461 protein-coding genes, 2 tRNA genes, 2 other RNA genes, 3 pseudogenes, 3 riboswitches and 8 other annotated features (2 of these 479 cut by a window edge) are annotated in these 461,373 nt (G+C 47.2%); of the genes and pseudogenes, 94 read left to right on the forward strand and 374 right to left on the reverse strand.

The features are described 5' to 3' along the window. The 4 genes from lpdA to pdhA all read right to left on the reverse strand — a co-directional run. Window positions 1-101, reverse strand: the 5' portion of a protein-coding gene (lpdA, locus tag KNQ12_RS03790) for a dihydrolipoyl dehydrogenase (RefSeq protein WP_064299598.1). It extends 1,312 nt beyond the left edge of the window; only the first 101 of its 1,413 coding nucleotides appear in the window; it begins with the start codon at window positions 99-101; its stop codon lies beyond the left edge, outside the window. Window positions 102-104: 3 nt separating this feature from the next. Then, the gene (locus KNQ12_RS03795) at window positions 105-1,397 is read right to left on the reverse strand and encodes a dihydrolipoamide acetyltransferase family protein (RefSeq protein ID WP_023468850.1); all 1,293 of its coding nucleotides are present in this window, start codon (window positions 1,395-1,397) and stop codon (window positions 105-107) included. A 101-nt stretch (window positions 1,398-1,498) separates the two neighbouring features. Next, on the reverse strand, window positions 1,499-2,476 hold the full coding sequence (locus tag KNQ12_RS03800) for an alpha-ketoacid dehydrogenase subunit beta (RefSeq protein WP_023468851.1): 978 nt from the start codon (window positions 2,474-2,476) through the stop codon (window positions 1,499-1,501). Between the two features lie 3 nt (window positions 2,477-2,479). Then, on the reverse strand, window positions 2,480-3,562 hold the full coding sequence (gene pdhA / locus KNQ12_RS03805) for a pyruvate dehydrogenase (acetyl-transferring) E1 component subunit alpha (RefSeq protein WP_023468852.1): 1,083 nt from the start codon (window positions 3,560-3,562) through the stop codon (window positions 2,480-2,482). A gap of 377 nt (window positions 3,563-3,939) precedes the next feature. On the opposite strand from pdhA, the gene def reads away from it, so the two are divergent. Continuing rightward, entirely contained in the window at window positions 3,940-4,479 is a 540-nt protein-coding gene (def, locus tag KNQ12_RS03810; RefSeq protein ID WP_214746417.1) for a peptide deformylase, read from the forward strand. Between the two features lie 45 nt (window positions 4,480-4,524). Here the strand turns inward: def and rnjA are convergent, their stop codons facing one another. Both rnjA and KNQ12_RS03820 read right to left on the reverse strand, forming a co-directional pair. Further along, window positions 4,525-6,192: a ribonuclease J1 gene (rnjA, locus tag KNQ12_RS03815; RefSeq protein WP_214746419.1), complete on the reverse strand. Its 1,668-nt coding sequence runs from the start codon at window positions 6,190-6,192 to the stop codon at window positions 4,525-4,527. After that, window positions 6,189-6,404, reverse strand: a complete 216-nt coding sequence (locus tag KNQ12_RS03820; RefSeq protein WP_023468855.1) for a DNA-dependent RNA polymerase subunit epsilon — start codon at window positions 6,402-6,404, stop codon at window positions 6,189-6,191. The genes rnjA and KNQ12_RS03820 overlap by 4 nt, the downstream gene beginning before the upstream one ends. 173 nt (window positions 6,405-6,577) lie before the next feature. Between KNQ12_RS03820 and KNQ12_RS03825 the strand changes: the two genes are divergently transcribed. After that, window positions 6,578-7,354, forward strand: coding sequence for a Cof-type HAD-IIB family hydrolase (locus tag KNQ12_RS03825; protein ID WP_023468856.1), 777 nt, complete (start codon window positions 6,578-6,580; stop codon window positions 7,352-7,354). A 38-nt stretch (window positions 7,355-7,392) separates the two neighbouring features. Here the strand turns inward: KNQ12_RS03825 and KNQ12_RS03830 are convergent, their stop codons facing one another. The 5 genes from KNQ12_RS03830 to KNQ12_RS03850 form a co-directional block, all read right to left on the reverse strand. After that, window positions 7,393-8,061, reverse strand: coding sequence for a potassium channel family protein (locus KNQ12_RS03830; RefSeq protein ID WP_023468857.1), 669 nt, complete (start codon window positions 8,059-8,061; stop codon window positions 7,393-7,395). Window positions 8,062-8,165: 104 nt separating this feature from the next. After that, a complete protein-coding gene (locus KNQ12_RS03835; protein ID WP_023468858.1) occupies window positions 8,166-9,188 on the reverse strand; it encodes a cytochrome d ubiquinol oxidase subunit II in 1,023 nt (340 codons plus the stop codon). Between the two features lie 12 nt (window positions 9,189-9,200). Beyond that, window positions 9,201-10,598 (reverse strand): cytochrome ubiquinol oxidase subunit I, encoded by a 1,398-nt coding sequence (locus KNQ12_RS03840; RefSeq protein ID WP_214746422.1) that lies wholly within the window; start codon window positions 10,596-10,598, stop codon window positions 9,201-9,203. A gap of 235 nt (window positions 10,599-10,833) precedes the next feature. Further along, the gene (locus KNQ12_RS03845) at window positions 10,834-11,946 is read right to left on the reverse strand and encodes an N-acetyldiaminopimelate deacetylase (protein WP_023468860.1); all 1,113 of its coding nucleotides are present in this window, start codon (window positions 11,944-11,946) and stop codon (window positions 10,834-10,836) included. Further along, entirely contained in the window at window positions 11,930-12,820 is an 891-nt protein-coding gene (locus tag KNQ12_RS03850; protein ID WP_029342184.1) for a transcriptional regulator CcpC, read from the reverse strand. The genes KNQ12_RS03845 and KNQ12_RS03850 overlap by 17 nt, the downstream gene beginning before the upstream one ends. Before the next feature lie 65 nt (window positions 12,821-12,885). Between KNQ12_RS03850 and KNQ12_RS03855 the strand changes: the two genes are divergently transcribed. Further along, window positions 12,886-13,281, forward strand: a complete 396-nt coding sequence (locus KNQ12_RS03855) for a disulfide bond formation protein B (RefSeq protein ID WP_214746425.1) — start codon at window positions 12,886-12,888, stop codon at window positions 13,279-13,281. Between the two features lie 49 nt (window positions 13,282-13,330). Here KNQ12_RS03855 and KNQ12_RS03860 read toward each other — a convergent pair whose 3' ends face one another. The 8 genes from KNQ12_RS03860 to KNQ12_RS03895 form a co-directional block, all read right to left on the reverse strand. Beyond that, the gene (locus tag KNQ12_RS03860) at window positions 13,331-13,468 is read right to left on the reverse strand and encodes a hypothetical protein (RefSeq protein WP_214746428.1); all 138 of its coding nucleotides are present in this window, start codon (window positions 13,466-13,468) and stop codon (window positions 13,331-13,333) included. A 12-nt stretch (window positions 13,469-13,480) separates the two neighbouring features. Then, window positions 13,481-14,602, reverse strand: a complete 1,122-nt coding sequence (locus KNQ12_RS03865; protein WP_214746431.1) for an FAD-dependent oxidoreductase — start codon at window positions 14,600-14,602, stop codon at window positions 13,481-13,483. A gap of 115 nt (window positions 14,603-14,717) precedes the next feature. Then, entirely contained in the window at window positions 14,718-15,536 is an 819-nt protein-coding gene (gene nadE, locus KNQ12_RS03870; RefSeq protein WP_035396689.1) for an ammonia-dependent NAD(+) synthetase, read from the reverse strand. Window positions 15,537-15,569: 33 nt separating this feature from the next. After that, window positions 15,570-16,016, reverse strand: a complete 447-nt coding sequence (locus KNQ12_RS03875; protein WP_023468865.1) for a BsuPI-related putative proteinase inhibitor — start codon at window positions 16,014-16,016, stop codon at window positions 15,570-15,572. A gap of 79 nt (window positions 16,017-16,095) precedes the next feature. Next, on the reverse strand, window positions 16,096-16,308 hold the full coding sequence (locus KNQ12_RS03880) for a hypothetical protein (protein WP_023468866.1): 213 nt from the start codon (window positions 16,306-16,308) through the stop codon (window positions 16,096-16,098). 360 nt (window positions 16,309-16,668) lie between these two features. Beyond that, window positions 16,669-17,760 (reverse strand): conserved virulence factor C family protein, encoded by a 1,092-nt coding sequence (locus tag KNQ12_RS03885; RefSeq protein ID WP_214746434.1) that lies wholly within the window; start codon window positions 17,758-17,760, stop codon window positions 16,669-16,671. A gap of 86 nt (window positions 17,761-17,846) precedes the next feature. After that, complete coding sequence (locus KNQ12_RS03890; protein ID WP_035396687.1) at window positions 17,847-18,560, reverse strand: alpha/beta fold hydrolase; 714 nt, start codon at window positions 18,558-18,560, stop codon at window positions 17,847-17,849. 8 nt (window positions 18,561-18,568) lie between these two features. After that, the gene (locus KNQ12_RS03895) at window positions 18,569-19,126 is read right to left on the reverse strand and encodes a GNAT family N-acetyltransferase (RefSeq protein WP_023468869.1); all 558 of its coding nucleotides are present in this window, start codon (window positions 19,124-19,126) and stop codon (window positions 18,569-18,571) included. A 111-nt stretch (window positions 19,127-19,237) separates the two neighbouring features. On the opposite strand from KNQ12_RS03895, the gene KNQ12_RS03900 reads away from it, so the two are divergent. The 4 genes from KNQ12_RS03900 (at window position 19,238) to KNQ12_RS03915 (ending at window position 23,144) form a co-directional block, all read left to right on the forward strand. After that, entirely contained in the window at window positions 19,238-19,990 is a 753-nt protein-coding gene (locus KNQ12_RS03900; protein WP_235147585.1) for a hypothetical protein, read from the forward strand. A gap of 247 nt (window positions 19,991-20,237) precedes the next feature. Then, window positions 20,238-20,531, forward strand: coding sequence for a hypothetical protein (locus KNQ12_RS03905; protein WP_023468871.1), 294 nt, complete (start codon window positions 20,238-20,240; stop codon window positions 20,529-20,531). Between the two features lie 346 nt (window positions 20,532-20,877). Then, window positions 20,878-22,203, forward strand: a complete 1,326-nt coding sequence (brnQ, locus tag KNQ12_RS03910) for a branched-chain amino acid transport system II carrier protein (protein WP_214746437.1) — start codon at window positions 20,878-20,880, stop codon at window positions 22,201-22,203. 65 nt (window positions 22,204-22,268) lie between these two features. After that, window positions 22,269-23,144 (forward strand): DegV family protein, encoded by an 876-nt coding sequence (locus KNQ12_RS03915; RefSeq protein WP_023468873.1) that lies wholly within the window; start codon window positions 22,269-22,271, stop codon window positions 23,142-23,144. A gap of 55 nt (window positions 23,145-23,199) precedes the next feature. Here KNQ12_RS03915 and KNQ12_RS03920 read toward each other — a convergent pair whose 3' ends face one another. Genes KNQ12_RS03920 through KNQ12_RS03930 form a run of 3 tightly spaced genes read right to left on the reverse strand, consistent with a single transcriptional unit; the run spans window position 23,200 to window position 24,859 of the window. Then, window positions 23,200-23,697, reverse strand: a complete 498-nt coding sequence (locus KNQ12_RS03920; protein ID WP_055968682.1) for a hypothetical protein — start codon at window positions 23,695-23,697, stop codon at window positions 23,200-23,202. After that, window positions 23,697-24,317, reverse strand: a complete 621-nt coding sequence (locus KNQ12_RS03925; protein WP_023468875.1) for a phosphatase PAP2 family protein — start codon at window positions 24,315-24,317, stop codon at window positions 23,697-23,699. Before KNQ12_RS03925 ends, KNQ12_RS03920 begins: the two co-directional genes overlap by 1 nt. Beyond that, a complete protein-coding gene (locus KNQ12_RS03930) occupies window positions 24,317-24,859 on the reverse strand; it encodes a phosphatidylglycerophosphatase A family protein (protein ID WP_034786059.1) in 543 nt (180 codons plus the stop codon). Before KNQ12_RS03930 ends, KNQ12_RS03925 begins: the two co-directional genes overlap by 1 nt. A gap of 145 nt (window positions 24,860-25,004) precedes the next feature. Here KNQ12_RS03930 and KNQ12_RS03935 point away from each other — a divergent pair, with 145 nt between their 5' ends. After that, window positions 25,005-25,517, forward strand: coding sequence for a YjcG family protein (locus KNQ12_RS03935; RefSeq protein WP_023468877.1), 513 nt, complete (start codon window positions 25,005-25,007; stop codon window positions 25,515-25,517). Between the two features lie 4 nt (window positions 25,518-25,521). Here the strand turns inward: KNQ12_RS03935 and KNQ12_RS03940 are convergent, their stop codons facing one another. Continuing rightward, entirely contained in the window at window positions 25,522-25,740 is a 219-nt protein-coding gene (locus KNQ12_RS03940; RefSeq protein WP_023468878.1) for a hypothetical protein, read from the reverse strand. Between the two features lie 112 nt (window positions 25,741-25,852). Further along, the gene (gene fabI / locus KNQ12_RS03945; RefSeq protein ID WP_023468879.1) at window positions 25,853-26,626 is read right to left on the reverse strand and encodes an enoyl-ACP reductase FabI; all 774 of its coding nucleotides are present in this window, start codon (window positions 26,624-26,626) and stop codon (window positions 25,853-25,855) included. A 144-nt stretch (window positions 26,627-26,770) separates the two neighbouring features. On the opposite strand from fabI, the gene KNQ12_RS03950 reads away from it, so the two are divergent. Beyond that, window positions 26,771-27,940: an FtsW/RodA/SpoVE family cell cycle protein gene (locus KNQ12_RS03950; protein ID WP_035396680.1), complete on the forward strand. Its 1,170-nt coding sequence runs from the start codon at window positions 26,771-26,773 to the stop codon at window positions 27,938-27,940. 50 nt (window positions 27,941-27,990) lie between these two features. Here KNQ12_RS03950 and KNQ12_RS03955 read toward each other — a convergent pair whose 3' ends face one another. The 3 genes from KNQ12_RS03955 to yjbM are packed head-to-tail and all read right to left on the reverse strand — an operon-like array spanning window position 27,991 to window position 30,355. Continuing rightward, a complete protein-coding gene (locus tag KNQ12_RS03955) occupies window positions 27,991-28,878 on the reverse strand; it encodes an RluA family pseudouridine synthase (protein ID WP_214746440.1) in 888 nt (295 codons plus the stop codon). 18 nt (window positions 28,879-28,896) lie between these two features. After that, window positions 28,897-29,700: an NAD kinase gene (locus KNQ12_RS03960; RefSeq protein WP_023468882.1), complete on the reverse strand. Its 804-nt coding sequence runs from the start codon at window positions 29,698-29,700 to the stop codon at window positions 28,897-28,899. A gap of 10 nt (window positions 29,701-29,710) precedes the next feature. Beyond that, window positions 29,711-30,355: a GTP diphosphokinase gene (yjbM, locus tag KNQ12_RS03965; protein WP_035396676.1), complete on the reverse strand. Its 645-nt coding sequence runs from the start codon at window positions 30,353-30,355 to the stop codon at window positions 29,711-29,713. Between the two features lie 96 nt (window positions 30,356-30,451). Here yjbM and KNQ12_RS03970 point away from each other — a divergent pair, with 96 nt between their 5' ends. Beyond that, window positions 30,452-31,033: a CYTH domain-containing protein gene (locus KNQ12_RS03970; protein WP_235515916.1), complete on the forward strand. Its 582-nt coding sequence runs from the start codon at window positions 30,452-30,454 to the stop codon at window positions 31,031-31,033. Between the two features lie 94 nt (window positions 31,034-31,127). Further along, complete coding sequence (locus tag KNQ12_RS03975) at window positions 31,128-31,919, forward strand: DsbA family protein (protein WP_023468885.1); 792 nt, start codon at window positions 31,128-31,130, stop codon at window positions 31,917-31,919. 218 nt (window positions 31,920-32,137) lie between these two features. Here KNQ12_RS03975 and pepF read toward each other — a convergent pair whose 3' ends face one another. From pepF to cls, 3 genes are all read right to left on the reverse strand, one after another. Further along, a complete protein-coding gene (gene pepF, locus KNQ12_RS03980; RefSeq protein WP_023468886.1) occupies window positions 32,138-33,940 on the reverse strand; it encodes an oligoendopeptidase F in 1,803 nt (600 codons plus the stop codon). A gap of 64 nt (window positions 33,941-34,004) precedes the next feature. Further along, entirely contained in the window at window positions 34,005-34,955 is a 951-nt protein-coding gene (locus KNQ12_RS03985; RefSeq protein WP_214746443.1) for a competence protein CoiA family protein, read from the reverse strand. Between the two features lie 18 nt (window positions 34,956-34,973). Further along, window positions 34,974-36,485 carry a cardiolipin synthase gene (gene cls / locus KNQ12_RS03990; protein WP_023468887.1) on the reverse strand — a complete coding sequence of 504 codons (1,512 nt, stop codon included), beginning with the start codon at window positions 36,483-36,485 and terminating at the stop codon, window positions 34,974-34,976. 68 nt (window positions 36,486-36,553) lie between these two features. Between cls and KNQ12_RS03995 the strand changes: the two genes are divergently transcribed. After that, window positions 36,554-37,276, forward strand: a complete 723-nt coding sequence (locus KNQ12_RS03995; RefSeq protein ID WP_214746447.1) for an SDR family NAD(P)-dependent oxidoreductase — start codon at window positions 36,554-36,556, stop codon at window positions 37,274-37,276. A 62-nt stretch (window positions 37,277-37,338) separates the two neighbouring features. Here KNQ12_RS03995 and mecA read toward each other — a convergent pair whose 3' ends face one another. The 3 genes from mecA to KNQ12_RS04010 all read right to left on the reverse strand — a co-directional run bounded on the left by mecA (window position 37,339) and on the right by KNQ12_RS04010 (window position 38,845). After that, window positions 37,339-37,965, reverse strand: a complete 627-nt coding sequence (gene mecA, locus KNQ12_RS04000; protein ID WP_035406608.1) for an adaptor protein MecA — start codon at window positions 37,963-37,965, stop codon at window positions 37,339-37,341. A gap of 171 nt (window positions 37,966-38,136) precedes the next feature. Continuing rightward, window positions 38,137-38,535, reverse strand: coding sequence for a transcriptional regulator SpxA (gene spxA, locus KNQ12_RS04005; protein ID WP_012370920.1), 399 nt, complete (start codon window positions 38,533-38,535; stop codon window positions 38,137-38,139). Between the two features lie 172 nt (window positions 38,536-38,707). Continuing rightward, window positions 38,708-38,845, reverse strand: a complete 138-nt coding sequence (locus tag KNQ12_RS04010; RefSeq protein WP_214746450.1) for a hypothetical protein — start codon at window positions 38,843-38,845, stop codon at window positions 38,708-38,710. 223 nt (window positions 38,846-39,068) lie between these two features. Here KNQ12_RS04010 and KNQ12_RS04015 point away from each other — a divergent pair, with 223 nt between their 5' ends. Further along, window positions 39,069-39,602, forward strand: a complete 534-nt coding sequence (locus KNQ12_RS04015) for an HD domain-containing protein (RefSeq protein WP_035406605.1) — start codon at window positions 39,069-39,071, stop codon at window positions 39,600-39,602. Between the two features lie 46 nt (window positions 39,603-39,648). Here KNQ12_RS04015 and KNQ12_RS04020 read toward each other — a convergent pair whose 3' ends face one another. The 5 genes from KNQ12_RS04020 to KNQ12_RS04040 form a co-directional block, all read right to left on the reverse strand. Next, window positions 39,649-40,602 (reverse strand): ABC transporter ATP-binding protein, encoded by a 954-nt coding sequence (locus KNQ12_RS04020; protein ID WP_035406602.1) that lies wholly within the window; start codon window positions 40,600-40,602, stop codon window positions 39,649-39,651. After that, window positions 40,602-41,675, reverse strand: a complete 1,074-nt coding sequence (locus tag KNQ12_RS04025) for an ABC transporter ATP-binding protein (protein ID WP_035406599.1) — start codon at window positions 41,673-41,675, stop codon at window positions 40,602-40,604. Before KNQ12_RS04025 ends, KNQ12_RS04020 begins: the two co-directional genes overlap by 1 nt. A 32-nt stretch (window positions 41,676-41,707) precedes the next feature. Beyond that, entirely contained in the window at window positions 41,708-42,739 is a 1,032-nt protein-coding gene (gene opp3C, locus KNQ12_RS04030; protein ID WP_035406596.1) for an oligopeptide ABC transporter permease, read from the reverse strand. Continuing rightward, on the reverse strand, window positions 42,739-43,665 hold the full coding sequence (gene opp3b / locus KNQ12_RS04035; RefSeq protein WP_035406592.1) for an oligopeptide ABC transporter permease: 927 nt from the start codon (window positions 43,663-43,665) through the stop codon (window positions 42,739-42,741). The genes opp3C and opp3b overlap by 1 nt, the downstream gene beginning before the upstream one ends. Before the next feature lie 333 nt (window positions 43,666-43,998). Further along, entirely contained in the window at window positions 43,999-45,612 is a 1,614-nt protein-coding gene (locus tag KNQ12_RS04040; protein WP_214746452.1) for a peptide ABC transporter substrate-binding protein, read from the reverse strand. Between the two features lie 272 nt (window positions 45,613-45,884). Between KNQ12_RS04040 and KNQ12_RS04045 the strand changes: the two genes are divergently transcribed. Next, window positions 45,885-46,265, forward strand: a complete 381-nt coding sequence (locus KNQ12_RS04045) for a DUF3899 domain-containing protein (protein WP_214746455.1) — start codon at window positions 45,885-45,887, stop codon at window positions 46,263-46,265. A gap of 56 nt (window positions 46,266-46,321) precedes the next feature. Then, window positions 46,322-46,528: a binding site (T-box leader), on the forward strand. Window positions 46,529-46,579: 51 nt separating this feature from the next. Next, complete coding sequence (gene trpS, locus KNQ12_RS04050; RefSeq protein WP_214746458.1) at window positions 46,580-47,581, forward strand: tryptophan--tRNA ligase; 1,002 nt, start codon at window positions 46,580-46,582, stop codon at window positions 47,579-47,581. Between the two features lie 97 nt (window positions 47,582-47,678). Here the strand turns inward: trpS and KNQ12_RS04055 are convergent, their stop codons facing one another. The 15 genes from KNQ12_RS04055 to recD2 all read right to left on the reverse strand — a co-directional run bounded on the left by KNQ12_RS04055 (window position 47,679) and on the right by recD2 (window position 63,840). Beyond that, window positions 47,679-49,322, reverse strand: a complete 1,644-nt coding sequence (locus KNQ12_RS04055) for a peptide ABC transporter substrate-binding protein (protein ID WP_214746461.1) — start codon at window positions 49,320-49,322, stop codon at window positions 47,679-47,681. A gap of 206 nt (window positions 49,323-49,528) precedes the next feature. Further along, the gene (locus KNQ12_RS04060) at window positions 49,529-51,085 is read right to left on the reverse strand and encodes a peptide ABC transporter substrate-binding protein (protein WP_214746463.1); all 1,557 of its coding nucleotides are present in this window, start codon (window positions 51,083-51,085) and stop codon (window positions 49,529-49,531) included. 97 nt (window positions 51,086-51,182) lie between these two features. After that, window positions 51,183-52,421, reverse strand: a complete 1,239-nt coding sequence (gene fabF / locus KNQ12_RS04065) for a beta-ketoacyl-ACP synthase II (protein ID WP_133207561.1) — start codon at window positions 52,419-52,421, stop codon at window positions 51,183-51,185. A 1-nt stretch (window position 52,422) separates the two neighbouring features. After that, the gene (locus KNQ12_RS04070) at window positions 52,423-53,367 is read right to left on the reverse strand and encodes a beta-ketoacyl-ACP synthase III (protein ID WP_023468902.1); all 945 of its coding nucleotides are present in this window, start codon (window positions 53,365-53,367) and stop codon (window positions 52,423-52,425) included. A 106-nt stretch (window positions 53,368-53,473) separates the two neighbouring features. Further along, complete coding sequence (mtnN, locus tag KNQ12_RS04075; protein WP_023468903.1) at window positions 53,474-54,172, reverse strand: 5'-methylthioadenosine/S-adenosylhomocysteine nucleosidase; 699 nt, start codon at window positions 54,170-54,172, stop codon at window positions 53,474-53,476. A gap of 52 nt (window positions 54,173-54,224) precedes the next feature. Next, complete coding sequence (greA, locus tag KNQ12_RS04080; protein ID WP_029342224.1) at window positions 54,225-54,698, reverse strand: transcription elongation factor GreA; 474 nt, start codon at window positions 54,696-54,698, stop codon at window positions 54,225-54,227. A 56-nt stretch (window positions 54,699-54,754) separates the two neighbouring features. After that, complete coding sequence (gene udk / locus KNQ12_RS04085) at window positions 54,755-55,402, reverse strand: uridine kinase (protein ID WP_023468905.1); 648 nt, start codon at window positions 55,400-55,402, stop codon at window positions 54,755-54,757. Window positions 55,403-55,418: 16 nt separating this feature from the next. Continuing rightward, entirely contained in the window at window positions 55,419-56,057 is a 639-nt protein-coding gene (locus KNQ12_RS04090) for an O-methyltransferase (RefSeq protein ID WP_023468906.1), read from the reverse strand. A gap of 71 nt (window positions 56,058-56,128) precedes the next feature. Next, on the reverse strand, window positions 56,129-57,277 hold the full coding sequence (mltG, locus tag KNQ12_RS04095) for an endolytic transglycosylase MltG (protein ID WP_058264763.1): 1,149 nt from the start codon (window positions 57,275-57,277) through the stop codon (window positions 56,129-56,131). A gap of 78 nt (window positions 57,278-57,355) precedes the next feature. Continuing rightward, window positions 57,356-57,649, reverse strand: a complete 294-nt coding sequence (locus tag KNQ12_RS04100; protein WP_023468908.1) for a DUF1292 domain-containing protein — start codon at window positions 57,647-57,649, stop codon at window positions 57,356-57,358. Next, a complete protein-coding gene (locus tag KNQ12_RS04105) occupies window positions 57,636-57,923 on the reverse strand; it encodes a DUF1292 domain-containing protein (protein ID WP_214746466.1) in 288 nt (95 codons plus the stop codon). Before KNQ12_RS04105 ends, KNQ12_RS04100 begins: the two co-directional genes overlap by 14 nt. A 14-nt stretch (window positions 57,924-57,937) precedes the next feature. Continuing rightward, window positions 57,938-58,360 (reverse strand): Holliday junction resolvase RuvX, encoded by a 423-nt coding sequence (ruvX, locus tag KNQ12_RS04110; RefSeq protein ID WP_023468910.1) that lies wholly within the window; start codon window positions 58,358-58,360, stop codon window positions 57,938-57,940. Continuing rightward, entirely contained in the window at window positions 58,357-58,626 is a 270-nt protein-coding gene (locus KNQ12_RS04115) for an IreB family regulatory phosphoprotein (RefSeq protein ID WP_029342229.1), read from the reverse strand. Before KNQ12_RS04115 ends, ruvX begins: the two co-directional genes overlap by 4 nt. 34 nt (window positions 58,627-58,660) lie before the next feature. Further along, complete coding sequence (gene alaS / locus KNQ12_RS04120; RefSeq protein WP_064299570.1) at window positions 58,661-61,303, reverse strand: alanine--tRNA ligase; 2,643 nt, start codon at window positions 61,301-61,303, stop codon at window positions 58,661-58,663. Window positions 61,304-61,361: 58 nt separating this feature from the next. Next, window positions 61,362-61,572 (reverse strand) — a binding site (T-box leader). Between the two features lie 42 nt (window positions 61,573-61,614). After that, window positions 61,615-63,840 (reverse strand): SF1B family DNA helicase RecD2, encoded by a 2,226-nt coding sequence (gene recD2, locus KNQ12_RS04125; RefSeq protein ID WP_174316460.1) that lies wholly within the window; start codon window positions 63,838-63,840, stop codon window positions 61,615-61,617. 116 nt (window positions 63,841-63,956) lie between these two features. Here recD2 and KNQ12_RS04130 point away from each other — a divergent pair, with 116 nt between their 5' ends. Continuing rightward, window positions 63,957-64,505, forward strand: a complete 549-nt coding sequence (locus tag KNQ12_RS04130; RefSeq protein WP_023468914.1) for a VOC family protein — start codon at window positions 63,957-63,959, stop codon at window positions 64,503-64,505. 45 nt (window positions 64,506-64,550) lie between these two features. Here the strand turns inward: KNQ12_RS04130 and KNQ12_RS04135 are convergent, their stop codons facing one another. Genes KNQ12_RS04135 through cymR form a run of 4 tightly spaced genes read right to left on the reverse strand, consistent with a single transcriptional unit; the run spans window position 64,551 to window position 67,916 of the window. Then, entirely contained in the window at window positions 64,551-65,216 is a 666-nt protein-coding gene (locus KNQ12_RS04135; protein ID WP_214746469.1) for a tetratricopeptide repeat protein, read from the reverse strand. 13 nt (window positions 65,217-65,229) lie between these two features. After that, the gene (mnmA, locus tag KNQ12_RS04140; RefSeq protein WP_174316461.1) at window positions 65,230-66,351 is read right to left on the reverse strand and encodes a tRNA 2-thiouridine(34) synthase MnmA; all 1,122 of its coding nucleotides are present in this window, start codon (window positions 66,349-66,351) and stop codon (window positions 65,230-65,232) included. 16 nt (window positions 66,352-66,367) lie between these two features. Continuing rightward, window positions 66,368-67,495, reverse strand: a complete 1,128-nt coding sequence (locus tag KNQ12_RS04145) for a cysteine desulfurase family protein (protein WP_214746471.1) — start codon at window positions 67,493-67,495, stop codon at window positions 66,368-66,370. A gap of 13 nt (window positions 67,496-67,508) precedes the next feature. Further along, a complete protein-coding gene (cymR, locus tag KNQ12_RS04150; protein WP_029342236.1) occupies window positions 67,509-67,916 on the reverse strand; it encodes a cysteine metabolism transcriptional regulator CymR in 408 nt (135 codons plus the stop codon). A gap of 60 nt (window positions 67,917-67,976) precedes the next feature. Here cymR and KNQ12_RS04155 point away from each other — a divergent pair, with 60 nt between their 5' ends. Further along, on the forward strand, window positions 67,977-69,314 hold the full coding sequence (locus KNQ12_RS04155; RefSeq protein WP_050677586.1) for a replication-associated recombination protein A: 1,338 nt from the start codon (window positions 67,977-67,979) through the stop codon (window positions 69,312-69,314). A gap of 11 nt (window positions 69,315-69,325) precedes the next feature. On the opposite strand, the gene KNQ12_RS04160 is transcribed toward KNQ12_RS04155, so the two are convergent. The 19 genes and pseudogenes from KNQ12_RS04160 to KNQ12_RS04255 all read right to left on the reverse strand — a co-directional run bounded on the left by KNQ12_RS04160 (window position 69,326) and on the right by KNQ12_RS04255 (window position 91,602). Next, window positions 69,326-70,090, reverse strand: coding sequence for a tRNA threonylcarbamoyladenosine dehydratase (locus tag KNQ12_RS04160; RefSeq protein WP_023468920.1), 765 nt, complete (start codon window positions 70,088-70,090; stop codon window positions 69,326-69,328). Window positions 70,091-70,183: 93 nt separating this feature from the next. After that, window positions 70,184-70,373: non-coding RNA, 6S RNA (ssrS, locus tag KNQ12_RS04165), on the reverse strand. Window positions 70,374-70,447: 74 nt separating this feature from the next. Then, window positions 70,448-71,632, reverse strand: coding sequence for a DASH family cryptochrome (locus KNQ12_RS04170; RefSeq protein WP_214746474.1), 1,185 nt, complete (start codon window positions 71,630-71,632; stop codon window positions 70,448-70,450). A 290-nt stretch (window positions 71,633-71,922) separates the two neighbouring features. After that, entirely contained in the window at window positions 71,923-72,507 is a 585-nt protein-coding gene (locus KNQ12_RS04175; RefSeq protein WP_214746476.1) for a DNA-3-methyladenine glycosylase, read from the reverse strand. Window positions 72,508-72,569: 62 nt separating this feature from the next. Continuing rightward, the gene (gene aspS / locus KNQ12_RS04180) at window positions 72,570-74,336 is read right to left on the reverse strand and encodes an aspartate--tRNA ligase (RefSeq protein WP_023468924.1); all 1,767 of its coding nucleotides are present in this window, start codon (window positions 74,334-74,336) and stop codon (window positions 72,570-72,572) included. After that, entirely contained in the window at window positions 74,333-75,613 is a 1,281-nt protein-coding gene (gene hisS / locus KNQ12_RS04185) for a histidine--tRNA ligase (protein WP_023468925.1), read from the reverse strand. Before hisS ends, aspS begins: the two co-directional genes overlap by 4 nt. Before the next feature lie 42 nt (window positions 75,614-75,655). Continuing rightward, window positions 75,656-75,877, reverse strand: a binding site (T-box leader). A gap of 45 nt (window positions 75,878-75,922) precedes the next feature. Continuing rightward, window positions 75,923-76,372 carry a D-aminoacyl-tRNA deacylase gene (gene dtd / locus KNQ12_RS04190; RefSeq protein ID WP_035396647.1) on the reverse strand — a complete coding sequence of 150 codons (450 nt, stop codon included), beginning with the start codon at window positions 76,370-76,372 and terminating at the stop codon, window positions 75,923-75,925. A 14-nt stretch (window positions 76,373-76,386) separates the two neighbouring features. Next, window positions 76,387-78,585, reverse strand: coding sequence for a RelA/SpoT family protein (locus KNQ12_RS04195; RefSeq protein WP_023468927.1), 2,199 nt, complete (start codon window positions 78,583-78,585; stop codon window positions 76,387-76,389). 141 nt (window positions 78,586-78,726) lie between these two features. Then, window positions 78,727-79,245 carry an adenine phosphoribosyltransferase gene (locus tag KNQ12_RS04200; protein WP_023468928.1) on the reverse strand — a complete coding sequence of 173 codons (519 nt, stop codon included), beginning with the start codon at window positions 79,243-79,245 and terminating at the stop codon, window positions 78,727-78,729. Then, window positions 79,224-81,533, reverse strand: a complete 2,310-nt coding sequence (gene recJ, locus KNQ12_RS04205) for a single-stranded-DNA-specific exonuclease RecJ (protein ID WP_214746479.1) — start codon at window positions 81,531-81,533, stop codon at window positions 79,224-79,226. The genes KNQ12_RS04200 and recJ overlap by 22 nt, the downstream gene beginning before the upstream one ends. A 72-nt stretch (window positions 81,534-81,605) precedes the next feature. After that, window positions 81,606-83,817, reverse strand: a pseudogene (gene secD / locus KNQ12_RS16955) (protein translocase subunit SecD). 153 nt (window positions 83,818-83,970) lie between these two features. Continuing rightward, window positions 83,971-84,261 (reverse strand): preprotein translocase subunit YajC, encoded by a 291-nt coding sequence (gene yajC / locus KNQ12_RS04220; RefSeq protein WP_029342244.1) that lies wholly within the window; start codon window positions 84,259-84,261, stop codon window positions 83,971-83,973. A 72-nt stretch (window positions 84,262-84,333) separates the two neighbouring features. Then, window positions 84,334-85,479: a tRNA guanosine(34) transglycosylase Tgt gene (gene tgt, locus KNQ12_RS04225; RefSeq protein ID WP_029342245.1), complete on the reverse strand. Its 1,146-nt coding sequence runs from the start codon at window positions 85,477-85,479 to the stop codon at window positions 84,334-84,336. Beyond that, window positions 85,479-86,519 (reverse strand): tRNA preQ1(34) S-adenosylmethionine ribosyltransferase-isomerase QueA, encoded by a 1,041-nt coding sequence (queA, locus tag KNQ12_RS04230; RefSeq protein WP_214746489.1) that lies wholly within the window; start codon window positions 86,517-86,519, stop codon window positions 85,479-85,481. The genes tgt and queA overlap by 1 nt, the downstream gene beginning before the upstream one ends. A gap of 4 nt (window positions 86,520-86,523) precedes the next feature. After that, complete coding sequence (gene ruvB, locus KNQ12_RS04235) at window positions 86,524-87,519, reverse strand: Holliday junction branch migration DNA helicase RuvB (protein WP_214746492.1); 996 nt, start codon at window positions 87,517-87,519, stop codon at window positions 86,524-86,526. A 4-nt stretch (window positions 87,520-87,523) separates the two neighbouring features. Then, a complete protein-coding gene (gene ruvA, locus KNQ12_RS04240) occupies window positions 87,524-88,117 on the reverse strand; it encodes a Holliday junction branch migration protein RuvA (protein WP_023468936.1) in 594 nt (197 codons plus the stop codon). 162 nt (window positions 88,118-88,279) lie between these two features. Continuing rightward, window positions 88,280-89,377, reverse strand: a complete 1,098-nt coding sequence (nadA, locus tag KNQ12_RS04245; RefSeq protein WP_214746495.1) for a quinolinate synthase NadA — start codon at window positions 89,375-89,377, stop codon at window positions 88,280-88,282. Then, window positions 89,367-90,218, reverse strand: coding sequence for a carboxylating nicotinate-nucleotide diphosphorylase (nadC, locus tag KNQ12_RS04250; protein WP_323678781.1), 852 nt, complete (start codon window positions 90,216-90,218; stop codon window positions 89,367-89,369). Before nadC ends, nadA begins: the two co-directional genes overlap by 11 nt. Beyond that, the gene (locus KNQ12_RS04255) at window positions 90,133-91,602 is read right to left on the reverse strand and encodes an L-aspartate oxidase (RefSeq protein WP_214746498.1); all 1,470 of its coding nucleotides are present in this window, start codon (window positions 91,600-91,602) and stop codon (window positions 90,133-90,135) included. The genes nadC and KNQ12_RS04255 overlap by 86 nt, the downstream gene beginning before the upstream one ends. A 98-nt stretch (window positions 91,603-91,700) precedes the next feature. Between KNQ12_RS04255 and KNQ12_RS04260 the strand changes: the two genes are divergently transcribed. Together KNQ12_RS04260 and KNQ12_RS04265 are read left to right on the forward strand one after the other, a co-directional pair. Continuing rightward, a complete protein-coding gene (locus tag KNQ12_RS04260) occupies window positions 91,701-92,783 on the forward strand; it encodes a cysteine desulfurase family protein (protein ID WP_214746501.1) in 1,083 nt (360 codons plus the stop codon). Between the two features lie 24 nt (window positions 92,784-92,807). After that, entirely contained in the window at window positions 92,808-93,350 is a 543-nt protein-coding gene (locus KNQ12_RS04265; RefSeq protein WP_058713797.1) for a transcription repressor NadR, read from the forward strand. A 41-nt stretch (window positions 93,351-93,391) separates the two neighbouring features. On the opposite strand, the gene KNQ12_RS04270 is transcribed toward KNQ12_RS04265, so the two are convergent. From KNQ12_RS04270 to KNQ12_RS04380, 23 genes are all read right to left on the reverse strand, one after another. Further along, on the reverse strand, window positions 93,392-94,666 hold the full coding sequence (locus KNQ12_RS04270) for a hemolysin family protein (protein ID WP_251055705.1): 1,275 nt from the start codon (window positions 94,664-94,666) through the stop codon (window positions 93,392-93,394). A 53-nt stretch (window positions 94,667-94,719) separates the two neighbouring features. After that, a complete protein-coding gene (gene obgE, locus KNQ12_RS04275) occupies window positions 94,720-96,015 on the reverse strand; it encodes a GTPase ObgE (RefSeq protein WP_149427670.1) in 1,296 nt (431 codons plus the stop codon). Window positions 96,016-96,030: 15 nt separating this feature from the next. After that, window positions 96,031-96,513, reverse strand: coding sequence for a Spo0B domain-containing protein (locus tag KNQ12_RS04280; RefSeq protein WP_023468944.1), 483 nt, complete (start codon window positions 96,511-96,513; stop codon window positions 96,031-96,033). Window positions 96,514-96,580: 67 nt separating this feature from the next. Continuing rightward, window positions 96,581-96,859 (reverse strand): 50S ribosomal protein L27, encoded by a 279-nt coding sequence (gene rpmA / locus KNQ12_RS04285; protein ID WP_012370976.1) that lies wholly within the window; start codon window positions 96,857-96,859, stop codon window positions 96,581-96,583. Between the two features lie 14 nt (window positions 96,860-96,873). Beyond that, entirely contained in the window at window positions 96,874-97,212 is a 339-nt protein-coding gene (locus tag KNQ12_RS04290) for a ribosomal-processing cysteine protease Prp (RefSeq protein WP_023468945.1), read from the reverse strand. Window positions 97,213-97,215: 3 nt separating this feature from the next. Continuing rightward, window positions 97,216-97,524: a 50S ribosomal protein L21 gene (gene rplU / locus KNQ12_RS04295; RefSeq protein WP_012370978.1), complete on the reverse strand. Its 309-nt coding sequence runs from the start codon at window positions 97,522-97,524 to the stop codon at window positions 97,216-97,218. A 15-nt stretch (window positions 97,525-97,539) separates the two neighbouring features. Then, window positions 97,540-97,609, reverse strand: a sequence feature (ribosomal protein L21 leader region). 74 nt (window positions 97,610-97,683) lie between these two features. Further along, a complete protein-coding gene (locus KNQ12_RS04300) occupies window positions 97,684-99,024 on the reverse strand; it encodes a ribonuclease E/G (protein WP_214746507.1) in 1,341 nt (446 codons plus the stop codon). Window positions 99,025-99,087: 63 nt separating this feature from the next. Continuing rightward, complete coding sequence (gene minD, locus KNQ12_RS04305) at window positions 99,088-99,891, reverse strand: septum site-determining protein MinD (protein WP_029342255.1); 804 nt, start codon at window positions 99,889-99,891, stop codon at window positions 99,088-99,090. Between the two features lie 50 nt (window positions 99,892-99,941). Beyond that, entirely contained in the window at window positions 99,942-100,616 is a 675-nt protein-coding gene (locus tag KNQ12_RS04310) for a septum site-determining protein MinC (RefSeq protein WP_023468948.1), read from the reverse strand. A 3-nt stretch (window positions 100,617-100,619) separates the two neighbouring features. Further along, entirely contained in the window at window positions 100,620-101,123 is a 504-nt protein-coding gene (mreD, locus tag KNQ12_RS04315; RefSeq protein ID WP_023468949.1) for a rod shape-determining protein MreD, read from the reverse strand. Then, window positions 101,116-102,000: a rod shape-determining protein MreC gene (gene mreC, locus KNQ12_RS04320; RefSeq protein WP_023468950.1), complete on the reverse strand. Its 885-nt coding sequence runs from the start codon at window positions 101,998-102,000 to the stop codon at window positions 101,116-101,118. The genes mreD and mreC overlap by 8 nt, the downstream gene beginning before the upstream one ends. A 14-nt stretch (window positions 102,001-102,014) precedes the next feature. Beyond that, on the reverse strand, window positions 102,015-103,049 hold the full coding sequence (locus KNQ12_RS04325; RefSeq protein ID WP_023468951.1) for a rod shape-determining protein: 1,035 nt from the start codon (window positions 103,047-103,049) through the stop codon (window positions 102,015-102,017). A 162-nt stretch (window positions 103,050-103,211) separates the two neighbouring features. Beyond that, on the reverse strand, window positions 103,212-103,844 hold the full coding sequence (gene radC / locus KNQ12_RS04330) for a RadC family protein (protein WP_214747291.1): 633 nt from the start codon (window positions 103,842-103,844) through the stop codon (window positions 103,212-103,214). A 46-nt stretch (window positions 103,845-103,890) separates the two neighbouring features. Then, the gene (locus KNQ12_RS04335; protein WP_214747294.1) at window positions 103,891-104,466 is read right to left on the reverse strand and encodes a Maf family protein; all 576 of its coding nucleotides are present in this window, start codon (window positions 104,464-104,466) and stop codon (window positions 103,891-103,893) included. Window positions 104,467-104,573: 107 nt separating this feature from the next. Continuing rightward, complete coding sequence (locus KNQ12_RS04340) at window positions 104,574-105,296, reverse strand: hypothetical protein (protein WP_214746510.1); 723 nt, start codon at window positions 105,294-105,296, stop codon at window positions 104,574-104,576. Continuing rightward, on the reverse strand, window positions 105,293-107,011 hold the full coding sequence (locus tag KNQ12_RS04345; protein WP_214746513.1) for a type IV pilus biogenesis protein PilM: 1,719 nt from the start codon (window positions 107,009-107,011) through the stop codon (window positions 105,293-105,295). Before KNQ12_RS04345 ends, KNQ12_RS04340 begins: the two co-directional genes overlap by 4 nt. 18 nt (window positions 107,012-107,029) lie before the next feature. Then, window positions 107,030-107,785: a prepilin peptidase gene (locus KNQ12_RS04350; RefSeq protein WP_214746517.1), complete on the reverse strand. Its 756-nt coding sequence runs from the start codon at window positions 107,783-107,785 to the stop codon at window positions 107,030-107,032. A gap of 56 nt (window positions 107,786-107,841) precedes the next feature. Continuing rightward, on the reverse strand, window positions 107,842-108,312 hold the full coding sequence (locus tag KNQ12_RS04355) for a type II secretion system protein (protein ID WP_214746519.1): 471 nt from the start codon (window positions 108,310-108,312) through the stop codon (window positions 107,842-107,844). A 137-nt stretch (window positions 108,313-108,449) separates the two neighbouring features. Further along, a complete protein-coding gene (locus KNQ12_RS04360) occupies window positions 108,450-109,667 on the reverse strand; it encodes a type II secretion system F family protein (RefSeq protein WP_214746521.1) in 1,218 nt (405 codons plus the stop codon). Between the two features lie 4 nt (window positions 109,668-109,671). Next, the gene (locus KNQ12_RS04365; protein ID WP_023468959.1) at window positions 109,672-110,718 is read right to left on the reverse strand and encodes a type IV pilus twitching motility protein PilT; all 1,047 of its coding nucleotides are present in this window, start codon (window positions 110,716-110,718) and stop codon (window positions 109,672-109,674) included. Next, window positions 110,715-112,379 (reverse strand): GspE/PulE family protein, encoded by a 1,665-nt coding sequence (locus tag KNQ12_RS04370; RefSeq protein WP_214746524.1) that lies wholly within the window; start codon window positions 112,377-112,379, stop codon window positions 110,715-110,717. Before KNQ12_RS04370 ends, KNQ12_RS04365 begins: the two co-directional genes overlap by 4 nt. A gap of 8 nt (window positions 112,380-112,387) precedes the next feature. Next, complete coding sequence (locus KNQ12_RS04375) at window positions 112,388-112,702, reverse strand: hypothetical protein (RefSeq protein ID WP_023468961.1); 315 nt, start codon at window positions 112,700-112,702, stop codon at window positions 112,388-112,390. A gap of 16 nt (window positions 112,703-112,718) precedes the next feature. Further along, window positions 112,719-114,056, reverse strand: coding sequence for a G5 domain-containing protein (locus tag KNQ12_RS04380; protein WP_214746527.1), 1,338 nt, complete (start codon window positions 114,054-114,056; stop codon window positions 112,719-112,721). A 176-nt stretch (window positions 114,057-114,232) separates the two neighbouring features. On the opposite strand from KNQ12_RS04380, the gene KNQ12_RS04385 reads away from it, so the two are divergent. Genes KNQ12_RS04385 through KNQ12_RS04395 form a run of 3 tightly spaced genes read left to right on the forward strand, consistent with a single transcriptional unit; the run spans window position 114,233 to window position 116,933 of the window. After that, window positions 114,233-114,760, forward strand: coding sequence for a type IV pilus modification PilV family protein (locus KNQ12_RS04385; RefSeq protein ID WP_023468963.1), 528 nt, complete (start codon window positions 114,233-114,235; stop codon window positions 114,758-114,760). Then, complete coding sequence (locus tag KNQ12_RS04390) at window positions 114,723-115,343, forward strand: PilW family protein (RefSeq protein ID WP_023468964.1); 621 nt, start codon at window positions 114,723-114,725, stop codon at window positions 115,341-115,343. Before KNQ12_RS04385 ends, KNQ12_RS04390 begins: the two co-directional genes overlap by 38 nt. A gap of 18 nt (window positions 115,344-115,361) precedes the next feature. Beyond that, entirely contained in the window at window positions 115,362-116,933 is a 1,572-nt protein-coding gene (locus KNQ12_RS04395; protein WP_214746530.1) for a type II secretion system protein, read from the forward strand. 46 nt (window positions 116,934-116,979) lie between these two features. Here KNQ12_RS04395 and KNQ12_RS04400 read toward each other — a convergent pair whose 3' ends face one another. The 26 genes from KNQ12_RS04400 to KNQ12_RS04525 form a co-directional block, all read right to left on the reverse strand. After that, on the reverse strand, window positions 116,980-117,666 hold the full coding sequence (locus tag KNQ12_RS04400) for an ankyrin repeat domain-containing protein (protein WP_023468966.1): 687 nt from the start codon (window positions 117,664-117,666) through the stop codon (window positions 116,980-116,982). Window positions 117,667-117,684: 18 nt separating this feature from the next. Next, a complete protein-coding gene (locus KNQ12_RS04405; protein ID WP_214746534.1) occupies window positions 117,685-121,284 on the reverse strand; it encodes a DUF5057 domain-containing protein in 3,600 nt (1,199 codons plus the stop codon). 83 nt (window positions 121,285-121,367) lie between these two features. Beyond that, a complete protein-coding gene (locus tag KNQ12_RS04410; RefSeq protein WP_075642589.1) occupies window positions 121,368-122,600 on the reverse strand; it encodes a bifunctional folylpolyglutamate synthase/dihydrofolate synthase in 1,233 nt (410 codons plus the stop codon). A gap of 54 nt (window positions 122,601-122,654) precedes the next feature. Next, complete coding sequence (locus tag KNQ12_RS04415; protein ID WP_483297637.1) at window positions 122,655-125,291, reverse strand: valine--tRNA ligase; 2,637 nt, start codon at window positions 125,289-125,291, stop codon at window positions 122,655-122,657. A 50-nt stretch (window positions 125,292-125,341) separates the two neighbouring features. Then, window positions 125,342-125,571: a binding site (T-box leader), on the reverse strand. Window positions 125,572-125,625: 54 nt separating this feature from the next. After that, window positions 125,626-126,936: a glutamate-1-semialdehyde 2,1-aminomutase gene (gene hemL, locus KNQ12_RS04420; RefSeq protein WP_055968728.1), complete on the reverse strand. Its 1,311-nt coding sequence runs from the start codon at window positions 126,934-126,936 to the stop codon at window positions 125,626-125,628. Continuing rightward, window positions 126,933-127,922, reverse strand: a complete 990-nt coding sequence (gene hemB, locus KNQ12_RS04425) for a porphobilinogen synthase (protein ID WP_023468970.1) — start codon at window positions 127,920-127,922, stop codon at window positions 126,933-126,935. The genes hemL and hemB overlap by 4 nt, the downstream gene beginning before the upstream one ends. After that, a complete protein-coding gene (locus KNQ12_RS04430; protein ID WP_035396604.1) occupies window positions 127,919-128,599 on the reverse strand; it encodes a uroporphyrinogen-III synthase in 681 nt (226 codons plus the stop codon). The genes hemB and KNQ12_RS04430 overlap by 4 nt, the downstream gene beginning before the upstream one ends. Next, complete coding sequence (gene hemC / locus KNQ12_RS04435) at window positions 128,589-129,515, reverse strand: hydroxymethylbilane synthase (RefSeq protein WP_023468972.1); 927 nt, start codon at window positions 129,513-129,515, stop codon at window positions 128,589-128,591. Before hemC ends, KNQ12_RS04430 begins: the two co-directional genes overlap by 11 nt. 83 nt (window positions 129,516-129,598) lie before the next feature. Next, window positions 129,599-130,939 carry a glutamyl-tRNA reductase gene (hemA, locus tag KNQ12_RS04440; RefSeq protein ID WP_035396598.1) on the reverse strand — a complete coding sequence of 447 codons (1,341 nt, stop codon included), beginning with the start codon at window positions 130,937-130,939 and terminating at the stop codon, window positions 129,599-129,601. Window positions 130,940-131,153: 214 nt separating this feature from the next. Continuing rightward, window positions 131,154-132,296: an AI-2E family transporter gene (locus KNQ12_RS04445; protein ID WP_214746537.1), complete on the reverse strand. Its 1,143-nt coding sequence runs from the start codon at window positions 132,294-132,296 to the stop codon at window positions 131,154-131,156. Between the two features lie 150 nt (window positions 132,297-132,446). Beyond that, entirely contained in the window at window positions 132,447-133,028 is a 582-nt protein-coding gene (gene yihA, locus KNQ12_RS04450) for a ribosome biogenesis GTP-binding protein YihA/YsxC (RefSeq protein ID WP_023468975.1), read from the reverse strand. A 1-nt stretch (window position 133,029) separates the two neighbouring features. Then, window positions 133,030-135,339: an endopeptidase La gene (lon, locus tag KNQ12_RS04455; protein WP_023468976.1), complete on the reverse strand. Its 2,310-nt coding sequence runs from the start codon at window positions 135,337-135,339 to the stop codon at window positions 133,030-133,032. A gap of 69 nt (window positions 135,340-135,408) precedes the next feature. Beyond that, window positions 135,409-136,674 (reverse strand): ATP-dependent protease ATP-binding subunit ClpX, encoded by a 1,266-nt coding sequence (gene clpX / locus KNQ12_RS04460; protein WP_023468977.1) that lies wholly within the window; start codon window positions 136,672-136,674, stop codon window positions 135,409-135,411. Window positions 136,675-136,908: 234 nt separating this feature from the next. Further along, window positions 136,909-138,201, reverse strand: coding sequence for a trigger factor (gene tig / locus KNQ12_RS04465; RefSeq protein ID WP_029342286.1), 1,293 nt, complete (start codon window positions 138,199-138,201; stop codon window positions 136,909-136,911). Window positions 138,202-138,311: 110 nt separating this feature from the next. Further along, window positions 138,312-139,295, reverse strand: coding sequence for a hypothetical protein (locus KNQ12_RS04470; RefSeq protein WP_058264738.1), 984 nt, complete (start codon window positions 139,293-139,295; stop codon window positions 138,312-138,314). A gap of 28 nt (window positions 139,296-139,323) precedes the next feature. Next, entirely contained in the window at window positions 139,324-139,821 is a 498-nt protein-coding gene (locus tag KNQ12_RS04475) for a hypothetical protein (RefSeq protein ID WP_235147586.1), read from the reverse strand. 129 nt (window positions 139,822-139,950) lie between these two features. After that, window positions 139,951-140,024: transfer RNA gene (locus tag KNQ12_RS04480), tRNA-Arg, on the reverse strand. Window positions 140,025-140,097: 73 nt separating this feature from the next. Further along, a complete protein-coding gene (locus tag KNQ12_RS04485; protein ID WP_023468981.1) occupies window positions 140,098-140,607 on the reverse strand; it encodes a metallophosphoesterase family protein in 510 nt (169 codons plus the stop codon). Window positions 140,608-140,612: 5 nt separating this feature from the next. Beyond that, on the reverse strand, window positions 140,613-141,206 hold the full coding sequence (locus KNQ12_RS04490; protein ID WP_214746540.1) for an XTP/dITP diphosphatase: 594 nt from the start codon (window positions 141,204-141,206) through the stop codon (window positions 140,613-140,615). Continuing rightward, complete coding sequence (gene rph, locus KNQ12_RS04495) at window positions 141,203-141,958, reverse strand: ribonuclease PH (protein WP_023468983.1); 756 nt, start codon at window positions 141,956-141,958, stop codon at window positions 141,203-141,205. The genes KNQ12_RS04490 and rph overlap by 4 nt, the downstream gene beginning before the upstream one ends. After that, window positions 141,959-142,765 (reverse strand): glutamate racemase, encoded by an 807-nt coding sequence (gene racE / locus KNQ12_RS04500; RefSeq protein WP_023468984.1) that lies wholly within the window; start codon window positions 142,763-142,765, stop codon window positions 141,959-141,961. It abuts the gene before it with no gap. Window positions 142,766-142,851: 86 nt separating this feature from the next. Next, a complete protein-coding gene (locus tag KNQ12_RS04505) occupies window positions 142,852-143,115 on the reverse strand; it encodes a phosphocarrier protein HPr (RefSeq protein ID WP_012371023.1) in 264 nt (87 codons plus the stop codon). Between the two features lie 65 nt (window positions 143,116-143,180). Then, window positions 143,181-143,636, reverse strand: a complete 456-nt coding sequence (locus KNQ12_RS04510) for an acyl-CoA thioesterase (RefSeq protein ID WP_023468985.1) — start codon at window positions 143,634-143,636, stop codon at window positions 143,181-143,183. Window positions 143,637-143,692: 56 nt separating this feature from the next. Beyond that, entirely contained in the window at window positions 143,693-144,499 is an 807-nt protein-coding gene (sdhB, locus tag KNQ12_RS04515; RefSeq protein WP_023468986.1) for a succinate dehydrogenase iron-sulfur subunit, read from the reverse strand. Beyond that, a complete protein-coding gene (gene sdhA / locus KNQ12_RS04520; RefSeq protein WP_023468987.1) occupies window positions 144,499-146,262 on the reverse strand; it encodes a succinate dehydrogenase flavoprotein subunit in 1,764 nt (587 codons plus the stop codon). The genes sdhB and sdhA overlap by 1 nt, the downstream gene beginning before the upstream one ends. 19 nt (window positions 146,263-146,281) lie before the next feature. Then, the gene (locus tag KNQ12_RS04525; protein ID WP_029342294.1) at window positions 146,282-146,899 is read right to left on the reverse strand and encodes a succinate dehydrogenase cytochrome b558 subunit; all 618 of its coding nucleotides are present in this window, start codon (window positions 146,897-146,899) and stop codon (window positions 146,282-146,284) included. A gap of 210 nt (window positions 146,900-147,109) precedes the next feature. Here KNQ12_RS04525 and KNQ12_RS04530 point away from each other — a divergent pair, with 210 nt between their 5' ends. Together KNQ12_RS04530 and KNQ12_RS04535 are read left to right on the forward strand one after the other, a co-directional pair. Further along, complete coding sequence (locus KNQ12_RS04530) at window positions 147,110-147,532, forward strand: YslB family protein (protein WP_235147587.1); 423 nt, start codon at window positions 147,110-147,112, stop codon at window positions 147,530-147,532. A gap of 117 nt (window positions 147,533-147,649) precedes the next feature. Further along, on the forward strand, window positions 147,650-148,264 hold the full coding sequence (locus KNQ12_RS04535) for a PH domain-containing protein (protein ID WP_023468990.1): 615 nt from the start codon (window positions 147,650-147,652) through the stop codon (window positions 148,262-148,264). A gap of 39 nt (window positions 148,265-148,303) precedes the next feature. Here KNQ12_RS04535 and uvrC read toward each other — a convergent pair whose 3' ends face one another. After that, window positions 148,304-150,088, reverse strand: a complete 1,785-nt coding sequence (gene uvrC / locus KNQ12_RS04540) for an excinuclease ABC subunit UvrC (RefSeq protein ID WP_023468991.1) — start codon at window positions 150,086-150,088, stop codon at window positions 148,304-148,306. A gap of 82 nt (window positions 150,089-150,170) precedes the next feature. On the opposite strand from uvrC, the gene KNQ12_RS04545 reads away from it, so the two are divergent. Both KNQ12_RS04545 and KNQ12_RS04550 read left to right on the forward strand, forming a co-directional pair. After that, the gene (locus KNQ12_RS04545; protein ID WP_023468992.1) at window positions 150,171-151,493 is read left to right on the forward strand and encodes a dihydrolipoyl dehydrogenase family protein; all 1,323 of its coding nucleotides are present in this window, start codon (window positions 150,171-150,173) and stop codon (window positions 151,491-151,493) included. Window positions 151,494-151,507: 14 nt separating this feature from the next. Beyond that, the gene (locus KNQ12_RS04550; RefSeq protein ID WP_214746544.1) at window positions 151,508-151,885 is read left to right on the forward strand and encodes a VOC family protein; all 378 of its coding nucleotides are present in this window, start codon (window positions 151,508-151,510) and stop codon (window positions 151,883-151,885) included. Window positions 151,886-151,944: 59 nt separating this feature from the next. On the opposite strand, the gene trxA is transcribed toward KNQ12_RS04550, so the two are convergent. From trxA to zapA, 11 genes are all read right to left on the reverse strand, one after another. After that, window positions 151,945-152,256: a thioredoxin gene (gene trxA / locus KNQ12_RS04555; protein WP_023468994.1), complete on the reverse strand. Its 312-nt coding sequence runs from the start codon at window positions 152,254-152,256 to the stop codon at window positions 151,945-151,947. Window positions 152,257-152,417: 161 nt separating this feature from the next. After that, entirely contained in the window at window positions 152,418-153,383 is a 966-nt protein-coding gene (locus tag KNQ12_RS04560; RefSeq protein WP_035396582.1) for an electron transfer flavoprotein subunit alpha/FixB family protein, read from the reverse strand. A 13-nt stretch (window positions 153,384-153,396) separates the two neighbouring features. Next, complete coding sequence (locus KNQ12_RS04565; RefSeq protein WP_023468996.1) at window positions 153,397-154,170, reverse strand: electron transfer flavoprotein subunit beta/FixA family protein; 774 nt, start codon at window positions 154,168-154,170, stop codon at window positions 153,397-153,399. Between the two features lie 74 nt (window positions 154,171-154,244). Then, a complete protein-coding gene (locus KNQ12_RS04570; RefSeq protein WP_023468997.1) occupies window positions 154,245-154,823 on the reverse strand; it encodes a fatty acid metabolism transcriptional regulator FadR in 579 nt (192 codons plus the stop codon). A 71-nt stretch (window positions 154,824-154,894) separates the two neighbouring features. Then, window positions 154,895-156,568, reverse strand: coding sequence for an AMP-binding protein (locus KNQ12_RS04575; RefSeq protein WP_035396576.1), 1,674 nt, complete (start codon window positions 156,566-156,568; stop codon window positions 154,895-154,897). A 197-nt stretch (window positions 156,569-156,765) separates the two neighbouring features. Continuing rightward, on the reverse strand, window positions 156,766-157,659 hold the full coding sequence (locus KNQ12_RS04580; RefSeq protein WP_023469000.1) for a YitT family protein: 894 nt from the start codon (window positions 157,657-157,659) through the stop codon (window positions 156,766-156,768). A gap of 185 nt (window positions 157,660-157,844) precedes the next feature. Then, window positions 157,845-158,252 (reverse strand): DUF350 domain-containing protein, encoded by a 408-nt coding sequence (locus tag KNQ12_RS04585; protein WP_023469001.1) that lies wholly within the window; start codon window positions 158,250-158,252, stop codon window positions 157,845-157,847. 10 nt (window positions 158,253-158,262) lie between these two features. After that, window positions 158,263-160,629, reverse strand: coding sequence for an endonuclease MutS2 (locus tag KNQ12_RS04590; protein ID WP_023469002.1), 2,367 nt, complete (start codon window positions 160,627-160,629; stop codon window positions 158,263-158,265). Beyond that, a complete protein-coding gene (polX, locus tag KNQ12_RS04595; protein ID WP_035396571.1) occupies window positions 160,630-162,345 on the reverse strand; it encodes a DNA polymerase/3'-5' exonuclease PolX in 1,716 nt (571 codons plus the stop codon). It abuts the gene before it with no gap. A 46-nt stretch (window positions 162,346-162,391) separates the two neighbouring features. Beyond that, entirely contained in the window at window positions 162,392-162,940 is a 549-nt protein-coding gene (locus tag KNQ12_RS04600; protein ID WP_214746547.1) for a CvpA family protein, read from the reverse strand. Between the two features lie 3 nt (window positions 162,941-162,943). After that, window positions 162,944-163,180, reverse strand: coding sequence for a cell division protein ZapA (zapA, locus tag KNQ12_RS04605; RefSeq protein WP_029342308.1), 237 nt, complete (start codon window positions 163,178-163,180; stop codon window positions 162,944-162,946). Between the two features lie 120 nt (window positions 163,181-163,300). On the opposite strand from zapA, the gene rnhC reads away from it, so the two are divergent. Next, on the forward strand, window positions 163,301-164,221 hold the full coding sequence (rnhC, locus tag KNQ12_RS04610; protein ID WP_214746550.1) for a ribonuclease HIII: 921 nt from the start codon (window positions 163,301-163,303) through the stop codon (window positions 164,219-164,221). Window positions 164,222-164,243: 22 nt separating this feature from the next. Here the strand turns inward: rnhC and KNQ12_RS04615 are convergent, their stop codons facing one another. Beyond that, entirely contained in the window at window positions 164,244-165,710 is a 1,467-nt protein-coding gene (locus KNQ12_RS04615) for a UDP-N-acetylmuramoyl-L-alanyl-D-glutamate--2,6-diaminopimelate ligase (protein WP_214746553.1), read from the reverse strand. A gap of 257 nt (window positions 165,711-165,967) precedes the next feature. Here KNQ12_RS04615 and KNQ12_RS04620 point away from each other — a divergent pair, with 257 nt between their 5' ends. Together KNQ12_RS04620 and KNQ12_RS04625 are read left to right on the forward strand one after the other, a co-directional pair. Further along, entirely contained in the window at window positions 165,968-166,396 is a 429-nt protein-coding gene (locus tag KNQ12_RS04620; RefSeq protein WP_214746556.1) for a MarR family winged helix-turn-helix transcriptional regulator, read from the forward strand. After that, the gene (locus KNQ12_RS04625; RefSeq protein ID WP_214746559.1) at window positions 166,393-167,580 is read left to right on the forward strand and encodes an MFS transporter; all 1,188 of its coding nucleotides are present in this window, start codon (window positions 166,393-166,395) and stop codon (window positions 167,578-167,580) included. The genes KNQ12_RS04620 and KNQ12_RS04625 overlap by 4 nt, the downstream gene beginning before the upstream one ends. A gap of 64 nt (window positions 167,581-167,644) precedes the next feature. Here KNQ12_RS04625 and pheT read toward each other — a convergent pair whose 3' ends face one another. The 8 genes from pheT to infC all read right to left on the reverse strand — a co-directional run bounded on the left by pheT (window position 167,645) and on the right by infC (window position 174,990). After that, entirely contained in the window at window positions 167,645-170,041 is a 2,397-nt protein-coding gene (gene pheT / locus KNQ12_RS04630; RefSeq protein ID WP_214746562.1) for a phenylalanine--tRNA ligase subunit beta, read from the reverse strand. A gap of 12 nt (window positions 170,042-170,053) precedes the next feature. Further along, window positions 170,054-171,076: a phenylalanine--tRNA ligase subunit alpha gene (gene pheS / locus KNQ12_RS04635; RefSeq protein ID WP_214746565.1), complete on the reverse strand. Its 1,023-nt coding sequence runs from the start codon at window positions 171,074-171,076 to the stop codon at window positions 170,054-170,056. A gap of 308 nt (window positions 171,077-171,384) precedes the next feature. Next, window positions 171,385-172,170, reverse strand: coding sequence for a TrmH family RNA methyltransferase (locus KNQ12_RS04640; RefSeq protein ID WP_369792088.1), 786 nt, complete (start codon window positions 172,168-172,170; stop codon window positions 171,385-171,387). After that, window positions 172,145-173,227 carry a M42 family metallopeptidase gene (locus tag KNQ12_RS04645; RefSeq protein WP_023469013.1) on the reverse strand — a complete coding sequence of 361 codons (1,083 nt, stop codon included), beginning with the start codon at window positions 173,225-173,227 and terminating at the stop codon, window positions 172,145-172,147. Before KNQ12_RS04645 ends, KNQ12_RS04640 begins: the two co-directional genes overlap by 26 nt. Window positions 173,228-173,239: 12 nt before the next feature. Further along, the gene (locus tag KNQ12_RS04650; protein WP_023469014.1) at window positions 173,240-173,722 is read right to left on the reverse strand and encodes a dUTP diphosphatase; all 483 of its coding nucleotides are present in this window, start codon (window positions 173,720-173,722) and stop codon (window positions 173,240-173,242) included. A 118-nt stretch (window positions 173,723-173,840) separates the two neighbouring features. Continuing rightward, window positions 173,841-174,200, reverse strand: a complete 360-nt coding sequence (gene rplT, locus KNQ12_RS04655; RefSeq protein WP_012371057.1) for a 50S ribosomal protein L20 — start codon at window positions 174,198-174,200, stop codon at window positions 173,841-173,843. A 37-nt stretch (window positions 174,201-174,237) separates the two neighbouring features. Then, the gene (rpmI, locus tag KNQ12_RS04660) at window positions 174,238-174,432 is read right to left on the reverse strand and encodes a 50S ribosomal protein L35 (RefSeq protein ID WP_023469015.1); all 195 of its coding nucleotides are present in this window, start codon (window positions 174,430-174,432) and stop codon (window positions 174,238-174,240) included. A 27-nt stretch (window positions 174,433-174,459) separates the two neighbouring features. Then, entirely contained in the window at window positions 174,460-174,990 is a 531-nt protein-coding gene (infC, locus tag KNQ12_RS04665) for a translation initiation factor IF-3 (RefSeq protein ID WP_029342318.1), read from the reverse strand. Window positions 174,991-175,424: 434 nt separating this feature from the next. On the opposite strand from infC, the gene KNQ12_RS04670 reads away from it, so the two are divergent. Then, window positions 175,425-176,894 carry a catalase gene (locus KNQ12_RS04670; protein WP_214746569.1) on the forward strand — a complete coding sequence of 490 codons (1,470 nt, stop codon included), beginning with the start codon at window positions 175,425-175,427 and terminating at the stop codon, window positions 176,892-176,894. Window positions 176,895-176,941: 47 nt separating this feature from the next. Here KNQ12_RS04670 and KNQ12_RS04675 read toward each other — a convergent pair whose 3' ends face one another. From KNQ12_RS04675 to KNQ12_RS04735, 13 genes are all read right to left on the reverse strand, one after another. Then, entirely contained in the window at window positions 176,942-178,153 is a 1,212-nt protein-coding gene (locus KNQ12_RS04675; RefSeq protein ID WP_214775406.1) for a glycoside hydrolase family protein, read from the reverse strand. Window positions 178,154-178,345: 192 nt separating this feature from the next. Next, window positions 178,346-180,286: a threonine--tRNA ligase gene (gene thrS, locus KNQ12_RS04680; RefSeq protein ID WP_035396562.1), complete on the reverse strand. Its 1,941-nt coding sequence runs from the start codon at window positions 180,284-180,286 to the stop codon at window positions 178,346-178,348. 311 nt (window positions 180,287-180,597) lie between these two features. Then, the gene (gene dnaI, locus KNQ12_RS04685) at window positions 180,598-181,515 is read right to left on the reverse strand and encodes a primosomal protein DnaI (RefSeq protein ID WP_023469020.1); all 918 of its coding nucleotides are present in this window, start codon (window positions 181,513-181,515) and stop codon (window positions 180,598-180,600) included. A gap of 12 nt (window positions 181,516-181,527) precedes the next feature. Further along, window positions 181,528-182,889, reverse strand: a complete 1,362-nt coding sequence (locus KNQ12_RS04690; RefSeq protein ID WP_023469021.1) for a replication initiation and membrane attachment family protein — start codon at window positions 182,887-182,889, stop codon at window positions 181,528-181,530. Window positions 182,890-182,961: 72 nt separating this feature from the next. After that, window positions 182,962-183,438, reverse strand: coding sequence for a transcriptional regulator NrdR (gene nrdR / locus KNQ12_RS04695; RefSeq protein ID WP_023469022.1), 477 nt, complete (start codon window positions 183,436-183,438; stop codon window positions 182,962-182,964). A gap of 13 nt (window positions 183,439-183,451) precedes the next feature. Beyond that, entirely contained in the window at window positions 183,452-183,820 is a 369-nt protein-coding gene (locus tag KNQ12_RS04700) for a hypothetical protein (RefSeq protein WP_023469023.1), read from the reverse strand. Between the two features lie 107 nt (window positions 183,821-183,927). Continuing rightward, the gene (gene speD / locus KNQ12_RS04705; protein ID WP_023469024.1) at window positions 183,928-184,314 is read right to left on the reverse strand and encodes an adenosylmethionine decarboxylase; all 387 of its coding nucleotides are present in this window, start codon (window positions 184,312-184,314) and stop codon (window positions 183,928-183,930) included. Between the two features lie 258 nt (window positions 184,315-184,572). After that, window positions 184,573-185,616, reverse strand: coding sequence for a glyceraldehyde-3-phosphate dehydrogenase (locus KNQ12_RS04710; RefSeq protein ID WP_214746575.1), 1,044 nt, complete (start codon window positions 185,614-185,616; stop codon window positions 184,573-184,575). Between the two features lie 132 nt (window positions 185,617-185,748). Further along, entirely contained in the window at window positions 185,749-186,354 is a 606-nt protein-coding gene (coaE, locus tag KNQ12_RS04715) for a dephospho-CoA kinase (RefSeq protein ID WP_214746578.1), read from the reverse strand. Continuing rightward, entirely contained in the window at window positions 186,351-187,181 is an 831-nt protein-coding gene (gene mutM / locus KNQ12_RS04720) for a DNA-formamidopyrimidine glycosylase (RefSeq protein WP_035396555.1), read from the reverse strand. The genes coaE and mutM overlap by 4 nt, the downstream gene beginning before the upstream one ends. Before the next feature lie 16 nt (window positions 187,182-187,197). Further along, on the reverse strand, window positions 187,198-189,795 hold the full coding sequence (polA, locus tag KNQ12_RS04725) for a DNA polymerase I (protein ID WP_035396554.1): 2,598 nt from the start codon (window positions 189,793-189,795) through the stop codon (window positions 187,198-187,200). A 212-nt stretch (window positions 189,796-190,007) separates the two neighbouring features. Next, window positions 190,008-191,741 carry a two-component system histidine kinase PnpS gene (gene pnpS / locus KNQ12_RS04730; RefSeq protein WP_214746581.1) on the reverse strand — a complete coding sequence of 578 codons (1,734 nt, stop codon included), beginning with the start codon at window positions 191,739-191,741 and terminating at the stop codon, window positions 190,008-190,010. Next, complete coding sequence (locus tag KNQ12_RS04735) at window positions 191,738-192,448, reverse strand: response regulator transcription factor (RefSeq protein WP_058265017.1); 711 nt, start codon at window positions 192,446-192,448, stop codon at window positions 191,738-191,740. Before KNQ12_RS04735 ends, pnpS begins: the two co-directional genes overlap by 4 nt. Before the next feature lie 220 nt (window positions 192,449-192,668). Here KNQ12_RS04735 and KNQ12_RS04740 point away from each other — a divergent pair, with 220 nt between their 5' ends. Continuing rightward, entirely contained in the window at window positions 192,669-193,094 is a 426-nt protein-coding gene (locus KNQ12_RS04740; protein WP_214746584.1) for a divergent PAP2 family protein, read from the forward strand. A 59-nt stretch (window positions 193,095-193,153) separates the two neighbouring features. Here the strand turns inward: KNQ12_RS04740 and KNQ12_RS04745 are convergent, their stop codons facing one another. From KNQ12_RS04745 to dnaE, 11 genes are all read right to left on the reverse strand, one after another. Next, window positions 193,154-194,293 carry a zinc-dependent alcohol dehydrogenase gene (locus KNQ12_RS04745; protein WP_023469032.1) on the reverse strand — a complete coding sequence of 380 codons (1,140 nt, stop codon included), beginning with the start codon at window positions 194,291-194,293 and terminating at the stop codon, window positions 193,154-193,156. A 455-nt stretch (window positions 194,294-194,748) separates the two neighbouring features. After that, window positions 194,749-195,687 carry a malate dehydrogenase gene (gene mdh / locus KNQ12_RS04750; protein WP_214746587.1) on the reverse strand — a complete coding sequence of 313 codons (939 nt, stop codon included), beginning with the start codon at window positions 195,685-195,687 and terminating at the stop codon, window positions 194,749-194,751. Window positions 195,688-195,709: 22 nt separating this feature from the next. Beyond that, window positions 195,710-196,984 (reverse strand): NADP-dependent isocitrate dehydrogenase, encoded by a 1,275-nt coding sequence (icd, locus tag KNQ12_RS04755; RefSeq protein ID WP_058703891.1) that lies wholly within the window; start codon window positions 196,982-196,984, stop codon window positions 195,710-195,712. A gap of 71 nt (window positions 196,985-197,055) precedes the next feature. Then, the gene (gene citZ, locus KNQ12_RS04760) at window positions 197,056-198,168 is read right to left on the reverse strand and encodes a citrate synthase (RefSeq protein WP_023469035.1); all 1,113 of its coding nucleotides are present in this window, start codon (window positions 198,166-198,168) and stop codon (window positions 197,056-197,058) included. 218 nt (window positions 198,169-198,386) lie between these two features. Continuing rightward, entirely contained in the window at window positions 198,387-198,857 is a 471-nt protein-coding gene (locus KNQ12_RS04765) for a DUF441 domain-containing protein (RefSeq protein WP_023469036.1), read from the reverse strand. Window positions 198,858-198,915: 58 nt separating this feature from the next. Next, window positions 198,916-200,664, reverse strand: coding sequence for a pyruvate kinase (gene pyk / locus KNQ12_RS04770; RefSeq protein ID WP_058264723.1), 1,749 nt, complete (start codon window positions 200,662-200,664; stop codon window positions 198,916-198,918). Window positions 200,665-200,729: 65 nt separating this feature from the next. Next, entirely contained in the window at window positions 200,730-201,698 is a 969-nt protein-coding gene (gene pfkA / locus KNQ12_RS04775; protein WP_214746590.1) for a 6-phosphofructokinase, read from the reverse strand. A 147-nt stretch (window positions 201,699-201,845) separates the two neighbouring features. Beyond that, window positions 201,846-202,781 (reverse strand): acetyl-CoA carboxylase carboxyl transferase subunit alpha, encoded by a 936-nt coding sequence (gene accA, locus KNQ12_RS04780; protein ID WP_214746593.1) that lies wholly within the window; start codon window positions 202,779-202,781, stop codon window positions 201,846-201,848. After that, complete coding sequence (gene accD / locus KNQ12_RS04785) at window positions 202,768-203,628, reverse strand: acetyl-CoA carboxylase, carboxyltransferase subunit beta (protein WP_023469040.1); 861 nt, start codon at window positions 203,626-203,628, stop codon at window positions 202,768-202,770. The genes accA and accD overlap by 14 nt, the downstream gene beginning before the upstream one ends. Window positions 203,629-203,649: 21 nt before the next feature. Continuing rightward, a complete protein-coding gene (locus KNQ12_RS04790; RefSeq protein WP_050677654.1) occupies window positions 203,650-204,168 on the reverse strand; it encodes a FadR/GntR family transcriptional regulator in 519 nt (172 codons plus the stop codon). Window positions 204,169-204,270: 102 nt separating this feature from the next. Continuing rightward, window positions 204,271-207,432 (reverse strand): DNA polymerase III subunit alpha, encoded by a 3,162-nt coding sequence (gene dnaE, locus KNQ12_RS04795; protein ID WP_214746596.1) that lies wholly within the window; start codon window positions 207,430-207,432, stop codon window positions 204,271-204,273. Between the two features lie 146 nt (window positions 207,433-207,578). On the opposite strand from dnaE, the gene KNQ12_RS04800 reads away from it, so the two are divergent. Then, complete coding sequence (locus KNQ12_RS04800) at window positions 207,579-207,773, forward strand: YtzJ family protein (protein WP_214746599.1); 195 nt, start codon at window positions 207,579-207,581, stop codon at window positions 207,771-207,773. A gap of 65 nt (window positions 207,774-207,838) precedes the next feature. Here the strand turns inward: KNQ12_RS04800 and KNQ12_RS04805 are convergent, their stop codons facing one another. Further along, complete coding sequence (locus KNQ12_RS04805; RefSeq protein ID WP_035396547.1) at window positions 207,839-208,774, reverse strand: DHH family phosphoesterase; 936 nt, start codon at window positions 208,772-208,774, stop codon at window positions 207,839-207,841. Window positions 208,775-208,837: 63 nt separating this feature from the next. Between KNQ12_RS04805 and KNQ12_RS04810 the strand changes: the two genes are divergently transcribed. After that, window positions 208,838-209,146, forward strand: coding sequence for a YtpI family protein (locus KNQ12_RS04810; RefSeq protein WP_023469045.1), 309 nt, complete (start codon window positions 208,838-208,840; stop codon window positions 209,144-209,146). 51 nt (window positions 209,147-209,197) lie between these two features. Here KNQ12_RS04810 and KNQ12_RS04815 read toward each other — a convergent pair whose 3' ends face one another. Then, the gene (locus KNQ12_RS04815; protein ID WP_023469046.1) at window positions 209,198-210,508 is read right to left on the reverse strand and encodes a DRTGG domain-containing protein; all 1,311 of its coding nucleotides are present in this window, start codon (window positions 210,506-210,508) and stop codon (window positions 209,198-209,200) included. Window positions 210,509-210,663: 155 nt separating this feature from the next. Here KNQ12_RS04815 and KNQ12_RS04820 point away from each other — a divergent pair, with 155 nt between their 5' ends. Continuing rightward, the gene (locus KNQ12_RS04820) at window positions 210,664-211,767 is read left to right on the forward strand and encodes a M24 family metallopeptidase (protein ID WP_023469047.1); all 1,104 of its coding nucleotides are present in this window, start codon (window positions 210,664-210,666) and stop codon (window positions 211,765-211,767) included. A gap of 254 nt (window positions 211,768-212,021) precedes the next feature. On the opposite strand, the gene KNQ12_RS04825 is transcribed toward KNQ12_RS04820, so the two are convergent. Next, the gene (locus tag KNQ12_RS04825) at window positions 212,022-212,747 is read right to left on the reverse strand and encodes an SDR family oxidoreductase (RefSeq protein ID WP_023469048.1); all 726 of its coding nucleotides are present in this window, start codon (window positions 212,745-212,747) and stop codon (window positions 212,022-212,024) included. 154 nt (window positions 212,748-212,901) lie between these two features. Between KNQ12_RS04825 and KNQ12_RS04830 the strand changes: the two genes are divergently transcribed. Further along, complete coding sequence (locus KNQ12_RS04830) at window positions 212,902-213,339, forward strand: universal stress protein (RefSeq protein ID WP_029342342.1); 438 nt, start codon at window positions 212,902-212,904, stop codon at window positions 213,337-213,339. 107 nt (window positions 213,340-213,446) lie between these two features. On the opposite strand, the gene KNQ12_RS04835 is transcribed toward KNQ12_RS04830, so the two are convergent. The 4 genes from KNQ12_RS04835 to tpx all read right to left on the reverse strand — a co-directional run bounded on the left by KNQ12_RS04835 (window position 213,447) and on the right by tpx (window position 217,189). Continuing rightward, window positions 213,447-214,052, reverse strand: a complete 606-nt coding sequence (locus tag KNQ12_RS04835) for a 3D domain-containing protein (RefSeq protein WP_023469050.1) — start codon at window positions 214,050-214,052, stop codon at window positions 213,447-213,449. Window positions 214,053-214,356: 304 nt separating this feature from the next. Further along, on the reverse strand, window positions 214,357-215,568 hold the full coding sequence (locus KNQ12_RS04840) for an acetate kinase (RefSeq protein ID WP_023469051.1): 1,212 nt from the start codon (window positions 215,566-215,568) through the stop codon (window positions 214,357-214,359). A gap of 120 nt (window positions 215,569-215,688) precedes the next feature. Next, window positions 215,689-216,597: a class I SAM-dependent methyltransferase gene (locus KNQ12_RS04845; RefSeq protein ID WP_023469052.1), complete on the reverse strand. Its 909-nt coding sequence runs from the start codon at window positions 216,595-216,597 to the stop codon at window positions 215,689-215,691. A 100-nt stretch (window positions 216,598-216,697) separates the two neighbouring features. After that, entirely contained in the window at window positions 216,698-217,189 is a 492-nt protein-coding gene (tpx, locus tag KNQ12_RS04850) for a thiol peroxidase (protein WP_035396538.1), read from the reverse strand. A 172-nt stretch (window positions 217,190-217,361) separates the two neighbouring features. Between tpx and KNQ12_RS04855 the strand changes: the two genes are divergently transcribed. Both KNQ12_RS04855 and KNQ12_RS04860 read left to right on the forward strand, forming a co-directional pair. Further along, complete coding sequence (locus KNQ12_RS04855; RefSeq protein WP_023469054.1) at window positions 217,362-218,177, forward strand: NAD kinase; 816 nt, start codon at window positions 217,362-217,364, stop codon at window positions 218,175-218,177. A 90-nt stretch (window positions 218,178-218,267) separates the two neighbouring features. Then, on the forward strand, window positions 218,268-219,035 hold the full coding sequence (locus tag KNQ12_RS04860) for a MerR family transcriptional regulator (protein WP_214746602.1): 768 nt from the start codon (window positions 218,268-218,270) through the stop codon (window positions 219,033-219,035). Here KNQ12_RS04860 and KNQ12_RS04865 read toward each other — a convergent pair. Together KNQ12_RS04865 and ezrA are read right to left on the reverse strand one after the other, a co-directional pair. After that, the gene (locus tag KNQ12_RS04865) at window positions 219,027-220,586 is read right to left on the reverse strand and encodes an amidohydrolase (protein WP_214746605.1); all 1,560 of its coding nucleotides are present in this window, start codon (window positions 220,584-220,586) and stop codon (window positions 219,027-219,029) included. The genes KNQ12_RS04860 and KNQ12_RS04865 overlap by 9 nt on opposite strands. Before the next feature lie 67 nt (window positions 220,587-220,653). Further along, window positions 220,654-222,360 carry a septation ring formation regulator EzrA gene (gene ezrA / locus KNQ12_RS04870; RefSeq protein ID WP_064299501.1) on the reverse strand — a complete coding sequence of 569 codons (1,707 nt, stop codon included), beginning with the start codon at window positions 222,358-222,360 and terminating at the stop codon, window positions 220,654-220,656. A 223-nt stretch (window positions 222,361-222,583) separates the two neighbouring features. Here ezrA and KNQ12_RS04875 point away from each other — a divergent pair, with 223 nt between their 5' ends. From KNQ12_RS04875 to KNQ12_RS04885, 3 genes are all read left to right on the forward strand, one after another. Further along, window positions 222,584-223,069 (forward strand): GAF domain-containing protein, encoded by a 486-nt coding sequence (locus KNQ12_RS04875; protein WP_023469058.1) that lies wholly within the window; start codon window positions 222,584-222,586, stop codon window positions 223,067-223,069. A gap of 233 nt (window positions 223,070-223,302) precedes the next feature. After that, a complete protein-coding gene (gene rpsD / locus KNQ12_RS04880; protein WP_023469059.1) occupies window positions 223,303-223,902 on the forward strand; it encodes a 30S ribosomal protein S4 in 600 nt (199 codons plus the stop codon). 153 nt (window positions 223,903-224,055) lie between these two features. Further along, a complete protein-coding gene (locus tag KNQ12_RS04885; protein WP_023469060.1) occupies window positions 224,056-224,583 on the forward strand; it encodes a biotin transporter BioY in 528 nt (175 codons plus the stop codon). Between the two features lie 45 nt (window positions 224,584-224,628). Here KNQ12_RS04885 and tyrS read toward each other — a convergent pair whose 3' ends face one another. Then, the gene (gene tyrS, locus KNQ12_RS04890) at window positions 224,629-225,876 is read right to left on the reverse strand and encodes a tyrosine--tRNA ligase (RefSeq protein ID WP_174316490.1); all 1,248 of its coding nucleotides are present in this window, start codon (window positions 225,874-225,876) and stop codon (window positions 224,629-224,631) included. Window positions 225,877-225,932: 56 nt separating this feature from the next. Continuing rightward, window positions 225,933-226,137 (reverse strand) — a binding site (T-box leader). Between the two features lie 148 nt (window positions 226,138-226,285). Here tyrS and KNQ12_RS04895 point away from each other — a divergent pair. Then, a complete protein-coding gene (locus tag KNQ12_RS04895) occupies window positions 226,286-228,802 on the forward strand; it encodes a transglycosylase domain-containing protein (RefSeq protein WP_214746608.1) in 2,517 nt (838 codons plus the stop codon). A 125-nt stretch (window positions 228,803-228,927) separates the two neighbouring features. Here KNQ12_RS04895 and KNQ12_RS04900 read toward each other — a convergent pair whose 3' ends face one another. Both KNQ12_RS04900 and acsA read right to left on the reverse strand, forming a co-directional pair. Continuing rightward, window positions 228,928-229,476: a hypothetical protein gene (locus KNQ12_RS04900; protein WP_214746611.1), complete on the reverse strand. Its 549-nt coding sequence runs from the start codon at window positions 229,474-229,476 to the stop codon at window positions 228,928-228,930. A 197-nt stretch (window positions 229,477-229,673) separates the two neighbouring features. Continuing rightward, window positions 229,674-231,377, reverse strand: coding sequence for an acetate--CoA ligase (gene acsA / locus KNQ12_RS04905; protein WP_058264716.1), 1,704 nt, complete (start codon window positions 231,375-231,377; stop codon window positions 229,674-229,676). Window positions 231,378-231,523: 146 nt separating this feature from the next. On the opposite strand from acsA, the gene KNQ12_RS04910 reads away from it, so the two are divergent. The 4 genes from KNQ12_RS04910 (at window position 231,524) to KNQ12_RS04925 (ending at window position 234,858) form a co-directional block, all read left to right on the forward strand. Continuing rightward, window positions 231,524-232,156, forward strand: coding sequence for a GNAT family N-acetyltransferase (locus tag KNQ12_RS04910; protein ID WP_023469064.1), 633 nt, complete (start codon window positions 231,524-231,526; stop codon window positions 232,154-232,156). 18 nt (window positions 232,157-232,174) lie between these two features. Beyond that, window positions 232,175-232,807: an acetoin utilization AcuB family protein gene (locus KNQ12_RS04915; protein WP_023469065.1), complete on the forward strand. Its 633-nt coding sequence runs from the start codon at window positions 232,175-232,177 to the stop codon at window positions 232,805-232,807. Further along, the gene (locus KNQ12_RS04920; RefSeq protein WP_214746614.1) at window positions 232,804-233,997 is read left to right on the forward strand and encodes an acetoin utilization protein AcuC; all 1,194 of its coding nucleotides are present in this window, start codon (window positions 232,804-232,806) and stop codon (window positions 233,995-233,997) included. Before KNQ12_RS04915 ends, KNQ12_RS04920 begins: the two co-directional genes overlap by 4 nt. Before the next feature lie 105 nt (window positions 233,998-234,102). Continuing rightward, window positions 234,103-234,858: a FixH family protein gene (locus tag KNQ12_RS04925; RefSeq protein ID WP_214746617.1), complete on the forward strand. Its 756-nt coding sequence runs from the start codon at window positions 234,103-234,105 to the stop codon at window positions 234,856-234,858. Window positions 234,859-234,911: 53 nt separating this feature from the next. Here the strand turns inward: KNQ12_RS04925 and ccpA are convergent, their stop codons facing one another. The 4 genes from ccpA to KNQ12_RS04945 all read right to left on the reverse strand — a co-directional run bounded on the left by ccpA (window position 234,912) and on the right by KNQ12_RS04945 (window position 238,468). Next, complete coding sequence (ccpA, locus tag KNQ12_RS04930) at window positions 234,912-235,922, reverse strand: catabolite control protein A (protein ID WP_023469068.1); 1,011 nt, start codon at window positions 235,920-235,922, stop codon at window positions 234,912-234,914. Between the two features lie 158 nt (window positions 235,923-236,080). Next, complete coding sequence (locus tag KNQ12_RS04935) at window positions 236,081-237,166, reverse strand: bifunctional 3-deoxy-7-phosphoheptulonate synthase/chorismate mutase (protein ID WP_023469069.1); 1,086 nt, start codon at window positions 237,164-237,166, stop codon at window positions 236,081-236,083. A 199-nt stretch (window positions 237,167-237,365) separates the two neighbouring features. Next, window positions 237,366-237,902, reverse strand: a complete 537-nt coding sequence (locus KNQ12_RS04940; protein WP_214746621.1) for a YtxH domain-containing protein — start codon at window positions 237,900-237,902, stop codon at window positions 237,366-237,368. Next, window positions 237,899-238,468, reverse strand: a complete 570-nt coding sequence (locus KNQ12_RS04945) for a DUF948 domain-containing protein (protein ID WP_055968785.1) — start codon at window positions 238,466-238,468, stop codon at window positions 237,899-237,901. Before KNQ12_RS04945 ends, KNQ12_RS04940 begins: the two co-directional genes overlap by 4 nt. A 139-nt stretch (window positions 238,469-238,607) precedes the next feature. On the opposite strand from KNQ12_RS04945, the gene KNQ12_RS04950 reads away from it, so the two are divergent. Beyond that, window positions 238,608-239,720: an aminopeptidase gene (locus tag KNQ12_RS04950; RefSeq protein ID WP_029342360.1), complete on the forward strand. Its 1,113-nt coding sequence runs from the start codon at window positions 238,608-238,610 to the stop codon at window positions 239,718-239,720. A gap of 53 nt (window positions 239,721-239,773) precedes the next feature. Here the strand turns inward: KNQ12_RS04950 and KNQ12_RS04955 are convergent, their stop codons facing one another. The 7 genes from KNQ12_RS04955 to KNQ12_RS04985 form a co-directional block, all read right to left on the reverse strand. After that, a complete protein-coding gene (locus KNQ12_RS04955; RefSeq protein WP_023469073.1) occupies window positions 239,774-240,214 on the reverse strand; it encodes a Dps family protein in 441 nt (146 codons plus the stop codon). A gap of 92 nt (window positions 240,215-240,306) precedes the next feature. Continuing rightward, window positions 240,307-240,822 carry a DUF2179 domain-containing protein gene (locus KNQ12_RS04960; protein ID WP_023469074.1) on the reverse strand — a complete coding sequence of 172 codons (516 nt, stop codon included), beginning with the start codon at window positions 240,820-240,822 and terminating at the stop codon, window positions 240,307-240,309. 174 nt (window positions 240,823-240,996) lie between these two features. After that, window positions 240,997-242,292: a UDP-N-acetylmuramate--L-alanine ligase gene (gene murC, locus KNQ12_RS04965; RefSeq protein ID WP_023469075.1), complete on the reverse strand. Its 1,296-nt coding sequence runs from the start codon at window positions 242,290-242,292 to the stop codon at window positions 240,997-240,999. Window positions 242,293-242,370: 78 nt separating this feature from the next. Beyond that, window positions 242,371-243,108: a hypothetical protein gene (locus KNQ12_RS04970; RefSeq protein WP_214746624.1), complete on the reverse strand. Its 738-nt coding sequence runs from the start codon at window positions 243,106-243,108 to the stop codon at window positions 242,371-242,373. A 37-nt stretch (window positions 243,109-243,145) separates the two neighbouring features. Next, window positions 243,146-243,754 carry a YtpR family tRNA-binding protein gene (ytpR, locus tag KNQ12_RS04975; protein WP_214746627.1) on the reverse strand — a complete coding sequence of 203 codons (609 nt, stop codon included), beginning with the start codon at window positions 243,752-243,754 and terminating at the stop codon, window positions 243,146-243,148. A 53-nt stretch (window positions 243,755-243,807) separates the two neighbouring features. After that, window positions 243,808-244,605, reverse strand: coding sequence for a DUF1444 domain-containing protein (locus KNQ12_RS04980; RefSeq protein WP_055968792.1), 798 nt, complete (start codon window positions 244,603-244,605; stop codon window positions 243,808-243,810). 53 nt (window positions 244,606-244,658) lie between these two features. Further along, window positions 244,659-244,967, reverse strand: a complete 309-nt coding sequence (locus KNQ12_RS04985) for a thioredoxin family protein (protein ID WP_023469079.1) — start codon at window positions 244,965-244,967, stop codon at window positions 244,659-244,661. Window positions 244,968-245,093: 126 nt separating this feature from the next. On the opposite strand from KNQ12_RS04985, the gene KNQ12_RS04990 reads away from it, so the two are divergent. Beyond that, on the forward strand, window positions 245,094-245,384 hold the full coding sequence (locus tag KNQ12_RS04990) for a hypothetical protein (RefSeq protein WP_023469080.1): 291 nt from the start codon (window positions 245,094-245,096) through the stop codon (window positions 245,382-245,384). Window positions 245,385-245,467: 83 nt separating this feature from the next. Here KNQ12_RS04990 and KNQ12_RS04995 read toward each other — a convergent pair whose 3' ends face one another. Beyond that, entirely contained in the window at window positions 245,468-246,481 is a 1,014-nt protein-coding gene (locus KNQ12_RS04995) for a PTS sugar transporter subunit IIC (protein ID WP_023469081.1), read from the reverse strand. Between the two features lie 157 nt (window positions 246,482-246,638). Further along, complete coding sequence (locus tag KNQ12_RS05000) at window positions 246,639-247,709, reverse strand: M42 family metallopeptidase (RefSeq protein ID WP_035396484.1); 1,071 nt, start codon at window positions 247,707-247,709, stop codon at window positions 246,639-246,641. 119 nt (window positions 247,710-247,828) lie between these two features. Here KNQ12_RS05000 and KNQ12_RS05005 point away from each other — a divergent pair, with 119 nt between their 5' ends. Beyond that, the gene (locus KNQ12_RS05005) at window positions 247,829-248,131 is read left to right on the forward strand and encodes a PepSY domain-containing protein (RefSeq protein ID WP_023469083.1); all 303 of its coding nucleotides are present in this window, start codon (window positions 247,829-247,831) and stop codon (window positions 248,129-248,131) included. Between the two features lie 69 nt (window positions 248,132-248,200). Beyond that, on the forward strand, window positions 248,201-248,557 hold the full coding sequence (locus KNQ12_RS05010) for a DUF1304 domain-containing protein (protein WP_058264707.1): 357 nt from the start codon (window positions 248,201-248,203) through the stop codon (window positions 248,555-248,557). Window positions 248,558-248,598: 41 nt separating this feature from the next. Here KNQ12_RS05010 and KNQ12_RS05015 read toward each other — a convergent pair whose 3' ends face one another. Together KNQ12_RS05015 and trmB are read right to left on the reverse strand one after the other, a co-directional pair. Then, a complete protein-coding gene (locus tag KNQ12_RS05015) occupies window positions 248,599-249,114 on the reverse strand; it encodes a hypothetical protein (protein ID WP_058264706.1) in 516 nt (171 codons plus the stop codon). 116 nt (window positions 249,115-249,230) lie between these two features. After that, complete coding sequence (gene trmB, locus KNQ12_RS05020) at window positions 249,231-249,872, reverse strand: tRNA (guanosine(46)-N7)-methyltransferase TrmB (RefSeq protein WP_023469086.1); 642 nt, start codon at window positions 249,870-249,872, stop codon at window positions 249,231-249,233. Window positions 249,873-250,048: 176 nt separating this feature from the next. Between trmB and cydS the strand changes: the two genes are divergently transcribed. The 3 genes from cydS (at window position 250,049) to budA (ending at window position 252,729) form a co-directional block, all read left to right on the forward strand. Next, window positions 250,049-250,150, forward strand: coding sequence for a cytochrome bd oxidase small subunit CydS family protein (gene cydS / locus KNQ12_RS17270; RefSeq protein WP_023469087.1), 102 nt, complete (start codon window positions 250,049-250,051; stop codon window positions 250,148-250,150). Window positions 250,151-250,312: 162 nt separating this feature from the next. Further along, window positions 250,313-252,004, forward strand: a complete 1,692-nt coding sequence (gene alsS / locus KNQ12_RS05025; protein ID WP_055968796.1) for an acetolactate synthase AlsS — start codon at window positions 250,313-250,315, stop codon at window positions 252,002-252,004. Between the two features lie 11 nt (window positions 252,005-252,015). Then, a complete protein-coding gene (gene budA, locus KNQ12_RS05030; RefSeq protein WP_023469089.1) occupies window positions 252,016-252,729 on the forward strand; it encodes an acetolactate decarboxylase in 714 nt (237 codons plus the stop codon). Window positions 252,730-252,769: 40 nt separating this feature from the next. Here budA and KNQ12_RS05035 read toward each other — a convergent pair whose 3' ends face one another. The 6 genes from KNQ12_RS05035 to pepV form a co-directional block, all read right to left on the reverse strand. Continuing rightward, window positions 252,770-253,570: a phosphotransferase family protein gene (locus KNQ12_RS05035; protein WP_023469090.1), complete on the reverse strand. Its 801-nt coding sequence runs from the start codon at window positions 253,568-253,570 to the stop codon at window positions 252,770-252,772. A gap of 51 nt (window positions 253,571-253,621) precedes the next feature. Beyond that, window positions 253,622-255,763, reverse strand: a complete 2,142-nt coding sequence (gene pulA, locus KNQ12_RS05040; protein WP_023469091.1) for a type I pullulanase — start codon at window positions 255,761-255,763, stop codon at window positions 253,622-253,624. A gap of 34 nt (window positions 255,764-255,797) precedes the next feature. Next, window positions 255,798-256,604 (reverse strand): hypothetical protein, encoded by an 807-nt coding sequence (locus KNQ12_RS05045; RefSeq protein WP_238987917.1) that lies wholly within the window; start codon window positions 256,602-256,604, stop codon window positions 255,798-255,800. Window positions 256,605-256,674: 70 nt separating this feature from the next. Beyond that, window positions 256,675-257,193: an RNA 2',3'-cyclic phosphodiesterase gene (gene thpR / locus KNQ12_RS05050; protein WP_035396473.1), complete on the reverse strand. Its 519-nt coding sequence runs from the start codon at window positions 257,191-257,193 to the stop codon at window positions 256,675-256,677. Between the two features lie 8 nt (window positions 257,194-257,201). Beyond that, on the reverse strand, window positions 257,202-258,350 hold the full coding sequence (locus KNQ12_RS05055) for an MFS transporter (RefSeq protein ID WP_214746630.1): 1,149 nt from the start codon (window positions 258,348-258,350) through the stop codon (window positions 257,202-257,204). 59 nt (window positions 258,351-258,409) lie between these two features. After that, window positions 258,410-259,807 (reverse strand): dipeptidase PepV, encoded by a 1,398-nt coding sequence (gene pepV, locus KNQ12_RS05060; protein ID WP_023469094.1) that lies wholly within the window; start codon window positions 259,805-259,807, stop codon window positions 258,410-258,412. 321 nt (window positions 259,808-260,128) lie between these two features. On the opposite strand from pepV, the gene KNQ12_RS05065 reads away from it, so the two are divergent. After that, window positions 260,129-260,347, forward strand: a complete 219-nt coding sequence (locus KNQ12_RS05065) for a DeoR family transcriptional regulator (RefSeq protein WP_023469095.1) — start codon at window positions 260,129-260,131, stop codon at window positions 260,345-260,347. A 108-nt stretch (window positions 260,348-260,455) separates the two neighbouring features. Continuing rightward, window positions 260,456-261,088, forward strand: coding sequence for an SDR family oxidoreductase (locus KNQ12_RS05070; RefSeq protein WP_174316497.1), 633 nt, complete (start codon window positions 260,456-260,458; stop codon window positions 261,086-261,088). Between the two features lie 60 nt (window positions 261,089-261,148). On the opposite strand, the gene KNQ12_RS05075 is transcribed toward KNQ12_RS05070, so the two are convergent. Together KNQ12_RS05075 and KNQ12_RS05080 are read right to left on the reverse strand one after the other, a co-directional pair. Continuing rightward, window positions 261,149-261,868 (reverse strand): pseudouridine synthase, encoded by a 720-nt coding sequence (locus KNQ12_RS05075; protein ID WP_023469097.1) that lies wholly within the window; start codon window positions 261,866-261,868, stop codon window positions 261,149-261,151. Continuing rightward, complete coding sequence (locus KNQ12_RS05080; RefSeq protein WP_058264703.1) at window positions 261,855-263,519, reverse strand: putative polysaccharide biosynthesis protein; 1,665 nt, start codon at window positions 263,517-263,519, stop codon at window positions 261,855-261,857. Before KNQ12_RS05080 ends, KNQ12_RS05075 begins: the two co-directional genes overlap by 14 nt. A gap of 192 nt (window positions 263,520-263,711) precedes the next feature. Here KNQ12_RS05080 and KNQ12_RS05085 point away from each other — a divergent pair, with 192 nt between their 5' ends. Beyond that, the gene (locus tag KNQ12_RS05085) at window positions 263,712-264,983 is read left to right on the forward strand and encodes a BaiN/RdsA family NAD(P)/FAD-dependent oxidoreductase (protein ID WP_214746633.1); all 1,272 of its coding nucleotides are present in this window, start codon (window positions 263,712-263,714) and stop codon (window positions 264,981-264,983) included. Window positions 264,984-265,044: 61 nt separating this feature from the next. Here KNQ12_RS05085 and KNQ12_RS05090 read toward each other — a convergent pair whose 3' ends face one another. The 5 genes from KNQ12_RS05090 to KNQ12_RS05110 all read right to left on the reverse strand — a co-directional run bounded on the left by KNQ12_RS05090 (window position 265,045) and on the right by KNQ12_RS05110 (window position 272,003). Next, window positions 265,045-266,022: a hypothetical protein gene (locus KNQ12_RS05090; RefSeq protein ID WP_075643130.1), complete on the reverse strand. Its 978-nt coding sequence runs from the start codon at window positions 266,020-266,022 to the stop codon at window positions 265,045-265,047. Between the two features lie 131 nt (window positions 266,023-266,153). Then, window positions 266,154-268,559, reverse strand: a complete 2,406-nt coding sequence (leuS, locus tag KNQ12_RS05095) for a leucine--tRNA ligase (RefSeq protein ID WP_029342384.1) — start codon at window positions 268,557-268,559, stop codon at window positions 266,154-266,156. Between the two features lie 47 nt (window positions 268,560-268,606). Beyond that, window positions 268,607-268,829 (reverse strand) — a binding site (T-box leader). A gap of 38 nt (window positions 268,830-268,867) precedes the next feature. Further along, complete coding sequence (locus KNQ12_RS05100; protein ID WP_214746636.1) at window positions 268,868-269,512, reverse strand: HAD family hydrolase; 645 nt, start codon at window positions 269,510-269,512, stop codon at window positions 268,868-268,870. A gap of 94 nt (window positions 269,513-269,606) precedes the next feature. Continuing rightward, the gene (locus KNQ12_RS05105; protein WP_214746639.1) at window positions 269,607-270,641 is read right to left on the reverse strand and encodes a peptidoglycan bridge formation glycyltransferase FemA/FemB family protein; all 1,035 of its coding nucleotides are present in this window, start codon (window positions 270,639-270,641) and stop codon (window positions 269,607-269,609) included. Between the two features lie 183 nt (window positions 270,642-270,824). After that, on the reverse strand, window positions 270,825-272,003 hold the full coding sequence (locus tag KNQ12_RS05110) for an MDR family MFS transporter (protein ID WP_058713882.1): 1,179 nt from the start codon (window positions 272,001-272,003) through the stop codon (window positions 270,825-270,827). A 153-nt stretch (window positions 272,004-272,156) separates the two neighbouring features. Between KNQ12_RS05110 and mnmM the strand changes: the two genes are divergently transcribed. Next, window positions 272,157-272,756: a tRNA 5-(aminomethyl)-2-thiouridylate-methyltransferase MnmM gene (mnmM, locus tag KNQ12_RS05115; RefSeq protein WP_255343803.1), complete on the forward strand. Its 600-nt coding sequence runs from the start codon at window positions 272,157-272,159 to the stop codon at window positions 272,754-272,756. Between the two features lie 50 nt (window positions 272,757-272,806). Here mnmM and KNQ12_RS05120 read toward each other — a convergent pair whose 3' ends face one another. The 3 genes from KNQ12_RS05120 to metK all read right to left on the reverse strand — a co-directional run bounded on the left by KNQ12_RS05120 (window position 272,807) and on the right by metK (window position 275,424). Beyond that, window positions 272,807-273,511 (reverse strand): serine aminopeptidase domain-containing protein, encoded by a 705-nt coding sequence (locus tag KNQ12_RS05120; RefSeq protein ID WP_035396459.1) that lies wholly within the window; start codon window positions 273,509-273,511, stop codon window positions 272,807-272,809. A 78-nt stretch (window positions 273,512-273,589) separates the two neighbouring features. Further along, on the reverse strand, window positions 273,590-274,078 hold the full coding sequence (locus KNQ12_RS05125; RefSeq protein ID WP_023469107.1) for a GNAT family N-acetyltransferase: 489 nt from the start codon (window positions 274,076-274,078) through the stop codon (window positions 273,590-273,592). 137 nt (window positions 274,079-274,215) lie between these two features. Continuing rightward, the gene (gene metK, locus KNQ12_RS05130) at window positions 274,216-275,424 is read right to left on the reverse strand and encodes a methionine adenosyltransferase (RefSeq protein ID WP_023469108.1); all 1,209 of its coding nucleotides are present in this window, start codon (window positions 275,422-275,424) and stop codon (window positions 274,216-274,218) included. 128 nt (window positions 275,425-275,552) lie between these two features. Next, window positions 275,553-275,679: riboswitch (SAM riboswitch) on the reverse strand. Window positions 275,680-275,913: 234 nt separating this feature from the next. Between metK and pckA the strand changes: the two genes are divergently transcribed. Next, complete coding sequence (gene pckA, locus KNQ12_RS05135; protein ID WP_214746642.1) at window positions 275,914-277,482, forward strand: phosphoenolpyruvate carboxykinase (ATP); 1,569 nt, start codon at window positions 275,914-275,916, stop codon at window positions 277,480-277,482. 230 nt (window positions 277,483-277,712) lie between these two features. On the opposite strand, the gene KNQ12_RS05140 is transcribed toward pckA, so the two are convergent. The 9 genes from KNQ12_RS05140 to KNQ12_RS05180 all read right to left on the reverse strand — a co-directional run bounded on the left by KNQ12_RS05140 (window position 277,713) and on the right by KNQ12_RS05180 (window position 288,375). Next, window positions 277,713-278,966 (reverse strand): EAL and HDOD domain-containing protein, encoded by a 1,254-nt coding sequence (locus tag KNQ12_RS05140; protein ID WP_035396409.1) that lies wholly within the window; start codon window positions 278,964-278,966, stop codon window positions 277,713-277,715. Window positions 278,967-279,133: 167 nt separating this feature from the next. Next, window positions 279,134-279,898 (reverse strand): alpha/beta hydrolase family protein, encoded by a 765-nt coding sequence (locus KNQ12_RS05145; protein ID WP_214746645.1) that lies wholly within the window; start codon window positions 279,896-279,898, stop codon window positions 279,134-279,136. Beyond that, window positions 279,870-280,343, reverse strand: coding sequence for an RNA deprotection pyrophosphohydrolase (ytkD, locus tag KNQ12_RS05150; RefSeq protein WP_023469112.1), 474 nt, complete (start codon window positions 280,341-280,343; stop codon window positions 279,870-279,872). The genes KNQ12_RS05145 and ytkD overlap by 29 nt, the downstream gene beginning before the upstream one ends. A 172-nt stretch (window positions 280,344-280,515) precedes the next feature. After that, window positions 280,516-281,865, reverse strand: a complete 1,350-nt coding sequence (locus KNQ12_RS05155; protein ID WP_023469113.1) for a glucose-6-phosphate isomerase — start codon at window positions 281,863-281,865, stop codon at window positions 280,516-280,518. A 113-nt stretch (window positions 281,866-281,978) separates the two neighbouring features. Continuing rightward, a complete protein-coding gene (locus tag KNQ12_RS05160) occupies window positions 281,979-283,145 on the reverse strand; it encodes an iron-containing alcohol dehydrogenase (protein WP_023469114.1) in 1,167 nt (388 codons plus the stop codon). A gap of 136 nt (window positions 283,146-283,281) precedes the next feature. Beyond that, entirely contained in the window at window positions 283,282-283,674 is a 393-nt protein-coding gene (yugI, locus tag KNQ12_RS05165) for a S1 domain-containing post-transcriptional regulator GSP13 (RefSeq protein WP_012371159.1), read from the reverse strand. A gap of 914 nt (window positions 283,675-284,588) precedes the next feature. Next, the gene (locus tag KNQ12_RS05170; RefSeq protein WP_023469115.1) at window positions 284,589-285,632 is read right to left on the reverse strand and encodes a ribonucleotide-diphosphate reductase subunit beta; all 1,044 of its coding nucleotides are present in this window, start codon (window positions 285,630-285,632) and stop codon (window positions 284,589-284,591) included. Then, the gene (locus tag KNQ12_RS05175) at window positions 285,601-286,089 is read right to left on the reverse strand and encodes a flavodoxin domain-containing protein (RefSeq protein ID WP_023469116.1); all 489 of its coding nucleotides are present in this window, start codon (window positions 286,087-286,089) and stop codon (window positions 285,601-285,603) included. Before KNQ12_RS05175 ends, KNQ12_RS05170 begins: the two co-directional genes overlap by 32 nt. Window positions 286,090-286,107: 18 nt before the next feature. Further along, window positions 286,108-288,375: a ribonucleoside-diphosphate reductase subunit alpha gene (locus KNQ12_RS05180; protein WP_214746649.1), complete on the reverse strand. Its 2,268-nt coding sequence runs from the start codon at window positions 288,373-288,375 to the stop codon at window positions 286,108-286,110. 457 nt (window positions 288,376-288,832) lie between these two features. On the opposite strand from KNQ12_RS05180, the gene KNQ12_RS05185 reads away from it, so the two are divergent. From KNQ12_RS05185 to KNQ12_RS05200, 4 genes are read left to right on the forward strand one after another with little or no spacing between them, the layout of a single operon-like run. Further along, entirely contained in the window at window positions 288,833-289,072 is a 240-nt protein-coding gene (locus KNQ12_RS05185; RefSeq protein ID WP_023469118.1) for a NifU N-terminal domain-containing protein, read from the forward strand. A gap of 56 nt (window positions 289,073-289,128) precedes the next feature. After that, window positions 289,129-289,923, forward strand: coding sequence for a glycosyltransferase family 2 protein (locus KNQ12_RS05190; protein WP_035396406.1), 795 nt, complete (start codon window positions 289,129-289,131; stop codon window positions 289,921-289,923). Between the two features lie 4 nt (window positions 289,924-289,927). Then, a complete protein-coding gene (locus KNQ12_RS05195) occupies window positions 289,928-290,425 on the forward strand; it encodes an Lrp/AsnC family transcriptional regulator (protein ID WP_023469120.1) in 498 nt (165 codons plus the stop codon). Then, complete coding sequence (locus tag KNQ12_RS05200; RefSeq protein ID WP_058713852.1) at window positions 290,422-291,612, forward strand: aminotransferase; 1,191 nt, start codon at window positions 290,422-290,424, stop codon at window positions 291,610-291,612. The genes KNQ12_RS05195 and KNQ12_RS05200 overlap by 4 nt, the downstream gene beginning before the upstream one ends. Before the next feature lie 42 nt (window positions 291,613-291,654). Here KNQ12_RS05200 and KNQ12_RS05205 read toward each other — a convergent pair whose 3' ends face one another. Both KNQ12_RS05205 and KNQ12_RS05210 read right to left on the reverse strand, forming a co-directional pair. Beyond that, the gene (locus KNQ12_RS05205) at window positions 291,655-292,542 is read right to left on the reverse strand and encodes a MazG nucleotide pyrophosphohydrolase domain-containing protein (protein WP_241492593.1); all 888 of its coding nucleotides are present in this window, start codon (window positions 292,540-292,542) and stop codon (window positions 291,655-291,657) included. Continuing rightward, on the reverse strand, window positions 292,508-292,693 hold the full coding sequence (locus KNQ12_RS05210; protein WP_075643072.1) for a hypothetical protein: 186 nt from the start codon (window positions 292,691-292,693) through the stop codon (window positions 292,508-292,510). Before KNQ12_RS05210 ends, KNQ12_RS05205 begins: the two co-directional genes overlap by 35 nt. Window positions 292,694-292,786: 93 nt before the next feature. Here KNQ12_RS05210 and ytvI point away from each other — a divergent pair, with 93 nt between their 5' ends. After that, entirely contained in the window at window positions 292,787-293,911 is a 1,125-nt protein-coding gene (ytvI, locus tag KNQ12_RS05215; protein ID WP_075643071.1) for a sporulation integral membrane protein YtvI, read from the forward strand. On the opposite strand, the gene KNQ12_RS05220 is transcribed toward ytvI, so the two are convergent. The 3 genes from KNQ12_RS05220 to KNQ12_RS05230 are packed head-to-tail and all read right to left on the reverse strand — an operon-like array spanning window position 293,891 to window position 296,119. Further along, window positions 293,891-294,559 (reverse strand): DUF429 domain-containing protein, encoded by a 669-nt coding sequence (locus KNQ12_RS05220; RefSeq protein ID WP_214746652.1) that lies wholly within the window; start codon window positions 294,557-294,559, stop codon window positions 293,891-293,893. The two genes, ytvI and KNQ12_RS05220, sit on opposite strands and share 21 nt — an antisense overlap. Beyond that, complete coding sequence (locus KNQ12_RS05225) at window positions 294,540-294,710, reverse strand: hypothetical protein (protein WP_156323189.1); 171 nt, start codon at window positions 294,708-294,710, stop codon at window positions 294,540-294,542. Before KNQ12_RS05225 ends, KNQ12_RS05220 begins: the two co-directional genes overlap by 20 nt. After that, window positions 294,707-296,119 (reverse strand): leucyl aminopeptidase, encoded by a 1,413-nt coding sequence (locus KNQ12_RS05230; protein WP_055968830.1) that lies wholly within the window; start codon window positions 296,117-296,119, stop codon window positions 294,707-294,709. Before KNQ12_RS05230 ends, KNQ12_RS05225 begins: the two co-directional genes overlap by 4 nt. Window positions 296,120-296,472: 353 nt before the next feature. On the opposite strand from KNQ12_RS05230, the gene ptsP reads away from it, so the two are divergent. Further along, window positions 296,473-298,197, forward strand: a complete 1,725-nt coding sequence (gene ptsP / locus KNQ12_RS05235; RefSeq protein ID WP_023469128.1) for a phosphoenolpyruvate--protein phosphotransferase — start codon at window positions 296,473-296,475, stop codon at window positions 298,195-298,197. 108 nt (window positions 298,198-298,305) lie between these two features. On the opposite strand, the gene KNQ12_RS05240 is transcribed toward ptsP, so the two are convergent. The 6 genes from KNQ12_RS05240 to KNQ12_RS05265 form a co-directional block, all read right to left on the reverse strand. Continuing rightward, entirely contained in the window at window positions 298,306-299,823 is a 1,518-nt protein-coding gene (locus KNQ12_RS05240) for an MDR family MFS transporter (protein WP_023469129.1), read from the reverse strand. Between the two features lie 152 nt (window positions 299,824-299,975). Continuing rightward, entirely contained in the window at window positions 299,976-302,087 is a 2,112-nt protein-coding gene (ptsG, locus tag KNQ12_RS05245; protein WP_058264695.1) for a glucose-specific PTS transporter subunit IIBC, read from the reverse strand. 128 nt (window positions 302,088-302,215) lie between these two features. Further along, the gene (gene ptsG / locus KNQ12_RS05250; protein WP_029342409.1) at window positions 302,216-303,739 is read right to left on the reverse strand and encodes a glucose-specific PTS transporter subunit IIBC; all 1,524 of its coding nucleotides are present in this window, start codon (window positions 303,737-303,739) and stop codon (window positions 302,216-302,218) included. Between the two features lie 217 nt (window positions 303,740-303,956). Further along, window positions 303,957-304,814: a glucose PTS transporter transcription antiterminator GlcT gene (gene glcT, locus KNQ12_RS05255; RefSeq protein ID WP_023469132.1), complete on the reverse strand. Its 858-nt coding sequence runs from the start codon at window positions 304,812-304,814 to the stop codon at window positions 303,957-303,959. A 101-nt stretch (window positions 304,815-304,915) separates the two neighbouring features. Beyond that, window positions 304,916-305,233, reverse strand: coding sequence for a YuiB family protein (locus KNQ12_RS05260; RefSeq protein WP_023469133.1), 318 nt, complete (start codon window positions 305,231-305,233; stop codon window positions 304,916-304,918). 81 nt (window positions 305,234-305,314) lie between these two features. Beyond that, complete coding sequence (locus tag KNQ12_RS05265; protein WP_214746655.1) at window positions 305,315-306,526, reverse strand: NAD(P)/FAD-dependent oxidoreductase; 1,212 nt, start codon at window positions 306,524-306,526, stop codon at window positions 305,315-305,317. Window positions 306,527-306,769: 243 nt separating this feature from the next. Between KNQ12_RS05265 and KNQ12_RS05270 the strand changes: the two genes are divergently transcribed. Continuing rightward, entirely contained in the window at window positions 306,770-307,768 is a 999-nt protein-coding gene (locus tag KNQ12_RS05270; protein ID WP_023469135.1) for an NAD(P)/FAD-dependent oxidoreductase, read from the forward strand. Between the two features lie 239 nt (window positions 307,769-308,007). Here the strand turns inward: KNQ12_RS05270 and KNQ12_RS05275 are convergent, their stop codons facing one another. The 4 genes from KNQ12_RS05275 to KNQ12_RS05290 all read right to left on the reverse strand — a co-directional run bounded on the left by KNQ12_RS05275 (window position 308,008) and on the right by KNQ12_RS05290 (window position 310,330). After that, on the reverse strand, window positions 308,008-308,499 hold the full coding sequence (locus KNQ12_RS05275; RefSeq protein WP_214746658.1) for a GNAT family N-acetyltransferase: 492 nt from the start codon (window positions 308,497-308,499) through the stop codon (window positions 308,008-308,010). Continuing rightward, window positions 308,496-308,996 (reverse strand): GNAT family N-acetyltransferase, encoded by a 501-nt coding sequence (locus tag KNQ12_RS05280; protein ID WP_241492319.1) that lies wholly within the window; start codon window positions 308,994-308,996, stop codon window positions 308,496-308,498. The genes KNQ12_RS05275 and KNQ12_RS05280 overlap by 4 nt, the downstream gene beginning before the upstream one ends. Beyond that, window positions 308,996-309,862 carry an NAD-dependent epimerase/dehydratase family protein gene (locus KNQ12_RS05285; protein WP_058264691.1) on the reverse strand — a complete coding sequence of 289 codons (867 nt, stop codon included), beginning with the start codon at window positions 309,860-309,862 and terminating at the stop codon, window positions 308,996-308,998. Before KNQ12_RS05285 ends, KNQ12_RS05280 begins: the two co-directional genes overlap by 1 nt. Window positions 309,863-309,979: 117 nt before the next feature. Further along, window positions 309,980-310,330 carry a HesB/IscA family protein gene (locus tag KNQ12_RS05290; RefSeq protein ID WP_029342414.1) on the reverse strand — a complete coding sequence of 117 codons (351 nt, stop codon included), beginning with the start codon at window positions 310,328-310,330 and terminating at the stop codon, window positions 309,980-309,982. Between the two features lie 111 nt (window positions 310,331-310,441). Then, window positions 310,442-310,583: riboswitch (FMN riboswitch) on the forward strand. Between the two features lie 155 nt (window positions 310,584-310,738). On the opposite strand from KNQ12_RS05290, the gene KNQ12_RS05295 reads away from it, so the two are divergent. Beyond that, window positions 310,739-311,305 (forward strand): ECF transporter S component, encoded by a 567-nt coding sequence (locus KNQ12_RS05295; RefSeq protein WP_029342415.1) that lies wholly within the window; start codon window positions 310,739-310,741, stop codon window positions 311,303-311,305. 76 nt (window positions 311,306-311,381) lie between these two features. Here the strand turns inward: KNQ12_RS05295 and KNQ12_RS05300 are convergent, their stop codons facing one another. Next, on the reverse strand, window positions 311,382-311,615 hold the full coding sequence (locus KNQ12_RS05300; RefSeq protein WP_023469141.1) for a YuzB family protein: 234 nt from the start codon (window positions 311,613-311,615) through the stop codon (window positions 311,382-311,384). A gap of 92 nt (window positions 311,616-311,707) precedes the next feature. Here KNQ12_RS05300 and KNQ12_RS05305 point away from each other — a divergent pair, with 92 nt between their 5' ends. Next, a complete protein-coding gene (locus KNQ12_RS05305) occupies window positions 311,708-312,760 on the forward strand; it encodes an NAD(P)/FAD-dependent oxidoreductase (RefSeq protein ID WP_023469142.1) in 1,053 nt (350 codons plus the stop codon). 41 nt (window positions 312,761-312,801) lie between these two features. Here KNQ12_RS05305 and KNQ12_RS05310 read toward each other — a convergent pair whose 3' ends face one another. Beyond that, the gene (locus KNQ12_RS05310; RefSeq protein WP_056062835.1) at window positions 312,802-313,098 is read right to left on the reverse strand and encodes a DUF1462 family protein; all 297 of its coding nucleotides are present in this window, start codon (window positions 313,096-313,098) and stop codon (window positions 312,802-312,804) included. Between the two features lie 109 nt (window positions 313,099-313,207). On the opposite strand from KNQ12_RS05310, the gene KNQ12_RS05315 reads away from it, so the two are divergent. Next, window positions 313,208-313,435, forward strand: coding sequence for a NifU family protein (locus KNQ12_RS05315; protein WP_012371190.1), 228 nt, complete (start codon window positions 313,208-313,210; stop codon window positions 313,433-313,435). 42 nt (window positions 313,436-313,477) lie between these two features. Here KNQ12_RS05315 and KNQ12_RS05320 read toward each other — a convergent pair whose 3' ends face one another. Together KNQ12_RS05320 and KNQ12_RS05325 are read right to left on the reverse strand one after the other, a co-directional pair. Beyond that, complete coding sequence (locus KNQ12_RS05320) at window positions 313,478-314,242, reverse strand: TIGR01457 family HAD-type hydrolase (protein ID WP_058264690.1); 765 nt, start codon at window positions 314,240-314,242, stop codon at window positions 313,478-313,480. Between the two features lie 6 nt (window positions 314,243-314,248). Further along, the gene (locus KNQ12_RS05325; protein ID WP_023469145.1) at window positions 314,249-314,692 is read right to left on the reverse strand and encodes a DUF86 domain-containing protein; all 444 of its coding nucleotides are present in this window, start codon (window positions 314,690-314,692) and stop codon (window positions 314,249-314,251) included. A gap of 151 nt (window positions 314,693-314,843) precedes the next feature. Between KNQ12_RS05325 and glpX the strand changes: the two genes are divergently transcribed. Together glpX and KNQ12_RS05335 are read left to right on the forward strand one after the other, a co-directional pair. Continuing rightward, a complete protein-coding gene (gene glpX / locus KNQ12_RS05330; protein WP_029342420.1) occupies window positions 314,844-315,824 on the forward strand; it encodes a class II fructose-bisphosphatase in 981 nt (326 codons plus the stop codon). A gap of 35 nt (window positions 315,825-315,859) precedes the next feature. Then, a complete protein-coding gene (locus KNQ12_RS05335) occupies window positions 315,860-316,135 on the forward strand; it encodes a DUF3055 domain-containing protein (RefSeq protein ID WP_053454123.1) in 276 nt (91 codons plus the stop codon). A 33-nt stretch (window positions 316,136-316,168) separates the two neighbouring features. Here the strand turns inward: KNQ12_RS05335 and KNQ12_RS05340 are convergent, their stop codons facing one another. The 26 genes from KNQ12_RS05340 to KNQ12_RS05465 all read right to left on the reverse strand — a co-directional run bounded on the left by KNQ12_RS05340 (window position 316,169) and on the right by KNQ12_RS05465 (window position 341,326). After that, window positions 316,169-316,615, reverse strand: a complete 447-nt coding sequence (locus tag KNQ12_RS05340; RefSeq protein WP_023469148.1) for a general stress protein — start codon at window positions 316,613-316,615, stop codon at window positions 316,169-316,171. Window positions 316,616-316,700: 85 nt separating this feature from the next. Continuing rightward, complete coding sequence (locus KNQ12_RS05345) at window positions 316,701-317,078, reverse strand: YutD family protein (protein WP_023469149.1); 378 nt, start codon at window positions 317,076-317,078, stop codon at window positions 316,701-316,703. A gap of 94 nt (window positions 317,079-317,172) precedes the next feature. Continuing rightward, window positions 317,173-318,072: a lipoyl synthase gene (lipA, locus tag KNQ12_RS05350; protein WP_023469150.1), complete on the reverse strand. Its 900-nt coding sequence runs from the start codon at window positions 318,070-318,072 to the stop codon at window positions 317,173-317,175. Window positions 318,073-318,134: 62 nt separating this feature from the next. Continuing rightward, a complete protein-coding gene (locus KNQ12_RS05355) occupies window positions 318,135-319,436 on the reverse strand; it encodes a bifunctional metallophosphatase/5'-nucleotidase (protein ID WP_035396386.1) in 1,302 nt (433 codons plus the stop codon). Between the two features lie 21 nt (window positions 319,437-319,457). Continuing rightward, window positions 319,458-320,300, reverse strand: coding sequence for a DUF72 domain-containing protein (locus tag KNQ12_RS05360; protein ID WP_023469152.1), 843 nt, complete (start codon window positions 320,298-320,300; stop codon window positions 319,458-319,460). An 84-nt stretch (window positions 320,301-320,384) separates the two neighbouring features. Next, entirely contained in the window at window positions 320,385-320,939 is a 555-nt protein-coding gene (locus KNQ12_RS05365; protein WP_214746661.1) for a dihydrofolate reductase family protein, read from the reverse strand. A gap of 84 nt (window positions 320,940-321,023) precedes the next feature. Continuing rightward, on the reverse strand, window positions 321,024-322,421 hold the full coding sequence (sufB, locus tag KNQ12_RS05370; RefSeq protein WP_023469154.1) for a Fe-S cluster assembly protein SufB: 1,398 nt from the start codon (window positions 322,419-322,421) through the stop codon (window positions 321,024-321,026). Between the two features lie 36 nt (window positions 322,422-322,457). Next, on the reverse strand, window positions 322,458-322,892 hold the full coding sequence (gene sufU / locus KNQ12_RS05375; protein WP_023469155.1) for a Fe-S cluster assembly sulfur transfer protein SufU: 435 nt from the start codon (window positions 322,890-322,892) through the stop codon (window positions 322,458-322,460). Further along, the gene (locus KNQ12_RS05380) at window positions 322,882-324,105 is read right to left on the reverse strand and encodes a cysteine desulfurase (protein ID WP_035396382.1); all 1,224 of its coding nucleotides are present in this window, start codon (window positions 324,103-324,105) and stop codon (window positions 322,882-322,884) included. The genes sufU and KNQ12_RS05380 overlap by 11 nt, the downstream gene beginning before the upstream one ends. 1 nt (window position 324,106) lies before the next feature. Next, window positions 324,107-325,384, reverse strand: coding sequence for a Fe-S cluster assembly protein SufD (sufD, locus tag KNQ12_RS05385; protein WP_023469157.1), 1,278 nt, complete (start codon window positions 325,382-325,384; stop codon window positions 324,107-324,109). Between the two features lie 18 nt (window positions 325,385-325,402). Further along, the gene (sufC, locus tag KNQ12_RS05390; protein WP_023469158.1) at window positions 325,403-326,188 is read right to left on the reverse strand and encodes a Fe-S cluster assembly ATPase SufC; all 786 of its coding nucleotides are present in this window, start codon (window positions 326,186-326,188) and stop codon (window positions 325,403-325,405) included. 133 nt (window positions 326,189-326,321) lie between these two features. Further along, the gene (locus KNQ12_RS05395) at window positions 326,322-327,572 is read right to left on the reverse strand and encodes an MDR family MFS transporter (protein WP_058264688.1); all 1,251 of its coding nucleotides are present in this window, start codon (window positions 327,570-327,572) and stop codon (window positions 326,322-326,324) included. Between the two features lie 79 nt (window positions 327,573-327,651). Continuing rightward, on the reverse strand, window positions 327,652-328,485 hold the full coding sequence (locus KNQ12_RS05400) for a MetQ/NlpA family ABC transporter substrate-binding protein (RefSeq protein WP_023469160.1): 834 nt from the start codon (window positions 328,483-328,485) through the stop codon (window positions 327,652-327,654). A gap of 32 nt (window positions 328,486-328,517) precedes the next feature. Further along, on the reverse strand, window positions 328,518-329,183 hold the full coding sequence (locus KNQ12_RS05405; RefSeq protein ID WP_023469161.1) for a methionine ABC transporter permease: 666 nt from the start codon (window positions 329,181-329,183) through the stop codon (window positions 328,518-328,520). Further along, window positions 329,180-330,202 (reverse strand): methionine ABC transporter ATP-binding protein, encoded by a 1,023-nt coding sequence (locus KNQ12_RS05410; RefSeq protein ID WP_023469162.1) that lies wholly within the window; start codon window positions 330,200-330,202, stop codon window positions 329,180-329,182. The genes KNQ12_RS05405 and KNQ12_RS05410 overlap by 4 nt, the downstream gene beginning before the upstream one ends. Window positions 330,203-330,280: 78 nt before the next feature. After that, window positions 330,281-330,385, reverse strand: a riboswitch (SAM riboswitch). A 57-nt stretch (window positions 330,386-330,442) separates the two neighbouring features. After that, window positions 330,443-331,609 (reverse strand): bifunctional cystathionine gamma-lyase/homocysteine desulfhydrase, encoded by a 1,167-nt coding sequence (locus tag KNQ12_RS05415; RefSeq protein WP_023469163.1) that lies wholly within the window; start codon window positions 331,607-331,609, stop codon window positions 330,443-330,445. Next, window positions 331,602-332,525 carry a PLP-dependent cysteine synthase family protein gene (locus KNQ12_RS05420; RefSeq protein WP_023469164.1) on the reverse strand — a complete coding sequence of 308 codons (924 nt, stop codon included), beginning with the start codon at window positions 332,523-332,525 and terminating at the stop codon, window positions 331,602-331,604. The genes KNQ12_RS05415 and KNQ12_RS05420 overlap by 8 nt, the downstream gene beginning before the upstream one ends. Next, window positions 332,522-332,986 carry an S-ribosylhomocysteine lyase gene (locus tag KNQ12_RS05425; protein ID WP_023469165.1) on the reverse strand — a complete coding sequence of 155 codons (465 nt, stop codon included), beginning with the start codon at window positions 332,984-332,986 and terminating at the stop codon, window positions 332,522-332,524. Before KNQ12_RS05425 ends, KNQ12_RS05420 begins: the two co-directional genes overlap by 4 nt. A 3-nt stretch (window positions 332,987-332,989) precedes the next feature. After that, a complete protein-coding gene (locus tag KNQ12_RS05430; RefSeq protein ID WP_058264686.1) occupies window positions 332,990-333,628 on the reverse strand; it encodes a class I SAM-dependent methyltransferase in 639 nt (212 codons plus the stop codon). A gap of 538 nt (window positions 333,629-334,166) precedes the next feature. Then, a complete protein-coding gene (locus tag KNQ12_RS05435) occupies window positions 334,167-334,448 on the reverse strand; it encodes a thioredoxin family protein (RefSeq protein WP_023469167.1) in 282 nt (93 codons plus the stop codon). A gap of 98 nt (window positions 334,449-334,546) precedes the next feature. Next, window positions 334,547-334,930 carry a glycine cleavage system protein GcvH gene (gene gcvH, locus KNQ12_RS05440; protein ID WP_050678664.1) on the reverse strand — a complete coding sequence of 128 codons (384 nt, stop codon included), beginning with the start codon at window positions 334,928-334,930 and terminating at the stop codon, window positions 334,547-334,549. Between the two features lie 64 nt (window positions 334,931-334,994). Then, window positions 334,995-335,357 carry an arsenate reductase family protein gene (locus KNQ12_RS05445; protein WP_023469169.1) on the reverse strand — a complete coding sequence of 121 codons (363 nt, stop codon included), beginning with the start codon at window positions 335,355-335,357 and terminating at the stop codon, window positions 334,995-334,997. Between the two features lie 34 nt (window positions 335,358-335,391). Beyond that, a complete protein-coding gene (locus KNQ12_RS05450) occupies window positions 335,392-335,844 on the reverse strand; it encodes a DinB family protein (RefSeq protein ID WP_023469170.1) in 453 nt (150 codons plus the stop codon). Window positions 335,845-335,919: 75 nt separating this feature from the next. Next, window positions 335,920-337,704, reverse strand: a complete 1,785-nt coding sequence (locus KNQ12_RS05455) for an acyl-CoA dehydrogenase family protein (protein WP_023469171.1) — start codon at window positions 337,702-337,704, stop codon at window positions 335,920-335,922. Then, window positions 337,701-338,891 (reverse strand): acetyl-CoA C-acetyltransferase, encoded by a 1,191-nt coding sequence (locus KNQ12_RS05460; protein WP_058264685.1) that lies wholly within the window; start codon window positions 338,889-338,891, stop codon window positions 337,701-337,703. Before KNQ12_RS05460 ends, KNQ12_RS05455 begins: the two co-directional genes overlap by 4 nt. A gap of 17 nt (window positions 338,892-338,908) precedes the next feature. Then, window positions 338,909-341,326 carry a 3-hydroxyacyl-CoA dehydrogenase/enoyl-CoA hydratase family protein gene (locus KNQ12_RS05465; protein ID WP_055968858.1) on the reverse strand — a complete coding sequence of 806 codons (2,418 nt, stop codon included), beginning with the start codon at window positions 341,324-341,326 and terminating at the stop codon, window positions 338,909-338,911. Window positions 341,327-341,509: 183 nt separating this feature from the next. Here KNQ12_RS05465 and KNQ12_RS05470 point away from each other — a divergent pair, with 183 nt between their 5' ends. Beyond that, entirely contained in the window at window positions 341,510-342,157 is a 648-nt protein-coding gene (locus tag KNQ12_RS05470) for a class I SAM-dependent methyltransferase (protein ID WP_214746664.1), read from the forward strand. Window positions 342,158-342,159: 2 nt separating this feature from the next. Continuing rightward, complete coding sequence (locus KNQ12_RS05475; RefSeq protein ID WP_055968862.1) at window positions 342,160-342,420, forward strand: hypothetical protein; 261 nt, start codon at window positions 342,160-342,162, stop codon at window positions 342,418-342,420. 418 nt (window positions 342,421-342,838) lie between these two features. Here KNQ12_RS05475 and KNQ12_RS05480 read toward each other — a convergent pair whose 3' ends face one another. From KNQ12_RS05480 to KNQ12_RS05545, 13 genes and pseudogenes are all read right to left on the reverse strand, one after another. Beyond that, window positions 342,839-343,657 carry a DUF2785 domain-containing protein gene (locus KNQ12_RS05480; protein ID WP_058264683.1) on the reverse strand — a complete coding sequence of 273 codons (819 nt, stop codon included), beginning with the start codon at window positions 343,655-343,657 and terminating at the stop codon, window positions 342,839-342,841. A gap of 59 nt (window positions 343,658-343,716) precedes the next feature. After that, window positions 343,717-344,634 (reverse strand): proline dehydrogenase family protein, encoded by a 918-nt coding sequence (locus KNQ12_RS05485; RefSeq protein WP_023469178.1) that lies wholly within the window; start codon window positions 344,632-344,634, stop codon window positions 343,717-343,719. An 84-nt stretch (window positions 344,635-344,718) separates the two neighbouring features. After that, entirely contained in the window at window positions 344,719-345,393 is a 675-nt protein-coding gene (locus KNQ12_RS05490) for a TVP38/TMEM64 family protein (protein WP_035396352.1), read from the reverse strand. Further along, window positions 345,390-346,049, reverse strand: coding sequence for a PAQR family membrane homeostasis protein TrhA (gene trhA / locus KNQ12_RS05495; RefSeq protein ID WP_035396436.1), 660 nt, complete (start codon window positions 346,047-346,049; stop codon window positions 345,390-345,392). The genes KNQ12_RS05490 and trhA overlap by 4 nt, the downstream gene beginning before the upstream one ends. Before the next feature lie 218 nt (window positions 346,050-346,267). Next, a pseudogene (gene hisIE, locus KNQ12_RS16960) lies at window positions 346,268-346,883 on the reverse strand (bifunctional phosphoribosyl-AMP cyclohydrolase/phosphoribosyl-ATP diphosphatase HisIE). Then, window positions 346,880-347,629: an imidazole glycerol phosphate synthase subunit HisF gene (gene hisF, locus KNQ12_RS05510; protein WP_023469183.1), complete on the reverse strand. Its 750-nt coding sequence runs from the start codon at window positions 347,627-347,629 to the stop codon at window positions 346,880-346,882. The pseudogene hisIE and the gene hisF overlap by 4 nt, the downstream one beginning before the upstream one ends. Then, window positions 347,623-348,327 carry a 1-(5-phosphoribosyl)-5-[(5-phosphoribosylamino)methylideneamino]imidazole-4-carboxamide isomerase gene (gene hisA / locus KNQ12_RS05515; protein WP_029342450.1) on the reverse strand — a complete coding sequence of 235 codons (705 nt, stop codon included), beginning with the start codon at window positions 348,325-348,327 and terminating at the stop codon, window positions 347,623-347,625. Before hisA ends, hisF begins: the two co-directional genes overlap by 7 nt. Then, the gene (hisH, locus tag KNQ12_RS05520) at window positions 348,300-348,887 is read right to left on the reverse strand and encodes an imidazole glycerol phosphate synthase subunit HisH (protein ID WP_058264681.1); all 588 of its coding nucleotides are present in this window, start codon (window positions 348,885-348,887) and stop codon (window positions 348,300-348,302) included. Before hisH ends, hisA begins: the two co-directional genes overlap by 28 nt. After that, complete coding sequence (hisB, locus tag KNQ12_RS05525; RefSeq protein ID WP_035396348.1) at window positions 348,884-349,465, reverse strand: imidazoleglycerol-phosphate dehydratase HisB; 582 nt, start codon at window positions 349,463-349,465, stop codon at window positions 348,884-348,886. Before hisB ends, hisH begins: the two co-directional genes overlap by 4 nt. Further along, entirely contained in the window at window positions 349,438-350,409 is a 972-nt protein-coding gene (locus tag KNQ12_RS05530; RefSeq protein WP_058264680.1) for a pyridoxal phosphate-dependent aminotransferase, read from the reverse strand. The genes hisB and KNQ12_RS05530 overlap by 28 nt, the downstream gene beginning before the upstream one ends. After that, window positions 350,409-351,626 (reverse strand): histidinol dehydrogenase, encoded by a 1,218-nt coding sequence (hisD, locus tag KNQ12_RS05535; protein ID WP_214746667.1) that lies wholly within the window; start codon window positions 351,624-351,626, stop codon window positions 350,409-350,411. Before hisD ends, KNQ12_RS05530 begins: the two co-directional genes overlap by 1 nt. Then, the gene (gene hisG / locus KNQ12_RS05540; RefSeq protein ID WP_023469189.1) at window positions 351,623-352,234 is read right to left on the reverse strand and encodes an ATP phosphoribosyltransferase; all 612 of its coding nucleotides are present in this window, start codon (window positions 352,232-352,234) and stop codon (window positions 351,623-351,625) included. The genes hisD and hisG overlap by 4 nt, the downstream gene beginning before the upstream one ends. Next, entirely contained in the window at window positions 352,235-353,056 is an 822-nt protein-coding gene (locus tag KNQ12_RS05545; protein WP_035396343.1) for an ATP phosphoribosyltransferase regulatory subunit, read from the reverse strand. A 123-nt stretch (window positions 353,057-353,179) separates the two neighbouring features. Here KNQ12_RS05545 and hisJ point away from each other — a divergent pair, with 123 nt between their 5' ends. After that, entirely contained in the window at window positions 353,180-353,974 is a 795-nt protein-coding gene (hisJ, locus tag KNQ12_RS05550) for a histidinol-phosphatase HisJ (RefSeq protein WP_023469191.1), read from the forward strand. Between the two features lie 71 nt (window positions 353,975-354,045). On the opposite strand, the gene KNQ12_RS05555 is transcribed toward hisJ, so the two are convergent. The 3 genes from KNQ12_RS05555 to hxlA form a co-directional block, all read right to left on the reverse strand. Next, a complete protein-coding gene (locus tag KNQ12_RS05555; protein ID WP_214746670.1) occupies window positions 354,046-354,795 on the reverse strand; it encodes a hypothetical protein in 750 nt (249 codons plus the stop codon). Between the two features lie 177 nt (window positions 354,796-354,972). Next, a complete protein-coding gene (hxlB, locus tag KNQ12_RS05560) occupies window positions 354,973-355,521 on the reverse strand; it encodes a 6-phospho-3-hexuloisomerase (protein ID WP_214746673.1) in 549 nt (182 codons plus the stop codon). Beyond that, window positions 355,522-356,157: a 3-hexulose-6-phosphate synthase gene (gene hxlA / locus KNQ12_RS05565; RefSeq protein WP_023469194.1), complete on the reverse strand. Its 636-nt coding sequence runs from the start codon at window positions 356,155-356,157 to the stop codon at window positions 355,522-355,524. 204 nt (window positions 356,158-356,361) lie between these two features. Here hxlA and hxlR point away from each other — a divergent pair, with 204 nt between their 5' ends. Further along, complete coding sequence (hxlR, locus tag KNQ12_RS05570; RefSeq protein WP_029342458.1) at window positions 356,362-356,727, forward strand: transcriptional activator HxlR; 366 nt, start codon at window positions 356,362-356,364, stop codon at window positions 356,725-356,727. A gap of 56 nt (window positions 356,728-356,783) precedes the next feature. Here the strand turns inward: hxlR and KNQ12_RS05575 are convergent, their stop codons facing one another. The 15 genes from KNQ12_RS05575 to KNQ12_RS05645 all read right to left on the reverse strand — a co-directional run bounded on the left by KNQ12_RS05575 (window position 356,784) and on the right by KNQ12_RS05645 (window position 369,602). Beyond that, window positions 356,784-357,293 carry a GNAT family N-acetyltransferase gene (locus KNQ12_RS05575; RefSeq protein WP_023469196.1) on the reverse strand — a complete coding sequence of 170 codons (510 nt, stop codon included), beginning with the start codon at window positions 357,291-357,293 and terminating at the stop codon, window positions 356,784-356,786. Window positions 357,294-357,364: 71 nt separating this feature from the next. After that, window positions 357,365-358,204 carry a GIY-YIG nuclease family protein gene (locus tag KNQ12_RS05580; protein WP_035396329.1) on the reverse strand — a complete coding sequence of 280 codons (840 nt, stop codon included), beginning with the start codon at window positions 358,202-358,204 and terminating at the stop codon, window positions 357,365-357,367. A gap of 125 nt (window positions 358,205-358,329) precedes the next feature. Beyond that, window positions 358,330-358,688, reverse strand: a transfer-messenger RNA (tmRNA) gene (gene ssrA / locus KNQ12_RS05585). A 58-nt stretch (window positions 358,689-358,746) separates the two neighbouring features. Further along, the gene (smpB, locus tag KNQ12_RS05590; RefSeq protein WP_023469198.1) at window positions 358,747-359,217 is read right to left on the reverse strand and encodes an SsrA-binding protein SmpB; all 471 of its coding nucleotides are present in this window, start codon (window positions 359,215-359,217) and stop codon (window positions 358,747-358,749) included. Between the two features lie 32 nt (window positions 359,218-359,249). Beyond that, window positions 359,250-361,604 (reverse strand): ribonuclease R, encoded by a 2,355-nt coding sequence (rnr, locus tag KNQ12_RS05595; protein WP_023469199.1) that lies wholly within the window; start codon window positions 361,602-361,604, stop codon window positions 359,250-359,252. A 14-nt stretch (window positions 361,605-361,618) separates the two neighbouring features. Continuing rightward, the gene (locus KNQ12_RS05600; RefSeq protein ID WP_023469200.1) at window positions 361,619-362,359 is read right to left on the reverse strand and encodes an alpha/beta hydrolase; all 741 of its coding nucleotides are present in this window, start codon (window positions 362,357-362,359) and stop codon (window positions 361,619-361,621) included. Window positions 362,360-362,460: 101 nt separating this feature from the next. Continuing rightward, window positions 362,461-362,694, reverse strand: a complete 234-nt coding sequence (gene secG, locus KNQ12_RS05605; protein ID WP_023469201.1) for a preprotein translocase subunit SecG — start codon at window positions 362,692-362,694, stop codon at window positions 362,461-362,463. 146 nt (window positions 362,695-362,840) lie between these two features. After that, the gene (rbsB, locus tag KNQ12_RS05610; protein WP_214746676.1) at window positions 362,841-363,758 is read right to left on the reverse strand and encodes a ribose ABC transporter substrate-binding protein RbsB; all 918 of its coding nucleotides are present in this window, start codon (window positions 363,756-363,758) and stop codon (window positions 362,841-362,843) included. Window positions 363,759-363,785: 27 nt separating this feature from the next. Beyond that, entirely contained in the window at window positions 363,786-364,754 is a 969-nt protein-coding gene (gene rbsC, locus KNQ12_RS05615; protein ID WP_050678685.1) for a ribose ABC transporter permease, read from the reverse strand. Between the two features lies 1 nt (window position 364,755). After that, window positions 364,756-366,234, reverse strand: a complete 1,479-nt coding sequence (locus KNQ12_RS05620; RefSeq protein WP_214746679.1) for a sugar ABC transporter ATP-binding protein — start codon at window positions 366,232-366,234, stop codon at window positions 364,756-364,758. Window positions 366,235-366,246: 12 nt separating this feature from the next. Further along, on the reverse strand, window positions 366,247-366,636 hold the full coding sequence (gene rbsD, locus KNQ12_RS05625; protein ID WP_214746683.1) for a D-ribose pyranase: 390 nt from the start codon (window positions 366,634-366,636) through the stop codon (window positions 366,247-366,249). Next, window positions 366,633-367,511 carry a ribokinase gene (gene rbsK, locus KNQ12_RS05630; protein WP_214746686.1) on the reverse strand — a complete coding sequence of 293 codons (879 nt, stop codon included), beginning with the start codon at window positions 367,509-367,511 and terminating at the stop codon, window positions 366,633-366,635. Before rbsK ends, rbsD begins: the two co-directional genes overlap by 4 nt. Further along, window positions 367,508-368,488, reverse strand: a complete 981-nt coding sequence (locus KNQ12_RS05635) for a LacI family DNA-binding transcriptional regulator (protein WP_035396314.1) — start codon at window positions 368,486-368,488, stop codon at window positions 367,508-367,510. The genes rbsK and KNQ12_RS05635 overlap by 4 nt, the downstream gene beginning before the upstream one ends. Window positions 368,489-368,686: 198 nt before the next feature. Further along, the gene (locus tag KNQ12_RS05640) at window positions 368,687-368,926 is read right to left on the reverse strand and encodes a hypothetical protein (protein ID WP_195864538.1); all 240 of its coding nucleotides are present in this window, start codon (window positions 368,924-368,926) and stop codon (window positions 368,687-368,689) included. 322 nt (window positions 368,927-369,248) lie between these two features. Beyond that, complete coding sequence (locus tag KNQ12_RS05645) at window positions 369,249-369,602, reverse strand: hypothetical protein (protein WP_214746689.1); 354 nt, start codon at window positions 369,600-369,602, stop codon at window positions 369,249-369,251. A gap of 135 nt (window positions 369,603-369,737) precedes the next feature. Between KNQ12_RS05645 and KNQ12_RS05650 the strand changes: the two genes are divergently transcribed. Further along, window positions 369,738-370,058: a hypothetical protein gene (locus KNQ12_RS05650; protein ID WP_214746692.1), complete on the forward strand. Its 321-nt coding sequence runs from the start codon at window positions 369,738-369,740 to the stop codon at window positions 370,056-370,058. Window positions 370,059-370,196: 138 nt separating this feature from the next. On the opposite strand, the gene KNQ12_RS05655 is transcribed toward KNQ12_RS05650, so the two are convergent. The 10 genes from KNQ12_RS05655 to KNQ12_RS05700 all read right to left on the reverse strand — a co-directional run bounded on the left by KNQ12_RS05655 (window position 370,197) and on the right by KNQ12_RS05700 (window position 380,222). After that, window positions 370,197-370,445 (reverse strand): hypothetical protein, encoded by a 249-nt coding sequence (locus tag KNQ12_RS05655; protein ID WP_230088506.1) that lies wholly within the window; start codon window positions 370,443-370,445, stop codon window positions 370,197-370,199. 12 nt (window positions 370,446-370,457) lie between these two features. After that, window positions 370,458-371,369 carry an acyl-ACP desaturase gene (locus tag KNQ12_RS05660; protein WP_035396308.1) on the reverse strand — a complete coding sequence of 304 codons (912 nt, stop codon included), beginning with the start codon at window positions 371,367-371,369 and terminating at the stop codon, window positions 370,458-370,460. A 268-nt stretch (window positions 371,370-371,637) separates the two neighbouring features. After that, entirely contained in the window at window positions 371,638-372,930 is a 1,293-nt protein-coding gene (eno, locus tag KNQ12_RS05665) for a phosphopyruvate hydratase (RefSeq protein WP_023469213.1), read from the reverse strand. A gap of 59 nt (window positions 372,931-372,989) precedes the next feature. Beyond that, a complete protein-coding gene (gene gpmI / locus KNQ12_RS05670) occupies window positions 372,990-374,537 on the reverse strand; it encodes a 2,3-bisphosphoglycerate-independent phosphoglycerate mutase (RefSeq protein ID WP_214746695.1) in 1,548 nt (515 codons plus the stop codon). Beyond that, window positions 374,538-375,290: a triose-phosphate isomerase gene (gene tpiA, locus KNQ12_RS05675; RefSeq protein WP_023469215.1), complete on the reverse strand. Its 753-nt coding sequence runs from the start codon at window positions 375,288-375,290 to the stop codon at window positions 374,538-374,540. 27 nt (window positions 375,291-375,317) lie between these two features. Next, the gene (locus KNQ12_RS05680) at window positions 375,318-376,502 is read right to left on the reverse strand and encodes a phosphoglycerate kinase (RefSeq protein WP_035396304.1); all 1,185 of its coding nucleotides are present in this window, start codon (window positions 376,500-376,502) and stop codon (window positions 375,318-375,320) included. A 121-nt stretch (window positions 376,503-376,623) separates the two neighbouring features. Further along, window positions 376,624-377,631 carry a type I glyceraldehyde-3-phosphate dehydrogenase gene (gene gap, locus KNQ12_RS05685; protein WP_023469217.1) on the reverse strand — a complete coding sequence of 336 codons (1,008 nt, stop codon included), beginning with the start codon at window positions 377,629-377,631 and terminating at the stop codon, window positions 376,624-376,626. 53 nt (window positions 377,632-377,684) lie between these two features. After that, the gene (locus KNQ12_RS05690; RefSeq protein ID WP_023469218.1) at window positions 377,685-378,713 is read right to left on the reverse strand and encodes a sugar-binding transcriptional regulator; all 1,029 of its coding nucleotides are present in this window, start codon (window positions 378,711-378,713) and stop codon (window positions 377,685-377,687) included. 115 nt (window positions 378,714-378,828) lie between these two features. Further along, on the reverse strand, window positions 378,829-379,089 hold the full coding sequence (locus KNQ12_RS05695; RefSeq protein WP_023469219.1) for a glutaredoxin family protein: 261 nt from the start codon (window positions 379,087-379,089) through the stop codon (window positions 378,829-378,831). Next, the gene (locus KNQ12_RS05700; protein ID WP_214746698.1) at window positions 379,080-380,222 is read right to left on the reverse strand and encodes an RNA polymerase factor sigma-54; all 1,143 of its coding nucleotides are present in this window, start codon (window positions 380,220-380,222) and stop codon (window positions 379,080-379,082) included. The genes KNQ12_RS05695 and KNQ12_RS05700 overlap by 10 nt, the downstream gene beginning before the upstream one ends. 153 nt (window positions 380,223-380,375) lie before the next feature. Between KNQ12_RS05700 and KNQ12_RS05705 the strand changes: the two genes are divergently transcribed. After that, window positions 380,376-380,451, forward strand: a tRNA-Arg gene (locus tag KNQ12_RS05705). Window positions 380,452-380,633: 182 nt separating this feature from the next. Next, window positions 380,634-381,218, forward strand: a pseudogene (clpP, locus tag KNQ12_RS05710) (ATP-dependent Clp endopeptidase proteolytic subunit ClpP); the annotation flags it as partial. A gap of 121 nt (window positions 381,219-381,339) precedes the next feature. On the opposite strand, the gene KNQ12_RS05715 reads toward clpP, so the two are convergent. From KNQ12_RS05715 to hprK, 11 genes are all read right to left on the reverse strand, one after another. Then, window positions 381,340-381,576 (reverse strand): hypothetical protein, encoded by a 237-nt coding sequence (locus KNQ12_RS05715; protein ID WP_023469221.1) that lies wholly within the window; start codon window positions 381,574-381,576, stop codon window positions 381,340-381,342. 82 nt (window positions 381,577-381,658) lie between these two features. Beyond that, on the reverse strand, window positions 381,659-382,615 hold the full coding sequence (gene whiA, locus KNQ12_RS05720) for a DNA-binding protein WhiA (protein ID WP_023469222.1): 957 nt from the start codon (window positions 382,613-382,615) through the stop codon (window positions 381,659-381,661). Further along, window positions 382,612-383,610, reverse strand: coding sequence for a gluconeogenesis factor YvcK family protein (locus tag KNQ12_RS05725; RefSeq protein ID WP_023469223.1), 999 nt, complete (start codon window positions 383,608-383,610; stop codon window positions 382,612-382,614). The genes whiA and KNQ12_RS05725 overlap by 4 nt, the downstream gene beginning before the upstream one ends. Beyond that, a complete protein-coding gene (gene rapZ, locus KNQ12_RS05730; protein ID WP_023469224.1) occupies window positions 383,610-384,479 on the reverse strand; it encodes an RNase adapter RapZ in 870 nt (289 codons plus the stop codon). The genes KNQ12_RS05725 and rapZ overlap by 1 nt, the downstream gene beginning before the upstream one ends. Before the next feature lie 111 nt (window positions 384,480-384,590). Beyond that, the gene (trxB, locus tag KNQ12_RS05735; protein ID WP_023469225.1) at window positions 384,591-385,553 is read right to left on the reverse strand and encodes a thioredoxin-disulfide reductase; all 963 of its coding nucleotides are present in this window, start codon (window positions 385,551-385,553) and stop codon (window positions 384,591-384,593) included. A 61-nt stretch (window positions 385,554-385,614) separates the two neighbouring features. Then, the gene (locus KNQ12_RS05740) at window positions 385,615-387,099 is read right to left on the reverse strand and encodes a tetratricopeptide repeat protein (RefSeq protein WP_214746701.1); all 1,485 of its coding nucleotides are present in this window, start codon (window positions 387,097-387,099) and stop codon (window positions 385,615-385,617) included. Window positions 387,100-387,195: 96 nt separating this feature from the next. Beyond that, window positions 387,196-387,576 carry a sporulation phosphorelay system protein KapB gene (gene kapB / locus KNQ12_RS05745; RefSeq protein WP_023469227.1) on the reverse strand — a complete coding sequence of 127 codons (381 nt, stop codon included), beginning with the start codon at window positions 387,574-387,576 and terminating at the stop codon, window positions 387,196-387,198. Between the two features lie 30 nt (window positions 387,577-387,606). After that, window positions 387,607-388,089 (reverse strand): acyltransferase, encoded by a 483-nt coding sequence (locus tag KNQ12_RS05750; protein ID WP_035396297.1) that lies wholly within the window; start codon window positions 388,087-388,089, stop codon window positions 387,607-387,609. Continuing rightward, on the reverse strand, window positions 388,073-388,729 hold the full coding sequence (gene ppaX, locus KNQ12_RS05755; RefSeq protein WP_214746704.1) for a pyrophosphatase PpaX: 657 nt from the start codon (window positions 388,727-388,729) through the stop codon (window positions 388,073-388,075). The genes KNQ12_RS05750 and ppaX overlap by 17 nt, the downstream gene beginning before the upstream one ends. A gap of 3 nt (window positions 388,730-388,732) precedes the next feature. Continuing rightward, a complete protein-coding gene (gene lgt, locus KNQ12_RS05760) occupies window positions 388,733-389,566 on the reverse strand; it encodes a prolipoprotein diacylglyceryl transferase (RefSeq protein ID WP_023469230.1) in 834 nt (277 codons plus the stop codon). Then, window positions 389,566-390,501 carry an HPr(Ser) kinase/phosphatase gene (gene hprK, locus KNQ12_RS05765; protein ID WP_035396292.1) on the reverse strand — a complete coding sequence of 312 codons (936 nt, stop codon included), beginning with the start codon at window positions 390,499-390,501 and terminating at the stop codon, window positions 389,566-389,568. Before hprK ends, lgt begins: the two co-directional genes overlap by 1 nt. 126 nt (window positions 390,502-390,627) lie before the next feature. Here hprK and KNQ12_RS05770 point away from each other — a divergent pair, with 126 nt between their 5' ends. Continuing rightward, window positions 390,628-391,011 (forward strand): hypothetical protein, encoded by a 384-nt coding sequence (locus KNQ12_RS05770; RefSeq protein WP_023469232.1) that lies wholly within the window; start codon window positions 390,628-390,630, stop codon window positions 391,009-391,011. 248 nt (window positions 391,012-391,259) lie between these two features. Here the strand turns inward: KNQ12_RS05770 and KNQ12_RS05775 are convergent, their stop codons facing one another. The 17 genes from KNQ12_RS05775 to KNQ12_RS05850 all read right to left on the reverse strand — a co-directional run bounded on the left by KNQ12_RS05775 (window position 391,260) and on the right by KNQ12_RS05850 (window position 411,150). Continuing rightward, window positions 391,260-392,369 (reverse strand): DUF4097 family beta strand repeat-containing protein, encoded by a 1,110-nt coding sequence (locus KNQ12_RS05775; protein ID WP_214746707.1) that lies wholly within the window; start codon window positions 392,367-392,369, stop codon window positions 391,260-391,262. 100 nt (window positions 392,370-392,469) lie between these two features. Continuing rightward, window positions 392,470-395,325 (reverse strand): excinuclease ABC subunit UvrA, encoded by a 2,856-nt coding sequence (uvrA, locus tag KNQ12_RS05780; protein WP_035396286.1) that lies wholly within the window; start codon window positions 395,323-395,325, stop codon window positions 392,470-392,472. A 1-nt stretch (window position 395,326) separates the two neighbouring features. Beyond that, on the reverse strand, window positions 395,327-397,294 hold the full coding sequence (gene uvrB / locus KNQ12_RS05785) for an excinuclease ABC subunit UvrB (protein ID WP_023469235.1): 1,968 nt from the start codon (window positions 397,292-397,294) through the stop codon (window positions 395,327-395,329). Window positions 397,295-397,499: 205 nt separating this feature from the next. Continuing rightward, on the reverse strand, window positions 397,500-398,663 hold the full coding sequence (locus KNQ12_RS05790) for a PDZ domain-containing protein (protein WP_058264665.1): 1,164 nt from the start codon (window positions 398,661-398,663) through the stop codon (window positions 397,500-397,502). A 22-nt stretch (window positions 398,664-398,685) separates the two neighbouring features. Further along, window positions 398,686-400,110: a S41 family peptidase gene (locus KNQ12_RS05795; protein ID WP_214746710.1), complete on the reverse strand. Its 1,425-nt coding sequence runs from the start codon at window positions 400,108-400,110 to the stop codon at window positions 398,686-398,688. Between the two features lie 94 nt (window positions 400,111-400,204). Then, window positions 400,205-401,605, reverse strand: coding sequence for a M23 family metallopeptidase (locus KNQ12_RS05800; protein ID WP_214746712.1), 1,401 nt, complete (start codon window positions 401,603-401,605; stop codon window positions 400,205-400,207). Window positions 401,606-401,645: 40 nt separating this feature from the next. After that, the gene (gene ftsX, locus KNQ12_RS05805; protein ID WP_023469239.1) at window positions 401,646-402,545 is read right to left on the reverse strand and encodes a permease-like cell division protein FtsX; all 900 of its coding nucleotides are present in this window, start codon (window positions 402,543-402,545) and stop codon (window positions 401,646-401,648) included. Beyond that, window positions 402,535-403,221 carry a cell division ATP-binding protein FtsE gene (ftsE, locus tag KNQ12_RS05810; protein WP_023469240.1) on the reverse strand — a complete coding sequence of 229 codons (687 nt, stop codon included), beginning with the start codon at window positions 403,219-403,221 and terminating at the stop codon, window positions 402,535-402,537. Before ftsE ends, ftsX begins: the two co-directional genes overlap by 11 nt. 195 nt (window positions 403,222-403,416) lie before the next feature. Next, entirely contained in the window at window positions 403,417-403,788 is a 372-nt protein-coding gene (gene cccB, locus KNQ12_RS05815; protein WP_023469241.1) for a cytochrome c551, read from the reverse strand. 116 nt (window positions 403,789-403,904) lie between these two features. Then, window positions 403,905-404,774 (reverse strand): YitT family protein, encoded by an 870-nt coding sequence (locus KNQ12_RS05820; protein WP_023469242.1) that lies wholly within the window; start codon window positions 404,772-404,774, stop codon window positions 403,905-403,907. Between the two features lie 97 nt (window positions 404,775-404,871). Beyond that, window positions 404,872-405,375: a GNAT family N-acetyltransferase gene (locus tag KNQ12_RS05825; RefSeq protein ID WP_075642818.1), complete on the reverse strand. Its 504-nt coding sequence runs from the start codon at window positions 405,373-405,375 to the stop codon at window positions 404,872-404,874. Next, window positions 405,375-406,142 carry a class I SAM-dependent methyltransferase gene (locus KNQ12_RS05830; RefSeq protein ID WP_214746714.1) on the reverse strand — a complete coding sequence of 256 codons (768 nt, stop codon included), beginning with the start codon at window positions 406,140-406,142 and terminating at the stop codon, window positions 405,375-405,377. The genes KNQ12_RS05825 and KNQ12_RS05830 overlap by 1 nt, the downstream gene beginning before the upstream one ends. 60 nt (window positions 406,143-406,202) lie before the next feature. Further along, on the reverse strand, window positions 406,203-407,303 hold the full coding sequence (gene prfB, locus KNQ12_RS05835) for a peptide chain release factor 2 (RefSeq protein WP_023469245.1): 1,101 nt from the start codon (window positions 407,301-407,303) through the stop codon (window positions 406,203-406,205). A 68-nt stretch (window positions 407,304-407,371) separates the two neighbouring features. After that, window positions 407,372-409,891 (reverse strand): preprotein translocase subunit SecA, encoded by a 2,520-nt coding sequence (secA, locus tag KNQ12_RS05840; protein WP_214746716.1) that lies wholly within the window; start codon window positions 409,889-409,891, stop codon window positions 407,372-407,374. 3 nt (window positions 409,892-409,894) lie between these two features. Beyond that, the gene (locus KNQ12_RS17135) at window positions 409,895-410,023 is read right to left on the reverse strand and encodes a hypothetical protein (RefSeq protein ID WP_285222520.1); all 129 of its coding nucleotides are present in this window, start codon (window positions 410,021-410,023) and stop codon (window positions 409,895-409,897) included. Window positions 410,024-410,107: 84 nt separating this feature from the next. Continuing rightward, window positions 410,108-410,671: a ribosome hibernation-promoting factor, HPF/YfiA family gene (hpf, locus tag KNQ12_RS05845; protein WP_023469247.1), complete on the reverse strand. Its 564-nt coding sequence runs from the start codon at window positions 410,669-410,671 to the stop codon at window positions 410,108-410,110. 278 nt (window positions 410,672-410,949) lie between these two features. Next, window positions 410,950-411,150, reverse strand: coding sequence for a cold shock domain-containing protein (locus KNQ12_RS05850; protein ID WP_023469248.1), 201 nt, complete (start codon window positions 411,148-411,150; stop codon window positions 410,950-410,952). A 252-nt stretch (window positions 411,151-411,402) separates the two neighbouring features. On the opposite strand from KNQ12_RS05850, the gene KNQ12_RS05855 reads away from it, so the two are divergent. The 8 genes from KNQ12_RS05855 to KNQ12_RS05890 all read left to right on the forward strand — a co-directional run bounded on the left by KNQ12_RS05855 (window position 411,403) and on the right by KNQ12_RS05890 (window position 418,332). Further along, on the forward strand, window positions 411,403-411,909 hold the full coding sequence (locus KNQ12_RS05855) for a competence protein ComK (RefSeq protein ID WP_023469249.1): 507 nt from the start codon (window positions 411,403-411,405) through the stop codon (window positions 411,907-411,909). 94 nt (window positions 411,910-412,003) lie between these two features. Continuing rightward, complete coding sequence (locus KNQ12_RS05860) at window positions 412,004-413,845, forward strand: hypothetical protein (RefSeq protein ID WP_214746718.1); 1,842 nt, start codon at window positions 412,004-412,006, stop codon at window positions 413,843-413,845. 11 nt (window positions 413,846-413,856) lie between these two features. Next, window positions 413,857-414,147 (forward strand): EscU/YscU/HrcU family type III secretion system export apparatus switch protein, encoded by a 291-nt coding sequence (locus tag KNQ12_RS05865; protein WP_214746720.1) that lies wholly within the window; start codon window positions 413,857-413,859, stop codon window positions 414,145-414,147. Continuing rightward, window positions 414,144-414,536 (forward strand): flagellar export chaperone FliS, encoded by a 393-nt coding sequence (locus tag KNQ12_RS05870; protein WP_214746722.1) that lies wholly within the window; start codon window positions 414,144-414,146, stop codon window positions 414,534-414,536. The genes KNQ12_RS05865 and KNQ12_RS05870 overlap by 4 nt, the downstream gene beginning before the upstream one ends. Next, window positions 414,533-415,420, forward strand: a complete 888-nt coding sequence (locus tag KNQ12_RS05875) for a flagellin N-terminal helical domain-containing protein (protein WP_214746725.1) — start codon at window positions 414,533-414,535, stop codon at window positions 415,418-415,420. Before KNQ12_RS05870 ends, KNQ12_RS05875 begins: the two co-directional genes overlap by 4 nt. Before the next feature lie 16 nt (window positions 415,421-415,436). Then, the gene (locus KNQ12_RS05880; RefSeq protein ID WP_023469254.1) at window positions 415,437-415,877 is read left to right on the forward strand and encodes a YaaR family protein; all 441 of its coding nucleotides are present in this window, start codon (window positions 415,437-415,439) and stop codon (window positions 415,875-415,877) included. Window positions 415,878-415,901: 24 nt separating this feature from the next. Beyond that, window positions 415,902-416,570 carry a DUF2225 domain-containing protein gene (locus KNQ12_RS05885; RefSeq protein ID WP_214746728.1) on the forward strand — a complete coding sequence of 223 codons (669 nt, stop codon included), beginning with the start codon at window positions 415,902-415,904 and terminating at the stop codon, window positions 416,568-416,570. Window positions 416,571-416,598: 28 nt separating this feature from the next. Continuing rightward, window positions 416,599-418,332 carry a GGDEF domain-containing protein gene (locus KNQ12_RS05890; protein WP_214746731.1) on the forward strand — a complete coding sequence of 578 codons (1,734 nt, stop codon included), beginning with the start codon at window positions 416,599-416,601 and terminating at the stop codon, window positions 418,330-418,332. Between the two features lie 38 nt (window positions 418,333-418,370). Here the strand turns inward: KNQ12_RS05890 and KNQ12_RS05895 are convergent, their stop codons facing one another. The 17 genes from KNQ12_RS05895 to KNQ12_RS05975 form a co-directional block, all read right to left on the reverse strand. Then, a complete protein-coding gene (locus KNQ12_RS05895; RefSeq protein WP_023469257.1) occupies window positions 418,371-418,547 on the reverse strand; it encodes a hypothetical protein in 177 nt (58 codons plus the stop codon). Window positions 418,548-418,574: 27 nt separating this feature from the next. After that, window positions 418,575-418,928 (reverse strand): hypothetical protein, encoded by a 354-nt coding sequence (locus KNQ12_RS05900; protein WP_214746734.1) that lies wholly within the window; start codon window positions 418,926-418,928, stop codon window positions 418,575-418,577. Next, window positions 418,925-419,293 (reverse strand): flagellar export chaperone FliS, encoded by a 369-nt coding sequence (gene fliS, locus KNQ12_RS05905; RefSeq protein WP_023469259.1) that lies wholly within the window; start codon window positions 419,291-419,293, stop codon window positions 418,925-418,927. Before fliS ends, KNQ12_RS05900 begins: the two co-directional genes overlap by 4 nt. A 12-nt stretch (window positions 419,294-419,305) precedes the next feature. Next, window positions 419,306-420,958 carry a flagellar filament capping protein FliD gene (gene fliD / locus KNQ12_RS05910; RefSeq protein WP_055968961.1) on the reverse strand — a complete coding sequence of 551 codons (1,653 nt, stop codon included), beginning with the start codon at window positions 420,956-420,958 and terminating at the stop codon, window positions 419,306-419,308. Window positions 420,959-420,979: 21 nt separating this feature from the next. Beyond that, the gene (locus KNQ12_RS05915; RefSeq protein ID WP_055968964.1) at window positions 420,980-421,336 is read right to left on the reverse strand and encodes a flagellar protein FlaG; all 357 of its coding nucleotides are present in this window, start codon (window positions 421,334-421,336) and stop codon (window positions 420,980-420,982) included. Between the two features lie 137 nt (window positions 421,337-421,473). Next, on the reverse strand, window positions 421,474-422,508 hold the full coding sequence (pseI, locus tag KNQ12_RS05920; RefSeq protein ID WP_214746737.1) for a pseudaminic acid synthase: 1,035 nt from the start codon (window positions 422,506-422,508) through the stop codon (window positions 421,474-421,476). A 5-nt stretch (window positions 422,509-422,513) separates the two neighbouring features. Then, window positions 422,514-423,962, reverse strand: coding sequence for a bifunctional UDP-2,4-diacetamido-2,4,6-trideoxy-beta-L-altropyranose hydrolase/GNAT family N-acetyltransferase (locus KNQ12_RS05925; RefSeq protein WP_214746740.1), 1,449 nt, complete (start codon window positions 423,960-423,962; stop codon window positions 422,514-422,516). 7 nt (window positions 423,963-423,969) lie between these two features. Then, complete coding sequence (locus tag KNQ12_RS05930) at window positions 423,970-424,713, reverse strand: cytidylyltransferase domain-containing protein (RefSeq protein ID WP_214746743.1); 744 nt, start codon at window positions 424,711-424,713, stop codon at window positions 423,970-423,972. Between the two features lie 9 nt (window positions 424,714-424,722). Then, window positions 424,723-425,904: a UDP-4-amino-4,6-dideoxy-N-acetyl-beta-L-altrosamine transaminase gene (pseC, locus tag KNQ12_RS05935; protein ID WP_214746747.1), complete on the reverse strand. Its 1,182-nt coding sequence runs from the start codon at window positions 425,902-425,904 to the stop codon at window positions 424,723-424,725. A 16-nt stretch (window positions 425,905-425,920) separates the two neighbouring features. Then, window positions 425,921-426,889 carry a UDP-N-acetylglucosamine 4,6-dehydratase (inverting) gene (gene pseB, locus KNQ12_RS05940; protein WP_214746750.1) on the reverse strand — a complete coding sequence of 323 codons (969 nt, stop codon included), beginning with the start codon at window positions 426,887-426,889 and terminating at the stop codon, window positions 425,921-425,923. A gap of 50 nt (window positions 426,890-426,939) precedes the next feature. Beyond that, complete coding sequence (locus tag KNQ12_RS05945) at window positions 426,940-428,850, reverse strand: motility associated factor glycosyltransferase family protein (RefSeq protein ID WP_214746753.1); 1,911 nt, start codon at window positions 428,848-428,850, stop codon at window positions 426,940-426,942. 146 nt (window positions 428,851-428,996) lie between these two features. After that, window positions 428,997-429,821, reverse strand: coding sequence for a flagellin N-terminal helical domain-containing protein (locus tag KNQ12_RS05950; RefSeq protein ID WP_214746756.1), 825 nt, complete (start codon window positions 429,819-429,821; stop codon window positions 428,997-428,999). Window positions 429,822-430,038: 217 nt separating this feature from the next. Beyond that, window positions 430,039-431,301, reverse strand: a complete 1,263-nt coding sequence (locus tag KNQ12_RS05955; protein WP_251055709.1) for a methyl-accepting chemotaxis protein — start codon at window positions 431,299-431,301, stop codon at window positions 430,039-430,041. Between the two features lie 185 nt (window positions 431,302-431,486). Next, window positions 431,487-432,995, reverse strand: a complete 1,509-nt coding sequence (locus KNQ12_RS05960; RefSeq protein WP_214746758.1) for a peptide ABC transporter substrate-binding protein — start codon at window positions 432,993-432,995, stop codon at window positions 431,487-431,489. Window positions 432,996-433,089: 94 nt separating this feature from the next. Next, window positions 433,090-433,327, reverse strand: a binding site (T-box leader). 62 nt (window positions 433,328-433,389) lie between these two features. Further along, window positions 433,390-433,782, reverse strand: coding sequence for a hypothetical protein (locus tag KNQ12_RS05965; RefSeq protein ID WP_035396226.1), 393 nt, complete (start codon window positions 433,780-433,782; stop codon window positions 433,390-433,392). Window positions 433,783-434,070: 288 nt separating this feature from the next. Next, window positions 434,071-434,901: a GNAT family N-acetyltransferase gene (locus KNQ12_RS05970; protein ID WP_214746761.1), complete on the reverse strand. Its 831-nt coding sequence runs from the start codon at window positions 434,899-434,901 to the stop codon at window positions 434,071-434,073. 64 nt (window positions 434,902-434,965) lie between these two features. Then, window positions 434,966-435,448: a hypothetical protein gene (locus tag KNQ12_RS05975; protein ID WP_023469277.1), complete on the reverse strand. Its 483-nt coding sequence runs from the start codon at window positions 435,446-435,448 to the stop codon at window positions 434,966-434,968. Window positions 435,449-435,584: 136 nt separating this feature from the next. Here KNQ12_RS05975 and KNQ12_RS05980 point away from each other — a divergent pair, with 136 nt between their 5' ends. Next, window positions 435,585-436,088, forward strand: a complete 504-nt coding sequence (locus tag KNQ12_RS05980) for a hypothetical protein (RefSeq protein WP_023469278.1) — start codon at window positions 435,585-435,587, stop codon at window positions 436,086-436,088. 79 nt (window positions 436,089-436,167) lie between these two features. Here KNQ12_RS05980 and KNQ12_RS05985 read toward each other — a convergent pair whose 3' ends face one another. Beyond that, a complete protein-coding gene (locus tag KNQ12_RS05985) occupies window positions 436,168-437,433 on the reverse strand; it encodes a HAMP domain-containing sensor histidine kinase (RefSeq protein WP_214746764.1) in 1,266 nt (421 codons plus the stop codon). Further along, the gene (locus KNQ12_RS05990; protein WP_214746769.1) at window positions 437,430-438,086 is read right to left on the reverse strand and encodes a response regulator transcription factor; all 657 of its coding nucleotides are present in this window, start codon (window positions 438,084-438,086) and stop codon (window positions 437,430-437,432) included. The genes KNQ12_RS05985 and KNQ12_RS05990 overlap by 4 nt, the downstream gene beginning before the upstream one ends. Window positions 438,087-438,216: 130 nt before the next feature. Here KNQ12_RS05990 and KNQ12_RS05995 point away from each other — a divergent pair, with 130 nt between their 5' ends. The 5 genes from KNQ12_RS05995 to KNQ12_RS06015 all read left to right on the forward strand — a co-directional run bounded on the left by KNQ12_RS05995 (window position 438,217) and on the right by KNQ12_RS06015 (window position 444,460). Next, window positions 438,217-439,368: a hypothetical protein gene (locus tag KNQ12_RS05995; protein ID WP_214746771.1), complete on the forward strand. Its 1,152-nt coding sequence runs from the start codon at window positions 438,217-438,219 to the stop codon at window positions 439,366-439,368. Between the two features lie 198 nt (window positions 439,369-439,566). Continuing rightward, window positions 439,567-442,389 (forward strand): sensor domain-containing protein, encoded by a 2,823-nt coding sequence (locus KNQ12_RS06000; protein WP_214746774.1) that lies wholly within the window; start codon window positions 439,567-439,569, stop codon window positions 442,387-442,389. 86 nt (window positions 442,390-442,475) lie between these two features. Then, entirely contained in the window at window positions 442,476-443,357 is an 882-nt protein-coding gene (locus tag KNQ12_RS06005; RefSeq protein WP_035396207.1) for a YitT family protein, read from the forward strand. A gap of 23 nt (window positions 443,358-443,380) precedes the next feature. Beyond that, window positions 443,381-444,277, forward strand: a complete 897-nt coding sequence (locus KNQ12_RS06010; protein WP_214746777.1) for an alpha/beta hydrolase — start codon at window positions 443,381-443,383, stop codon at window positions 444,275-444,277. Window positions 444,278-444,292: 15 nt separating this feature from the next. Then, entirely contained in the window at window positions 444,293-444,460 is a 168-nt protein-coding gene (locus KNQ12_RS06015) for a hypothetical protein (RefSeq protein ID WP_156357207.1), read from the forward strand. A gap of 55 nt (window positions 444,461-444,515) precedes the next feature. Here KNQ12_RS06015 and KNQ12_RS06020 read toward each other — a convergent pair whose 3' ends face one another. The 15 genes from KNQ12_RS06020 to KNQ12_RS06090 form a co-directional block, all read right to left on the reverse strand. Beyond that, entirely contained in the window at window positions 444,516-445,340 is an 825-nt protein-coding gene (locus KNQ12_RS06020; protein WP_214746780.1) for a squalene/phytoene synthase family protein, read from the reverse strand. A 196-nt stretch (window positions 445,341-445,536) separates the two neighbouring features. Next, window positions 445,537-445,761 carry a carbon storage regulator CsrA gene (csrA, locus tag KNQ12_RS06025; RefSeq protein WP_214746783.1) on the reverse strand — a complete coding sequence of 75 codons (225 nt, stop codon included), beginning with the start codon at window positions 445,759-445,761 and terminating at the stop codon, window positions 445,537-445,539. Then, entirely contained in the window at window positions 445,761-446,201 is a 441-nt protein-coding gene (gene fliW / locus KNQ12_RS06030) for a flagellar assembly protein FliW (RefSeq protein WP_041255192.1), read from the reverse strand. Before fliW ends, csrA begins: the two co-directional genes overlap by 1 nt. 4 nt (window positions 446,202-446,205) lie before the next feature. Beyond that, window positions 446,206-446,784 (reverse strand): DUF6470 family protein, encoded by a 579-nt coding sequence (locus tag KNQ12_RS06035; RefSeq protein ID WP_214746786.1) that lies wholly within the window; start codon window positions 446,782-446,784, stop codon window positions 446,206-446,208. A gap of 13 nt (window positions 446,785-446,797) precedes the next feature. Continuing rightward, on the reverse strand, window positions 446,798-447,775 hold the full coding sequence (gene flgL / locus KNQ12_RS06040; protein WP_214746788.1) for a flagellar hook-associated protein FlgL: 978 nt from the start codon (window positions 447,773-447,775) through the stop codon (window positions 446,798-446,800). Window positions 447,776-447,793: 18 nt separating this feature from the next. Continuing rightward, on the reverse strand, window positions 447,794-449,347 hold the full coding sequence (gene flgK, locus KNQ12_RS06045; protein WP_214746791.1) for a flagellar hook-associated protein FlgK: 1,554 nt from the start codon (window positions 449,345-449,347) through the stop codon (window positions 447,794-447,796). A gap of 12 nt (window positions 449,348-449,359) precedes the next feature. After that, the gene (locus KNQ12_RS06050) at window positions 449,360-449,767 is read right to left on the reverse strand and encodes a flagellar protein FlgN (RefSeq protein ID WP_023469292.1); all 408 of its coding nucleotides are present in this window, start codon (window positions 449,765-449,767) and stop codon (window positions 449,360-449,362) included. 121 nt (window positions 449,768-449,888) lie between these two features. After that, the gene (gene flgM, locus KNQ12_RS06055; RefSeq protein ID WP_023469293.1) at window positions 449,889-450,137 is read right to left on the reverse strand and encodes a flagellar biosynthesis anti-sigma factor FlgM; all 249 of its coding nucleotides are present in this window, start codon (window positions 450,135-450,137) and stop codon (window positions 449,889-449,891) included. 36 nt (window positions 450,138-450,173) lie between these two features. After that, window positions 450,174-450,482, reverse strand: coding sequence for a hypothetical protein (locus KNQ12_RS06060; RefSeq protein ID WP_214746794.1), 309 nt, complete (start codon window positions 450,480-450,482; stop codon window positions 450,174-450,176). Between the two features lie 114 nt (window positions 450,483-450,596). Next, the gene (locus KNQ12_RS06065; RefSeq protein WP_251055711.1) at window positions 450,597-451,145 is read right to left on the reverse strand and encodes a ComF family protein; all 549 of its coding nucleotides are present in this window, start codon (window positions 451,143-451,145) and stop codon (window positions 450,597-450,599) included. Window positions 451,146-451,231: 86 nt separating this feature from the next. Next, window positions 451,232-451,825 (reverse strand): helicase-related protein, encoded by a 594-nt coding sequence (locus KNQ12_RS06070; RefSeq protein WP_214746797.1) that lies wholly within the window; start codon window positions 451,823-451,825, stop codon window positions 451,232-451,234. Between the two features lie 95 nt (window positions 451,826-451,920). Further along, window positions 451,921-452,475: a DEAD/DEAH box helicase family protein gene (locus KNQ12_RS06075; protein ID WP_214775409.1), complete on the reverse strand. Its 555-nt coding sequence runs from the start codon at window positions 452,473-452,475 to the stop codon at window positions 451,921-451,923. Window positions 452,476-452,625: 150 nt separating this feature from the next. Next, window positions 452,626-453,468 (reverse strand): DegV family protein, encoded by an 843-nt coding sequence (locus tag KNQ12_RS06080; protein ID WP_023469297.1) that lies wholly within the window; start codon window positions 453,466-453,468, stop codon window positions 452,626-452,628. Window positions 453,469-453,598: 130 nt separating this feature from the next. Beyond that, complete coding sequence (locus KNQ12_RS06085) at window positions 453,599-454,294, reverse strand: response regulator (RefSeq protein ID WP_023469298.1); 696 nt, start codon at window positions 454,292-454,294, stop codon at window positions 453,599-453,601. Continuing rightward, window positions 454,291-455,463 (reverse strand): sensor histidine kinase, encoded by a 1,173-nt coding sequence (locus KNQ12_RS06090; RefSeq protein WP_023469299.1) that lies wholly within the window; start codon window positions 455,461-455,463, stop codon window positions 454,291-454,293. Before KNQ12_RS06090 ends, KNQ12_RS06085 begins: the two co-directional genes overlap by 4 nt. A 97-nt stretch (window positions 455,464-455,560) precedes the next feature. Between KNQ12_RS06090 and KNQ12_RS06095 the strand changes: the two genes are divergently transcribed. From KNQ12_RS06095 to KNQ12_RS06105, 3 genes are all read left to right on the forward strand, one after another. Then, entirely contained in the window at window positions 455,561-456,202 is a 642-nt protein-coding gene (locus tag KNQ12_RS06095; RefSeq protein WP_023469300.1) for a YigZ family protein, read from the forward strand. Between the two features lie 67 nt (window positions 456,203-456,269). Continuing rightward, a complete protein-coding gene (locus KNQ12_RS06100; protein ID WP_023469301.1) occupies window positions 456,270-457,301 on the forward strand; it encodes an LCP family protein in 1,032 nt (343 codons plus the stop codon). After that, on the forward strand, window positions 457,276-457,692 hold the full coding sequence (locus KNQ12_RS06105; protein WP_214746805.1) for a GNAT family N-acetyltransferase: 417 nt from the start codon (window positions 457,276-457,278) through the stop codon (window positions 457,690-457,692). The genes KNQ12_RS06100 and KNQ12_RS06105 overlap by 26 nt, the downstream gene beginning before the upstream one ends. 60 nt (window positions 457,693-457,752) lie before the next feature. Here KNQ12_RS06105 and chrA read toward each other — a convergent pair whose 3' ends face one another. The 4 genes from chrA to KNQ12_RS06125 all read right to left on the reverse strand — a co-directional run. Then, the gene (gene chrA, locus KNQ12_RS06110; protein ID WP_214746808.1) at window positions 457,753-458,904 is read right to left on the reverse strand and encodes a chromate efflux transporter; all 1,152 of its coding nucleotides are present in this window, start codon (window positions 458,902-458,904) and stop codon (window positions 457,753-457,755) included. 52 nt (window positions 458,905-458,956) lie between these two features. Further along, window positions 458,957-459,979 (reverse strand): DUF418 domain-containing protein, encoded by a 1,023-nt coding sequence (locus KNQ12_RS06115; protein ID WP_251055712.1) that lies wholly within the window; start codon window positions 459,977-459,979, stop codon window positions 458,957-458,959. A gap of 138 nt (window positions 459,980-460,117) precedes the next feature. Beyond that, window positions 460,118-461,161 (reverse strand): glycosyltransferase family 4 protein, encoded by a 1,044-nt coding sequence (locus tag KNQ12_RS06120; RefSeq protein WP_214746814.1) that lies wholly within the window; start codon window positions 461,159-461,161, stop codon window positions 460,118-460,120. 85 nt (window positions 461,162-461,246) lie between these two features. After that, a protein-coding gene (locus tag KNQ12_RS06125; RefSeq protein ID WP_214746817.1) for an SLAP domain-containing protein crosses the window boundary here: on the reverse strand, window positions 461,247-461,373 show its 3' portion. 683 nt of this gene lie beyond the right edge of the window; only the last 127 of its 810 coding nucleotides appear in the window; the start codon falls outside the window, past its right edge; the stop codon is at window positions 461,247-461,249.

Raw genomic sequence — 461,373 nt, forward strand, 5'->3', positions numbered from 1 at the left:
TTCATACCGAGTTGCGCGCCGCGGATTGCAGCAACGTAACCACCAGGGCCAGCCCCGATTACGAGTAAATCTGTTTCTTGTGCGAATTCACCTACTACCATTGCTTATCCCTCCATGATGAGAAGTTGTGGGTCGTTCAATAGGCGTTTAACTAAGTTAAGCGCGTTTTGTGCAGTTGCACCATCGATGAGACGGTGGTCGAAGCTGAATGAAAGTGCAAGAACTGGTGCAGCAACGATTTCGCCGTTTTTAACGACTGCTTTTTCAGCGATACGGCCGATACCGAGGATTGCAACTTCTGGGTGGTTGATGACTGGTGTGAACCACTGACCGCCAGCAGAACCGATGTTAGTGATCGTGATTGATCCGCCTTTCATCTCTTCGCCAGAAAGTTTACCTTCGCGTGCTTTACCAGCAAGGTCGTTGATGTCGTCAGCGAGTGAGAAGATCGATTTACGATCTGCATCTTTAACGACTGGTACGACAAGACCGTTGTCTGTATCTGCAGCGATACCGATGTTGAAGTAGTTTTTGTAGACGATTTCTTCGTTTACATCGTCGATTGATGCGTTGATTGCTGGGTATTTTTTAGCAGCAGCAGTCAATGCTTTTACGACGAACGGAAGGTAAGTCAATTTCGTACCTTGAGCAGCCGCAACTTCTTTGAAGTTTTTACGGAGTGCTACGAGGTTCGTAACATCGACTTCGTCCATGAGTGTTACGTGTGGAGCTGTATGTTTCGAGTTAACCATTGCTTTCGAAATCGCTTTACGGATTCCTTTGATTTTCTCGCGTGTTTCAAGTTCAGGTTGAGCAGCAACGTATGGCTTAACTTCTGTTTTTGGTGCAGAAGCAGCTGCAGCTGGTGCTTTTTCTTCTGTTGCTGGTGCTTCAGAAGTTTGACCACCGTTTGCGAATGCATCGATGTCTTCTTTGACGACACGACCGTTGTCTCCAGAACCTTGGACTTCACGGATGTCGACACCTTTTTCACGTGCATATTTACGGACAGATGGCATCGCGATGACGCGTTCTGATTTATGGATTTGAACCTCGTTTGGTTTGTCTTCCACTTTTTGATCCGTATCTTGAACGTCTTTCGCGTTGTCTTCAGCTTTTGGTTGCTCTGCTTCTTCAGAAGGAGCAGAACCCTCGCCTTCGACTTCGAAAGTGATGAGGACGTCGCCAACGACAGCTACGACACCTTCGTCAACTTTAACTTCTTTAACAGTACCATCAACTGGTGATGGGATTTCAACGACTGCTTTATCGTTTTGTACTTCAAGAAGAACGTCGTCTTCCTTGACAGTGTCGCCCGCTTTTACGAACCACTTTACGATTTCACCTTCATGAATACCCTCACCGATATCCGGCAATTTGAATTCAAATAAACCCATTTGAATATGCCTCCTTTTAGTTCACTCTTCTAGTCGATTGTTATCTGTAAAAACGGAAGCAAGGAGAGAATGGACCCCTCTCCTTATTTTCCGAAATGCTCTTAGAAATTGTAGACAGTTTTGACTTTCTCAACGATATCTTTGTGATCTGGGATCCAGACGTCTTCACCTTGTGCAAATGGGAAGATTGTATCTGGAGCAGCAACACGAAGAATTGGCGCTTCGAGGTCAAGGATTGCACGTTCTTGGATTTCAGTTGCAACCATTGCAGCGATACCCGCTTGTTTTTGTGCTTCTTGAACGACGACGACACGGTTTGTTTTCTTGACAGAAGCAAGAATCGTATCGATATCGATTGGGCTGATTGTCATCAAGTCGATGATTTCGACGCTGATGTTTTCTTTTTCGAGCTCTTCCGCTGCTTTAAGTGAAGCGTGTACCATCGCACCGTAAGTGACGATTGTTACATCTGTACCTTCACGTTTTACATCAGCTTTTCCGAGTTCGATCGTGTAATCGCCCTCTGGCACTTCACCGCGGAATGAACGGTAGAGTTTCATGTGCTCGAGGAATACGACTGGGTCGTTGTCGCGGATTGACGCGATCAAAAGACCTTTTGCATCGTAAGGTGTTGAAGGAATGACAACTTTAAGTCCTGGTGACTGAGCCATGAGTCCTTCGAGGTTATCTGCGTGAAGTTCCGGTGTTTTAACACCGCCACCGAATGGTGAACGGATTGTAACAGGTGCACTGTATGTGCCGCCTGAACGGTAACGGAGACGCGCAAGTTGTGCTGCGACTGAATCGAATACTTCGAATACGAATCCGAAGAATTGGATTTCCATGATTGGACGGAATCCTGTCAGACTGAATCCGACAGCAAGACCACCAATACCTGATTCTGCAAGTGGTGTATCGAAGACGCGGTCTTCGCCGAGCTCATCTTGAAGACCTTCTGTCGCACGGAATACCCCACCGTTTTTACCGACGTCTTCACCGAACAAGAGAACTTGTTCGTCGCGTTTCATCTCGACGCGCATTGCGTCAGTGATCGCTTGGATCATCGTCATTTGTGCCATGGGTTATTTCGACTCCTTTGCTGTATACTCATCAAGCTGCTCTTGCAGGTTTTGTGGAAGCTTCTCAGCCATCACGTTGATGAAATCTGTAACTTTTTGTTTTGGTTCTTTGTCAGCTTGTGCAAGTGCTTCCTTAACGTCAGCTTTAGCTTGCTCGATGACTTCGTTCTCTTTATCTTCGTTCCAAAGACCTTTTGCTTCCATGAAAGCACGGAAACGGACGAGTGGATCTTGTGCTTGATACTCATCATCCATGTCTTTTGTACGGTAACGTGTTGGATCATCACCAGCGAGTGTGTGTGGTCCGTAACGGTAAGTCAATGTTTCGATCAATGTCGGAACACCGTTGAGTGCTTCAACACGCGCTTGTTTCGTAGCTGCGTATACAGCAAGAACGTCCATACCGTCGACTTGGATACCATTGATCCCAGCAGCGACAGCTTTTTGAGCGATTGTTTTCGCCATAGATTGTTTTTCGACAGGTGTCGAGATTGCGAAACGGTTGTTTTGAACGACGAAGATTGCAGGTGCTTTGAAAGCTCCAGCGAAGTTCATACCTTCATAGAAGTCCCCTTGTGAAGAACCACCATCACCTGTGTAAGTGATTGCGACTTGTTCTTTACCGCTTTTCTTAAGACCGAGAGCAACACCAGCCGCTTGAACGATCTGCGCACCGATGATGATTTGTGGCATTAAGACGTTAACACCTTCAGGAATCTTACCACCTGTGATGTGACCGCGTGAGAACAAGAATGCTTTGTAAAGTGGGAAGCCATGGAAGACCATTTGTGGAATATCACGGTATCCAGGAAGAATCCAGTCATCTTTATCCAAAGCGAATTGCGTACCAATCATTGACGCTTCTTGTCCAGCTACTGGAGCGTAGAAACCAAGGCGTCCCTGACGGTTAAGTGAGATTGCACGTTGGTCCCAGATACGTGTGTATACGAGACGGCGCATTAATTCCGTAAGCTCTTCATCCGAGAGGTCTGGCATAGCGTCTTTATTGACGACTTCACCTTTCTCGTCAAGAATGCGGAACGTTTCAAAGTTTTCTTCCACGTTTTTAAACATGTTTACGTTCATCTTTTCACCTCATCCTTTCACTGCGTTCAGCGAAATATTCCTCTGACTGATTTGCCCACATGACAATAGTGTCCAAAAAACGAAGTCCCGTGTGACTATCCTTTGAACATGTGTCTGTGTACCTATTCAGTTGAGTAAACTGTATTATCATGAATCGACACGTTATAGTGTCTTGTTCATTACGTTACAAGTATAAATCTGTAACACCTTAAAATCAAAGGAAATGTTTTATTTTTTTCGCGTTTCACATTGTGAATTCAATCACAAAACTAGAATATTCCATCTTCTGTATCATTCGATATTTTCCTACTGTGTTAGTTGTCATCATTCCCCACTTTCCTATGCTATACTTTTTGTAGACGAAAGGAGTGTTGTTCATGATCACCATGAATGAAATCGTACGCGAAGACGTTCCTGCTCTTCACGAACGGTCAGTAGAAGTGACCTTCCCTCTCAGCGATGAGGATAAGGAAACGATGCGACTCATGCGCGAGTTCCTCGCCAACAGTCAAGATGATGAAATTGCGAAGAAATACGATTTACGAAGCGGCATTGGACTTGCAGCACCACAAATCGGTGTCAACAAGCGCATGTTCGCGATCCGCTTACCGGATGGAGATGATTTATTGGAATTTGGTATCTATAATCCAAAAATCATCAGTCATTCCGTCGAGCAGACCTATTTAACGGGCGGCGAAGGATGTCTGTCCGTCGATCGTGAAGTCGAAGGACATGTACCGCGCTATATGCGTATTACCCTAACTGGCATCGATCATAACGGAAATCCTGTAAAATTACGTTTAAAAGGGATGAAAGCAATCGTCTGCCAGCATGAATATGACCATCTAGATGGCGTCATGTTCTATGATCGGATTGATAAAAAAGAACCCTTCAAGAAATACGGTCCTGCCACGTAATGCAAAAATCCTCGTTTCCGTTTCGGAGACGAGGATTTTTTTGAATCAGACTTCCATGATGATCGGCATGACCATTGGATGACGTTGTGTTTTTTCTGTTAAATACGGTGTGAGCGTATCATTGATGACTTGTTTGATGTCCGTCCATTTCGTATTACGGTTCGCAAGCGATTGATCAAGCGAACGCTTGAGTAGACGTTCAGCATCTTTAATCAAATTACCCGACTCACGCATGTAGACGAAACCACGCGAGATGATGTCCGGTCCAGAGACGAGACGATTCGTCTTCGAGTCAAGCGTCACGACGACGACGACGAGTCCCTCTTCTGAGAGAATACGGCGATCGCGTAAAACGATGTTTCCGATGTCTCCGATTCCTTTTCCATCGACATAAACGGCATTCGCTTGAATCTTCCCAGTGATAGCGGCTGCATTCGCATCTAATGCCAGTACTTCACCGTTATCCATGACGAAGCAGTTCTCTTCCGGTACACCAGCATCCATCGCAAGCGACATATGCTTCTTCAGCATCCGGTATTCCCCGTGAATCGGCATGAAGTATTTCGGATTCAATAGACGTAACATGAGCAACTGCTCTTGTTGACTACCGTGACCTGATGTATGGATATCATTCAGTTTACCGTACATGACATCTGCGCCAGCTTTATATAGCTGATTGATCGTCTTTCCGACAGAAACGACGTTTCCTGGGATTGGGGACGAAGAGAAGATGACGAGATCATCCGGAATGATCGAGATTTGACGATGTGTTCCGTTTGCGATACGGCTAAGTGCAGCCATCGGTTCTCCTTGTGAACCCGTACAAAGGATCGTCAACTCATTTGATTTATAACGTTTCATCTCGTTCGGCTCGATGATCGTACCCTTCGGCGCTTTGATGAAATCAAGTTCTTGACCAATCATCATGACCTTGTCCATGCTACGTCCGAAGACGACGATTTTCCGTCCTGCTTCTACAGAAGCATTGACGACTTGTTGCAGACGATAGATGTTCGACGCAAACGTCGCGAAGATGATCCGTCCTTCCGCTTTACGGAAGATGTCTGAGATCGTTTCCCCAACGACACGTTCACTCATCGTAAACCCTTCCACTTCTGCATTCGTTGAGTCCGATAGAAGACACAATACGCCTTCTTTACCGAGTTCAGCCATTTTCGCTAAATCAGCCGGCTCTCCGACTGGCGTGAAATCGAACTTGAAGTCCCCTGTATGCACGATGTTCCCTTGTGGTGTTTTGACGACGACACCGAACGAGTTCGGAATCGAGTGTGTCGTACGGAAGAACGAGATGCTTGTCTTCCGGAACTTGATGACCGAATCTTCATCGATCTCATGCAGTTCCGCGTCGCGAAGCAAACCATGCTCTTCTAACTTCACCTTGATGAGACCCATCGCAATCTTCCCAGCGTAAATCGGTAAGTTCACTTGTTTAAGCAAGAAAGGCAGACCACCAATGTGATCTTCATGACCGTGTGTGATGAAGACGCCTTTGACCTTATCCTTGTTCTTGATCAAGTACGTGTAATCTGGAATGACATAGTCGATTCCAAGTAATTCATCTTCTGGGAACATGACACCCGCGTCAATGACGATGATCTCATCTTGGAATTGAACGACATACGTGTTCTTCCCGATTTCCCCGAGTCCACCGAGTGCGAAAACGGCGGCCTGATGGTTTTTGACGAACTTCATTCGAACGTCGCAACCTTGAAATCAGGATGTTGTTGTTCGTATGTCAAAAATTCTCCGCTGACTTCGCGGATGAACTCGATGTTGATATCTTTGAGGTGGTCAATCGTTGATCGCACGTCACGAATGCTTTCCCCTTCTACATACATTGTTTCTGTCCGTTCACGAACAGGTGCTTCCGAACGAAGCGGTTGGTAAAATACTTTAAAAATCATGCCTAGCAACTCCTTATCAGTACATTGTTTTTTGTCCTTAGTACAGTATACACGATACATGGACTATTTTTCATCCTTATTCGGCATGTTCCCTTCCGGCAACACGCTTTTGGTTATGCTATACTTTCACATGAACAGGTCATTTCGACCAATTAAAAAGAGAAGGTGAAACCATGGCAAATCAGAAAGTCGTCTTTTTCGATATCGACGGAACCTTATTGCATGATGGTCATTTTGTTCCGGAATCAACAAAACAGGCAATTCGTAAGCTTCAAGAAAATGGTGTCTATGTAGCCCTTGCAACCGGACGCGGACCTGCGATGTTGTCTGGAATCCGTGAACTACTCAACATCGATACGATTATCGGCTATAACGGGCAAATCGTCGTTCATCAAAATGAAATCATCTACAAACGTCCACAACCGAAGACGGATTTAACGCATTTAACGCAACAAGCGAAAGAAAACGGGCATACACTCGTTTATCTTGGCGAAACAAAAGGCTTCACGACGAAATCGAATGACGTTCATGTCGTCGATTCACTCGGGGAGCTTGATATGCCGTTGCCGATTCACGATGAAGAAGCATTCTTATCGCATGATGTTTTCCAAACGCTCGTCTACTGTACGGCTGAAGAAGAGAGCGATTATGTTAAACGCTATGACGCATTTGATTTCATTCGTTGGCACCCACATGCAATGGATGTCATCAATGTCGGTTCTTCGAAAGCAGAAGGGATCAAACAATTCCTGAAATTGACGAATATTCGCCGCGAAGATACCTTTGCATTTGGTGATGCTTTAAACGATCTAGAGATGCTTCGCTACGTCGGAACGGGTATTGCAATGGGCAACGGACTTCCAGAAACGAAAGCTGCCGCTGACTATGTCACGAAACCCATCCTTGAGGACGGTATCGCACACGGATTAAAAGAATTCCAACTCATTTAATTAAGTAAATGTAAAGCTGAGGCGCGCCTCAGCTTTTTTTAGTTCTTCACTTTATGAATCGCACGCTCTAGACGGTCGAGGTCCTCATTTTCACCAATGACGACGAGGTAGTCCCCTTTTTCAATCATTTCGTCAGCTTGTAGAGAAATCAGAACGTTTTCTCCACGTTTAATGGCGACAACGTTCGCTCCGTATTTGCTCCGTAGATCCAGGTCAATCAATGTTTGTTTTGCCATCCGATCACTGACTTTAATTTCAACGATCGAAAATTCTTGAGATAAATCGAGATAGTCAAGAATATTGGAACTCATTAAACCATTTGCAATCCGGACTCCCATATCCCGTTCGGGGTGAACGATAAAATCTGCTCCGATTTTTCGTAATACTTTTTCGTGGTAATCGTTCGTCGCTTTAACGGTGATCGATTGTACCCCAAGCTCTTTTAAGATCAATGTCGTCAAGATGGATGCTTGAATATTTTCCCCGATCGCAACGATGACATGATCGAAGTTTCGGATTCCTAGACTCTTTAAGACGTTCTCATCCGTCGTATCCGCGATGACGGAATGCGTCGCAATTCCCATGAATTCATTGACGCGCTCCTCGTCGGAGTCAATCGCTAAGACATCATAGCCATTTTTCGATAATTCACGGACAATCGAGCCACCAAAGCGTCCTAGTCCAATTACTGCAAACTCTCCATTCATTTTCACAACTCTCCTTCACAATCGCTCTTCCTTAGTAGTGTACCCGATTCAATTTAAAATTACTATAAACGCCCCTGCGATTCGCAGAGGCGTTTATTCATCCATTATTTTGAGGATTTCCCACGTACATAATCGTTATCGAACAAGAAGAGTCGTAAAATCAAGTACAACGCCGGAATCAAGAGTAAGAGTCCGAAGATGAAGACAACGACGAGTGCGGAAGCCATTGTTTCGTTAACGACCGCTTTGTTGATATCGATATATGGATACAAGATATATGGTAAGTGCGTATAACCGTAACCGAACCATGCCACTCCATACTGTAGCATGACCGCGACGAAAGCAATTCCGTAATTCTTCTTCATGTAGACGAGTGTCACCGCAACGAGGAAGAAGATGAAACTAGCAGCGAACCACCACCAGTTCCCGTTTAAGATGTTCTCATAGTGCCATGCCGCTTGATTTTTCAATCCAAAGAAAACGAGTGCACAGACTAGAATCGTTGGACCACTCCAGAAGAGTGCCCATTTACGAATTAGCGGAGTAGCCCCTTCATCCTTCGCTTTATCTGCGTAGAACAAGAGGAACATCGCACTGATATAGAGGACGGATACGATAGCGAGTGCTACGACCGACCAAGAGTAAAAGTTCGTAAATAATTTTGTTCCTAAAAACTCGACTGTTTCATTCGTTTTACGAATGAATCCACCTTGACTGATCGTCAAAGTCGTTGACATCGCCGCCGGAATCAATAGACCAGTTGCTCCATATAAGAACGTATAGAACATGCTGTCGTTTGATCCATAATTGGCAAATGCATAGAAGCTACCACGAATCGCAATTAATACGAGAACGATTGAGGCTGGCACGAGCAGTGCCGTACCGAAATAATAAGCGGTATCCGGGAAGAACCCGACTAGTCCGACGAAGAAGAATACGAAGAAGACATTCGTTACCTCCCACACTGGTGAGAGATAACGAAGAATCAATCGATTCGTTAAATGATCCCGCTTCGTATATTTTGAATAAAAGGCGTAAAATCCAGCACCGAAGTCAATTGAGGCAACGATGAGATATCCGTACAGGAAAGTCCAAAGGACCGTAATTCCTAGTGTTTGAACGTCCAAATCGTTCCCTCCTTACTTGTTATCATCCACGAACATAGCTTCCCCACGCGCGTGGTGGTTTTCAGCAAGTTCTTGAAGTTCTTTTCCAACCGGGTTTTTCTTGAACATCCGTAATAATACGACTGTACAAATCGTACCGAGCATCAAGTACAAGGCACTGAATAGAATCAACATCGGACCAACAGCAGTTGATGTCGTCGCCGCATCTGCTGTCCGCATGATGCCGTACAGTGTCCAAGGTTGACGACCAATTTCAGCATACATCCAACCTGCTTCAATTGAAATCATCGCCAGAGGTCCACCGATGAAGACACCTCTTAAAATCCATTTGTTATAAGGATTTAATTTTTTCAAACGGAATGCCAAGATGAACAAGGCAGAGATGGCAGCCAAATACATACCAATCGAAACCATGATATCGAAGAAATAGTGAACGATCAGCGGTGCTTGATCTTCTTTTGCGAACTCATTTAGACCAATGACTTCTGTATCTGGAGCTCCACCCGCAAGAATTGAGAGTGCATATGGGATTTTGACGGCACCCTTGATTTCATAACTGCCGTCTTCTTGCTGATCAAGTATCCCACCGAAGATCAACTCGGCTTCACTTGTCGTTTCAAAATGCCATTCAGCAGCTGCGAGTTTCTCTGGCTGGTATTTCGCCAAGTATTTCCCTGAGAAGTCCCCGACAAGTGCCGTCGAGAAGGCAAAAATCAATCCAGCCATGACCGTTAAGCGAAATGCTTTTTTGTGATACGCTGTTTCCGCTGCCGAGAGTGTTTTTTTGCGGAGTAAGTGGAACGCCGCGATTGCCGCCAAGATGAATGCGACTGTTAAATAAGCCGATACGATGACGTGTGTTGCTTTTGTAGGTGTTGCTGTATTGAACATTGCTTTCAATGGTTCAATTTGCGTTAGCGTTCCGTTGACGATCTTAAATCCTTCTGGTGAGTTCATGAAGGAGTTGACCGTCGTAATGAAGAATGCTGATGCTGTCGCACCAATGACGACCGGAATCCCGATCAACCAGTGTAACCATGGGTTTTTGAACCGATCCCACGTGTACAGATAAATACCGAGGAAAATCGCTTCAAAGAAGAATGCGAATGTTTCCATAAATAGCGGTAGTGCGATCGTTTGACCAGCCACTTGCATGAGTGACGGCCAAAGTAGTGATAATTGCAATCCGATGGCCGTCCCTGTCACGACACCGACTGCGACGGTAACGACGTATCCACGCGTCCACCGTCTTGCTAATAAAATATAATCCGGATCTTTGCGTTTCAGACCGATGAATTCAGCTGCGAGTACCATGAGTGGTACCCCGACGCCAATCGTCGCGAATATAATATGAAACGCTAATGTGAGCCCTGTCAACAATCGACTGAGCAATACGGGATCATTGAACATGTATATAGCCCCCTCTTCCTAAAACATACTTCTCTATATGGTCTATAACCGTATCATAGAGAACATAACCCTTTATGTCTTTTTATAATGTTTGATGTAACAAATTGTTCACATGTGCACGTGATTTTTTTCACAAAATGTTCGAAAACTCCTATTCTTACATATATAAAAAGCTTTCCCATTCTTGATTTCGAAAGGGAAAGCTTAATGTCCTTCATTATTTCATAAAACTTTTTTAAACATATTCTCGGAAATAATGATCGAGTAAATCAATCACAAATGGAATCGCGGATTCATCCGGATTCAAGGTTGGTTGATGAAGTCCAGATGTCGGATTGTCGACTCCAAGCCAAAACATCATCCCTGGAATTTCCTTCAACATGAATCCGAAGTCTTCTCCTGTCATTGCTGCATCACATTCAATGTAGTTCGCATTCATCTTGACGAATGATGAAAATTTATCAACGATGTGTCGGTCATTGACGACCTCGTAATAACGATTTCCGAATTGCAGATCAATCTTGACGCCAAAGGAAGCTTCGATTCCTCGAATGATGTCACGAACGCGTCGTTCCAGTTTTTCCATGTCTTCCCCATTGAGTGCGCGCATCGTACCGTCAAGAACTGCTCTACCGGCGATGACGTTTTCTCGAATCCCGGCATCGACCTTTCCGATCGTGATGACGCTACAGTTCATCGGATTGATGGATCGGCTGACGATTGTTTGCAATTGCATGATTAAGGCTGCTTGCGCGACGACCGTATCAATCGTCAAATGAGGAAAGGCCGCGTGACCACTTTGACCATAGATCGTGATATGGACTTCTCGAGCACTCGCGAACAAGACGCCGGGACGGCTTGCAATCGTACCGACTGGATACTCCGGTGCGACGTGAAGACCATACATCTCACTTGGACGATATTTTTCAAACAACGGACTTTTAATCATCGGTTCTGCCCCGCCCGGACCTTCTTCCGCTGGTTGGAATAAAAAGACGACATCATCCATGACCGGCAATTCAATGATTCGTTTCATCAACCCTAACGCAATCGACGTGTGCATATCGTGACCACAGGCATGCATGAAGCCTGGATGTTCCGAGCAAAATGGAAGACCTGTCGCTTCTTCGATCGGTAACCCATCAATGTCTGCCCGGTATCCAATCGTCCGATTTCCAGTCAATCCTTTCACTCGAACGAAAACTCCCGTTTCAAACGTATCATACGTGACACGATCTGGTGGATAAGCACGAATTTGTTCCAATATAAAAGCTTGCGTCTTAAATTCCTTGAACCCTGGTTCTGGTATTTTATGAAGCGCGCGCCGCATTTCAATGGCGTATTCCATCTGACTGACTTCCTCCTTCTTCTTTTACGATGTCCCAAAATGCTTGAACTTGTTTTAGTTCAAGCATCGATTCCGTAGACAAAATCCATGTATCTCGCTTTAATATCTTTCCGGACGATGTTTTTAACGGAAGCTGCATGACTTCATTTGATTGTTGGATCGTCGACTCGGGTAAAATCGCAAATCCAATTCCATGTAGAGCCATCTGCTTACATGTCTCGATTTGATCGACGACCAGCGTCCGAGATGGTGGACTTGCGAACCGATCTTGCCACCATTCTAAAATTTCTTGATAGTACGTTGAATCACTCTTGAACTGGATGAATGGTCGATCCGTCACGCGTAACTGTTCGATTGACGTCAACTCACTATCGACTAAATAGAGCGGATCCGAGAAAAGACGTTCTTTAACACCTTTCCAGTCCGGGTTTCCACGAATGATCCCGATATGAAAATGTTCCTCTAACATATGACGCATCATCTCACTGGACCATCCCGTGACGAGCTGAACACGGACATGCGGATAACGCTCAACGAATCGTTTCAAGACACGCGGGAGCCAGTATTGCCCCATGATGGAAGCGACGGCAATTCGAAGCGTTCCATAAACAGCACCCTCTTCTGCCGTCAATTCACTTTTTAACTCAAGTTCCTTCCGATTCATCTCTTTTGCGAGACCGATTACTTTTTCTCCTTGTGGTGTGATGCTTAACCCACGCGATGAACGAATGAATAACTTTGTTCCCCAGCGTCTTTCAATCGCAACGAGACGTTGACTAAGTGCAGGTTGCGAGACGAATAATCGTTCAGCAGCGCGCCTCATATTCAATTCTTCCGATAAGGTGATCAACATTTCCATTTCCGACACTTGCAATGTGAGATTCGACTCCTCATGATATAAGATGGCATTAGTTTAACACGTTAGAAAGGACGATACATATGACACGCTATCATTTTATGTTCATCATCTCAACGATTGCAACGCTTGGCAGTCTCTATTTCAGTGAAATTCGTGGATTCATCCCCTGCCCTCTCTGTTGGTGGCAACGACTATTCATGTATACGACTGCCTTTTATTTGCTCATCTCGCTATTCCGGTCAAAAACGATTGATACACTCTTCGTCCGCCTGTATGTGCTTGCTGGCTTTGGTGTCGCCTTGTACCACGTCATTCTTGAGCGCTTACCCGATGGCGAAGCGTTATGTACAAGCGGCTGTCTCATCAAGTGGGTCAACTATTTTGGTTTCTTGACGATTCCGATGATGAGTCTCATTGCCTTTACATTACTCTTGATTCTAGCGTTCTATCCAGCACGTTCGAACAATGAAGCATAAGATACAAAAAAGAGAAGTCGATTCGACTTCTCTTTTTTGTCGTTTGATATCACGCCCATCGATTGAAGACGCTGACGGCGCTTGAGAACGCAAGCTCTGAGAGCTGTCCCGTACCTTCACACCAGTCCCCGACGAAAGCGACACCTGCATGATCCGGAATATGAGTCGCAAGCGGCGCTTGCCCCATTTTCCATTTGATTTATTGTACGACTGCTCGTTTGATCGTTCGTTCTGCGACGATACGTTGTCGCCAATCTGCAAAATAAACGTCAAGCATCTGTTCGATTCCTGTTCGGACATGTCCAATATAATCAGGATCCTCAAGTCGATCGTGTTCAAGGTAGGCGATTGCTTGAAGGACTTGACCATCCTTCGGTGCAAGACTTGCATCATAATGCGATAAATCAGTGATGAACGCTCGATGCGAACGGTCGTAGATGTATGAATACGGTGTTTGGATATACGGATGAAGTCCAAGATCATACACGAATACTTCTACCGGTTCATGGCTCGCGTACGGTGTAACAAATCGCTGAATGGCAGTGGGGGTCGCCATTTTCAAGATTTCACGCGGTGGTACGGCAAAGATGATCCGTTCGACGTTCCATTCTTGTTTCTTTCGATCACGTACTAAGAATCCTGTCGTAGTCGATTCGACTGCTGTTATTTTTGTTTTTTTCAGGATCTCTCCACGGTTTTCTAGGATGATCCGTTCCAACTCCTGAACTAACCCTTGCCATCCACCTTCGATGTATGAGACAGGCTTGCGCGTCCGAAAAAGTTTTTGATAATACTCGAAATAGACGTCTGACGGAATTTTTTCGGGTTCTGCCGTAAAAAAGTTCGTTGATGCCAAATCAAGCATCAACTGTGCCACTTGTTCATCGACTCGTTCTGTTTTTAACCATTGCCCGATTGATTGTTGCGGATCCCCTCGTTCGACTCGTAAAATCGTTTTAATGATTTCCCATGTGAAACGTACTTTGTTCGTTCCTTCGATGACTTCTGTTTTCAATAATCCCCAGGCATTCGCAGGAATTGCCGTCAAATGACCTGAAAACTCATATTTCGCACGACTTGCTGAGAAATCCAGCCACGTCACTTCGATACCAAGCTGTTTCGTTAATTTGCGAAGAATCGATTGATCGCGTCCATAAATCGCATGAGCACCGTAATTAAACGTAAATCCTTTTACGGTTTGAGAGGTGGCACGTCCTCCAAGTAATCCCGCATCCCAGAGCGTGACCGGCGTTCCTTGTTTTGCGAATAATGCCGCTGCCGTCAAGCCGGATAACCCTCCACCTATGATACCAATCGTCATACTTCCGCCTCCTCAATCGTCATTTCTTTTCTTTTCCCATAACGATTGAAGAAGAATCGAAGAACATGAAAAAAGGCGCGATTTCAATCTTGAAATCACGCCTCCTTATTTTGGATTATGCTTTCCACCATTCATCGAGTGGTGAGACCGGCATATGATGCTTGTGTCCAACACGTTTATACTGCGTCTCTAACTTTTCTTGACTTGCTTCTGAAATCGTCTTTCCTTCCAAGTAGTCATCGATTTCTTCATATGTCATACCAAGTGCCACTTCGTCTGGTAGTGCCGGACGATTTTCCTCAAGGTCTGCTGTCGGAACTTTTTCAATCAAGACTTCTGGTGCGTTCAAGTAACGTAACAGTTGTTTCCCTTGCCGTTTATTCAGTCCTGTCAATGGCGTCAAATCACATGCACCATCACCGTGTTTCGTGTAGAATCCCGTCACGAATTCAGCTGCATGATCCGTTCCAACGACTAAACAGCCATAATGAGCAGCTAAATCATATTGGCTTTTCATTCGCTCCCGCGCTTTCGTATTTCCTTTACTAAAGTCGGAAAGTTCTGCACCTGTCGCTTCTTTGAACGCCTGCATCGATGCTTCGACTGCTGGTTTAATGTTCACACGAAGCGAATGATCCGGTTGAATGAACGTCAAGGCTGTCTGTGCGTCTGCTTCATCTTGTTGTTCCCCGTAAGGCAAGCGGACCGCATAAAATGCGACATCTTTCCCCTCTTCTTTTCGCAACTCTTCAACTGCCAGTTGGCACAGACGACCTGCGAGCGAAGAATCTTGTCCCCCTGAGATGCCCAATACGAATCCTTTTGCTCCTGTATGGTTGAGATACGCTTTCAAGAAGGCTACCCGCTCGTTTACTTCTTGTGCTGGGTCAATGACAGGCTTTACTCCTGTTACTTGGATGATTTCTTTTTGCATGAATCGCTTCACTCCTTCACATTGTGTTGATCGTCATTTTGAATCAATCATTTGTTGATCCGTCGTTTGTTTTGCACTTGCTCCCTTGAATTGACGGATTGTCGATACGCGAACTTCCGTGCTATCACCTAAAGAGGAGATTGGTAATTCAACCGTATACTGTTTCGTTTCATGTTTCGTGAACGTATCTTTTTCAATCGCTTGCGTGAATACTTGCTCTTTCTCAAAATCATACGTTACGTGTTGTTTCGCATCAATCAATTGAGCCTGAAAACGTTGTGAGGAAGGATACGTCACGTTCACACTGTGATCATTTGGATTCGTTAAAGAAATGTCTAATTGCATCATGTCGTCCTGCTTTGTCGTTTTGACTGCGATCCGAATCGGTTCGTTCGTAGTTGTTGTTGCCTGTTGTTTCTTTTCTTGGCAACCTGCTAAACAAACAGAAAGCAGTAGCAGAATGAAAACGAGACGTTTCATCTCATCCCTCCTTTTATCTCTAATAATTTTATCACAAAAAAAGCGAGAGAGGATTCTCCTCTCTCGCACGGTTATTCACTTATGCCACAGGTAAAGTCGATGGATTCATCTTGAATGAAAACAATTGCTCTAGTCCTGTCGCAAACAGTTCGTCACAAATATCCTCTGCCGCGTTTGCTGGTGCGACTAATGTAATCGTACGACTGTCGATTGTTTCGATCGTTACATATACCCCTGTTTTTGTCCGTTCCTTATATCCTACTGCTAAATCAGTTTCAGCGAAAAGTAACATATCCCCGATTCTCCCCTTTTCTCATTCATAATGCCCAGCCAAGAGATGACCTACATGTTCCGAATTCGTTATTGTAGGTTAACTGTACCAAAGGGCAGAAAAAAGAAGAAAATTGTCATTCGACATTTCATTTCAAAACAATATTTCAATTTCATCAGGGATATTTTGGAATAATCCATTTAGTTGTTAGATGCAAGCGTTTTAATAAGCATTTCCAACACATTTCATTTCGATTTCAAAAAGATGACAACATGATTTTGATTATTTTACCAGTATTTTTAGGAAACAGGGAATATATACCTAGACAATTAGTGACTCATTTTGTCGAATGATTCTCTCACTCAATTATTTTTTAAGTTCTCATGAACTTTCATCTATCATTCGATTCATTTGCTGCCAAACCGTTCCTAGTGCTTCTTCCCCACTCTCGATCCGCGTTAATGCGAGTTCGGCTTGTAGAGCTACTTCATATTCCCGGTCTTGGCTTGCTTCACGCAGTCTTGGGATTGACTGTTCCGTTCCGACATCAAACAGGAAGCGTGCAGCTCGCCAGCGTACTAATTTATTTTTATCCGCTAACGCTTCCATCATCATTGGTTCAGCTTCTGGCATCGCCCAATCTGAAATCGTATCGCCTGCTGTCCGACGAACGATCCCTGACGGATCATGCAGTGCACTCGTCAAATACTCTAACAGTTCTTCTCGGTGATCTTCGAACATCCCAAGCTTTACAATCGCTTGACGCCGAATTTGCATCTTCTCATCCTGTAACAGGCGAGCATAAGCTGGAACCCATTCCATCTCAACAGGTAATTCATCGAGCGCCGCGAATCGTTCTTTCCAATCGGATGATTGAATCGCTTGACCGCTAAACGTAATATCTTCTCCTGCTGCGAGCGACTTGAGACGTTCGAGACGTTCGACTGGATAGGCAATCTCAATCTCATTCGCTACTTCACGCAAACTTTCGTCAAGATCTCCGTATCGAGGTGCTTGTTCCACCCAGCGTCGATCGCTAATGACATTCTGAACGAATGGTTGGACGAATAGCGCTGCTTCTCGGAAACGTTCCGACAGTCCTTCTCGTTTTTCTTCTAATCCTTTCACACCTTTGATTTGCATCGGTACGCCTAAAATGAACTGCACGAATAGATGGACAGGCTCATACTCAGCATCTGTCTCGTGCTGTTCAACATCATTCAACGTTTCACCGAACGCACGTCGTATATCGATGACAAGCGAGCGCCAATCATATTTCGGATAACGCTCGATCGATAAAAAGTCACTGACCTGATAAACGAACTTAACGCCAGGTATTTCAAGTAATCGCTGAATGTGTTCCGGTGCGCCAAAGGCATGCTCGAATGTCTGCCCCTTTTCCGAAAAGACCTCATCAACGATGACTTTCATGTTATTTGGACTTGGTGTTGGTTCAATCGCTACGATTTTCATGTGTATCCCCTCCATTTCTATCATTTCAGATATCTAATCTGAAATGCAAAGCAAATGCCCTACAGACGTGACTGTAGGGCAAAAACTTACTTGAATGCCTCTTCGATGATTGCAACGAAAGCATCCGGTGTCTCAAGCATCCCCATGTGTCCACTGTCTGTTGACCGATGTATGAGATGATCATTCTTTGGTGCAAATGCACTTTCCTCTGAAATCAGTTGATCTTTCGTGCCGTGAATGATGACACCCTTCACGTTTGACCTCGTCAAGACCTTCGTCATATCTCGCCGATCTCGCATCGCAGAGAGCGCACGAATCGCTCCTTCGACCGTCATCATGTACCCGATTTCAAGTGCTTCAGCGACAGCGAACTCATCTGCCCCTTCAGCGAATAAGGATGGAACAAGACCATTGACGAATTCTCTGACACCGACTTCTTCAACGCGTGTGATGTTTTGATTTCGTTTTTGTTTCGCTTGTTCATCATCTGCTTTAGCTGTCGAATACACAAGACCGTATCCACTGATTTGATCCGCATACCCTTCAACGATTGCAGCTGTGATGTATCCACCAAAGGAATGTCCGATGATGATTGGCTTTTTGATACCACGTCGATCAAGTTCATGCATGACCCATTCGGCAAAGCCTTCAATCGTATCCGGACCAACATCAAGTCCCTCATGCCCCGGTAAACTTAGTGGTAAGACATCAAAGGAATGTCGTAAATTTGCCTCTACCCGATTAAAATAATCTGTTCCTCCTGTAAATCCATGCAGGAGTACAAGTGTTTGTTTTTCCATTGACTACCTCATCCCTTCCATTCAGATGCGAGCATACGGTACATCGTCAAATCCATGAAACGACCATGACTGTATGCATAATCTTCTAGTAATCCTTCTGCTTTGAATCCTAATTTTTGAACCAATGCGTTAGAAGCGAGGTTTTCAGGTGCGACGAGGGCGCTGATTCGATGGAGAGCAAATTCTTCAAAGCCATATGTCAGAACAGCTCTTGCCGCTTCCGAAGCGACACCACGTTGCCAATAATCTTGACTAACTTCAAAACCAATTTCAGCCCGATGGTATTGAGACAGCCAGTTATGAAAACCGATCGTACCGATCAATTGATTCGTTTGTGCATCAGCAATTGCCCAGCGAATCGCTTTACCTTGCGTGAACTGTTCTTTAAAGTAACTGATGACATTTTTAGCTTCATAGACCGTCACGAGCGGATCTGATCCGTAATAATACATGACTTTATCGTCCGATAGGATTTTAAACAATTCGCGTGCGTCACGGTTTTCGAGCTCACGTAATATGAAGCGCTCGGTCCGCAATTCCGGGAAAGGCTTTCGCAAGCCCCACATGCTCCATCACCTCTCTTTATGCTTCTCTATGTAGTATGCCCGTTTTCAGAAGTAAATATCCTTTCAGGCAATTCGAAGTTTTGCTACTATTAAATTATGAAGGAGTTAGTCATGGAAAGGAAGCGAAGTGGTATGTCGAGTGCGTTACTTTACTTATATGAGGACGAGGAAAATCAACGATTAACGATGTCAGGAGTACATTTCTCTGATTTCGCTGCAGCCGTCGATTTGAAACGTCCTTTACTCATTTCAGGAAGTGATTTCAAACAGACGAAACAATCGTTTCGAACGATGCTTCATTACATCGAAGCGCATGAGATCGAACAGTTTTCACAATCAACGGATGTCCAGCGTCATCCTTTGACTGCTATTGATATTCGCTCCTCTCATTCGCTTGATGTATTGACGGATGTCGAAATCGCGGAGTTATTATTTTTAATGCATATGAAACGAGGGACACCGCTTCCTTTCCTTGACTCGATCGAGAATGAACTGGTCTATTTTAGCGAACACGATGGTCTTCATGCTTCTGTTTACTTGAAGGATTGGTCACGGGTAGAACAACTTATCTCTGATCTCGTACAACGGAAATTTCGTCAGCACGCACGATCCGTCGCCTCGATCGCTTTAACAGCTGAAATCATGATTCATATCCGTCATCTTCTCAAAGAAGGAGTATTGATTGATTTCGAAAGTGCAAAACGGTCTGTTTTCTCAAGAAATATCACGATTCCCGTCTATGTAGCAGGACGGTACGAAGACATGAACGTATTACATGAAGATTTTGAAGCAGAGAAAGAATCGATCCTTCGACGTGGATCGCTTGTTTGTCGCAAAAAGAAATGGAGTTTTGAGTTAGATTGACCTTTAGCATCTTTTTCTTTTGGAAAAGGATGCTTTTGTTCTATTTGAATTTCATATCACGATTGCCTCTTAACAGGTATTCCTATCCATATGACAATATTGTTAAAAAATTTTTCGAATTTTCACACAAAATAAGACTAGCATCTTGTGAAGACTTCGCTATAATGAGGATAACCTTTTCAAGATAGAAGTTAGACCCTGTTTTTTATAGGGATAGTACTGGAATCAGCAGAAGGAGGAATTCAATATGGATCAGTTAAAAGTGAACGGAATTGGCTCATTCACGAAATTTGCGACAAATGGGAACATCCTGAAATTAAAGGATGCGACACTCGGTGAAGTGAAATTGTCGCTGAATGAAGCGAGTTCAATGACCATCGCCCCTGTCGATGAAGAAAATGGACTTTTCATCATTAGAGGGCAACAGCAGGAATCGCTTGTTGAACTGACGTTACCACGTCAATCCTGTGAGGTCGTTCACGCTTGGCTCCTCCATAAATTGAAACGCCACAAAAAAACGCGCTCGATTGCAACGAGCTGATATGTAATCCGAAACGCCTCTAGTAGAGAACCTCATCTCTACTAGAGGCGTTATTTATTTTCAAAAATTCGGTGATGAATTTTCAGAAAATATTGTTTTATTAAATTCTTCATGTTATCCTTAGAAAAATTCAAGCAGGAGGTTTTAAACATGACACACGCAACGCTCATCCAAGAACGACTGATTGTGATTAAGAGTAGGGACTGAAGATTCATTTCTCGTTTGAGAAAATGAAGATCCAGGCCCTTTTCGTCATTTCGACAAGGCGTCTGAGCAAACGACGCCTATCCACAAACTTAGTGGATGAGGCTTTTTTTATGAAATTAGGATGAATGGAGGACAACACATGTTTAAGACAAAAGATACATTTGCTTTAGGATTTATGATTTTTGCTTTATTTTTCGGTGCCGGTAACCTGATCTTCCCACCGGAACTCGGTGCGCTTGCGGGTTCACAGTTCCTTCCTGCCATCCTTGGTTTTATCGTAACGGGTGTCGGTCTTCCTTTGCTCGGCTTACTTGCAGTTGCCTCTATCGGGGGTGGCATCAAAACACTTGCTGCACCACTCCCTCGTTTTGTAGGTGCTGCCTTGACGTTCGCACTCTATGTTGCGATCGGTCCCTTTTTCGGAATTCCGCGCACATCGGTTGTCACGTATGAGCTCGGAGTCGTACCATTTCTTGGTGCTCCCTCACAAATGACGTTGATCATCTCATCGAGTCTCTTTTTCCTTGCCACACTTTATCTTGTACTACGACCAGGAAAATTACTTGAGATCATCGGGCGTTTCATCACACCATTATTACTGATTGCTCTTGCTGCATTAAGCATCAGTAGCATCATTTCGCCACTTTCGGGTGTCGCTTCACCAAACGAAGCGTATGAGACGACTGGACAGGCATTCATTCAAGGTTTCCTTCAAGGATACTTAACGCTTGATGCACTCGGCGCCTTGGTATTTGGTGTCGTCGTACTGCATACATTGAAAAGCCGAGGCGTTCATGAACGAAAAGCACAATTTAAAGTCGTCACTCGTGCCGGAATTATCGCTGCCACTGCTTTGACTCTCGTCTATGTCGGACTTGGAATGATCGGACGTAACACATTTGCCGCCATCGGAAAAGTTGATGGTCCAGCACTTCTTCAGCATTATGCAAATACTGCCTTCGGCTCAATTGGTTTAGCTGTACTTGGTCTTGCAATTCTGCTTGCATGTTTGACGACATCAGTTGGTCTCGTCACCGCATTTGCAGAATATATGATGACGATTTTCAACCGTGTATCTTTAAAAGCGGCAAGTATCTTCACGACTGCTCTTGGTCTTACGGTATCGATCGTCGGATTGCAAACATTGTTATCCATTGCTGTTCCGGTATTGATGTTCCTTTATCCAATCGTCATCGTCTTGATCGCATTGACATTCATGCGTCATCTGTTCCGTCGTAAGTCGGTTGTTTATCAATCAACTCTTGGTGTAACAATTTTCTTCTCATTATGTAGTGCGTTGAATCAACTTTCGCTTTTCCCGGGAAATCTTAAGACGTTCTATCAATCCTTACCTTTAGTGGATCAAAGTTTAGAATGGTTATTCCCAACACTCATCGCCTTCGGTATCAGTTCATGGTTTGGACACGTTTCCAGTGCTTCTATCACACAAAAACGCGCTAGCTAGTGATTCCGCTTTCATCGCTATGGTATGATGAACAAAATGGTTCTATTAATGGAGGCGTCATATACATGGATAAGATTGCTTGGATTACCGACAGCATGGCTTTTTTTGAGCCAGGAGAGGCTGAAAAAATCGGAGTCCATGTGATACCGACTTTACTCATCTTAAACGGAGAGTCTTACCGGGAGTATGTCGATATCTCGATTGAACAGCTTGATCAAAAAATGCGAGAAGATTCTCACGTTTCACCGACGACTTCTCAACCATCATTCGGTGACTTCGTAACCTTGTATGAACAATTGCTTGAAGATGGCTATGATTATGGGTATGCGATTCATATCACGAGTGGACTGAGCGGCACATATTCGAGTTCCGTCGCTGCAGCTGAAGCTGTCGGTTTCCCCTTATACGCGATTGATTCGTATACAGGTGCTGCGAATCAGCAAGAACTTGTCCGGATCGCACAACGACTCGTTGCTGCTGGTAAAGGTCCAGATGAAGTCATGTCTACGCTTGAGACATTCAAACACAAATCGCATTTTTATCTGATCATCGGAAATATGGAGACGATGCGACGGAGCGGACGTGTCTCAGGAAGTCAATTTTTACTAGCAAACATGCTCAATATTAAACCAATCGCTCAATTTAATGAGGAAGGACGACTTGTCCCATTTAAAAAAGTCCGTTCCATCAAAAAAGCTTTTAAAGAAATGGTCAGTGAAATTTCATCAAAAGTCAGTGCTCATGGTGTATATGATCGGACGCTTTATGTCAGTCATACGCTCGCTCATGCCGCTGCTGAAGAATTACGGCGCTTGATTTCTACAGAACATCCGGAGCTTCAAGTACGCATTACCCAATTTGGTCCTTCCATCTTGGCACATGCTGGCGCTGAGACGGTCGGTGTGTACTGGTTCGATGAGATTCCTTTACCAACAACTTGATATCTTGCACGAAACGATGAAAACCGGACGGTCTGCTTGAGACCGTCCGGTTTTTTCATGTCGTTTCATACTTACGAAATAGTTCTTCTAATAATACGGCTTCGTCCGTCGTCCGTTGAATCGGCTCATGCGGAAGCGTGATTACACTGGATAACGTCTCAGAAGGATATACATCAATCGAAACTTGTTCCATTTCGATGAGATACTCAAGGATGGAATCAAGTGATGTCTCCTTATTGAACTGACGAAGCCAATTTTCATATCGACGATCCACTTTTCCTTCTTTAAGCAAAATCTTTCCACCGTCAATGATCGCCCACTTCGGTGGCGCATCGATTTGAAAGAGTTCCAACTGCTGGTACTCTTCCATCGTTCGTTTCGTCACCGGAACAACACCGTTAATCGATACTAACCGTTTTAATCTAAGATGCGCTCGCATCGTCATGAAACGAGGTCGCCCAGCGACTCGCTCGACAAGCAACGTCGGCTTGTCGATGGAGCGCATCGTCTCTTCATCAAATAATAAACTATGATCAACATCTAACAGTAACATCAAGCCACTCCTTTTTTTCTACGGGAGACGATGAATGCATAGGAGCTACATAAAAGAATCGCGGCAAAACAATATCCACCGATGACATCTGAGAAATAGTGAACGTTTAAAATGATTCGAGAAGCTCCCATGGCGAGGAATAATCCAATCGTCACGATCGATACAAGTACCTTCCCACCTGTTTTCAAATGACGAAACGCAACGACGAGAAATCCGGTATAGACGGCAAAAGCCATCGCTGAGTGACCACTCGGAAAACTGTATCCTACGCCACCAACCAATTCATTTAATGAGGGGCGCTCTCGGACAAAGGCAAATTTAACGACTTGATTCAATACACCTACTGATATTGCCATGATTACATACCAGATACTTGCAATGCGATCCCGCCACAAAACATAACTCAGTATTCCAAGTAACACCGTCATCGTCATCGCCCCTGGACCTGATCCGAGTTGAGTGAACCAAGAAACGTAATCCCCTGGGACGTGTTGCGACATATATGACGATAATTGAGCATCAAATAAAAAATAGCCTGTCGTCCGAATGGAGACAGCGATGATCACGAATAAGACGACAGCGATGGATGCACCAATCCATGCCCCTCTCGCACCTCGCATCAGTATGTCCCCTTACGTTCTTCTAATTCTTCTGCTGAATAGTCTTCCTTATCTCGCAAACGATGCGCTAGTCGTCCGGATGCATTTGCTGCGATGGCTGCGACGATATCATCCATGAACGTATTGACTTTTCCGTCCCCAAGCTTCGTATCGAGTTCTTTGATGATACCGACCTTTGCTTTATCCAAATAGCCGAACGTCGTAACCGCAATCGAACCATACGTGTTGACGGCACCAATCGCAATCGTCTCATCTACGCCAAATAGCCCTTCATCGCTTTGGATGATGGACAGGAGGGGTTCTGATAATAACCCTTTTTCCGCCAAGATGTCTAGTTCTGCTCCGACGAGAATCGCATGTTGTAATTCACGTTTTTCAAGAACACGTTCTACTGAACTGACACATGTTTCAATTGTCAGATCCACCGTGTAGGGGGCCTGCATTTGGTAAACGATCTCAGCGATTGCATGAATCGTCACCCCTCGTTCATGTAACTTATCGATAGCTGCCTGTTTGACCTCTTTTGAATGTGTTTTCTTCATGACTATATCCACCTCTCCAACAAAGTACTTCATTAGTATACACGGATTCTGAACCTCCTCTCAAACTTCTTTGACATCGACGCCAGAATCCGTCATGATTATTTTGTAAAGCGTTATCATTTCAGGGGAAAGTAGGGGATTTTCGATGAACATCGGGGTTGTATTGTTTCCATCGAAACGCGTTCAAGATTTTGCAAATTCATACCGAAAGAGATATGACTCGAAGTATGCACTGATCACACCTCATATCACGCTACGGGAGCGGATGGAAGTTGATGAGACAGAATTAGACCACATCGTGACGGAGTTGAATCGAATCGCGTCCGAAACGAAGCCTGTCAATTTGCACATCCAAGGAGCTCGTTCCTTCCATCCGACGAACAATGTCTTGTTCCTTAAAGTAATGCCGACGGATGAGTTAGAACAATTACATCGCGCTTTGCATACGGGACCACTCGAACATAAGCCGAAATACGATTTCTTGCCACACATCACAATCGGTCAAGAACTGTCGGATGTCGAACTGTTCGATGTACTAGAACGTCTCAAGATGGAAGATATCCGTTTCCAAGAGGACGTCACGAAAATGGCTTTATTGTATGAACTGGAGAACGGTGCTTGGAGTGTCTATGAGACATTCCGCTTCACAGGTCAATGAATGATTAAACTTCCCGGTCGAAGCTTCGACCGGGAAGTTTTAGTTCTGGTAATACACCGTATGCATTTGCCTGTTCTTCTAAAAAGTCGTCCGCTTCGTGTTCGCGGTAAGGGTCAGTTGGGCGTATCGGTTGAACTCGAGCGACTGGTTCAGTCTTTAGCTGTGGATCGACACGTACTTGACGATTGACATATTGTACGACTGTAAAATCGATTGCGTTCATCCTCTGCACTTCCTCTCTCCTTCTAGTGACACTTATATTTGGTAGTTCCCCGATCGAGCACAAAAAAAACCAAGCCTCCCGCATGGGAAAGCCTGGCTTAATCGATCGTTTATTAAAGAATGTGGAATCCGCTATCGACGTGAAGAATTTCTCCTGTCACCCCACTCGACATTTGCGAAAGCAAGAACAATCCACTTTGACCAATTTGTTCCGTCGTCACGTTACGATGAAGTGGCGCTCGTTCTTCGATGCTATCAAGAATGGAATTGAAGTCGCCGACACCTTTTGCGGATACTGTCCGAATTGGACCAGCTGAAATCGCATTGACACGAACGCCTTGCTGACCGTATTCAGCAGCGAGATAACGAACGCTTGCATCTAATGCGGCTTTCGCAACACCCATGACGTTGTAGTTCGGAACCATTTTCTCACCACCGAGGTATGTCAACGTGATGACGGATGCATCTTCCGTGAAGAAATCCTTCGCGGCCTTGACGACTGCTGTTAAGCTGTAGGCTGAGATATCAAGTGCTTGCGCAAACTGTTCACGCGTTACCCCAGAAAACTCACCGCGAAGCGCTTCTTTATCCGCGAATGCGATCGAGTGAGCGATCCCTGAAATCTTACCGTGGTCCGCATGAATCATTTGGAAGACCTGTTCAATCTCTTCGTCACTCGTGACATCACACGTATAATAAGAAGCCGGTCGTGATAATTCTTGTCCTAATTTTTCAAGTGGTGCCTTGAAACGTTCTCCGACATATGTAAATGCCAGGCTTGCTCCAGCAGCGTCGAGCGCACGTGCGATACCCCATGCAATCGAACGTTGGTTAATGACGCCCATGACGACGTACGTCTTGCCTTCGAGTGAAGGATAAATATTCATGATAAAGTCCCCCTTGAATTAGTACCTGGTAATAAAACCTATCTTCAGGTTACAAAAACGTAACGCTTCTGTCAACCATCGCTCTTGATATTGCGGATTTGATAAATTACGGTAATATAGAAAGAGATAGAAAGTAGGGATGAAATGAATCGATTCAAATCATTTACACAACGTTATGATCATACGTTGCTTTTTTTACTCGCCTGTCTGATGGTCATCAGTATCATCGCCATCTATACAGCACAACCTTCGCTTAAAGGTGCGATCAGTGCCATTAACTTCTCTGCCAAACAAATTCAATGGTATGTCATCGGCTTCATGGCGTTATCCGTCGTCATTTTCATCGATTATGAACAGTTGAAGCGATTCCACTGGTTTTTATATGGAGCAGGTATCGTGTCATTGATCGGTCTTGTCGTTCTTCGAAACACACCAATCGTCACTGAAATCAAAGGGGCATACGGTTGGTATCAATTCCCCGTTATCGGTACGGTTCAACCGGCTGAGTTCATGAAGTTCTTTTTGATCGTTACGCTCGCTGCCGTCATTACCGAGCACAATGCGCGTTATGTTCAACATGAAAGAGATCTCTTGTTACTTATCAAGTTGGTCGCGGTTACAGCCTTACCGCTCGGTCTTATCATCATTCAGCCCGATCTAGGGATCGGTTTGATTCTATGCGTCATCTTAGCATGTGCGATGTTGTTATCCGGACTAAACTGGAAATGGCTTTTGACGATGTTCGGTCTGTTCGCAGGAGCCGTCATCATCTTCTTTTACCTGTTCTTTTTCCAAAACGATTTACTCGCAACCTTTTTCCCAGGTCACGCGATGAACCGGATCATGGCTTGGTTGCAACCGTTCGAATATGCGGATGATCTGTCGTACCAACTCGTCCAAGCAATCAACGCAACAGGTTCAGGGCAAATGTTCGGCGTTGGATACGGGAAACTGCAAGTGTTCGTTCCAGAATTGCATACAGACTTCATCTTTACGACGATTGCCTCACACTACGGTTTCATCGGGGCTGCCATCGTCTTGATCGTCTTGTTCCTGTTCGTCTATCGCTTGATTCAGATTGCTCTCGAGACAGCGGATCCATTTGGTACCTATATCGTGACAGGATATGTCGCGATGTTCACGTTCCAAATCTTCCAAAACATCGGGATGACGATTGGTGTCTTACCAATCACAGGTCTTCCCTTACCGTTCATCAGTTATGGGGGATCAACGATGATCGTAAACCTCGTCGGTCTAGGATTGATCATGGCAATCGCCTCTCAATCTCGGATTTCCATGTTCGATGAAGACTAAACACAAATAAAAGGCAGTGGACCGAGTCCATTGCCTTTTATTTGTGTACTTTATCCTTCCAATCGAAGATCCTCAGGAAGTGGTGCTTCAAAACGAACCCGTTCTCCCGTCGCAGGATGAAGGAACGTTGCTGACGCACTATGGAGCGCCTGACGCGGGAGTAACGGGTTCCCTTGATACATCGTATCGCCAATCAAGGGATGCCCAAGAAAAGAAAGATGGACACGAATTTGGTGTGTCCGACCTGTCTCTAGTCGGATATCGAGTAATGAAATTTCTTGGTCAAAGGCTCGAACTAGACGGCTATTTAAGATATGAGTGATGGCACGTTGACCATCTGGTCGTACCATCCGTTCCATAAAGGAATGATCGGTTTGACCAATCGGTTGATCAATCGTTTGTACCGGTACGTTTCCGGGTGCATACGCTAAATAATGTCGTTCTAATTCATTAGATCGTTGCATGAGACTCATCCGGTGATGGGCAAGCCCGTGTTTCGCGAACAAGACAAGACCACTCGTATCACGATCGAGCCGATTAACGATATGGATTGCATACGGAATTCCTTGTTTTCGGTAATAACCAAGCACATAGTTCGATAATGAGCGTTCCGGATGCAGTCGTGACGGGATCGATGCCATTCCCGGCGGTTTATTGACGACGAGCAACCAATCATCTTCAAACAAAATATCAAGTTCCCCTTCTGTCGCCACCATATCCGGTGCTGGTGTCTCTTCCGGGAAGAAGACATGGACACGATCACCCGCGTGTAAGACGTCGTGGACGTTAACATGCTGACCATTACGCGTGATATCCCCATGATTTTTAATCGATACTAACATTTTCCGCGAAATCCCTAAGCGGGTCGTACAAAAATGACTGACACGCCAGCCATCCTCAATGTCAGTCACGATCTGTTGTAGCTGAAATCCATTCATGTTTCCATTTCCTTTACTTTAACGTCTTTCGTCTGCCAGGAAAGATTCCCGCACCCGTTGCCAGAACGGGAAAGAACGAAAACGAGCAAATTTCACTTTTTTATCAGAGACCCGGCACCGAATCGATGTCACGTTTTGATGAATGATCGAAGCATAGTGGTCATAGGTCATCTGAAAATCAATCGGATTAACGGGACGAATTTCGACATCATGATGTTTGGGTAGCAACATCGGTGAGCCGATCGTCCGGTAGACACGATTGTTGATGGAAGCCATCTCTGTAATTTGAATTGCTTCGAGCGCCGGGTGAACGATCGCTCCGCCGAGTGCCTTATTGTACGCTGTCGAACCAGACGGTGTCGATACACACAGTCCATCACCTCGGAATGTCTCAAAGTAGTCGCCTCGAATCGATAAATCGCAAACGAGCGTCTGATTAAAACTTTTAATCGTACATTCATTCAAGGCAAGCAGTTGGTTGTGTGAACCGTCCGCATAATCAATCGAGAGTTCAAGCAACGGGTATTGAACCGTCGCTAAATCCTGCTTCGCGATATGATCAATCAGTTCATCCATTTCTTCAGGGCGCCAATCCGCATAAAAACCAAGATGCCCCGTATGAATCCCAACAAGCGTGATCGTCTCTACTTGATCGAGATACGAATGAAACGCCTGTAGCATCGTTCCGTCTCCACCAATCGAGACGACGATTTCCGGCTGGCTGACATCAAGAATACATCCCCGATCCGTCAATGCCTGCTCGAGTTGCTGTTTCAGCGCATGAGATCGCTCATCATCACGAGCCGTGATTGCAAAACGCATGGTCATCCCCCTACTCTTTTAATCGTTCAGACGCCTTAGCGTCGCGTTGAAAGACGAGTTGTGCGTCTTGGATTTCTACTTTCAGCTGGCTCATCTCCGCATCAAGCAAAAATGCTGCCTCTGCTGCACGACGCAGACGCTCACGCGTCTCTTCCGGAATATTTCCTTGGTACTTATAATTCAACGAGTGTTCAATCGTTGCCCAGAAGTTCATCGCAAGCGTTCGAATTTGGATCTCGACTAACGTCGGAACTTCACCTTCGATCGTCTGTACCGGATAGGCAATGATGACGTGATACGATCGATAGCCACTATCCTTTTTTTGCGTAATGTAGTTCCGTTCTTCGACGATTTTAAAATCTCCGCGCGAGCGCAACAGCTCAAGGACATGAATGATATCATCGACGAATTGACACATGATACGTAATCCGGCGATATCCTGCATGTCTTGTTCTAATGACTCACGCGCAATTGCTTTTCGTTCCGCTTTTTGAAGAATGCTCTTTACAGGTTTGACCCGTCCTGTGACAAATTCAATCGGTGAATGTTCTCCCCGTTGCTGAAATTGTTTACGAATCGCTTTTAGCTTAACTTTCAACTCATCGACCGCGATCTGATACGGTGCAAGAAATAAATCCCAATTTTCTTTTGTCATCTGATTTGTCACCACTTTTAATCGAATAGTATTGGTTCACTGCCTGTTCCTACCTCATTCATGTTATCATATTTTCAGACATTCAACTAGAAAGGCGTGATTCCGATTAGACAAGAATTGGAAATCGAATTTAAGAACTTATTGTCTGAACAAGAATATCTATCGTTATTTACCCATTATGCGTCAGCTAAACAACCCATTTGGCAAGCAAATGATTATTTTGATACGCCAGATTTTGAACTTCGAAAAAAAGGTGCTGCGTTACGGATTCGTGAGAAAAAACAAGGGCTCGTCCTGACTTTAAAACAACCCCATGAGGAAGGGTTGCTTGAAACGCATGTCACGTTATCATCAACTGAAGCAGAAGATCTGTTCAAATACGGTCTAATTCATTCCGAAGAGATGAACGAACAGCTAAAGTCATTTGATTTACAGGGATCTTTGGAGCATTTAGGTCGATTAGAGACAGAACGAATCGAAACCGTGCTCCCGGAAGGATTGCTTGTCCTTGATAAAAGTCGCTATCTCGGACACACCGATTATGAGTTAGAGTTTGAGGTCAGTAACTTCGAACAAGGGCAAAAGGATTTCGAGCGACTTCTTTCAGAACATGACATTCCCCAGCGCAAAACAAAAAACAAAATCGTTCGCTTCATGGAGCGTAAAGCGCTTTCTTGATTTTTCGTGTAAGAATGAACAAGCAAAACCTTTGCTCTTTCTTTTTTTTCGTTGCTAAAATAGGGTAACGATAACAACAGGAAGGGGTGAACGGATGGAACACTCACAATGTAACGGATCTTATTGTTCATTGGACGAACCATCGATTCAACAACCGACGAAACCTCTGGAAATCTATCATTTTCTAGATGTGACACAAACGGATGGTTTACGGTTGATACCCGTCCTCAAGAAGCTAGAGCTAGAATATGGTCATCTGTTCCGTCTTCGGACGATTGCAACGATTCCATGTGCTCCATCACGATCTGCATGCGATATGTCACCACTCGTCATTCTAAAAGCAATTGAGCTTCAAGGAAAGACGTTTGGTATGCGATTCATGCGACGCCTTCGAATGCTTCATAACGTCGAAGGAGAGAGTGCTTATAGTCGCCCATCATTGATGCGGCTAGCAGAGGCATTAACGGAGTATGGTTTGGATTTAGAGGAGTTTCATCGTGATGTCTCGTCGGATACGATTCAGCAAATGCTCGAGAAAGAAACCGAACTAGTCACCGATTGGGATGTTCGGATTCTTCCGACACTCGCTTTTGTCGGAGACGAAGAAGCGATCAAAGCAGAAGGACCTTATGAGTATTTGGTGTATGTCTCGATCTTAAGTGAATTGCTAGATCATACGATCGAGAAACAACCGAAGCCACCACTCGAACAATTCTTGAGACGGTATGAAACAGCAACAACGGCTGAAATCGCCTTTATTTATGATGCTCCTGAATCCCAGATTGAACACGAATTAAAAAAACTGGTCTTGCAACAAAAATGTGCTTCTCTATCGTACTGTGATGGAAAAGTATGGCGTCATTTAAAAGATTCGGCACACGCATGATAAAAACAATAAAAAGGACAGTGAAGCATGCTTCACTGTCCCTTTTTAGTATTTACTCATAGAATAAGAAAAAGTCCTTCATGACGAGAAGGACTTTTCTTTTGACCACTGGATGGGGGAAAAAGAGAATCGACTGGGGAATGTGACCCTCTTCACAATATAAGTATATCGTGGACTTCGCCTCTTTTCCACTCTTTGTTCACTTTGTCACAAAGATGTCACTCTGCTAACAAAGCTTCAAATTCATCTAGGACACGTTCAAATTGACGCAATGCTGCTTCAACTGGCGCTTTTGTTGTCATATCGACACCCGCAGCTTTTAATACTTCGATTGGATAATCACTTGATCCCGCTTTTAAGAAATTGTTGATGTATCGCTCTACAGCAGGTTGTCCTTCTTCTAGAATCTGATCCGTCAAAGCAGCGGCAGCAGAAATGCCCGTTGCATACTGATAGACATAATAATTGTAATAGAAGTGTGGAATCCGAGCCCATTCTAGACCGATTTCTTCATCCAATACAATTTCTTCTCCGAAGTATTTTTGATTCAACGCATAATACGTTGACGTTAGGAATTCCGGTGTCAGCGATTGGCCAAGACGAGCCGCATCATGAATTGCATGTTCGAACTCGGCGAACATCGTTTGTCGGAACAATGTTCCACGGAATGTTTCGAGTTGATTGTTTAATAGATAGAGTTTTTCTTTACGATCCGTTACTTTCTTCAATAGATAGTCGTTCAACAATGCTTCATTCGTCGTTGAGGCAACTTCTGCGACGAAGATTGAATAATCACCATATGGATATGGTTGAGACTTCCGCGTGTAATAACTATGGACAGAATGTCCGAATTCATGTGCGAGTGTAAAGAGGTTGTTGATGTTGTCTTGCCAGTTCATCAAAATGAACGGCTGTGTATCATAAGCACCAGAAGAGTAGGCTCCACTCCGTTTACCACGCGTCTCTCGGACATCAACCCAACGTTCAGACAATCCTTCTTCGAGGATGTGCTTATACTCTGTTCCAAGCGGTGCAAGTCCTTCAACCATCAATTGTTTCGCTTCCTCGTAAGAGACTTTCATCTCCACCTCAGAAACGAGCGGTGTGTACATATCATACACGTGTAGTTCATCAAGTCCAAGTACTCGCTTACGTAAAGCGACGTAACGATGGAGTAATGGTAAATGCTCATGTACCGCTTCAACTAATCCATCATAGACGGACTCAGGAATCGCATTACCATGTAAAGCAGCTGCGCGTGCCGATGGGAACTTCCGGACATCCGCATAGAAGTTGTCTTTCTTAACTGACCCAGCAAGTGTCGAAGCGAGCGTATTCGTGTATTTTGCATATGTTCCATACATCGCTTTAAATGCAGCTTCACGGACCGAACGATCAGATGACTCGAGGAATGTGATGAAGCGACCATGTGTCAACTCTGTCTCTTCTCCGTCTTCCCCTTTGATTTTCGGGAATGTCAGATCTGCATTGTTCAACATACCGAACGTCGTACCGGATTGACCGAGTACTTCTCCTGCCTTTGCAAGAATCGCTTCTTCCGCTTCCGTCAGGACGTGTTCACGCTCTTGATTCAATTCATCAAATGCATGACGATACATCGCAAGATCTGGATTCTCATTAAGATACGTCTCAATCGTTGACTCAGGTACAGCTAACAATTCTGGTGTCATGAAAGCAAGTGTTGCTCCGATTTGCGACGCGAGCGTCCGAGCACGGTCATTCATAGCTTGGTAGAAACTGTCTGCTGTATTTTCGTCATAACGCATGTGCGCGTATGTATAAAGCTTATAAAGGCGTCTTGAGACTTCGTCGCGTAACTGTAACCCTTCATAGAGTGTTTCTGCACTCTGTCCAAGACGACCCTTATACTCGACGAGTAATGGAAGCATCGCTTTCACCGATTCGAATTCTTCTTCCCACGCTTCGTTCGTTGCGTAAATCGACTCTAGATTCCATGTTTCTGTAACGTCAACATCTTGACGTGTTAATACTTCTGCCATTTCCCTCACTCCTTTAATTCAGTTATACCTGTTTTCTTTTCGACAAACAATCGAAGTGCTCCTGCTAAAACAGCTTATTCGCCTCCTCGATCCGTTCCATCCATTCTCTGACGAGAGCATCAATCAAATCTCTTTCAATCGATAGATTCAATTGGTAAAGCAGTTGATTTATGGCATGTTCTAGATGGATTGAAGTATATCTCCCTTTTAGCTTTAAAAAGACTGCGATTTGAAATTCAAAGGGATGGACAGGGAGAAATAATAGACGTGTGATCGGAAGAAACACAAAAGAGGGAAGGTTTTGTAGATGGAGACCTGCTTGATACAGTGGGGTCTTGAGAATGCGTGGAGGTAATGAAGGATAAAAAGGACGTCTCCGATAGCGATGAACGATCCCTTGCCATCGAGCGATTGAAAATTTCCGAGGAAATGATGAAGGCTCTGTCAAGAGAAAATCAGATAACGAGAGCGATTGAACCGTGCAATAGACATGGTGTTTTGCAAAAGGAACTGGATGTCGAAATCTCCGGATTTGATTCTCGACGATCAGATCCAAATAATCATTTTGTAAAAATGCTTGTCGCATCCAACCCTGCAATCGCAACGTGACACCATGTGAAGGATGAAATCCGATCCACCGAACCGTTTGTTCTTGTTTCGCATCAAGTAAGGCTCGTCTAATCCATTCCTCTGCCGACATCGGAGAACGTTGAATCTCAATTCCAAGTTTCTGTTCTGGTATCCACAGGTCAAAACGTCTCTCTCCAGTCACCCATTCAATTTCGACTTGGATACCTGCATTTATTAAAGAATCGGCAATGCGCTTTTTCCAGGACATATGCACACTACTTTCTCCTGAACAAGCTGAGATATGTGCAAAATGTGGTCGTCGTCCTTGCCTGACGCGCAAGGGCTTCAGGCAATACGGACAACGTAAGGACATCGCTTTTAATTCATGGATGGGAAATCTGTGAATCATGATGCGTTTACCAGAAGCATCAATGGCTTCAAACATCTGAATCGTCCCCTTTTTCTAGAGTAACGGTGAGAATAAACGTGAAATCGATTCAATCAATCGACGGCGTAATGGACGCCGATGGAACATATCAGCATCAACTTGTGTCGAATGGCTAAAATCTTCATAAAAATCACGTGTTAGTTCATGGACAGAGTTCGTTCCATATAAGAAAGCATTCACTTCGAAATTCAAATGAAAACTACGTAAATCCATGTTCGCTGTCCCAATCGTTGCGATGGCGTCGTCCACAACGATGACTTTCGAGTGCATGAATCCTTTATTGTACTCGTAAATTTTCACACCAGCTCGTAGCAAGTCATCAAAATAAGAACGGCTCGCAAAAAATACGATTTTATGGTCTGGAAAGCTCGGTAGCAAAATACGGACATCAATCCCTGCCATAGCAGCTGTCTTCAGTGCTGTCATCAGGTCTTCATCCGGTATCAAATACGGAGAAGCAATATAGACTGATTCACGCGCTTCCGTGATGAGCCCGAAGTAAAGTGATTTCATTGCCTCATGTGGCTCATCAGGACCGCTCGCAATGATTTGAACACCCCCTGTTGCTTCTTCAACGTACTCAAGTGGCTCCATGTAAAACGGTGTAAACAGCCGTTCACCTGTCATGTAATACCAGTCTTGGAGAAAAATCAGTTGGAGTTCAGAGACAGCCTCTCCCCTTACGAGAAGATGGGTATCACGCCAAAAACCAAAATGTTGATCGCGACCGATATACTCATCCCCAATGTTGATTCCGCCTGTAAATGCAACCGTTCCATCGATGACGACAATTTTCCGATGATTCCGGTAGTTCGATTTACTCGAAATAAACGGTAAGACGACAGGGAAAAACGCGCGAACCTCAACGCCAGCCGCCTGCATCTTCTTGAAATAATGCTTATCCGTCGAAAAACATCCGACTGCATCATAAAGAAAACGGACCTCGATTCCTTGCTCGGCCTTTTCAATCAACGCTTCCTGTAACTGAAGCGCAAGTTGATCATCCCGTACGATATAGTACTCCAAATGAATATGATGCTGTGCTTGACGAATCTCTTCTAAAAGAATCGGAAACTTTTCCTGACCATTAGTCAAGATTCTTGTATGTGTATTATACGAAATCGGAAGACGACTGATTGAATCGATAAGTGTCACAACTTTTCCATAACGCCCTTCTTGGAACACTGATTGGTGTACCCCTGCCTTAAACTGGGTACGATATTTAATGTAAGACTCCTCATCAAGCATTGCCTTCAGTCGAAACATTCGTTTTCGGCGGTAGTTCTGACCAAATGTGAAATACACGAATACGCCAACGACAGGCAATGCCATCATGACGAGTGCCCAGACGAGCGTTCGTTCTGGGTTCCGATTTTCGAGTAGAATGATGACGAACACGCTCATGACGACCAAAATGATGACGATGGACAGCCAACCTACCATGTAGACACTCCAATAGTAGGATAAAAAGGCAATCAAGCCGATGGTCAAGATGAGGGTCATGAGAAGTTGTACACGTCGTAGCATGAATCCCCCTCCTTTTATGTAAGTAGTACAAATCGTATTTAAACTGATGACAGAAAGGAAGCGTTTAAATGGGTACGTATATCATTACTGGTGCAACAAGTGGAATTGGTGAGGCAACTGCGCTTCAACTCATCCGGGAGGGACATACTGTCCTTGCGATTGGTCGTAATGAAGATAAAGGATCCTCGCTTGAATCAAATGGAGAAGGACGTTTATATTTCTTCCCTGTCGACTTAACTGATTCCTCTGCAATCGATGCGTTCTTTGAAGAAACACAAGAAGATTTCCCAGAAATCGATGGTATTTTCAACAATGCAGGTACTTTCGGTAAACCCGTTGCACCTGAACGTGTCTCCGATCAACAAAAAGAAGTATTCCAAGTGAACTATCACGCACCCGAACGAATCATCCAGCTCGCGACGAAACGCTTTTCAAAAGGTGCTTCCATCGTCAATAATAGCGCCATCGTAGGTCATGTTAAGTTTCCAGCAATGCTACTGCCTTACGCTTCGTCTAAAAGTGCTTTACTGACGCTAACAAAGACATACGCCGCCCGCTTCCATGGTAAGTACCGATTTAATGCGATTTGCCCGGGACCAGTCGATACAGCGCTCAGTTATGCGTTATATGGCGGGAAAGATAAGTTTGATCTTGCGATGAAGCATCATCTTCGTGGCGAACCTGCACAACCTTCTGAAATCGCAGAAGTCGTTTGTTTCTTACTCTCGAATAAAGCGAGTTACATCAATGGGCAAGCCCTTATCGTAGACGGTGGTTATACCCTCACTTAATGTCAGAATAAAAGGAGGTATCACGATTCGTGATCCTCCTTTTACTCGCACTTTTAGTTCCTTTAATTCGGAAAGTATTTCCGAATAAAGGCAAAGACGTCTGAAGCAATGATTTGTTTTCCATATTCAGCGACAGGATGAATCGTTTGTTCGCTGAAATGAAGATATTCGGCAATTAAACTCATGACATTTTCTTGTGCTTCTACATTCACATCATCTTCGAAATGAACATGTAGTAGATAGAGTCCATCCTTTTGGTAAAGCGCTGTTTCAAGTTCTGCGAAGACAGGAGCATTCGCATATTGACTAAGCGCAATGATATGCTCGAAATCATGAGTTTCGAATAAGACATCCTGGCTTAATTCTGTATCTTTATCTTCTGTCTCAGACATCGCTGATCGTAAAAGTGAATCGAGTTCGTCTTCATCGACTTGCTCACCATCGACTGCATTTTTTGCGATCGTTACAGTGACTTCAAGACCTTTTTCAAAAGCTTGCACTTGAATCCATAGTGGACCTTCGAAGGAGATGGACTCTTTTTCATTCGCTTCGTCCATCATCTGCCAGAATAACTGTTCTCCCCGTTCCCGATTATACCAAATCTCATCTCGGGCAAAACCACGGCGTTCGATGTCAGTATAAGTGATGAAGAACTTGACCGTATTGTCATTGACGCGTTCGATTTTCAATCTGTCCACTCCTTTCTTCTCGTTCCTTATCTAGAATACGAACGAGGACATGACTTGGATTCACACTTTCGAATCCGAAGGATATATTTCTATTCCTTTGTTATCTTTATTTTAACCTTTTTTATCGGTAACAAAAAGCACACTGCTCACGAAGCAGCGTGCTTTTTAAAATTACTCGTTTACAAGACGCTGTGCTTCCAAAAGTTGGAATGTACGCACCTTGCGTGGTAAGAATCGACGGATTTCATCCTCGTTGTATCCTACTTGAAGACGTTTTTCGTCAATCAAAATCGGACGACGCAATAATCCAGGATATTCTTGAATTAAATCGTATAGGTGCTGCAACGATAAGTTTTCAACGGAAACATCGAGTTTCGAGAAGACTTTTGAACGCGTTGAGATAATCTCGTCCGTTCCATCTTCCGTCATTCGAAGAATCTGTTTGATTTCATCGAGCGATAATGGTTCTGAAAAAATATTACGTTCTACGAACGGGATTTCATGTTCTTCAAGCCACGCGCGTGCTTTCCGACAAGAAGTACAACTTGGTGAAGTATAGAGTGTTACCATTGAAAAACATCCTCCCCCTGATTTAACATCATTCAACACCTAAGTGAATACATAGATATCGATGATGGTTCTATTACTTGACAGTTTACATCTAATAAAGCAGAAAACCTAGCTTTTTTATAAAGATGAAAGAACTTTTCGTAAAAAAGCTTGTTAAAGCCACCACGTGGCTTTAACAAGCTGGCGTGTGATCAAATGGCTGAGAAATCGTTTCTTTTGTTTTAGGAAGTTTCATTTCTTTTAGTTTTTTCTCTAAAATATCCCGCAAAAGGCGCTTCTTCAGCTTTTTCTTTTTGTCACGTTCTTTCATATTCCGACACCCCAATCGGTCCGAAACAGAACTAACAACCTACGAAAGCAAAATAATCATCTTCTACATTAGTAATTATACCACGTATATCAAAAATCTATTCCTACTTTAAGCAATTAAATATGTGAGATTGTCGATTGAGTAATGAAAAATAGTTGCAATTTCTTTCAATTTTCTGTAGAGTGTATAGAAATATCAACGCTCAGGAAGGAGTTTTTCATTCATGTCATTAACACTCGTTACGATTCTCGATCATCCGATCGCTCAAAAATATTTATCCCGTTCTGGCTTGAATCATGCGATTTCAGTAGCTGAACGCGCACTGACGCTTGCTACGAAGCGAGGTTTAGATGCGGATACAGCTACGAAAGCTGCACTCCTCCATGACATCGGGCATTACGAATGGTATACCGATGGCACTTGGAACTATGATCTCTATCGTCAAAATGATATTCATGCCATTAAAGGGGCTGAACGCGCTCATAAACTTTTGATTCGCCTTGGTGAAGAACCAGCTCGTGCCAAAGAAATCGCACTTGCCGTTCTCTTGCATACGGATTCGTATCTTCCACCTGGTGCAATCAACCGGACACCACTTCAACAACTTGTGCACGATGCAGATACGCTGGAAGAACAACCAGGCGGACTACATCACTATGAAAAAATCGATTTTGATGAAGCCATGCGCCGTCTTGATGCGATTGATTCTGTCGTTCATCGCTTCGCGCATCTTCCACGAATTGCATCAGAAAATTAAAAGGCATTTCCACGATCAACGTGGAAATGCCTTTTGTTTTAAACAATTATACGAGTTGCGCTTGATATGCTTCCAGTTCTGCATCCGTCATCGAAACAAAATGACCTGGTTCGATTTCACGAAGTGGTGGAATGCTTGAATCTTCATCTGATTTACCAACAGGTCCACTCGTCGGACGATCATAAACGATCCGCTTACGCGTACGCTCGTGCTCTGGATCCGGAAGAGGAATCGCAGACAAGAGCGATTTCGTATAAGCATGGACCGGATTCTCATATAAGCGATCCGCACTACATAGTTCAACGAGGTGACCTTGGTACATAACACCGATCCGGTCTGAGATATACTTGACCATCGATAAGTCGTGGGCGATGAACAAGTAAGTCAAACTACGATCACGTTGCAGTTTTTTCATCAAGTTGACGACCTGCGCTTGAATCGATACGTCAAGTGCCGAGATTGGCTCATCCGCGATGATGAAGTCCGGTTCTACAGCAAGCGCACGCGCGATTCCAATCCGTTGACGCTGACCACCCGAGAACTCGTGTGGGTAACGGCTCGCATGTTCTTTCGTCAAACCAACTGTTTCGAGTAAATCGTACACACGGTTATTCCGCTCGTCTTTCGACTTTGCTAGACCATGAATATCAATTCCCTCAGCGATGATATCACCGACTGTCATCCGTGGGTTAAGTGACGCATAAGGGTCTTGGAAAATCATTTGCATCGCACGGTTGAACTTCAGTTTATCTTTACGCGACTTTTTACCATGAACGTTTTCACCTTTGAACATGACTTCGCCGTCTGTCGCCTCATACAATCCGATGATTGAGCGACCAGTCGTTGATTTACCACAACCCGATTCACCTACAAGACCAAGTACTTCGCCTTCATAGATATCGAATGATAAACCATCAACCGCTTTAACGACACGTCCGCGTCCAATGTTGAAGTGTTGCTTCAAGTTTTTTACTTCAAGTAATTTATTACGGTTTTCCATTATTTCAGACCGCCTTTCAGAAGCGATTTCGCGAATACGCTATCTGGGCGGTATTTCAACGCCAGATCCCGAATTGCAAGTGGTGGCTCAACATACGGTGCTTGTGGGTGGAGCAACCATGTCGCCGCTTCGTGAGTATCTGTAATTTTGAAGAAAGGAGGTTCTTTTTCAAAATCAATCTTCATTGCATATTTATTTCGTGGTGCAAACGCGTCACCGACTGGTGGATGAAGTAAGTTAGGTGGTGTTCCTGGAATCGCCGGTAAATCTTGTGAACGGTCATCCGATGGACGTGGCATTGAACCAAGGAGTCCCCAAGTATATGGATGACGTGGCTCGTAGAAAATCTCATCGACTGTACCCTTCTCAATTAATTTACCTGCATACATGACCGCTACACGATCGGCCATATTCGCTACGACGCCTAAATCGTGCGTGATGAAGATGATCGCTGTACCCGTTTTTTGTTGAATGTCTTTCAATAACTCAAGGATTTGCGCTTGAATCGTAACATCGAGTGCTGTCGTCGGCTCATCGGCAATCAAGACTTTCGGATTACAAGCAAGTGCGATTGCGATGACGATCCGTTGACGCATCCCACCAGACAATTGGTGTGGATATTGTTTCAGACGTGCTTCTGGGTTTGGAATCCCTACAAGCGTCAGTAATTCAAGCGTACGTTTTTTAGCAGCATCACCTGTCAATCCTTGGTGACGTTTTAAACCTTCGGCAATCTGTTTGTAGATCGTCATTGTCGGGTTAAGTGATGTCATTGGATCTTGGAAGATCATTGCGATATCACGACCGCGTACTTTTTGCATTTCTTTATCGGAAAGCTTAACCAAATCGCGACCTTCGAATAAGATCTCACCTTTTGTGATTTCACCTGGCGGATTTGGAATCAGACGCATGATGGCTTTTGAAGTAACCGATTTACCAGAACCGGACTCACCAACGATTGCGAGCGTTTCACCTTTTTTTAAATCGAACGATACTCCGCGGACAGCTTGAACCGTCCCGGCGTACGTATGGAAAGCGACATTCAGGTCGCGGACTGACAAGATTGTTTCCATTTTGGATGAGCTCCTCTCTAATCTAATATTTGTTAGCGACGTAGACGTGGATCGAACGCATCACGTAATCCATCTGCCAACATGTTGAAGCTGATCATGAGGAGTACGAGCACTGTCGATGGAACGACGAGCAAGAAAGGAAACGTCTTAAGTTCTTTGTACCCTTCATTGATCAGTGTACCAAGCGACGGTTGCGGTGGTGCAAGCCCAAGACCGATGAAGCTTAGGAAAGCTTCGAAGAAGATTGCCCCAGGAATCGTGAACATGAGCGAGATGATGATTGTACCCAAGGTATTTGGAATCAAATGTTTGAAGACTAAACGTGCGCTAGAAGCACCAAGTGTACGTGCTGCGAGAACGAATTCTTGGTTCTTTAGTTTCAGGATCTGACCACGAACGAGTCGACTCATCCCGATCCAACCAGTAATCGTCATCGCGAGGATGATCGTCGTGATTCCTGGTTCAAGAATCAAGATGAAGAGGATGATCAGGATTAAGTTCGGTACCCCTGTCAGGATTTCCGCGATCCGTTGCATGATATTATCGACGCGACCGCCGTAATAAGCTGAAATACCACCGTATGTGACACCGACGAGAACGTCAATAAGCGCTGCCATCAAACCGATGAAGAGTGAAATTTTCGTCCCTTCCCAGACACGTGACCAAAGATCACGACCAAGGTGGTCCGTACCAAACCAATAATTTTCTTTTACTTGTTTTTGTTTATAAAAATCGATTGGTGTCTCACCAAGTGTTGCCATACCATCAAAACCAGCCCACTCTAATCCTGTTACTTTAGGTGGAAGTTTAGCTTGAGTGATTGTTTGGGTATAAGCATCTTTACCAGAGATTGCAGGACCCGCTAATGACATGATGGCAATCACGATGATCAAGACAAGAGAAATGATCGCTGCTTTGTTTTTACGCAAGCGCATCCAAGCATCCTGCCAAAAGTTTAAGCTTTTACCGGCAATTCGTTCACCGGCTTGTTCATTGAACTCAACTTGTTGAAACAATGATGAATCGAACTGTTCCGCTTTTGCATTTGAATTTTGTTCAGCCATTATTTACTACCCCCCAAACGAATCCGTGGATCAACGACACCGTATAGCAAGTCGACGATTAAAATCATGAGAATGAAGATTGCCGAGAAGAACAGCGTCGTACCCATGATAACTGTATAGTCATTTTGTGTGATTGACGATACGAACAACTCACCAAGCCCAGGTACAGCAAAGATTTTTTCGATGACAAATGTACCTGTAATCAATGCAGCAGTCATAGGTCCAAGAATCGTAATAGCTGGAATCAATGCATTCCGAACCATGTGTTTCCAAGTGATCGATTGACCATCTAGGCCTTTTGCTTTAGCTAACGTGACGTAATCCTGACCTGTAACCTCAAGCATTTCCGTCCTTACGAATCGGGCAATCGAGGCGGTGACCCCAAGAGACAACGAAATCGTTGGTAGAATCGTATGCGCCGGACTTTCCCAGAACGCTACTGGCAAAGCGCCCCATTTCACGCCGACATAATACTGAAGGAGTGAGGCGAATACGAAAGATGGTACTGAAATCCCGAGAACCGAGATGAACATTGCTCCGTAGTCGACAACTGTGTTGTGACGAAGTGCAGCAACTACACCAAGTACGAGACCTAAGAGTACACCAAGTACGAGTGCTTGAACTCCAAGTTGAGCCGATGGTCCAATTCGTTCAGAAATTAAATCTGTAACTGGACGGCTGTCATATTTGAACGATACACCAAGGTCTCCTTGGAATAAGTTAACCATGTACGCTGCATAGCGTTGTGGTAGTGGATCATTCAAATTGTACTTATCCCGAAGGATATTCAACTGTTCAGGAGAAAGTTTCTCCTGGTTCTGGAATGGTGAACCTGGTAGCAGATCCATCAGGAAGAAAGTGAACGAAGCGATGAGTAAAAACGTCAATACGCCGTAAACCAGGCGTTGAGCTAAATAACGGCCCATAAGATGGCACCCCCTATAAAGATTTTCTGTTTTTTTCGAAACATCAATAAAATCAGTATGACCCACAATTGTCGGAACATTCAAGAATTTTGTTATAAAAATTTAAAATTCTTTTTAATTGTGCTTTGATTCGATGTTCGATCAGACGCTTTTTTTAATGTCGTCCAATAGTCAGAATTTTTCGTTTGATTCCATTATACTTTGCTAACAAAGTAATTAGAACCACTTTTTTACGAAAATTTCACATTTCCGCTAAAAATGAGTTTCCGTTCATTCAAAGTAGTATAAAACAGGAGCGCACCCGAACTGACTTAGGGACGCTCCCGTTCTCGATTACTTCACATCAACATATTTGTATTGGAAATCTGCTCCGAACAATTGACGGTTGAAATCTTTGACCGTCGGACGGCTCAAGTATGCAGAACCCGCTTGATAGATTGGTGCGATGGCTTGATCTTTTTCAATCAATTGCGCCTCAGCTTGTTTGAACAAATCTAAACGCTTCGTCAAGTCTGACTCATCGTTTGCCGCGTTTAATAATTTATCATACGCAGCTGATTTGTACTTCACGTCGTTTTGGCTGTTCGTTGATTCGAAGATGGACAGGTTAGACATTGGATCTTGATAATCTGGACCCCAAAGTGAGTAAGAGATTTGATAATCTCCTTTTGTTTCAAGATCGAGTTTGTTCTTGAACGGCTGTTGTTTGATCGAAACCGTGACGTTCGGAAGATTCTTCTCGATTTGACCTTTCATGTACTCACCGATTTTCTTCGCATCTTCACTATCGAACGAAAGCAATTCAATCGTCGTTTTCTTATCGCCATTTGCTTTTTTCCAAAGATCTGCTGCTTCTTTCGCGTCACGGTCGAACCAGTTGATGTCGCTCGTGTAGTCTTTGCCTGATGCATCTTTGACGAAGTCTTTTGGAATGAAGCTTGTTGTTGGAATCGAACCGTTCGCAAGAAGCGTATCCGTGATCCCTTTTGGATCGATCGCACGAGCGATTGCTTTACGCGCATCGACATTTTTCATCGTTTTATCTTCGTTGTTGAATTTCAAGTAAGCGATCGAAGAGCGAAGCGCTGTCTTGAATTCAGGTTTCGATTTGTAAGCTTCAACTTGCTCTGAAGTTAGACCTGCGTAATCGATTTCGTTTGAATCATACAAGTTTGCGACTGTTGACGTATCTTTAACGACACTGATCGTGACTTCGTCGAGTTTGACAGCATCTTTATCCCAGTAGTTGTCGTTTTTCTTCAGAACACGTTTTGAATCCGTTTTCCAAGATTCCCAAACGAAAGGACCGTTGTAAAGCAATTTATCTGGTTTAAGCGAGAAGTCTTTTTCATTCTTCTTGTAGAAGTCTTCACTGATTGGTGTATACGTACCGAACGATGTCAGTGAGAGGAAATACGGAGCTGGACGCTCGAGTTTTACTTCTAACGTTTTATCATCGATTGCTTTAACACCGAGTTCATCAACAGGCTTTTTACCTTGTGTAACATCAGCGCCGTTTTTTAACGTGTCAAAGATGTATGAGTAACTAGAACCTGTTTTTGGATCAGCAGCACGTTTCCAAGCGAATTCAAAATCTTGTGCTTTGACAGGTGAACCGTCTGACCATTTCGAATCACGAAGTGTGAACGTATACGTCAAATTGTCGCTTGAAATATCCGTTTTTTCTGCAAGTGCTGGAATCGCTTTTCCGTCCTTGTCTAAACGATAAAGACCTTCCATCGTGTTTCCGATCATGTTGAAAGCGACGGAATCCGTAGCTTTCGCAGGGTCCACTGTCGTGATGTCCGAAGTGTCCGTCAAACGTAGATTTTTCTTGCCGTCTGTTGAACCTGAATCTTTGTCTCCGCCACCTGTCGAACATCCAGCAAGCACTGCGCTTCCTGCAAGCATGACTGATAAAGCGAGACCGACTGTTTTTTTGTTCATCGGTAAGTCATCTCCTTTTCAATTTCCAAGTTGCCATAATGCCTATGACATCAATAACGTCCCGTCGAAACTGCAATGTATTCCCCAAAATGCATTGACCTAGTTTCAAAAACTTAAACGAAGTGATAAATTGATTTTATGTGAGAATAGCATTAACGTCAAGTGAATAGTCACACTATTTGCTATTTTGCATCATTCGTTTGTTACCGATTCGTAACAGCATTAAAAGTTTCGTATACTAAGAATATCTATGTACGTAAAGGGGGATTTTCATGCGATCGACGTATTTCCGACCGGTCATCATTGCGGTCATTCTTGTTCTACTTTATACGATTTGGGCAACTATGACGGATTCGACACACGGTATCCTGTATCATCTGTCTGGTGGTTTATTCATAGCAGGATTCTTGTTAATTGCAGTAGGATTCTTCTCGAACATGTCTGCTAACGGCTTCTTCCGCGGCATGACAGCTGGATTCAAAAAGCAGCGGGAAGCAAAGTTGCGAGAGATTGACGGAGATTATTACGAAGACGAGGACGAAGAGGAAGAAGTGCTTCGTAAAAAGCAACGCCGTGCTTCAGCACGGACGAAACCCTATGTCTCAAGCGGTATCATCTTCATCGTCGTCTCACTGATCATCTCCTATTTTTAAACGAAATCAACGTGACGCTCTACCTAAGGTATGGTAAACTCAAGCTAATCAAACAAGAAAACACGACGACAAAGAGTAGTAACTTAGATCCACTCCTCTCAGAGAGTCCATGGTGCTGAAAATGGACAGGTGATGCCTAAGTGAATGGACTTTCGAGTGGCTGATTCGAAAACAAGTAGAGTCAGATGGGTTTGCCCATTACAGCAAATTGAGCGGCTATGTAAATAGCAACTTGGGTGGCAACGCGATGACTCGTCCCTTGATTTTCAAGGGGCGTTTTTTATTTTGATCTTATTATTTGGAGGGATTTCATTATGAAAACGATTTTCTCAGGTATCAAACCAACCGGAACGGTCACACTCGGAAATTACTTAGGTGCCATGAAACACTTCGTGAACTTACAGGACGGTCATGATGCATATTACTGCGTCGTCGATCTGCACTCCATCACGGTCGATATCGATCGTGTCGAACTGATGAACAATACACGCGCCCTTGCTGCTCTTTATATCGCAAGTGGTCTGAACCCAGAAAAATCAACGATTTTCGTTCAATCAGAAGTCAAAGCGCACGCGCAACTCGGCTGGATGTTGACATGTCTTTCCGGTATGGGTGAACTAGAACGTATGACGCAATATAAAGATAAATCACAAGGAAAAGAGCGGATTGGTGCAGGGTTGTTCGTCTACCCGACGCTCATGGCAGCTGATATCCTTCTCTACGACGCGGAACTCGTTCCGGTCGGTGACGATCAAAAACAACACATTGAGTTAACGCGCGATTTAGCCCAACGATTTAATAGCCGCTATTATGAGACGTTCACATTACCAGAACCGATCATTGCTGAATCAGGTGCCCGGATCATGAGTTTGACGACGCCAGATAAAAAGATGTCAAAATCTGATCAAAATCCGAAAGGCTTCATCTCGATGCTTGACGCACCAGATGTCATTCGTAAAAAAGTGAAATCAGCTGTCACGGACTCAGAAGGCATCGTCAAATTCGATCGTGAAAACAAACCAGGTGTGTCGAATTTACTTGAGATCTATTCCCTACTCGCTGGTATCTCGATTCCAGCTCTTGAAGCAAAATACGAGGGCTCGAATTATGGAACATTCAAAACAGATGTCGCAGAAGCGATCATTGCGGAACTCGAACCGATTCAACAGCGCTATTATGAATTGATTGACTCTGAAGAACTCGATCAAATTCTCGACGCTGGACGTGATCGCGCAGAAGCAGTCGCTGCCAAAAAACTCGCGAAAATCGAAAAGGCAATGGGCTTACAGCGGAAGCGTGCCAAAGTAAAAAAATAAGATTTTCTCCAAAAGAGATCGGAATGCTCCGGTCTTTTTTGATATTTCCAAACAAAAAACTACTTCCGAATCAAATCGGAAGTAGTTTTTATTTTGCTTATTTTCCTTCGATTGAAGCCCATTTGTAAGAGAAGTCTGCGCCGAAGTTATGCTCGACGACTCCTTTGACGTATGGTTTAACGAGGAATGCACGTCCACGCTGATAAACAGGTGAGATCGCTGCTGAATCAAGAAGGATTTTCTCAGCTTCTTGTAGTTCAGACCAACGTTTTGTTGCATCTGTTTGAGTTTGTGCATCTTTGATGAGTTTATCGTACTCTTTGTCCGACCATTTACCACGGTTGTATGGTCCGCCCGTGACGAAGAGATCGAGGAACGTCATTGGATCTTGGTAGTCAGGACCCCAGCCAGCGAATGAGAACTCGAAATCACCTTTGTTTTCAAGATCAAGTTTGTTTTTGAATGGTTGTTGTTTGATCGTAACCTTCATACCTGGAAGGTTTTTCTCAAGTTCCCCTTTCAAGAACTCACCGATTTTCTTAGCATCGTCGCTATCGTAGTTCAAGAGCTCAAGATCAACCGATTTTTGACCGATTTCTTTGAGACCCTCTTCCCAGAGTTTTTTCGCTTCATCGGCATTGTATTCGTTGAATGCCGGATACTTGTCGCGGAAATCTTTTCCGTCAGCATCTTTTGCGAAATCTTTTGGTACGAGGTAGTTTGCTGGAAGTGATCCGTTTGCAAGGATGACATCCGTGATTCCTTTTTTGTTGTAACCCATATCGATGGCGCGACGGATTTTTTCATTATCAAGCGCTTTTACCTTTGTGTTGAGGTTAAGGTAGAAGATCGTTGATTCACCTTTTGTTTTAAATTCTTTATTGTCTTTGTACTGAGCAACGAACTCAGAAGTTAGACCTGTACGGTCGATGTCACCTTTTTCGTAAAGGTTAACACCTGTCGCTGTCTCTTTAACGACCTTAACGTTGATCGTTTTAAGTTTGACGGCATCTTTATCCCAGTAGTTATCGTTTTTAACCATTTTCCAGCCTTGTTCACGTGTCCATTCTGTTAACTTGAATGGTCCGTTGTAGAGCGCCTTGTCTGCAGTCGAACCGAAGTCTTTCCCGATTTTCTTCGAGAGTTCTTCTGATTTCGGCATGAATGGTCCGAATCCAGTGAGTCCGAGGAAGTAATCTGCAGGTGCTTTTAACTTAACTTCGAGCGTTTTGTCATCGACTGCTTTAACACCGACAGCATCACGATCGCCTTTTTTCGTATTGTACTCTTCTGCACCTTCGATATTGTAGAAGACGTATGCATACTGTGAAGCGTTTTCAGGATTTAGAACTTCTTTCCATGCATATTCGAAATCTTTTGCCGTAAGTGGTGTACCATCAGACCATTTTGCATCACGTAATTTGAACGTGTATGTTAATTTGTCATCTGAAACCGTGTGGCTTTCAGCGATACCTGGAGTCGGCTGCTGCTTGTCATCAAGACGGTAAAGACCCTCCATCGTGTTGTTCAATACGTTAAATGAAACTGAGTCTGTTGAAGTCGTCGGGTTGAGTGTCGGAATATCCGAACCTTCGATCAAATTAAGTGTTTGATCATTGGATTTTTTGCTTGAACCTGTGTCGCCCGATTTGTCGCCTGAATCCGTTGTCGAACAAGCTGCGAGGAACGCACTTGATACGAGTGCTACCGATGTAGCTAAAGCAAAGCTTTTCTTCTTCATGTTACGATGACCCCCCTAGGTTTCTAAAAAAATGATACTGTCAGGTTTTTGACCGAAAAAAAAAGAATTACTATATTCGAATCAAACCCTTCGTTACAAATAGTTTACAATGTTCTGATAATTTTGCAAACCTTTTATCCGATTTTTCTAAATATTTTTTCAAAAAAAGACTGGGACCTTAAGAAATAATTGTCCCAGTTAAGTGATTATTTTAAAATTTTCATCGAGCGGAGTAGGTATTCCGGTCCATAAATCGGTACTTCAATTCCTTGAATCGTATCAGAAACATATAATTTCTCAGTCGTCTGATACAAAGGAACGACGACAGCATCCTGATGGATTAACCGTTTTTCGGCTTGATGATAGAGTGCTTGTTTTCGTTTTATCTCTTTTTCTTTTCGTGCTTTTTCAACTGTCTGGTCGTATACCTTGGATTGATAATTCACCGAATTTAAAGGATTGTCTGAGACGAATTGATTTAAATAGGCTAGCGGTCCTGGATAATCTGGCATCCATCCAGTCAAAGTCATCGCATATCGTGATGATTGTTCTTTGTCGATTTTCTCTTCAATCGCGACTGGCTTAAGAATGATATCAATCTCAGGTATTTGTTTCTCAAGATAGGTTTCGAGTTGTTCCCCAATCCGTTTTGCTTGTGGATCATCAAAATTAAGCATCTCAATTTGTTGTTTACTGTGTTCTTGTGATTTTTCAGGTTTCTCTTGAACGGATTCTGACATCAATACGTTCGTATCAGTGACGACGAATCGATTCGTCGGAATACCTGCATACCCTAAAGGAAGTTGAACCGATTCTTTTTCCATCAAGGCGTGAGCAATCCGCTTTCTGAGTGTCGTATCGCGGAACGTGTCATTTTTTTGATTAAAGGCGATATAAAAGACACCACTCCGCTTTTTTTGATAGGTCGGTCGTGAAACCTGATCACCTTGTGTTTCGACACTTTCTTGTAATGGAAGGATAGCCGCCTTGCTTTTCTCATACGAACTCCATTGCGTCTGATGATCGGGAATGATACGGCTTTCTATTTTCGCTACTGTAACAACGTTTTGCTGATGATACTGATCATTTTTCTTAAGCGTATATCCGCTTTTCGACATTTTTTCTAGTGTAAATGCACCATTTCCAACAAGTTCTTCCCACTTCTTTGATTCCGGTTGTGGATAGAAGACGGACATCGCAAGTAATTCCTTTAGATTCGAAACCGGCTGATTCAACGTGATAATAAGTTGATTGCGTCCTTTCGCCTTTACACCTAAACGCTCTGGCTTCATTTTTCCGTCATTGACGGCACGTCCATTTTCAAACACTTCAAATAAAAAACCATAAGGAGAATTCGTTTGATTAGCTGCGACACGTCGGAAACTATCGACAAAGTCTTGTGCCGTGATCGGCTGACCCTGCGCATTTTTCGTTTGTTTGAGTTGAATCGTATACGTCAGACGATCCTTTGAGACTGACATATCCTGTGCTAATCCTCGACGGACGGATGTCCCAGAAGTAAAGACATATAATCCTTCATACAGTTGTGCTAACAGTGTCTGAGAACGACTATCTGTCGCTAACGCAATATCGGATGTCTTCGGGAGTGATGATTCAATTAATTCAACCTTCTCTGCTTGGGTCTCCTGATCTGTTTTCGTTTTTTGAGATGATGATAGACGATATATGAGCGTACCACTGAGACCAATCAATAAAAATAAGATCAATATCAGGATTGATGTTTTTCTTGTGATGTTAGTCATAAACGACTCCTTTCTGCGTCAAACACGCATTTCTCTATTGAATCAGAAAATCAGCAAAAAAGCGACCCCCTCGTTTTTCCAAGGGAATCGCTTAAGCTTAAGCTTCGTAACGTTTGAATACGAGTGATGCGTTGTGTCCACCGAACCCGAGCGAGTTGCTCAGGGCGTAATTCAATTCGACGCTCCGTGCACCTTCCGTCACGTAATCAAGATCGCAGCCTTCACTCGGCTGTTTGAGATGAATTGTCGGGTGAACGGTTTGTTCTTGTAACGATTTGATCGTCGCAATCGCCTCGACGCCACCAGCGCCACCAAGCAAGTGACCAATCATCGATTTCGTCGAGTTGACGACGAGTTGTTTTGCCTGTTCACCGAAAACACTGTGGATCGCTTTTGTTTCAAGAATGTCGTTCATTGGTGTGCTCGTTCCGTGTGCATTGATGTATCCGACTGCTTCTGGTGCGATACCTGCATCTTGGATTGCCATTGCCATCGCACGCGCTCCACCGTCTCCATCTGGATCTGGAGCTGTGATGTGGTAGGCGTCAGCTGTTAATCCATACCCACTGACTTCAGCATAGATTTTTGCGCCACGTGCTACCGCATGCTCGTACTCTTCAAGAATCAAGATGCCTGCCCCTTCTCCCATGACGAATCCATCACGTCCTTCGTCAAACGGACGGCTTGCTGTCTCAGGATCGTGATTCGTTGACATCGCTTTGTTGGAACAAAAACCAGCAAACGCTAAGTTCGTGATTGGTGCTTCCGCTCCACCAGCGATCATGACATCTGCATCGCCCCGTTCGATGACACGAAGTGCTTCCCCGATCGCATTCGTTCCTGAAGCACATGCTGTGACAGAACAGTTATTCGGCCCCTTGGCTCCGGTATAGATCGATACCTGACCGCTTGCCATGTTCGGAATCATCATCGGAATGAAGAACGGGCTGACACGACGGTGTCCGCGCTCGAAGTAAATTTTTGCTTGTTTCTCGATTGTCTCCACGCCACCAATCCCTGATCCAATCCAGACACCTGCACGTTCAGCAATCGACTTGATATCAATTCCAGCATCTTTTACAGCTTCCATGCTTGCGACAAGTGAGTAATGAACGAAGCGGTCCATCTTGCGTGCTTCTTTCGCCTCGATGAATTCTGTCACGTCGAAGTTCTGCAATTCGCCAGTGACCTTTGTTGGATATTCATCGATATCGAGACGCTCCATCGGTCGAATCCCGTTCGTTCCTTCTTTTAATGCTTCCCAGAATGTATTAGCATCGTTCCCGATTGGTGTCAGTGCTCCGATTCCTGTGACTACAACGCGTTTTCTCATCATCTTATGTGTTCTCTCCTTTAGTCCAAGTAATGTATGCTGCTCCCCAAGTCAATCCGGCACCGAATCCAGCAAGTACGAGCTTTGTACCAGGTGTCAAGCGTCCTTGTTGACGTGCTTCTTCGAGCGCGAGTGGGATTGAAGCAGCCGATGTATTCGCATGCTCATCGATGGTGACGATGACTTTCTCTTGCGGTATATGCAGTCGTTCGCACGCTGCATCGATAATTCGTAGGTTTGCCTGATGCGGAATCAAGATATCGATGTCTTCGAGTGTGCTATCCGCTTTTTGAATGACTTTTTCAACGATTTCCGGTAATTTGCGAACAGCGAACTTAAAGACTTCACGACCATTCATCTCGATTGGTCCATCGATGTCCTTAAATAACAAATGTGCTCCGCGTCCATCTGTTCCAAGCTCAAAGGCATTAAGACCCTCTTGCTCAGTTGATCCGATGACGACTGCCCCTGCACCGTCTCCAAATAAGATGGCAGTTGACCGGTCTGACCAGTCGACGATACTCGACATTTTTTCAGCACCGATGACGAGCGCATGTTTTCCTTCGACTGTTGCTAACATGCTAGCAGCTGTTTGTAATGCAAAGATGAAACCACTACATGCCGCACTAATATCGAATGCAGTCGCTCCGCGTGCTCCAAGACGCTCTTGAACGATACAGGCAGTAGACGGAAATGCTCGTCCTGTTGCCGTTCCGACGACGATCAACCCGATGTCCTCTACTGTCAATCCAGCATCATCAAGCGCTTTCTGAGCAGCTTCTGTCGCTAAGTCAGTGACATCCACATCATCGGCTGCAATCCGTCGTGCCCCGATTCCTGTCCGTGTCCGAATCCATTCATCGCTCGTATCGAGCGTCGTTGCTAATTCATCGTTCGTCACGCGGCGTGACGGCAAAGACGTTCCTAATCCTACAATCCCGATCTTCATAAGGCATCCCCTTTTGTTATTAGTATCTGGTACTAATATAAAGCGTTAATATGCTTTTGTCAAAGAAAAAAGGAAGAGCATGGTCTCCCGTGCCCTTCCCCATACCTCATTCTGCTAACGTCCGTACGACTTCCATGACCATTTTAGCGGAATTGATTGACGCAATCTCGAGGAACTCATCAAACGAGAGTGACGCTTCTTCATTGGCGCTATCTGAAATCGAACGCGTTACGACGAACGGAACACCGAACTGATGACAGACCTGTGCGATTGGTGCTGCTTCCATCTCGACGGCTGCGACTTCTGGGAAGTGCGCCTTGATTTGAGCAGAGCGCTCTGAATCGTGGATGAATGAATCGCCTGTCGCAATCAATCCATGAACGACGCGAATCGCATCCATCCGCTCGATGACGGCTTCTGCTGTTGCAACAAGCTTCGGATCTGCTTGATAGGCAGCTGGCATTCCAGGTACTTGACCATATTCGTATCCAAATGCCGTCACGTCGACGTCGTGGTGACGTACTTCTGTTGAGACGACGACATCCCCGACCGTTAAGCCTTCCTTGAATCCACCTGCTGAGCCCGTATTGATGACAGCACTTGGTTTGTAGTGGTCTAGCAATAATGTCGTCCCGATCGCAGCGTTCACTTTCCCGATTCCTGACTTCAAGATGACGACAGGAACGCTATTTAAAAGCCCTTCATAAAAATGATAGTTTGCGATGACTGTATCTTTACGTTCTGATAACTCATTACGCAATAAGTTGACTTCCTCTTCCATTGCGCCGATGATTGCGATTGGCATAATTCATTCCTCCATCAAACAGAAAGCCGGATTGCTCCGGCTCCTGTGTTCTTTATTTGATCGATGTAATTTTTACTGCGTATTCGCCGCCTGGTGCTGGTACAGAGACTTGATCTCCGACTTGGTGCCCCATTAAACTTTTCGCGATTGGTGATTCGTTCGAGATTTTACCCGTGAACGGATCTGCTTCGGCACTACCGACGATCGTATACGTATCTTCTTCGTTATCTTCGACACTTAAGAAAGTGACCGTCGTTCCGATACCGACGACCGAGATATCCTTCTCTTCTTCTGAGATGATGGCAACATTACGAAGCATCTCTTCAAGTTGAGCGATCCGGCCTTCGACCATCGCTTGCTCTTCTTTTGCTGAATCGTACTCAGCGTTCTCTGAAAGGTCACCGAACGAACGGGCGATCTTGATGTTCTCGACGACTTCTTTCCGGCGGACTGACTTCAATTCATTCAATTCATTTTCAATGTTCGCTTTACCTTCAAGCGTCATGTAGTATTGCTTTTCTGCCATTTTTGTCACGCTCCTTTTTATTCCACTAGTATAGTATATTCACATCTTTTTTGGAATCAATATCCTCTTTGATCGAGTGCTGAACGATAATCAAGAATCGCTCGAATCTTCGTCACGAGTAAATCGATCGCGACATGATTCTCGCCGCCTTCCGGTACGATGATGTCCGCATACCGTTTTGTTGGTTCACAGAACTGCAGATGCATCGGACGAACGACGTTCGTGTACTGCTCAACGACTGAGTCGATCGAACGTCCACGTTCGTTGATATCACGTTGCATCCGACGCAAAATGCGAACGTCCGCATCCGTATCGACGAACACCTTGATATCCATTAGTTCCCGTAACCGCTCGTCTTCAAGCGCTAAAATTCCTTCTACGATGATGACATCGCGTGGTTCGAGACGAATCGTTTCTTGTGCCCGCGTGTGGGCGACATAGTCATATACCGGTTTTTCAACGGCAATGTTTTCACGGAGCGACTGAATGTGCTCGATCAACAGACCATTATCAAAAGCGAACGGGTGATCATAGTTTGTCTGATACCGCTCCTCCATTGATAAATCGCTTTGATCTTTATAATACGCGTCCTGCTCAATCATGACGATTGATTCACTTGGAAACGCATCGACGAGTGAACGTGCCACCGTCGTCTTCCCTGAACCCGTTCCGCCCGCTACGCCAATTACTACCGGTTTTTGCATGTCATTCGTTCCTCCATCATTTCGACTTTTTCCGACTGACGGATACACCGTCACCGAGCGGAAAAATCGTCGTATCGTATTGTTCTTGTTCCATCATCCAGACCGTGAATTCCTTGACGAGACGCACGAGTCGACGTCTTCTTCGATCGAATGTCTTCGGATCAGACTCGAGAACATCTCCGTGTAAGAAGAGATTATCCGTATAGAGTACGCCGCCCTCAGGAATGAGTCGCCCATATCCTGCAAAGAATTTTTTATACTGTCCTTTAGCTGCATCAATGAAGACCGCATCGAACTGGTCTTCAAGCGTTTCGGCTAATTCTACTGCATCACCAAAAATGATGTCAATCCGGTCCGCCACATCTGACCGGGCGATGAAGGTTTTTGCTTCTTCATACCGCTTTGCATTCCGTTCAATCGTCGTAATGCGCGCATCCGGTAGCGCACGGGCCATCCGAATCGCACTATATCCGATTGCGGTTCCGACTTCTAAAATGCGCTTCGGTTGTTGTAATCGCAGGAGCGATAACAAGACTTCGGAACCTGTCAGTTCGATGATTGGTATATGATGTTCTTCCGCATAACGCTCCATTTCTTCTAACAGAGCATCTCGAGGATGAATCATTGATTCGACATAGGTCGTGAAATCATTCACGCCATTCACTCCCTCTTCCGCATAAACAGGTTGACTTGAAGCGAACTTCCTGCTTCAACCCAACCCGTTGCTCATTGCTCTTTACTCGCTTCGTATTCCACCCATTCCGGCTTATACTTAACGACGTTTCGTTGATGTTCTTCATATGTCTCTTCGTATAGAATCTGTCCTCGTGGATGTTTATCACTTGGTGGACGGGCGAAGAAATAGACATATTTCGTTTTATTCGGATTTAACACGGCAAGTACCGAATCCTTACTGACCGTTGAAATCGGACCGATCGGAATCCCTTCGTACTTGTACGTATTGTACTTCGAATTGTTCTCGAGATCCTTCAGCGTCGTTAAAGCCGTATTTTCACCTGTGCCATACCAAACCGTTGGATCCGACTGTAACTTCATACCGTCATCCAATCGATTTTTAAAGACACCAGCGATTTCACGACGATCATCTGCTGTCGCCGCTTCACGCTCGACCATGGAACCGAGACTGAGTACTTCATGGAAGGTCATGCCAGACTTTTGAATGGCATCCTCATTCTCATCGTAGACTTTTTCTGTTTCATCGAGCATCGTCTCGACGATTTGATCAATGCTTTTTCCTTTATCAAACTCATACGTTGCTGGGAAGAGGTACCCTTCAAGTGCATACAGGACACCATCTTTTTTCACTTCATCCGTCAACATCGGATATTTTTCAATCATGCTGTCGATGAATGTCGCATCCGTCAATTCTTTACGGACCGTCTCTTCCTTGAAGTTCGTTGCTTTCGCGATCAAAGCGATTTGACGATCCATCGTGATGCCTTCAGGTAACGTGATTTTCACATCCGCTGCCTTCATGACCGTTCCCGTCTTTAATTCATTGATGATTTCATCCGGGGACATGGCTTGTGACAGTGTATACGTACCCGCCTGGAATGACGATTCATTCTTATAACGGACGTAATAACGGAAAATCGTCTCGTTCGCAATCAAGTCTTTTTCCTTTAGTAAGGAAGCAATCGTACTCGTCCCTGCTCCTAAAGGAACTTCGACTTTGACGGATTTCGTCGCTGCTTCATCGACTGGTTCAAGCGCATTTTTCAAAAAGACATAGACGACCGCACTGGCAACTAGAAAAATCGTCAACAATACAGAAAGGATGATTAGCGTAATCCGCCGTGATGTCCGGCGTCGCCTTTTTTCGATTTCGGCATTTTGCTTCCATTCGTTCTCCATCGGTTCCTCCTTCTTCTCTTAAAACAAGGTGACATCGTAAGAGAAAGTCTCTTACGACGTCACCTGTCATGAGTCGGGTTAGTCTAACTGATCTTCGAGCGTGTTAAAGACTTCTTCGATTTCATCCCAAGTCGCTGTATCATCTTCATCGATCGGTACGAGGTTGAAGTCGTTGTCTCCATCACCGTATTCGTCAAGTTCGTAAACGAAGATATCGACTTCTTCTGCTTCGTCATAGTCTGCTCCGATTGGCTCAAGGAAGATGTATGTCTTACTCGAACGTGGGCTTTCGTAACGCAGACGTTCTACGAATTCGAAATCATTTCCTTCGCCGTCCGGAATTACGTAACGTGTTGGTTCATTCTGTTGCATCAGTGATCCGCTCCTTTAACGCAAGCTCGAGTTCATCCCAAGTTTGCTCATCATTTTCATCGATCAGGCTCAATTCGAAATCATCTTCGCCTTCTCCATATTCATCGATCTCACAGATGATCAGATCATCTGCTCCTTCCTCAGGGTTACCGATCATTTCAAGAAACAGATAGGTTTTTCCTGTACGTTCACTCGAGTAACGGTACCATTCTTCGAAAAGATGTTCGCCGCCCTCTTCATCTGGAAAGAGATACTGACGTTTTTCTTCAGCCATCGGTTTCTCCCCCTTCATCGGTTCGTCCGATCCAAGTACGATTGCAGGATCATGACGGCAGCCATCTTATCGATGACTTGTTTACGCTTTTTACGGCTGACATCGGCATCGATCAGCATCCGTTCTGCTTGCATCGTCGTCAACCGTTCATCCATGAAGACGACTTCAAGCCCGGTATGCTGTTCGATTTCCTTCGCAAAAGCTTCACTTGCTTCTGCGCGGGGACCGATGGAACCGTTCATGTTTTTCGGAAGACCAATGACTAGGATTTCGACATTGTATGTCTTCATGATGACATCGAGCCGTTTGAAGGCTTCTGGGTAATCCGGTTCCGTCCACTTGACCGTCTCGACGCCTTGCGCCGTCCAGCCCATCAAGTCACTGACCGCTACCCCGATCGTCTTCGAACCGACATCTAGTCCCATTGCACGTTTCATTTTGAATTTCCACTCTCCGCCAAATAAGATTTCACGAGTTCTTCGAGCAATTCGTCGCGTTCAATCTTACGAATTAAGTTACGTGCGTCATTATGACGAGGAATGTAAGCAGGATCTCCTGAAAGGAGATAGCCGACGATTTGGTTGATCGGATGATATCCTTTTTCTTCTAAAGCATGATAGACAGTCAACAACACATCACGTGTCGCTGCTTTGTTATCGTCTTCCGGAAAGTTGAATTTCATCGTTTGATCCATCTGACTCACGTTCATCACCTCTTTCATATACACTACGTTTCTATTATGCCAGTGATTGCACGTATTGTGAAGCGTACGCGAGTGCTTCTTCTAATTTCGACGCATCTTTTCCACCAGCTTGAGCCATGTCAGGGCGACCGCCACCGCCACCACCGCAGCGTGTTGCGACTTCCTTGATCAATTTACCAGCATGATAGCCTTGGTCGATTAAATCTTTTGAGACGCTTGCGACGAGATTGACTTTCTCACCTTGCGCACTTCCGAGAACGATGATTGCTGATCCGAGCGAGCTCTTCAACTCGTCCATCATACCGCGAAGAGCATCCATATCTGAGACGTCGACGCGTTTCGCAAGCACACGCACACCGTTGATTTCCTCAACATCGTCCTTCAATGAAGCAGCTTCGATGTTCGCAAGTTTTGCTTGCAACGATTCATTCGCCCGTTCCGTCTCACGGAGCTGTTGTTGCAGTGCTTCGATGCGAACAGGAACTTCTGTCGTCTTCGTCTTCAAGACAGCTGCTGCTTGTTCGAGTGTTTCCAAGTGCTGATTCATGACACGATACGCGCCTGCACCCGTTACCGCCTCGATTCGGCGTGTACCTGCACCGATCCCGGACTCTGAAACGATCTTGAACAAGCCGATTTCTGCTGTGTTCCCGACGTGGATACCGCCACACAACTCGATCGAGTACGTGCCTGCTGAGACGACACGGACCGTTTCACCGTATTTCTCACCGAACAATGCCATCGCGCCTTTTGCTTTTGCATCAGCGATGTTCATCTCTTCGATATCAACCGGTAGTGATGCCCAGATTGCTTGGTTGACGTCTTGTTCAATCTTCGTCAACTCTTCTTGTGTCACTGCACCGAAGTGTGAGAAGTCGAAACGAAGACGATCTGGAGAAACGAGTGATCCTGCTTGGTTGACGTGTGTTCCGAGCGTATCTTTCAATGCTTTATGAAGCAAGTGTGTTGCCGTATGGTTTTTCGTGACGGCTTTACGCTCTGCTGCTTCGACTGTTGCAACGACGTCTGCAGCTTCCGTTGCGATCCCTGTACGAACGATGACCGTATGCAAGTTTTGACCGTTTGGTGCTTTTTGAACATCTTTGACATCAAGAACGAAGTCTTTGCCTTCGATTGTTCCTGTATCCGCGACTTCACCACCACTTTCAGCGTAGAACGGTGTGATGTCAAGAATGACTTGTGCTTCTTCACCAGCAGCGACTTCTGTGACTCGTTCTCCATCATGCAACAATGCGATGATTTTCGCATCCGCCTTAAGGTCGGTATAGCCGACGAACGTACTTTTATCTTTTAGCGTCGAGAGGACTTCCGATTGCTGTTGCATCGAACCACTCTCTTCACGCGCTGCACGTGCACGCTGACGTTGTGCATCCATCGCTAGTTTGAAGCCTTCTTCATCAACAGACATCTGATGATCTTCCGCATACTCGACTGTCAATTCGAGTGGGAAACCATACGTGTCATACAGACGGAACGCATCTTCGCCACTGATAACATGCTCACCGTTCGCCTTAGACGTCTGAGCGACTGTGTTCAAGATTGCAAGACCGTCATGAAGTGTCTCATGGAAACGTTCTTCTTCGTTTTTGATGACACGTTTGATGAAGTCTGCTTTTTCTGGAACTTGTGGGTAGAAGTCAACCATGACATTCCCGACCGTATCGACGAGTTCATACATGAACGGACGCTCGATTCCAAGCATCTTCGCATAACGCACCGCACGGCGCAGTAAACGACGAAGGACATATCCGCGTCCTTCATTCGAAGGAAGCGCACCATCACCAATTGCGAATGATACGGTACGGATGTGGTCTGCGATGACTTTGAATGCTACATCGAGTTTCGAATCATCACGGTAGATTTTACCGCTGATCTCTTCTGTTTTGTGAATGATCGGCATGAACAGATCCGTATCGAAGTTCGTCGGCACGTCCTGCATGACACATGCCATCCGTTCGAGTCCCATTCCTGTATCGATGTTTTTACGCGGAAGTTCCGTGTAGTTGCCGTGTCCATCGTGGTTATACTGACTGAAAACGATATTCCAGATCTCGAGATAGCGTTCGTTTTCGCCACCTGGGTAGAGTTCTGAATCGTTCGGATCGTCTCCAAAAGCAGGTCCACGGTCGAAGAAGATTTCCGTGTTCGGACCAGATGGACCTTCACCGATTTCCCAGAAGTTATCTTCAAGTGGAATGATCCGCTCAGCCGGTACACCGAGTTCAAGCCAGATTTGACGCGCTGCGTCATCTTCCGGGTGAATCGTGACCGAGAGACGTTCCGGGTCAAGACCGTACCAGTCATCACTCGTCAAGAGTTCCCAGCCCCATTTGATTGCATCTTCACGGAAGTAATCACCGACAGAGAAGTTTCCGAGCATCTCGAAGAACGTATGGTGACGTGCTGTTTTCCCGACGTTTTCGATATCATTCGTCCGGATTGATTTTTGTGCGTTGACGATACGTGGATTATCAGGAATGACACGACCATCGAAATATTTCTTGAGTGTCGCAACCCCTGAGTTGATCCACAAGAGCGATGGATCCTCGACCGGTACGAGTGAAGCACTCGGTTCGATCGCATGCCCTTTGCTTTGGAAGAAATCAAGATACATCTGACGGATTTGTGCACCCGTTAATGGTTTTAGAGCTTTCATGAACAGTTACCCCCATTGGTTTTATTTGGACGCAAAAAAAGCGATGCCTTCATCCCTGAAAAGGGACGAAAGCATCGCTTCCGTGGTACCACCCTCGTTCGTAAGCAATCCATTGCCTACCTCGAACATCTGATAACGGGGATGACCCGCAGGTGTTTACACCCGACTCCGGAAGGAGCTTCAAAGGGACTCGAGAAAGTGATTGCAGCAGACTCACTTCTCTCTGGACTCGAGTTTTCCTTTTACTTATCTTCCATCAACGTGTTACGTCCATTCATCTATCGTGATTATTACCTATCACACAGCATCCGTCAAGTCTTTGTCACCCCACCGAGTCGTTCAATCAATCGTGTTCGGCGCCGCGGCTCCTCTTCTTGCGACGCTTTATGAAACGCTCGTGGGTCGCCGAACAATAATAAACTCGACTTCGCACGGGTGACCGCCGTATAAATCAAGTTTCGGGAATGCTTGAATGCCCCCGTGAAATAGACCGGCATCAAGACGATCGGAAACTCGGACCCTTGTGCCTTGTGGATCGTAATCGCGTAGGCATGCGTGAATTGATCCCAGTCACTCCGGTTGTACTCGACTTCCGTCTGGTCGAAGCGGGCGATGATCTTATCCACCTTGTCGACGTTCTCTTTGGCGAAGAAGATATTGACGATTTCGCCGATATCTCCGTTATAGACGTTCTCTTCCGCATTATTGACGAGCTGAAGAATCTTATCCCCGGTCCGGTAAATCCGAGTGCCTTGTTTGACTTCGCGTTTTTTCGGTTCCTCCGGATTGTAGACGCGTTGCAAGGCGACATTCAGTTCGTCGATTCCGACCTGACCACGGTAAGTCGGTGCCAGAACCTGAACATCGAATTTCGAATACCCTTTTGCAAGTGCTTTTTCCGCGAAGGCTGAGATGCCACGTAACGTCTCTTGCGGAGACGCGGTGTAAAAGCGACGATCCGCAAGTGGTGATAACAAATCAGCTGACGTCGTCCGGTTCTTCAAATCGTGCGCGAGTCGTAAAATCGAAGAATCTTCCGCTTGGCGATGGACGACGTTCAAACGAACGACGGGAATCCCTTGCGTATCCATCAAGTCTGCCAGCACTTGCCCAGGACCAACGGATGGTAACTGATCCCGGTCACCGACGAACAAGATTTTCATACCGTTCGGCACAGCACGGAGCAGACTCGATAACAAGTAGATATCAATCATCGACGACTCATCGATGATCAGTACTTTCCCTGTAATCGGCTGATCTTCATTTAATTGGAAATTCGTTCCGTCATACTTCAACAGACGATGAATCGTCATCGCTGGGACGTCCGTCGCTTCCGACAAACGTTTAGCGGCGCGTCCGGTCGGTGCAACAAGGACGTACGGATAAACATCTCCCGTCTTGACACGACTTTTCTCAAGCGGCCAATCATGAATTTCTTGCAGGGCATGTAAAATTCCCTTGATGACGGTCGTCTTACCGGTACCGGGTCCACCGGTCAGAACCATCAGCGGCGCTTTGACCGCTAACTCGATCGCTTCTCGCTGTTGCGCCGCATATTCCATGCCAAACTGTTCTTCGAGGTGCCCGATTGCTTCAAGGATCGTCGCGACATCGACTTCCTGTTCGGCACCGTTCGCCATGACCCGCGCGAGTTCCTTCGCCGCTCGGACTTCAGCATAAAAGATTGTCGGTAAATACAGACAGCCTTCTTCGAGCTTGACCTTATCTTCAGCAAGCAATAGTTCAATCGCTTGTTCTAGCCGTTCCCCCGGGTCCTCACCAAGCAAACGGGGTGCTCGCTGCAATAGTGAGTCGACCGTCGCAAAGGCATGTCCCTCTCCTGCTTCTTGTTCCAATATGTGCATGATCGAAGCAGCGACGCGCTCCGGGTGTAATCCGACGAGTCCAAGATGTGATGCGATATGATCGGCTGTCTTAAAACCAATCCCATTCACTTCATACATCAAGGAATATGGATTCTCTCGTATTCGCGCCATGGCGTCCCCTTCGTAAGCAGCATAAATCTTTGCCGCTAGCTTCGGCGTAACATCAAATGGTGCTAAGAACAGCATCAACTGATCGACACCGTATAACGTGGCGAGTCGACTCAAGATGATGTCAGCTTGTTTTTGTTTTAACCCAGGCACCTGATTCAGTACCCGTTCATCTTTCAAAATGAGATCCACTGCCTCTTCTCCGAGAGCATCGACGATATTTTTCGCTGTCTTCGGACCAATGCCGGTGAACGAACCATTCGTCAAGAAGCGGATCGTCGCATGTTTTGTCATCGGAACCGATCGCCGAATCAGTTCCGCCTTCAGTTGTTTTCCGAATCGAGGATGATCGACGAGACGACCGAATGCTTGATACGTTCCTCCGAGTTCGATCCCAACCCCAGTACCCGTGATGACGAGCTCGGTTTCTTTCAGTTCAAAGTTCTTTTCTTTGACGGCGACCAATACAATGGAGTGTGCTTCTTCTTCAGAAGAAAAGAGCACACGTTTGACGCGCCCGACGACTTGATGGGGGTGCTCCATCACTCCACCTTCTTTCTCTCTTTTTCATTCGCTGCTTTCATCATAGCATTCGTTTACCGGATTTTAAATCAGGGAAAGATACCCTGAAACATTTCGTTAAGAGGAGGAGTTTAAGGATGGCACGTTTACCGATTGCAGGATTGTGTGAATTAGTACTTGAAGTCGAGGATATGGACCGTGCGGTTGGCTTTTGGAATGGGACACTAGGCATTCCAGTCGTCGAGCAATGGGCTCCTGAAGATGCGGAACCAAGTAAAGAACAATCTAAACAAGACGGGGTCTGGGCCACGTGGCTTTACATTGGCGGTAATACTCGACTCGGCCTGTGGCTGAAGCGAGACTTCACGATGGAAGAACGGACCGTCAAACACTTACCAGTATCCGAATGGGACACGTTGTACGATGAAGGTGGTGTCCATGTCCACTGTGCTTTCTACGTTGAGAAGGACGAGTTCCAGCAAGCCTTGAATCAATTGCGGGAAGCATCGATCACCGTGAAGCTCAGAGAATGGGACGAACAGGAGACATCGAATCAAAAAGAGCATTCTGCTTATTTCAAGGATACGGAAAATAACGTCATCGAACTGTACACGAAAAACATGGATGAAGCCTATGAAGACTTTTCCGGTCCACCACTTCGTGTCATCCGTGAAGTTGGGAATTAAATAGCATAAAAAAAGACGACTCCAGGCGGAATCGTCTTTTTTATATCAGTCTGCTTGTTTTAATAACGCATCCATCTTCGCTTTCGCGTCCCGCGCAAGGGCGTGTTCCGGCTGGTAGGCAAGAACGGCTTCGAGTTCTGCATAACAGGCTTCCTGTTGACCAAGGAAAGCAAGGGCAATCGCATAATTGTATCGTGCATCTGTATGCGTTTCGTCAAGCATCAAGACGTGCTCGAACATCTCGACCGCTTCTTCCAACTTCTCGTTTTGCGCTAAGGCAAGTCCGTATTGGAATGCGATCTCGATATCGACACCGTTTAGTTCTGACGCACGCTGTAAACGAGGCAACCCGCGGACTGGATCACCGAGTTTTTGATACGTCATCCCGAGCATGAAATGGAGATCCGCGTCGTCAAGTCCATATAATAACGCTGCCCGCAATGATTCCTCTGCTTCGACGAGTTTGTCGGCAGCAAAGAACAAGGCACCTTTCGCATAATAGGCACTCGCAAACGTATTATCGATCAGCAGTGCCCGGTCATAAAAACGAAGCGCACGATCGGCGTCGTTCATCGATTGCAGTAATGTTCCAAGATTGACGTACGCCGTCGGATCTTTTGGATTTTCTTCGATCGCGTCGTTAAACGCTTGCGCTGCTAATTCATAATTTCCAGCTTCTAGATGCCGGAATCCTACTTCATTATAGTTCATCTTCTTTTGCTCCTTACGCTAGATAAGCGAGGCGTTCGCCTGCTTTATAGGCTGCATCGATCGTCGCACCACCGAGACAGATGTCTCCATCATAGAACACGACCGCTTGTCCTGGTGTGATTGCCCGTTGACGCTCGTCAAACGAGACATCGAGTCCCTCTTCGAGGACACGAACCGTGACCGCTGTATCTTGTTGACGGTAACGGAATTTCGCCGTACAACGGAATGTCTCACCGACCGGACGCTCAGATGTCCAGCTGACATCTGAAGCAAGTAATCCTTCCGAATACAGCAATTCGTTGTGGAACCCTTGATCGACATAGAGAATGTTCTCCTCTAAGTTTTTCCCGACGACGAACCAAGGCTCTCCGTCGCCACCGATACCGAGTCCATGACGTTGCCCCATCGTATAGTACATCAATCCATCGTGACGTCCCATGACGTTGCCGTCAAGTGTCCGCATCTCACCGGGTTGCGCAGGCAGATATTGACCGAGGAACTGTTTGAAGTTCCGCTCTCCAATGAAGCAAATGCCTGTCGAGTCTTTTTTCTTCGCCGTTGCGAGGTTCGCTTCTTCTGCGATCCGGCGCACTTCTGATTTTTCCATGTGCCCGATCGGGAACATCGCCTTCGCGATTTGCTCTTGCGACAATTGATTTAAGAAATATGTTTGATCCTTGTTTGCATCAACGCCTCGAAGCAATTTATGTTCTCCATCCTCATAGACGGCACGCGCATAGTGCCCTGTCGCGACGAAATCGGCACCAAGACGCATCGCGTGATCGAGGAAGGCTTTGAACTTGATTTCCTTGTTACACATGACGTCCGGATTCGGTGTCCGACCGAGTTTATATTCATCAAGGAAGTACGTGAAGACCTTATCCCAGTACTCTTTCTCGAAATTGACTGCATAGTACGGAATGCCGATTTGATTGGCTACGGCGATGACGTCTTCATAATCTTCCGTCGCCGTACAAAAGCCGTTCTCATCCGTGTCATCCCAGTTTTTCATGAAGATTCCGATGACGTTATAGCCTTGCTCTTTTAATAAATGAGCGGTCACAGAAGAATCGACACCGCCCGACATCCCAACGACGACCGTCGTTTCACTCGGGGCTTTCGCTCGTGTATTCATTTACTTCACCTCTTAGTTAATTCTGAAACGATTTTACGACATCTTGCAAGGCTTGTGCGAGTAGTTCGACTTGCGCGACCTCATTTCCGTGACCAAAACTGATACGGACCGATGCTCGTGTCCGTTCTTCTTCGCCATACATCGCCGATAAGACATGCGAAGGTTCAACGGATCCTGCCGTACATGCACTCCCGCTCGATACGGCCATCTGGCGCATATCGAGCATGATCAAGAACGGTTCGATCTCAATCTGCGGGAAGTAAAGATTGAGGACATTCGGTAATCCTTCAACACCGTTGACTTCGTAAGTGATGCCACTTTCATCCAATCGCGTTAGTAAAACGCTGCGCAGCTGTTTGATGTGGTCCTGTTGTTGATCACGCTCTGCGATCATCAGTTCAAGCGCTTTCGCTAAACCGACGATTCCCGGTACGTTCTCTGTACCAGCGCGACGCTTGCGTTCCTGTTCTCCTCCGAACGTTTGAGGGGCTAACTTCACACCAGTCCGCACATACAACAATCCGATTCCTTTTGGACCATTGATTTTATGACCAGACGCGGATAAGAGATCGACCTGTAACGCTTCGACATCAATTGCTCGTTTTCCGAACACTTGCACCGCGTCCGTATGGAACAAAATACCGCGTTCTCGCAAAAATTGACCGAATGCCGCAATCGGTTGAATCGTTCCGACTTCATTGTTGCCGAACATGATCGAGACGAGTGTCGTATCTTCCCGAACTGCTTCTTGTAAGGCAGCCAATGAGACGACTCCTGTATCTGGAACATCGAGATACGTGACGTCATAGCCTTGTTTTTCGAGCTCTTCGAACGCATGTAATACAGCATGGTGCTCAAACCGTGTCGTAATGAGATGACGCCCTTTTTCACGCGCCGCCTCAGCTGCACCAAAGATTGCATAATTATCCGACTCCGTTCCACCGCTCGTGAAAATCAGTTCGGTTGGTTTCGCGTTCAATTCTTGTGCGATCTGCCGGCGTGCTTTGTCAATTGCTGCCCGAGCAGATCGACCAGCCGCGTGGACACTCGATGGGTTGCCATACTGTTCGAGCAAATAAGGCGTCATCGCCTCAAGGACTTCCGGACGCATAGGCGTCGTCGCCGAATGGTCAAAGTAATTCATTTGTTTTCACCTCTCAAATATAGAACATGTATCCTGTATCTTCTTCTTCCGCTAAGTCTTGTAGCGTCGTTGAATCGAGTACTTGATCGACTGCTTGCTGGATTTTATCCCACAGTTTTCGTTTCGTGACCTCGTCACAAGCATCGCCTTCGACGACGACGAGTGGTCCTTCAAGCAGGCGGATGATTTCACCCGCTGTGATGTTTTGCGCTTCACGACCGAGCTTATACCCGCCGTAAGCACCGCGTACACTTTTGACGAGACCTCCATTACGAAGGGGTGCAATCAACTGTTCAAGATAATGCTCAGATAGGTCATACATCTGCGCGATTTTTTTTAGGGATAATGGTTTAGATTCAGCTTCTTTCGCGAGTGCGATCATGATCGTCAGACCATATCGCCCTTTCGTCGAGATTTTCATCATGCGAAGGATCATCCTTTCTAGTATAGTAGTAGCTAAAAGTGGAAGGAGCGTATGTGTATGGCACATTTATTTGAATCCCAGTCACCTGCCGGACCGCTCGCGAATCGAATGCGTCCTCAGAATCTGGATGAAATCGTCGGACAACGCCATCTGATCGGAGAGACGACACTCCTGCGGCGTGCCATCTTAGCTGACCGTCTCGGAACCGTCATTTTTTACGGTCCACCGGGTACCGGTAAGACGACGCTCGCGCGTGTCATCTCTAGTTATACGAAATCAGCGTTCGAGCAATTGAACGCGGTTACGGCGAAACTGGAACAATTACGGGAAATTCTAAAAGCAGCCGAAGCCCGTCTTCAGTTCGAGGATCAAAAAACGATCCTCTTTCTCGATGAAATCCATCGATTCAATAAGATGCAACAAGACGCCTTACTCCCGGCGCTTGAAGCGGGTACGATCACGTTGATCGGGGCGACGACTGAAAATCCGAGTTTTGAGGTCAATGCCGCTCTCTTGTCGCGGGCAACGGTTTTTCGTTTCGAGCCCCCGACAGCAGACGATTTACGAATCGTCCTCGCCCGCACCCTGAAGGACGAAGAGCGTGGTCTTGGCAAATATCCGATCACGATCACGGATGACGCGATCGATCATTACGTCAAGTTGTCGGATGGCGATTATCGGGCATTATTGAATGCGCTTGAACTCGCGGTTTTGACGACACCGGAAATCGATGGTCAGATCACGATCGACCTTGCTGTCGCCGAGGAATCGATTCAGCAAAAAGCATTGAAGTACGATAAGGACGGCGATCGGCATTATGATGTCATCTCCGCTTTCATCAAATCGATTCGGGGTTCCGATCCCGACGCCGCTCTCTACTGGCTCGCTGTCATGATTGAAGCTGGCGAAAGTCCGCGCTTCATCGTACGGCGTCTCTATGTCCATGCGGCAGAAGACATCGGTCTGTCTGATCCGCAAGCGTTATTGATGGTCGATGCCTGCGCACGCGCGTGCGAGTACGTCGGTTTCCCTGAAGCAAGGATTCCGCTCGCTGAAACCGTCTTATATCTCGCGACGGCACCGAAATCGAATGCTGTCATCTCAGCGATCGATCAAGCATTGACACTCGTTCGCCGTTCAGACGGCGGTCCGGTACCGCCGCATTTGCGCGATGCCCATCATCCGGGGGCAGCGGCACTTGGAAACGGCGTCACCTATCAGTATCCGCACGACTTCGAACATGCCTATGTGCCACAGAATTACTGGCCCGAGAACCTCGCCCGGACAAAACCGGTCTTTTATCGTCCAAGCCCACGCGGTTTTGAGAAACAACTGCAAGCTCGACTTGATTTTTGGAACAAACAAACAGCCACACATCAGAAAAAGCGACCATAAGGTCGCTTTTTTTAACGAACGCGTTCGATCGTTACGCCGGCTTCACGGACGATCTCATTGATGACGTAGCTCGCTGCGATCAATCCACCAACTGATGGAACGAACGCATTCGAACTTGGCGGCATCTTTGCCTTACGAATTGCAGCCGCATCGTTTCCGACGACTTGACGGACTTCTTCGATGATCTTAACGGGCGGTTCATCAGAGAAGACGACAGGAACACCTTTATGGATGCCGGCTTTCCGGAGTTTCGTCCGAATGACCTTCGCTAGTGGATCATAACTTGTATCTTTGATGTCAACGATCTTGATGCGTGTCGGATCCATCTTGTTCGCCATCCCCATGCTTGAGATGATTGGAATGTTACGTTTCTTACATTCCTGAATCAAGTGAATCTTGAACGAGACCGTGTCCGATGCATCGATGACATAATCCGGCTGCTGTTCGAAGAACGACTCGAATGTTTCTTCATTGTAGAACATCTTCAAGCGAACGATTTCAAGATCCGGATTGATTAACGCAAGACGTTCTGCCATCGCATCGACCTTCGGTTGACCAACCGTCGGAAGCAAAGCATGGATTTGTCGGTTGACGTTCGTGATGTCGATATCGTCCTTATCGACAAGAATCAAACGACCTACACCACTGCGGGCAAGTGCTTCTGCTGAGAACGATCCAACACCACCGATACCCAGAATAGCGACGGACTTGGATGCCAATGCGTCAAGTCCAGTTTTACCGATTGCTAATTCATTACGCGAAAATTGATGTAACATCTCATAACCTCACAATACTCATACTGTTTTACTCGGAATTATATCATAAAAAAAAACGTCATGCGACGTGTCAAACAATAAAATAATAAGACGATGGGACCCGAAGTGCCGTGTCGATACCTTATTTTTGAACCTGCTGTGCAGGTGGGTGTCTTATCCGATTCCTATTCGTACGTCCTCCTGCTGTGTTACGAGGCATGTACTACTAGTTGGAACGTCAAACTCCCTATCAAAAAAGAGTGGCTCAAAGATAAAAGGCGGCTCTCGTACAATTCAGGAACCCCATCTGATGCATTTAATATAGCATCCTCCCCTCTGAAATGCAACTACTTCCCACTCCAGAAAAAGATGCTTTTTTCAGGTCCAACGTTTCGTGAAGTGTTGATTCGGATCATATCGTTGTTGTTGGAATGCAGGATCAAATCGTGGTGTGCGTGTTGCATTCCCAACACCCGCGATGAACGCCCAGTTCCCATAATTCGAAGCGACATCATAGTCGATCAATTGCTGTTCGAAATATCGCGCTCCGATGCGCCAGTCCTGCTTTAATTCATGAATTAGATAACTGGCAACGATCTGCCTGCCGCGGTTCGACATCCATCCCGTCTCGCGAATCTCGTTCATGAAGGCGTCGACGAATGGCACACCAGTTTTTCCTTCTATCCAGCGTTCGACAGCCAGCTGGTCCGCCTTCCACGTGTATTGTCCTTCCTTTAATCCATTCGATCGAAACAGACGGCTTCCTGTCTCACGCATCGTCAAATGGAAGAAGTCACGCCATAACAATTCGAAATACAACCAGTACGTCGATTCATTCGCTCCCTGTTTTCGCTCGGCTTCTTGTAATTCAGCCATGACGCGGCGCGGTGAGAGTGAACCGTTCGCTAGCCAGGCAGACAACTTCGAAGAATCATTTCGTAAGAACCCATTCCGTGTTTCTTTATAGGTGAATACGGGCTCGGCGAGATATTCCTGAAGGCGTGCCCTTCCCGCTGATTCGCCTCCCCGAAATGGGAACGCGGTCTCTGGGGCCGCTTCAACTGATTCCTCTTTTATTAGCTGAATACCGGTTGGTGGATCGAGTGGATCGTAGAAGGTCCCTTTCGCCTCGACCCGTTTTCGAAATGCCGTAAAGACGCGCTTTAATTCATCACTTCCGATATCTTCCCGTCGATGTAACGTCTGTGTTTCAAAAGAGCGGACGGTATATCTGTCTTCGATATACTGCTCACTTGTCGCTTCTTCTGTTCCGGTCATCTTATGGAAATAGACGGTATCATCCGCTTGCAGATAAGAATCGAGTGCCTCACTTGTCTCCCCTTCTACTATATCTAACGTAATCCCGATTTGAGACAGATGGCCCGCTAAGTTATCAAGTGTCTCTTGTTCGAACCGTGCTTGTTGTGTACCTCTTTTAAAATCGCGTTTCTTTTGGTCTTTGACGTATACGGCACGAATGACGTCCTGTTCTTCACACGCACTCCGAAGTGCCTCATGATCATCGACACGTAAATCATGACGATACCAAACGACTGCTCCCATATTGATCGACTCCCTTCTCCTTATACTATGACCCGACCAAGGTAGATAGAAAACCACTTGATGTGCCGATGAGGTTTTAAGACGTTGTTTTCGTGGAATATGATTAGTACAACAAATCAGAGGAGTGAATGAATCAATGGCAGCAAAACGCGGTAAACTCAGAACATTAATGACGCTCGTAACGACGGTTGGTCCAATCGTCTATAAATTCTATAAAAAGCAACAGTCGAAAAAATCAATCAACAACCCTAAATAAAAAATGGACGTCTCCTTATCGGAGCGTCCATTTTTTAACGTTTACTTACCCCTTCACTCGCCTCTACATAAAACCGCCATGGATAGGCTGTCGCTTCTCCTGCATTCGGAATACCGATCCGTGTCGTCTGGACGACCGCGTCGACCGAGTCAGCAACAAGTCGGAAACGGTCTTGATAAAGATCCTGTCCCGAATCAGCTGTCGTTAGACCGAATCCTTGGCACAGTTTCGCCGGTCCATTGACGAGATTGCGTCGTTGCGCCGCTGTCAACTCTGCGTAGGAACAACCAAAACGACGTTCCGCGACGAAATCGTGCCCACTAACGATTTCCGCACCTCGTAGCAATAATCCGTATCCTTCCCCTTCATGTCCACAAACGATATTCATGCAGTGATGCATCCCATATGTGAAATACACATAGAGATGCCCCGGTGGACCGAACATCGGTGCCGTCCGTTTCGTTGGTTTTCCGGAAAACGAATGCGCTGCTTGATCGTGAGGACCGAGATAGGCTTCGACCTCGACGATCCGCATCGTCACCTCATCGACTGTGATCTGTGTTCCTAAGAAGTCTGGACCGACTTCAACCGGAGACCGTTCAAAAAAGTGTCGTTCCATCCGTTCATCCTCCTTCATGAAACAAGCGAATCTCCCATACCGGAAGATTCGCTTGTCGTATCTTAAGATTGTTTGACCGCTGTTCGAATCGAGAGATCGTTTAATTGTGCATCCGAGACTGGGCTTGGTGCTGCCGTCAACAGATCACTTGCTGATGCTGTTTTCGGGAAGGCAATCGTATCACGCAAGTTTGAACGTCCTGCGAGTAACATAACGAGACGGTCTAGACCAAGTGCGATCCCCGCATGTGGTGGTGTTCCGTATTCGAATGCTTCCATCAAGAAACCGAACTGCTCGTTTGCTTCTTCTTCTGTGAAGCCAAGCAACTTAAACATCCGCTCTTGGATATCCCGTTCATAGATCCGTTGTGATCCACCGCCGAGCTCGTATCCGTTCAAGACGAGGTCATACGCGACGGCGAGGACTTTTCCAGGATCCGTCTCGAGCAATTCGAGATCTTCACGACGTGGCATCGTGAACGGGTGGTGGTTCGCGTAGAAACGACCTTCTTCTTCTTCATACGTGACGAGTGGGAAGTCCGTCACCCAAAGGAAGTTGAAGACCGACTCATCGATCAAGTCCAGTTCCTTCGCTAATTTCTGACGGAGCGCACCTAAGCTGTCTGCTACGATCGATGCTTTTGCTGCGACGAACAACAATAAGTCGCCTGCTTCCGCACCTGTCGCCGCTGTCAGGCGAGCAGCTGCTTCTTCGTCGAAGAACTTCGCGATCGGACCGTTCAGTCCGTCCCCTGTCACTTTGACCCACGCGAGACCTTTTGCACCGTAAATCGCCGTGAATTCTTGTAACTTATCGATATCTTTCCGCGAGAAGCGCTCTGCTGCACCTTTGACGTTCAAGGCTTTAACTTCGCCACCAGCTTCTAGTGCCATATCGAATACTTTGAATCCTGCCCCTTTGACGGCTTCCGCGACATCGATCAATTCGAGACCGAAGCGTGTATCCGGTTTATCCGAACCATACCGGCTCATCGCTTCTGCGTATGGCATCCGTGGGAAGGGTGTCACGATATCTTTACCAAGCGTTTCCTTCATGACACGCGTCATCATCGATTCCATCATCGCATACAAGTCTTCGATGTCCATGAAGCTCGTCTCGATGTCGACTTGCGTGAATTCAGGTTGACGGTCTGCCCGTAAGTCTTCGTCACGGAAACAACGTGCAATTTGGAAGTACCGTTCAAAACCAGACACCATCAGCAATTGTTTGAACAATTGCGGTGATTGTGGCAAGGCATAGAACTCACCTGGGTGAACACGACTCGGAACGAGATAGTCACGTGCGCCTTCTGGTGTTGATTTCGTTAAGATTGGTGTCTCGACTTCCAAAAAGTCTTGCTCATCGAGGAAGTTCCGCATAATGTTCGATGCTTTCGAACGAAGACGGAATGTCTCTTGAAGCGACGGACGACGCAAGTCAAGATAACGATATTTAAGACGTAAATCTTCTGACGTCTGCTCTGCTTCTTCACTGATCGGGAATGGTGTCATCTTCGCTGCATTCAAGATGACGACTTCATCCGCGACGACCTCGACTTGCCCAGTCGGAATGTTCGGGTTCGGATTCTCACGTGCGATGACGTGTCCTTTGATATCGAGGACATACTCTGAACGAATTGATTCTGCAAGGCGGTGTGCCTGCTCGTTTTCCGGTTGGAAGACGATTTGGACGATACCACTTCGGTCGCGGAGATCAAGGAAGATCAATCCTCCTAAGTCACGTCGTTTTTGAACCCATCCTTTAAGTTGAACGTGTTGTCCGATGACTTCTTCCGTCACCTGACCGTTCATATGCGTGCGTCCGATCATTGTGCTTCCTCCTTTAATTTCGCGACGATCGTATCAGCGACTGCTGATAACGGAACGTCCGTCTGTTCCCCTGTAGCCATGTTCTTCAGCGCCGCTGCACCACGCTCGACTTCTTCATCCCCGAGGATGACCGTGTAGCGTGCTTTCAAGCGATCGGCTGCTTTGAATTGTCCTTTGAACTTCCGACCGAGATAATCCCGATCGGCGACAAGTCCTTCGAGACGCATCAATTGTAAGAGACGTGTTGCTGTCTTTTCGACTTCGTCACTGCCTTGCGCGACGATGAAGACATCGATTTGATCATCGACTGCCGGTAAGACGTTCTCATTCTCAAGCGCCATCAATAAACGCTCGATGCCGATTCCGAATCCGATTCCCGGTGTTGCCGGTCCACCGATTTGTTCGACGAGACCGTTGTATCGTCCACCACCACATAGTGTCGTGATTGCTCCGAAGCCTTCTGCTTCTGACATGATTTCGAACGCCGTGTGATTGTAATAATCGATTCCGCGAACGAGCGTTGGATCAACGACATACTCGATGCCGAGTGCATCTAAGTGAAGCAATACTTCGTCGAAGTAAGCTTTTGATGCCGGGTTTAAGTAATCGAGAATTGATGGTGCTGTTGCCATGCTCGGGTGATCGCGGTCGACCTTACAGTCAAGGACACGAAGTGGATTCGTTTCGAGACGGTTCTGACAGTCCTGACATAACTCGTGAACGACCGGTTTGAAGTGATCGACGAGTGCTGCCCGGTGTGCGGCGCGACTTTCGTTATCCCCGAGTGTATTGATGACGAGCTTAAGGTGCTTCAATCCAAATGAACGGTAGATGCTCATCGCGAGACTGATGACTTCCGCATCGATCGCTGGTTGTTCACTGCCAAGTGCTTCGACTCCGTATTGGTGGAGCTGACGGAAACGACCTGCTTGCGGACGTTCATAACGGAACATCGGTCCAATGTAGAACAATTTCGTCGGTTGGTTTGGTGAACCGAACAGCTTGTTCGTTACGAATGAACGAACAACAGCAGCCGTTCCTTCTGGACGTAACGTCAACTGGTCTTTTCCGCGTTTCTCAAGCATGAACATCTCTTTTTGAACGATATCCGTCGTCTCACCGACGCCACGTTTAAAGAGTTCTGTCTCCTCAAAAATCGGCGTCCGGATTTCCTTATAGTTGTAACGCTTACTAATGTCACGTAATTGTTGCTCGATGTACTGCCAGCGTTCGACTGTTCCTGGAAGGACATCAAACGTACCGCGTGGTAATTTCATCTCAAATTCCTCCTTTTTTGAATACAAAAAAGTCCTCGTCCGCAAAGGGACGAGAACTTGAAGATCCCGTGGTACCACCCTGGTTGTCAAATTACATTTGACCACTCGGTGCAGTTAACGCCTGCGTACGACCTTCCCTACTATCGGTTCAGGAAGATACCTCGGAAGGGTCTTTCATCGAGTTCGTCTGTTCGCCCTTCCAGCCAAGGGGCGACTCTCTAAGCAGACGAGGTCTTGATTACTCCTCTTCGTCTTCGGTCGTATGAATCATTTGGTTACGTCTAATATTGCCTCGTCTCTCGATTCCTGTCAAGCGTTTGCTTCTTTTTCAAGAATCAATGTCACCGGTCCATCATTGACGAGCGCGATATCCATCATCGCACCGAACTGACCTGTCTCGACTGTCAGTCCTTGCGCGCGAAGACGTTCATTGAACGCTTCATACAATTCGTTAGCAACATCCGGTTTCGCTGCTTCCGTAAACGCTGGGCGACGTCCTTTTTTGACATCACCATACAACGTGAACTGCGAGACGGATAGAATCTGACCGTCGACATCTTGCAACGAGCGGTTCATCCGTTCCTCTTCATCTTCAAACACGCGGAGTCCTGCGATTTTATCAGCTAACCAGTTCACCTGATCGATCGTGTCTTCGTGCGTGACACCGACAAGCAAGAGAAAACCTTGCTTGATTTGACCGATGACCTCCTGATCGACTGTGACACTTGCTTCTTTGACTCGTTGTAATACGACTCGCATGACTCATCCGCTCCTTACGTCATCATGACGCGATGCACAGCATACACGTCAGAGATTTGTTTGATCCGATCGACGACTTTTTGTAAATGGTTGACGTTGTTGATCGCGATCGTCATCGTGATTTTGGCTTGTTTACTGTCGTCGCCTTTCCCGCTGACGGCAACGATGTTCGTATTCGTCGCAGATACCGACTGCAGGACATCGTTCAATAATCCAGCCCGGTCGAATCCAGAAATTTCGATTTCGACGTTATAACTCTTAACGGCTTTGCCTTCGTGTTCCCACTCGACTTCGAGCAAGCGTTCTGGATTTTGTTCATGAATGACATTCAAACAATCCGTCCGGTGAATCGAGACACCCCGTCCACGTGTGATATACCCGACGATATCGTCCCCTGGTACTGGATTACAACAACGACTCATGCGAACGAGCATGTTATCGATTCCTTTGACACGAACGCCTTCTGGATTTTCCTTCTTCGGACGATCAAACGTCTTCATCTCACTGATGGCTTCGTTCAGTTCAAGATTTTTGGACTCTTTGTCTTTGCGTAACTTTTCCGTCAATTTATGCGCGACTTGGGCAGCGGTCAGACCATGATACCCAACAGCAGCATACATGTCTTCTTCTTGCGCGAAGTTGAACTTTCGCGTCACGTCTTCGAGCGTCTTCTCATTGATGACTTCCTTCGGCTCGAATCCGAGTTTCTTGACTTCCGCTTCGATCAGTTCCCGTCCTTTAGAGACGTTCTCTTCGCGTTGCTGACGTTTGAACCATTGACGGATCTTGTTCTTCGCCTGACTCGACACACAAATCTTGAGCCAGTCCTTACTTGGACCATAACTGTGTTTTGATGTGACGATTTCAATGATGTCGCCTGTCTTCAGCTTATAATCAATCGGTACCATCCGTCCGTTGACTTTCGCTCCGATCGTTCGGTGACCGATCTCTGTATGAATCCGGTAGGCATAATCAATCGGAACAGAGCCTTTTGGCAATTCGATGACGTCGCCTTTTGGTGTAAAGACGTACAACATGTCACTAAAGAAATCGACTTTGACCGATTCCATGAATTCTTCAGCATCCGCCGTATCCTTCTGTAACTCAAGAATTTCACGGAAATGGGCAATCTTATCCTCAAAGCCTGATTTCGCTTCCTGTTCCTTGCCTTCTTTATACGCCCAGTGAGCGGCAATCCCGTACTCGGCAATAAAGTGCATGTCCCGTGTCCGAATTTGGACCTCGAGCGGCTCGCCTTTCGGTCCGATGACCGTCGTATGCAGCGATTGATACATGTTCGGTTTCGGCATCGCGATATAATCCTTGAAACGTCCCGGCATCGGTTTATATTGCGTATGAATGATTCCGAGAACAGCGTAACAGTCCTTGATTGAATCGACGATGATGCGCACAGCCATCAAGTCATAAATTTCGCTGAACTCTTTTTTCGAGTTTTGCATCTTGTTATAAATGGAATAGATATGCTTCGGACGTCCATCGACTTCCGCTGCGATTTGTACATCATCGAGTACTTCGTTGACCTCTTCAATGACCGAACTGACTAGCGCTTCGCGTTCCGTCCGTTTTTGTTTCATCATTGAGACAATCCGGTAGTACTGTTGTGGATTGATATAACGCAAACTGATGTCTTCGAGTTCCCACTTGATCGTTGAGATCCCGAGACGATGCGCAAGCGGTGCAAAGATTTCGAGCGTCTCTTCTGCCTTTTGCACCTGCTTTTCCTTGACCATATGTTGCAACGTTCGCATGTTATGCAGACGGTCAGCCAGTTTGATCAAGATGACGCGAATGTCTTCTGCCATCGCGATGAACATCTTCCGGTGGTTCTCAGCCAATTCTTCGCGTTTCGATTTATATTTGATTTTCCCGAGTTTCGTGACGCCGTCAACGAGCATCGCGACGTCGGGTCCGAATCGTTCCGTTAATTCTTCGAGTGTAATGTCCGTATCTTCGACGACATCATGAAGAAGCGCAGCGACGATCGTCGTTGCATCCAAACCAATATCGACTAAGATACCGGCAACTTGTACCGGATGAATGATGTAGGGTTCCCCAGAACGGCGGAATTGCCCATCATGTTCGTCTTTCGCGAATTGGTAAGCCCGTTCGATGTCTTTGACTTCAGCTTGCGTCATGTATTCCGCACATCGAGCGAGAAGGTCTTCTACATTTACGATTTGTTTGTTTGTCATCCCTTTTCCTCACCCAGTCCCCGGGATCGTCTGCAACGGAATCCCTAATATATAGTTCTTATTATCGTGAAATCTTGAGAAGATGTCAAAATAAAAAGAAATACCCCCTTGGTCACCATGTACCAAGAGAGTATATATGCTTTAGTCTTCGTAACGAATCAATGAAAGAACGTCGTATCCTTCGAGTTTCTCACGTCCACCAAGACCATCGAGTTCAATCAAGAATCCGATTCCGGCAACCGTTCCGCCTAATTTTTCAATCATTTGGATCGTCGCTTCGATCGTACCACCTGTCGCAAGCAAGTCGTCAAGGATGACGACGCGTTGTCCTGGTTGAATCGCATCTTCATGCATCGTCAAGACGTCTTTTCCGTACTCAAGACCATACTCGACACGGACTGTCTCACGTGGTAATTTTCCTTCTTTACGGACAGGTACGAATCCGATTTCCATCGCGTAAGCGGCTGGGCAACCAACTACGAATCCACGTGCTTCCGGACCCGCGATGACATCAGCACCTTTACTGCGTGCATATTCGACAAGTGCATCAACCGATTGTTTGTATACTGGTCCGTTCTGCATGAGTGATGTGATGTCTTTGAAACTGATTCCTTCTTTCGGCCAGTTTTCGACCTCTTTTATATGCTGTTTGAACTCCATGTCTTTTCCTCCTGCTTCGCCGCTTCTACCAAAGTATCAAAACGCTCTTTCAACTGAGCGAGTGACGAATAAATGTATTGTTGCTCGAGCTCTTGACGCGCTTCATGACGCTGGTACGTCGGAGCTTCCGTCAGATCTCGTTTTGCAGCATTTGGGTTTACACCCGGCAGCCCGTCCTCCATTGTAACAAGAAAATCAAGTTCCGAGAATACCGAATGCATAAAGTTAATCGATCGTTTCGTCCATTTTCGCGATTTCGACAAACGTACGAGACCAATTCGGAGCTCGTCGCGTGGACATTTCGCGAAATACTGGAAGTAATGCTTGAAGTCCTCGCGCGATGGAATCGTCTCAAAATAATAGCCCTCGTCCTTAAAGGCACAATAAATCCGCTCTGCCTGTTGGACGTATGGATGAAACGCAACTTCTTCTTCCGGTAGATCGAGGAAGACGATGTTTTGACGAATCGGTCCGTTCAACGGACGTTCCGCGTACTTCTCCTTCACCTCATCAGTAAAGGCAACGAATGTCGTCGTCTCATGCGGTAAGGCGAATAGTTCGCTCAGCGGTCGCTTACCGCCACGGTAATCGAATACTTGAACATCTTCGACAGCGACGTCTTGAATCATCAATTGTGGTTTACGGAAGCCATTCCACTCGTTGATGTTCAGACTGCCCATCAAGTGAATCTCGGATAAGGTCGAGACTTCATCGACAAGGTCGCCGAAGCCAAAACCGATCGCATCGAGTTCCTTCCCATCGCCTGATAGTAGTGCTTTGACATGCGTCAAATCGCGACCGATCCGTTTCATGTCACGGATCTTCGCCTGCTCGATGACGATTCGTGGCGCAGGATTTCCCATCCCGAACGGCGCGAGTCGCTGAATATCTTCAATCAACTGGATTGAGACATCACTGACCTGTAGACGTAGATCGATATCAATTGTCGCGATGAAGGCATCGTCTGACAATGTACTTGCTTGTTCATTCAAACGTTGACGTAACGTCTCGACGTCATCGGAAGAGAGCGTCATACCGGCAGCAGCGGGATGTCCACCGAAATGCGGCAAGATGTCTTCACATTTCGTGAGTTCAGCGAAGAGATCAAAGGCTGGAATCGATCGTCCAGAACCCTTCGCAGTTCCTTTTTCAGCATCATGACACAGCATGATGACGGGACGGTGATATTTTTCAACGAGTCGCGAGGCGACAATCCCGACGACACCTGGATTCCAGTCTGCCGCATCGACGACGAGCACGCGGTCATCTTTAAAACGTTCTTCGACAAGTGCCGTTGCTTCCTCTGCAATCTGTTTGACGATATCTTGACGTTGTTTATTTTGTTGGTCGAGTTGTTTCGCGAGATGAAGTGCCTCATCCTTACTTTCCGCTAGTAACATCTCGAGCGCTGGCATCGCTGAATCAAGACGACCTGCCGCATTGATCCGCGGACCGAATGCAAATCCGACTGATTCTTCCGTCAGTTCGTCTTCCGTCAAACTACAAACGTCCCGTAACGCTAGGATACCCGGACGTTCACTTGCGTTCAGTGCTTCGATGCCACGAATCGCAAGTAAGCGGTTTTCGCCGACGAGCGGCACAAGATCGGCAATCGTTCCGAGCACGGCAAGATCGAGTAATTCGACTGGTTCACGATCAAGGAGAGCATGCGCGACTTTAAAGGCAACTCCTGCGCCTGCGAGTTTCGAGAACGGATACGCCGAATCGACACCTGGATGGATCAAGGCAAAGGCATCGGGTAACGTTTCTTTTGCTTCGTGATGATCAGTGATGATTAAATCGACCCCGAGTTCTTTCAGGACATCTGCTTCGTGGATACCGGAAATCCCACAGTCGACGGTGATGACGAGACTAAACCCTTCTTCCGCTGCCCAGCGAAATGCTGATTCATTCGGTCCATAGCCTTCCGTGAATCGGTTTGGGATATAACACTCTGCCATCCCTCCGATTTCAATCAAGGCGTGCCAGAGAATCGCCGCGGAACTCACACCATCGACGTCATAATCACCGTAAATTAAAATCATCTCACCTTCGTTGACGGCGCGTTGAATCCGTTCAACGACTTTCGGCATGTCTTTAAAAGCAAATGGATCGTGGAATGCCATTTGATCGGTTTCTAGAAATTCACGGGCTGCTTCACGTGTCGTGAACCCCCGTTGGACAAGTAGTTGTGCGACGTGCGGAGAGATCGAGCCATCCGCCGTCAATTGTTCGATTTGTTCTGGATCGATGACTTTATCAAGCCATGTTTTTTTAGCATGGTACATCTCAAACCCTCCAATCAACTTCCCCATTATAATAGAAAATCCGCACCAGCGATAGCTGATGCGGATACTCTTTTAGGAAGCACGTTTTGTCCGACCAAGTGTCCGACCCTTCATGACGAGCCAGAGCTGAGCAGCGATGAAGATCGAAGAGAACATCCCCATGATCAACCCGACGAGCAACGCAAGACTGAATCCACGGATCGCTTCGCTACCGAAGATGTAGAGCGCTGCTGCCGTCATGATGACCGTCACGACGGTGTTGATCGAACGGACGATTGTTTGTTGAATCGATTCATTGACGATATGTGCCAACTCATCGAACGAAACTTTTCGTCCCCCTTTTTCGGCAAGTCCGAGATTTTCTCGAACCCTGTCGAACGTGACGATCGTATCGTTGACAGAATACCCGATGATCGTCAGGATTGCTGCGATGAAGTACAAGTTGACCTCGATCTGGAACAGCGAGAAGAATGCGACGATCATTAACGCATCATGCAATAGTGCAAGCACTGTCGCAATCCCGTATAACGGTTGGAATCGGAACGAGACATAGATGACGATCCCAAGTGACGCGAGTAAGACCGCATAAATCGCGTTACGCGCGATTTCTTGACCAACTTGCGCCGAAACCGTCGAGATACTCGGTTCTTTCTTATATTCCGTTTCAATCGTTTGTTTCATTTTAGTGATTTGATCTTGGCTAAATTCCCCAACGAACGTGACGTTCGCTAGTTTTCCACCTTGAGCAAATTGGATGCCATCGATTTCCGCAGCATCAATGCCTGACTCTTCAATGACAGAGCGGACATCGGCTTCCTTGATTTGATTCTCAGAAGAAATCTCGACGCGTGTACCTTGCGAGAAGTCGATCCCAAGGTTAAGACCGCGGAACGACAGCAAAAGTACCGAAACGATGACGAGGGCAATCGTGATCGCGAAATAGATTTTGCGATGTTTGACGTAATCGAATTTCGTAGGATTAAAGCTCACGGATTTCACTCTCCTTTACACCGAACCATGATTTCTTCTTATCGAACCATCGGCTACTGACAAGGAGTTGCATCAGGTAACGTGAGACAAAGACATTCGTGACGAAAGTGACGGCGATTGAGACCATCAACATGATGGCGAATCCTTTGACCGTACTTGTACCAAAGTAGTACAACACGCCAGCAGAGATCAACGTCGTCAAGTTGGCATCAAGAATCGTACCGAACGAACGACGGTTTCCGGCTTTAAATGCGGATAAGACGGATTTGCCGCTTCGTAATTCGTCCTTGATCCGCTCTGCAGTGATGATGTTCGCATCAACCGCCATACCGACACCAAGAACGAGTGCCGCAATCCCCGGTAATGTAAGGACGGCATTAATCCCGTTAAAGAAAATCATGACGAGATAGATGTAGAACAACAAGGTAATAATCGAAACTAATCCAGAGATCCGGTAGAACACTAGCATGAACAAGAAGACAGCAGCTACACCAATTGCTGACGCGAAGAGCGTCTGATCGAGTGCGTCCTGTCCAAAAGCAGCAGAGACCGACGTCGAGTAGATTTCCTCGAGTTTGACCGGTAATGCACCGGCGTTCAAGATCGACGACAATTGTTTCCCGTACTCGGCATCGATATCGCCACCGGAAATGATCGCTTTATCCGAATTGATCGGTTGTGTGACCGATGCATCTGATACGATCTTTGAATTCGCTTTTTGAATTTCTTTTTCATACGAATCGCCTTTCTCGTAATCGAGCCAGATGACGAGACGATTCGCAGGTGGTTGCATTTGTGAGACTTGTTGTGTCACTTCATAGAATTTCTCTTTTGATTTCATCGTCAACTCGACGAGTGGTTCATTCGTGTTTGGATCATACCCGACTTTTGCCCCTTTGGCTTTTAAGTCTGATCCATCCAGCAACAACTTATCGTTGATGTCACGGAATGACAATTGTGCTGTCGAAGATAAGATTTGACGCGCTTCCGTCTGATCCTTGACGCCAGCAAGCTGGACACGAATCCGGTTATCGCCTTCGATCCGGATGTCCGGTTCAGAGACACCGAGGACGTTGACACGGTTCTCGATTGCCGTCAGCGTCGCACTCATCGCATTTTGATCGATGACGTCTCCTTCTTTCAGCGGTTGTACTTCATACAAGACTTCGAAGCCACCCTTAAGGTCAAGGCCGAGCTTCGTATCCTTCAACAACCATGACGATGTCGTACCGATCAGTACGAGCAACGCGATGACGACGATGAAGAATGTGGCAAGTTTCCCTTTCTTGATCATGCTACATTGTCCTTTCTCTAGTTCCCAGTATATTTTCAGACAACTTTGTTCTCCTATCCTAGCTTACAAAAGAAATGGTAATCTTAGCAAACGTTTTTCTCATATATAAACAGAAAAGACGCTCCGGAATCCGGAAAGCGCCTTTTCGATGCCTTATTCGACAGTTTCGTCGTCCATGACAGTCGTTGATTTTTTCGTCACTTCTGCGACAGCACTCCGGTTGAATGTCAATTGTGCATTACCTGACTTCAATGTCACCGTCATGTCGTCAACTTTTTGGACAACCCCGTGAAGACCACCGATCGTAACGATCGAGTCGCCGCGTGAGAGTTCATTTTGCATCTGACGCACTTGCTTCTGGCGTTTGTTCTGTGGACGGATCAACAAGAAATAGAACACCACGAAGATCAAGATCATCGGGAGGAATGTGATTAAGCCTTCCATCTGATTCAGCTCCTTTTATCATTCAAATCACGTTCATTATACCGTGAAAGAATTGATTTGTCAGACGATTTGTTAGAAATTCTTTGCGTTCGGTAAATTGTAACCGTATTCTTCAAAGAATTCTTCCTTGAAATCAAGTAGACGGTCCTCACGAATCGCTTGGCGAACGCCTTCCATCAACTTGACGAGGAAGTGAAGATTGTGTGTCGAACAAAGATGCAGACCGAACGTTTCTTGCGCACGAATCAAGTGATGGATGTACGAACGCGAGTAGTTCTTACACGCGTAGCAATCACATTTCTCGTCGAGCGGACGGAAATCACGTGCATACTTCGCATTCCGGACGACGAGCCGTCCTTGTGATGTCATCAACGTACCGTTTCGTGCGATCCGTGTCGGTAAGACACAGTCGAACATATCGATTCCGCGGATTGCGCCTTCAATCAATGCGTCCGGTGAACCGACGCCCATCAAATAACGTGGTTTGTCTTCCGGCATGAGTGGTGTCGTGAATTCGAGCGCACGGTACATGACGTCTTTTGGCTCTCCGACCGATAGACCACCGACCGCATAACCCGGGAAATCAAGGGCAACGAGATCTTTTGCACTTTGACGACGTAAGTCTTCGTATTCTCCACCTTGGATGATACCGAACAGCGCTTGATCGTGTGGACGTTCATGCGCAGCAAGACAACGTTCCGCCCATCGGCTTGTCCGTTCGACGGATGCTTTCATGTACTCGTGAGAAGCTGGGTACGGTGGGCACTCGTCAAACGCCATCATGATATCCGAACCGAGTGCATTCTGGATTTCCATCGCTTTTTCCGGTGACAAGAACAATTTGTCCCCGTTCAAGTGGTTACGGAAATGAACGCCCTCCTCAGAGATGTTTCGGAGATCAGCGAGTGAGAAGACTTGGAAACCACCTGAGTCCGTCAGAATCGCGCCATCCCAGTTCATGAATTTATGCAGACCGCCCGCTTCCTTGATGACATCATGCCCTGGACGCACCCAGAGGTGATACGTGTTCGCGAGGATGATGTTCGCGTTCATGTCCTTGATTTGTTCCGGTGCCATCGTCTTGACCGTCGCTTGCGTTCCGACCGGCATGAAGACCGGTGTCTCGAAACTACCGTGCGGCGTGTGGACGATTCCTAACCGCGCTCCGGATTGTTTACATGTTTTGATATGTTCGTATGTTACCGCGTGTTTTGTCATTAGTTTCGTTCCTCTCTCGTTAAGAACATCGCATCACCGAAGCTAAAGAAGCGATAGCCGTTTGCGACTGCTTCTTCGTAGGCATGCAGAATGTGTTCCCGTGTCGATAACGCGGACACGAGCATGATCAATGTTGATTTCGGTAAGTGGAAGTTCGTGATCAATCCATCGATCCCTTTGACTTCCTGACCTGGGAAGATGAAAATGTCCGTCCAGCCCGTTGCTTCGACGAAGTCGTCATGGTCGCGAATGACCGTTTCAAGCGTCCGTGTCGACGTCGTCCCGACCGCGATGATCCGTCCGCCTTGTTTCCGTGTTTCGCGTAGCAGAGCTGCTGAACTTTCCGGCAGTTCGTAGTACTCACTGTGCATCTTGTGACTATCGACGTCGTCGACCGAGACAGGTCGGAATGTGCCAAGTCCGACATGTAACGTCAACGGTGCGATCCGGACACCCTTCGCTTTTAATGCTTCAAGCAATTCCGGCGTGAAATGAAGCCCGGCTGTTGGTGCTGCAGCACTTCCGCGTTCGCGAGCGTAGACCGTCTGATAACGATCTTGATCCTCGAGTTGTTCATGAATGTATGGTGGCAGTGGCATCGTTCCGAGTTGGTCGAGCACTTCATAGAAAATGCCGTCATAGAAAAACTTCAAGATTCGTCCCCCGTCTTCAAGTGCTTCGACACACTCAGCACGGAGTAATCCGTCACCAAATGACAAAATCGTTCCTGGTTTGACGCGTTTTGCCGGTTTCGCAAGTGTTTCCCAAACATCGTCACTCGTTTGCTTCAAGAGTAACAATTCGATCTTCCCACCCGTCTCTTCCTTCACACCAAAGAGACGTGCCGGTAAGACTTTTGTATCATTGATGACGAGTGTATCGCCCTCCCGGAAGTGGTCGACGATATCATGGAAGTGCTGATGCTGAATCGCACCTGTCTCCCGATCGAGAACCATCAATTTCGAACTCGTCCGGTCGAGCAATGGCACTTGAGCAATTTGTTCTTCTGGTAAATGAAAATCAAATAAGTTTACATCCATTGGTTCAATTTCCTTCTTTCAGTCCTAAATGTTGGCGAGCGAACGGTGTTAAGATGCGTCCGCGCGGAGTACGTTGTAAAAATCCTTGTTGCAGTAGATATGGTTCATATACATCCTCGATCGTCTGCGCATCTTCACCAATCGTTGCAGCGATTGTCTCAAGACCTACCGGACCACCGGCAAACCGTTCTGCAAGCGATCGAAGTAAACGATGGTCGACATCGTCGAGTCCAAGCGCATCGACATGTAAGCGATCAAGCGCACTTGTCGCGAGCACGGCATCGATCTCGGTTTGATGGGCGACTTGAGCAAAATCACGGACACGCCGTAACAACCGGTTCGCGACACGTGGTGTTCCACGTGAACGAAGCGCGATGGCTTCTGCTGCAAGACGATCTGCTTCGAATCCGAACAATCGTGACGTCCGGGTCACGATAGCAGACAACTCTGACATCGTATAATATTCAAGCTTCAGCGTCACGCCAAAACGATCGCGGAGCGGTGCCGATAGCATCCCCGCACGTGTCGTCGCTCCGACGAGCGTAAACGGTGGTAAATCAATTCGAACACTGCGTGCGAGTTCCCCTTGACCGATGACGATATCGAGACAATAATCCTCCATCGCCGGATACAGAATCTCTTCGATTGATCGACTCAATCGATGAATCTCGTCGATGAACAGGACATCACCCGGTTCCAGTGATGAGAGAATAGCAGCTAAATCACCCGGTCGTTCAATCGCAGGACCGGCTGTCGTCTTGATGCCGACTCCCATCTCGTTTGCGATGATTGTCGCAAGCGTCGTCTTCCCGAGACCCGGAGGACCATAGAGAAGAACGTGATCGAGTGTTTCCTGACGAATTTTTGCCGCCTCGATGAAGACACTTAAATTTCCTTTTGCTTTCTCCTGCCCGATATATTGCTCGAGCGTCTGAGGACGCAGACTCCACTCTTCTTGATCTTCCGCATGGGCGGATTCTGACAAAATGCGCTCTTCCATGTCCTCACCTCACATTCAATAACAACTGGAGTGCCCGTTTGACATATTGATCCGTCGACAGGACTTCTGCCTGCAACGCTTTTTTGACTTTCTCGACTTCTCGGTCACTGTAACCAAGCGCCGTCAAGGCTTCACAAGCTTCATTCAGCTCAGCATTGCCTTGTGCGAACAAGCCTTCGCTCGGTACGTAATCCGGTGCGAGCTCGGCTAACTTTCCTTTTAGGTCGAGCGTCATTTGCTTCGCTGTTTTCTTGCCGACCCCCGGGAACTTGACGAGATAACTTTCCTTCTCTTGTTCAATCGCTTCAACGAGCGCATCGACATTCCCTGACGCGACGATCGCGAGCGCTCCTTTTGGTCCGATTCCTGTGACACCGAGCAACTTCGTGAACAAGGCACGCTCACGACGGGAACGGAATCCAAATAAGACTTCTTGGTCCTCACGGACATAATGATACGTATATACGATGATCTGTTCGTCTCCGGTCCGATAAAAAAACGGGTTCGGTGCTACGATCTTGTAGCCAATCCCGCCAACTTCTACCGTCACGAATTCCGCACAGACATAAGCGACTTCGCCGCGTACGAATTCTATCAATGTGGAACGCTCCCATCCTTAAACAAACTCTCGTGTTATTGTAGCATACATCTTCGTTTGGCTTCAAAGCGTTCTTCAGCAAAAATCAATACATATGTTCGCTCTCTCAATCCGAAGACAAAAAAGCGTGATCGTTGCACGACCACGCTCTCCCCCTTTATTTTATGAACGCGCAAGCATCCGTTCGAGTGCCAACACGGCATGCCGCGTCGTCTCTGCATCGACCGTGATGATGTTGACCGGGTCACCTGCTTCGACTTGTTCGAGCGCCCACGCCAAGTGCGGTAAGTCGATCCGGTTCATCGTCAAACACGGACACATGAATGGATTGAGCGATACGATATCGAGTTCCGGATGCGTCGACGCGAGTCGATTGACGAGGTTCATCTCTGTTCCGATCGCCCACTTCGTTCCGGGAGCAGCCTGTTCGATTTGTTGAATGATGTACGCCGTTGATCCGTTGAGATCTGACGCCGTCACGACTTCATGCGAGCATTCCGGGTGGACGAGAATCTTTCGTTCCGGATCCGTCTTGCGGAACTGTTCAATCTGACCGACCGTGAATTTCTCATGCACCGAACAGTGTCCTTTCCATAAGATGACGCGGACGTCCTGGTCCTCCCCATCAAAAACGAGTTCGTCCTTGATCGGATCCCAAATCGCCATCTGTTCTAACGGAATTCCGAGTGCGTGCGCCGTATTTCGACCGAGGTGTTGATCCGGCAGGAAGAATAAGATGTCGCGTTCAGCAAGCGCCCACTCGACCATCTGGACAGCGTTCGATGACGTCACCGTCGCCCCACCGTGACGACCGACGAATGCTTTGATCGCTGCCGTCGAATTGACATACGTCAACGGTAAAATCGACTCCCCAAATCGTTCCGTCAAGATCGTAAAAGCACGCTCCGTTTGCGTATCATTCGCCATATCTGCCATCGAACAGCCAGCACGCATGTCAGGCAAAACGACCGTATGCGACGCATCGGTTAGCATATCTGCCGTCTCTGCCATGAAGTGGACGCCACAAAAGACTGTATATTCCGCTTCTGTCATCTGCTTCGCGACTTGCGCGAGCTGGAGCGAATCTCCCGTCGCATCCGCGAACTGGACAACTTCATCCTTTTGGTAGTGGTGGGCAGGTAAGAATAAGCGACTGCCCATCCGTTCTTTGACCCCTTCGATAATCGCGATCAAGTCTGCTTCTGATTGCTGTAAGTATGACGCCGGAATTCCCTCGTGACGTAATAGATCAAATGACATCTTTTTTTCCTCCTTCGATTTTCATGCTGATATCGAGTGCTGTTGCTGAATGAGTAAGTGCTCCAAGTGAGATGACGTCTGCTCCGCTATCCGCGAAGTCCGATAATGTGTCTACCGTGATCCCACCGGATAGTTCGATTGTGATATGCGGTGGAATCAATTGCCGGAGCTGTTTAATTTCTGCTGGCGTCCGATTATCGAGCATGATGATATCGACTTCTGCAGCCACTGCCTCAAGCACTTCCGCTTCCGTCTCGACTTCAACTTCGATTGGTGTCGTATGTCCCGCGACACGTTTTGCTCGCATCACCGCTTCCGTAATCGATCCCGCGACCGTGATGTGGTTGTCCTTGATCATGACCGCGTCATCGAGTCGTCCGCGATGACTATAGCCACCACCGACGCGAACGGCATGTTTTTCTAGCATTCGTAATCCAGGGGTCGTCTTGCGTGTATCCGTGATTCGGATTCGTCCTGCTGCTACCTCGACCGCTTGACGTGTCTTCGTCGCGATCCCGGATAAGCGTTGCACTAGGTTTAAGGCGACCCGTTCTCCGCTTAAAATATCCTGTAACGAGCCAGACCACTCGGCAAGGAGTGTTCCTCTCGTGACGATCGTCCCTTCCGCTACATGAATCGTCACGTCGACTTGTAAGAGATGCGCCATCTCCTGAATGATGTCTACTCCGCAAAAGACACCGTCTTCCTTTGCTAAAAAACGACCGGTCCCGCGTTCTTGTCCCGTCAGACATCCTTCACTCGTGATATCCCACTGTCCGATGTCCTCGATTAAAAATGCCTCCAGTTGTTGCCGTAACTGCCACTTGTTCAACGTTCTCATCCTCTCCTGTCAACCGACTTCGCGCCCCTTCAAGCAACAGACATGCCGTTACATGACGTAATCGATTCTCTTCCGCTTCCTGTCCAGATTCGTCTAATGTCCAGCTTTTTAACTCTTCTAAACTATCTTCTATTTGCTTAATATCCATTTCGACACCAATGACCTTTGATAGACGGTCTGTTACGGAACGAAGTGTTCCCGGGCGTCGTTTCACTTGTTTTACTAAAAGTTCCGGTAACAACTCGAGCTGTTCTGCTACTGCTTTCCCCATGACAACACATTCAAGGAGCGAGTTCGACGCCAGACGATTTCGACCGTGTAGTCCAATCGATGCCGTCTCACCGACCGCGTAAAGTCCTTCGACATGTGTCTGCCCCGTCAGATCCGTTTCGATCCCGCCCATCAAGAAATGAATGCCTGGTGCAATTTCAACGAGATCCGGATTTATGTTCAGTTTTTCACATTTTTCAACAAACGTTGGAAACCGTTTCGTCCGGTCGACGACGTTTGACGTATCGAGATAGACTGGTTCACATTTTCGCACCTCATGGATTCGTTTTGCGACTTCATCTCGCGCTGCTAAATCTTGCATCGGATGATCCGCCATGATCCGGTCACCATTTTTCGTTACAAGCGTCGCTCCTGCACCTCGTAGTGCTTCCGTGATCAAACCTTCCGAACGACCAGCATGAACGAGTACCGTCGGATGATGCTGGATATAACCGAGATCACGAATCGTCGCCCCCGCTTCAAAGGCGAGCGCAATCCCGTCTCCTTGAATCAAAGGATCATTCGTCGACGCCGCGAATAATCCACCCACTCCACCGGTCGCAAGAATCGTCGCGCGCGCCACAATCTCGATTGGCTCTCCCTCGCTATATCCGACTGCACCTACTACCTGCCCGTTGACTTGAATCAACTCCGTGATACACGTCTGCTCAAGAATCGGAAATGGTACTCGCGGCATCAACGTCTCCATGATCCGTTTACCAGTCTCGTCCCCGTCACAGTGATAAATCCGCGACAAACGATGCGCTCCTTCACGACCGAGCAAAAACTCTCCCTCGGATTGATCGAATGGAACGCCTTGTCGTAACAAGAATTCCATCGCCTCGGTTCCCGATCGAGTGACGTAATCGACGACGGACGGATTGAAACGCCCTTTTGCTGCTTGGCACGTATCTTCAAAGTGACCACGATGATTGTCTTCTGCATAAGCGGAAGCAATCCCACCTTGTGCTCGAACGGAATTTGTCTCAAACCGCGTACCTTTTGTGACAAGCAACGCTTCCGTTCCGGATGGAAGATGCAGAGCGACCGATATTGCGGCGAGCCCTGTTCCAATGATCAACACATCCGTCTCAAGTCTTTTATGTAAAGACATATGTTTTACACCTCTATATCTAAATGTTTACTATTGACTTGACAATAAGTTTGGCATACTTTTAGCTGAGTGACAAGACGAAAGGACAGGATTTTTTCATGATTTATCTCGATTACGCAGCGACGACTCCGCTGCATCCACAAGCACTCGATCATTATCAACAAGCCGCTCAGTCGTTCTACGGCAACAGTTCTTCTCTTCATGACATCGGTGGCAACGCTGAACGTTTACTCGAACGAGCCCGTCAGTATCTGATGCAACAATTGGCTCAACAAGAAGGAACCGTCATCTTTACAGGGAGCGGTTCAGAAGCAAACTATATCGCTTTGACCCATCTGATGCGACAGAGTAACAAATCAGTTGTCTTGACACTTCGATGTGAACACGACTCGGTCTTGCTTCCGCTTGCGCGCTGGGCACAAGAAACACGACACCTTTCTTTATTACCGGACGGAACGTTCGATTGGGAACAATTCGTCGCAGCTTGTACGGATGAAATCGGTGTTGTCTCGATTCAACATGTCAATTCGGATACGGGTTTTCGCTTTCCGGTCGAACGGATTGCAGCATACTGTCAATCGCGCGAGATTCTGTTTCATTGCGATGGTGTCCAAGGATTTTTAAAGGATGCAATCAACATCGACACTTTTGATGCCTACACGATGAGTAGTCATAAAGTGTATGGACCAAAAGGATTGGGTGCTTTGTATTTACGGCGTCCGCTCTTCAGCCCATATTACGAGGGACATCACGAATTCGGAATCCGTCCAGGCACAGTCGACGTTCCAGGAATTGCTGCGTTCATCGCTGCCTGTGAGGCGTCTCGCTTCGAAAATCCAGGAATCCAAGCTTCAAGCCGTCGATTTCGTGGTATGCTAAAAAAAACATTGTCTTCGTCTCGTTACACGATCATCGAGTCGCCGACGCAACTCGCTTCCATCTGCGCCATTCATACGAAGCAACGCGATGGTCAATACGCATTGCTCGCCTTGAATCGTGCTGGAATCGCGGTTTCCGCTGGTAGTGCTTGTCGTGCTGGAGAAAACGGTCCGAATGCGACATTACGTGCCATCGGCTTTGACGAATCAGCGGCTCATGGGTTGATACGACTCAGTTTTGGAAGACAGACGACGAACGAAGAAATCGAACAGTGCATTGATGTGTTGAACACGATCTCATGACACTGAAGAAAGGTAGGAGACATGATGGGGAAACGCATCTCCGGAGAAGAACGCCGGAAATCATTACTTCGTATGATTGAGGAAAGTGAGCAACCTGTTACAGGAACGGCACTGGCGAAACAAGCAGGTGTCAGTCGCCAAGTGATCGTGCAGGATTTATCCTTGTTAAAGGCAAAAGGATATCCTGTCATCGCGACAGCTCGTGGCTATTTGATCAACGATCCGGAAGTCGACGGTTCAAAATTACGTCGCAAGATCGTTTGTCGTCACGGCATCGATCAATTAAAGGATGAGTGTGACGCCATTGTTGACGAAGGGGTCGTCATCCGCGATGTCATTATCGAACATCCCGTCTACGGCTTCATCACTGGAGAATTGATGCTAAAAAGCCGCCGAGACGTCCGTGTACTGCTAGAGCAGTTACATGAGACGCAAGCTACTCCACTCTCGAGCCTGACGGACGGCGTCCATATTCATACGCTTGAGGCGGATCATGAAGACGCACTGGAAGCCGCTATTGCTAAACTCGATCGTCTCGGAATTCTCGTTTCGGAGCTCGATGTCTGAACATAAAAAAACCGCCTATTCCTAAGGAATAAGCGGTTTTTTTATCGTTCAATCGGTTCAAGTCGTGTCTCCGGCATCGTAGATGGCGGATCGAACGTTGCTAAGACTTTGCGGACGCGTCGGTTTTCGATATGCAAGACGGTCAACGTGACACGTTCATAACGCATCGCCGTTCCGACGTCCGGCAATTGTCCGCTCTCCTCCATGATCCATCCCCCAAGAGACTGGGCGTCCGTGTCCGGCATCGTCAATTGAAATTGCTGACAGAAGTCTTCAATGTCATACTCCGCTAGACATTCGTATTGCTCTGGACCAATCCGTTTCGTGTATTCCAACGATTCATCGTGTTCATCCCAAATCTCCCCAACGATTTCTTCTAAAATATCCTCAAGGGTGATCAAACCTGCCGTCCCTCCGAACTCATCAAGGACGACTGCCATATGGGACTGCTTGACTTTAAGTTCCGGCAATAAATCCATCAATCGTGTCTGTGGCACGACAAACGATACCGGTCGAATCCATTCTCGGATATCAAGGGAGCCGTTCTTCACGTATGCACGCAGAAAGTCCCGCTCCGATAAGACACCGATGACGTGATCAATCGAATCCTTATAGACCGGTAGACGAGAATAGCCGCCCTTTTGGACTTCTGCAAGGATGTCTTCGAGCCGTGCATCGATATCAATCGCTTGAATATCCATCCGTGGCGTCAACGCATCCTCGACTGTCGCATGTTGAAAATCAACTGCTTGATGAACGAGTTCAGCCTCTGCAAGCCCCATGATGCCCTCTTCCTGACTGATATCAACGAGTGCCTTGAGTTCCTGTTCGGTCACGAGCGGTCCTTTCGGATCCGCTCCAATCAACCGTAGCGCCAATTGGCGTAAGCGGAGTAACAGGAAAACGAGCGGTCGAAAGCACAGTAAGAAGAAACGCAGTGGACGTCCGATCAATAACACGTAACGTTCCGTATGTTCACGAGCATACGACTTCGGTATCAATTCTCCGAACAACAGCAACAGGAAAAATAGCGCAAGAAAGGCAACGGTTTGTGTTGCGATCGTCTCGACGAACTGGATGATCCACCAGCCACCAAATAAGATAAAGGCGACGTTGACAATCGTATTCCCAATCAAAATCGACGTCAGTGTCTCTTCGTAGCGTTGAAGTAAGCGGAATACACGGGACGCACGCGCGTCCCCTGCTTCCGATTGATGCAACAACCGCAACCGGTTGACACTCGCGAGTGCCGTCTCGGCTGAGGAAAAGAATGCGGATAACATGAGAATCGGAATTAACCAAACGACTGAAATCATGGGCAATGGGTCCACGATGCTTTCACACTCCGTTTCCTAATGGAATGAACCGCTTAGAATGATGACTCGACGAATTCGAACTCGAAATCACGGATACGAACGACATCGCCGTCAATCGCACCAAGACGACGCAACTCTTCGTCGACACCCATTTGACGCAGTGTCCGAGCGAAACGTTTAATCGATTCTTCACGCATGAAGTTCGTCATCGTGAAGAGTTTTTCGATGCGTGGTCCTTTGATGACGAAACAATCGTCTTCATCTTTCGTAATCGTAAAGCCAGCTTCTGGTGCTTCGTAACCGTAGACGACACGTGGTGTCGCAGTTTTCTCTTCGAGTTCCTCAAGACCGAATTCTGGTGTTGCATCGACGAGGTCAGCGATTCGGAATAACAGATCGCGTAACCCTTGACGTGTTGCTGCTGAAATCTCGAATACTTCAAGCTCTGGGAAAGCTTCCTTGAAAGCTTCAAGATGTTCTGCCGCATCCGGCATGTCCATCTTGTTCGCGACGACGACTTGCGGACGCTCTGTTAAGCGCAGATTATAGTCCGCGAGCTCTTTATTGATGATGTTGTAGTCTTCGATTGGATCGCGACCTTCCATCCCACTCATGTCGATGACGTGGACGATGACTTTCGTCCGCTCGACGTGACGCAGGAACTGGTGACCGAGTCCGACGCCTTCACTTGCACCTTCGATCAATCCTGGCAAGTCAGCCATGACGAAGCTACGGCTATCTTCCGTTTCGACGACACCGATGTTCGGTGTGATCGTCGTGAAGTGATACGCGCCGATTTTCGGGCGTGCTGCTGAAACGACCGATAACATCGTTGATTTTCCGACACTCGGGAAACCGACGAGACCGACGTCTGCTAGCATCTTCAGCTCAAGTTTCAAGTATTTCTCTTCCCCTGGCTCACCGTTTTCAGCGTGCTCAGGTGCTGGGTTAGCTGGTGTCGCAAAACGTGTATTCCCACGTCCGCCACGTCCGCCTTTTGCGACGATTGCTTGTTGTCCGTGATGGACGAGGTCAGCGATGACCGCATTCGTATCGTCATCGTAGACGACCGTGCCCGGTGGAACCTTGACGATTAGATGCTCGGCTTTACGACCGTGCATCCCTTTTGACATGCCGTTTTCACCTTGAACCGCTTTAAAGTGACGTTTGTAACGGAAGTCCATCAATGTCCGAAGCCCTTCGTCGACTTCTAGGACGACGTGAGCCCCGTGACCACCGTCACCGCCGGCAGGACCGCCGTCCGGAACGTATTTCTCACGACGGAACGCTACTTGCCCACGTCCTCCGTCACCTGCTTTTACATAAATATTTACCTGATCGACAAACATGTCGGATCCCTCCTCTTACTTCTCTTCCTCAAACGGAAGACTTTCAATCTCAATCACACACTCATTTTCCGTCTGCGACTCGATTTCCATCGGCGTCACTAGATCCTCAAGGCGCGACATATCTAGTAGATCCCGATAGATCTCGATGGTCACGCCCTCGTGGAAGGTCACGGATACTTCTCCTACTCCTACATCAATCATGGCGATGGCTGCTTCGACGAGTTGCTTCAACCGCTCATCTTCCATGTGGGGTGCTCCGATGACATCATACGTCACAGTTTTGCCTGACCATTCAGCTTGCAGTAACGCCAGTGCGGTTTTCGGCAATCCGATTCGCGCTAGACGTCCTTCCCGAGATGCTTGCTCCCGGTACGCCGAACAGATCGACTCGACTGCTTGTTCGTCTCCGATCGCGCCATACGAACGGACGAGTTGTATCCGGTTCAACCACTCGTGACGAAGAGTCTTCAAAAGATCAAGTACCTGCTGTTCCTCCATCGGTCGTTCCCTCCTAAAAAAACAGACCCTAACCCTCGAAAGTGGCTAGAGTCTGCTTCGTCGATCCTTATGCTGGGTAAACGCTGACTTGTTTCTTGTCGCGTCCGAGACGTTCGAAACGAACGACACCAGTTGCAGTTGCGAAAAGTGTATCATCGCCACCACGTCCGACGTTCATACCTGGGTGAATCTTCGTACCGCGTTGACGGTAGAGGATTGAACCAGCAGAAACAGTTTGACCGTCTGCACGTTTCGCCCCAAGGCGTTTCGATTGCGAGTCACGACCGTTCTTTGTCGAACCTACCCCTTTTTTCGATGCGAAGAACTGAAGATTAAGTTTCAACATGTGGAATCCACCTCCTATACTTGTTCAAGTTGGATAAACTCACCGTAACTTTCAGCGATGGTACCAAGTTGGACCAAAGTCGCTTCCAATAACAATTGAGTGCGTTCACTGACATCCGGTGCTAAGTCAGCGTACGGTTCTACATAAAAGTAGCCACCCTCTTGTTGTTCTGCCATTTCAAGGAGCAGGACCTGCCCGAGTAATGCTTCTATGGCATTGTATGCCCCGAAGATCACCGACGAGACGCCGGCACAGACAAGGTCGAGACCTGGTTCTGCGAACTCGGCATGTCCTGTCACTTCGATGGAGCGGACGAGTTCCGCTTCATCTCGTCGAATCTTGACACGTATCATGGCTTACGCTTCGATTTTCTCGATGCGGACCTTCGTGTAAGGTTGACGGTGACCTTGCTTACGACGGTAGTTCTTTTTCGCTTTCATTTTGAAGACAGTGATCTTTTTCGCGCGAGCGTGTTTGATGACCGTTGCTACGACCTTCGCACCTTCTACGAGTGGAGCGCCGACTTTAACATCGTCACCACCAAGGATCAATACTTCACCAAATTCAACTGTGCTGTCGACGTCTGCGTTTAATTTCTCAACGTAGATTTCTTGGCCAGCTTCGACTTTGACTTGTTTACCACCAGTTTTGATAATTGCGTACATTACGTGCACCTCCTCTTAGGAACTCAGACTCGCCATCACGGGCAGCGGATGCTTTAAAACCCGGTCTGTGCGGTTGTAGTCATTTGGGTGCTTCCAAACGAACTAACGTTATTCAGAATACCAAACGTTCTTCCACCTTGTCAATGCTGTTCTGAAGGATTATTCCGATCGTTTAATGAAATCGAGACAGTCCTGTGACGACCCCGTGAACAGAACAGCTGGATCCCCTTCGAGCACATGGACTTCGAGTGGTTGACGGGAGATGAATTCGTCTTGCAACAGATGCCGTGGTGCACGAATCACGACTGCTTCCGCATAGGTCGCGATCTCAAGCAACTTCGGTTCAATCAAGCGATAGACGCTTAAACGTGTCCACTGACCGGATTCCTGTGAACGTTCCTGTAGCGATTTCCCGTGACGTTGTCGTGTCAGCTCGCATAAACCCATCTTCGTAAATCCATAGACTTCGATTTGTTTCGTCTCGAGCGCCGCCCGTTCTTTGAGGAGTTGGGTCACACGTGTCTGACCTTTACTAGAGCCACGGAGGAAATCGATTGCAATCATGCCACTGATGTTGCGCAACCGTAATTGCCGCATGACTTCGACAGCAGCCGCTTCATTGATTTGATCAAACGTCCGCTTTTGTTCCTTGACGGAGATCGTCTTCCCACTGTTGACGTCGATGACAGTCATCGTCTCAACCTCTTCAATCAAGAGATACGCTCCTCCGTCGAGCCAGACGACCCGTTGCATCGCTTTTTCGATTGCCCCGTCGATCGCTTCCATCTCGGGTAAGCGTCCTTTTCGTAGCGAGCGTTCGACGGACAGACCGAGCAATTCCAGGCGTTCCTTTTCCTGACGTGTCATGACGAGTGCATCGGTGACGTGTGGAAGTCGTTTCGCTTCTTGGACGATAAGTGCCTCATCTTGTTCAAGACGCGGCACCTGTAAAAGTTCTTTGTGACGTGTCCGTAATGACTGTAGCTCTTGTTTCAATTCATCGATTGATGCTTTCGCTGCTTCCGTCCGGTAAAGAATTCCTTCTTCTTCTGTCGTCGTCAATTGCTCCGCCAGTTGACGCTGAACGACGAGATCCAGCTTCCGACTGAAACGGATGCGGCGACCGTATGGAAAATAGACAAGATAACGTCCACCATAGGTGATATTCTGCGTCACCTTATGTTGTTTTGGTGCGACCCCTTCCTTGACGACCTGGACAAGTAACGTCTGTCCGACCTGGACGGCTTGTCCAATCGTTGGTACGTCCGGATAGCGGCGAAGTGCTTCCACCGTCTCATTTAGCGGTAAATAAAGCGGTGTACCGTCAGTCGCGATCAAAAAGGCTGCCCCGAGCGTCGGATGCAACCGATCGACCTTGGCATAGACGAATGTGCCGACCCGGATCTCGTCACGCATCCGTTCATGATATTCAATCAATCGACCGCCTTCGACCAATGCTAATCGTTCAAGCGAAGCGGTCTGTTCACTAATCCATCGCATACTGATCCCTCCAAAAAAATTAGACTAGGCACGACGCTGTCGTCCTAGTCTAATTTCCCATTCTTATTTCATCCCAAGCATCTTCTTCAATTTGACGAAGAAGCCTTTTTGCGGTTGTTCGTTTAAATCAAGCAGTGGCACGGATTCTCCAAGAATCCGGCGGGCGATGTTTCGGTATCCGAGTCCAGCCCGGTTATCTGGATTCATCGTCACAGGCACACCACGGTGGGAAGCGGCGATGACTTCTTCATCATCGATGATCAGACCAAGTAGATCAATCGAAAGAATACGCATGATCTCATCGATGTCGAGCATATCACCTGATGCCATCATGTGTGACCGCACCCGATTAATGACGAGTTTCGGAACGATGTTACGTTCTGAGCGCTCGAGCATCCCGATGATCCGGTCCGCATCCTGAACGGCTGCTTTTTCCGGTGTCGTCACGACGACGGCTTCATCGGCTCCTGCGATTGCATTCATGAAGCCTTGTTCGATTCCGGCAGGGCAGTCGATCAAAACGAAGTCGTATTCAAGTTTCAGTGTATCGATGATTGCCTTCACCTGTTCGGGTGTGACGGAGGACTTATCCTTTGATTGAGCAGCAGGCAACAGATACATCTCTTCAAAACGTTTATCGCGGACGAGCGCTTGGTGCAACTTACATTGCCCCGTCACGACGTCAACGATGTTATAGATACTCCGGTTATCGAGACCAAGCACGATATCCAGATTGCGTAACCCGATATCCGTATCGACGAGACAAACGGAATGTCCCATCAATGCAAGTGCTGTTCCGATGTTCGCAGTCGTCGTTGTCTTACCGACACCACCTTTACCGGATGTGACGACGATGGCGCGTCCCATGTTCGTCTTCGCCTCCATATGTACCTGTTCTTTCACTTGTTCCATATCCGTCACCCTCTTTCACTATCAATCGCAAACTGATCCATCCGCGCGAGCGGAACGGTTTGAAGGCGGGAGAATTCGACCCCGTCTTCACCTAAAAATGCACAACCCATATCGAGAGCAGGAATCGGTGCGTCCTCCGGTTCCTCATGGACGGTGCCAGCGACCGCAATCCACTTCGGTTGCAACACGCTCGCCGCGATGACGGCTTCCGTATTGCCACCTTTCCCGGCATGAACGGTCCCCCGTAACGCACCGAGACAATAGATACTTCCTGTCGCATGGACGACCGCTCCCGGATTGATATCTCCGATGATGACGATCGAGCCTTCGACGTCTAATACGTGCCCACTGCGTGCCGTGCCACCGAAATAGTGGAACGTTCGCTCTCCGTACAAGGCTTTTGCCTCGTCCTTCGTGATGCACTCACTGTCATAACCTTTGAAAGAGAAGGAATCATGTCGCGCGACGATAGATTCGACGGCCGTCAACACCCCTTCATCGACATAACGTCGACCGAAGAAGAAGGTGATCGGTACGGCGCGTCCGTTCTCGACGGATTTGTCCGCAAGCGTCAACTCTAAATCGTCAAGAAATTCATCCACACTGCACCTTTCATTCACATAGACGGCGAGGCCACCACGATGACCTTTCATCGTTACATAACGTTTACGCTCAATCATGACTCATCCTCTTTTCTCGTCAAGGGTCGACTGCACGAGTCGGGTCATCGGATAATACAGGATGATGATCCCGATCAACTGCGCAACCAGACTCCTTGGAATGATCTGTGTCGCGAGTTCCTGGAAGGAGACTCCGACACCCACGACCGAAGCCGTGAAGAAATATATATCGAGTTCATACAAAATGGCACTGAACGTGAACGTGACAAGAATCGTTAATACGTTCTCCTTTACATATTTTAGCACGAAGCTACTAAAAAGCGGAATGGCGGATAACGCAAATAAGTAAATGCCGATGATATCCGAATAGACGAAATCATACAACAATCCGAAGACGAGTCCGAATCCGAGTGCCTGTTCGAGTTTTCCATATCGACCAAGGAACATCAATCCGATCAATGTCGCATGAATGACATATGGCGATCCATCTCCAAGAGGTCCTGCGAACAGCGTTCCTTCCAAGATGAAAAGAAGGAACACGGCGAAAAACAACTTAACGTTATTCACGAGTGTCCCCTCCCTTATCGGTCTCAGCGAAAGGTTCCTTCGCTTCGCGTTCAATCACGAAGACATGACCGAACTGTTCGAAGTCTGCTGCCGGTTTGACGTATGCGATTTTTGAAGCCCCATACTGATCGGATTTCACTTCCGTGATTTTTCCGATGACGATTCCACTCGGATACTTTCCACCAAGACCTGACGTCGTGACGGTCTGCCCTTTTTTCAGTTTCGCGTCGTTCGGAATTTTCGTGAACTTGAGTAATTTCGTTTCTTCATCAAACCCCTCGATCGTACCGAAAACACCTTTTCCCTTCGTATCATCAGCCGTTGCCGAGACGTTATTCGTGCGACTCGTATCCGACATCAACTGTACGAGAGACGTATAGGCGCTCGCTTGGATGACGCGACCAATTAGTCCGTCTGCTGTTACAACGGCCATATTCGCCTTAACACCCTTTTGTTCACCGATGTTGATCGTCACGAACCGTTGCCATTCAGATGCCGTCCGACCAATCATCTCTGCCGGTAACAACTTGTAGTCACGGATCGATCCGTTCAGGTCGAGCATATCCTTCAATTCTTTATTCTCACGCTCAAGATCACGGACTTTGACCGCATTACCAGCATAGTCATTCAATCGTGATTTCAAGTGTTCGTTCTCTTTGTACACGTCACGCACTTCTCTAATCGAAGTGACCGTATCATCAATCCAGCCAATCGGTGTCGCGAAAAGGCGTTGACCGACGCCCGCGGTATCACGCACGAAGCTTTGATACCAGTGGGATTGGTTACGCCCTTGCAGCGAAATGCCGATCAAAATCACCAAAAGGAGAAAACTAAGGAGTGTGATGAGCAGTTTTCGATTGTTTAAAAATCGCTTCATCGCTCATCCCGTCCTTATCTTTTTTGCGAGATGCCTGATTTCGAACGAAGAACATTCATCATCTCGAGTGATTTTCCTGTACCGATTGCGACACAATCGAGTGCATTTTCTGCAACGAGTGTCAAAATACGTGTTTCGTCTTCGATGACAGCATCGAGGTTCTTTAAGAGAGCCCCACCGCCAGTCAGAACGATACCGCGGTCCATGACGTCTGCTGATAATTCAGGAGGTGTCTGCTCAAGCGTGTGCTTGACACCCGCAAGAATCGCATCGACCGTATCTGAAAGTGCATCACAAATTTCGGCACTTGTGACTTCAATCTGTTTTGGAAGACCTGTCACGAGATCGCGTCCACGGATCTCCATCGTTTCATTTTCTGATTCTTCATCGATGCGTGCGTAACCGATTGTCATTTTCAACGTCTCAGCTGTCCGCTCCCCGATCATCAGGTTGTATTTCGACTTGATGTAACGAATGATGGATTCATCCATCTCGTCTCCACCGACACGAATCGATTGACTCGTGACGATACCACCGAGTGAGATAACAGCAACTTCCGTCGTACCACCGCCGATATCAACAACCATCGATCCTGTTGGTTCTGAAACCGGAAGACCTGCACCGATTGCTGCTGCAAATGGTTCTTCAATCGTGTACGCTTCACGCGCTCCGGCAAGTTTCGCTGCATCTTCAACCGCACGTTTTTCGACCGATGTGATCCCACTTGGTACACAGATCATGACGTTTGTTTTTGAAGAGAACAAACCTTTTTTCTTCGAAGCTTGATCCATGAAGTATTTGATCATCGTAGCGGTTGTTTCATAATCCGCGATAACCCCGTCTTTCATCGGGCGTCGTGCTGTCACGTTACCCGGCGTACGACCGATCATGTTTTTCGCTGCGTTACCGACCGCTTCAATTTTTCCTGTATCCGTACGGAAAGCGACGACGGACGGTTCGCGGACGACGATTCCTTGCCCCTTTACATACACGAGCGTGTTAGCCGTACCTAAGTCAATGCCGATTTCACGGCTGAATGATCCAAACATTATTCAAAAAACCCCTCTCTGAGAATACACTTCACTAATTATAACGGAAAAGCCTTCATTGGAAAGCGTTAAAACGTTACAGCTTGTTTACAGTTCGCCTTAGAAAACACACAAAAAAACGTCTGATGGAAAGAAACGAAACTTTCCCTTCAGACGTTATTCTTACATAAATCCGCGCTGTTTCATACTAATATATTGTCCGTGCCCGATGATGATGTGGTCAAGACAACTGATTCCAATGAGCCGTCCTGCCTCAACGAGCCGCTCGGATACCTCGATATCCTCTCGACTCGGTGTCGGATCACCCGACGGATGATTATGCACAGCGATGAAATTCGCAGCCGAGCAGCGAATCGCTTCCCGGAAGACGTCACGCGGGTGGACGATCGACGTGTTCAATCCTCCAATGAATAACGTCTTTTTCGAAACGACCTCATTTTTCGTATTCAAATACAGACAGATGAAGTGTTCTTGTTGATAAAGACGCATCTCTTCTAACAACAGCTCCGCTGCGTCTTCCGGTGAACGAATCGTTGGTCGCACCCACTTCGGTTCGGTGACGAGACGACGACCCAGTTCTAGTCCCGCCATGATTTGTAATGCCTTCGCCTTTCCGACCCCTGGTGCTTTTTCGAGTCCTCCGACTCCCGCCGCCTCGAGTTCGATCAGCGAAGGATAGATATGCAGTAATTCTTCCGCGATTTCAAGCGGTGTCCGGTCCCGTGTCCCACTTCGGACAAGACACGCGAGCAGTTCGACTGTCGTCGCTTGTGCCAAGCCTTTCAACTGAACCATATCCTTCGGCCATTCAATCACAGCATCCGACCTCTCTGTTTCAGAATTACGCAAACATCGGCTTGATTTTAAACGACGCGAGACGTTTCGTGATCTCGTGTATGGGCAATCCAACGACATTATAATAATCGCCCTCAATCGCCTCGACGAATAGCCCTCCCATCGCTTGGATACCATAGCCACCCGCTTTATCGTAAGGCTCGTTCGTCGCGATATACCCTTCGATCCACTCGTTTAACAATGCACCAAAACGAACGTGTGTCGTCACGTCGAACGTCTCCTCCTTTTCACCAAAGCGAATCGTCACGCCTGTCACGACTTCATGAGCACGTCCTGACAGACGCGCAAGCATCGCCCGTGCCTCAGAACTATTTGCTGGCTTCTCAAGAATCATGTCGTCAATCGCAACGACCGTATCCGCAGCCAAAATGACGCCGTCTACCGTAATCGCTCGCGCTTTCTTTTGCGATAGATAACGGACGTACTCATGCGGTGACATCGGAAATGGTGCCTCTTCGACGACATTCGCAGGTACGACTTCGTGAGGGATTCCAATTTGCTTTAGAAGTTCCGTCCGGCGTGGTGAAGCCGAGGCAAGGATCAAGTGTGGTTGCGTTACCATTAGTATCACGTTCTTTCCCATTAATTTCGAATCGGATAATTCGAGTCATCGTTTAGTCTAACAAAAAATAAGCGGTCCCTAACAGAGTAGGAACCGCCAAACTCATCTTAATTTCCTGTCACATCGACAAATGGATCTGACTTTGGTGTTTTTTCTTTAAGCGGCGTCTGTTTATCAGGCGTCAACTTCGTTAAATCCGGACGGTAATACGATTCGATTTCGACTGTGAAAGATAGCATTTCGTTTTCCAATTGAATTGCGCCACTGCCAGGTCCTTGTTCTTCTGGACCAGTCAACTGAATCTGGCGAAGAATCGTAATGCGATCTGTTCGCTCAATTTGTTTCAAGAAGGCCATCAGTTCAAGATATGACGGCGCTTCAATCGTCAAGGAAGCTGGTAACGGTGTCGCATTTGCTGCGGGAGTAGTCGCTGTAGGCGTTGTCGCTTGATCCGATTCGGTCGCCATCGCTCCATCAACAGCTGGTGTTGACGTTACGGGAGATTGTGGTGTCGTCTCTGTCGATTGACCGAAAGTAATCGACTGCACTTTTACTCCAGCAATCTGACTTGCTGCGTTGATCGCATCGATGACATCATCATTCGATGCCGTCACCGGAACTTTTTGCTGTAGGAAACTCGATTCTGCCACGTCCACTTTTTGCTCATTTGCTTTTGCTTGCTCTAACGCCATTTGTTCTCGCTTGAGTGTCGCTTCTTTTTGTTGCAAGGTTTGATGTGTCATATACGTCGTATATCCAAAATACCCAATGCCACCTAAAACGATGAGGATTGATAAAAAGAGAAGGAGGTAGCTACTATATCGCTTCAATTTTCAGGCACCTCCTCAACTTCTGTCGAGATGACTTCTCCTGAAGGATCATCCGGTGTTTGACCGTCCCCTTCAATTTCTGGCTCAGATGGCTTATCTTCTTTCGGTACTGCCGGGTCTGCCTCATTGGTCTCTCCCTTAACAACCTCCTCAGGATTGACATTCATAGAAAACTGACCGATATATCGCGGTTCTTCTGTCTTCGTGTCATCATTCGGAGTAATTTCCGTCGTTGGAATCTCTTGACCGGTCGCCGGATCAACCGTTGTCGTTGTCACGACATCCGTTTTTTCATTCATCGTTTTTGTCGTCACGCTTGCCAGCGTCGTACCGGAGAACACTTTATCGGTCAGCAACTCTCGGTAAAAATCATTCAGCTCATCGAGTGTCTCAAACTGAGCCGTCATAGCAACGGTATCATCCGCTCCATATGCGTACTGAAGAATGTACCCGCGTTCCGGTAAGTAACGTGTGATCCGCTCAAGTGTTGGAACAGCTGGCTTAGGTGCTTCTTCTAGCGACTCGACCGTCTGTTTCAATTGAACGACTTCTTGTTTAGACGACTGATCGGATTCGGATTGTAATTGTCGGACGATTTGAATCTGATCGTCTACGGATTCCACTCGGTTAGCGAACTGATCCGTTTGCCAATATAAATAACCACCAATCAATCCACCAAATAATAATAAAATCAGCGAAGCGACAAGCGGATATTTCGGTGCCTCGTCACTTTCCGGTAAAAGGTTGATACGATCTGGTCGCGCAGTGGCTAGACCAACGATCGGTAAGTAAATGCGTGGAACCGATTGACTATCGATTGTCATCATGTCCGGTACTTCATCTAACTGAAGATCAAAGTTCGTTCGGAATCGTGTCGCTAATTCATCTCGAAACGGGAAGTCTCCCGCAAGGACAACTGTCTTGATTTCGCGGCTTTCTCGAGCGAGCGAGAAACGGTAAAAGTCTAGCACACGCGAAAATTCTAACAGCATTTCATCCAAGACGAGTTCAACTGTCTGATCATCCGATCGATAGCGATAATGCAATTGATCCTCGATCACGTCTACATCCCAAGCATCTGCCGAAAACGTATCCACTGAGCGAATCAGGCGTGGTACACGGTCTTCGATGATAATCAATTGATGGTTCGTTGCGTTTGCATTCCAAATCAGTAGCGTATCGGTATCTGCTGCTGGATAATGCGCTTCAAGACCGAAGTAGGTAGACAGTGGTTGCGGTTCCGCTGCCACTAATCGAAGATGCTTTTGTTTAAACAATTGCGTATATTGTTTCAGTGCTTCGTTCGGTGCCGCATACAGCATGATTTCACGCTTTTCACCGTCTTCAAGGACAGTGTAGTCGAAGTATGGTTCTTCAAAAGGAAGGACAATGCTATGACCAATCTCCATGAATAGATAACCCCGGATCTGATTCGTCGCAATCGTCTCCGGAATATCGAGTTTCCGCGCAAGGACGAGTGAACCATCCAGCGCAAGAACGGCTTTAGATCCGCGAGGAACTTTCAACTTCGTCAATAGACTATCAAAAATCAGATCGAGCGACGCTTCCGGTTGAAGCCATCCACCCTGTAACGTACCTGCTGGAAGAGATACGACAGCACGTCGTTTCAAGACCCCTTTTTTGACAACCGCACCAAAAATAGCGACGTCCGTAAAATTAAAATAAACATATGTACCTTTACGCCGTTGCGTCATATGTACGTTCTTCCTTTCTTAAAGCAGTAAATCGAGGTACCACGACACCCAATCATCCGCAAAATAATATGTAAGTAATGTCCCGATCGCAATGGAGGGAACGAATGGTATCGGTTGTTTTCGTCTGACGCGTCCCGTTCCGAGTAGCGTCAGCCCGATCACTGAACCAACAAATGCTGAAACAAACAACGCGATGACGACGTGAAGCGGTCCAAGGAAAATCCCGAGTAAACCGAAGAGCTTGACATCTCCCGCTCCCATACCGCGTCGTGATGCAAGAAAAATGACGAACAATAGAACGAATCCGACAATTCCTCCAATAATTGGATTATACCAGTTTTCAAGTGGAGAAAGGTAGCGCACAATCAAGGCAATTGGTAAAAAGAACAGTAAAATTTTATTCGGTATGAGCATATAGGCAAGATCAGACATCGTAAGAATAAACAAGAGACTAGTTAGAGTGAGTGTCAACGCAAATTCCATCGACCAACCGAACTGCCAAAAGGCATACGCATAGAGCATTCCACCGAGTAGTTCAAGCGCTGGATACTTGATTGAAATCGCCTGTCCACAGGAACGACATTTCCCACCGAGTACTACATATCCGAGTACTGGCGTCAGTTCGAGCGGTCCAAGCACATGTCCACAGGTCGGACAATGGGAACGTGGATGAACGATCGACTCCCCGACCGGAACACGCAAACCGACGACATTCGTAAACGATGTGATCAACAAACCTAACAAGAAAAAATATACCGTGAAGACGATCGTCATGACACGACCTCCCTTTCAAAAAAGTTCAGAAAAAAACCCCCGAGGAGGGGGGACGATTACCAACGTTTTAGTTCAGATGGACCTTTATTTGCAAAGTAATCTTCCTCACCTTTAAGGGTTACAGAGTAAGTATACTTCCCACCAGTTTCTGTTACAGATACAAATGCATCTTTATATGGTTTAGGAGAATCGAATGGGTCCTCCATGCTATCGATATATTTATCGAGCACTACACCGTCAGTTGTAGCAAATTTCTTTCCAGCTTTCTCAATTCCCATTACAACCGTTTCTCCTGCTTTGATCGGATTCGAAGAAGTATATAACTTCGCAGCAGATACCAATTGCTTCGCATCCGAAACAACTGCATCTTTACGTGAGTTCTCAATCAATCCACCGATTGCGACGACAGCGATTGCTGCGATGATACCTAAGATAACGACGACGACAAGTAACTCGATCAATGTCAGTCCGCGCTCATCGCGCATTTGTTTTGCATCTAACCAGATTTCTTTTAACCGTTCGATCATTTCATTATGCCTCCCTAGTGCTTTTTTACTGTTCTTGGTTAGTAAGACTTACTATCCAAACGAATACTATTATAGTAGCACCACATTTTTTGTAGTTTATGTCTTTTTTTAACAACAGGTAAATGTTTTTACAATTGTCAACCTGCCTGAATGTCGGAGTAAATCTTAAACATCGGTACGACGACAGCGATGACGATGACACCAACGATTGCGGCTAAAACAACAATCAACAATGGTTCGATGATCGATTTCAAACGATCCGTCGTCGTTTCCACTTCGGTTTCGTAGAAGTTCGCGACTTCCGTCAACATCGAATCGAGCCGACCTGACTCTTCCCCAATAGCAATCATCTGTGTGACAAGGGGCGGGAAATATTTATTTCGCTCCAAAGGTTCGTGCATCGGAATACCGCGCGACATCGCTTCGTTCGCACCAGCAATCCCTTTACGAATGATCCGATTCGTAACGATTCGTTCAGTAATATCAAGTGAAGCTAAAATTGGTACTGACGCATTGAGCAATACAGATAGACCACGTGTCATCAGCGCGATTTGTGATTTTTGAATCAGCGGTCCGAAGACTGGAATCATTAACAAGAAACGGTCAAAAAAGAGACGCTGTCGCTCATTCTTGAGGTTAAAATACAACAGTCCGATCAAACCAAACGCAATTAATAGTAATACCCACCAATAGGCGACAAAAAAGTCGGAGACAGCGACGACGAGTTTCGTAATCAAAGGCAACTCACTACCTAATTGATCAAAAATTGAGGCAAAAGTCGGCACGACATTCATCATTAGGAAGACCACGACGCCGATCGCGACAATTGAGACGACCGCCGGATAGATTAAAGCGGAGATGACTTTTCGTTTGATCTCATATTGTTTTTGCAGCTGTGTCACGATGTTATCTAACGCCTCTTCGAGATTACCACTCGCTTCCCCCGCCATCGCCATACTAACGAAAAACGTATCAAATACACGAGGATGCTTTTCGATTGCCTGGGAAAACTGAATCCCACTACGCAAATCATCTTCCACCTCGACAAGCGCTCGCTCGAGTGGTTTTGATTCTGTTTGTTTACGTAAAATTTCGGTTGCCCTAACAATCGAAACACCGGATCGAACGAGCGTCGCAAACTGACGCGCGTACATGACAAGATGCTCGATTTTCGGTTTAGCACTTAAAAACGTAATCTCGGTATTTAACCCTTTTGATTCTTGTTTCTCAAGCAATGTTACGGCGATTTGATCCGTCCGAAGCCGTTCTGCTGCCTCGCGCTTCGTCAGCGCAGTAATCTTGCCCTTCTTTCGTTTTCCGGCCATCGTTCGACCTTCGTAAATGAATACTGCCATCCCTTCACCCCGATATGTATGGTGTTGCAGCAGATGCCGGGATCAAACCGCGACTGACCAAATCCTGTAAGGCCATCTGCATCGTTTGCATGCCATATTGTTTACCCGTCTGTAAGACGGATTGAATCTGATATTCCTTACCTGTCCGAATCAAGTTGGAGACAGCTGGTGTATCAACCATGATTTCTAAGGCAGCGACACGTCCTGTCCCATCCGATCGTGGCATGAGTCGTTGTGAGATGACACCCGCTAGGACGTTCGCTAGCTGTGCCCGAATCTGATCTTGTTGCTCCGACGGAAATACATCGATGATGCGACTGACCGTTGAAGCTGCTGTTGCCGTGTGCACCGTCGCAAAGACAAGATGACCGGTTTCAGCAGCCGTTACCGCGGTAGCAATCGTCTCAAGGTCGCGCATTTCTCCCAGTAAAATCACATCCGGATCTTGGCGAAGCGCTGAGCGCAATCCTGTCGAAAAACGTGGCGCATCAATTCCAATCTCCCGTTGATCAATTAAGCTCTTTCGATGACTATGTAAGTATTCAATCGGGTCTTCCAGTGTGATGATCCGTTTATACATCGTCTGATTGATTTCGTTGATCATCGCAGCAAGCGTCGTCGACTTCCCGGAACCTGTTGGACCCGTGACAAGGATGAGACCATGTGGCTTCGTCAAAAATCGTTTGATGACTGGAGGAAGTCCTAACTGTTCAAGCGAAGGCACTTCTGTCGGGATCGTTCGAAAGGCCATCGATAATGCACCTCGCTGGTAAAAACAATTGACCCGATATCGCGCTACACCTGTCACACCAAACGAAAAATCAATATCTCGATCCTGCTTCAGTTGCTGATACATGTCTTCCGTGATCAACGAACGAACGAACCCGTCAATGATGACTGGTTTCATCTTCTCAGATCCATATGGTGTCAGTGTTCCATTGATCCGAAACACAGGAGGGGATCCGGCAGTCAAATGAACATCGGATGCCCCTCGTTCCTTCGAGGAACGAAGAATATCTTCGATTTGGGCACGTTCCATCGTTTGATTCATTCTGAAATCACCGTCCGTAAAATTTCTTCTGTCGTCGTGATACCGTCAGCTACTTTCGATAGACCATCAGCTAGAAGGAAACGTTGTCCTTGCGATTTAACGTACGCTGTGATGTCACTTTCCGTCGACTGGTTCATGATCATGCGCCGTAAGACTTCGTCAATCATGATGACTTCCTGAATCGCGACACGACCTCGATATCCGGTCATATTACAAGATGAGCAGCCACGCCCTCGCATGACAGTCGTCGCCTCGATTCCTTCTTGATCAAACAGCTCCTGTTCCCGCGTTGAGAGTGGATGGACTTCTCCGCAGTCCCGACAAACACGGCGGACGAGTCGTTGTGCGATCAACCCACTAAGCGAAGCTGCAACGAGAAACGATTCAACGCCCATATCGATTAATCGTGTAATTGAACTAACTGCTGAGTTCGTATGGAGCGTGGATAGAACTAAGTGTCCTGTCAAAGAAGCACGGATCGATATTTCTGCTGTTTCAATATCGCGAATCTCACCGACCATGACGACGTTCGGATCCTGACGGAGAATCGATCGAAGACCACTCGCAAACGTCAAACCGATCTTCGCATTCACTTGGACCTGATTGATGCCATCGACCTGGTACTCAACTGGATCTTCGACGGTGATGATATTGCGTGACTCGTCATTCAACTCATTTAAGGCTGCATACAATGTCGATGATTTCCCTGAACCGGTTGGCCCGGTAATCAAAATGATACCGTTCGGTCGTTTTAACATTTCTCGGAACTGTGTTTCATTCCGTGAGCTGAAACCAATTTTAGAGATAGAAATATTTGAGTTGGAACTGTCCAAAATTCGAATAACGACTTTTTCCCCGTATACGGTAGGTAGTGTAGAAACACGGAAGTCGTAAGCTAGTCCATTAAAGACATATTTGATTCGTCCATCTTGCGGTAAACGAGATTCTGTAATATCAAGCTCACTCATGACCTTGATTCGTGTTGTTAAAATACTTTGAATCTGCTTCGGATAATTATTTTCCGTTCGAAGTTCTCCATCGATTCGAATTCGAATCGTCATCGATGTTTCCTGTGGATCCATATGAATATCGGATGCCCGTTGCGCAATCGCATTTTCTAAGATTTGATTAACGAGACGAATGATTGGCGCATCTTCACGTGTCACCACGTCGCGCGACTGTTCCATCTCCGTCATATCATCTGACTCCAACAAATCGCGCAACGATGAATCGATATCATAATACTTCAAGATCGTTCGTCTGATTTCGTCCCGTGTCGCAATACCTACGTCAATCACTAGACCCGTCTGCATCCGTAAATCATCGATTGCGATCAAGTCCATCGGATCCGCCATGGCAATAAATAAACGATTCCCTTCACGGTAGACCGGAACTAACGTATGTCGCTGTGCTAATTCTTTTGAAATCAATTTCGTTACCGCAACATCGACTGGATAATTATACAGTTGAATGATCGGAATCTTTAATTGATGATGGAGCGCTTCTAGTAACTGTTGTTCCGTCAAATGACCGAGGCGGAGTAACGCGTCACCCAATTTTTCAGTTGGTCGTTTTACAGAAAGTGCTTCATCGATTTGACTCTCTGTCACTAAGCTCTCTTCGATTAACATTTCACCGAGTCGTTTTCGCTTCATCGCCATTTAGTCCGTCATCCTTCCGCATGCCATGATTCGTCTTCAATCATTACAGTTCGCTTTTGTTTCTTTTCATCAATCAGACTCGTAACGCCTCCCGTTACGACACACAGTAATACCATCCCGATCGCTACAAAGGGATTACTAATCCAATCCAACTGAACACTAAAATAGATCAGTGTCACCATGATAATCGCTGCGATGGATAATACTGACTTCGCCTGAATCGAGGTTACATATGGAATCGTCACCGCAAACATCAATCCACAAATGATTGTCGCAAGTCCGATGATAATTCCAAGCTCAATTGCAATCGTCGTCCAATTCATACTCTTCCCTCCTCGTTTAACCGACCGCTTTACCTGTCGATTCATCGTCTACTGGTGAAGCCGGATCCCCTTGATTGTCCTCGTCTGGTACCGTTGGTGAATCTGGGCTGTCCGGTGAAGTAGGAGAATCTGGCGTTTCGACCGTACCGTCCGTTTGCGAATCCTCAGGGTTCGATTCATCCGGCGTTTCAGAATCCGTTCCGTCCTCAGATGGTGTTTCTTCGGTTGGTGGAACCACGATAGGCGCTTGTTCTTCTTGACTACTCTTTGTAATGACAGCTGGGACCGCCGCATAAAAATCTAAGGAAAGTAGCTTTTTCTTTTCGCCTTTAGCTGTTTTCATTACACGGTAGACTTCAATCGATTTTCCCTCTTCACCGGCTTGTGTATCGTTTGTCGTCCCGGCTGAAAGCGTAGCTGAGTAACGAGTAATGGTTCTAAATGGGATTGTCTTTTCTCCTTCCATCACAACAGTCACTGCTTCTTTTATTGGGGCTCCGCGCAGTTCAATCGTTACGTCGCTTCCCTCTTGCGTAGCGACGAGGCGATACACCGATGCTTGCGTATTTCGAACAGCAAAATCTGTTTTTTCGTCAATTTTGACATCGTAACCTAGTGTAATATCATCTGGGAGTGTCGCATGTGGCATGCGTTCCACGATTTCAAATGGTGTTTTTGCGAACAATTCGTATAATTTACTTCCAACGTAAGAAGCAGCGATTGGATCCATACCATACGTTTTCACATTCATTAATTGATCTGGCTTGATTTCGACGTTTGCCATGCCTGTAATCATCTGTTCTTCTGCTGCTGAACGTGTTGAAAACGTGATACTTGATACGACCTCACCTTCAGCAGACGACTCTGATGTTTGTGAAGGATCAAAATTCCCTTCAGCTAATGTCTTGCTTGTATTCGTTAACCATGTTTTAAACGCTTCCGTTTGTTCTTGTGAATAGCTGACAGGTTGCGTAGATAGAAAACTTTGTAGCATTTCGTCATCGATTGAGAGAATTAAGTCTCCTCCCGTTTTCAGAGACGCTTTTTTAACAGATTCCTCAGAATCAAATGTCACCAATTCAGTTGGTACCGGTAACGTTTCTTCTCCTGTACCCGTCGTCAACGGTGTTTTTTTGGACCATTCCGTAATCGCTTTTTGGACTGCGGATTCAGCTTCTTTACGACTCATCCCGCTTACAGGAACAGATCCAACTTTAGCCGTTTCAGAAAAAGTCGTCTGTTCAGTCGCCTTTCCGGTAAAGGAAATTAAGGCGAAAGATGGCACATAAATCAAAACCACGAGTAAGACGAGTAAAAGTGTATGTACAGCAAAACGCTTTGTATTGAGCATCATCTGTTTCCTTTCTGTATGAATTAATCATTTCAGGTGCCTAGTATTTCCATTATAATGAATATCATGATGAAACATAAGTCTATCCTGACAATTCTTTTCTCTAACTGTGAATGTCTGTAGGTTTTTGAACTTCATCCAATTGATGTTTTTTCCGATAGAAATGAAGAGGTGAGCATATGCAACACAAACAAGATGGATTTTCATTAATCGAGGTCCTTGTCAGTATTACGATTCTGTCGATTATCTCTGTCTCATTGATCAGTATCTTTTCGCAATCTCTTTCAGCATCACGCACTAGCACGGAATTGACGTTTGCGAACTATTTAGCTAAAAATGCTACTTCTTACATAAAGCGAGAAGCGATTGAAGCGACAACGAATGAAGCCTTTTCTTTTGTTTCATTATCTCAAGAAGCACTGAAGGCCGTTTATCTGAATGGAAATTATGTGATTCCAGAACCCGCCACTCCTTCTTGTGGTGTATCGGCTATTTGTACGTCAATTTTTACTGATCCTGAAATCAACAATATTTCATTTGATGTGAAGTACAGTGTGACACCTCATAAAATGGAAGGTGAAGTGAATCCGAATCTACTCGATCTTTATGTATACGTGTATGTAGAAGGAACGACTGAACCGATTACGACTTTGAAAGGATCGATTACGAATGCGACGCTCAACCAAAGTTTTCCAACAACAAAGTGAAGGATTCACACTCGTCGAACTACTTGTCTCAATCGTCGTTGCTTCTATTTTCAGTGCTGTCATCTTGACGGTATTCATTTCCGGAACGAAAAGTTTTCGAGCAACTGGTATCATTAGTGAATTACGTAGTGAAGCGGATAGTCGGATCGGTATCATTTTAAATGAGGTCAGTGGCTTTGATGCGATTCGCATCGATGAATCTAAAACACTCTCTTTTTATAAAAGAACGTTGCCTACGCTAAACAATGAGACGGGATTACTTGAACGAGCTAGTGGATTTCAACCGTTCAATGCAACAGAAGAAGCTTCAGCATCCGCCTCTACCGTGAAGCCTGTTACATATACATTCCTGACCGAACAGCAACAAGGCGATAAACTCGTCTATACGTCAGAGCCACAATCAATCGATGAGCAATCCGAACTTTTTCAAACCTTCACATTATCTAGTCCTGAATATCAAACGATCACTGGAAGTACGTATCCTGGTCGTTATGTCATCCATGGTATTTTGACCATCACGACTCGAATCCAGTCAACTGATCAAGAAGAAGTACAGACCTTCACGAGTACGATTGGATTTTAATTCAGAAAGGAACTAATCATGCGTAAATCTGAACAAGGCTACACCTTATTATTCGTACTCGTCACGCTAACGGTACTTTCCGTTCTTGCCATAGCCACGATTGGTATCAGTCTACAGTCCACACGATTAACTGAAATCCGTGAAACGGATATAGATGTCGAGACATCCACTCAAAATGATTTGGATCAAGCCGTTGCTGCATTACAGCAAATCATCGTCAAGACGACGGGCACTTCACCTACGACATCTTCACAAGCACTATTCAGTAATTTGAATAGCTCAATCATCTTACCTTTAAAATCCATCGTCCCGAGTGTCTCGGTCGAAGTAAACGAGACCGCCTCGAATATCCGAGTTAAAGCATTAGATTTAACCGCAACAGTCGAGAAACAAAAGGGTGATCAGCCTGTGATTCGCAAGACATATCGCCAACGCGTGTATCTGTCTGCTATTCCAAGCTTCTTGTACTATACGCTTGGTTCGGATAACCAAGTCATTATCAAAGGTGCGCCCTTCATCGAAGGTAATATCTTCTCGCGAAATCCTTTAAAAGCAACCGCTACTCCTTATTTTAAATACAATAATGAAAATGGGACGTTCACGAATACACAAGCACTTCCTTATGTCGCTGGTCAAATTCGGGTGTTCCAAGAAAAAAATCTACCTTTGCTGCAATGTGAAGATTATTTATCTTGTGACCGTAGCATTTTTGATCCAAAAGGATCAACGGACCTCGTCTCAACGAAAGAAGCGCTTGTTCCATTCGACTTCAACTACGCTTTGAATGACTTTTTAAAGCTGCCGGTGAATACACCGATTACACAAATTACTACCTCCTTAAAGGACTCGGCTATTCCAAAATCGGTCTTAACAGGTCCGTTTCTGACGGCACTTGATACGAAACGACAGATGATTAGCCCGGCACCGAACACAAATAATACGATCACATTGACGGATGATTTAGTACAAGAGACGCTCGAGCCTTTGATCATCAATGGGAATCTGACAATTTCTTCACTGAATTCCGTTGATCAGCCGTTAGAAATCAAACGGCCGCTTGTCGTCCTAGGTAACCTCCTCGTTCGAGGGAATGTCGGTTTTGCGACAACGATTTATACGACAGGTACAAGTCGTCTCGATGATGCGAATATTCAAGGTCTCACTTCCTCAACGAAACAAAACACGTTAATTCTACTCAGTAAAGGAACACTCGTCATCAACCGGGTGAATAAATTTTCAACACCCCGAACGACTACGCCTGACTTAAATGCTTTCCTTTACAGCGATGACGATCAAATCAATACGATCTACTCTGTCGGGTCGACGATGAACGTACGTGGTGGCATCTTTACGAAAGGGAAACTAGAAGTAAACGCCTATCGTGGAAAACTCGATTTAGCAGAGAATCAGTTCCCTGCCAATGTGAGGGATTTAGAACGACTCATGATTGCCAATAAATCTGCGGATGCTGAGGCTTCTCGATTACGCATGGCCTATGATGCAACCGTTTTGAAAAATCCAACTTCCTTATTACCTTTAAATCGTTCTGTCCAAATGTATGTCGAAACACCAAAACGTATTCAACAGTAATCAGAAGAGCCCCTCATCAACTCGATGAGGGGCTCTTCGTTATTGCTTAGAATGTCGTAGCACGATACATTTTTGCAATCTTCTTTACTTGTTTCGTTTCTACCTTTGCCTTGTGCTGTTTCAACAATTCAAATAAATCTTTTCGATTTTGTTTGACTGTCTCATAGATCGGACGTTCTTTTCCTAAGTTCGGATTGGCACCAGCCCCTAAAAGTAACTCGATGACTGTCTCATTTTGATCAAGTGTGGCATAAAACAAAGGGGTATGACCGTACGCATCGATTCGATTTAAATCTTTAGACGTTGCGCGCTTGACGAGTAAAGCATACGCATCACTGGAACGATTCACACTTGTTGCCACATGAAGAACAGATTGTTTCTTCTGATTTAACTGATTCACTTTTGCTCCCTTTTTTAGCCAAGTAGCCACTGTATCCCGAGGAGCAAACTGCGCCGCATAAAACCAATTCATTTGATTTTGAGATGTCTTAGAATCTAATAGCAATTCAGCCTTTTCAAATGCAAGCGTCTCTTGAAAACGACCAATATAACGATTTTTTTCCGATGTAGACATGTCTGAACTTTTTAACGCGGATGCTAATTCCATAGGCTTTTCTGAACGTAACGCCTGTTCTAGTTCAGTTTTTCGATTCGATTGAATGACGTAACTTGTAACTCCGACTCCAGTCAAAATCACGATCAAAAGGATGACAACGATGCGTTTTCGTTTCATATCCAACTTCCCCACTTTTTAATATACATCTCCATCCAAGTCGGTTGATCCTGAATCTGAACCAATCGTCACCTTGAATGTTGTACTCAAAGGTGTTTTCTTATCATTTTTCAAGACTTCCAACACATCTTTATTTTCTTTTAGCACAGTGACTTTAATGCGAGCCACACCAGGACGTAACGGTTGCAACGCTTGGCCCGTCGGATCGATTTTGACGTACTCTTTCCCTTGCGTCACTTCCATCCGGTAAAATCGTTCAGTCGTCGTTTCCGGGAACCACCCTAAGAGTGGTCGTTTGTTTTCATCCTTCATCGTCATGATTAAATCATCAGCTGTTACGCTGGTCGGGTTCTCACGGACTCGAACGAGTGTCTTTGCTACCGTATCTGGGAAATCCGTCAACGTGAGTAATGCTTCGACAGCTCCATTTGGAGTACCGGTCTTACCTGTAATCGTATAACCGTTCGCTGTTGGTATCAGTTCAATCGCACTACTCAACGTAGACGTCGTAAATGGTAACGGGTAATTCGGTTTGAATGTTGCCGTCACATCTTGTGTTGATCCGACCCAGAGTTCAAGATTACTTGGGGCGACCGAAAGTTCCGGTAGCTTCACTTGAATTGTATAGGTCGTAGACTGGACAAGGTATGTCGAACTTCCTGCTTCTGCCGGAACGACAGCTTTAACTGTGATCGTTCCAGGTGTTTTCCCGGTCAAATCTAATGTGTTTTTCGATAAACCATTCGTTTTGACATGCGAATCATTCGTGATGATCCATTGAATCGGTGTCTCGTTTCCTGAAATCATCGAAGCGAGTCCCGTCATGGATTTCGTTTCACCAACGTACAGTGTATCCGGTACGTTTCTTACAATCAGTCCACCAAATACATCATTGATCACGAGATCAGATGTCGTCGTGAGTTCTTTTCCATTACCTACAGGAACGACTAATTTGATTTGTGTCGTACCGACTTTTTTCGGTTTAATGACTCCTGCTTCATCGATTGAGGCAATCGTCGGATCGACGATCGACCATTTCAACGTTCCGTATTGGCTACCTGTCGGATTAATTTCTGGCAAGACTTTATACGATGGTGTCGTGATATCCATCTTGACGGATGGAATCTTCGCACTTGTCGCAAATGCCGGTGTCAATGCGTAGCCAAGTGTCGGAAATGCTTGTGGATCATTATTTACTGTCGTTAGTTTATCTGAACGATTTGTTTCATTTTTATAGACATTTTTAGTTGATGTTAGCACATTATCTTTTTTATCGAGCGTGTAAATGCCCGCAGATTCTTTAGCTTTTACTTTTACTTTAAATGTTATTTCTGATTGTTTAGCTACCCACTGCCCTTGGTAAATGCCATCAAGTGCTTCATCGTATTCAATGTTTGGTGCGTAGCCTTTTATAGACTGTCCAGAAATAATAGCATCCTTTAACCCACTAGTTGAAACCACTTCTAAATTACTCGGTAATTTTTCATTGAACAGTATATTTTCCATCGTCACAGAAAATTTCCCTTTGATATAGCCATTCTCCCCAATAGCTTCTTGTTGCTTCATAGGTGTTGTTTTAATGGTATATGAAATTTCAGCCGTCTCACCATTAGGAATAGTAGCCGGATCAATAGAACGAGATAATACGAAAGGAGCAGAAACAGCAGGTCGAACAACTTGAACGGTCCGTGTCTCGATTGCCTTAGCTCCCCGCTGATCCTCTGCTTCGATTCGAATCGTAACACTTGTTTTACCTTTTAATTTTGATTCGAAGGATTGACTGACGAACGAGTTATTCTTCAACTTATTGTTTTCAAAGACTTTCTCATTATCAATATAGATCCGTGTCTTTAGCTCACGGTCTTGCAGATCATAGTCGTTGACTTGATACGAGATCGTCAACGGCTCATTCTCAAGATAGCTCGATTTGTCCGTTGGCAAGATATTCTTGATTAATGGCTTGTGGTTCGCACCGATGAAAGCACGATACATCGTATTCGAGAACAATTCTTTTTCTTGTTGTTGATCAAATTTTGTTGTGTGTCCTGCTCCAGAATACGTAACGTTCCCTTTTGTGTACATATAGTAGTGGTTGCGTGCGTCCCCAATCGTTCGACCTGCAGCCTGGTTCGAGGTATTCAGATCTTTTTCACGGATGTTATACCACGGAATAAGGTCCGGTTGCTCAAGATCCAAGCCGAAGTATTGATTGTGGGTCGTTGCTATCGCTACTGTATCTGCCAAAGCAAATGGATAAGAAGTCATGACTCCGGCATTTTGTTTGACTGCCTGCCCTGATGGTCGTTGCGCCCCGTATCCCATATTCGTAAAGTTCTTTTGACCAGCAAGATCAGCAAATTTCGTTTCCCAGAATAATTCAGGTTTATCGGTTTGAGCTGGTCTGAAAATCGTGTCGTGTGTCAACATCAATCCTTGACCAGTATTCGTAAAATCAAGGATTGCATTCGATGCAGGATCGCTTAGTGCAGCAGCACCATATGAATCTTGAAACCCGAAAATCAACATGTCATAATTTGTATTTAAATTTTTCTTTTGAAAGTCCGAGTTGAATGTTGTTGCAGATAATACTTCGACATTAAAGTCATATAATCCGTCTTGTTTCAACAATGTACCCGACATGAATCCATTAATAGAGCCGGTTGATCCCGAACGCGTGACTTGTAAAATCTTCGCTTGGGCTACCTGATCCTTCATTAAGAAGCTACCGATCTTATAATCCGAAAGTCCATCTTCACTTACGACTTTAATCATCCAGTTCCGTGGTCCTGTATAACTCGGTGCATCAAATTGATAGGACAAGGAGCCAGAAATCGTCGCTGGTTTTTCATCGACCTTTTCGGATTCCTCAAACTGGTCATTACTATTGAAATCAATATACAATTGAACGCGTGTATTAGCCGTAGTTTGATCAAGCGTAAAATTAAAATCAATTGGTTTATCTGGTGAAGCCGGTGCTGCTTTATCCACCGATGTTAACGATTGACCAGCCTGCGAAACCGCTACTTTGCTTAAACGAGGTCGTTCAATTTTTTCGGATTGTAATCGGGAGACGACCTGTTTTGAATCCGTATAGGCAATCGCAGCACCAGACGTCATGCTTGGCTTAAAAATCGAAGTGAAATTACTCGTTGCATGTGTTAACACATCAGCGTGTAAAAAGACTGGTAATCCTTTTTGAATGTAATTCTTCAAAATTTCATTCGCTTTTAACTTCGTAATATCATTTTCGATGTTACTGGTATTATGCTGTTTGGATTTCGAATCAGATACTGTAATCGAATAACGGTCTGTTCCTGTAAAAATAGATGGATCAAAGACGATCGCATCAAATGCACCATCAAGTGAGAAACGAGACGCATTCAACTCTTTGACCGTCATCATCTTGATTTCGTATTGACTGGTATTCAACTCTTTTAACAATGATAACGACGTGATTGTCGTTCCCGGATCAATCCGGTTCGTCGCCGACCAATCATCACGAATCTCTAAAATCTTGAACTTCTCGCCTGTCGCCGCTTTTGAATGCGGTTCATGTATATACGTAAAGCTTGAAAAAATCAGTAAGCTTGCTACTAACAAACGGACCCACTGTCTCATCGCTCATCGTCTCCTCATCATGTCTTTGAAATCCGGGACTATACTTCCCCAATTTCATTATAACGAGCGAAATCGCATTTTCCCTATTTTGTAAAAGAGTTTGTGTACATTTGACGCACTTCACTGATGAAATAGAGTGATCCCGTCACGACATATGTTCGATTTGCGCTTAAGTGACCTAAGAATGCTTTGACCGTCGTTACGTTCGCGCCCTCTTGCTGCAACTCCTCTCGCGTCCGAGCTCGTGGGAAATCAAACGTCGTCTCGTAAATATCCGGTGTAATGCTACGTAACTGCGCTAGCATCGCTGTCCGGTCTTTGTCACGTAAAATCGAACAGAGCAACGTCACCGGTTTTGATTCCTCTTTTAACCGTTCAACAAGTGCCGTGATCCCTTCCGGATTATGCGCACCATCGAGAATGATCCGTGGTTTGCGTGAGATGATCTCAAACCGTCCCGGATGTTTTGCCTCCCGTAGCCCTTTTCGGATCGCCGCTTTCGACCATCCAAGTCGTCGCGCACAAATGACGGCGTTCGCTGCATTATGGACTTGATGATGACCTTCGAGACCTAAGCGTGTCTCCGGAATCCCATCATATGTCGCCCAAGTTCCTGTCTCTTTCAGACGGTAACGGATGATCGCTTCCTGACTCCATTTCAACGTCGCATTTCGGTCACCGCAATACGCCATTAACGGTACCGTCAGCTCTTCCTGCAGTTTTCCGGCGATGACCGGTGTCCCTTGTTTGATGATCCCGAACTTCTGTAAAGCAATCTCTTGGAGCGTATCTCCGAGAATCGCTTGATGATCGTGCCCGATCGACGTGATGATCGCTGCGACCGGCTTCTTGAAGACGTTCGTCGAATCATACAATCCACCGAGTCCGACTTCATAAATGACGAAATCGGGACGAATCTGATTAAAATAATAGAAAGCAAGTCCCGTTAATGCCTCGAACTCAGTGACCGTACCGAGTGCCGGATCGATATGCTGGATGGCAGCTTGAACAGCGATCGCAGCGGCGACGAGATCATCTTCTGCGATCGGTACCCCGTTCAACATAATCCGTTCCTCGAACTGAATGATATACGGCGACGTGAACGTCCCGATGCGTAATCCTTCCGCAATTCCCATCTCACGTAAGAACGCAACCGTCGATCCTTTCCCGTTCGTGCCAGCGACATGAATCGTCGGAATCGCGTCCGGGTCAATCTGTAATTCCAGTAACATCGCCTGCATCCGTTCAAGACCTGGTTTGACGCCAAATGCTAGTAAGCTCGATAACCAATCCAATACATCTTCTCGCGTCCTCATGTTGTTCGCTCCTTTAAAAAAAGTGGCTCAAGGAAACTTGAGCCACTGCTGTAATTAGTGTGAGAGTTCGTTGATGCGTGCTTCGACAGCTTGACGTTTTTCCGTATAATCAAGTGCCTTCGCCTTTTCTTCATCAATAACATGTGCCGGTGCTTTGCCAACGAAGCCAGGGTTGTTGAGTTTTTTCTCGACCCGTTCGACTTCTTTCGTATACTTGACGAGTTCTTTATTCAAGCGCGCGATTTCTTCCTCGATGTTGATCAAGTCCGCGAGTGGGATGAACAATTCTGCTCCCGTTACGATCGCACTCATTGCTTTTTCTGGTGCTGGCATCTGTTCTTCGATTCGAAGTTCAGATGCGTTCGTGAACTTTTGCAAGTACGAGCTGTTTGACGACAGGTCGTCTTGAACACGTGCGTCATTCGTCGAGATGAACAGTTGGATCTGTTTCGACATCGGTGCGTTCACTTCCGCGCGGATGTTACGAACCGAACGGATGACGTTCTGAACCGCTTCGAATGCTGGAACGGCTTCCGGGAAGTCGAGTGACGCTTCACGTGTTGGCCATGCAGCACGTGTGATCGTCTCGCCTTCATGCGGTAAGTGTTGCCAGATCTCTTCCGTGATGAACGGCATGAACGGGTGCATCAGACGCATGATCCGATCGAGCGTATAGGCAAGAACCGAACGCGTCGTCTGTTTCGCTGCTTCATCTTCCCCGTTGAGCGGTAACTTCGCCATCTCGATGTACCAGTTACAGAAGTCTTCCCAAATGAAGTGATAGAGAATACGTCCCGCTTCACCAAACTCGTATTTGTCAGATAAACGCGTTACGTCGTCAATCGTCGTCTGTAGGCGTGTTAGGATCCATTTATCTGCGAGTGACTTCTCGCCTGTCAAATCGATCTGATCAAACGTTAGACCATCCATGTTCATCAAGGCAAAGCGGCTTGCGTTCCATAGTTTGTTCGAGAAGTTCCATGTTGCTTCGATCTTTTCCCAGTAGAAGCGGAGGTCGTTGCCTGGTGTTGATCCTGTCGTTAAGAACCAACGAAGAGAATCGGCACCATACTTCTCGATGACATCCATCGGGTCGATTCCGTTCCCAAGTGATTTCGACATCTTGCGTCCTTCCGAATCACGAATCAATCCGTGAATCAAGACGTCTTGGAATGGACGTTGTCCTGTGAATTCGTACGATTGGAAGATCATCCGTGATACCCAGAAGGCGATGATGTCGTAACCTGTGACGAGTGTCGACGTCGGGAAATATTTTTGATAATCCGCTGCGTCTTTGTTCGGCCAACCCATTGTTGAGAACGGCCAAAGCGCTGACGAGAACCACGTGTCGAGAACATCGTTGTCTTGCTCCCAGTTCTCGATATCGGCTGGTGCTTCCTTGCCAACGTATACTTCGCATGTTTCTTTATGGTACCAAGCCGGAATCCGGTGTCCCCACCAGAGTTGACGGCTGACACACCAGTCACGGATGTTTTCCATCCAGCGCACATACGTGTTCTCAAAGCGTTGTGGAACGAAGTTGACCTTGTCTGGTCCTTGTTGTTCCTCGAGTGCTTTTTGCGCGAGTGGTTCCATTTTGACGAACCATTGGAGTGAAAGATACGGCTCAACGATCGCGTCTGAACGCTCCGAGTGACCGACAGAGTGCAAGTGTGGTTCGATTTTGATTAGAACACCTTCTGCTTTTAAATCTTCAACGATTTGTTTCCGGCATTCGAAGCGATCCATACCTTCGTATTTCCCTGCGTTCTCGTTCATCGTTCCGTCTTCATTCATGACGAGGACACGTGGTAACTCGTGACGGTTACCGACTTCGAAGTCGTTCGGGTCGTGCGCTGGTGTGATCTTAACGACACCTGTACCGAACTCCATGTCGACATAGTCATCGGCAACAATCGGAATCTCGCGACCAACGATTGGTAACGTGATTGTTTTTCCGACGAGGTGAGCATAACGCTCATCCTTCGGGTTCACGGCGATCGCTGTATCACCGAGCATCGTCTCAGGACGTGTCGTCGCTAGTTCAACGTGACCTGAACCGTCCGTTAGTGGATAGCTGAAGTGATAGAACGCACCTTCTATATCCTTGTAGATGACTTCGATATCCGAGATCGCTGTTTTCGTCGCTGGGTCCCAGTTAACGATGTATTCGCCGCGGTAGATCAAGCCTTTTTCGTAAAGTTTCACGAAGACTTCTTGAACCGCTTCTGACAATCCTTCGTCAAGCGTGAAACGCTCCCGTGAATAGTCGAGTCCAAGACCGAGTTTTGCCCATTGTGCACGGATCGTTGACGCGTACTCTTCTTTCCATGCCCATGATTGCTCGAGGAATTTCTCGCGCCCCATTTCAAGACGTGATTGTCCTTCTGCCCGCAGTTTTTGTTCGACTTTTGCTTGCGTCGCGATACCGGCATGGTCCATTCCTGGTAGGTAAAGAACGTCGAATCCTTGCATCCGCTTCATCCGTGTCAGCATGTCTTGTAACGTTGTGTCCCACGCGTGACCAAGGTGCAATTTACCTGTGACGTTCGGTGGTGGAATGACGATCGTGTACGGCTCTTTTTCTGGATCCTGATCGGCTTTGAAATAGTCACCTTTCACCCAAAAGTCGTACCATTTTTCTTCCGTTGCCTGCGGATCATACTTCGTTGGCATTGATAATTCCTGCATCCTGATCGCTCCCTTTTTGTCCATAATAAAAACGGCTTCTCTCGTCCTATGCTAAGGACGAAAGAAAGCCGTTGCTTTTTTCCGCGGTACCACCTTAGTTCATCCACAATCGGATGCCCTCGAGCCACGTAACGTGTGGAGAACGGATATCGCTCGTAAGACTCACGATACCAGCTCGTGGGGTGACCTTCCTCCTGTTCGCCCGTCACATCTTTCAGCCAAGGATGTGTTCTCTACACCGGTACGAATACAGGACTACTCTTCCCGTCATCGCTGTTGCCATTTTCTTCTTTACTTATTTTAGCCGAGAGTTCAAGCAATCGTCAAGAACTGCTTAACGACCAAATTCAACTTGGAGTTCTTGGAACGTCAATTCGACGGCTTCGATCGTCCGCTCGATGTCTTCGTCCGTGTGGGCGATTGACAGGAAGAGACCTTCGAATTGTGACGGTGGTAAGAAGACACCACGCGCCGCCATCTTTTGATAATACGAACGGAACATCTCAAGGTTCGATGTTTTCGCTTTTTCGAAGTTCGTGACGCGCTCATCCGTGAAGAAGACACCGAACATCGCGCCTGCACGGTTCGTCGTCAACGGAATGTTATACTTCGCCGCAGCGTTCAGGTAGCCTTCTGACAAACGGCTCGCTTTCCGGTCGAACTCTGCATAGTGTTCTGGTTTCAATTGTGTCAATGTCGCTAGACCTGCTGCCATCGCGAGTGGGTTCCCGGATAACGTACCTGCTTGATAGATTGGACCTTGTGGTGCGATCTGCTCCATGATGTCACGACGTCCACCGTAAGCACCAACTGGCATTCCGCCGCCGATGACTTTACCGAGACACGTGATATCCGGTGTGACACCGAAATGTCCTTGGGCACAGTGGAATCCGACACGGAAACCGGTCATGACTTCGTCAAAGATCAGTAAGGCGCCGTTTTCTGACGTGATTTCCCGTAAGCCTTCGAGGAATCCTGGTTCTGGTGGCACGAAGCCCATGTTCCCAGCAGCCGGTTCGACGATGACACCGGCGATATCGTCGCCATGTTTTTCGAACGCGATCCGGACAGCGTCCAAATCATTGTACGGAACTGTCAGCGTCATGCTCGCGATTTGCGCCGGAACGCCTGGTGAATCTGGTAATCCGAGTGTCGCGACACCTGAACCTGCTTTGATCAAGAGCGAGTCACCGTGACCATGGTAACAGCCTTCGAACTTCAAGATTTTCGTCCGACCTGTGTAGCCACGTGCGAGACGAAGGGCAGCCATCGTCGCTTCAGTCCCTGAGTTGACCATCCGGACGACTTCGACCGACGGCACACGACTGATGACGACTTCCGCCATCGCTGATTCGATTTCCGTTGGTGTCCCGTAGCTCCAGCCACGCGTTGCTTGTTCTTGAATTGCTGACGTGACGATTGGATCGGCATGACCGAGAATCATTGGTCCCCATGACAAGACATAATCGATATATTCTTTTCCGTCGATATCATAGAGCTTCGATCCTTTCGCATGATCTGCGAAAATCGGTGTCATCCCGACCGATTTATAAGCACGGACCGGACTGTTGACACCACCCGGCATGAGCGGGAGTGCCCGCTCGAATGCTTCTTTTGATTTTGAGTTCTGGTTAATTAAGCTCATTTCGACCCCTCCAGGTAACGACAAATGTCTTTTGCGAAATAGGTGATGATTAAATCAGCGCCTGCTCGTTTAAAGCCAAGCATCGTCTCAAGGACGATTCGTTCTTCGTCGATCCAGCCGTTCAAGGCAGCGGCTTTGACCATTGCATACTCACCCGATACGTTATATGCGACAATTGGTAGATCGATTCGCTCGCGCACATCGCGAATGATATCCATGAACGCAAGTGCAGGTTTGACGATCATGAAGTCAGCTCCTTGATCGACGTCCGCTGTTGCTTCGCGGAACGCTTCGCGACGGTTTGCCGGGTCCATTTGATAACCTTTCCGGTCGCCTTCTCCCGGTGCCGAGTTCGCTGCATCACGGAATGGACCGTAATAAGCAGACGCATATTTAACACCGTAGCTCATGACCGGAATGTGACTGAAGCCGTTCTCGTCTAATCCTTGACGAATCGCTGCGACGAATCCGTCCATCATCGATGATGGCGCGATGACGTCGGCACCTGCTCGGGCTTGTGAGATTGCTGTCTTGACGTGAAGCGGTAATGACGCATCATTATCGACCGTACCGTCGGCGACGATTCCACAATGACCTGTCGACGTATATTCACATAAGCATGTGTCGGCGATGACCGTTAGCTGCGGGGCAACCTTCTTGACGAGACGTGTCGCTTCTTGAACGATCCCGTGATCGTGAAACGCACCTGATCCTTGCTCGTCTTTCAAGTGGTCGTGCGGGACACCGAATAAAATGACAGATTCGATTCCGAGTGCGACGACTTCTTCAATCTCAGCCGTCAGATGATCGAGTGATAAGTTGAAGACGCCAGGCATCGAACTGACTTCGCGTTTAATGTCTTCGCCTTCAGCGACAAAAATCGGATAAATCAAATCTGATTTATGCAACTGATTCTCGCGGACGAGTGACCGGAGTGATGCGGTATGACGTAAACGACGGTGACGTGCGTATTCTAATGTGTTCATGCTGATTCCTCCTCAATGATACGATCAATCATGCCGTCCACCGTGAATTCACGGGCGACATGGATCGGTTGAAGTCCGGCTGCTTTTGCTGCTTGCTCCGTGACCGTCCCGATGACGATGAATATCGTCTGTGGGGCTAACGGCGCAATCGCTTCGACAGCGGAAGGACTCTGCAGTCCAATATAGGTGGCAGTTCTGACAAGTGCTTCAGGTAGTCGACGGGTGACGGTTTCATAGGTGATGATATCTTCAATTGTGAATCGATTCAGTTTCCGTAACTGATCGACTGGTGCTTGACGCGACCGATTCCCACGCGCAAAAACGATATGATCGCCGTCAGACAAGTGTGGTCCGAGTTCTGCGACGAGTGCGTCTCCTGTAAAGGTCGACGGACAGAAGTCGGCCGTTCGACCGTACTTCGCAAGTGCGTCTGCCGTCTTTCGTCCAACGACCGCGATACGTGTTGCTGTTAATTCAGGCAACGCATCAGCAATCCGGTGGACACCATTCGGACTCGTCACGATGAGCCAATCCATTCCCTTCGGCAATGTAAACGAAACCGGTCGCGTTTCAATGACAGGATAGTGCACTGACTCGATCGCGACGGCGCGCAGTCGCGCCATCTGCTCGGTCGTCGGTGGTCGGCTGCCCGTGAAGAGTACCTGCTTACAAGTCATCCGGAAGTGTCGCGAGAATCTCACGACCGCCCGAAGCAAGCAGACGTTCTGCAACATCTTGACCGAGTTGCATCGGGTCAAGACCTGATTCGCGCTCGAGTAGGATTTGCTCACCATCGACGGATCCAATGAATCCGACAAGTGTCGTTGACATGTCTTCGTTGATCGTTGCGAATCCACCGACCGGAACGTGACAGCTACCTTCGATCGCCGCTAAGAACGCGCGCTCTGCGTAAGCTACTTTTTCCGTCATCTGATCATGGATCAGGTGCAGAAGGTCACGTACTTCTTGATCATGTTCGCGACATTCGATACCGAGGATTCCTTGACCGACGGCTGGAATCATGTCATCTGTCGAGAGATATTCCGAGACGACGTCTTCAGACCAACCCATCCGTTGTAGACCAGCTGCTGCGAGCAAAATTCCGTCAAACGGACCATTCTTTAATTTATCGAGTCGTGTGTCGATGTTTCCGCGAATCGATTCGATTTTTAAATCAGGGCGGAGTTTTAGCAATTGCGACCCACGACGTAAGCTACTCGTGCCGACAACTGCACCTTCTGGCAAGGAAGCAAGACCTTCGCCTGTTTTCGTGATCAAGGCATCACGCGCATCGACACGTGCTGGTGTGGCACCGATGATGAGACCATCCGGTAATTCAGAAGGTAGATCCTTCATGCTGTGAACGGCAAAATCGATTTCTTCGTCAATCATCTGTTGCTCGATCTCTTTTACGAATAATCCTTTACCGCCGACTTTCGAGAGCGTCACATCCAAAATGCGGTCCCCTTTTGTGATGATGTTCTTGATTTCGAACTCATACGGCGCGCCGGCTTGTTTCAACTGGTCAATGACCCATTTCGTCTGTGTCATCGCTAGCTTCGAGCTTCGCGATCCAACAATGATTTTTCGCATGCTAAAATCCCCCTGTACAATGATAAAGGGGCGGCACAAGTCCGCCCCATGCATTTTCTATTGTAACACAAATCGTGCTTTGTTCACCGGTTCACAGCTTTTGCAGAAGGTGTCGTCTCTTCTGATGTCATGACATCATCTTCGAGCCCTTCGAACAAGTCTTCGTTTAATGCAAACGTATCCATGAACTGCGCAATCCGCTCATCGGCATCTGGCTTCGCTGCCGCATCTTTAATATAAGACAACGGCTCACGCAACAACTGGTTGATGATTGATTTCATGTGTTTGCCAATGACGGTTTTTTCGCGTTTTGACATATCCGGTAATTTCCGTTCCAAGCTTTGCATCGTTTCTTGTTGAATCCGCAATGCCTGGTCTCGTAATTCCGTGATGATCGGTACGACACCAAGTGTCGTCATCCAACCTTCGAACTCAGCGATTGCTGCTTCGATCCGTTGTTCGATTTTCGCCGCTTCCTTCATCCGTTCCGCCATGTTTTGTTGGACAATCGATGTCAAATCATCGACATCGTACAAATGAACACCCGGTAAATCACCGACGGTCGGTTCAATGTCCCTTGGTACGGCGATATCGATCAAGAGGAATGGACGATCGTGCCGGAACAGCTGTGCTGCCGCGATGTCTTCCCGTTTGATGATGGCACGTTTGGCACCTGTTGAAGAGATGACGATGTCTGCCCGAAGCAAACCGCACTGCATCTCGTTAATCGAATGTGCCGATCCTTCGAACCGATTCGCGACCTCTTCTGCTTTAGCTAACGTCCGGTTAAAGACCGTGATATCGCGTGCCCCTGCTTCATATAGGTTGAGCGTCGTCAATTCGCCGGTTTCTCCCGCACCGATGACGACGATTGATTTATCTTCAAGCGATCCAAGTAACTGTTCGGCAAGCGTGACAGCAGCAGCACTGACAGAAACGGCATTTTCACCGATTCCAGTTTCTGCGTGAGCCCGTTTGGCGAGCGTGACCGCTTCTTTGAAGAGTTTATTGAAGACCGTTCCTGTCGTTTCAAGCTTCTGCGCCATGAAGAAGCTTGTCTTCACTTGACCAAGGATCTGCGTTTCACCGACAATCATCGAATCAAGTCCACTTGTCACGCGGAACAGATGCTTCATCGCATCAAACCCTTCATGAATGAAGAGATACGGCTCGAGTTCCTCCATCGTCAAACCGAACCAGTTTGCAAGGAAACGTTTCGTATAATATCGTCCTGTATGTGGCTGATCCGTCACGACGTACAGTTCCGTCCGATTACATGTCGAGACGATGACACTTTCAAAAATACTTTTTTCATCGCGCAATGCGACGACCGCTCCCTTCATCTCATGCTCCCCAAATGAGACTTGTTCGCGTATTGATACAGGCGCTGTTTTGTTATTCAAGCCGACCACTACGATATGCATGCGCTCTACCCCTTACGTCCAAAGATTTCGTTCCGATCTATCTTTTCGTTCTCTATCCTACATTATAACCATTATAAAAAAGATTCCAATCAATTTATAAACTAAAATGAGTCGAAGTTGTGAAATCTTCTTCATTTTTTCTCTTCTTCTACCTTATCCCTCTCTCATGAAAATCACAAACCCTCTGCTCCTAAAAAGGTCAGAGGGTTACACTTTACTTCAAGGATTCAGGTGATACCGTCACGTCCGGTACGTCGAGACGTTGCTGACGTAAACGATAGATCCGAGCGATATTTTGAATGACGACTTTTGTGACCGCATAGGTCGGAACTGCTAGGATGACACCAATGATTCCACCGATTTTCCCAGCAACGAGCAAGACGATGATGATCGTCAGCGGATGAACCTTGAGTGTTTTTCCTTGGACATAAGGAGAAATCAAGTTCGACTCAATTTGCTGCGCGACGACGATCGTGATGATCGCATAGACGGCTTTGATCGGATCATCGATGAACCCGACGATGACCGCCGGTACAGCACCGATGTAAGGTCCAAGATACGGAATGATGTTCGTGACCGTACAGAATAAGGCAAGCAGTAACGCATATTGAATATCTGAGATGAAGAAGCCAATCAATGACATGAGACCGACACAGATTGAGACGATAACCTGTCCATTGACATAATGCTTCACTGTCACGTGCATATCGTGCAAGATTTTACGCGTTTCTGTTTCATAGCTTTTCGGCAACAGCTTCACGACGGAATCCGGAAACTTATAGCCGTCAAGCAACATATAAACTAAGATGAACGGCACTAAGACAATGATTAAGACGGTCGAAGAGATGACACCGAAAATCGTTCCGACAGACGTCGAGACAGACTTAAAGACTGTACCGATATACGACGTCGCTTCATTCGTCCACTTGTCAAACAAGTCTGTATTCTCGTGAACCCATGTCGAGATGAAACGATTGTCCATCAATTGATCGCGTAAGTTTAACGTCTGATCGCGCAATTCGATGACGAGCGTCGGAATGCTTGTCGCAAAATCCGTCACCTGCTCGACTAAGATCGGTCCGATCGAAGCGACAGCAATCGTCAGAATCGTGATGAAACCAAGCAAGACGATCAACACGGCAAGACCACGTTTCTTGACGCGTTTTTGCAATGCATCTACGATACCGAGCGTGAAATAATAGAAAATCCCCGCAATGATCAGCGGTGGGAAGATCAATGCCAGCATGACTTTAATCGGCTGGAATAAAAATGAGATCTTTGTACCGACCCAGATAACGAGAAAAATCACCAATACCCAGATTAATGCCTTAAACCATTTATTTCGAAGCAAATCCAAACCATTCACACTCCCATTTATTACATAGTCATTATAGCTATTCTTACACACTATATTACGAAATAATAGTTTTTTCATAAAACATATCTTATGTACCATACATAAAAAAAGCCTACGAAATCTTACTGATTTCATAGGCTTAACATCAATTCATAGTAAGCGATAAATGGCTTCCCACGCTGCATCGACGCCTTCTCCAGTCTCAGATGAGAAAGGAATCAATGTATCTTGACCATCAAATTGCAACTTACGTTTAATCGCCGCGATATGTTTATCACGTTGACTCTTCTTGATTTTATCGAGTTTTGTCGCAACGACGATGACCGGTAGATCGTAATACTTCAAGAAATCATACATCGTCACATCGTCCGCAGACGGATCGTGTCGGATGTCGACGAGCTGTACGACACCTTTGAGGATTTCCCGTTGTGTGAAGTACTTCTCCATCATTTTGCCCCACGCTTCACGCTCCGTCTTTGAGACTTTCGCATATCCGTAACCCGGTACATCAACGAACATGACTTCATCATTGATGTTGAAGAAGTTCAAGGTTTGCGTTTTACCTGGTTTCGAAGATGTCCGCGCGAGTGCTTTACGCTGGACCAGTTTATTGATGAAAGAGGACTTTCCGACGTTCGATCGCCCAGCGAGTGCCACTTCTGGCAACAATGGCTCCGGATAATGTTCCGGATTGACGCCACTCGTAATAAAATCAGCTTTATAAATTTTCATGTTACTCTCCTTTTAATGCATGTTCGAGCACTTGCTCCATCGTCGCGACCGGAATGAATTCCATTCCTGCGCGGACGCTTTCCGGGATATCATCGATGTCCCGCGTATTGTCTTGCGGTAGTAGAACGGTCGTCAAGCCCGCACGGTGTGCTGCGAGTGACTTCTCCTTTAGTCCACCGATTGGTAAGACACGTCCACGCAACGTGATTTCACCCGTCATTCCGACGTCTCGGCGAACCGGACGTTTTGTTAAAGCGGAAATCAATGCTGTCGCGAGTGTGATCCCAGCAGATGGACCATCTTTTGGTACGGCACCCTCAGGAACGTGGATGTGAATGTCTTGCGTTTCGTAGAAGTTCGGTTCGATGCCAAGGGACGTCGCATTCGCTCGGACGAAGCTGTAGGCGGTCTGAGCCGACTCTTGCATGACATCACCGAGTTTCCCGGTTAACTGCAATTTCCCTTTACCCGGAGCAAGGCTGACTTCGATCGTCAACGTATCGCCCCCAAAAGCAGTATACGCTAAACCAGTCACCGCGCCAATCATATCTTCGAGCTCGCCTTGACCATAGCGGTAAATCGGTTTGCCTAGGAAATCGTCCAGATTACGCTTCGTCACCGTCACCCGCTTCTTCTCCCCCATCGCGATTTGTTTCGCTGCTTTCCGGCAAAGTGAGCCGAGGACACGTTCGAGATTCCGAACACCGGCTTCTCGCGTATAACGACGGACGACTTCTTCTAGCGCGTCTGCTTTGACCGTCAATTGACTCTTTTTCAGACCGTGTTCAGCCAGTTGCTTCGATAAGAGATGACGAACAGCGATCTCCGTCTTCTCTTGTTCCGTATAGCCACCGATTTGAATCAGTTCCATCCGGTCAAGCAACGGTCCGGGGATGTTCGAGACATCGTTCGCTGTCGCGATGAACAGGACATTCGATAAATCGAACGGTTCTTCGATATAGTGATCGGAGAAGCTGTTGTTTTGTTCTGGATCAAGAACTTCGAGCATCGCGGACGACGGATCACCACGGAAGTCATTTGACATCTTATCGATCTCATCGAGCAGGAAGACCGGGTTGTTCGTTCCTGCTTGTTTTAAACCGCGAATGATCCGTCCTGGCATCGCACCGATATACGTCCGGCGATGTCCACGGATTTCCGCTTCGTCGCGCACGCCACCAAGTGAGACACGGACGAACTTCCGCTCAAGTGCTGTAGCAATCGAACGGGCAAGCGACGTTTTCCCGACTCCTGGAGGACCAGAAAGACAAAGAATCGGTCCACGCAATGAGTCGGTCAATTGACGAACGGCAAGATACTCAAGGATTCGTTCTTTGACCTTCTCTAGACCGTAATGGTCCTTTTCAAGCTGTTCCGAAGCAGCTGAGACGTTCAAGAAATCATCGGTTGCTTCATTCCACGGCAATGAGAAGAACCATTCGAGATAGTTGCGAATGACCCCATGTTCGGGACTCGTCGCCGGTACGACCGCTAAACGACTGATTTCCTTCTCGACGTTCGCAACCGTCGTTTCTGGTAAATCAAGCATCGCAAGCTGCTCCCGGTATTTCGTCGCATCGCTTTCAACAGAAGCCGACTCGCCACCGAGTTCTTGTTGAATCGTCTTCAATTGTTCCCGCAAGTAATACTCGCGTTGCGATTGTTCAATCGTCTTCTTCGTCCGTTCACGCATCTCACGTTCGAGTTCGACGACTTCATATTCGTGTTTCATGACGTCAAGCAACATCAATCCTCGTTCGACCGGATCCTGTTGTTCGAGAAACTCCTGCTTCTTCGAAATATCGATTGGTAGCTTCGACGTGATATAGTCCGTCAATGAATCGAGGCGTTCGTATGTCTCGAACCGGCGACGTTCATCGGTTCCGATTCCTTTAATCCGGGAGACGAGTTGACCAAACTGTTCTTTGATGAGACGAACGAGCGCTTCTTGTTTCGCTCCTTTGATGTCCATCTTCTCGATTGGTTCGATGACAGCTTGATAACCCTCGTCCGTCTCCTCGACGTTTTCAATCCGGACGCGTTCCTTCCCGATGACGCGGACACGGACCGTATCATTCCCGAGTTCACTCATCTTCGCAATTTGAACGAGCGTCCCAACCTGATGCAGCCCGTCGACAGACGGCTCTGCTTCTGGATCACGTTGCGTGACGACGACGAGATCGATTTCGTGTTCCTTTGATGCAAGTAAGGCTTTCAAGGATACCGGACGCCCGACATCGATCGTCAATCCGATCAATGGATACGCGACAACACCGCGTAACGGTAAAAGTGGATATTGTTTTTTCTTCATTCGAATTCCTCCTAAACAAAAAGACTCGGAAAGGCGTACAAGTAGCCTCCGAGCCGATTTGTCACGGTGTTACGCCGTTTCTTTTTCTTTCCCATGTTCAATTGTACCATCTTTCAACTCAAGCGTTGGACCGCGTTTACCAGTCAACGTTTCTGCTGTAATGATGACTTTCGCGATGTCTTCACGCGATGGGATTTCGAACATGATATCAAGCATAGTTTCTTCGATGATGGAACGAAGACCACGTGCACCTGTTTTACGTTCGATTGCAAGTTTTGCAATCTCAAGAAGTGCATCTTCCGTGAAGTCGAGTTCGACATCATCAAGTTGAAGCATTTTCTTATATTGTTTCACGAGGGCGTTTTTCGGTTTCGTCAAGATTTGAACGAGTGCCTCTTCATCAAGTGGCTCGAGCGTCGCCATGACCGGCAAACGACCGATGAACTCTGGAATCAAACCGAACTTTTGAAGATCTTCTGGTAATGCAGCTGCCAGAATTTCTTTTTGTGTAAGGTTACGGTTCTCTGAATCGTTTCCGAATCCGATGACTTTTTTACCAAGACGACGTTTGATCGACTGATCGATACCATCGAATGCGCCACCAACGATGAACAAGATGTTCGTCGTATCGATTTGGATGAATTCTTGATGTGGGTGTTTCCGTCCACCTTGTGGCGGTACACTCGCAACCGTTCCTTCCAAAATCTTCAGCAAGGCTTGTTGGACACCCTCACCAGATACGTCACGTGTAATCGACGGATTTTCTGATTTACGAGCGATCTTATCGATCTCATCAATGTAGATGATTCCTTTTTCAGCCTTCTCAACATCATAGTCCGCTGCTTGGATGAGTTTCAACAGGATGTTCTCGACGTCTTCACCGACATAACCGGCTTCCGTCAAACTTGTTGCATCTGCAATCGCAAACGGTACGTTCAAGATACGTGCCATCGTTTGGGCAAGAAGTGTTTTACCGCTACCTGTTGGTCCAATCATGACGATGTTCGATTTCGAAAGCTCGACATCATCTGCGCGACCACCAGCATTGATTCGTTTGTAGTGATTATACATCGCTACAGACAACGACTTCTTCGCTTTTTCTTGACCGATGACATAATCGTCAAGTGTCGTACGAATTTCATGCGGTTTCGGAACATTCTTTAGCTCGACTTCTTCTTCAGTGCCGAGTTCTTCCTCTACGATTTCATTGCAGAGTTCGATACACTCGTCGCAAATGTAAACGCCAGGTCCAGCAACAAGTTTGCGTACTTGTTCTTGTGTCTTTCCACAGAAAGAACATTTTAGCTGACCTTTTTCTTCGTTAAATTTAAACATAAAGGTCCACCCCTTTAACGTGGAAATTGTATGGATGCCTGTAGCATCCCGTCTCACGTTTTACTATTTATGATTGTAGCATGAACAAGGAAAGTCTTTCAAATCCTGGACGAACGATTTACAGTTTGATGTTCTGAACCAAGGATCGTTTGTCCTTGTTTGACCTATCGTACAAAAAAATCGACTCCAAGACCAGAAATTGGGCTTGAAGTCGATCGAAAACCATGAAATGGCTTATTTTGCTTTTGCGTTGTCGACGAGAACATCGATAGCTTTACGGAATTGAAGATCGCCTTTAAGCGTTTCAAGACCACCTTGTGGTGCAAGCATCGTTTCAAGTTGATCTGCAGGGATGTTGTAGAGTTCTGACATTGATTGAAGTTCAGCTTGAGTTTCCTCATCTGTTACTTCGATTTTTTCGTCAGCAACGATTTGCTTGAGGACGAGACGTGCTTTAACGCGCTCTTCCGCTTGCTCTTTCATTTCAGAACGCATTGCCTCTTCTGTCGTTCCAGTCAACTGGAAGTACATGTTGAGGTCGATGCCTTGTGATTGAATACGTTGTGTGAACTCTTGAACCATACGCTCGACTTCGTTTTCGACCATGACTTCTGGAAGATCAACTGTCGCGTTTTTCGTAGCCGCTTCGACTAACTCATCGCGCATTGAAGCATCAGCTTCTTGTTTGCGTGTGTTTTCGAGACGCGTACGAATTTTTGTTTTCAACTCGTCGAGTGAAGAAACTTCTTCATCCATTTCTTTTGCGAACTCATCTGTCAATTCAGGGAGCTCTTGTGCTTTAACTTCGTGGATCGTTACTTTGAATGTAACTGGTTTTCCAGCGAGTGATGCTTCGTGGTATTCCTCTGGGAATGTCACTTCAAGATCTTTTTGCTCGCCAGTTTTTAAACCGACCATTTGCTCTTCGAATCCAGGAATGAAGTTTCCAGAACCGATGACGAGTGAGTAGTTCTCAGCAGTTCCGCCGTCGAATTGGTTTTCCCCATCGAAACCTGCGAAGTCGAATACGACTGTATCGCCATTCTCGATGACGCCATCTTCTTTAACGACGAGTTCTGCACCGCGTTCTTGCAATGTTTTGAGTTCAGCGTCGACGTCTTCGTCAGTAACGTTCGTTTCAACTGCTGTGTACTCAAGACCTTTGTACTCACCGAGTGTAGCTTCTGGCTCGATGACGAACGTGATTTTGAATTCGACTGGCTTGCCTTTTTCGAGTGTTTCAACGTCGATGTTCTCAAGCGCGATTGGCTCGATTCCTGATTCGACGACTGCACCTTCGATTGTGTCCTTGTAAAGGATATCGAGTGCATCTTGGTACAGTGCTTCTTCACCGTACATTTTGTTGAACATTGCGCGTGGCATTTTTCCTTTACGGAAACCAGGTGTGTTCAAAGTCTTAACGACTTTCTTGAACGCTTGGTCTACCGCTTTATCAAATGCTTCAGCAGGCGCTTCATACGTGAGGACGCCGAGGCTACCTGATTGTTTTTCCCATTTTGCAGTCATGCTGAGTCCCTCCAAAATTGTCAATTAGCGTACATGTGTGTACAACAAGTCACATTATAGCACAATCGTTCTGACGATTACCACTGTTGAACGAATCGTTTCCTGATGTCTCAATCGAAGTAAATTTGCTCGAATGCAATGACTTCCGGATAAAGGATATGCGCCGCTCGATATAACCGCTTCGCCAGCGGACTGAGGATACGTTCCGGTTCTTCACGTTCAAATGTCAGACCTGCGAGTTCTTCGCATGCTGCGAGCCACTTCTCCATGTCTGCTCCGATTCGTTCTCGTTCTTCAAGATGGATCAATTGATCCGATCGCAGGACGAGCAACGCTCGAAACGGATCCATTCGCTCTAACGTATGCATCGATGCCAGTAACGCTTGTTGCTCCTGTTGATGTACTAGCAGGATTTCTTCTAACTCTTCACGTGACGAGATCGTCCAGTCTACATCTAAGTGTGGCACATGAATGCTTACCGGATATGGCACGTGATGAAGCACGCTTCCTAATAACTGATCAATGACGAGTAGACTTTGATGTGCTGTCTCTTGCGCCTGAAGGTATTTTTGTGTGATGTATGCAATGAGCTCATGTGTCCGTTCGAATTCCACACCGGTCAATTGGCGCATTTGTTCGACCCAACTGCCGTGTCGCAACACATGCATCAATTCCGTTGCTGCTGTTACCTCACGCTGCGCAACAGGGTTGTTTTGAACTGCCGGCTTTTGTTCGCGAACACGCATCTGTTGTTTGATTTCATCTAATCGAAGCGCGAGCCCATAAGGCAGATACGGTGACGCCGAGCGCAAAGCGAGTTTCATCGGATAACGTTCTCCGAGTTCATAAAGAAAGAGTGCGAGCACTTGCTCGACACCCTCGACTTCAAGAAAACGTTCTGCCACTGTTTCAAATCGTTCACGGTCATGCATTAAGAGTGGTTGAATGACATAGAGCCGGTGTAAGACATCTTCTCCTGTCAATTGGTCAGTCTCTAATTCCATAATCAATTGTTCTTGTTTAGAAGCGGGCAAACGAAGAATCCGCGCTCGTTCTACTTCTAGTTCATGTTCCATCCAGCGCGATGTCCCCATATTCCGGCACTCCTTCATATTCAACTTCTTATTTCGTAAATGGATCGAGTAAAGACGTCCAGTTCGTGATCGCTTCTTGAAGTTGTCCCGCCTGCTCGATTCCTAATCGATTCAACGTATCTAATGAGACGTCAGCTTCAAGTAATCGAGCGATATCTTCCGATTGATTCACGTACTGCTCGAGTTTTGCACTTAAATTTTGCAATTCTTGCGGCGGATTTTCAAGTCCCGCTAGTCGTTGATCGATTTGATCCAGTTCTTGATTGAACTGATCAATCGTTCCGTTTTCCTTCAACTTTTCGATTTGTTGATCGAGTGCCTGTTCAGGGTTCGCAGATTCACGCGCTGTCGTAGCCGCCTCATTCAGGGAAGCCGACAAATCTGACGTGACTTGGGCCGTATCTTTTGCAATGCCTTGAAGTTCTCCAGCGTAATCGACACTATTTTTTACATCGTTGACTTGTTGTTTTGCATCGTCGACTGTATTTGAAATCTCACTACATCCAGCAAGAAACGTACTTAGCATAAGGACTGCTCCAACTTTCTTCCACATAGCATTCATCCCTTTCGAGTTCATGATACCTTAATTATAATCGAAAATCGGAATAAAAAAAAGAGACCACCCTCGTAAGGGCAGTCTCTATTTTAATTATAGCGTCCCAAGAGGGATTCGAACCCCCGACCGACGGCTTAGAAGGCCGTTGCTCTATCCTGCTGAGCTATTGGGACGTGTCAACACGAATAAACTATACTAGAACAATTCTTTCGTGTCAATCACATTACAAACATTGCAATTATTATATTACAAAAATGTTCCGTCCAGATGAAGGGCATTTACCGGGTCACCGTTCACATTAAGAAAATCGACAGAATAACGGTTTTGATCCACTTCAAGAATCGCATACGTCTTGTCTGGTCGATGACGTGGCATCCGGATTGAACCTGGATTGATGAATAACACACCGTCCCGATATTCAGCCTTCGCCACATGGGAATGACCATATAAGACGATGTCCGCCTGCTTTTCCTTCGCATGATGCTGTAAGACATCTAGACTGTATTTGACGTCCTGCCGATGCCCGTGGACACAGAGGATGGTATGACCATCCATTTCCGATACGACTTCTTCCGGAAAATCGTGTCCGTAATCGCAATTCCCTCGCACAACACGATATGGATATAATGATTCGATGTCGCGCGTCAATTGGGAGTCCCCACAATGAAATGCCGCATCTACGTCTTGGTGACGTTCGAATATCGTAAGCAGTTCTTGTTCTAGTCCATGACTATCACTAACGATCAACGCTCTCATCTTCATCACACTCCTAAGAAAGTAGTTAAGTCCTGTTCGAGCTTGCGCAATGCATTGCCACGATGACTAATCATCGCTTTTTCTTCTTTCGTCAATTCAGCAGCCGTCTGTCCGCTTTCTGTGACGAACAATGGATCATAACCGAAACCGTTCGAACCCGACGCCTCAAAACCGATTCGCCCTTCCATCGTTCCACGAACCGTCAATGTCTCACCCGTTGGTTTCGCTAGCGCGAGTACACAAACGAAGCGCGCCGTCCGATCTTCCTCCGGAACACCTTCTAACTTTTCAAGTAGTAGAGCATTGTTCGCCGCATCCGACTTTTCAAGTCCCGCGAAGCGTGCTGAGTAGACGCCGGGAGCGCCATCTAAAGCATCGACTTCAAGACCTGAATCATCAGCAAGTACCGCGTGGCCAAAGTAGGCTGCTGCCTCTGTTGCTTTTAAAAGTGCATTCTCCTCGAATGTCTCACCTGTTTCATCCGTTTCCGGAGCATCGGCGTGATCGAGTAACGACTCGACCGTATAACCGAGACGACCCAGCATGCTTTCAAGTTCCTTCACTTTACCTGCATTGTGTGTTGCGACGATGACCTTCATCTATGTTCCCCCACTTCTTCTCCTACATACCACCAAGAGACACCGAGTGCCTCACGGCCAGCCTCAATCAGTTCCTTAATACCTTTTTCCCCAAGTTCGAGCATTTCGAGCATCTCTTGACGGGAAAATGTCGACTCTTCTCCTGTTGCTTGCATCTCGACGATTTTACCCGATGAGGTCATGACGAGATTGAAGTCGACTTCCGCCGCAGCGTCCTCTTCATAGCATAGATCGAGCAAGACATTCGACTCGACGATTCCAACCGAGATGGCTGCGATGCCCTCTTTGATCGGTGTATCTGTCAGTTTTCCCGCTTGAATCAATTGATCGACTGCTCGGACGAGTGCCAAAAAACCACCAGTGATCGATGCCGTTCGTGTACCGCCATCTGCCTGAATAACGTCACAATCGATCCAGATCGTTCGTTCCCCGAGCTTCTCTAAATCAACGACGGCCCGAAGCGAGCGGCTGATCAGACGTTGGATTTCCATCGTCCGTCCCGTCTGTTTGCCGCGGACGGCTTCTCGTGCGGTCCGCTGAGCCGTCGCACGCGGCAACATCGAATATTCCGCATTGATCCAGCCCTGGCGTTTACCGCGAAGGAACGGTGGCACCTTCTCCTCGACGGTCGCCGTACAGAGGACTTTCGTATCTCCCAGTTCAATCAAGACAGAACCTTCTGCGTGTTTATTGACATCAATCGATAATTGAATAGGACGGAGATCATCCGCCGTTCGTTGGTCTATCCGCATTTAATCTTCCTCCGTTCCAAGCACGATGCGCTCCGCATGGATGGTCTGATCGAGCCAGTCCGTCGCAATCTGATCAAATGAGCGGATATCGCCTGTCGCGTAATAACGATGTTCCGGAATTTGTGTCACATCTGCTGAAATCGTATTGTAATCAAGTAGTGCTGCTACCTCGAGCGCTGTCTCGTCTCCTGAAGAGATTAGCTGGACGCCTGGTCCGATGACCCGTCCAATCACATCTGCTAGAAGCGGGTAATGGGTGCACCCGAGGATCAATGTATCCATATCGTAATTCATCAATGGTCGTAATGTATTGGCAACGACACGTTCGACGTACGCACCATCTGTCTGCATCGACTCGACGAGCGGAACGAATGGCGGGCACGCTAACGATTCGACGACGACTTGCCCTTCGACGTGGCGTAACGCCTTCTCGTAGGAATTACTTGTAATCGTCATCTTCGTTCCAATGACACCGATTCGTTTCGTACGCGTCACCTTAACTGCCGCGCGGGCTCCCGGATCAATGACACCGATGACAGGTATATTTAAACGTTCTCGCGCTTCTTTTAAGACGACAGCCGTGGCTGTGTTACAGGCGATCACGATCAATTTCACATCTTGTTGCACGAGATAATCAATCATCTCCCACGTAAACTCACGAATCTCTTCTTCTGGACGAGGACCATACGGACACCGCAATGTATCCCCGACATAGATGATTCGCTCATGGGGCAACTGTCGCATCAATTCACGTGCGACCGTCAACCCACCGACTCCGGAATCCAGTACTCCAATCGCTCGATTCACTCTTCTCCACCTCTTTCTCTCTTTCCTATGGTAACAAAAAAGGACGACGGTGCAAGACCGGCGTCCGAGAATGTACGATTACAGGATTACTGAGCAAGACCTTCGCTAGTCAGCATATCTGAAAGAGTCGTGATTGCTTCAGAAGCATCGTCACCGTTTGCAACGATTTTGATATCTGAATCTTTCGCGATTCCGAGTGAAAGAACACCCATGATTGACTTCAAGTTGACAGTCTTCCCGTTGTATTCCAAGTTGATGTCTGATTGGAATTTAGAAGCTGTGTTGACGAGCTGAGTAGCCGGACGAGCGTGAATGCCTGAATCCGCGATGACTTTGAATGTTTTTTCCATGATTAAGAAATCTCCCTTCACTAATAACGTACTAGTGAGTCGTTTTCGAATATGTGAACTCATTATCAAATGATAACGGATTCGAATCGATTCTGCAAGGAATTTTTATACGCTTCACTCCATGGGAATGCTTTCCCCGAACGATCGATTTGTACCATAGATGTCCGTCCCGTGAACATCAATTCACCTTGCTCATCAAATGCCGCATAGTGGACGTCACACGATGCACTACCGACATGTACCGGATACGCATAGACAGCGAGACGCGCTCGTGGATAGACTTGGCGAATATAGTTACACTGAGCATCGGCGACGACGATAATGCCGTCTTCTGCAAGCGAATATCCTGTTTCCTCTAACATCAATGTCCGAACGTCTTCAAAATAGACGAACGGTACTCGGTTATTCATATGACCATAGGCATCCGTCTCCGCAAAACGAACAGCGACGTCGAGTCGTGTGCCATGTTTCATCTGTTCAAGCCATGACTCAAGTTCTGGAATATAAGCTGGTACGCGCACAATGAGTTCCTCCTGTCTGAATGAAAAAAGAAGGAGCAAGCTCCTTCTTTGATAAATCATGAACTAACGGCTTCACCTGTTCGTCCTTCGTCACTACCGAAGAACTTTTTGAATGAATGAAGTGTCGTCTGACGGTTCATCGCCGCGATTGAAGTCGTCAGCGGAATCCCTTTCGGACAAACCTCAACACAGTTTTGAGCGTTACCGCACTGCATGATCCCGCCATCTTCCATTAACGCTTCAAGGCGTTCTTCCTTGTGGAAGGCACCTGTCGGATGCGAGTTGAATAGACGAACTTGTGAAATCGATGCTGGTCCGATGAATGTCGAACGATCGTTGACGTTCGGACATGCCTCGAGACACACACCACACGTCATACATTTCGATAACTCATATGCCCATTGACGTTTGTTCTCTGGCATCCGTGGTCCTGGACCTAAGTCGTACGTTCCATCGATCGGGACCCATGCTTTGACTTTCTTCAGCGCATCGAACATGCGTTGACGGTCGACTTGAAGGTCACGAACGATCGGGAACGTCTGCATAGGTTGAAGGCGGATCGGTTGTTCGAGTTTATCAACGAGTGCCGTACACGACTGACGTGGTGTACCGTTGATGACCATCGAACAAGCGCCACAGACTTCTTCTAGACAACCCATGTCCCAGTTGATCGGTGTCGTTTTTTCACCGGCTGCATTCACAGGGTTCCGGCGAATCTCCATTAAAGCAGAGATGACGTTCATGTTCGGACGGTACGGAATTTCAAACGCTTCATCATACGGTTTACCATCAGGTCCATCTTGACGTTGAACGATGAATTGAACCGATTTTTGCGTAGTAGATGATTCGAGTGGTGTCGCCATTATGCTTTCACCTCTTTCTTCGACTTCTTGCTGTAATCGCGTTTCCGTGGTGGAATCAACGACGTGTCGACGTCTTCATAGAAGATTTCCGGATGACCGTTCGTGTAACGTGCCATCGTCGTCTTCAAGAACTGTTCATCATTACGTTCCGGGAAGTCCGGTTTATAGTGCGCTCCGCGACTCTCGTCACGTTTTAAAGCACCGAGCGTGATTGCTTCAGCTAGGTCGAGCATGTGATCGAGCTGACGGATGAACGATGCCCCTTGGTTACTCCAACGTGCTGTATCCGTTGCCGAGATGCGTGTGAAGCGATCGCGGAGTTCCTTGATTTTTGTCAGTGTCTCTTCGAGCTTATCGTTGTACCGGACGACCGTGACGTTATCCGTCATGATTTCTCCAAGCTCACGGTGGATTTGATATGCGTTTTCCGTACCTTCCATTGATAGGATATCGTTGAAGCGGTTGATTTCTTCGATTTTATGCGCTTCGACCACGTCCTCACTCATCTCATGAACCGATGTCTCGAGTTCATTCATATAAGCAATGGCTGATGGTCCAGCGACCATTCCGCCGTATACCGCAGAGAGAAGTGAGTTCGCTCCGAGACGGTTACCACCATGCATCGAATAATCACATTCACCAGCTGCGAACAATCCAGGGATGTTCGTCATTTGATCGTAGTCGACCCATAGTCCACCCATTGAGTAGTGAACAGCAGGGAATATCTTCATTGGTACTTTTCGTGGATCGTCACCGACGAACTTCTCGTAGATTTCAAGGATCCCACCGAGTTTGACGTCAAGTTCTTTTGCGTCTTTATGCGATAGATCCAGATAGACCATGTTCTCCCCGTTGACGCCGAGTTTTTGATTGACACAGACGTCGAAAATCTCACGTGTCGCGATATCCCGTGGAACAAGGTTTCCGTATGCCGGATATTTCTCTTCGAGGAAATACCAAGGCTTACCGTCTTTATACGTCCAGACGCGACCACCCTCACCTCGTGCTGATTCACTCATGAGACGTAACTTATCGTCTCCAGGAATCGCTGTCGGGTGAATTTGGATGAATTCACCGTTCGCATAGATCGCACCTTGACGATAGACAGCAGCTGCAGCTTGTCCTGTGTTGATGACCGAGTTCGTCGATTTTCCGAAGATGACCCCAGGACCACCCGTCGCGAGGATGACAGAATCCGCGGCAAATGCCTCGATTTCCATCGTCCGGAGGTTTTGACAAACTGCTCCACGACAGATGCCATTGTCATCGATGATGGCACGAAGGAATTCCCATCCTTCATATTTTTCTACCAAACCTTGCGCTTCGAACTTACGAACCTGTTCATCTAATGCGTACAACAGTTGTTGTCCTGTCGTCGCTCCAGCGTATGCCGTCCGGTGATGCAACGTTCCGCCGAAACGTCGGAAGTCGAGTAAGCCTTCCGGTGTCCGGTTGAACATGACGCCCATCCGGTCGAACATATGAATGATTTTCGGCGCTGCTTCCGCCATTTTTTGAACAGGTGGTTGATTTGCGAGGAAGTCCCCACCGTATACCGTGTCATCGAAATGCTGGTATGGTGAATCGCCTTCCCCTTTTGTATTGACCGCTCCGTTGATGCCACCTTGTGCACAAACAGAGTGTGAGCGTTTGACGGGTACGAGTGAGAATAACTTAACTGGTACGCCTTGCTCCGCTGCTTTTATCGTAGCCATCAGACCGGCAAGCCCTCCGCCGATGATGACAAGATTCTTGTTCGCCATGTTGTCAGTTCCCCTTTCCTTACAACACGCCTGCAAACGTTAAGATCGAGCGTACGCCTACAAACGATAAACCGATGAATACGAGTGCTGCCACGTAAGACATCGCCCGTTGAGATGCTGGTGACTGCGTGATTCCCCATGTGATGCAGAACGTCCAAAGTCCGTTCGCAAGGTGGAATGTCGTCGCCAAGATCCCGACGATATAGAACGCGAGCATGAATCCGTTATCGACGATGTTCTGCATCATGCTTGCATCGACTGGTGTTCCCATCGCAGCGGCAATCCGTGTTTCCCAAACGTGCCACGTGATGAACACGACAAGGAATACACCGCTGAACCGTTGCAGTACATACATCCAGTTCCGGAAGTATGTATAACGCCCTGTGTTCGCAGATCCGGTGAATGCGATGTACACACCGTAGACACCATGCAAGATGATTGGAATGAAGATGACAAAGATCTCTAAGAACAATCGATACGGAACGTTCCCCACGAATTCCGCGGCCTTATTGAAGTCTTCCTCACCACGTACGATGAAGTAGTTCGTCGTTAAGTGCGAAAGTAAAAATAACCCGATTGGAATGACGCCGAGCAGTGAGTGTATTTTACGACTCACGAAATCACGATGATTCGCCATCCAAATCCCCCCTTTTGTTTGCCAATCAACCGTTGGCGCATTTTGGTAGAAAAGCGCTTTCATAAGGAAATTCGTCTTTTCATCACTTATTCTACTCCTGTCCTTTTTAGAAGACAACCCGAGCCGTTGCATTTAACTGCAAATTTTTTTAGGAAAACAATGACCGACAAGAATCATCTCGGTATAATGGTTCACAGATAGGAGTGAATCATGATGGATGCTACACCAAAACAAACACCACTTTTCGGTATCGAATTGATCCGAGATTATGTGCTGACCGATCTTCTCGGATCGGATTATCGGCAAGTCATCTACTGGGCAGGTAAACGTCTAGCGCGTCAATTCCCTGTCGTAGATGAATCTGAATTAGCCTCATTTTTTGAACAAGCAGGTTGGGGAACGCTCGAAATCAAGAAACGTAAAGGCACGGTCGTCTTGTTCGTGCTGTCTCCTCCTGATACGACGAGAGATGAACGACCACATGGATACTTCCAACTCGAAGCCGGTTTCCTCGCTGAACAGTTCTCCCGTTTTAACGGATGTGTCGCGGAAGGATATGCCGAGTTAACTAAAGAGCTCGTTCAAATCACGGTCCAAATCGATCCTAAAGATCCACTTGAACCGCTCAAGTGAAATTTACATAAAACGTGACAGGAATCTTGATTTTCAACATCGAAGTAGATTCATGAAACTTTTTGCAGTAAGTGCTCGTAAAGTCATTCGTACACAAATCGCGAGGAGGAACTTCACATGTTCAAAAAACTAGCAGCAGATTTAACGGGATTCAGTGATATCGGACAAGTCATTCATCCTGATGATTTCGACAAAGCAGCCGCTGACGATTATGTCTTACATGAAGACGGCGAGAAAATCTACTTCTTGATCAAATCTAAATCTGACGAGTATTGCTTTACGAATCTGGCTTTGATTCACCTCGATGGAGAAAGTGCCGTCAGTTCAAAACGTGTACTCTACCGCTATCCGTATGCACATTATCCGATTCGCCACGTCATGTTCGAAACGGCGGGAACGGTCGATCTTGATGTCGAGATCAAATTCGAGATCGGTGGCAAACATTATTCGATCGACGTCGATAAAAAACAACTCGAACATGTGAAAGATCTTTACAAAACACTTCTTGCCATCGCTGAAAAACAGTATGAAGGACAAAAGATGCTCGAGTTCGCGAACAGCTCATTGAATCATTCGGTCACGATTCTCGGCGGACTTCGTCAAGGTGATATGAACGTACCGCAAACATTCAAGGAGTTGTCTGAACAATCCTTCGAGTGGCTACAAGGTCACTACCATCAGTGGAACCAGCGTGACTTTGGTTCATACTACGAAAAGTACATCAACAACTAATCACTAAAAAAGCCGCCCTCTTCAAGAGGACGGCTTTTTTCATTCTTCATTCGCTTGACTTAAATATTCAGCGACGGTTTCGGCTAACTTGACAGGTAATCCTGCTTCCGCCAACTGTTCGATCGTTGCGCGTCGCAAGCTGCGCATCGATCCGAAATGACGAATCAACTGCTGGCGTCGTTTCGGTCCAACTCCTGGAATCTCGTCGAGCAAGGAACGGGTCATCCCTTTCGAGCGGAGCGAGCGGTGGAACGTGATTGCAAACCGGTGGACTTCATCTTGCATGCGTTGGAGCAAATAAAACGCACTCGAACGCGGACTTAGTTCAATTAACTGTGCTCCTTCTCCAAACAACAATTGACTCGTTCGGTGTTTGTCATCCTTTTTTAATGACCCGACTGGAAGGGATAAGCCGAGTTCATCTTGAATGACTTCTAAAGCAGCATTCAACTGTCCAACTCCTCCGTCAATCAGGACGAGGTCCGGAAGGCGCGCTCCTTCAAGTAACAATCGTCGATAACGCCGACGCACGATTTCTCGCATCGATTCATAGTCGTCCGGTCCTTGGACTGTTCGAATCTTGAATTTTCGGTATTCCTTTTTAAGTGGCTTACCGTCTTCAAAGACGACGAGTGCCGAAACGGCGTCTGCTCCTTGAATGTTCGCATTATCGATGATCTCGATCCGGGACAATGGATGAACGTCAATCGCATCGGCGAGTTCTTCGACTGCTTGAACGGTCCGTTTCTCGTCTTTCGCTAACAACTCGAAGCGTTCCGAGATCGCATTTTCAGCATTCTTCGTCGCTAAATCAAGTAATTTCCGTTTTGATCCTCGGACCGGAACGTGAATTTTAATCGATAGCGCCTCTTTGAGTAACAACTGATTGACGAGTGGCGGTACATAGACTTCACTTGGCTTGATGTTCTTTTCGTAGAACTGGACGATGAAGCTCTCGAGCTCTTCTGCCGGCGTACCATAGATCGGGAAGAGCGAGACATCGCGCTCGATCATCTTTCCTCCACGGAGGAAGAACACTTGGACACACATCCAGCCTTTATCGACATGAATCCCGAATACATCACGCGACGTCAAATCTGCTGTAATCATATTCTGTTTGTTCATGATCGATTCAATCGCTCGCACTTGGTCGCGCAATTCTCCGGCACGTTCGAATTCCATCGTCTCGGCTGCTTCCGCCATCTTGTGCTTCAAGCTTTCAACGAGTTCCTTCGTGTCGCCCGACAAGAACCGTCGGATTTCCGATACGAGTGCTTTTTGTTCCGATTCAAGATTCGGGATTTCACATGGGCCGAGACATTGTCCAATATGATAATACAGACAGAGTTTCTTCGGCATCGGCTGACATTTACGTAACGGATATAAACGATCTAACAGACGTTTTGTTTCGTTCGCTGCATACGCATTCGGATACGGACCGAAGTAATGACCGCCGTCCTTTTTTAACTTACGTGTCGTAATCAATCGTGGATAGGTCTCATTCGTAATTTTCAAGTACGGGTAAGATTTATCATCCTTCAGCATGATATTGTATTTCGGATCATGTTTCTTAATTAGTGTCATCTCAAGCAGCAACGCTTCGAGTTCACTGGCTGTGATGATGTATTCGAAATCACGGACTTCCGCGACGAGACGTTCCGTCTTAATATCATGTGCTCCAGTGAAATAAGAGCGGACTCGGTTTTTGAGATTTTTTGCTTTTCCGACATAGATGACTTCGCCGAATTCGTTTTTGTGTAGATAACATCCCGGCTCATCCGGCAAAAGGGATAGTTTCGCTTTGATATGTTCTTGATGTCCCAAATAAATGTCTCCTTTCACCGTTTTTAGTTTTATTCGTTCGGGTAAATACCATACATTGATTATGACATACGGAGGATGAAAAATGCGTACATATGATTGCATTGTGATTGGAACAGGTTCTGCTGGAAATCAAGCGGCTTATAAATTCATCGAAAAAGGACTACGTGTTGCCATCGTTGAGAATTTCACTCCAGGAGGTACATGCGCACAGCGTGGATGTGACGCAAAAAAAATCTTACTGACAGGTAGTGAGACGAAAGATGCGGTCGAGCGATTGCTCGGATACGGTGTAAAGGGTCTGATTTCGATTGATTGGCGCCAATTGATGGAGCGAAAGAATGAATACACACGCGCCATCCCGGAGCAAACTCGAAAACGGTACGCGGAAACGGACATCGACTATTTCCATGGAGAACCGCATTTCGTGTCTTCACATCGTCTTCGAATTGGTGAAGAAGAAATCGAAGGGAAACAGTTTTTAATCGCAACCGGTTTACGACCTCGCGAATTATCTGTACCCGGTAGTGAGCGTTTCATAACAAGTAATGAGTTTCTTGAACTGAAAGAACTTCCACGCCGACTCGTCTGCATCGGTGGCGGTTATATCTCGTTCGAGTTCGCCCATCTCGCTCGTATTGCTGGCGCAGACGTCACGATCGTCTTACGTTCTAACGCCTTAAAACAATTCGAGAGCGAATTGGTCGATGTGCTATTAGAAGCCACACGGGCACTTGGTATCTCGATCATCAAAGAAGCAGAAGTCGTCGCTTACGAAGAGGAATCCCTTTATTTATCGAACGGCGACGTCTTGAAGACAGATATCGTCTTGAATGCGACTGGACGTGTCGCAAGTATCGACCAGCTTGGTCTCGAAGCCATTGGCGTCGCGCATAACGAAAAAGGAATCCATGTCAATGCGTACCTTCAGTCTTCCGTCGAACATATCTATGCTGCAGGAGACGTCGCTGTCAGCGGGAATCCTGCCTTGACACCGTTCGCTGGAACCGAAGGACGACTCGCTGCTGATAACATGCTCGAAGGGAACAATCGGAAACTAGAGCTGCTTCCTGTACCTAGCGTCGTATTCACCGCGCCGAACCTCGCCCTCGTTGGTGAGACGGAAGCTGCTTTGAAAAAAGCAGGTATTCCTTATCGTGGTCGCTTGATTGATACGTCCGCTTGGCAAACGAACGCACGGATCAAGGACAGTTTCGCTCGGGCGAAAGTGCTCGTCGGGGAAGATGATCAAGTCCTTGGCGCACACTTCATCGGTGTCAATGCAGCGGAACTAGCAAACTATTTCTCGTTTGCGATGCAGCACCGGATTCCAAGTACTTCGATGCAACAGACTGGATTCGCTTACCCGACACCTGCTTCAGACATCGCTTCGTTATTCGAGGATTGACAGGAGGCTTTTGGATGATCCAATACGGCTATACAATTTTATACGTTGAAGACACGGCATGGACGCTGGCATTCTATCGAGACGTTCTTGGACTACCCGTCAAGGCGGAGCACGGGAGCTACATCGAGTTCGAGACCGGTCAGACGACACTCGCCTTCAATACGCGTGAAGACGTGCAACAGTTGATTCCGGATTACCCGATACCAAGTGGAAAAACACAACAGACGTTAGAGATTGGTTTCATCACAGATGACGTCCCGACTCTTTTTCAGAAGGTGGTGGAGGCAGGATATGAGACCATCCTCGCTCCTACTCAAAAACCATGGGGGCAAGTCGTCGCCTATGTCCTCGACCCCGATGGTCACCTGATCGAACTTTGTACGCCAATGTAATCTAAAAAACAGACCGTTCTGCCTGTGCAGAACGGTCTGTTTTGATATGCAGGAAAGAATTAGTTAGATGTTTCAACAAATTCTTTAAGTGCGTCTTTTGGCATGAAGCCCATTGTTTTGTTGACAGGTTGTCCATCTTTGAAGAGAACGAGTGTCGGAATACTTTGAACTTGGAATGCTCCAGCTACTTCTGGGTTTGCATCTACGTCGACTTTGACGATTTTTACATCTTGCATGTCAGCATCGAGTTCTTCAAGAACAGGTGCGAGCATACGACATGGTCCACACCATGTTGCCCAAAAATCAACAAGGACGAGTCCTTCTTGTGTTTCTTCTTTAAATGATTGGCTAGTTGCGTGTACGATTGCCATTGATCATAACCTCCTAATGAGTAGATCGACCCGGTAAAAAAATGGGTGATCTCTTTATTGATTCGAGTATATCATAGCAGTCTCTTCCAACAAACGAAACTGCTCACGCGAAAAATCCGCAAAAACAACCGGCACCATGATAATGGTACCGGCCTTCAAACTTATCCGTGAACGAGCATTTTTTTGAATTCTGCTGTCAATAATGGCACGACGTCGAACAAATCTCCGACGATGCCATAGTCCGCGACAGAGAAGATGTTCGCTTCCGGGTCCTTGTTGATCGCAACGATCACTTTGGCATTTGACATCCCTGCTAAGTGTTGGATCGCACCTGAGATCCCGCACGCGATATAAAGGTCCGGCGTAACGACTTTCCCCGTCTGACCGATTTGAAGGGCATAATCGCAGTAATCCGCATCACAAGCACCACGCGAAGCACCGACTGCTCCTCCGAGGACATCTGCTAGTTCTTGTAACGGTGCGAAGCCGTCCGAGCTCTTGACACCGCGTCCACCTGCGACGATGACTTTTGCCTCTGATAAGTCAACGCCGCCAGTTGCTTTGCGTACGATGTCTGCGACGATCGTCCGTAAATCCTTCAGTTCGACTGTGACCGACTCGACCGTCCCTTGTGAACTACCTGCTTCGAGTGGATCGATGTTGTTCGGGCGGACCGTAAAGAGCGTCTTGCCTTCAGCGACTTTGACTTTTTCAAATGCTTTCCCCGAGTAGATCGGGCGAACGAATGACGCATCCGCGCCTTCCCCTTCAATCGCCGTCACGTCACTGATCAAACCGGCTTGCAATTTTGCCGCGATTTTCGGTGATAGATCCTTGCCGAGCGACGTATGTCCGAAGACGAGCACGTCGGGTGACGTCCGGTTCATCAACTCGAGGAAGACTTGTCCGTAACCGTCTGGCGTGTAGTGTAGAAGACGCTCATCCTCGACGACGAGCACCTGGTCCGCTCCGCGTGATGCTAGTGCATCCGCATCCTTTGCAACATCGTGTCCAATCAGGACTGCGATGACTTCGTCAGCGACACGTCGCGCTGCTGCGATTGCCTCAAACGACACATTCCGTAAACTGCCATCCCGTGATTCTGCGAGTACTAATGCTTTTGTCATTCGTTTCTCCCCCTTAGACCACTTTTGCTTCGTTGCGTAATAATGATGCGAGCTGTGCGACTTGCTCGTTTAGTTCACCTTCAAGGATCTTACCGGCTGCTTTGTTCGGTGGTAAGAAACGCTCGATCGTCTCTAGACGTGGTGTGAGTTCGTCTTCATCCAGTTCGAGATCATCAAGTTCGAGTTCTTCTAGCGGCTTTTTCTTCGCTTTCATGATCCCCGGAAGACTTGGGTAACGTGGTTCGTTCAACCCTTGTTGCGCAGTCACGAGTAACGGAAGTGTTGTTTCGATTGTCTCCGTATCCCCTTCAGCGTCGCGTGTCACGACAGCTTTCGTACCGTCGAGCTCTAGTTTCGTGATCGTCGTCACATAAGGGATGTCGAGTAATTCTGCGACGCGTGGTGCTACTTGACCACTTCCGCCATCAACTGCGACGTTTCCGGCGATGACGAGATCAACCGTTTGTTCCTTCAAATAACCAGCGAGCACTTCAGAAATCGTGAAATGATCTGCCTCTTCGATATCATCTTCAATCGAGATGCGAACTGCTTGGTCCGCTCCCATTGCGAGTGCTGTTCGTAATTCCTTGTCTGCATCTTCCGGTCCGACCGTCACGACCGTCACCGTTCCCCCTTGTGCATCACGGACACGAATCGCTTCTTCTACCGCATACTCATCGTACGGGTTAATGATGAACTCAGCGCCATCCTCATCGATTTGACCATTCTCGAGTTGGATTGCTTCTTCCGTATCAAACGTGCGTTTCAACAGTACATAGATTTCCATCTCATGCTCCCCCTTGTCGTCTATTCACCATCACTCTTTGTATCCGCTTACATGATTGTTGTCATGAAAAGGGCTTAACTCAGCCCTTTGATCAACATCCGATGAATCCCGTCACGTGTCTCAAGCAACTCATATTTGAATCCACTTGCCATCCAGCTCGTCACGACCTCATCGATCGTTCCGAAAATCATCTGACGTGCTAATCGATAATCGAGTTCGTTTGAAAACTCACCTGTCGTCATCCCGTGCTTGACGACTCGGTCAATCAGATGCAAGTACGGTTTCAAGACGGCAGCGATGTTTTGACGCATGTCTTGGTTCGATTGACGCAATTCGATCTGCGTGACGACCGCTAAATCATAGTCGACGGATAATTGCTCGAGGTGCGCCTCGATCAATGCTGCCAATTGTTCCGTCGCTGACGTATGGCTCGCGATTTGTCCTTCGGAATATTCGATGAAACTTCCCATTTTCGCTTGGAAGAGCGAAATCAAGAGATGTTCTTTATTCTTGAAGTACAGATAAATCGTTCCATCCGCAACTCCGGCTTCCTTTGCAATGGCAGTCACTTTCGCTCCATGGTAGCCGTTCTTAGCGATGACTTTTACGGCGGCATCAATGATGCGGTCACTCTTTGACATTGTTCGTTTCATTCCACTATCTCCTAACGCATAAAATGAATGATGGTTCATTCATATTTATTCTATCATGCCATTTTATCCTGTCAACTGCTTTCTTCGAGTTGTTTGGCACGTTCTTCTTCAACGAGAACACGGCGGAGAATCTTACCAACGAACGTCTTCGGTAACTCTTGCCGGAATTCGTACTGCTTCGGTACTTTGAACGATGCTAACTGTTTACGACAGAATTGATCGAGTTCTTCTTCCGTGACCGTCATCTCATCCTTGACGACGATGAACGCCTTGACGGTCTCTCCGCGGTAGACATCTGGAACACCGATGACGACCGCTTCTTTGACGGCTGGGTGTTCATATAGGATTTCTTCGACTTCACGTGGATAAATGTTGAATCCAGAAGCAATGATTAAATCTTTTTTCCGATCGACGATTCGGAAGTAATGATCCTCACCGATATATCCAAGGTCTCCCGTATGCAACCAACCGTTTCGCAGAACCGCTTGCGTGTCTTCTGGTCGTTTCCAGTATCCTTTCATGACTTGCGGACCTGTGACGATGATCTCACCAATCTCACCTGGAGCAGCTGGTGTCTCTCCGTCTGCTTGGACGATTTTCGCTTGCGTATCGGGCACCGGAATACCGACCGTTCCAGGAATCCGACGATCCCAGATACAGTTCGTATGCGTCACCGGACTCGTTTCAGACAGACCGTATCCTTCAACGATCCGCCCACCCGTCAGCGCTTCGAATTTTTCCTGCACTTCGACAGGTAGTGGAGCTGAACCAGAAATACAGGCTTCAATCGAAGAGAGATCATACTTCTTCAGCTTCGGATGATTCAATAGACCGACATACATCGTCGGAGCACCTGGGAACAGATTCGGTTTTTCCTTATGAATCGTCTTGAGTACCTGTTCGATATCGAATTTTGGAACGATGATTTGTTCATAGGCATTAAATATGCCGAAATTGAGGTTACACGTCATGCCATAGACATGGAAATAAGGGACGACTGCTAACAGCTTCCGTCCATCTCCTCGATTATATTTATAGAACCACTTGTCAATCTGTTCGACGTTTGCACTCAAATTGAAGTGTGTCAACATGACACCTTTGGGTGCGCCTGTCGTTCCACCCGTATATTGGAGAACCGCGACGTCCTCCTTCGGTTGAATCGCGACTGGTGTAATCGGCTCATACCCCCGCAAAGATAAAAACGGAATCGAACCTGTCGTATCAATGATGATGTTGTTATCTTTCCGTGCTTTAATCGGATACAGTTTATTTTTAGGGAAGGGAAGGTAATCCGCGATACTTGTCGTCACGACCGTCTTAAGTGTCGTCGCCGCTTTGACACGAGACGCTTTCGGATAAAGTAGATCAAGCGTCACGAGTAGATGTGCTCCCGAATCGACGAGAATCTGTTCAAGTTCACGGTCTGTATAAAGTGGATTCACTTGGACGACGATACCACCTGCATAGAGAACCGCATAATAACTGATCATATACTGGGGACAGTTCGGTAACATCAGTCCGACGCGATCCCCTTTTTTTAGTCCGTGCTCTTGTAACAGACTCCCAAGTGCGCGGGCCTCGTCACGTACTTCACGAAACGTCATACGTTTTCCTAAGAAACTCAAGGCACGTTGTTCTGGAAAATCGGTCGCTGCCTCATCGAGTGCCTGATAAAGAGGTAATTCTCGATAATCAATCGATGCGGGTACTTGCTCGGGATAATCAGATAACCAAACGGATTCCATACGTTTCCCTCCCAGATAATGAATTACTATTCATTTTTATTATACGTTGATTCCAATTCGACATGCCAGTAAAATCCAAAAAAAGAAATCGAATCTGCTTGTTTTTTTTTCGATTCTTTCAATCGAGAATCATACAAAAAAGCAGTACTTCCCTTTCTCGTTTCCGAAAAAGAAGCAGCACTGCTTTTTAATAGACATCACCGGGATGGATACGTGAATCCTTCTCCAATGACTTCGCGCACTTTATGAATGACGACGAAGGCGCGGGGATCCGCTGCTTCGACGATCTGTTTCAACGGTGCCAGTTGTCGTTTATCGACGATCATATACAACATATCATTTTTTTGTTTCGTGAAATGACCGTGACTGTGAATGACCGTTGCACTACGGCCGAGCGTCTCTGTCAGGATTGTCGCGATTTCCTCTTGGCGATGACTGATGATCGTGACCGCTTCGCGGACATTCAATCCTTCGCTGACGAGATCAATCAAGTATGAACCGATGATAATCGCAATCAACGTGTATAGCATCGTCTCTTCTCCGAATAGGAACCCTGATGCGCCGACGACTGCGACGTCGATGATGAACATCGAAACCGCGATACTGAGATTGAGATACTTATTCATCAATCGAGCGATGATCACACCCCCACCCGTCGTTCCTCCAGCACGAATAACAAGTCCGATTCCAACACCAATCAGAATACCCGCATAGACCGTACCAATTAAACGGCTATCCGATGATGTCGCTAGATTTGCTGTCGAAGAGAGGACAAACGATGTGACGGCGACCGAGATGACGGAGTAAAGCATCGTCTTCCGGCTAAGGAATCGATAACCGACGACGAACAGCAAAGCGTTCGCAATCAGGGAAACAAGTCCCGTATCCCAGCCATAGAGGTAGTAGAAGATGACCGTGATCCCGATCAATCCACCTTCTGATAAATCGTTTGGAATCGTAAAGTAATTGATGCCAAAGGCAAGAATGGCTGATCCAATGATGACCCAGAAGATATCCTTCCAAGAAATTAATTGCATTGCTTCAAAAGCACGGCGTCTTGTTTCTGCCGTTGTTGTTTTTCGTACGTTCATATGCGTTCCTCCTTTTTTGATTAGGCGTGGCTTCCAATAAAAATTCCGTACTGAAACGATGTCAGTACGGAATGATCACACGGTAAGACCGGTTCTTTTAATTAAATACAATCCAAAGGATACCGACGACCAAAAAGGCGATCGAAACCCCGAACATGATTTTCGCTAAACGTTCTAACACGGATTCACCCCACTAACGCTGATCCGATGACGTAGGACATGCCGATCGATAAGGCACATGAAATAATACCGACAGCAATGTTGCCGTTCTCGATTTCACGGTCTACCGGCAAATTCGGTGTCAGGAATTCAAAGATCCAGTATGTCGATATCAACAGTAAGAAGCCAAAAGCACTTTCAAGAAATATCGACCCGACCCGTTCTTCCCCTTGAACAGCGAAATGAACGATATTGGCGAGTCCGATGATTTTTCCACCTGTTGCTAACGCAACGGCGATGTTGCCACTCTTGATATGTTCCCAGTTTTTATACCGGGTTGTCAACTCAAAAAGTGCAAGTCCTAAAATGATCAGTAATCCCGCGACCGAATAGAGCGCTGTCGTATAGACATAGACGTTCTCAAAAATGTTCATCCTGCTTTCCTCATTTCAGTTCGATGATCGTCACACCGTGTCCGCCTTCACCTTGACCACCTAAGCGGTGACCTTTGACGTGACGATGACCTTTCAAGAATTCTTGGACACCTTGACGCATCGCTCCCGTACCCAGACCATGGATAACACGAATATGGTCGTAGTTCGATAACAAAGCTTGGTCCATGAAGCGTTCGAGCTTCGATAATCCTTCTTCAACACGGACGCCACGTAAATCCAGTTCAGCTGAAGGCGCCGATTGTTTCGTCACACTCGTACCACCAGAACGCCCTTTTGTTTGAGGACGTTTTGGAGTACTGCCGATCTTCGCGAGATCTTCCGGTTTGACGTTCACTTTCATGATGCCGACTTGAACGGTGTACTCGCCGTTCGCCTGTTGGTTGATGATATAGCCTTTTTGATTGAAGGTCGTGACTTTGACTTCTTCCCCTTTATCAAAACGTGGCGTTTGATCGTATTTCGCTTTAACTTTAGCGATTCGTTTTTCTTGCAGACTCGGCTTCGCATCTTCAAGTTTTTTACGTGCCTCGATCAATTCATGCTCTTTGACGGCACCAGCGTCTCGTAATTCCTTCAAACGTTTAATGACGCCTTCCGCTTCTTTTTGGGCACGTTCGACTGCACGTGCTGCTTTTTCTTCCGCTTTTGCCAGAATCTCATTTTTCTCTTCCTGGATCTCGGCTTGTTCTTGCTCGAATTGCTCACGCTCTGCAACGAGTCGTTTCTTCTCTTCTAGCAACTGAGCCTCTAACGTCTCAGCACGCTGTTTCGCCTCTTCCAGTCGTTCGATCATCGTTTCGACGGACTGTGCGTCGCTACCGATTTGACCACGTGCCGCATCGATGATCCGGTCTTCGAGTCCGAGACGTTTTGAAATCTCGAACGCGTTCGAGCGTCCCGGTACACCAATGAGTAAGCGATACGTCGGACTGAGGGATTCGACATCGAATTCCATCGACGCGTTGACGACTCCTTCTCGGTTATAGCCGTACGCTTTTAACTCCGAATAGTGCGTCGTCGCTGCAACACGTGCTCCGCGGCGTTTCACTTCATCAAGAATCGCGATCGCTAGGGCAGCCCCTTCTGTCGGATCCGTTCCCGCCCCTAATTCATCAAACAGCACCAAACTCATGAAATCGATTTTCTCCATCATCGAGACGATGTTCGTCATGTGCGAGCTGAACGTCGACAAGTTTTGTTCAATCGACTGTTCATCCCCGATATCGGCATAAATCGCATCGAAGACACTGAGCTCCGTCTCATCTGCTGCCGGTACATATAGTCCTGATTGCACCATCAATTGCAAAAGACCAATCGTCTTTAAAGTAACTGTCTTACCACCGGTGTTCGGACCGGTGATGACGAGTGATGTAAAATCGCCACCTAGCGAGACAGTGATCGGTACGACCTCTTCTTTTGGAATGAAGGGATGTCGTGCTTCCTTCAGAATGATATGGCGATTTTCATTCAAGCGTGGTTCAACCGCTCCGATCTGATGACCATACAACGCTTTCGCCATGATGAAATCAAGTTCTGCTAATACATCAAGATTGATGCGCAGCGAGTCACCGACACTCCCGACAAGTGCTGATAATTGGGCGAGGATTCGTTCGATTTCCGCCCGTTCTTTTAAACGCGCTTCTTGAATCTCGTTGTTCGCAGAAACGACGGCTTGCGGTTCGATGAATAACGTCGCCCCAGAAGCTGACTGGTCGTGGACGATCCCACCGAACGCTTGACGATATTCTTGTTTGACCGGGACACAGTAGCGATCATTTCGCATCGTCACGATGGCGTCAGACAGCATCTTCGCTTTACTACGTAAGACACTATCGATTTTTGAACGAACTTGTCCTTCGAGCGAACGCAACTGACTACGTAACGCTCGTAATTTATCACTTGCCGAATCTTGAACAGTTCCTTGGTCGTCAATGGCATGACGAATCCCCTGTTCGATCTCAACGAGCTTCGTGATCTGTTCGATTCGACTATCGAGTCGTGGTAATCGTAGATCCGGGTGATCCTCATGCAATCGTTCTTGGAACGCCTTCACTTGACGTCCTGAATAAACGACGTCTGCGACGGATAAAAGTTCACTTGTCGAGAGGACCGAACCAATTTCTGCTCGTTTCACTTCACTGCGGACATCTGTCAATCCACCGAACGGATAACGGTCACGCAACCGGTAAACCGTCGTTGCTTCCGTCGTGACGGCTAATAATTCCTTGACCTGCTCGAACTCTTCCGCCGGACGCATCGCTCGAACGAACTGTGCTCCAAGTGAGCTTGCCGTGAACGATAACATGTTTTCTTTTAACTTCTCATATTCTAAGACGCGTAATGCGTTGGCATTCATTTAATCCACTCCTAAACGTTTTCGACCGAAGAAAGCAAGTGCTGCTTCGGCACTCCACGTATTGATGACATCAGACGCCTCCAAATAGGCTTTACGTGCATGGAGGACTCCAAGTTTCATATCTTCTAACATTTCTGGTCGGTGTGTATCTGTATTGATCAAAATTTTCACACCAGCAACCTTCGCTTTTGCTAGGGAACTTGCCGTCAAATCGAATCGTGCCGGGTTTGCATTCATCTCAAGCGCTGTTCCTGTCTCGGCTGCTAGTTCGATCAAGCGATCAACGTTAACGGCATAGCCCTCTCGTCTACCGATGATTCGTCCTGTCGGATGGGCAATCAGAGAAACGTAAGGATTACGACACGCATTCTCAAGCCGTTGCATGATCTCTTCTTCCGTCTGATCGAATTTCGAGTGAATCGAGGCAATGACGTAATCCATCTCTTTTAAGAAATCATCTTCATAATCGAGCGACCCATCAGGCAAGATATCCATCTCGACGCCACATAAAATCGTCATCTCAGGATGTTTCTTGCGTGCTGCTTCGATTTCGACACGTTGCGCACGTAGACGTTCTTCCGTCAATCCATTGACGAACTTCATATACTTACTATGGTCGGTGATCGCCATCCATGTATACCCTCGTGCAGCACACGCATCGACTAATTCTTCAACAGATAATGTTCCATCTGACCATGTCGTATGCATGTGTACATCTGCTTGGATATCCTGTTCCGTCAAAAGGCGTGACAAATCCTGCTCGAACTCTTGACGCCCTGCTCGTAATTCAGGTGCGATGAACGGTAAGTCGTACCGCGCAAACAATTCTTCTTCCGTCTTCGGCTGCACTAATCCTCGCTCGGTCTCAACGCCATATTCAGAAATGCTCTCTCCCCGTTCTTTGGCAAGTTGACGCATCCGGACATTGTGATCCTTCGAACCCGTGAAGTGATGTAACGTTGACGCGTACGCCGCGTCATCGACGATTCGGAAATCAACCGCGATATAATGGACGTCTCGTTTTAAGACGAGTGATACTTTCGTACTGCCGGCAGCAATGACTTCATCGATGAGCGACAGTTCCAATAGTTGCTCCTTGATCCGATCCGGTTCGTTCGTCGAGAGGATGAAATCAAGGTCCTTGCACGTCTCTTCTGCTCGGCGGAAGCTCCCACCAACTTCGAAGCGAATGATTTCATCGAACGACGCAAGGGTCTGATTTAATTCCGCAACGACCTTCCGCATGACACCATACGGTAATCGTTCCGGTCGTGTTTCAAACGTTTCGAGCGCTTTGACGTACTTTTCGACCGTCTTCTTACCGAATCCAGGCATCGTTTCGACTGTACCATCCGCTAATTTCTCTGCAAAGGAATCCGCATCAATGACGCCGACTTCATGCAATTTAGCAAGTTTCTTCCCACCAAGACCCGGGATCTTTAGTAAAGCGATCAGTCCTTCTGGTACTTCTTGTTCGAGTTCCGTCAGTGCCGTACTCGTTCCCGTTTCCCGGTACTCCTCAAGAACAGCGGCCGTTCCTTTACCAATCCCCTTCATCGCCGTGAAATCCTCGATTGCCATGAAGTCAGCATCGGATGCTTCGAGGATACTTGCTGCTTTTCGGAAAGCATTGATCTTAAACGGATTTTCCCCTTTAACCTCTAGATAGACTGAGATTCGTTCCAAGTGACGCATTGCATCTTGAATCGTACGCATGTGCAATTCTCCCCTCAAAAAAAGCTCCCATTTAACGGGAGCATGTTTATTTTATCAATCCAACTTTGTCCATCAGCCAATTCGCAAGGAGCGGTGTATGTTGGATGATGAAGCTTGCCAAACTCGAGTCTGCGATCGCATCCTGTATCGACTGAATCGGAACGAATGCCGCTAAGAACAAGAGCAAGAAGATGAAGATATACATCTCGATGAAGCCGAAGACGCCACCTAATAATCCTTTGACTTGTTTTAAGATCGGGACATTCGTCAACGAATCAAACATCGACAATAAGATCGCTAAGATGATTTTTGTACCGAAGAACAGGACGACGAACCAAAAGGCTTTATAGAACACTTCATCGAGTCGTGCTGAACTTGGAATTGCGAACATCGTCAAGTCGATTCCCGCATCATCCAGTGTCGACGGATATGGAACCCACAAACGGAATTTCGTCGCCAGTTCCTCATAGAACGACAAGGCGACGATGAAGGAAATGATCAGGCTAAGCAAATGCCCGGCCTGCAATACGACTCCCCGTCGGACACCCGTCATGACTCCTAAGGCGAGAAGTAATAAGATAACGAAAGAAATCATAGTTTATAGTTCACCCAAATTCTTTTTTATTTTTACGTAATCACTACCAATATTAAGCGCCGCTAAGACGGCGATTTGACGAACGTCGAGTTGTGGTGCTTGTTCTCGGATTTCTCGAATTTTCGTATCGACGAGGAGACCCACTTCGCGTACGTGTTCTGGCGACTCCGTTCCGACAATCGTATAATCATTGCCTGCGATATGAATCGTCGTCCGGTTCAACCCTTCTGAATCAGCCATTTTTCTGTCCTCCTCATACTTTGCTTCTTTCATATAGTACCATCATTTTCGTTTTAGGAAAAGAAGTCCCCCATCGGTCTTAAGGATGGTATGCTTAATCCCGGAAAGGGAGGTTATCTCGTGGGAACTACCGTTTTACGCTTATCTAAAGAAAAGCAAGACCTCGTCATACAAGAGTTTAAACAAGGACAGACGAAGAGTCCACCGTATGCTCGTTTCGCCGCTAAAGTACCTGGATGTGTCATCACGATTTACAATTCTGGAAAAGTGATGTTTCAAGGAACCGAAGCTGAAACCATCGCTTCACGCTTCGGCACGGCTTCACCGACTAAATCGAAGGAACCACTTGTTTCAACGTTACCAAATGGTTTTGCAGAATGGTCCGTTGCTGGCAGTGACGAAGTTGGAAAAGGCGATTTCTTCGGTCCACTCGTCGTCGTCGCTTCCTTCGTTGATCGAAAGCAGATTGCACTTCTTCAGGAACTCGGTGTTCGGGACTCCAAGCACTTGAATGACACGGAGATTCGAAAAATCGCCCGTGATCTTCATGCCGTCATTCCGTACACATATCGTATCCTACACAATCCAGAATACAATCAAATGCAACGCACGATGACACAAGGAAAGATGACTGCCCTGATGCATAATGATGTCCTGCAGCGGCTGCTTGACAAACTGGAGACGAAACCAGAAGCGATCTTGATAGATCAGTTCGCTGAAAAGACCGTTTACTATAAACACTTGTCTGGTGTCGTCAATCCCGTTCGAGAAAATGTCTACTTCTCGACCAAGGCGGAACAACTCCATGTCGCCGTCGCTGCCTCCTCGATCATTGCTCGCGCCATCTTTTTGAAGGAGATGGACAAGTTGAGTGAAACAACAGGTGTCGTCATTCCGAAAGGTGCTGGTGCTAAAGTGGATCAAGTCGCTGCCTCACTGATTTTACGTTATGGAGCTGACAAACTTCGTGACTGGACGAAAGCCCATTTTGCGAATACGAAAAAGGCACAACAACTAGCTGCGAAACGAAACCGACCATGACCTTAACGGAATGGTCGGTTTTTTAAATGACGGACTTCCCTTCAGACAGTCGTTCTAATTCCGCAAGCAGTATGTGTTTTTCATTAAAAGGAATCGTTTTTGTACCGATTCGTTCTACCTCGTCATGACCTTTCCCGACGATGACGATGCGTTTCCCTTCGTGCGCCAAATGCGCTGCTTGTACGAGCGCTTCGTGACGGGATGTATGACACCCTACCAACTGTTCACGTGGAATATCGACAATTAGCTCTTCGATGATTCGATCCGGATTCTCTGTCCTCGCATCATGGACCGTTGCGATGATGTGTTCACAATATTTGCTTGCAATCCGCCCCATCTCCGCTCGTTTCGTTCGATCACGCTCTCCAGCTGCACTTAAAACGACCGATAGCGATTCTCCGGAAGAAGTGAGTGCCTGTAAACATTTTTCTAGACCATCCGGTGTATGGGCATAATCGATATAAATCTCACAAGGTGCCCAGTCCAGTCGTTCAAGTCGTCCTTTCGGCAATTCCAGTTCTGGAATATGACGAATCAAATTATAGAGATTGGCATCGCCTGCCCGCAATAATCCCATCGCCGCCGCTAAATTCGCTGCATTGAATTCACCTAGTAAAGCTGTCGGCACACGCGTCGTCGTCTCGTCGATCCGCACATTGACGGTGTCTGTCAACCATTCGACCGCGATCTGTGACGTCCGATGTGGTTGCGTCGTATACCAGATGACAGGTTGTAAAGGCGCGGCTTCTCGCATGACGCGACTCCAACCATCTTCTCGATTCAAGACGATAGTCCGACCATTTGACGCAGCGACTTGTTGAAACAACAACGCTTTCGTCTTGGCGTAATCCTCCATTGAATGGTGGTAATCCAGATGATCATGCGTCAGGTTCGTAAATGCTGCCGAGTGGAAAGACACTCCTTCGACTCGACCTTCAGCTAATGCGTGAGAAGACACTTCAATGATGCAATCCGTCACGCCTTTTTCAACCATTTCATACAACAGTCGATGTAAGATGATCGCTTCAGGCGTTGTATTCGGCGTCTCAATGAGTTCCTCATCAATTCGTGCACCGACCGTGCTGATCATGCCGGCTTTTATACCTGTTGCTCGAAAGAGATCATACGCCAATTTCGTCGTCGTCGTTTTTCCGTTCGTTCCGGTTACACCGTAGACACGCATCTTTTGACTCGGTTGATTGTAAAAGCGATTCGCGACTTGACCTGCAAGTCGTTTCGTATCCGGCACGGTAATGACGGGAACCGGGCAGTCCGGAAACGAGCGTTCAACTAAAATCGCCACAGCCCCGTTTTTGATTGCCTGATTGATATAATCGTGACCATCAACCGTGTAGCCGTTGATACAGATGAATAATCCGCCAGGTGTGATTTGTCGCGAATCGGTTGCGATATTCGTAATGAGTGGATTGATTGCTTCCTTTATAGTGAATGGTAATAGTTCAGTCAGGAGCTTCGCTAGTCGATTCATGATGTACTCTTCCCTTCTTGTCTCTTCTCTATGTCAAGATGAATTAGTCAACCGATCACATCAGCAGTCGTATCCACTGTTTCAAGTAAATCAAATACTCTTTTACGGAACATACCCGCTTTAAGACTTGCTTAATCTTTTATCATGCTAGAAAATTATTCTCTTCAATGCTCGAAATGAGTGTTTCTTCCCTTGCACCTCTTAATCAGCTTTGATACACTCTTAAAGTTAACTAGTTAACTAAAAGGAGAAATAGGATGCTCTACACACAAGAAGATGTACTCGGACAACTATCAAAAGTCTCGCGTCTCGTTAAACGAGAAATTGATGCTACCTTGCTTCCCTACTCGTTACATACGGGTCAATGGGCACTAATAAAGGCAGTCGCATTACTACAACCTGTCTCACAAGTCCAACTGGCCGATTATCTAATCATTGAAAAACCAGCTGTGACGAAAACCGTCTCACGTCTTGAGACGCTTGGTTTCATCACTCGGATAAAAGAAGGACGAACACACTTTGTCTCGTTGACACCTTTAGCCAATGAACGGTTCGACCAAATCGATGCTGCGGTCCAAGAGACCCACCAACGCTTACTCGCCTCCTTCTCCCTTACCGATCAGCAACAGCTTGGTGAATGGATGACGCACCTACTTACTCTACATCGACAGGAGGAATCTTCATGACCGCTCGGTTATTCTCGCGTCATTACATCATGACGCTGATCATTAACCTATTGCTCTTCATCACATTTTATCTACTCAATGCCTCACTTCCTTTACTCGCTGCTAAACAGTTTCCAGTCTCCGCTTCAGCACTCGGGTGGATTGTGACGAGTTTCATCCTGGCAACCGTCTGTTCTCGTCCATTGATTGGTCACTGGTTAGATCGTTACGACTTAAAGCACGTCTTGATGATCTCTGCAAGTCTCTTTACAGTCATGAGTATCTGCTACATGCTCGTCCTACCTTTGGAATCATTTTTCTATCTAATCATCATCCGTATCATCCACGGATTTAGTTTCGGGATGTTATCTTCTTCGATCAGCCTCGCCGTCACGACATTGATTCCAAAAACACGTCAAGGCGAAGGGATGGGGTATTTCGTCCTTTCGATGAACTTGGCATCCGTCCTTGGTCCTGTCATCGGTCTTGCCTTTATTCAAGAAAAAGCATTCGTTCTGTACTTCGTGACAGTTGCTGCCCTAGCAATCATTGCTTTCTTGTTAATGACGCGTCTACCGCTGACGAGTCAACATGTTCCAAGTACTTCTGCGTTTCGTCTAAGCCAATCCCTCTTCTTATCGCGTCCGCTTTTGTTAGTAGCAACTCTGTTGGCAGGCGTTGCGATTTCTAGTACATCAGCGTTCATCTCACTGTATACGGACTCGATTGGACATATCGCATATGCTTCTTATTTTTATGCGTTAGTCTCTCTCGGAATGGTCGGGATTCGACCAATTGCCGGAAAACTGTTTGATCAGCGAGGTGCTGCATTCGTGCTGTTGCCATCGTATGCCCTATATATGATGGGCTTTGTCATTCTCGGCATGTATCCTTCGTTTGCCGGTTTATTGACTGCTGCCGTCATCATTGGTATCGGTTCTGCGTCCATCTTCCCAGGTCTTCAAACGGTCCTTTTGAATTTCGCACCTCCTGCACAGAAAGGGAAAGCCATCTCGACCTTTTTCCTTGCTTACGACACAGGCTTCGGAATAGGTGCCTTGATTCTCGCTACAGTCGCAAACGGTATCGGCTATTCCAATATGTTCTTGTCCTGTAGTCTGATCGTTCTCGTAAGCGGTCTACTGTATTTCACCTTTACGAAACGACAAGCTGCGTCATCTGAAACAGAAGAACTTGCTTCTTGAATCTGTCGTCAAACGAAAACAGCCGCCTTCCTCTGAAAGGAAAGCGGCTGTTTGTTTATCCTGATTATGCGCGAAGTTCCGCATTGAATGTTTCTTTCACTGCATCTACGACTCGCTGTTGCGCTGTCGTGATTTCTTCATCGACTAACGTCCGTTCTTTGTTTTGATAACGGAGGGAGAACGCGAATGATTTTTCATTCTCTCCGACGTTCTCACCCGTGTAGACATCGAACAATTCGATCGTCTGAAGAAGTGGACCGGCTGCTTCCGTCATGACATCGACGATGGATTGCGCCGTCACTGATCGCTCGACGACGATTGCTAAGTCGCGTGTCATTGATGGGAAACGTGAAATTTCCGAGTAGACCTGCTCTTCTTTCGAACGTAGTGCCATTGCCTCTAATTCGAAGACGTACACTTCTTTTAGACCATACTGTTCTTTTGACAGACCAGGATGCACTTGACCGACGAATCCAATTGCTTCTCCGTCAAGCAGAACGCGCGCCGTCCGTCCTGGGTGCATCGATGGAATGCTCGCTGCCTCGAACGTCAACGTGACACCGACTGCAGATGCGAGTGTCTCGACGATTCCTTTCATGACGAAGAAATCCGTTTTGACGAGTGTTCCGTGCGCACGATGTTGTTCTGACACACCGACTGCGACGCCACCGATCATTTCTTGTTCGATCGGAAGTGTCTCAAGTGACGCATCCCGTTGTAGATAAACACTACCAAGTTCATAAAACGCGACATCGGCATGCTGTCGTGCGACATTATGCTGCGCGACTTCAAGGAGTCCCGGAATGAGGGACGTCCGAAGTGTCGAACGTGCTTCACTGATTGGCATCGCCAGTTTAACCGGATGCAAATCTTCCCGTTCATTGAATTGCATCGCGCGTTGTTCGCTCGTCAATGAATACGTGATCGCTTGCGAAAGACCCGCTCCCTGCAGTGTCCGGCGTAAATGACGACGGTGGATGTTCCGTTTTGGTAAGAAACCACGGCTCGCTTCAGACGGTAAGCTTGAAGTCAGGGCATCATATCCATAAAGACGTGCCACTTCTTCCGCTAAGTCAGCTGGAATTTTCAAATCTTGGCGACGAGTCGGTACGCTGACTGTCAAGGCATCACCCGATAATTCAACACCGAGACCAAGACGTTCGAGTAACGTTTGCATGACCGTTCCTTCGATTTCCATACCAAGACGGTGATTGATGTACGAGACACTCGCTTCAATCAAGTGATCATCAAGCTCAAGCGTTCCTGCTTGAGCGACACCAGCCTGAACCGTTCCACCCGATAGTTCAGCAATCAAAGCTGCTGCCCGATCGAGTGCTAACAAGACACGACGTGGATCAACACCTTTTTCGAAACGGGCACTCGAGTCCGAACGAAGCCCAAGAACACGGCTCGTCTTCCGGACAGAAATCGGTGCGAAGTAAGCTGATTCTAAAATGATCGATGTCGTGTTTTCATCGACTTCAGTATTCGCTCCGCCCATGACACCAGCAAGCGCGACCGGGCGTTCACCGTCTGTGATGACGAGCATCGAAGAATCGAGCGTCCGTTCAACTTCGTCGAGCGTCGTGAACGATTCCCCTGCGCGCGCTTGACGCACGACGATCCGTTTGCCGAGTTTCTCAGCATCGAACGAATGCAGCGGTTGACCTGTCTCGAGTAAGACGAAGTTCGTAACGTCGACGACGTTGTTGATCGGACGAATCCCGTTCGCGATCAAGCGGTTTTTTAACCAAGTCGGTGATTCTTGAATCGTGACGCCTTGAATCTCTCGTGCCGCGTAGAACGGGCAGTCCTCTGAATCAAGCGTCACGTCGACTGCCGTCGCAGTTTCTGCTTCGTTGACTTCAACGACCGGGAAAGTCGGTGTCGTATCGTAAAGCGCCGCCACTTCGTATGCGACACCATACATGCTGAGGCAGTCCGACCGGTTCGGCGTTAATCCAAGTTCGAGGATTTCATCACGTAGACCGAGTAACTCCAAAACGTCTTGTCCTGGTGTGACTGGTTCACGGAACGTATGGATCCCGTCCTGCTCATCTTCTCGGATATATTTCTTTTCGAATCCGAGTTCTTCGAGTGAACAGATCATCCCTTCTGAGACGACACCTCGTAATTTAGCACGTTTGATTTTAATACCTGGCAGGCGAGCTCCGACGCGTGCGACGATGACATCTTGTCCGGCTTCGACGTTGGGTGCACCACACACGATTTGGACCGGTTCGTCTTGCCCGATGTCGACCGTCGTGACATTCAATTTATCTGCTTCTGGATGTTTTTCTTTCGTTAATACACGTCCGACGATGATGTTGTTCAACGCCTCATCCCGGACATCTACGCCTTCGACTTCGATTCCGCTCTTTGTAATCAAATCAGCCAAATCTTGTCCTGATGTATGACTGACATCCACATATTCGTTCAACCATTGTTTTGAGACTAACATCTGCGTTCCCCCTTAAAACTGTTCGCTGAAGCGAACGTCATTCGTATAGAAGTGGCGAATATCATCGACACCGTATTTCAACATGGCAATCCGTTCGATACCCATCCCGAATGCGAAACCTGACATTTTCGTGCTATCATATTCGGCCATTTCGAGCACGTGAGGATGAACCATTCCAGCGCCCAGAATTTCAATCCATCCCGTCTGTTTACAGATGTTGCATCCTTTACCGCCACATTTGAAGCACGAGACGTCGACTTCGACGGACGGCTCCGTGAACGGGAAGAAACTTGGGCGTAAGCGGACTTCACGTGCTTCACCGAACATCTGCTTCGCGAAGGCTTCAAGCGTTCCTTTTAAGTCTGCCATCGAAATCGATTCTCCGACGACGAGTCCTTCGACTTGCATGAATTGGTGCGAATGCGTCGCATCATCTTCGTCTCGACGATAGACTTTACCTGGGCAGAGAATGCGGATCGGTTCACCTTTAGAAGCGATCATCGTCCGTGCTTGGACCGGTGACGTATGCGTTCGCATCAAAATTTCTTCCGTGATGTAGAACGAGTCTTGCATATCACGTGCCGGGTGATCCTTCGGTAAATTCAACATCTCGAAGTTGAACAGATCTTGCTCGACTTCTGGACCTTCCGCAATCGTATAACCGAGTCCGACGAAGATGTCTTCGATCTCATCCGTCACCTGTTGCAAGAGGTGCGCATGACCGACCTTTTTCGGACGTCCTGGTAACGTGACGTCAATTGCTTCCGCTGCCAGTTTCGCATCCATTTCTTGTTGTTTGACAGCTGTCAGACGTTGTTCCAATTGCTCCTGGATCGCTTGACGAACCGTATTTGCGATCTCACCGACAACTGGTCGTTCTTCCGCTGATAACTTTCCCATTCCTCGTAATACTTCTGTGATTGGTCCCTTTTTCCCGAGATACTTGACTCGGACGTCATTGAGATCTTTTTGTGTTGTTGCCTGATCGACTAATGTCAACGCTTCATCGCGTAATGCTTCTAATTGCTCGCGCATCTTTCCCACTCCTTTAGTTGAAGATATAAAAAAACGTCCCTCCGACAAATGCCGAAGGGACGATGTAAACACCGTGGTACCACCCTTGTTTGACTTTTCAATCGAAAAGTCCTCCAATTGCGCGATAACGGGCGCATCCCGTCACGATCTCTCGTGCGACTCCGGAGTGAATTCGGTTAGCAGATTCATGAAGCAGTTTTCAGTCTACGACCGCTTCTCCCTGATTGAATCGTTCCCTAACGTACTCTGTTCCATCAACGTCCATGATGTATTCCTGATGTTCACTTTAGCATGAACGCTTACCGGTTTCAATCCACGCTTGCAAAATGATAGAGCAAAATGCCAGCCGCTACTGCCGCATTCAATGACTCCGCTTTACCACGAATCGGGATGTAAGCACGCTCATCACAGTAAGAGAGCAATTCTGGCGCAACGCCTTGTGCTTCGTTTCCGATGATTAAACCGAGTGCATCCATCGGTGCGATCGTTTGATAAGACGTCGCTCCTTCTAACGCCGTGCCGATTACCGCAATTCCTTGTTCGTGCAGGGCATTGACTGCCTCTTCGAGTGGCATGGAGATGACCGGTAGGTGGAACAGCGATCCTTGCGTCGCACGGATGACTTTTCCGTTATAGACGTCAACTGTTCCCGGTCCGACGACGACCCCATCGAATCCAGCTGCGTCAGCTGTCCGAATCATCGTCCCAACGTTCCCTGGATCTTGCAGACGATCGAGCAACAAATAGCGTCCTCGCTCTAATTGTGCCGAAGCTTGTTTCATCTCACAGACAGCGAAGATGCCTTGCGACGTTTCCGTCTCAGCCAGTACTTTGATGACGGCATCATCAATCGTAAAGACATCGGCATTTCGTTTCCAAGAACCGGGTACTTGATACGATTCACGCACGATCAATTCCTTGACGATTCCAGCGCGAACAGCTTCTTCAATCAAGTGTTCTCCTTCAATCAAGAAACGGTTCGTCTGCAGACGTCCTTTTTTCGTTAAGAGTTTTTTCCATTGTTTAACGATTTCGTTCTTTGCTGATGCGATGTGCTTCATTGTTTTATTACCCCTCGTAGATCGCTTGGACAGTCTCCGCATCCAGACGTTTTGTCACAGCAACGACTAAATCGACGGCTGCTTCGAAATCGGCTTTATGCATGATTGAGACATTCGTGTGCAGGTAACGAATCGGTACAGTCAATGCAAGTGATGGAACACCTGTATTCGATAAGTGGAACTTCGCTGCATCCGTTCCGCCACCTGGTGTTAAGTCCAGTTGATACTTGATATTTTCTTCTGTTGCGACTTTCGTCACGAAATCGATCAATCCACGATGTGCGATCATCGTTGCATCGAACATGATGACTTGAACGCCTTCACCTAATTTCGACAATGCTTCACGATCGGTCATTCCTGGCGTGTCACCCGGGATACCTGTATCGACAGCAAAGGCGATTGATGGTTTGAGCAGGTGTGCGACGGTTTGAGCCCCACGTAATCCGACTTCTTCCTGAACAGTCGCTCCTGCGAAAATCGTGTTCGGATGTCCGTCTGCTTTTAAGCGTTTGATTGCTTCGATTGCGATGGCACAACCAATCCGGTTGTCCCACGCTTTTGCCATCAAGAAGTTCTCATTTTTCATCACAGTAAATTCGCAATGTGGAACGACCGTATCACCCGGACGAATTCCCCAACCGTCGACTTCTTCTTTTGATGAAGCACCGATATCGATGAACATGTCTTTAATGTCGACCGGCTTATTGCGCGCTTCCGGTGGTAAAACATGAGGTGGTTTTGCACCAATTACACCTGGAATGACTTCACCAGATGACGTCACAATATTCATACGCTGTGCCAAGAGGACCTGACCCCACCAACCGCCGAGTGGTTGGAAACGAAGGAATCCTTTTTCATCAATCTTCGTGACCATGAATCCGACTTCATCCATGTGACCCGCAATCAATACACGTGGCGCATCTTCGCCTGCGCCTTTATGTTCAGCAAAGAGGCTACCGAGACCATCCTGGTGGAATGCTTCTGCATGAGGTTCTAAATATTCACGCATGAGGTTCCGGACTTCTTTTTCGTTTCCCGGTACACCTGTTGCGTCCGTGAGACGTTTTAGCATATGTAATTGTTCGTTCATCTGATTTCCTCCTTAGTAACCGTTGTCTTGTCGCACATGGTTTGCTTCATTTTTAGAAATGTAAGCCTTGAAAATCATATCCTGTGTAAAGCCTAGTGTAGCACCTAATGCAAGGTATGCACCAATTAGAACATCATAACTTTGTTCCGTCCGCGAAATCGCAAAGACGTTCGTTTTGTTATAGACGTCTAAAAAAGCATCTGTTGCTGTCAAATAGAAGTCACCTTCTGTAAAATGACTTTTCTTGTAATCAAGTGCTAAACCTAGTGAGAGTAGAAAATGGACGCCATCGACGTATTCCTCAAGAATTGTGACTTGAGCGGATGGTCCCTTCTTCGACCAGAACTTAAAGCAACGTGTCTCGTTCGCAAGTTCACCGAGTTCGACCAATAAGGCGAGCAGACGCTCGTCGAATTGATTGCCTGTCAATTGATGTTCTGACTGAATCCGTTTATCCAACTGTTCTTGCATCTCAAAAAGTGTCAACCAATCCATCTTTAATTCTCCTTCTATCTAAAAAAATCATATGACCGTCTCATCGACGTGCCTTCTTATTTTATCATTAAATCGAAAAAAACGTCGGAGAATTAAATTCCCCGACGAATTGTAGAACTTAAGCGTTCAATTTTGCTTTTGCTGTGTCAGCAAGTGAAGCAAATGCAGTTGCATCTGTAACTGCGAGGTCAGCGAGCATCTTACGGTTAACGTCGATACCTGCTAATTTAAGACCATGCATCATGCGGCTGTAAGAAAGACCGTTGATACGTGCTGCCGCATTGATCCGAGTGATCCAGAGGCGACGGAAGTCACGTTTCTTTTGACGACGGTCACGGTAAGCGTACATGAGAGATTTCATGACTTGCTGTTTCGCAACCTTGAAGAGTGTATGTTTCGAGCCGTAGTAGCCCTTAGCTAATTTGAGTTGTTTTTTACGACGTTGACGAGTCGTATATCCGCCTTTTACGCGTGGCATATAAATTCCCTCCTAAATCTGTATACGATTGGATAAATTACTTCGCGATCATGTGACGGATGCGTTTGAAGTCACCCGTAGATACCATGCTAGCTTTACGTAATTTACGTTTCGCTTTTGTTGATTTGTTACCGAACAAGTGGCTTGTGTAAGCACGACCACGTTTCAATTTGCCAGAAGCAGTACGTTTGAAACGTTTAGAAGCACCGCGGTGCGATTTCATTTTAGGCATGAGAGATTCCCTCCTACTTCGATTCGATTAGTCTTCTTTCTTAGGAGCAAGCACGAGGAACATGCTGCGTCCTTCCATCTTCGGTCTCTGTTCCACAACACCGAACTCACTTAAATCCGTTGCGAGGCGTTCGAGAACGCGTTTACCGATTTCCGAGTGAGTGATGGCACGACCGCGGAAACGAATGCTCGCTTTCACTTTGTTACCATTCTCCAAGAATTTCTTCGCATTACGGAATTTCGTTTGGAAGTCGTTCTCCTCGATCGTCGGGCTAAGACGAACTTCTTTCATCTGAATCACTTTCTGATTCTTCCGAGTTTCTTTGTCCTTCTTTTGCATCTCGAAACGGTATTTACCGTAGTCCATGATCTTACAAACTGGCGGCGTCGCTTGTGGAGCGACCATGACGAGGTCAAGTTCCGCTTCCTCTGCGAGACGTAGCGCTTCGTTGCGTGATTGGACACCTAGTTGAGCACCATCCGCTCCGATAAGACGAACTTCCCGGGCACGGATGCTTTCATTGATTAACAGATCTTTGCTAATGGTTAGCACCTCCATCGTGCATTGCACGAAAAATGAATGATAGAAAACGCTATAAAAAAAGCGTCGGCAGTTCTTCCCGCCCACACTCATAAGGAACGTCAAAGCATAGCAGTCGCTACACATTGCGTATCTTCATGATGAACCAGTACGAGTCGTCATACATGGTGAGAAGCGGGATGCTTCTGCTTTGTTGTCATTTCACTTTGCTATCATAGCACTTGTTTTCCCGTGATGTCAAGCCGCTTTCTATGTTCTTACAGAACGTTGCTCACATACTTGATTATAATAGCAATCCTTTGACGGATAAGCAAGAAGTTTCTAACCTGTTTTTCACGGGTACACTCTTAACATGGAAAAAAAGATTCAGAACATTCGCAAGCAAAATTGTTTATTTAGAATGATTATTGTTTTATAATCAATTTAATCTTACATAAGGGGGAGAATAACAGATGACTGAAAAACGATTAACGACCAATCAAGGTGTACCAATCGGAGACAACCAGAATTCACGTACGGCTGGACGTCGCGGACCAACGTTATTAGAAGACTATCAATTAATTGAAAAGATGGCCCATTTCGACCGGGAACGTGTACCTGAGCGTGTCGTACACGCTCGTGGATTCGGTGCTCACGGTGTATTCACTGTCAAAAACTCAATGAAAAAGTACACGAAAGCTGCGTTTTTACAAGAAGAAGGGACAGAAGTTCCTGTCTTCGCCCGTTTCTCGACTGTTATTCACGGCACGCATTCTCCAGAGACACTCCGCGATCCACGTGGATTCTCTGTCAAGTTCTATACAGAAGAAGGAAACTGGGATTTCGTCGGGAACAACCTTCCTGTCTTCTTCATTCGTGACGCTATGAAGTTCCCTGATATGGTCCATTCACTTAAACCAGATCCACGCACGAACATTCAAGATCCTGACCGTTACTGGGACTTCATGACACTTCGTCCGGAATCGACGAACATGCTCATGCATCTCTTTACGGATGAAGGGATTCCTGCAAGTTACCGTAAAATGCGTGGTTCTTCCGTTCATTCATTCAAATGGGTAAACGCTCATGGCAATACGGTTTACGTTAAACTACGCTGGATACCGAAAGCTGGTATTCATAATCTCTCAGCAGAAGAAGCGACAGAGATTCAAGGAAAAGACTTTAACCACGCTTCAAACGATACGTTCCAAGCGATTGAAGACGGAGATTATCCGGAATGGGATCTGTTCGTACAGGTACTCGATCCGGCTGACGTCGATCAGTTCGATTTCGATCCGCTCGACGCGACAAAAGACTGGTTTGAAGATGTCATTCCATTCCAACACGTCGGTACGATGACATTAAACAAAAACGTCGATAACTACTTCGCTGAAACGGAATCTGTCGGATTCAACCCAGGTGTCTTGATTCCAGGGATGTTGCCATCTGAAGATAAGTTGTTACAAGGTCGTCTGTTCTCTTACTCGGACACACAACGCTACCGTATCGGAACGAACTACCAACAACTTCCGATCAACTGTCCGTTCGCACAAGTGAACAACTACCAGCGTGATGGTGCAATGCCAGTCGGTCAGCAAACGAGTCCGGTAAACTACGAACCAAACCGTTATCAAGAAGAACCAAAAGAAACACCAGAGTATACGGAAGAAAACCAACCGCTACTTGATGATAAACACGGCCGTCTCGAAATCGAGAAGACGAACAACTTCGGTCAAGCCGGCGAAGTATACCGTCGTCTGACAGAGGAAGAGCAAGCCGCTCTTCTGAAGAACCTCGTCAATGATCTCGAGCAAGTTCGCCATGAGAATACGGTCTTGCTCGCAATCTGTAACTTCTACCGTGCTGATGCTTCACTCGGTCAGAAACTATCAGAAGCGCTTCAAGTCGATATCGAACCGTTCTTGCAACAAATGCGTTCATAACGTAAAAAAAGCACCCTCGACGCTAGTCTTGGGTGCTTTTGCTTGGTTTAGTACGGAACAAAGTCATATCGTTCAGCTGTTGCATACGTATATTCGTTTAGTTTCGTAAATAAGACGATTCTATTTAATTGAACATCTTTGGCAGTATTTTGTTGCATGTACTGTTTTTCTGTTTCCGTAAACGAGTTATAAATTGGTGCATATCCATCGCTCTGGAACGGTTGCATTTGAATCGCACGATCGGCGTTTTCGAATGTATTATAGCGAATCGTCCCACCGATGATACCTCGTCCTAAAATCGTCATCGCTTTTCCATCTGCCCGGTGTACATTCCGAATCGTATTGTTGATAACGGTCGGATTTTTCCAGTTCATCATCGAAATGGCATAGTCCTTCGTCTTATCGATCAAGTTATTTTCAATCCGGATATTCGTGTGTAAACGATTCTCTGTATATTGATGTGTGCCAATAGCAACGTTGATGTTAGAAAAGACGTTGTTTCGAATCGTGATATCCGAATTCGGTGTACCATCTTGAGCAGACCACTTCCACGGAAAACCTTTCGTGATTGGATCGGGTGTATCTAAGTTAATCGATTCGTTTGGTCCTGTATTCGCTATCATTGTCGCATCTACGAACTTCATATTTTCAATCGTCGCGTTTTTCGTCGCGTCTAACTCCATCGCATGTGATCCTTTTTGATTACGCACTGTAATGCCACCGATATATAAATTTTGGTTGTGTGCAATCGCAAAGGCAGATCCTCGCGAAAAGCCGTTTAAGTCGATTTGTGCGTTTCCTTTTCCGATGATCCGTGCGTTTTTCGTACCGTTGTATTTCGACATTTTTTTATTCAGACGTAACACAGACGGTGCTACTAAATCAAAGACACTCGTCGTCGCACTGATTTTCGACGTCCCCGTTTCAGATGTCTTTTTGATGATGACTCCGTCTTCTAAAATGACCGTCGTGTTCGATGGGATTCCGACACGCAGTGGAGATAGATACGTTCCTTTTTTTAGAACAAGCGTGCCTCCCCCTTCTTTTTCAAGTCTTTCTAAATAAGAACGCATCGTATAATGATTCCGGGTTTTCGCATTATACGTCGTGTATTTTCGAATCAAGGGATCAATAGGCTTTGTTGCAGGATCAATATAATACGTCTTTTTAGTTGTCGCTGCTTTTGGCTGTTCAGCTGAAGTTCCCATGAACAAGAGGGAAGCAGCAAGCGTTACTGTCAGTGTTCGTTTCAATGTCATACGTCCTTTCTACTCATAAAACAAATTTATCCATTTCCCATTACATTCTAATACTTTCCCAAATAAAAATAAATATTTCCATCTTCTTTTTTCAAAACTAACTCTCTTGTTTATCGGATCTACTTCATTTGTTTTAAAGGATATACAAAAAAACCGATCATCCCGTAAAACGGAACAATCGGTAATACGCCATTATTTTGAACGGTTTGCGATTTCTGTTTCTAAATCGGATACGAATTGTTCAAGTGATGCATTGCTTGAGTCTTTTGAGCCGTAGCGACGAATGTTGACTTCGCGTGATTCGACTTCTTTATCACCTAAAACGAGCATGACTGGTACTTTGTTGACTTGTGCTTCACGAATCCGGTATCCGAGTTTTTCGTCACGGAAATCTGTTTCGACACGAATTCCTTTTTTCAGCAAGATCGCTTTGATTTCACGAGCATAGTCTTCATGCACTTTAGAAACCGGAATCAATTTCACCTGAACCGGTGCAAGCCATGTTGGGAACGCGCCTTTGTATTCTTCGATCAAGTATGCAACGAATCGTTCCATCGTCGAAACGACACCTCGGTGTAAGACGACCGGACGGTGATCTTGTCCGTCATTTCCTTTGTACGTCAATTCGAATCGCTCTGGTAAGAGGAAGTCGAGTTGGACTGTCGAAAGCGTCTCATCTTTACCAAGTGCTGTCCGAACTTGAACGTCAAGCTTCGGTCCGTAGAAGGCAGCTTCGCCTTCTGCTTCGAAGTATTCCAGTTCGAGCTCATCCATTGTTTCTTTTAACTCACGTTGCGCCATTTCCCAAATTGCATCGTTATCGAAGTACTTCTCTTTATCCGCTGGGTCACGGTACGAAAGACGGAATTTGTAATCCGTGATTCCGAAGTCAGCATAGACTTCTTGAATGAGGTGAACGATGGCTTTGAACTCATCTTTCATTTGGTCAGGACGGACGAACGTATGGCCATCGTTTAGGACCATGTAACGAACGCGTTGGAGTCCAGTTAATGCACCAGACATCTCATACCGGTGCATGCCACCAAGCTCCGCGACACGAAGCGGTAAGTCACGGTACGAACGTGGTTCGTTTTTGTAGACCATCATGTGGTGTGGACAGTTCATCGGACGAAGAACGAGTTCTTCATTGTCCATCTCCATTTTCGGGAACATGTCATCTTGATAGTGATCCCAGTGACCCGATGTCTTGTATAGATCGACTGAACCGAGGACCGGTGTATAGACGTGCTCATATCCAAGTTCGAGTTCTTTGTCGACGATATAACGCTCGACTGTCCGACGGATCGCTGCTCCTTTTGGTAGCCACATCGGAAGTCCTTGACCGACTTCTTGAGAAGTGAAGAACAATCCAAGTTCCTTCCCGAGTTTACGGTGATCCCGCTCTTTCGCTTCAGCAAGGAAGTGGAGATGTTGTTTCAACTGGTCTTTTGTTGCCCATGCTGTACCGTAAATCCGTTGAAGCATTTTATTTTTTGAATCGCCCCGCCAGTAAGCACCAGCAATGCTCATCAATTTGAAGACTTGTAACTTCGCTGTTGCTGGAACGTGTGGTCCACGGCAGAGATCGAAGAATTCGCCTTGACGGTAAATCGTCAAATCCTGATCAGCAGGAATCGATTCGATCAATTCGACTTTCAACGGATCATTGAGTTCTTTATAAATCGCGAGTGCTTCGTCACGCGAGACGACTTCCCGTTCGATCGGCAAGTTCTCACCGGCGATTTTATTCATCATTTTCTCGATTTCTGGTAAGTCTTCTTCTGTCAGACGACGTTCCATATCGATGTCATAGTAGAAACCATTCTCGATCGTCGGTCCGATTCCAAGATGAATCGTTTCATCCGGATACAGACGTTTGATGGCTTGTGCCATCAAGTGAGCTGAAGAGTGACGAATCAAATCGAGCCCTTCTTCTGAATCCGGCATGATCAATTCGATTGTGCCGTCCTCTTCGATTGGACGACGGTAATCGATGGCGTGCCCGTTTAGTTTGGCAGCAAATGCTTTTTTACGAAGTCCTGGGCTGATTGAAGCCGCAACCTCTTCAGCTGTCGTGCCGGCTGCGAATTCTTTTACGGCGCCGTCTGGAAATGTAAGTGCGATGTTTGACATGACTGTTTCCCCCTTTAACAAAATAAAAAAGACTCATCCCTAAAAAGGGACGAGTCTTAATCTCGTGGTACCACCCTCGTTCCCGGACCATGTACTGGTTCGGCTCGAACACGCGTTAACGGGCGTGAGGCGCAAACGGATTAGCCCCGTTCGTGCTATGAGGGAGTAAAGACATGAATGATGCCATGAGAAGCTTCCACCATTCTTCTCTCGCTAGTTTGGTTCATTTCATACTTCTTATCCTCAATCGTTGCATCGTCTATTGACGTGTCATTAGTATAACGAATCGGTCGCTTCCTTGACAAGGAAAATTAGTAGCGACGTCGATTTTCACCGAGGAACTCGATCGGTTGTGTCGTCGTCCGGATCCGTTCCATTAGTCGTGCGGCCTTTAACTTATCACCTTGATCGTTCGTAATCCCGAAATGAAGCTCGAGTTCGTCATACGATAAGTTCGAGCTGAATAATGTCGGCAGACGATGCATCATGCGGTATTGCAAAATGATCCCGAACAATTCATCCCGTACCCACGGACTGATCGATTCTGCACCGATATCGTCAATCAGCAAGACTGGAATCGTTTGGAATCCTTCGAGGAACGTATCGAACGAGTCCGACCGGATTCGTCGTTTCGCTTCAGCGACGAAACCAGGAGCATGGACGAGAATCGTTGCAATCCGTTCTTTCTTCAGTGCATTCCCGATCGCAGCCAAGAGATACGTTTTCCCGACACCAAAGCTACCGTGCAGATACAATCCCTTTACATGCTCTTTTGAGCGCAGATGATTGAGGAACTGCGAAGCCGCGCGCAAGGCAAGCTTCCGGTCCGTAGTCGACAAGTCGAAATCACTGAAGTTCGCATCGCGGACTTCGTCCGGAAGGAATAGGCTCTTGAATTTTTTCTCAAGTGCACGTTCATCCTCTCGATCTTTGAGCGCTTGTGACTTCTCATACGAAACGACAATCTGTCCTTTTTCGACATGCAGGATCGGCTGATAACCTTCAATGACGGCCTTACTTTCAATCAGTCGATTCCCGTCCATCTGTTCCGCGTATTCATTCAGCTTGAGCATGCCCCGCTCGATCATTCGTTGATCGATTTCCGGATGGGTCCGTAAGAACATGACGACCCCCGGATGAGACAACACCCGTTGTTGAATCGCTCGAACCGATTCTGCGACGTCCGGTCGACTTAATATTTTTTCGATAGATGATTGGATATGTTCCATGTCCCGACTCCTTTAGTTCCCCTTCAGTTCTCGTAAGATTCGTTCCATCTCTTCATCGTCTGGAACATCCGCTTCGAAACTCGCTTTTTTAGAGGCTTCATACTGTTGCTGTTTCGCCTTCTCTTCTTGCAACCATTTCGGATTCGGACCGCCGTTCGTATTGCTTGTCCGTCCCCGACGTCCACCAACGGTCTGACGCGCGCGTTCTTGTTTTTGCTCCTGCTTCTTCGCGATCAAGTCATCTTGCTCCTGCGTCTTCGCCAGTGCCTCGGATGCTGTCACGTACCCCTTCTGTTTCCAATCATCGACGATCGATAAGAGGAAGTTCTTACTGAAGCGATTGTCTTTTTTGACGACGAGCGCATAGTAGTAGGCGGCATTGACGATCCCAGACGACATCTCATAATCGATGATCAATTGTTGGATCAACTCTTCATCTCGCTCTGACAGCGCTTTGACCTTCCGCAACTTCGCGACATAATGCTTCGGATGGGTGCTTTCCATCGTCTCCGTCGCTTCGACGTCTCCGACCTCGATCGTGTCGAGTGAGGCGACCTTCGCTTTTTTCTCTCGGCTGAGTTTTTGTTTCGCTGACAACATCATCTGTTTGCAACGTTCTTGTTTCTCAGCATCGGTCATCGGCAAGTATGCTTCGTGACGGAAACGGGCATTCAACAGCTCCGCCATCAATGCTTCATTCGACTGCGTGACGTAAGCAAGCTTCACGAGCAGATGATCGATCGCCTTTGAGTAAAAGGTCCGTGGTAAAAAGCGATCGGTTTGACGTTTCATCTCTTCTAAATCAAACGAATAATCGAATTCATATACTGCTCGTTCCTGTTTGGCATAGGCCTTCGGCTGATGCGCAGAAGCAAGACCAGCTTTCACATCGAACACTTGATCAAATCGGACCGTCCGATCAACGATATTCTTCGGAAGCGGTTCCGTCCGGAAACGATGCTGGAGGGAGCGGAAACGAATTTCACCGACGCGGTAGAATAGCAGACTCGATAACACCCCGTCATTCAAGAAAGTGTTCGGCGCAAGCGGCACCCGGATTTGATAGATGTAGCGATACGCGGCTTGGCGCGCTTCGAACGTCCGGATCAAACCGATGCCTTCTAGCTTGAATAACTCTTCCTTGAACTCGTCGACGGAAAAACCGAGTAGCGTTCCGAGTTCCGCATGGGAGATGTATTGGGATTTTGTTTTTCCCGGAATCATCTCGCTCCAAAACGTTTGATAGAGTCCAAGTGCTTTGACACCAATGATCGGCTGGTACAAATAATATAAAGATTGATAGGCTTCACGGTCGACGACACCATTGCTCATCACTAAGCAAAGATCGGTACCGGAAAGTTCACGTTCTACCATCTGACTCGTCCTTTCCTTAGGGAGAAAAAGAGAGGTGCGCTGACCGGACAGACGACCTCTCTTATATCACGTTCAATTTTCACGGTCATTTTCTTGATGTCGCTCCATCAGCTCAGAGAGCTCTTGGAAGAAGACATTGATGTCCTTGAATTGTTTATAAACACTCGCAAAGCGGACGTATGCCACTTCATCGACGGAAGCTAATTCATTTAACACGAGACGTCCGACCTGCTCACTTGGAATCTCATGCTGAGCCGTCGCCCGCAATGCCTTTTCGACCCGACTGACGACTGTTTCTAGCTGTTCAATCGAAATCGGTCGTTTTTCACAGGCACGCACTAGTCCCCTCAAAATTTTATCACGATTAAACTCGTCGCGCGTTCCGTCTTTCTTTACGATGATTAAAGGGGTCTGTTCGACCATTTCGAAAGTCGTAAAGCGATAGCCGCAAGACTCACATTCACGTCTCCTCCGAATCGAACCGAAATCCTGGACCGGTCTTGAGTCCAGTACTTTTGTTCCGTTAAAATTACAGGCTGGACAGCGCATGCCGTACCTCCGTTCACGTGATTTCTTTTGTTCCAATCATTTTTAATCGATATCCCGCATCAAGTGATGCATAGATTCGCTCGATGTGTTTTTCGAGATCAGGTCCGAGAAGACTTTCACGATGTAAGAATAGATCGACGGCCGTACGTCCGCCCGCCACCATAATGACGGTCGCGAGTCCGTCGACTTCTTTTAATGTAAAAGCGAGTTCTCCACGTTCCGCGTCAACACGACGAACTGTCCCGCCTTCTTGCTTTAAGATATTTTCTAAACCAGCAAACAACATCTCGACTGTTGCCGCATAGTAGTGTGTGCGTAAATTTTCGTTTTTATGTGTATCGGATGTCTCTAGCTGTTTTTGCAAGCGTTCCTTCAGTCCCATGGTCATCCTCTTTTCTTTGTTTCTTCTACTATTAAGAATAACAGACGTCAGACATATTAAAAAGCCCTCGTCTGAACGACGAGGGCTTGACGAATTCGTGTGTGTTGTCAGTTGACGTGCTGGACAGTAGCCGCTGGAACTTGAACTGGTCCCATACCACGTGGAATTTCGACATTTTCACGGATTTTCGCATCGAGCTTTTCAGCAATGTAGTTCGCTGCGATGGCTGGATCGATCCGATCCCCACAAGTAAAGACATCAACCGATGCATACCCGTGCTCTGGGAAACTGTGAATCGTCAAGTGCGATTCAGAGATAATGACGACGCCACTGACGCCGTGTGGTGCAAACTTGTGGAATGCTACTTCTCGTACTTCTGCACCTGCTTGAAGTGCTGCGTCAACGAAAAGTCGTTCAACGAATTCCATGTCGTTCAATTTTTCAGGATTACAATCCCAAAGTTCTGCAATAATGTGTCTTCCCATAGTATCCATTTGTGGATCCCCCCTACATTCAATGGTCTTCAAAGTAGTTGATCACTTACTTTGCGCCTGAGTCGTTCGCACCCACGGGGGAAAGTTAGTCCAGAGAGGTCCTAACCCTTTAAGCTGCGATTGCCAGACCGATTGAAGTTCACGATTTGAATTATAGCGAGTATCAAAAAGATACACAAGGATAAATTTCAAAAATTAATACATTTCTAGAAAAAAAACGGGACAGGTCCCGTCGTTACTGGGATCTGCCCGTTGTCATTAATTCAATTCAAGTTCTTTTGCAACCGTTCCCATCGCCTCTAAGTGCGCCGAAACAAGGTGTACGAGGTCGACGACGCGGCAGGAGTAACCCCACTCATTATCGTACCAAGCGAGGACCTTCACCTGACGACCACCCATGACCATCGTCGAGAGTCCATCGACGACCGTCGAACGCTCTTCTCCGTTGAAGTCGATCGAAACGAGCGGTTCCATCGTCATTCCGAGAATGCCTTCAAGCGCACCGTCCGCTGCTTTCGTGAACGCTTCGTTCACTTCGGCAACCGTCGTATCGCGACTGACTTCGACGACGAGATCGACGAGTGAGACGTTCGGTGTCGGAACACGAAGCGCGAGTCCATTCAATTTTCCTTCCAAGTGTGGCAAGACGAGAGAAATCGCCTTTGCCGCACCTGTCGATGTTGGAATGATGGATGAGCCACATGCACGGGCGCGTCGTAAATCCTTATGTGGATTATCAATATTATTTTGATCGTTCGTAAACGCGTGAACCGTCGTCACGAGACCCGATTCGATTCCGAATGCCCGATCGATGACTTGCACGACAGGTGCGAGACAGTTCGTCGTACACGATGCGTTCGAGACGATAGCATCTGTTTCATGATCATACATGTCGTCATTGACACCCATGACGATCGTCCGGACATCCCCTTTAGCAGGTGCCGTGATGACGACCTTTTTTGCGCCTGCCACTAAATGCTTCGCAGCACCCGTATCTGAGTTGAACTTTCCTGTCGCTTCGACGACGATATCGATGCCGAGTTCCCCCCACGGCAATAGTTCAGGATTGCGTTCACTGACGATTTGAATTTGTCTTCCGTCAACCATCAACGCCCCATCGATGATGTCGACCGAATAATTGAATTTTCCATGTACCGTGTCGTACTTGATTAAATGTGCGAGTGTTTCGACTGGATAACTTGCATTGATTGCTACGACTTCGCTTTTCCCCTCAGCGATCAGACGTCGAAAGACCATTCGACCAATTCGACCAAAACCATTGACTGCCACCTTGACTCCCATGTGCGGATCCCCCTTCAATGTGACGGATGTAGCTCCGTTTACAGATAGAACTATATCATGAAATGTAAGCGATTTCATTATGTTCTCTAAAAAAAGTGAGAGAAGATGGAAACTTCTCTCACTTCACACTTTTCATGTACCACTCTCATGCTTATCGGTGTCATATGATACTAACCATTTATCGATTTGTTGATATAACGAATCAAGACTCCCATCATTGAAGAACACATCATCCGCAAGCTCTTTTTTCTGTTCAATGCTAAGTTGCGAATGAATACGTGCATATGCTTCTTCTTCCGATAGATCATTACGTTGCATCAATCGTCTTAACTGCATGTTTTCCGGACAATAAACGACTACGACACGGTCGAACAGCGTCCGCCAATCGCCTTCAAGTAATAACGGAATATCAAATACGACGAGCGAATGTCCTGAACGTTCATAGGCATCTGCTTCATCAAGCATCTGTCGTCGAATACTTGGGTGCATCAACTGATTCAGCTGTTGTCGTTTTTCGCTATCCTGAAAAATGATTTGTCCGAGTTTTGGACGAACGAGACGTCCTTCTTCGAATGCTTCCGGGAAGGCCATCTTGACCCCATCATAGGCTCGCCCTCCTGGTTCAATGACTTCTCGCGCAACAAGATCCGCATCGATGACGGCTATTCCTTTTTGCTTCAGATAGCTAGAGACCGTACTTTTACCGGTAGCGATACTACCCGTCAGACCTACCCTCATAAGGCGACCTGTTGGCACGTCGGACAGAAGTGCGTTCCTCGTCCGCCGACTTTGATTTTTTCAATGGCAGTGCCGCAACGGGGACATGGTTCGCCCTTTTGACCGTATACCGCGAGTTGAAGCTGGAACTCACCTTTTCCGGAAGGTGAGACATAACTTCGGATCGTACTTCCCCCTGCTTCTACCGCTTGTCGTAAGACGTCGACACCGGCTTGATGGATGCGTGAGATATCATCAAGCGTCAAGGCACCAGCCTTCGTCAACGGATGGACACGTGCCGCATGAAGGGTCTCATCGACATAGATGTTACCGAGACCAAGGAAGATCGATTGGTCGAGCAATGCCGTTTTGATTGGACTTCTTTTTTTACGAATTAAATTCTCCGCTAACACTTCTGCTGTGAACTCTGGATCAAATGGTTCACGCTCCAGCTGTGCCAGTGGAGCAGTTTGCATCGCTGTTTCCTTATCACGTAATTCCATCGTTCCGAACTTCCGGACGTCATTGTAATGCAGCTCCGAACCATCCGTGAAACGGAAGACGACATGAGTATGTTTATCCCGCTCGACCGGTTGTGGATACGGGAAGTACTTCCCTTCCATCCGCAAATGGCTGACGAGATAAAAACGATCAAAATCAAAGAGTAGGAACTTACCGCGACGTTCGACGCGTTCGATCCGTTCTTGATGTAAGGCATCTGCAAATGGTGCCACTTCCATCCCCCGAATCATTTTCGGGTGGTAGACTTTGACGGAAGAGACTGTTTTTCCAGAGACCGAACGTTCTAAACTGCGGCGAACGGTCTCGACTTCAGGTAATTCAGGCACGTCTATTCCTCCTTGCTTACTTCGTTTCGTACCACGTATGTCCTGCGCCCCCATCGACGCGTAGCGGTACGGATAATTCGACGGTCTGCTCCATCGCTTGTTTGACAAGCGCTTGTAGCGCATCGAGTTCCTCGTCTGGTGCTTCAAAAATCAACTCATCGTGTACTTGTAATAACAAACGCGCTTTCAGATCAGATGCCTGTAAGGCAGCATGAACATCAAGCATCGCTTTTTTAATGATATCCGCAGCCGAACCTTGAATCGGCGTATTGATCGCCGTACGTTCCGCAAAACCGCGTAAGTTGAAGTTTTTCGAATTGATATCCGGAATATTACGGCGGCGGTTCATCAACGTTTCGACGAATCCATTCGCTCGTGCCGTCTCGATCGCCGTATCCATGAACTGTTTGATTTGCGGGAACAGCTCGAAATAACGATCGATGAACGATTGTGCTTCCTTCCGCGTGATGTTCAAATTTTGTGACAGTCCATAATCGCTGATTCCATAAATAATGCCGAAGTTGACGGCTTTCGCCTGACGACGCATGTTTCCTGTGACATCCTCCGGTTCAACACCAAAGACACTACTTGCCGTTTGGGTATGGATGTCCTCATCATGTAAGAACGCATCGACAAGCGTCTGATCCTGCGACATATCGGCCATGACACGTAATTCGATTTGTGAATAATCGGCAGCGTACAGTGACCAGCCTGCTTCACTTGGAACGAAGGCTTTTCGAATCTTCCGTCCTTCTTCAATCCGAATCGGGATATTCTGAAGGTTCGGATTGACCGAACTTAAACGGCCTGTCTGGGCAATCGTCTGAGCAAAACGGGTATGAATCTTTCCGTCTTCCTTGATGACTTTTTGTAAGCCTTCGACATACGTCGACTGTAATTTTTGGAGCTCCCGGTATAACATGATGTGATCGATGACCGGATGCAACGGACGCAGTTTTTCAAGGACGTCCGCGGCAGTCGAATAGCCGGTCTTTGTTTTCTTGAAGGCGGGCAGTTCGAGTTTTTCAAACAGAATCACACCAAGTTGTTTCGGTGAATTGATATTGAACGACTCACCTGCCGCTTCAAAGACCAACGTCTCAAGTTCCGTTAAACGTCCGGCAAGATCTGCTTGCATCGATTGGAGGGTCGCGACGTCGACACGAATCCCGGTCCACTCCATCTCAGCGAGGACACCTGACAATGGACGCTCTAGTGTTTCATACAGCTCATATTGCTGATTCGCCTTCAACTCTTCCCGGACTTTCGGGAACAATAATTCGATCATCCGTGCCTTCTCTGCAAGATAAGGGTGTAATACGTCATCCGCTGGGGCTAGACGTTTCGCTCCCTTACCGAGGACCGCTTCTTCGTTCGGTGCCATCAATGCATAATGACCAGCAATTGAAGCGAGCGTCGTGCCGCCACTTAAATTCAATAAGTAACCCGCTAATAACAAATCCTCATAACCGTTTAAGGTTAAGCCATGCTTACGCAACGCGAATGCGACTTGTTTGGCATCGAGACAAATCTTCCGATGTTCCGACTCGATCCATTGGCGGAATGCCGGATCCTCGACGAGCGTTGGAGCAGCAACATAGATCGTGTCAGGCGTCGCGATCGCAAACCCGATGATGTCTTCTTCCATGTAATCCTCTCGTAGCTGTTCAGCAAGCAACACCGCATCGGTGACGTCTTCAGGAAGTGAAGTGATCGTCACGACGTTCAACTGCTCTTTATCCTCTTCTTTGACGACAGGAGCAAATCGATTCGTCAACGACTTGAAGCCAAGCGACTGGAACAACGAATACGGCACTTGGGTATCAACGTCGCGAATTTGCAAATCCTCTAGCGTCGTCTCGAGCGGGACATCAACTTTAATCGTCGCAAGTTCTTTCGATAGTCGTGCGAGTTCTTCGTTCGCGATGACTTTTTCCTTCTGCTTCCCTTTTAAGTCTTCAACATGTTCATACAGTCCTTCGACAGAACCGTATGCCGAAATCAATTTTACCGCCGTCTTTTCACCAATCCCAGGAATCCCTGGAATGTTATCCGACTTATCCCCCATTAACCCCTTCAGGTCAATCATTTGAATCGGCTTTAGACCACCATACGTCTCAGCGAACAGTTCCTCCGTCATGCACTGGACGTCCGTGATCCCACGCTTCGTGATCAAGACTTCGACCTTATCTGTGACAAGTTGAAGTAAATCTTTATCACCTGTGACGATCCGCGTCCGATCCGTCGACATCGTTCGTGCGAGCGTACCAATCAAATCATCTGCCTCATAGCGATGGAGTTCCATCATTTGAATACCGAGCGCTTCACAGATATCCCGGACGATTGGGAATTGCTCACGTAGTTCGGACGGTGTCTTTTCCCGACTTCCCTTATACTCCTGATAGACATCATGACGGAACGTTTCACTCGAAGCATCGAAGGCAACGAGCATATGTGTCGGTTGTTCTTCCTCGAGCAACTTCAATAACATCATCGTAAAGCCATAAGCTGCGTTCGTATTTCGTCCTTGCGCATCCGTCATTGGTGGTAAGGCGAAAAACGCCCGATAGGTCAACGAGTTCCCATCAATCAATAGCAATTTATTTTCCATCATCTACGCCCCTTTAATCGATTTTCTGTTCCTATTGTATCACTCTACACACATTTGTTCGCTAAAAATGACCAAAAAAAGACGATTGACTCACGGAGAGTCAACCGCCAAGGGCATGACGACATGGGAGCTGATCCAGTCGCCATACAGATGATGAAGAAGGTACTTTCATCATAAGATACATCTATTAAGGAAATGTGAATCCACTGTGAAATTCAGCCATGTTTTGGTAAACGAATCGTAAATGTCGTGCCTTTGTGCTCTTCCGATGCGATTTCGATCTCACCGTGATGGAGGTCGACAATGTGTTTGACGATGGCTAGTCCAAGACCCGTTCCCCCAGAATTACGGCTTCGTGCCTTATCGACACGATAGAAACGTTCGAAGATTCGTTGGGTTTCTTTCGGATGAATACCAATTCCGTCATCTTTGATGATGAGTTGGACAGACTCTTCTCCATCCTCGAGCTGAATCCAGACGTTGCCGCCGTTCGGCGTATAATTCAACGCATTCGCAACCAAGTTGACGACGACCTGTTTCAGACGATTCAGATCTGCTCGGATGAAGACTTCCTCTTCCATTTCGATATGAATCGTCATCTCTTTTTCTGTTGCTCGTCGATGCAGGAGTGCTGCTGTCTCCCGAACGAGACTTGTCACGTCAACGATTGCAGTCTCGAGCTGATAGTTATCTTGTTCTAAACGAGACAGCTCAAGCAAATCTTCTACCAATGTCTGCATTCGTTCCGATTCATCGTGGATGATCCGTAAGAACTGCTCTCGGATTTCCGGAACCTCTTGCGCACCATCGAGTAACGTTTCCGCAAATCCTTTAATGGACGTCAATGGTGTCTTTAATTCATGGCTGACATTCGCGACGAAGTCTTTACGCATTTGTTCCAGTTTTTTGATTTCCGTGATGTCGTTAAAGACGACGGTCGTTCCCTGCACGCGACCGTTCTTATCGAAAATCGGAGCGGCACTGACCATGAACGTCCGGCTATTGATGCCAAATCGAACACTCGACTGCTTTCGATTCGGTTTTTCCGTCAGATAGACATCTTCAATCACCTGACTCATTTTTTCGTTCGGAAGTACACGATAGTACAGCTTCCCACTAGACGGTTCATGAATGTTGAACATTTCCCGATACGTCCGGTTGACGAGCAGGACGTAGCCCTTCTCATCAATCAACATAAGACCGGCGCCCATGTATTCGATCAAAGATTCGAGACGTGCTCGTTGCATTGCTTCACCAGACGATGCGTTTTCGAGATTTCGCGCTAATAGATTGATAGAGCGCCCTAAATCGCGTGATTCATCCGGTGCCGCTAATTCATACACACGCGACTTGTAGTTCCCGTGCGACAGTTCATGTAAAACATCTGTTGCTTCTGCGATTGGACGTAGAAATCGTTTCGTCGACCGATAGATCGTCAAGAATATGATCACTAACGAGGCGAGTAGGGACAGAATGATGACCGTCCAAATCCGTGAATAAATGACGTTCAAGTCTTTTGCATAACGAATGAAACTGACATATACCTCACCACCGTCCGCTGTCGGAACAGGCTTCGTGAATTGGACGACACTGTCATCTGTTTTCGATTCAAACGTACCCTCATCAGGAATCGCTGAAAAATTGAGGGTCGCGACTTTCAGTTTCGTCACATCAACCGGTGTACCGGCAATGATTTCACCCCGACTATTGAATAAAATCATATCGAAGTTTGATTCCGCGTACAACTGATTCACGTACTGGGCCATCTCCGAAACATCGCGCCCTTGTAAGATCGTCTCGACAAGAGAAGTCTCATCCATCAATTTTTCTTTTTCATTTTGGACATAAAATTCTTTGAAGGATTGTCCAAGTAAGAAACCGAGTGCAATCAGCACGAGACTGATGAATGAAAACATTTTAAAGATGAATCGCTTGCGATACTTACTCATTCCGGTTTCGGCTCCTCCATCTTATACCCGAGACCACGAATCGTTTTGATGTAAATCGGTTTTTTCGTATTCGGCTCGATTTTTTCACGGACATGGCTAATGTGCACATCCACGATTCGTGTGTCGCCGACGAAATCATAGTTCCAGATTGCGGATAAGAGTTGATCGCGTGTCAGGACACGCCCCTTATTTTTAGCAAGATATACGAGCAATTCGAATTCCTTAGGTGTCAGTTCAAGACGCTCTTCTGCTTTGAAAGCTTCGTAGTTATCTGGAACGATCTTGACATCACCAATCAGAATCGTCCCATCCGTCACTTCTTCTGAAGGTGTTGTCTGATGACTCATCCGTCGTAAAATCGCTTTCACACGGGCGACGACTTCACGTGGACTAAATGGTTTCGTCAGATAATCGTCCGCACCGAGTTCCAGACCAAGGACTTTATCGAACTCATCATCCTTTGCCGTCAGCATCAAAATCGGCGTATTGATTTTTTGCTGGCGTAGTCGTTTACATACCTCCAAACCATCGAGTTCCGGCAACATGAGATCTAGTACGATCAATGCGGCATCTTGTTTTTCCGCTAATTTTAAACCTGACATCCCATCATGTGCCGTTTCGACGACGAAACCAGCCTGCTCTAGATTAAACTTCAACAGTGTTGCAATCGACAATTCATCATCTACCACGATAATTTTATCTTTCAAACCTTGCATCCCCCTCAAGTTTCGTTCTTTCGAATGAGGAATTCCGTGGAATCCGCTTCGTCTGTCTTCATCTTACCGACTTTCACAGGAAAATCACAAATCTTTCTGCTGTTTCTTTACACAATCTTTAAAGGAGATGCCGAATCTCACTAGATCATTCGTGTAAAAGCTAATAAAACGGGGAAACAATACATATCGTCAATTGTAGGAGGTAGAATGTATGGAATGGAACCATCCCCTTTTTGCAGCCATTACGGCGTGGTTCATCGCCCAAGCAGCGAAGCTTGTCACGAGTTTGGTACGGACACGAAAGTTCGACCTGGAAATCATGTTTGCTTCTGGTGGTATGCCTAGTTCACATAGCTCGACTGTCGTCGCCTTAGCCGTGGTCATCGGTTTTCAGGAAGGCTTCTCGTCCTCACTCTTCGCACTAGCTGCTATATTTGCCACGATCATCATGTATGACGCAACGGGTGTCAGACAAGCAGTCGGTGTTCAGGCAAAATTACTCAATGATTATTTCAAAGGAATTCGTCATGAGACCCCTCTTCTGAATGAGCTCGTCGGTCATACCGAGTTTCAGGTGTTCGTCGGTCTGTTACTCGGACTAGTCGTCGGTCTTCTATGGCCCGTCTTCTTCTTTTAATCCTATGATGTACAACAGCCCATCCAATAATCGGATGGGCTGTTTGAGTATGATATAGCTTATGGTTTCAAGACGACCTTGATGCATCCATCTGTCCGATCATTAAATGTCTGATAGGCAGAAGCAGCATCATCAAGTGCCACTCGGTGTGTCACGATATCCGTCGGATCAAATTCTTGATTGATGATTTTCTGGAATAGTTCCGGCATCAAATGAATGACTGGTGCTTGTCCCATTTTCAGCGTAATATTTCGGGTAAAGAAATCGCCAAGCGGAAACTGATTATATTTTTTAGCGTAGACGCCTGTCAACTGCACAGTACCAAATTTCCGGACAGCGTCCTTTGCAATGTCAATGGCACTCAACGTTCCACCTTGCAGACCAATCTTTTGTTCAATTTTTTCTACAGGGGACATCTTCCCATCAAAACCGACGCAATCAATTACGACGTCTGCCCCACCTTGTGTCAGCTCTTTAATATACGCACCACTTTCTGCGTGATCTGAGAAATTTACTGTCTCGACTTTATTCGTGACTTTAGCATGATTTAATCGATACACTTGATCATCTACCGCAATGACTCGCTTTGCCCCTTGCATCCATGCAAATTTTTGTGTCATTAGTCCAACTGGTCCTGATCCGAGTACAACGACTGTATCTCCTTTTTTCACACCCGCATGCAGAACACTCCAATACGCCGTAGGTAAAACGTCAGATAAAAACAATAGTGCCTCATCTTCTAATTCACATGATTCAGGAATCACGAGTGGCATGAAATTCCCGAACGGAACTTTTAAATATTCCGCCTGACCACCGGGATGTCCACCAAACTCTTCTGTAAAGCCGAAGTACCCACCTGTATCAACATGGGGATTTCCGTTCGAGTTATCACATTGACTCTCCATATCATGTTCACAAAAGAAACAGTGACCACAAGCAACATTAAACGGTAACACGACGCGATCACCACGCTTGACCTTCGTCACACCTGGTCCAACTTCTTCAACGATGCCCATCGGTTCATGACCAATGACATAATCCTTGTGAGCCGGCATATTCCCTTGATAGATGTGTAAATCTGATCCACAAATGGCAGTCGAAGTGATTTTAACGATGATATCATCGTTTTTATCAATCGATGGATCCTGGACTTGTTTGACTTGAACATCTTTTGCTCCTTGGTACGTTACGGCGCGCATGTGGCATCCCCCTTAGTGGAATAGAATGACGTACCTTTGTCCTTACCCTAATACAATCTTTTTTTATACATGTTTATTGAAATTGGAACTTTTCTCCTATATATATCGTATGTTGTGAAAAACACACTTTACACAATTAACCTATGAATGAAAGGAGGCACTCGCGTGGCACGATGCACCGTTTGTCGTCAATCCTGGTCTGCTCGAACAATCTATCGTTTAATCTGGTCTGCTCACGGACTCCCCTGTCCACATTGTCAAAACCGACAACATCTACATATGGAACATCAAGGTCACTTCCTTCGAATCGGATATTTGATTCCTTGGCTGACGTTTCTTCTTATACTGATTTGTCCTTGGTATGCCAAGTTATCGCACTATGCTTCTCCTCATCGGTTATGACGAGACAAAAAAGACGAACTTGTCACTTTCGACAAGTTCGTCTTTTTTTAGAATCAAGATTTTAATAAGTCGAGTACAGAACGGACTGTAGAGGCAGAGCGATTCAAAGCCTCTTGCTCTTCAGTCGTCAGTTCGAGTTCATAGACATGCTCAACACCGTTTCCGCCAAGAATGACCGGTACACCGAAATACATATCGTCATATCCATATTCGCCTTCGAGATAAGCAATGGCAGGTAGAATACGTCGCTGGTCCTTCAAGATCGCCTCGACCATCTCAGCAATTGCTGCTGCCGGTGCGTAGTAAGCGGAACCGCTTCCGAGTAACTGAACGATTTCACCGCCGCCTTTACGTGTTCGGTCAACGATCGCCTCTAACCGCTCCTTGGATATCAGTCTCTCGATTGGAATGCCTCCTGCCTGAGAATAGCGCAGTAGCGGCACCATGTCATCTCCGTGTCCTCCGAGTACGAATCCCGATACATCCTTTACAGAAACGTTCAGTTCCTCTGCTAAGAATGTCCGGAAACGTGCCGTGTCGAGGACACCGGATTGACCGATGACACGCTCTTTTGGAAAACCAGATGCTTGATAGACTGTATACGTCATCGCATCGACCGGATTCGTCAAAACAATGATGATCGATTCCGGTGCATGCGCGACGATTTCCTTCGTCACAGCCGTCATGACGGCAGCATTCGTACTCACGAGGTCCTCACGGCTCATCCCTGGCTTCCGAGCGATACCGGCAGTGATGACGACGATATCCGCACCGTTGATGTCGGCATAGTTCGATGTCCCTTTTACTGAAGCATCAAACCCGAGGATCGGCGCTGCCTCTTGCATATCGAGCGCCTTTCCTTTCGTCGGATTCTCTTGCTCGGGTCGGTCGACGAGGACGACATCTCCTAGCTCTCGCTGAGCAAGATAGAGTGCTGTCGTTGCGCCCGTAAAGCCACTTCCTATGACTGCGATCTTCTTCCGTCTGTTCATCGACTCATTCCTCCTGATCGGATTACATGTTTTTGATGAGTTCGTCCGCGAATTCAGAACACTTCACTTCAGTCGCACCATCCATGAGACGTGCGAAGTCGTATGTGACAACTTTCGATTCAATCGATGTTTCCATCGATTTGATGATGAGATCTGCTGCTTCGTTCCAGCCGAGGTGACGGAACATCATTTCGCCTGACAAGATGACAGACGATGGGTTTACTTTATCAAGTCCAGCGTATTTCGGTGCTGTACCGTGAGTGGCTTCAAAGATCGCATGACCTGTCATGTAGTTGATGTTTGCTCCAGGTGCGATTCCGATACCACCGACTTGTGCAGCAAGTGCATCTGAGATGTAGTCACCGTTCAAGTTCATTGTCGCAACGACATCGAACTCTTTTGGACGAGTCAAGATTTGTTGTAAGAAGATATCAGCGATTGAGTCTTTCACGATCAACTTACCAGCAGCTTCTGCGTCTGCTTGTGCTTTGTTCGCAGCATCTGTTCCTTCTTCTTCCTTGATACGATCATACTGGTTCCAAGTGAAGACGTGCTCTGCGTATTCACGCTCAGCAAGCTCATAACCCCAGTTTTTGAAAGCTCCCTCAGTGAACTTCATGATGTTTCCTTTGTGAACGAGCGTCAACGAAGCGCGCTTGTGCTCAAGTGCGTATTCGATCGCTGCACGAACGAGGCGTTCTGTTCCCTCTTTTGAAATCGGTTTGATTCCAAGACCAGATGTCTCAGGGAAGCGGATTTTATTGACACCCATTTCGTTTTGAAGGAACTCAAGCAGTTTTGCAGCGCCTTCGCTACCTTCTGCGTATTCGATTCCTGCGTAGATGTCTTCAGTATTTTCACGGAAGATGACCATGTCTGTATCTTCTGGGCGTTTAACCGGTGAAGGAACACCTGTGAAGTAACGAACTGGACGAAGGCATGTGTACAAATCAAGTTCTTGACGTAGAGCAACGTTCAACGAACGGATTCCGCCGCCGACTGGTGTCGTAAGTGGTCCTTTGATTGCGATGATGTGCTCGCGAATGAGGTCAAGTGTCTCTTCCGGTAACCAGTTGCCTGTTTTGTTGAATGCTTTTTCACCAGCGTAGACTTCTTTCCATTCGATTTTCTTTTCACCGTTGTATGCTTTTTCAACTGCTGCATCAAACACACGTACCGCTGCGTTCCAGATATCAGGTCCTGTTCCGTCACCAATGATGAACGGAATGATTGGAGCGTTTGGAACTTGAAGTGTACCGTTAGTTACTGTGATGTTTTCGCCTTGAAGTGTAGCCATGTCTAAAAATCCCCCTTAAGTAATTGTAATCTACATCAAAAATCAGGAGAGGATTGCTCCTCCCCGTCCTTTTAACGTTCTTGGATGGACACGTATGTCCGGTGCGTTTCACCCGTGTAGTCTGCACGCGGGCGAATCAGACGGTTATCGCTATACTGCTCTAAAATGTGCGCCAACCAACCTGACATCCGACTTACTGCAAAGATTGGAGTGAATAGTTCTGTATCAAGTCCAAGTGCATGGTACGTAGAAGCGGAATAGAAATCAACATTTGGTTTCAATCCTTTTTCCGATTGGACGATTTCGTCGATCTTAACTGACATCTCATACCATTTCGGCTCCCCGATTTGAGCAGTCAGCTGACGACTCATTTCTTGAAGGTGCTTCGCACGTGGATCGCCGTCCTTGTAGACACGGTGACCGAAGCCCATGATTTTTTGCTTGTTCTCAAGTTTATTATGAACATACTCGTCAACCTTTTCAACCGAATCAATTTCTAACAACATCTTCATGACGGCTTCGTTCGCGCCACCGTGAAGTGGTCCTTTTAATGCGCCCATCGCTGCCGTCACACCTGAATAGACATCTGAGAGTGTCGCGACACACACGCGTGCTGTGAACGTCGAAGCGTTCAACTCGTGGTCAGCGTGAAGAACGAGCGCTTGGTTGAAGGCTTTTTCTGCAACTTCCGTTGGCTCTTCACCCGTCAACATGAACAAGAAGTTTCCTGCGTATGAAAGACCTGTTTTAGGTGCAATCGGCTCTTGTCCTTTTTTGATACGGGCGTAAGCTGTGACGAGTGTTGCGATTTGTGCCTGTAATTTGATGGCTTTAGCGTAATTCGCCTCAGTCGACATATCTTCCGATGTCTCATCGTAAAGCGCGAGTTGCGAGAGCGCTGTTCGAATCGTTGCCATCGCATTCGCCGACTTCGGTGCTGCCTTCATTGTTTCAAGAACGGCAGTCGCAACCGTTGCTTCGGAAATGAGTGCTTCCGATAGTTGCTTCAATTCCTCTTCTTTTGGTAGACGGTCGTTCCACAATAAGAAGACGACTTCCTCAAATGAGGCGTGCTCCGCCAAATCATCAATCGTATAACCGCCATACGTCAATTGACCATCGATGATCGAACTGATTTTCGATGAAGTCGCGACGATTCCTTCTAAACCTTTAGTTTGCGTCATGACAATAATCCCCCTTTTTTTCCCCAGAAATTTAAAACGCTTTCATTTCCGTATTGAAAAAAAGACGTCCACTCAAGAGCCGTTCCCCATGCTTGTAGCGCTGTACTCTTGAATAGACCATCTTGTTTCTGTTCTTAGTATAAACAAAAATACCCAAAAAGTGAATGAACTTGCATACTATTATCAAAAAATTAATTCAGTAACTTTGCTGATTCGGCTCATCCTGTGAACGCTTTTGCGATGACATCCCACATTCCGATGACGAGCGCCGCGATTCCAGCACCAATCAATGGTCCGACCGGTACCCCTCGGAAAAGTCCGACTGCAAGAATTGTTCCAGCTAGCAAGGCTGTCGTCACGAGTGGATCTTCTTTCATCAGTCCAACACCGTGTGCTGCGACGATTGCAACAAAAATTCCTGATAAAAATGAGATGATGCCGATATGTCCCCGAATACTTTGGAGCAGCTCCTTAAATCCGATATCCCCTGCTGCAATCGGTACGAGGATCGCTGCCGTGATCAATGTGACGCCCCACGTGATCCCTTTTGCCTGCAAGGAAGGAAACAGTCTACCATCCAGCCCAATTGCCTTGATGATCAGCAGGAAGGCTGCAGCGATGATTAATGATTTGTTTTGTGCGATGACCCCGATGAAGACGAGGGCAATCAAAAAAAGATAAGCTTCCATACGTCCTCCTCATACAAAAAAGACGGACATGACCTAAGTCACGTCCGTCATGAATGGATTATGCGTTATATAGTTTACCTGTCAATGGATCGATTGAGATCATTTGACCGTCTTTGAAGACTGTCAATGCATCTTCGACACCAACGATGACTGGTTTACCGAGTGATGGTCCAACGATTCCAGCATGGCTTGTCAATCCGCCATCAACTGTGATCATCGCTGCAGCCATCTCGATTGCAGGCATCATGTCACGATCAGTTGAGTTCGTAACGAGAATCATGCCTGGCTTCGCTTTCGCGTTTGCTTCTTCTGCGTTGTTTGCGATGACGACTTCGCCAACGACTCCACGCTCACCGATTCCACGACCGTTTGCGATCTCTTTACCGACGATGTGGATTTTCAACATGTTCGTTGTACCAGCAGTCAAAGCAGGGATACCTGCTGAGATGACGACAAGATCACCATCTGTGACGAAACCAGCGTCTTTTGCTGTGTCCGCAGCAAGTGTCAACATGTCATCCGTGTTGTCTGAAAGATGATCAACGACGATTGGGTACACGCCCCATACGATGTTCAACTGACGTGCGACACGTGCGCTTGGTGTAACCGCGACGATGTTTGGCTCTGGACGGTATTTCGAGATACGTGCAGCCGTGTAACCCGATTGTGTTGGAGTCAAGATTGCTTTTGCATCCAAGTTGATTGCAGTGTGCGTAACCGCTTGAGCGATTGCATCTGTGACTGTGTGCTCACTACGTGTCTGACGATCTTTCAACAAGAGCTTATAGTCGAGCATTTTTTCTGTACGTTTTGCGATCGAGTGCATCATTTGGACAGATTCGATTGGGTAGTCCCCTGCTGCTGTCTCACCTGAAAGCATGATTGCATCCGTACCATCAAGAATCGCGTTCGCGACGTCTGATGCTTCAGCACGTGTAGGACGTGGGAAACGCTGCATCGAGTCAAGCATTTGTGTTGCTGTAATGACTGGTTTACCGAAATCGTTACAAAGCTTGATCAAGTCTTTTTGAGTTGGTGTGACTTCTTCCGTTGGGATCTCGATACCGAGGTCACCACGCGCTACCATCAAACCGTCCGAAATCGCAAGGATTTCTTCGATGTTATCGACACCTTCTTGGTTCTCGATTTTCGGGAAGATTTTGATATGGCTCGCGTTGTTTTTCTCAAGCAATTGACGAATCGCAACGACGTCTGACGCACGGCGTACGAAAGATGCAGCGATCAAATCGATATCGCTCTTGATACCGAACTCGATATCCGCAATATCTTTTTCTGTCAAAGCAGGAAGATTAACCTTCACGTTTGGCAAGTTAACGCCTTTTTTCGTCTTGATGACGCCTTCGTTTTCGATTGAACAACGAAGTTCACGGTTCGGAAGTTTTTCAGTGACACGAAGACCGATGAGACCGTCATCAAGCATGATCATCGAACCAACTTCGACGTCATCATAGAGTCCTTCATACGTGACAGAGAATTTATCTTTCGTTCCGACGATTTCGTTTGCGTCTCCGCTGACGATGATGACTTCTTGACCACGTGCGAGAAGCGCTTTTCCTTCTTCAAACGAATGTGTCCGGATTTCTGGACCTTTCGTATCAAGAAGAATCGTAACGATTTTGTTTGCTTCTTTCGCTGCACGACGGATATCCGTGATACGTGCACCGTGTTCTTCATAATCGCCGTGTGAGAAGTTCAAACGAGCGACGTTCATACCTGCTTCGATCATTTCTGGAAGACGTTTTTCTGACGCCGGTCCGATCGTACATACAATTTTAGTTCTACGCATATTCCATAAACCTCCTACGGTGTTTGGCCAAGTTCTCTTGCCCATTTCAATCCTATCGACGTTCGTTAAATCGAAAGCTGTTTTGAAAGCTCGAGGATTTCAAGGTCCAGCTCATGTTTATTCTCGTCGAGTGCCTCATCGATATCGAGATCGATCATCTTACCACCACGCACGCCTACGACGCGTCCTTGTTTTCCTTGAAGTAGGATTTCGACGGCATGTGCCCCCATCCGACTTGCAAGTACACGGTCTGCTGCTGTCGGCGCTCCACCACGTTGAACGTGACCAAGAACCGTGACGCGTGTATCGAGACCTGTTTCTTTTGCGATCGCGTCTCCCACGTCCTGAGCACGACCGGCTCCTTCAGCGACGATGACGATTGAGTGCTTCTTACCGCGGTCGACACCACTTTGAATGCGATCGAGGACTTCTTTTAAATCTTCAGGACGCTCGGGAACAAGAATCGATTCTGCTCCACCAGCAAGTCCTGCATATAATGCGATATCACCCGCATCGCGTCCCATGACTTCAATGACATACGTTCGCTCATGCGACGATGCCGTATCACGAATTTTATCGATCGCTTCAAGCGCCGTGTTGAGCGCTGTATCAAAACCGATCGTATAGTCCGTTCCAGGGATGTCGTTATCGATCGTACCTGGAAGTCCAATTGTCGGGAAACCAAGTCCCGTCAATTTTTGGGCACCACGATACGACCCGTCTCCGCCTACGACGACGAGTGCATCAATTTCAAATTTCTTTAGATTGACGACCGCTTTTGCTCGTCCTTCTTCTGTACGGAACTCAGGGCAACGTGCTGAACGTAGGAACGTTCCACCTCGTTGAATGATGTCACCGACTGATCCAAGGTTCAACTGGACGATGTCCCCGTTGATTAATCCTTGATAGCCATTGTAGACACCAAATACTTCTAAGCCATGAAAAATCGCTTTACGCGTGACAGCACGCACCGCGGCATTCATACCTGGTGCATCGCCGCCACTCGTTAAGACAGCAATCCGTTTTAAACTCACGTTAATCACCTCTCCATTAATCTGAATCTAAAATAGCACGTTGTTTTCTTGTTTTACAACAGGGCAGATTGCATAAACTTTCACTAGCTTTTTCATCATCGATTCCGGAAATGAGGAATATCAATCATGATAGCGATTACATGGTGCTTATGTGCCAATTTGGTGATATTTTTCGGTCCGCTGATCGATGAGCTCTTCCTTGGTCAGATGAACCAATGATTCAAGTTTCTGTACCAATACAGTTTTTAATTTATCCGCCTGTAATGACACATCGAGATGCGCCCCTCCGACGACTTCTGGAATGATGGCATCCGCGATCCCGAGTCGTAATAAATCAGGTGCTGTGATCTTCATCGATTCCGCCGCTTTCTCCGCAAGACTTGCATCTTTCCATAATAATGCTGCAGCACCTTCAGGAGAGATGACCGAATACGTTGAATTCTCGAGCATCAAAAGTTGGTCACATACTCCGATTCCTAAAGCACCACCTGATCCACCTTCACCGATGACGATGGAGATGATTGGAACTGTCATACCAGCCATCTCAAATAAGTTTTTCGCGATGGCCTCACTCTGACCACGTTCTTCTGCCGCACGTCCTGGGTAAGCCCCTTTCGTGTCGATGAACGTAATGATCGGTCGATTGAATTTCTCCGCTTGTTGCATGAGACGTAGTGCTTTTCGGTACCCCTCCGGATGTGGCATCCCGAAATTACGACGAATGTTTTCTTTTGTGTCTTTTCCGCGTTGATGACCGATGATCGTCACCGGACGACCATTCAGTGTTCCGATTCCACCGACGATTGCCGCATCATCATATCCATGACGATCGCCGTGCAACTCGATGAAGTCTTCACAAATGAATTCAATGTAATCGAGTGTCGTTGGACGTTCTGGATGACGTGCCAATTGAACGCGATTCCACGCTTTCATATTCCCGTAAATATCGAGTTCTAACCGATGAAGGCGTTCTTCAAGAAGTTGGAGTTCTTCCTTGAAGTCTAGTCCTTGTGTTTCCGCCATATCATGGAGCTCAAGAATTTTTTCGCGTAACGCGATGACTGGTTGGTCAAATGGTTGCATGGTTCGTTCCCTCCGCATGTAGCTTTAAGATTCGCGTATAGTACGTTTTCAGATCATGTCGTGATACGACATCGTCCAGTTGACCTGCTTGTAATAAGAATTCTGCTGTTTGGAAATCTTCCGGTAGTTTTTCACGTATCGTCTGTTCGATGATCCGTCGACCTGCAAACCCGATCAACGCCCCCGGTTCAGCGATGTTAAAGTCACCGAGCATCGCAAAACTCGCTGATACCCCGCCGGTCGTCGGATGCGTCATACAAGAAATATAAAGTAATCCAGCATCTGAATGCTGTTTTAAGAAGAGACTCGATTTCGCCATCTGCATGAGACTAACCATTCCCTCTTGCATCCGTGCTCCACCTGAAGCGGAGAAAATCGTGACAGGTAGACGATGTTTCGTTGCGTAACGAACCGCTTCAGAAATCGCAGCACCGACCGCTGCACCCATCGAGCCCATCCGGAATCGTGCATCCATGACACAAGCGACGAGTGGGTGACCATTCACATTCCCGACGCCACAGACGATCGCTTCTTCAAGACCCGTTCTGACTTGGTCGCCCTTTAATTTTTCCGGGTAATCCTGGAATCCAAGCGGATCCGCTTGAACTGCCGGTAAGTCGAAATACGTCACCGAACCTTCATCGAATAATTGCGTAAAACGTTCTTGCGCTGTCAACGGGTGATGATACCCACATGAACAGACACGTAAGTTCGCCTCCAATTGTTTCGTATATTGGATTAATTTACATTTCGGACATTTCGTCATTAGGCCAACTGGCACATCGACACGCTGCTCCTTCGAAGTCAGCGTGACGAACTTTTTAGGTTTTCGAAAAAATGCTTGCACGTTCAGTTCCCCCTTGTCATCCTATGGGCGGTTCAAGAGTTGTTCCCGTTCCGCCTGCGTATAGAGTTCCCCTTGACCGAAGCTTTTATGGAAGGCATTGACTTGTCGCCAGATTCGTTCAAACAAATCGTTATCGACCGTCTGAATCAACGTCTCACGAAACGCTGCATCGGATGATACGACTGGTGCAAGCACCGAAAGGTCATCCAGCTGCGCGAGCGCTGCTTGCTCAAGCAAGCGGAGCGTTCCTGCCAAGTCTTCGAACTTCGAATCGCCAGTCACTAAGAATTGAGCGATGATTTGAATATAGGTATGATCGTCACGGTTCAATAGAAAACTTCCGCCTCCATGTCGTGTCTCGACGATTCCTAAATAAGCGAGCGTCCGTAATGCTTCTCGTACGGACGGTCGACTGATGGATAGTCGTTCTGCCAGTTCCCGTTCTGATGGAATACGGTCTCCTGGAACTAATCCATCTTGTTCGATCATCAATTTAATCGCCGCGATATTGGCTTCAAACGCATTTCGTTTCTTCTCCATATCGATACGGCACCACCTTTCTGACCCTTCAGTCGGTTGCTTCAATCGGTGGCATTGGTCAGACCAATTACCCCTTATTATAACAAATCTTATTACCTAGTACTAGTTTGAGCGGGGGACATTTTTCAGGACGACATGATCCTCGCCAAACCGAATACGTAGCCGAGCTAGTAATTCCTCATCATGCTGCACTGCATAGAGCGGCGGTAACGATTTCGTCTCGCGTGAATCCGCGTAGCGAACGACGACTGGAATATCGCCTGGTACTGCTTCAAGCAACTGTTCGAGTGCAGCCAGCTCATTTTTTGATGTTAACTTGACGAATAGCACATCTTGCCCAAGCGGACGCAGACGTTCCAAAATGAACTGACGCTCCCCTTCGCGATCCTGCACCTTTAGTTCAATCAGCAAGACGTTCCCTAAATAAAGTGATCGACGGAATCGTTCATATTGATTCGGGAAGACGACAACCTCTTCATTCGAATATCCGTCGACTGCCTGAATGACCGCCATCGTTTGACCGCGTTTCGTCTTGAATTCTCGAATCTGATCAATATAACAGACTAAATAATGTGTTTCCGAACCGACGCCAAGGTCATGGAAATAAGCAGATTCAACCGGAGCTTTCATTGCTGTCGTCAACGGCGAATACGTCAACCAGAACCCAAGCGCTTCCCGTTCTAATCGCGCCCAATCGGAATCACTTCGTTTCGAGGACTTCTGTGTCCGGCGTTTCCCGAGAATTGCCAACTCGTCTGGAAGTAATGTATTCGACGACTCAGTGAAATATTCGAGTACTTCTTGTTCAGCGAGTCCGCGATCGCCGTGTGTCGCTCGATCTAGCGCACCACTGTAGAGTAACAATTCGATTTTTGCGCGCTCCTTCTTACCCCATCCGACGTGGGTCAATAGATCAGCAATCGTCGCCGTGTGCTTTGATGCTTCCTTTACACGTTCGAACTCTCGCTCGGAAATACCTTTAATCACATGTATTCCGAGACGAATCCCTTTGCCTTCTAACGAAGAACGGTAATCGGAAATCCAGACGTCCGGCGATAGGACAGGAAGACGTCGTTCGCGCATCAATCGGACGAGACGCTCCGGTTGTTCGACCGAGACGAGTAAGAAAATGTGTGGGAAATGCGCTTTGATATATCCGAGGGCGTAACTAATCTTTGAATAGGCGACCGCATGGCTTCGGTTGAATCCATACCCAGCAAATCGCTCAATTTGTTCATAGAGTGAATGTGCAATCGCATCATCGAATCCATTCGATTTTGCTCCTTCGAGAAAACGAACCCGTTCCTGTTCGAGCGAATCCGTACTTTTCTTAGAAATCGCACGTCGTAATAAATCTGCTTGTGCGAGTGTAAATCCAGCCACTCGACGAGTGATTTCCATGACTTGTTCCTGATAGACGATGATGCCATACGTTGGTGCAAGTACGTCTTCTAATACGGGATGTAACATCTGATAAGGTTGACCAGCTTTTCGTTTCGCGTACAGATCAATGAATTTCATTGGTCCCGGACGATAGAGTGACATCGTTGCTACCAAATCCTCGAACCGATTCGGTTTGACTTCGCGCAACGTCTGTTTCATACCTGTCGACTCGAATTGGAAAATATCATCCGTCTCGGCGCGGGCAAAGACTTGGAATGTCGCGCGGTCTTCTTCCGGAATTTGCGTGAGCGTAAAGGATGGCTGTTCTCGTCGAATCAATTCTTCCATCCGACGCAAACGACTGAGATTTCGTAATCCTAACAAGTCAATTTTCAACAATCCTTGACGTTCCAATGCCTGCATCAAAAACTGCGTCACATAGCGTTCATTTGGTCCCGTTTCAACGGGTGTCGTCTCGACGAGCTGTTCAGATCCAATGACGACGCCAGCCGCGTGAACCGAACGTTGTCGCGGGAGACCCTCGACCGCTTGCGCTAGTTGCAACAGTTGCCGGCGCTTTTCGCTTCCAGAGAACCAGCGATATGTCTGTTTGTTTTGTTCGATTCCTTGTAACGTCGTGGATTTTCCAAGCTGTTTGACCGCAGCATCTAATTCATCCTTCGAAAACTCTAGCGTCCGTCCGACGTCTCGCAAAGCGGCTTTGGCACCGAGCGTCGACAATGTACCGATTTGAGCGACGTGATCTTTTCCATAACGCATCACGAGATCCTCTAATACTTCTTCGCGTCGTTCATCTTCGATATCGATATCGATATCCGGCATCGAAATCCGCTCGGGGTTCAAGAAACGTTCGAATAGTAATCCATACTTCAATGGATCCACCGTCGTGATCCCAAGCGCATAGCTGACAAGTGATCCGGCTGCTGAGCCTCGACCAGGTCCAACGAAGATGCCTTTCGCTTTTGCACTACTTACGAGTTCTTCAACGATTAAAAAATAATCGGCAAATCCTGTCTTATGGATGACTGATAGTTCATAAGCGAGACGTTCCCGCGCTTCATTACTTTCATGACCATGTGCCAGTAACCCTTCCTCAGCACGTTTCCGTAATAACGCATTCGAGTCTTCCGCGACACGCGGCAGTGGACGTTGTTGAAACGGTAATTCCAAGCGTTCAGATGTCGTAGCAAACTGCTCCGCCATCGTAATTTCTCGCTCGGTAAAGTCTTCGAGTAACTCTTCCCGGGTCTTTAAATGCATCAGACGATCTGTCTTTTGGTCTTGGAACGTCGTCGCTTCACCAATCGCACGTATCGCTTGATACGCTGACGCTTCATCTCGACGGATGTAACGAACAGGATCGACTGGGACGGTCTCAACACCAAGCGCTGCTGCGACTTCGCGGTAACGCGCACGACTCTCTCGTTCGACCGTTGAGCGACTAGAGGTCACACCCATATATGTACGCGCTCCTTGAACATGTCCCATCCATTGAACGAAGGAACGACGTAGACGCGTCGCATCTTCAGAGGCTTGACGCAGTGGCACGAGCACCGCGATCAGTGATGAAACTTCAGTCTCCCCTTGTTGACTGGCTAGTCGATACAGTTGACGCAGTCCATCAGAAGAAAAAGCAAACCATAAGATACAAAATTCTTCTTCTTCGATTCGCTGCTCCCATCCGACGATCGGTTGCATATTTCGACGTTGACATGCATCGATGAATGCGGGAACTCCTGTCAATGTCGTTTCACAGATGACCGCTCGTCCGATGTGTCGACGGACTAGTTCATCGAGATAGGGCTCGATTCGAACTAAACTCTGCAATGGACTAAACTGCGTTCGAACATTTATGTGCATCTTCCATTCTCCTTTCTCTTCTGATGGATGTTTTTAAAAGTTTTCAGAACCTTCATATCTAACTGATTCAAGTACTCGCCATCTGATTTATTATTCGATACAATAAGTATAGAAATATCATGACGGGTACGGAAGGAGCGTTTCTCATGATTTTGAATCGCAGTCAAATCGCACGTGAAAAAGTCGAACAATTAAAGCTCGGTGTTACCGCTTTTACTGAAACGGAAGAAATCGCTGAGAAGATTCGCAAATTTGTCGCTGAACTTCAACTGAATGTCATTGAAGATCACACAGATCGTGGCGTTTGGTTCATTCCGCAAGACGAAACAAAAACGCAATAAGCGTAAAAAGGCTGTTCGCTTCGCTTCCTCAATGAGAGGAGTGAGACCGAGCAGCCTTTTTCCATTTAAAACTGGAAGTTAGCAGCGACCTCGTCCAGACGACGGATGACACGTTCGACTTCACTCAACTGTCCAATCGTTGCACCAGACGCCATCGGATGTCCACCACCATTGAATTCTTTTGCTACTTCATTGATGACGGGACCCTTCGAACGAATCCGGACGCGAACCTCCGTATCCGTCTCAAGGAACAATGCCCAACACTTCATGCCTTTTAAACCGGCAAAACTATTGACGAGCAACGATGCTTGCTCAACCGTCGCACCAAACTGCTTCAACGTATCTTGTGTCAATACGACATAACCGACACCTTGATCCGTCAATTGAATATGTTGCAGGACGTATCCTTGTAAATGAAGCGCCGCAAGTTCTGTTTCGTACATATTGCGATACAACCAGTCCGTATCGATTCCTGCATCAATCAATTGCGCTGCGACTTCAAATGTTCGTTTCGTCGTGCCACGGAATTGGAAACGTCCCGTATCACCAACGATCCCAGCGTAGAATTGAATGGCAGCTGATGTTGGAATCTCGTATCCCCATTCGTTCAACAAATGAACGAGCAGTTCCGATGTCGAACTCATCGTCGTATCGACGAGTTGTACTGGTGCGTATGGATCTTCATCCGGATGATGGTCGATTTTAATGACGTCTTTTCCTGTCATTGCGACCTTCCCGTCAATCCGCGCTTGATTCGCTGTATCCAGAATCACGACTAACGCCTCTTTGTATAATTCATCGTCTACTTGATCGAGCTCTCCCATGAATGACAATGATGTCGCCATTTCTCCGGCCGTTAATACCGTTTTGCTAGGGAATTGATGTTGTAACGTCAATTGCAAACCGAATTGACTACCGAGTGCATCGGGATCTGGACGTTCATGACGATGAATGATTATCGTATCTGCCGCTTCAATCATTTGTTTGATTTGCTCTTTCACTGTGCACAGCTCCTCTAATCTTGATATGATATGAGATGAAGACAAAAAGGAGGTCCTTTTAACATGCAATTCATCCTCATCGCCCTCATCGTTTTCTCGCTTGGTGGGTATTTGTTAGCAAAACGCCGCGCGTTCCATACGAAAAGCACGAACCGAAAATACTTGTTCAATACGCAAGCGAGCATTTGGTTGAGCTTGTTCGTTATCCTATTTGCCGTCAACCAGTTCGTTTCTGGAAACGGATTAACGACACTCGTCGGGAAAATCGTTTGTTCCATTTTAATCATCGTCGGTGTTGCTTCATTCATCGCCGGATTCATCCGTTACAAAAAGATTTATCCGTATGTCGTCCGCGAGATGGAGCAATCCTGAGCTAGATTCAGAGGAACCGAAGTCCATTGACTTCGGTTCTTTTTGGTTCATTTAACGATCGATGAGTTGGGATGTCACGAGTGCCTTCGCAACGATTTGTGTGCCTTGATACATCTCGACATCGACTTTCCCGAATTTTCGACCGACGTCAAAAACATTCGCCCGGATCGTTACCGTGCTCTCGATTTGAACAGGTTTAATGAAATAGATGCTGACGTTTTCGATGACAAGGTCACCTTTCTTCATGTGACGCAACATTCGCGTCGCTCCTTCGACTAGAAGCGTCGTCAATACCCCACTCGAAGCAGTCCCCATGAAGTTCGTCATTTGCGGCGAGACCTCAAGCGATAAGTACGGTCCCCGTTCGTCCTCTGCCGCCTTGATCTGTCCTGTAATTAGATCGTCGAACGTCTCTCCGACTTGTGGCTGGCGATTCGCGAGTTGCAGTGCCTTGAGGACGTCTTGACGGCTAATGATCCCGAGCAATCGACCGTACTGGTCGATGACCGGCAGCATCTCGATTCCTTCCCAGACCATCTGATGCGCAGAATTCGTGACACTCGTTCGAATACCGACCGTGATCGGATGACGGGTCATGACTTTTTCAACAGCCCAGTCATGTGGACGGTCAATGATGTCCTTCGCTGTCACGACACCGACGACCTTCATTTGTTCATCGATGACGGGATAACGGTTGTGTTTCGTCTGCTCATTCAACTCGTGCCAGCGTGAAATCGGATCCGTCGTCTGTAAATAGAACGTATCATGCAACGGAATTAAAATATCCGAAACGAGTAAAATCTCCTTTTTGATCAATCGATCATAAATCGCTCGGTTGATCATCGTCGCAACCGTGAACGTATCGTAGGATGTCGAAATGATCGGTAACTCCATTTCATCCGCTAATCGTTTCGCATCTTCTGTCGTATCAAAGCCACCGGTAATCAATACAGCAGCTCCTGCTTCAAGCACGAGTTCATGTGCTTTTTCGCGGTTTCCGATGATGACGAGACTATCGACATCGATATAGCGCATCATCGCTTCGAGCTTCATTGCGCCAATGACGAATTTCGTCAACGTCTTGTGTAATCCATTTCGACCACCGAGCACCTGACCGTCGACGATGTTCACGACTTCCGCGAATGTCAGCTTCTCGATATTTTCTTTTTGTTTCTTTTTAATCCGAATCGTTCCGACTCGCTCAATCGTCGAAACGAACCCTAAATTTTCTGCTTCCTTGATGGCGCGATAAGCCGTCCCCTCGGATACGGTCAAATCCTTCGCGATTTGTCGGACGGAAATCTTTGTTCCGACATCAAGATCTTCGATATGTCGAATGATCTGTTCGTGTTTCGTAGGCATACTGTATCCCTTCTTTTCCTTTTTTCTACTCTCCTGTCATTATACTGTACTACTCTAAAGATGAAAACGTGTACTAGTCTGATTTACGATAAATGTTTTTCGAACCGGACGATGATATACTTATGTAGAAAATGAGTAGAGAGGTGGAATCATATATGAGCGAACGTACGAATCAAATCAGTGAATTCCTGAAAGAACAAGGAATCGACTTAGCCGTCGTCACTTCGAAGGCAAATGTGTTTTACTTCTCAGGAGTCTACGCTGAACCCCACGAACGTGTCATGGCGGTTCTCGTCGATGTAACCGGTAAGCATGTATTATTCTGTCCGGCACTCGAAGCAAGTATCGTTGCAGCGAGTCCTTGGGAAGGAGACGTCGTGACCTATGAGGATCACGAAAACCCATTTGATCGATTAGCAGAATTATTCGCGACATTCGAGCACTCGAATAACCGAATCGGTATCGAAGGAGAACACATGACGTTTAGTCGCTATCAGGAACTAAGCTCACGTCTCGAGAACGCAGCCATTCTTGATATCGGTGAGTCTTTACAAGCGCTTCGTCTGAAGAAAACACCGGAAGAAATCGCTATTCTTCAAGAAGCAGCCACACTTGCGGATGAAGCAATCGAAATCGGTAAACAAGCAATCCGCCCAGGGATCACGGAAATCGAAGTCATTGCAGAAATCGAATATGAAATGAAGAAAAAAGGTGTCCGTGAGATGTCATTTGATACGCTTGTCCTATTTGGTGCAAACAGTGCTGATCCGCACGGTGTACCCGGCGACCGTGTCATCCAAGAAGGCGACTTCGTCTTATTCGACCTCGGCGTCGTTTGGAAAGGCTACTGTTCCGATATTACACGGACCTTCATTTATGGCGAAGCGAACGAAGAACAGAAAAAGATCTATGAAACGGTTCGCCAAGCACTTGAAGCCGCGACAGAAGCGAGTCAGATCGGCACAACACTCGGTGCGTTAGATAAGGCAGCCCGTGACGTTATTACAAACGCTGGCTACGGACAGTACTTCACGCACCGTGTCGGTCACGGACTCGGAATCGAGGTTCATGAATTCCCGTCCCTCGCGTCAAACAACCTACTGACGGCAGAAGCTGGTATCGTCTACACACTCGAACCAGGCATTTATGTTCCAGGTGTCGGTGGCGTCCGTATCGAGGATGATATTCATCTCACTGCGGAAGGTCCAGTTGCGTTAACTCGCACACCAAAACATCTTCAATCCATTCCATCATCTTAACTCAAGAAAAATGGAGCTGACTCAACAGTCAGTCTCTATAAAGATAAGGGTGGCAGAATGATAATCTGCCACCCTTATCTCGTGGATGACGCGTCACACGCCACTCCTACAGGAAAAGCGCATTTATGCGCTGTCAGAGACGAACAAGACCCGCTTTCCTGCTTAAATGAAGCATGAAAACTGGCTTGTGTCTCGCCTGAGGAAAGGGCGTGAAAAGACGCGTCATTCTTTTTTTGAGTCAACCTCATTTTCTCTTACTTACGGGATTGATGGACGACATTGACGCCACCTGTCACATCGAGGATTGCTCCCGTGATCATACTTGATTCTTCTGCCAACAAGAAAGAGATCGCGCGAGCGATATCTTCTCCGACACCCGTTCTTCCGACCGGCGTCGCCTCATCTTGCTCCGCTTCAGAAATCAACTTCGTCTTATTGTCACCGACGATGTTTCCCGGGTTGACCATGTTGACCGTGATGCCGTGTTCGGCCTCTTCAAGCGCTACACTCTTCGTCAAACTTACCATCCCGCTTTTAGCAGCAGCGAACGCTGCCCGGCATACCCATCCTGGCGCTGTTGCACTTTCCGGGAAACCGTACGTAATGATTCGACCGTAGGTTTGCTTACGCATGACAGGCAATACTTGACGTAACAGCCAAAAACTAGCTGTCAGATTTCCGGTGATCACTTCATTCCATTCCTGATCGGTGTAATCCACTAACGCTTTTCGTTCAAATATATAAGGTCCTGCATTAAGTATCAACGCATCAATCCGACCTTGCTCGTTGATTGCTTGTTGGGTTGCGCGTTCCAATTCTTCTTGATTCGTCACATCTGCTTGAATCGTTATGAGATTCGGATGTGTAAATTCGGGTTCGGAACGATGAAACGCTGTCACTCTCCAACCTTCTTCCAGTAACTGGCGCGTCACTCGTTCTCCCAGTCCTTTTGTACCTGCTGTAATTAACGCGTGCCTCATCTTGGCATCGCCCCCTTTCACTGACTCCATCTTACGACGGAACAGAAAGGAAGGACAATTTTTAGAACTCACTGAATGTTTCATCCGCTCCCAGTAAGAGAATGGTATAATTAGGTTGTACTCATCATATCGATTACGAAGGGATGGATTCATCATGGCAATCGTCTATCATAATGTACTCGTAGCAGTAGATGGCTCAAAAGAGGCAGAACGTGCCTTTGAGACGGCAATCGATGTTTCATTGCGGAATGATGCAAAATTGATCATCGCACACGTCATTGATACACGGACATTCGCAACAGTAGAAGCCTATGACCGCACTATCACGGAACGTGCCGAATCTTACGCGAAGGAATTGCTAGACGAATACGTCAAGACTGCTCAAGATCGCGGTGTACAGGAAGTCGAAGTAGCGATTGAATACGGCTCACCGAAAGTAACGATCGCCAAAAAGCTTGCCCCTAATCATGATGCTGATTTAATCATTTGTGGCGCAACTGGTTTAAACGCTGTTGAACGTTTCTTCATCGGTAGTGTCTCTGAAAGCATTACGCGTTACGCAAAATGTGACGTCTTGATCGTCCGTTTATGAATCACTCTTCGTCAAAAAGCCTCTCTTCCTTCATTTCAAAGGAAGAGAGGCTTTTTGACGATCTGCTTAAATAAAAAACCATCGAACCAATGTCCGATGGTTTGCAATCATTTGTATTTTACTGTGACCGAACGACGACCCCAGTTGAATGCTTCTGAACGAGAGTAGTAAAGGATATCCATCTTTTTCCCTTTAATAGCACCGCCAGTATCAGCAGCTGTATACGTCCCTTTTAATTTCCCTTTGTAATACACTTTCACTGTCGAACGAAGTGGAATGACACGTGGATCAACCGCTACGACTTTCTTTTTCGAGCTTTTGATGTTCCAACCGATTGCTGTCAGATTACCACTACCTGGATCATATGGTGTATAAGCTGTTGCACTTACGTTCGTGATTGTTTTCCAACCACCTGTCGATTGTTTTTTCGATCCACTCGATTTTACGAGTTTCGAGTATTTCGCGCTAAGATAAGCCGTTTTACCTTTGTAGCTTACTTTGTACCAGTTCCCTGTTTTTGCTTTGTACGATAACGTTTGGTTCTTATATAGAAGACCGAGTTTTTTCGACGAAGTAGTTGCTTTTTGACGAATGACTAGGCTATCGACTGTTGACTTGACGCTTTTCTTAGTTGCAGCCTCTGCTTGAAGACCTGCGAACGAACTGAGTGCTAACACGACCGTTAAAACACTTGCGAGCATCCGTTTCATCATGTATTTTCTCCTCCATCATTGTTTCGTGTTTGTTAACTGAGATTAATATACATGACAAAATGAGAGTGTGCCGTTACATATAGACCACAAAAATATGTCTGTACTATTACTTTTATGTTACAAAGGACTCATTTTTTTAAGAAATCGCCCTTTTTCAGGTTTATTTTTACAAAGATGACGATTCATTTTTCGTTATATGACAAACACCGTAACAATAGAACGTAAGTTCGTATATCTTTATTCTTAGATTTCATCAAAAAAAGGACTGAATCGTCGGAATAACGACTCAGTCCTTTTGACACAATTATGCGTTTTGAGCAACCAATCCACCAACACGAACCGTGTCGCGTGCAATCATCAATTCCTCATTCGTTGGAATGATGATGACTTTAACTGGTGAGTGTGGGTAGTTAATGAAGAGTTCTTCTCCACGAGCACCATTGTTGAGTGATGGATCCCAGTAGACGCCCATGAATTCGAGACCACGTAAGACACGCTCACGGATTGAATCTGAGTTTTCTCCGACACCGGCTGTGAAGATGATCGCATCGACACCATTCATCTCAGCAGCGTATTGCCCGATGTAACCGTGGATACGGTTCGCAAAGATACGGAGTGCCATCTCTGAACGATGGTTTCCTTCTTTAGCAGCTGTCTGGACGTCACGCAAGTCACTTGAAAGACCTGAAAGACCGTAGATTCCAGACTCTTTGTTCATGACGTTCAAGACGTCTTCTGCTGTTTTCCCTGTTTTCTCCATCAAGAATGGAATCAACGCTGGGTCAAGTGAACCAGAACGTGTTCCCATCGTAATCCCTTCAAGCGGTGTGAAGCCCATCGTCGTATCGATTGATTCGCCACCCGAAACTGCTGCGATCGATGCTCCGCTACCTAGGTGACACGAGATCAAACGGAGGTCTTTTAACGGACGACCGAGTAATTCAGATGCACGTTCCGTAACATATTTGTGGCTCGTACCGTGGAAACCATATTTACGGATACCATATTCTGTATAGTAATCATACGGCAAGCTGTAAAGGAAGTTTTCTTCTGGCATCGTTTGGTGGAACGCTGTATCGAAGACTGCCACTTGTGGTACTTCCGGAAGCAATGCTTGGAATGCCCGGATTCCGATCAAGTTTGGTGGAATGTGAAGTGGTCCGAGTTCTGTGTACGACTCGATATCGTGCATGACTTCATCTGTAATCAATACAGAGTCTGCATATTTTTCTTTACCATGAAGCACACGGTGTCCAACACCTTTAATCTCATCGTAAGACGAGATGATTCCGAACTCCATCAATTTTTCGAGTGACAACTCGACTGCTTCTTTATGTGTTGCAAGTGGGAGGACATCTGTATACTTTTGTCCTTCACCATATTTGATCGTAAAGATTGCATCGTCTTTACCGACGCGTTCAACGAGTCCGACTGCGATCATCGTTTCGTTCGGCATTTCGAGCAATTGGAACTTCAAAGACGAACTACCTGCGTTTACCGCCATAATTTTTGCCATGATTTTTCCCCTTTTCCATTTGAATCCAATGAACATTCACATCTGTTTAGGTTTTCTTCTATTTCTGTTCTACAACTAGAATAGTCAAATTAACGACAGATTTCAATCACTTTGCGTAATTCATTTTAATTCTGTGTTAATCCATTCATCAATCTGTTTCACCATACCACCAAACGCGCGAGCATCTGTGAACGATGGCAACTCAGCAAGCAATGCTTGTTTTGGCATCTTCATACCGGCTAAATGATTACGGACGATCAAATAACTTTTTGCTGCCTGTTCTTGTTTGAACATCGTGAGCGGTAACTGCAAAATACCGATGACATGCGCTTTTGATTCGAAGTACTGTTTCAACTTCCCTTCCGTATCATGTTGAAACAGTCCGTTCGGAATGACGAAGACACCGAATCCGCCTGGTTTGACGTATTGCATCGCTTGTTCAATCAACAAGAAATGACTGTAGCTCATGCCTTCGTCTCGTTTTAAGATGTAAGAAGCGGCAGCCTCTTCATCTGGATAATAACCGACAGGAAGATCAGCCATCGCAAGATCAACTGGATCTAACAATAATGGTCGTAACGCATCTTGATGGGTATACGTGACTGGATAGTCGAGTAATTCCGTTACCGCTGCTGATAAACGAATCAATGTCTCATCTACCTCGACCGCCTCAGCAGATGTACCTGTCGAAAGCTGACTTAAGACAGCATGTAACATGCCACCTGTCCCACTCCCCAACTCAAGTAGTCGGATGTCCTCCTTACCTACCAATTTCCCGATTAGATAACCAGCAAACAAAGCGACGCTGTCTGGCGTCGGCAAATGGTTCGGTTGTGCTTGTTTCATCCCTTCTAGAATAGCAAGCGATACTGCCTTCCGAATGACCTCTTTGTCTACATTTTCAGTATGACGATCGTTCAATCGATCAATCACCGTCGTCAACGCTTCTAAATAGGGCATATCCAGATCACGTTCGATTTGTTTTGTTTGACGTGTTAATTCCTTATATAACTTTTCTAACGGCTCCATGTACGTCATCCTCTCCAAAACGAAACGGCCCCCCGTAGAGCGGGAGCCGTTTCTATCATTAGTTCCATTGTAACGCTTCAGCGGCGTTTGTAAACCATTCTTACTTCGCTTCACGTGCTGCAGCGAGTGCTGCTTCGAAATTGACTTCGTCTGTTGATTCTTCAAGATATTCAACGTACGTAATCTCGTTGTTTGAATCAAGAACGAAAACAGAACGGGCAAGCAGGCGTAATTCTTCGATCGCTACGCCATACTGTGTACCGAATGAAAGATCGCGGTGATCAGACAACGTTACGACTTGATCAAGACCACTTGATGCGCACCAGCGACGTTGTGCGAACGGAAGATCGTTTGAGACCGTCATGACCGTCACACCTTCGATTGTTGCTGCTTCTTCATTGAATTTGCGTGTTTGCGCATCACAAACGCCTGTATCGATCGATGGAACGACGCTGATGATCCGGACACCTTGATATGTATCACGTGTTACCGGTGATAAGTCGTTAGCTAACACTTGAAAGTCAGGTGCTGTTTGTCCGACTTGAACCGCCGTACCTTGAAGTGTGATTGGATTTCCTTTAAACGTTGCCATTATGAATTCCCCTTTTCCCCTGATTGGATATACTGTATTTTCTATTTAACTATAGGAATGATCCGCGAAGATGGCAAGCGTTCTGCCATAATTGATGGACTTCAGTACCCGTCTTTCCAAAAAACAGGTATAATGAAAGAGTTCATGAAACGCTTTCAAGGGGGAATTGACCATGGCTCGAAATAATGTCTACCTGTACTACCGAAATACACAAAGACACGAGACGCAGGTGCGAAAGTTGATTGATGTCGGTACACGATACGGACTGAACGTTGTCCAAGATCACCGACAAGCAAACATCATCGTCTCGATTGGTGGAGATGGGGCTTTCTTGCAAGCGGCACGCTTCACAGGTTTCCGTGATGATGCGATCTATGTTGGATTCGCTGAAGGACCAAACTCGTTCTACTGTGATTTTGATATCAATGATCTTTCTGCGGTCGAAGCGATCTTTAAAGAGACAGGCAACCGTGTCTCGGATGGTGAAATCGAAGTACGTCGTTATCCACTGCTCGAAGCATCCATCAACGGTGGACCACCGATGCTCTGTCTGAACGAATGTTCCGTGAAGTCGAGCATCATCAAATCACTCGCAATCGAAGTCTATATCGACGACTTCCTGTTTGAGACATTCCGCGGGGATGGAATGGTCATCTCAACACCGACGGGCTCTACGGCTTATAACAAGTCACTCTCTGGTGCGATCGTCGATCCATTGATCCACTGTCTTCAAGTCAGCGAAATTGCTTCCGTCAACAACAACCGGTACCGGACACTCGGTTCTGCTTTCCTACTGAACCGTGGACGGAAACTTTCGTTACGCATCATCGAAGACGGAAACGACTATCCGATCATCGGGATGGATAACGAAGCACTCAGTCTCACACGAACAGATTCAGTCGATATCCAGCTTTCTGAAAAAGAACTGAAAACCGTCAAATTGACGAACAATACATTTTGGCATAAGATTCAACGCTCGTTCTTATGACAATAAAAAAATCTGCCTCCTCGGGGCAGATTTTTTTATTGCGTCTTCCGTTACGTCACCCTTTATACTCCAATCAAAGGAGGTACACAAATGATGTATTCCACTCAGGAAATCGCCAAACTGACCGGCGTCACAAAACGAACACTCTATCATTATGAGACGATCGGTCTCCTCGTGCCAAAGCGCACCAATGCTGGTCACCGAAGTTACAGCAGAGAGGATCTTTTACGTTTACAACAAATCCTGCTCTACCGCTCTCTTGATTTCCCACTGTCAGAAATCCAAAGATTACTCACGCAATCTGATTCCAATCATCATACGACACTGAAAAAGCAGATTGCACTCCTTCAAAAAAAAGCTTCGCATTATCAAATGCTTGCTCGACTCGCTGAACAGACATTACTCACCTTAAAAGGAGGACTCCCGATGAAAGCCGAACAATTATTCCGCGGTTTGCGTCATGACGAGATCGTTACGCATGAAAAACAACATGCAGATGAAGTCCAGCAACACTACGGTGACACTGACGCTTATCGAATCAGTGCAAAAAGACAACAATTACGAACACCGAAAGAGAAAGAACAACTGAGCAGCATGCATAAGCAACTCGATCAGCGCTTGACGACCCTTTACCGTGACGGGCATGCGGCAACGAATCCGGACGTTCAACAAGTCGTCAAAGAACAACATGATTTCATCGATACGTACTATTACCCATGCGCATTATCTCTCTTTGCCTCACTCGGTCAGATGTATGTGTCTGACGAACGGTTCCGCGCCTATTACGATGCGTATGCCCCCGGACTATCGACGTTCTATTCGGAAGCTATTTTACACTATACGCAAACATCACACTAACGCGGCTTCCGCCTGATAAACGATTTTTCCAGCTTGGACCGTCTCGACCAAACGGTTATTCAAGATGGCTTCCCCACGCAAGCGATAGAAGTCTTCTTCAAAGATGACGAAGTCGGCATCATAGCCTGGTAAGAGCAATCCTTTTCGACCATGTGTTTCTGTCGCGAGATGTGGATTCTTCGTAAAGAGCAACAAGGCATCAAACATCGATAACGTCTCGTTCGTTTTATTGACACGCCCTGCCTTTCCTTCGGTTGCTGCATAAAGCGACCGTCGGACATCGGGGTCAGAGATCGGCGCATCTGCTCCGCCGCACAATAATGCGCCGGTCTCAGCTAACGAACGTAAACGGTAACTCCAGTCTAAGCGGTTCAATCCGAGTCGATCGACGATGAAGTCGGCGTCATCCAGTAAAAAGACTGGTTGAACGTCAATCAAGACCGGTAACTTCCGAATTCGCGCAAGCGTTTCTGGTCGGACGACCGTCGCATGAATGATGCGATCGCGTTTCCCTTTTGGTGCCGGATACTTCTCGAGCACCTGTACGAACTGCTCGATCGCTAAATCACCGATGACATGTGCCGCGACTGTGAATCCATAACTACGTGCGCGTTTGACGAGTTGTTCGAGTTGTTCTGGCGTATGCACTTCGATACCACGTGTCGTCGGATCATCGGAATAACCACGACCGAGAAGAGCGGTTCGTCCTCCGAGCGCGCCGTCGACGAACAGTTTCATCGCACCGATTGACATCGTTGACGGTAAAGTAGGTTGTTGTTGCACGAACTCATCGATGACAAGATGATGCACGAGCAGATGCGTATGGAAGCCTGTCTCTTGCGTCACTTCCTTATAAGCTTGCAAGATGTCCGCGACATCCCCGTGATACGACAAGTCTTCTGTGTGTGCCGCAATGATGCCGTATTGGTATAAGTTCTTAATCGCTGACCGAAGGGACGCTTTATTCCGCTCCAAGTTTCCAGCTTGTAACGCATATAAAGGTTCAAGCGCCGCATCGTACAAGAATCCGTCAGCTTCTCCATTATCCGATAAACCGACCTTCCCACCTTCGATGACAGTCGACGCTTTATATCCGAGCTGTTGGAACAAGACATCGTTGACAAGTGCTGTATGCCGGTCTGTTCGTTTCAACAAGGCAGGTGCATCAGGGAACAACTGATTGAGCCATGCTTTCGTCGGTGCACGATCAAGCTTCGTTTCGTCATAGCCTTCTGCCACATGGATCCCATTGACTGGTTCAGCCTTGAGAAAAGCTTGTCCTAACGCTTCAAGCGTCGTATAACGCGAGGCATCGACACGATTGATCGCTTCCCCGTAACCGATCAGATGAATATGCGCATCCGTAAAGGCTGGATATACAGCTTTTCCGTTCAAGTCGTGAATCTGATCAATACGTCTACCGAAACGGCGGCGTAGCTTTCCTTCTTCCCCCATCGCGATGATCCGCGTCTTCTCGACGAACATCGCTGAATGGACATCCTCTTCGTGTGCCATCGTTCGAATTAATCCGTTTACGTATAGTGTTCCCATTCCACTCACTCCTCTTTTTACAAAAATAGGGTGACCATGACGGTCACCCTGAATTGTCGATCCTGATTTAAACGTGCAATGTTTCTTCTGGTGCACACGACCGTTTAATACGTTCGATCGCGGCCGGATCGTATTCATTTAGGACACGTTCCGCTAAGACAATCGTTCGTTCATAGTCTCCCGCTAAGAACTTCGTTTCCGCGATCGTCAGCGACATATGTATCTCGTTGTCGTGGCGACGGTACCGGTTCGCATACTGGACGAGCCGTTCGGCATACGTGACTTCGAACACTAATGTATCTAACCGTTCTTGCACATGTTTAAACGTTTCTTGGACGTCTTGACTTTGTGCGACGATCGATCGAACGTTAAACGGTAACTCCTCTAACCGTGTCTCAAGCGTCTGCAGTGAACGATTCGCATTTCGGAGCGCTTCTTCCACCTCAGCCGGTAAATTCGGTAATCCGAGTCGTTTCAGACGGAGACGTGTCTGCGACAGCTGATGACGCCATTCGACGATTCGTTCGCGAACTTCCGTCTCTTCTTTTCGAAGTGCCTGGAGTTCGACTGTAAAGCGTTCGTACTGAATCATCAACTGTTCTTCGAGGCGAATCGCATCGCGCATCTGATCTTCGAGCATACTGAACGGGATGATTTTTCCGGCAATCGACTCATCAAGATCTTTTGCTGCTTCAAACAGTAGCTCTTCGTCACGCTGGATTGTCTCATAGTGAATCCCTAAATCTGCTGAGATTTCATATTTTTCACGTAGGATGCTGAACTCTTGTGCCAATTGATGAATCCGTTCACGCATCCGTAGCGCTTTTTGTTTCAAGAATTGGTTTTCTTTTTTCACTTGATGACGCGCATCGACCTCACGACGGAACGTATCATACATTTGATCCACATCGGCCGATAACTGTTGAATCGCCTCTTCCAAACCGTCGACTTCTAGCATTTCGATTTTTTCAGAAAGGCTCAGACGTTGTTCCTCGAACCGTTTGATCTCGGATTGGAGACCGAGTGGTTCAAGTGGATACCCATCTAATGACATTTCCTTATAGCCCGCTCCGAGCTGATCAATCCGTTGACGCAATTCATGAGCGAGAATCTTCCATTGTTTCGGTACGAGTTCAACGAGTTGACGCGTCGTTGCTACTTCTTGCTCGAGTAACAAACTTGTTTCATACGCCTTCGTCACTTCACCTGAAGCTTCGTACTGACACATCTCATTCCAGTGCGCGTCGATTTGTTCACTTCGTTCTTCGAGACGCGCAAGCGCCGGACCGAATGAGTTCGCTTGAATCAATAATGATTTCCGAACTTGCCCTGAATCGGCTTCCCCTTGAGCTTTCAGTTCGGCTAGAACCGATTGATTCGTTTTGAACGTCGACATCTCGACGAGCATCTCATCGATCAACCCTTCGAGTTCTGCAATCAATTGTTCCGTTACTTCGAGGTCATTCTTGACGGCGATGAACCGATATTTATCGAGCGCTTCCTCCGCCCGGTAAAGGGTCTCATCGATTTGGGCGACGTGGACCGTTAATAACTCTTCCCACGCTTGATGCCAGGAGCTGAACTTCGTCTCCGTCTCACCCGCCATCGGTAGTTGCTTTAAGTCCTGCAACTCCTTTGGAATCGATGCACTGACGATGCCTTGTTTGCGCATATCAAGTTCATCGATTTTCGTGTAGTATTTTTTTCGACTGATCATGCTAAACAGCATGACGAGTAATACGATGACGATGACTCCGATCACCCATGCCCACATTTGTCACGACCTCCACTCTGTCCTACGACTTTAGATTTTCTCTAAATCGCAATAATCTTATCCTTATAATAGTATAGCGCAACCGTTTTGCATAGATTTACAAAGGCTTTTCCTGATTTCTTCCGCTGTTTTGAATCCTTTTTCCAAAAATCAATTGTTTGTCAGCTACGCGAAAACTCGTTAAACTAAGAAAAATACACTTTTCACGGGAGGAATTTTTATTATGTTCGAAACAAAGACATATGAAGGTGACCGGACGAAACAATACGACATGCTATCAAAACAACTCGATGCGCTATTAATGGGAGAAGACAATCAAGTCGCGAACTTATCGAATGCGAGCGCGTTGCTCAACCAGTTCCTCGATCGTATCAACTGGGTCGGCTTCTATTTGACGGATACGGAGCAAAACCAACTCGTCCTCGGACCGTTCCAAGGACTTCCAGCATGCGTCCGTATTCCATTTGGTCGTGGTGTATGCGGAACGTCCGCAGCAGAACAGACGACACAACGAATCGAAGATGTGCATCAGTTCCCAGGTCACATCGCATGTGACGCGGCTTCGAATTCAGAAATCGTCATTCCACTCGTCAAAGACGGACAAACGATCGGTGTCCTCGATATCGACAGCCCAGAATTCAACCGTTTTGACGAAGTCGATCAAGCTGGTCTAGAAGCATTCTGTACGACACTGCTTCGCCATCTGTAATTCTGATTGACAGTCGATTGTCCACACCGTATACTTGTAAAAGTGCAGAAATGATAACGATAGCGGTCAAATCGCTTACGTATCACATTTCATGACTCGGTGAATAACCGGAGGGGCATCGTGTAACTTTGCTATCAAGCGAGGGTGCCACATCATGAAATGGGCGTAATGTGGGTTTGATGGCGTTATTATTTTTATGCAAATAATAACGAACAATAAGGAGGAGTCTTATTATGGCTCGCTATACAGGTCCAGCTTGGAAACTCTCACGTCGTCTCGGTATCTCACTTACTGAAACAGGAAAAGAAATCGCAAAACGCCCTTACGCACCAGGTCAACACGGTAACAGCCGTCGTAAAGTATCTGAGTACGGTCTTCAACTTCAAGCGAAGCAAACACTTCGTCACATGTACGGAGTAAACGAACGCCAATTCAACCGTATCTTCAACGATGCTGGCAAAATGCCTGGTATCCACGGTGAGAACTTCATGTTCTTACTCGAAGCACGTCTTGATAACGTCGTTTACCGTATGGGTATGGCTCGTACACGTCGTGCTGCTCGTCAGCTCGTCAACCACGGTCACATCCAAGTTGATGGACAACGCGTTGATATCCCATCATTCCGCGTGAAACCAGGTCAAACGATCTCAGTTCGCGAAAAATCGAAGAACTTTGTCGTTATCAAAGAAGCACTCGAAGTTGCTCCAGCAACTAAAGACTTCGTTACTTTCGATGCTGAGAAGCTCGAAGGAACGTTCGTCCGTCTTCCTGAGCGTTCTGAATTGAACGATCAAATCCAAGAACAACTCGTCGTCGAGTACTACTCACGTTAATCGATTGTTCCAGCACTCACTTCGGTGGGTGCTTTTTTTATGCCTATGACTAAAATGTATACCTGGTCTTAAAAAAAGAGTGACGTCATTCATCCGTTTGTGTTAACCTTTAAACATAAATAGTTAACACAAACAGAAAAGAGGACTTCATTCATGAAAACAAGAGATTTAACATTCATCGCCCTTGGTGCTGCCATCATCGCAGCCGTCAGTTCTTTGCCACAGATTCAACTTGTCGGCGCTGTTCCAATCACGCTCCAGATGCTCGCGATCATGACGGTCAGCGCGATTCTCGGTGGAAAACGTGGTGGACTCGCTGTCTTGATTTTCTTATTACTCGCAGCAGCTGGTCTACCGGTGCTTGGCGGAAAAGGCGGACTAGCCCCATTCGTCGGACCAACCGTTGGTTATTTGATTGCCTTTCCGATTGCCGGATTCTTCATCGGACTTGTTGCTGAAAAAACGCGTCGCTTCGTTCCCCTCTTCATCGGGATGATCGTCTTCGGACTTGGTTTAGTCTACTTGCTTGGAACATTCGGTTTAATGGCTGTACTCGATCTATCGTTCAAAGATGCCTTTGCGATCAACTATCCTTTTGTCTTATGGGATACGATCAAAGCCGTCATCGCCACAACAATCGCCGTTCGCTTGTTGCCACTCCGTTTATTCCGGACAGCTTAAAAAAACGCTCTCTGCATCTAAGTGCAGGGAGCGTTTCGTATATCATCAAGCATGCTCGACGACGAAGTATTTTTTCTTTCCGCGACGTACGATCGTAAAGCGACCGATTGCATCAGCTTCCGTGATTTCTTTCGTTAAATCTTGCTCGCGTTCTCCGTTCAGGTAGATCGCACCGTTCGTAACGTCTTCACGTGCTTGACGTTTTGACGGACTGATCTTCGCCTCAACGAGAACGTCGACGAGGTTTGTCGCTTCACCGAGTGTAAAGCGTGGCATTCCTTTGAACGCATCTTCGATATCTTCGACTTGCAACGATTTAATGTCTCCACTAAAGAGTGCCGTCGTAATACGTTGCGCTTGTTTCAGCCCTTCTTCACCATGGACGAGAACTGTCATCTCTTCTGCGAGACGACGTTGCGCGACACGCTTCTCTGGTGCTGCCTTGACTTCTTCTGCGAGCGCGTCGAGTTCTTCGTGCGTTAAGAACGTGAAGTATTTCAAGAACTTGATGACGTCAAGATCGTCAACGTTGAACCAGAATTGGTAGAACTCGTACGGTGACGTTTTGTCAGCGTCTAACCAAACCGCACCACCTGCTGTCTTACCGAATTTTTGACCGTCTGCTTTTGTAACAAGCGGTACCGTCAATCCGAATGCTTTTTCTTCATGACCCGCACGACGAATCAATTCCATCCCTGCTGTGATGTTCCCCCACTGGTCACTACCTCCGACTTGAAGGCGGCATCCTTTGTCTTCGTAGAGTTTCAAGAAGTCAAACGATTGAAGTAACATGTATGAGAACTCAGTGAATGAGATCCCGTTTTGAAGGCGTGAGTCAACAGAGTCTTTCGCAAGCATGTAGCTGACCGGGAAGTGTTTTCCGATATCGCGTAAGAAATCGATGATCGTCAAATCTTTCGTCCAGTCCAGGTTATTGGCGATCGTGACCGGGTTTTCTCCTTCAAGTGGTAAGAAACGTGACAACTGGTCCTTAATCCGATTCGCGAACTCTTCGACGATATCCGATGTATTCAACGAACGTTCTGTTGCGCGACCACTCGGGTCTCCGATCATTCCCGTTGCTCCACCAACGAGACCTACGACATGGTGTCCTGCTTGTTGGAATCGTTTTAAGACTAAGATCGGCAACAGGTGTCCGATGTGAAGTGAATCCGCTGTTGGATCAAATCCTGTGTAAAGTGTCGTTGGTGTCTCGAGTAATGTCTTCAATCCTTCTTCATCCGTCATCTGGTTAATTAAACCGCGAAATTCTAAATCCTCTAATAACGTCATTGTGTCTCCTCCTAAAGTTCACTTTTAACAATAAAAAACCGTCCCTTCGTCTAAGACGAAGGGACGGAAGATTCCGTGGTACCACCCTGATTGCCCTTTTAAAAAGGACCACTTGGTTCGTCGATAACGGGACGGACCGCTTGATTTCTCAAGAAACTCCTGGAAGCGTAATTCATAAGTTCACTGTGTCCTAGTTCGCAGCACCACTAGGTCTCTGTCACAGGGAGTGACTTACTACTGTATTCCGATCACTGTTTAACGTATCATATGAAAATAAGATGGTTTCATGATACGTCGAAGGCGAATCCGCTGTCAAGCCAAAATTAAGCAATGGATTTATGGTATAATACGTCTATCTGTGATTTAATATTAATTTACACCTAAGTTTAAGATGCAAAGGAGATCATTTATGCGCGAGAACTGGTCCAAGTTTTGGAATCACCCCCGGACGAAAGCCGTTCGGCACTGGTCGAATATCACATACGATGTTTCATGGAACATCATTTTATTCCTCATCATAGCAGTGTTGCTCATTGGAAGCTTTTCTGTCGGAGCTGCCGGCGGATACTTCGCTTCCCTTGTCAAAGGTACGAAAGCCCCTCCATTGACGGAAATGAAACAACAAGTCAATAGCTATGCAGTAACGAGTCAGATTTATTGGGGAAGCGGCGAGAAATTGACGAACGTCTCTACTGATGAAGAACGTCAGCCTGTCGACATTAAAAATATCTCTCCGTATTTATTAGATGCCGTCTTATCAACTGAAGATACTGATTTTTATCAGCATGATGGTGTTGTCCCAAAAGCAACATTGCGTGCAGTCTTGCAAGAGCTGACAAACTCCGCGTCACGGACTGGCGGAAGTACGTTGACTCAACAATTAATTAAAAACCAAATTTTGACGAATGAAGTCTCGTTCGAACGCAAAGCAAAGGAAATCATCTTAGCGCTACGCCTCGAGAATGCGATGTCAAAAGACGAAATTCTTCAAGCTTATTTGAATGTCGTCTCATTTGGTCGAAATTCACTCGGACGTAACATTGCTGGAATTGAAGCGGCTTCTCAAGGTGTCTTTAATAAATCAGCGAAAAAGCTGACATTACCACAAGCAGCCTTCCTCGCCGGCATTCCGAAAAACCCTTATTATTACACACCGTACCTTCAAGGTGGCGTCGTCAAGAAAGATTTGACACCAAGTATCAATCGGATGAAAACCGTCTTGAAGCGGATGTATGTCGCAAAAAACATCACAAAAGAACAATACGAAAAAGCGATCAAGTACGATATTACGAAAGACTTTGCGAAACAATCGAAACGTTCACGTGACACATATCCGTATGTCTACGACTTAGCAGAGCGTGAAGCAACGAAAATCATGACGAAGTACTTGATGAAACAAGATGGAATTAAAGAAGATGAAGTCAAACCGTCTGAACTAGCAGAAGTTCGAGCAAACTACCAGGATCAAGCACTGGTTGCTCTCCGTCAAGGTGGGTACAAAGTTCACTTGACGCTAGATAAGAAAATTCATGAATCCATGCAACAACCTGCGAAGAACAATGGAAACTTCCCTGGCAGCATGCAGTACAAACAAGTCGTGGATCCAAAAACGAAAAAAACCGTTTCGAAACAAGATCCCGAAGAGACAGCAGCGGTCATGGTTCAAAATGAAACAGGTCGTATCCTTGGATTCGTCGGCGGGCGCTATATGGATGGGAAAGCGGATGACTTCAACCGGGCATTCCAAGCCAAACGTCAAATCGGATCGACAGCAAAACCAATTCTCGTATATTCAAATGGTATCGAGAACGGTTTAATTACTCCGGGATCGACCGTCAATGACGAAGAGTATTACTACCAGACCGTACCACGTCAACCAGGTGATCGCCCAATCAAGAACGAAGGCGGTCGTTATCGTGGGAACGTGACGGTTCGCACCGCACTTGAACTCTCATTAAATGTACCTGCTGTTAAGATTTACGAGAAGATGAACATGTCGAACTCGATTCAAAAACTCGTCGATATGGGCGTAGAAGTACCGGATGCGATTCGTTATGCTCCTTCGGCTGCACTCGGAACGATGGAGATCACACCAGTCGAACTTGCTGGTGCTTACGCAACACTCGCGAACTATGGTGAATTCGTACAACCATACGTCATTTCGAAAATCACGAAAGACGGAAAAAACATTTATAAAGCAAAACCAAAGAAAAAACGAATTTACGAACCACGAACGGCTTACTTGACGCTTGATATGATGCGCGGTGTCTTCACAAAAGGTACGGCAACATTTGCAAAAGACCGATTGAATGTTCCGGGAGACTGGGCAGGTAAAACCGGTACGACCAATGATGTCAAAGACTCTTACCTCGTTGGTTCGACACCTGGTGTGACCCTTGCCGTCTGGACAGGGCATGACCAAAACAACTCACTTATCGGTCCGACGACGTATTATCAACGCACACAGACGCTGTGGTCACAAATGGCGAACGCAGCATATGGTGCTAACAACAGCTATTTCAAATCAGGTGCTCGCTTCACACAACCATCTTCTGTAACAGCAAATGACTTTAAGAACAGTGGTCGTTTCAAAGAAGAGGATAAAAAGAAAAAAGCCGAAGAGGCGAAGAAAAAAGCGGAAGCTGAGAAAAAGAAAGAAGAAGCAGCTAAGCGAGCAGAAGAAGAAGCAAATAGAGCGGAAGAACAGAAACAAGAAGATCAACAAAACGAACAACAAGCTGAAGCAGATGCGAAGAAAAAAGCAGAGGAAGACGCAAAACGTGCTGCCGAGGAAAAAGCAAAAGCCGAGGCAGAGGCTAAGAAGAAAGCGGAAGCTGAGGCTAAGAAAAAAGAAGCAGATGTACAGAAACAACAAGAACAACAGAAAAAGCAAGATGAAAAGAAAGACGATACTTCTGAAAACTAATAAAAAGAAGCTGGAACACAACTAACTGATTTTATAGGAAAAGACCCTCGATACGACTACTCGTTTCGAGGGTCTTTCGTTTATTAAACTGGATTATATTACAACCTCATTTTGAAAGTTTTAATTTAGAGTGACTTAGAGAAGGTTGATACTTTTACTTTAGATACTGGTTTACCTTTATACGTCGCCCAGGATTCTATTTTTACAGAATATTCTAGTCTGGAAGCGTTTGTCCATTTGAAATAAGTTTTGTGCATAATTAAACTATCTTTTTTAAACTTAGAATACGTCATTTTTCCATAGGTACCAACTAAAGCCATTGCAGTTCCACCTGATGTCACAGCCTTTAATGCCGTTCCAACATAAGGCATGTTTTTTATACTATTAACTTGAGTAACAAGATTTCCTCCTCCAGCTACTAAGCCACCGTACAAGATTAATTTATTGTTGTCTTTATTAATCTTATTTACTTTTTGGATCGCCACGCTAAATTGCTTGTATTTAGTTTGAGATTTTGGAGCATACATTTTGTAATACATAGCATGTAATCCCGAATCTTTTGTAGGTAGAGTTGAACTCCCTGAATCAGCACTTGCAAAGCTTTGTGCGCCTAAAGATACAGTTAGAACGGTGGAAAGAATTAAACCAGATTTTAAAGTCTTGATTTTAACCAAACAAACCATCTCCCTACTCTTTTATTGGAAAAATAATTCAGTAAAATTATAACATAAAAGAACTCTTTTAACTTTCTATCATCTATTTTTAAAAATTTTGTAATAAAAAATCCCCCTTACTTGAGGGGGATAAAATTTCCATAATAGAACTTTTTGAACTTACTAATCTCTGCATTTTACTGGAACTGTTTTTAAGTTTAATCTTCCATCGTCGAGAGATCCCCTGTTTCGAGATTTAACTCCCATGCTTTTAGAACACGGCGCATGATTTTACCACTTCGTGTCTTCGGCAATTTATCCCGGAAATCGATTTCTCTCGGTGCCGCGTGAGCAGCAAGCCCTTCTTTGACGAATGCTTGGATTTCTTGCTTTAGCTCATCTGTCGGCTCGTAACCATCACGCAAGGCAATGAACGCCTTGATGATTTCACCGCGGACTGGATCTGGTTTCCCGATGACCCCAGCTTCTGCGACAGCTGGATGCTCGACGAGACGACTTTCGACTTCAAACGGACCAACCCGTTCTCCAGCCGTCATGATGACGTCATCGACACGCCCTTGGAACCAGAAATAACCTTCGTCATCCATGTAGGCAGAATCTCCTGAAACGTACCATCCTTTGAAGAAGTATGATTCATATTTTTGTGGATTGTTCCAAATTTGACGCATCATCGATGGCCATGGTGTTTTTAAAGCAAGGTTACCCATCCGGAATGGCGGTAACTCATTTCCTTGATCATCAATGATCGCAGCCTGAGTTCCTGGAATTGGTTTTCCCATTGATCCTGGTTTGATGTCCATCGACTTGTAGTTACAAATCATCATCGCGCCTGTCTCCGTCATCCACCATGTATCGTGAATCCGTTGATCGAACGCTTCTTTGCCCCAACGAATGACTTCTGGGTTCAACGGTTCGCCGACAGACAATACATGACGAAGACTTGAGAGATCATGATGATTCGCAACATCCGCGCCAGCTCCCATTAACATCCGGAAAGCGGTCGGTGCGCTATACCAAACTGTTACCTTGTACTTCTCGATGACACTGTACCAGAAATCCGGATTGAAGCGTCCACCGACGACGATATTCGTTGCCCCGTTCAAGAACGGAGCGAAGATACCGTAACTTGTTCCTGTGACCCACCCCGGGTCAGCCGTACACCAGTAGATATCATCTTCTTGGAGATCAAGTACCCAGCGACCTGTCATTAAGTGCTGAATCATCGCATTTTGAACGTGGAGCACACCTTTCGGCTTTCCTGTCGATCCTGAAGTGTAGTGCAGGATCAATCCGTCTTCACGATCTAGCCAGACCGGTTCGAATACATCGGATGCTTGCTCGAACGCTTTGCGGAAATCGAGTAATGTGTCCGATTCTTCGACATCTTCGTCGACAAGTACTACCTTTTCAAGTGATTCCAGTTCCCCAACTGGAACACGTGGGAGCAGTGCCTTCGTCGTCACGAGTAACTTCGCTTCAGAATCAAGCAGGCGATCACGGACCGCTTGTTCCATGAATGCTTCAAATAACGGACCGACGATTGCGCCTACTTTCAGTGCGCCAAGCAAGGCAAAATACAATTCCGGTGAACGTGGCATGAAGATGAAAATCCGGTCACCCGTTTTGACCCCTGCATCGACTAATACGTTTGCCGCTTTATTCGTCAATCGTTTCATATCTGCATATGTGAATCGTTGTTCCGTCGTTCCATCGAAATAGATCAGCGCATCCTTGTTCGCTCGCTCGCCTTCTGCGTGGCGGTCGATTGCTTCATGAGCCATGTTGACTTTCCCCGTTGTCGCCCATGAAAAGTACTGCTCAGCATCTTTCCAGTCGTACGTGTTCGTTTCATCATACTCTGCTAACCAATGCTTCCCCGGAAGCGCTTTCAAAACTTTCATGTCTCGTTCCTCCCCTTCTATGTTTTCCTCTTTATTATAAGCTAGTTATCCGTCAGTTCAATCTATTTGCCGTCAATTTGTTAAAAAATCCCTCTCTTTGCTCAAGCGCTTTCGTCTATAATGAATAGGAAGGTGGTGACGCTTACATGTTTGAAAAACAATTCAATCATCGGACGCATGAAACATCACTCGGTCCCGTTGACATCGAAGGTCCCGTACCGAGTCAAACACTAGCAACGTATACACTCGATTCAGGGTTGACGGCTTTTCGTCCACCCGCTGAACAACATCAAGCACTCGTTGAGATCGCAGACCTTGAGGAAGGACGGATCATCGTCGCTCGTCAAGGAACGGAAATCATCGGTTATGTGACTTACTTATACCCTGACCCTTACGAAACGTGGAGCGAAGGAAACAATCCGTACATCTTGGAACTCGGAGCGATCGAAGTCTCCTCTCGGTTCCGCGGACAACAGATCGGTAAAAAATTGCTTGAAATCTCTATGCTCGATCCTGCTATGGAACACTATTTGATTTTAACGACTGAATATTATTGGCATTGGGACCTAAAAGGGAGCGGACTATCGGTCTGGGATTACCGAAAGATCATGGAGAAGATGATGAACCATGGTGGTCTTGTCTTCTTCCCGACCGACGATCCGGAAATCGCCTCCCATCCTGCCAACTGCCTGATGGCACGTATCGGAAAACACGTCTCACCTGAAGTCGTCGCTCATTTTGATGCGCTACGCTTGAGAAGACGCTTCATGTATGACTGAGCTCGAGGAGGAATCGTCATGTTAATCGAACAAATCATGAATACGACGTGCATCACGATGCAACCGACGAATTCCATCGCGCATGCGGTCGAACTCATGCAACGTCATCAGATTCGTCATGTTCTTGTCGTCAATGCCCGCCATGAACTCGTCGGTCTTGTCGGATTAAAGGAAATTCAAAGCGCAAGTAGTATCTTTCATCCGGATACAGCAAAACAAGACCTACAGTATCCGGTCTCAAGCATCATGATTGAAAGTCCTGTCACGGCTCATCCGCTCGATTTTCTCGAAGATGCGGCTGTGCTGTTTTATGAATACCGATTGACGTGTCTGCCAATCGTCCGCGGTCGACGCCTTGTCGGTGTCGTCACGGAAACGGATTTGTTGCGAACATTCGTTCAATTGACAGGTGCACTCGAACCAAGTTCTCAAATCGAAATCCGTGTTGAGAACACTGCTGGAACATTAGCAAAGATTGCCGCACTGCTTGCCAAAACGAATATCAATATCTTAAATGTACTCGTATATCCAACAGACGATCCGTATGTCCGGATCGTTGCGTTTCGTGTCCAGACGATGAATCCGATTCGGATCATCGAAAAGTTGCGCAAAGAAGGATTCGATGTACTTGGACCGGATGTGAGCAGATGAAGGATTTTGCCTATCTGTACAGTCCTGAAGAGGCGACTTATCGGTTTTCGGAGACACATCCATTCAATCCGATTCGCCTCGAGTTAACGGTTTCCTTGCTTGAAGCGATGCATCAATTAGATGACATTCCTTGTATCGCGCCACGTCATGCGACTGATGAAGAATTGTCACTCGTTCATGATCAGGATTATATTGCTGCCGTCAAAGCAGCCGGGACCGGAGCATTAACGCCTCTGAAGGCACAGATGTATGGTCTCGGGACAGAAGACACCCCTTTGTTCCAAGGGATGCATTCGGGCGCTTCTCTCCTTGTCGGCGGCACGATCGAAGCATGTGACCTCGTCTTATCTGGTCAATATAAACGGACCTTTCATATCGGTGGCGGATTGCATCACGGATTCCGTGGGCGTGCCTCTGGTTTTTGTGTCTATAACGATACCGCTGTCGCCATGGCAGCCATGATTGAAAAATATCACTGTAAAATTCTTTATGTCGATACGGATGCGCATCATGGCGATGGAGTACAATGGGCCTTTTATAATCGAAAGGACGTCATGACATTGTCTCTCCATGAGACGGGTCGCTACTTGTTTCCAGGAACGGGAATGGTGACGGAACGAGGGTCTGAAGAAGGATATGGATTTAGCTGGAACGTGCCACTGGACGCCTTTACGGAAGATGATTCGTTTTTACTCGCTTATGAGACGGCACTCTTTGAAGCCTGTGAATTGTTACAACCGGATCTCATCATTACGCAAAATGGTGCCGATGCACACGCGCTTGATCCATTGACTCATTTATCCTTAACGATGAAAAGTTATGAGCAGATCCCTCAAATCGCCGTCGCTGCAGCAAATAAATATACGAATGGAAAAATCGTTGCTTTAGGAGGCGGTGGCTATGACTGGTATCGTGTCGTTCCCCGCGCGTGGAGTCAAGTTTTCGCTGCCATGACCGGACAAGCTCCGTTTCACGGAGAGATTCCTGTTTCATGGCAAGAACGTTGGAGTGGACAAGAAACAACCCCACCTACACACTGGCATGATCCATCCCCACTCTATCCCGCCATTCCGCGACGACCTGAAATCGAAGAAAAAAATTGGGAGACCGTCAAACGACTAATTTGGCCGTTCGTGAGCGATGAGCGTAAAAAACAATTGACTGCGACTTCCCCTTACTCCGTTGATTAATCGACTTTATATCTTCACATTTATTTCGTTCGGAGTTCACAACTTGTTGCTATACTAAATATGGAATTTTTACTTAGTAAATGAATAATAGTTGGGGGAATCATCATGAAAAAGGCATGGCTTTATTCCGGTCTTATTCTATCGACGGGGATCGTACTCGCAGGGTGCGGCAATGAAAAACAGGCAATGGATCACGATAACATGCAAGGGTCAGGAAAACCGACGGTCGAGGTCAACGTCAATGTTCCAGCCAAGACAATGGAAGAAGATAAAGTTGTTTTTAAAGCGTCAGCTGTCGAACAAAAGAAACCAGTCAATCTTGAGGACGTGACATTTGAAGTTTGGGAAGCCGGAAAACAAGACGGTGCCCATCAAAAGTTCAAGGCAGCCTTGAAAAAGACCGGTTCTTATCAAGCAGAAGCTAAGCTTGCTGAAGGTGAATATGAAGGACTGTATCATATCAATGATAAAAAGGGACTCCATCATATGGATAAGATCTCATTCGTTGTCATGGATCATTCACATGAAAAAGAGGAAGCATCGCACGAGCATGGACATGATCACGAAGCCGTCGACGGTCTGTCTGTCCATTACATGGGCGCAACAAAAGCGAAAGCCGGTGCTGCACTTCCCGTCTCCTTTCATGTTTTCCTCGATGGGAAACCGCTAAAAGCGAACGTACAAGTGGAAGTCATTGAAACGGGCATTGAAAAGCATAACTACGTTCCTCTAGAAAAAAAGGGTGATGCTTACAGCGGGAAAGTGACATTGACTGCACTTGGTCAGACGACGGTTCGACTCCATGTCGAAAATGACCAACTCCACCATCACCAAGATGAACTTATTACCGTCGCGAAATAAAAAAACGTCTCTTTTTTCAAGCAGCTTGCTTGAGAGAAGAGACGTTTTTTCGATTAAGGACGTGTCGAATCCCGTTGTTCGATCCGGTGTGGTAACGTGACATCGTTCGTTTCAATTTCTTCTTTGTTCAAGATTTTCGTCAATAGACGCATCGAGACTGCTCCGATATCATACATCGGTTGAACGACAGTCGTCAGTTTCGGACGAATCATCGTTGCAAGACGTGTGTTATCGTGTCCGATGACTTCGAAGTCTTCCGGTACACGGTGTCCCGCATCCTGTAAGGCATGGATGACACCAAGAGCCATCTCATCCGTTCCAGCAAAAATCGCGCGTGGGCAATCTTCTCCAAGTTCAAGCAATTGATTCATCGCCTTCATTCCTGAATCATACGTATAGTTTCCAAGGACGACATTTTGCTCGTTAAACGGAAGATTTGCTTCTTCGAGTGCTCGGCGATAACCCGCAAATTTCTTTTCACCATTGATTTGCTGTTCGAGTGGTCCAGTGATGAATCCAATCCGTTCATGTCCACGGTCAATCAAAGACTTAACAGCATCGTGCGCAGCACTCTCATAATCGATATTGACGGCAGGAAGATCATAATCTTGATTCAACGTCGCAGCAAGAACGATCGGAACCGGTGATGTTTTGAACTCACGAACGAGATCCTCATGCAAACGTCCACCCATGAAGATGATTCCATCCACCTGTTTTCCGAGTAATGTATTGAGCAAATGAATCTCTTTTTCCCGGTTTTGGTCGGAGTTACATAAAATGATGTTATATTTATACATTGTCGCGACATCCTCAATCCCGCGTGCTAAATCCGCAAAGAAGATGTTCGAGATATCGGGCACGATGACACCGACCGTCGTTGTTTTTTTACTTGCCAGTCCACGGGCAACAGCGTTTGGACGATAACCAAGCTGTTCGATTGCGTCTTGGACCTTCTTTCGTGTAGATGGTTTGACATTCGGGTTTCCGTTGACGACACGCGATACGGTCGCCATCGAAACAGCAGCCTCTCGCGCGACATCGTAAATCGTAATATTACTATTCAAAACAAATTCCTCCTTTAGTATGATCCATCTCAAGTGTTTTCATTTCGTTTTCATTTTTAGGCAACACGAAAGGAAGACAGGAAAAGATAGTTTTCTTTTCCCATTCTTCCTTCATTGTAAAACGTTTTCATTCGCTTTAGGTTACCCTTTTTCGGAAATCATTGAACGTTTAGTGCCGGAAAGGTAGTCGTCAAGTTTTCGATGAACGTATCGAATTCTTGGAAATCGAGTTGTTGATTCGCATCAGACAACGCAAGTGCTGGGAACGGATGGACTTCGACCATGACAGCGTCTGCCCCAATCGCGTATGCCGCTTTTGCTGTTGGCAAGAGTAAATCCTTACGTCCTGTCGAGTGCGTGACATCGACCATGACAGGGAGATGCGTCTCTTGCTTCAGAATCGGAACTGCTGAGATATCAAGCGTGTTCCGTGTTGCACGTTCATACGTCCGAATACCACGCTCACATAAGATGACTTGATCGTTACCACTCGCCATGATGTACTCAGCCGCGTACATGAATTCCTCGAGCGTTGCAGAAAGACCTCGTTTTAAAAGAACCGGCTTATTCGTCCGACCGACTTCTTTGAGTAAATCGAAGTTTTGCATGTTGCGTGCGCCGACCTGGATGATGTCGACATATGGTAAAGCAGATTCAACGGCGCTCGGTGTCATGATTTCAGTGATGACATGCAAACCGTGCGCGTCCGCTGCTTTTTTCAACATCTTTAGACCTTCGAGTCCTAGACCTTGGAAGTCGTAAGGCGATGTACGTGGTTTGTACGCTCCGCCTCGCATGAACTTCACGCCATGTTTCGCGAGCTGTTCCGCGACCTCAAATACTTGTTCTTCGCTCTCGACCGCACACGGTCCAGCGATCAATTGTTGTGAACCGTCTCCGATGACGGCATCTCCAATCCGGATGATCGTATTCGTCGGTTTTTGTTTCCGTGATACGAGTAATTTCCGAGTCCGATCTTCTCCTTGTAATTCGAGAGAAGCTTTGAAAATTTCTTTAAATACATGCTGAAGGCGTCCTGTTTCAAAAGGTCCATGGTTATTAGCGGCAATTGATTCGAGCATTTGACGTTCTCGAACAGGGTCGTATCGATCAAGCCCTTGTGCTCGTTTGACTTTTCCGATTTCAACGGCAATTTGACCTCGTCTGTTCATCAATTCCAATAATTCTGCATTCACTAAATCGAGTTCATCACGTAATCTTTTTAATTCTGCATGTTGATCCATGTCCTACCACTCCCTAATCAGCATATAGCTCGTAATAGCAACTAATTATAGCGAACTCTTTCCCTGTTGTACATAAAGAAGCTGCATGATTTCTTAAAATATGAAAATAAATTACGTTTTTTCATATAATTTTTTGATGTTTCCTCTATAAGGAAACATAGAAAAAGAGCCCTCATGATGAGAGCTCCTCATGTATTGATTATTTCTTATGATTCACATCAGACTGTGGATCATTGTCTTCCTCTTGTTCGTCTGCTAACTGTTCACGTAACTCCGAAAGTTCAACGACCGTCTCCGTGTCGATTTCTTCTGCAACAGACGCCCCATCGACTTCGTCGCCGATTTCACGTTCAATGTCCCGTACGAGTTGCTCCGCTTCCGCGAGAGCAGCATCGATGCTTGCCTGATCCTTCTCAAAGCCCGCATATTGTGCCGCTTCTTGAACCGTTGAATTGTTCTTCGCTTTTTCAATGACAGGTGCTGCCTTATCTTTCGCTAGTTGAATCCACTCACCTACGAGTGGCTCCGCTTTTTCGCGGACGACTTGTGTCTGTTCCGTCAAACGTTGACGGGCAGGAGCCGTACGCTCGTCAATCAGATTGCGTACTTCACGACCTGATTTTGGGCTAGAAAGGAGAGCTGCCGCAGCACCAATCAATCCACCAACGATGATTCCGACAAGGAAGCCTCCTCCTTTAGAAGAATCTTGCGCTTGATATGGATGTTGTTTCGTCATGATTTACGATCTCCCTTCAACTCATCTGGAATGCTTTCAACGTCCGGTACTGACACGACTTCCGGTGTGACCGGCGCCTCTGCCTTTTTCCGGAATCGACGACGTGGCTTTTTCTCGACCGTCGTCGTTGCCGTCGAATGATTTTGAACCGTAGTCTCTGCCGGTTTATTTTTCTTAAATAACTCTACAGCGACCGAACCCCAACGGACTGCTTGCGCAATCTGTTCTTTATTCGTATCCGCCGCACCAGCGACCGTATCGGATACTGTCCGGACAGAATCTGTCACTTTGTTTAAAGACGTACCAAGTTCTTCGATCGAGTTTGCGACAGGTGCAAGCAATTCTGTTTTTTCTTCAATCGTATCGACCAGACGATTCGTCTTATGTAACAACGCTGTCGTCTCCATCATGATACCGTCTAATTGACGTTCAAGTCCTGCTGTCGTGTTGGCTACATTGTTGAGCGTCTTACTCGCAGCACCTAATACACGGGCAAGGAAAATGACGAGCACTACGAATGCGATCGCAGCGACTAATCCGGCGACTCCGCCTAATGTGATTTCCATGGTTCTTGCCTCCAATTTTTTTGCATAGTCTTTTGTTGATAGTTCGACATGTAGCAAGTCGTTCCTGCTACTCCAAATTGTTTATTTCCGTTACAATGATAAATGAAACCTACATAATCCATTTCGAGGGGGAAATTTCATGCGTGACCCACGTCTTACTCAACTGGCAACGAATCTCATTAACTATTCGGTTGCCCTTGAACCTGGTGAAAAAGTACTGATTGAAAACTTCGGCATCGAACGCGAACTGGTCGAGGCACTTGTTGAAGCTGCCTACGCGGCTGGCGGTCATCCGTTCGTCTTACTTAAGGATAATCGTATCCTACGAAAATTATACCGAAATGCTTCAGAAGAGCAACTCCAATTGATGGCAGACATCGAACGCAAGCAAATGCAAGCGATGGACGCATACATCGGACTACGTGCTGGTGATAACATCAATGAATTGTCAGATGTGCCGGCTGAACAGATGAAACTTTACGGTCAAACGATTGGTAAGATGCACACACAAGATCGTGTCAAAGGAACGAAATGGGTCGTCCTTCGTTTCCCAACCGCATCGATGGCGCAACTTGCCAATCAATCAACAGAAGCATTCGAAGACTTCTACTTCGATGTCTGTACGCTTGATTATGAAAAAATGGGTCAAGCGATGGAACCACTCGTTGACTTGATGAACCGGACGGATCGTGTTCGTCTCGTCGGACCAGGAACGGATCTAACGTTTTCGATCAAAGACATCCCAGCCATCAAATGCGCTGGAAATGCCAACATTCCAGACGGTGAAGTCTTTACGGCACCGGTCAAGGATTCGGTCAACGGTGTCATCTCGTACAATACACCGTCTCCATATCAAGGGTTCACGTTTGAAAACGTCAAACTGACGTTCAAAGACGGTAAAATCGTCGAAGCGACAGCGAACGATACGGATCGGATCAACCAAGTCTTCGATACAGATGCTGGTTCTCGTTTCGTCGGCGAATTCGCGATCGGCGTCAATCCTTTCATTCAGCATCCAATGAAGGATATTCTATTCGATGAAAAAATCGATGGCAGCTTCCACTTCACACCAGGTCAAGCTTACGAAGAAGCCTACAACGGTAATGACTCATCCGTTCACTGGGATCTCGTCAACATCCAACGTCCCGATTACGGTGGTGGAGAAATCTGGTTCGACGACGTATTGATCCGTAAAGACGGTCGTTTCGTTCTTCCAGAACTCGAAGTCCTCAATCCTGAAAACCTGAAATAAGAAAAAGCGGATGGCTCGTCCTACATAGGACGGGGTCATCCGTTTTCTATATCTTATTTTTTCAATGTCGCACGGAGCATCCAAATTTGTTTTTCGATTTCCTTCGCTTGACCAAGTAAATCATCTTCAACCGTCACGTCTTGTGCCTCAAGATGTTCAATCGCATCGAGCATCTCTTTTCGGACTTGTTGGAAGTCTTTGATGACGGAATCAATCATCTCATCTGCCGATAACCCCGATTTCGCTTCTTCAAGCGTCGTTTGCTCTAAATACTCTTTCAGTGTCGCAGAAGGTGTTCCGTTATTCATCAATAGACGTTCTGCAACAACATCATATTGTTCAGATACCCATGTATAAAGTTCTTCAAGCTTCTCGTGAAGCGTTAAGAAGTCTGGTCCTTTAATGTACCAATGATAATTGTGGAGTTTGACGAACAGTACCCCATAGTTTGCTACCTGTTGATTCAAAGCTGATTTTGCATGATTACTAATCATCTGATATTCCCCTTTCCTGATTTCAAATGACGTTCTATTTCATCTTTATCCTTAAATAACAAAGAATAAACATCATTCTCAGGAAAAGTGCTCTATCGAGGACGCTTTAATCCTTTCAACATATACCCACCTTTGAAGTCGACGGAATCGAATGCAACGAGGAATGCTTTCGGTTCGTATTCTTCGACGAGATTACGAAGCACTTTCATACGTGTTCGAGCCGCGAGCACATCTAACCGATAACGGACACCGTCTCGTCCTTGACCTTGATAATGTGTCACACCGAAACCATTATCGCGAATGACTTGAATCAGTTCCGCTGGAAATTCTTGCGTATGCACTTGAATCATATTGTAACCGATGGCGAGTTTTCGCTCGACATATCCACCGACGAGTATTCCTAGACCAAATCCAAGCGCATAAACGACCATACCGAGTGTCGTTAAGTCTTGGAATACGATTCCTAGTGCAAAAATGTAAATCAATGTTTCGACTGTGCCAAATAATCCAGCAATGACAGTCCGCCCTTTGACGAGCATGATCGTCCGTAATGTCAAAACAGGAACGTAAATCAACTGGAGCAATAAGATGAGTAAAATCTGTCCCATGGTGTCTTTCCTTTCCGTTAATAACTTCAACACATACACACTATTTCAAACTTTTTTTCAAGATGCAATCCTATTTTAGATTTTCCTCATCGGTTTTTTGAAATTACTATCATAATTCAAAAATACGACAAAAAAAGCGCCACTCCGGTCGAGTGACGCTTTTTGAACTGTTGCTTATTTTACGCTTTGATACTGATGCTGATACGTCTGGATATCGCCCGCTCCCATGAACAGAAGCACAGCATTTTCATGCTGACGTAGAACAGAAACGTTGTCGCGCGTCAGAATAGAAGCTTGCGGGATTTTCTCCTGCAGATCTTCGACGCGAACTTGCCCTTCCTGCTCACGTGCCGATCCAAAGATTTCGCATAGATATGTCGCATCTGCCTCACGTAAAGAAGTCGCGAAATCATCCATGAATGATTTCAAGCGTGTGTACGTATGCGGTTGGAAAATCGCAATGACTTCACGGTCCGGATATTTTTTCCGTGCCGACTCAATCGTCGCGCTGATTTCCTTTGGATGGTGCGCGTAGTCATCTACTAAGATTTGTGTGCCGAATTCCGACTCACTGAAGCGACGTTTTACACCACCAAATGTGGCTAAACGTTCAGCAACGTCGTCTTTGCTCAATCCTTCGTACTGACAGATCGCAATGACAGAGAGTGCATTCAAGACATGATGACGACCGAATCCTGGAATGAGGAACGTGCCGTAGAAATCATCACGTAAATAAACATCAAATGATGTACCATCTGGCGTTGACGTCGCGTTTTCCGCGCGGAAATCATTGTTTTCTCCAAATCCATAATAGAGAACAGGTACATTCGCTTGAATGTTTTGAAGATGCTCATCATCTCCACAAGCAACGATCGCTTGCTTAACCTGCATCGCCATTTCTTGGAATGCCGAAACGACGTCATCGATTCCTGTGAAATAATCCGAATGATCGAAGTCGATATTCGTCATGATAGCGTAGTCCGGCTTGTAATATAAGAAGTGACGTTTGTATTCACATGCCTCGAAGACGAATGCTTTCGCATCCTCTACTCCTGCCCCTGTCCCGTCTCCGATCAAGAAAGCTGTCGGCGTGATACCGCTCAAGACGTGTGAAAGCAAACCTGTCGTCGACGTTTTTCCGTGTGAGCCTGTAATGGCGACCGAACGATATTCATTTGCTAGATGTCCTAAGAAATCGTAATAATGATGGATGGTTAAACCAAGTTCATTTGCCCGTGCGATTTCTGGATGATCATCTCCAAAAGCATTCCCTTGGATGATGACATAATCTTCTTTGATGTTATCCGCATTGAACGGGAAAAATGGAATTCCCTTAGCCCGTAACGCGTCTTCAGTAAAAATGTGCTTTTCGATGTCTGAACCTTGCACCTCATGATTCATCTCATGTAGTACTTGGGCGAGCGCACTCATCCCTGTTCCTTTGATTCCAACAAAATGATACTTTGTCATATAAAAGCCCTCCAATTCACGTTCCGGTCCGTACCATCGGGCTCGGGTACAAAACCTGTACCATTATAGCAAACCGATTTATTTTTTACCATGTAAATTATTTTGTTCTCGACGTGCGCGATACATCGCCATCAAGTCTTTCGTCGTCATGACGACGTTAACAGGCGGTCCGACCGGTTTTTTCACTTCCGACTGAACAGGCTTATCGACCTCAGTAACAGATGGATCTTGATCTACTTCAATAGCAGATGTATCAAAAGTCGGTGCGAAGCTCTCCGCTTGTTGCTCAGCTTCTTTTTCATCAGCAGACTCTTCACTTGATGTCTCTGTCGGAACAACTGATGGTTCCACCGTCTCACTGTTGGAAGATGTTTCAGTTTCGTCCGTTTCTTCTACTTCGGTTACGGTTGGCACTTCTTCTCTCACGAGCTCTTCACTTGTGTGAGGTTCCGGTACGAGTAATTCGACATCCGTCACCGGTACAAGACCAGCATCTGCTTCCGCTTCGTCTAATACGACTTCTGGCGCGATCAGTTCTTGATCCGTCAAAGCAACCTCATCAGTATTTCCCTCTTCGACTGTTTCCGAAACCTGCTCACTCATTTCCGTTTCTTCCGCAGCTTTTACGGTTTCCGATGCAGATTGCTTCGGACGTTGGAATCCATAAATCGGTGAAGGCACATCCGTTAAAACGAAGCGATCTTCACGCTCCTCTTTTTTCGGACGTTCCACCGGCTTTGTCTCACGTTCCCCTGCAAGCTCTCGACGAATCCGGGCAGCCTGCTCTTTTAGTGACTGTTCATAACGATTACTCATACGTTCACCCCTCCATCTTGTTAAAAAATCGGTCGAATCATCGACCGATTGAGAATGCTTCCCCTACTGCTTTTGTATCATCGAGTACAAGAATCCCTTTTTCTTGTGGTGCATCGACAAGTCCGAGCTCACGCGCTGAACAGAGCATACCACTTGATGGTACGCCGCGTAACGCTGAAGGACGGATGATTAACCCAGACGGCATGACCGCTCCCGGTTTAGCAACGACTACTTTTTGACCCGCCGCTACATTCGGTGCTCCACAAACGATTTGTAAAGTTCCGTTATCTACTTCTACCTGACAGACCGATAATTTATCAGCATCCGGATGCTTCTCGCAAGAAGCAACGAACCCAACAACGAATTTCGGAGAATAATCCACTTGTTCGAGTGACAATTCGATATCTCGAATCGCCAGTTCCTTTTGGATGCGTGTTGCCAATTCTTCCGTCAATTCAACCGGTCCTTGTGTCTCGATCGTAAACGTAGTCGAAGCATCAAACAGGTTGTAACCGACGACACGATCACCATGCTTGATAGTTGCTACGTCTCCTTCACGAGTCGCTGTCACTTCCGCACGTGGTGCGTCTTCCAAAATGATCATTAAGACGTCGCCGACGCCCTCTTTATTATAAAACACATTCATTCAATCCATGACTCCCTTCCGTCTTTCTCACAATGCCTATTGTATCAGATTCTTCACTCTTTCGGCTGCTTGTTTTTCGCAAGGACGAAGACCGGCTCCAGATTGCCATCTTCATATAAGAATGGCAGTGCCGTGACCGGTACACGACCGTTCGAGAAGAAGTCAAACATCAATTGCTGTAAGACATCATATCCGGCGTCATTCCGAATATCAGCGAAAATCAGGACATCCTGATGCGGAATTCCGACTGCGAATTCTCCTTCGATTTGCGCCGCATAATCGGCTAATAAAGTCTTGTTCAAAACACGACTCGCCTCATATCCGTCGCCGAGACTCAAGAAATAAAAGATATTCCCTGCGACTTCGTCTTGTTTAAATGGCGCTTCAAGCGATTTCACATTAAAACGCGCTGCTTCTGATAACTGTTCAGCTGTCCATTCAGCAGACGCCAGTAACTCCTCATCAATCAAACGATACGTCGCCCCTAAATCAAGTGCGTACATGATTTTCGTCTCACCCGTATGTGGTGTACTGACGAGCGTCTTCCCTTCTTTTGTCGTATCGGCAAACGATTTAGCGCGAATGACAGGAAAGATTTTTTGTTCTTGTCCAACGAGTGAGATTTGATCCGTTTGTCCGAGTACAGCACGGATATATTCGATCGTCTCTTCGACTGCAATGACACCTCTTCGTTTTGCTTTTGCGACAAGCGGATTCAATCCGACATCAACGCCTGATTTATCGTGCTTTCGCTCAATTCGTAATACAGACTTTTCACGATCGAAATATGTCGTGTACCCTTCTTCTTCAAATGTTTGTGTCATCATTCTTCGGATTTGTTGTAGTTCCATTCGAATTCATCCTTTCTATCATGAAAAAAAGCGAGTCAGCGCTCGCTTTTTTCTTAAACCGTCTCTAAAAATGCTGTCACCTGTTCTGGTGTCTTCCGCTCTTTCCCGACATAACGCCCTGTCTCTTCACCATCGCGGAATGCAACAAAACTCGGAATTCCGAAGATGTCCATTTCCTGGGCAATTTCAATATGATCGTCGCGATCGACGTAGTAAAACTCGAAGCCGTTAAATGTTTGCTCGATTTCCGGCATGAACGGATCTAAGAAGCGGCAATCCGGGCACCAGTTTGCTGAGAATAAAAAGACGGCATTTCCTTGTTTTGCTGTATCGAATTCTTGTTTGGATTGTAATGTTTTCATGATGATTTCCTCCTTTGATTTCCCTAGAAGTCATTGCCCTCATCATAGCATATTCAATTGCGGCTGTGCGTTTTCGTGCTTGGTTTGCTATACTGCAACTAGAAAACACCTGGAAAGGACTTCACTATGGCAGATCAACCAATCAAACATCCGTTCGAACGCTTCGTCGGCTTCGTTGGCATGACGAGTTGTTTACGTTACGGCTATTCCTTCATTGATTCCGAAAGAAGCTTACCCGAAATCTTTTTGTACTTAGTCGTCGGTTTTGCGATCATCATTTTACTCGAAGCACTCGGAAAACGACTCGCTCGAAAATTGCCCGTCGTACGCATGCGGTATTTGACTCCACTTTACCTCATTTACCTCTATGTTTTCTTTACGAGTTTTTATTCAAGTTCATTCGGATTCTCTTTATGAAAAAAGCTGATTCAAAAAGTCATATGCTTGTTCGTCCACCATCCGGTCAAACAGGCGTATCCTTTAGAATCAGCTTTTTGTATTTAATATTCGATTTTTAAATCGCCATCTTGAATCCGACCGAGACGTCGTAATAGGCGATAAATGAAATAACTGATGATGCCAGGCGCAAGGAAACAGAGGACAGCGACTGCTAGATAATACTCCATTTCGAACCCCATCGTTTTTAATAACATCAACGGACCAACGAATCCGCTCGTGCCCATACCAGAACCTTCCGGATTGCTCTCAAGCATCAACAGAACAGTCGCAAATGGCGCTAGGATTGCGCCGGCTACAGTCGGCGGTAGAAGAATCCAAGGATTTCGAATGATATTCCCTACTTGTAACATCGACGTACCAATCCCTTGGGCAACCACGCCACCGATTCCGTTATCACGGTAACTGATGACGCCAAACCCAATCATCTGTGCCGCACAACCGATCGTCGCCGCCCCTGCAGCAAGTCCATCCAAACCAAGCATGATTCCAAGCGCGGCACTCGAAATCGGCGCCGTCAATGCAAGACCCATGACGGTAGCAACAAAAATTCCCATGAATAATGGTTCGCGTTCCGTTCCCCAACGAATCAACTCACCAAGATCCGTCATCCCTTTCCCAATCCACTTTCCCGCGTAACGTCCGGCAACGAATCCGGCTAGTAACGTAACAAACGGCGTCAATAAAATATCGAGTCGTGTCGTCTTTGAAACGAGTTTTCCGACCTCTGTCGCAAGAAGCGTTGCAATGTAACTCCCTGCTGGTCCTCCTGCTTCATATCCGAACGCACCAACGGCAACTGCTGCGAACAAGATCAGCGGTGGTGCCTCAAGTGCAAACGCTACAGCCACACCGATTGCTGGTCCAGTCAGTGCGATCGCCTGCTCTCCTAACTGAATGAGGAACTTCGCCTCTACACCACGCCCCACCAGTCCTTCACCAATCGTCCGGATGATGAGACCCATGATCAACGAACTAAACAAGCCAAGTGCCATATAACTTAATACGGTGATGAAATATACTTTAGGGCTAAGTGAAATCCCTTTTTGTTTGAACATCTTGTCACGTCCTTTTCTTAACATCGCGTATCATTATATCAAATCTCCTTTCTATACGACTACATTGTTTTTTCAACTGACAAGACAGTCCGTACTTACATCGTTCTTATTAAACAAAAACAGACAGCGGATTCACATCCACTGTCTGTCATGTCATTCACTTAACTTGCAGCGTCGCGAGCGTCGTCGTATCGAGGTTCGTGACGAGTTTCCGAAGCAATTCCTTCGCCGCATCATAATCATCTGTATGCATGATCGATGCATGCGTATGGATGTAGCGTGCTGGTAAACCAACGACTGTCGTTGGAATCCCATTATTCGAACGATGGATGACACCACCATCGGTTCCACCTGCACCGACATAATATTGGTACGGAATCTTGTTCGATTCTGCCGTATCGAGGACGTAATCTGTCATCTCTTTTGAGAGAATCATGACACTGTCTTTAATTCGAAGCAATGGGCCTTGTCCGAGTTGACCGAATTCCGTTTTGTCTCCTGATGCATCATTGGCAGGAGAAGCGTCGACGACGAACGCGACGTCGGGATCGATGAGTGCTGTCGCTGTTTGCGCTCCGCGCAATCCAACTTCTTCTTGAACCGTTGCACCCGAGAACAAAATGTTCGGATGATCCGCCGCTGTCGTCTCTTCCAGTAATTCAATCGCCATTCCGACACCATAGCGATTATCCCATGCTTTCGCCATGATCTTCTTCGGATTCGCCATCGGTGTGAACGGGAAGAATGGTACGGCAGGAATACCCGGACGTACTCCAAACGATTCTGCCTCTTCTTTTGAGTCTGCACCGATATCGATGAACATGTCTTTGATCGCCATCGGCTTATTGCGTACTTCTTCTGTCAACAAGTGTGGTGGAATCGATGCGATGACACCAGGGATGACACCGTTATCCGTACAGATCGAGAAGCGTTGCGCAAGCAACACTTGGCTCCACCAGCCACCGAGCGGTTGAATCCGTAACATTCCGTTCTTCGTGATTTGCGTCACCATGAATGCCACTTCGTCCATGTGCCCGGCAACCATGACTTTCGGTCCTGTCGCATCGCCTGTTCGTTTTCCGAAAATCGAACCGAGTCCATCCGTAACGATCTCATCCGTGACAGGTGTGATGCGCTCGCGAACGAACTGACGAACGTCGTGCTCAAACCCTGGTGCCCCATTTAATTCCGTCAGTGTTCGAAATAACTCTCTCGTTTTTTCATTCATATGTATCGCCTCCTGCTTCTCATTATACAAAAAATTGCTTCTATCACTTAACCTTTTGTTTCTCTCTGAACGAATTATTTGGTACAGTAGGAATAGAACCTGTAAGGAGGGGAATTTTAATGAAAAAACGCTATTGGATTATCGGATTGGCAGCAGCTGTCGTCGCCGCTTTCGCAGTGAAGAAAGCCGTTGATGACAAACAACTTTCTGCCGAGGAAGCGCTCGAAATCACGAAACGCACATTTTCAGCAAAAGGACGTGTCCAAGGTGCATGGATCTCTGCAACACCAGAGGCTTACGCATATGAGTCACGTGACTACCAAAGCTACAAAGGTGGCATCTCGGTCCTTGAAGGTGATGACGAAAAAACGTATCAATTCACAGTTGATGCCGAAACTGGCGCTTTACTCGAATACGCTTAATCAAAAGACCGTGCTTCGATCGACGAAGTACGGTCTTTTTTCCACGTTCATCTGAAGGAGGTATGATTCATGTCGATTCTTGCTACGCTGTTCGTTATCCTCGTTGCTTTGGAACACTTTTATATTTTAGCACTTGAAATGTTCTTTCTTTCTTCCAAAGCGGCTCGTCGAACGTTCGGTTTAACGGACGAAGCTGTTGCATCACAACAAATTCGGACACTTTTTGCGAATCAAGGCTTATATAATGGATTTTTAGCAGCCGGACTCGTATTTGGTCTGATTCGTCAGGATGTGGCTGTCCAATTGTTCTTTTTAGCATGTGTCATCATCGCTGCGCTTTATGGCGCCGTGACCGCCAATCGCTCCATTTTACTCAAACAAGGCTTGCCTGCCATACTCGCTTTCATCTTCGTGTTGCTTGCATGAGAAAAGCCCCTATCCGATTGGATAGAGGCTTTTTTTCTTAATTAACGCGGGTTGTCGTTGCGTTCGTAGATCGGGTTCATGTATTCCGTCGTCGAGTATAGACGTGGAACAACGATGTATAAGATGACTGCTGGTACAGCGATGATCAACAACATCAAGAGCATCGGTAACCAGTAGACGACTTTTTGTTGAAGATTATCCGAGTTACCGTCGATGTATTCTTTTACGCCATCAACTTTTGCAGCATCGGCACTCGTCAACAATTTACCGCTATCGGCATTGAAGAAGTGGATTTCACGTTTGATTGTGATGAAGATGCCGTCACGGACTGTCTCGATGACAGCGATCCCGCCGATGACTTCTTCTCCTTTTTCATTCGTGAACGTCTTCGGATCCTCGATTTCGACCGAACCTTTTTTATAATCGTAATGCGTCGTTGGTAATTCCTCATCTAATGCTTTCGTCATTTCTGAGGTATCAACCGCAGCAAGTACCGATTGACCGATACTTAATGCGAGAAAGAGCGCCGTTACGAAGGCTAAGCTTTTCTGCCACATCCCCAAATTCCCCCTTTACCTATAAGTACAAGTTCTTCAGTCAACAACATTGTACCAATTAATAAGAAAAAAGTGTGAAAGAAATACCAGGAAAATAAGAAAACTTTTTGTCTAAATTAATTTTGGTACGTTGCTTCCATCCGATAAATCGGTTGACCCATTGATGAAAAACGCTCTTCGTACTCTGTTCGGACGTTATCTTCCGGTTCATTCGCATGTAAATCAAGTGACATCCAGTCGAAGCGCATGCCGTATGCTGACATCGTCATCAAACTCGATTCGAACAACTTCCGATTATCTGTCTTGAAGTGGATTTGACCTTTCGCTGGTAAAATATCTTCATACGTCGAGAGGAATGTTTTATACGTCAAGCGGCGTTTCGCATGACGTGTCTTTGGCCATGGATCAGAGAAGTTCAAGTACACGCGGGACACTTCACCTTTTTCAAAGTAATCACGTAAGTCTTTTGCATCGACCGTCAAGACGCGAACGTTCGATTGTGGTGTTTCGACCAATTTTTGAACGATCGTCACGGCAACGCTTTCGAATAGTTCGATCGCGATGAAGTTGATATCCGGGTGTTGGTGCGCCATTCCGGTAATGAATGCTCCTTTCCCTGATCCCACTTCGATGTAGATCGGGTTATCATTCTTGAACTCGCTAGCCCATGCTCCTTTAAGAGATGCTGGTTCTGCTATATAGATCGAGGATTGTTCCTTCATATAATCCTGCGCCCATGGTTTATGTCGTAAACGCACTATCGTTCATCCTTTCCAAACTTAAATTATCCGCAGATAAGTTTATCATGATTCGGGTAATTATATAAGAACTTCTTCGTTTCCTATCGAAGAATGTTCAGCAGTTCGTCACTTGAGAAATAGTGAGCATTCTAATACACTTAAGGTACGTAAGAACCGAAAAGGAGGGCTATACTGTGGATGATTTCTTGATTAGTTGGGCATCTCCCATCGTTCTCGTCTTGGGAATCACTGCTTTGTTCGTCTGGGCGACTTTCGGAAAAGTCGACGTCGAATAAGGGCAATCTCTGTACCTTGTGTAATCATACACAAGGTACTTTTTTTATTTTCTAAATGATTTTAGGTTGGTTTTACCATGAAACAGATGTATACTTTTTTTGAAACAGATAATTTATTACAGCTATCGAACACCGAAAACGTTGGTAAAAAGGAGAATTGTAATGAACGAAAATAAAAACAGCGATTCAAAAGAATTAGTACAGAAGAAAACAGGTGCGGATCTCGTCGTCGATTCACTCATCGAGCAGGGTGTCGATTACATCTTCGGTATTCCCGGCGCCAAAATCGATTCCGTCTTCAATGTGTTACAGGACCGGGGACCTGAACTCATTGTTGCACGCCACGAACAAAACGCTGCCTTCATGGCTCAAGCCATCGGACGCTTGACGGACAAACCTGGTGTCGTCCTTGTGACATCTGGTCCTGGGGCATCGAATTTAGCGACTGGTCTTGTGACGGCGAACTCTGAAGGTGACCCTGTTGTCGCAATTGCCGGAGCTGTCACACGGGCCGATCGTTTAAAACGAACACATCAGTCGATGGACAATCAGGCACTCTTTACACCGATTACGAACTTCAGCGCGGAAGTACAAGATGCCGATAACATTCCAGAAGTATTATCCAATGCTTTCCGTACAGCAGAAACGACTTCCGGGGCTGCTTTCGTTAGTATCCCGCAAGACGTCGGATTGAGCGAAGCGAACGTCACGGCATTCCGTGCGGTTGAAGCACCGAAGCTCGGTGTTGCACCAGAAGCTTGGGTCGAAGAGACAGCTCGCTTGATTCAAGATGCGAAGCTGCCTGTCTTGTTACTCGGTATGCGCGCGAGTCAGCCAGATGTCGTACACGCGATTCGTTCGTTACTCAAAAACGTCTCGATTCCTGTCGTTCAGACATTCCAAGCAGCTGGCACATTATCACGTGAACTTGAATCGAATTTCTACGGACGTGTTGGATTGTTCCGTAATCAGCCAGGAGATGCGTTACTTGCAGAAGCGGATCTCGTCCTCTCGATCGGATATGACCCGATCGGCTATGATCCGAAATTCTGGAACCAACCGACGCACGACCGCACGCTTGTCCACATCGATCAAATGCGCGCTGAAATTGACCACTTCTATCGTCCAGACCGTGAACTTGTCGGTGATATGGCGAAAACGGTCGATGCGATCGCTAAACGCCTGCAACCACTCACATTACCTGAAAGCTCTGTTCAGTTCCTTGAAGGATTGCATCAACGTCTTGTTGATCGCGATGTTCCCCCAGTCGCGGATTCTCCATTGACGCACCCGCTTTATTTCATGAAGACGTTACGCGAAAAAATTGCGGATGATGTCACGGTCACAGTCGATGTCGGCTCTCACTATATCTGGATGGCACGTCATTTTCGTTCATATGAACCACGCCACCTTCTCTTTAGTAACGGGATGCAAACACTCGGCGTCGCACTTCCTTGGGCAATCGCGGCAACACTCGTACGTCCAGGAAAAAAAGCTGTCTCGATTTCAGGTGACGGCGGATTCCTCTTCTCTGCAATGGAACTTGAGACAGCTGTCCGTTTGAACTCACCACTTGTCCACTTCGTCTGGCGCGACAGCGGATTCGATATGGTCGCGTTCCAACAAGAGATGAAATACAAACGGAAATCCGGTACGTCATTTGGTGACGTCGATCTCGTCAAATATGCGGAAAGCTTTGGAGCAAAAGGACTCCGCGTCAATCATCCTTCGGAACTCGCAGCAATCATGGATGAAGCACTCGCGACAGACGGTCCCGTCATCGTCGATGTACCGATCGATTACCGTGACAACATCGCGCTCGGAGAACAAGTTCATCTCGATCAATTGAACTAAGGAGGATTCACATGGCACATGATAAAACACTCGTCCAGATTTCAACGATGATGGCACTGCTTGACGGCGTATTTGAGAGTGAAGTCACGTATGCTTCCGTCCTTGATCAACGTGATTTCGGTATCGGAACGTTTGACCACTTAGACGGTGAGATGATTGGATTCGATGGTCAATTCTATCAACTCCGCTCAGATGGTAGTGCTCGACCGCTCCAACCTGAGACGACGACACCTTTCGCGACATTAACCCGTTTCGAGCCGGAACAAACCCTGACCGTGACGGAAGAGATGTCAAAAGCGACGTTTGAGCACTGGCTGAACGAACAACTCCCAACGATCAATAGCTTTTATGCTATCCGGATTGACGGAACATTCACGGAGGTTCAGACACGCACCGTCGCACGCCAGGAAAAACCGTTCGTTCCAATCACGGAAGCTGTCGCTTCTCAAAGCGCTCGTACGTTCGAGCACACGGAAGGAACGCTTGCCGGATACTATACACCACGATTTGGTCACGGTATCGCCGTCGCCGGATATCACCTTCATTTCATCGATGCTGCTCGCGCAGGTGGTGGTCACGTCTTTGACTACACAGTTAAGAACGTCACCGTCACATTCGAAGAAAAGCCGCAACTTGATTTACGTCTACCGACGACAGCGGCTTATCGATCGGCAGATCTCGAAAGTCATGATATTGAAAAAGAAATTAAAATCGCTGAAGGTTAAGCAAAAAAGCGTGTCGTTCCCTTTCGGAATGACACGCTTTTTAGTCGTTTGAGTATTCAAGTAGCTGTTCAAGAAAATGATAACTGTCGTCGACATCCGGATGACGCGTATCTTCATACCAGTAGAGTGACAATACTGCTTGCGCTACGACATACCAGTGCATCCGTTGTTTCAGATCACTCGTCAAAGGATGTCCATAATGTTCGAACCATTCTGGCCAAGCCGCTTCGTCGACATAACTATATAACATCATTCCAAGATCGTACGCACGGTCAGCAATAATCGCATCATCCCAATCGTTCAGATAGAGTTGACCGTCTGCTCCCGTCAACCAGTTATTGTGGTTCAAATCTGAATGACAAACGACCTGCTCATCCGTTCTTACCTGCTCCAGATTTTGTTCGAGGTAAACCATCGCATGTTCCACGAGCTCCGGATCCTCTAAATCATCCGGTTGAAAGTACAAACGACATTGTCGCAATAACTCATCAGGTTCGATCGGGCGCTGGTCAAGCTGTTGTAGCATGAACAGTAATTCCTTCGAATCATGGATTTTCCCAAGCAAACGTGCTACTTCAGGACGTTCCATCATTTCGGGCTCTAACTCGTCGCCTTCAATGAACTGTTGGGCGCTGATGACGTCCCCACTATAAATCCGTTTCGTCCATAATAACTTCGGAACGATTCCGTCTGCGGATAAAATCGCCAAAAACGGCGATGAATTTCGTTTTAAAAACAACTTCGATTGTCCGGTTGAAGCGATGTACGCTTCTCCTGTGATTCCACCTGCTGGCGTAAGGGTCCAGCCTTCGCCAAGCGCATCTAAAATATCTAATTCCATTATAATCCGCTCAACTTTTTTAGTAGATTTGCCTAAGGCACAATGCTTATCTTAACACGTTGCGATCGTCGTTGACAACGGAAGGACCTGAATCCTGTCGACACCTTTCAGAAGCGGGTCGACCGAGGCCTCATCCCCTTGTACATGCACATTCCAGCGCGAATGATCAAGTGAGACTTCAACGATTTCGCGCGTCGTATTGTAAACGATGAGCGTGCGTTGCCATGCATCATACGAGTGGACCGCTCCAAGTTCATAAGCAATGACACCCGGACGTAAGTCGATGAAATGAAGCAACTCGCGAATCTGATTCGCTCGGTGCAACCGGAATCCGCCATGCATTCTACGAATTTGCAAAATCGTCCTGATGTATGTGACAAGGGACAGATGATCATCCCGCCGTTCCCAGTCCATTCGATTGATCTCGTCTGGTGCGTTATAGCTGTTTTCAACACCTTGTTTCGTGCGTAAGAATTCTTGACCTGCGTGAAGAAACGGAATCCCTTGCGCAAACAAGGCAATCGTTTGAGCTAGGCGACTCATCCGCAATAATTGCTGTTCATCTGCCTCTGGACAAGATAACTTTAATTTATCGTATAACGTATGATTGTCGTGCGCCTCGACGTAATTGATGGAATAGGTAGGTTCCGGAAAACGTCCGTACGTTTGATTGTCGATATGGACACTTCCCGCAATCCCGTTTCGGACCTCCCCTTCCTTCCAGCCATCTCCCGCAACGAAACCTCGGTCGAATTCACTGAACGTCGATCCTTTTAACGCGTCACGGAACACATCATTAAAATGGGCGATCCGCGGCATTTGCGCAGCGGAGGCACTCATCGCCTTTAATCGTTCCGGTAACGCTGTCGCGAGATCCCACCCTTCTCCATACACCAGAATCGTTGGATCAATCGCATCGAGCGCCGCACGAACATCATTCATCGTCTCAATATCATGAATCCCCATCAAATCAAATCGAAAGGCATCAATCCGGTAGACTCGAGCAAAGTACGTCAAACAGTCAACGATCAGACGGCGCATCATGAATCGCTCAGATGCGGTATCATTTCCGACACCTGTTCCGTTCGATAGTGTTCCGTCTACTTCGTAGCGGAAATAATAACCAGGGACAAGCTGTTCGAGAGAGGAGCGTTCTCGAATGAAGACGTGATTCATGACGACATCGAATGTGACACGAATGCCTGCTTCATGGAGTCGCTCTACCATTTCCGCGTATTCTCTGACGCGAACGAGTGGTTCAACCGAACTCGCATAACTCCCAGCTAGCCCGAACCAAAGCATTGGGTCGTATCCCCAGTTATATGGAGACCGCGTCCGTTCATCGGTCGTCTCAAAAAAGTGGACTGGTAGCAATTGCAGATGGGTGATCCCGAGATCCAGGAGATAATCAAGTCCCGTCGCATGACCTCGAGGAGAGCGCGTTCCTCGTTCCGTCATCCCTGTGTATTGACCCGGATAACTTGAACCAGCTGAGTGATCGATCGTGAAATCACGGATATTCGCTTCGTAGATGACAGCGTCTGACGGTTTGACGAACAGAGGACGCGCGACACGCTTCGGGAACCACTTGGTCATCGTCCGTTCGACGTCAACGATGACACCGTATCGACCATTCTCCGATATCGCACTAGCGTACGGATCAACGACCTCTTTTGTGCCAAGGTATGTCGTCACTTCATACCGATACCAGCACTCTGCGATATCTTGTTCCAGTTGAAGATGATAAGCACCTTGCTCGTGTCGCTCCATTTCGTACTTTCCGAGCAACCGTTCATCTTGATCGTACACGACACACATGATCCGTTCTGCGACCGGTGACCAAACAGCAAAGTGAAATGTACCCTTTTCTTCCCAGACACCGAGCTTCCCTTCGTAACGGTACTTGCGCTCGAACGCTTCCGTCCGGACTAACCGGTCAGGAACGACGCGAATCGACCTCCCTGCTCCGAACACCTCATATCGGCATTCGAGCTCGACCGGTTCCAGAACCGTCAATTCATAAATCACCAGTTGTTCCTCACGGTGTGTTTCGACTTGCTGGATCGCAAGTGATTGTCCATCACATTCAAGCGACCAGTGGATTGACGGATTGCCTTCGACCTCGACTCGGATGCTTTGGAACGATGAGAACTCCGCCCGGATCACTGGTATCGCTACTTCTTGGTTTGTCATCTCTTTCGCAACGACAATGCCGTCGCTCCCTCCCTTACTCTTGAATGCGTGACTGTTCCTCACTTTGGATCGCCATTTGAAACGGAATCGATACGGTTTCCTTTAGGATTTTTTCACACACACGCATTTGAGCAGCTTTTGTATGAGTCGCATTCCCATTCATACGATTCAACCATTTAGGAAAATCCACTTTATTGACATACGTCGTCGTCGTTTCTTTTGGAATCTTATCAAAATAACCACTTGGAGCTAAGATGACCCGTTCGATCGGTAAATCGTAATCTCGTCCAAGAATCGTATGCAAAATGTCTTCCGTTCGTTTTAAACTGATATTCGGGTTCAAAATCTGTTTCACAGATGCTTTGAACGGTTGTTCCCGCCACAACTTATCTCGTCGAATATGATAAATACTCTCTTCACCATCGAGCCATTCCATGATATAGATCGCGGACGGACCGACGACAAATGGACTCAACTCGACTTCTCCGACTTGATAGTGAATGACCGCCCGATAAAACATCGCATATTGTTCATTTAGTAGATGCAACATCTGATAGAAGTCTAAATGACGTTTTAATGGAATCCGCCAAATGTCCTCCTCCCCTGCTCCGCCAGCGACGTTCAAGAGTTTTTGTAACTCGAGACGTTTTTTGTACCATTTATCAAACGCTCTTCGAGATAATTGTTTACCCGGAAGTTGAATGACTTCACTTTTTTTCATCACTTGCCACCACTTCTTCGGACGGATAAGCGTCTCCCCTGGAAACAATTCTCCTGTCTCCCATTTGCGATAAACGTTCGTATAATCAAGTGCCTGGTGTTCAACAAATCGTTTCGTCATCTCTAGCGGATTTTTTTCAAATCGACTATCTAAGTCATATAGTTTCATCAAAATTGCGATGGGGATCACCTCATTCCTCTTCACCTAGATGAATCCGATAAACCGGCTCATATCGCGGTGAAACCTCTGGTCGTACTTCAAATAGAACGAGTTCACGAACAGTCCACTCTATTGATCGGATCGGACTCGTCTTCCATTCGGCTGCCTCAGCGCGCCACTTTTTCGCGATCGTGACATGCGGAACGAATGGTCTGGTCGAATTCGGATCAATCTGTTCCACTAATTGAAACAATTCTTCCGATTCCGTTCCAAATCCTACGACGCGTGGTCGTTCATCCCGACCGAACGTGATCAAACGATCGAATCGTAGCACGAACGGTTCCATCGTACGCGCGATCTGCTGTAACTGCTGTTTCCACGACTGCTGTTCTTTTTCCTCCAATGGACCGAAAAAACGAAGTGTTAGATGATACTCTTCTAACGTATAGACGTTACGAAAGTACTCAGGTAGCGATAACCGTTCAGCAAGATTTGCCAAATCTTTAGAAGGGATCGGCAAAGCAATGAAAAAGTGTCGTTCTTGTCTCATCGTCGCGCTCACTCCTTCATACGACCACTGATACCATACAGAATCGCGCCTAGGATACTACTACTTGTATATACCCAAAAGACGGTATAGATTGTACTCTCCTCGAGTACAAAACCACTCATCAGATTAAACAACGCTGTCGCGAGTCCCGTCGTCGTCGCCATATATGTACTGACGGCTGTTGCGACCATCGTCTCTGGAACGAGAGATCGCACATAATCTAAGGCGACAGGGATCAACAGACCAACGATCATTCCTTGCATCGCAGATAATACCCACAGCATGACGATTGGAAGTTCTAAAGCAATCATCACCGTCCGCGCAGCCGACAACAAGGAAACAAATACAAGAACCGGAATCGCTCCGAATCGTAATAACAGACGCGAGGCGATGCGCATGAACGGAATTTCGCACAGAACGGCGACAAAGAATAATGTTCCGACGAGTGCCGTCGTCTCACCACGAATCGTGACGTAGCTGCCAAAGTAATAATTGTTGGCGAAGATGGGTCCGAAGATCAAACTCCCCCCTGCTAGGAACAACAGGAAGCGTCGATTCGAAAAGAGCTGTTTTAACGGTACGGGTTGCTGATGTGAAACATGCACGCTGCCCGTCTCTTCAATACCGATCAGCACAAGGAAACCGAGAACCCATGCTGCACCGGTTGCATAAAAAATCAGATTTAGTCCGCCACCCTCAGTGATTTGCCCAAGAATGAAAACAGCTAAAGCGAACCCTGCTGAGCCGAAAAGACGTAAAGCGCCGTAATCCACTTTACGCTTTCGCGTGTACTCGATCGCTAATGTATCCACGAGCGGAATATGCGCGCACTGGAACAACGCCCAAACGCAAGAAATCAATAATAAAAGTAGATAAGCAGACGTCAGTAAGTAACTGAGTGTAAAAATACCGGCAGCAAGCATCGCGACGAGCAAGAGTCGTTTCGGTTTTCCGAGTCGGTCCGCCGCGATTCCCCAAACAGGTTGTAGGAAAATGGAGAGAATCGGTCCAATCGCAACGATTGTTCCAATCTCTGAAGCCGACAGTCCGAACGCGTCGTTTGAGAAATAAAGCGCGAGATACGGAATGAGTGCTCCTTGTCCAAAGAAAATAAAGAAATATAGGGCTTGGAAATGATAGGTTTGACGATTTTTCACACGGAACTTCCTTTCAAGAAGCAATCCCCCCATCTTTACGATGCGGGGATCATCAATCATTATTTTGCGAGCTCATAAATCGCTTCTGCATAGATTGCGACAGCAAGCAATAGTTCATCAAAATCAACATATTCATCGACTTGGTGAGCAACTTCAGGACCACCCGGGAAGACTGGACCAAAAGCAACTCCCGCCGTCAATGAACGCGCATATGTGCCGCCACCAATTGCTATCAGATCAGCTGATTGGTTCGTATGGCGCTCATAGACGGCACTTAGCGTCTTGATCAATTCATGGTTTGGATCAACATGGTGCGGTGTCATGTGCGTCCGCGTCTGCAATTCAAAACCATATCCTGCCGCGGCTTCCTTGATGATTTGCAAACGTTCCGTGAAGTCTGCTGTATACGGGTAACGGATATTGATTGATGCCGTTCCTTGCTCTTCGGCGTAACGGAATACACCGCCATTGATCGTTAAGTCACCTGTCTCGTCTGAAGCAGCGACACCCATCGCTACACCGCGAGAATCCCGGAACATATGCGTCACGAGTTGAATGTAACGACGACCGTTATAATCCAAGTGAAGCGTATTGAGGAAACGTGCCAAATGTAAAGCAGCATTTTTACCATTGTCCGGCTCCATCGCATGGGCTGCGACACCATTGACATCAAGTATGAGACCTTCCGTTTCTTGCTTGACTGTTCCCGTCAAACCTTGTTCTTCAAGATAAGCATGGAAATCCGTCTCAAGCGTTCCTACTTCGACGACACGAAGAAGCGCTTGGGCATGACCTGGAACCATGTTCGGACGTTCGCCACCTTCAAAACGAACGAGATGGTAGCCTGTATCAGATGCTTGCGCTGGTTTCCCTTGAATCAATAACCCATCATAGAGTCCTTTTTCCGCATTGATGATCGGGAAGTCGGCATCTGGTGCAAAACCAAGTGTGGGCATCTCTTCATGTTTGAAGTAATGATTGACACAACGCCATTCACTCTCCTCATCCCCTCCTGCAATCAGACGGATGCGCTTCGAGAGTGGTAAGCCAAGTTCTTTGACGATTTTCAAAGCGTAATAAGCTGCCATCGTCGGTCCTTTATCATCGATTGCTCCACGTGCATACAGTTTTCCATCTACAAGCGTCGGGTTGAATGGACCGTATGTCCAGTGATCGCCACCAGCTGGTACGACGTCTAAGTGACAAAGAATACCGAGTAACTCTTCCCCTTGACCATATTCCAAATGTCCTGCATACCCATCGACATTTTTTGTCGTGAACCCATCGCGTTCCCCTGTCGCGAGCATCCAATCGAGGGCACGTTTGACTTCATGACCAAACGGCGCGCCCTCTTCGATCGTGGATTCGTCGAGTACACTCGGAATCCGTAATAATTCTTTTAAATCTTCTAATAAGTCCTCGCGACGTGCGAGTACTTCCTCTTTCCAATTCACCATCTGATTTCGCTCCTTCATTACGGGTTTTGGATTCGTTTCCTATACACCTTCCTAGTATAGCGAATATTCGTTCAGATACGAACATCCAAATTCTGTTTTCTTTTTTATTTATTGAAATGACGAACATTAATCTAAAATAAAACCCAAATTATCGACTTTACAAACCATTTGAATATATTTTTTATGAAAACGTTCGGTTAAATTACTTGCATTTTAATATCAAAACGTTATACTAAAGGCGAAACAACTGGATATTGCATTGTCTTTTGTCACCCGAAGCTTTAGAACACTATTCTATCCATTGGGGGAGTGGTTATACCAATGAAAGATTCTACAGACCGTATGTTGACCCGGATTAAATCGATCTATCTCTACATCCAAGAGAACGGAGCTACTACGACAGCAGAGTTGGTTGAAGAGTTTGGCATCACTTCAAGGACCGTCCAGCGGGATTTGAACGTGCTTGAATACAACAATCTCATTGTGAGCCCTCGACGCGGTACATGGACGTCGAGTAAGAAACAAAAGCAAGCGGGTTGATCCACTGTTTCACTATGTATATCTTTCGATGACGCGATTCTTCGCGTCTTTTTTTGTTATCTTTTTTAAAACGTAGGGTATAGCTATTGGGAGAAGGAGATGATGAGAATGAATATTTTAATCATTGGAGCAAACGGAACGACAGGACGCAAGATGGTCGAATTGATCGCTAAACAAGGAGATCACCAAGCGATCGCGGTCGTACGGGAAGAAAATCAAATCAACGATTTGATTGCACTCGGCGCATCTGAAGTCAGACTTGGGGATTTGACGAAGGATGTCAGTGGCGTCATCAGTAACGCGGACGTCGTCATCTTTGCAGCGGGTGCTGGTGGCGCATCGGACGAATTGACACGCGCCGTCGATCAGGAAGGTGCGATCAAAGTCATCGATGCAGCAAAAGCCAACGGGATCGATCGTTTCCTGATGCTCAGTTCAGTCGGTACGGAAGAACCGAAAGGCGAACTAAAAGTGTATCTTGAATCGAAAGCAGCAGCAGACGCTCACCTCAAAGAAAGTGGACTCAACTATACAATCGTCCGTCCTGGTCCGCTCAGCTACGATGACCCAACAGGTACTGTTGAAACGAAAGAGCATTTTGATTCATACGAAGATCGTAAGGTGTCTCGTGACGATGTGGCAGCGCTGTTCGTTCACTTGATTGATCATCCGACACAATCTCGTGTATTCGAAGTACTCAGCGGTCCTTATCCGATCGCAGAAGCACTACGTAATCAATAATTAAATCCCACAATAAAAGGCGATGGAATGTACATTCATTCCACCGCCTTTTTGCTTTGCTTATTCAGGTTGCCAATCAAATAACGACAATTCCTCTTGTGTCAGTTCACGGTAGTCCCCGAGTGCAAGTGCCGAATCAAGCTCTAAACGACCAATCGAGCGCCGTTTCAAGAACGTGACCTCTTTACCTAGGGCAAGCATCATCCGTTTGACTTGATGGAACTTCCCTTCCGTGATCGTCAATTCAAGCGTTGAATCTGTTTCTGTCGTCGATAAGATGACGAGTTTTCCTGGCTTTGCCTGATAACCGTCTTCTAAGGTGACGCCTGCCGCAATTGCCTCGACGTCTTCTTGCGTCAATACACCTGTCACTTCCGCGTAATACGTTTTTTCAACGTGTTTTTTCGGAGACATCAAGGCATGATTGAACGCTCCATCGTTTGTCAGTAACAACAAACCTTCTGTATCCTTATCAAGTCGTCCGACCGGAAACGGTTTGAAATACGTCACGTCTTCAAACAACAGATCGATGACGGTCTCATCTCGTTTATCCTCCGTCGCACTAATGACACCCGGTGGTTTATTCATCATCAAGTAGATGTATTTTTGATACGTGACCGGTTCGCCGTACATCAGAACCTGTTGTGACTCGACATCGACATGTTGTTTCGGATCACGAACGATCTCACCATCGACTTGAATTGCCCCTGCCTTGAGCAAAAGTTTTACTTCTTTTCGGGAGCCTGCCCCCATGTTGGATAACAATTTATCTAGACGCATGATTTCGTCCTCGTTTCAATGAAAATTTACGCCCTAATATGACCTCTGCTAAACCACTCCAAATCGAAAGTCCAGCGAAAATCACGATTCCAACTACCGCACCGATGATCAGGATCAACAGAGATGCCCATGTCGTCTCTGGTAAGAAGGACACCATTCCCCACTTCACGAGCGCGACAACCGCCCCCATCAACGCACTAATGATTAGAATTAACGATGTCCGGCGCAAGACGGTACTGAATGGAAACTTCACTGTTTGTGTGATTCGGAAGAACATCAATCCCGTCGCAACAAGGTAACCGATGATCGTTGCATAACCGGCACCTGTCCCGTCACCTGTTAAATGAATCAACGGTGCATTCAAGAGATACTTCGCAAGTAGTCCGGCAATCGTCGCAACAATCGTGAAGTATTGCCGGTTGATTCCTTGTAGGACTGCCGCTGTGACCGAATACAAGGCGAGGAACAACGCACTTGGCGCATAACTTAAGAGATAGACCCATGCTGCCTGATCTTTCGGGAAGAGCACATGGAACGTTTCTTCACTGAGGAGAATCATCCCGACGACTGCCGGAATCGTAATAAAGAAGACGAGTTGATAAATCTGCGAGATTTGAGCCCGTACTTTCCGCATATCTCCCTGTGTGAATGACGCTGTCAACAGTGGCGTCGCAGACAGCGATAATCCAGTCGCAACAGATACTGGAATCAGAACGATTTTATGACTATCCGCAATCAGATAGGCCGTTGCATTTCCAGCAGCTTCGAGTGTATAACCGATACTTTGTAATGCTGCATTCATCGTATTCTGGTCGATGACTTGATAAAGCGGCGTCGAAACGCCTACCATGACGATTGGAATCGCATAGGCTAACAACTCTTTGTACAAATCCGTTAACGGGCGATCCGGCGAACGGACGGTTTGAGTTGCACGGAGTTCTCGTAATCCACTCGCACGTTTACGGAAATAGTAAATCAGAACGACTATACTTCCGATTGCTCCAATAAATGCGCTGAATGTTGCAATCGTCGCTGCCCATGCTACCCCAGAATCAAAGAGATAGATGGCGATGCTGACTCCTGCGAGCAAGAAAATGATTCGGACGATTTGTTCTAAGATTTGTGAAATCGCGGTCGGTCCCATCGATTGATATCCTTGGAAGTATCCACGTGTCATACTCATCGGCGGAATCAAGAGTAAAGCAAAACTGACTCCTCGAATCGTCATCGTGACGGCATCGACGTATGCCGCTGAATCGACGTCCCCACCCGGAATCGCTCGGTGGGCTAAATACGGAGCGAGGAAGAATAAGGCGAGAAAAGAAACAACGCCGGTCAAGGACATGATTTTCAAACCCGATCGATACAATCGCTCACTCGTATCGTATTCCCCAAGCGCATTATACTTGGCGACGAATTTTGAGACGGCAACGGGAATTCCCGCTGTCGCGACACCAATCATGATCGTGTAATAGTTGTAGGCATACGTATAAAACATGATACCTGTAGCACCGACCATGAACTGGAATGGAAAGAGGTAGATCAAACCTAGTGCGCGGGAAATCAGTGACGCACCGGATAGGAGCATCGTCCCACGAACGAATCCCGCATTACCGGGAGAAGTGGACTGTTTATTGTTGACTGTGGACATGGTAACATCCCTCACGCTTTCTAATTTTTAAACTCGACACTCTAATCATGACTGTCTCATTATACAAGTTCTCTCGTACACAATTGCAAATCATTATACCGCTGTCTTTCTGTAATTGAAAGAGACGGTTTGTTTACAGTCGCAACTTCTGCTAAAGTGAAACAAGCAGAATTCTATGAATGAGGTGACCATATGTACGATGTAATCGTAATCGGGGGCGGACCGAGCGGCTTGATGGCAACGCTCGCCTCCTTACAAGCTGGAGCTCGAACACTCCTGCTCGATAAAGGGAATAAATTAGGAAGGAAGCTCGCAATCTCTGGCGGCGGACGCTGTAACGTCACGAATCGAAAACCACTCGACGAGCTCGTCCAGTCGATCCCGGGAAACGGACGTTTCTTATATAGCGCCTTCTCTCAATTCAACAATGAATCGATCATCGAACTCTTCGAAGGATTTGGCGTCGCACTTAAAGAAGAGGACAACGGTCGGATGTTCCCTGTCTCAGATAAGGCAGCGGATGTCGTTCGTGTATTGATCGATCAAATCCGCGCGCATGGTGCCGAGATTCAAACGGATGCGCAAGTCGCTACGCTCGATTTCCATCCGGATGGTTCTTTTGCAGCTGTCATATTAGAGAATGGCATGCGTCTTGAAGCGAAAAGTTGTATCGTCGCGGTCGGTGGTCAATCTGTTCCGCATACCGGTTCAACGGGTGACGGCTATCCGTGGGCTGAAAAAGCGGGTCACACGATCACGGAACTCTTCCCAACGGAAGTTCCGATTCTGTTAGGTGATACGTTCATTCACGAAAAAACATTACAAGGGCTGTCGCTGCGTGACGTCGCTCTAACGGTCCACGGTAAAAAAGATAAGGCGATCAAGACACATACAGGTGATCTACTGTTCACACACTTCGGTTTAAGTGGTCCGATTGCTTTACGGTGTAGCCAATATACGATCAAAGAACGCAAACGTTCGAAAGAAACGATCGTTCATCTATCGATTGATCTCTTCCCGGACGAATCCCTCGGTGCCTTAACGGAACGTTTCCAAGCAGCCCTTGCCGCAAATCCGAAGAAAACAGTCCGCAATGCTCTTCGTGGTTTCGTACCAGAACGGTTGCTTGAACTCCTATTCGTTCGAATCGGCTTTGGCGATGAAGTCTGTACACAAGTGAAGAAACAAGACTGGACGGACTTCCTCCAACAATTGAAGCGATTCCCACTCAGAGCAACGGGAACGCTCGATTTCGATAAAGCCTTCGTCACGGGTGGCGGCGTCTCGATCAAAGAGATTGATCCAAAAACAATGATGTCAAAAAAAGCCGAACGGCTATTCTTCGCTGGTGAAATTCTTGATATTCACGGCTATACGGGTGGATACAACATTACAGCCGCGTTCGTGACGGGTCATTGCGCCGGTAGCCACGCTGCAGAAATGGCACGTGACACTGTCTCTTAATATGAACAAGACCCGATTCGTCTGTGTTAATCAGAAGAATCGGGTCTTTTCTTTTTATGCATCAGTCAATCGGTGTGAACGATCGGCTCGAAAACTTATCTGTCTCGACTAAGGCAAACAATTCATTATCCTGTACGAAAATCCCTTTTGAACCATAGACCTTTGGACTTGCCGTCTCTCCCGTGATCGTCTGATCTTTCTGATCAATCGAATAGAGATAGAGTGCTTCTGAATCAAGTGTGTAGATGCGTCCTTGTCGTTCCGCAAGACCAATTGGTCGGAAGTCGGATTCGAATACTTTCTTCGCATCACTTCGCATCCCATTCGCCGGTTCAATTTTACTTCGTTCTACGATCGATAAATACGGCGGCTTTTGCTTTTTCTTTAAAGCGCGTTTTTTCTTTTCCGACGCATCTGGATCAATCTTAATTTTATCCTCTTTCATGGCGAAACGAGTCAATTCCACACGTCCGATTGCACGGATATGATTGATCGTATAGAATTCCTTTTTCTTCGAATCATATCCAAGCCCATGGAAACTGTCTCGAATCGTCGTCCCCTGTACTTTTTCACGTTTTTCTTCGCTCCAGACACCATCTTTTCGCGTGATTGTCACGAGAATCTGATTCGATGTCAATAAAGCGACGGTCTCTCCGTCAACGAGTGTCATGCCATCGAGGCCAGAAAGAAGTAATTTCCCTTCTTCTAATTGGAAGGAGGCATTGATCCTCTCACCTGTTCCACTAATTTCAAAGAAACGATAATCGTCTGTGACGACGAGGTACGACCCGATGGAATCATCATATAACATCTGCTGGACATTCTTAATTAATGGTTCTTCCGGATTCGGAATGGCTGAAGGCGTTTTCGTCGGCACCTGTTTGACAGCTGCCTGATGCTTCGATTGCGTCTCGATTTTCGCGAACGTTTCCTGAATACGCGACATCGTCTCTGGTTTTGAGAAGACGAGCAGTACACAAAGAATCAAACCCGAAACGACGGCAAAAATCGTTGTATAGACTATATAAGATCGTTTCATTGATGGTAATCGCCTTTCTTTCTCGGTTTCTGATTCAGTGTATCAGAAGGACGTTCAAAAAAAAAGCGGACTTGCGACGGAAATGAAGAAACCCCTTCCATTCGTATCAAGTGAACGGAAGGGGTCATGACTTAGTTCGCGACGATATTGATGAGTTTTTTCGGTACGACGATGACTTTTCGAACCGTCTTGTCGCCGATCCATTCTTGTGTCTTTTCGTCGGCAAAGGCAAGTGCCTCGATTTCTTCTTTTGTCGCGTCGATGTTGATTTCGATTTTCGAGCGAACTTTTCCGTTCACTTGAATGACGAATTCCATCGTATCGCTGACGAGTTTCGATTCATCGAATGTTGGCCATGCCGCATACGTCAATGTCTCTTCAAATCCAAGTTGTTCCCAGAGTTCCTCACCAAGGTGCGGTGCAACTGGTGTTAACAATTGGATGAATCCACGAAGGAAGTGACGCGGAAGCACCGGCTGTTTGTTTGCTTCGTTGACGAAGACCATGAGTTGCGAAATTCCGGTGTTGAACTGGATGTTCGCGAAGTCTTCCGTAACCTTCTTGACCGTCTGGTGGTATGTCCGTTCGAAGTCAGCATCGACTTCTGTGACATCTTGAATGTCTGCTGTCCGTTCGAACAAGCGCCAGACACGATCGAGGAAACGACGCGCACCGTCAAGTCCGTTCTCAGACCAGGCAACTGATGCATCGAGTGGACCCATGAACATTTCATACAAGCGTAACGTATCCGCACCATGCGATTTAACGATTTCATCCGGATTGATGACGTTACCGCGTGATTTCGACATTTTCTCGTTGTTCTCTCCAAGAATCATCCCTTGGTTGTATAACTTCTGGAATGGTTCTTTTGTTGGCACGACGCCTGCATCATACAAGACTTTATGCCAGAAGCGTGCATACAATAAGTGGAGAACGGCGTGTTCCGCACCACCGATGTAAATATCGACTGGAAGCCAGTATTTTAATTTTTCTGGATCCGCGATCGCCTCTTCATTGTGCGGATCGATGAAACGAAGATAATACCAGCAGCTTCCGCCCCATTGTGGCATCGTATTCGTCTCGCGACGCCCTTTCATTCCTGTTTCAGGATCCGTATAATCCAACCAGTCTTCCGCAAGCGCAAGTGGTGATTCGCCTGTACCAGACGGCTTGATCTCCGGAATGATTGGAAGTTCGAGCGGTAATTCCTCTTGGCTAAGCGTCTTCATCGAACCATCTTCCATATGAACGACTGGGATTGGCTCACCCCAATACCGTTGACGACTGAACAACCAGTCGCGGAGACGATACGTGATTTTCTTGCGTCCGACTTGATTCGTTTCGAGTTCAGCAATCATCGTCTCGATTGCTTCTTGTTTTCCAAGACCATCAAGCATATGCGAGTTGACGTGTTCGCCCTCTCCTGTATAGGCTGCTTCATCGACGTTTCCACCCGCGACGACCTCAACGATTGGCAAGTCGAATTGTTTCGCGAATTCATGGTCGCGCTCATCGTGTCCTGGAACCGCCATGATTGCACCCGTTCCATAAGAAGCAAGGACATAATCAGCGATCCAGATCGGAAGACGATCACCTGAGATTGGATTGACGGCGAAAGCACCCGTGAAGACGCCTGTTTTTTCCTTCGCTAAATCCGTCCGTTCGAGGTCTGACTTCGTTTGGACTTGCGAAATGTACGTATCGACGGCTTCCTTGTGATCCGCTGTCGTGATGTCAGCTACGAATGGATGCTCCGGCGCAAGCACGAGGTACGTTGCACCAAAGATTGTGTCCGGACGTGTCGTAAAGACCGTGACTTGTTTTTTATGTCCATCAATCGTGAAATCGATCTCAGCACCTTCTGATTTCCCGATCCAGTTCCGTTGCATCTCTTTAACAGAATCCGGCCAATCGAGGTCATCGAGATCTTCAAGAAGACGATCCGCATATTCCGTGATTTTCAAGACCCACTGACGCATCGGAACACGCACGACCGGATGATTTCCGCGTTCAGATAATCCGTCGATGACTTCTTCATTCGCAAGAACGGTTCCAAGTGCCGGGCACCAGTTGACCGCGACTTCGTCCACGAACGCAAGTCCTTTTTCATACAACTTCGTAAAGATCCACTGTGTCCATTTGTAGTACTTCGGATCCGTCGTGTTGATTTCACGATCCCAGTCATAGGAGAATCCAAGTTCTTTCAACTGACGCTTGAACGTCTCGATGTTTTTCGCTGTGAATTCACGTGGGTCATTCCCTGTATCGAGGGCGTATTGTTCTGCTGGTAACCCGAATGCATCCCAACCCATTGGGTGCAAGACGTTGTATCCTTGCATCCGTTTCATCCGTGCGAGGATGTCCGTTGCTGTGTAGCCTTCCGGGTGTCCAACGTGGAGTCCGGCACCTGACGGATACGGGAACATATCAAGGGCATAAAACCCTTCTTTTTCTGGATCTTCTGTCGTGACGAAGGCGTTGTCTTGATCCCAACGCGCCTGCCATTTTGGTTCAATTTCGCGATGATTGTACGGCATGTCTTTTCCTCCTCTAATCTAAAAAAAACCGGTCCTCCGCCCCTAGGAATAGGGACGAAAGACCGGTTTGGCTTCCGCGGTACCACCCACGTTGTCTGTCTATGACAGACCGCTTGATTCACAGATAACGGTGTGAAGGACCGGATTCGCTACTACGACTTCACGAATCGTGCTCCCTGACGAGTTCACGGTTGTTACCGACTGGTTCGCACCTTCCACCAGCTCTCTTGACGGCACCTTTCCCCTACTACTTCAGTTCCCTGCATTTGACTATCTTTTCCTAGTGTAATCTGTTTCTTCCTCAAGCGTCAACGCTTCCGTAAAATTTCCTCGATTTCCGCATGCGATCGCGCAATATGATCTGCTTGTTCTAAGCGTTGCGCTGGCATCCGGTCATCAAGAAGCGCAATCACTTCCATACCTGCTGCTTTTGCGCCGATCATCCCGTTTGCAGCGTCTTCAATGACGAGACAATTCTCAGGTGCGTGCCCGATTCGTGATGCCGCAAGTCGAAAAATCGCGGGATCCGGCTTCGAACGCACGACTTCTTCCCCACTGACGTAATGCGTGATTGGAAGCTCGTAATGACGGATGACGCGTTCGATTTTTTGAAGCGAACTCGAAGAAGCGATCCCGATATCGTAACCAAGAGACGTCGCTTGTTCGATGATTTGTTTGACTCCCTCTTTTAAACCACACGCCTCTGGTTTTGCATGAATTTGAAACAAGCGATGTTCTTCCTCAAGTAAAGCACTCGCTGTTTCTCGGAGCTCGTGTTGCGCGACAAGTTCTTCCCACATCTCATCTCCTGTTTTCCCCATGAATGTCGCATACTGAACCGGATCGAGCGGAATCGATAACGTTTTGAACATCTGCTGGTGGACCTCAAAGTAGCGGATTTCACTATCTAAGATGACCCCATCCATATCAAAAATAAGACCTCGTTTTTTCAAGACACATCCCCCTCAATTGATCTATCATGATTTCAGCATATCAAAAAAACGACTACACGATGTAGTCGTTTCACCTTCTTCATTTAGTTACTGTTTAACTTGTCGCCATTTGGACACTGGTTTGTCGGTAAGCCGGAAAATAATCCGAATTAGCATCTGACCCGTATCGTATACACAACTGATCGTATACGGCTGGTTGAAGAATCGATTTTCCTTGATGATACTCAAATAAACGGTACCCGGTGTAACGGCATTTACTCTCAAAGAGACTATCCCGTTCTTGATATCCACCTCCGAGATGTTGTTCGACGAGACCGCGTGCTTTCGCCTGAAGAATCGCTTCGTACTCAAGTCGTTGATTTGGGAACATCTTCGCTTCGTCCCGCTTACAACCAATCAAATGACCGTGGGCATATTCTTTTCCGAGCAATACGAAGTATCCACCAACAGGTTTTCCGTCGATTTCCGCAATCAGTAACAATGGCTCACAGAGTGGATTCGCTTCAAATAATTGCTCAAAATAACTCGCCGTAAAATAGTAATGAGCCGAAGCATTCTTCCGGTCCATCGTTTCATGATACAACGCCAAAAAAACAGATAAATCGTCTCGTGTTCCTGTTCTAACGGTTAACGGTGAAGCGAGCGATTTACGAATCATACTTCTCGTTTTCTTATGGAACGTCTGCATGATTTCTTCTAGTGAGGGGCGCAAATCAATGCTCGTCGTATGACGGATGAAAGAAGCTTCCGTCCAGTTACGCATAAGTCGTTCATTGCCCGTCAACGGATTAAAGCGAATCATTTCCGAGACGACCGATTCTTGCTCCGCCCACCTTTCAAACGATAGACGTGCATGCTGCATTTCAGTTGCGGTTAAGCGACCGACGATTTCCGGTCCGCCGTAGCCATACGGCGTGATGAGATCTGAATAAGGCGTATCAAAAATCCGACGCTTTAAAAAGGGATAGAACAGTGTTCCCGCATGACCTTCATAACGGAATAACACCGCTTGCTCAGACGGTCTAGCGTTAAGCGTGACGTATTGGTGACTGTAGAAGATATCAAGAGGCTGTTGCTGTACGTGTGTCGTCCAAGTTGCGGCATCTGTGATGAATTGACACCTTTCCATTCGTGCACCTCCAGTCAAAAAGAAGCAACGTTCACATGAACTTTCTTTTCAAGTTCTTGATTAGAAAGTACCCGTTTCTTTGCCGAAATATTCCATATTAATAATGATTTGTTTTATAATTAGCGCATTAATGATGTAAAAAAAAGACAGCGAATCTAATGTCCGCTGTCTTACAGATGATGCTCATGATGTGATTTTAGGAATGGCACGAAGGAATACGACGCCTGCTAACAGAATCAATCCAATCAATGTCAAGAAGACCGCTGACATACCGGATAAATCGTAGATCAACCCTCCGACGGTCGGACTGATCATCCGTCCCGCTGAAGCGGCAATATTGACGTATCCCTGGAACTCTCCTTCTTTTCCGATTGGCGCGAGTCTCGCCGCCATAGCAGGAACCGCTGGCCAGATGAACATCTCACCAATCGTCAAAATGATCATCGCGACGAGGAACATCTTGAAGCCGCCTGCGAACGGAACGATCAGATAAGACAAGAGGAAGATTCCTGTACCGGTCATCAATTGTCGCTTCAAGTCATCTCCAAACCACCGGAGAATTGGTGTTAATAAAGGTTGTGCGAACACGATGAGTGCTCCGTTGATCGTCCAAAGAATCGAGTACTCGGAAATCGTGACACCGAGCGATTTCGTGTGTACGGCAAAGGTTCCTTGCCATTGCACATAAACGAACCAAAGTAAGGCATACCCGATCGAGACGAGCAACATCGTCCGTGCCGCACCGCGCGCAAGGGGTGTGCGTGTCGTTTCGATCTCGTCATGTGCCGCATGCATCCGCGCTGGTGCCTGAATCCAGGATAAACCGACTAACAAAATGATGGCAAAGGCGATGTAGAGGACGAGATTGGCGATGAAGATGTACTGAATCGAAAAGGCAGCGATTTGACCACTGACTGCTGTCCCGAGCGCTACACCGACGTTTTGTGCGACATAGATCGCATTAAAGGCACGGCGCCCGCCTTCCGGCCAGATGACACCCGTCATCGCGTAGATCGTCGGAAAAACCATCCCACCGACGAATCCAATCAATCCAAGCATCGCGACGTATCCGAGGTACGTCTGATGAAATAGCAACAAGCCAACGGAAGACAGGACAAGTCCGATGACACTGATGACAAGCGTCTTCTTGCCACCGAGACGGTCAAACGCTTTTCCACCTAAGTAGTTTCCGACGATTGCTAAGGCAGAGTTGACGAACAATGCCATCCCTGCTTTTGTCATCGACTCTCCTAAATATTCATGAATATATAATGTATTAAACGGCCATAAAAAAGAGGATCCCGTCGTATTGATGGCCATCGCAAGGACGAGGATCCAGACCGCTTTTGGTAATTTTGGCATACCTGTGGTCCTCCTATTTCATTCTCAACCTTGCCACTTTACGCAATCCGTCCCCTAACTGTCAAGCTACTTCGCTTTTCGTCAACGAATCAAAAAATGATATAATGCAGAAAGAATCTTGCACATACTGAACCATTACTAGAAAAACAGACTATAGGAACAGGAGTCTATGCCATGTCACTTGCCCGTGTATTACCTTATACGAAACAATTACTCGAGTCCGTTATCGAGCCCGGAGACTGCGTCGTCGATATGACTGCCGGAAATGGACATGATACACAGTTTTTAGCAGAACGTGTCGGTCCAGAAGGAAGGGTTCTTGCGTTCGACGTCCAGGCACAAGCCATTGAGGAGTCGACGCGACGTCTCGACGAAGCCGGAATGTTAGCACGCGTCGACCTTTACCATGAAAGCCACATCCATGTCGGTGCCCGTCTTTCGGACGAACAACGTCCTGTCCGCGCTGGTGTCTTCAATCTCGGATACCTGCCTGGAAGCGACAAATCAATCACGACGACCGGAGAAGAGACGCTTGAAGCACTCGATGCCCTCCTCCCGGTCCTCGCTCCCGGCGGTCTTGTCGTCCTCGTCGTCTATCACGGTCACTTGGAAGGAAAACGAGAACGTGACGCTGTCCTCGATTACGTCACAGCCCTTGATCAGCAAGATTATGCCGTTCTCCAGTATCGCTTCTTGAACCAACAAAATCATCCCCCGTTCATCATCGCGATCGAGAAAAAAGTACGCGGATGATGGGCACAAAAAAGTGATGCCCCTTTTTTAGAGGCATCACTTTTGTTATTTCATTCTTCAACAAGCTTAAAGAACAACATTAATTTTTCTGCAAACCGTGTGTTCAACCGTTCGAAACTAAAATGCGGAAAACCGTGTAGACGTTGTAAGTAAATCTGATCGCCACCCATTTTCCGGCATACTTCAAGTGTCAGCTTGACGTCTGCGAACTGATCGTCCGGTGCATAAAAACAAGCCAAGTTCACACGCGGCAGTTTTTTTCGTTCTTCGTCATGTACGACGATCTCTTCTTCGATTTCCCGGTACTGTGCATAGGTCAGTTCACCGATGCGAACGGTATCTTCCGTACTTTGACCAAACGGCAACGTACCGAGTGGCGCATCGGGCCGGAAACGATCGAACGCACTTGCGAAGACTTGTTTGACGCCTCCGAGTTGTTTCGAAGGGTGCCAATCAAACAACGGTGAAATGAATGCAAGGCTTGCTACCGGTAATTCATATTCTTGCAACAGACGATTGACGACGAGTGCGCCCATGCTACAGGCGACGATATGAATCGGTAGCTTGCGTTTCCCGGCTTCACGTAATGCTTCTTTTAACAGTTGACCATGTTCTTCAAACGAGATACGACGTGGGGCGTCGACGAGCAATACTTCATACTCTCGTTCGAGTACCCGAATCAAAGCTTCACTCGGACGGGCACGCAGTTGTAACGGATAGACTAATACGATGATTCCTGTTGGTTGTTCAACCACAAACTCACCTCTTCACTTCATACTTCCTATTTACGATACCTTATTTCAAACGCACACAAAACCGTCCCAAGACGGATTTCACGAGGCGACATGGCGAAGGCGAATGACAGATTCTACTTGCCCAAAGACTTCTTCCGTCATCTCACTGAGTTCTTCAAAACCGAATGAGGTCAAGAACTGACGCGCTTTATAGTTACGTGCCTCCACATATACTTCGAGTGGGACGGCTCCTTGTCGTTCGAGTTCACGGATCAATCGTCGTCCGATTCCGTTTTGCTGATATTTCGGTAAGACGTACAGACGAATGATTTCCCACGTTCCCTCAACATCAACAGCATGAATGAAACCGACGATTTCCTCATCGATGATTCCGACATAAAAATACTCTCCCCGTGCTTCTTCTGCCGTCCGAATCGCACGAACAACCTCCTCTTGCGGATACGCTTCCTGCACGAAATGCGCTTTCGAGCGCTCGGAATAGATTTCTGCGTACGTATCCAACCAGGATGTGACGGCAATGTCATGAATACGTCCTGCATCGGCTGGAATAGCTTCGCGTATTTCCATAATCGGAACCCCCCTTTGTATTCATACGAATCGACTCATGTACTTTTACCCTCTTCTAGAAAAAACATTCGTTTCCTGCAAAGTTCCACGTAAACAAAAAAGTCCGAAAACCCGCGTAGGGTTCTCGGACTTTTTGATTATGCGAAACGTTTTGCCTGTTCTTCAAGAACTGCTGCTTTATCTGTTTGCTCCCATGGAAGCTCAACATCTGTACGACCGAAGTGACCGTATGCAGCTGTTTGACGATAGATCGGACGACGGAGATCAAGCATGTTGATGATTCCAGCCGGACGAAGATCGAAGTTTTCAGCAACCAATTCGACGAGTTGTGCTTCAGGAAGTTTTCCTGTACCGAATGTATCAACCGCGATTGATACCGGGTGCGCGACACCGATTGCGTACGCGAGTTGAACTTCTGCTTTGTCTGCAAGACCTGCAGCAACGAGGTTCTTCGCGACGTAACGTGCTGCGTATGCAGCTGAACGGTCGACTTTTGTTGGATCTTTACCAGAGAATGCTCCACCGCCATGGCGTGCGTATCCACCATACGTATCAACGATGATCTTACGACCCGTCAATCCAGCATCTCCTTGTGGTCCGCCGATGACGAAACGACCAGTTGGATTGATGAAGAATTTCGTTGCTGCGTCGATGTATTCAGCCGGGATGACCGGTGTGATGACGTGTTCTTTCAAGTCAGCTTGAATTTGCTCAAGCGTAACTTCTTCCGCGTGTTGTGTCGAGATGACGATCGTATCGACACGAACCGGCTCGTTGTTCTCGTTGTATTCGACCGTGACTTGTGTTTTTCCGTCCGGACGAAGGTAGTCGAGTTGACCGTTTTTACGCACTTCTGCCAAACGGCGTGCGAGACGGTGTGAAAGCGAGATTGGAAGTGGCATGAGTTCTGGTGTTTCTTTCGTTGCGTAACCGAACATGAGACCTTGGTCTCCTGCACCGATTGCATCAATTTCTGCATCAGACATGCTACCTTCACGTGCTTCAAGCGCTTGGTCTACACCAAGAGCGATGTCTGCTGATTGCTCATCGATTGATGTCAATACAGCACATGTGTCCGCGTCGAAACCGTATTTCGCGCGTGTATAACCGATCTCACGAATCGTTTCACGAACGACTTTTGGAATGTCGACGTAAGTGGATGTCGTGATCTCACCTGCAACGAGAACGAGACCTGTTGTAACAGAAGTTTCTGCCGCAACACGCGCGTTTGGATCCGCTGCGAGGATTGCATCAAGAATTGAATCCGAAATTTGGTCACAGATTTTATCTGGATGACCTTCAGTGACTGACTCCGACGTGAATAGTCGGCGATTAAGGTTTGTCATGTATGACCCTCCCAAAAAAGAATTTGACGGTGTACTCATTTCCCCTAGTTGAGTGGGACGGTAAAATGAAAAAAACCTTTCCAAGTCCAAAAAATGGTCAGGGAAAGGTTGTGCGTTCTTCCTTTACCCTCTTATCGTTCGAAGTGTTTACTTCGCTTCAGGAGAGCACCTTTTCCCTCATTAATATGTGAATTAATGTAGGACGGTTGCCGGGTTTCTTCGGGCCTTGTTCCCTCCACCTGCTCAGAATAAGAGTATCCGTTACGAATTACATGATATAAAGTTGTAACTACTCTGTCAAGCAAGGTTTCAAATTCTAGTCGAAACTTTTTGAAAGAGATGTTAAACTGTTAATGCTGAAAGCGTTTCCAGATAAATAGAAATCAGCACTAGAAAATGATTGCTCTCTCTTTAGTATGTCATATATAATAAATGTGTCATACTAAATACAGTGAGCCAAAACCAACGTAGGGGAAAGGTGGGGTCAGGATGCCGATGACGGTCCTGAATATCGAAGAACTACTCAAGAAAGAGCATGTGTTCAAACAACTATCTGTTGCTGAACTTGTCGAACATGCGATTCGAAACGAAGAAGGTGTCCTTGCTGAGAACGGCGCATTATCTGTAGAAACGGGGAAATTTACAGGTCGTTCACCAAAAGATAAGTTCATCGTCCGTGATTCTTCCTGCGAGTCTCACATTGATTGGGGTCATGTCAACCAACCAATGGATGGAGACAAATTTGAACAATTGTTGCAAAAGGTTCTTCGTTACATGAACGAAGCTGATCATCTTTACTACACAGAAGCTGCTGCTGGAGCAGATACGCACTTCACCCTTCCGGTCCGTGTGCTCACACAATATGCTTGGCATAACCTGTTTGCCAAACAACTCTTTTTACGCGAGTATCCTGAAGTGGCTGCCTTCGAACCGTTCACGGTCGTCTACGCGCCACATTTCAAAGCAGATCCTACCGTTGACGGAACGAACTCCGAGACGTTCATCGCGATGTCGTTCGAACACCGAATCGTCTTGATTGGTGGAACGGAATACGCTGGAGAAATCAAAAAGTCGATCTTTTCCGTCATGAACTACCTCTTACCACAAGAAAACGTCCTTTCGATGCACTGCTCGGCAAACGTCGGACACGAAGGCGACGTCGCCTTGTTCTTCGGTCTATCTGGTACTGGTAAGACCACCCTTTCAGCCGATGATAGCCGTCAATTGATCGGTGACGATGAGCATGGTTGGTCGCACGATGGTGTCTTCAACATCGAAGGCGGATGTTACGCGAAGACGGTCAATCTATCGCGTGAAAAAGAACCGCAAATCTTTGACGCGATCCGTTTCGGAACCGTCCTTGAGAACGTCGTACTCGACGAAGCCCGTCATCCTGATTACGATGATACATCGTTGACGGAAAATACGCGTGCTGCTTATCCGATTACGGCAATCGATAACATCGCTGTTCCGTCACGCGCTGGTCATCCGAAGACGATTGTCTTCTTGACAGCTGATGCGTACGGCGTCTTGCCTCCGATCAGCAAATTGACGAAAGAACAAGCGATGTATCACTTCCTATCAGGATATACATCAAAACTCGCTGGAACAGAACGTGGGGTCACGGAACCAGAAGCGACCTTCTCGACGTGCTTCGGTTCACCATTCCTTCCACTGATGCCTGAAAAGTATGCGACGATGCTCGGCGAATTGATTGATCGTCATGGTGTTACCGTTTATCTCGTCAACACGGGCTGGACAGGCGGTGCTTACGGAACAGGTAGCCGCATGAAGCTATCTTATACACGGACGATGGTCAACGCTGCCGTTAACGGCACACTTGCAACGATTCCAACAGAAGAACACCCGATCTTTGGACTTCATATGCCGCTCGAAGTTCCTGGTGTTCCAAGTGAGTTACTCAACCCGGTACGCGTCTGGTCGAATCCGGACGAATACGACACACAAGCGCGTTCGCTTGCTGAGAAATTCCAGAACAATTTCCTTCGTTTCGAGAGTGCGACGGATGCGATCAAGTCAGCTGGTCCGCGCCTATAAAGTAGAGTTTTCTGACTTGCATCAAAAAGATAGACACCGAATTTACATCAAGTAACTAAAAAATCTGAGTCCGGTCTTCACGGACTCAGATTTTTTAGTTACTCCTTAATCCTTAGAAATTCTTCCTATTAGGCGATTCGAGACGAATAAAAACGTGTAATCCTACTCAGTTAAGAGAATGATTACACGTCGTCTTATGTCTAGAAAAAAGTCTTCAAACTCTTTTTTAGTTATATGATCGAGTCTGACTCTTCTTGAATATGTTTTTCTCGCTGCATGAGCCACTCTTGACTTTCCGTCAGTAATGCATAGGCTCGCGGAAGTGATACATTTAAACGCTGACTCAGCAGTTCAAACTGATCAAAATCACCTCGATCTGCACTAATCGCAAGCACTAAACAATCCCGAAACGGATGATCCTTTCCTTGTAGAACAATCTTCAGAGAATCTTCGAGTGGCAATTGATCGATGATATCGTCAATATCAACAGATAATAACGCATCGATGTGCGATAACAAGCCAATCATGTAAGCACTCTCCGGTTGTAGTGTTCGGGTTTCGGTAGCAAAGAGTTCACAGAGCTTCGCACAGTGTAAAGAGGACCGTAATAACTCATTTGACCACTCATAAGGACTAGCAAGCTTCATCTCACGTAAAACAATCAACGAAATCCAACTTTTGAGTTGCGAAAAGCCAAGCAGTGAAATCGCTTGACGAACGGAACTGACGGTATTGCGTAAACCCATTCCTGGAGAATTGATCAGCTGTAACACTTGAATACTAATATAGGGATTCGCTTCAATCTCATCAACGACCTCATCGTACTTTTCATCCGTATCGAGCCATTTCAACATTTTTAACAAAACCGGTAGTTGCGGTGGGACCGCCTTTCCTTTCATCAACATCGGTTTAGCATAAAAATATCCCTGAAACCAGTCATATCCCATGTCAAGACACCGTGTATGATCTTCGTGCGTTTCGACACGCTCAGCCAACATTCGGATATGAGGATAATTGCGACGAACAATATGGAGGATAGCACTTTGCTCGCGAGGGGAAATCGTCTCGATGTCGATTTTAATTAAATCGATCAACTCAAACAATTCCGCTCCATGCTGTCGGAGTAAATCCGTCACAAAATCATCGAGTGCTAACGTAAAGCCCGCGTCTTTCCAACTATGTAGAACAGACAGCATCTCTGTATCGATCTCAACTGTTTCTAGAATTTCAATGACGAATTGGCTTGGATCCAAATAATGAATCAAGTCACTTTTCAACAGCTCTGCCGTGAAATTAACAAATAGCTTCTTGCCTTCTGCTACATGATCTACTCCCATATGAACAAGTGTATTCGTCAAAACATCCATCGTCGCTAAATCACCATCAAACACACTGATTTGTTCAATCGAACGATACAATAGTTCAAATGCATCAATCGAACCTACTCGATTAACGATGGGTTGACGTGCTAATAAGATATCCATCGTTCTCATGCCCCCTCTATTCTTCTCTGATGTCATCTATTATATCAAAGTTTACTTTTTAGGAGATTATTGTTTTTTACAACATATCAATGTTCTTATTTTTTAATTCTATGCCATTTTCCGTAACACAAAAAAACAGCACGACATTGGTCGTACTGCTTGAACTATCACCTTTCATCCGGATTCCATATACCAGTCTCAAACCAATTCAACACATTCCGCGTCACACGCAACTTGTCATGAATCGGAAATTGATGGGCATAGGCATAAGTCTGAAGCATCGTTTCTTCGGAATAACGTGCGGCATAAGCCGTCGCGTGGCGTAAACGAACGTTCTCATCATACGCACCGTGAATCAATAACACTTCACCTTGAGGTTCGACATGGAGCGGCGAGCGAACCGCGTATTCATCAGGAACCGTATCTGGTGTACCTCCCGTGTATCGCCGCAGCATCTTTTGCATCGTCTTCTGCTCTTCATACGTCCACGTCAACTCCGTCACCCCTGCCCAGGAAACCGTTCGAGCGACTGGACGGTGATGCGCCAGGAGCAGTGCCATCTGTCCACCACGTGAAAATCCAAATGCGTGAACATGCGAAACACGTTGCTGCAACCAGTCAAAGGCGCTGCAGGCGTCTTCGATATCGTGATGTCCAAAGTCTTCTTTTCCCGTGCCGCCTAGATTCCCTCGATAGAAAGGTGCCATGACAAAAAAGCCTGCCTGTGCGAACGCGAGCAATCGAGTCGGTCGGACCATTCCGATCGAACGCGTTCCACCACGCAAGTAGAGAATTCCCTGACCGTTCGCAACTTGCGGGAGTACGATATAGGCACCGACCCGTTCTCCATCCGCTGTGGTATAAAACATCCGAAACGTCCGAAACGGACCTTGCCGCGGAAGTTCAAACCAATCGGCGTTCGCTAAGTACACGGAGCGTCTCCGGAAGGACACGGTCCTTCATCATGAAACTGTATTGTCGATTCGTATCGAGACGTTCAGGGAGTTCCTCGAATAGAAAAGCACCGTCCGTTTCATCCACGGCAAGATGAGACGACAATGATCCGATTTGCGCGAAGTAGATGTTTTTGATGATCGTATCGCCTTTTCCGGCAACCCGATACTGCCCGACATATGAGAGGGAATCGATTTCCCCACCTGTCTCTTCCATCACTTCACGACGTGCAGCTTCTTCCGCCGTTTCCCCTGGTTCAACCTTTCCACCAGGAAATTCATAACCACGTTGCTTATGATGGGTCAGCAACCATTTTCCTTCGTACACGGCAATGACCCATACGTGCAAGGGACGATCCGAGAACGGATGGTCATCAAAACTTAACTCCACTTGATTTTGATAATAATCCAAGAATGTAATCACGTACGTGCACCTCATTTCTTCTTCTAACTTCACTTTACCTGTTTCACGGGTATTCTAAAAGTGAAAACGCTAGGATTACCTGTAAATCTGGAAAATGATAGCCTACTATCATCCGCTAAAGACAAAAAAACAGCCGATGTTCCACTAGGGAACGATCGACTGTCGTTTCATATTACTTCAAACGTGCTTCGAGTTCTGCTTTTTCTGCTTCGAATCCTGGTTTCCCAAGAAGAGCGAACATGTTTTTCTTGTACGCTTCGACGCCTGGCTGATCAAATGGGTTCACTCCGAGGAGGTAACCACTCATCGCACAAGCTTTTTCGAAGAAGTAGAACAGGAATCCGAGGTGATACGGTGTCATCTCTGGAAGTTCGACTGTCAAGTTCGGTACTTGTCCGTCCGTGTGCGCAAGCAACGTACCTTCTGCTGCTTTATCGTTGACGAATTGAATCGACTTCCCTGCAAGGAAGTTCAATCCATCGAGATCCTGAGCATCTTCTTCGATCGTCAATGCATGACGTGCTTGACCGACTTTGATGACTGTCTCGAACAGGTCACGACGACCTTCTTGGACGTATTGTCCCATCGAGTGAAGATCCGTCGAGAAGTCGACTGCTGCTGGGAAGATCCCTTTGAAGTCTTTTCCTTCTGACTCGCCGTATAATTGTTTCCACCACTCTGACACATAATGAAGTGCTGGTTCGTAGTTGACGAGAAGCTCGATCGTCTTCCCTTTCGCATAGAGCGCATTTCGAACGACCGCGTATTGATACGCTTCGTTGTCAGCTAGGTTTTCGCTCGCGTAGCGCTCTTGCGCGTCACGGGCACCTTGCATCAACTCTTCGATTGAAATACCAGCTGCTGCGATCGGTAATAGACCAACCGGTGTCAACACAGAGAAACGGCCGCCGACATCATCCGGAATGACGAATGTCTCGTATCCTTCAGAGTCTGCGAGTGTTTTTAATGCACCACGCGCTTTATCCGTCGTTGCATAAATCCGGTGTTTGGCTTCTGCTTTACCGTATTTCTCTTCCATGAACGATTTCAAGAGACGGAACGAAATTGCTGGTTCTGTCGTCGTACCCGATTTCGAGATGATGTTGACCGATACATCTTTTCCTTCGAGGACTTCGAATAAATCGTGCAGATACGTCGATGAGATATTATGACCTGCATAGATGATTTGTGGTGCTTTGCGATCTTCTTTTGATAACAAGTTATGGAATGAGTGTCCGAGCATCTCGATCGCAGCGCGCGCTCCGAGATACGAACCGCCGATTCCGACGACTAACAACACATCAGAATCCGACTTGATTTTTTCTGCAGACGCTTGGATGCGTGCAAATTCCGCTTGATCGTAATTCGTCGGAAGATCTACCCATCCTAAGAAATCACTTCCTGCACCTGTTCCTGCATGAATCGCATGGTGAAGCGTCTTTACCGTTTCCGCCATATGATCTACTTCATGTTGACCTACGAATTGTAGGGCTTTCGAATAATCAAAACGTACTGTTGACATGCCATCGTCCTCCTTATTCATTCGCAACGAAATGCGACCTTCCTTTTCATTAAAACGCAAGAAGGAAGGTCGTTCAAGTCTTTTGTGAAATGAGTAGCAAATGTTACAGATTGTTATAGGGCAGCTGTCACGATTTGACGAACGTCTTCGTTTCCAAGTGATTTGAAGTTTCCGAAGTCGCCGCGTGTCATTGCTGACTTGACGATTGCGTCAACTGTATCTTCTTTGATGTCGTAATCAGCGAGACGATTCGGTGCACCGAGTGATGTCCAGAAAGCACTGATTGCGTCGATTGTCGCGTGTGCTGCTTCCATCTCTGATTTACCTTCCGTATCAACGTTAAAGACGTTCTCACCGAGTGTGACGAAACGATGTGCGTTTGATTCGTCGAGTACGTGGCGCATCCAGTTCGGGAAGAGGATCGCAAGTCCACCTGCGTGCGGGATATCGTGAACAGCTGAAACCGCGTGCTCGATATTGTGTGATGCCCAGTCGCCACGTGCGCCCATTTGAAGGACACCGTTGAGCGCCATCGTACCAGCGAAGAGAATCGTGCCACGAAGTTCAACGTTCTCGAGATCGTTGACGAGTTTCGGTGCTGCTTCGACGACTGCTTTCATGACACCTTCTGTCATCCGTTCTTGGACCGGCGCATGCGCAGGGTGGAAGTATTGCTCGAGGCAGTGGCTCATCATATCGACGATACCGTAGATTGTTTGATCTTTTGGCACACTGACTGTGTACTTCGGATCAAGGATTGAGAATGTTGGGAACGTAAGCGGGCTACCCCAACCGTACTTCTCTTGTGTCTTCCAGTTCGTGATGACGGATCCTGAGTTCATCTCAGAACCTGTTGCTGCAAGCGTCAAGACTGTTCCGAATGGGATGACTGTTTCTGGTGTTGCTTTGCCGATGACGAGATCCCATGCTTCGCCTTCATAAGGAATACCAGCAGCGATCAATTTCGTGCAGTCGATGACAGAACCGCCACCGAGTGCAAGCAATGCGTCAACGCCTGCTTCACGTGCAATTTTGATACCGCGCTCTGCTGTCTCGATACGCGGGTTCGGTTCGACACCGTCGCATTCGACGTACTCGATTCCTGCCGCGTTGAGTTCACGTGTGACATCATCATAGACGCCATTACGTTTAATACTGCCGCCACCGAAGACGAGCATGACTTTCTTTGCACCGAGTGCTTCGAGTTGTGGTTTCAGTTGGCTGACTTGACCGTCACCAAAAATAAGTCTTGTTGGATTGCGATATTCAAAGTTTTCCATCTGTGTTGCCTCCTCAATAAGTAATGAACACCTTACATTATCCACACATTCCCCTTTCGCATCTAATTTAATGCTTATTCTATGTAAAAATCGCATAAAAAAAGAGAACCGACCGATGTCGATTCTCTCATGTGGCTTATTTTTGGAAGTTTGATTTTTCAATCCATTCTTCCAATTTACCTTTAAGAACGTTGAATCCAGGTGCTTCTTCTTGTTTGAAAGCAGGACCTGCATCGCGACGTCCAGCGTTTTTGCGTGGACCTTTCGCGCGTGCTTCACGTTTTGGAGCTTCCTGAGTTGCTTTGATCGAAAGCTTCATTTTTTTGTTAGCTTCGTCGATGTCGAGAACTTTAACAGTTACTTCATCGCCAACTTTTACGTAATCGTTGATGTCTTTTACGTAATCGTGTGAGATTTCTGAGATGTGGACGAGACCTTGTGTTTGCTCGTCAAGTGCTACGAAAGCACCGAAGTTTTGAATACCAGTTACTTTACCAGTAACGACTTGGTCTTTTTCAAAGTTTGCCATAATGTATACACTCCCTAACTAAATTCATCAACTTATAATAACACACTTTTCTTGTATCGTAAAAAATATTTTTGGAATTTGTTTATTTTTTATTTCACAAGGGAACATTTTAGTAGCAAGACTTCAAGTATTCCCCCTGATTCTGCCGAACTTTCCGAGTTCGGCCCTTTTTTTGTTCTTTTACTCAATTGACCTAAAAAACAGATACCGAAAAGTGAGGTGAGCGACTTTCACAACGCTCTAATACAAACGGACAGTCTCGGTCTGCTCGCTTTCCGCGGACAAGCCCTCATGCCGCTTCAGATGCGTCGCATCTTCCAGGGTCATGACGACTTGTTTTTCCGCAGGAGTCAAGCAGAACCTCGCCTGTCCTAGCGTAAAGGAAATATAGAGTAGAAGCAATCATAAATTAAGAGGGACATTAATTACTCAAAAATCAAACTGCAATTGACAATGACCGTTCACAAATGAACCTGAACGAAAGTGTTCTGCAATCCATTTACCAGAGCGAAAATGTCCACACACCCAGTGTGCATTACGATAATGCGGTGTAATAAAGCACATTCGAAGTCCTCCTTTCCTTTTAGCAAGGAAGGATTACTTTCAGCTTCGAACAAATAAAATTGTTTTACTTGAGACACATATGTAGTATTGTTTGATTAAGTTCTTAACAACACTATTCTTGTTCGAATAGACATTGCAGTGTCTATCCGAACGCAACGTGCAGCTGAGAGTTTATCTTTCCTGCCGTACTAAGCAGTTGCGATTTCGCAACTGCTTTTTTTATACACTTTTTCGGACCACCTCCTTTGATATCTGAATTTTCGATTATTTCAGCCGTCAGAAAAAGGACTAACTGAATAGTTTCAACAAAACTTTATCAGTTAGTCCTTTCCACATGCTTTTCATTTCACTTATAAATCATCGAATCCATTTGCATCCGTTACTTTCGCATACGAACGTGATTTTTGTTCGAAGAAGTCTGATTTCGTCGCGTTCATCGAATCATCTGAATACGCACGAATCCATGGCATGACGTCTTCGTCGTGCCCTTCATAGAGATCCGACAAACCGATGACGCGAAGGCGTTTGTTCGCGAGATATTTAACATAGTCACGCATCTCACTGACGTCAAGTCCGTCTAGATCACGTAAGACGTATTCGCTCCACTCGATTTCAAGATCAACGGCACGCTTGAACGTGTCATATACGAATTGTGTGAAGGAGCCATCGGCATCAATTTCCGGATGCTCCGACAAGACAGCACGTAACAATTGGCTGATGAAGTACGAGTGTTGCAATTCATCACGTTGAATATAGCTGATCATCGTCGATGTCCCGACCATCTTTTGGTGACGCGCTAAGTTATAGAAGAAGGCAAAGCCTGAATAGAAGTTGATTCCTTCAAGAACGATCGAAGCAACGAGCGATTTCGCGAAGTTCTCTGGAGTCCGGTCATTTTGGAAATCTTCGTATAAATCAAGAATGAATGCATTACGCTTCATGACCATGTCATCGTCTTTCGCGATATCAAAAATCCGGTTTTGTTCAGCCAATGGAACTAAGCTGGATAAGACGTAGCTGTACGATTGATTATGAACGACTTCCTGTTGCGCAACGATCGCAAGAATCGCATGAACCGATGAATCCGATGTGAACATTGCCGATTCCAAGATATAACGTGTCTGAACCGAGTCAAGGATCGAAAGTAGCCCGATGATTCGTTTAAAGGCATCCTGTTCCCGTTCGCTCAATTGATTCCACTGCTGCATATCCTTCGACATCGAGATCTCATCTGGGATCCAGAAGTTTGATAACAGTTGTTTGTAGATCGAATAAAACTGTGGATACGCAATATCGTTCCAGTTGACGATGGCACTCGTTTCGCCACCGATGATCGCTGTCGCGCGATTCGGATGACGTGCATCAAGCAGTTTGATTTTTTGTAGCTGTTCCATGTGCTTCGACTCCTTCTTGCTGTAATTGAAGAATGGTCCGTTTCGTCCATTCCTTGACGAGATGTGGGCGATTGCGTGGTGACTGCTCGATTTTCAATAGTTCGCCGGCAAGCGGCACCCCGAATTTCGAGAGATGATACGCCATTTCATCAACGGCGCGACAATATTTGACGAACATCTTGTCCCCTGTTCCAAAAACAGCTGCCTGCGGGATCGCATGCGAACTCTCCTTCAGAACGGTTCTAAGGCAGTCGCGCATATCATCGGGCAGTTGCCCATCTCCCCACGTATACGAACCAAAATAGACGATATCATAAGGCATTAACTGATACGTCGTCACTTCGTCCGCAAACAACATCGTCGGCTCGATTCCCATCTCAGAACACGTCTTCGCGACGAGTTCTGCCACCTCCTCCGTGTTTCCACTCAATGACGCGTATACGATTGCTGCCTTCATGATATCGTCCTCCTTATCTTATGATGAACACGATTCACATTCGTCGATTTCAACCGTCGTCGAACGCGTGTAGTAGATCGTCTTCATCCCGAGTTGCCATGCTTCCATGTGCATCTCGAGTAATTCTTTCGCCTTGACGTTATTTTTCACGTACAGATTGAAACTGATCGCTTGGTCGATGTGACGCTGACGCGAAGCATTTTGACGAATGCTCCATAGCTGGTCAATCTCAAACGCTGATTTATAGAACCAGTTCGTTTCCGGTGTTAAATCTGGAACAGTGACTGGAATCTTATAGTTTTTCTTCTCTTCCGAGTAGACTTTTTTGTAGATTGGATCAATCGATGCCGTACTACCCGCAATGATCGCCGTCGATGAGTTCGGTGCGACTGCCATCAAGTAAGCATTACGCATTCCGTACGCCGTGATGTCCGCTTGGAGACGATCCCAATCGAGTTCATCCGTCGTTTTATAGTGGCGACGTTTGATGTACTCTCCTGTTTGCCATTCCGAACCTTCGAAGAGACGGTACGCGCCCTTCTCTTTCGCAAGTTGCATCGACGCATCGATCGTCAAGTAAGCGATCTTCTCGTAGAGACGGTCTGCGTATTGTACCGCTTCGACCGATTCCCAACGGATGCCTTCGAGTGCGAGTAGATGGTGCCAACCGAACGTCCCAAGACCAACGGCACGGTATTTTTGATTCGTCAATTGTGCTTGCGGGACATCGATCGTATTCAAGTCGATGACGTTATCAAGCATCCGCATTTGAATCGGAATCAATCGCTCTAAGACGTCAGAACGAACTGCACGTGCAAGTGCGATCGATGACAAGTTACAGACGACGAAGTCCCCTGGTGTCTTCGTGACGATGATCTTACCGTCTTCCGTGTACTCTTCCGTCACGGTCGTCGGGCTCATGTTCTGCATGATTTCCGAGCACAGGTTTGACGAGTAGATCATGCCTGCATGTTTATTCGGATTCGCACGGTTAACGGCGTCACGGAAGAACATGTATGGCGTTCCTGTCTCAAGTTGCGAACGCATGTAGCGTTTGACGAGATCGATTGCCGGAACTGTTTTTTTGCTGAGACGCGGTTCGTTGACACACGCTTCGTATCGTTCCGTGAAGCTGCCCCCTTGTTCCGTCTCATCGAAGTAATCTTCAAGGCTGAAGCCCATAACGGTACGAATTTCATGTGGGTCAAACAAATGCCAGTCTTCTCGTGCTTCGACGGCACGCATGAAACGGTCTGGTAAGTTAACACCTGTGAACAAGTCGTGTGTCCGAAGTCGCTCATCCCCATTGTTGAGCTTCGCGTCCAGGAATTCGAGGATATCTTTATGCCAGATGTCGAGGTACACCGCGATCGATCCTTGGCGCATACCGAGCTGATCGACGCTGACTGCCGTGTTGTTCAATTGTTTCATCCACGGGATGACACCGCTTGAGACACCTTTGAAGCCTTTGATGTCTGAGCCGCGTGAGCGAATCTTACCCATGTAGACGCCGATTCCGCCGCCACCTTTAGAAAGTGTCGCCACGTCCGTGTTCGAGTCGTAGATGCCGCGTAGCGAATCATCGACTGTATCGATGAAACATGAAGAAAGTTGACCGTAAGACTTACCAGCATTCGAAAGCGTCGGAGTCGCAACTGTCATGTAGAGATTCGACAATGCCCAGTAAGACTCTTTGACGAGTTCTAAACGACGTTCTTTCGGTTCGTTTTGCATCAGTGTCATCGCGATGACCATGAATCGTTCTTGTGGTAGCTCGTACAAGTTTTTGACGTGATCACGTGCGAGGTACCGGTCTGCCAGTGTTCGAAGACCAATGTATGTGAACAAGTGGTCGCGGGATGGATCGATCGTTGCCGACAGTTCGTTGATGTCTTCCTTCGAATACGCATCTAGTAGATGTTTCGTGAAGATGCCGATCTCTGTCAGTTTTTCAATCAGCGTATACAGCGAACCATACCGTTCTTCTGCTGCATATCCGCGATTTTCACCTGCTTCAAGGTATAACCGATTTAAGTAAGTCGCTGTCGCTACGAATGTCCAGTTCGGCTCTTCTGCCTTTAACATATCGAGTGCGTGCATCGTTAACAGTTCATAGACTTGATCGGCTTGTAGGGATTTTTCTTCAAGCGCTCGGATGGCACGTTCAGTATAGCGGTCGATATCAAGCTCCGGATACGTTTCCGTTGCTTGTCTAATCACGACATATACGTCTTCTATTGTCATTGCACCTTTAAAGATGCGTGCTGTATTCAGTGGAGATGCCACTATGAACCACTCCCATTCTCTATCGTTAAACAGGTTCGCATTAGACGATGAAATACGCTAAACTAAAAAAAGACGTCCTACATAATAGAAGGAACTCTACAACTCTCACTCTATATATAGACGTTTTTAGCGTTTTTAAACCTGTTAATCTACAAGATATAGGTTATCACTGAAATTCAAAAAAATAACCCCTTGCTTTGAAATTCAGGTAAAACAATTTGAAAAAGGCATCATGACGCCTTTTGAGATATATTGAGATAGCGAGTAAAATGCATTATAAGGTCAAGTGAACCGTTAAAACAAAGATGGTCCATTTCTCCTACTAGAAGAAAAATATTCTCTTCGAATTTTCTGATATACTGAACGTATCGATCTTCCGTCTATCAGGAAGAAGGATTCCATCCATCTATCACGAAAAGACGGCATATACGTATGTACGTTGAAAGGAGCTTACCTCATGCAAGTCGATTACACACCAAATCCGAATTCCGTCAAAATCACGCTCGAAGAACAGCGCTTCGGTGCTAAAAGTACGAGTGTCAAAAAAGAAGATACACCTGAAGATGCGTTGCTCGCATCACTGATCGCCCTTGATGGCATCGACAATCTATTCGCTTACGGCGACTTCGTGACGGTTACGAAAGAACCAGAAGCAGAATGGAACGAACTGCTACCACGCATTGAAGCAAACATGTAAAAAACAAGAAGACACCTGTTCCTGGACAGGTGTCTTTGTTCAAGGAGCGATCACTGATGCCAACCGTATCCATCATCATTCCGACGTATAATCGTCCTCGTGAATTAGCAGAAGCGCTAGAAGCATTGACGCGTCAACACTATCAAGACTTCGAAGTCATCGTCTTAAACAATAATGGAGACGATGTCTCAGCAGTGACGGCTGCCTATCAGGACCGTCTTCAACTGACCTATGTCGCGTTACCTGAAAACCATCATGTTCGTGCTCGAAATCATGGTGTCACGCTCGCTTCCGGTCGGTATATCTTACTTCATGACGACGACGACCTCTTATTACCGAGTCACCTCGAAGAAGCGGTCGGCGATCTCGAAGCTGGTGCTGATCTCACCTATACGGACGCGGAGCTCTTTACGTATCGCTGGGAAGGCGATCACCGGATCGCACTTGATTCTGAGCCGTTCGCATATCCGTACGATCCGGAGACGATTCGAGAAGACTCGACATATATTCCGTCCGGGTCGCTCTACCGTAAATCGCTCCACGATCAACTTGGTCTGTTTGACGAAGACGTCTTCAATTACTGGGACTGGGACTGGATCTTACGCGTCGGCAAGGATCATTTAATACTGCACCCGGCGCGCGCGACCGTCTTATATGCTTTCAATCCATCAGGTAATCATGAATCCGCACGTCAGGATGCAGCCCGACGCGTCTTTTTTGAACGCCTCGTTGAAAAACACCAACTTCCGACAAATGAAATGAAGAACTTCCATATCGTCCAGGCTGAGCGACGCGAACGATTGCGCCAGACCCGCCGTACCTTCAATGGTCAATTGACAGAAAGTGAGTGATCCCATGTACACCGAAAAACAACTCGAATTATTAGCATTATTAACACAAAATGGTCCGATGGACTTGGACTTGCTTGCGCAAATGCTCGACTGGGAAGCGTCAGAAGTAGCCGCTTCGATCGAGACATTCAAACGCGACGGTGTCCTACTCGGTTACACTGCTGTCATCGACTGGCAAAAGATTCATGCCCATCATGGCGTGACGGCTTTCATCGATGTCAAAGTCACACCGAAACGTGGACGCGGTTTTGACGAGGTAGCGGAGCGGATCCATCGTTTCCCGGAAGTGACGTCCCTCTATTTGATGTCAGGCGCATATGACTTACAAGTCGTCCTTGATGGCAAATCGCTACAAGAAGTCTCTCAATTCGTCTCGGAAAAATTATCGACGCTCGACTCCGTCATCTCGACGACGACCCATTTCCGCTTGAAGACCTACAAGCACGATGGTGTCCTCTTCAGTCAGGATGATGACGACAAACGATTGAAGGTGTCTCCATGAAGTCTCTATCTGAACGTGTCGAACAGTTAGCCCCATCCGGCATCCGTCGTTTCTTTGATTTAGCAGGATCGATGGAAGACGTCATCTCCCTTGGTGTCGGCGAACCTGATTTCGTCACGCCATGGAATGTTCGCGAAGCGAGCTTCGCAGCACTCGAACAAGGCTATACAGCGTATAGTGCCAACGCCGGTTTACTCGAGTTACGTCAGGAAATCGCGCTCTACATGCAAGAAAAGTTCGCCATCTCCTATTCGACGACGGAAGAAATCATCGTCACGACCGGAGCCTCAGAAGGACTTGATCTCGCTTTTCGTAGTTTGATCAATCCAGGAGATGAAGTCATCGTCGTCGAACCGGCATTCGTTTCGTATGCCCCTTTGATTGAACTCGCTGGAGGCATTCCTGTCGCCGCTGCGTGTCATGCAGAAGACGGTTTTGCGATTCAACCGGAAACGATCGAACAGTTGCTAACAGATAAGACGAAAGCGATCATTTTCTGTTTCCCATCGAATCCGACAGGCTCGACGATGTCGCGTGATCAATTAGCGGACCTAGCGTTACTCGTCCAAAAGCATGATCTATACGTCATCAGTGACGAGATCTACGCGGAACTGTCCTACGAAACGGAAGCAATCTGCTTCGCGACCCTTCCCGGTATGCGGGAGCGGACGATCATCATCAACGGCTTCTCGAAAGCCTTCGCGATGACAGGCTGGCGGCTTGGTTTCACTTGCGCCCCACCTGCGATCACGCAATCGATGCTGAAGGTCCATCAATACGGCATGATGTGTGCCCCGACACTCGTTCAATTCGCGGGCATTGAAGCACTGCGTTCTCGTCATAAGACGGTCCCTGACATGGTGACGAGTTATCGGCAACGCCGGAACTACTTCGTTAAGGCGCTAAACGATGCGGGTCTTCCGACACACTTACCAGGTGGCGCTTTCTATGCCTTTCCGTACATCGGTCATACCGGACTGACGAGTGAACAGTTTGCTGAGCAACTGCTACTCGCTGAGCGCGTCGCCGTCGTTCCAGGATCCGTCTTCGGAGCAAGCGGTGAAGGTTATGTCCGGGCAAGTTATGCAAGTTCGATTGAACAACTCCAAGAAGCGATCGCTCGGATTCAGCGCTTCATGAAAAAATGGCAGACTCAAGATGAGGCAGCATCGTCACATTCACACTAAAAAAATGATCCGCCTTGCTCCGAAGAGTAGGCGGATCATTTTTTAGTCTACATAAAGAACGAGGAACATCCGATGATCGTCTTCTGCATGATACGGCGAGATTGGACCGAGTTGTGGCGCAAAGACTTCCAACCGATACGGTGAATCCTTAAAGTCAAGTGGTGTCCGCTCTTTGATCAAGCGCCCCATTTCGTCCGCTAGTTCTTTCACTTCAACCAAACTACGCGAGCGTTCCATCGGTGCTTCGAAGACGAATGCCTCGATTCCCTCAATCGACGCACATCGGAGGAAACGCCGGAGTGACGGCAATGCTGCTTCCATGTTGTCCTCGATCGTTTGGTTCTCCTCGTACACAGGGGCTCCCCAGAGGCGCGCCTCACTTCCAGTCGCACTCCGGAAATGATCAATCGTCTCTTCCGTGATGGGATCACGCGTCAACGCGAAGCGTGTTTTATCCCGCTTCAGATTCTTTTCATTCGTCCGGTCGATTTCTGTCAGTAAATCCAGTTGAAGTGGTCGTGCTAACCGAAACAATTCGCGTTGCAGACGTGCTAAGGAATGACCAATCGGAACAATCGTATCTTTCGCTTTCGGCGGTTTATCGCCTTCATATCCGTTCATGACACGTGCGATTTGTCCGGCCTCATGCACGAGTCGATAAAACGAACCGTCCTGATCATCGTTTGCTGTATCAAGCGTCTCATGCTGTGCTGCAAGATCCGCCACGTATTGATTTGCAAGGCAGGTCGAGATCATCAAGACATCGACCAGCTCCAAGCGAAGGGCTTCTAAATCATTTTGTTCCAGTGCTTCACCGACCTCACCGACTTCTTCCGTCAGGCGTGCGAGACCAGATAGTGGTCGAAAATAACCGCCGAGTGAGCGAATCGTCGCATCAACCTTTTGTTGTAGTGTCTTCATCTGTTCCATCTGTCTGACCCTCCACGATTGCTTGGCGTACGTGCCTTTCTGTCTCTTGTTTGACGTGTTGTGCATACGCCTGATTTTTCTTCCATTCCCGGATTCCGACAGATGTCGCAGCAATCAACGCAGCTATTAGTCCGATTTCTCTTTTACGCATCGAGATCTCCTCCTTTTGAATGACTCGTAATCTATCTAAACATGATATGATGATATCAATAAATTCTACATAATCCAGTAAGAGGTGTTGCTTGTGTCGACTGAACGTCTTTGGCAAATGGCCCGGTTCCTGACGGTGATCTTCGCCTTCTTAGTTGGTGGATGGTTACTCATCCGCCTCTCGTCCATCTTATATCCATTCGTCTTTGCGTTTCTGCTTGCCCTTTTCAGCCGACCGCTCGTTGATTTTTTCCAAAAGCGGTTACGGATCAATCGTGGATGGGGTGCATTGTTATCGATCATTTTGATCAGTGGCCTATTAGTTGGGTCGCTCGCCTTGATCATCATGCAGTTGATTCGCGGTCTTGTGTTCGTCGCCAATCAATTACCGGCGCAAATTCAAGAGTTAAGCCTGTATTTTCAAAAGCTGTACAATGAAAAACTGGCACCCATCTGGAACGATGCTTCGGAAGCCTTACGCTCACTGGAACCATCGCAACAAAATACGGTTCAAAACAGTATCCAATCCCTCGGTAGTTCACTTGCGAGTGCGATTGGCGAAGGATCAAAAAGTATCGCTATGATGCTACAGACAGTCCTTGCGACGTTACCATCGATTGCACTGATTTTCGTCATCGTCCTACTCGCTTGGTTCTTCATCGCAAAAGATTGGCACCAATACGAGATGCGATTGAAACGTTATGAGATGCTTCCTTGGTTCGCTCGTTTCGAATCCGTCTTCTTGAGTCTACGGTCTGCCTTGTTCGGCTATCTCAAAGCACAGTTCACGTTAATCACGATCACGTTCTTCATCGTCTTGATCGGTTTGTTCATCATTGGTGTCGAGCATCCGTTTGCAGTCGCTTTTATCGCTGCCTTTTTCGATATCTTGCCGTATCTTGGTACTGGTTCCGTCTTCTTGCCTTGGATCGCTTACTCCTTAATTACCGGAGATACGACACTTGCGATTGGACTCGGGATTCTGTATGCTCTCGTCATTCTACAGCGTAACATCATGGAACCGAAGATCGTCGGCGACAACATCGGCATTCAACCCATCACGGCATTGATCGCGCTGTTCGTCGGGATCAAATTCTTTGGGGTCTTCGGACTGATTCTCGGACCATTGATCGCTGTCATCTTAAAAGCACTCTACAACGCCCAGATTTTCCATTATATTTGGGACTTCGTCAAAGGATCACCCACACCATTTCGGTGAGGGTGATTTTTTGGGTACAGCTGCATATAACGGATATCCTTCCGCGTCCACCGGTCGACTCGCCGGTAAATAATCACACGGAAAACGGGCGCCCGTCGCAAGCAGACAAGCGTCGAGCCAATCATCGATTGCAACATGCGACTGACGCTGTTCCCATAACGGTGGACAATCCAAACGCTCGAGCAATTCAATCCGTTCCGTAATGCCTTCGGTCGTCTTCTTTGAAAAACGTGCCGGATGACCGGCGAGTCGTGCGAAACAAACTTCCGGATGGGCTTCAATCATCTCCGTTCGATATACGCTGCGAACTTCTCTGATTTTCGGTAATAGATACCACGCTTGTTTTGAAAGCCCGATCCCCGCATGTTGTTTCGCTAAATCATTTGCTTCCATATAGCTAGAAGCTGTCAGCGCACTGAGGAACGGGGCATTGAAGACACTGCTCGTTCGCCCAGGGCGTAATTCCTGTCGCAACAACTGATCCGTTTCGCGTCGTCCTTCCGTTAAACCAATCGGCATGTCAACCCAAATCCGGTCAGCTCTAGGAATATTTGCAAGTGTCGGTTCGACGAATCCCGTATAACGACCATTTTCGTACATAACGACGACCCACCCCGCCTTTGCCGCATCAATCCCGATGACGTGCATTCGTCTTCTCCCGGAAAGAACGCAGTAGTGATAAGACGGTGAAGATACCGATGAACGTCGCGAGACCGAGCGATAGACGGTCGCGCGCATCCATATACCAGACGACGGCAAGAATCGTCAACAAGACGCCGAGTAGATTCCAACGTCTCATTTTTCTTGCTCGACGAACCGGTACAGACTACGGACCATGACGCCCGTTGCTCCTTTTGGACCAATCTCAGACGCTTGATTCTGTTCCGATGTTCCCGCGATATCGAGGTGCAACCAAGGTGTGTCACCGACGAATTCCCCGACGAACGCACCACCGAAGATCATATGTCCCATGCGTCCCGGTGAATTGTTCAAGTCTGCGACTTCCGAACGGCGGACTTGTTTAATGAACGCATCGACATACGGCATTTGCCAGACCATCTCATTCGTCTCTTTCGTCACCTGTTCAAAGCGTTCGTAAAGTGACGCATCGTTTGTCAACGCACCTGTGATTTCTGTTCCAAGCGCGACAAGGACACCACCTGTCAACGTTGCGAGATCGATGATCGCTTTAGGTTGATATTCTTTGACGTACGTGACTGCGTCAGCAAGGACAAGCCGTCCTTCCGCATCCGTGTTCAGGACTTCAATCGTTTTTCCTGCCATCGACGTGATGACGTCATCCGGCTTGAAGGCATCCCCGGAAATCATGTTGTCGGTTGCTGGAATGACACCGATGACGTGAACATCTGGCTTCAGTTGACCGAGTGCTTCGAACAGACCAAGAACGGCTGCTGCGCCTCCCATGTCGCCTTTCATTCCGACGATCCCGTCTTTCGGTTTGATGGAATAACCACCTGTATCGAACGTGACACCTTTTCCGACGACCGCGATCGGTGCTTCTGCTGATCCTTTATATTCAAGGACGATCAATTTCGGTGGAATGACGGATCCTTGGTTAACGGCAAGCAAGGCGCCCATCCCGAGTGCTTCCATCTCTTCCTTATCGATGATTCGGAGATCATGTCCATGACGTTCGGCGATGAAGCGTGCTTCATCCGCAAGCGCTGGCGCCGTCAAAAGATTCCCAGGCATCGTTACGAGACGACGCGCCAAGTTCGTTGCTTCGCCTAAGACCGTACCACGACGCACGGCTTCATCTTCAGAAGGTAAGACCGTCAGTTGTAACGTATATGCTTTCGAAGGCGACGTCTTATAATGTTTGACCTCATATGTAGCGAGGGTGAATGTCTCGGCAATCAGTTCGACCGGTTGCCCTGGGAATGTTGTTGCGTCAACTGTGACATGTTCTAAGCGACGTGCTTTGACATGTTGTGCCGCTTTCCCGAGCAAGCGGCGTAAATCGTCTTGCGAGAGCTGATCAACTTTCCCGAGTCCAACGAACAGTACACGTGCGACGTCGCCCGCTAACGTTGGCAATAGACGTAGTTCTCCTCGTTTCGTTGAAATATCGCCTTGACGAACCCACTCTTCTAGTTTGTCACCATACAGTGCTTGTAACCGTTCATCGAGCGGTTGATTTCCAGAAATCCCGACAACGAGTACGTCTACGGATTGATTCGTTTGCATATAAAACTCCCCCTTTGACTAGTATCTATTAGTATGAAGTGTTTTCAGTCATTTTCCAACTGATAGCCTCTCGACTGACCGCAAACGCTTTCAATAATTCTGTTCGACAATTTGTCGAAATGCTTGGTTTCAAACAATTGTTGCCCGTTTCACAATATGATAGGATTATACAGGTGAAATGTTGAGACACTTCAAGAAACGATGTGTTTACTGTTCCTAGAAATGTCTACGTTTTCATTCGAGGGAGAGTGCGCAGAAGGCTCGTTAAGAGAGAGGCGTTTATGGGTATCTATAGATAGCTAAGAAACGAAGTCGTCGCGTTAAAAAAACTTACTGAAAAGAGGGTAATGCACATGGCACAACATATCAAGGGAATTGGCGCTTCTGCAGGGATCGCGATTGCAAAGGCATTCGTGATGGAAACACCGGTCTTTGAGATTCCATCGCACAAAATCGAGGATGCAGCTGCGGAAAAAGAACGTTTCCAAGCAGCAATCGCAAAATCGAAGACGGAACTCGAAGTCATTCGTGAAAATACCTTACAAGAATTAGGTCCAGATAAAGCGGAGATCTTCTCGGCTCACCTTCTCATCTTAGAAGATCCGGAAATCGTCAGTCAGGTGAACGCAAAAATCGAGGACGAACAAGCAAATGCTGCAAAAGCACTCGATGAAGTCGCAAATATGATGGTCATGATTTTCGAATCAATGGATAACGAATACATGCGCGAACGTGCAGCAGACGTTCGTGACGTCACGAAACGGACGATGGCTCACCTTCTCGGTATCACGTTCGTCACTCCAGCTCAAATCAATGAAGAAGTCATCATCATCGCTGAAGACTTGACTCCTTCGGATACAGCTCAATTGAACCGTAAATATGCTAAAGGTTTCGCAACGAACATTGGTGGCCGGACATCGCACTCTGCCATCATGTCACGTTCACTCGAAATCCCAGCAGTCGTCGGAACAAAAGTTGTTTTAACGGACGTGAAACACGGCGATCTTCTCATCCTTGACGGTGCAGAAGGTGACGTCATCGTCAACCCAAGCGAAGAGCAAGTGGCTGAGTATGAAGCAAAACGCGCAGCATACATCGCACAAAAAGAAGAGTGGAAAAAACTCAAGAACGAAAAAACAATGACAGCTGACGGTCATCACGTCGAGCTCGCTGCAAACATCGGTACACCAAACGATGTCAAAGGCGTTTTGGATAACGGTGCAGAAGCAGTCGGTCTCTACCGTACGGAATTCCTCTACATGGATGCAGAGACGTTCCCAACGGAAGACGAGCAGTTCACAGCTTACAAAACGGTTCTCGAGTCAATGGGCGATAAAAAAGTCGTCATCCGGACACTGGATATCGGTGGCGATAAAGAATTGTCGTACCTTGATCTCCCACACGAGATGAACCCGTTCCTCGGTTACCGTGCGATCCGTCTCTGCCTTGACCAAACAGACTTGTTCCGTACACAATTGCGCGCACTTCTTCGTGCAAGTGCATACGGTAAACTCGCTGTCATGTTCCCGATGATCGCAACGATCGAAGAGTTCCGTGCTGCAAAAGCACTTCTCCTTGAAGAGAAAGCAAACCTTCAAGCTGAAGGCGTTACGGTATCGGAAGACATCGAAGTCGGTATGATGGTTGAAATCCCAGCAACAGCAGTCATGGCTCGTCAGTTCGCAAAAGAAGTCGACTTCTTCTCTGTTGGAACGAACGATTTGATTCAATACACGATGGCGGCAGACCGGATGAACGAAAAAGTATCATACCTGTACCAACCGTTCAACCCAGCGATCTTGAACCTCTTGAACAACGTAATCACTGAAGCACACAAAGCAGGCAAATGGGTCGGCATGTGTGGTGAGATGGCAGGAGAAGAATTGGCACTCCCAATCCTTCTTGGTCTTGGTCTCGATGAGTTCTCAATGTCAGCATCATCTGTTCTTCGCGCTCGTAGCTTGATGACACGTCTCAACAAGTCAGAATGTGAAGCAATCGTTGAGCAAGTGCTTGATATGGATACAGCAGAAGAAGTCGTCGACTTCCTCAGCACGACTTTCGACATCAAAAAATAAGTTCTGTCAGACGAATCTGGAACAATCCAGGTTCGTCTTTTTTTGTCTAATTCAACAAAAAAACAACGCCTCTTTCTTATAAGAAAGAAGACGTTGTTGAAATGGTGATTATTGAGCTTGTTTCTTCTTCGCTGGAGTAGCTTGTTCCGACAAAATCGGACGCTCGTTCCCCATCAAGAAGATAAAGATGACACCGAGTACTGCTGGAATCAACGCCCAGAAATAGACGGTTGAGATCGATTCTGCAAGCGACGTCTTAATTGCTGTCGCAACTTCTGGTGGCATCTTCGCAAACGCAGCAGCCGTTGGGAACTGTCCACCGGACGGCGCTCCACCTTGCGGCAACCGATCCGTTACAGCTGACGCGAACGTCCGTGATTGGATGATTCCGAGAACCGTGACACCAAGCGTCATCCCGATTGTCCGGAATGTTGAGCCCATCGAGGTCGCTGCGCCCCGACGTTGCATCTCGATGCCGTTGATACTCGCTAGATTCAATAGAGAGAAACTGAAGCCAACACCAAATCCGAGAATGATCATATAAATCGTTACCGCTGTCCGCGATGTCTCAAGCGTCATCGTACTAAGAAGATAGACACCGAGTAGGAAGAAGACCGCTGAGACGATCATGACGTTGCGGAATCCAAACTTGTTCGGCAACTGTCCACCGAGCTGCGCCGAGATGACCGAGGCAATCAACATCGGCATCAGGATCAGACCGGAATTCGTCGCACTGCCACCAAAGACACCTTGCACGAAGATTGGAATGAATACACTCGCTGAGATGAAGACGAATCCATAAAAGAACGCCACGCCTTGTGTTGCCGCAAATAAGCGACGGCGGAATAGACTAAACGTAATGACGGGATCCGCGGCACGTCGTTCAGCAAATGCGAAGGCAACGAACGCGACGAGCGCTGCTCCGAACAGACCAAGAATTTGTGGCGAAGACCATGCATACTCTTTGCCACCCATTTCGAGCGCGAGTAAGAATAACACCAATCCGGCGACAAGCGTAAACGCACCGACATAGTCGATTTTCTGTGTCCGGTGCACCGGTGATTCCTGATAGAAGACCGTCACGAGACCAAGGGCAATCAAACCAAGTGGAATATTAATGTAGAACACCCAGCGCCAGTCGAGGGAATCCGTCAATACGGCACCAAGCAACGGTCCGAAGATACTCGAGATGCCGAAGACCGCTCCAAACAACCCACTGACTTTCCCCCGTTTTTCCGGTGGGAAGATATCAAAGATGATTGTAAAGGCGATCGGCATCAACGCCCCACCACCGAGCCCTTGCAAGGCACGATAGGCAGACAGCTCAATGATCGAGTCTGCCATTCCACATAAGATACTTCCCACCATGAAGAGGAGCATCCCAAAGAGGAAGAAGCGTTTTCTTCCATACATGTCACTCAGTTTACCGAAGATCGGCATCCCAGCAACGGTTGCGATCATGTAAGCCGACGTGACCCATGCATACTGATCAAACCCATTCAGTTCACTGACGATCGTCGGCATCGCTGTCGCAACGATCGTGTTATCCATTGCTGCGACTAAAATTCCAATCAATAATCCGATGACGACAGGTGTCGTATTCGTTTTTGTTGTAGTCGAAGACATCGACGCACCTCATTTCTCAAAAAATTAGCTAACTCTTATAATAGCTAACTTATTGTATCATCATATGTGCAAAATCTCATTATCAAATGTGCTCTACGATCATTTCACACAAAAAAGACGGATCGCTCAGGGCGATCCGTCGCTTTTCTTCTTTACTCTATACGATACGAAATTGCTTCTCCGGCTTCGACCGTCCGTCCAACATCAACGTCGACTTTTCGATCCCCACTGTTCGTGACGATGATTGGTGTCAGTAATGATGGTACGAGTGGTCGTACTTGTTCAAGATCGACATTGAGGAGTGGTGTCCCCGGTTCGACACGATCGCCGGCTTTCGCCAACGCCTCGAATCCTTTTCCTTCGAGTGACACCGTATCAATACCGATGTGAATCAAGATTTCATCTCCATTATCCGCAAGAATACCAATCGCGTGTTTCGTCGGGAAGAACGTCGTGATCTCACCAGAGACTGGAGAGACGACATATCCTTCCGTTGGTTCGATCGCATATCCGTCACCCATCATGCGACCGGAGAACACTTGATCCGGTACATCATCGAGAGAACGAATGATACCGCTCAGTGGTGCGACATATCCATCTTCGGGCACGTAAGCCCCACCACGATCTCCAGCGAGTGGACCGGCATCTGCTGTACCAGTTCCAGAAGTCCGTGCTTCGTCTCCCATTGGTACTTGTGGAATTGGATCTGCTTCTGGTGTCTCTTTCGGTTTATAATTTGGATCTTTCATGATATCTGCCATTTCTGACTTGATCCCATCGGATTTCGGTCCAAAGATGGCTTGGACGTTATCTCCGACTTCAAGAACACCAGCAGCACCTAGTTCTTTCAAGCGATCCTTGTTGACGCCTGATTTATCATTGACCGTAATCCGCAGACGCGTGATACAAGCATCTAAGTGTTTAATGTTTGACGGACCACCGAATGCTTGTAAAATTTCATACGGTAGATCGCCTGCTTGTGCCGTTGAGGTAGCGGCACCCTCTTTAATCGCTTCGCGTCCTGGAATCTTCAGATCAAACTTCGTGATGACGAAGCGGAATCCGAAGTAGTAGATGACGGCGAAGACAAGACCGACTGGAATGACGAGCCACCACGAGGTTCGGTTCGGTAGAATCCCGAACAACGTGTAGTCAATCAATCCACCGGAGAACGTCATCCCAATCTTGACGTTCAGTAAATCCATGATCATGAATGAAAGACCTGCAAAGACGGCGTGAACGGCAAACAAAAGTGGTGCAACGAAGACGAAGGAGAACTCGACTGGCTCCGTGATCCCAGTCAGGAAAGAAGTCAACGCAGCTGAGAAATAGAGACCTTCGACGGCTTTACGACGATCCTTTGCGACCGTGTGGTACATCGCAAGACAGGCTGCTGGCAGACCGAACATCATGAATGGATATTTCCCGGTCATATATGTCCCTGCCGTAAATGGTACACCGTCCTTCAACTGTGCGAAGAAGATCCGCTGATCCCCGTTGATGATCGTTCCGGCTTTATCCGTATATTCACCGAACTGGAACCAGAAGCTTGAGTACCAGATATGGTGAAGACCAAACGGAATCAACGAACGTTCGACGAGTCCAAAGATAAAGGCAGACAACGGTTCGTTCGCTTCGATAATTGTTTTTGAGAATGTGTTGATTCCACTGCCGATCGGTGGCCAAATATACGATAAGGCAAACCCGGCGACAAGACTGAATAAAGCAGTTGCAATCGGAACAAAACGTTTCCCTGCGAAGAATCCGAGGAAATCAGGCAGTTTGATTTTAAAGAATTTATTATAACTGTACGCTGCTATCAAACCGGCAATGATCCCTCCGAATACCCCCATTTGCAAGGTCGGTATCCCGAGGACCGTCGCATACGACAAGTCACTCGCTTTCTGTGCTTCCGTGATTTTTTCTGGTGTGATCTGTAAGAACGAACTGATGACCTTGTTCATGATCAAGAAACCGACGATCGCTGCTAGACCGGCAACTCCTTCCCCATTCGCAAGACCAATCGCGACCCCGACGGCAAACAGTAACCCGAGGTTCGCAAAGATGATATCACCCGCATCCTGCATGACCCGCCAGATGACGACTAGCGAATCGTTCTCGAGGAACGGTAAATATTGCGTCAAGTTCGGGTTTTGAAACGCTGTCCCGAACGCGAGCAATAGCCCCGCTGCCGGCAAAATCGCTACCGGTAACATCAGGGCCTTACCGATCCGCTGTAAGACACCAAACACGTTTTTCCACATGCGTATATTCCCTCCTTTTTTAAACAAACTACTTAGTTCATACCCTAAAATATTCTATCGCAAAACGATTCTAAAAGATTTTTCCAAAAAAAATGAGCCCTTCCGCAGAAGGACTCACTCTAAAAACTTTAGACTGTTTTTTCTTGTTTACGTGATGCGATGACGGCTTGGATTTCAGACTTGATGTTGTCTGATTTCGGTCCGTAGATCGCTTGAACGTTGTTACCAACTTCAAGGACACCAGCAGCACCTAATTTTTTCAACTCATCTTTGTTGACTTTTGATTTGTCGAGAACTTCGACACGAAGACGTGTGATACATGCATCCAAGTGTTTGATGTTCGACTCTGAACCGAGTGCATCAAGGATACCTTCAGCGAGTTCAGAACCTTGAGCAGATGAAGTCTCTTGCGCTGCATCTTCACGACCTGGAGTTTTCAGGTTGAACTTGCGGATTGCGAAACGGAATCCAACATAGTAGATGACAGAGAGTGCAAGACCGACGACGATGACGAGCCACCACTGCGTGCGTCCTGGAAGAACACCGAAGAGAAGGAAGTCAATCAAACCACCAGAGAATGTCATACCGATCTTAACGTTCAACAATTGCATCGTCATGAACGAGAGACCTGCGAAGACTGCGTGAACTGCGAACAAGATTGGAGCAACGAACAAGAATGCGAATTCGATTGGCTCTGTGATACCTGTCAAGAATGCTGTAAGTGCTGCTGATCCAAGAAGACCACCAACGACTGCACGGCGCTCAGGACGAGCTTCGTGGTACATAGCAAGAGCTGCTGCTGGAAGACCGAACATCATGAACGGGAATTTACCAGTCATGAATGTACCAGCAGTCAATTCAACGTTATCTTTCAATTGAGCGAAGAAGATCGCTTGGTCACCACGAACGACATCACCTGCTGCATTCGTGTACGAACCGAATTCGAACCAGAATGGTGCATAGAAGATGTGGTGAAGACCGAATGGAATCAACGAACGTTCGATGAGACCGAAGACGAATGCTGCGAGTGTTGGGTTTTTCTCCATCATGAAGTGGGAGAATGTGTTCAATCCGTCCTGTGCGAACGGCCAAACGAATACAAGTACAAGACCTGCGAACAATGAAACGACAGCAGTGACGATTGGAACGAAACGTTTACCAGCAAAGAATCCGAGGAACTGCGGCAATTCGAGATTATGGTACTTCCCATACGCCCAAGCTGCAATCAGACCGATGATGATACCACCGAATACCCCAGTTTGAAGTGTTGGGATACCGAGTACGTTTGCATACCCTTGACCGTTAGCAACCATTTCTGGTGTAACGCCGAGCCAAACGCTCATTGTTTTGTTCATGATCAAGAATCCGACGATTGCCGCAAGTCCGGCTGCGCCGTCCCCTGCAAGACCAATCGCGACACCGACCGCGAATAAGAGTGCTAAGTTACCGAAGATGATATCCCCGGCTGCTTCCATCAATTTTGCAACCTTGATGATTGCATCATTTTTCAAGAACTCGAGTTTTGACGTCAAGTTCGGATTTTGCATCGCGTTACCGAATCCGAGTAGGATACCGGCAGCTGGCAAAATCGCTACAGGAAGCATCAACGCTTTACCGACACGTTGAAGAACAGCAAAAATCTGTTTGAACATGTGTGTTTCCTCCTTTTCCTGTTAAGAGCGAAGTATGATGAATAATGCCAATGATTGAGACGAAAAAAGTCAGACATCTGACCGATTTTTTACAGAAAAAAATCAGGCACGAGCGGATTGTAGACAATAGACTTATCCCGTTGAATAACGGAAATAAAGCTTCTTGCCCGACATCCCACTCATGCCTGATCGTATCAGTAACACGTAGTCCGTGCGGTCATTTACCTGAATCGTACTGCACTAAGCGTTGCAGATGCATCGTAAGATACGTCGCCTCACCGCGCGGTACCGCTTTCTTCAACTGACGTTCCATGATGGACATCAGCTCCCAAGCAGTATCATAGCATAGCGGATATTCTTCACGCAATAGCTTTTCTACTTTTTCTGGAGCCTCTAGATACTCCCCATTGGAAACCCTTTCAATCGCTGAACGAAGATGCCGAATCAGACGCTTGTAATCAAGCGATTTTCGATCGATTTTAATCTCCAGTCGCTGTTCGATATGACTAGCAATTAAACCGACGAGTTGATGATGGCGGTTGACTTCGAGTACGTCTTTGAAGTTCGTCGCTGAATGAATATGAAGTGCGATGAATCCTGTCTCAGCTGGAGGCAGGTAAAAATTCATCTCGGCACTGATGAACTCGACGATTTCTTCTGCAAGGGCGTACTCTTCGGGATACAAGGCTTCCGTTTCAGCAAGAAACGGATTCGTGACTTCCATTCCTTGTTCCAGTCGCTTGAACGTAAACGTCAAATGATCCGTCAATCCAATATGGATATGTTCGTCGACCTTTTTTCCGAAGCGTGTCTCGATCATCGAGACGATCTCGTTCATCAATGCGATGAAATTCTCATCGAGATGACCGACGAGCGCCTTATATTGATCCTGTTCTTCTTTATCCTTCAACGTGTAGACTTTTTCCAACTTGTCGAGATCTGTCAGTTGATCGCCTGGCTTCCGACCGAAGCCAATCCCTTTCGCGAGGATAATGACTTCCTGATTCGCACCAGTCGAACAAATGACGACATTATTATTCAATACCTTGATAACGTGGTACATTTGTTTATCCATTCGCTCTCAACCCAATCTGCTCTTACACATTTATTTAAAGACATTGTTTTCATTATAACGGTTTTTCAGACACGAAAAAAGCCTACTTACTCAAGTAGACTTTAAAACATTTGGTAACCGCTCTTACGCAAGAAGCGAATCGATAGACCGGCGATGATGATTCCGGCAAGACCAGCCGCGAACATCGTGATATCCGCTGTCTGTAGACCAGCAATCCGGTCTCCGAGATTCGGTATCGCTTCACGAGCATTCGTGAAGTATTCGAGCGTCGATTGGTTGTCGATCATCATAATTATGATGACCGGATAGAGTACGAGCATCACCCATGTACTCCGCAACAACATGTTTAAGATGAATCCGATACTAAAGAACATGACGAGATAAAGCACACTCCCGATCACGGCTTGAATGATATGCATACTGTTCCCCCTTTGAATCTCTTCTAGTATAACCGACAAAAAAGGCAAATGCACGAGTGTACATTTGCCTAAAACGTGAACTTAGAACTTCCCTTTTTTGATCGCAAGACCAAGTTTTTTTAGTTCGAAGAAGTGTTTGTTGTCGATGACTTTTTTCATGAACGATGCGTTACGACCGTAAATCTTCTTACCGAAGACCATGCCGATACCGTCTTTGTGACCAAGTGAAGCGACCGTTCCTTTGTTCTCGTACGTGAACGTCGATGTTTGACGACCCGCGATGAGTGCTGCGATGTTCTCAGCGACTTTGTGTGCTTGTTGTGTCGCGATTTGTGCAGTCGGTGGGTACGGACGGTTCGAACTTGGGTCCATGACTGCTGAACAGTCACCGATCATGAAGACATTATCGTGTCCTGGAACACGGAGATCTTCTTCAACGACGACACGGTTACGCATCGCTTCGAAACCAGATGCTGCAACGACAGGGTTACCGCTGACGCCACCAGTCCAGATGATCGTGTTCGCTTCGATCGTCTCAGTCGTGTCGCCTTGAAGCGGACCGAATGTGACGCTTCCTGCTCCACATTCCTTGATGCCGTTACCGAGTTTGAACTCGATGCCTTGGCGCTCAAGCCATTTGTGTGCATAGTTGACGAGATCTGCATCGAATCCTGGAAGGACTGTCGGTGCTGCCTCGATGTTGACGACACGAACGAGTTCGCGTGGAATGTCATATTGTTTGCACAGTTCTGGAATACGGTTGACGAGCTCACCCATGAACTCGATTCCTGTGAATCCAGCACCACCAACAACGATCGTCAAGAGTGAACGATCTTGTGATCCTGTTGTTTTGTACTGTGCGAATGAGTAATCGATATGTTCCTTGATTTTACGGACGCTGTTCAACGAGCTGATCGTCAGCGCGTGTTCCTTCAATCCTTTGATACCGAATGTTTCAGGAACGCCACCGAGAGCAACGACGACGTAATCGTAAGGAACTGTTCCGCCATCTTGTAAAAGAACCGTTTTAGCAGCCGTGTCGACTTTCTCAACGATACCTTTGACAAGTTTGACGCGTGACGGGTTGATGACATCATTGATGTAGATGCGCGCTTGCTCCGCAGACATCGTACCTGCAGCTGGTTCATGCAACCAAGTTGTTTGGTAATGATAGTCGTGTTTGTTAATCAACGTGATGTTCGCTTGATCGACGCCGAGTTTCTTTTGAAGGTTGACTGCTGTGATCAATCCACCGTAGCCCGCTCCAAGAATAACAATGTTAGGTGTGTTCATGTTCTGATACTCCTTACGAATCGTAGTTTTGTTGTGATTTTCTTCACATTCAATTACAGACGAATGCTCAAAAATTTTGTTCAAATAATGTTCACATGTCTATAAGCCTATTGAAACACTTTTCAGGAATGATTGCAAAAGAAAAATGTAATTTCCCTTAAAAAAATGTGAGATGTTCCGTACTTGCACCTTTACCCCCTACTTCCTATATAATGGACCTATCCAACGCTAGGAGGGAATCAGATGCACCAACCATATGATGTCACGATCATCGGCGGCGGTCCGGTCGGACTGTTCACCGCGTTTTATTCAGGAATGCGCCAGATGAAGACGAAGGTCATCGAGAGTCTACCTCAATTAGGTGGTCAACTCGCTACGCTTTATCCTGAAAAATATATATACGATATTGCCGGTTTTCCGAAAGTAAAAGCACAGGAACTGGTTGATCGGTTGCTTGAACAAGCAAATGAATTCGATCCGACATACGTGCTCGGTGAGACAGTCATCGCTTACGAACGGATGGATGACGGAATCATCCGCCTCGTCACGAATAAAGGCGAGCATTATACGAAGACCGTCATCTTGACGGCAGGCAACGGCTCGTTCGCCGCGCGTCCACTCGGAGTGGCAGATGCAGAACGCTTCGAAGAAACAAACTTACACTATTTCGTCAACGACATGGAACGCTTCAAGGATCGCCAAGTCGTCTTACTGGGTGGCGGTGACTCTGCAGTTGACTGGTCATTGATGCTTGAGCCGATTGCAAAATCCGTCACGCTCGTCCACCGTCGCGATAAGTTCCGTGCCCATGAACATTCGGTCGAACTGTTACACGATTCGTCCGTCAACGTCATGACGCCGTATACACTTGAATCGGTCACAGGTGAGACGCACATCGAGACGCTGACGTTCAAACATGCTGAAAGTGGTGAAGTCGTCGTCGTCGCTGCGGACGATGTCGTCTGTAACTTCGGTTTCGTCTCGTCACTCGGACCATTAAAAGAATGGGAAGTTGAATTCGAACGCAATTCGATTCGCGTCAATTCGAAAATGGAGACTGCGATTCCAGGTGTCTTCGCTTGTGGTGATATCGCGACTTACGAAGGACGCGTTAAACTGATCGCAACAGGATTCGGTGAAGCACCGATCGCCGTTAACCAAGCGAAACTTCTCGTTGATCCATCTGCTCGTCATCCGCAACACTCGACGAGTCTTTTCGAAAAAGTAACGAATCATTCTTGAGATATATGTGAATGACTGCAAATGATGAGAGGTCGGATTCCGGATGACATACCGGAGTCCGACCTCTTATTTTGATGGAATCATGCTAGGACGTGACCAAACATCTTCGACTCCTACAGGAAAAGAAAGCACGATGTGTGCTTCCGTCAGGGATAGGGACCCGACAGATCACATGGAATGGAAACTAGCGAGGCTTACATCCCGCCTAAGGAAAGCGAAGATGTTGAAAACGTCCGATTTCATACGGATGATCTTTTAACCGGTATCCGGTAAACCCGTTGCACGAGTTCGACCCCACCTCGCTCAATCATCGATTCTTCGAAGACCTGACCACCGAATCGCTCGTAAAACTGGCACGCTGGATTATCCCGCAAGACAGAAACCTGCATCGTCTCATATTCCGCTAAGTCCTCAGCGATGCGTTGAAACAACGCTTTACCGAGTCCTTGTCCTTGCGACGCTTGCAAGACATAAATCGCATACAACTCCCCTTCACGCGCATCACTTCGATTCGCTCCACCTTGCGCAAAGCCAACAACTTCTTCTCCTGAGACGGCAACATACACGCGTTGATCAATTAATGTCTGTTCCCATTGTTTCGTCCGTTTCGCATGCGACAACTGTGCTAAATACGGATCTGGAATGATACCTTGATACGTCTCGCGCCAGGCATCAATATGAACGCGGGCGATAGCTGACGCATCTTCTAGACGTGCTTCCCGAATCCTCATAACGGGATGATGAAGCGACGTGTCTCGCGTCCATTACGAACAGTCGGCTCGATTTCTTGTCCACCGTTCGCCAAGATGACACGGCGAGATGCTAGATTATCAACGCCACACGTCAACAGCACTTGATCGAGTCCACGTTGCCGTGCTTCTTCTAGCGCTAAACGGAGCCCGGTCGTCGCATATCCTTTCTGACGCTCGGATGGTCGGATGCCGTATCCGATGTGTCCGCCGTACAACTTCAAGTTCTCCGTCAAGTCATGCCGGAAGTTCAGCGCACCGACGATTCGTTGCCCGTCGACCATCCAGTACGTCGAATGGGTGACAAGACCCGGTCTGACTGTTGTCTCCATTTCCTTAAGTTCCGCAAAATAAGCGCCAAGTGGTTCATATGTGTCTCCGACTGCTTCCGGCACGATCGTTTCGCCCGACTCTCGCCAGTCTTCTAAAAAGGCGCGGTACTCGGTCTCCCACGCAAGAGTTGGTTTTATCAACTGCATCATTGGTGATTGCGCACCTCCTCTTCAATCAAACGATCGAGCCAGTCATCGACATGTTGGAACAGATAGCCGGCTTGTTTCGCAGCTGTCGTATCCATATAGAAATCGCGTTCTGGCGCAAGCGGCGATTCATCTTCTCCTTTTGCAACGAGTTGACTCGTCGTTCCCGCAACGCGGTCGATCTTATCCACTAGGTCTTGAATGGATAAGACACCGTCACTTGCAGCGTTGATTGGTCCGGTCAGTTCCGAACGACCACACCACTCCAAAAAGGCAGCGGCTTCGTAACTTGAGATATATCCCATCTTCGCGTATGTGTTTTCGGCAACAATCGGACGACCGTCAAGCGCACGCTTGATATGAAAGACGAGTCGCTCCGTATAGTCATCTGGTCCGAGGACGACCGGAAAACGGACCGCAACGACTGGGAACGTCGCCCGTTGGAAGAAATAACTCTCCGCTTGGCGTTTCCCTTCGCCATATCCATGTTCCTTCTCAAGCTCATATTTCCCGGGAAACGGATTGTAGGCACGCTCCGTGATATTCGCACCACCGTCTTCATAGACAGACATCGTCGACGTCAACACGTAGCGCCCGACTTTCCCTTCAAACGCGTCAATCGCAAGCTTGGCTTGATACGGCGTGAAGCAAATGTTGTCATAGATGACATCCCAGTGCTGTTGGCTTAAGTCCTTCATCGTACTACTTGACGTCCGGTCTCCTTTGAAAAATGTCAAGCCCTTCGCGACTGGTGGCGTATGCTCGCCGCGTGTGACGATTGTCACGTCATCCCCCGAATCGGCTAACCGAATCGCAAGCCGGCGTCCGAAGTAGCGTGTTCCCCCGAAGATCAATACTTTTCTCATCCTGAAGCCCTCCCTGTTCGTAGTAGCATTCACTCTCTTAATATTTCGAGTCAACGGAACAGGTCTCCTGTATGCGGACAATAAAAAAATCGTGGACGATGTCCACGATTGGATTCATTAACAGCCACCCGGTGTCCCGGCATTCGTTGCCGTCCGGAACGATGTCCCGCAACCGCATGTTGCGATGGCATTCGGATTCGTGATCGTGAATCCGCCGCCGAGCATCGACTGCTTATAATCGATTTCCAGTCCTTTGACGACCGGGTAATCTTTTTCGTCCACGATGACGGTCACGCCGTGCTGTTCGAAAACGAGATCCGTTTCTTTCTGTTGGTCGAATCCCATTCCGTACGACAGACCACTACATCCACCACCTTGGACGAGCATCCGAAGATTCCGTTCATCTGCTGGTGCCTGCGCCATCATGTCTTGGACTTGTAGCGCTGCTGCCTCCGTTAAATGGATCATGTCATCACCTTCCTTTTCTTTAGTATACGCAACTTCTGAGCGAATCGAAACCTAGTTGCTTGAAACTATCTTGAATTCGTTGTATAAATGGTATGTACAACAAAATAATCGTTCCATCTTCAGGGCAGGGTGAAATTCCCGACCGGCGGTAAACAACTATTATGAGTTGAAGCCCGCGAGCGAATAGGGCGCTATTTGCTGATTCTGTGTAATTCAGGAGCCGACAGTATAGTCTGGATGGGAGAAGATGGCGGCATGAGTTTGAATTTGATCGATTTTTGCAATAATCGATTAGGTTTATTTAATGCGGACTTCTCCCCTGTTGATCTCATCAATAGGGGTTTCTTTATGGACGCAGTCATGCCAATACTTCATCGAGAGGAACGAGCAAAAGGAGACAATACTCGTATGAAACGCACACAAAAAATGGTCACTCTGTCAATGTTAGGTTCAATCTCATTTGTTCTTATGCTTATCAATTTTCCACTGCCGTTCTTACCGAACTATCTGAAGATCGACTTCAGTGATGTTCCTGCTCTCGTCGCAGCGATCATGTTCTCACCGGTCGCAGGTGTCATCGTCGAAGCATTGAAGAACGTGTTATATTACATCTTCCGCGGAAGTGGTGTTCCGGTCGGAGAATTCGCGAACTTCGCTGCTGGTGTCGCATTCGTGCTTCCTGTCAGCTGGTTCTACCACAAAAAGAAATCAACACAAGGTCTCGCAACTGGCCTCGTCGCTGGTACGATCACGATGGCACTCGGTCTTGCGATTCTCAACTATATCTTGATCCTTCCAGCGTATGCATGGTTCCTCGGTATGGACTACATGGCGGATCCAGCTGTCAAATGGACAGCAATCACAGCCGGTATCTTACCGTTTAACGTCATCAAGGCATTGTTCATCTCGGCACTCTTCATTCCGTTGTTCTTGAAACTACGACCATGGATGATGCGCCGTCAACAATCTGCCTGATCCGAAAAGCTGCGCCCGCTGACGGACACGAATCCCCTCGTTCAGACGAACGAGGGGATTTTTTGGCTGTTCGGGCTCACAGCTCATTCTCTTCGATTTTTAGGTAAATCTTTTCAAGCAACTCTTCCGGCGTCTCGCCTACGACCGTCTCACCATCAACGAGACAAAAATGATCAAGCGAACAAATGCCGCAATAGCCAAGGCAACCGTATTCGACGACGTCGACGTTCGGGTCACGTTCGAGTTGCTCCATGACGACCTGTGTACCAGCCGCTAAGTTACTGATACAAAATTCAATAATCGGATTCACTTTTTTTCCTCCTTCAAGCAGGAAACGACCTGCCTCATGTCGTATTATACAAGGTCAGACTGATTTAGGGGAACTAAGGGGGATTTTACGTTATGAAGCAATTGGTCGTACTCGGCGGAGGATATGGTGGAATGCGGATTTGTGAGCGATTCAAGGACGAGGAAGTTGCCGTCACGCTCGTCGACCGTCTACCGTACCACGCACTCAAAACGGAATATTACGCACTCGCAGCAGGTACATTATCAGATCGAGATGTCCGGATTGAATTTCCGGAGGGGAAACATCTTACTTATAAATATGGACATGTCATTAAAATCTCACCAGAGACGAATACGGTCCACCTTCAAGACGGATCAGAATTATTCTATGATGACTTGATCATCGCCCTCGGTTGCGAGGATAAATACCACAACATTCCGGGTGCTCAAGAGTTTACATACAGCATCCAGACACTTGAAGAATCGCGCAAGACACAGCAAGCGATCTGTGGTCTGTCACCGGGGTCCGTCGTCTCGATCGTCGGTGCTGGTCTATCTGGTGTTGAACTTGCCAGTGAACTGCATGAAAGCCGGAAGGATTTAACGATTCGTCTGTTCGACCGCGGTCCATCCGTCTTGTCATTCTTATCCGACAAAGTCTCATCTTACGTCCAGGAATGGTTCGAGGAGCATGACGTGGAAGTCATCAACAATTCGAACGTCACGCTCGTCACGGCGGACGACGTCCGAAACGGCGACGATACGTACCCGTCGGACTTGACGATTTGGACGGCAGGTACGCAGCCGGTCAAGGTCGTTCGTGATCTCGGCTTTGCTGCAGATAGCGGTGGTCGGATCAAATTGACGGCACATCATCACGTACCGGAATACGATAACGTCTTCGTCATCGGCGATTGTGCCAGCTTGCCGTATGCGCCAAGCGGTCAACTCGCAGAACATCAGGCAGAACAAGTCGTCGACGTCTTGCAAGCGAAGTGGCAAGGGAAAAAATTGCCGAAACTGCCAGAAATCAAACTGCGCGGAATGCTCGGATCGCTCGGGAAATCAGATGGTTTCGGGATCGTCATGGGCAAGCAAGCGCTGACGGGGAAAGTCCCACGTCTCTTGAAGTCCGGTGTCTTATGGAAACACAAAAAGATTAAATGAGCAAAAGAGGTGTCCCGATCTTTGGGATACCTCTTTGTCGTTCACCCCGTCTGACTTAACTTCGCATCAATCGCTGCCGTAATCGTCTTCAGTTTGACGTACCCCTCGTCAATCATCTCATCATCGAGCACGATCAATGGATAAAAATAGACATCCTCTTTTAAGGCTTCCGTCCATTGATCCGATGTTGCTGTCTCGAAATCGACATAGCGAAGCGTCATCGCTTGCTCATATTTCCGTCCGAGGACGGCTTGTAGCCAACTGAACGTCTCTTCCGAGCTAGGTGCCCCGACACAACTCGGACAAGTGACCGCTGTTCCATAAACCGTGATTTCCATCTTGAAGTCCCCCTTTTCAATTCTCTCCTCTTTAGTATACAAGTTTTCCAGATTGAGAACATTTTTCAACCCTGTTACAATGAAACTATACGAAAGGATGTGTTTACGCATGGAAATGTTTGATCAAGTGAATGAAGTTCTTGAAAAATTGCGTCCGTTCCTTCTTCGTGATGGAGGAGACGTTGAACTCGTAGATGTAGAAGACGGAATCGTAAAACTCCGTTTGATGGGAGCTTGTGGTAGCTGCCCAAGTTCAACGATCACATTGAAGGCCGGTATCGAACGTGCCCTTCTTGAAGAAGTCGCTGGCGTCGTTGAAGTCGAACAAGTCTTCTAATACATGAAATCCCGAACGAATTCTCGTTCGGGATTTTTTGATTCATAGAATCCATTCTGCTAACGTATCGACCATGTATGTCGGTTGACGATCCTGACCTTGAATGAAGACGGGTGTATGGACGCCAGAATTGACGTGCATCGTCCGGATGCCTCCATTGATTCCGAATAGAATATCCGTATGGTAGTTATCCCCGACCATGATGACGTCTTCTTTTGACAGACCAATCATCTCCGTTGCGATATCGACCATGACCGGTTCCGGTTTACCGATGAAGAACGGTTCCTTCTCCGTCGTCACGCGCAGTACGGACGTCAAGGCACCGTTTCCTGGTAAGAATCCACGTTCTGTCGGAATGGCAATGTCTCCGTTCGTCGAGATGAAGCGGGCACCGGCACGAATCGCGAGGGCACCGACAGCGAGTTTTTCATACGTGATCTGACGGTCAAGACCGATGACGACGTAATCTGCCGCTTCGGTTGCGACGACGTCTAACCCTTCCCGTTCAAGCGCATCAATCAGTCCTGTCTCACCGATTGCATAGACGCGCGCTTTCGGTGATAGATCAGCGATATAACGACCGGTCGCCATCGCACTCGTCAAGACGTGTTTCGCATCGGAATGAACACCCATCCCGCGTAATTTCTCCGCCACGGCTTTTGCCGTCATCGACGCATTATTCGTCACGAACAAATACGGAATGCCTTCTGCTTGCAGACGATTGACGAAATCGACCGCTTCTTTTACCGGTTCCGTTCCGTTATACATCGTTCCATCTAAATCAAATAAATAGCCTTTTGCCTTCATCCTGACTCACTCCTCGTTTGGTAAAAATGCAGACACCGGTCCGAGTTCTGTCTCGATATACCGGCGAATCGCTTCCGGGAAACGACGTAATTCTGCTTCCTCTGTCTCAAGTACCGCCCGAATCTCCGCCATACTCGACTGTGTGAATGACCGGACGATCAACGTACGTAACGCAACGAGCTTCTTCAGACTCGTCGCGAGCGGTCCATCGATGACCTTCTCATCTTCTAAAATGAGAATGATATCTTCATAACTTCCCGGATCCCGCATGATGAATCCATCAATCATACTGTTTCCGATGTCGATGACACTCTCGATGACTAAAAAACCGATCCGTTCCATAGCCAGTGCCGTCGTCACCGGATCCCCCGTAACTTCCTTACTTTGTCGAAGTGCCGTCTCATAACAGACGACCGTCTCTTCGATTTTTTGACGATTGACGAAATACATCTTCATTCCCCCTCACATCCTCCATTTTATCGCTATCCGGCAATCCTGAAAAGCAGAAAGGTCATTTGCATCACATTCCTCAATGTGTTATCCTCAATTTAGATTTTTGCTGAAAATAGTATGTCACATTGGTGACGTGGAGGTTATATACATGGAACGGGAACTCGCACTGGAAATCGTACGCGCTACGGAAGCAGCAGCACTAGCTTCTGCTCAATGGATTGGTCGCGGTAAGAAAAATGAAGCGGATGATGCAGCAACGACTGCGATGCGCGAAGTCTTGAACACGGTCAACATGAACGGAACGGTCGTCATCGGTGAAGGCGAACTCGACGAAGCACCGATGCTCTTCATCGGCGAACGTGTCGGAACAGCAAACGGTCCAATCGTTGACATCGCCGTCGACCCGCTCGAAGGTACGAATATCGTCGCCAAAGGTCTCGGTAATGCGATGGTCGTCATCGCTGTCGCCGATCAAGGTGCCCTGCTCCACGCACCGGATATGTATATGGATAAATTAACAGTTGGACCGAACTTAAAAGGGCACGTCTCGCTCGACGATCCACTTGAAGTCATCATTGAAAAAGCAGCTCAATACAACAATAAACGGATTGAGGACGTCACTGTCATCATGCAGGATCGCCCACGTCACGATCACTTCCGTGAAGCCGCGATGCGAATGGGCGCACGGGTTCGTCTGTTCGAAGACGGCGATGTCTCAGCTGGAATCGCACCACTATCTCCTGCGACAGGAATCGATATCTTCATCGGTACAGGCGGTGCTCCTGAAGGTGTCATCACGGCTGCTGCCGTTAAAGCGATGGGCGGCGACATGCAGGCACGCTTACACCCGATGAACGAAGAAGAAACTGCTCGTGTCATCCGGATGGGGCTTGAAGATCCGCTTCAACTTTTAACGCTTGATGACCTCATCAAAAGCGACGACTGTATCTTTGCTGCGACCGGCGTCACGACGGGTGAAATGCTCGATGGCGTTAAGTTCTTGACGGATGATATCGTTGAGACGACATCCCTTGTCATGCGTTCAAAGACACGGACGATTCGAAAAGTCATCGCCGAGCATAGCTTATCGCGTAAACCATACTTGCAAAAAGTCCCCCAAACCCTTTAATCTGAAACAGATGTTAGGGAAATGAGGGAAGCTGAATGATGGAAGAACGTGATTTTTTATATGATGATGTCGAACAAACGAAGACACGCTTTGTCAGTTGGATCGGAGAAGCTAGTCGGTTTGATCTCGCCATCACGCACTCGGAACATTTTTACGGTAAGGTTCTCGTCTTGAATCTCTTATCGAATCGCTATGCGATCATCGGTGCGGACGATTTTGATGAACCTGGCTACATCGCGACGGCGTTTGACGTCGAAGACGATGCGGCAACGGAACTCGAGATGTATCTACGCGCTTATATCGGTCTATGAAAAAAGCCTTCGTCCGCGGACGAAGGCTTTTTCTTATAAGAGACGATCGTTTCGTTCATTTAATGTGTTCGGTCCGCTGAAGACGTTCGTATTGTCTGACTCGTCATGGGCACGACGCTCCGAATGCTGATCCGCTTCATCACCGACGAGTAATACGAATTGACCGCTTTCGACCGCATGATTCGCACGATCGACGTCTTCCTTCGTCAAGCCACTTCCACGAATAGCATCTCCGTGGGAAGCCGTGTCATCTTTTTTGAAGATGCTCTTGATTTCCTGCCAGAGATTACGATGATCTTCCTGTGACAGACGCGTAGATGTCTGTTGGTTGTTCAAATCCGCTAGTTCCTCGATTTGTTCGAGATCGTATTTGTCGTGTGCTAAGACTTTTAAATCAGTCGAGACGACACCGGCAACACGGAGATCGTGCACGGCACTAACAACTTCTGGTACGGATGAGTAAATTCCAACGATTCGCATGGATGGTTCCCCCTATAGGTACATGATACTTATAGTAATAGCCGAATTCCGTCCACTAGAAACGCTTTTCTGTATGACAGTTTGATTACTCGCTTTCCGTCTTCTCTGGTGCAGGTGCGAACTTCCGTTTCAACTTCAACGTATTGGATGAAGAACCGTCGAAGCGAGGTGGTGCTTCTTCTCCTTCTACCAATCCGATCTTCTTGACGATGAAGTAGGCACATCCGAAGTTACAGTATTCGTAGAGATAATCCGCCACATGCGAAATTTTCGTATCGAATGTCGCTTTCTCGTGTTGATCCTCATAGAAGCCACGTAGCCGTAATTGACCGTGCCCCCAGTCCCCCACGATATAATCATATTTTTCTAGGACATCGCTAAAACGACCGATGAAGGCTTCCTCATTAAAACCTTCCCGCTTCTCTTCGACGACCTCATAACGTTCCCGATTGACTTGTATCATTATTCCCACCTCCTGCTGTTCTTATCATAGCATATTCCATTTCGCCTGGCAGACGAAAAACCGTCCGAGCAACTGCTCGAACGGTTTTTGATCGTTAGTCGATCGGAAGTGCTGTTTTATTCTTTTTCGCTGCGTTGACTTGCTCATCCGCGTGATACGACGAACGAACGAGTGGACCTGCCTCACAGTGCGAGAATCCTTTGCTGAGCGCGATCTGCTTCAGTTCAGCGAACTCTTGTGGTGTATAGTATTTGATGACGTCGAGGTGTTTTTTCGTCGGTTGGAGATACTGACCGATTGTCATGATGTCGACGTTATTTGCGCGAAGATCATCCATCGTTTCAAGAATCTCTTCCCATGTCTCACCAAGACCAAGCATCAAGCTCGACTTCGTTGGAATTTCAGGTGCGAGTTCCTTCGAACGGCGAAGGAATTCAAGCGTCCGGTCGTATGTCGCTTTCGCACGAACGGTCGGTGTCAGACGGCGGACCGTCTCGATGTTGTGGTTCATGATGTCTGGTTGTGCATCAATCAGCGTTTTCAATGCCTCAAAGTTCCCACCCATATCTGAAGGCAAGACTTCGATTGATGTCTCTGGATTCATCCGACGAACTTCACGGACGGTTTCAGCGTAAACGCCTGCTCCGAAATCATTCAGATCGTCACGGGCAACCGCTGTGATGACCGCGTGCTTCAGGTTCATCAAACGAACGGATTCCGCGACACGTTTTGGTTCTTCAAGATCGAGTTCGTTTGGGCGTCCTGTCGTCACGGCGCAAAAACGGCACGCACGTGTGCAGATACTTCCGAGAATCATGAACGTCGCCGTCCGGCGTACCGCCCAACACTCGTGGATATTCGGACACTTTGCTTCCTCACAGACAGTATGTAGCTTTTTCTCGCGCATCATACTTTTTAATTCTGTGTAGGTTTCATTCGTATTCAGCTTGATTTTCAACCATTCCGGTTTACGTTGGATTTCTCCGCGTCCCATGGTTTCGCTTCCCCCTTCATCCCCAAAAAGTCAATTCATGTCTGCTTTAGTATAACAAACAATCAGGGTTTGCGAACATGTAATTCATTATATTCCGACTTCTCCGATAAGCGTTCGAACAACAAATCCCGTAACAATTCCGGCATGAAATATTCTTTTGGCATTTCTTTGATCGCTGGAAAGAGTGGACCGAACGTGAACATATCCGGCAAGACGACCGTATAGTTTCGCGTTGGCTCAAGCGGTTGATGTGCCGCCAAACCAGCATAATGCATCCGCCCCATCAACTTACCACGGAAACCGAGACCTCGAACCTTTAGTTGTTCGAACTGATCTGTTTTGACTTCGTCGAGGAAAGTTTGTAATTCCACTCCGGTCATCGTCACTTTACAAGGATTGATCGGGTGCGGACAGAGTCGATGTAAATCAAAGGCAGAGACAGGACCTGGTGGAAGTGACCCAAGCAGAATACCTGCCGGGACACAAGCGATATCCGCATCACACCAATCACGCATCGTCTCGACAAGCAATTGTGAGAACGGCGACTCGCTGAACCAATCATTGGCTAGACCCGATGTCTCGCCAATCGGCTCCTTCATCTGTTGTTCCGCCAGATACTGTTCGCGGTCGAGTAATTTCGCCGTCGCTTCGTCCTCGACGTAATCGTGTAAGGAATGAAGGACCGCTTCCTTCTCTCCGGTATCCGTATTCATATAAATTTCACCCGCATACTGCCCATGTTTACCGGCTTGGGTGATTAAGACACCGTTCTTAACGACACCGTCATCAAGGACATGGTGCGTATGCGCACCGATGATCAAATCCAGTTCTGGAAAACGCATCGCGAGTTCTTCGTCTTGATAGAAACCGAGGTGACTCAAACAAATCAAGACGTCGACTTCTTGACGCAAATGTTCGATTTCACGCGCCGCGACGTCAAACGGTTCTTCGATCGTCCAACCAAGTAAACCGTACAGTTCGATATACGGTGCCGTCAGACCAAAGACGCCGACTTTTCCAGTCGGTAATTCGTGAATGACTCCTTGCTTGGCAAACGGTGCTTCTAAATTCGAGACGAGGACCGGAAAGTCCGCTTCCGTGTAGAGGTTCGCTAACCAGTCGTGCGGAAACGTGATGCCTTCATTGTTCCCGATCGTCACGGCAGTCGGCATCAACGCATTCAGTAGATGCGTATTGATTTTTCCTTTTGTTGCTTCCGTCGCTGGATCAACACGGTCAGCATGATCGCCGAGATCAAAAACGAGCGAATCATACGTCCGGTGTTCCTTGACGAAGGACATGTAGCGAGGCCACATGTCGAAGTGTGAATGCAAATCATTATAGTGAATGATGTGTAACTTCATGCAGAAGCCCCCCTTGATGATTTAAAACAATGAGATTTGTCGCGGCGCCAGTTCATAGTCGAGATCGAGAATCTCGATTAATCGTTTCGCATTCGGGGCAGCATCTCCTGCTGAGTTGTTATTGAAGAAGACATATACATCCTTTGCTTCCGCTGCCACGTTTCGGACGTGGTTTGCGAGTTCCTGTAACTCGTCTTCTGAGTAGCGGTAGAGACAGCGGACTTTTCGCCAATCGTCGCTGCTTTGACCCGGTTTCTTTAACCAACCCGCTTTATTTCGTCCATGGAGGCGGATGAATGCCGTCTCCTGCGTCACGACCGGTACGAATGGTACGGAACCATCTTCGGTCTGGGGTTCGTCACAAATCGTATGAATAAACTGATGTTCCTTCAAAAATCGGAGCGTCCGCTCACGATAAGCTTCCGAATACCACGATGGATTTCGGAACTCAATCGCGACCGGCAGTCCAGCAAGTGATTTTCGGATCGTTTGCAAATACTCCAAGTGCATTTTGCTGACATCGAACCAGGGCGGTAACTGCACGAGGATCGCTGCAATCTTTCCACTCTTTCGCATCGGTTCGATCGACGCGATATATTGTTCAAAAATCGGACCGAGCGGATCTTTATTCTCCCGGTCATGTCCACTCATCGCCCGGTGGACCTTGACGATGAAGCGGAACCCGTCCGGTGTCTCGGATGTCCATTTTTCGTAGTTTCGTTCCGGTTGAATCGCATAGAACGTCGAGTCGACCTCGACTGCTGGAAAATGTCCCGCATAAGCGGCGAGCTTCTCCTTACGATCTTGCGGGGTCAAGTAGAGACTATCATGATCTCCCCAGCCCGTAACACCGATATATATCATGCGCTCCTCCCCCTTACGTGTTCTATTCTACCTATTACCTATTCATCATAGCATAGCAGAATCCGGGATTTCTTCTTCAATGCTTCAATTTAAACGTTCATATTCAAGTATGATACATCCCGATTCGAAGTATTGTGTTTTGATCATTTTTAAGTGTTGCGGTTGATCGAACACCGGAAACATCCGTTTTCCACCGCCGAGCAGAACAGGATAAATCACGATATGATAACGGTCGACGAGTCCAAGTCGTATCGCTTCAGCAGCAAGCGTCGCCCCACCGATCGCAATCTGTTTTCCAGGCAAGGCTTTTAGTGCTTGAAGTTCCTCGGTAAGTGACTTGGTCGCTAGACGTGTCTTTCCTTCGACAGCGTCGAGCGTCCGCGAGAAGACGACCTTCTCAAGCGATTGCCAGGTTTTCGCATACTCAACGACAATCGGCTCGTCTTCCTGATTCGCTGTCTCCCAGTATTGCATCATCTCGTACAAACGACGTCCATAGACATGGGTATCGAACGCTTTCTCGTAGTCATTGAAATACTGATGTAATTCTGTGTCCGGTGAAGCGAAATCGATCCTACCTGACGCATCTTCGATATAACCGTCAAGCGAGACTTGAAAGGAATAGACGATGTCACGCATAGTAATCCCTCCTTTTTCACTCTTTACCCGAATAACCATTTCATGAAAAAACTCCCCCATCCGTAGATGAGAGAGTAAGACGAATTATCCGATTGAACCTTCCATCTCGAACTTGATGAGACGGTTCATTTCGACCGCATATTCCATTGGAAGTTCTTTCGTGAACGGCTCGATGAAGCCCATGACGATCATTTCCGTTGCTTCCTCTTGTGAAATCCCGCGGCTCATGAGGTAGAACAATTGCTCTTCCGAGACCTTCGAGACTTTCGCTTCGTGCTCGAGCGAAATGTTATCGTTGAGGATTTCGTTGTACGGAATCGTATCCGACGTCGATTGGTTATCCATGATGAGCGTATCACATTCGATGTTCGAACGTGCGCCTGTCGCTTTCCGTCCGAAGTGGACGATACCGCGGTACGTGACTTTACCACCGTGTTTTGAAATCGACTTCGAGACGATCGTCGACGATGTGTTCGGTGCTAAGTGAATCATTTTCGCACCCGCATCTTGGTGTTGACCTTTACCAGCGATTGCGATTGACAATGTCATACCACGTGAACCTTCACCTTTGAGGATGACGGCTGGGTATTTCATCGTCAGTTTCGAACCGATGTTACCATCGACCCATTCCATCGTTGCGCCAGCTTCACAGATCGCGCGCTTCGTAACGAGGTTGTAGACGTTGTTCGCCCAGTTTTGGATCGTCGTGTAACGGCAGTAAGCGTTTTTGTTGATGAAGATCTCAACGACCGCTGAGTGAAGTGAGTTCGTTGTGTAGACCGGTGCTGTACATCCTTCGACGTAGTGAACCGATGCTTCGTCATCAACGATGATCAACGTCCGCTCGAATTGACCCATGTTTTCCGAGTTGATGCGGAAGTAGGCTTGAAGCGGCGTGTCGACTTTAACGCCTTTTGGTACGTAGATGAACGATCCACCTGACCAGACCGCTGTGTTCAAGGCTGCGAACTTGTTGTCTGTTGGCGGGATTAATTTTCCGAAGTACTCACGGAAGATATCTTCGTTCTCTTTTAACGCTGTATCTGTATCTTTGAAGACGACACCGATTTCTTCGAGGTCTTCTTTCATGTTGTGGTAGACGACCTCTGACTCGTACTGAGCCGAGACACCTGCCAAGTATTTTTGCTCCGCTTCTGGAATACCGAGTTTGTCAAACGTACGTTTGATTTCTTCTGGTACTTCATCCCACGATTTCTCTGCCCGTTCAGACGGCTTGACGTAGTACGTGATGTCGTCGAAGTTCAATTCTGAGAGATCGCCACCCCACGCTGGCATCGCTTGTTCGTTGAAGATCTTAAGTGATTTCAAACGGAAATCAAGCATCCATTGTGGTTCTTCCTTCATTTTCGAGATCGTTTCGACGACTTCAGTCGTCAAGCCACGTCCAGAACGGAAGATCGAGATATCGCGATCGTGGAAACCATATTTATAATCGCCAATTTCCGGCATGTTCTTTGCCATGTTCATTTCCTCCTCTTACTTGCTTGTGACCGAAGTTTACTTCCCTTCTTCTACGCCGCGTTCGAGCGCCTTCCAGGCAAGTGTCGCACATTTGATCCGTGCCGGGAATTTCGTGACACCCGAGAGTGCCTCGACGTCCCCGAGGTCGAACGATTCGTCGTCATAGTCTTTTCCTTGGACCATGTCCGAAAAGATATCCGCGAGTCGTAAGGCTTCTTCGATAGTCTTACCTTTGACGAGTTGCGTCATCATTGAAGCAGACGCCATGCTGATTGAGCAGCCCTCCCCGTCAAATTTCGCATCACGGACGACATCGTCTTCAATCGCGAGCTGGAGACGAATCGTATCGCCGCACGTCGGATTGTTCATGTCGATCGTGACGCCCCCCTCGATCGCACCGCGATTTCGGGGAGTTTTATAGTGATCCATGATCACTTGACGATACAAGTGATCGAGATTGTTAAAATCCATGACTGAAATACTCCTTCGTTTGGCGAAGTCCTGTCACGAGTGCGTCAACCTCTTCTTTCGTGTTGTAGAGATAGAAGCTAGCGCGAGCCGTCGAGCTCGCTCCGAGCCAACGCATCAGGGGCTGTGCACAGTGATGACCGGCGCGAACCGCGATTCCCTGCATATCAAGGACGGTTGCGACGTCATGTGCATGGACATCACCGAGATTGAACGTGACGAGTCCAACGCGTTCTTCCGGACCGTAGATCGTTAGTCCGTCGATGTCACGCATTTGTGCCATCGCGTACTGCGCGAGTTCACGTTCGTGTGCTTCGACGTTCTCTAAACCAATCTCTTCTAAGAAATCAATCGCTGCCGATAAACCAACAGCTCCTGCGATAATCGGTGTACCCGCTTCGAAACGATATGGAGACGGTTTGAACGTCGACTCTTCAAGACCGACGTAATCAATCATCTCACCACCGAATTCAACGGGTTCCATCGCATTGAGTAATGCCTTTTTCCCGTAAAGGACACCAACGCCTGTCGGACCACACATCTTGTGTGCGGAGAAAGCGAGGAAGTCACAGTCGAGATCCGTGACATTAATCCGTTGGTGTGGCGCACTTTGCGCAGCATCGACGACCATGACGGCACCGCGAGCGTGCGCAAGACGAGCGACTTCTTTGATCGGATTGATCGTACCGAGAACGTTCGAGACGTGTGCCATCGCGACGATCTTCGTCCGGTCAGACAGTTGTGCTTCGACCGCTTCGACCGTCACGCGACCATCCGCTGTCAAATCAACGTATTTTAACTTCGCTTTTTTGCGTTTAGCGACTTGTTGCCACGGAATGAGATTCGCATGGTGTTCGAGGTACGTGACGACGATTTCGTCGCCTTCTTCGACATGCTCCATACCGTAGCTTGACGCGACGATGTTGATCGCCGTCGTCGTGCCGCGGGTAAAGATAATTTCTTCATGGTGTTGCGCCTGGATGAAACGACGAACGTTCTCACGCGCACCTTCGTACGCATCCGTCGCTCGTGTTCCGAGCGTATGGACGCCACGGTGCACATTCGAATGAATCGTCTTATAGTAGTCGTCAATCGCATTGATGACGACGAGCGGCTTCTGCGAAGAGGCCGCACTATCGAGATAGACGAGTTTCCGGTCGTTGACCTGTTGGTCGAGGATCGGAAACTGATTGCGGATGGATGCATCGATTCCCATATTAGTTTACTTTCCCTTCGATGACTTGAACGAGACGTTCTTTCACCGAGTCAATCGCAAGTTCCGAGACGACTGGCTGGAGGAATCCGTGAACGACGAGGCGTTCTGCTTCCTTCCGTGAAAGGCCACGGCTCATCAAGTAGTAGAGTTGTAGTTCATCGACACGACCGACAGATGCCGCGTGTCCTGCCATGACGTCATCCTCATCAATCAAGAGGATTGGGTTCGCATCACCACGTGCCTTTTCAGACAACATGAGGACACGTTCCGTTTGAACGCCGTTTGATTTCGAAGCGCCGTGATGGATCATCGACGTTCCGTTGAAGATAGATGTTGCTGCGTCTTTTTGGACACCGTGGATCAAGATGAAACCTTCTGATCCTTTACCGAAGTGGTCCGTCCGGACGTTGAAGTTTTGTTTTTGCTCTCCACGACCGACCGTAACGGCTTTCGTATCTGAGAACGAATCGTTTCCGACGAGGTGTGTTTTTGTTTCTGTAACCGTGTGACCGTCATTCATGTGACCGAGTGCCCATTCGAGCTTCGCGCCTTGTTTGACGACACCACGACGGTTCATATACGTGATGGCACCTTTTGATAGCGTATCGACACCACCGAAGAGGACTTTTGCGTTGTCTTCAACGAAGACTTCTGTGACGACGTTGACGTTATGCGCTTCGTCACCGTAAGAAACGAAGTTTTCGATATACGTTAATTCGCTGTCCGCATCTGCGACGATGATCGCGTGATGGTAAAGCGCTGCGCCTGATTGCTCAAGCGTGTAGATCGCTTGCATCGGTACAGAAAGCTTAACGCCTTTTGGTACATAAAGGAACGTACCGCCGTTACGAAGTGCTGCGTTTAATGCCGCAAGACGATCTTCGTTAACTTGAACACCTTCCGTCATGAAGTACTTCTCGACGAGTTCTGGGTGTTGTTTTAATGCGTCTTCGAGCGTCGTGAAGATGACGCCGTTCGCTGCTTCACTGTTTTGCGCGTGGACGAGTTGTCCGTTACGCGTGACGAGCATGTGATCACGGTTCTCGCCGATCAATGCTTCGATATCTGAAGAAAGACCAGTGACGGTTTCGAGTTCCGTCGTACCTTCTGTGAAGTTCCAGCCTTCGATCTTGATTTTTTCTACTTTTGGCAATGCGAGCGTTGGGGCAAGATCAAGCGCGTCTTGACGCTTTGCGACCATCCAAGATGGTTCCCCTAAGCGAGTCGCACGTTCTGCCACTGCCTCGCGATTTACTGCAAGATTCAGTTCTACAGTCATCATGCTTCCTCCCTCGTCTTACGCTTTTGTTTCGATTTCGACGTCTTCGATGCCGAGTTCTTTTTTAACCCAGTCATAACCTTCTGCTTCGAGACGGTGTGCGAGTTCTTTACCACCAGACATGACGATTTTTCCGCCCATCATGATGTGGATGAAGTCTGGCTCGATATAGTTCAAGAGACGTTGGTAGTGCGTGATGATCAAGCAGCCGAATTCAGGTGAACGCATTTCGTTGACACCTTTTGCGACGACTTTCAATGCATCGATATCAAGACCTGAATCGATTTCATCAAGAATCGCGATCGCTGGTTTAAGCATCATCATCTGAAGAATTTCGTTACGTTTCTTTTCTCCACCAGAGAAACCTTCGTTGAGGTAACGGTGTGCCATTTCTGAAGGCATCTCGAGAAGACCCATTTGTGAATCAAGCTCACGAATGAACTTCATGAGTGAGATTTCATCGCCTTCTTCACGACGCGAGTTGATCGCTGAACGAAGGAAGTCGGAGTTCGTGACACCACTGATTTCGCTTGGGTACTGCATTGCGAGGAACATACCCGCTTGTGCGCGCTCATCGACTTCCATGTCGAGGACGTCTTCGCCGTCGAGTGTGACTGAACCAGATGTCACTTCGTACGATGGGTGACCCATCAATGCTGATGCGAGTGTTGATTTACCTGTCCCGTTTGGTCCCATGACCGCGTGGATTTCCCCGCCTTTGATTTCCAAGTTGACGCCTTTCAAGATTTCCTTGCCGTCGATCGCGACGTGTAGATCTTCAATCTTCAAGTGTGAAGCCTTCATGTTAGAATCCCTCCATCTATTCATTTCGTGACTGACGATTCAGAACACGAGCGTTACTAATTTAGTATCATTCTAATCTTAAAGAAACATCGCGTATTATTCAAGCGTCATCGCTCGTTGATTTTTCTCAAAATCATGCGTTTTGTTGAGAATCATTCGAAAGTTTCACCGGTTCCTCGAGTTCCTCGATCGTCGAAGCCCGATGAATCCGTTGTGACAGTAAGAGCAGTGGTATTCCGAATAATGTCAAGCCCGCTAATATCCCGAAAATCGGTAACGGACGGTCCGCTCCATATAAACTTAACAAATGTCCTCCGGCGATCGGACCGATTGATTGTCCGATCGACGTCAAGCCCATCGCCCCGAAATAACTGCCCCGTAATTCTGGTTTGGCAAACCGATCGGTCAAGATGTCGGTCATCGTGAACATCATGACTTCCCCGCACGTGAAGATGAACATCGCGACGATCATCAACCAGATCGCGTTCGCATTTCCCATGATGAACAATCCGATCGCAACAGTCGCAATCCCGGTCGTGATCGAGACGAGCGGTGACGTCTTCATACCAAACTTCATGATCGGATATTGAACGATCAAGACGGTGATTGCATTGATCGTGATCAAAATCGCATAGAGTGTCTTCCCGCCTTCAAGCAGTGACGTTTCCGTCAAGAACTGTGGCAAGGTCGAGTTGAACTGACTGTAGCCGAAAACCCCGAAGATGATGCCAGCGAGTGCCAGCGTAAAGGCGATATCCGTCCGCAACAGACGAACCGTTGCTCCAAACGACACCTTCTTGCCACCATGCGTCTCGGTGATCGGATAGCGTTTGAATAAGATACCAATCATCACCCCGTACACGATATAGACGAATGCCGTGATGTAAAACGTCGCGGACGTGTTCCCCGCACTCAGCAGTAAAGCGATTCCCGGTCCGATCGCTGCTGCGATGTTGATCATCGCGTAACGGATATTGAAGACGAACAACCGGTTCGCTTCATCCGTCGTATCACTGATCAAGGCACGAGCAGATGGCTCGAAGATTGAGCGACAGACCCCGTTCAAGGCACTGAGCGTAAAGAATGCCCAGAACGTCTCGACTTGTGCCAACGCAATGAAGACGATCGCGAATCCGATCGTTCCGGCAAGCATCATCGCCCGCCGTCCATAACGGTCTGACAAGGTACCACCGATGAAACTCATAATGAGGCTGGCGATCGCTGAGATACTGAGGACCCAGCCGACATCGACCGGATCAAACTTTAGAACAGTCGTCATGTAGATGGCGAAGAACGGCATCGTGATGAACGTTCCGAGACGTGAGAAAAACGTCCCGAACAAGACCCCCAGTGTCAACGGATGCAGTTGACGTATGCGTTGCATATGATTCCCCCTAACCCCTGTTTCAGACAAATGAAAAGCATCCTTCCATTATATAGGAAGGATGCCGGCTTCGGTGAACTTATTTGCTGACTGGAACGACCGCACCTTTGTACTTGTCGAGGATCCAATCTTGGTTTTTCTTCTCGTGCAGAACGTCAAGAAGTGCTGTGACACGCTTGTCTTTCTCATCGCCATCACGTGTAACGATGATGTTGACGTATGGTGAAGACTCATCTTCTGAAGCGATCGCGTCTTTCAATGGGTTCAGACCGTTATCGATCGCATAGTTCGTGTTGATGAGGACGGCGTCGCCTTCATTGTTTTTGTAAGCTTGCGGAAGAAGTGATGCTTCGATGTTCGTCTTGAACTTGAGTTTCTTCGGGTTCTCCGCGATATCACCGAGTTGTGCATCTGTCGTTTTACCGTCTTTAAGCTTGATCAATCCTTCATTTTGAAGGAACGTCAAGACACGACCGCGTTCCGCGACGTTTGAGCTCGTTAAGATCGTTGCACCGTTTGGTAACTTATCGAGTGACTTGTATTTCTTCGAGTAAATACCGAGTGGTTCAACGTGGACGCCACCTGCGTTCGCGAACTTATATGATTTGTTTTCTTTCTCTTGTTGCTCAAGATACGGTACGTGCTGGAAGTAGTTCGCATCGATTTCTTTTGAAGCGAGCGCTTTGTTCGGAAGTACGTAATCTTGGAACTTCTTGATTTCAAGCTTGTACCCTTTTGCTTCGTATTCTTTTTTGACGTGCTCAAGAATCTCAGCATGCGGTACGTTCGAAGCACCAACGACGAGTGTCTTATCGTCGCTACCTGATCCTGATGATTTTTCGCCACATGCAGCAAGGCTGATTGCTAAGACGGATACAGCAGCAGTACCTACGAATTTTTTCCAAGTTTTCATGAATGATTCCTCCAATATGATTAAGTTTCGAATTAACGTTTATCGATCGCGCGGATCAGCAAGTCACCAATGATTTGGATGACGAAGACAATCGCTAAGATTAAGAGTGTCGCAATGACGATGACATCGTTTTGAGAACGCTGGAATCCTTCGATGAAGGCCATGTCCCCAAGTCCACCTCCGCCGACTACTCCGGCCATTGCCGTATAACCGACAAGTGAGACGAGTGTGACCGTGATACCAGAAACGATGGCAGGCAACGCTTCCGGGATTAAGACTTTATAGATGATCTGGAACTTCGTCGCGCCCATCGATTCGGCTGCCTCGATGACACCTTTATCGACTTCGCGTAACGCGAGTTCAACCATCCGACCGTAAAATGGTGCAGCACCGAAGATCAGTGCCGGTAATGCTGCCGTTGGTCCGAGGAACGAACCGACGATTGCTGTCGTAAATGGAATCAATAAGATCAGTAAGATGATGAACGGAATCGAACGGAAGACGTTGACGACCAAGCTCAACACTGAATAGAACGCCCGATTCTTGAACAATAACTCTTCGTTTGTCGCATACAATAGTAAACCAATGATCAAACCGAGGACGAATGTCGAAACACCAGCGATTGCCGTCATATAGACGGTACTGCCTGTCGCTTCCCACACCATGTCCCAATCTAGATTGTCAAAGAATGAAATCATCGGTGATCCACCTCCACTTCAACATCACTGGCTTGAAGCTTCGTGATGACCGCTTGTGTTGCTTCTGTTTCCCCGATCAACTGAATGAACAGTGTACCGAGTGCCCCTTCCTGTGATTGACCGACGTTTCCGCCGATGATATTGAACAGGACCGGCGAATCCTTCATGACTTCCGCGAGGATCGGGCTTTCTGCTGTCGATCCGACGAACGTCAACTGAACGATTTTTCCGGTTGGGTACCGTTCGCGTAGTTTCGCGAACGTTAACTCGTTCTCCGACGGCGACGTCAATTGTTTGACGAATTCCTTCGTCATCGCTTGCTTCGGATGACGGAAGACTTCTGCGACCGGTCCTTGCTCGACGATTTTACCGGCTTCCATGACGGCGACCCGGTGACAGATTTTTTGAATGACGTGCATCTCGTGTGTGATCAAGACGATCGTCAGTTTCAGTTTTTCATTGATGTCGACGAGTAACTCAAGGATTGAGTCCGTCGTCTTCGGATCGAGTGCACTTGTTGCCTCGTCACATAAGAGAACGTCCGGGTTCGATGCCAGTGCCCGAGCGATACCGACACGTTGTTTTTGACCACCGGATAATTGTGACGGATAGGCTTTTTCGCGTCCGTCCAAACCAACGAGTTGGATCAGTTCCGCTACCCGTTCCTTGCGGTGTGCTTTCGGGAAGCCACCGAGCTCGAGTGGGAACATGATGTTCTCTTCAACCGTCCGTGACCATAGTAAGTTGAAGTGTTGGAAGACCATCGAGACATTCTTGCGGACGCCTCGTAATTCCTTAGGTTTTAGTGATGTCATTTCAACACCATCGATTTGGATCGAACCACTCGTTGGTGCTTCGAGCATATTCAGTAATCGGATCAGGGTGGATTTCCCTGCTCCGGAATAACCGATTATTCCAAAAATTTCACCGCGCTCGATTGTCAGATCGACATTCGCGACGGCTTCGACCGCTCCGCGCTTTGAGCGATAAATCTTTCCTACGTCTTGTAAACGAATCACAACTGTCCCTCCTAAAATAAAAAAAGTGCGCGCGTTTTAGAGCAAACGCGCGCACTTTTCAGTACACAAAACCATTTGCTCTCATCTCCCAGACTTTTGTCTGCTGGAATTAGCACCACTTCGGATTAGATCCGCGGTTGCCGGGTTTCATCGGGCCAGTCCCTCCACCACTCTCGATAAGAGTTTCGGTATTAAGTTTGTAGAATATATTCTGAATATTAGCAGGGGTTATTTTTGTTGTCAAACAGTTTTTTCAGAAACTTTTTCGAGGAACGTGAAAGCACGTGTTAAGTCTTCTTTCAAATCTTCCGCATCCTCAAGTCCAACTGAAATCCGAACGAGACCGTCCGTGATGCCGAGTTCTGCCCGACGTTCTGCTGGGATTGACGCGTGTGTCATCCGTGCCGGCACCGAAATCAGACTCTCGACGGCACCAAGACTCTCAGCGAGTGTGAAGAAGTGTGTCGCCTCGACGAGTTTTTCTGCGTTCGCTGCTGAACCGACATCAAAGCTGATCATCCCACCAAATCCAGTCGCTTGTTTCGCTTGGATGTCGTGACCAGGATGCGATGCAAGTCCTGGGTAGAAAATGTTCGAGACGATGTCTTGCGCTTGTAGGAACGCAACGAGATCATGTGCTGTCTCTTCGATCGCATCCATCCGGATACCGAGTGTACGAAGACCACGGACGAGCAAGAAGCTGTCTTGCGGTCCAAGCACGCCGCCTGTCGAGTTTTGGATGAAGTGCAGCTCTTCGCCGAGCGCATCATCTTTGACGACGACAAGTCCAGCGACGACGTCCGAATGTCCGCCGATGTATTTCGTCGCACTGTGCAAGACGATGTCTGCACCAAGTGCGAGTGGTTGTTGATGGTATGGTGTCGCGAACGTGTTGTCGACGACGAGTTTAAGATCGTGACGTTTTGCGATTGTTGCGATTGCTTCAATGTCCGTAACTTTCAATAACGGGTTCGTCGGTGTTTCGACGTAGACGATCTTCGTGTTGTCTTGAATCGCTGCTTCCGTTGCCGCAAGATCCGTCGTATCGACGAATGTCACTTGGATGTTGAACTTCGGTAAGACGCGTTGCATCAAGCGGAACGTACCACCGTAGACGTCATCCGTCATGACGATGTGATCGCCAGACTCAAGCAAGTGGAAGACGGCATGGATCGCTGCCATCCCAGAACCGAAGGCAAAACCACGTGCGCCACCCTCGAGATCCGCAATCAATCGTTCGATGCTCGTCCGTGTAGGGTTCGCTGTCCGTGAATATTCATATCCGTCCTTGAGTTGACCGATTTTATCCTGCTTGTATGTGCTTGTTTGATAGATCGGAGGTGTGACGGCTCCTGTTGCCCGATCGACACCTGTTCCTCCATGAATCAATGCTGTCTTCTTACGCATGAGTTTCGTCCACCTTTTCAAAGATTTGTTGGCTCAAGTAGCGTTCGGCACTGTCTGCGAAGACGGTGACGATCGTACTGCCGGGGTGACGCTTTGCGATATCAAGCGCAGCAACAAGCGCTGCACCTGCTGAACTACCAACGAGTAATCCTTCGCGAGCAGCGAGTGTATGAACTGCGTCAAATGCATCACGGTCAGAAATCGTATGAATCTCGTCGACGAGTTCGCGCGGCACGAGACTTGGCCATTTTGCTGTACCGATACCTTCTGTCTTATGCGGACCGGCTGGACCACCATTTAAGACGGAGCCTTCCGGTTCGACGATTGCTGCTTTTGTACCGAGACGTTGTTTTAAGAAGTCCGCTGTTCCGGCGAACGTACCACCTGAACCACAACCGGCAACGAACCAGTCGATATGCGGTAAGTCCGCAATCAGCTCAGGACCGAGTGTCCGCTGATACGTGACTGGGTTCTCTTCGTTTTCGAATTGTAACGGAACGTAACTATTCGGAATTTCCTGACCGAGTTCTTTTGCCCGGTCGATGGCCCCTTGCATATCGAGTTCAGTCGGCGTGTTGACGACGGTTGCGCCGAGTGCCCGCATCAACGTCTGCTTTTCCTGACTGAATTTTTCCGGAACGACACAGATGACTTGGAGATCGTATTTTTTAGCGGCGAGCGCCAAGCCGATGCCGGTATTCCCGGCTGTCGGCTCGATGATCGTACCGCCTGGTGTCACATGTCCGTTTTCGATTGCTGCATCAACGAGTTGAATGCCAAGGCGGTCTTTGACGCTGCCCCCAGGGTTCATCCATTCGAGCTTCGCCAAAATGCGCGTACCAGCAGGCAAATCGAATGAAGTGATCTCGTAGAGTGGTGTGTTTCCGACGAGGTCGCGGACGTTGTTCGCGATCATCCGAAGACGATGTCCCATTCATCACGACCGGCAAGCATTTTCTCGGCATAGTGCTTCGCTCCTTTGAGGTCATGTGCGCTCGCAAATCCACATTGGACTTCGTTTTGCGCTGGAATCTCTTCTGCTGCGAGGACGTCTTTCAACGTCTTCTCAACGAGTTCGCTCATTTTTTCGACCGAGTCGAAGTTCATCATCGCCATGTAGAAACCTGTTTGGCATCCCATCGGCGAGACATCGATGACATCATCCGAGTAGTTACGGATGTTTTCAGCAAGTAAGTGCTCGAGTGTGTGCATCGCACGCATCGGCATTTGCTCAACGTTTGGTTGCGTGAAACGGATATCGTATTTGACGACTTGGTCGACTTTACCTTCTTTATAACCCGCGACGCGGATATAAGGTGCTTTGACTTTCGTATGATCCAGGTTAAAGCTTTCGACGTTCATTTTTTGAAGTGCCATGATTTATTCCCCCATTTTCTCGGCTTCTACGAGCCAGACGAAGTGATTGTATTGTATAAATTTAACAGTGAATCCTCGTGCTGTAAACAATTCTTCCATAACTGGAATCAACGGGTAGAACTCGCGTTCGAGATCTTCCGCTAACGCGTCGAACCCTTGAGCACGTGCTTCACGAATCGTTTGCAGGCGTGCCTCTTCTGAGACGAACATCGTATCCGCGTAGACGATTTTTCCGTCTGCCGGTAAATGTGATGCCATCAGTTCGATCGCTTCTCCCTTTTCCTCATCTGTTAGATGATGAAACGCATACGTCGAAACAAAACTGCGTGCTTCCTGCGCTTCGAACGAGAGGAAGTGACCGTCTTGTACATCAAGTGACGGAATCTTTTCCGTCAGGATTGCCCGCATCTCCGGACTTGGTTCGACGGCGAGTACGGCGTCGTGACGTGCCAGAAGACGTTGTGTCAGGTTCCCTGTGCCTGCTCCGAATTCAATGACCGGCGACTGCGCTTTATCCGCTACTGTATCCAAAATCTCATCGTATCGACGAAAAACCTCTTTATACTCCGGATCGTGTCCGGTTACTGTCTCGTCATACGTCGATGCCCATTCTGTGAAAACATCCATAAAACGTACTGTCATGCCTTGTCGTCCTCCATCTCACCAGTTAATTCCGAGTAATCGGATATGAATTAAAGTAATTTTCCTTATTCGCATTGTAGCAAGGAGATTCTATCCTGGCAAGCGACCGGCTCAAAAAACTTCCAGAAAACAAAAAAAGGCGTTGCCGGCGAACCGACAACACGAATAATGTGGTTAGAAATGCTACGAAGGAAAACCCAGCTCCATTCGGAATTGTTCGCTCTTCCGCGTGGAGGACGGCGCCTGTTCGACATGATTGCCAGCTTACGTTCACTTCCTGATCGGTCCTTTCGATCCACCACCCGTTCATTGCACCGCTTCGTCTTTGGGGGACGACTTAAGGGGAAACAATACACCGGCTTAGGATGGGAGAAAGGGTTCAGGACTTGAATCGTATTGAACAATCATCTCTGCTAGACTTCCTATAATGCATTTCTAGAAGTTGTTATGAATATACCATTCATATTTCTGCGTTGTCAACGGATTATTGTAAATATTCCGACAATTTAACAAAAAGAAAAATCCAATCGGACTTTTCTTACCGTTCTTGACAGAAAGCAAAGACGTTTTGAACGGACTGGAAAGCATAAAGTCGCTCTACGACTTGATTTTCTTCAATTCGCAACAACGCAGGAACACTCATGACACGGGCTTCTTCTAAGAAATCCGGAATGAAATTCCCGTTCGCCTTCTGAATCGATTGACCTGATTCCGTCGCTTCGACGATATCGAGCATACGTTCCGCGATGGCGCATGTCCCGCACATCGGTGCATAGACATACAATAGCCCGTTTTCCGGGACGGTCGTGACCTCTTGCATGACGGTCGCTCCTTTCTTCGTGGTATCTGTCGTCAGTATACAAAAAAAAGAGAGCGGACGAAACGCAAGCGCCTCGTTCACTCTCTTTTCGTTAAGTATTACTCGTTGATCATCGATTTGTATGCTGCAGCATCCATCAATGCTTCGACTTGCGATGCATCTTCGATTTCGATGTCGACCATCCAAGCGCCTTCGAATGGTGACTCGTTGACGAGTTCTGGGGAATCTGAAAGATTTTCGTTGATGGCAACGACTTTACCAGTGATCGGTGCATATAGTTCCGAGACTGTCTTGACCGACTCGACTGAACCGAATGGCTCGTTTGCTGTGATCGTATCACCGACTTCAGGCAATTCGACGAAGACGATATCCCCGAGTTCGTGTTGCGCGAAATCCGTGATTCCGATGCGCGCCTTGTTTCCTGATACTTCGACCCATTCATGTTCTTCCGAATAGCGTAAGTTGTCTTTTACTTGACTCATTTCCGATTCCCCCTGTGGACTAATTTGGACTAACGTGTTCAGTATACCAAAATCGACTCTGAACTTAATACCATTTTCCTTGATACATTTCTTCCTTGAAGCCGATCGTGACGTCTTTCCCGTCTGTAACGATCGGACGCTTCAACAACATACCATCACTTGCGAGCAACTTGTATTGCTCGTCTTCCGATAACTCTGGAAGTTTGTCCTTGATCCCTTGCGAACGATACGATTGACCGCTCGTGTTGAAGAATTTCTTCAACGGCTCTCCACTCTTTTGATGAAGTTCCTGGATCGTCGTTGCAGATGGTGTTTCCTCGACGATATGTTTGTAATCCACTTCGACACCGTGCTGTTCGAGTGCTTTTTTCGCTTTGACGCACGTACTACATTTCGGATAGCCGTACATCGTGACTGTTTTTGTCATATTCCTCACCTCACCTTCAAGAGTAGCAGATGGATCACTTCTGCTTCAAGCGTGCGAGCGCCCCGTCAATCTGATCTTGATGATGGGCGTCATGGGCAACGAACGACTCGACGAAGGCTTGCGGTCGAAAATCCTCATAGGTCGCTTCAAATTGCTCGTCAGACAAACGATCGAGGTGATTGACGATGTCACGCCGGACGCTGATTGCTTTCTTCAATAAGGCGAGCGGATCAATATGATGCGCATATTCGACCGCTAGTCGATTGAACTGATCAAAATCCGTCTCGACGAGCGTCAACGGTTCATCCGGTAATTTCGAGATGGCGTGATCGTAATAAAACCGGTCCCATAAATACAGATGACTGACGCACTCAAGGACGGTCCACTTGTTAAGCGCAAGCGGCAGATCCCATTCTTCCGGCGACAAACGTTCAAGGGATTGATAGTAGGCAATCGCAAATTGCAGTTCAACCAATTCTTGGCGCATCTCGTTTTCCTCCTCCAACCAAAAACTTCGCCTTTACAGAGATTTTCCCTGCAAAGGCGAAGCGGTAAACCTGACTTAGACCGTATATTTGTTTGACTCGATGAGGCGTTTTGCAATGTCGCGTTTCGTACCGATGACGTTGATCGGCTGGTAACGGCTGAATTTTTTCAGCGCTGAGAGCAACATCCGGAGCTCGTCGCCGCTTGCTGCCGCGTAGAGCGTCTCTTTCGCGTCACGCTCGACAGCTTCGAACGCTTGTTGTGCGAAGACTTCCGTGTAACGGACTTTCAGTTCGCTCTTCTCGATCCCTTTGTCGGCAATCGCTTTGTCCGTCCGAACGATCGCTGACTCAAGCGCATAGATCGCACTCATGATGTCAGCTGTGTTCGCTAAGATCTCTTGTTCGCCTTGGAGTTTGTCCTGGTATTTCTGGACCGCTGTTCCGGCAGTCAACAAGAAGATTTTCTTCATCATCGCGAGTAAATGACGTTCGCGATCAAGTGGTGCTGTTCCGATTTCGGTCGGCATGAAGCTCATCACTTCTTGTTGCAGACGCTGTGCTTCCGCAAGCAACGGCAACTCGCCTTTCATCGCTTTCTTCAGCAATGTTCCTGGGACGAGGAGACGGTTGATCTCGTTCGTTCCTTCGAAGATCCGGTTGATCCGCGAATCTCGGTACATGTTCTCGACTTCATATTCTGCCATGAAGCCGTAACCACCGTGAATCTGGACCGCTTCATCGATGACGTAATCAAATGTTTCCGAAGCAAAGACTTTGTTCATCGAGCATTCAATCGCGTACTCCGCGATTGCATCGGCGATTTTCTTACCGTCCTTGCTCTCTTCTTCTGACAACTGATCGAGACTGTCTTGGAACAGACCACCCGTCCGGTAGACTGAACTTTCCATCGCATACGTCTGTGCTGCCATCGTCGCGAGTTTTTCTTGAATCAATGGGAACGAGCTGATCGGTGTCTTGAACTGTTTCCGTTCATTCGAGTACTGGACTGCAAGATCAATCGCTCGTTTTGACGAACCGACAGCACCAACAGCTAATTTATAACGACCGACGTTCAAGATGTTGAAGGCGATGACGTGACCGCGTCCGATCTCACCGAGGACGTTATCGACTGGTACTTCTGCATCTTGTAAGATCAACGTCCGTGTCGATGATCCTTTGATTCCCATCTTTTGTTCCTCGACGCCTGTCGAGACGCCTGGATACGATCCTTCGACGAGGAAGGCGGTGAACTTGTCACCGTCAATTTTTGCGTAGACAACGAACAAGCTTGCAAAACCAGCGTTCGTGATCCATTGTTTTTCACCGTTCAAGATGTAGTGCGTACCAGCTTCGTTCAAGACAGCCGTCGTTTTAGCACCAAGAGCATCCGAACCAGAGCCTGGTTCCGTCAACGCGTACGAAGCGATCCACTCCCCTGAAGCGAGTTTCGGCAAGTATTTATGCTTTTGCTCTTCGTTACCGAAGAAGACGATCGGCAACGAACCGATTCCGACGTGTGCGCCGTAGCTGAGGGCAAATGAACGACCCCGTGCGAACTTTTCCGTAATGATCGAAGACGAAATCTTATCCATCTGATAGCCGCCGTATGCTTCCGGAACGTCTGCACCGAGTAGACCAAGCTCGCCTGCTTCACGGAGGAGACCGACTGATAATTCGAACTCGTGTTTTTCGATTCGGTCAAGGACAGGAACGACACGATCTTCGACGAACTTCGCTGTCATGTCACCGACCATTTTGTGTTCTTCCGAGAAATCCTCTGGTGTGAAGAGACGTTCTGGTGCTAACTCATCTAATACGAAACTGCCACCTTTGATTAATTCGTTTGTCGTTTGGCTCATTGTCCTGTTCCTCCTTCAACTAATTCGAATACACCTGCTGCGCCCATTCCGCCACCGATACACATCGAGACGACACCATACTGGACATTCCGACGTTTCATTTCATGCAAGAGCGTCAATGTGAGTTTTGTTCCTGTACAACCGAGTGGGTGACCGAGGGCGATCGCTCCACCGTTGACGTTGACGATGTCTTCGTTTAATCCAAGCTCGCGGATGACACCGAGCGACTGCGATGCGAACGCTTCGTTCAACTCGATCAATCCGACGTCTTCAAGCGTGATGCCTGCGAGTTCAAGTGCTTTCGGAATCGCGACGACCGGTCCGATTCCCATCACTTCCGGACGGACACCACCGACCGCGAACGATTTGAACTTTCCGAGAATCGGTAACCCTTGGCGTTCTGCTTCTTCCCGTTCCATGACGAGGACAGCTGCCGCACCGTCTGACGTCTGCGAAGAGTTCCCTGCTGTGACGCTACCGCCAAGGCGGAACGCTGGGCGAAGTTTCGCAAGACCTTCCGGTGACGAATCCGGACGAACGCCTTCATCGTGTTCGACGATGAATGTCTTCTCTTCGATTTTCAGTTCATCATTGACGAATTGTTCCGTCACCGTTACCGGGACGATTTCGTCAGCAAACTTACCAGCCGCGATTGCGGCCGCTGCTTTTTGATGGCTCTTCAAGGCAAACGCATCTTGATCTTCCCGTGAGACATTGTAGGTCGCAGCGACTTGCTCCGCTGTGTGCCCCATGCTCATGTAGTATTCCGGTGCCGTGTCGACGATCGACGGATTAGGTCGGACGACGTGACCTGGCATCGGGACTTGGCTCATCGATTCAAGTCCACCAGCGACGACAGCGGTTGCTTGCCCCGTCATGATCTTCATCGCTGCGTCAGCGATCGATTGTAGTCCACTTGAGCAATACCGGTTGATCGTGATCGCCGGTACCTCGTGTGATAATCCACCGAGGACCGAAGCGTAACGGGCGATGTTCATGCCTTGTTCCGCTTCCGGCAAGGCACATCCGAGAATGACGTCATCGACCGCTCCCGTGTAACCGGACCGTTTCAACGTTTCCTGGATGGCGATGCCTGCTAATTCATCCGAGCGCATCGATTTGAATGCGCCCTTTTTTGCTTTTCCGACCGGTGTTCGTGCACCGGCGACGATTACTGCTTCCTTCATCCGAATCCCCCCAGTCCTCAGTTACGAAGCGGCTTGCCTTTGACGAGCATGTGCTGCATCCGTTGTTGTGTCTTCATCTCACCGATCAGGCTCAAGAATGCTTCCCGTTCGATGTCGAGCATATATTGTTCATCGACGTGGCTACCGAAGGCGACGTTTCCGCCGGCGATGACGTGTGCGAGTTTACTTGCGATTTTCAAATCGTGTTCCGAGATATAACCGCCGTAGAACATTTCGCGTGTTGCGAGTTCAAGCGTCGCTTTCCCCGCACGACCGACGACTGGAATCTTCGCTTTCGCTGGTGCCGTGTAGCCGGTCCGGTCCAGTTCAAGGACGAGTTGTTTCGCATCATACGTCAAGTGATCCCGGTTCATCGAGATTTGATCAACGGAGCGGACATATCCGAGTTCGCGTGCTTCAAAGGCTGATTTTGAGACTTTTGCCATCGCGACGTTCTCGAACGTCTTTTGCGCTGCTTTCTCGATATTGACGAGTCCGTCCGGTGTGTTTTCTAACAGTCGACGGTACGTGTTGACGTTTCCGCCGCCTCCCGGAATTAGACCGACACCGACTTCGACGAGACCCATATACGTTTCAAGACCAGCTTGCAGACGAGCCGCCGGAAGCGAGATCTCCGTACCGCCACCAAGCGTCATTCCTTGTGGGGCAGCGACGATCGGACGTGATGCGTAACGAATCTTTTGAATCGATTGTTGGAACTTGTTGATGATCCAGTCGAGTTCGAACCAGTTTTCATCTTCCGCTTCCATCAGCATCATCGCTAGGTTCGCACCGACACAGAAGTTCTTGCCATCGTTCGCGATGACGAGACCACGGTGGTTTTTCTCAACGAGATCGACCGACTGTTCGATCATCTGCATGATGTCGACACCGATCGCATTGCTCTTCGATGTGAACTCGAGCACCGCAACATCGTCGCCGATATCAAGCAGGCGTGCCCCGTTGTTCTCTAGTAAAACACCGTTTGACTTCCGGACGTCGCGGAGGCGGATTTCCTTCGGATTGACCGTTGCTCCAACGTAGTCTTTCGTTGCAACGTCATAATGACGACCGGACGCATCATAGAAGCTCGTTTTTCCTGCTGCGAGCATCTCATCGACCCATGCCGGTACTGCGTAACCGTCTTGTTTCATCTTCGCGACCGTTTTCTCGACACCAAGTGCGTCCCATGTCTCGAACGGTCCCATCTTCCAGCCGAAGCCCCATTTCATTGCTTCGTCGATCGCTTTGATGTCGTCTGCGATCTCACCAGTCAGCTGAGCTGAGTAGAGCAATGTTTTCGCATGGATCGGCCAGAGTAAAGCACCGACACGATCTTGCGCGAAGACGACGGCTTTCAGCTTGTTTTTTGCGCCCGGAAGTGCTTTAGCTTGTCCGATTGACGGCTCGGTAAGCGCTTTCTTTTCAACGTACTCAAATGTCTCTAAATCGAGTTCAAGGATCTGTTTTCCGACTTTCTTATAGAAGCCTTGACCCGTCTTCGCACCGAGTGCCCCTTGTTCGACAAGGCGACGCATTTCAGCCGGAACCGCGAACGTCTCCTTCTCCTCGCCTTCTGGCAACAAGTCATAGACGTTGTTCGCGACGTGAACGAACGTGTCGATGCCGACGACGTCGAGTGTCCGGAACGTCGCTGACCCTGGGCGACCAAGCAGTGGACCTGTGACCGAATCGACCTCCCCGATCGAATAGCCACCTTTTTTCATCTCATCCATCGTCACGAGAAGACCGTATGTCCCGATTCGGTTGCCGATGAAGTTCGGTGTATCCTTCGCAATGACAACACCTTTCCCGAGTCGTTCCTCTGCGAATTGCTTCATAAAGTCGACGACACTCGGATCCGTGTCTGACGTTGGAATCAACTCAAGTAACTTCAGATAACGTGGTGGATTAAAGAAGTGTGTCCCGAGGAAACGACGATTGAACGACTCCGAACGCCCTTCGCGCATCGCTTCGATCGAAATGCCTGATGTGTTCGAGCTGACGATCGCGTCTTCCCGAATGAACGGTTCGATCGTTTTAAACAATTGCTGTTTGACGTCGAGTCGTTCAACGACGACTTCGACGATCCAGTCTGCTTCCTTCAGACGTTCTAAGTCGTCTTCTAAGTTTCCGACCTCGATGAAGTCAATCAATTTTTTCGACGCGAGTGGTGCTGGATTTTGTTTCAAGAGTTTTTCGCGGTTATCGCGCGCGATGCGGGAACGGACGCGCGGATCACTCAGCGTCAAGCCCTGCTTCTCTTCTTGTGCCGTAAGTTCTTTTGGTACGATATCAAGCATCAATGTCCGTATGCCAGCATTCGCAAGATGTGCCGCGATGCCTGCACCCATCACCCCTGAACCGATGATGACGGCGAATTGGATGTGTTTCGTCAACTGGATTGTGGTCGGCTGACCGATTTGACTCGCCATGATATACCCCCTGATTTTAAATTGAATGAACAACCATTCATTATACTGACAAAAAAAGAAGCCGAACGACTTTGGTGTGCTTCTTCTACATCTTCATCATAAATGAATAATGATTCAGTAGCAATAAAAAATCAGTCAATGGACAAATTTTCCTGTTAGACTGATAAAAAGGAGTGGTTGAAAATGAGTCAAACCGAGCATGTATGGAATCAAAAAGCCGCTGACTGGGCGGATCGCGCTGACGATATGTGGACGAGCGGCAGTCGGAAAACCGTTTTGCCGTTCTTACGAAAAACAATCACCGGTGGTCGCTTGCTTGATCTCGGTTGCGGTGATGGAGCAGCCTGTCGCTTACTGACACCGGACTTTCAGACAGTCGGACTTGATGTCTCAGACGAGATGATCCGGATCGCCCGTGAGAAGTCACCCGAGCAGACGTTCATCGTTGGAACGGGGGAAGCATTGCCGTTCGCTGATCATGCGTTTGATGTCTTCCTCGCCGTTAACTCACTCGAATGGTCGACACGTCCCGTTCAAGTGCTTCAAGAAATCGAACGCGTCGCCCCGCTTGTCGTCATCAGTCTACTCGGTCCGACAGCAGCACCACGGCAACTTGCTTATCGTCGTCTGTATGGTGAGGAAGTCGCGATGGGGAATACGATGATGCCGTGGGAACTGTTGCAACTAGCAAAAGAACGGGGTTGGACGTTACTCGATGAAGCGGTCATTCAAAAAGAAGGAGCCGTCATGACTGGGCATCGGTTACTGGATCAAGCACATGCTTTCTCGTGTTTGTTTGCTTTTCAGACGACAGCTGCGAGGGAGAGATAAGTATGTCATATAGTCGTTTTTTCACTTCAATTTTAGGTGTGATTTCCATCTTCTTTTTATTTTACGTACAAGAGCTTGGTATTTTCGGAAAGTGGCAATTCTATATTTTCTTCATGGTTGTATTCGTTGGTACACAGGCCTTAGGAGAACGGGTATTATTTCGTCGATTCGAAGAAAAACGATTCCATCCACAGACGGCTGTTTTATTAGTTGCACTATTATTTGTTGGAATTTTTATTGCGGCGAATGTTTTGTATCCTTGATATAAATCGAGTCTTACTACAACGTTGCTAACCTCACTGTCCTTTCACCCGCTTTCCTCAAGCTAGACACAAGCCAGTCTTCCTCATCCTTCGGATGACGAATCCGGGTCTTGATTGTCTCTGACAGCGCGATAAAACGTCGCGCTTTTTCTTGTAGGAGTCGGGTGAAGATATGTGAGGAGGTTGAACGTATTCAATACTAAAAGCGATCGATTCCATTGACGGAATTCGATCGCTTTTGATGTGAGTTCATTTAGAACGAACCGGGCATCTTCGACTCCTACAGGAAAAGGAAGCATGAACCATGCTTCCGTCAGGGAAGAGGAAGACCCGGCAAATCACATGGAATGTGAGATGCCGCGGCTTACTTCCCGCCTGAGGAAAGCGAAGATGATAGGGACGTCCGGTATACTATGCTTTATCCTCCGTGCGTTCGCTGATGTACCTGTCGCAACCACTCTTCAATTAAGACGAGATCCGATTGTTCTTCCCATTTCAGTCGGAAATAGAGTGTCTGTAGCATCTGTTTGACGTTACGATACGTCGTCCACTCCGCATCTCCCCATGTCACGTCACTCTCAAGCCACTCCTTAATATTACGTTCGATTCGTTGTAATAGGACGTCTTCCGACAGTCCATGACGACAAGCTTGCAACCACGCCGTCACCATCCGGTCCGCTTCTTCATCGACATAGAGATAATCGGATCGGATCAACTGACGAATCATCGCATCAATCGCTCCGAGCTCCTCCTGCGGACGACTCGCTGGGTGCGTAAACCAAACCGCATAGACATCTGCGATATGTGCCATGCTGTGTGCCCACCCCATTCCGTCAATGAATCCACGGACATCCTTTTCTTGCTCCAAATAGGTTTGTAAGTAAGTGGACAGCCGATCCAACTGACTTTGCGTCAATAAGTGTCGGGTTTTGTCCATCACTAACAATTCAGCGAGTGCTAATGCTGAAAATGATCGCGTCAGAACAGCTGTTGTGTCCGCTGTTCCCATTCTATACATCAATCCATGCCCGCTTAAAATGAAATCGAAAATTCGATTGGTGTCTTCTATCGTAAAGGACTCTGATGCGATGTAGGTCGCTAACTGCGGATAGATCAATCCATCCCGTAACTCAGAATCCGTCGAACCGATATGTAGAAGTAACTCATCGAGTAATGCAGGCGTTACACTCGCGTCTTGTTGTAGCAGTTCCTTTAATTCTTGTTCTGTGCATGCCATTCTGTCCTCTCCTCTCTGAATCAAAAAAAGACGATGCAACGTTGCATCGCCTTCTCTTCTTATCCTTTGACCATTCCTTTGAGAACGAAGGCAACGTTTGCCGGTCGTTCTGCTAAGCGGCGCATGAAGTAACCGTACCAGTCACGTCCATAAGGAACGTAGACACGGACTTTATAGCCTTGTTTGACGAGTTCGAGTTGACGCTCGACCCGGATACCAAATAACATCTGGAATTCGAACTGGTCTTTTTCGATCCCATTTTCTTTAGCGTGACGGATGACTTGCTCGATCATCGCATCGTCATGTGTTGCGACGGCAGCATAGTTTCCGAGTGATAATTGTAACTTCACGAGCTTGATGTAGTTATGGTCGACGTCTTCCTTCTCTGGGAACGCAACCGTTGCCGGTTCTTTGTATGCCCCTTTGACGATCCGGAGATTCGTCTCGAAGCGCCCGACGCGTTTGATATCATCTTCCGACCGGTAGAGGTACGACTGGATGACCGTCCCGATGTTATCGAAAGATTGGCGCAATTCTTCAAACAATTGAATCGTCTTTTCACAACGTGGCTCATCTTCCATGTCGATCGTGACGAAGACACCGAGTTCTTTCGCCCGTGTTAAGATCCGTTCCATGTTCGAGCGGATCAAGTCGTCCGAGATATCGAGTCCGAGTGATGTCAGTTTCAACGAGAGTTGCGAGTCTAATTTTTCTTCCGCAATCATCTCAACCGCACGAATACATTCTTGTGTCATCATCTCTGCTTCTGCCACCGTCGAAATGAACTCCCCTAAATGGTCCATCGTGACGCATAACCCTTTTGCGTTCAATTCCTGGATCGCCCGTTTGGATGCTTCCAATGAATCCCCTGCCACGAAGCGACTCGCTCCGAACTTAAGTCCGTATCGCTTGGCGAGACCGTTCAATGTCTTGTTTTGCGATAAGAAGATAAAACCATCCCGTAGTACTTTTTCCATCACTCATGATTCCCCCTAAATAAATGCTAGGCTGTTTTACCGTGTCGGTTCACATCTCTGCCTTTATATTATGCCATAAAGCGCTTACATGCGCTCTTTCTTTTGTTTATTTTTGAGAATCTGATGGGCAACGATACCAACAGCGAAAAACAAGACATACAGACCAATCGCAACAAAGAACTGCCACGAGAACGGATCACGAAGGCTTGAGCCGATATTGTTGTAAACGAATGCACCGGGAATGATCCCGATATAGTTGGCGATGGCGAACTGTTTAAAGCGGATTTTCGATAGACCCGACGCGTAGCTGATCGCGTCAAACGGAAACAGCGGAATCAACCGGACGATCAAGACGACGAGAAAGCCGTTCGTTGCGATCCGGTCGTCAAGCACGTTCAGCTTCCCTTTCCCGATCAACTTCTCGACGCCACGGCGACCGAGCAACCGGGCAATCCAAAAGCTGAGCAATCCGCCGGTACCAGCACCAATGACGTCGAGTAATGTCCCGAGCCACGGACCGTACGTATAGCCGCCAAAGACGGTCAAAAGACTCGCCGGAAAAAAGACGAGTGGTCGGACGGTATAAGCGAGCACATAGAGCAACATCCCTGTCAGACCTTGATCCCGTACCCAATCCGATAATGCTTGAATGTCGAATTGCTCCAACATTCCCGACATTCGGAAATACAGGAGCAATCCAAGTCCAAACATAAAATACAGCGTGATCGGGAGCCAGTCCCGGAGCCGTAGTTTCTTCATGACATCGTCGCCGGAGCAACGTAATAGAAAATCGACAGGAAGATCAACACACTACCAGCAAGGACGAACAGATGCCAAATCGCGTGGTTATACGGCAAGCGTGCCCAGACGTAAAAGATGACGCCGAGGGAGTACGCAAGTCCACCACCGAGGAGCAGTAAGAATCCTTGTAATCCAAGTGCTTCATAGATCGGCTTGATCGCAAACAGACAACACCAGCCGAGGATCAGATAAGACGCATTCGAGATCCAGACATATTTACCGGTCGAATAAAGCTTCCAGATGATGCCGAGCGTTCCGACACCCCAGACGATTCCGAGCAATGTCCAGCCGAGCGGACCACGGAGTGTGATCAAGGCGAACGGTGTATAACTACCAGCAATCAAGAGATAGATGCCAGCATGATCTAAAATTTGTAGAACCTTGTTTGCTTTCGTATGCATCAGCGAATGCATCAAGGTCGAGAACAGATAAAGGAGAATCATCGTTGCCCCGAAGATACTGACAGCAGTGACGTTCCAAGCGCTGCCGGATTTCGTCGCCTGCAGGATCAACATCACGAGCGCGACGATACTGAAAATGACACCCAATCCGTGTGTAATGGCACTGGCGATTTCCTCTTTCAAGGAGTCACCTTTTGCGAGTAGCTCTTCGATCGTTTCTTTCGATTGTTGCTTGATCGTTTGCTTAAGTTCTTTTTTGGTAACCAACCGAACACCTACTTTCTAATGACACAAGACTAACACTTTGATTATACGCTCTGAAGCGACAGCGTGCCTATCGAAAGATTCTGTCGATTTGATGACAACCGTCATCTGTTTGTCTTTTCCCGCTTATACAAAAATCCACACCGCCTAGGCGATGTGGATGTCGTTTACCATTGTTCAATATCCGGGCGATCCTTGAACGTCGATTTTGTACCGTGACGTTCGTTAAGGACGGCCTCGACTTCTTTGAATGAGACACCGCGCTCAGCGAGCAAGACCGTTAGGTGGTACAACAAGTCTGCTGTCTCTTCTGCTAACGTATCGTTACCGGCGAGGACAACTTCAAACGCCTCTTCACCGAACTTCTTCGCGATCTTCTCGTACCCGGAAGCAATCAAATAATTCGTATAGGATTCTGCTTCCTTTGCCTCAATCTTCGCTTTGACGGTCTGTTCCAGTTCGTATAACATTTGGCACCTCCACTTCCGTATAGAAACAACTGCGATTTCCGGTATGGCATGTCGGACCGTTCGCTTTGACTGCGATCAAAAGACTATCTTGATCACAATCGATCCACATCCGTTTGAGTTCAAGTGTGTTCCCGCTCGTCTCCCCTTTTGTCCAGAGACGATTCTTCGTCCGCGAGAAGAAGGTAACAAGACCGGTCGCAAGCGTCTTATCATAAGCGGCTTGGTCCATGAAGCCGACCATCAAGACATCGTTCGTCTGTTCGTCGACGACGACGGCAGCGACGAGTCCTTTTGAAAAATTCAATGTCGTCATCGGACTTCGACTCCCCGTTCTTTGAGGTAGGCTTTCGTTTCCGGCATCGTGTACGTCGCTTCATGGAAGATCGAAGCAGCTAAGGCTGCGTCAGCGCCTGCTTCCAATCCTTCCGCCAAGTGATCGAGTGTCCCGACACCGCCGGAAGCGATAATCGGCACGTTGACGACTTCACGCAGACGACGGATCAAGGCGAGATCATACCCGTCTTTTGTTCCGTCAGCGTCCATCGACGTGACGAGTAACTCGCCGGCACCGAGGGCGACAGCTTCCTGTGCCCACTCGATCGCGTCACGTCCGACGGGTTGTGTTCCACCGTGAGAGAAGACACCCCATGAGTCACCGGTCTGCTTCGCATCGATTGCGACGACCGTCGCTTGGACACCGAACAGGCGGCTGACTTCTTGAATCAGTTGTGGATTTTGAAGCGCTGATGAGTTGAGTGAGACTTTGTCAGCACCGGCACGAATCAAGCGTTTCGCGTCTTCGATCGTCTTGATTCCGCCACCGACCGTAAACGGCATATAGATGACTTCTGCGACGCGTTCGACGATATCAAGCATCGTCTCGCGCCCTTCTTGCGTTGCTGAGATATCGAGCAGGACGAGTTCATCTGCCCCTTGTTCGTAATAATACTTTGCGACGGCGACCGGGTCACCGAGATCACGTAAGTTTTGGAATTTTACCCCTTTGACGACACGTCCTTCCTTGACGTCAAGACAGGGAATGATTCGTTTCATCAACATACGCGTAACACCTCTTTTAAGGCGAGTGATCCGTCGAGCAACGCCCGACCGACGACGGCTCCGTCCATGCCGATTTCTTTGAGACGCGCGACGTCATCGACCGTCGTCACACCACCGGAAGCGATCAATTCGACCCCTTCCCGCTTCAACCGGTCGAGTCCATCAACGTCCGGTCCCATCATCATCCCGTCTCGCGAAATATCCGTATAAAGGAACGTCTTGATCCCTTTACCGATCAAGTGTGTCATCGCTTCTTCAAGCGTCCATCCGCTCGCTTCGAGCCAACCGCGTGTTTGAACGATGCCTTCTTTTGCATCTAACGCAACAGCCAGTTTATCACCAGCGAGGGCAATCATCTGTTCAAGTAACGCTTCGTCTTCAAGGGCAACCGTGCCGACGAGAATCCGGTCGATTCCGGCACCGACGTACGCTTCGACCGTCTCGATGTTACGAACACCACCACCAGCTTCGACGAACAAACCGGTCTCCTTTTTGATGTCGGCGATCAAGTTCAAGTGTAACGGTTCGCCGGCTTTCGCGCCGTCAAGATCGATCAGGTGAATCGCTGTTGCCCCGTCTTCCTTGAAGCGCTTCGCGATCGTCAGTGCATCGCCGAAGAATGTCTGTTGGTCAAAATCTCCTTGCTTCAGGCGTACCGCCTGTCCGCTCATTAAATCGATTGCTGGGTAGAGTTGCATGTCGTCTCTCTCCATTCCTTCAGTAGTTTCAATCCGACTTCGCCACTCTTTTCCGGGTGGAACTGCATCCCGGTGACTTGTCCTTTTTGAACGATCGCTGGGACGAGGCGTCCGTATTCGACCGAGTCGACGATCCATTCTGGATCACAGACAGCACCGTACGAGTGGACGAAATAGACGGCTTCGCCGTGGTTCGCCAGCTGGTGCCATCCCATATGAGGCAAGCGGACGTCGCTCGGTAGTTTTTCGATTGTTCCTGGTAAAATCCCGAGACCTTCCGTCAGTCCATCTTCGTCACTTGATTCAAAGAGCAGTTGCATCCCGAGGCAAATCCCAAGAAACGGCTTCTTTTCGGCTTGTTCTTTTAAGAAGTCGACGAGTCCCGTTTCCTTCAAGCGCTCCATTGCCGGTGCATAGGCACCGACACCGGGTAAGACGAGTGCTTCAGCTTGCTCCAGTAGTTCAGCATCATTCGTGACGATGACTGCCTCACCCAACTGTTTTAATACCCGCTCAATGTTTGCGATATTCCCGACGCCATAATCGACGATTGCTATCATTGATCAATCAACCCTTTCGTAGACGGTACCCCTTCGCTCGTCACGGCAACGGCCTGACGAACAGCCCGACCGAGTGCTTTGAACAACCCTTCGATCATGTGGTGTGTGTTCGAACCATATAAGACTTCGGCATGAATCGTCATCCGGGCACTGCGCGATAAGCCTTGGAAGAACTCTTCTGCGAGTTCCGTATCAAAGTCACCGAGCTTCGGATTCTTGAAACTAGCACGGAAGACCGTGAACGGACGACCACTGAAGTCAAGGACGACCGACGCGAGTGTCTCGTCCATCGGCACACGGGATTCACCGTAGCGTTCAATCCCGGCTTTATCGCCGAGCGCTTCCGTCAACGCTGCCCCGAGAACGATCGCGGTATCTTCGACCGTGTGGTGGGCATCGATCCACGTATCACCTTTGGCAGTTACCTTCAGACCGATTCGAGCCTGGAAGGCGAATAACGTCAACATATGATCAAAGAACCCGACACCGGTCTTAATCTCAACCGGACCTCCTGCGAGATCGACCTCGACCTTGATGTCTGATTCTGCACTTACTCGTTCGCTTGCGCCACGCCGCATCGTAATTCCTCCTCTACACACGTTTCTAATACTTGCATTGCTTCTGGTGACCCGCAACTGACACGGAATGCTTGGCTAAACAAGCGGATCCGTAATCCGGCGTCAGCACAACGCTGCGTAAAGCGTTCGGCTTCTGGATACTCGACGTAGACGAAGTTCGCTGCACTGGGATACGTCTTGCCGATTGGGGCAAGAATCCGTTCGATTGCTTCACGGCTCGCATAGGTTTCCTCTAAGACCCGATCGAGTTCCGGTTCTGCCATGATGGCGATACCGACAGCTGCTGATAGACCAGAGACGTTGTACGGTGATTTAATCTGTTCGATTTCTTCAATGATTTGTTCGCTCGCGATGACAAAACCAAGTCGGAGCGATGCGAGTCCGAACGCTTTCGAGAGCGTCCGTAAGATGATCGCTTTCGGATATTCTTCGAGTAAATGAAGCATCGACTGTTCGAGTGCGAAGTCGATATACGCCTCATCGATGACGACGTATTTACCACTGTCGAGCAAACGACGGATGTCCGCTTCCTTGCGGAGGACACCGGACGGATTGTGCGGGTGACTCAAGAAGATGATCTCACCAGGAGCTGCGATCAATCCGTCGACGTCAAGCGCCATCTCGTCGAGTAACGGCACGCGTTCAAACGGTGCGCGTGCCCGGTCAGCGTAGAACTGGTACATGACGAAATCCGGTTCTGAGGCGATGACTGGCATCCCGGGTCCGCCGTAGCGGGCACATAAGTAGCCGATCAATTCATCTGAGCCGTTTCCGGCGACGAGTTGCGTCGGACGGACACCGGCGTACGTCGCGTACGATGCCTTGACTTGATCGATGATTTCGACAGGATATTCATTTAAAGGGAACGTTGCGACCAATTCCTGGATCGCTTCGATCCCGACTGGACTGTGGGTCGTGAATCGTTCGTTTTGGTGTAATCGCATTAGTCTTCCCTCACTTCGATGGCTTGTGCGTGTGCTTCGAGTCCTTCGACCCGGGCAACGGTCTTCGCTGCGTTCGCGAGACGTTGTACGCCTGCGCGTGTGGCTTCGAGCATCGTCTGGTGACGCAGGAATGTCCGCGCTGATAATCCAGACGCAAAACGAGCTGTACCGGACGTTGGTAAGACGTGGTTCGTTCCGGCGACGTAATCACCGAGCGTTTCTGGTGTCTCGTGACCGAGGAAAATCATCCCGGCGTGACGGATCGATTTGACGACCTCTTGTGGATTGGCAACGGCAAGTTCCAAGTGCTCCGCTGCGAGGCGATTCGCTTCTTCGATTGCTGTTTCGAGTGGAGCGACGAAGACGCCACCGTTTTCCATCGCACGACGGGCAATCTCTTGACGCGGCAATTGCTGTAAGCGCCGCTCGATTTCCGCATCCACCGCTTGTTTCATCTCTTCTGTCGGCACGAAGGCGATCGCGACAGCGTCACGGTCGTGTTCGGCTTGAGCAAGTAAGTCGGCTGCGATCCGGTCCGGGTGCGCCGTTTCGTCAGCGATGACGACAACTTCCGATGGACCGGCGACGGAGTCGATGCCGACGATGCCGTAGACTTGGCGTTTTGCTTCAGCGACAAAGCGGTTTCCGGGTCCGACGATCAAATCGACGGCTTGGATGCTTTCTGTTCCGAATGTCAAAGCGGCAATGGCTTGCGCTCCACCAATCGTATAGATTTCTGTCACACCAGCGATCCGTGCCGCAACGAGCACCTCGTCACTTAAGTTCGTCATCGGTGTCACCATGACGACGCGTTCGACACCAGCAACTTTTGCTGGAATCGCGTTCATCAAGACGGTCGACGGATAACTGGCTGCACCACCCGGTACGTAGATCCCGACCGAATCAACAGGAACGAACCGTTGGCGTCGTGTCACGTCTGCTTCGACGAGTTCGATGTCAGACGGTAGTTCTTGTTCGTGCCACTCGACGAGCCGTGTCGCCATCAACTTCAACGAGTCAATCAAGTTGGCGTCTGCCTGTTCGAAGGCTTGTGTGATTCGTGTCTCACTAAGGCGGAAATCTTCAAGATCGACCTGATCGAATTGGTTCGTATAATCGCGGACAGCAGCGTCACCGTCTGTTGCGACGCGTTCGAGAATCGCGCGGACCGCGAGCTCCGTGTCGCGATCGATGCTGAAAGGTTTTGTCGGTGTCATGATCGTGTCACTCCTTCTGTCAATTGCTCGAGCAAGCGGATGACTTCCACCCGCTTCCGTTTTAACGTCCATTCGCTCGTAAAGAATCGAGCGCTGATATCGATGATTTTTTCATATTCGTTTAGTCCGTTCGCCCGTAACGTCTCACCTGTCTCGACGATATCGACGATTGCATCAGCAAGTCCGAGTAACGGTGCTAGTTCGACCGAACCGTTTAACGGTACGATATCGACGTCGACACCGAGTTCGCTGAAGTAGCGTTTTGCGATGACCGGATACTTCGTCGCGATCCGGACGCGGCGTCCGCCTTCGAATTGCAGCGGTTCCTTTGCACAGACGGACATCCGGCAGACACCGAATGGTAATTCCGCCAGTTCCGATAGCTCTTGATCCGATTCGAGTAAGATGTCGCTCCCCGTGATCGCGACGTCAAGGACGCCTTGAGCAACGTACGGAATCAAATCCGATCCTTTCATGAAGACGAATTCGTGCTCGCCCCGTTTGACGATCAGTTCGCGTTCAATGGCTCCCCATGTCTCGACGCCAGCTTCTTTTAGGTAACGTTCTGTCGCTTTCGACAGCCGTCCTTTCGTAATTCCGATTCGCATTTAGAGCACCTCCGCCAACCGTTCGACCGAGAATCCGATGCCGAACGCCTGTTGTTCTTGTCCGAATTGTTCATAAAGCCGGTCATAGCGTCCACCGACGAGGACGGGTTCCGTCACACCTTCGATGAAACCGTGAATCGTGATCCCGTCATAGTACGTCTGTAAGCCCATTTGACCGAAGTCGAGATCGGCATTGACGGCTTCCGCGAGATCAAGCACGGCATTGAGTCGTGTTTCGTCAACGTACGGTAAGATCGTCTCTGCTCCTTCGCGTCCGAATAATAAAGGTAGTTTCGCAAGTAAGGCATCATCCAGTTGACCCGCGATCCGCTTCAGTTCGATGACGTTACGTAAACGGAGCATCTGCGTCACTTGGTCGCGTAAGTGGTGATCTCCGACGCGCGTCTCGATCAAATGCTCGATTAGACCAGCATCACCAATTGAGAGTGTGACTTCTTTTCCTGTCAGTTCCTCGACGAGTCGGACCGCAAGTTGAATTGCTTCGACTTCTGCGATTTGTCCCCGTTCCTCGAATCCGACCTGGAACTTCTCTTCCGGTTGAAAGACGGAGCCACTGTAGAAGACACGTTTATATTGTTCGCGACCCCGTTCGCTGAGTGCACGCGCGACACTAGTCGTAAAATCCATCCGAATCTGTTCCCGTCCACCGATTTCCTCAATTAAGGGGGTGATTAATCGGGTATAGTTAGATTGTTCGAGTCCATCTTCGAGCTGACGAATGACCTGTTGGAGCCGCGTTGCCGAGGCACCAACGTAATCTGTCGCTCCATCCTTGAGTCGAATCGTAGAAAATGATTGCATACTCCCACTCCTTTATCTTATTATCACTGTACCACGCTAAATTATTTAACGATAAGATACCGCGTTTCGGGCACATTGTCAATCGCTTTGCTTGTCAATTCTAAAAAAATCGGAGGGTTACTCATGCAATTATTGAAATGGGACGGTCACGTCCACAGTCCATATTGTCCACACGGTACGAAGGATCCACTCGAAGCCTACATCGAGCGTGCCTTAGAGCAAGGCTTAGAACGAATCAGCTTCACGGAACATGCCCCTTTACCTGAAGGTGTGACGGATCCTGCGCCAGATAATGATTCCGGAATGTCGTTCGCGACAGCCGATGCCTACCTGAAGGAATTAACGCAACTCCGCGAGACATACAAGAATCAGATCGACATCCGGATCGGGATGGAGTTCGACTACTGGGAAGGGCATGTCGACGGGACACGTGACATCATCGCCCGCTACGCTGACGTCTTGACCGACGGCATTCTCTCACTGCATTACTTATACATTGATGATCAGTATTATGGCGTCGACTTCAGCAAGGAAAGCTTCGGTGAGATCGTCACGAAACTCGGAAGCGTCACGGCGGTCCACGAACGCTATTATGAAGGCATCCAAGCCCTCGTCATGACGGACCTCGGTGCACACCAGCCGAAGCGCCTCGGTCACTTAACATTACCGACGAAATTCATCCAAGCCTATCCGCTTGAGTCGAACCCAACGAACCTCGACGACACGTTACGGAAGATCCGTCAGGCGAACTTCACACTCGACGTCAACACAGCAGGACTCCGGAAGCCGTTATGTGGTCTTTCCTATCCTTACCCGGAACTCCTGCAAGTCACGCAGTCGTTATCGATTCCACTCGTCTATGGATCAGATGCCCACCTCGCAAAAGATGTCGGTGCTGATTTTGATTTTAAATGGTAAGAACGTAAATAGATAAAAGATCGCGCGCTTCACTTACTCTGACGGGAGTTGTGTGAAACGCGCGATTTTTTTTATTCTGTTCCCCCATACGGAAACGATCCTGACGTGACAGGTGGCAATGATGCCGCAAGTATTTTAAGGCGATCAACTGATACGTTACCGGCTAACAAAACCGTCTGTTCGCCGTCTTGATAAAACAAGCTAGCTTCTCGTTTCGTCTCATGGACGTAAGCTTCTATTCCATTCGCCAATGTCACGACCTCCGACGGTTTGCTGTCCATCGGTTGCTGCGGGAGCTTCGAAACCGTAAGGATTGATTCTTTTCCAGCAAACGTCCATGTGATTGGCGCGTCTTCCGCATCACTCCAACTCATTTCGTTCGTTGTAAATGTCGAAAATGGGAGCTTCAAGCCACGTGATTCCGAGCGTTCCGTTGTAACAGGTCCTGTCGCAGGAAGAACACCAGTTAATATCCAGCGATCAGACTGTTCATAAAACAAAACGATGTAATGATGTGGTCCTTCCGGAGACTGCAGCGTGACAATCGCTTTTTGACCAAGAATCGCTTCCGACAAGATATCATCATTAGTCGGTACGGCGGTTTGTCCGTTTTTATAGGTCAGCTGTATTTGCTCGACGCTCGCTTTGCCTGGTGTATCTGCATCGACGGAGGGCTCTTTAATTAAAATTTCTTCGACTTCATTTTGTCCTTTAGTTGGTTTCACTGATGCAACTTCTGCAGATGGTTTTACAGCATGTTCTTTCGTCTCCATTGTACACCCCGATAAGACGCAACTACTGATCAATACAATAGTTGTCATCGACTTCGTAAAACGCATTTTTCCTCCCCCTTACCATACCTTTACTTCTTTTAGTATGGCAGGTCGATACCTGCTAGTATCCGAATAAATTCGCACAAACAGGAAATGTTTTATTAAAAATCAAGTCAAAAAAGACCGGTAAACGTATCGCATACGTCTACCGGTCTTCTGGTTTATCTATTCTAAGTTGGCATGTTTCCCGTACATCGTTTGCGAATCGAGCTGTTTGTCTTCCATGATCTGCAGAATCAAGCCATCATAGAACAACAACATCGTCTGTTCGAATAACGAGCCCATCGGTTGAACCGTCTCATCTGCTGATGCCGTATGTTCTTTTGGAACTCCGGGCAGTTGGACGACTAAGTCGGCTAATCGTGCTAACGTTGACGTCGGACTGATCGTGACAACGGCAACCGTTCCACCGAGTTGCTGTGCTTTCTCAACGATTGGAATCAACGTTTTCGTCTCACCCGATCCGGATCCAACGATTAACACGTCACCCTCACGCAAGTTCGCTGTGACCGTCTCACCGACGACATAAGCATCAAGTCCCATGTGCATCAACCGCATAACGAACGCTTTCCCCATCAAGCCGGAGCGACCGGCTCCTGCGAGAAAGATTCGGTTCGCTTGCAAGACAGCGTCTGCCAGTTCTTTTGTCTCCGTCGCATCGATTGCTTCAACTGTAGAAGTCAGCTCTTCGATAATCGTTTGAATATGTGTCATTTACGCCTCTTGCAGCATCCGGTGCATCGTTGACGCTGTCTCTTGTTTATCGTCTTGCCCTGTGATGCCGCCACCGACGATGATCAAATCAGGACGTGCAGCGATGACTTCCGGTAACGTCTCCATCTTGATGCCACCCGCAACAGCTGTTTTTGCGTTTGTCACAACCGACTTGATTGTTGCGAGATCCTCGAATGAGTTTTGACCGACTGCTTGCAGATCGTAACCTGTGTGGACACAGATGTAATCGACACCTAACGCATCAAGTTCTTTCGCCCGAGTTGCGATATCTTTGACAGCAATCATATCAACGAGAATCTGTTTGCCCGATTTTTTCGCTTCTTCGACTGCCCCTTTGATTGACATGTCTTCCGCTGCCCCAAGGATCGTCACGATGTCGGCACCATGTGCGACAGCTTGGCTGACTTCGTAGCCGGCAGCATCCATGATCTTCAAGTCAGCGAGGACCGTTAAGTTCGGGAATGCGGCTTTCATTTCTTTGACGGCGCGGAGTCCTTCGTTGATGACGACCGGTGTGCCGATCTCAACGATATCTAAATTGTCTTCCCCGATTTCTTTGACTAAAGCAATCGCACCTGCTGTATCGACTAAATCAATCGCGAGTTGTAATTTCATTCTGAATCTCTCCCATTCTTCTCTATATTGTCGTACCTGACACTTCCTTCAAACGTTCATGAAGGAACACGACTAAATATAATCCGCAGGAGCATTCTTGAGAAGTACGCACTTTTAATTTACATAGTGAGGTTTTTCATACATAGTGCAGAAAAGTATACTGTCGATCGGAAGAAAGACTATACTGGAACAGGAGGTGGAACGATGCCACATTTTGAAGACCGTCAGTTTAACTGTGAGAAGGAATTGACCCTCTCGATCATCGGGGGCAAATGGAAGATGCTTATTCTTTGGCACTTAGGCAAGGAAGGGACAAAACGCTTCGGGGAACTAAAAAGTCTGATGCCCGGGATCACACAACGGATGCTCGTCAATCAACTGCGGGAACTCGAAGACCACCACATCATTCACCGGGAAGTCTACCCGGTCGTACCACCGAAGGTCGAATACTCGTTAACACCGCACGGTCATAGCTTAATGCCGATTTTAGATGCGATGTACGACTGGGGTAAGGATTATGCGAAAAATGTTCTGGAGATCGACTTCGAACAACAAAAGATATCACCATAAAAAAAGATGCTCATGGTCTCGTCTCTTTTCAGAGATAAGTCCACGGAGCATCTTTTTTAGGATTCTTCGGTCGTATAGATTTTCGACATCGCCAGTTCATCAACGTATTCCCCATCGATGAAGAGCGACGCAATCCGTGTCCCTTCGATGTTAAAGCCAAACTTATGATAGAGCTCGATTGCCCGCAAGTTATCCTTGCGAACCGTCAACTCGAGTCGGATGAGCCCTGCTTCAATGGCAAACGCATCGACTGCCTCAAGTAGACCCGCACCAAGACCACGACCCGTATAGGCATCAAGCAAGCCGATGACAAGATTCGCGCGGTGTCGGATTCGACTCGGTTCACCACCAACGACGAGCACATACCCGACGAGTTGCTCGTCGACGTCCACGACGAAGATATCCGAGTTCGCAGCCTGACCAAACTTCTCGATGAACGCCTCGGCCTGTTCCGTTGACAGGACACGTTCCTCCGGTTCATACAACATATATTTCGTTTCCCGATCAATGCGTCGCATTAAGTCCGATAAGGCTTTTCCGTCCATCAACGTGGCGCGTCTTATCATAGGTGTCAGCTCCTTTTTTTACAATATTACAGCCTATTTTTACTCTATTCCAACATTATAGAAAGTAAAAATTAAGATAAATTCTTTAAAATAACTCCATGTTTATTTTTCCATTCGACTAATCCGTTGGCACTTCTGCCCGTCACAATATCAGCTGCTAACGAAGGACTTGAAAACAATAAGTCTTCGATTACTATGTATTCTCCATCAATTATTTGAACTTTATTAGAGTCAATTAATTCTTTTCTTTTAACTTTCAATCGTTCCGAGAATGAATTGACAACTTCTGACGCAATTTTAGAGTTTTTAAAAACAACGAACCCTTCTGATGTTTGAGCCCCCATACTGTCGGCACCTCTTGTGCCTTTTAAGTATAGAACGTTCTCATTCTCAGTATCGATATTCTTTTGAACTTCTGAGAATAATTTATGTCCTAACATATTTACCAACATTTCAACATTCTTACCAAAAGTATTCATTTCAGCACGATCTGCTTCAGAGATAGAAGGCATCGGGGGAATATTACCGTTTACGACTTTATAACGGTTTGCTTTTTTTGCTTTATGATACAATTTGTTCTCTAAATATTTAATATGTGCTTTATTCAAGTTCTCATCTTTACTAATAAACACAATCACTTCATTCCAAAAATCTTTTTCACGTAAATGATCTTGAAGACGATTATACACTTCTTCAGCCTCACCAATATAAACTGCTTCTTCATCTTCTTCGTTTCGACCGAACAACATATAAATTCCAGTTGAATTTAAATTAGGGCGATCACTACATTTTTTAACTTCAGTACGTGGAATTCTATAAGCGAGACCAGTCCAATTTGACAACTCACACGTTAATCTGCCATCAGAATTACCATCAATTAAAAACATTTTAATTGTTTGACCAAATTCCATATTTTGTTCTCCTTATTAATTTTTTATTTTATTTCTAATATTTATAAATAGTTTTTTATACTAAAAAGTACTTGAACCCATTTAATGAGATTCAAGTACTTTTTTTGAAATCCACTGATTTCGTCGTATGGAGACGGTGGGAGTCGAACCCACGTCCGAAGGCATCGTATACTTAAGCTTCTACGTGTGTAGTCAATTTATTGGGATCTCGTCGTCAGGCTGCCAATTGACAGGCGTCCGTCCGACCAGTCTGATTCCATCTCTTCTCTTTCCCTCCAGACGGAAGGGTCCAAGCGTAGCCTGTTTAAAGTGAGACCCTAGAAATCAGCCGACCAGGCGACAGCTGCTAGGATCCGCAGTTGCTATTACGCTGCTGCGAGTTGTGTGTTAGTTTTGCCAGTTATGGCTGGTGCGTTTTAACGAGGCCGACCCCTCGACACGCCACAGAAGACCGAACTACCCCCGTCGAATCCGTAACGTCCCCAAGATAATAAATTGGGGCTTTCCGAATACTAATATTCTAGCAGAAAAGTGTTACGGGTTCAATACTTTTGCTTATCGCGTAGTGCCCGCTCGATATCACGCTTCGCATCCTTCTTCTTCAGGTCATCGCGTTTATCGAACTTCTTCTTCCCGCGTCCGAGTCCAATCAAGCATTTTGCGTACCCATTCTTAATGTAGACTTTGAGCGGAACAATCGTATAACCATCCCGTGAGACCGCTCCGATCAAGTTCGCAATCTGTTTCTTGTGCAGCAATAGTTTCCGCGGACGGAGCTGTTCATGGTTGTACCGGTTTCCTTGTTCGAAGTGGGCGATGTTCGAGTTCCAAAGAATCGCTTCTCCCCCGTCGAACCGGACGAACGCGTCCCCGATACTGATTTTCCCTTTACGGACCGACTTAATTTCCGTTCCCGTCAAGACGAGACCGGCTTCAATCGTATCCTCGATCGCATAATCGAACGAGGCCCGTTTGTTGTTCGCTAAGACTTTCGAATCTGTTCCCTTTGGCATGTTCGTTCACCACATTTCCGATGCGGAAGCGCTTATTTGCGCTTCCGTTTCTTATTCGAGACCGCCTTATGGAATGGCGGTTTATCTTTCTTATTCTTTAACGAGAATCCTTTTCCCTTGCTTTGGTCGCTCTTACCCGACCGTTTCTTGCCACGACGATCGTCCTTCTTCTTGTCGTCGCGTTTTTGTCCCGGACGTCCACCGCTTGAGCGAATCGTCTTCGACTCGAACCGTTTCTTCGGTTGCCGTTCTGGCATCCCGACGACGCTGAAGTCAATCGTCCGTTCATCGATGTTGACGTTCGTGACCTTGATCTCGACGACATCCCCGATCCGGAACTGTTGCTTCGTCCGCTCACCGATCAACTGATAGTTCGCTTCATCGTAGCGGTAGAAGTCATCCGTCATCGCTTGGATGTGGACGAGTCCTTCGATCGTGTTCGGCAATTCGACGAACATTCCGAAGTTCGTGACACCACTGACGACGCCTTCAAACGTCTCACCGATGTGTTGCTCCATATACTCGGCTTTCTTCAACGCGTTCGTTTCCCGCTCCGCATCAACCGCACGACGCTCGCGTTTCGACGAGTGATCAGCGATCTCAGGTAAGATTTCCGAGTAACGGTCTTGCGTCTTCTGTGACTTATCGTTGTAGATGACATATTCACGCAACAGACGGTGAACCATTAAGTCTGGGTAACGACGAATCGGTGACGTGAAGTGCGTGTAGTAGTCCGTCGACAGACCGAAGTGACCGATCGGTTCGATGTCGTATTTCGCTTGTTGGAGCGAACGGAGCATGACCGTACTGACGACCGCTTCTTCCGGCTCACCTTCAACAGCATTGAGGATCGATTGCAATGTCTTCGGTGCGACCGACTCACCCTTGCGTTCGACGTTGATCCCGAAGTTACCGATGAACTTGAAGAACGTATCGAGACGTTCAGCTTTTGGCTCATCGTGGATCCGGTACATGAACGGCAGTTTTTGACGCTGGATGTGCTCGGCGACCGTTTCGTTCGCTGCAAGCATGAACTCTTCAATCAGCTTCTCGGCGACCGACCGTTCCCGAAGAATGATCTCGCTCGTCTTGCCTTCTTCGTTGACGAGGACCTTCGCTTCTGGGAAGTCGAAATTGATCGCCCCACGACGTGAGCGACGTTCACGGAGGATTGCTGCGAGTTCCGCCATCTTGTCAAAGTACTCGACGAGATCTTGGTACTTCGCGATCACTTCTTCGTCTTCGCGTTCGATGATTTTTCGGACGTCCGTGTACGTCATCCGTTCCGTCGTCTTAATGACACTCTGGAAGATCTCATGGTTGACGACAGCACCGTTCGCATCGATTTCCATGATACAGCTGAGCGTCAGACGATCGACGTGCGGGTTGAGCGAGCAGATTCCGTTCGATAGACGGTGCGGAATCATCGGGATGACGCGGTCAACGAGATAAACACTCGTTCCGCGCTCACGCGCTTCTTCATCGAGTGCTGAATCTTCTTTGACGTAATGCGAGACGTCGGCGATGTGGACACCAAGCTCGAAGTTGCCGTTCGCTAACTTCTTGACGTGAACCGCATCATCGAGGTCTTTTGCGTCTGCCCCGTCAATCGTGACCGTCAATTCGTTCCGTAGATCAACGCGTCCGACTAAATCCTTCTCATCGATTTGATCCGGTACAGCATTTGCCTCAGCGATCGCTTCCGGTGAGAAGTCGACGTTGATCCCGTGCTTATGGACGATCGACAAGATGTCGACGCCGGGGTCATTCTTGTGACCGATAATTTTTAAGACTTTCGCCGTTCCAGCGTAGCGACCGTCGGGATACTTCGTGATCCGGGCGAGGACTTTATGACCATCGACGGCACCAAGTGTATCATCGTTCGCAACGACCGGTAAGAACGTCAGCTTCGTATCATCCGGTTCGATGTAGGCAATCGATTCAATTCGTCCTTTTGGACTGACGAACGTTCCGACGAAATCAGCTGGTCCGCGTGAGAGAATCTTGAGCAGTTTCCCTTCACGACGGTCGCCACCGTTTGACTCGGCAAACACTTTGACGAGAACACGGTCGCCGTTATAGACGTTCTTCAGTTCCGGTGCCGGCAAGAAAATATCGCCTTCTGAGCCGTCTTCCGGTGAGACGAAACCGAACCCGCGTTGGTGGACGGAAATCTTCCCTGCGACTTGACCGATCTGCGCGAGCGTTCCGTACTTATTCGAGCGTGTCCGGGCGATCAATGCTTCGTCTTCCATCGCGTTCAGCGTCCGGATCAATTCCTTGAATGCTTCCGTATCCGCTAGTTCTAGTTTTTTCGTTAATTGATCAATCGACAACGGACGTTCTTCCGTCGTGATGACCGTTAGTATTCGTTCACGTAATTCCAACGTGACACCTCCAGTTACTTGCTCCAGTTCAATGACTCCAGGAAGTCCAAGATGTCAGAGTGGAGCTGGTCTTTTTCTTTGTCGAGCGTAATGACGTGACCTGAGTTCTCATACCAGATCAGCTCTTTTTGGAAGGCACTGACTCCATCATGGATGATGTTCGCGGAGTCGGTGTTGATCATGTGATCGTTGCGCGCTTGGACGACGAGCGTCGGTGCGTAGACGTCCTCAAGCGAATCGCGTGTCTCGCGCAGCAGTTCCTGTAAGTCCTTCAAGGTCGGCATCGGTTCGAAGGACGCCATCTCGTGGTCGATCTCTTCTTGTGATTTGCCTTCTCGCTTCTTGAATTCTCGTGCGTACTCGGTGACTCCTGCATACATGACTTCTTCACTTTTAATGTAGGCGGGTGCACACATCGGGATGACCGCTTTGACCGGACGGTTCATCGATAACTTCAGCGACATGACGCCACCGAGCGACAATCCGCAAACGGCGATTTCGTCATAACCTTTGTCGACGAGTTCCTGATATCCGGCAAGGACATCCTGCCACCAGTCGGCTGGCCCGGTCTTCGTCAGCTCTTCGGGTGGGGCAGCGTGCCCTTTATATTGTGGTGCGAGGGACGTATAGCCCTGCTTTTGCAAGTAGCGACCGAGGATGCGGACATCCGCGCTCGATCCCGTGAATCCGTGTAATAGTAAAACGGCACGTGGGCCGGCTTCGAAAAAGAATGGTTTCGGTAAAGTGATTTTCATAAAATGATTCCCCCTCTAACTCTATACCCCATATCCGGAAAAATTGAATATCGAGAAATACAAAAAACGACAGCGCGATCATACGGCTGTCGTTTCAATGCTCACTTATAAAAAGCGACGAGTAACGCCAAGATGAAGAGTAATGCTCCTAAGATAGACGCCACACGATTTAGGACCGCATCCAAGCCACGAGCTTTTTGGCGACCAAATAATTGTTCTGCTCCACCCGTCAATGCTCCGAGTCCGGTCGTACGACCCGACATCAATAGAACGACGATGATGAGAAGAACGGAAACGACGATGAGGCCGACAAGAGCCACGTTATGAATGATCATCGATGATCCTCCTTCAGTAATATACGCTTCTTTCATTATAGAGAAAAACAAGTACGGGAACAAGGAATAGATTTAGGAACTTTTTCCTGCCTGCTCCACCTGACGAAAAGAGACACCTGAATCGTCGACTCAGGTGTCTTAAATACTTATTGTTTAATCAATTCGAGATCGACTGGGATGTTCTTCTCGACTGTTTCACCTTTTAAGTGCTTGATTGCTGTCTCGACACCCATTTTCCCGATTTCGGTCGGTTTTTGAGCGATCGTTCCTGCCATTTTTCCGTCTTTGACGGCTTTGACCGCATCATCCGTTGCATCGAAGCCGATGACTTTAACATCATTCAGACCAGCTGCTTTTAACGCTTCAACCGCACCGAGTGCCATCTCGTCATTGTGCGCGAAGACGGCTTTGATGTCTTTGTTGTTCTGAAGGATGTTCTCCATGACCGACAAACCTTTTGCCCGGTCGAAGTTCGCTGCTTGTTTTGCGACGACGTCAAGTTTACCGTCGACTGCTTCATGGAACCCTTTACCACGGTCACGAGTTGCGGATGCTCCTGGAATCCCTTCGAGTTCCACGACTTTTGCTTTATCGCCGACGAGTTCGATCATGTACTCACCTGCTTGTTTTCCACCCGCGACGTTATCCGACGCAATGTGTGCAACGACGTCGCCAGCTTCTGCGTTCCGGTCAACCGTGATGACAGGGATGTTCGCATCGTTTGCTGTTTGGACGGCTGCACCGACTGCTGCTGAATCCGTTGGGTTGATCAAGATGAGATCGACTTTCTTTTGAACCATGTCTTCGATGTCGCTTGCTTGTTTTGCCGCATCATCTTGTGCATCCGCGACTTGAAGTGTTGCGCCTTGTGCTTTGGCTTCTTGTTCTGCCCCTTCTTTTAACGAGACGAAGAATGGATTGTTGAGGGTTGAAATCGAAAGACCAATCTTGAAGTCCTTCGTTTTCTTTTTCGTATCACCGTTGCTGCTGCCCGGCTGTTCCGTCGAACAGGCGGCTGCGAAGACCATTAATGCCATCACGACGACTGCAAGTAGTTTTTTCATCTGTAGATCCTCCTTTTGGAATATGGGTTACGCTGCTTGTTTCCGGTCCGCGAGTACCGCGAACAAAATGACTAAACCTTTGACGACGAGTTGGAAGAACGAGGAGACACCAAGCAAGTTGAGACCGTTGTTCAGTGTTCCGATGATCAAGGCACCGATCAAGGTACCGACAATCCAGCCACGACCACCTGACAGGCTCGTCCCACCAAGGACGACCGCTGCGATGGCGTCGAGTTCGTACGATGTCCCCGCTGTCGGCTGCGCCGAGTTCAGACGGGACGTCAGGATGATGCCGGCGAGTGCTGCCATCAAACCTGAGAGTGAGTAGATCATGATTTTGACTTTATTGACTTGAATCCCCATCAACTTCGCTGCTTCTTCGTTCCCACCGATCGCATACGTATAGCGACCGAACGTCGTCTTCTTCAAGATGAAGTAGAGAACCGCGAAGGCGATCAACATCGTCAAAACCGGTACTGGGAAGATCCAGAAGTAACCGCGTCCGAACAGTTCGAACCAACCTCCCTGACTTAGACCAGTGATTGGTTTCCCGTCCGTATAGACGAGCGTCAAGCCGCGGAAGATTGTCATCGTCGCAAGTGTCGCGATGAACGGTGCGACCTTCCCGAGCGAGATGACCATCCCGTTCAAGGCACCCATGACGGCTCCGACGATCAGACCAGCCAGAACAGCGATCAACGCTGACGTTCCGTCCGTCATCAGACCCGCGACGAAGGCGGACGAGAGGGCGAGAATCGAGCCGACCGATAAATCAATCCCACCCGTCAGAATGACGAACGTCATCCCGAAGGCAATCAAGGCATTGATCGAGACTTGCCGTAAGATGTTAAATAAATTATTCAATGTTAAAAAGTCCGGTTCCATGATCGAGACGACGAGGACGATCGCGAACAATCCTGCGAGTGGTCCAAGCTTTTGTCCGATCCCAAGACGTCTCGGTTTTGCTTCCGTTACCTTGCCTTGCATCAATTCCATATCATTGTCCTCCTGTCGCAAGTGTCATGATGCTTTCTTGCGTCGCTTCCTGTCGTGTCAACATGCCACTCATCTTGCCTTCGCGCATGACGTAGACCCGGTCGCTCATTCCGAGAATCTCCGGGAGATCCGAGCTGACCATGATGATCGCGACACCCGCCGCAGCGAGTTCGTTCATGATGAGATAAATCTCTTTCTTCGCCCCGACGTCGACACCACGTGTCGGTTCGTCGAGGATCAAGACTTTCGGTTTTGTCCCGAGCCACTTCGCGAGGACGACCTTCTGTTGGTTCCCACCGGACAGTGACTTCGCCGGCTGGTCCATCGAGCTGTGGCGGACCGAGAGTGACTTCAAGTATCCTTCCGCGAAATCGCGTTCTGCCTGATCCTTGATGACACCGGAGCGAGATAACGAACGAATCGTCGGCAGTGAGATGTTCTCACGCAGTGAAAAGTCGAGGAACAAGCCTTCGCCTTTGCGGTCCTCGGTCAAAAAGCCGATGCCCTGGCGGATCGCGTCGTACGGTGTCTTAATTTTCAGCGACTGTCCGTTCAGTTCGATCGTCCCTTCTTTCAGGCGATCGACACCGAACAATCCACGCATGACTTCCGTCCGCCCGGCGCCCATCAAACCAGAGAAGCCGATGATTTCGCCTGCCTTGACGGAGAATGAGACATCGTTGAAGCGTTTCCCGCTCGCCTGTTTGACTTCGAGAACGGTCGCGCCGATCGACACATCACGGTCCGGATACCGTTCACCCATCTCACGACCGACCATCTCCCGGACGATTTGTTCGAACGATGTCTCGGGAATCGCGTGCGTCGAGACGGAGATTCCGTCCCGTAAGACGGTGATCCGGTCACAAAGCTCGAAGATTTCCTCCATCCGGTGCGAGATATAAACGATCGAGACACCTTGATTGCGAAGTGCCGTTGCGACGCTGAACAAGGCACGAATTTCCCGCTCTGTCAGGGCGGCTGTCGGTTCATCCATGATGATGACCTTCGCGTTCGTCATCAAAGCTTTTGCGATCTCAATCATCTGTTGCTGACCGACCGATAACGTCCGAGCGAGTTGATCAACGTCCATGAATACATTTAATTCAGCGAGTTCACGTTCCGCCTGCCGCTTCATCTCTCCTTGCTTGAGAATCCCGAAGCGTGACTTCAACTCCCGTCCGAGGAACAGGTTCTCCGTCACCGTTAAATCCGGGAGGATGTTCAGCTCCTGGTGGATGAAGGCAATCCCCGCCTCTTCGGCAAGTTTCGGATTCTTATATTCGACGTCCTGTCCATCAACGCGGATCGTGCCTGCGTCTGCTTTATGGACACCGGTCAAAATCTTCATCAGCGTCGATTTCCCGGCACCGTTCTCTCCCATCAAGGCATGAATCTCACCCGCAGCGAGTTCGAAATCGACACCTTTCAGGACGGGAACAGGACCGAATGCTTTTTTGATACCTGTCATCTCGATACGCATCGCATGACCCCCTTAAAAGATTACGCCGGAATGGAAGATGACATTTGCGTACGGTGTCGCTTCTCCGGTCCGGATGATGACCTTCGCCTGCTGTGTCTGTTTTTTGAACTCTTCATGTGAGACGAATGTAGTCTCGATCTGCATGGCTTCTAGTTGCTCGAGGACGTCAGGATTCGCTTCTTTGATCTCTGTCGCCAGTGTCAATTGTTCAATCGCCATGTCATCGGCAACGACACGGACGACGTCGAGAAATGATGGTGTGCCGAGTTTCAGTGCTAAATCGATCCGTGCGACCCCATCTGGAATCGGTAAGCCGCAATCGGCGATGACGATCGTATCGGTATGACCGAGATCAGTCAGGACTTTGCTGATATGACTGTTTAAGATACCGTGCTTCTTCATGCGTCTCCCTCCATCTGTTCCCGTGTCGGCATGCCGCCTTGAGCGCCGAGTGCACGGATGGATAAGCCGGCTGCCCGGTTCGCGAAACGAATTGCCTCAACGAGCGGTTGTCCTTCCGTTAACGCAACGGCTAAGGCACCGTTGAACGTATCCCCTGCTCCTGTCGTATCGACGACGGTCGTCTCGATTGCCGGAATCGTCACGATCGACTCTCCATCGTAGAAGCGTGCGCCGCGACTACCTTCCGTCACGATCAGTTTATTCGGGTATTCCATCAACCAATGTTCGATCGGCTGGTCTTGTCCGAAGATCAAACCACATTCATGTTCGTTTGGCGTTAAGTATGTGACGTGTTCAATCAATTCCGGACTGAGTGACATCGCCGGTGCTGGATTCAAGACGACTGGAATGCCGGCTGCATGTGCTTCGCGAGCCACGGTCTCGACCGTTTCGATTGGAATCTCGAGCTGTAGTAAGATGATTTCACTGTCTGCGAGAATCGGCGCGAGTGTATCATCCGCAAATTGGACATGTTGATTGGCAGACTGAACGACGACGATCGAGTTATCGCCTTCAGCGAGCGTGATATGTGCCGTTCCCGTCCGTTCGTCTTCAATCGTTTGCAAGTGTGTCGTCTGTACTCCTTGCGTCTTGAAGTTTTCGCGGATCGCTTCACCGTTTGCGTCACTACCGACGCAACCGATCATTTCGACAGTACTGCCGAGACGCGCGATCGCCACCGCTTGGTTCGCACCCTTTCCACCCGGTACGGTATGAAAGGCATCCCCGATGACCGTTTCGCCTGCACCCGGACGGCGTTTACTTTCGACGACGAGATCCATCGAGATACTGCCGATGACACTGATTTGTTTCATGCTTCCTCATCCTTCCGTTTCGTCGTTTCCCGTTCGATGATCTCAACCGTTAACTCATGATGGACGGCGGCAATCGGTGTGCCTTCAATCCGTTGAATCAGGAGTTTCGCCGCTAGTTCTCCCATTTGATAGATTGGCTGCGCAATCGTCGTCAACGGTGGTGAAATCATTTGTCCGAGTTCGATGCCGTCATAGCCGATCACTTGGAGCTCGTCCGGAATCGTAATTCCGCGTTCCGCAGCGACCTGCACCGTTGCTGCGGCGATGACATCACTCGCAGCAAAGATCCCGTTGCAATGATAGTGATCAAACAGATAGTTCGCGGCATCAAGCGCCCCTTGAAAGTGGAATGGTGACTCGATGCTTGCAACGAGATGCGTTCCAGCAATCTCTTCGAAGCCATCCCGTCGTTTCTTGATCGTCGGGAGTTTCGAAGGACCGCTGATGACAGCGAGCTCCGTCGCACCAGATGCAAGTAAAAATGATGCTGCCTTCTTCCCGCCTTCGTAGCCGTTTGAGGTCACCGTCGGAATCGCTCCTTGTAACACACGGTCTAACGCTACGACCGGCACTTCGAGTTCTTCATAGTTCGGATTGTTCGAGTAGTTCGTCGTGATGATTAATCCGTCGACATGCATCGCCTCGAGTGACTTGATATATTCGCGTTCTTTCTGAAACTGTTCGTCTGTGTTACACAAAATGACCTGAAAACCATGTTGATGTGCCATATCTTCCACAGCTCGTGCGAGTTGTGGGAAGAACGGGTTCGTGATGTCGGGAACAATCAAACCGATCAGTCCGGACCGTTTTTGGAACAACGATCGCGCGACCCGGTTTGGTCGATAATCCAATTGTTTGATTGCCTGAAGCACCGCCTTACGCGATTTCTCACTGACATAACCCTTTTCGTTCATGACGCGTGAGACCGTCGCGACGGAGACATGTGCCGCTTTCGCTACTTCCCGGATGGTCGACATGTTTCGCCACCTCTTTCTTTTGATAACGCTTACAAGAATCATCATATTGTGTAACCGGTTACACATCAATCTTTTTTCTTTAAAATATATTTTATTTTTTTCGAGTTTTTGGATTGAACCATAAAAAAGAAGCCTGACACGGCGTCAGACTTACGATCATTCCGTATGATCATGCACTTGAACACTCTGAATCATGTCTTAAATAAAGACGATCAGCGAGAGACCAATCAGAATATTAATGAATCCTAGCCCATCCGTCGCTTTCGTATACAACGACGGTTTATCTTTTTTAACGCTATCGTTTAGAAACATCAATGTCACAGCAATAACGGTCGTGATGCCGAGTGGCGCATTGAGAAAACTATCTGAGTACGTAAAAAAGTTATTCGTAATGTAGGCACTGTTTAAGACGGACAATCCAAACAGTATTTTATGCATGCAAGTCACTCCTATAATCACCAGGATCTTACGAATCCGACTACTATCTAATTTCGCTTCTCCTTCATTATAGAATATTCTTCCAGTTACTCTTCCTTACACTATTGAAAGAAAGTATTTGGAGGTATACGCAAATACACCGCAAGACAGCGTCACGCCAGCTTACGGTGTATTGATTGTCAGATTAGATAGCACTAGGCGATTGATTTTCAGAAAAGACGGAGACTCCTGCGGGAATAGCGGAATAGGCAAGACCCCGCAGGAGCACACGCGACGAGGAGGCTTGCCTTCCGCCCGCGGAAAGCGACGTCTTGGACGAAAATCAATGAATATCTTCGCTTTGATTCTTTTTATTTTTCTTCTCTGTATACAAACGTCGAATTAAAGCAACAACGAACGCAACGATTGCCAGCGGCTCAAACAAATAAATCAATAGGAACGTGACATCGATGACGGCATCCTCCGGATTATAACGGATGATATAGAGCGCACCGGGTAAGATGGCAATCAGTCCGCCAATTCCGAGTGCCGTTCCCAAAATCAGACTCTGACGTGAAAACCGGCTCGTGATTTGATACAAACCGATGAATAGTATGAGTTCCGTAAAATAGATGAGGCGCAACGGGATGTCACCAATCGACGTATCAAGCCCTAAAAACAAAAACCGAAATAGCATGTCGATTCCCCCTTCCCTCTAGTTCTACCCCGAACAGCGTCCTCGTAATGCTTGATTTCCAGTTTCCCTGCATATCCTCGCTTCAATTAGGGAATAGCTAGAGAGTTACAGTCACATACAGAGAGTTGGGATCGGATGAAAGAAGAACACTCGATGAAGGTCGTCAGTTGTCTGAATGATTATTTCGAACGTCATCAGCAGCCCCTTCAGGTCGATCTCTTACGAGGTCTACCACCTATCGTGCTATTGTTGCGCGATGACGCGAAACGTGCCTTTCCGAAGGAAGCAAACTTGCACGATGAACTGTTACAAGACATCAAACGTTTGATTCAGGAATGTTTGGATCCCGATACACTGCGCAAATTGGGAATCGATGTCGATCTCCCGGACTTTTTCGTGACCCGTGCACCGCTTCATTCTGCCCATCATTATCTCGTTACATTCATCGAAGACTGACTTCATGTTAAAAGCAGCTATTTCTTCTTTCACAAAACATGTGAAGCAAGAGATAACTGCTTTTTTTAGGGATAATAAAAAACCGATAGCGCCAAAGCACTACCGGTTTTGCTTCCCTTCACGTATGGTAAAGACGACTTAATTCTCAACCTCAAGAATCGCTTCGATTTCAGCTTCTACTTCTTTGTTGACCATTTGCGAACGTTTTTTACGTAATTCGAGATCCATCTCCTGATCGATGAACTGGTTTGTATGCTTGTCGAAGCAATCAAAGCAGATCGGATAAAAATCTTTTGCTTCTTTGTTCAATGAGTTGAATTCCCATGTATCGAGTTCCAAGTAACTGACTTGGTTGTTCGTTTCAGTTCCACAGATTTCACACTTCATCTTCATTCCCCCTTACGCGTCAATCTTCGCTTTTTCGAGTTGGCGTTCTTGACGTTCCTTGATACGCTTCAAACGTCCATGATACTTCATGATGTTCGCTTGAGATTGTTTCGCTTCGTCAGTTGTCGGTTCCAAATCAGCGATGCCCCAGAATTTGACGACGACGTCTAATACTTGGTCGAAGTATTGGAGTGGTCCATAGTTCGTATCAACAGCAATCGTCTTCATCCGTTCCGTGAAGTCAGGCATGACAGCACCTGGCATCGAGAAGTTGATGATGACGTCTTCGAAGAAGACGATGAAGTTCGGGTCAAGCTCTAGGTGTGCTTTGACCGTGTCACGATAGAACGCATAATGGAGTGCTTCGTCCTTCGCTAGACGACGGAGTAGCGTTGCTAAGTCTTTGTCGTGTGCCCCTGCGATTTTCGCAACGTTGTTATAGAAGACGAGTGTCGCTAACTCTTGCAGTGACGTATACGCCATCGTTGCTAGCGGGTTCGTGAAGTCCGGGAACCAGCCGTTTTCAACGACGCGTCTTCTTAATTGATGAAGTCGCGTTGGATTGACGTTTCGCGTGACGAGTAAATACGTCTCGAGTAAGTTCGAGTGCTGATCTTCTTCTGCTGTCCACGTCCGGACGAAATCATTGATGACTTCCATCGAGTTCTTGAACGTATAGTCTAAGTGCGACGTATACCACGGTAAGTTGACTTCTGTCAGCAATGCCGTCTCAATTGCGACGATGACACCTTCCGGAAGCGTGACTTGGCTTTCATCCCAAGGAACGCGTTTGAACGACATCGCCTTATCCCACGGAATGAATTCGTGGTAGCTCCAGTCGATGTTGGCTGAACGCTCCTTGTGTAGTCGATATAACTCTTGAATGCGTGGTTCTAAACGGATATCTAAATCTGAATTTAGCATGATCGTATCTCCTTTAGACGTATTTGTCATCTTCATCAAGCAAGATGTAATTAATGCCTATAAATATTTAATTTGCACTTATTTATGAGTATAACATTTTAGTCATCTACTAGGATGAATCAATTTTTTGACAGTTCAGTATAGTTTTGATGACAAAAGCGACTTTTTGGTTTGACATTGCTTGATATACAAAAACCTCCTATCCGTGTGTACGTATCACACGAATAGGAGGTTTTCCTTATAGCTTATTCAAACGATCAACCTGAAATTACTTCTTGAGGTTGTAGAATGATTTGATTCCGTCGTAGACAGCAACGTCTGAAAGCATGTCTTCGATGCGGAGAAGTTGGTTGTATTTCGCGATACGGTCTGTACGTGAAAGTGAACCAGTTTTGATTTGACCAGCGTTTGTCGCAACAGCGATGTCAGCGATCGTTGAATCTTCAGTTTCACCAGAACGGTGAGAAACGACAGCTGTGTAACCAGCTTTTTTAGCCATTTCGATTGCGTCGAATGTTTCAGTCAACGTACCGATTTGGTTAACTTTGATGAGGATTGAGTTAGCGATGCCTTTTTCGATACCTTCAGCAAGTTTCTCAGTGTTCGTTACGAACAAGTCATCCCCAACGAGTTGGACTTTGTGTCCGATACGATCTGTAAGAAGTTTGTGACCATCCCAGTCGTTTTCGTCACAGCCATCTTCGATTGAGATGATTGGGTATTTGTCAACGAGTTGTGCGTAGAATTCAACAAGCTCTTCTGTTGAAAGGACTTTGCCTTCGCCAGCGAGGTTGTATGTTCCAGCTGCTTTATCGTAGAACTCAGAAGAAGCGACGTCCATTGCAAGGTAAACATCTTCGCCTGCTTTGTAGCCAGCTTTTTCGATTGCTTCAAGGATAACTGTGATTGCTTCTTCGTTTGATTTCAAGTTTGGAGCGAATCCACCCTCGTCACCAACTGCTGTGTTAAGACCCATTCCGCTAAGAACTGATTTCAACGCGTGGAAGATTTCAGCACCCATACGAAGTGCTTCTTTGAATGTTGGAGCACCGACAGGCATGATCATGAACTCTTGGAAGTCCACGTTGTTGTCTGCGTGTGATCCACCGTTGATGATGTTCATCATTGGTGTTGGTAATGTTTTCGCGTTGAATCCACCGAGGTATGTGTAAAGTGGAAGACCAAGCTCATCAGCAGCAGCACGTGCAGCAGCCATAGAAACACCAAGGATTGCGTTAGCGCCGAAGTTACCTTTGTTTTTCGTACCGTCGAGATCGATCATCTTTTTGTCGATTCCAGCTTGGTCGAAGACATCGTAACCGATGATTTCTGGTGCGATTTTTTCGTTGACGTTGTCAACAGCTTTCAAAACACCTTTTCCGAGGTAACGTGCTTTGTCGCCATCACGGAGTTCGACTGCTTCGTGCTCACCAGTTGATGCACCTGATGGTACGAGTGCGCGACCGAAACCGCCATCTTCTGTATAAACTTCTACTTCTACTGTTGGGTTACCGCGTGAATCAAGAATCTCGCGTGCGTAAATCTCTGTAATCATTGACATTTAAATTCGCTCCTTTTGTGTGTAAGAAATATGTGCTGTAATTCTTTCGATCGACGGGATTATTTCTTCAATACGATCGATTTACCAGTCATCTCTGCTGGTTGGTCCGCTCCGAGGAGATCAAGGACCGTTGGTGCGAGGTCAGCGAGTGCACCTGTGAGTGGTTCAAGGAGTTCAACGTCCTCGACCGTCACGATACATGGAACTGGTTCTGTCGTATGCGCCGTCATCTTACTGCCGTCCGCATTGAGGACTTTATCCGCGTTCCCGTGGTCAGCCGTGATGACTGCCGCGCCGCCTTTGCTGAGAATCAAGTCAACGACTTTCCCAAGACACTCATCGACAGCTTCGATCGCCTTTTTCGTCGGCTCGAGCATACCCGAGTGACCGACCATATCCGGGTTAGCGAAGTTGAGGATGATCGCGTCGTGTTTGTCCGAGTTGATTGCGTCGACGAGGGCATCTGTGACTTCATAGACGCTCATCTCCGGTTTCAAGTCGTATGTCGCGACTTTTGGTGAAGGGATCAAGATCCGATCTTCCCCTTCGTATGGTTCTTCACGTTGTCCGTTGAAGAAGAACGTGACGTGCGGATACTTTTCCGTTTCCGCGATGCGTAGCTGTTTGAGACCTTGTTTTGACAATGTCTCACCCAGCGTGTTCTTGATGTCTTCAGGCGGGAATACGATGTCCGTATCAATCGCATCCGAGTACTTCGTCATTGAGACGAGTAGCAGGTTCTTCGGTGCGTTGTCCGGAAGTTCGAATCCGTCGAAGCCACCTTTTTCTTTGTAGACTTTCGAAAGCTGAATCGCACGGTCAGGACGATAGTTGAAGAACACGATCGCATCGTTATCGTGGATCGGTGCGACTGGCGTACCGTCTTCCTGCACGACAACAGTTGGTTCGATGAACTCATCCGTTACGTCTTCTTTGTACGAAGCTTCGACCATGCCGATTGGATCCTTCGTCGTTGGACCTTCACCGAACGTGATGACGTCATAGACTTTCTTGACGCGTTCCCAACGGTTATCGCGATCCATCGCATAGTAGCGACCAGAGATACTCGCGAATTGTCCAACATTCAATTCATCCATCTTCGCTTGCGCGTCACGGAGGAAACCAGCGCCCGATTGTGGGTCGCAGTCACGACCGTCCGTGAAAGCATGGAGGTAGACTTTTTCGATTTCGTGAAGTTTCGCGAATTCGAGCACCGCATATAAGTGGTTGATGTGACTGTGGATTCCACCGTCAGAGACCAAACCGAAGATATGAAGCGCTGAACCGTATTTCTTCACGTGACCTGCCGCATCGTTCATCGCTTGACGCGAGAAGAACGAGCGATCCTTGATTGCGTTGTTGATTCGGGATAGCGATTGATAGACGACGCGACCTGCACCGATGTTGAGGTGACCCACTTCTGAGTTCCCCATTTGACCTTCAGGCAAACCGACGTATTCGCCTTTCGCATTCAACAACGTATGCGGGTATTGACCCCAGTAACGGTCGAAGTTCGGTTTGTTTGCCGCCGTAACGGCATTTCCGAACTCCTCGTCACGCATACCAAAACCATCAAGGATGATCAGTGCGACTGGACGTTTTTTCATTTAAATCGCCTCCAACAGTTTGAGGAACGATCCTGTCTCAAGACTTGCACCGCCGACGAGCGCGCCGTCGATGTCTGGTTGAGCCATATATTCTTTGATGTTTTCCGGTTTGACGCTACCACCGTATTGGATGCGGACAGCTTCTGCTGCTTCAGCACCAAATTCAGCTGCAACGACGTCACGGACGAATTTACAAGAATCTTGTGCATCTTGTTCTGTCGCTGATTTACCTGTTCCGATTGCCCAGACAGGCTCGTAAGCGACGACGAGATTTTTCACTTGGTCGACAGTAAGACCTTTGAGGCTGTTTGCTGTCTGTTCGCGGATGACGTCTTCGAACTTGCCGCCTTCACGCTCTTCCAGTGTTTCACCTACACAAACGATTGGAACGAGACCGTGCTCGAACGCTTTTTTCGCTTTGCTGTTGATGAACGCATCTGTTTCGCCGAAGTACTCACGACGCTCAGAGTGACCGAGGATGACGTATGTCACGTCGAGTTCTTTGAGCATGAGCGGGCTGATTTCACCAGTGAACGCACCGCTCTCTTTGTCGTACATGTTTTGAGCACCGATCTTAAGATCCGTACCAGCTGCTGCTTCTGTCAAGTGTGCCAAGAATACTGCTGGCGCACAGACGGCTGCGTCGACTGTCGTCGAAGCAGGTACAGCTCCTTTGACTTCCTCAACGAATGCGACTGCATCCTTGAGCGTCAGATTCATCTTCCAGTTACCTGCGATAATTGGTTTACGCATTGAGAAACACTCCCTTGTGAACTTAGATTACTTGTCGTTTAGCGCTTCGACACCAGGAAGAGCTTTCCCTTCCATGAATTCGAGACTTGCTCCACCACCTGTAGAGATGTGGCTCATTTTGTCAGCAAGACCGAATTTCTCTGCCGCAGCAGCTGAGTCGCCACCGCCGATGATTGAGTACGCATCGCTGTCCGCAAGAGCTTGCGCGACACCTTTTGTACCGTTTGCGTATTTATCGAGTTCGAATACGCCCATCGGTCCGTTCCAGACGACGAGTTTCGAGTTCTTGATTGCCTCTGCATAGAGTTCAACCGTTTTTGGACCGATATCAAGTGACATGTGATCGGCTGGGATCTCTGTGATGTCACGTGGTCCGACATATGTTTCTTCTCCGAATTCCTTCGTGATGACGCAGTCGATTGGCATGAGGAACTTAACGCCTTTTTCTTCTGCTTTCTTCATGAATTCCTTCGCTTGGTCGATTTTATCGACCTCAAGAAGTGAAGTACCGACTTCGATACCACGAGCTGTGAGGAACGTGTACGATAAGCCGCCACCGATGATCAACGTATCGACGATGTCGAGTAAGTGATCGATGACACCGATTTTGTCCGCTACTTTCGAACCACCGATGATTGCCGTGAACGGGCGATCTGGGTTAGAAAGAGCTTTACCGAGAACTTGAAGTTCTTTTTCGATGAGAAGACCGGCAACTGCTGTGTCGACATGGTGTGCGATACCTTCTGTCGATGCGTGTGCACGGTGTGCTGCGCCGAACGCGTCGTTGACGAAGACGTCAGCGAGTTTCGCGAATCCTTTAGCGAGCTCTTCGTCATTTTTCGTTTCACCAGGGTAGAAGCGAACGTTCTCTAAGACGACGACATCGCCGTTTTCGAGTTTGCTGACTGCTTCTTCTGCAACTGGACCGTATGCTTCTTCAACGAGCTTGATGTCTTTACCAAGCAATTCGCTGAGGCGTGCTACGACTGGTGCAAGTGAGAACTCAGGGTTCTTTTCGCCTTTTGGACGACCCATGTGGCTAGCGAGAATGACTTTTGCTCCACCGTCGATCAAGTGTTTGATCGTTGGGAGTGCAGCACGGATCCGTGTGTCATCCGTGATTTTACCGTCTTCCAACGGTACGTTGAAATCCACGCGTGTAAATACGCGTTTTCCTTGTACATCGATGTCGCGAATCGATTTCTTATTCATACATTCGTCCTCCGTCTCTTACGTATAGTGAGGGGCGAATGCCCCTCCCGCTTTTTTCCGCAATAAGAGCGGAGACTGATATCGTTTCCGCTCTTATTCAATTGCTATTTAATTGCTCGAATTACTTAGCGATTTCTGCGAAGTGTTTGAGTGTACGAACGAGTTGGCTAGTGTAAGACATTTCGTTGTCATACCAAGCAACTGTTTTAACGAGTTGTTTGTCGCCGACTGTCATGACTTTAGTTTGTGTTGCATCGAAGAGTGATCCGTAAGAGATACCAACGATGTCAGAAGAAACGATTTCGTCTTCAGTGTAACCGTAAGACTCGTTAGCAGCTGCTTTCATTGCTGCGTTGACTTCTTCTACAGAAACTTTTTTGTCGAGTACAGTTACGAGCTCAGTGAGTGAACCTGTAGCGACTGGTACACGTTGTGCAGATCCATCAAGTTTACCTTGAAGTTCTGGAAGAACGAGACCGATTGCTTTTGCAGCACCAGTTGAGTTTGGAACGATGTTTGCTGCTGCCGCACGTGCACGACGGAAGTCACCTTTAGGGTGTGGAGCGTCGAGTGTGTTTTGGTCACCAGTGTAAGCGTGGATCGTAGTCATGAGACCTTCAACGATTCCGAACTGATCTTGGAGAACTTTAGCCATTGGCGCGAGACAGTTTGTAGTACAAGAAGCACCAGAGATAACTGTTTCAGTTCCGTCAAGGATTTCGTGGTTCGTGTTGAAGACGACTGTTTTCATGTCGCCAGTTGCAGGTGCAGAGATAACGACTTTTTTAGCGCCAGCTTTTAAGTGAAGCTCAGCTTTTTCTTTGTCTGTGAAGAAACCAGTACATTCGAGAACGATGTCAACACCGAGCTCGCCCCATGGGAGTTCTTCTGGGTTGCGGTTAGCAAGTGTTTTGATTTCTTTACCGTTGACGAGGAAGTAACCGTCGTGTACTTCAACTTCGCCGTCGAAACGACCTTGAGTCGTATCATATTTGAGAAGGTGCGCAAGCATTTTAGTGTCTGTAAGGTCGTTGATCGCGACTACTTCGATTCCATCGAATTGAAGAATTTGACGAAGTGCCAAACGTCCGATACGTCCAAATCCGTTAATACCAACTTTTACTGCCATGATAATTTTCCTCCTTTTAATGTAAAGCGAGTTATCTATTATTCAAAAGGGGGTTACCCTTTCAAAATCGAAGCTGCTGCGCCTTCATCCGTAATCAGGATGATGTCTGGCGACTGTTTGACATAGGCGTTGATCGCTTCTGCCTTCGAATGACCACCTGCGACGACGATGACGTGTTCGACTTGCTTCAAGTCAGCCAGTTGAAGACCAACTGTCTTGACCCGGTGCACGATGTTCCCGTCTCGGTCGAAGTAATATCCGAATGCTTCCGCTACTGCCTGTTCATGTTCCAGTCGGGTCAGGAGATCCTCAGACGCGCGACGACGTTTTGCCATCGTTTTCGCCTCACCAATTCCATGTACCACGATTGAAGCACCTTTAATCATTTGAAGCACATTTTTTATGCTCGGCTCTTCGATCATCTTGACGAACGTCTCTGTACTGACCATGTCCGGGATGTGAAGCAGATGATAATCACTTTGAGCGCGTGATGCCATCCGTGAGCATACTGTGTTCGCTTGTAATTCGAGCGTTTCTCCCAGTCCTCCGCGTGCCGGAACGAACGTCATTGGACGGTGTTCCTTGTCTGGCGACATCATCGCCGCGACGGATGCCATCGTTGTACCGCCTGTGACAGCGATCGTATTGTGATGGTCTGAAGAAAGCTCTCGTTTGAGTCGTGCGACGGTTGCCCGCCCCATGTCTCGCTGTACCCAGAAGGTTTCATCGGAATCACCCGGTACGATGACGACGTCACGTACTCCGAGTCTCTCTTTCAAGGCTTTCGCCATGTCTGAGATCCCTGCGAGTTCTCCCATGATGCTGTGCATGCTGCGAAGAACATTTCGTCCTTCATCCGTCAAGGACATCCCCTGCGTCGCGACCTCTAGGAGGTCTTGCTGCTTCAAGAAGTCGACTTCCCGCCGTAAGACGCGTTCCGTCAAGCCAAGGCTCGTCGCAAGCGTACGTCGTCCGATCGGTTGCATCAGTCGTACATAATGAAGGATGTCGTAGCGTGTCTGCATTTCTTCGATCAGATCAGGCACGATTCGTTTTTGGATCTGGACTAACTGCCGAATCATGTATTTCCCTCTCCTCTCAAGTAGCTGGACGCTTTCTGTCCCGCATGTCATAACGTGTCCCACTTGGTACACCGTTATCATAACAGTCCATTTCTCGCCTTGCAAGTCTCGTTTCTCAAGTTTTTTGAAGTAAGCGGTTTCTTATCGTTTCCGTCTCGAATTTGCCATAACTCCAGATTTCCTCGTCATGCATGACGACCGGAATCTCGTATAAGAATCGTAGACTGAGCGCTTCATCCTGATCGATGTTGACTTCCTCGAACGTCCATTCCGGAAACTCATCGAGTACGAAGTCGAGTAAGATGGCGGCCTCTTCACATAGCGTACATCCCGGACGTGAATAGAGTGTTAAGTGTCTGTGTCGTTTTAATCCCATTCTGATTGCGCCTTCCTTTGCTGCATCGTTTTTTTCGTTAAACCAAGCGCTGCCCGGTACTTCGCGACCGTCCGCCTTGCGACTGTCAGACCGTCTGCTTGCAGACGATCCGTCAATTGCTGATCACTTAACGGACGATCGCTGTATTGAATGTATTCGGCGATCCGCCGTTTAATCAAAAAACTCGAATCTCCGGTTGTCGTCCGTGAGACGAACAAGTCTTCTAGAGCAACGAGACCATGGACCGTCTCGACGTACTTCGCAGCAATCGCTCGACCAATCGTTGACGGATGATGCCCCGTCGCCTCAGCGACTTGTTTTTTCGTCAATGGCTCAAGATGCAGTTCTCCTTTGAACCAGCGTTCTTGTCGCTCAAGCAAAACTGAGAGGATGGCATGCATCGTGACACGGCGTCGTTCGTACGCGCGCAAAAAAGGCGTTGCCTCTTTTAATCCGAGCCACGTCTGATCCGTATCGAGTGTCGTCCAGTCGATCTGAAGTTTTCCATCTAACAGGTGAATCCGTGCTTCTGCCATGACCGGTCGTTCTTCTTTAGGAAGATCCGGTGTCCGGCTCAGCCTTGTCAATCGTTTTCGCAACCGCGCTCGATCCTGTTCACTGAACTGAGCGAACACCTGACTCGCCGGTTCATGTCGTAGCCGATCCGTCAGTCCGATCAATTCCGTGTCGTCTAGCTCGATTGCTTGTAACCATTGGCACTCGCGTTCCGAGCGGGCAGCGATGCCGACTGGTTCACATTGTTGTAAAAGTGTCCGTGCTTCTGTAATCGTTGCGACATCGGTCGAGAAGGATGCAGCGAGCTGCTCGTCCGACGTCCGTAATAAACCGTCCGCTTCTAAATACACGATGAGTTGTTCCGCCATATATCCTATTTCCTGTCTGACTGATTCTAAACGTATTTGTGCAAGAAGCTCGTCTTCATAGGATGCCATATTACCTGCCATCTGCTCGACCTCTAGCAAAACCTGATTCGGGTAATGACGATGCAACCGTCGTTTCAACCGTCGCCATTCCTCCTCGAGCTCAGCAGCTGGTTGCTCAAGCACATGTAATTGATACTGTTGTGACGCCGATAACGTCATCTGTTGCGTCTGTTCCTGGCGTTGATCCATCGATTCCCCTCCTCCTCTTCTTATTATAGAAGAAACGTTTTAAGAAACGTGCTCTGAGCCTCTTTTAAGTCGCTAAGGAAAAGAAAAGTCATGCTTCCCTATTGCTTTCCTGAAAAAATGTCGCTATACTATTAATTGTTCAGTACATCAGATGCACCCGTAGCTCAGGGGATAGAGCACTGGTTTCCGGTACCAGGTGTCGGGAGTTCGAATCTCTCCGGGTGTACCATTTATTCAACTACAAGGCAATGCCAGCAATGGCGTTGCCTTTTTTCTATATTGATATGTTTCGTTTGCCCTTGTAATGGAAAAATACCTAAAAGTCGCATCGTATCTTTTGACCAATATTGACCAAAGGATTATGATAAGGATAAGTCGAATAGGAAGCTACATACCAACTATAAGGAGGCAAAGACTATGTTAATTCCAACAGTCATCGAACAAACAAACCGCGGGGAACGTGCTTACGATATCTACTCACGTTTGCTAAAAGACCGCATCATTCTTCTTGGGAGCGCGATTGACGACAACGTCGCCAACTCAGTCGTTGCCCAACTTCTGTTCTTAGCAGCAGAAGATCCAGATAAAGAAATCTCGCTTTACATCAACAGCCCAGGTGGTTCGATCACTGCCGGTATGGCGATTTACGATACAATGAACTTCATCAAGCCACAAGTCTCAACGATTTGTATCGGTATGGCAGCATCGATGGGTGCGTTCTTGCTTCAAGCAGGTGCAAAGGGAAAACGTTTCGCGTTACCAAACGCTGAAATCATGATCCACCAACCACTCGGTGGTACACAAGGTCAAGCATCGGATATTAAAATCCATGCGGAGCGTATCATCAAAATGCGTGAGCACCTCAACAAAATCATGGCTGAAAACACAGGACAACCACTTGAAGTCATCGAACGCGATACAGAGCGTGACAACTTCATGTCAGCACAAGCTGCTGCTGATTACGGTCTCATCGACCGCGTCATGGAACGTGCATAAGTCACCCAGAGTGTCTCCTTCGGGAGGCACTTTTTTTGTATCTGTAGGAAAGCGAACTCTTCTCTATTCATCTGCATACAACAAAAAACCTCCCGTTCCTTGTAGAACGAGAGGTCGATGATCAGTCGATCAAGTCTGTGATATCTGAAACGATGTCGTGGTTTTCACGAATCAGCGAGTAGATCGCGTTCGCATGTGGCGAAAGCTCTTCTTCTGCTTGTAATTGTTTCAGGAATAAAGATGTTGCGAACGCAACGAGTGTGCTTTTCGGTACACCGATTGATTTTGCTTTTTTCGTTAATACTTCGTCAAACTTCGCGTCTACAGTGAGCGAAATACGTTTCTTTTCGTTAGCCATTTCAAAAACTCCTTAATTCGAACATTTAGTTGCATCGACTATATATTATAGTAGACTATGGTTCATCTCGCAAGCGACCCTCTTATAAGGCCCCTGTCATCGACTCTCCATTCCGTACTTTTTCAGCGATTTGATCAATCTTCCGCAACCGGTGATTGATTCCTGATTTTGAGATGGAGCCGCTTTCGACCATCTCCCCGAGCTCTTGTAACGTCACGTCTTGATGTGTCACGCGCAAGATCGCGATCTCCTTCAGCTTATCCGGTAAGACGTCAAGACCGACCGTCCGCTCAAGGAACTTGATGTTCTCGACTTGGCGTAATGCCGCACCGACCGTCTTGTTGAGGTTCGCTGTCTCACAGTTGACGAGACGGTTGACCGAGTTACGCATGTCTTTTAAGATCCGTACGTCCTCGAACCGTAGCATCGATTGTGTCGCATCGACGAGCTTGAGAAAATCGGAAATCTTTTCGCTCTCTTTGATATAAAGGATATGCCCTTTTTTTCGTTCAATCGCCTTCGCGTTTAAATCAAAGACGTTCGATAGACCGCGGAGCGCCGCATTATGTTCTTCATATAAACTGAAGATCTCTAAGTGATACGACGACGTCGCCGGATTGTTGAGCGAACCTCCGGCGAGGAATGCTCCTCGTAAATACGCACGCGCTTTTCGTTCATCGTTTAAAATCGTGTCACTGATCGAACGAATCATCGTGAACCCTTCCCCTAAAATTCCGAGGTCTTGCAAAATCTTGTCCGCCTGTTGCTTAACACGGACGATATAGACATTATTCTTTTTCAGACGCATTTTTTTCCGCACGAGCAGATCGAGATGGACACCATATGCTTTCTTCAAAAGCGAATAGATCCGACGGGCAATCGAGGCATTCTCGGTCGAGATATCGAGTGTCAGACCCCGTCCGAGACCGAACGAGATTGCACCGTTCATCCGGGCGAGCGCCGCGAGTTCCGCCTTCATCTCGTGATCGGTGATCGGAATCTGCGTTAATTCTTTTTTGACTTCTGAGGCAAAGCTCATGTCAGCTCCTCCTTCCCTTCGAGTTGACGCATCCGACGAATCGATAGTACTTTTCGCATGACGAGGCTAGCGACCGCATCTGAGTCATGGCGAATGAAATGATGATTGTAGTCGACGATATCATCTGCCAGCACTTCGACGCCTGCGAGCTCGAATTGTTTTTCATTATAGGTGACGATGTCGGCATGATCCTTTTGATACTTTTTCAAGTAACCGGCATCGATTGACTCATTATTGACGATGATCGTATCGACGACGCCTTGACCGAGAAAACGTTCGAGCGTCGATAAATGCTCGTTGGCAGTGAACGCCGTCGTCTCGCCTGGTTGTGTCATGACGTTACAAATATAGACGACTGGAGCCAGCGATTGCTGAATCGCTTCCCGGATCTCATCAATCAAGACGTTCGGGATGATACTCGTATAGAGACTTCCTGGTCCAAGGACGATCACATCAGCATCAAGAATTGCTTGAATCGCTTCTGGTACCGGACGGACGTCTTGTTCCTCAAGGAAGATTCGTTCAATCTTCTTACCGACCGTTGGAATCAGTGACTCTCCTTTAACGATCGTCCCGTCCTCGAACTCGGCACATAACGTAATTGTCCGTTCCGTCGCCGGATAGACTTTTCCTTCTGCGTTCAACAATTGTCCCATGACACCGATCGCTTCGACGAACGAACCGTTACAGAGTTGTGTCGCTGCCGTCAGCATCAAGTTGCCGAGCGAATGCCCATGCAATCCTTCGCCGGTCTCAAACCGGTACTGCATAATCCGGTCCATCAAGGTTTCCGATTTCGACAAGGAGACGATGACATTGCGAATATCGCCAGGCGGCAACATATTAAACTCCGTCCGCAGACGACCAGAACTGCCGCCGTCATCCGCGACCGTGACGATCGCTGTAATGTCGAGCGGGTAATGCTTCAGTCCACGAAGAAGCGTCGAGAGTCCTGTCCCGCCACCAATGGCGACGACTTTACGTTCCCATTTCATCACTTCTCCTCCTTCGCATGCACATAATCCCGGTGGTTCGTCTCAATGTGATACTGCGTCGCGAATTCCTTGCTGATGGCTTCCGCGAACGTAATCGACCGGTGTTTCCCGCCCGTACAACCGAGAGCGATCACGAGTTGCGACTTCCCTTCCCGCTCGTATTGCGGAATCAGGAACTCGAGTAGATCAACGAGTTTTTTATAGAACAACTTTGCTTCCGGCCACTGCATGACGTATGATGCGACTTCCTCATCGAGTCCTGTCTTTGGACGCAGTTCCGGAATGTAGAACGGATTCGGTAAGAACCGGAGGTCAAAGACAAGATCGGCATCAAGCGGTAAGCCATGTTTGAAGCCAAACGACATGACGTTGACCGTAAACGGAATCCGCTCTCCTGTCGTAAACTCTTTCAACAAACGTTCTTTTAGCGCAAGCGGTTTGATGTCACTCGTATCGATCAGCATTTGTGCTTTATCACGGAATCCTTCAAGTAACGTCCGCTCGCGTTCAATCCCAGTCAGTGGTGAGTCAGTCGGTGCAAGCGGATGCGAACGACGCGATTCTTTGTAGCGGCGTACGAGAACATCGTTACGCGCATCGAGATAGAGCATCCGCGTTTGTAAGTTCGTCTTTTTCAAATCCTCATAAACGACAAAAAAACTATCAATGAAATCACGCGCACGTGTATCGATGGCAACGGCGATTTTAGGACGCACTTGTCCGATGACTTCGATGAGTTGTGGCAATAACGTCGGTGGTAGATTGTCAACGCAAAAATAGCCTAAATCCTCAAAGCTGTTCATTGCGACTGTCTTACCAGCCCCACTCATACCCGTAATGATCACAAGTTGCGGTTGATTCTGTTCCATCTTTTCGCCCTCCAGACAACAGTTCCGTGTGTATTTTTCGCTTCTTTCTCAGTATATCATAAAAAAAGAGCCAGCCTCACTGAAGGTACCTTCAATGAAACTGGTTCGTTATTACGCGTGTGAGGATTCTTGTAATTCTTCAAGTAACGCTTCGATGAAGTGTTGCGCGTTTTGCGCGGCAATCGAACCATCGTTTGTCGCTGTAACGACTTGACGCAATGTCTTTTCACGAACGTCACCAGCAGCAAAGATGCCTTTGATGTTTGTTTCCATCGCTTCGTTTGTTACGACGTAGCCTTGGTCGTTCAAGATACCGAGGTCCTGGACATAACCAGTGATCGGGTTCATCCCGATGTAGATGAAGACCCCATCGATCGGATGCGTCGTCACATCAGCTGTTTTTGTATTGATCAGCTCGATACCGCCGACTTTCCCGTCTTGTTCGTTGATCTGTTTAACCGTATGGTTCCAGATAAAGTCGATTTTTGGGTTGTCGAACGCACGTTTTTGAAGAATCTTTTGAGCGCGAAGCTCATCACGACGGTGAACGATCGTGACTTTTTTCGCGAAGCGTGTCAAGTAGACGCCTTCTTCCACCGCAGAGTCGCCTCCACCGATGACGAAGAGTTCTTTTTCTTTAAAGAACGCGCCATCACAGACAGCACAGTACGAGACACCGCGACCGCCGAGCTCTTCTTCACCCGGTACGCCGATTTTCTTATATTGTGCACCAGACGCGATGATGATCGCCCGTGCGTAGTAATCTTTGTTGTGTGCATGAATCGTTTTGTATGCTTTACCGTCTTCGATGCTTCGAACGTCTCCGTACGCATATTCTGCGCCGAATGCTTTCGAGTGGTCGAACATTTTTTGCGAGAGATCTGGTCCGAGGATGCTATCGTATCCTGGGTAGTTCTCGATATCTTCTGTGTTCGCCATTTGACCGCCCGGAATCCCGCGTTCGATCATCAATGTCGAAAGGTTCGCACGTGATGCATAAAGTGCGGCTGTCATCCCAGCAGGTCCTGCCCCGATGATGATGACGTCATAAATTTTTTGTTCTGTTTCCGCCATGATTCCACCCCATTTATCGTAATCGTTGTAATTTGAGTATAGGTGAGAATCCCCTAAACGTCTAACACTTTGCTTGTAGCGGTGCCAGCATCCGTTCATGTGTCCGGATCATCGATGCGACGTGATCAAACGAACAATCGACGAGTGATGCACATTCCTCGATCAACATCCCGTCCCGTAAATCATGGAACAGATAAAGCAGTGATGCAGCGGATGCTTCAATCGAATCGAACGATTCTCCGCTTAAGACGAGCTGTGCGAAGCGTTCATAAAAATCCCCTTCAAGACTCATCCGTTCTTCGTCTGAAACGAATCGTTCCGCAAGACGGATCGTCTGCAATGCCCGGTGAATGCGTTCATCCACGACATCAGTCCGTCCTTCCATCTCGATGACAATCTGTTCCGTCAATAACAGGACGTCTTCCTGGTCTGTCACTTCTGGCATCATCGACAATGCAAGCCGTGCTTCAGCATCGTTTAGTTTACCAAGGAGAAGTGCCGTGAAGATCCGCGAGACATCATCTTCCGTCTTCAGCGCTTGGATGAGTGCCGAGCGAAACTGCAGGTTGTGGCGAATGTCATACGTATCCGTCTCTTCCTTTAACGCTTGTGCTTCGTCCGACTTCAAGAAAGCGGCTGCTTCTTCGACGTGTCCTGTCTTATAGGCAGAGATTGATAACCAGTGCCCAAAGAGTGGGTCTCCCCGGTAACCGCGACGCTCAAGCAACTTCAACTCTTCATAGGCGATATCGTATCGTCCGATGATCGCAAGCGTTGATGCGACCTTATAACGTGTCTCAAGGTGCACGGAACGAACGTGTTCGAGCTGACGGGAGAGACGATGCGCCTCTTCGTCCTGACCCATCTCGTGTAACAAGACGAGCGTGTTACAAAGGGCATGCAAATTCCCCGGATTCCCTTCAAGGACCCGTTCAAGGGAAGCGAATGCCCGATCGTTCTCTCCTAAATAGAACTCGACGATCGCGAGGTTGTTGTAGGCAGGCCAGAACGTCGGGTACTGGGCAATCAGTCCCGTCAACGTCTCCTGTGCCGCGAACAGCATTCCCTTATCGATCTGGCGTTGTGCCTGACCGTGCAGACGAATCAATTCGTCCTCTTCGTCGTCTTCCATCTCTTGTTCGAGATCAATCAGTTCCACGAGTGCGGCCGATGCCTCCGCGTGTTTGCCGTTTGGTGCTTGCTCTAAATATTCCATCGCATGTTGTCGCGCTTCTTCGTAAAGTGAGACGTGTGCGTAGTTATTCGCTAAATAAAAGAGTGCTTCCGTATTTGATGCGTCGAGTGCGCGTACTTGTTTCAAGACATCATTCGCATGATTGATTTCTCCTGTCTCGAATAAGACACGGGCATAACGGAGCAAATAACGGATGTCCGCTGGCTGAAGTGTCGTCGCCTCATCTAAATGATAGACGGCTTCGTCCAGTCGCCCTTCCCGGTGCGCCTTCCGTCCGCGGAAATAAAAAAGTTCCGCTTGGCGCGCTGTTATCGCAAAGGGGTCTGCTTTGTATTTGGTTAATTCCATCATGATTCAAGCCCCCATAAATAGTAAACTGGTTTCGTAGTTGCAGACACAAGAATACCCTATCTCTAGGAGGCATGCAACAGAAAAAAACGCCGGAGTTCATCCCCAGCGTTTCGCATAAATCGATTCCAGTTCTTTGTAATTCTCTAAGCATTTTCGTACAAAAGCATCCGTCTCTGGATTCAGTCCTTCAAGACGTGCCACGTCCTTGTCATATGCCTGCCGTAAGCTCGTCGCATAATCGGGAATCTCTCCGTCATACGCATAAACGACTGCGGGCGAAACCGTGATCTTTTCGTGCTTATGCAAGGCGGTCCGGATATGGAAGAGTGGAACATCGACTTGGTTCGGTTGGTGAAGATCTCCTTGAACGGGATGCTTCTCAACAGCCAACACCTCAACGACGAGACCTTGTGGACGTTCGGCGAATAATCTTCCGAAATACTTTCCTGTCTTATACGTAAAGCGGATGTGCGTCATCTTTTTTCCTTCTTCCTTCTCACAGTTTTGTCACATTTCGTGCCGGCGAAGCGGCTGACTCGAGACGCGTTCATTCGGCGCAATATCCCGGTGAACGACCGATCCGGCACCAACGACAGCACCATCTCCGATCGTTACGCCCGGTAGGATTGTCACGTTTGCACCGATCAAGACGTTGCTTCCGATGACGACGTCACCTAAACGGTACTCCGTCGTCAAATATTCATGACAGAGAATCGTCGTATTGAAGCCGATGATCGTATTATCACCAATCGTGATCCGCTCCGGAAACATCGTGTCCGGCATCACCATCAAGGCAAGTGCCGTCTTCTCCCCGATCTTCATCCGAAGACATGTCCGGTAGAGTGCGTTCTTAAAACGTAGCGACGGAGCAAACCGACCAATCGTGATGATCGTAAAGCACCACATCACTTTAAAGAACGACACCGTCCGGTACATGTGCCAGAGTGGATTCGTAGTCCCGACCTGAAACCGATCAGTTCGCCGTGCCATTTTGTTCCTCCAGCCAAGCAGCGAGATGATCCATCGAATTAATGATGACGTCCGGCTCGAGGGCTTCTAAGTACGCGCGTCCTTTGATCGCCCAACCGACCGCGACCGTCTTCAGTCCCGCGTTCTTACCACCGAGAATATCCGTATCGTTGTCACCGACCATGATCGTTTCGTCTGCCGTTGATCCAAGCAACTGCATCGCCTTTTCGAACGGCTCGACGGCTGGTTTTTCTTCCGTTACGTCGTCGGCTGCGATGACGGCGTCAAAGAGTGACGTCAGTCCGAACAACTCGATGCCGCGAAGAGCGACACGACGACTCTTCGACGTCACGACCGCCATCTTGTAGCCTGCTTCATGCAGACGACGTAATCCGTCAAGCACACCCGGATACTCGAGCACGAGCGCGTCATGCATCGCAATGTTGTAGCTGCGGTAAAAAGCGACCATCTCTTTCCACTGTTCCGCATTCATCGCTGAGAATGATTTTTCTAGCGTCGGACCGATGAACGGAAGCAATTCCGCTTCCGTGAACGTCCGGTCCGGATAATAGTAGCTGAGCGTATGCTCGAAGCTTTTTAAGATCAATGGATTCGTGTCGATCAACGTGCCATCTAAGTCAAACAGTAGCGTGCGAATCATCGATTACTTCGCCTCCTTTTTCGAACCGTCCAAGTAACGAACGGCGTTGCGGCGAACGACCATCATGATCACACCGAAGATGATCAGACAGATTGAGACGATTTGCGCTGTCCGGAGTCCATCCCCCATCATCAGACTGTCCGTCCGGAGTCCTTCAATATAAAAGCGTCCGATTGAATACCACACGAGGTAACCGAGGAAGACATATCCACGACGTGGATTGAACTTCATCCGCCAGACGATCAACAGAATGACACCGATGATGTTCCAGATGCTTTCATAGAGAAACGTCGGTAGGTAGTACGTCCCGTCGATGTACATCTGGTTAACGATCCAGTTCGGTAAGTGCAGCGTATCTTGTAAGTACGACCATGTCGTTTCGCCACCGTGTGCTTCTTGGTTGAAGAAGTTACCCCAGCGTCCGACGGCTTGTCCGAACAAGAGGGATGGTGCCAAGATATCAGCGATTTGCCAGAACGAGATCTTTTTCTTACGCGTATAGATAATGACCGTCAAAATCGCACCGATGATCGCACCGTGAATCGCGATCCCACCTTGGCGGATATTGATGATTTGGTCAAGATGTTGACTATAGTAGTTCCACTCGAACGCGACGTAGTAAATCCGGGCACAGATGATACTGATCGGAATCGACCAGATGACGACATCGACCGCATACTCTTCGTTGAAGCCGATTCGCTTCGACTCGAAGATTGCGATCAGGAGACCGACGACCGCACCGAGTGCGATGACGATGCCGTACCAGTAAATCGGTACAGGACCGAGTTCAATCGCCACGCGGTCAAACGTTGGTTGTACAGAGGCTAAAGTTCCCATCAAAGACCACCATTCCCATCTTCAATTGCTTGCGCGAGACGTCCCGCGAATTCTTCTGCTGTGTTGATGCCCATGTTCTTCAGACGATAGTTCATCGCTGCGACTTCGATGATGACAGCAAGGTTTCGTCCGGGACGAACCGGAATCGTCAGGAACGGAATTTCCGTATCGATGATTTGGAGTGTCTCTTGGTCCAGACCGACGCGGTCATAGACTTTCGATTGATCCCAAATCTCGAGGTTACAGACGAGGCTGATCTTCTTATGCGAGCGAACCGCACCTGCACCGAACAACGTCATCACATCGATGATCCCGATTCCACGAATCTCAAGCAGATGTTGAATCAACTTCGGTGCTGTCCCAACGAGAATCCCGTCACCAGTTTGACGAATCTCAACTGAGTCATCTGCCACTAGGCGGTGACCTCGCTTAACGAGTTCGAGTGCCGTTTCCGATTTACCGACACCACTTGCCCCTTTGATGAAGACACCGACACCATAGATATCGACGAGGACACCATGCATCGCTGTCGTTGGTGCAAGTTCCGCTTCGAGGAAGTTCGTGATCTGTGACTCGACCGATGTCGTATGCCCTTTTGTCGTCAACAGTGGCACGTTCGTCTCGTCCGCGGCTTGGATGATCGCTTCCGGTACTTCGAATCCACGTGTGATCAAGATACCAGGTGTTTCATCCGTACAGAGGACATTCGCTCGTTCGCGTTGTTCCTCGTACGTTAAATTATTGAAGAACGTCAATTCTGTTTTTCCGAGAATCTGGAGACGTTCTGCCGGGTAATAGGCATAATAACCGGCAAGCACAAGGCCAGGTCGGCACAAATCAGCCGTCAGAATCGGACGATGTAAGCCCTCTTCTCCCGTGACGATGTGGAGATTGAATTGTTTTACGATTTCAGCTGTTCGCACTTTTGGTTGCACGCTTCGTCAGCCCCTTTCACTTGAAGTATTGTACCATATTTTTATTCGATTCATGGAATTGGATTAGAAGCATGATTTCTTGGGAATGGAATAAAGAGTTAATATTTTGAAGGAGGTTTTGCCGTGATGTCAGGCGGTGGTATCGGATTGATTTTAGTCATTATCTTATTTGCGGTTCTAGCGATTGCTGGTTTCGTCTACCTCATCATCTCACTGATTGATATGTGGAAAGCGTATTCGCGTAATCAAGATCAAACAGCTCTTTTATTCTTCATCATCTCGATCATCGGAATCTTCATCAGTGGTTCATTTATTTCCTACGTCCTCGCGATCATCTTCTATTGGAATCGCGCACGCGGAAAGAGTTGGCTCGGAATCGGTCTGATTCTCGTTTCGATCGTTCTTGCAATCATCGGTGTCATTGCCTTACTCTCGTTTGGTTACGATATGAATAATATCGAGAACATGAACTTCGACGAGCCGATGATGGATCAGGATTACGATTATTGATGTAGGAACTACACCCATCTTCTTATGAGGATGGGTGTTTTTGTCTATGCAGCTGACGAAGCTCCGCTCGCGTGACTCCTACAGGAAAAAGCGCGGTCATCCGCGCTGTCAGAGACAAACGAGACCCGGCTACTCGTTCCTAGAACGACGTAGCCGCGGCTTGTGTCTCGCCTGAGGAAAGCACGCAAAGCGGATGCGACGTCATAAGAAAAGCGCAACCTCTTTTTCAAGAAGTTGCGCTGGTATGCTTATAACGCTTGTGGACTGAGGTGAACACCGTGCGTGACCGAAATCGTACCTGTCTTCGTATCGGCTTCGACCTCAATTTTTGGTGAACGACCGCGACCTGATACGAAATGGAGCTTCCGGTTGACGATTTCTTTTTGATCCCGGATCAATTCCATATCATCGAGGTTGCAGTTGAGACCACCGAAGTTCGTCTCAAGCTCCCCGTAGACTTCAGCGCCGTGCGGCAACATCAAAGCGATGCTTCCGGCAAGCGATGACGCTTTGACTTTCGCATTTTGCACGGTCTTCAGCTCGCAGCGGACGTTTCCGTTCGCCGTTTTTAGTTCTGAACGTTCGAAGACACCTGTCGTGATGATTTGTCCATTGGCTGTCTTCGCTTTCAAGACTTTTAACTCCGACTCTTCGATTTCGATCGAACCGTTCGCTGTCGATACTTTGACATCCTCACTGAACAAATCACGAACGTTGACTCGACCGTTTGCTGTCATCAGTTGAGCAGATGTCGTATCGAGTGACGCCAACGAAATTTCCCCGTTCAGCGTCTGTAAGACGAATGATTCGTAATGACGGCGCGGAACTTTGAGATGGACTGTCGCACGGACACTCTTATCCTTCAAACGGATGGAGAGTGTGTTCGCTGAGACCGCATGTTGAACAGCGGCTTGAAGTTGCTCAAGCGCCTGTTCTTCCGTCACCTGTTGGCGGCGGAGTGGACGTCCCGTCACCGTTAATTCGCATTCTTCGAGATCACTCGGTTCAACGACCAAGTTCGCATTGAACAAATCGACGTGCACGGTCTCACCGCTGAACGGGAATTGTTTGACGTAGGTGACGTTCGGACCGGACGCCTGATTAAGCGAAAGATCACTGTCCTTGATCCGGCTGACGAGATTATCGAACGCTGACATGACTTTCGTCGTCAGCGAATCGACGGAATACTGGTCGACCCGATCATATTGTTCTGGTTCATCGACGTACTTATGTTCACTGGCAGAAGTTGCACGTTCGTCGATCGCTTCGAGCCGCTCGAGTTTATCGAGTGCCTCATCAATCGTTAACTTTCCTTCTTTGACTTGCTCCAATATCAATTGACGCATATCTTGCTTCATGAACCGTTCCCTCCTATTCTTGAACCTCAAACGTGTGTTACATGATACTTTCGTTTAAGTTCCCTTAGTTCCTTCCTACGAATCCTCATCCACAAAAGTTTCACGATTCAATTCGTGCCGCATCGCGTTCAAGGACAGGTGCGAGGTATCGTCCCGTGTAGGATGCTTCAACTTCAGCGATGTGTTCTGGTGTACCGGCAGCAACGATCGTTCCGCCACCGTCGCCACCTTCAGGTCCAAGATCAATCAAGTAGTCGGCCGTCTTGATGACGTCCAAGTTGTGTTCGATGACGAGTACCGTATCGCCATTGTCGACAAGACGTTGCAACACTTTCAGGAGACGCGCGATATCATGGACGTGAAGCCCTGTCGTCGGCTCATCGAGAATATAGATCGTCTTCCCAGTCGAGCGTTTATGCAACTCGGACGCCAGTTTAACACGTTGCGCTTCCCCGCCGGACAGTTCCGTCGCGGGTTGACCGAGACGCATGTACGTCAGACCGACGTCAGCGATCGTCTGCAGTTTCCGCGTGATCTTCGGAATGTTCTCAAAGAAGGCAAGGGCATCTTCAACCGTCATCTCAAGCACGTCGGCAATCGTTTTGCCTTTATATTTCACTTCGAGTGTTTCGCGGTTGTAGCGTTTTCCGTGACAGACTTCACACGGGACATAGACGTCCGGTAAGAAGTGCATCTCAATCTTGATGATCCCGTCACCACGACACGCTTCACAGCGTCCACCCTTGATGTTGAAACTGAAACGTCCTTTTTTGTAACCACGGAGTTTCGCTTCGTTCGTCGAAGCAAAAACGTCCCGAATGTCATCGAAGACACCGGTATACGTTGCCGGGTTCGAACGCGGTGTCCGACCGATTGGTGACTGGTCGATATCGATGACCTTATCGATTTGATCAAGACCCGTGATCCCTTTATGAGCACCCGGTTTTTCTTTCGCCCGGTTCATCTCGTGCGCGATCGTCTTATAAAGAATTTCATTGATCAACGTCGATTTCCCGGAGCCCGAGACACCGGTGACGGCGACGAACAGACCAAGCGGAATGTCGACATCGACGTTCTTCAGGTTGTTTTCCGATGCTTTGTGGATATGGAGCATCCGACCGTCTGGCTCTTTGCGTGTTGACGGAACAGGAATGAACTTCTTCCCGGACAAGTATTGACCAGTCAACGAGTTCGCATCCTGCATCAACTCTTCCGGTTTCCCGGCTGCCGTGACGAATCCACCGTGATCGCCAGCTCCAGGTCCGATATCGATCAAGTAGTCGGCTGCCATCATCGTGTCTTCATCGTGTTCGACGACGATCAACGTGTTGCCGAGATCACGCATCGCCTTCAGCGTATTGATCAGACGATCATTATCGCGTTGGTGTAAGCCAATCGATGGTTCATCGAGAACATAGAGGACGCCCGTCAGACGCGAACCAATTTGTGTCGCAAGACGAATCCGTTGCGCTTCTCCACCGGATAACGTCCCCGCTGCGCGTGAGATCGTCAGGTAATCGAGACCGACGTTCTCAAGGAACGACGCCCGTTCGTGAATCTCACGGACGATCATCCGCGAAATCGTCTGATCCTTCTCACTTAATTTCTCCGGCAGTTCGTCGAAGAACATGACCGCTTGTTTGACAGACATCTTCGTCACTTCACCAATATGGTGGTCAGATACTTTGACGGCGAGCGATTCCCGTTTCAAGCGATGTCCTTTACACGTCGGACATGCTTTCTTCGCCATGTAGCCTTCCATCTGTTCCCGGATATAATCAGACGATGTCTCCTTGAAGCGACGCTGTAAGTTATTGAGGACCCCTTCGAAGTAGAGATTCGTATTTCGGACCATCCCGAAGTCGTTCTCATACCGGAAGTGGATCTCTTCCTTCGTGTTTCCGTTCAAGATCGTTTCACGGTGTTCTTCTGACAACTGTTCGAATGGTGTATCCATATCGATCTTAAAGTGGTCACAGACCGCTTTGAGCAATTGTGGATAATACTGCGAGCTTGTCGGTTCCCACGCTACGATTGCCCCTTCGTTCAATGACTTATCAGGATGCGGCACGACGAGATCAACATCGACCTCAAGCTTCGTTCCGAGACCGTCACATGACGTACAAGCACCAAACGGTGAGTTGAACGAGAACATCCGTGGTTCGAGTTCGCCGATCGAAAAGCCACAGATCGGACAAGCATGATGTTCACTGAACAACAATTCGTTGCCATCCATCGTATCGACGATGACCCGACCGTCCGCGAGGCGAAGTGCAGTCTCCAGTGAATCCGCAAGACGGGCTTCGACATCTGGTCGCACGACGACACGGTCGACGACGACTTCGATCGAGTGTTTCTTGTTTTTCTCAAGCGTGATCTCTTCGGCGAGATCCATCGTCTCTCCGTTGACACGGACGCGGACGAAGCCTTCCTTCTTCAAATCGTCAAGCACCTTGACGTGCGTTCCTTTACGTCCGGAAACGATTGGCGCGAGAATTTGCAGGCGCGTCCGCTCCGGTAACTCCATCACTTGGTCGACCATCTGACTGATCGTCTGACTCGAAATCTCGATTCCGTGATTCGGACAAATCGGTTTACCGATCCGTGCGTACAAGAGACGCAAATAGTCATAAATCTCTGTGACCGTTCCGACCGTCGAACGTGGGTTTTTACTCGTCGTCTTCTGGTCGATTGAAATTGCCGGACTCAGTCCTTCGATCGTGTCGACATCCGGTTTATCCATCTGTCCGAGGAACTGACGAGCATAGGCTGATAAACTTTCGACATAACGTCGTTGTCCTTCCGCGTAAATCGTGTCGAAGGCAAGCGACGATTTCCCTGACCCGGACAAGCCCGTCAAGACGACGAGCTGATCGCGGGGGATTTCGACATCGATGTTTTGTAGATTATTGACGCGAGCGCCTTTGATGATAATCTGATTCTTCTTTTCTCCCAACTTAGGCACCTGCTTTCAATTCTAATATGAGGTCGCGGAGCTCAGCAGCTCGTTCGAACTGCATGTCTTTCGCCGCTTGACGCATCTCTTGGTCGAGCTGTTCAAGCAACGTTTCGCGCTCCGGTTTTTTGAGTTTGTTGAACTTCTCGAGTTTTTCGACGGTGTCGTCGCTCTCGATCGTCGTACTGATGACACCACGGACGTCCTTTTTGATCGTCTGCGGCGTGATGCCATGTTCTTCGTTGAACGCCATCTGGATTGCGCGACGGCGTTCCGTCTCATCGATTGCGCGTTGCATCGAATCGGTGACTTTATCAGCAAACAAGATGACGTGTCCTTCCGAGTTCCGCGCCGCCCGACCAATCGTTTGAATCAGCGAACGGTCCGAACGGAGGAAACCTTCCTTATCGGCATCAAGAATCGTCACGAGTGAGACTTCCGGAATATCGAGTCCTTCTCGTAATAAGTTGATCCCGACGAGGACATCGTATTTCCCCAGCCGCAAGTCACGGATGATTTCAATCCGTTCCAGCGTCTTGATCTCCGAGTGCATGTAGTTGACCTTGACGCCATTCTCTTTCAAGTAATCGGTCAAATCTTCTGCCATCTTCTTCGTCAGTGTCGTCACGAGAACACGTTCGTTCTTCGCGACCCGGTCACGGATGTTATCCATCAAGTAATCGATTTGTCCTGTGATCGGATGAATCTCGATCGTTGGATCAACGAGACCGGTCGGACGGATGATTTGCTCGACCATCTCTTTCGAATGTTCGAGTTCATACGGTCCTGGTGTCGCCGAGATATAGATCGCCTGACTGACTTTTTCCTCGAACTCCTCGAATCGTAACGGACGGTTGTCTTTTGCCGACGGAAGACGGAAGCCGTGATCGACGAGGACTTGTTTCCGCGCCTGGTCCCCGTTATACATCCCGCGAATTTGCGGCAATGTGACGTGTGACTCATCGGCAACGAGTAAGAAGTCTTTCGGGAAGTAATCGAGCAACGTATACGGTGTTGCCCCTTCCGGCATCAAGTTCAAGTGACGCGAGTAGTTCTCGATTCCGGAGCAATAGCCCATCTCACGCATCATCTCAAGGTCGTAGTTCGTCCGTTGTTCGAGCCGTTGCGCTTCGAGCAACTGATTGTCTTCACGCAACTTCGCAAGCTGGACCTCTAGTTCCTTCTCGATGTTCGCGATCGCCTTCTGCAGACGAGTATCCCCCGTCACGAAGTGGGACGCCGGGAAGATCGAGATGTGCTCGCGATCCGCGACGATCTCACCTGTCAGCGGATCCATGTCACGAATCCGTTCGATCTCGTCACCGAAGAACTCGACCCGGACACACTGTTCGTCGCGTGACGCCGGGAAGATTTCGACGACGTCTCCGCGGACGCGGAACCGTCCGCGCTGGAAGTCGATGTCGTTACGCTCATACTGGATGTCAATCAGACGACGGAGCATCTCGTTTCGCCCCATCTCATTGCCGACACGCAAGGATAAGACGTGGTTGTTATACTCTTCCGGGTTACCGAGACCATAGATACACGAAACAGAAGCAACGATCAAGACGTCCTCCCGTTCGAACAGGGCGGACGTCGCCGAGTGACGTAGTTTATCAATCTCATCGTTGATCGAAGAGTCCTTCTCAATGAACGTATCCGTCGACGGCACATACGCTTCCGGTTGATAATAATCATAAAAACTAACGAAGTATTCGACCGCATTGTTCGGGAAGAATTCCTTGAACTCCGAGTAGAGTTGCCCCGCTAGTGTTTTGTTGTGGGCAAGGACGAGCGTTGGTTTCTTGATTTCCTTGATGACGTTCGAGACCGTGAACGTCTTCCCGGTACCGGTCGCCCCAAGCAACGTCTGATGTCGTTCGCCTTGTTTTAGCCCAGTCACCAATTTTTCGATTGCCGTCGGCTGATCACCGCCTGGCTCAAATGGTGAAACGAGTTCAAAATCCATCGTTTGCTTCCCCCTCATCAAGTAAAAAATCTATTTTTATTGTACCACTTTACGAACAAACATTCGATTATGAAGTGCTCCTTTTAGGAAGTTACCCTTTTTTTCGAAAATGCAAAAGTTTCTTTTTGCTTCGAGTGTTGACCCTCGATTTTTCTGCCGACAAAAAAATCCCTGTCACGGCTGTTCCGTGACAGGGATTTACTCGTTAATGCAAGGACCGCACTTTAGTGCGACCATGGACCGGCTCGTTGACGAACAGGATACCAAGTTCATGATGATCTTGTTCATAGAAGGCACGTTGCGCAAACCGGATGTCGCCGTTATGGTTCATGACTTCAAGACGCAGATACGGTTTGTGTTTTTGGATCGCTTCGTAGAACGATGCTTCCGAATCGACTTTTTCGCCGTTGACCTTGTAGATGGCTTCACCCGGAATCAAGCCCATCTCAGCAGCCGGTTTATCAGGTAGCGTTCCGAGAATGACGGCACCACGCGTTCCATTGAGGAACAATGGTGTTTGCGCCCGGTTCAAGCGTTTGACCCGCTGATGCAATAAGATATGCAGGACGAGCAACAAGACGATTCCGTACAGCCATTCAGCTTGTCCGGTGACGTATGCAAGAACCGTCAATAGAATCGCGACGAGACTCGTGATCAAACGTCCTTGAACGAGCGGACGCATCAATTCTTTCGGCAACTTACCCGTAAAGAGGAAGCTGAAGCCGATCGGTAACCAAAGCACGATCGGAACGAGCTCTGGGAAGCTGTAACGTGGCCACCAAGCTTCAAGCACGTCGCCCGGAACAAAGACGAGCAAGGGCAATAGCCAAAGTTTATTCGCTGACAGCCCACCGATGAAGCGACCACGCTTCGAGACGACCAGTGACGGTGACAGGCGTCGTTGCCCGCGCCACCAGACGAGGAGACATTCCGCGACGAGCGTTAACGTCGCAAGCAATAAAATCATTTGCGGATCAACCGCTCGAACCGGATCAAGACGTGCATCCATTAGAAACCAGCCGGCAAGTCCAAGCAAGACGATCGGCCAAAGCGGTACGTTCAAGCGGACGATCCCGACCAACAGCAGGACGCTCGAGAGTCCGAGTAACAACAGAGCGTATTGCGGCGTCAGCGTCAATCCGAGCCAGCCGCTGACGACGGATAAGACGAGACCAATTAGTAACCCGGGTAAAAGTGTTTCGAGGACATCGCTTCGTTTACCGTGTGTCCGGGAGCGAAATAGTCCACGTTCCCGTTTGACACGCCGGATGCCGATGACCCAACTGACAAGGAGTGCTAACCACAAGGTCGGACTGGCGATGAGACTAATCGCGGTCCAACCAATTTCATCGAGTAATTCCACGCGCATTCAGACCTCTTTCCATTCCTTATTATTGAGCAGCGACCTCGAGTGCTTTTTTCCGCTGGACGTCATTCTTATCGTCCTCGAGTTTCTTCAGGAGACGCGTCTCCATCTCACCCGCTGTCTGCTGATCGATTTTTCCAGTGACATCAAGCTTCGCATCCTTTTGCAAGGCTTCGACGGCTTGCTTCATCGTGTCACCGAAATACCCATTTTGTCCTTTTGGCTCGTAACCGATTGCTTCGAGGACGAGGTGAGCATTTTCGACTGATTTTCCATAATCGCCGACTGTGAGTGACTTTTGATCAGTCAGGATCTTCGTGACGTTGAAGTACGCCGGTTGCTTGACTTCAATCGTCGGCTTAACGCCTTTTTTATGAATCCAGTTGCCGTCCGGTGTCAGCCATTTGTTCGTCGTTAACTTCAAATCGCTACCGTCCTTCAAGTCATAGGCACTTTGGACGATACCTTTACCGAACGATTTCGTACCGACGACCTCAGCCCCGGCACCTTCCTTCAGACCGGCTGCCAAAATCTCGGACGCGGACGCTGATCCGCCGTCTTCGAGCACGACGATGTTATACGGTTTCTTCTCGTCTGCCTTCCCGAATTCCTGCTGACGCTCTCCCTTATTGTTCTCGACTTGATAAATCGGAACGTCCTTCGGAATGAACGGTGCAATCATGCTTGAGACAGCCGTCAAAAGACCGCCCGGATTTCCGCGAACGTCGATGACGAGTCCATCGATATTCTGACTCTCGAGTTTCGCGAGCCCCTTCTCGAACTCTTTAGCCGTCGGTTCTGAGAACTGCGTCACTTGCAAGACACCAATCTTCTTCCCGTTGACGTCTTCGGTCGACGTATAGACCGTCTCGATCGGAATCGTATCCCGTTTGATCGTGATGTCCATCGCGTCTTGACCACTGCGTTGAATCGTCAGGACGACGTTCGTTCCTTTTTCACCACGGATTTTCTTGACCGCCTGATCCGTCTTTTGCCCTTTCGTCGACTTGCTGTCGATTTCTAAGATGACGTCACCCGGTTTGATCCCGGCTTTTTCAGCGGGTGATCCTTTGATTGGTGAGACGATGACGATCGACTCGCCTTTTTGTTCCAGTGTCGCACCGATCCCTTCAAATGAAGACGATAGATTCGTATTGAACGATGCTGTCTCCGACTCATCCATATAGACGGAATACGGATCGTCAAGCACTTCCGCCATACCGGATAATGCACCGTCCAGCAGTTCTTTATCCGTTACGTCCTCTAGATAGTTCTGTTCGATCATTTGACGGACCTGATCAACTTTTTTCCAATCACCCGTCGCATTCGCAGACGACGATGACGTCGAGACAGAATCCGTTCCGCCCGCCGCTAACATCCCGACGGCGCCTGCCCCTAAACCAAGCCCGAAGGTACTGACCGCGATGACTGCTGTTGTAGATTTTTTCACGCTTGATTCCCCACTTCCGTTAAAAAACGCCTTATTTTTTTCAGTATAGCAAAAAAAGATAGGTTACCCTATCTTTTCAGTATTCTATGGGATGTCAAAAGATGTACGGTGCCGGATCGACTGCATTGGGTTGACCGGCAGCCCACTCTCCCTTATGCAATTCGAAATGCAGATGCGGTCCTGTCGACCAGCCGGTTGATCCAAGTGTGCCGACGGTTTGACCTGGCATGACCGTTTGACCGGCTTTGACATCGGTTGACTCCAAGTGGGCATAAACGGTCGTATAGACCTGATCATCAATTAAGTGAGTCACCATGACGACATTGCCATACCCCGTCGCACTGCCTGCACGTAAAACAATTCCTCCGGCTGCCGCATGAATCGGCGTCCCTTTCGCATTGACGAGATCGATCCCCTTATGGATCTCCGGCTTTCCAGTCAACGGATTGTTTCGTGGACCGAACGGTGATGAGACATATCCTTGCACCGGTAAATGAAATGGGCGATTCGAATCGACGTCTGCTGGTGTATCAGGTGTTTCAGAAGGTACTTCGACTTCAGGGACGGGTGGCTTCGTTTTCTCAGCATCCGCTTTCTCAGCATCCGCTTCCTGTTGTTTCGCTGCAGCAGCACGCGCAGCTTCTGCTTGCCGTTTGGCTTCTGCTACTCGCTTCGCTTCGGCTTGACGTGCTACCTCGATTGCCCGTCGCTTTGCTTCTTCTTTTGCTTTTCGTTCTGCTTCTTTCAGTGCAGCCAGTTCATTTTGAATCAACTGTCGCTGATCAGCGAGAATTTCTGCTTCTTCAGCTTTTGAGAACTGCTCTTGTTGCAACGCTTTTACCTTCGTGTTCAACCGGACGACCAGCTTTCGCTTCAACTCCGATTCCGCGATGATTTGCGTCTGAAGGACAAGTAATTTCCGTTGCTCCCGCTTCAGACTCTCGAGCAACAACGCTTGCTCGGATCGCTGTTCGTTCAACTGGCTGACGTTCGTCTTATATGTTTGCAGGACATCATCATCTTGCTTCATGATCTCACTGACTGTGCTGAAGCGCGAAATCAAATCACCGAAGTCTTTCGCGTCAAGCAAGACCTCGATGTAGGTAACGTCTCCTTTTTGCTGGACGGCACGTAAGCGACTGCCTAGTAAATCTTCTTGTTGATGTAATTCCTTCAACGTTTCGGAAATGGCTTCTTCCGTCAGACGTAATCGTTCCTTAGATGCAACAACAGCCGCTTGTTGATCGGCTATCTTACGCGCTAAATCATCCAAACGGCTGTTGACTTCATCCAGTTGCGCACGGGCTTCCTTGCGCTGCTGTTTCGTCAAGATCAACTTCTCTGATGTCTGATTCTGTGATCGTTCCGTCTCTTTTAGACGGCTTTCGACCTCCTGTTGTTCCTTCAACAAATCTTCTTTCGACGTGGCATGAACGGACACGCTAGTTCCAATCAAAGCTAAGCTCAGGACGACAGAATAGAATCGGACTTTCATGAGAAGCATCTCTCCTCTATTTTATTTTTAAATGAATCGATTAAATCTTCAAGAAACGACCGAGTGACGTTGTCGATCCCCAGACACCGATAAATGCACCGAGACCGAGTAAGATTAAGACGACCTCTAGTGATAATTGTCCTGGCGGAATCAGTGAGAAGATTCCTTCGTTAATCGTTGCCAGTTGAGGTTGAATCACATTATACGAGGCTTCATAACCAAAGTAGACAACGACAATTGGGATGATTGCACCCAATATCCCCATCAACAACCCTTCAACGAAGAACGGTGCACGGATGAATCCGTTTTTCGCTCCTACGAGACGCATGATCTCGATTTCCCGACGACGGGAGAAGATCGTGACTTTGATCGTATTCGAAATGAGGAACATCGCCATGAACGTCAAACCGACGATCAGGATGATTCCACCGATCCGAACTCCTTCAAGGAAGTTAAACATCTTTTTAACATAGTCCTTACCATATTCGACACTATCTATATTTTCCATTTTATTGATGGAATTTGCAAGTGTTTCTGTCTCTTTTGGTGAGGTAGCTTTGACGATGTATCGATCGTGAAGCGGGTTATCTTTTTCAACAGACCGATACGCTTGTGAACCTTCGCCAAGTTGCTCCTTGAAGCGGTCCAGTTCTTCTTCTTTCGAACTATAACGGACAGAGGCGACACCCGGTAATTGCTTCAATGAATCGCCAACTGAATCAATTTTTGCTTGGTCTGCTTCCCGTTCAACAAAGACTTGGATTTCGACATCTTTTTCGACGTTATCAGAAATCTTGTTGACGTTGAACATGAGCATTGCGAATATTCCTACGAGAAGTAGTGTGACGGTAACGGCACTGACTGAAGCGAATGTCATCCAGCCGTTCCGGACGAGACCTTTTGCCCCTTCCCGTAAATGACGGAATCCATTAAACTTCATAGCCGTACATTCCTTTCTCTTCGTCTCGGACGATTTTTCCACCGTCGATCGCTAAGACACGATGACGCATCTTGTTGACGATGTCTCGGTTGTGTGTCGCCATTACGACCGTTGTCCCACGGCGATAGATCTCTTCGAACACTTCCATGATCTCCCATGCAGTATCCGGGTCCAAGTTTCCTGTCGGTTCATCGGCGATGACGAGTGACGGACGGTTGACGATGGCTCTCGCGATCGAGATTCGTTGTTGTTCGCCCCCAGATAATTCATCCGGATAGTTCCGTTCCTTATGCTTGAGCTTGACGAGATCGAGTACCTCGAGCACCTTCTGGCGGATTTGTGACTTGTCTTCTCCTACGACCTCTAATGCGAAGGCGACATTTTCATAAACCGTCAATGACGGGAGTAGTTTGAAATCTTGGAAGATGACGCCGATTTGGCGACGAAGTTCGGGGATTTGACGGTTCTTCAACTTACCGACTTCGATTCCTTTAAATAAAAATGAACCGCTCGTTGGTTTCTCTTCGCGGTACATCATTTTCATGAATGTTGACTTACCCGCACCCGACGGACCGACGATATAGACGAATTCGCCTTGATCAATCGTCAAATCGACCTCACGGAGTGCCGTGACGCCGTTCGGATAAATCTTACTGATTCGTTGCATCTTGATCACGTACTTCACATCCTTATTTATTTACTGATGCTGAATGGATAGGTCTAAAAACCTACCGACCACCATTATAACAGGGACGAAATTGAACGCACATTACAATCAAATGTCATTTCAAGCGATGATACCATAAAAAAGAGGTACGAGATGACGAACACATGTCGTGTCTGTCATCTCATACCCCATCATATCCCATAATTACTTTTTATCCGCGAGCCAGTCAGCAACGGCAACGATTTCTTCATCCTCTTTGAGGATTCCAGCCGGCATTTGCCCTTTCCCGTTCTTGATGATCTCTTGAATCTCTTCTGAAGAGTATTTCGAGCCGACCTTCGTCAGATTTGGTCCGACATTTCCTTCAAGGTTGTTCCCGTGACACGATGCACAGTTGTTCGCGAAGATTTTTTCCGCATCAACAGCTGTTTCCGTCTTCGACGAATCATCGTTCATCGTCGACTCTTCCTTCGTACTTGACGAATCGCTAGAGCTGGAGTCGTCACTACCACCACATGCTGCGAGTGCAAGCGTCGTGCCTAACCCTAACGCGAGTAACAAGTTTTTCAGCTTCATCCGGATATCCCCCTCTTGTAAGTATCTAAGTAAACGCTTCTGATCCTAGTTAGAGTATAACCGTTATCCGGAAGAGTTAAGCATGATTTCACAAAAACTTCACGAGTTTGGAACAATTACGGCACATTCCGGTAGCGTTTGTCGTCCGTAAAACCGAGTCCGAGAACTTCATGCGCTTCGCTGACGACGAGGAACGCTGACGGATCGATGTGTTTGACGATTTCTTTAAGCGTTGTGATCTCCCCTTGGCGGACGACGACCATCAGCATCGGTTTCCGTGTCCGCGTAAACGCACCTGCCGCCTCGATCTCCGTCGCTCCGCGATCGAGCGTTTCGAAGATTTCCTTCACTAACGCTTCCCGTTGATCGGAGATGATATAAGCGAGCTTGTCGTTCGTGATCCCGAGTTGGACGACGTCGATCATCTTGATCGTGATGAACAAGGCGACGAGCGCGTACAGTCCGATCTCAAGCGAGAAGATTGTCGCTGCACTGATGACGATCGTTCCGTCGAGCAAGGCGATACAGAGATGAAGCGGCAATTTCGTGAAGCGATGCAAAATTTGCGCAATCAAATCCATTCCCCCGGTCGAGGCACGTCCCCGGAAGATCAGACCGAGTCCGATCCCGACACCGGCACCACCGAAGATCGCGGCAAGCATCGGATTCATCGTCGCAGCCGGAACATCGAACCGCTCGTAGACAAGGATGACGACCGGTAAAAAGATTGACCCGACGAGTGATTTGACACCAAAACCCATCCCGAGGATCATCCACCCGATCGCCAGCAAGACGACGTTCGCGACGAGTTGGAACAAGCCGGGTGAGATCCCGAACAGATCGTTCAAGACGATCGATAAGCCACTAACGCCTCCTGAAGCGAGTTGATTCGGTGCTAAAAATAAACTAAAGGCACTTGCGACGAACAAGGACCCGATTAACAAATACGCATAATCGCGCACGACTTCCTGACGTGTCGATGTCATGACATTCCATTTCCCCTTATCGATTGATTCTCGTGTTTCATTTTAGCGGAAAAGTCAGACAACGACTAGAGAGGCGGAACAACTCACAGTGTTCCCTTTATACCGCACTAAAGGGGGGACTGTAGCGGACGATGCCGCTGACGCTACGCAACCCATTCCGTTCGAGTGCAAGGACGAGAAAGACTTCTGGCGGAACGGGGAACGGTGGCTCAATACCGTAGTCGATCGCCCGTTCGAAACCAAACTGTGGATAGTAGCTGTCGTGACCAAGCACGACGATATGTGATTCACCGGCATCCCGTGCATCCTCGATCACCTGGCGGATCAACTCAGAACCGATGCCCTTTCGTTGCCAAGCCGGCAACACACCGACCGGCGCTAAGGCAAGTGACGGGATGTCACCGATATGGATTCGGCTCAAGAGGACATGACCGACGATTTCTCCTTTGTCGGTCATCGCGACGCGACCAAAGACCGGTTGCGCGGCTTCGTCCTCGCGTAACGCATCCACGAGGTTCGCTTCGCTCGGTTGTTCGAACGCTGCTTCATGGACAAGTCGGATTCCCGCTGCATCCTTGAAGCCTTCTTTACGGATAATCATCAGCTATTGCTCCCTTCGAGTGGTTTCGTTGCGAGTAGCGTGAACTCGGACGGGATGTTCTCACCGTTCCAGCCACGATGCTCATCGAACCGGTCTAATGTGAATCGCGTCGCGATGATCCCGTTAAAGATCTCGCTCAGCGTAAAGTAACGGACGGAGACGTCCGGAAAATCGGTTTGTTCCGCGTCCGTAAAGTGTGGCTTGTACGCCAGGTCACCCGCTTGCAACGCTTGATCGAAATAACGCGGTCGATACGTCAAATCCGCATCGATCCAGCGTCCGACTGGATGGAAGTCACTAAGGATCAACTGTCCACCAGGCCGCAAGATCGTAAACAGAATCTGCAGAAAACGCTCGAGATCCGCAAAATAATGCAAAATCCCGCCTTCTAAGTAGAGGAGATCAAACGTATCACGATATCGTTCAAGATCGATCGCATAAAGATCGCCGATGACATATTGAATTGATGTCTCAGCATGGTGCGCCAGTTCAAGCGCATACTTGGCATTCTCCTCTGAAATATCAAACACCGTGACGTCCGCCCCGAGTAACGCTAACGGCACCGCCTTGCGTCCGTTCGAACCACAGATGTTCGCGATCGTCTTCCCGGCGACGTCTTCGAGATGATGCCTGTGTTTCTTCAGGCTTGCTACTGGATCTTGTTTGATGACTGCCGCATATTCTGCTGGTGTCCCGTCACGTTTCTCCCAAAATTCATACGCCCGGTACTCCCACCCCTGTTTGTTGACCCGACTTTGCTCCTGCATGACTGTTCCCCCTTTGACGTTCAAAAAACCAGTCGAACATCGTCCGACTGGTTGGTTGTCTTACATATTCATGAGACGGAGGTACGCATCGATGAAGCCCATGATGTCACCATCCATTGCTCCTTGCGTGTTCCCGACTTCATAGTTCGTCCGGTGATCCTTGACCATGCTGTATGGGTGGAAGACGTACGAACGGATTTGGCTACCCCATGCGATATCCGATTTTTCACCACGGATCTCGTCGAGTTTCTTTTGTTGCTCTTCGATTTCGCGTTGGTAGAGTTTCGCTTTCAACATCTTCATTGCCGCTTCACGGTTTTTGATCTGCGACCGTTCTTGTTGACATGAGACGACGACGCCTGTCGGAACGTGGGTGATCCGGACAGCCGAGTCCGTCGTATTGATGTGCTGCCCACCGGCACCAGAGGCACGGTACGTATCGATCCGTAAATCTTCCGTACGGACTTCGATGTCGATGTCATCGTTGAATTCCGGCATGACGTCACACGAGACGAACGATGTATGACGGCGACCTGACGAGTCAAACGGTGAGATCCGGACTAAACGATGGATCCCTTTTTCGGCTTTTAAGTATCCATAGGCATTGTGCCCTTGAATACGGAGCGTGACCGATTTAACACCTGCTTCATCACCCGGTTGGTAGTCCATCGTTTCGACTTTCCAGCCTTGCTTGTCGCAGAAACGTTGGTACATTCGGAGAAGCATCGATGCCCAGTCTTGCGACTCGGTACCACCCGCACCTGGGTGTAACTCGAGGATCGCGTTGTTTGCGTCATATTCGCCGTTCAAGAGGATTTGTAGTTCGAAGTCTTCGAACTTCTTCTTGAGGTCGCCAAGTTCTGACTCGAGCTCTTCTTGAAGATCCGCATCCGGCTCTTCCTTGATCAATTCGTACGTCAAAGCGACGTTCTCGTGACCTGCTTCGAGTTCTTTGTATTTGTCGACCATCGCTTTTAAGCCGTTCGACTCATCGATGACTTTTTGTGCCGATTCCTGGTTGTTCCAGAAGTCTGGGTACGTCATCTCGTTTTCAAGTTCTTCGATCCGGGCAATCTTCGACTCGAGGTCGAGTGATGCCTTATATTCGTCGAGTTTCTTTTCCATCCACTCGGCGGTGTTGCGAATTTCTGCTAATTCCATGTGTTCCACCTTCTCTTTCCGTGAAAAGAGGCAGGAATCTCCTGCCTCTCTTTCAGTCGATTCATCACTTATGCCTGACGGCCGTGACAGTTCTTATATTTCTTACCGGATCCACACCAGCACGGATCGTTGCGTCCGATTTGATCGTTTGGATTTTTCCGGACCGGCTTTTTCTTGACCGCTTTATCTTCCTTACCCGAAACCGCGACTTCGTCTTGAACGACTTTTTCGCGTTTGAGGTTTGGATCGAGATCTGCCCGAAGGACGAATTGCGTCACTTCTTCAGCGATCGCAGCGTTCATCGCATCAAACATCATCGAACCTTCCGATTGGTATTCACGGAGCGGGTCGTTTTGACCGTATGCCCGGAGGTGAATCCCTTCACGGAGTTGATCCATTTGATCGATATGGTTCATCCAGTGTTGGTCAACGGCACGAAGAACGATGACTTTTTCGAACTCATCGAATGCTTCGGCTGGTACTTCTGACCGTTTGTGCTCGTAGTGTGCGAATGTCCGCTCTTTGAGCAACTCGATGATTTCTTCGCGTTCTTTTCCGAAGATGTCGCTTTCCGTGACCTTCTCTTCGATCGCAAGCGTCTGGTTCGCCCATTCTGCAAGCGCACCGATGCTCCACTCTTCCGGTACGAACTCGACCGGCGTGTACTGATGGACGCCTGCTTCGATCGTCTGCTCGATCATCGGACGGACGATATCTGACACGGAACCCGCATCAAGAATCGCTGCCCGGTCCGCGTACATGACTTTCCGTTGGTCTGCCATGACGTTATCGTAGCCGAGGACTTGTTTCCGCGCATCAAAGTTGTTGCCCTCGACGCGTTTTTGAGCCGATTCAACGGCACGAGACACCATCCGGCTCTCGATTGGTTGTGAATCATCCATTCCGAGACGATCCATCATCGATTGCAGCGAATCAGAACCGAAACGACGCATCAATTCATCTTCAAGTGAGAGATAGAATTGTGATGCCCCTGGGTCCCCTTGACGACCGGCACGACCACGGAGCTGGTTATCAATACGGCGTGATTCGTGACGCTCTGTTCCGAGGATGTAGAGACCGCCTTTTTCTAAGACACCTTGACCGAGTTTGATGTCGGTACCACGGCCGGCCATGTTTGTTGCGATCGTGACCGAGTTCGCTTGACCGGCGTTCTCGATGATCTCTGCTTCACGTGCGTGGTTCTTCGCGTTCAAGACTTCGTGACGGATGCCACGTTTTTTGAGGATGTTACTGAGCAACTCCGACGTCTCGACGGCAACCGTACCGACGAGGACTGGTTGTCCTTCACGGTGGGCACGTTCGATTTCGTCTGCGACAGCAGCGAACTTCCCGTTCATCGTCTTGAAGATCAAGTCCGGCATATCGTTTCGGACGACTGGTTTGTTCGTCGGAACCGGTACGACGTGCATGTTGTAGATGTTACGGAATTCTTCTTCCTCCGTCTTCGCTGTACCCGTCATCCCGGCAAGCTTCGTATACATCCGGAAGAAGTTTTGGTACGTGATCGTCGCAAGCGTCATCGATTCGCGTTGAATCTCGACGCCTTCCTTCGCTTCGATCGCTTGGTGCAGACCTTCTGAGTAACGACGTCCTTCCATGACACGACCTGTGAACTGGTCGATGATCATGACTTCGTCTTCACGAACCATATAGTCGACGTCGCGATGCATGACGGCATTCGCCCGCAGTGCGAGGCTCAAGTGATGGTTGAGTGAGACGTGCTCGAGACCGAACAGGTTATCGATGCCGAAATATTTCTCAGCGCGGTCGATCCCTTGCTCCGTCAACAGGACACTCTTGGTCTTGATGTCGACTGTGTAGTCTTCATCTGCTTTCATGATTTTCGCGAATGCATCTGCTTGCGAATAGAGCGCTGTCGATTTCTCGGCAGACCCTGAAATGATGAGTGGTGTCCGCGCTTCATCGACGAGGATGGAGTCGACTTCATCGACGACAGCGTAATGGAGCGGTCGTTGGACACGGTCTTCTTTATAGAGGACCATGTTGTCACGCAAGTAGTCGAAACCGAACTCGTTGTTCGTCCCGTACGTGATGTCACAGCTGTATGCTGCTTGTTTTTCCTGACGTGACATGCTTGAGAGATTCAAGCCGACTGATAGACCAAGAGCCGCATAAAGAGGCTCCATGATGTCACGGTCACGTTTTGCGAGATATTCGTTGACGGTAACGACGTGAACGCCGTTGCCAGCGAGGGCATTCAAATACACAGGGAGTGTTGCAACAAGCGTTTTACCTTCCCCGGTCTTCATTTCAGCGATGTCCCCGTTGTGCAGGACATATCCACCGATCAACTGAACGCGATAGTGGCGCATGCCGAGAACGCGTGTTGACACTTCGCGACAGACCGCGAAAGCTTCCGGTAAAATATCATCTAAGTCTTCTCCGTTAGCGAGACGCTCACGGAATTCAACGACTTTTCCTTCGAGTTCTTGATCCGATAACGCACCGATTTGTGCCTCGAATGCTTCCACAGCGTCTGCTGCTTTTTCGGCTTTCTTCAGGACACGTTTCGTTGGTGCAAATAATTCTTTTAGAAAATTAGCCATGCCTTACAGTCCCCTTACTTCGAACGATTCTTTGAACGAACAGAATTCCGAGATTTTTCCTTTATTCAGTGTACCGAATACGACGTCAAATTTCAACAAGCGGACCGAGTAGCGGTCTTGGTCTTTCGTCATAGAGCAAACGTACCTTGTTTAAAAATAGTTTTCCATCATATCAAAAAGGGACTCGCCCGTAAGAGCGAGTCCCTGTTGCATTCATTATTCTGGTTCAATCAAACCGTAACGACCATCCTTACGACGGTAGACGACGTTCGTGTTGCCCGTTTCTGCGTCTGAGAAGACGAAGAATGCGTGTCCGAGCATGTCCATCTGAAGAATCGCTTCTTCCGTGTCCATTGGTTTGAGTGTGAAACGCTTCGTCCGAACGAGTTCGAGTTCTGCCTCGTCCTCTTCATAGACTGGCGCTTCCGCTTCCGGTCCTTCGAGCGTTTTGAAGTACTCTCCGATGCCGCCTTCTTTAGCGCGTCCTCTCCGGTTCAACTTCGTTTTGTGTTTCCGGATCTGACGTTCGAGCTTATCGACGACGAGGTCGATTGCTGCATACATATCGCCATTGATATCCTCTGCACGGAGCAAGAGGTTTGGCATTGGAATCGTCACTTCGACTTTTTGCTTCTCATTGTTGACTTTGAGATTGACATAAGCCGTTTGCGCTTCCGTAGGAGTTGTAAAATAACGAGTTAACTTTTCAAGCTTTTTCTCGACGTAATCCTTGAGAGCATCTGTGACGTCCAAGTTTTCACCGCGAATGTTGTAGATCATGTAAACTCCTCCTTAAGTAACCGGTTGAACCTATGAATTCGAGATGCTTCAGTCGTTTCCTTCTGAATATTCGAAATTCTTTGGTTCGTTTTTATTATAGCACGATAAGTGAAGGAAGACCATGAAAACGATGACATTCTCATGAACGTTCCCATCTGTTCTTAGCGTACGATAATATTGAAGCATGTTGATGTTAACGTATATACCCGTTTTATTCGAACTCAAAACAAAAACCGCTTTTAGGCGGATGGCCTAAAAACGGTGGCGGCTGCTATTGATTAGATCTTTGAAACGTTCGCAGCTTGTGGACCACGATCGCCTTCAACGATTTCAAATTCCACTTCTTCGCCTTCTTCAAGTGATTTGTAGCCATCGACTTGAATCGCTGAGAAGTGTACGAAGACGTCTTTCGCGTCAGACGTTTCGATGAATCCATAACCCTTTTCAGCATTAAACCATTTGACTTTACCTTGTTCCATTCGAATTCACGTTCCCTTCGCAAACCAGAGTACGAGAGCAAGCTCTCACGAATTAGTCTATCAAAAGAAGGAATTATTGACAATTAAAAATTCTGATTATTTAGAAACCATTACCACGTAATTATCAATTTCCACCAAGACATTGTTCTATATTTCAAAAAATTACATTGTCATTACATTTGTAATATTGTATTATATCGTTAGTAATTACCTGTTTTATCCATTGTCCCATTTGAGGAGGATGTAGTCGACATGCGACCATTCCATAATGATGAAAAGTATCGAATCACGAAGCGGACCGTAGCGATCTTACCTTGCTACGACATGATGAAGCAGTCCATCATCGTGCTAGAAGATGGTTCTACCATCATGACGCCACTTCGACCGTATCAACTGTTGCAATTATCGTGCAGGCAGTACAATAGTTCTATTGAGGAACGGATCGTCACCGCAAAACGTGTCGCATCCGTGAAAGGAAAAGTCCCGATTGTCATCGAACCGTCACTCGGCCTCGTCTTTTTCCCTACCAAATCACCGAAACGTGATGATTGCGAATGGTACGCTTGGAGTCATATGATTGATGTCCTCGAAGAGGATGGACAGACTAAGCTGAAGACCCGCAATGGCATGATCCTTCCCGTGAACGCCTCTCCTTACATCGTCCGCAACCAAATGAAAGCAACAGGTGAGCTTATGGCTCGCTATCAACAATTGAACGCGATGACATTAGAGGAACGCTTTAATGCAATCAAATCTTGAAAAAACGAAGGTTGGGCGATATTTTCGCTCAACCCTTTTTCGTTTCTGCCGATATATAATAAGATGATGTATTTTGAAAAAAGGAGGACGTTTGATGAATATCCAGTTGAATCCAGCTCGTTCGACGGTACCTGCCGGACAAACCGTGCTTTCGGAGACGAAGACATATAAAGGAACCGTCTTGGAACAAACAGGACCGCATACGGCGCTCGTTCAAGTCGGACGGGATAAAATCGAGATGACATTCACTGGAGATGTTCCGACAGGTGATTTCCAGTTTAAAGTGAAAGGTCAAACGGCAGAAGGTTATCTGATCGAACAGCTACCGGCCGTCTCAGGACCTGACGCTGAAACACCGTCCGCCGTCTCGATTCCGTCAAACGTCGATCCTGCTTTACTCGAAGGCGTGCCGGCAGAACTGAAACCGGCTGTCGCAAAACTTCTTGCGAGCGGTCAGTTGCCTCAAACACCGGAAGTCGTCGCCCAACTGGTCACGGCCCTTCAAGGCAGCTACAAGGATCTTGTCCTTGAACTCGTCTCGCGTCCTGACAATTCCCTTCCACCGGAAGCGGAACTATTGATCGATAGTCTGTTAGCGACGACAGAAGAATTCGTCGATGTCCTTCCGGAACGCGACGCCTTACGCGACCAACCGACATTCGAAAAAGCCGTTGCGCTTGACGTCGCACGTGTCACCTTACCGACGCAGCGTGATATCGAGACCGCGACACCGCTGCACATGCGTCAGTACATTGAACATTTGCCAGCGAAGGAACGTCCCGCACTCATCACGGCGCTTGAGCAAGGAGACGTCGAAACGGTCCGTAAACAACTGACACCTCACTTCCCGCAAGCTCCACTTGAGCCGAAGACGAGTGTCCGTGAACAATTGATCGGTCTGACGGCACGTGCCGCAAGTCCGGTCGAGCAAGCCACTCCGATACGGTCGGCTCTGACGCTCGTCCGGGAGGTGACGCCTCGCTTAGCGGAAGTGACGAACGACTTCAAGAGCCAACAGCGAACGATTGTGTCACAACTGCGACAAATCGAACCACTCGTCGAGTCCCGCCCGGTGCAAATGGTTGCTGTCATCGAAAGTACAGCACATCGCTTGAAGCAGATGTTCCAGCAAACGGACGCGATGTTGCATACGACGATGCGGGATGAGAAACAGTTGATCCACTTTTTATCGAAGCTCGAACGCGGTGCTGAACTCGCTTCCCTTGGTCGGGGAACGGAAGCGAAGGCACTGCTACAAGAAGTCCGCACGGGCTTTGAAGCCTTCCGCTACGCGCCAGCGAACGTCCGTCCGACCTATTTACCGGAATGGAACGCACCAAGCACACGAACGCCAAGCGATGCACCGGCAAAGCTCGTACCGTATGAGCCGAAACAAAACAGTCCGCGGGTTTTACAAGAAACGGTTCAAAAAGCACTGCAGCTGCAAAGTGCCGAGTTGAAGCTCGCTGCTCCGACTCTCAATCCGGAAGCTTCGAAACTTCAGTCATTCTTGACGACGCAACAGCAAATCAATAAGCCTGACAATCAACAGCAGTTGAATCAGATTCTGTTATCGCTACCGGTCCAGATCGTCGAAGCGACAGCCGGTCTTCATGTTCACCTTCAAAACAAGCGACCGGATGAAGTGATCGACTGGGAAAACAATACGTTGTACGTCCAGCTGAATACGAAACGTCTCGGGGATATCGGCGTACGGGTCGAAACCGTCAATCGGAAGATGCAAATCACGATCGAAAACGATCTTCCGATTCTCGAGCGACTTGCCGCACCGTTCCTCGAACGGACGACGGACGCCTTAGAAGCGACCGGTTATCAGGATGTCCGGATTCAGTTCCGACCGTTTACGAAAGAAGAACGTCAAGACGTTGCTACGCAGAAGGATGAGACGCCAAACGGGTACGATTACCGGATTTAAAGGAGGAAGCCATGTACCAGAAAATCGATTTGAAGCACCGAAAATCTGCTGCCGTTCTGCGTTACGATGAAGCGTCCGGACAAGCACCCGTCGTCGTTGCTCGCGCAACAGGACAAGCGGCAGACCGGATCTTGCAGGAAGCACGCGCCAACGGAATCGCTGTCGAACACGATACCTCATTACTCGGTCATCTGCTCGATCTCGACCTCGGGACCGCAATTCCACCGCAACTCTATGACGTCATGGCAGAACTCCTCTTATTGATCGAAGAACTGGACCACGCGAAAGGACGACAGATATGACAGAACAAGAACTGTATCAGATGACCCCACAACAATTGACGGAAAAAATGTTGCAAGGACTTGTCTTTCAGTATGAACAGGCGATATCAGCGATTGAAGTAAAAGCGTTTGATCACATGAATGAACGTCTGCAAAAAGCCTACGCGCTACTGACGAAGCTCTCAGAAGGACTGCATGACGACGGCGGAATCATCACGTCTCAACTCGAAGCCTTGTATTTCTACCTCGGTCAACAGACGATGCGTGCCTACACAGAACATCACGTGCTCACGGAAGCACTTTTCCTTGCTGAAGAATTGCTAGTTACATGGCAAGCAGCAAGTACAAATAAGCGCCCGCTTGCTCGGGCAACCCACCATGCAGGATATGAAAGGATGGCATACGAATGAGAATCTCAAACAATGTCCAAGCACTAAAGGCGTATCGTAACCTGACGGCGAATCAATTGAGTATTAAGACGACGATGGACAAACTATCGAGTGGACAAAAAATCAATCGGGCTGCGGACGATGCAGCTGGTCTCGCTCTTTCTGAAAAGATGAGGAATCGCTTGCAAGCCCTCGATAAAGCGGAACAGAACGTCCTTGACGGAATCTCGATGGTACAAACGTTAGAAGGTGGTATGACTGAAACACATAGTCTCTTGCAACGGATGCGCGAACTTGCCGTCCAAGCAAGTAACGGAACACTTGCTCCTGAAGACCGTTCTTCACTTCAATCAGAAATTGACCAGTTGACGAATGAAGTGACGCGCATCGCGAAGACGACTCAGTTCAACGGAAAAGATATTTTGACGGGTGACTTCAGTGAAGGAAAGAATGCTATCTTCATTCAATCGAATGCTGGTGCAAATGAAGGAATTACAATCACTGTAGAAGACATGCGTGCATTATCACTTGGAATCAGTACCACAGTACGCCCTTCACCAACAAGTGCACAGCTATCAGAGACAAGTGGTTCGATAGAATACTCACTGAGTGTAATGACTCGTGAAAGTGCTGATTCAGCTATTTCTTTATACACCAAAGCGATTGATAGTGTCTCCAATCAACGAGCAAAACTTGGGGCTATCCAAAATCGCTTCGAAGCAACAAACTCCGTCCTCGGAATAAGTCGTGAAAATCTGACAGCATCTGAGTCGCGAATTCGCGATACCGATATGGCACAAGAAATGATGGAGTATGCAAAATATAATATCCTCAACCAATCCGGTATGGCCATGATTGCGCAAGCGAACGCGTTACCACAAGGCGTCTTGCAACTACTCAACTAAGAAGGGAGTGTCAGTTATGGACATTCGCCGCATTCAAGAAACCCAACGGCTCCAGGTAGCTCGGTCCGGTACTCGGGAAGTCGAGGCATCGACGACCTTCTCTGCCTTAATGCAGGATAAACGAGAACATAAAGGTTATGAACGTCTTCAGCAAAAGTTACTGCTTGTTGAAGAACATGGTCAACTCCTCGCTGAGAGTCATACGATCGAAAACCTAGAGAGCTACAAGGAGAAGATCAAGGACTTCCTGAAGGATGCACTGGATCAGTCACAACAACTAGAAGAGAAACGCGGCTTCAATCGTCGCGGACGAACGAAAATCTATAAAGTCGTCGAACAAGTCGATACGAAACTATTGCAATTGACGGACACCGTCTTATCCGGAGAATCAAGACGACTTGATATTTTAGATCAAGTCGGTGAAATCAAAGGCATGCTTGTCAACGTCTTTGTCTAATCCGACAACACGAGGAGATTATCCATGCCTGAGTTATATTCAAAAAAATGTAAGTGTACGTATTGCTTAAAAGAAACAGAGACGAAGCGTGTCTTGTCGCGTCATATTCGGGTCGAGCGAACGGGTTTTGATGGTTTCGTCCATTACCAAGGATCGAACCCCTACCTGTACGAACCGATTCAGTGCTCCCACTGCCGCTTCATCTTTCATGAGTCGTTTGAAAAGTTGCGGACGGACGTGCGTCAGACGCTCGAAGAGCAAATCTTGCCGACGCTCCCAGTGTTACCGTTCGCAGCCACAGAACGAACGATTGAACAAGCTTTACAGTTGTATAAATTAGCACTCTATACCGCCCAAGTAACGGGACAAAAAGAAGCGATTCTTGCCATGCTCGGCGTCCGGATCGCTTGGATGTACCGGATACTCGGTGACGAAGCACAAGAATTGCAGTGGATGGAACGATCGGTCACAAAGTACGAAGCCCTGTATCTCAACTATACCGATGCGGTTCGTACCGGCATTCCCCACGATGTCCTGTTATTACGCATCAGTGATTTGTATGCTGTCTTAAAACGGACAGATGATGCAAAACAATGGTATGGTCTCATCTTCCAAAGTAAGATCGTGTCGGACCGGACAAAAAAAGAAGCACGGGAACATTGGGAATTGTACCGTGAAACACATAACGTCTAACGAAACTACATAAAAAGGAGGATCACGCATGCGGCACATGTTTTGCGTCCAGTGGTATGTCATCGTTACCTACATTGCCATTCTCGGATCAAGCTGGTTTCATGCTGGTCCGATTTTTGCTGTCTTCAGTACGATTGCTGGACTCCTCTACTGCTCATGGGTAGCTCGTTCGTCCGGTACGTTACCGATTATCCGGCGAGCAATCGAGTGGTTCACGATCGGTATCACCTTGAACTTTGTCTTCAGCTTCTTACCAACTGCCTGGCATCCACCGGAGCTCGATACCGTCGTCAACCTGACGATTACCGGCTTTTTTATCCTGACGGCACGGACATTCGCGAAACAGATTAATTGGACGACGGTCCGGCGCTTACCGCTTCTTTACGTCGACGGGATTTTACTCTTCGGTATGACATTCGTCTTCGGCTATACGATCATCTTACGGTATATACCGGATATTGCTCGTTCTTCCATTGAACTCGTTGGGATGAGCGGTTTTGCGCTTAGCTTTATCGCACAACTGTTCTTTTTCTTCTTACTTTATACAACCAGCTTGCACAGTACATCACATCGCTTACTGATTCGATCGATGCTTCTCTTCATCTTTGCAATTTTTGGTTACTATACGTTTTTCATCCGGGATCAGCTCGACATCGCCAGTTGGTTCTTCCCGTTGTATCCGGTCAGCTTATACGGTCTCTTGCATTATTATCGAAAAACACACTCGCCCGAAGCCTCTGAACGATGGACGATCTCGTATCTTCCCTACCTCAGTCTCTTAATCGTCGTCGGTGGGATCTCGTATGTGTCGATCCCATCTACCATCTACTGGAGTAGTCTCATTGGTCTCTTCTCGCTCTTTTTCGTACGCCAATTTTTCTCCGAGCGTCAAAACACACGACTCTTGCGTGAGTTGGGCCTCTCGGAAAATGAGTTGTTGCAACGCGTCAACGAAAAAACGGAGCGCCTGGAACTGCGAAAGGAAGAGTACCGACGGCTATTTTTGAATCATCCGTACCCAATCGTTCGGATGGATGCCAACGGTCATGAAAAAGCGATGAATCCGATTGCGGAACAGTACTTTCCTGCCGGACAGCTTCCGGATCAACTGATGGAACAGATCGTTCCGATCAGTTGGCAAGGAACACCAATCGAACATCAACTAATGCAACTCGACGACGGGCGCGCTTTTGAAGTGACCGTCATTTCGATTCCGCGCGAGCATGACTTCTACATCATCTTAGCGGACCGAACACATGCTTTGACAGAAGAACGGATGCTACGTTCGCTCGGATACCAGGACGCGCTCACTGGATTACCGAATCGTCGTTACTTCGAGGAAGTTCTATCAAATGAATTACCACATTGGCAAGAAGGATCGTTATTGTTCATCGACTTAGATGGCTTTAAAGACATCAATGATCAGTTCGGTCATGACGCGGGGGACTTCGTTCTACAAGAGACCGCAAGACGGCTAGAAGCGGACCTACAGGAAGCGGAGATGGCAGCACGGCTTGGCGGTGACGAATTCATCGTCTTCTTGCATCGGAATCGAGCGGACACGATCCATTACGCAGAAAGTATTCTCAAGCATCTGAATGAGGTATTTCTTTATCAAGCGCAGACGATGCACGTCACGCCTTCGATCGGGATCGCACGTTACCCGGAAGATGGAACGACGACGAGTCTTCTACTGATTCGTGCTGACGAAGCGATGTACACCGTTAAACAAGCAGACAAAAATGCCTATCGCTTCAAATAAAAAGAACGGAATCCGCAGATTCCGTTCTTTTTATCGTGTCATGATTCACGGCGATACTTTTCTTCCTCATACACATCCGGTTGTTCCGAAATCGGACGCTCGAGCGCTTCCCACGATTCGGTCTCGACATCCGGTTCAATGAACTGATCATACGAACCGTCCGATTGGAAATAGGTTTGTGGGACACGGCGTTTACCCTGCTCTTGTTTCTTCACGAAAGATTCCTCCCTCACGCAAAAACATTACTGACGCGAATCAAAATACGGTGAAATCGTACCCTCGACCTCTTCATAGGGGTCAACATAAGACCGACGATTTGTTTGTTTCTTTCGAATGTGACCTAATTGTAATCCTAATTTAGCTGTTTCAGCAGATAATTTCAAGTCAATTTGTCGACTATCATCAACTAGCTCCTGAATGATCGTTTGATTGGCTTCAGCCAACAAGTTAGAATGTGCTGCAATAAACGCTTCGCGTTCATCAAGTAAATGTTGAATCTTATTGATCCAGTCATCATAAATTTCATCGTTAGGTATTTGATCAAGTAATTCCATTAGTCGTTTCGTCTTGAGGCGAAGCGGATCAAGCGGGCTCATCGTTGCTTCGCGAGTTTCATCGCTTCTTTCCAAGTCTCACGGAATTCTTCTGCAAATCCAATGACTTCATCAATCGCAACGATATCATTCTTGATATTCGCATCGATTAATCGTACTTGCATATAATCGTATAAAGCATTTAAATCTTTTGACAGTGCAATCGACTGATTAAGCGTCAATTGAAGTTCACTGATGATCGCTTGCGCCTTTTGAATATTTGTATTTTTTTGTTCAATCATTCCTTGTTCAATTGCTTGCTTTGAAAGCATCGAAAATTTAATCAACCCTTCGTATAACATAAGCGTTAAATCTTGAGGTAACGCAGTAGTTACTGAGTTTGTTTGATAGGATGCGTATGGGTTCATCTAATTCTCTCCTTACTGTCCTAAATAGGAAGCTAACGATGCAGATTGGCTATTCGCCTGATTCATTGCTTTCTCCATAGCTGCAAAACGACGATAATATGAATTTTCTTTAGTGGTCAACATATCATTTAATCTTTTAATTCGTGAATCCATTTCAGTCATTTCACGTCCCATGGAATACGTAGGAGATCCAGCCCCTTCGAAACCAGCAATACGTGTAATATTAGTTCGTGCGTCAGCAGCTGCATCGCGTATTTGAGGAAGTAGACCTTTTTCTGGATTCGTAAATAATTGATAAACCTCTTCAGGATTGCGTTCAATCGCAGCTTTCAATTTTTCTTCATCTAATTCAATTTTGCCGCCATTCGTAAAATCAGCACCTGTCGCTAAACCGATTTGATACAGTTGGCTCGCTTCTTTACTGTTTGTCGTTGCTGTAGATGAAGTCCATTTTCCTCTTAACGAGTCCATGGCACCTCGAACGATCGTATCACTTTTGAGCATGCCACTCATTGCTTTCTCTTCCCATTTTTTTATCTCGTCTTCAGACAGTTCATCTCTTTGGGCTTTTGTTAAAGGCGTAAAGGTACGATAGCGCTCTTCACGTGTTTTCTTGTTCATCAAATCAATCGTTTCATTATACTTATCAACGAAACCTTTGATATTATCAAAAATCTTTTGAGTATCAGTCGCTGAAGATAAATTTACTGCCTTTCCATCTGTAAATGCTGATTTCAGTGAAATCGTCAGATTATCGATGGTGAAGGTATTTGATGATTGAATTAAATCAATACCATTGACCTTCACTAATGCATCTTTTCCAGCAGTATTCGATGGTAAATTGAATAATGTTTTCGAGGCACTATCCGTGAATTCAATAATTGAAGAAGACCCTGTCGACTTCCCAGTAATGGATATTTTTCCTGATGCCTCATCAAAGAACGCACTGACACCCGTTTTAGCTCCGTTCAAAGCACTAATCACATCTTTAAATGTAGCACCTTGATCAAGAAAAACAGTTTGTGGCTGTCCCGTAGAAGAAGTACGCAATTGTATTTGATACCCAGCTTCATACTGAACAGTTGCTCCTTCCGGAATAACGACTCCATCATCAAATGTTATTTTCCCAGTCGAAGCATCAAATGTATGAGCAAGTGTTAACGTATTACCATCCTTATCCTTAAAAGAAGGAGCATTGTTTGGTAAAGGCTTAATGGTAATCTCCTTTGCCGAAGTAGATAATACCTGACTTCTTTTTCCGACATCCAATCCTAGTGTAGAAACTGCTGTCGTATTTTTAACAGCACTTCCTCCATTACTCACTGTTGCTACATGCGATGGTGATGTTGCTAATTGTGTGACAGAATCAATTGAGATAGCGGTATTTCCACTAGATGGTCCACTGACGACCGTAGCTTTACTTTCATCTGAAGAAGTCGCCTTTTTAGCATAAAAGTTACGACTAAATATCAAATCAACTGCACTACTACGCAAAGTCAAGAGAGAGCGGTTAATTTCACGATAAGCATCTCGTTTCCATTCCGTCACTTGCTTTTTCTGCTCTAAGCGATCGACTGGCACACGCTCCGCCTGCATTAACTGCTTGATTACACTATCAGTATCAATCCCACTTGCTAAACCACCGAATCGAATAGGTGATGACATAGTACTCCTCCTTTTGATGTGTTAAATTCGTTGATCAAAAAGATGATTGAATTCCATGAAAGCAGCAAAAAAATCCAATGACTTCTTGCTAGGAATCTCACGAATCACTTCATTTTTTGAATCAACAATTTGAATATAGTAATCGTTTAATTTTTCATGTTTTACGAATTTCAATCCAGTACGTTGCTGTTCCAATACGCTATTCGCTTTTTCCACAGCTGTTTCTAGTTTTGTAATATGCTGTGGAGTAGGCAACACGACGACTCCTTCTTCAGCGAGTCGATCCTGATTTGCCTCAACGAACACATTTTTAGTTTGTTCATAAGGTAAAACGGAAGACGGCAAATGGAGCCTTACTTCAGATAAGGTCGGATTCATAGATTTCTCCCTCACGTTTTTATTCTCATGTTTTATATCGACCAAAAAGTATTTTTTTTTAGTTTTCTTTTTTGTTCTCTAAATCGTTAAAAATAAAAAAGAGGTAAAACATACCTCTTAAAAAATATTAATTCTATTTAATTTATTTGATCCCATTGAAGAGGAGTTCCACGTTCGATATCATATCGCGCTGTTTTTCCCATGATAGAAATCATATACTTAGGGGGTAATCCATGTCCCGGTCGAATTGATTTCACATGCTCTTTTGTAAAAGTTTCGCCTGCTTTTATATCTTTTACGACAAAAAGAGATCGTGAAAAATTACGATTTTTCACCTTTTTTTCATTTAGTTGGTAGTCTATTTTCCCTAATGATGCTTTTGCATCACGCACAGCATCAACCATTGCCTTGAACTCTTGTGGATCAAGAGAAAACGAAGCATCTGGTCCTCCGATTGCTTTATCAAGAATAAAATGCTTTTCAATTACTTTAGCACCTAATGTCGTCGCAACAACTGGTGCTATGATCCCTAATGTATGATCAGACAATCCCACTTCCACATCAAATGTTGCTTTCATGTTTTGCATAGTTTTTAAATTCGCTTCTTCAATTTTAGCAGGATAAGACGAAGTACATTTTAATAAAATAATTTCTTCATTACCAGCTCGTTTGCAAGCAGCTATCGCCTCGTCAATTTCTTGCATCGTCGCAATACCAGTCGAGATGATGACTGGTTTTTGTTTAGAAGCAACATATTCAATAAGAGGTACATCCGTAATTTCAAACGATGCAATTTTATATGCGGGCACGTTGAGACTTTCTAAAAAATCTACGGCAGAAGAATCAAAAGGACTTGAAAAACAAATAATTCCTATCTCTTTGGCATAATCCATTAACTCCTTATGCCATTCCCATGGCGTGTACGCTTCTTTATATAAATCGTACAGCGTTCTTCCGTCCCAAATCGTTCCTTGATTTAATTGAAAATATTGATTAGAGCAATCAATCGTGATTGTATCGGGTGTGTATGTTTGTAATTTAATCGCATCTGCTCCTGCTTCTTTCGCTGCCATCATTGTCTTTTTTGCAATTTGAATGTCATTTCCATGATTTGCAGATAGTTCAGCAATGATAAATACGCCATTTGAAATATCTTTATTCGCAATCTTCATTAGTCTTATCCCCTAATCTCGTACGTATATTGAGAAGCACCATTTAAAATCGATTGTGCAAATGATCGTTTGAAACCAACTCTTTCAAAAGTTTTTATAGATGCTTTGTTTTCATCTGAAATCCAAGCAAAAACTTGTGAAACATTAGGAAATTTTTGCTGGAGGTAATCTATACTTTGATAAACGAGAGCTTTGCTTAATCCTTTACCTAAAATAGATTGGGCTAGACTAATACTAATTGTTGCTGATTTATCATTAATTTCATATCTTATTTGACCTACTAATTGATCAAACTCGTCAATAACTACTAAAAACAAATGAGTTTTAGAATTTATTGTTTCTTTGAACCACTGGATATGAGATTCCCATTCGATTGGTCGAGCATTCAAAGAATATTTTCGAACATACTCTTGATTAGATAGTTCAAAAACAAAAGCACAATCGCTTTCTTTCGCAGTTCTAATACTTATTCGATGACTAGTTACTTCTTCGTAACATAAAGCATTAATAATTCGTTCTGAACCTAGTCCATCTATCAATCCATCTAGTCGTTCCATGATTTTTTTACGAAATGGTATCGAAAACATCCGCTGCAATTCTATCTCAAATTTCTCAGAAAATTTTTCCTCTTCCCAACAAAGTATCGTTTGAATGAGTTGTTTATTTCTTAATGAGCTTAGATTTCCTCTTTGATTATCTGCGATTTGTATCGGAATGAATGGTGTAGAGGTTGCAATCAATTCGTAAATAGTTTGCCCGGCTGCAGTAATTGCAAAATCCGAAGCAATCATTAATTTTTGCATTTCGTGACTCGATAAATAATTATGTAATACGATATTCCTATATTCCTGAATCAATCCTTCTCCGAAATGCGACGAATCTAAATTCCCTAACACAATATTAATTTTACATTCCGGATAAATTTCGTTGATTTTTTTTAATATCGTTCGAATTAATTCTATTTGATTCGTTCCACCCATCGTTAATAGAATTTCATTAGTCTTCTGAACATGCTTTTTGTTGGCAATTGATTTATAAGTGTCTCTTAATATAATGTATTTGCTACCCATTAGCAGATCTCTAGTTTCTTTTGTAGCTTGAAGAGAGGCCCTTACAACAATTCCTTTAGGATATTCAATTCTTGACGTATCGTCTAGGTATAATACTTTTTTTGAATGTTCACTAACGAATTGACAGACTTGTTTTGAAGCAATATATGAATCCACAATATAATGAACAGATGTTTGAATATTATTTCTTAGATATTCGAAAGAAGTCCAATCAACAATGGAATAATTTCGATTCTGTAAAATATCGATAGTAAGAAGTTCACTATTAATAATCATTTCGACATCAATTTTCCTTTTTACTAATTCATCATATAGTGAACTGCACCTCGAAAGATGTCCATAACCAGTTTTCTTTCCTCCCTCAGTCAGAATTACGACCTTCATTTCCATCTCATCCTTTTGATTTAATTTCTTTTTGTTGAATATGCATATTAATATCATTCAACTTCTTTTCTTGCTTAAAAATTTCTAAAATATCATTTAGATAGAAGTCGTGTTTTCCATAATAAAGCCGTTCATAGATTTCGTTAATTAGTTTAAAATCTTCTGGAGTATCTAATGTCCATCTGTATATAGAGTAGTTAACTGGATTCTTCAGCAATTCTACTTTTGAAATATGTTCGTACATAAATGGTGTTACATGTTCACGTTGGTAATCAAAATCGGCTTTCTCAAAAGCCTGTTGTAATGCTTGAAAAGAAAAAATTTCTGCATCTAATCCCCTAGGAAAAGTCCTATCTTCGATTTTTTTACCAACATTCGTAGCGATTTCGCAATTTGATTCATGATATTTACGGACTAATTCATTCAAAACAATAGGATCAACTAAAGGGCAATCCGAAGTAATCCTAACGATATGATCAGCATCACTTGATACTGCAGCTTGGTAGTAACGTTCTAGTACGTTTTCAGAACTTCCACGAAATACCTTTACCCCATAACGTTTAGCTTCTACTTCCACTACATCATCTTCTTTTAAAATTGTAGTTGCTACAATAATTTCATCTATTTCTCTCGATTGTTGTACGCGTTCAATCACATGATTCAAAACCGTCTTCTCTTTTAACTTCATCATGATTTTTCCAGGTAATCGTGTTGATCCCATTCTCGCTTGAATGATTGCTACTGTTTTCATCAGGTCTCTTCACTTTCTATACTGATTCAGAATTTTTATAACTGCGGTAATGACATCATTAATATCATCTACACTCATTTTAGGAAAAAGTGGAAGTGTCAAAATTTCTTCGTATAATTTCTCAGTAACTGGATATGTCTCTTTACCGTACCCAAGTTGCTGATAGTAAGGCATCTTGTGAACAGGGATATAATGAACGTTGACCCCGATATTTTCTTTCATCAGCTCTTCGTAGATCACTTTTCTAGAAACTTTCATCTTTTCTGTTTGAAGTCGAATGATGTATAAATGCCAACTTGAATCACCGTCAGGATGTTGAGCAGGAATACGAATCTCATCCCTACTTTCAAATGCTTCATTATATAAAGTAACATAATGTTTTCTTCTCGATAAGAAGTGGTCTATCTTTTTTAATTGATTTGCTCCAAGAGCTGCTTGTATATCTGTCATTCGATAATTGAAACCTAAAGACTGCATTTCATAGTACCAAGGCCCATGAGATTCGGTCATTAACTGCTGATCCTTGATAATGCCATGTGAACGGAATTGTAATAATTTTTGATAATAGACGTCATCGTTAGTCGTAATGACACCACCCTCACCCGACGTGACGTGCTTTACCGGATGGAAGCTAAACATCGTCATATCACTTAATCCACCAATGCGCTTCTTTTTATACGAAGCACCTAACGCATGTGCAGCATCTTCAATAACGATTAAGTTGTGTTCTTGAGCGAGACGATGAATTTCATCCAACTCAGCTGGTTGTCCGGTAAAATGGACTGGAATGATCGCTTTCGTTTTTGAGGTGATTTTTTCTTCAATTTGCTTAGGATCTATATTGTAGGTACTATCATCGATATCAGCAAATACTGGAGTTCCTCCCTGATAGAGTACACAATTCGCACTGGCAGCGAACGTCATCGGGGTCGTGATGACTTCATCCCCCTCTTGAATTCCTGCCGCAAAGCATGCGCCATGTAAAGCTGCCGTTCCATTTGAAAAAGAAACTGCATACTTTGCTCCGACGTAATGAGCAACCGCTTCTTCAAACTCCAATATGGCAGGTCCTGTTGTCAGAAAATCACTTTTTAATATCTTTACGACAGCTTCGATATCATCATCTTCAATCCATTGTCTACCATAAGGTAAAAATGTATCTCTTACTGGTACTTGACTCACTGTACACATCTCCTCATCAAGCTATTCAGTCTGTCACTAATGCCCGTAGATCTTCTACACTCAACCAATCATCATTCACATTACTTATGTAAGTAAAACCTTCCGGAAGAGCAGTGCCGCCATTCATATGTTCATTACTCCACCATGGGAATTCTGGTTGAATTACAAAATGGTCCGCATACTCTAGTGTATGGCGAGCATCATCTTCGGTAATCATTGCCTCATGCAATTTTTCTCCAGGTCGAATACCTACGATTTCAGTAGCACATTCCGGTGCAATCGCTTTAGCTAAATCGAGGATATTCATACTTGGGATTTTAGGAATGAAGATTTCCCCACCTTTCATGCGTTCTAGACTATCAATCACGAATTGTACACCTTGATCTAAAGTAATCCAAAAGCGTGTCATGCGCTCATCGGTAACCGGAATGACCGTCGCTCCATCCTCTTTCAATTTTTTAAAGAACGGCACCACGCTACCTCGGCTACCAACTACATTTCCATAGCGAACTACAGAAAAGCGAGTTTCTTTATCCCCAGCATATGAATTCCCAGCAACGAACAATTTATCAGAAGCTAATTTCGTCGCACCGTATAGGTTGATTGGACTCGCCGCTTTATCTGTACTTAAAGCAATGACCTTTTTTACACCACGATCAATAGCAGCTTCTATGATATTCTGTGCTCCATGAATATTTGTCTTAACTGCCTCGAATGGATTATATTCGCATGCTCCGACATGTTTTAATGCTGCAGCATGGATAACAATATCGACGCCATCAAAAGCACGATATAAGCGATCCTTGTCTCGGACATCTCCGATGAAAAAGCGAACTCTCGGATCCGTAAATTCCTGAGCCATTTCATACTGTTTTAATTCGTCACGACTAAAGACAATCACTTTTTTTACATTTTGTTTAAGTACTGACGCTATAAACCTTTTACCAAATGAACCTGTTCCACCTGTAACTAATATCGTCTGATTCGTAAACATTTTTAAATACTTCCTCTCTCATGCAAAAATGCATCAGTTAAATATTTTTGTTACCTTATCGTTTCTACACATGTTTGCTTAATGGTATAAAGTTGATTTTCTAGTTCTTGAATCGATTCAACCATCCGTGACAAAATAGAAAGACGCATTGCGCTTGTCCGATTATATCGATTATGAATTTTTATTTTGTTTTGAATGATTAACAAATTAACTAGTTGCAGCGGCATTATATGTGTACGGAAAAAAGGAGCCTCAATCATCGCATCCCAATCAAGTAGTATTTTTTCAAATTCATCTACGGTTACTGCTTTTTTATACATGGTACGCTTCAATCGTTTTTCGAGTGTTTGTAAGCGTTCCAAAATACTATCTAATAAACCTTGAACATACTGGATTGATGCGTCCAGTTCTAAAATATTCTTGTTATCCACTTTTTTTAGGTTGCGTTTTTTGATTAAATTTGTTTGTAATGATTTAAGTGATTGATAGGGTACACCTTCAATAAGGGCACCTTTTTCCGCATAGTTAACTAATTTTTCTGATAAGCCACAGTTTAATTTGATTAAAGCTTGATATCCACTTAAAAATCCAAATAAGATTGGTGTCGTCTTTCCCATCTGACCATTATTTAAAGGAACATCGTATAACGTTTCATGCATTTGGCCATCTGTAGAAGAAACCTGTTTAACAGAAGCACTATAATATTCGCCTTTCCTTAATGCTAAATCCTGTCCAATTAATCCAATAGAATCAAATCCTAAATAATTTGCAAAGGCAACTGCTGCTAATGCCACAGTAGGGTAAGAGGTAAATGATGTTTTTGAATACGCCAACAATTCTTGTGATATTTGTGAATCTGCATATGGAATCAACAGCCCTTTTGCGCGTTGTGGTATCTGATGGTTTACTTGTAACGAATAAACTAATGGGACATCTAATTCAATGTCTTTAAAGAAGTGAGCATTTGCTTCTCCTGCATCAATCGAAACTACAAAATCAGGACGAATTCCATGTTCATACAATACTTTTACCGTCTGACCAATCGCAATAATGTAATATGCGTTCTGTGCTTGTTTAAGATATGGAATAGCTTCTTCTAATGAAGGTCCCCCTGCGATCATCAAAGCATTACTTCCTATATATTGATGTTTCAAACAGCTAACATCTAAAATATAATCTGATTTTCCACTTAAGTACTTAGCATTTCGAAACGATTCTTGATACCAACTTTCTGTATATACTTTTCGTGTCGTTAAATTGATTAAGCTTTCTCCCAAATAGTTTCTAACCAATTTTAAAAGTTCAAGCAATACTTGGGTATCTTTGTAAAGAGGATGTTTGATGACTTCCGTTTTCAAACCAACAAAGGATTGAAACTTTGATTGCAATAACATCTTACTATCGTCTTTTGAATCAAGAAACGATAGTACCGTATCGGTTCTCACATTCGAAGGTAAGTTGAATGGATCGATTGTAAGAACATGATAACTTTTTAACAACTCTTTATGAATCATTCCACTTCCATATCCTAAAAGAATGATTGCTTCTGTATCATCATTAATTTCTAATTGTAATTGCTTTAAAGTTGACGTTGTTTCATTTATAAAGTAATAACTGTCGTCATGTTGCTTCACAAGAGCCATTTCATTCTCGTGATATCGAAACGGATAGACGATTTGCTTCTGATGTTCAACTGCTAATAACGATTCGTATTCTGTAATTAATAATTGTAAATTATCGTAGACTACATTAGCATACAATGGTAAATTTTTTTTCTTTATAGATTGAAGATCCAACATATTTTCCGCCGTTCTAATACCATTAGAATGAATACTTTCCCCAAACAGCCGAATCATTTCAACAATTTCGTCGAATAAATCCCATTCTTCGTTTTCACCAAGTACGGAAATCTGATTCGATATATCTCGAAGCTCTTTTACTATGTTCTGTAATTGTGACATAAGTAACTCCTTTATTTTTCAAAAAATATATCCATATATAGTATACATTTTCAATGTATGAATATCGATAGACTAACAATTTTATAAAAAAAAGGGAGACAGACATAATGTCTGCACCCTCTTTTTTAAACGGATCAAAGTTATGATTAACGTAACAACTGAAGTACAGCTTGTGGCTGTTGGTTTGCTTGAGCAAGCATAGCTTGAGCAGCTTGGTTCAAAATGTTGTTTTTCGTGAAACTCATCATCTCTTTAGCCATATCCACGTCGCGTACACGTGATTCAGCAGCTTGGAGGTTTTCAGATCCAACATTTAAGTTGTTGATTGTATGTTCAAGACGGTTTTGTGTTGCCCCGAGTCTAGAACGCTCAGAAGAAACAGTTTTAATCGCAGTATTAACTGTAGTGATAGCAGCATCAGCACCTGCTTGAGTAGAAATATCAACTGCATCTACACCTAAACCAGTCGCTGTCATATTTGAAATTTTCAATTCGATGTTTTGAGTAGCGTTAGCACCGATGTGGAACTTAAGACCAGAACCAGATGCTGAGAAACCACCGCTCATAAGTGTTTTTGTATTGAATTCTGTGTTGTTTGCAATCCGTGAAACTTCACTTGTGAGTTCTGCTACTTCTTTTTGAAGCTCAGCACGGTCTTCATTTGTGTTCGTATCGTTTGATGATTGAACAGAAAGTTCACGCATCCGTTGAAGAATCGAATGTGTCTCGTTCAAAGCGCCTTCAGCTGTTTGAATGAGTGAGATACCGTCCTGTGCGTTACGCGAAGCTTGATCCAAACCACGAATCTGACCACGCATTTTTTCAGAGATTGCAAGACCAGCTGCATCATCTCCAGCACGGTTGATACGAAGACCTGAAGAAAGTTTCTCCATTGATTTCCCAGAGTTGACTGTGTTAGCTGTCATGTTACGGTGCGCGTTCATTGCATTAAGGTTGTGATTGATAATCATTGTAATTTCCCTCCATAGGATAAGTTTTTTGTCTCTTCGAAGATCCGTCTTCTCCGAGATGTGCCCCCTGGCCGGCCCAAGGGCGACACGGTAGAATTAGTCGATGACTGCTTCCACCCTATATATCGTCGTTCTCCCGAAATGTTTAATGCTTTTTTCAAAAAAATCCAAAAAAAAATCATACATCCTGTTTTTAGGATGTATGATTTCTCATCAATCAGAGACGCGTTGCTCCTGTCTCTTCCTGTAATTGCTCCGCCACCGCAACTAGTTCTTCCATCGCGCCATTCACTTCACCAAGTGAAGCCGCTTGATGGCTCGATGCCTGTAAGACTTGCTCTGCGTGTTTTGATGCTTCCTCGACCATCGCGAGGATATTCGCTGTTGTCAGACCGACTTGATCAATTTCTTGATCGGATTTGACGACGAGTTGGTCAACTGATTTCACGCGTGAGTAGACATGCTCCGTCGAATGATGAATCTCTTCAAATGATGAACCAGCTTGTTCGACGAGTCCGACACCTGTCGCGACTTCATTTTGGACATCCGTCATCGCGTTCGCCGTATCATTGACGAGACGTTTGACACCTGAAATCAAATCCGTGATCTCTTTTGCTGATGTTGCAGTTTGTTCTGCGAGCTTCTTAACTTCTGCTGCAACGACAGCAAATCCACGCCCTGCTTCACCCGCACGTGCCGCTTCAATCGAAGCATTCAAGCTGAGTAAGTTCGTCTGAGCAGAAATATCACTGATGACATCTGTGATGCGCGAGATTTCTCCAGTCATGTCCGTCAATCGACCGTTGAGCGTCGCTGACTGCTCCATCTTCTTCGAAATCATATGCATCGCTTCGACCGAATCCGTCGCAAGCGTTTTCCCGTTCTGCGCTTCCGTCTGCATGACTGTTGCTGATTTCAACGCTTCGTTCATTTCTGCTGCGACTTCATCCATCGTCCGCTTGACCGCACCGAGTGCATCCATCGATAGGTAAGCTTGATCGACGTTTTCGTTCATTTTTGCGGATAGTTCCGCCATCGCCGAGCGAATGCTTTCGCCAGACGCGTTGCCTTCTTGCACAGCTGCTGCGATTTCTTGCGCCGAAGCTGTCAATTTATCGCTAGAGTTGCCCATCTGTGTTGCTTGTTTGCGGATATGTAAGACCATTACTTCGAGCTCATGCATAAGCTGATCGACTTCATCTCCACGTTTTGCTTCTTCAAAATCAACGTCGAAGTTGCCGTTTGCGACTTCGCGTGCTGTCTCGGTCGCCTTTTCAATCGCTTTGATCGGCTGACGGAGAATGAGTTGTGTCAACGTCGTTCCGATTAATGAGAGGAGAAGACCGATACCCGCTCCGACCCAGATTGCATTCGTATCCGCGACATCAAGCCCACGGTGTAGATATAAGACGAGTTGTGCTGAGATACCACTTGTGACGGCTGAGATCACCAATACCCAAAAGAACAATCGTAACTTCAAGTTTCTTCGAAATCTTTTCATAACTGCGACTTCCCTTCTTGGTTCTTCTTTTCACCGTTCTATCTATCGGTTGATAATGAAAGCGATTTTAGTCGATTGACCTGATTTTAGAATAAAATTACCAAATCTCTCCCATACAAAAAATCCTCTTTCCCTTCTGTTATCAGGAAAAGAGGATACGAGTATCAGTTACGATTGATTTCGACGTATTTATAAGAAATATCCGTTCCGACATTATGACGCGCGAGATTCTTCACTTCCGTGTTTTGCAAGAAGGCATTCTTCCGTTGGTAGACCGGTGAGATTGCTTGATCATCAAGCAATACGCTTTCCGCTTTACTGAGTAACGCGAGACGCTTGTCTTGATCGAGTTCACTTTCAGCCTGTTTCAAGAGACGGTCATACTGTTTGTTCGAGTAGTCCATCATGTTGAACGGGTTACCGGTTGTGAACAAATTCAGGTATGTCGTCGCATCCTGATAGTCCGGTGCCCAGCTCGCGAGTGACAAATCGTAGTCCCCTCGTCCCTCACGGGCGAGACGCTCTTTCTTCGGAAGTGACAACAGTTTAACGTCGACGTTTTGTTTCTTCAACGCCCCTTGGATGTACTCACCGATTTTTTTCGAGACGTCGTCGTCTTCAATCGACATCGTCAGTTTAAGATTTTGGTTTGCGAGCACTTTGTTCGCCGCTGTTGCATTATACGACGATTCGATTTGGCGTGTACTATCGTATTTCGGATCAAGTTCTTGTGGTACGATGTAGTCCGCAGGGAGTGATCCGTTTCCGAGCAACGTTTCTGTCAACGCTTTTTTATCATATGCCGCGTCGATTGCTTGACGTGTTTCCTTGTCCTTCAAGGCTTCCGTCTTTTCGTTCATCCGAATGAAGAACATCCGCGAATCGCTGAACGTGTTGTACTCTTTTTGATCCTTGTACGTCACAACGTTCTCCGAGTTGAGTGGCGCGACATCGAGCTCACCTGACTCGAACAAGTTGATCGCAAGCATCGGATCCTTGATGATTTTAACGTCGACTTCGTCAATCTTGACGTTCTTCCGATCTGCGTACTCAGCGTTTTTCGCGAGCGTATAACCTTGCTCCGCTTGATACTTCTTGAACGTAAACGGTCCGTTGTAGACGTTTGTCTTTGGATCCGTTCCAAACTGCTCGCCTTCTGCTTTGACGATATCTTCCCGGACTGGCATATAGGTGCCGAACGTCGTCATGCTGAGGAAGTACGGTGTCGGACGTTTCAGTTCGATCCGGAGTGTCTCGTCGTCGACGGCTGTCGTTTTTTCAACCGGCTCAAGCAAATACGCGAACGGTGAGTTCGTTTTGACGACACGCTCGAACGCATAACGGAAGTTCTCTGCTGTGACGGGTTTTCCATCCGACCATTTGGCATTTGGGTCAAACTTGAACGTATAGACTTTTCCGTCTTCAGACACACTATGTGATTTCGCTGCTGCCGGAACGAGTTCGTTGTTCGCGTCAAAGCGATAGAGTCCTTCGTAGATTTGGTTAAAAATGTTTGACGTGATAGCATCTGCCGGATCAACCGACAGGAGATCATAGCTCTCCATCGTATGCAAGACCTTCTTATCTGCTTTTTTCTCTTCTGCTGGTTCTGTCGTTGCACATCCTGCGAGTAGGACTGCCGTGCTCGCCGCTGCGATCAATGTTTTTTTCATGTGTCGTGCCTCCTGAGAAATATGATGAGCGTTGGATGATTCGGCATGTGACGTACAAAAAAGACGCCCTCTACGCATAGCTATTAGCTAATGCATAGAGGACGCCTGTATCCGCGCGGTGCCACCTCTGATTGAAACGAAGAATCGTCTCCACTTGTCGCTGGTCCAACAACCAGCTAGCCCGGTAACGGGGGCAACCGTCCTGTCTACTCGAAGGTTCAACAGGCTCTCAGCGGTCCATTCTCGTTCAGCTTACCGTGTCAGGCTCTCACCATTCCTGACTCGCTTGGTCGGCAGTGTTGACGATACTTACTCCGCGTCGTCGATGTAATTAATATGGCTTAACTTGTTGTTTACTTTACACGGCTTGTTTTTCGCTGTCAACGAAAAAAACTCAGAACGGATGGTCTTCTTGTTTTTCTTGCTCGCGACGGACCGGACGTGGTCGAATCGGTTCGACGTGTTTGACATGTGTTCGCGTAACGATTCGGTTACTGAGTGCTGCGTCAAGTAAGATCGTAATCGCTGCTGCCATGTGTAAGAACATCCCGACGACCGGAATGACCCCGACCGTTGATGCGACGATCCCGACGATGTTCCCTTTTGAGACATTCCCGGCACGTGCCGTCAATACGACGACGACGATATGAAACGCGAGCATTAACCACAGGGCATTGTAACCTGAGAAAATGACGATTGAACCACCTAAGAGCGGAATCCCAAGCACCGCTTCCATTCCACCTGATACCCACTTCAACGTCCGCAATGAATCCTGTCGACTCTCCATGACGTCGCCTCCTCTTTTTTTCCATATGTCTAGTATACGACGGATTACAGAAAAGGTTCCAAGGTTTTTTGTTTAGTTTCTGTAATAATAACCATAAAAAAAGCAATCGACGAATGTACTCAAGTTTTGCTCCCTTTCCTCAGGCGAAACACAAGCCGCGACTCTTTCGCTTCAAGCGAAGAGCCGCGGCTTGTTTGTCTCTGACAGCGCAACTGCGCTTTTTCCTGTAGGAGTGGAGCGCCTTGAGCATCCAGCATACACTGGAAGATCCGTCAATCGCTCATGATTTTAAACCGCCAACACATGGAACTGATAACCACGATGCACAACGAATCCTGCCTCTTTGTAAAGATCGAGTGCACGATCATTATCCGTCTCGACATCGAGTTCAAGTTGCGTCCGACCTGTCCGGAACAACGCTTGGACCATCAACTTCAGCATCTTTTTACCATAGCCGTTGCCTTGTGCTTCTGGACGAACCGCGAACGCATGGATGCTCGCTTGCGTATCGGAAGCAAGGTAGGCACGGATGACGCCGACCGGTTTGCCGCTTGCGACACCGATGAACGTGATGCGGTCATCAGATTCGATTGCTTGATAGATCGACTCTGCTTCTTCATCCGTGTTCCCGAACGATTTACCAAGCGTCTCGACGATGAACGGACGGTCGTCTGCTGTCGCTTCGCGTAATTCGAAATCCGGATCGGCTTTTAAGAACAACTGCGCCTTCTTCAAAATCATATTGTACTCGGTCATCCGGTACTCAGCACCTAACCCTTCAAGGACGGCTTGACCTGACTCACTTGCATCGTCAATAACGAACGTGAAGGCTTTAACGCCTGCTTCCGTTGCCCGCGCTCGTGCCGCTTCAACGAGTGCCGTGAAGATTCCTTGTTTCCGGTAATCCGGATCAACGAAGACGTTTAGTTCCCATTCCGTCGGTAAGTACGCGAACGCTTGTAAATATCCAATCAATTGCTCGCCATCATAGATTGCGAAATCGTTCTCGCCAACCCAATCGGCTGCGACTTTTAATTCAATGCCATCATGATCGTTGACACATTTTTCGAGTTGTAACACATCTGTTGTCTGTTTGACGTCTGTGACGTTCCATTCCATAATTCACTCACCTCATTTTTAACTATACCGAACGAATAAAAGAAGCACTAGCAAAAGCTAGTGCTCATTGCAGTTTGAATGTCTTCATCATCTGCGGGACGTCCTTGACGATCAAGTTCTCGATTGCTTTCTTGCCGACAGCGCCTTTGACGGCTTCCGTCGGTAAGACGTAGTAGTACGTTTTACTCCCTTTCGTCCCGAGATATGTACCATATCCGATTTCACGGTCGAACTGTTTTTTCGAGAGCTTCTTCGGCTCATAGTTCAAGTTGACGAGCAGTTGGTCCGCTCCTTTAACTTTATAGTACAACGCGAACGTGCCGCTCCGCGTGATGACACCGTATTTCGACTTGACTGTCTTGTTCTTGACGAACTCGACTTTATCTTGTTGGATCGCCTTTTTCAAAACATCTGTCGTCTTGACTGTATAGCCGAATGTCTTGTTTTCGACGACTCCTTTGCTATACGTCACGTTACTTGCGGCAAATCCCGTCACCGGAGTCAGACATGCTCCGAGTAAGACCCCTGTCATTGCGATTCGTTTCATGCTGACTCCCCCTAAAATGATTGATAGTAATGGATTCCCTTTTGTGAAATAGGTAAACTCTATTCTCGAAAAAGATTTGACGGAATTGTCTAAATTTCTTACGATAGGGATAACGAAACGAAATGGGGTTAAAGCGATGACTGAACAAGAACAATTAACGCAAGAACAGCTCGATAACTTGCTCAAGAATGCGTTTGCAATGCAGGTTCCGATCCTCGAGAAGTTCATGAAGGATACACACGATCGCTATGCACTCGCAACGACGTCGTTCAAGCGTGACATGGAAGCGATGAAAGAGACGGAATGGCATCAGTTCTTCGCGAGTAAACTGTTACCACACTTCTTCCTCGAACACCTCGGATTCGGTGCCTCGTTCCGCTTCAACGGACACGATAAGGAAGTCGATCTTCCGGAAAACGTCGTACCGGTCCGTAATGATGCCGATGAGCAAATCGATAAAGTCGTCCTTGGGGTCAAAAAGGCGATGCAAGACGAGCATATCAAGAACCACGATCTCGTCGCGAACTTCTATAAAGAAACACTCGAACTCGCTTGCCAGATGGGCAGTCGTGTCGGGATGAGCGATGAGTTCTATACGCTCGTCAAACCAAGTCTCGTTCATGCGAACGAAGGCGAATAATCGTTGAAATTCAAGAGAGGTCAGTTCCGGAAAGCTTTCCGAGAACTGACCTCTCTTTTTGTGTAACGAATTGGTCCAATCAAAACCGAACGTAGAAGACCGCTCCCCCACCACTTTGGTCGCGAACACCATAATCGAACTGATGACTATCAAGAATCATCCGACTAATCGCAAGACCAAGTCCATGTCCGGCACTGCCTTCTTGTTTGACGTAGACATCCCAAATCGTTGCCCGGTCTTCTGCCTGGACACCTGTCCCTTCATCCTCGACCGTCAATTCGTCGTTGGTTAAGCGGACGGTGACTGTTCCGCCGGCTGGTGAAGCAAAACGGGCGTTCATCAGGAAGTTGATCAAGACACGTTCGAACATGCGTGGATCAAGGGACTGCCTAACCGGTTGCAGCTCTGTCGCCAGCGTCAGTCCTGCCTGCGTGAACGTTCCACGCAGGCGTTCGACTGTCGCAAGCACGAGTTCATCGAGTGCCACATCCGTCTTTTCAAGCGGCATCCGTCCACCAGCAAGCTTCGAATAAAGCAACGTCTCATCAATCAGATGACCGAGTCGATCCGTCTCCTCGATGATGCTCGTCGTCACGTCGGGCAGTTCGGTGACGGGAATGACACCTGCCGCAAGTGCCTCCGTCTCGTTTCGAATGATCGCGAGCGGCGTCCGCAAGTCGTGGGTGATGCCAGCAATGAACGTCTTCTGTAGATGATCCTTTTGTTTCAGTTGTGTCTGCATCTCGTCGACAGCGTCAATCAACTCTCCGACTTCATCCTTCGGTCGCGCCGGTAAGACGACATCTGTCTCGCCGGCACCAATCTTTTGAGCAACAGACCGAAGCGTCACGATCGGTCGCGTCAGGTGCCGTCCCATGTAATAAGCAAGCAGTGATGCGAGCAGCAACGTCACGAGTAACGCGAGTCCAATCGCGATATAGACACCGTCGAGGGCGCTACTTGCAAGCGGTGCTTGTCGAACCGTCGTGATGCGCGTTCCGTCAACGGTCAGCTGATACGTCAGCAACCGTTCGTCTTGTACTTCGATGACGTCTTCTTTCTTTAAATCGTCGAGAAGTGGTAACCGTCCGGCTGGTCCGCGCGCCCCGATCCGTTGCGTCAACCCGTCGGTCGTCAAAAACCCTTGAATATCACGCGGAATCGGCGTGTCGGCTTCAAGCGCTTGTTTGATGATGTTCGCTTCCCGGGCGAGTTGATCGTACCGTTCACCCTCTGCGAACCGATTGACGAGAAACGCCGTCAAGACGAAACTAAGGACGCCCATCACGAGCAAGGGACCAACGACAGCGTATAAGAACTTACGCATCAAAGGACGTCGCTTCATTCAATCGCCTCCAATCGATAGCCGACCCGATGCACCGTCTTCAGTTGTTGTTTAATGACCGGCAACTTATCCCGTAATTGTTTGACGTGTGTATCAACGGTCCGGGTATCGCCACCGAACGCATAGCCCCAGACGTCGTCGAGAATCTGATCCCGACTGAGTGCCTCCCCAAGGTGTTCAATGAAATAGAGCAGCAGCTCGAACTCCATCTTCGCGAGATTGACCGCCTGCTCACCTGTTTTGACTTGGCGTCCTTTTTCATCGATCGTCAAGTCACCGAACGCATGGCGAGCAACCGGACGGACTTTTAATGCCCGTTCAAGCCGAATCGTTAACTCCTTCAGGACGACTGGTTTGACGAGATAATCATCGGCACCGAGTTCGAGTCCGAAAACGCGATCATCCGCCTCGCCGCGCGACGTCATCATGAAGACGACCGGCGGCTGAACCTGTGATTTGATACTTGGTACGAGTGACCAACCGTCACCGTCTGGTAAGCGGACGTCGATCAAGACGGCATCAAACGCTGTCGTCAGGCACTGTTTCGCCTCCGCTAATGAACCGGCAATCGTCACCTCATACGCATGGTGACGCAGGAAACGTGCCGTCACTTGTGCTAATTTTTGTTCATCTTCAATCAATAGTACGTTCATCATCATCCCTCCACTCTTAGTGTAGCGCCTTTTTGCCCGCATTTGCCTTTCTTCGCAGTTTCTTTGCAACTTCCTCACAACTTCTCTTTCGTGACCCTCTACCATAAAAGGTGAAAGGAGTGATCATCCCATGACATTCAAAAAACAATGGATCACTGCATTGACAATTAGCGCATTAACAGTCGGAGGCGCGTCAGCATATGCTGCGACGAACGACGACTCGAGCACGACAAAACAAGCGAAGCACGGGCACCACTTCGAAGGTATGAAAAAGCACGACATGACGTTACTCTTGAAAAAATTGAACCTGGCACAAGCTGAGGCAGACGCTGCCCGCGAGAAAGGACAATCGATCGCCGATCTCGCGAAAGCAAACGGGATCTCGTTCGCTAATTACAAAAAGGCGGAACTCGCAGCAGCGAAAGAACAGTTGGCAAGTCTCGTCAAATCAGGCGACTTAACGCAAACACAAGCAGACGACATGCTGAAGCGTCAAACGGAACGGTTTAGTGGCGTCAAGAGCTACGATGAACTCAAAGACAAAATGCCGATGGGTCGCCACGGTGGACCAGGTTTCTTCAATGAATCATTAATTGCCGACGTCCTGAAGGCACTTGGACTGAGCCAGTCGAAATTCGACGCAGCGAATCAATCGCTTGCTGCTTATGCGAAGGCACAGTCGATTAAGTTCGCCGACTATAAAAAAGCATTGCTTGCGGCGCAAACGAGCGAACTCAATCAACTCGTCAAAGACGGGAAGATGACGAAAAAACAAGCAACGGAAATCAAGTCTCGTCTGACTGAGGAATATAAGGACGCGAAGAGCTACGACGATCTTCCGGAGCGCGGCGAACACGGCAAGCGTGGTGACTATGGACCAGGTGGTGTCTTCGGCGACTCGACGTCAGCGATTCTAAAAGCACTTGGACTCGATGAAGCGAAGTTCAAGGAAGCGAATCAACCCTTACCTGAATTCGCGGAAGCAAACAAGATTGCTTACGCCGATTTCGAGAAAGCCGTCCTGACAGCACAAACTGCTGCGATTGATCAACAAGTCAAAGATGACAAGCTGACAGAAAAGCAAGCGAAACAGATCAAGGAACACATCCAGTCCCGCGCAGATGATGTCTCAAGCTACGCTGACCTCAAAAAAGGTCCAGCACGCGATGGTCATGGTCCAGGACACGGGCATGGTCCGGTTGGTGACATGCCAGGCGCACCGGATCAAGGAGCAGATGCGGATCCGAACGCCAGTGACACTTCGGTCGATTTAGCGATTTAACATATAAAACGAAGCTCATACCGTTGAGCTTCGTTTTTTGTCGTACTTGACCTCTTAATTTTGAAATAAAATTGCATCGATTTCTAACTTCCCATTCGTTTTTTGAAATAATAGTCTATTGTTTAAGGAATCATTGCAACGATTCTCCCCTTCATCCGATAGTAAGACTGAAGCGTTACTACGTATGGAGGTGAAGAGATGGCGTTTTTTGAGGCCATGAAAACAATCCGACGATCAGATACGGCACCGATTCATATCGGTGGGCTTGAAGTATCTCGTCTTGAACAATCAGAAGCCTTTTTCCATCATCAAACCGATGCGATTTTTGTCTTTGATGCGGCTGGTACGATCATCTATTTCAATGAACATCTTCCAGAAATCCTAGGATACTCGGAACATACCTTATACGAGCACTTTTCCGTGTTTAATCCTCCGGATCAAATGGAGGCGGTCTCGCAATTTTTCCAGCGTGCGTTACAAGGGGAAACGGTTCATTATACAGCAAGAGGGTTGCACGCAGACCAACATCTCGTCACCTTAAAGATCACGAACATGCCGATTGAACAGGAAGGACATGTCATCGGTGTCTATGGCGTCGCACGTGATGTGACACGCGAAAAACAACTCGAAGAAGACGTCTCGGAAATTCGCTCCCAACTGGAGCTGACTGAGCAAGTGCCTGAGTTAGTCTTATTCTATTATGACTTACGGTCGCATCAAATCGAGCCTTCACCGTCACTTCTCAAGTTTCTCGGGCTAAAGGAAGAACAGTCATCAATCGAGCAACAACGGTTACTCGAACGGATTCATCCTTGGGATTTTGACCCACTCCGCTTTGAGATCGAGCGCATGGCAGCAGGAAAGCAGGACCAGTTCGAACAAGAACTGTCCTTGCTGACGTCAGACGGTTCGTATCAATTGTTGCGCTTGAAGGCAGTACGTCGCGCAGGGCATGCGCATCAGGCTTCAATCGTCTTGTATGACTTATCGGAAATCGATGCGGCCCGTCAACAATTGAAGATGGAACGCGCACAAGCCCGTGACATTTATGAGGCTGTGAACGCGGCGATCTCACAAATTGATTTGACGACCGGACGGATTTTATTTCATTCGCAAGGTTTTTTACACATCTACGAGGAGTTACCAAAAAATTTGATTTTAAATGATACGTGGTTATTGTCGCGAATCGATCCCCGAGATCACGATGCGATGCGAAAGTTCATGCAACGCTTGTTACAAGGGCATGCCGGAACATTTCAGTACCGTCTCCGTTTTCCCGATGGACGGATCAAATGGGTCGAGGATCAACAAATTCCAATCTTTCACTCTGACGGATCGATTGCGTATTCCAACAGCATCTTGCATGATATCACGTTACAAAAAGCGTATGAAGAACAGTTACGGCAACTCGCTCTCCGGGACGTCGTGACCGGTCTTCCGAATCGCCAAGCACTGATTGAGACGATTGAATCGTGGCAAGCACGCACTGTTCCTTTTTTCGTTCTCTCGGTTTCTTTCAACCGTATTACAGAGATCAATAACGCGTTCGGTCACGGTTCCGGCGATCAGTGGCTCCAAGCGACAGCTGCCCGCTTAAACGATGTCAAACCGGACGAGGTCTTCCTCGGTCATCTCGGTGGGGATGAATATGCACTGCTCGTCTCGACCGACTATGAACAAGATGTCACGCCGTGTGCGGAAAGACTGCTTGCGATCTCGACACAACCGATTTCAATTGAACCCTACGCCTTGTTCGCCCGGGTTTCGATCGGCATCAGTCGCTATCCTCAAGACAGCACGGACGCCGTTGAGTTATTAAAGCATTCTTACACAGCACTCCGCCGCTCACGACGCGACGATCACAGTGCGTTTCATCATTATGCTTCGAATCTCGATATTGACTATTACCGGCGCTATCGTTTGGAGCAAGACTTGCATTATGCCATTGAACGTGATCAGTTGTTCCTCGAGTACCAACCAAAGGTCGATAGCTGGACGGGGAAGATCGTCGGAATGGAAGCCTTGATTCGCTGGCAACATCCAGAATGGGGACGAATCCCGCCGAACGACTTCATTCCGCTTTCAGAAGAAAGTGCACTGCATATCGACATCGGGGACTGGGTGCTCGAAGCAGCCTGCCGGCAGATGAACGAGTGGTCCAAGACCGGTGCCTCTCTCGTCCCGATCTCAATCAATGTCTCACCAAAGCGGCTATTGATTCCAGGATTCGAGCATCAAATCGAACAGACCTTAACACGATATGCGCTCGATCCGGCCCTGCTTGAACTAGAGATCACAGAAGCGGCCCTCATCATGGATGATCCGATGACGAGTCGCACGCTTGAATCGGTCAGTGCCTTGGGTGTCCGGATCGCCTTAGATGATTTCGGTAAAGGTTACTCTTCGATGGTCTATTTGCAACGTTATCCGATTGACGTCATCAAGATTGACCGACAATTCGCGACGCACATTTACGATGATGCGAAAGCGCAAGCGATTGTCAAAAGTATCTTGTACATGGCGAACGAATTTAACCTACATGTCGTAGCAGAAGGCATCGAGACGATTCAGCAGCTCGATACGTTTCGGATGCTCGAATGTCCATGCATCCAAGGATATCTCTTCAGTCGACCGGTTCCGAGTGATGTGATGGAAGGCTTTTTAATTCGCGAAATCCTCTATCCGATCGAGGCTTGTGCCTTATCGAGTGATACGGTTCCACGGTTTTCCGTTCCCGGAAAGATTCGGATGTTGACGCATCATACTGAGTCCTTCACGCTCGCTTTTTCTGACTTAGAGGCGCACCAGACCAGTACGAAGGCTTTGTATTTCTCGACTGAGACACCCCTTCCTTCACATGCCGCAACGTGTGAAATTCGATTAAACGAAGGTCTGCAACTCGTCACCTGTACTGTCACGATCATCGGTCAGCAAGACGGACAATATATGGGGGAATATACGAACGAAACGGAAGCCGAACAGATCATGCGCTTCTTCCAATCGTTACGTTACACTCCTTGACTCACTCACGAAGACGTTCACAGACGTCTTCGTGCTTTTTTGTTATAGTAATCTTAAAGTAATTTACTCTAGATGGGAGGAATGACATGCAGTCCCCACTACCGATAAAACATCATCGTCGTTCGACGAAAGGTCAACTCTTTCGACGTCTCCTCATGCTAACGATCGGTGCCATCATCTTTGCAATCGGTCTGAAAGGATTCTTAGTTCCGAATAACATCATCGATGGCGGAATCGTCGGAATCTCGATCATCGGCTCGAAAGTCACGGACACGACCCTCGCCTTTTGGTTATTCTTCCTGAATATCCCGTTTATCTTCTTCGGCTATAAACAGATCGGGAAGACGTTCGCCCTATCGACGTTATACGCGATCTTCATCATGGCAATCGCAACGAAACTCCTCGAACACATCGGTCCGTTGACAAGCGTCGACTTACTTGCGACCGTCTTCGGTGGATTGATTCTCGGAATCGGTGTTGGCATCGTCATCCGATCGAGTGGATCACTCGATGGAACGGAGATTCTCGCTGTCTCGTTTAGCCGATCGACACCGTTTTCAGTCGGAGAGATCGTCATGTTCTTCAACGTCTTCATTTTAGGAGCCGCTGGTTTTGTCTTTGGATGGGACCGAGCAATGTATTCCTTGATTACATATTTCGTCGCCTTCAAGACGATCGACGTCGTCATCGATGGACTCGATCAATCGAAAAGCGTCTGGATCATTTCCGAGAACTATGAAGAGATTGGTCTTGCGATCATGGATCGTCTCGGACGAAGCATGACATACTTAAATGGAGAAGGTGCCTTTACGGGTGATGGGAAAAAAGTGATTTTTTGTGTCATCAGTCGCTTGGAAGAATCAAAGTTGAAAGACATCGTTCGTGACTTTGATGAACAAGCCTTTATTGCGATCGGCAACATCCATGATGTCCATGGCGGTCGCTTCAAGAAAAAAGATATCCATTAACCGAACGAAAGGAAGGAACGCGGGTGTGGAAAAAACATCGTAAAAAAATCATTGCTACCATCATCATCATCGTCACCTTAGTCATCGTCATCATCGTTGGTATTTCCGGTTATGTCGGCTCATCCTTGACACAACCGGAGCGCGAAGCATTGACGACAAATCCGAAGAAGGCAGAAAATCTAGACTATGAGGACGTGACATTCCGATCCTATAAAGATCGGACCCGCTTATCCGGCTGGTGGATGCCGAGTGAGGATGCAAAGTTAACAATCGTCTTTGCGCATGGATACGGGAAGAACCGAGAACAAGAAGATGTTCCAGTTTTACCGCTCTTTAAGAAATTTCATGATGCCGGCTATAATGTGTTGACGTTTGATTTCCGAGGTTCCGGTGAATCGGACGGCAAACGCGTCACGGTCGGAGCCAAGGAACAAGACGACTTGTTGACGGCTGTGCGGTACGCGAAGTCACGTTCGGCGAAGCCGGTCGTGCTCTATGGTATCTCGATGGGCGCGGCGACTTCGCTCGTCACCGCTCCGAATGCCGATGTCGTCGGCGTCATCGCCGATAGTCCATTCAGTGATTTAGAAAACTATCTCGCCACGAATCTTCCGGTTTGGAGCGGGCTGCCGAATTTCCCGTTCACACCGATCATTCTAGAAATCACACCTCCGTTGACAGGACTCAATCCCGAACGCGTCAAACCGGTCGAATCCGTCCGACGGATTGATTACCCGATCCTGTTGATCCACGGGAAAGATGACGATGCGATTCCAGTGACGGAAAGTATGAAGATCCAAAAGGCAGCGCCACGATCGGAACTTTACGTCACAGAGAACGGCGGTCATGTCCAGTCGTATGCCCACGACCGAAAAGCTTATGAAGAGAAGGTGCTCGCGTATTTAGCTGACTTGCACTGATGGGAGGAAATCGGAATGCAGCAACTCTCCGTGTTCTTGACGTTTTTCATCGCACTGACGGTCATGGGGATCGGTTTACTCGTTTCGCGTCGCGCCGGGTATCGGTTCCCTTACGGACGAGCGGTTCTTCTCATTTGGATCGGTTCCGCACTGATTGGATTGACGATGTATATCTTACGATGACAGACAAAAACAGCCGCCCGCTTCCTCTATGGAAACGGGCGGCTTTCGTTCGTGCTTATCGTTTTAGTACAGCAGCTCCGACGATCTTCAAGACTTCCGGACGACTGAGTTTCTCCTTCCCTCTTGCAAGGGCATCGAGCGTTCCATGCGCGAGTGCAAGTGGAATGTGACAGAATTCATAAATCGTCGTCTCCTTCGGAATGGATGCAAGGTAGGCATCGGCTTCTGCAAGATTCTCACGCGCATAAGCAAACATCGTATCCGTCGTCCAACCAGGTGGGAAGTAACCGACACCACGCTCCGCATCCTCCTGTTGGTTACGCAGAATGTTGACGGCTTGTAAACCACGACCAAATCCAATCGCTCGTTGCTTATCCGTGACAATGCCTGCTTTCCAGTACCAAATGTCTGACAGCATCACACCGACAAGTCCAGCGACATAATACGTGTACTCATCGAGATCCGCTTCTGTTTTGACTGTCCAGTCGCGCTCTGCCCAGACCGCCATTCCTTCTGCCATCTCCGCCGTCGAATCGAGGACCTTCGGACGAATTGCGGCCGGACAATAGGCGATCCACTCCGGTAGACGGAGTGTCACTTCCGGCAGATGCGCCGTGTAAGGCGCGATCAACTCGAGATAGGCCGTAGCGGAGAACGTGCCACGCATCATCAATGCCGTCTCACGTAGTAACGTCGTCTTGATGTCCGTCGCTAGTTCTTCATGGTCTTCGATCTCATCGATGGCACGCATGCATAGATAAGCAGCACCGACCGCTTCCTGTAAGTCTTGCGATAGTCGACTAATCGGGATGTAGAAGGTGCGACTCGTCGCTTTTAGTACACGGTTCGCGTCTTTTTTCAGCTGCTTCGTCTCATTCATTCCTGACAACTCCCTCTTTGATTCAAAAGGTTTCTTTTCTTCTCCATTTACTATACACGATTCAACGCGTTTGAGCATTTATTTCATGATAAGAAAGACTCCCTGCACTCGTATGATACGTGCAGGGAGTCGATTTGTATTCTTTTTTCCAGAGAATGCCTGAATCACGAGAGGATGCACTGGCATTCACTTGACCTTACTTTTCTTGTTGTTTCAAGAGTTGTCCGATCAACCCTGTACTCTGTGATGCTTCCGTATTCTCTTCTTGGATGGCTAAATAGACTTCCTTCCGATGGATGTCGACTTGTCGCGGAGCACGGATTCCGAGCTTAACTTGATCTCCTTCAATCGCAAGAATCGTCAGTTCGATATCGTCTCCGATTTGAATCGCTTCGCCGTTCTTTCGTTTTAATACGAGCATCAGCGTCCACCTACTTCTGTCAGACTTCCAATCTTTTGACGATTCGGATATGTATCTTCTAAGATGATTTGTTTCGCGAGCCGCTGTTTCGTTTCCATCACGAATGGTGCCCGTAAGTTCGTCGTCGATTCCTGGAAAGGCTCACGTAACGTCACCGTCGTGTATACAGCGACTTGCGCTGTTTCTTCGATACTCAACTGTTCTTTTGCAGAATCCGTTAACTCAAAGACATAATCTGGATCGATCCAAAACGGATTCGTGACGATGAATGCGCATTCCGGCTGATCAATGGATTGGAAGGACCAAAACGGTACCCCTTCTCCGAACGGCAACAAGACAAATTGTTTGGCATCCGGAAACCCCGGTAATTCAGAAGCGAAGGTAATGATCTCACTTGGCTCGATCGTAATCACCCCAAAAAAATCTGTTTCGATTTGCATAATATTATCCTTTCTCGTCGTATATGCCACCCACTGGCCACATATCTAGCTGATTTCGTTCCCGAAGGAAAATGTCGGTTTTCCCTTCCGTGACCTCTAATTCCGGACGATGCGTCGTGACATCGATGACCGGCTTACGAGCAGTGTAACGAACATTCACTTCAGCCGGTGTGAAATTAATTTTGACCCGGTCCAAACTCCGAGGAATGAAGCCCATCGTCGTCACTTCTGCTGGAGGCGTATCGTTCATCTTCGCAATCCGCGCGATGACCTTGCCTTTTTGCTCGATCCGCATCAATTGATCTCCTTCACTCGCGACGCGTCCCGTTCCTTCACGTACCATTTGTTGACCAAGATCCGCATACCGTCTGACGGATTCGAATGCAGGAATTCGTCCCATCTCGATCCAAGCTTGCGACGAATCGATTTCGAGACGAGCCGCTACAGTTTCAATCGTTAGCTCCCCTTGCGGTTGTTCAATCGAAAGATCAGCCGGACGTTGCGTTTGCCGCATCTCAAGTGGTGTCGTCTGCATACCGATTTTAGCAGAGGTCTGTCGCATCTCTAAGTGAGGAAGATTCATCCCGGTTCACCCCTTATCGAAGAAAATCAAGTAACGATGGTTGGATGATGCGTGCTCCGGCACTGAGTGCAGCACGGTGCAACGTTTCGTGTGACTTCAGTTCCATGATGACCTGTTCGGTTTCGATGTCTTCGTTATCAGACATGACGGTTTTTGCGATAATTTCTTGATCTTCTAAGCGCGACGCATTTAGTTCTAGTCGATTCACGCGTGCCCCTAAATCCGAACGTACTTCGACCGTTTTGTTCAACATCGCTGTTAAGTCTTTCAACATGCCGGATAATTCAGTTCCGTTATTTGTGCTACTACCAGGACTTCCATCTGCTTTTGTACCACCAAGTGCATTAAATAACTTCTTTAGCGTCGTGAACGTATCTTTTCCAAACACACCACTGTCACCACCATCTGTAGGTGTGACGTTGACTTGTACCTTGATCCCTGAAGACACTTCATACTCGATCTTTCCGTCACTTGTTCCGAGGGTTTCTGTGAAAATCTTATCAACGTCTGCGGTATTTACAGTGTCTTTTAAAAATGCTTTCAGTTCTTCCATATTGATGAACGGTTGATCCGTTTGTGTACCGTTAAAGATTTGCTTTTCGTTATATTTCGTATTCGCCAGTGTCCCGATGTGTTCAATCAACTGTCCAACTTCGCTTTGGATGGCTTTCCGCTGTGTGCCATCATACGTATCGTTTGCTGCTTGTGTCGTCAATTCGTTGATTCGGCGCATCGCAGACGTCACTTCGTCTAAAGCAGAATCAGTTAAATCCATCCAGCCTGTCGCTTCATCGACATTTTTCTTGAACTGATCGACTTCCCGGACTTCTGTCCGGTACCGGATCCCCTGCATCGCAACGACTGGATCTTGTGACGGTTTTTGAATTTTTTTACCGCTAATTAGTTGCTCCTGTAACGTACTTAATTTTTGATAGCTCGAAGACAAATGACCAATATTCGTCTTCGTCAGCATCGTTTGTGTGACTCGCATGTCCTCATTCCTTCCTTATCAGCGACCGACTAATCCCATACCGTTAATGATTTTATCGAGCATTTCATCGACTGTCGTGATGTTTCGTGCCGCTGCATTGTATGCATGCTGATACTGAATCATCATCGTCATCTCTTCGTCGAGTGAAACCGCTGAGACTGACATCCGGCGTTGATCGGCATTATCCATTAAGACGCTAGCATTTTTTCCGAGGTCAATCGTTTGGCTTGTCGCTACCCCCATGTCACCGATGATCGATTGATAGAACGAACCGATCGGAGCACTTAAATCACTTAATGATGTTGTTTTGATATTGGCTAAGATCAATGCCCCAGAACCATCCCCGATATTTCCGTCTCGTGAACTCATAATGTTCGAAAGATCTTTCCAAATCGTATCTCCAACTGAAATCGTTCCGGCCTTGACCGTTCCACCATCTGAAGCAACAAAAAATTCATTTGTCCCATACGTATTGCTGACAGTTCCAGAAGCATCCTTGGATTTAATGAAGTTTTTTGAATGAGCCTCATTAAATTCCTTCGCAAAAGCAGCAGCCATCTTATCCAGATTATCGAGCATCTTAGGATATTCACCTGTCAGTGTCGTTTCACCATCTCTTTGGTAACCGTGCATTTGTAATAAGGCCCAGAGTTTACCGTTTGAAAAACCTTTTGTCGGTGTGAATAAAACGGGAGTCGTATCCGTTTTGTATCCAGTAATCGCTTTTGTCGTAGGATCCGTCGTGAATTCGATCGAACGTGCTTTTGTATCCGTCTTCATATTGACGACCTCAGAGGTGACCCCGCCAGGCATGATCAGCTTGACGTTTACACGACCTTCCGCAATCTTCGCCGCATTCCCCATGTTGCCTGAGACGATGTCCGATGCATCGATTGATTCCTTTTCGAAATCTACATATGTCGATAATTCATCGAAGTATCGATCACGTTCATCGTATAAGTCGTTTGGCAAGACGCCAATCGGTTCAATTTCGTGAATTTGTGTATTGACGTTATAGATTTTCTGAAGGAGATCATTTACTTTTTTCGTCGAGACGTCTAGTTCATTCTTTAAGTCCCCTTGTACCTTCGTCAAAGAAGTCGCTAAGTAGTTGAATGTCTTTGACACGGTATCCGCTTGCTGCCGAACGACGCTTCGCGCTCCCGAGTCTTGCGGGTTCTTTGACAATCCTTGTAACGATGCCCAAAAACTATCGAGTGTTTTCGCGAGCCCCGTTTCAGACGGTTCGTTGATGATATCTTCCATTCGCCCGAATGCTGCTGCTTTCGTTGAATAGTACGCATACTTCGTCGATTCATCGCGATATTGTTTATCGACCATTACGTCACGTAATCGCTCTACCAGTTCTCCACGGACACCGGTTCCGAATTGAACGTTTTTTCCGCCGCCTAGGGAGACCGAAAGTTGTTCCGTTGTCGCTTGGACGAGACGCTGTCTTGAAAATCCTGCTGTTCCGGCATTTGATACGTTATTTCCTGTCGCTTGTAACGCCCATTGACTCGTCGTCAGCGCACGACGTCCCGTTTCAAGCCCCATGAATGTTGAACCCATTCGACTTCCTCCTTATGCATTTCGATTGAAGTGTGTCCGGTCAAACGTCGATTGACCATATGTAAAGTCATCCGCTTCCGGTACGAGCAATTGCAAATGCCATTCGATGTAATGTAACGATTGTTCTAATAACTCTGCGTTCAGCGCGTTCGCTTTTCGCAGTTGCCCCATCGTCGATAAGAGAGCACGAAGCGTTTCGACATCTTCAGGGTGCGACGCGATCCACTCCGTCATCGTCACGGTTCCCATGGATTCGATGCGCTCTTGCTCTAATGTCGCGATGCGTTTTAGCAAAACGGGTTCTTCCTTGACGATTTTCGAAAGGCGACTCATGTCGTTTTGAATCAATGCCTCTTTTTTCGAAAAGGCGAGCGCTAATAATGCTTCATGCGCCTCCGTCAACTGTCGGATGATTTCCATATCGTGTTTGCTCCTTTTATCATGAGTCCGACTACTTTACTACCTTGCTATCGTTTCATATAAAAAGCGACCCGCGCATCCGTGCCCCGAGTCGCTTCTAATGTCAGTTTCATTCACCTTATTACAAGTTCAAGAAACGTTCCGCGATTTTGTTCGCATCCGGTTTATAGGTTCCATCCTGAATGGCTTGTTTAAGGGAGGCAATTTTATCTGCCCGCGATGAAGTCGTTCCTTCGAAGCGCACGCGTGCTTCTTTTGAAATCGTCACTTCGTCTGTTCGATTCATTCGTTTTGTTTCGGTTCCTTCTACGGGTTGATTTCTTTCATACGTCTTGGGCATGTTCACCCATTTAGTCGAATCAATTCGCATGTGAACACCTGCTTTCTAGATTACGAGATTCTTGATTTAAGTTCGATACGTTCTCGGTTTCGAAGGGTCCACAGAATCTTGCATCGCTTGGGCGAGGTCACGTCGCAATTTATCACGACAGTCAGCACAAATCGTCCCTTCATGAGAGGGTTTTCCGCAACTCTCACACGTGATTTCCATTTGAGAAATCTCAGACATCAACAAGCGCCCTTCCTTGATATAACGAAAGACGGTTTCGCGTTTGACTCCTGTTTGCATCTCGACATCATTCGGTGAAGTTCGGACTTTTCGCCGCTCTCGCAAGAATTCGCGTACCTTTTCGAAATTCAGATGATCTTGACGCATACACGTCGGACAAAGATCAGAAGATTGTTTTACAAAAATTTTCCCGCAAGATTTGCAGTTTACTACATCCATTTCCTTCACCTCATTCAGAGTATCGGCAGGAATGATGAAATATTAAATACTCCGAAATAAAGTTACTGCAGAAATTTCACTTGCGCCCGCTTCCTTGAGACGCACCATCGCTTGCCGGAGTGTTATTCCTGTTGTGTAGACATCGTCGACCAGCAAGATATTTTTCCCTGCAACTTCTTTCGTGACATGAAATGGATTCGATCGTTTAAGACGTTCTTCTCTTGATTTCCTACTCTGCGGTGTCCCTTCGTCGCGCTTTAATGCTAAGGTGACCTTCCCATTCATTCGTCTAGCGATCTCTTCTGCTTGATTGAATTTTCGTTCAGACAAGCGGTCACGGCTAAGCGGAATCGGAACGATCCATCCTCTTCTCATTTTTACCTTCTTCAACTCGTCGGTAAACATCCGAATTAGGACAGTATCTCCAAAAAATTTATAACGATGCATGAATGTCTTTGCTTCCTCATTGTAAAGATACATCGTACGGGTATGAAGTGGTAAGCCGAGATTTTGCCATCGTCGACAGTCCTGACAGAGCTCGATACCTGGTTTGCCACAGTCCACACATCCACCACTTTTTACAAATTTCATTTTACAGGGATTACAAATGTTTTGGCTAGTCCACATATTACTCAGTTCCCAGTTAGGTATAAAGTCATGCTGACAGCATAAACACTTCATGAAGTCGTCCATCGATTCGCTTTTTGAATCTGATGGATGGCATAAAATGGGGCATCCGACCGATCATTGGCGAAAAATGAAATATCCCCGTCCGGGTAAGCCGCATCTCGTCCGACACGACCACTGATTTGAATCAAGGCTTTCGTACTAAACCCTTGATCAGCATCCAGGACGGCCACTTGTACGTTAGAGATCGTCACGCCACGCTCTAAAATCGTCGTCGTGAGCAAAATACCGTTCGTCGTACGAAATGCTTGGATTTTCTCAATGCGGTCCGGATCTTCCGCATGGACGGTCGTCACATCAATACCGACTTCTTTCAATCGTGTTTGCCATGCTTCGAGCGCTGCGATTCGGGGGACGAACACGAGACGCGGTTGCTGTTCATACTGATGCAACCACTCAACGATCGACTGCATCGTAAACGGTGACTTCAATCGTGGAACCGGTAAGGGATGTCCATGATAACGCCGCATTAATCGTACTGTCGGATAGCGACGATGCCACATCGATGGCGTCGCACTTAATAAAATCAACGCTGCTTTTTGCGTCATCGCCCGTTTGACGTATCGATGTAGCGTCCAGTTCATATGAAACGGAAAGGCATCGACTTCATCTAATAAGACGACATCAAAACAAGACCGGTAATGAATCAGTTGATGTGTCGTGCTGACCGTGATTTCACCTAAGAGAAGACGATCCGCTGATCCACATATAAAGATACGACGTGAGCAGTCGGAAATGCCTGTTTGATATGATGCGTCAATTCACGGACGACATCCGCACGTGGCGCCGTCACAAGAACACGCTTTCCGTTCGCCAATGCTCTTTCGATACCGGGGAAGAACATCGGTGTCTTTCCTGCTCCACAAACCGCGTGAACTAGCAACCTTCCACCACGGAGAATCGTCTGTTCAATTGTCCGCGCGACAGTCGTTTGAGCAGGTGTCAAACGAACCGGTCGATGCTGAGCGGGGCGTACGGGATCGAGCGGACGGGTATCCGTAATGAGCTGATCACATGTGCGCAACTTCCCATAAGCGATGCATCGTCGACAATAATAGCAACGTTTTCCGCACGTGCAAGGGCCTTTGACCGGAAAGGCTCCACACCGCTGACACGTAAACGTCACGGCTGGAATGAGTTGATGCGTCGACAATCGGGTTTCCATCTGTTTTGCTGAAATCCATCTCCCGCGTATATCCATTGCTTCACTTCCTTCGTTTCCCATTTGCTTCATCTTGACGGACGAATGGGAAAATCGACAACGTATGCTGTATAAGAGATGTATGGATGGAATACGCAGTTTCTCAAAAAATAGTTTTGCTACCTCATATATCTGGACAAGAAAAAACACATTGACGATAGACTCCATCAATGTGTTTTCATCTTATTTTTTGTACCATGTGATACCGATCGCACCCGGTCCGAGGTGTGTACCGATGACAGGACCAAATACACTCATCTCGATTTGCGCATTTGGAAACTTCGTCTGTAAGGACGCAATCTCCTGTTCTGCTTTCGTAGAATCTTCTGCATGAATGACGCCGATCGTATACCCGGTTCCGTCTCCCTCGATATCTTCGTGCATCATCTCTTCGATTCGGTTGACGGCTCGCTTGAACGTTCGAATTTTTTCGAACGGAACGATTTTTCCGTCAACGAAATGAAGAACGGGTTTAATCTTTAAGAACGAACCGACGAATGCTTGCGCGACACTGAGACGACCTCCGCGTTGGAGGTGTTCGAGATCATCCACGACAAAATACGCACGAATGCGTTCTTTTAGTTCCTCTAAATGATGGACGATCGTTTCCGCCGTGGCTCCTGCATCTCGCAAACGAACCGCTTCTTGGACGAGAAACGCTTGCGGCATACAGGAAATACGTGAGTCGATAGGATGGACGTTCACATGATCAATCATCATATTGATCGTGTGCAACGCTTGATATGTCCCACTGATCCCGCTTGAAAGGGTGATGCCAATGATATCCGTTCCTTCTGGCAGTTGTTCAAACGTCGCAACGAGATCTCCAATATTCGGCTGTGAAGTCGTCGGAAGGCTACCCGTCCGAATCCGTTCATAAAAATCAGCAACCGAGATATCAAATCCTTCTCGATAAGCCTCCCCTTCAAAGATGACGCTAAGCGGTGCGACGTGCACTTGATGTTCTTCACAATACGTTGTTGGCAGATAGGCAGTGCTATCCGTTACGATCACAATCTGACTCATCCGTGATTTCCTCGCTTTTATAGTTCCGTCGTGACGTATACTTTCATACGTCACAATCGTTTATAAGTGTAGCACTTCTGAGTGGATAAAAAAAGGAAGATGGGAGTCCTGCTCCCGTCTTCCTATCCGTTCATACGACGACGACCCATCCACGGCGAATCGCTTCGACGACCGCACCGGTGCGGTCTGGAACGTTCATTTTCCGAAGAATCGAAGATACGTGGTTTTTAACTGTCTTTTCACTGATATATAATGTATCGCTAATCGCACGGTTCGAGAATCCATCTGCCAGTAGCTGCAAAACTTCACATTCACGCCGTGTCAATACGTGCAGTGGTGCTTCAGCCACCTGACGTTCAACGGGTTGTGACGCCATCGTTTGTTTCATCTTCATGAGACGTCTGTATTCCTGAAGTAGATTTGGTGTCACTTTCGGGTGTACATATCCACCTTCACGATAGACGGAACGAATCGCGTTGACGAGTTCATCCGTCGCCATCTCCTTCAATAAATATCCGACGGCTCCCGCTCCTAAGGCGTGCATGACATATGTCTCATCATCATGGATCGATAAGATGATGACCCGAACTTCCGGGTGTACTTCCATTAAACGTTTCGTTGCATCGACACCGTTGACTTGTGGCATATTGATATCCATCAATACGATGTCTGGTTGGTGTGCTTCGACGAGAGGAATGACATCTACGCCGCTCTCTCCTTCCGCTACGACTACGAACTCTTCCTCGAAGTCAAGAATTCGTTTTACTCCCTCACGGAATAACTGATGATCGTCAATGATGACTACTTTCACTTGCTCGTTGTTCACAGTGTTTCCCCTCTCGCTTCGGATTCCTCGATCGGAATCTTTACCTTGATGACCGTCCCGCCCCCAGGGTACGTTTCGACCTCGAATTCTCCATCGATCAATTCAATGCGTTCACGCATCCCGATCAATCCAAACGACTCGTCATGTGAGTCGACGATCGAGTCGAAGTCGAATCCGACTCCGTTATCCTTTACGTGAATGCGAATGGAATGTTGATATTGTTCTATGATAATACGAATGTCCTTTGCATTGGAATGCTTCACGGCATTTTGGACAGCTTCTTGAACGATCCGGAAGACCGCGACCTCATAGGTGGAGTCGATCCGTTCGCCACCACCTAGGTATTTAAATTGAATCTCAATATTCGAAATTTCTTGCATATGTCGTAAATACCGCTCAAGCGTCGGGACGAAACCAAGATCGTCCAACGTCATTGGACGGAGATCATAAATAATGCGACGAATGTCCGCTAATCCGTCTCGAATCAAGACACGAAGACGATGAATTTCCTCAAAAGCAGCTTCTGCTCCATTGTGTTGATGAATTTTTTCAATCAGATCCGCCCGAATTAATACGTGCGCCAATGTCTGCGCTGGACCATCATGCATTTCGCGAGATAACCGCCGTCGTTCGTTTTCAGCAGATTGAAAAACTTTTAAGCCCATTTCCTGTTTTTGCATCGCTTTTTCGTACTTCTCATTCATGACTTGCATATCGTCCGTCAAAAAATTCAAGACAACGGATACACGTCCAATCAGCATATCCGCTCGTTCGATTGTTTCGTCTAACTGAATGAGACGACGTTCCAACTCATCACGCCGCTTCCGGCAATTCATCTCATCCCGTTGATTGATGAACGACTCCAGTTGTAGTGAGTTCGCTGTTTCATAGGCTTTTCGAACATCTTGCTCCGAATAGTTTTCGAAATTTTTGCTGACGATGACTAGTCGTGTTTTGGCATCCTTAATATGACGTTCTAGCCGCTCTGCTTCTTTTATATAATCATGGACACGAACTTTCAAGTCGCGCAATTCTTGCTGGATTTCAGCATATTGCTCTCTCGAATCCTCCGTGATCCGAACGATTTCTTCGCGACTTTCCTCTACGACACCAATGATGTTTTGTACGATATCATTCAACGACAGTCGCTCCTTCATTTCATGCGTCATCGTGACTCCCTCCGGTCCTTACCACTCAAATGGTTGTCTCTCTCTCTGAACGTCGTTATGCTAGAAAGAACTAGTCAACGAGGAGGACATTAATAGTATGACATTATCTCATTATTATACAGTAAAAGAAAACGGTTTCCACGAAATCATTATTCAAAAGTCTCGATTCATTACATATATTTCTCGCATTTCTTCCGAAACAGAGGCACAAGACTTCATTGCGCAGATTAAAAAGAAGCATCATGATGCAAATCATAACTGTTCTGCGTATGTCATCGGGGAACAAAATCAAATCCAAAAAGCGAGTGATGATGGTGAACCTAGCGGAACAGCAGGCGTCCCGATGCTTGAAGTACTGAAAAAAAGAGATTTACGCGATACCGTTGTTGTGGTCACGCGTTATTTTGGCGGCATTAAACTTGGTGGCGGTGGATTAATTCGTGCCTATGGCTCAAGCGTCTCGGAAGCATTGAATGCAATCGGCGTCGTTGAACGGATTCAGCATCAAGTGGTAGAAGTGCACATTGACTATACGTGGCTTGGAAAAATTGAGAATGAACTTCGATCAAGCATTCATCCGATTGATCAGATTCATTATTTGGATCAAGTTCAAGTCGATGTCTTAGTCAAAACGGCAGATGTTCCTACCTTTATTGAATGGATGACAGATCTGACGAATGCGCAAGCCCACTTCCAAGAAGGTGCTTTTCGCTACCTCGAACGTGACATTCTTTCCTGACCTGCTATACTGATTGTAAAGATTCCGAAAGTTTTTTAATAATTCTGTTAAGTAAGGAGTACTTGAAATGGATGAACCGATACGATCACGGTCAAAGAAAAAAAAGAAGCGTTCTTGGTTCAAGCGTCTTGTTTTTTTATTTTTGATCATTTTAGTAACTGGCGGTGCAGCATTCGCTTACGTCGCCAACAAGACTCTTCAAACGGCTAATGAGACAAAAGTCGACTTAGCACGTGGAGACAAGTCAGAAAAACGTGAAGCGGCAGTCGACTTGACGAAGGACCATTTCTCCGTCTTGCTTGTCGGAACGGATGAACGTCCCGGAGACACATCCTCTCGCGCTGATACGATGATCATCGCCACATTCAATAAAACAGATCAAACCGTAGACATGGTCAGCATCCCTCGAGATTCTCTCGTCCAAATCCCTTCTGTCGGATATGAAGATAAAATCAACCATTCGTATGCTTATGGAGGAATTGATTCAACGATTGAGACAGTCGAAACGTTGTTTGATATTCCTGTAGACTATTACGCCTCCATCAACTTTAATGGTGTCGTTGCTATCGTCGATGCGCTTGGCGGTATTGATGTCGACGTCAAACTACCGATCGACACACTCGACTCTTCCGATAAACGAAACAGTATCAAACTCGAACCTGGTCAGCAGACACTCAATGGGGAAGAAGCGTTGGCCTACGCCAGAATGCGTTATGAAGACCCTGAGGGTGATATCGGACGTACAAAACGCCAGCAACAAATCGTACAAGCGATTATCGAACAGTCGACTTCCTTCGGTTCGATCACGAAACTCAATGACTTGATGGATGCTACAGGCGATAACTTCAAAACGAATATGTCACTAACGGAAGCCTTCCAGCTACAACCGTTCGTCAAATCACTCGGATCCATTAATCGTATTGATTTAACGGGATCAGATACGAAAATCAATGGCGTCTATTACTATCAAATCGATCCCCTTTCACTTGCCGAAGCTAAAACAACATTAAAAGAACAGCTCAATTTACCTGCTGATGACGCTACTGACATGACGACATCAGAAGAGGCGACGGATGATACGACGACTACGATCAACTGATCATACAGCTTTGCTAGAACTTCAACGTCTTGCTTATCGAATCGAAGCGCGTCTACTGGAAACAGTAGACTTTCCACCTTTATCGGAAACGATCGATGACATCGAAGCGGAGCAACCGAACGGGTTCGTTTATCTCTTGCATGATAGCGTAGTCGGTGCGATCACATATGTTGATGGAACGATCACGCGCCTCGTTGTGAATCCGGAATATTTTCGCCAAGGCATCGCCCAATCCTTACTGCACCACCTGCTTCAGCATGATCACGTGAAGCATGTCATGACAGGTGCGCGTAATCTTCCTGCCCTTACGCTCTACGCTCGTTTTGGCTTTACGGAAGTCCAACGTGAGTGGCGCCACGATATCGAACTTGTCTTTTTGACTCGAATTTAAAGCTTCATTAAGCGAAAACAAAGAAGCAGCAGACGCCTGTCTGCTGCTTCTTTGTGCGTTTTAAAAGAATAGGAGTCCGAGAACGGCTCCAATCAACACGATTCGTAACGGCGACTGTTTATAAAAACGAAGTAAACAGAACAAACCGAAGGCAATCAAGAAGTCAAGACCACTCTTGATGCTTGACGTAAAGATTGGATCATAAAGGGCAGCAAGTAAAATACCAACGACTGCAGCATTGACGCCGATCAAGATCCGACCGACCGATTGATTCTTCCGAATACGATCCCAGTACGGTAAAACACCGATGACGAGTAGGAATCCTGGTAGGAAGATCGCGAGCGTCGCAAGAATTCCTCCAGAAACACCAGAAACGATCGTACCGAGATACGTCGCGAACGTAAAGAGTGGTCCCGGTACCGCCTGTGCAGCGGCGTAACCAGCAAGGAACGTATCCGTGTTCATCAATCCAGGTACGAGTGTCTGCTCAAGGAATGGCAAGACGACATGTCCGCCACCAAAGACGAGGGCACCGGCACTGTACATGATACTCGTCAGTTGGACGGTTCCCGTCGCAGATTGCGCGAGAAACGGTGTGACGGCAAGTAAGACGAAGAATAAGACGAGTGCCGTGATGCTAAGTAGGCGTGGTACGCGAATCGACAAGGACCCACCCGTCTCCGTCTCTTCTTTAAACCAGAAGAACGCAAGAAGACCTGCGAGCAACAAGACACCGACTTGTGCCAGTGGATGTGCGATCAAGAGTACGCCTGCTAGCGCCAGTAGCATCAACGTCATCCGTTTGACGCCTGTCGCAAGTTTCATTCCCATGCCAAGGACGGCGTCAGCAACGATTGCGACAGCGACGAGTTTCAAGCCATGAATGAATCCGGCTTCTGTGACATCGAACTGTGTCGCAAGAATCGCGAACAGAATCAAGGCGATACTCGACGGTAACGTAAAACCGATAAAGGAAATGATCGCCCCTGCTACCCCTCCACGAATCAAACCGATTCCCATTCCGACCTGACTCGAAGCGGGACCGGGAAGGAATTGACAGAGCGCAACTAAGTCAGCATAGGCTTTCTCATCAATCCATTTTTTCCGTTTGACATATTCCTCATAAAAATATCCGAGATGGGCGACCGGACCGCCGAATGATGTCAATCCGAGCTTAAATGATACAAGAAAGATTTCAATTAAACGATGCATGTTTCACCTCCATCCTTCATTCTACAAAAAAGATGTTAAGTTCTTGCGAACTTCAACGGTTTTTCTTTCCATAAGTCCCTTTTCGCCACAATTTCTCCATGGGACCTTGTGGATGAGACTGGAGATATCTGTTTGAAGCAACACCTTGTGCGATCAAAAGCAGGAAAACGAGTAACAGTCCTTGCCATAACGGTGTCGTTCCATGTTGTCCACTGAAGAAGACGAACACGGTAAAGACGACTGTATGCATCAAATAATTCGTCAATGCCATCCGTCCCAGTCCAGCAAACCATTGCATGCGTCCAGCACGAACGAGTAGCGCAACGGCACAAGCATAGGTGATCGCAAGCGTGCGTCCTGAGAGCCAGACGTAAAATAGATTGATGGATCCGTCTGGTACGTCAGCATGCGCCTGTATGATTCCTGCAAATGATGGAAGTGTCAGGAGTAAACTAATTCCAAGCGTCCACCACAGGAAACGATTCGTCGGTGGCGCTGCGCTGAAGCGTTCCATCAAATAGGCTCCGATCAAGAACAGGGATAAAATTTCTGGCCAAATGACACCAGAATTCATGAGGGCTTCCGGTAATTGAAATGTCGCGTGATGTGATAAAAATCCGAGGAGATCGCGCGATGCGACGAACGACTGAAGTGTCTTATCCAGCTCGACGACGGGAGTGTCGCCCAATTGACGAGCCCCAAAGAAAATAAGCAGATAGAGCAAAAGGGCATAGATTTGAAATGCTATCGCAAACAAGAGCTTCGTGATCGGCTTTGTTTTTATAAATAACAATAAGATAAAACCGGTCAACGCATACGTATGTAAAATATCTCCCTGCCAAATACATAAGTGTAGTAGTCCAATGACGAGAAGAATCCCGAGACGTCGTGCAAAAATTGTCTTCGGTAATCCTTTTTGCTGCAAACGCTGGATGAACAGATAAAAACCTGCTCCAAACAAGACACTAAACAGCGTATAGAATTTTGTCTGGATGAAGAGGTCAAACACCAAACGAATCGCTTGATCGACGTCTCCCATCATCGCATTCGGTCGATCGCCAAGAAAACTTGGCATGTTGACAAATAGAATGCCACATAAAGCAAATCCCCTCAAAATATCCAAGTACTGAATGCGTTCATTTTTATTTATTTCTTGCATTTTCTCATCTCCCTTAAAAAAAGACCGCACATTGAGATGAGCGATCTTTTTAAATCATTTCGTTGTAAGACGTTCTAATAGTTTGAGAATCGGTCGATATTTATCCCCTAACAAACCCAATGATTCGACTAAAATATCTAGTACGATCAATAAGATAACGAGAGAAATAAAAGCACCGAGCGAATTCGTTTGCGAAAAGAGGATTGCCGTCATTCCGAACACACCACAAAGTCCATAAATCACTAAAACGGCTTGTCTCATCGTAAATCCTAAATCGAGTAAGCGGTGATGCAAGTGCTCTTTATCGGGTGCGAACGGCGGTCTCCCTTGTAACATACGACGCACGATAGCGAACAGCGTGTCTGAAATCGGAATCCCGAGCAAAATGACTGGTACAGCAAGTGAGAATAAAGTTACATTTTTGAATCCAAGTAGGGAAAGTACGGCCAGCATATATCCAAGATACAGCGAACCCGTGTCTCCCATGAAAATTTTTGCCGGATAAAAATTATGAAACAGAAAACCGAGCGTACTCATAAGCAAGAGGATCGCAACGATCGTCACGTAGACGTTCCCTTGAATCACAGCTAAACTAATTAGCGTCAACAAGACGATACTCGATACGCCAGCAGCTAGTCCGTCTAAACCATCAATCAAATTGACGGCATTCGTGATACCGATGACCCACAGGAAGGTCAATGGCACACTCCACCACCCGAGATACAGCTGTTGATCAAACGGCAAATTGATGAAATCGATTCGAATCCCACCATTTAAAACAATGACTGCCGCTACGATTTGTCCCATTAACTTCAGCCTAGCATTCAGTTGAAAACGATCATCTAACATACCGGTCATGATGATCACGAAACTACCGACTAATATATGAGTCGCATATGGACTCGATGGTTGTAAGATAAAGTATCCGATCATGAATGAGATATAAATCGCAAGCCCACCTAGACGTGGCATGATTCGAACATGTACTTTTCGTGCATCCGGACTATCCACCGCGCCCACTGCAATGGCAAAACGTTTGACAACGGGGGTAATCAGCAATGCAGCGATGAAACAGACAATGGACGCTGTCCATAACATAATAACATCACGCTCCTGCGCGAATTATACCACATTCTTCTTCCAAAAATCGTTCGTTCCCATTCTGTAAACAAAAAGCATAGGCTTATGCTTGTGCGACTCGGAATTGCAACACGTCTTGGTCTTGCCACTCCGTCACGTCTAAGACGACTTTGATTGCAAGGGTCGTTTTAGCTTCGATTGGGGACGTTAACGCTACCTGCAATGTCTGC

Source organism: Exiguobacterium sp. s11, assembly GCF_018619015.1.
GTDB lineage: Bacteria > Bacillota > Bacilli > Exiguobacteriales > Exiguobacteriaceae > Exiguobacterium_A > Exiguobacterium_A indicum.

Excerpts from the sequence above, each read along its gene's own strand:
- KNQ12_RS03795 (WP_023468850.1), bottom strand. The coding sequence starts at position 1,397 with ATGGGTTTATTTGAATTCAAATTGCCGGATATCGGTGAGGGTATTCAT.
- KNQ12_RS03800 (WP_023468851.1), bottom strand. The coding sequence starts at position 2,476 with ATGGCACAAATGACGATGATCCAAGCGATCACTGACGCAATGCGCGTC.
- pdhA (WP_023468852.1), bottom strand. The coding sequence starts at position 3,562 with ATGAACGTAAACATGTTTAAAAACGTGGAAGAAAACTTTGAAACGTTC.
- def (WP_214746417.1), top strand. The coding sequence starts at position 3,940 with ATGATCACCATGAATGAAATCGTACGCGAAGACGTTCCTGCTCTTCAC.
- rnjA (WP_214746419.1), bottom strand. The coding sequence starts at position 6,192 with ATGAAGTTCGTCAAAAACCATCAGGCCGCCGTTTTCGCACTCGGTGGA.
- KNQ12_RS03820 (WP_023468855.1), bottom strand. The coding sequence starts at position 6,404 with ATGATTTTTAAAGTATTTTACCAACCGCTTCGTTCGGAAGCACCTGTT.
- KNQ12_RS03825 (WP_023468856.1), top strand. The coding sequence starts at position 6,578 with ATGGCAAATCAGAAAGTCGTCTTTTTCGATATCGACGGAACCTTATTG.
- KNQ12_RS03830 (WP_023468857.1), bottom strand. The coding sequence starts at position 8,061 with ATGAATGGAGAGTTTGCAGTAATTGGACTAGGACGCTTTGGTGGCTCG.
- KNQ12_RS03840 (WP_214746422.1), bottom strand. The coding sequence starts at position 10,598 with ATGTTCAATGATCCCGTATTGCTCAGTCGATTGTTGACAGGGCTCACA.
- KNQ12_RS03845 (WP_023468860.1), bottom strand. The coding sequence starts at position 11,946 with ATGGAATACGCCATTGAAATGCGGCGCGCGCTTCATAAAATACCAGAA.
- KNQ12_RS03855 (WP_214746425.1), top strand. The coding sequence starts at position 12,886 with ATGACACGCTATCATTTTATGTTCATCATCTCAACGATTGCAACGCTT.
- KNQ12_RS03860 (WP_214746428.1), bottom strand. The coding sequence starts at position 13,468 with ATGGGGCAAGCGCCGCTTGCGACTCATATTCCGGATCATGCAGGTGTC.
- KNQ12_RS03865 (WP_214746431.1), bottom strand. The coding sequence starts at position 14,602 with ATGACGATTGGTATCATAGGTGGAGGGTTATCCGGCTTGACGGCAGCG.
- nadE (WP_035396689.1), bottom strand. The coding sequence starts at position 15,536 with ATGCAAAAAGAAATCATCCAAGTAACAGGAGTAAAGCCTGTCATTGAC.
- KNQ12_RS03875 (WP_023468865.1), bottom strand. The coding sequence starts at position 16,016 with ATGAAACGTCTCGTTTTCATTCTGCTACTGCTTTCTGTTTGTTTAGCA.
- KNQ12_RS03880 (WP_023468866.1), bottom strand. The coding sequence starts at position 16,308 with ATGTTACTTTTCGCTGAAACTGATTTAGCAGTAGGATATAAGGAACGG.
- KNQ12_RS03885 (WP_214746434.1), bottom strand. The coding sequence starts at position 17,760 with ATGAAAATCGTAGCGATTGAACCAACACCAAGTCCAAATAACATGAAA.
- KNQ12_RS03890 (WP_035396687.1), bottom strand. The coding sequence starts at position 18,560 with ATGGAAAAACAAACACTTGTACTCCTGCATGGATTTACAGGAGGAACA.
- KNQ12_RS03895 (WP_023468869.1), bottom strand. The coding sequence starts at position 19,126 with ATGTGGGGCTTGCGAAAGCCTTTCCCGGAATTGCGGACCGAGCGCTTC.
- KNQ12_RS03900 (WP_235147585.1), top strand. The coding sequence starts at position 19,238 with ATGGAAAGGAAGCGAAGTGGTATGTCGAGTGCGTTACTTTACTTATAT.
- KNQ12_RS03905 (WP_023468871.1), top strand. The coding sequence starts at position 20,238 with ATGGATCAGTTAAAAGTGAACGGAATTGGCTCATTCACGAAATTTGCG.
- brnQ (WP_214746437.1), top strand. The coding sequence starts at position 20,878 with ATGTTTAAGACAAAAGATACATTTGCTTTAGGATTTATGATTTTTGCT.
- KNQ12_RS03915 (WP_023468873.1), top strand. The coding sequence starts at position 22,269 with ATGGATAAGATTGCTTGGATTACCGACAGCATGGCTTTTTTTGAGCCA.
- KNQ12_RS03920 (WP_055968682.1), bottom strand. The coding sequence starts at position 23,697 with ATGTTACTGTTAGATGTTGATCATAGTTTATTATTTGATGAAGAGACG.
- KNQ12_RS03925 (WP_023468875.1), bottom strand. The coding sequence starts at position 24,317 with ATGCGAGGTGCGAGAGGGGCATGGATTGGTGCATCCATCGCTGTCGTC.
- KNQ12_RS03930 (WP_034786059.1), bottom strand. The coding sequence starts at position 24,859 with ATGAAGAAAACACATTCAAAAGAGGTCAAACAGGCAGCTATCGATAAG.
- KNQ12_RS03935 (WP_023468877.1), top strand. The coding sequence starts at position 25,005 with ATGAACATCGGGGTTGTATTGTTTCCATCGAAACGCGTTCAAGATTTT.
- KNQ12_RS03940 (WP_023468878.1), bottom strand. The coding sequence starts at position 25,740 with ATGAACGCAATCGATTTTACAGTCGTACAATATGTCAATCGTCAAGTA.
- fabI (WP_023468879.1), bottom strand. The coding sequence starts at position 26,626 with ATGAATATTTATCCTTCACTCGAAGGCAAGACGTACGTCGTCATGGGC.
- KNQ12_RS03950 (WP_035396680.1), top strand. The coding sequence starts at position 26,771 with ATGAATCGATTCAAATCATTTACACAACGTTATGATCATACGTTGCTT.
- KNQ12_RS03955 (WP_214746440.1), bottom strand. The coding sequence starts at position 28,878 with ATGAATGGATTTCAGCTACAACAGATCGTGACTGACATTGAGGATGGC.
- KNQ12_RS03960 (WP_023468882.1), bottom strand. The coding sequence starts at position 29,700 with ATGCGTTTTGCAATCACGGCTCGTGATGATGAGCGATCTCATGCGCTG.
- yjbM (WP_035396676.1), bottom strand. The coding sequence starts at position 30,355 with ATGACAAAAGAAAATTGGGATTTATTTCTTGCACCGTATCAGATCGCG.
- KNQ12_RS03975 (WP_023468885.1), top strand. The coding sequence starts at position 31,128 with ATGGAACACTCACAATGTAACGGATCTTATTGTTCATTGGACGAACCA.
- pepF (WP_023468886.1), bottom strand. The coding sequence starts at position 33,940 with ATGGCAGAAGTATTAACACGTCAAGATGTTGACGTTACAGAAACATGG.
- KNQ12_RS03985 (WP_214746443.1), bottom strand. The coding sequence starts at position 34,955 with ATGTTTGAAGCCATTGATGCTTCTGGTAAACGCATCATGATTCACAGA.
- cls (WP_023468887.1), bottom strand. The coding sequence starts at position 36,485 with ATGCTACGACGTGTACAACTTCTCATGACCCTCATCTTGACCATCGGC.
- KNQ12_RS03995 (WP_214746447.1), top strand. The coding sequence starts at position 36,554 with ATGGGTACGTATATCATTACTGGTGCAACAAGTGGAATTGGTGAGGCA.
- spxA (WP_012370920.1), bottom strand. The coding sequence starts at position 38,535 with ATGGTAACACTCTATACTTCACCAAGTTGTACTTCTTGTCGGAAAGCA.
- KNQ12_RS04010 (WP_214746450.1), bottom strand. The coding sequence starts at position 38,845 with ATGAAAGAACGTGACAAAAAGAAAAAGCTGAAGAAGCGCCTTTTGCGG.
- KNQ12_RS04015 (WP_035406605.1), top strand. The coding sequence starts at position 39,069 with ATGTCATTAACACTCGTTACGATTCTCGATCATCCGATCGCTCAAAAA.
- KNQ12_RS04020 (WP_035406602.1), bottom strand. The coding sequence starts at position 40,602 with ATGGAAAACCGTAATAAATTACTTGAAGTAAAAAACTTGAAGCAACAC.
- KNQ12_RS04025 (WP_035406599.1), bottom strand. The coding sequence starts at position 41,675 with ATGGAAACAATCTTGTCAGTCCGCGACCTGAATGTCGCTTTCCATACG.
- opp3C (WP_035406596.1), bottom strand. The coding sequence starts at position 42,739 with ATGGCTGAACAAAATTCAAATGCAAAAGCGGAACAGTTCGATTCATCA.
- opp3b (WP_035406592.1), bottom strand. The coding sequence starts at position 43,665 with ATGGGCCGTTATTTAGCTCAACGCCTGGTTTACGGCGTATTGACGTTT.
- KNQ12_RS04040 (WP_214746452.1), bottom strand. The coding sequence starts at position 45,612 with ATGAACAAAAAAACAGTCGGTCTCGCTTTATCAGTCATGCTTGCAGGA.
- KNQ12_RS04045 (WP_214746455.1), top strand. The coding sequence starts at position 45,885 with ATGCGATCGACGTATTTCCGACCGGTCATCATTGCGGTCATTCTTGTT.
- trpS (WP_214746458.1), top strand. The coding sequence starts at position 46,580 with ATGAAAACGATTTTCTCAGGTATCAAACCAACCGGAACGGTCACACTC.
- KNQ12_RS04055 (WP_214746461.1), bottom strand. The coding sequence starts at position 49,322 with ATGAAGAAGAAAAGCTTTGCTTTAGCTACATCGGTAGCACTCGTATCA.
- KNQ12_RS04060 (WP_214746463.1), bottom strand. The coding sequence starts at position 51,085 with ATGACTAACATCACAAGAAAAACATCAATCCTGATATTGATCTTATTT.
- fabF (WP_133207561.1), bottom strand. The coding sequence starts at position 52,421 with ATGATGAGAAAACGCGTTGTAGTCACAGGAATCGGAGCACTGACACCA.
- KNQ12_RS04070 (WP_023468902.1), bottom strand. The coding sequence starts at position 53,367 with ATGAAGATCGGGATTGTAGGATTAGGAACGTCTTTGCCGTCACGCCGC.
- mtnN (WP_023468903.1), bottom strand. The coding sequence starts at position 54,172 with ATGCCAATCGCAATCATCGGCGCAATGGAAGAGGAAGTCAACTTATTG.
- greA (WP_029342224.1), bottom strand. The coding sequence starts at position 54,698 with ATGGCAGAAAAGCAATACTACATGACGCTTGAAGGTAAAGCGAACATT.
- udk (WP_023468905.1), bottom strand. The coding sequence starts at position 55,402 with ATGCAAAAACCGGTAGTAATTGGCGTAGCGGGCGGAACGGGTTCAGGG.
- mltG (WP_058264763.1), bottom strand. The coding sequence starts at position 57,277 with ATGGAGAACGAATGGAAGCAAAATGCCGAAATCGAAAAAAGGCGACGC.
- KNQ12_RS04100 (WP_023468908.1), bottom strand. The coding sequence starts at position 57,649 with ATGCAACAGAATGAACCAACACGTTACGTAATTCCGGACGGCGAAGGA.
- KNQ12_RS04105 (WP_214746466.1), bottom strand. The coding sequence starts at position 57,923 with ATGGCTGAAGAAAAACGTCAGTATCTCTTTCCAGATGAAGAGGGCGGC.
- ruvX (WP_023468910.1), bottom strand. The coding sequence starts at position 58,360 with ATGAAACGTGCAATGGGACTAGATGTCGGTTCGAAGACGATCGGGGTA.
- alaS (WP_064299570.1), bottom strand. The coding sequence starts at position 61,303 with ATGAAAGCTCTAAAACCATTAACGGGTGCACAAATCCGTCAGATGTAT.
- recD2 (WP_174316460.1), bottom strand. The coding sequence starts at position 63,840 with ATGGAGCACCCCCATCAAGTCGTCGGGCGCGTCAAACGTGTGCTCTTT.
- KNQ12_RS04130 (WP_023468914.1), top strand. The coding sequence starts at position 63,957 with ATGGCACGTTTACCGATTGCAGGATTGTGTGAATTAGTACTTGAAGTC.
- KNQ12_RS04135 (WP_214746469.1), bottom strand. The coding sequence starts at position 65,216 with ATGAACTATAATGAAGTAGGATTCCGGCATCTAGAAGCTGGAAATTAT.
- mnmA (WP_174316461.1), bottom strand. The coding sequence starts at position 66,351 with ATGAATACACGAGCGAAAGCCCCGAGTGAAACGACGGTCGTCGTTGGG.
- KNQ12_RS04145 (WP_214746471.1), bottom strand. The coding sequence starts at position 67,495 with ATGAATTACTTTGACCATTCGGCGACGACGCCTATGCGTCCGGAAGTC.
- cymR (WP_029342236.1), bottom strand. The coding sequence starts at position 67,916 with ATGAAAATCTCGACGAAAGGGCGATATGGTCTGACGATCATGATCGCA.
- KNQ12_RS04155 (WP_050677586.1), top strand. The coding sequence starts at position 67,977 with ATGGCACATTTATTTGAATCCCAGTCACCTGCCGGACCGCTCGCGAAT.
- KNQ12_RS04160 (WP_023468920.1), bottom strand. The coding sequence starts at position 70,090 with ATGTTACATCAATTTTCGCGTAATGAATTAGCAATCGGTAAAACTGGA.
- KNQ12_RS04170 (WP_214746474.1), bottom strand. The coding sequence starts at position 71,632 with ATGGGAGCAGTCGTTTGGTATCGTCATGATTTACGTGTCGATGATCAT.
- KNQ12_RS04175 (WP_214746476.1), bottom strand. The coding sequence starts at position 72,507 with ATGGAACGACACTTTTTTGAACGGTCTCCGGTTGAAGTCGGTCCAGAC.
- aspS (WP_023468924.1), bottom strand. The coding sequence starts at position 74,336 with ATGATCGGACGCACGCATATGAACGGTCAGGTGACGGAAGAAGTCATC.
- hisS (WP_023468925.1), bottom strand. The coding sequence starts at position 75,613 with ATGAAATTACCACGCGGTACGTTTGATGTCCTTCCAGGAACAGTCGAA.
- dtd (WP_035396647.1), bottom strand. The coding sequence starts at position 76,372 with ATGCGAGTCGTATTACAACGAGTCAAAGAAGCAAGTGTCACAGTCGAT.
- KNQ12_RS04195 (WP_023468927.1), bottom strand. The coding sequence starts at position 78,585 with ATGACAAACAAACAAATCGTAAATGTAGAAGACCTTCTCGCTCGATGT.
- KNQ12_RS04200 (WP_023468928.1), bottom strand. The coding sequence starts at position 79,245 with ATGGAGTTCAAACAGCATATAAAAGAGGTCGAAAACTGGCCGAAAGAA.
- recJ (WP_214746479.1), bottom strand. The coding sequence starts at position 81,533 with ATGTACCATGCTAAAAAAACATGGCTTGATAAAGTCATCGATCCAGAA.
- yajC (WP_029342244.1), bottom strand. The coding sequence starts at position 84,261 with ATGGAAGGCTTAATCACATTCCTCCCGATGATCTTGATCTTCGTGGTG.
- tgt (WP_029342245.1), bottom strand. The coding sequence starts at position 85,479 with ATGACAAAACACGCGGTAACATACGAACATATCAAAACATGTAAACAA.
- queA (WP_214746489.1), bottom strand. The coding sequence starts at position 86,519 with ATGGATGTAAACTTATTTGATTTTCATTTACCAGAAGAACAAATTGCT.
- ruvB (WP_214746492.1), bottom strand. The coding sequence starts at position 87,519 with ATGGAAGAGCGCATTTTGTCAGAATCCGCCCATGCGGAAGATCAAGAA.
- nadA (WP_214746495.1), bottom strand. The coding sequence starts at position 89,377 with ATGTCATTTGATCTATTACGTCACGAGGGAATTCCGGCGTCATACTTA.
- nadC (WP_323678781.1), bottom strand. The coding sequence starts at position 90,218 with ATGAGAACGTTGAACAAGTGGCAGTTACGGCAACAACTGGAGGCATTT.
- KNQ12_RS04255 (WP_214746498.1), bottom strand. The coding sequence starts at position 91,602 with ATGTCTTTACATAAAAGACTTGAGACGGATGTGTTGATCATTGGAACA.
- KNQ12_RS04260 (WP_214746501.1), top strand. The coding sequence starts at position 91,701 with ATGATTTATCTCGATTACGCAGCGACGACTCCGCTGCATCCACAAGCA.
- KNQ12_RS04265 (WP_058713797.1), top strand. The coding sequence starts at position 92,808 with ATGGGGAAACGCATCTCCGGAGAAGAACGCCGGAAATCATTACTTCGT.
- KNQ12_RS04270 (WP_251055705.1), bottom strand. The coding sequence starts at position 94,666 with ATGATTTCAGTCGTTTGGTTAATTCCGATTCTCATGTTATCCGCATTC.
- obgE (WP_149427670.1), bottom strand. The coding sequence starts at position 96,015 with ATGTTTGTCGATCAGGTAAATATTTATGTAAAAGCAGGTGACGGAGGA.
- KNQ12_RS04280 (WP_023468944.1), bottom strand. The coding sequence starts at position 96,513 with ATGGAGGAACAGCAGGTACTTGATCTTTTGAAGACTCTTCGTCACGAG.
- rpmA (WP_012370976.1), bottom strand. The coding sequence starts at position 96,859 with ATGTTGAAACTTAATCTTCAGTTCTTCGCATCGAAAAAAGGGGTAGGT.
- KNQ12_RS04290 (WP_023468945.1), bottom strand. The coding sequence starts at position 97,212 with ATGATACGTGTCAAGATTCGACGAGATGAAGCGGAACTCGTCCGCTCC.
- rplU (WP_012370978.1), bottom strand. The coding sequence starts at position 97,524 with ATGTACGCAATTATCAAAACTGGTGGTAAACAAGTCAAAGTCGAAGCT.
- KNQ12_RS04300 (WP_214746507.1), bottom strand. The coding sequence starts at position 99,024 with ATGCGATGGATTAGTGAACAGACCGCTTCGCTTGAACGATTAGCATTG.
- minD (WP_029342255.1), bottom strand. The coding sequence starts at position 99,891 with ATGGGACGCGCCATCGTCGTCACATCCGGTAAAGGTGGTGTCGGTAAG.
- KNQ12_RS04310 (WP_023468948.1), bottom strand. The coding sequence starts at position 100,616 with ATGATTGAGCGTAAACGTTATGTAACGATGAAAGGTCATCGTGGTGGC.
- mreC (WP_023468950.1), bottom strand. The coding sequence starts at position 102,000 with ATGAAGCGATTTTTAAACAATCGAAAACTGCTCATCACACTCCTTAGT.
- KNQ12_RS04325 (WP_023468951.1), bottom strand. The coding sequence starts at position 103,049 with ATGTTTGGATCATTCAGCCGTGAAATCGGCATTGACTTAGGTACGGCT.
- radC (WP_214747291.1), bottom strand. The coding sequence starts at position 103,844 with ATGGTTCAGTTGAAAGGCTTGGCACAAGCGACGACAGTCGAACTGCTC.
- KNQ12_RS04335 (WP_214747294.1), bottom strand. The coding sequence starts at position 104,466 with ATGGTAACGCAACCACACTTGATCCTTGCCTCGGCTTCACCACGCCGG.
- KNQ12_RS04345 (WP_214746513.1), bottom strand. The coding sequence starts at position 107,011 with ATGACGCAACGGCGTAAAGGTACATATGTTTATTTTAATTTTACGGAC.
- KNQ12_RS04350 (WP_214746517.1), bottom strand. The coding sequence starts at position 107,785 with ATGACGATCGTCTTCACGGTATATTTTTTCTTGTTAGGTTTGTTGATC.
- KNQ12_RS04355 (WP_214746519.1), bottom strand. The coding sequence starts at position 108,312 with ATGATCGAACGGTTAAAAGAAATCTGGTTAGATGCAAAACAAATGCGC.
- KNQ12_RS04360 (WP_214746521.1), bottom strand. The coding sequence starts at position 109,667 with ATGGCAGTATTCATTTACGAAGGTCGAACGATGGCCGGAAAACGAAAG.
- KNQ12_RS04365 (WP_023468959.1), bottom strand. The coding sequence starts at position 110,718 with ATGAATCAAACGATGGAACGTGCCCAAATCGAAGATATTCTTCGTTCC.
- KNQ12_RS04370 (WP_214746524.1), bottom strand. The coding sequence starts at position 112,379 with ATGGCGATGAAGCGAAAACGACTCGGTGAAATGTTAATCGAAGAGAGC.
- KNQ12_RS04375 (WP_023468961.1), bottom strand. The coding sequence starts at position 112,702 with ATGAATTGGACGACGATTGCAATTGAGCTTGGAATTATCATCGGACTT.
- KNQ12_RS04380 (WP_214746527.1), bottom strand. The coding sequence starts at position 114,056 with ATGATGCTCAATACAAAGCGTTTTGCTGTACATACACTTTTACTCGTC.
- KNQ12_RS04385 (WP_023468963.1), top strand. The coding sequence starts at position 114,233 with ATGCAACACAAACAAGATGGATTTTCATTAATCGAGGTCCTTGTCAGT.
- KNQ12_RS04390 (WP_023468964.1), top strand. The coding sequence starts at position 114,723 with ATGCGACGCTCAACCAAAGTTTTCCAACAACAAAGTGAAGGATTCACA.
- KNQ12_RS04395 (WP_214746530.1), top strand. The coding sequence starts at position 115,362 with ATGCGTAAATCTGAACAAGGCTACACCTTATTATTCGTACTCGTCACG.
- KNQ12_RS04400 (WP_023468966.1), bottom strand. The coding sequence starts at position 117,666 with ATGAAACGAAAACGCATCGTTGTCATCCTTTTGATCGTGATTTTGACT.
- KNQ12_RS04405 (WP_214746534.1), bottom strand. The coding sequence starts at position 121,284 with ATGAGACAGTGGGTCCGTTTGTTAGTAGCAAGCTTACTGATTTTTTCA.
- KNQ12_RS04410 (WP_075642589.1), bottom strand. The coding sequence starts at position 122,600 with ATGAGGACGCGAGAAGATGTATTGGATTGGTTATCGAGCTTACTAGCA.
- KNQ12_RS04415 (WP_483297637.1), bottom strand. The coding sequence starts at position 125,291 with ATGCAGGAATTATCAATGCCAACGAAGTATGATCCGCAGGCAACGGAA.
- hemL (WP_055968728.1), bottom strand. The coding sequence starts at position 126,936 with ATGAGCTTAATTAACCAGAACTCAAAATCAAAAGAAGCATTCGAGCGG.
- hemB (WP_023468970.1), bottom strand. The coding sequence starts at position 127,922 with ATGAACACATTAGAATACGCACGTCACCGTCGTTTACGTCATACCGCA.
- KNQ12_RS04430 (WP_035396604.1), bottom strand. The coding sequence starts at position 128,599 with ATGACTTGTAAGCAGGTACTCTTCACGGGCAGCCGACCACCGACGACC.
- hemC (WP_023468972.1), bottom strand. The coding sequence starts at position 129,515 with ATGCGAAAAATCATTGTTGGATCGCGAAGCTCGAAGCTAGCGATGACA.
- hemA (WP_035396598.1), bottom strand. The coding sequence starts at position 130,939 with ATGCATATCGTAGTGGTCGGCTTGAATAACAAAACAGCGCCTGTATCA.
- yihA (WP_023468975.1), bottom strand. The coding sequence starts at position 133,028 with ATGAAAATTTATAAAGCTGATTTTATTACGAGTGGCGTCAATCCGGAA.
- lon (WP_023468976.1), bottom strand. The coding sequence starts at position 135,339 with ATGAAGAAAAAACAATATCCACTTTTACCGTTACGCGGTGTTGTCGCG.
- clpX (WP_023468977.1), bottom strand. The coding sequence starts at position 136,674 with ATGTTTAAATTTAACGAAGAAAAAGGTCAGCTAAAATGTTCTTTCTGT.
- tig (WP_029342286.1), bottom strand. The coding sequence starts at position 138,201 with ATGACTGCAAAATGGGAAAAACAATCAGGTAGCCTCGGCGTCCTCACG.
- KNQ12_RS04470 (WP_058264738.1), bottom strand. The coding sequence starts at position 139,295 with ATGGGGACATCGCGCTGGATGGAACATGAACTAGAAGTAGAACGAGCG.
- KNQ12_RS04475 (WP_235147586.1), bottom strand. The coding sequence starts at position 139,821 with ATGCTAAGTACGTTTCTTGCTGGATGTAGTGAGATTTCAAATACAGTC.
- KNQ12_RS04485 (WP_023468981.1), bottom strand. The coding sequence starts at position 140,607 with ATGAGAGCGTTGATCGTTAGTGATAGTCATGGACTAGAACAAGAACTG.
- KNQ12_RS04490 (WP_214746540.1), bottom strand. The coding sequence starts at position 141,206 with ATGAAGGTCATCGTCGCAACACACAATGCAGGTAAAGTGAAGGAACTT.
- rph (WP_023468983.1), bottom strand. The coding sequence starts at position 141,958 with ATGCGGATAGACCAACGAACGGCGGATGATCTCCGTCCTATTCAATTA.
- KNQ12_RS04505 (WP_012371023.1), bottom strand. The coding sequence starts at position 143,115 with ATGGAAAAAACATTCAAAGTCATCGCGGATTCAGGCATTCACGCTCGT.
- sdhB (WP_023468986.1), bottom strand. The coding sequence starts at position 144,499 with ATGGCGACACCACTCGAATCATCTACTACGCAAAAATCGGTTCAATTC.
- sdhA (WP_023468987.1), bottom strand. The coding sequence starts at position 146,262 with ATGGCGAACAAGAATCTTGTCATCATCGGCGGAGGGCTTGCCGGTCTG.
- KNQ12_RS04525 (WP_029342294.1), bottom strand. The coding sequence starts at position 146,899 with ATGGCGAATCATCGTGATTTCGTGAGTCGTAAAATACACTCACTGCTC.
- KNQ12_RS04530 (WP_235147587.1), top strand. The coding sequence starts at position 147,110 with ATGATGGATGCTACACCAAAACAAACACCACTTTTCGGTATCGAATTG.
- KNQ12_RS04535 (WP_023468990.1), top strand. The coding sequence starts at position 147,650 with ATGTTCAAAAAACTAGCAGCAGATTTAACGGGATTCAGTGATATCGGA.
- KNQ12_RS04545 (WP_023468992.1), top strand. The coding sequence starts at position 150,171 with ATGCGTACATATGATTGCATTGTGATTGGAACAGGTTCTGCTGGAAAT.
- KNQ12_RS04550 (WP_214746544.1), top strand. The coding sequence starts at position 151,508 with ATGATCCAATACGGCTATACAATTTTATACGTTGAAGACACGGCATGG.
- trxA (WP_023468994.1), bottom strand. The coding sequence starts at position 152,256 with ATGGCAATCGTACACGCAACTAGCCAATCATTTAAAGAAGAAACACAA.
- KNQ12_RS04560 (WP_035396582.1), bottom strand. The coding sequence starts at position 153,383 with ATGACAAAAGCATTAGTACTCGCAGAATCACGGGATGGCAGTTTACGG.
- KNQ12_RS04565 (WP_023468996.1), bottom strand. The coding sequence starts at position 154,170 with ATGGAAATCTATGTACTGTTGAAACGCACGTTTGATACGGAAGAAGCA.
- KNQ12_RS04570 (WP_023468997.1), bottom strand. The coding sequence starts at position 154,823 with ATGAAACGAACAATGTCAAAGAGTGACCGCATCATTGATGCCGCCGTA.
- KNQ12_RS04575 (WP_035396576.1), bottom strand. The coding sequence starts at position 156,568 with ATGGAATCCGTTTGGTTATCTGATTATCCCGAGCAAGTACCCGCATCG.
- KNQ12_RS04580 (WP_023469000.1), bottom strand. The coding sequence starts at position 157,659 with ATGAACGTACGAAAAACAACAACGGCAGAAACAAGACGCCGTGCTTTT.
- KNQ12_RS04585 (WP_023469001.1), bottom strand. The coding sequence starts at position 158,252 with ATGAACATTTTTGAGAACGTCTATGTCTATACGACAGCGCTCTATTCG.
- KNQ12_RS04590 (WP_023469002.1), bottom strand. The coding sequence starts at position 160,629 with ATGAATGCCAACGCATTACGCGTCTTAGAATATGAGAAGTTAAAAGAA.
- polX (WP_035396571.1), bottom strand. The coding sequence starts at position 162,345 with ATGCGTACGATTCAAGATGCAATGCGTCACTTGGAACGAATCTCAGTC.
- KNQ12_RS04600 (WP_214746547.1), bottom strand. The coding sequence starts at position 162,940 with ATGATTTCTTTCGTTATCTTATTACTTCTCGCCTTAGGAGTCATGACG.
- zapA (WP_029342308.1), bottom strand. The coding sequence starts at position 163,180 with ATGGCTGATTCAGAAGGGTTGAACCGGACGACGATTCATATCGCAGGC.
- KNQ12_RS04615 (WP_214746553.1), bottom strand. The coding sequence starts at position 165,710 with ATGAATCGACTAGCGAAGCTCCTGACTGAACTATTACCATTCACTATA.
- KNQ12_RS04620 (WP_214746556.1), top strand. The coding sequence starts at position 165,968 with ATGCTCTACACACAAGAAGATGTACTCGGACAACTATCAAAAGTCTCG.
- KNQ12_RS04625 (WP_214746559.1), top strand. The coding sequence starts at position 166,393 with ATGACCGCTCGGTTATTCTCGCGTCATTACATCATGACGCTGATCATT.
- pheT (WP_214746562.1), bottom strand. The coding sequence starts at position 170,041 with ATGTTAGTCTCAAAACAATGGTTGAACGAATATGTGGATGTCAGTCAT.
- pheS (WP_214746565.1), bottom strand. The coding sequence starts at position 171,076 with ATGCGCGAGCAATTAGAAGCATTACGCGATGAAGCGTTGACATTAGTC.
- KNQ12_RS04645 (WP_023469013.1), bottom strand. The coding sequence starts at position 173,227 with ATGAACGAACAATTACATATGCTAAAACGTCTCACGGACGCAACAGGT.
- KNQ12_RS04650 (WP_023469014.1), bottom strand. The coding sequence starts at position 173,722 with ATGGATTGGTTGACACTTTTTGAGATGCAAGAACAGTTGGATAAACGG.
- rplT (WP_012371057.1), bottom strand. The coding sequence starts at position 174,200 with ATGCCACGCGTAAAAGGCGGATATACGACTCGTCAACGTCGTAAAAAA.
- rpmI (WP_023469015.1), bottom strand. The coding sequence starts at position 174,432 with ATGCCTAAAATGAAATCGCACCGCGGTGCTTCTAAACGTTTCAAACGT.
- infC (WP_029342318.1), bottom strand. The coding sequence starts at position 174,990 with ATGGAGGTGCTAACCATTAGCAAAGATCTGTTAATCAATGAAAGCATC.
- KNQ12_RS04670 (WP_214746569.1), top strand. The coding sequence starts at position 175,425 with ATGACTGAAAAACGATTAACGACCAATCAAGGTGTACCAATCGGAGAC.
- KNQ12_RS04675 (WP_214775406.1), bottom strand. The coding sequence starts at position 178,153 with ATGACATTGAAACGAACACTGACAGTAACGCTTGCTGCTTCCCTCTTG.
- thrS (WP_035396562.1), bottom strand. The coding sequence starts at position 180,286 with ATGTCAAACATCGCACTTACATTTCCAGACGGCGCCGTAAAAGAATTC.
- dnaI (WP_023469020.1), bottom strand. The coding sequence starts at position 181,515 with ATGGAACATATCCAATCATCTATCGAAAAAATATTAAGTCGACCGGAC.
- KNQ12_RS04690 (WP_023469021.1), bottom strand. The coding sequence starts at position 182,889 with ATGGTAGAACGTGAACTTTCCGGTACCGATCTTTGCTTAGTGATGAGC.
- nrdR (WP_023469022.1), bottom strand. The coding sequence starts at position 183,438 with ATGCGCTGTCCAGCCTGTAATTTTAACGGAACAAAAGTACTGGACTCA.
- KNQ12_RS04700 (WP_023469023.1), bottom strand. The coding sequence starts at position 183,820 with ATGGGACTGAAGGAACGCTTGCAAAAACAGCTAGAGACATCCGATACA.
- speD (WP_023469024.1), bottom strand. The coding sequence starts at position 184,314 with ATGGATACTATGGGAAGACACATTATTGCAGAACTTTGGGATTGTAAT.
- KNQ12_RS04710 (WP_214746575.1), bottom strand. The coding sequence starts at position 185,616 with ATGGGAGTCAAGGTGGCAGTCAATGGTTTTGGTCGAATTGGTCGAATG.
- coaE (WP_214746578.1), bottom strand. The coding sequence starts at position 186,354 with ATGAGGGTAGGTCTGACGGGTAGTATCGCTACCGGTAAAAGTACGGTC.
- polA (WP_035396554.1), bottom strand. The coding sequence starts at position 189,795 with ATGATGGAAAATAAATTGCTATTGATTGATGGGAACTCGTTGACCTAT.
- pnpS (WP_214746581.1), bottom strand. The coding sequence starts at position 191,741 with ATGAGTAAGTATCGCAAGCGATTCATCTTTAAAATGTTTTCATTCATC.
- KNQ12_RS04740 (WP_214746584.1), top strand. The coding sequence starts at position 192,669 with ATGGAATGGAACCATCCCCTTTTTGCAGCCATTACGGCGTGGTTCATC.
- KNQ12_RS04745 (WP_023469032.1), bottom strand. The coding sequence starts at position 194,293 with ATGCGCGCCGTAACGTACCAAGGAGCAAAAGATGTTCAAGTCAAACAA.
- mdh (WP_214746587.1), bottom strand. The coding sequence starts at position 195,687 with ATGAACAGACGGAAGAAGATCGCAGTCATAGGAAGTGGCTTTACGGGC.
- icd (WP_058703891.1), bottom strand. The coding sequence starts at position 196,984 with ATGGCTACACTTCAAGGCGAAAACATCACAGTAACTAACGGTACACTT.
- citZ (WP_023469035.1), bottom strand. The coding sequence starts at position 198,168 with ATGACGCAAACTAAAGGTTTAGAAGGAATCGTCGCGACTTCATCGAAA.
- KNQ12_RS04765 (WP_023469036.1), bottom strand. The coding sequence starts at position 198,857 with ATGGAAGCTTATCTTTTTTTGATTGCCCTCGTCTTCATCGGGGTCATC.
- pyk (WP_058264723.1), bottom strand. The coding sequence starts at position 200,664 with ATGCGTAGAACTAAAATTGTATGTACGATCGGACCGGCGTCAGAAAAA.
- accA (WP_214746593.1), bottom strand. The coding sequence starts at position 202,781 with ATGCAACCATTTGACCAACCAGTCATCGCGTTACGCGAAAAAATTCTT.
- KNQ12_RS04790 (WP_050677654.1), bottom strand. The coding sequence starts at position 204,168 with ATGGAGAAGAAACGAAATGCGTTTGAAGCCAATATCGCGGCGATTAAA.
- dnaE (WP_214746596.1), bottom strand. The coding sequence starts at position 207,432 with ATGCACATAAATGTTCGAACGCAGTTTAGTCCATTGCAGAGTTTAGTT.
- KNQ12_RS04800 (WP_214746599.1), top strand. The coding sequence starts at position 207,579 with ATGATTTTGAATCGCAGTCAAATCGCACGTGAAAAAGTCGAACAATTA.
- KNQ12_RS04810 (WP_023469045.1), top strand. The coding sequence starts at position 208,838 with ATGCAATTCATCCTCATCGCCCTCATCGTTTTCTCGCTTGGTGGGTAT.
- KNQ12_RS04815 (WP_023469046.1), bottom strand. The coding sequence starts at position 210,508 with ATGCCTACGAAACACGAACAGATCATTCGACATATCGAAGATCTTGAT.
- KNQ12_RS04820 (WP_023469047.1), top strand. The coding sequence starts at position 210,664 with ATGAGCGAACGTACGAATCAAATCAGTGAATTCCTGAAAGAACAAGGA.
- KNQ12_RS04825 (WP_023469048.1), bottom strand. The coding sequence starts at position 212,747 with ATGAGGCACGCGTTAATTACAGCAGGTACAAAAGGACTGGGAGAACGA.
- KNQ12_RS04830 (WP_029342342.1), top strand. The coding sequence starts at position 212,902 with ATGGCAATCGTCTATCATAATGTACTCGTAGCAGTAGATGGCTCAAAA.
- KNQ12_RS04835 (WP_023469050.1), bottom strand. The coding sequence starts at position 214,052 with ATGATGAAACGGATGCTCGCAAGTGTTTTAACGGTCGTGTTAGCACTC.
- KNQ12_RS04840 (WP_023469051.1), bottom strand. The coding sequence starts at position 215,568 with ATGGCAAAAATTATGGCGGTAAACGCAGGTAGTTCGTCTTTGAAGTTC.
- KNQ12_RS04845 (WP_023469052.1), bottom strand. The coding sequence starts at position 216,597 with ATGGAGCCGTTAGAAAAGTTATATAAGGAATTAACACGTCAAACAAAA.
- tpx (WP_035396538.1), bottom strand. The coding sequence starts at position 217,189 with ATGGCAACGTTTAAAGGAAATCCAATCACACTTCAAGGTACGGCGGTT.
- KNQ12_RS04855 (WP_023469054.1), top strand. The coding sequence starts at position 217,362 with ATGGCTCGAAATAATGTCTACCTGTACTACCGAAATACACAAAGACAC.
- KNQ12_RS04860 (WP_214746602.1), top strand. The coding sequence starts at position 218,268 with ATGATGTATTCCACTCAGGAAATCGCCAAACTGACCGGCGTCACAAAA.
- KNQ12_RS04865 (WP_214746605.1), bottom strand. The coding sequence starts at position 220,586 with ATGGGAACACTATACGTAAACGGATTAATTCGAACGATGGCACACGAA.
- ezrA (WP_064299501.1), bottom strand. The coding sequence starts at position 222,360 with ATGTGGGCATGGGTGATCGGAGTCATCGTCATCGTATTACTCGTCATG.
- KNQ12_RS04875 (WP_023469058.1), top strand. The coding sequence starts at position 222,584 with ATGTTCGAAACAAAGACATATGAAGGTGACCGGACGAAACAATACGAC.
- rpsD (WP_023469059.1), top strand. The coding sequence starts at position 223,303 with ATGGCTCGCTATACAGGTCCAGCTTGGAAACTCTCACGTCGTCTCGGT.
- KNQ12_RS04885 (WP_023469060.1), top strand. The coding sequence starts at position 224,056 with ATGAAAACAAGAGATTTAACATTCATCGCCCTTGGTGCTGCCATCATC.
- tyrS (WP_174316490.1), bottom strand. The coding sequence starts at position 225,876 with ATGACGTTATTAGAGGATTTAGAATTTCGCGGTTTAATTAACCAGATG.
- KNQ12_RS04895 (WP_214746608.1), top strand. The coding sequence starts at position 226,286 with ATGCGCGAGAACTGGTCCAAGTTTTGGAATCACCCCCGGACGAAAGCC.
- acsA (WP_058264716.1), bottom strand. The coding sequence starts at position 231,377 with ATGAAAGTTTTGAAAGCGCTTCCGGGGAAGCATTGGTTAGCAGAGTAT.
- KNQ12_RS04910 (WP_023469064.1), top strand. The coding sequence starts at position 231,524 with ATGTTTGAAAAACAATTCAATCATCGGACGCATGAAACATCACTCGGT.
- KNQ12_RS04915 (WP_023469065.1), top strand. The coding sequence starts at position 232,175 with ATGTTAATCGAACAAATCATGAATACGACGTGCATCACGATGCAACCG.
- KNQ12_RS04920 (WP_214746614.1), top strand. The coding sequence starts at position 232,804 with ATGAAGGATTTTGCCTATCTGTACAGTCCTGAAGAGGCGACTTATCGG.
- KNQ12_RS04925 (WP_214746617.1), top strand. The coding sequence starts at position 234,103 with ATGAAAAAGGCATGGCTTTATTCCGGTCTTATTCTATCGACGGGGATC.
- KNQ12_RS04935 (WP_023469069.1), bottom strand. The coding sequence starts at position 237,166 with ATGGATCAACATGCAGAATTAAAAAGATTACGTGATGAACTCGATTTA.
- KNQ12_RS04940 (WP_214746621.1), bottom strand. The coding sequence starts at position 237,902 with ATGACGAAACAACATCCATATCAAGCGCAAGATTCTTCTAAAGGAGGA.
- KNQ12_RS04945 (WP_055968785.1), bottom strand. The coding sequence starts at position 238,468 with ATGGAAATCACATTAGGCGGAGTCGCCGGATTAGTCGCTGCGATCGCA.
- KNQ12_RS04950 (WP_029342360.1), top strand. The coding sequence starts at position 238,608 with ATGCGTGACCCACGTCTTACTCAACTGGCAACGAATCTCATTAACTAT.
- KNQ12_RS04955 (WP_023469073.1), bottom strand. The coding sequence starts at position 240,214 with ATGATTAGTAATCATGCAAAATCAGCTTTGAATCAACAGGTAGCAAAC.
- KNQ12_RS04960 (WP_023469074.1), bottom strand. The coding sequence starts at position 240,822 with ATGGGACAGATTTTACTCATCTTATTGCTCCAGTTGATTTACGTTCCT.
- murC (WP_023469075.1), bottom strand. The coding sequence starts at position 242,292 with ATGACAAAGTATCATTTTGTTGGAATCAAAGGAACAGGGATGAGTGCG.
- KNQ12_RS04970 (WP_214746624.1), bottom strand. The coding sequence starts at position 243,108 with ATGAGTAATCGTTATGAACAGTCACTAAAAGAGCAGGCTGCCCGGATT.
- ytpR (WP_214746627.1), bottom strand. The coding sequence starts at position 243,754 with ATGAATGTGTTTTATAATAAAGAGGGCGTCGGCGACGTCTTAATGATC.
- KNQ12_RS04980 (WP_055968792.1), bottom strand. The coding sequence starts at position 244,605 with ATGGAACTACAACAAATCCGAAGAATGATGACACAAACATTTGAAGAA.
- KNQ12_RS04985 (WP_023469079.1), bottom strand. The coding sequence starts at position 244,967 with ATGAAAACATTACAATCCAAACAAGAATTCGATACAGCAAAACAAGGA.
- KNQ12_RS04990 (WP_023469080.1), top strand. The coding sequence starts at position 245,094 with ATGGCAGATCAACCAATCAAACATCCGTTCGAACGCTTCGTCGGCTTC.
- KNQ12_RS04995 (WP_023469081.1), bottom strand. The coding sequence starts at position 246,481 with ATGTTCAAACAAAAAGGGATTTCACTTAGCCCTAAAGTATATTTCATC.
- KNQ12_RS05000 (WP_035396484.1), bottom strand. The coding sequence starts at position 247,709 with ATGAATGAAAAAACGAGAGAGTTATTTCGAACACTGACGGAATTAAAT.
- KNQ12_RS05005 (WP_023469083.1), top strand. The coding sequence starts at position 247,829 with ATGAAAAAACGCTATTGGATTATCGGATTGGCAGCAGCTGTCGTCGCC.
- KNQ12_RS05010 (WP_058264707.1), top strand. The coding sequence starts at position 248,201 with ATGTCGATTCTTGCTACGCTGTTCGTTATCCTCGTTGCTTTGGAACAC.
- KNQ12_RS05015 (WP_058264706.1), bottom strand. The coding sequence starts at position 249,114 with ATGTGGCAGAAAAGCTTAGCCTTCGTAACGGCGCTCTTTCTCGCATTA.
- alsS (WP_055968796.1), top strand. The coding sequence starts at position 250,313 with ATGAACGAAAATAAAAACAGCGATTCAAAAGAATTAGTACAGAAGAAA.
- budA (WP_023469089.1), top strand. The coding sequence starts at position 252,016 with ATGGCACATGATAAAACACTCGTCCAGATTTCAACGATGATGGCACTG.
- KNQ12_RS05035 (WP_023469090.1), bottom strand. The coding sequence starts at position 253,570 with ATGGAATTAGATATTTTAGATGCGCTTGGCGAAGGCTGGACCCTTACG.
- pulA (WP_023469091.1), bottom strand. The coding sequence starts at position 255,763 with ATGACAAACCAAGAAGTAGCGATACCAGTGATCCGGGCGGAGTTCTCA.
- KNQ12_RS05045 (WP_238987917.1), bottom strand. The coding sequence starts at position 256,604 with ATGACGAAACGATTTGTTGAACACCAGGCACTTGATTATACGAACGTT.
- thpR (WP_035396473.1), bottom strand. The coding sequence starts at position 257,193 with ATGAGACAAGAACGACACTTTTTCATTGCTTTGCCGATCCCTTCTAAA.
- pepV (WP_023469094.1), bottom strand. The coding sequence starts at position 259,807 with ATGGTGAATTGGAAAGAGGAAGTACTCGCACGTCGCGAGGACTTATTA.
- KNQ12_RS05065 (WP_023469095.1), top strand. The coding sequence starts at position 260,129 with ATGAAAGATTCTACAGACCGTATGTTGACCCGGATTAAATCGATCTAT.
- KNQ12_RS05070 (WP_174316497.1), top strand. The coding sequence starts at position 260,456 with ATGAATATTTTAATCATTGGAGCAAACGGAACGACAGGACGCAAGATG.
- KNQ12_RS05075 (WP_023469097.1), bottom strand. The coding sequence starts at position 261,868 with ATGCGTCTAGATAAATTGTTATCCAACATGGGGGCAGGCTCCCGAAAA.
- KNQ12_RS05080 (WP_058264703.1), bottom strand. The coding sequence starts at position 263,519 with ATGTCCACAGTCAACAATAAACAGTCCACTTCTCCCGGTAATGCGGGA.
- KNQ12_RS05085 (WP_214746633.1), top strand. The coding sequence starts at position 263,712 with ATGTACGATGTAATCGTAATCGGGGGCGGACCGAGCGGCTTGATGGCA.
- KNQ12_RS05090 (WP_075643130.1), bottom strand. The coding sequence starts at position 266,022 with ATGAAACGATCTTATATAGTCTATACAACGATTTTTGCCGTCGTTTCG.
- leuS (WP_029342384.1), bottom strand. The coding sequence starts at position 268,559 with ATGCCGTACAATCATCGCGAAATTGAACCAAAATGGCAGGCGCGTTGG.
- KNQ12_RS05105 (WP_214746639.1), bottom strand. The coding sequence starts at position 270,641 with ATGGAAAGGTGTCAATTCATCACAGATGCCGCAACTTGGACGACACAC.
- KNQ12_RS05110 (WP_058713882.1), bottom strand. The coding sequence starts at position 272,003 with ATGCCAAAATTACCAAAAGCGGTCTGGATCCTCGTCCTTGCGATGGCC.
- KNQ12_RS05125 (WP_023469107.1), bottom strand. The coding sequence starts at position 274,078 with ATGGAAATACGCGAAGCTATTCCAGCCGATGCAGGACGTATTCATGAC.
- metK (WP_023469108.1), bottom strand. The coding sequence starts at position 275,424 with ATGACAAACCTTAATCGCCGACTATTCACGTCGGAGTCAGTCACTGAA.
- pckA (WP_214746642.1), top strand. The coding sequence starts at position 275,914 with ATGCCGATGACGGTCCTGAATATCGAAGAACTACTCAAGAAAGAGCAT.
- KNQ12_RS05140 (WP_035396409.1), bottom strand. The coding sequence starts at position 278,966 with ATGGATATCTTATTAGCACGTCAACCCATCGTTAATCGAGTAGGTTCG.
- KNQ12_RS05155 (WP_023469113.1), bottom strand. The coding sequence starts at position 281,865 with ATGTCAACAGTACGTTTTGATTATTCGAAAGCCCTACAATTCGTAGGT.
- KNQ12_RS05160 (WP_023469114.1), bottom strand. The coding sequence starts at position 283,145 with ATGGAAAACTTTGAATATCGCAATCCAACAAGACTTATTTTTGGTGAC.
- yugI (WP_012371159.1), bottom strand. The coding sequence starts at position 283,674 with ATGGCAAACTTTGAAAAAGACCAAGTCGTTACTGGTAAAGTAACTGGT.
- KNQ12_RS05170 (WP_023469115.1), bottom strand. The coding sequence starts at position 285,632 with ATGGAACAGCTACAAAAAATCAAACTGCTTGATGCACGTCATCCGAAT.
- KNQ12_RS05175 (WP_023469116.1), bottom strand. The coding sequence starts at position 286,089 with ATGAAGGCAGCAATCGTATACGCGTCATTGAGTGGAAACACGGAGGAG.
- KNQ12_RS05185 (WP_023469118.1), top strand. The coding sequence starts at position 288,833 with ATGCAAGTCGATTACACACCAAATCCGAATTCCGTCAAAATCACGCTC.
- KNQ12_RS05190 (WP_035396406.1), top strand. The coding sequence starts at position 289,129 with ATGCCAACCGTATCCATCATCATTCCGACGTATAATCGTCCTCGTGAA.
- KNQ12_RS05195 (WP_023469120.1), top strand. The coding sequence starts at position 289,928 with ATGTACACCGAAAAACAACTCGAATTATTAGCATTATTAACACAAAAT.
- KNQ12_RS05200 (WP_058713852.1), top strand. The coding sequence starts at position 290,422 with ATGAAGTCTCTATCTGAACGTGTCGAACAGTTAGCCCCATCCGGCATC.
- KNQ12_RS05205 (WP_241492593.1), bottom strand. The coding sequence starts at position 292,542 with ATGGAACAGATGAAGACACTACAACAAAAGGTTGATGCGACGATTCGC.
- KNQ12_RS05210 (WP_075643072.1), bottom strand. The coding sequence starts at position 292,693 with ATGCGTAAAAGAGAAATCGGACTAATAGCTGCGTTGATTGCTGCGACA.
- KNQ12_RS05220 (WP_214746652.1), bottom strand. The coding sequence starts at position 294,559 with ATGCACGTCATCGGGATTGATGCGGCAAAGGCGGGGTGGGTCGTCGTT.
- KNQ12_RS05225 (WP_156323189.1), bottom strand. The coding sequence starts at position 294,710 with ATGAGACGTTGGAATCTACTCGGCGTCTTGTTGACGATTCTTGCCGTC.
- KNQ12_RS05230 (WP_055968830.1), bottom strand. The coding sequence starts at position 296,119 with ATGCAAACGAATCAATCCGTAGACGTACTCGTTGTCGGGATTTCTGGA.
- ptsP (WP_023469128.1), top strand. The coding sequence starts at position 296,473 with ATGGCACAACATATCAAGGGAATTGGCGCTTCTGCAGGGATCGCGATT.
- KNQ12_RS05240 (WP_023469129.1), bottom strand. The coding sequence starts at position 299,823 with ATGTCTTCGACTACAACAAAAACGAATACGACACCTGTCGTCATCGGA.
- ptsG (WP_058264695.1), bottom strand. The coding sequence starts at position 302,087 with ATGTGGAAAAACGTGTTTGGTGTCTTACAGCGGATCGGTAAGGCCCTG.
- ptsG (WP_029342409.1), bottom strand. The coding sequence starts at position 303,739 with ATGTTCAAACAGATTTTTGCTGTTCTTCAACGTGTCGGTAAAGCGTTG.
- glcT (WP_023469132.1), bottom strand. The coding sequence starts at position 304,814 with ATGGATAAACAAATGTACCACGTTATCAAGGTATTGAATAATAATGTC.
- KNQ12_RS05260 (WP_023469133.1), bottom strand. The coding sequence starts at position 305,233 with ATGCATATCATTCAAGCCGTGATCGGGAGTGTGCTTTATCTCGTCATG.
- KNQ12_RS05265 (WP_214746655.1), bottom strand. The coding sequence starts at position 306,526 with ATGAACACACCTAACATTGTTATTCTTGGAGCGGGCTACGGTGGATTG.
- KNQ12_RS05270 (WP_023469135.1), top strand. The coding sequence starts at position 306,770 with ATGCACCAACCATATGATGTCACGATCATCGGCGGCGGTCCGGTCGGA.
- KNQ12_RS05275 (WP_214746658.1), bottom strand. The coding sequence starts at position 308,499 with ATGAGGATTCGGGAAGCACGTCTAGAAGATGCGTCAGCTATCGCCCGC.
- KNQ12_RS05280 (WP_241492319.1), bottom strand. The coding sequence starts at position 308,996 with ATGCAGTTGATAAAACCAACTCTTGCGTGGGAGACCGAGTACCGCGCC.
- KNQ12_RS05285 (WP_058264691.1), bottom strand. The coding sequence starts at position 309,862 with ATGAGAAAAGTATTGATCTTCGGGGGAACACGCTACTTCGGACGCCGG.
- KNQ12_RS05290 (WP_029342414.1), bottom strand. The coding sequence starts at position 310,330 with ATGATCCATTTAACGGAGGCAGCAGCGCTACAAGTCCAAGACATGATG.
- KNQ12_RS05295 (WP_029342415.1), top strand. The coding sequence starts at position 310,739 with ATGAAACGCACACAAAAAATGGTCACTCTGTCAATGTTAGGTTCAATC.
- KNQ12_RS05305 (WP_023469142.1), top strand. The coding sequence starts at position 311,708 with ATGAAGCAATTGGTCGTACTCGGCGGAGGATATGGTGGAATGCGGATT.
- KNQ12_RS05310 (WP_056062835.1), bottom strand. The coding sequence starts at position 313,098 with ATGGAAATCACGGTTTATGGAACAGCGGTCACTTGTCCGAGTTGTGTC.
- KNQ12_RS05315 (WP_012371190.1), top strand. The coding sequence starts at position 313,208 with ATGGAAATGTTTGATCAAGTGAATGAAGTTCTTGAAAAATTGCGTCCG.
- KNQ12_RS05320 (WP_058264690.1), bottom strand. The coding sequence starts at position 314,242 with ATGAAGGCAAAAGGCTATTTATTTGATTTAGATGGAACGATGTATAAC.
- KNQ12_RS05325 (WP_023469145.1), bottom strand. The coding sequence starts at position 314,692 with ATGTATTTCGTCAATCGTCAAAAAATCGAAGAGACGGTCGTCTGTTAT.
- glpX (WP_029342420.1), top strand. The coding sequence starts at position 314,844 with ATGGAACGGGAACTCGCACTGGAAATCGTACGCGCTACGGAAGCAGCA.
- KNQ12_RS05335 (WP_053454123.1), top strand. The coding sequence starts at position 315,860 with ATGATGGAAGAACGTGATTTTTTATATGATGATGTCGAACAAACGAAG.
- KNQ12_RS05340 (WP_023469148.1), bottom strand. The coding sequence starts at position 316,615 with ATGCGAATCGTTGGAATTTACTCATCCGTACCAGAAGTTGTTAGTGCC.
- KNQ12_RS05345 (WP_023469149.1), bottom strand. The coding sequence starts at position 317,078 with ATGATACAAGTCAATCGGGAACGTTATGAGGTCGTCGAAGAGAAGCGG.
- lipA (WP_023469150.1), bottom strand. The coding sequence starts at position 318,072 with ATGGGACGCGGAGAAATCCAACGTAAACCGGAATGGTTGAAAATCAAG.
- KNQ12_RS05355 (WP_035396386.1), bottom strand. The coding sequence starts at position 319,436 with ATGAAGTTACACATCATTCACTATAATGATTTGCATTCACACTTCGAC.
- KNQ12_RS05360 (WP_023469152.1), bottom strand. The coding sequence starts at position 320,300 with ATGATATATATCGGTGTTACGGGCTGGGGAGATCATGATAGTCTCTAC.
- KNQ12_RS05365 (WP_214746661.1), bottom strand. The coding sequence starts at position 320,939 with ATGCGTGACATCGTCTATTCCTTTCAAGTCTCGCTTGACGGTTATATC.
- sufB (WP_023469154.1), bottom strand. The coding sequence starts at position 322,421 with ATGGCAAAGAACATGCCGGAAATTGGCGATTATAAATATGGTTTCCAC.
- sufU (WP_023469155.1), bottom strand. The coding sequence starts at position 322,892 with ATGGATTTTAACAATCTCGATCACTTGTATCGTCAAGTGATCATGGAT.
- KNQ12_RS05380 (WP_035396382.1), bottom strand. The coding sequence starts at position 324,105 with ATGGGAATCGATGCATCCATCCGCAATCAGTTTCCGATCCTCGACCAA.
- sufD (WP_023469157.1), bottom strand. The coding sequence starts at position 325,384 with ATGACTGTAGAACTGAATCTTGCAGTAAATCGCGAGGCAGTGGCAGAA.
- sufC (WP_023469158.1), bottom strand. The coding sequence starts at position 326,188 with ATGAAGGCTTCACACTTGAAGATTGAAGATCTACACGTCGCGATCGAC.
- KNQ12_RS05395 (WP_058264688.1), bottom strand. The coding sequence starts at position 327,572 with ATGCAACGCATACGTCAACTGCATCCGTTGACACTGGGGGTCTTGTTC.
- KNQ12_RS05400 (WP_023469160.1), bottom strand. The coding sequence starts at position 328,485 with ATGAAAACTTGGAAAAAATTCGTAGGTACTGCTGCTGTATCCGTCTTA.
- KNQ12_RS05405 (WP_023469161.1), bottom strand. The coding sequence starts at position 329,183 with ATGATTTCATTCTTTGACAATCTAGATTGGGACATGGTGTGGGAAGCG.
- KNQ12_RS05415 (WP_023469163.1), bottom strand. The coding sequence starts at position 331,609 with ATGCGTAAGAAGACAGCATTGATTCATGGAGGAACAGGTGTCGATCGG.
- KNQ12_RS05420 (WP_023469164.1), bottom strand. The coding sequence starts at position 332,525 with ATGATCGCGAACAACGTCCGCGACCTCGTCGGAAACACACCACTCTAC.
- KNQ12_RS05425 (WP_023469165.1), bottom strand. The coding sequence starts at position 332,986 with ATGGCACTTCAAAAAATGAACGTCGAAAGCTTTAACCTGGATCATACG.
- KNQ12_RS05430 (WP_058264686.1), bottom strand. The coding sequence starts at position 333,628 with ATGACAGTACGTTTTATGGATGTTTTCACAGAATGGGCATCGACGTAT.
- KNQ12_RS05435 (WP_023469167.1), bottom strand. The coding sequence starts at position 334,448 with ATGCAAGAGGTCACGACCGTCCCGGAAAACGGGCTATTGTATGTCTAT.
- gcvH (WP_050678664.1), bottom strand. The coding sequence starts at position 334,930 with ATGAGTCAAGTAAAAGACAACTTACGCTATTCGGAAGAACATGAATGG.
- KNQ12_RS05445 (WP_023469169.1), bottom strand. The coding sequence starts at position 335,357 with ATGACAAAAACAGTCACGATGTACGGCTATCCGAAATGTAGTACGTGC.
- KNQ12_RS05450 (WP_023469170.1), bottom strand. The coding sequence starts at position 335,844 with ATGCGCCAAGAATTGGTTGAACTGCAATTTGCGATTGCCTACTATCAA.
- KNQ12_RS05455 (WP_023469171.1), bottom strand. The coding sequence starts at position 337,704 with ATGAGCCAAACGACAAACGAATTAATCAAAGGTGGCAGTTTCGTATTA.
- KNQ12_RS05460 (WP_058264685.1), bottom strand. The coding sequence starts at position 338,891 with ATGAAGGAAGCAGTAATCGTCGCCGGTGCACGAACACCGGTCGGAAAA.
- KNQ12_RS05465 (WP_055968858.1), bottom strand. The coding sequence starts at position 341,326 with ATGGCGAGTCAAATCGGTCAGCCGACCACAATCCAGTTGACGAAACAC.
- KNQ12_RS05470 (WP_214746664.1), top strand. The coding sequence starts at position 341,510 with ATGAGTCAAACCGAGCATGTATGGAATCAAAAAGCCGCTGACTGGGCG.
- KNQ12_RS05475 (WP_055968862.1), top strand. The coding sequence starts at position 342,160 with ATGTCATATAGTCGTTTTTTCACTTCAATTTTAGGTGTGATTTCCATC.
- KNQ12_RS05480 (WP_058264683.1), bottom strand. The coding sequence starts at position 343,657 with ATGGCATGCACAGAACAAGAATTAAAGGAACTGCTACAACAAGACGCG.
- KNQ12_RS05485 (WP_023469178.1), bottom strand. The coding sequence starts at position 344,634 with ATGGAAAAAGTACTACGGGATGGTTTTATCTTCTTATCGCAAAACAAG.
- KNQ12_RS05490 (WP_035396352.1), bottom strand. The coding sequence starts at position 345,393 with ATGAAGAAACTACGGCTCCGGGACTGGCTCCCGATCACGCTGTATTTT.
- hisF (WP_023469183.1), bottom strand. The coding sequence starts at position 347,629 with ATGTTGATGAAACGAATCATTCCCTGTCTTGACGTCAAGGAAGGACGT.
- hisA (WP_029342450.1), bottom strand. The coding sequence starts at position 348,327 with ATGCAACTCTACCCAGCAATCGATTTAATGAGCGGACAGGCGGTACGC.
- hisH (WP_058264681.1), bottom strand. The coding sequence starts at position 348,887 with ATGATAGCAATCGTCGATTATGGCGTCGGGAATATCGCAAACATTGAG.
- hisB (WP_035396348.1), bottom strand. The coding sequence starts at position 349,465 with ATGCGGCGTGGCGCAAGCGAACGAGTAAGTGCAGAATCAGACATCAAG.
- KNQ12_RS05530 (WP_058264680.1), bottom strand. The coding sequence starts at position 350,409 with ATGCGATTACACCAAAACGAACGATTCACGACCCACAGTCCAGTCGGG.
- hisD (WP_214746667.1), bottom strand. The coding sequence starts at position 351,626 with ATGACACCGACAAAACCTTTCAGCATCGATCGCGACACGGAGCTCGCG.
- hisG (WP_023469189.1), bottom strand. The coding sequence starts at position 352,234 with ATGCGAATCGGAATTACGAAAGGACGGCTGTCGAAAGCGACAGAACGT.
- KNQ12_RS05545 (WP_035396343.1), bottom strand. The coding sequence starts at position 353,056 with ATGCAATCATTTTCTACGATTCGACTCAAGGATGGAGCGACAGATTAC.
- hisJ (WP_023469191.1), top strand. The coding sequence starts at position 353,180 with ATGCAATTATTGAAATGGGACGGTCACGTCCACAGTCCATATTGTCCA.
- KNQ12_RS05555 (WP_214746670.1), bottom strand. The coding sequence starts at position 354,795 with ATGACAACTATTGTATTGATCAGTAGTTGCGTCTTATCGGGGTGTACA.
- hxlB (WP_214746673.1), bottom strand. The coding sequence starts at position 355,521 with ATGACACATATTCAAACGATTATCGAAGAGCTGACTTCTACAGTTGAA.
- hxlA (WP_023469194.1), bottom strand. The coding sequence starts at position 356,157 with ATGAAATTACAACTCGCGATTGATTTAGTCGATACAGCAGGTGCGATT.
- hxlR (WP_029342458.1), top strand. The coding sequence starts at position 356,362 with ATGCCACATTTTGAAGACCGTCAGTTTAACTGTGAGAAGGAATTGACC.
- KNQ12_RS05575 (WP_023469196.1), bottom strand. The coding sequence starts at position 357,293 with ATGATAAGACGCGCCACGTTGATGGACGGAAAAGCCTTATCGGACTTA.
- KNQ12_RS05580 (WP_035396329.1), bottom strand. The coding sequence starts at position 358,204 with ATGGAATTTGGTCAAACAATTAAAATGTTTTTAATTGATGGTAATTCT.
- smpB (WP_023469198.1), bottom strand. The coding sequence starts at position 359,217 with ATGCCAAAGGGAACAGATTCGAAAGTCTTAGCGAACAACAAACGGGCC.
- KNQ12_RS05600 (WP_023469200.1), bottom strand. The coding sequence starts at position 362,359 with ATGAAAATCACTTTACCGAAACCATTCTTTTTCGAAGCCGGCCCACGT.
- secG (WP_023469201.1), bottom strand. The coding sequence starts at position 362,694 with ATGATCATTCATAACGTGGCTCTTGTCGGCCTCATCGTCGTTTCCGTT.
- rbsB (WP_214746676.1), bottom strand. The coding sequence starts at position 363,758 with ATGAAAAAACTACTTGCAGTCGTCGTGATGGCATTAATGGTCTTCGCA.
- rbsC (WP_050678685.1), bottom strand. The coding sequence starts at position 364,754 with ATGGAATTGATGCAAGGCAAGGTAACGGAAGCAAAACCGAGACGTCTT.
- KNQ12_RS05620 (WP_214746679.1), bottom strand. The coding sequence starts at position 366,234 with ATGCGTATCGAGATGACAGGTATCAAAAAAGCATTCGGTCCTGTTCCC.
- rbsD (WP_214746683.1), bottom strand. The coding sequence starts at position 366,636 with ATGAAGAAGCACGGTATCTTAAACAGTCATATCAGCAAAGTCCTGACT.
- rbsK (WP_214746686.1), bottom strand. The coding sequence starts at position 367,511 with ATGAAACAAATCAGTGTCATCGGCAGTATCTCGATGGATCTCGTCGTC.
- KNQ12_RS05635 (WP_035396314.1), bottom strand. The coding sequence starts at position 368,488 with ATGTCGACCATCCGGGAAGTAGCGAAAGCGGCACATGTCTCCGTCGCG.
- KNQ12_RS05640 (WP_195864538.1), bottom strand. The coding sequence starts at position 368,926 with ATGCATAAAATACTGTTTGGATTGTCCGTCTTAAACAGTGCCTACATT.
- KNQ12_RS05645 (WP_214746689.1), bottom strand. The coding sequence starts at position 369,602 with ATGCTATTTCGGTTTTTGTTTTTAGGGCTTGATACGTCGATTGGTGAC.
- KNQ12_RS05650 (WP_214746692.1), top strand. The coding sequence starts at position 369,738 with ATGAAAGAAGAACACTCGATGAAGGTCGTCAGTTGTCTGAATGATTAT.
- KNQ12_RS05655 (WP_230088506.1), bottom strand. The coding sequence starts at position 370,445 with ATGAAGTGTGAAATCTGTGGAACTGAAACGAACAACCAAGTCAGTTAC.
- KNQ12_RS05660 (WP_035396308.1), bottom strand. The coding sequence starts at position 371,369 with ATGCTAAATTCAGATTTAGATATCCGTTTAGAACCACGCATTCAAGAG.
- eno (WP_023469213.1), bottom strand. The coding sequence starts at position 372,930 with ATGTCAATGATTACAGAGATTTACGCACGCGAGATTCTTGATTCACGC.
- gpmI (WP_214746695.1), bottom strand. The coding sequence starts at position 374,537 with ATGAAAAAACGTCCAGTCGCACTGATCATCCTTGATGGTTTTGGTATG.
- tpiA (WP_023469215.1), bottom strand. The coding sequence starts at position 375,290 with ATGCGTAAACCAATTATCGCAGGTAACTGGAAGATGAATCTGACGCTC.
- KNQ12_RS05680 (WP_035396304.1), bottom strand. The coding sequence starts at position 376,502 with ATGAATAAGAAATCGATTCGCGACATCGATGTACAAGGAAAACGCGTA.
- gap (WP_023469217.1), bottom strand. The coding sequence starts at position 377,631 with ATGGCAGTAAAAGTTGGTATTAACGGATTTGGACGTATCGGACGTTTG.
- KNQ12_RS05690 (WP_023469218.1), bottom strand. The coding sequence starts at position 378,713 with ATGATTCGGCAGTTAGTCCAGATCCAAAAACGAATCGTGCCTGATCTG.
- KNQ12_RS05695 (WP_023469219.1), bottom strand. The coding sequence starts at position 379,089 with ATGGGATTAAAACGACACAGACACTTAACACTCTATTCACGTCCGGGA.
- KNQ12_RS05700 (WP_214746698.1), bottom strand. The coding sequence starts at position 380,222 with ATGGATCAACGCCAGGAACAGACGCAACAGATGACGTTATCGGCGTCA.
- KNQ12_RS05715 (WP_023469221.1), bottom strand. The coding sequence starts at position 381,576 with ATGGCTAACGAAAAGAAACGTATTTCGCTCACTGTAGACGCGAAGTTT.
- whiA (WP_023469222.1), bottom strand. The coding sequence starts at position 382,615 with ATGAGCTTTGCCTCAGAAGTCAAAAAAGAATTAACGCAGATTCCGATC.
- KNQ12_RS05725 (WP_023469223.1), bottom strand. The coding sequence starts at position 383,610 with ATGAAATGGGAACGTAAAGTCGTCGCCATTGGTGGCGGGACAGGACTC.
- rapZ (WP_023469224.1), bottom strand. The coding sequence starts at position 384,479 with ATGGAACAGAATCAACCGCAACTTGTGATCATTACGGGTATGAGTGGG.
- trxB (WP_023469225.1), bottom strand. The coding sequence starts at position 385,553 with ATGGCGGAAACAGAACAAAAAATTTATGACGTCATCATCATCGGGGCA.
- KNQ12_RS05740 (WP_214746701.1), bottom strand. The coding sequence starts at position 387,099 with ATGATGGAATTAACCAAATACAAAGCAGACCCCTTTGCGATAACAGCG.
- kapB (WP_023469227.1), bottom strand. The coding sequence starts at position 387,576 with ATGACGCACATCCGCTTTACGTATAAGACAGGAAAGTATTTCGGAAGA.
- KNQ12_RS05750 (WP_035396297.1), bottom strand. The coding sequence starts at position 388,089 with ATGGCACGGCGAACTGATCGGTTTCAGGTCGGGACTACGAATCCACTC.
- ppaX (WP_214746704.1), bottom strand. The coding sequence starts at position 388,729 with ATGATTCGCACGCTACTGTTTGACTTAGATGGCACGTTGATCGACACG.
- lgt (WP_023469230.1), bottom strand. The coding sequence starts at position 389,566 with ATGGGAACTTTAGCCTCTGTACAACCAACGTTTGACCGCGTGGCGATT.
- KNQ12_RS05770 (WP_023469232.1), top strand. The coding sequence starts at position 390,628 with ATGTCAGGCGGTGGTATCGGATTGATTTTAGTCATTATCTTATTTGCG.
- KNQ12_RS05775 (WP_214746707.1), bottom strand. The coding sequence starts at position 392,369 with ATGAAGCAAGATATGCGTCAATTGATATTGGAGCAAGTCAAAGAAGGA.
- uvrB (WP_023469235.1), bottom strand. The coding sequence starts at position 397,294 with ATGGATTTTGAACTCGTTTCACCATTTGAGCCAGGCGGTGATCAGCCG.
- KNQ12_RS05790 (WP_058264665.1), bottom strand. The coding sequence starts at position 398,663 with ATGCGCGTGGAATTACTCGATGAAATTGGTTGGACCGCGATTAGTCTC.
- KNQ12_RS05800 (WP_214746712.1), bottom strand. The coding sequence starts at position 401,605 with ATGAAAGTCCGATTCTATTCTGTCGTCCTGAGCTTAGCTTTGATTGGA.
- ftsX (WP_023469239.1), bottom strand. The coding sequence starts at position 402,545 with ATGAAGTTTAATGGATTCCGTCATTTACGGGAAGGGGCAAAAGGTCTC.
- cccB (WP_023469241.1), bottom strand. The coding sequence starts at position 403,788 with ATGAAGCTGAAAAACTTGTTACTCGCGTTAGGGTTAGGCACGACGCTT.
- KNQ12_RS05820 (WP_023469242.1), bottom strand. The coding sequence starts at position 404,774 with ATGACATCGACACGTCAGGAAGTCGTGCGCGATTATGCGTATTTGTTA.
- KNQ12_RS05825 (WP_075642818.1), bottom strand. The coding sequence starts at position 405,375 with ATGATTATCCGTAAAGAAGGCTTCAAGGATGCAGCGGGAATCCGACTT.
- KNQ12_RS05830 (WP_214746714.1), bottom strand. The coding sequence starts at position 406,142 with ATGCAGGAGCAAAGTCGGGTCAACAAACAGGGGTGGGAGTACCGGGCG.
- prfB (WP_023469245.1), bottom strand. The coding sequence starts at position 407,303 with ATGGAATTAGCAGAAATTCGCAACACCGCCGAGTGGATGGAAAAGAAA.
- secA (WP_214746716.1), bottom strand. The coding sequence starts at position 409,891 with ATGGCTAATTTTCTAAAAGAATTATTTGCACCAACGAAACGTGTCCTG.
- KNQ12_RS17135 (WP_285222520.1), bottom strand. The coding sequence starts at position 410,023 with ATGACGAAAGACCAAGACCGCTACTCGGTCCGCTTGTTGAAATTTGAC.
- hpf (WP_023469247.1), bottom strand. The coding sequence starts at position 410,671 with ATGATCTACAACATTCGCGGTGAAAACTTGGACGTCACAGATGCTCTC.
- KNQ12_RS05850 (WP_023469248.1), bottom strand. The coding sequence starts at position 411,150 with ATGGAACAAGGTAAAGTCAAATGGTTTAATGCTGAAAAGGGTTATGGA.
- KNQ12_RS05855 (WP_023469249.1), top strand. The coding sequence starts at position 411,403 with ATGCGACCATTCCATAATGATGAAAAGTATCGAATCACGAAGCGGACC.
- KNQ12_RS05860 (WP_214746718.1), top strand. The coding sequence starts at position 412,004 with ATGAATATCCAGTTGAATCCAGCTCGTTCGACGGTACCTGCCGGACAA.
- KNQ12_RS05865 (WP_214746720.1), top strand. The coding sequence starts at position 413,857 with ATGTACCAGAAAATCGATTTGAAGCACCGAAAATCTGCTGCCGTTCTG.
- KNQ12_RS05870 (WP_214746722.1), top strand. The coding sequence starts at position 414,144 with ATGACAGAACAAGAACTGTATCAGATGACCCCACAACAATTGACGGAA.
- KNQ12_RS05875 (WP_214746725.1), top strand. The coding sequence starts at position 414,533 with ATGAGAATCTCAAACAATGTCCAAGCACTAAAGGCGTATCGTAACCTG.
- KNQ12_RS05880 (WP_023469254.1), top strand. The coding sequence starts at position 415,437 with ATGGACATTCGCCGCATTCAAGAAACCCAACGGCTCCAGGTAGCTCGG.
- KNQ12_RS05885 (WP_214746728.1), top strand. The coding sequence starts at position 415,902 with ATGCCTGAGTTATATTCAAAAAAATGTAAGTGTACGTATTGCTTAAAA.
- KNQ12_RS05890 (WP_214746731.1), top strand. The coding sequence starts at position 416,599 with ATGCGGCACATGTTTTGCGTCCAGTGGTATGTCATCGTTACCTACATT.
- KNQ12_RS05900 (WP_214746734.1), bottom strand. The coding sequence starts at position 418,928 with ATGAGCCCGCTTGATCCGCTTCGCCTCAAGACGAAACGACTAATGGAA.
- fliS (WP_023469259.1), bottom strand. The coding sequence starts at position 419,293 with ATGAACCCATACGCATCCTATCAAACAAACTCAGTAACTACTGCGTTA.
- fliD (WP_055968961.1), bottom strand. The coding sequence starts at position 420,958 with ATGTCATCACCTATTCGATTCGGTGGTTTAGCAAGTGGGATTGATACT.
- KNQ12_RS05915 (WP_055968964.1), bottom strand. The coding sequence starts at position 421,336 with ATGAATCCGACCTTATCTGAAGTAAGGCTCCATTTGCCGTCTTCCGTT.
- pseI (WP_214746737.1), bottom strand. The coding sequence starts at position 422,508 with ATGAAGATTGCGAATAAAGATATTTCAAATGGCGTATTTATCATTGCT.
- KNQ12_RS05925 (WP_214746740.1), bottom strand. The coding sequence starts at position 423,962 with ATGAAGGTCGTAATTCTGACTGAGGGAGGAAAGAAAACTGGTTATGGA.
- KNQ12_RS05930 (WP_214746743.1), bottom strand. The coding sequence starts at position 424,713 with ATGAAAACAGTAGCAATCATTCAAGCGAGAATGGGATCAACACGATTA.
- pseC (WP_214746747.1), bottom strand. The coding sequence starts at position 425,904 with ATGTGTACAGTGAGTCAAGTACCAGTAAGAGATACATTTTTACCTTAT.
- pseB (WP_214746750.1), bottom strand. The coding sequence starts at position 426,889 with ATGTTTACGAATCAGACGATATTAGTTACAGGTGGAACAGGTTCATTT.
- KNQ12_RS05945 (WP_214746753.1), bottom strand. The coding sequence starts at position 428,850 with ATGTCACAATTACAGAACATAGTAAAAGAGCTTCGAGATATATCGAAT.
- KNQ12_RS05950 (WP_214746756.1), bottom strand. The coding sequence starts at position 429,821 with ATGATTATCAATCACAACCTTAATGCAATGAACGCGCACCGTAACATG.
- KNQ12_RS05960 (WP_214746758.1), bottom strand. The coding sequence starts at position 432,995 with ATGAAAAAAACATTGATCGCAGCGGCGAGCACGGCAGTCCTACTCGCA.
- KNQ12_RS05965 (WP_035396226.1), bottom strand. The coding sequence starts at position 433,782 with ATGGAGAGTCGACAGGATTCATTGCGGACGTTGAAGTGGGTATCAGGT.
- KNQ12_RS05970 (WP_214746761.1), bottom strand. The coding sequence starts at position 434,901 with ATGGAATGGAACGTCACAGACGTCAAACAGACAACAGATGTGTTACAA.
- KNQ12_RS05975 (WP_023469277.1), bottom strand. The coding sequence starts at position 435,448 with ATGAAACGAATCGCAATGACAGGGGTCTTACTCGGAGCATGTCTGACT.
- KNQ12_RS05980 (WP_023469278.1), top strand. The coding sequence starts at position 435,585 with ATGACTGAACAAGAACAATTAACGCAAGAACAGCTCGATAACTTGCTC.
- KNQ12_RS05985 (WP_214746764.1), bottom strand. The coding sequence starts at position 437,433 with ATGAAGCGACGTCCTTTGATGCGTAAGTTCTTATACGCTGTCGTTGGT.
- KNQ12_RS05990 (WP_214746769.1), bottom strand. The coding sequence starts at position 438,086 with ATGAACGTACTATTGATTGAAGATGAACAAAAATTAGCACAAGTGACG.
- KNQ12_RS05995 (WP_214746771.1), top strand. The coding sequence starts at position 438,217 with ATGACATTCAAAAAACAATGGATCACTGCATTGACAATTAGCGCATTA.
- KNQ12_RS06000 (WP_214746774.1), top strand. The coding sequence starts at position 439,567 with ATGGCGTTTTTTGAGGCCATGAAAACAATCCGACGATCAGATACGGCA.
- KNQ12_RS06005 (WP_035396207.1), top strand. The coding sequence starts at position 442,476 with ATGCAGTCCCCACTACCGATAAAACATCATCGTCGTTCGACGAAAGGT.
- KNQ12_RS06015 (WP_156357207.1), top strand. The coding sequence starts at position 444,293 with ATGCAGCAACTCTCCGTGTTCTTGACGTTTTTCATCGCACTGACGGTC.
- KNQ12_RS06020 (WP_214746780.1), bottom strand. The coding sequence starts at position 445,340 with ATGAATGAGACGAAGCAGCTGAAAAAAGACGCGAACCGTGTACTAAAA.
- csrA (WP_214746783.1), bottom strand. The coding sequence starts at position 445,761 with ATGCTCGTATTAAAACGAAAGAACGGCGAAGCGATTCAAATCGGAGAC.
- fliW (WP_041255192.1), bottom strand. The coding sequence starts at position 446,201 with ATGCAAATCGAAACAGATTTTTTTGGGGTGATTACGATCGAGCCAAGT.
- KNQ12_RS06035 (WP_214746786.1), bottom strand. The coding sequence starts at position 446,784 with ATGAATCTTCCTCACTTAGAGATGCGACAGACCTCTGCTAAAATCGGT.
- flgL (WP_214746788.1), bottom strand. The coding sequence starts at position 447,775 with ATGCGAGTCACACAAACGATGCTGACGAAGACGAATATTGGTCATTTG.
- flgK (WP_214746791.1), bottom strand. The coding sequence starts at position 449,347 with ATGGGTTCAACATTCATGGGGCTTGAAACGGGACGTCGTGCGCTGACG.
- KNQ12_RS06050 (WP_023469292.1), bottom strand. The coding sequence starts at position 449,767 with ATGGAAATCATCCGACAGTTGACGGAGGCGCATGAAGCATTATTAGCG.
- flgM (WP_023469293.1), bottom strand. The coding sequence starts at position 450,137 with ATGCGAATTGATTCGACTAAATGGGTGAACATGCCCAAGACGTATGAA.
- KNQ12_RS06060 (WP_214746794.1), bottom strand. The coding sequence starts at position 450,482 with ATGCGTCAAGATCATCTGAATTTCGAAAAGGTACGCGAATTCTTGCGA.
- KNQ12_RS06065 (WP_251055711.1), bottom strand. The coding sequence starts at position 451,145 with ATGAAATTTGTAAAAAGTGGTGGATGTGTGGACTGTGGCAAACCAGGT.
- KNQ12_RS06070 (WP_214746797.1), bottom strand. The coding sequence starts at position 451,825 with ATGAACTGGACGCTACATCGATACGTCAAACGGGCGATGACGCAAAAA.
- KNQ12_RS06075 (WP_214775409.1), bottom strand. The coding sequence starts at position 452,475 with ATGAAGCAAATGGGAAACGAAGGAAGTGAAGCAATGGATATACGCGGG.
- KNQ12_RS06080 (WP_023469297.1), bottom strand. The coding sequence starts at position 453,468 with ATGAGTCAGATTGTGATCGTAACGGATAGCACTGCCTATCTGCCAACA.
- KNQ12_RS06090 (WP_023469299.1), bottom strand. The coding sequence starts at position 455,463 with ATGACGCATGAAATGAAGGAGCGACTGTCGTTGAATGATATCGTACAA.
- KNQ12_RS06095 (WP_023469300.1), top strand. The coding sequence starts at position 455,561 with ATGACATTATCTCATTATTATACAGTAAAAGAAAACGGTTTCCACGAA.
- KNQ12_RS06100 (WP_023469301.1), top strand. The coding sequence starts at position 456,270 with ATGGATGAACCGATACGATCACGGTCAAAGAAAAAAAAGAAGCGTTCT.
- KNQ12_RS06105 (WP_214746805.1), top strand. The coding sequence starts at position 457,276 with ATGATACGACGACTACGATCAACTGATCATACAGCTTTGCTAGAACTT.
- chrA (WP_214746808.1), bottom strand. The coding sequence starts at position 458,904 with ATGCATCGTTTAATTGAAATCTTTCTTGTATCATTTAAGCTCGGATTG.
- KNQ12_RS06115 (WP_251055712.1), bottom strand. The coding sequence starts at position 459,979 with ATGCCAAGTTTTCTTGGCGATCGACCGAATGCGATGATGGGAGACGTC.
- KNQ12_RS06120 (WP_214746814.1), bottom strand. The coding sequence starts at position 461,161 with ATGTTATGGACAGCGTCCATTGTCTGTTTCATCGCTGCATTGCTGATT.